Below are 461,373 nucleotides of genomic sequence, written 5' to 3' on the forward strand. Positions count from 1 at the left end.
TACATAACCCGATCATCTCTTACTTCATGGAGTTGGGCAGAAGAGCACGAGCCAACAAATGGAGATTTCCTCCACCTGTACGGACAAATCCTGATCCGACCAGCCTCTCCCACGAAGGCTTCAGTCAAGACGCGCAAAGCGTCGTGTCGGCAGGTCTTCGGACTTGTGGGCTTGCAGCCCCATTGAGCTGCATCTACTCGCCATCGCTTCCCAGCTTCTTGGGAAAGCCAGTGCATGTGATGGAATTCGTTCCCATTTACCGCTGCGGGGCAGTCCTCGAATTGCACGAGGTTCCCTTTTCAGGCGAGGCTGACTCGCAACCTCGCCACCGAACACGAACCCCATCATATTGGGTCCACCACCTATCGTCAACCCAACAAATTGCGATACCTGTGTATATCCAAGCATCCTAAAAAGTGATACGCCAGAAGAAGCAAATCTGGCTACGTACTTCGGCTCATGCTTGCAACGCCCTCTCCGAGGCTCAGAGAAAACGGTTCGGGCGAGAGTGCTTCCAGAAACGCTCTCGAATCAAAAATCTCGCCGGGAGTGACAGCTCCTGCCCTTCTGCAATCGCCAGTCAAAATCCGTTCCGCTGCTTCGGCTACCAAAGGGGCAGTAACGGCATAGATATCACGCCCCGATACTGCTGCATACCGTTCCTCGTCTCCCTTACGGATGAGTACTTCCATATAGAAACGCTGATCGGAACGACCTCGCTCATCTGCCGCTATGGGTGGTGGCGTACCGGGATCATGAAGGTCCTTCAAGGCAGTTCGATTCACATAGGCATGAATTTCGGGCACCCGCAGGTGGCGCGAGATCACGATAGTCTCAGCCAGAGGGAAAATGACAACATCCTGTTTCCCAAAAGGCGGAGGAAAATCCCACGAAAGCTCAGGGGAAGGATCGTCAACAAAGGTCAGTACATTCCCTGAAAACACAAATCTGCGGCCAGGATTCCTCTCTCCTGTCCGAGAAGTTCCGCGTGTCGGCTTCCAACTATCGAGTGCAACAGCCAGATGGATTTCGTCTACTGTCGTCCAATCCGCCATGGCCGCTGTCGCAAGAAGATCTCCTAATCCGCCATAAAACGCGATGGAAGGCATGATTACAACTCCCGCCGCCTTTGCTGCCGCGGAGAACCGCTCGAAAGCCTCAAGCGTTACCCGTTGTTCTGCAGTCACGTCCAAATAATGGATACCAGCACGAAGAGCTGCATCCATCACAGGCACCGCCGTATCGATAAAGGGACCAGCGCAATTGATAATCAACGACGCATCCGCCAACGCCTGATCGAGCGTTTGAGGAGCATCAACAGAGGCCAAGCGAATCTTCCATGACGGATGCCTGCTGACCAAGGGAGAAAGCTTCTCTGCATCGCGCCCGACAAGAATACCTTTGATACCACGCCGCGCCAATTCAGACACAACGAAACGGCCAGTATGCCCTGATGCGCCGACAACCGCGATTTTGTGGTTGCTATTGATTGTGGTGCGCCGACTGATCTCTTGATACGTCATAGCTACTTGCTCCTGGGCTCAATCCGGTCTTGATTACTGAAGACGTGGAGTAAACAAGGTGTTAATCTCAGCAAAAGGCAACCCCGTTTCAAGGACTCCATAGGTACCGTGTTCAAGAAGTTCACGCGCTGCGCGTTGAGCTGCCGCAAGCGCTACCTGAGTGATACCCGGTCCCACACTTACGCGAGCAACACCCATTTCCCCAAGACTTTTCACACTTGGCGCGCCAGGTGCGACCATGACGTTTAGCGGATAATCGATAGCCTTGACCAGACTGGCAATAGTGCTGGAATCGATAACACCAGGTACAAAAATGCAATCGGCGCCTGCGGAGCGATAGACCTTCGCGCGCTCCACTACGTTATCGAATCTGCTATCCGGATCACCCACCTGAAAGAGATACACATCTGTCCGCACATTGATGACCAGATCGCAGCCAGCGTCACCTACCGTTTTGCGCGCGATCCGAATCCGCTCGGCATGTTCGTTGGCAGTGAGTAGCGCTTGGCCGTTGCGTCCGGGAGAATCCTCGATATTTATTCCGGCAACGCCGATCGAAGCCAGCTGCTCCACCGTTTTTGCCACATCGTTAACTGAACCACTGCCATAGCCACTCTCGATATCTGCGGTTACTGGAACATTCACGCTCCGAATGATGTTGCGGATCACATCGAACATTTCCTGGCGATTCAGCTTCTGACCATCGCTGCACCCGAACGTCCACGAGACGCCAGCGCTGGTAGTGGCAATTGCTTCCGCGCCGAGGGCTTCGAACACGCGGGCACTTGCGGCATCCCATGCGTTTGGCAAAATCAACGGACGACGTGTGTGTAATTTGCGGAAATTTTTGGTTTGCTCTGACTGGTTCATATACTCTCTCCAGAATCCAAAGGTTCACTATGACGACAGTAGGCCATGTATAGAGGAGAGATCGCTGTCAGAATCTTTAGCTATTTTTGGAAATGTCCGCTTATGCCGATCAACGTCCAAGAGCCGAACGCTTGAAGACTGACGGAGAATAGCCATAATGCTGCCGGAACGCAGCGCTGAAATGACTATGACTGGAAAACCCGAGTTCCAGTGCAAGGCTCGTCAAATCGTCATACCGTACAAGCATCTCGAGTGCTCGGGCCAGCCGGAGGCGTAATTGATATTGGTATAAGGGCAGGCCTTCGACTTTCTGAAAAACCTGTGTGAGATAAACGGGAGAAACACGAACTTCCCTGGCAACCTCCGCCAGAGTCCAACGGCGCGCCAAATTGCTTCCGAGCACGAGCTTCGCCCGATCTGCCAACTTCTGTAATCCTGCATTTGTAGCAGCTGAACGCGAACCACGAGGACCAAGAGCCTGTTGCACCAGAGTAAAGGCCAAAGCTTCAGCTTCCAAAGACCCAATGGCATTGTTATGCAAACCATGACGCAATTTTGCAACCAGCGCTTGCGTACGAGCGTCGAGTCTCAGACTCTGTCCTCGAAAGTAGATTCCGGAGCTGCGATGCAACAGATCCGCAGGCACCAACTCCTGAAGCTGTGACTCATCGATTACCAGCGTCAGGCTGCCATCACCACCCGAGATTGGATGACTGATCCGGTAGCCTTCATGGGCATTGAAAAACAATACCTGGTTGGCCTCAGCAACAGCCTGGGTTTGCCCGACATGACGTATGTAGACTCCACGATAAGGAAATATCAACTGAGTTGTCTTCGTCGCCTCTTCCGTGCTCATAGACGTGCAGGTACCCAGGCATTCCGTATCGCGAATCGTTACGGTGGGCGACGTCAGCAGAGAGTGAAGAGTAAATTCGGACACGGCTATAGGCTTCGATGCTTACAACCAGGCTGGAGATGAAAATATGTATGCTTAGCTGATCACGGACTTCTGGGTATAATCGGTTTTCCAAATGAAAGCCGTTCTCAGCTGTTTCTTAGCAATCCTTGCCGCATTTGCTCCGCTTACGGGGTGTCATCATGAGCAATTAGCCGTAACGGATCACCCGCGCAGCTTCCCAGGAGTCATCAGCAAAGACGTCACCTTCTATTCTTCGGCTCTCCGCCATAACATGCCTTACCGCGTCTATATGCCAGCGGAGACTACCTCGAATACGAACTTGCCTGTGATTTATCTGTTGCACGGTTGTGGCAGTGATTTCAGGGACTGGTCCAACTACTCAGACGTAGGTGCCTATGCAGCAAAGGGACTCCTTCTTGTAATGGTAGACGGTGCCTGTTCGTATTACACAAATGCCGCACTCAATACAAAAGACCGGTATCACGACTACCTTGTTCACGACGTACTTACCGACGTAGAGTCGCGTTTCCCCGTTCGATCCGGCCGAGAAAATCGCGCGATTGTCGGAGTATCGATGGGCGGTTTCGCAGCTGTCAAATTGGCTCTTACACGTCCAGACTTGTTTGTTTTTGCAGGTGCTATCAGTCCCGCCATTGATGTACCCAGCCGCCGTTTTAGTCTGAACCGATGGTCGCAAAGTATGCGTTTCCGCGCCATCTTCGGCCCTACAGGCAGCGACACACGCATTCACAACGATCCCTTCGTCCTGGTCAGATTTGCTGAACCCTCCCAAACACCTTACCTATACATCACAGCAGGTAAACAGGAATCCCTTCTATCTCCAATCCGCAAATTCATCACGATCCTAAAACAGCGCAGCTACTCTTATGAATTTCACACCATACCGGGAGGTCACGACTGGAATGAATGGAACAACCAAATACCTGGATGTTTTGAGAGTCTGCTCATACACATCCCTCACCGCTAGCTTAGGGGCGTACAACTTCAAATGGAATTGCAGGCAAGGTCCCGAGTGACACAACGCGATTGGCTTTTGGATTGGCAGGATTCTGGGGCTTAATTATGGAGGCTTCCATGATGAAATTGCCCTTTAGTCCCTCTTTGATCTTGCCATCCACCTTGAGGTGAATCTCAATAGCATTGTCGGATTTTGTAATCCCTGAAATGCTGATACCCTCAGGAGCATCGATTAATTTCACATCCCATTGATTTGCAAGCTGTGAGGCGGGGACTCCGACACGAATCGAAGCTGTGCCTCCACCATGCACCTTGATAGAGCTATCGCTGACCTTCCAGATGGAATCGCGGTGTCCAGATCCAAATACCAGCACCAGTCCTTCCTGGGCCGGTACCAGATGATGCCAGGCAAAAGCTTGCATCATATCGTCGGCAGGAACAGCTGCACGATACACAGGCCGCCCGTCGATTTGTGCTTCCCCTTCCAGCAGCAAGTTTTGTGGTTGAGATATCGCTACGGGAGGAGCCGTCAAAGTAACACGCACTTTATCGGCAGAAGAGGATATGACTCCGCCATGAAGAACCAGTCCCGATGGCCCATCTTTCACGTGCAAAGATATCTCGCCATGGAAGCCGTCGTGCCGCAAAGCATAGACCGTCACCGGGATCGTTTCCCCGGGACGAAGGTTGACTGTTGAAGGAACAAGCCTCAATTCGAAATCAGGTCGAGGATGACTCAGGCGCAATCGATAGGAGTATTCCAATCCCCCGCTATGCTGAGCGTCCGTGAGGTGCAAGAAATATGTCCCTTTAGCAACAGCCCGATAAAGAAGCAATGAATCTGCCTGATGGGTTATCAGTGCTGAAGCTTTATCCTCCGCATCGTCGTTAAAGGCCAGTCGCTTACCATTTGCATCCGTCAACGAGAGTACAGAATCGAGTGGCGACCCCAGTCTCCGGGCATGTACCTCGGCTGCGATCTCCTCTCCACTCTGAGCATCGATCCGAAAGATGTGAACATCGCCAGGATGGGCAATCCGGCCGTTGACAATTGCAGGTAGCTTGATGCGTTTTGCCTTTTTGAAATCGGTCACGGACTGTATCTGCGTTTTCTCAGGAAGAGAATCGACTTCGAAGGGGACAGAGTTTGCATTCCAACCGCTCGCTCCCACGGTAAGCAAATGAAGACCCGTCTCCCGAGTGGATGGTCTATAGTTTGTACTACCAAGATTCCAGCCTGACAGCTCAAGGCGCGGATGACTTCCCTCTTCGCCACCGAGAGGGAAAATGCTGGTTACATATGGCAATTCTCCTATCGTGATCCGATAAACAAAATCTTCACGTCCACGGTAAATAGCATCGCGTATCTCCACTGTGTAGTTGCCATCTTCAGGAATGTCCTGTTCGATAACGGGATCTTGACTAAAGCGGAAGTGATCGGCCGAAGCAAGTTCATGGCCTTTCGGGTCATAGAGTGCCAGATTGGCTTGAAACCAACCAGGAACAGCGTCGGAAAGGTACGGGATAAGAGCACGCGTCTTCGCCTCTATCACCAGATGTTGTCCCTTTCGCGCACGGAAACAATAACGGTCGGGACTTCCAGGCATCATCTGCCCATTCACGATAATAGGGAAAGAGACTGTAATGGGAGCAACTGCAGCGGCAGAATGGGCCTGCTCGGAAAGAGAAATTCCACCTCCGGCAGATAAAGAAGGAGAAACATACTGCGGCGGCTGCGAATACTCGGGCAGATGATCGACATAGAAGACAATAGGATTGGTCATCCCTCGGTCCGTCAAAAGGCGAAGCTCATGACTCCCAGACGTAGCGTCAGAAGCCACAACAACGTGCAACTTTACGGAACGGGAAAAGGCTGGAGCCATTATCATTCGTGTCGACTCATCCAGCTTCTTTTGAATCTCCTTAACACGCTCTCTGTCTACTGGAGTCCATGGAGTAACAACGACTACCGATTTAAAATTCAAAGGAGGAGTTGTACCTCTCTCCTTACTCGTTGTTACACCCGTCGAGAGTGTGCGATTATCCGCCGCAGGAGCTACGGATGGCACATTTGCTGCTGGAATAGGTTTGCCGGGAGTACCGTTATGACTCTCTCGTATCTGCTGTAGTTCTTTTGTTAATTCTTCTTTCTGTGCGGTCGATAAGGGACTGGTAACAGACGTCACCGTTGCTTGAACACCTTTACCTGAAACAAATACTGCGCGAGCACCATCGAGAAATTGTCCACCCACGGTTGCTTCGAAGGTGGTTCCCTGCCTACCGCCTGCAGGATAGAGATACGCAGAATGAGGAGGATTTTGCTGGGCAACTACCGCCGACGATGTTGCCATTGCAAAGACACATAGGATTGCCCTAGTGAAATTGGACTTCACAAAATCTCCTTCAGCAATCCGGCGGATCTCACACCCTCATCTTTGCGGGGACCAACAGAAACCAAAGACCCTAATGGATGCGGCAGCCTTGTATCGAGATCAATTCCGAGCAAGGAATAAATACTCGCAATCAAATCCATCGGATATACCGGCCGCTCCTTCACCTCCTCACCACGAGCATCGGAAGAACCTACAACGTGGCCTCCCTTAAATCCTCCTCCGGCAACAACCGACGAAAATACTTGCCCCCAGTGATTGCGGCCACCATTCCAAGGAGCCTCCCAACTTACCTTCGGAGTACGGCCGAATTCTCCGCCCCACCACACGATCGTGCTATCCAGAAGACCTCGGGAAGAAAGGTCCTGTAGTAGTGCAGACATGGCTTTATCCATCTCAGGAAGGCGCCTACGCATAACCTGAAAGTTCTCCTTATGCGTATCCCATCCACCTGCATAATTGATTGTGATGTAAGGGACTCCTCGTTCTACCAGGCGACGAGCTGCCAGACACGATTGACCGAATGTATTCCGACCATACATATTGCGCATGTCATCCTTTTCCTGGGTCAGATCAAAGACCTTCCCGCTATCGCCCAAGATCAAGTCGTATGCCTGATGTTCGCTATCATGCCATGTCGCCAACTGAGGACTTCCTTGCAGTGCCTTATCGAGCGCATCGAGCTGATGCAGGATTTCACGGCGACCGCGTTGACGCTGATCTGAAATACCCGGTAATACAAGGCCCTCTACCGCAAAGCGGTTCTGCGCGGGATCGCCGCCCGTAGCAAATGGTTTGTATTTCAACCCCAGGAAACCCGATTCTGAAAAACGCCCCTGTGGCTCCGTAAGGACGATATAAGGAGGCACCAGGCTACTGTAACCGGAATTGTATCCCTTACAGTAAGAAACTACCGCACCGACACCAGGGAATACGTCCCGCCCACCTGAAACACGGCCGGTCTGAACCTCATAGGAAGCGGTCTCATGTGCATTTACCCCATGCGTCATGCTTCGAATGATGGAGTACTTGTCTGCGCATTTGGCAAGAGAGGGCATGAGTTCGCAGATGCGGATGCCTTTCACATTAGTTTCAATTGGATGATTCAGTGGACCGGAGTAATCGCTGCCGGCTTCCGGCTTAGGGTCGAAGGTATCGAGATGGGATGGTCCGCCCCACATCCATATCTGGATAACCGACTTAGCTCTTGCATTTTGCTTGGAAGAAACAGCCAAAGCGGGCAGGCACCACAGATCCTCAAATACCAAACCTGCCGACCCCAATAAACCTAGACGCAGTAGCTCCCGTCGTGAAAGATCACTCGCAGGCAACAGATTCGAGGACTCAGGATTACTCTCGTTATCAATGCTCATTGTTACCGTCCCTTGCAAGGCATAATTCGGACTAATGGTGATAAAGGAATTCCGAGCTGTTCATCAAAGCCCAGGCGATATCGATCAACGACTGACGGCGATCCAAGCCGCTCGATTGACAATAGGACTTAACGATCTTCCCTTCGTCTTCCTTTGGATAACGTGACAGAATTGTCAGATATAGATTTCTTGTGACAACTTCAAGATTGGAACTGGAGCGCAATAACTCCTGCATTGCAGGCCCTTGCTCAATTTTGCGCTCAATATGGGTGGAGTTCAGCAAGTGAATCCGCTGTGAAGCCGAGGGTCGATTATTACGCTCGGATGCTAATCCCGTATCTCGTGAAGGACGCCCGAATAACTCAAGAAATGAACTGGAGATACTTCCATCCGGAAGTGTAACCGCTCTCTGCCCATCAGGCATAATGGTATACGGCTCAGGAACCGCACTCGCATACTGTTCACCGATTCCAGTAATCCGGCAAATAGCATCAATTAGCACTTCAGCATCGAAGCGCCTTACCGGATAATAAGCAAACAGCCTCTCCGCATCCGGACGACTACTACGAGGGATACAGCTAAGTTGATAGATGCTCGAATTGAGAATCAATCGATAGATTGGCTTGAGCTGAAAATGGTGCAGAACAAGCTGCTGCTCAAGATACGCAAGTACTTCAGGATGACTCGGCGGATTATTGGGACGAAAATCGTCTGGTTCCTCCACAAGACCCCTGCCAAAAAGCCACGCCCATATACGGTTGACTATAGTCTTTCCAAACCAGGGATTCTTTGGCGACGTCAGCCAATCGGTAAAGGTTACGCGCGGATCGCAATCTGCACGCAGATGCACCCGCATCCCATCGGGCAGATTGATATCCGCTCTGGAAAGAGTCTTGTTAACATCGTAAAAGACGATCTCCTCTTTCCATTCACCTGTCGATTTGTAACTGATTTGGGAGAAAAAGGTCGCCAACTCCCGCCATTGTGCAGGCGTCCATGCTGCCGCGCGAACTCCCATAAAGGCTAACGCCACCGCCTGAGCCAGACTCTGCGGATCACGGCTCTGCACTGCGCGATAAAAATTTACCGGACCTACACGAAAGTTACTGCCGTTGGAGGTCACCAACTCGCGCACGAATCGGTCGTAGGCTTTATCCTCCCGCAACGAGGTATGAATCCAGCGGTAGTACTCCTCTGCGGCGACAGGCCAGAGATTAATTGGGAATTCGGCCTTGATCCGCAACAAATCGCCCCAGCGCATAGCCCAGTAGTCGGCAAATTCATCTCGTTCCAGCAGATGATCGATAAGTTCTGCACGTTTGTTAGGATTCGAGCTATCGAGAAATGCGGAGGACTCCTGCACCGTCGGCAGAACTCCGATCACATCGAAATAAGCTCGTCGAAGAAAGGCTTCATCCGAACTCAGGTGAGCCACTTGGATACCGGAGCGCGACAGTCGCTGCAATATGAACTCATCGATCTTGCCGCGGATGATCGGAGTGCTTCCACTTTCAAAGATGGAAGCACTCCCACCTTGTAATCCGGCGCGGTTATTCGGTGAATTGGGAACGAGTGAGGGCACAATCCATCCTGTTTGCTTGCCGCAGCTCGAAAGTTACCCACTACGCCAAGAAGGGCATAACACTTCCAGCAAACCCTCGTGGCAGGTCGGGAGTTGCGAAAAGCTTGGTGACGGCTGTCATGCCCGCACGTGATAAACAGGACCGATATCGAAAAGATGAATGCGTAAATTTGCTGGTGGCAAAATCAATCGTGATTGCCGAAGGTTGCGAAGAACGGCTGTCTTTCTACCCCAGCAAACACAAAGGCATGTTTGCCGGGGACTCCGATCTTGACGGAAAACCGCATAAGCTTTCGAGACTTGGTCTATATCTTTGCGTGAAATGCGCTAGTACTTGTAAGAGCGAAGAACGCGGTTTAGGAATCCACCGATAATTTCCGATACAGGTTCGGGCTGCTCATAAGCCGCAAGGTGTCCGGTACCCTTTAACAAATGGTATTCGGAATTTGTGACCACTTGAGCTAAAGCCTCAACCTCCGAGGGAGTACTAGCCTTGTCTTCTTCGCCAGCGATGGCAAGTGCCGGTACAGTAATTGTTCGCGCCGTATCCATCGAATCCGGGCGCGCGGCCAGACCCTCTTGAAGAGAAACCGCCGCTTCGGACGTAAGAGCCATCATCGCGCGGACTTCAGATCGAAGCTGAGGGTGATTCAACTTTGCTGTGTTGCTCAGCAGATTCTCTGCAGAACCGTCGAGGAAGCCAGCGACCCCGTTAGCGCGTATTGAAGCAATGGTTGCAGCTCGTTTTGCCTTTGCCTCTTCGCTATCGGGCTGAGGTTTGCTGCAACAGAAGCCCATAGCCCCGATCCGCTGAGGAACCGTTCTCCATAATTCGAAGAGAGTGTAACCGCCGAAGGAACAACCAACAAAAGCCGCGATCTCGAGGTTCAGGTGATCCAGCAAAATGCGGATATCGGATCCAAGACGCTGAATTGTGATCGGATGATTTCCCATCGGGGACAGACCATGTCCCCGCATGTCGGGAATGATAAATCGATAGTGAGCCTTCAAGCGCTCTGCAACGGGCAGCCAAAAGCGATGATCCAGCGGCGCCGGGTGCAATAGGACAACAGGAGAACCATCTCCTACAGATGTATAAAAAAGCTGCGTTCCCTCTGCTTCGTAAAACACCTTAAAAGCGCTCTCCTTTAGCTCAACGGCTGTTGCTCAATTGCCCACGGGAGGCATGCTTGAACCACTCGTCAATTCTAAAGGCTGTTCCGGCATTAAAATCCACGCGATTAAATAAGCTATTTCGCCAAACGGAAAGCAAAATACTGCCAAGAGAGCCGTAACAATACGAACCGGTGTGATGTCCCACCCATAGCTCACCGATAGCCCTCTACACACACCTGCGATTGCCCTTCCCTCGCGAGGACGGCTTAACGGACGACGAGGCACTACGGGAGTGGACACAACCGGAAAGCCCGTCTCCGTGCCGCAGGCGGCGCAAAACCTCGCTCCATCATTTACATTACTGCCGCAATTTTTACAGAAAGGCATTCCCTTCCTCCTTACGCCATCTGTCCAGATCGCAAAATCGATCCGTTGTGAGATACGCAGCTTCAGCCGCTATAGTTCCCTCCACTACTTCCCCGAATAGGGAGAATGGATATACTTCCGCGCCTGATCCGCCTGACTTGATTCAGCACCGGCATCGATTGCGGCCCGATAATCTTTAATGGCCTTATCTCTCTGATGCAACAGATCATTACATTGTCCAGCAGCGACCAGAGATCTGCGCTTCAGCTCGACACCAGCCCCGGGCACCCAGGCGGCCTGTTCATAGGCATGCGCTGCTTCTGCATACATCCGCTGCCCACGAAAGCACTCAGCTTGACCAAACCATGCCAGATCGGTGTGGGTTCCAGGAAAGAATCCGTTCTTCTGAGATTCCTCCAGAAGATTGCGATAAGCAGCGATAGCTCCCTTGGCATCTCCCGCATCTTTCAGGAGGTTGGCCTCCTCCAGCCAGAACAGAAAATCATGCGGATATTGAGCCTTCAGCCCACGAACCACACCAATGGCCTCTTGATATTTGGCTTCGCGCCGCAGGAAAAGTGCAATCACCGTCTTTGCTTCTACGGAAGTGATAACCCCACGGTTGGCATCGTCGTGGAGCAGTTCCATGCCTTTGCTCTTTGAACCGGTAATCCCGGCAAAGCCAATCAGAATCTTGAAAGGAAAGGGCAAAGCCCCTACCACATACTGATAAACACCGACTACCAGCTTGGCATCCACATAATTAGGATCGGCTTGCAAGACATGCTCATGATCGCTGCGCGCCTGAAGCGCCAGGTGCATTCCCGAACGAAAGCCCCGCTCCACCATAGCCAGATAGGCAGCCTTCAAGCTGCGTCCCCACCCACGGGCAAAGAGCGCATCCAAATCCTTCGGGTTACGCTGCAGTCGAGCATTCGCCTCATTCTCGACCTGATCTTGGAGACGGAAAATACGATCCCGGACTTGGGGGTCTTCTGGCGTCGGATGCTTCCCGCTCAGAAATCCATCATTGGCATAGAAGGTGGTATCCAACAGATCGAGATGGAAAAGTTCCCGAAAGATCGTTGTATTTAGTACATAAGCCGTTGCGATAGGCTCTCCGGGGTGAGCAGCCTGAACACGCTCAAACCGCTGAAGGGCTCCGTCGTAATCCAAATTATAAAAATGCTGGTACGCTTCGCGAACCAATGGATCATTGTTTAACGGATGCGTGCGAACACCCTCGGCCTCCAGGGGAACTGCAAATGTCCAACCAGCTACCAAGATCCCTATGAGGGCCCAAGCCATCTTCTTCATTCTTCTACTCAATCCCGATCTGCCATTGAAGAGTGAACGAACCACTCCGACAGCAACTTAGTCACTTTGTTCTTCTTCCTTATGTTGACGCAATTCAACCACGAACGGGAACTGTTCCCTGAAGTTCTTCTTTCCCATCGAAATCACAGACCTGCGATACTCATATCTCAATCTAAAAGAGTCCTGCTATGACACGATCTGAGATTCTGCGTATTGTTGTCAGTCAGGCAAAAGAGAATGGCTTTGCCTTTCGGAAGTGGTTCCAGGAGCATATTCGCAATGAGTGGCCTGGCAGTGCCGAAGCCGTAAACTTGCTGTCCACGGAAAGCCGCTACTACGGATTGCTCTTCTCCCATGAATTCGCCCGCGCCTTTTGGAATAAGGGTGCACAGATGACCTTCATTGTCCCTGCCGCCAGCTACACACGCCGTAATGCCCAGGGGGAGATCATCACGGTGGAAAGAAAAGCCTTCACGCGCCGGACCATCAAACCCAACGTCTGGAAGTACCATCTCCGCCAGATGGCTATTGCCGACGACCCCCTACGCTACATTCGCCGCTTCCTCCTTATAGAAGAAGATCTGGAGGTTGCGCCTAAAGTTGTGAACGCCCCTCATTCTCGCCCTCGTCCAAAGTGAACAAATGATTAAGCGGACCATGTCCTCTGCCAATAGGGTACGCCGTCTGCAATGCTCGAGTGACATAGGTCTTCGCAGCTTCCGCGGCACGCCTTGAAGAGAGTCCCTTCAGCAACTGACAAAGAAGAGCGCTGGAAAAGGTACACCCGGTTCCGTGCGTGGAGGTAGTTTCGACTCTCTCCCCGGGAATCCAGAATGCCTCGCCTCCGGTTGTCAGGACATAGTCTTCAGGAATAGGCAGGTGCCCTCCAGTCACCACGACATTCAGCCCTCTGCCTTGAACTTGAGATTGCAGCTGTTGCGCAGAAGCTGGAATATCGTCGCGATTTCGTACAGTACATCCACTCAGAACCTCTAGCTCAGCAAGGTTAGGAGTGATCCAAGTAACATGAGGGAGAAAAGATTCTTTCAAAAAGCCTAGATCAGCCTGTCCATTCAAGGGCATCCCCGAAGTGGAGCGCAGGATCGGGTCCAAAACCACCTCTTTCGAGGGATAAGCCTCTAAAAAGTCCTTAATTATTTTTAAATTTTGTAAAGATGCAAGCATTCCAATTTTGATCCCATCAAAATTGGCGTCTTCTGCTAGACATTTAAGCGTCTGCTTCAGAATTTCCGGATCGACCGCATGGGAGGCGAGGACACCCTGGGTTGACTGAACTGTAAGCCCTGTAATGGCTGCCATCCCATAAATGCCATGTGCAGCAAATACTTTTAAATCAGCTGTAATGCCCGCACCGGAAGAGGGATCAAACCCGGCGACAGTTAGCGCGATGAGGCGCCCTCGAGGCGTCTTCACAGGCGTAAACGATCTTAGGGAGTTTTGACTAAATGAAGGGCTATCCATTTTCTCTGTTAGTAGGCCTCCCTTGACCTCTGACCTTCATCCTACATAAAAGTCTTTTTTCGACTTGTCTAGTTAGTACTGTAGTTAACTTATTTATCAACAACTTAACAGTAAACAAATATTTCATTTCGCCTAGCACAGGCAACGCAATTTTGGCAAGGAGGGAACGACGAGCAATTCCTTGTGTTTGTTTGACTTAGGGCGCCTAGATTCCTACAATTTTTGACGGAGGAATATGATCTCTATCGCAAATCGAAAACGTTCAATCCGAATGCCCCTTGTGACTGGTGCGGTGATGTCTCTTATGATCGGACTTTCCGGTGCGAAGTCCACCGATCCAGTTATTCCCCCTTCATCCATTCACCCCGCTACCAATACTCCCTCGCAGGAGCAGGACCCGCAGCAGAAGCAGCAGAAGCCGAAGCGGCATTGGTATCAGTTCGGGCGCGCCTCCTGGTATGGACATCATTTCCAGGGACATGCAACAGCTAGCGGTGAGTCTTTCAACATGAATTCTCTTACGTGCGCCCACCGGAGTCTTCCGATTGGTTCGTTGATTCGCGTTACGAACCTGAAAAATGCTAGATCCGTGGTGGTACGCGTAAATGATCGCGGTCCAATTCTGGGGAACCGCATCATCGATCTCTCTTATGCAGCAGCCAGGAGCTTGGACATGGAAGGGAACGGCGTCGCACCTGTACGTTTGGAAAAGGTGAACGACAGCGATATTGCCCAGCTCAGCACTCCGGCCGCATAGAGACCCCCTCTCGCGCCAGCGCAGCGCAACTTCCTCTACAATCAGAGGAATGACTACTCCCTCCAACCCATTGGAGACGCTACCGATTGCGCCAGGGAATAATGAAATCACCCTGGCGCAGAGGAAGCTGATCGTCGCTCTCGATTTTCCTTCCAGTACCGAGGCCCTGGAATTGGTCGCTCGTCTGGAAGGCACTTGTCATTGGTTTAAAGTCGGGCTGGAACTCTATCTGGCTGCGGGCAATACCGTCATCGAAGGCCTGCTCAAGCAGGGATATTCGGTCTTTCTTGACCTGAAGCTGCATGACATTCCGAACACTGTCGCGGGCGCTGTGCGCTCAGTAGCCTCACTAGGGGCTCAGTTGCTGACAGTCCATGCTTCCGGTGGCCCAGCCATGCTAGCCGCAGCACAAGAGGCCGCAGCCTCCATTTCCGGGGCACCCAGGCTCTTGGCGGTAACGGTTTTGACGAGTATGGACCAGTTCCAGCTTGCAGCTGCCGGAATCACATCTTCACCCTCTGCACAGGTCGTCACCTTGGCAAAGATGGCCGTTGCTGCGGGGATACCAAACTTTGTCTGCTCGCCGGAAGAGTTGGCATCTCTTCGTCCAATTGCCGGCACAGAGGGGATTCTAGTCTCTCCAGGGATTCGCCCGGCAGGGGCTGAGGTTGGAGATCAAAAGCGCATCGCGACGCCAGCAGCGGCCATCGCTGCAGGAGCAGATCATCTGGTGGTAGGCAGGCCTATCACTCGCGCGAAAGATCCTCGATCAGCGGCATTGGCCATTCTGCAAGAGATCCAGGGCTAACGATCCTCAAGGATTCCCGTTCATAAAAAGGGTTCAAATACAAAGCGGCCGTCGCAAGACGGCCGCTTTGTATTTGGAACTTGATACTGCATTTCGGAATTCAATAAAAGTCCGAAACACAGGAAGACAGTCTGCTTACTTCACCTTCAGGAAGATGATAACGAGGGTGAACAGAGTCAAGGACTCGATGAAAGCCAGACCGAGAACGAGCAAAAGCTGAATGCCAGCGCGAGCTCCTGGATTGCGGGCAAGAGCTTCGGTTGCCGAAGCAGTGGCCTTGCCCTGGCCAAGACCGCAAAGTCCGGCTGCAAGAGCCATACCTACACCAGCGCCGATCGGCACCAGGCTAATAGCAGAGCCTCCACCAGTCTGAGCAAACGCAGGCATTGCCATGAAAAGGACTGCCAGCGTCATAAAGAAGTACTGAAGTTTACGCATACTGTCTCCTGCTTCCCTCGAATGTCACCGCCAGTGGGTGGTTGGCGCTCACCGTGCTGGCACCCTCACGCTCGCGGCATTTTCCTGCTGGAGTGGAAGCCGTCTCCAGAGGAAGAAACTTAAGAAACTCTTCCCTGCTCTAGTGTTCGTGTGCGACAGCCACGGACAGGTAAATCATACCCAGCAGCATAAACACATACGCCTGAATGATGGCCACTGCGAAGTGGAGACCAAGGAACAGGCAAGGTATACCGATGGGAACCAACGAGAAGAAGACCAGAGTCAAAAGGTCGCTGGCCAGCATATTCGCATAAAGACGGATGGTGAGCGACATCATACGTGCAAGATGCGAGATGATCTCAACCGGAAACATCAAAGGCGAGATCCACCACAGTGGCCCCATGAAGTGCTTTACGTACCCAACCGGACCTTGTTCGCGAACGCCGTGGAAGTTGTAGTAAAGGAAGGTAAGAAGCGCAACGCCAAGCGGAACGTAAGCCTTACTGGTTGAAGTTTCTACTCCCGGGAACAACCCTGTGAAGTTGTTCAACACGACGAAGAGAAAGATCACCGTGACAAAAGACTGGTACCGCTCGTAGCCGTGACCAATAATCTGCTCTGCCTGGCCGCCTACGAATCCGTGGATCATCTCGGCAAGCTGTTGAACCTTACCCGGATTTTCGACGTTGAGGCTGGCACGCACAGCGATAAAGAACAGGAAAAGGCCCAGCGTAACCGCAAATTCCAATGCGAAGGTGTTGTCGATTGGAGCAGTAGTGTTAGCAGGGTGAATCCCAAGCATAGAGAGGAGCGCGGCAATCGGATGGCCGAAGGCTGCATTCAGCAAGCGAGTAATCAGTAAGTGTTCCTGCATGGCCTCAAATTCTGTTCTGTCAATTCCTGTTGCACATTCCCCAGGCTTGTCTCGCTCTACTGTTTCAGCAGTCGCACTGCTTCAATCGACAGGCCGACAACTGCCAACGCCAAGCCTGCCACTAGAGCAAAAACAGATCCGTGGAAACATATAAGACTACCATAGAGAAGCCCGCCAGCGACCAGAAGTCTTAGAAAAAACGCTGTTAAGACCGGTCCAAGTGGACGAGGATTCTCTTGCTGATCGAGTCTCGCGTTTACGGCATTGATGAGCCGCTGCCACTCCCACAGACCACTGGCAGAGATCAGGGCTCCTACTAATAAAAGCACGCCGGACTGCCATCCTATTGTGAGCGAAAGCACAACGAAAAGAATCACAGCCAGGATGGCGGTCAATCGAATGGCGCGTGTCAGCGCCGCTTTCAGATCGGCATCGGAGAAATCGAGAAATGTACTGCCTGTTGTCACGAACGCTTTCCTTGCCCGGAATGTAATACCAGGCGAACGACATAGCTGAGCCCGGCTGCACCGCCCACCAAAATTCCCGCAATATTGATCCAGGTTTGATGGAGATGCTTATCGAGCCACGAGCCAAAGAGCCAGCCCAGAAAGACCGCACACGGCAGCATAATGGCGATCTGGATCAGTTTTTCGGCCTCAACCAGAGCCTGTAGCCCCTCGCTAGGCTGTTTCTTGTTCTTTTGGGGCGGCAGATATGGCATGTCAGTTGTCTCCGCTTGTTTATACAACATTCTGGGCATCGTAGCCCGATCCTGGCCAGCGGGCGAACGATATACTGACGGATGTCACCCATAGAATTTTGACACCCTAGCTCTACTAGGAAGAGGAAATAGCGTGTTTGAGTCAGAGTTTGAGCGAAACCTCTTTTCGCTCCGCAAGGAAAAATTAGCCCAGATCGCGGCACTGGGTCAGCAGGTATATCCGAACCAGTTCTGTGCCACCCACACAATTCAGGCGGTGCGTAACCAGTTCGGAGAGAAATCCGCCGAGGATCTGGAAAACCAGCGCACGACTGTGGCCATCTCCGGACGGATTATGGCCATCCGTGCCCAGGGAAAAGCGGGCTTCGCCCACCTCCAGCAAAATGGGGAACGACTGCAGATTTACGTCCGCAAAGATGCTGTTGGAGATCAAGGATTCGCTCTTTATAAACTCCTGGATCTTGGAGACCACATCGGAGTCAGCGGTTATCTGTTCCGTACGCGCACCGGCGAGCTAACGATCCATGTCGAAACCGTTACCTTTCTGGTAAAGGCAATGCTGGCCCTTCCGGAGAAGTATCATGGCCTCGCCGACGTCGAGACCCGCTACCGCCAGCGCTATGTCGATCTATTTGCAAACGTGGAGACACGCGACGTCTTTGTAAAGCGGGCCAAGATATTGAAGGCTCTGCGCAGCTACTTTGACGAGCGTGGCTATCTGGAAGTTGAGACTCCGATGATGCAACCCATTGCAGGCGGAGCGGCAGCCAGACCATTTAAGACTCACCACAACGCGCTAGATATGCCCCTCTATCTCAGGATCGCTCCCGAGCTCTATTTGAAGCGCCTGGTTGTAGGCGGGATGGATCGCGTCTATGAAATTAATCGCAATTTCCGCAACGAGGGTGTCTCAACCCAGCACAATCCGGAATTTACGATGCTCGAGTTCTATCAGGCCTATGCCAATTACCACGACCTGATGGCCCTGACCGAAAATTTAATCAAGACTGTCGCACTCGAAGTCAATAAAACCACCGTGGTTGAATTCGATGGCAATCAGATCGACCTGGGAACATGGAAACGCTACTCCATGCGTGAAGCCATTCTGGTCTTCTGGCCTGAGGCTGCGGGCACAAAGCCGACGATGGACGACTTCTCCAGCGACGACAAGGTAATTGCACTCGTCGAGCGACTCAGGAAGTCCCATGTTCAGGTTGAATGGAAGGCTGGAGAGCCCAGAGGTAAAACCATTGCCAACATCTTCGAAGCAGTGGCGGAAGAGCATTTGATACAGCCAACGATCATTTACGACTTTCCGGTCGCTGTATCGCCGCTGTCGAAGAACAAAGCAGACGAGCCCGAGTGGGTAGAACGCTTTGAGTTCTACATTGGGGGCTTCGAGTTGGGAAATGCCTTCAGCGAGCTCAACGATCCCGAAGAGCAGAAAAAGCGCTTCGAGCAGCAGCTTTCAGAGCGCGAACGTGGTGATGAAGAAGCTCATCAAATGGATGAAGACTACGTTCGCGCCCTTGCTTATGGCTTACCCCCCACAGGAGGAGAAGGCATCGGAATCGATCGTCTTACCATGATCCTGACCGGATCCAGATCGATTCGCGATGTGATTCTTTTCCCGCTTCTCCGTCGTGTACAACCGGAGAAGTCTGAGACATCCGGAGAGAAGGCAACGCAGTAAAACAGTTTTGTTTGCCTCTATTCCTTCGGGGAAAGTATCCGTGCAGGTTCTCAAATCCGAAAATCTGCACGACTATCTCTGTCCCAAATGAATACACTTATCTTGAGAGATAGCAGAAGTCCTGCTATCTCTTGGTTTTTCTTGCTGACCTTTTCAGAAGCTGAGCCAGACTAGTCTGGTCCAATGCCTCTTCAAGGGAATGCTGCGAAGACGAGAAAATTTTCGTCAACGGAGCATCGATGCGGGCTATGGCAGCGCCACTGCTTTTCGGTAAGTGAAAAAGCGGTCCGCTTTCCAGAGCACGGTATATGTCGCCAAGGGTGATAGCTTTTGCTGGACGAGCCAATTTGGAGCCCCCGCTCGGACCTTTCGAGCTGGTTACCAAGTCGGCTTTGTGCAACGAAGCCAGTATTCTGCGTATTACTACAGGATTTGTGTTGAGCTCTTCAGCTATTTGGATTGACGTTTGAAGCGCCTCCGGTTCTGTCGCCAGGAGGACGAGTGTATGCACCGCGGTAGCAAATCGATAATTCACGGCCATTTCGACACGCTAACATAAGTTGAGAAAAACATCACGCGTATGTAGCTAAATAGTTCTCTTTGTTCCAGATGTCTCACATTCGGGCGTTGATCATAAGGTCATGCTACGATCAAATTTCTTAGACAGGAGTTTTCTTTTTTGCGAATTCTTTTTGTAGGAGATGTATTTGGAAGTGCCGGTCGGCGCATCGTTCAAGCACATATTGGCCATGTAATCACCGAACGAAAAGTTGACTTGGTAGTCATTAATGCCGAAAATGCAGCCGGCGGTTTCGGAGTCACTCCTACTATTTCCGACGAACTCTTCGACTTGGGAGCGCATGTACTTACGACAGGCAATCACGTTTGGGATAAACGCGAACTCATCGATTACATGCAATCTGTGCCCGTAGACAGCGATGCTCGCCCCCGCCGTATCTTGCGTCCTGCAAACTATGCTCAAGGTACCCCAGGATATGGATCTTTCGAAGGTACACTTCCCTCGGGCGAAAACTATGCTGTTATCAATCTCCAAGGAAGGGTTTTTATGGGCTCTACGGAAGATCCCTTCCGGCGGGCCGACGAGTTATTGAAGCAAATCAAGGCTCGTGTCATCCTGGTAGACTTTCATGCCGAAGCTACTTCAGAGAAAATCGCACTGGGTTGGTATCTCGACGGCCGTGTAACAGCAGTTCTTGGCACCCATACACATGTACCAACTGCAGATGAACGCGTTCTCCCGGGAGGAACAGCCTTTCAGACCGATGTAGGCATGAGCGGACCTTACGACAGCATCATTGGCGTGGAAAAAGACCTGGTCCTGCACCGATTTCTCACTGGAATGCCCGGTAAATTCGAAGCGGCCAAAGGTAATCCTAAAATGTGCGCGGCACTGATCGATTGCGATCCGTCCTCCGGACGAGCATCTTCGATTCAAAGATTAATGCTCGGTGAATAAGCTGAAAAATCTTTGAAACGAGTTACTGGAACTTAGAGAAGATATTCAAGTTGCGCCAAATTCGTCGCAGAAATCGGATTCGAAACTTTTTCTGCGACGAAGACGCTTTTTGCCCTACTTAGGCGGGAGACGTGGCTGAACTTAGAGCAATTTCAGCCCTGGACGTCGGTCCCCAGTAGCCAGTTGCGCCACCTTCCCGGCTTGGTCTTGAACCGAAATTCAGATCTAAATGCCCCAGTATCTGGCATTAAAGAGCGCACTATAGCGCCATCCATGCGTGAACAGGCCCTTCTGCCATGCGCAAGCATGGCGGTTACATTCTGGCTTCATCAGCGGAAGGACCATAGATAGCCGGAACTGAGGCGTCGTTCAGCCGAAGATAGACCGTCAATTGTCCGCGATGATGCGCCAGATGACTGAAGACGGAGTCGCGGATCATCTGATACCTCGGCATCTCCCCCACCATGCGCCCATGAGCAAGCAGCCGCAAGGAAGTTAGCAGATGTTCTTCGGTCGTGTCCCTGAGAGCTTCTTGCGCCTCAGCAATGGATACATTGAGCGCCTGCAATAATTCACGGCTGGTGCTTAGTGGGCGGAGAGGGTAAACAGAGTCTTCTAGGAGTGCCCTGTCATAGCTATCCTCGTTGATCATCTTTACGATCCAGGCAGGCATTCGGGCAATTAAAGCAGCTAGATAGCCCAGAGGCATTGATTTGGCATGGGGCTGCCAGGTTGGTCTTCCCGCAGGAACGCTCTCCAATACCCGGCAGGTCATATTTGCCTCCCGCTCCAACTCACACAGAAACAGCTCCCTAATCTTCATAAAACCTCCTCCGGAGGGGCAGTTCTCCGCCAAAATGACTGGTCCACAAAACGCACATGGAGAACCGACCTAAGCCTGCAATAGAGATTATTTCCAGAAACATGACATCTGATGTCATATTTCATAAAGAAAATAGAAATATCTGTCAGAGGCTCAAGAGTCAGACAGGAGATGAGCACCAACCGGGGGATACGCCATGAGAGCCGACCGTTTGCTATCGATTCTTCTTTTGCTGCAAGCACACGGCCGTCTTACGGGCCGGGAGCTCGCAGAACGGCTCGAAGTCTCGGAACGAACCTTACATCGCGATATGGAGGCACTGAGCGCGTCTGGAGTACCAATCTATGCGTTACGAGGTTCTCGCGGTGGCTGGCAGCTAGACGAGAACTGGAGAACTCAGGTACCCGGCATGGAACAGGCAGAACTTCATGCGCTTCTGATGGCCCAACCAAGGGTCATTGGAGACGCCCGGCTGGAAGCGGCAGCGGAACGAGCATTAAACAAACTGATGGCGGCACTCCCCGTCCCAATGCGGGAGCAGGCAAGCTCAATCCGCCAGCGGCTGTTTGTCGATACGACAGCCTGGAAAGGGACTGCGGAAGATCTTTCGATGCTACCCCTTGTGCAGGAAGCTGTAGCGAGAGACCGCAAACTATTCTTCCAATACCAGAAGACGAATGGTGAACGCTCGGAGCGTATCGTGGACCCTCTGGGCCTGGTTGCTAAGGGAAATACATGGTATCTGGTCGCACGCACGGGCGATCACTTCAGAACCTACCGGGTATCCAGAATCCAATTGGCGAGGTTACTCGATAGCAATTGCGAGAGACCGACAGATTTCGATCTTGCTGCCTATTGGAAGTCATCTACCCGGGCATTTCAAGAAGAGAGAAACAGATATAACGCAATCTTGCATTTGCACCCGAGAGCAGCACAGTGGATGGAAAGCTGGCAATCTACCTCCCCAGTAAAAGCAGAAGGTGGTGGGAACTCGAGAACCTCGGGTTGGGTAGCAATGCAGGTGCAATTCAGCAGCGAAGAAGAAGCGTGTTCTGTTGTGCTGGGCCTGGGAACGAACGTAGCCATTCTGGAGCCGGAGTCCTTACGCGAGCGTGTGAGGAAAGATTTGGCAGCAATGACAGAGCAGCACGGGAACGACGGGAACTGCAGTCGTAACTAGAGCAATTCCCAGCGAACTTTGTCCGATTGGGGTTTAGTTAAGAACCGCTTTCCTTGGCGGAAAGCGGCACCGGACTACCCTGTCTGGAATTGCCAGAGGATGAGAGAGTCGAAAGATTGGGTCAACCCTCAATTGACTACGCCAGCAAACAAAAGGGGCGGCCGAAGCCACCCCTCCTGAGCATTGAGAAAGAAGGTCTTACTTACGACGTGCCGGTCCTGCCTTCGGCTTAGCCGGACGAGCCGGGGCCTTCTTAGCAGGAACTTCACCGTCCTTCATGATGATCATCCCTGGATTCTGGGTATAAGAATCGAAGGTAGCGATCAACTTGATATCGGTGCCCGCGACGGGAACATCGGTATCCTTCAACGGGGTTTTCAAATTAACGGTGAAGTCAGCGGTCTTGGAAGCTTTGGCATCATCCGTGACTGCCAGCTTGATCTGATTGGCATTCGCTTCGACGACCTGTCCGGGAACTTCGGCCGTAACATCCTTCATCACAGCCCAAAGCTTATCTGCATCTTCCTTGGATCCATTAGCAAGGATAAATTCCTTATCCGAGAGAGCCAGGGTCTTCAGATCGCCAGTGGTCGAAATTGCCTGATGAGCCAGTTCCTGAGGAGACGGCGGCGGTGGCGGCTGGGTGACAGAGAAGCCAGCAGGCGGGAAAACCGTCTGGGCGACCTTTGCCTTTACATCCGCATAGCCTTCGTCGCTGCCATGGTACTTCTTGTACCAGTAGAGGGCTGCCGTATCAATCTGGCCCTTTTGAGGTTCAGACATGAAGTTGGCAGCACGTGCCAGGAACCAGAATCCGTTGAGCAGATCCTTCGGGTTCTTCTGCACGTAGGCGTTCCCCAACTGATAGGTGTCATAGAGTCCAGGACCCTTTTCCGTTTCGGCGGGTTGCATAGTCTGCAGTTCTTCGCGGAACTCGGAGATTGCAGTGTCATAGTCCTTCTTTACCAGAGCATCCAGACCAATGGTGCTATGGAAAACAGGAGTTGCAAACGCCTTGAGCTTATCAAAATCACCCTGAGCCATCGCTTCCGGCTTGGGAGCACTGAGTCCACGCTTGGCCAAGGCGGTAGCGTCGTCTAAAGCCGGTTGTGCAGCTGCAACATCCGATTTGGAGAGATCTTGAATAGCCTGCGACCTCTTGATGTAAGCCGACAGTAATAAAGCCCTCAAATTGTTCGGATCCACCTGCAACACACGGGAAGCTGCGTCCAAGGCCTTTGCGGTATCAGCAACAGGCGGTTGGGAGTAAATCGTCATCAGTACTTCGAGCAGAGCGGGTTTTACGACGCTCTGGGGGTACTTTTGCAGAAAACTCTCGATTGCCGCAGCCTTCTGCTTGGGATCTTGTAGGCCAATGGCATTGTTGTAGTCATTAACCTCGGCTGGATCTTTGATTGTGATCTGGCCTGACTGCGAGCTTTGACCTTGTGCCATGGCATGGGGCGCAACCGCGAGGGCGGTGCTCGCAAAAGCCAACACGGTTACTAATACGACCTTCTTCATTCAACGCTCCTAGGAAAAGCAGGAATCAATTTTAAAGCTCGCTCGTGCGGGAGAGAGACCTCGTACACAGCAATGGCGGTTAAGGGAGTGGAATTCAAGTCCCGTACATCCAATGCAGTGTTGGGTGGATTATAGAAACCAAGCAGTTTGATGACAAGTTGTCTCTCTGGAAAGATATCCCTCACAACAAACTTTTGCCACTATCATCCGCTCGGCACGTTGGATGCTAAACGGATATTGCCGCGTTGATCTTATTGTAGAGAAGGATTCATCCGGAAGGGGAACGATACGCATGGGAACCCAAAAAACAATTGCCGTGATCACCGGAGGCAGCCGAGGTGTAGGAGCTGCAATCGCCCGAAGACTGTCAGACGAAGGTATTCATGCCGTCCTGGTAGGACGTGATTTGCAAGCTTTATCCCGGGTAAAAGACGAAATCACAGCGGCGGGGTCAACCGCCGATGCATTTGCTTGCGATCTCTTAAATGCCGAAGCCGTCGAAGCCTTTGGAAACCAAATCCGGGAGCAATACGACCGGTGTGATCTGCTGGTGAATTGTGCCGGAATCGGACGAATGGGCAAACCACTTCATGAGACGTCCATCCCGGAATTTGACACCATGATAGGGACAAATTTGCGCGGACCCTTCCTCATGATCCGAGCGCTTGCGCCCCTGATGATCCGGCAAGGAAGCGGACACATCGTCAACATCTCATCCCTCGCCGGCAAAAACCCGCTGCCGAATGGAGCAGCCTACGCCGCCTCCAAATGGGCTCTACACGGACTCATCTATTCCATCGCGGAAGAACTCCGCGAATACGGTATCCGCGTCAGCATAGTCGCCCCAGGCTCGATAGCCACGGAGTTTAGTAGCGGAGGCAGCAGCAAGAGCCCAGACAAAAAGCTGCGCCCGGAAGATATTGCTCACGTCGTAGCCATGCTTGTAAACCAGAGCCCACAGTCCTTTGTAAGCGAGGTTCTGGTCCGGCCTTTGAAAAAATAGGTTTCCCGAATGACTTTATAGCCGAGAGATTAAGGATTCGTTAGCAGGAGGCTGTGGCACCCAATATGCCTCAGGATGAAACAAGTCTCCGGTCTACTCCCAATGCTCAACGAAAAGGAAGCAATCCTCCTTCGCTCTCTGCTCCGCGATATAGAAGCAGGCCTAAATTCTTGCCACATGCTGTGGGAGTTGTTGACGACATCAAAGTAGAAATAACACCGCGGAAGCGATCAGGCTTGTTTACAGAGTAGAGAGGAATGGAATCGTCCAACGCAATAAGGCAAAGCGCCTGATGTAGACAGTGAGGCGAGTTCCCGGCAAGGAAGAGTCCTCTCTTCCCTGCCAGGGGGTTTAGATCGTTGTTGTCCCTAACTACTTCTTCTTCGGCTTTGCTGCTGTTTTAGGGGGTGCTGGAGCAGCTTTGTGTGCAGGTTTTGCTGGAGACTTCACTGCCACTGCTTTCTTCGCAGCGGGCTTAGCAGCAGTACCATGCGCAGGCTTGGAAGCTGGTTTTACCTGCTTCTTCGGTTCAGGCTTCGCCGCTACCTTTTTCGCCTCGTGCACCTCATGTTTTGCTTCGTGGTGCTTCACCTCATGTTTTACTTCATGCTTTGCCGGCTCCTTCTTCTTCGCCGGTTCTGCCTTATGAGGCACCTCGTGTTTCTTTTCTGCTACATGTTTCGCAGGCTCTGCTTTTTTAGGCTCAGGATGTTTCTCCTCTTTATGCACAACAGGAGCTGACTTTGCGGGCTCACTTACCTTTACAGCCGGATGAGCGGCTTTCTTTTCCGCACCGTGTACATCTTTGCCCTTTGCCTCCTCTTTCTTGGAAGGAGGCTCGGCCTTGGGAGCAGCCGCTGGTGGTTTATGTTCGGCCTGAGGCTCAGGATGCTTATCTGCAACCTTCTTTTGCTTTTCAGCCGGAGGATGAGCAGCAGCCTTCTCTTTCTTGGCAGGAGAAGTTGCACGAGGAGCTTCATCCTCGTCTTCGTCCTCCTCATCCTCTTCCCGGGCCTCGTCTCCGGAACCTGAAATGGGGCTAATTTCAACGTCCTCATCGGAGTCGAAATCGGCTTCTTCGTTCAGATCCAGGTCCTCTTCGTCCTCGTCTTCGGATCCTTCTTCTTCGTCTTCCTCGTCCTTAAGCTTCAATTCCGCCATGGCTTTGCGGCCACCGCGAGAGCGCTTAATTGTGACAGGCGGAGGAGGCGCAGGTGGAGAATACGGTTTTAGAAACTCCCGCATTTCTTCGGTCGTATTCAAACGGCCGTCGATCAATTCAAGAAAGATCTTCTGCACCAGATCCTGATAGCCTTCCATCTCCGGCACAATGCGCATTTCCTGCATAAGCGCATAGGGAACCTTCTGCTTAATCTCAGGCCAGGTGGTAAAGAAGTTCCGATACTTCTCCTCGACCGCAGCACTCTTATTGGTCAGCGCCAACCAGAGAACTGCTTCCGGATCGTAAGAGGTAAAGAGCTTCCAGGTTGCCGAGGGTGTGGCATTGTCCTTAGACAACAACACATGGCTGAACTGCTTGGCCATGGCCCCTAAGGAATTCCATTTGGTGACGAAACCCTTCCTGACCAGAGAATTCTTCAAAGACTCCAGAGCCTTTGCGTCCATCTTGGCTGTCAGAAACTCCATGGCAGCCGCAGAGGTATCAGGATTTACTCCCTGCATCTGCAATTTGACCAAGGTTTCGTGAAGCCGCTCTAGCTCGGCAATATCGGCCTTTTCGCTGGTCCACTCAGCAAAGAGATGCTGCATCCAGCCTTCCGCCTCAAGGGCCTTAAGGACTCGCAATGCGTCCTCTTCATGACCGACATCTTCCAACTCCAGCGAGCGTGACCAATCGGAGATCTGGGCGATAACGCCTTCTGTCTTAGCGTTCTCATAACGCTGGGCAGTTTTCTCGTCCATCTCCCAACCCAGGCGTGTCTTTAGCCGAATAGCCCTGGGCAGGAGAATGGGATTCTCCAGAAATCCATAATTGGAAACCAGTCGCAGAGTTCTCGCCTCAATATCGGCGACTCCATTCAGGGGATCCATTAACAAGCCATACGAGCCTTCATTCAATGAAAGCGCCATGGCATTCACAGTAAAATCTCTGTGACGAAGATCTTCCTGAATACTTGACCAGTGGTAAACAGGCTTTCCAGGTTGAGGGTAGGAAGCAATTTTGGTACTGCTTACCTCAACACGAACAGCTCCGGGAAAGCAAAGATAAATAGTGCGTGAAGCACTCTCTTCACCCCAGATTTCAATTCCTTCACCTTGAAAAGAACTTTCAAGCTTTCGGATATCCCCCTGGACGGAAAACTCCAGTTCGCGTACGGAAGAACCGCTCGTGAGGTCGCGGACAGCACTTCCCGTCAGAAACACAGTCATCTGTGCATCGCGAGCCGCATCTCTTACAACACGCAATGCATTTTGCTGGTTCTGAGAGAGTCGGTTCTCTAGCAGATATATATAGTCGGGCATGCCTCTGGCGTTGGCTCCAACTTCCGGCTTCCTTTTCCTTTAAGCTGTTATATTTCTTCAGTTTAAAGACGGTAAGCCATTGAGAACAAAGAAACAAGGTATCATACCATGACCACCTTTGCCACCGGCTCATGCACTATTTCTGTAGCTTTCCTGGTACCTCGATGCGACAATCCCTTGGAAACATGTCCCTCGGCCATAAAAAGGTAATTGTTCGCAAGCGAAATCGTGACTGGCTCGCGGGTTATCTCCCTCCCAGCCAGTTTGTCGAGGCAGGAAAAGTCTCCCTCCTGGACCCCTCCGGGAAGGTGACCACTCTGAACCTTGACGATGTGAAATGGATCTGCTTTGTTCGAGACTTCCAGTCCGGGGAAAGCGCTGATCCTGAAAGGCTTATCCGTAGGACCTTCACCTCAAGACCTAGAGGAGAAGGCCTTTGGCTGCGGATGCAACTCCTTGATGACGAGTTCTCACTGGAAGGGATGGCCCCTAACAATCGTTCCCTTCTTGATCCCTACGGTCTTCTGATCACGCCTCCGGATACACGATCCAATACGCAACGGATTTTCCTTCCTCACAGCATCCTTAGCTCCTTTGAAGTAGTTGCCGTCATTGGGGTCTCGGCGCGGAAAAAGTCCGTTCCGGAAGCACAGGCAGATCTTTTCCGGGAAGAGACTCTATCTGAAAACTAGACCAGCGGGATTTTCATCTCATTACAGTCTCACAACATCTTCTCTTTGCATCGCTTACAATGAGGTCCATGAAATTGGCCTCCCTTGCCGAGCATTTGGGGGCGGAGCTTCGCGGTGACGGGTCCCTGGAGATTTCAGGAGTCGCCGGCATACAGGAAGCAGGTCCGACCCATGTCACTTTTGTCTCTAATCCGAAATATGCCCACTTGGCTCGAGTAACGAAGGCTGCGGCTATCCTGGTAGCGCCCGATTTTCCAGAAGTCTCCACGGCCACGCTACGACTGCCAAATCCGTATCTGGCTTTCGCCAAGACGATTGAGCTTTTCTATAAGCCACCGGTTTACAAACCAGGCATACATCCGACAGCCGTGATCGATCCGTCGGCGGTAGTAGGGGCTCACTCTCACATTGGAGCTTATGCGGTCATCGGCCCAGGAGTGGTACTCGGCGATCACGCCACCATTCTTCCGCACGTCGTGATCTATCAGGGAGCAAAAATTGGACACCACTTTTTCGCTCATTCTCACGCCGTTGTCCGAGAACATTGCATTCTCGGAGATCACGTCATTCTCCAAAATGGAGTAATCATCGGCGCGGACGGCTTTGGCTTTGCCAAAACCGATAAGGGAACTTGGCATAAGATCGTTCAGTCCGGCCCGGTTCGGATGGAGGATCACGTAGAAGTTCAGGCGAATGCCTGCGTAGACCGTTCCAGCATCGGAGAAACCCATATTGCCCGGGGAGTAAAGATAGACAATCTCGTTGAGATCGGTCATGGCTCTTCCGTCGGAGAAAATACCTTACTCTGCTCGCAGGTGGGACTTGCCGGTTCTACCGTTATAGGCAAAAATGTCATTCTTGCGGGTCAGGTAGGAGTAGCTGGTCACTGCACGATTGGAGACGGAGCAATCGCCACGGCGCAATCGGGAATTCCCAACGACGTGGCACCGGGGAAAATAGTCAGCGGATATCCCGCTATAGAAAATCGTCAATGGCTTCGCTCCTCGGCATTGTTCCATCGCCTTCCGGAAATCCTGAAGAAATTGGAACGTATTCGACGAACTGAAACGGAATAGCTTTAGACGGCAGCAAAATACACCTGAAGCGCATCTTATTGCCTTAACCATGTCCACAGACGATTCCATTTCGACGGTCCAAGGCAGTGCCACTGCGCAGAAGCCTATCCGCGTTCTGCTGCTCGATGATCATCCGGAGAATCTGCTGCTCCGCTCTACGATTCTGCGCAAATATGGCTACCTGACCGAGACTGCAGAGACAATCGAAGAAGCAGAAAACCTGCTGGATCAGATTGATATTGCAGTACTTGACTATCATCTGGGTGCAGGAAAGTTCGGAACGGAAGTGGCCGCAAAGCTTCGTCTCAGGCACCCTGAAGTTCCCATCATCATTCTTTCCGCCACTCTGGAACGACGCTTTGGCGGAGTAGAAGACATGCATCTGCTAAAGGGCTACAGCTCTATAGACGACTTGGTTACCGCCTTGCGTAGCTTTGAAGCAAAACGCCGTGGAAAGCCTGTCGTTGTAGATGCCCGGGATTTCTTCTATTCACGTATCAACATGGCAATGGGTGGCGATGTGGTGGTGGAGGTCCTGGATAAGGACGGAAACTGGCAATACGTGAATGAAACCTGTGCACAGCTACTAGGACATCCCAGGGAATGGTTCCCTGGACGCAACATGTTTATGGAAGTGCCGGAGATCGAACCTGACTGGCGCGACATTCTGGAAACAGTTGCCACGACACGTGAGACCTATATCGATCGCACCTATCGAGGCTTACTCAACCTTCCACGCAAGGGCGATCAATGGGTTTGGAATGTCATTGCCTTCCCACTGAGGCTGCACAATAATTCGACGGGCGTGGTCTTGACGGCACGCATTCTGGAACGCAAAACTTTGCTATGAACCGTTCGAAATCCTGGCTGACGAAAGGAATCCTCAGCCAGCTCTCCTCAGGTGTTCTGATAAGCCTGACCTTGGGAGGATGTCACTCCGCTTTTGTAGAAACCAATATCCAAAACCGTAGCGGTATCCCCTTACAGCTCCTGGAGGTGGATTATCCCAGCGCCAGCTTTGGAGCGGCCGCCCTAGCTCCCAATGCCACCTTTCAGTATCGATTCAAGATCCAGGGTTCAGGAAATCTAAAACTAAGCTATGCAGATCCCGCAGGAAAGCTGCATCATTTTACAGGTCCCGAACTCAAGGAAGGCCAAGAGGGCAAACTGGTGATCACGATCAATCCGGCTGATTCTATTCAGTGGCAACCCACTCTCTCTGAAAAGCGCTAGAGCAATTCAGCGTGACTGTATCCAGGAATCGGAAAGAACGAGGGGCTGCTTTCCACTAAAGGAAGTGGCTCTCAGCCAGATTCCGATCAGACATAGTAACGCGGTATTGGTCGAGTAAGGATTGCCAAAGATCGAAGGTGATAGAGGCCCTCTCTGTAAGGTTCCGCATTGGGAAAATACAGAGAAACAATCTATTGACCTTTTAGAGCCACCAGGAAATTTTCTTTACCTTTCGGCTCTCTCCTGTCGATAGAAACTGTAAGACGAGGAGAACATGGCATCACAAAACCGACTTAGCGGGTTCGCCCGTCGGCTACCGCTCGGCGGGTGGATGATAGTCGTGTTTCTGTCGGTTGGGATATCCGTCGTCTTATCACTCACATCTTCGGCCAGAAGCAACATTGCTTCGATCTGGCCCTGCGACGCACTGCTAACAGCTTTTCTAGTCTGCTCGCGACGTAAGCGATGGATACCGTATCTGCTAACTGGATACGTAGCACTCGTAATTGCAAGCCTCATCTGCCGATACCCGTTTTTTTCAACTTTGTCCTTGGCAGCTGCCGATGTCGGCGAAGCATGGCTGGCGGCCTGGCTCATTAAGCCTTCGGGTCCAGGCAAGGTCGACCTTACGAATCCGGGGTGTTTTGCTCGCTTTCTAGGGGGAGCAGTAGTGTTGGCGCCGCTTGCTTCAGCCTTAACAGCAGGCCTGATTTTTAAAATCCTCTTCGATCAGACGCTAGCATCGACTCTGTATCAGTGGTTTCCCTCGAATGCCCTGGGAATGGCGATTGTTTTACCTATGGCGCTGTCTGTATACGAAAATCCCCCTACTGTATGGACTCGCAAAAAAGAATTTACAGTACTGTTCGTACTGCTCATCGCCGTCACCCTCAGCGTATTCCTGCAAAACACAGCTCCTCTCCTCTTTGTTATTTATCCTTTTCTGCAGATCATCTGCGTTCGACTAGGGCTGGGAACTGCGACAATCGGTGTCTTTCTCGTTGCCGTGATCGGAGGAACACTTACAGCACACGATCACGGACCGCTAGTTCTGATGCACCAGCAGTCGGTAAACGGACGCATTCTGTTCCTGCAATTCTTCCTCGCTACAGCGATGTTCACGAACTACATCGGAGCGATGATTCTCGCGCAACGCGACCGGATCGCCACGGCGATGCGCAAAAACGCAGTCCTGTATCGTCTGGTTACCGAATACTCCCGCGACATCATTATCCTGGCAGACCTGGCTGGAAATCGGACCTATATCTCGCCGGCAATCAAAGACGTGCTCGGATATCAGCCCTGCGAATTGATGCATGAGCCCCTTAACAGTCTGGCCCACCCCGATGATCAAGCCGAATACCTAAAGGTCCTCTCAAACCTGCGCAATGGCCAGGATGGACAATCCTTCATTTATCGGGATCGGAAGAAGTCTGGAAGTTATCTTTGGGTAGAAGCAAATATACGGATCTATCGCGATGAAGAGACCGAACAACCCATTGGTTTTCTGAATGTCGTTCGCGACATCTCGCGAAGAAAGAAAGACGAAGAAGAACTCAAGCGCGCTTACCGCGCCGTTGAGGCCCTTGCTGTTGTCGATGCGCTAACTGCAATTGCAAACCGTCGTCGCTTCGACGAAGTTCTGGCCCAGGAGTGGCGGCGCGGAATTCGCGAAGCAAAGCCGCTCTCTCTGCTACTTCTGGATGTCGATTTCTTCAAGCGTTATAACGACCACTATGGTCATGTCCGTGGAGATAGCTGTCTAAAGCAAATCGCTGAAGCAGCTCTGGACGTAGTCTCCCGTCCAGCCGATCTTGTTGCACGATTTGGCGGCGAAGAGTTCGCCATTGTGCTCCCGAATACACCGAGCGCCGGTGCCGCTGAAGTAGCCGAACAGGTACGAGCTATGGTGGAACATCGAGCCCTTGCCCATATCGGAAACCCCTATGGAGTCGTAACCGTAAGCATTGGTTGTGCCACGATGGTGCCCCAGCGTGGCATGAATTCTCTCCGGCTGATTGAAATCGCAGATCAGGCTCTCTATAACGCTAAGCACAAAGGCCGGAACTGCGTCGTCACAGCAGAAACCAATGTAGCCGATATTTCCGAATCTAGGCTCACGACGAACTAAAGCAATTCGAGCTTGGTTTATCTGAACAATTGAAAGCCGCACCGAGATTCTTCCAGCGGACACACTTCTATGAAGCGGCTCCTCGTCTGTCTAACTCACTGCGGAAGACCGAAAGCGTAGACCTTATTGTTTGTAACCCCACTCTGTCCATAACCAGATCCCCAATACACAACTCCATCCAGAATTGAAGGTCCACTAACAACGGATCCACCACTCGCAAACTTCCACAAGATATTTCCAGAAGCAGCATCGATAGCAACCATATCTCCAGAAAGTGAGCCTGCGTAGACTACTCCATTAGCTTCGCTAAGTTGCCCTTCTGCCCCTGCTGGATACTTTGAATTTAAAGGATTCTGTCCGGTAGCAGGTATCTGCCAGATGATCTTCCCTGTAGAGAGGTCTAGAGCCGCCCAGGAGCCTGCATTCCATGTTTTCTTATGATCTGGACCTAAGGTATAGGACGTATGAGAAGCATTATTAATTGGTACGTAAGCACGTGTAGCATCAATGGCTGAGCCAAACATGATTCCGCCTGAGTGATCGCCGGGACCAACTTGTGTCGCCCAAACGACTTCTCCCGTTAGAGCATCGAGAGCCCAATAGACCCCGCTTTTTTGTCCCGCACCGACAAGCTCGCGAGTCCCACCATCTTTCGTCGGAATCGTGAAGAGATTTGGGCCCGAGCCAAAATCGTAATCGCCACCTGCGGGATCAGGACAAGGAATCCCTTTGGTGGGATTTACGATGCAAGAGACAGTCCAGGTATCAGCCCCGGCCAGACGTCGTACCCATTTGATATGTCCATCATTGGGATCAAGAGCTCCAATGGCATCGATATAGTCGTGAGGATCCAAACAAGCCAGTTGTTGCGTTGCATCGCTTGCGTTCTTAATGCAATTTGCAACATCCGCAGGAACTGAATAGTTATTTCCTGTCGAGAAAAATAGTGAACCGTTTTTATCGTCAAGAGGAAAGCCCGATTCCCACACCGCTCCGCCCGTATATCCAGGGGGAACCATATAGGTCCGCCATATCACCTTCCCAGTCTCTAGATCCAAACACACGATACTGCCACGAAAAGTAAGCTTGAATCCCGGCTGCGACGCTGCAAGGGCCTCCTGGCGCGAAGATATGCCAACAAAGACCCGGTCACCATATACCACTGGAGATGAAGTAATAATTGCACCTTCGGCTCCATATAGGTTGTTTTTCCACACCAATTGTCCTGACGCCCGGTTAAAGGCAACCACATAGGCGCTGGCTTGGTCACCAACAATCGTGTAGTAGCGAGTAAGTACGGGGGAATTACGTGAGTAAGAAGTCGCGATTCCGGTGTACTCCGAGATCTTATGAATCCACTCTGCTTTGCCTGAATCCCTGGTAACGCGATAGATATAGCCGCTCTTATCGGCAAAATAAGCGGAATCGCCTCTCACCGTAGGTGTTGCCGAAACCTCTCCTGCGGTGGTGAAAACCCATTTAGGAGTTAGTTTCGATACATTTTGAGGATTGATAGTGTGTTCGAAGGAAGAGTTATGGGTATTCAATCCATTCCCGCCCCAAATACTCCAGGACCAGGGATCAAAGATTAAATAGTCAATTGGTGAAGTTGATTGCTGCACTGGCATTTGTCCCTGCAGTTGCGGAACCGAAACCACAAACACAAAAAGCAGGCACAGAAATAGAGCAACAGGTTCAGTGAGCTCTAGATGAATTCGCTGGATTTGAATCAGGTTGAAAGAACGAAGAGAGATGGGAACAACATTGGGGTTTCTCTTCTTACTGGAAAGCCCAGAGAGGTGGGGGAAGACCGTCTGGTGCATCCGCTTACTCCTGAGTATTCGATTTTGGGAGGTAGTTCCTCTGTGCGAGGTTGAGAGACGGCAGCTTAGAGCATTTTTCGAATTAGTGTAGACCATTTATACAGAGACGGAACCAAGCCTGAGCATTATCAGGGGAAATAAGCTTGAGAGCGTCGGCTATAGCTTGCTCAAGGGATTCTCTGGTTCTAGCTTTGGCAGCCCGAAGCAGTTGTTTGAGCTTAGCCCAAGCCTTTTCGATCGGATTCAGATCGGGCGAGTAAGGCGGCAGGTATAGCAATTCTGCTCCAGCGGCCTCGATCAGCCTCCGTACGCCGTTGACCTTATGGGAACTCAAGTTGTCCATTACCACCACATCGCCAGCTGTCAGTGCCGGACAGAGTATGTGTTCGACATAGGCTAGGAATATCTCCGCATCGGTAGCGGCTTCGATGGTCATCGTTGCTACCATGCCACGAAAACTCATTGCTCCCAGGATGGTCATGATTTTCCATTGTCCTCCAGGAGTAGATTCGTGTATACGAGTGCCTCCGAGGCAACGGGCATAACGCCTCGTCATCGAAGTTGTCACACCACTCTCGTCAAGGAAGATCAGCCGTTCCAGACTTGTCGCCTGGATCTTGGCGACAAATTCTTGGCGTCGCTGGCGGTTCGCTTCGGTATCGCGTTCACTGGCATAGAGCGACTTTTTTTCAGCCGTAAACCCAGTTTCCGAAGTAGAAACCAAATCCGCCCCAAGCTCAGTTCCACGCTTGCTTCATTGTGCAACTTTGCTTGCACTTCAGCCAACGTTAAATCCGGCTCCGCTTCCACCCACGCTATTACCTGCTTTTGCTCTCTGGCTCCGACGTGTGGTTTTCTCCCGGGACGATGAACAACTCGCTCGGCTTGACCACTATGCTTCCGCTGGCTGGAAACCTTCTTCGCCCAACCTACACTTACTCCAAATAGCTCTGCCAATTCCTCCAGCGTCCCATTCCCATCATCATAGGCTGCTAGGAACTTACGTCGCAGATCATCTTCGTAGGCTTTCGCCATTGCTTTGCTTGTCGCTGAGTTTCGCCATGCTCAGTCTACACTAATTCGAAAAATGCTCTAGAGCATTTCCCGCAATACAGATGAACCTTTCATGCTCGTTGGATGCAGCTTTCTTCTGCACAAGCAAACTGAAAAAGATTCACTGTTTCCTGGAACCCACGAAAGCTTACGCTGTTTTCCGCCAGAGTAGGAGGCACTTCACCAATATTGGATTGGAAAAAGAAAAGCTCATGCGCCGATCAAGCCGCATGAGCTTTTGTTCTAAGAAGTAACAGAATTACTGAACTACCGTTTGGAATAGTGGGGATTGTAGCAAGCTGGCAAACTGGCTTTCACTTGCAGCAAACTTTACCAGCAGCTTTCCGGAATCGGAGTCCACGCTGGTTTCGCTAATTGCCTGTTTTTCCGAGTTTGAGCCACTCATCTTCTTATAGAGCATTGCGGCATTCAGGAGCGAAGACATGGTTGCCGCAGTAAACGTATCGGGAGTAGAAACAGATAGATTGAACTTCACGCCATTTTGGAAATTCATGGTGTAGGCGGAGTTCAAAAGCCGTTTTTTTACCGTCTCATAATCGGCCAGCTGTGCCGCATCCCCGAGTACGGAGTGCATCATGACCTGAGTTCCCTTCTGATCCAGCACACTCCACAGAGGTTCTTGATCCACCGACTGCATCATTGCCAACATAGGCTGGTTATTGAGCAGGCTCTGGGAGATACCATCGCGGGCATTAAGAGATAGCTTGAGCGCCTCGGAAGAACCAAAAACCATGGTTGTCGGATTCAAGAAGGTCACGAGCAGACCGCTGGTTCCCATAGGATAAATTCGGTTATTCCGAATCGATGTCGGCTTCAGCTTCTGTTTACGGAAGTTCGCCAGAATGTCTTGAAGAGAAAATTGTCCCTGGGCGATTCCCAGTGTCCTGGTAGCCTCTGCATTGATGCGGAAAGAGGCAAAGGCTAACTGATCGACATCTCTCGTTTCATTCAAGCCGGATGACTTTAGCGCCGACTCAAGCTGCTTCAGCTCAGGAGGCATGATCCGCGAACGCAACTGCATAGCTGCAGAAGAGTTCTGCATAGCGCGGTAATCGATAACGACCAATTGCTGTACATCTCTTGGAATTGCCGACCGGGCATCGCCGCCTAGTTGAGCGCCAAATGCTGGTAAACCGGCCACTAGACAGGCCATACCCAGCAGGCCCAGCCAAACTTTCTTCCCTGTCTTCACTCTTGTTGCTCTCCTTCAGACGACCTTGTCTGCTCAATAGCTACAGCGACGACTCCAGCTTTTCCAGAGTTTCGCCCAGACAAGGCGCTACTTTATCTTAGCGCCGCTACCGGCCAAGGCAGCGGTGATTGTAATCTGCTCTCCAGAATCTTTTTTCCCGGATCGAAGTCAACTAATAGACGCGCCCACTCGCTATCCCGCTCATAGGCAGCTTCAGGAATCAGCCCAATCAGTTCCCCATGAGCCATTTCCACCTTGTGGCGCTGAGCCAAATGCTTCACCGTCGCAAAGACACTGGAGATCGGGGTTTCCTGGAAGTTGGTGATATTCATCGAGATCTGAGCCTGGCCATGGGCCAAAACACCTATTGCTTTGACGCCCTTCAAGCCTCCGCCGGAAGCACGAATTTCCCGCGCAACTGCCCGAGCGACACCCACATCGTTTGTTTTCAAGTAGATATTGTAGGCAACAAGAAACCGTCTTGCCCCCACGGCCGAAGCCCCTGCGGTAAGATGCAGATCCGGACCGCCAACATCCGGCCGGCGGGCAGGCTCTTTCTTTACCGCTTCCTGCAGTCCTTCAAACTGTCCGCGACGAACATCCTCTAAAAGAGCCCGATCCGGACGTGCAGCTGCCGCTTCATAGAAGTAGACCGGGATGGCATAACGCTTCCAAATCTCGATCCCTGCCTGCCGTGCGGCAATCGCGCACTGCTCAAGAGAACAGTTCTGCACAGGCACAAAAGGAATCACATCCGCCGCTCCGATTCGTGGATGCTCCCCTTTTTGTACCGTGAGATCAATCAATTCCGCAGCTTTACCTGCGGCACGCACGGCCGCCTCAATAACCGCAGACTGTGGACCGACGACGGTCACTACCGATCGGTTGTGATCGGTGTCCATGGACCAATCCAACAGCCGAACGCCTTCCACACACATGGAAGCAACAATCGCCTCCACTTTTGCCGCATTGCGGCCCTCTGAAAAGTTCGGAACACACTCAATCAAGGGACCATTCGCATTCATTTCCACCACGTATATCCCATCTGAAACTGTATGCTGGCATTTACTCCCGGGTTCTTGTCTCCCAAACTTGCGCTGGAGATATGAACAGCATTCACCCCGAAGTCCCAGGATCTCTTCGGAGACACAAAATAATGTGCTCCCATGCCAAACTGAGGAGTGAAGTTAAAGACACTCGTACCGCCGGGATGCCCTTTAGCCACCATGTAATCGGGCGGATATTTATGGTTCGTCCAAATCACGCCACCGGCTCCTTGAAACCAAGGCTGGATTCGCTTAGTTCCATGAAAGTTCCAACGCAAAATGATCGGAGTAATACTTACGCCGGTAAAAGTTCCTCCGCCGACCGGAGTTTTCGTTGTGATTGTCTGTCCACCCACGGTACGAGTCGAGGTTTCAATGTGAGCTGCGGGAGTATAAGACTGCCAAAATGGCAAAATCTCTCCAGCGTATTCAAACTGTCCGCGTAACAGTCCAGGCCCCATCGGCTCGGTGAGCACCTTACCGCCGCGAACACCCAGAGCGAAAAAGCTGAAGCTCGACCGGTCTCCATCGCCAATACCACCTTGGGCGAAGGGCCCGATCTCCCAGGGCCTGCTTGCGCGAACCTGTCCTACATAATCGTTGGACTTTGCCGTCGTCTGCTTACTGTTTTGTGCGTATGCCGAGGAAATACCCGACAGGGCTCCTGCCAAAACCAGCCACACTCCCAAATGCGCGATTTTCATCGTTCTTGTTCTATCCAGACCCGGTTTTGCCGGAATTGTTTACCTACTTGATGAACCGGAGAGATTATCCGCATCAGAAAAACGAAGAATCTGCTCGATTTGTCCACCCAGAAAGAAGGCCGCCAATCCAGGCGGCCTTCTTCTTTATCTCAACTTCCCGCCGCTTAGCCAGCTACCTCTTCCAGTTGCTTGGCATCCATATCGAAGTTCGAATAGACATTTTGAACATCGTCGTGATCTTCAATCGTCTCGAGAAGACGAATCATCTGTGTCGCAGCAGAACCTTCGAGCTTAGTGTAGGTCGAAGCAATCATCGTGATCTCGCTCATCACTGTCTCGATGCCAGCGGCCTTTACAGCCTCAGACACAGCTTCAAAAGAAGCCGGATCAGTGATGATTTCCCACGTATCGCCTTCGTCGTTCAGATCCTCGCCGCCGTGCTCCAGAACAATACCCGTCAGAGTATCTTCATCGGCCGCTGTCTTCGGAACTGCGATGATGCCCTTCTTCGAAAACATAAAGCGGACAGAGTTAGACTCGCCCAGGTTTCCACCATGTTTTGCGAAGGCATGACGAATCTCACTTACAGTGCGATTGCGGTTATCGGTGGTGACTTCCACCATCAGAGCGACACCACCAGGGCCGTAGCCCTCGAAAGTGATTTCCTCGTAAATCGCACCAGGAAGCTCGCCCGTACCGCGCTGAATAGCGCGTTTGATATTGTCTTGGGGCATGTTTTCGGCTTTAGCTGCTGCAACAGCCGAACGCAACCGCGGATTGCCGTCTGGGTCGCCGCCTGCACGGGCTGCGATAGTGATTTCCTTAATTAGGCGGGTAAAAGCCTTGCCGCGCTTGGCGTCAAGAGCGCCCTTTTTATGCTTAATTGTCGCCCATTTTGAGTGGCCGGACATGAGAACCTCAGAAGCGTCTAAATCGCTCACCGCACCTGCCGTGCAAACCGGGCCCTACTGATGGCACCAGGGATTTACGGCACGCGGCCAACCATATCAATATACCACTGCTGCGCGACTCCCCGGCAGAGCTTGTTGCAAAGATAAAAAGGAAAGGAATTCGCCCGCAAAATACTCTCCTTACACGGATTTCGGCTTTCGAAATGCGTAGACAACAGCAAGGAGAGGTGGCGCAATTAAAACGCCCCAGAAAGGAATAACGATTCCGAGCACGATCGGCACCAGAATCGAAGCCCAAATCGGTACCCTCGTCACCTTCTTCATCAGCAGGGGCTGTAACAGTAATTGATCAATAACAACGATCAGAGCATACAGACCAAGCACAAAGCCCAGCCTATACATATCCTTACCGGTGACAAGAATGCAGAAAACCGGCCCTAGAAGCGCAATCACTCCGCCGAAATTTGGCACAAGCGTCATTAGTCCAGCAATTAACGCCCACACCGGGGCAAAGGGCACATGGAGGAGGAGAAGGCCTATCAACCAGAGTACTGCTACACACAGACCCTCTATGGTAACGGCGCGCCACCAGTTTGCCAGAGCTGTACCGGCGGTTTTCAAGCTGCTCTGATACCCGACACCTCTCCGGATTGGTGCCGGACCCGAGCGGGATTCCAAATCCATCGTCATACTTGGTTGGATTCGATTGAATCAACGGAAGATGGATATCTGTTGCAGAAGGAACACATTCCCGCGAAGCGAGAAACCATCACAAGGCTTCGCAACCCCTGCTAATCTATAGACATGAAATTCGGCGTCCTCGTTTTTCCAGGCTCTAATTGTGATCAAGATACCTACAACGTGCTGGCTGAAATAGCTCATCAGCCGGTCACCTACCTCTGGCATGATTCGTCCAGCCTGGAAAATTGCGATGCCATTCTGGTTCCAGGCGGCTTTGCCTATGGAGACTACCTACGTACTGGCGCTATCGCACGCTTTTCGCCGGTAATGCAATCCGTCAAGAAATTTGCCGCAGATGGCGGACTGGTTCTAGGGATCTGTAATGGTTTTCAGATCCTTTGCGAATCGGGCCTGCTGCCCGGTGCCCTTATGCGGAATGCCGGACTGAAGTACATTTGCCGCCAAGTCCACTTGCGGACTGAGACTTCCAATTCGCCCTTCACTCAAAACCTGAAAAATGGGCAAGTCTTGCAGATCCCTATCGGACACATGGAAGGCAATTACTTCTGCGATCAGGAGACGCTGCAAAAGCTGGAATCGGAAGACCGCATCGCTTTCCGTTATGCAACTACCTCAGGAGAGATCACCAAAGAGGCCAATCCAAACGGCTCACTCTCGAACATCGCCGGAATTCTGAATGAAGGTCGTAATGTCCTTGGGATGATGCCTCACCCGGATCGCTCTAGCGAAGATCTGTTGGGCACCTCTGATGGCTACCACATCTTCGCAAGCATGATCGCATCCTTTGCTTCAGCCTAGTTCTTAAAGAAATACCTCAACCTGCAGGTCGCTATAGAGGCAGCAGATGATTGACATTCACCATCACCTCCTTTTTGGGCTCGATGATGGTTCTCCCGACATCAAAACCTCGGTGGCAATGGCACGCGCCGCTGCCGAGGATGGGATCACGCACATCGTCTGCACGCCCCATGCAAATTCGCACCACAAATTCCAGCCGGAGGTTAACCGCGCTCGTCTTGCAGAGTTGCAAGGCGAGTTGGAACTGCCGATCAACCTAGGGCTGGGTTGCGATTTTCATCTCTCGTTCGACAACATTCAGGACGCGAAGCAGAACCCTACCAAGTACTCCATCAACGGCAAAGGGTACCTCCTGGTGGAATTCGCTGACACGAATATTCCGCCAACGATCAATGAAGTCTTCAAAGATCTCCAACAGTGCGGGTTGGCCATCATTCTCACTCATCCCGAACGGAACCCCATCATCGTTCGCCATCCGAAGATGATGGCGGAATGGGTGCAAATGGGGTGCCTTGTCCAGGTAACCGCAGCCTCTCTCTATGGCCGGTTCGGAAAGGCTGCTGAGGTCTTTTCAAATGAGTTGCTTTATCGAAACTGGATTCAATTCCTGGCAACAGATGCGCACAACCTAACCTCGCGCCCGCCGTACCTCAAGCCAGCCTATGACTATGTGGCTCAAAAGGTAGGCGAACGGACTGCGAGGAGACTCTGCGTCGAAAACCCGCGCGCTGTCTTCGAAGGCGCTCCCCTGCCGGAACAACCCCAACCGGAAGGACTCTGGGACGAAAACCTCGACTTTGGGATTCCAATGACACTTCCCAAGAAGGGGTTCTTTAGTCGCTTCTTCTCTCGATAGACGGACTACAAACCTAGTCCGCCGTCCACTGCAAGAATCTGTCCGGTAATAAAGTGAGGACCGAGCGCGAAGAACAATACCGCTTCGGCGATTTCTCCGGGAGCCCCATTGCGAAGCATCGGAGTCTTTGCAGCGAAATGCTCATAGGCTTCGGGGACCTCACCCATTTCAATCATTCCAGGAGCTACACAATTCACGCTCACCTCAGGCGCAAAAGCTTTCGCCATAGTTTGCGTCAACATGTGAAGGCCTGCTTTGGAGGTACAGTAATGGGCGTGCGTAGCCCAGGGATGCAGTCCACCCAAGGACCCGATGTTGATGATTCGTCCCTGCGCCGCCTTCAGAGCTGGATACGCAGCACGGGTTACAAGGAAGGGACCACGCGTATTTGTCTCAAACATGGCATCCCATTCCGGCGTCGTAATTGACTCCAGGGACCTGCTCTCAAAGCGACCGGCATTGTTAACCAGCACATCCAGCCTTCCATAACGGGAGACCGTCTGGCTTACGGCATCTTGGACACTCTGTTCCACGCGAATATCGCAGACTAGTGCATTTGCCCGAACGCCAAGCTGTTCAAGTTCGCGAACAGTTTTTGCAGCATCTTCGGAAGAGGTTCGATATGTAATGGCAACATCGGCACCAGCCTTTGCCAGGGCAAGGGCAACGGAACGACCGATCCGTCTTGCAGCACCGGTTACGAGTGCAGTCTTGCCCCTTAGCGGGCGCGTCTGCGAGATGATCTCCAATAGAGACATACCAGTCGATCTTACCTATTCCGCAGCAAAATAAAAGCAGAGCAGGAGGGGAGAAACCATTCCGCCAAAGCGGCCATCCACTATCATTAGATAGGTAGGCCAATTATGCGTCCCTCCCAAATTGCTGCTATTTCTGCATTTTCCGTCTCTCTGCTACTGGTCGCAGGGTGCTCAGGAAAGGCTCACTCCAGCAACAAAGCTCTGGCAGCTCCAGCGTTAACGAGAGAGATGCCCCGCTCCCGAAAGGCTCCGGTCGATCCAAATGCGCCTTACGCAGTTCTCAAACACAGGACAGCTCCGGAATTAACAGCAACGAATGCGACAGCTACTCCCAGCGAGGCGCCTTTCTGCTCCTCTGCCAATCTGGCTGTCTCCGAGATCGCGGCAAATGGCAATGCCACCGAACGGACCGTCTCAATCGCCTTCACCAACAAGGGCGACAGTGCCTGCAAACTGAGCGGATATCCTTTTGTGTCCTTCCCGGCAGAAGAGCAACCCTCGCTTAAATCGCTGACTGTTCTTCACGACCAGAATGATAATCCGGAAGAAGCTTCCGTCCTGTTACCACCCAAAGGTGCTGCCTTTTTCTCCTTGCGATGGACAACAGGCGACAGTTGCCCCATGATTTCCAAGCTTCTGGTTACTGCTCCAGGAACGACTCAGTCCTTTAGCCTCAATCGCCCTGTCTCACCGTGCCAGGGGCGGGTGGAGATCACCGCAATCAAAGCTGTTCCGGCTAATGGATAAATCGTAACGGTGACATCGGCTTTTGACGAGCTCCGTCCGAAAGCAGGCAGATCGAAACAACATTGAAGCAAGAAGAAAGGGTGTGTCACATGACACACCCTTATCTTTTGGCTAATGGTCCGCGGGAAATCACTACTGCTGCGGTTGAGGACTATCGGGAACTTTCTTTTCTTGGCCGCCCTCAGCTTGAGAATTTGCGGTCCCAGGCTGATTGTTGGTGGCACTCTCGTCGTGCTTCTTGTAGATGGAGTATTGCTCCTGAGGCCGTTTCATACGCACTTCGATATTTTTCTGCGCGGTATCCAGCTTGAAGCTCTCACCGTAGGTTTGGAAGCCCTTAGCAATCACCTGGAGAAGGATTGTACTGCCGGTTGGCAATACATCAATAACAGCCTTGCCCTCCTGATCGCTCTTCAACTCCATGTTGCCCTTGTCGCCTTCAAGATGAAAAACGACTCCGGCGTTAGGAATCGGTTTCCCGCTCGAATCCCGCAGTACTGTTATCTCCACATGACTGGTAGGTTTGGGAGGAACATACTTCCGCCCACGACGAGGCCGATTCTCCTGCTGCTTATCTTCACTCTGCCCCGCATAGGCCAGGGTTCCCAGAGCAAAAAATCCCATTAACGCTACCGCCATCGAGCGACGGTAAAACTGCTTGGTCCACATGCCAGCATTGTACTGATAGGCATTGTTCTGCGGAAGCTCCGGAGACAGAGAATCGTATCCACAATTTCTATTCCTAAAATTTCACAAAAGATCCGGTGCGAATCCCACCGCACCACTTTCACCGTCACAGCGTGAAAACACTGATTTCTTAGCCAAATCTCACCTGGAAGCCCCTCTTTCACCTCTCTTGACATTCACAATGCTGCAATATATGAGTGCAACACGCTAAGATAATTCGTAGTACCCCCTTGACATGCACAGGGCTCCTTGCTTACTGTTAGCAACTGGAAGGTGAGAGTGCTAAAGCAGCACGAGCCGAGTATGGCAACCTCCAAAATTGGAAATCAAGTTTCATACCCGGCGGGATAGTCCCCCGCCCCGAAGGAGAAGTAGCGAAATGGCAACTGCAACCGCATCTGTAGCGACCAGCTTCACGCCGCTCCATGATCGCATCCTCGTTCGCCGTGTTGAGGAAGCGGAGACCGTGCGTGGCGGAATCATCATTCCGGACACAGCTAAAGAGAAGCCGCAGGAAGGCGAAGTTATCGCTGTCGGCAAAGGCAAGTCCAATGACGAAGGGAAGGTATTCCCTCTCGACGTCAAAGCTGGAGACCGCATTCTCTTCGGCAAGTATGCCGGAACCGAAATCAAGATCGACGGCGAGGAATTCCTCATCATGCGTGAGGAAGAAGTCCTCGGAATTCTAAAGACCAAGTAACTTTGCGCTCAGTCGCGCGCCAACAAGAAATTTGAGAGAGCCGGCGGGTCATCAAGACATGACCGCGGCGAATACTGAGGAGAAGTTAAAGTTATGGCAAAGCAGATTCTGCACGGAGAGGATTCCCGTCAGGCAATTCTGCGCGGCGTAAACACGCTGGCAGATGCTGTAAAGGTTACGCTCGGTCCTAAGGGCCGCAACGTTGTTATTGAGAAGAAGTTCGGCTCCCCGACAATCACCAAGGACGGTGTCACTGTCGCGAAGGAGATCGAGCTCAAGGATTCCCTTGAGAACATGGGCGCACAGATGGTCCGCGAAGTCGCTTCCAAGACCTCTGACGTTGCCGGTGACGGAACCACCACCGCAACCGTTCTGGCCCAGGCAATCTATCGCGAGGGTGTAAAGACCGTTGCCGCCGGTGCAAATCCGATGGCCCTGAAGCGCGGTATCGATAAGGCTGTCGAGGCTGTTATCGGAAAGCGTAACAAGGAAGGCGTTCTGGAGAAGACCGGCGCACTCGGTGCACTCTCCAAGCCGGTTTCCGGCGACATGATCGCCCAGGTCGGCACCATCTCCGCCAACGGTGACTCCGAAATCGGTGAGATCATCGCCGAGGCGATGCAGAAGGTTGGCAAGGATGGCGTCATCACCATCGAAGAGTCGAAGACCATGCAGACCTACCTGGAAACAGTGGACGGAATGCAGTTCGACCGCGGCTACCTGAGCCCCTACTTCGTCACCGATCCGGACCGCATGGAAGCTTCCTTGGAAGATCCCTACATCCTGATCTACGAGAAGAAGATCAGCTCGATGAAGGATCTGCTCCCGCTGCTCGAGCAGGTTGCCCGTCAAGGCAAGCCCCTCATGATCATCGCTGAGGACATCGAAGGCGAAGCACTCGCCACCCTGGTCGTCAACAAGCTGCGTGGAACCCTGAACGTCGCTGCCGTTAAGGCTCCTGGCTTCGGCGATCGCCGCAAGGCAATGCTGGGCGACATCGCCATCCTGACCGGTGGCAAGGCAATCACCGAAGATCTCGGAATCAAGCTTGAGAACGTCAAGCTCGAGGATCTCGGCCGCGCCAAGCACGTCACCATCGACAAGGACAACACCACCATCGTTGACGGCAGCGGTAAGGTTGCCGACATCGAAGGCCGCGTGAAGGAAATCCGCAATCAGATCGAGAAGACCACCTCCGATTACGATCGCGAGAAGCTGCAAGAGCGCCTTGCCAAGCTGGTTGGCGGCGTAGCCGTCATCAAGGTCGGTGCAGCTACCGAGACGGAAATGAAGGAGAAGAAGGCTCGCGTCGAAGACGCTATGCACGCAACCCGTGCAGCCGTCGAGGAAGGAATCGTCCCCGGTGGCGGTGTGGCTCTGGTCCGCTCCACCAAGGCTGTCGATGACCTTCTGAAGACTCTCGAAGGTGACGAGAAGATCGGTGCCACCATCGTTCGTCGCGCCATCGAAGAGCCTCTGCGCCAGATCGTCGCCAATGCCGGCGAAGAGGGTGCAGTTGTTGTCGGCAAGATCCTGGACAGCAAGGATTCCCACTACGGCTACAACGCCGGAAAGGGCGACTTCGAGGATCTGGTCAAGGCCGGTGTCATCGACCCGACCAAGGTTACCCGCACCGCACTGCAGAATGCAGCTTCGATCGCTGGCTTAATGCTGACCACCGAAGCCATGGTCTCCGAAATTCCGGAGCCCAAGCAAGCAGCTCCTGCTCCCGGCCACGGCGGCATGGAAGGCATGTACTAAGAAGTACTTAGCTAGCTAACTTCTAGCTAAAGACTGCGAACCCCACACGATTCAAACTCGTGTGGGGTTTTCTTTTGAATAGTTGAGCGCCATTTCTTCCTGTTTTGATCTTCAAACATTAGAAATCCCAAACAGAAACTCCCGCCTACCCGAAACAGAAAACTCGATTGAAGTTCGACCTCCTGCCGATTACCTTCTAGAGCAGAACCCCGTTCAACAACTGAATCAGCGATTCGTATAAAGGATTCCCTCATGCGCAAAGCGACGCTTTCCTTCTGCCTTGCAGCGATATGTCTTCCATCTGCCTTGTTGGCACAAACCGATCATCTCGCCGGAGACGAGCACAGCATTATGCGGGCAATTCCCACCGCAGCGATTCCCTCCAGCGCAGAGGCTCTTGCGCAGAAAAAGTCATCGTCAGTTAAAGAGCTGCCCCCACACGCATCGGGAATAAGCTTTGGATCGAAGCTGACCTACTATCTTGGGAGCACCTTTTCCGCTCGCAACTTTATTGAAACCGGAATGATCGCCGGAATCCCCAATCTGCCAAGTGCGCCCAAGCAGCCGCCCGCCGATGGTGAAGGGCCTGCTTACGAGGCAGCAATGGACAAATACGGTAATGCCATGGACACATGGCGTCGTTCCAGTGAGGTGGAGCTCCGCTACCGTGGCCGCCGCGCAGCAGCCGGACTGGCAACAGCCGAGACCAGGGCCTTCCTATCGAACTTTCTGCTTCCAGTCGCTTTACGGGAGAATCCCCGTTACGTCCCTGCCGATCTGCACGCCAGCCTTGGCAGCCGCATCGGTCATGCAGCAGCTTCCGTTGTCATCACTCGCGGAAATAATGGATTGCTGCAACCCAACTTTTCAAAGATTGGTGGTACGGTGGGAGCCGCTCTGTTAGGCAGAATGGTCTACTCCGACCAGTTCGATGTTCCGCAGTTGGACACAGGAAAGTTCGTAGGCAAGTACATTGCTTATTCTTTAGCAGGTGATGCAGTTACAAATGTAAGCCGTGAGTTAGTCCGTAGCATGATTAAAGGAGAAATCCTCAGCGGACTGCGGCAGGGTCCCTCTGTAGAAGATGCCTACTACCCTCTTTCGGCTCAAGCAAAGCTGGTCTACTGGGCACGCTCAACCTATGGCATGCGCAACCTCGCTCAAGGTGCGTTGATGGCAGGAATTCCTAACGTCGACGATCAACCCGAAGAACCTGCAATGCCCAACATTCAAACCGAAGCGCAGCGAGAGCAATACGATAATCAGCTCAAAGAGTATGGGCGCAGAGTTAAAGCCTGGCGTGACAATATGGAAGAAGATACCCGCTATCATAGCCGTCGTCTATTAGCTGGAGTCTCAGAGTCGGAAACACAACTCTTCCTTTCGAACTTCCTCCTAGCCGCACCGCTTCGTATGGATCCACGGTATATTCCGCTGGGATCCGGCCATGGATTGGGTGCTCGACTTGGTCATGCTCTGGCAGGAGTAGTAGTCGCACAGCGTGACAACGGAAAGAACTTCCTGAATGTGCCGCTAATCGGCGGAACGGTGGGAGCAGCCTACATCGGGCAGCAGTTCATCTATCCACAATTCGGCGTTGATCGTTTGACTAGAGATGAAGTACTGGGTCGTACGATAGGTTTCAATCTGGCAGCAGATGCTCTCTACAACGTTATTCGCGAGATCTTCCCGCGCAAAACGTTCTAGACTTTGGGAGAAAGTACTCTTGCGGGTTGGTTCAGCTTTCCTTTGAAGATCTGAATCAACCCGCTAATTTTTTGTACCGTTCCTACCGCACCCTTCTTCCGAGAGCCATCCTGATCCCGGAACGAACTTGAAATGGCAGAGTCGGATACCCAATCGGCCCCATATGCTGGTTGTTCAGTAAATTGTCCATCTGCACATACCACCCGAGCCAAGGTCGTAATTGGTAACTTCCACCTAATCCGAGAGATGCATATCCATGATTGAGATTACGGTTGGGAAGAAGAAGTGAATTTCCCTGCTCGATATCCGAATACCCCAAAAAGGTCGAATCGTCGCTTCTGCTGACGAAGGCACTCGTAAACGATGCGGCCAATCTGTCACCCGAATACGTAGCGGCAAAGAAGCCGGTATGCGGTGGACGGCGGAAAGGCCTTGCTCCCTTCAATGGACCGGCACTACCAATGGGAATGTTAGAGAAAGAAGGAGCGACTCCCGTTGACAAGCCGGTGTTATAAACAGGGCTCAGCGCATTGCTCGAAAAAGAATGCTGCACGACCGCATCGAGATACGTATATCCGCCGCGGAAGAAGATGTGCTTCCCTATTCCATACTGAACTTCCGACTCCATCCCTTGCGCCTCAAAATCCATAGAATTCAGCGCCAGCGAAAACGCTCCACTGTCCTTCAGCAGATTTACCAGCGCGGATTGTTGCGCAATGGAGAGATTCGGTAAGAGCTTGGGCACAATCGAGTAGCCAACATTTTCTATCTGCCGCCCAAACTCATTATGAAAATACGTCAGACGAAGCACGACTCGTTCGCTAAACAAACTCTGCTCTATACCACCGTCGTAACTGCGAGCCGTTGGGGCCTGTAGCGGAGATATACCATATTGTTGAATTGCTTGCTGACCGGAGTGCTGAGATAAGAAATCGTGCAACGAACCGATTTGTTCAGTCAGCGTCGGCTCTTTTAAGCCTTTCGAAAAGTTGAAATTCAACTTCGTTCCATGAAAGACTCCGGCAGCTGGCTTCATCACGTAATAGGTCAATCCGATGCGAGGTGTCCCCTCCGTCCCGAACAGCTGATTCTTCTGGATACCACCGCCCAAACTATAAAAGAACCGTCCCTTAATATCGCCGGCAAGTTGCAGCGTGTAGTCGTAATTTGTACGCTCCAGCTGGTAGTTGAGAGAGTATGCGGCTTCCCGCTCCGCAGCACGTTCATTCTCATACCGGAAGGCTGCCAGAACAGTCAGATGCGGAGTAATTTTGTAATCACTTTGGAAGAAGAGCTGATCGCGATTCGACACCAGATCCAGACGATTTGGATAGACGCCTGTCCCATAATTCAATACCGCTGGACCTTTGACTGAATAACCATTCGCACCACGAATTGCTATTGGATGGCCATAGTAGTTGGTTGAAGTAAAGCCAAAGACCGTTGTAATGATGGGAAAACCTGCCGGATACCACTGCTGCGATTGCTCGCGCTTCCTCGCTAATCCATAACGGACCAGGTTATGCCAGGCATCACTCGTCTGATTTTCGATTGTCGCTCCAACATACGTATCCTGATCCGCCTGCTTGCGGTCGTCACTTATGCCATAGAACTCGTATGCCCCGGGCACTCCGCTAGCGGAAACCGAATTCCGTGCTGTACCGCGAAGACTGGTTTTTGAAGAAAGGTGCCAGCCCAGGTTCCCGATGGTAGTCGCAACATGGTATTTATTGCCAGGCAAATTATTGTTCGTGTCGAAACGCGAAAACCCGGCATAGTAATCAAACTTTCCCCATAGTCCAGCTAATCCTGCGTCATTACGATAACTGGTGAATCGCCCCCCATCGCCTGAATATAGAAGCGAAGGAAAGTTTGTAGTCCCGCGCGGTGTCGATAAAGCCACCACACCTGCGGCAGCATCGGAACCATACAGAGCAGAATTCGGACCGCGCAAAATCTCGCCCTGCTCCAAGCCGGAAGAGGCAACATCGCCAAAATCGAAACGTCCGCCTAAATCCTCTCCAGGAACGCCATCGTAGGTAACCTTATTTGAATCGGAGCTTCCGCCGCGAATGAAGAGGGAGGCCAGCGCTCCATATTGTCCCTGTTGAGCAACAACGATTCCGGGAGTCAGACGCAATTGACCGATCAGGTCTGGAGCATTCTGAAAATCGAGAGAGGAGATCACAGAGACTGAGGAGGCTGTCTGTGCCTGAGGCAATGGAGTTCCACTTGGCGTGACAACAACCTGCTGGCGGACCCATTCCGGAGAAAGAATGAGGTTCTGCTCTACGTTGTCATAGACATTTGCATAGAACTCCGGAATCCGAAGCTGGCGAAATGATTTGCCCGAGGCGATCAGGAAGAAATGCCCACTGGAAGACGTCGTGATTTGATAAGACCCATCGAATTTGCTGGGAGCAGCGGAAACGACCTTACCGTTTTGAATGAGAGCCACCTGAGCCCCGCTGACGGCAGCTCCGACCGGATCGGTCACCGTTCCACGCACCACCACAGCAGACAAAGCAGGAGCAAATGCCAGGATTGGAAACAAAGTTATAGTTTGCAGGGCATAACGCATCCGCCGCCCGAAAAAGTGCATTTACCTCTACTCCTTCAAAACACAGGAATTCCGACAATAGCGCCGACCAGAACGAAACCTCGCTACAAGAGCAGTGTATCGTGCTGACCGGTACAACTACCCTTCAGCAGATATAGTAAGCAAAAGTTTGTTAGCAGCGTTGTAGAGGATCAAGTGGCTGCTGGCAGCACCCTCGGTAGCAAAATAGCTGCATTTCGGGAGTGCTTCATCGCAATGTAGGCTGAGTAAGCTGCTCCATCCGTGTCTTCCGCACGATATGGGAAGGGGAATTCGGCGGCAGAATACGTATTCAACCAAGGCCGGTTCCAGCTGGATCACCGGCATGATCGAATCCCCTTTGGTCTGACAAGAACTGAAGCCAGATCACATATCTGCCACCGCAGAGTATAGTCCGAGAAGCCTAAACAGCGAGATCGCGGCTCACAAGATCTAAAAGTGCACGACCAGACCAGAGGCAACTTTCAGGCTGTTTTGATGGCCGCTGAACGAGTTCGGCAACTGGGTATGCAGCCATGCCGCATCAACAGTCCTCAACGCAAAGCGTCGGCTCACTTCTACGTTCACGCCGCCACCGATCTGCAGCGCGAGCCCATTCGCGTCGGAAGTGATATTGTCGCCCTGAAGAGGAAAGGCGCTGTTCATACCACGCGCCTCACCAAGCAGCGATTGCCCGAAAATAGAGAAGCGCCTCCTCGACAACGCCCAGGTATACCTCGGACCGAAAGTAACAGTAACTAAGTCAAGGCCGACGCCGGACTTCTGAATGTCTCGATTGTGCTCGACCGTGACATCGGCAACTTCCCCCAGCCCTTTCCAGAACTTTCCGTGAATCTGGACACTTCCTCCCTGCGACCAAAAATCGCCACCTACCGTGGATGGACTGTGCATCGCACTGTACATTACGGCCACATCGCAACAGTTCGATGCGAACTTGGCAGGGGCTTCGCTCTGCCCCCACGCCGCTACACCGATTGCCAGGAACACTCCGGCGAGGAGTACTTTCTTGCAATTTTGGATATGCACTTTCATCCTCCCTACCGGGTCTGAACGGTGAAGCTGGTGCTGTGCGAAAGAGCCCCAGAACTTACCGTGACTGTAACTACATGGTTGTGTTGCGTTCGGTCATTGAAGCCATAATTCGTACCGCAACCACTCATCCCCACTACCATCCCTGCCACCCAGAGAACCAGAAGCAGTGCCGAGGTGCGGCGTAAGACGCCCGCGGAACGTCGCATTCGCGACGCAAGGGGCAGTAGAAGTAAGCCAAGCAGCATCGGACCAGATCCTCTTCCCAATGGGCTCTTGTCCGATCTGGCCGTTGTGGTAGCAGCTGGCATTTGTACAGTGATTGTTGTTGCTCCATCCAGAACGGTGTTTGCTGGAAGCGCCCAGGTAACGCCATTTCCGGAGGAGACCCAGGTTGACGGCCCCAGCATCGCCGTCGCTCCAGAAGGCAATCCACTCAGCGTCAAGGTAATTGCCGATGGAAAGTTGGTCCCGGTACTGGGAGAGATCGAAACGTTAAAGGCAGCGGATGTCCCAGGGAGCACCTTAGCCGTCGAACCACCACCTGTGGTAGTCGCCGTACCCACAACAATGTCGATTGCCTTTTCGCTTACGGCGGAGCTGGTCAGGCTCAAAAAGTTAGTATCCCCGTTGTAGAAGGCCGTAACCGCATGGCTGCCCGGACTGCTAAGCGCGGCACTCAATTGCGCCACTCCGCCACTCAGAGTGGCAGATCCCAGCGATGACGATCCATCGAAGAAGGTAACAGTCCCGGAGGGCGTCCCAACACTCGAAGAGACATTCGCTGTCAGAGTGAAGTTGCTCCTGAGCATGACCGTGCTCGCCGTAGAGTTGAGGGTTATGCCCGCCATCGCTTGTGTCACCGTGAGTGTTCCGGCTCCATAAGCAATAACGTAGTTCGATAGTCCGCTTCCCGACGCATTCGATGCGGTAATGGGATATGTACCCGCTGCCGCCGTTGCCTCAGTGCCGGACGAACTCAGTGTCACTTGGTCGATGCGGTCGCTATTGAACAAGCTCCCCGATGTGATTGTGTAGCTCAACGCCGGAGCAATAGTACCGTAAACCTTCGAAACCGATTGGGCTGTTATGGTCATCGCTGCGGGATCGACCTTGAGCGTCCCGGAACCATAAGTGATGGTATAGTTCGACAGTCCACTTCCCGATATGTTCGATGCGGTGATTGGGTATGTGCCTACTGTCGCCGTTGTTGCAGCGCCAGACGAACTCAGTGTCACTTGGTCGATACGATCGCTATTGAACAAGCTCCCCGACGTGATCGTATAACTCAATGCTGGACCGCTTGCACCATATGTTTTCGAGACTGATCGTGGCGTTATCGTCAGGGACGCGGGAGAAATCTGGACGTTCAAGCTCCCTGAACTGCTCTGGAATTCACCGCTTCCCTGATAGTCAGCCTCGATGTCGTGCGTGCCGACTGCGAGAGTGGATAAAGGCAGAGTCGCAACTCCCGAATTAAGGGAAGACCGACCCAATTCAGCTCCATTTTCACTAAAGACTACAGTTCCGCTGGCCGTGTCGTAAGAAGACGCCACTCTTGCCGTGAGCATCACAGGACTGCCATAAGTTGCAGAATCTGCAGATAACGTCGTCGTGGTTCCCACCTGAGAAGCGTTAACGGTATCCGACGCGCTGTCATTCGTCGTGTCGAGTTCCCCTCCGCCCTCTACGGTGGCATTGATCGTCAAACCGGTCGTAACCCCGGCGTTGGCCTTTACCATGACGTCAATTGGAGAATAGGAAGCCCCAGCATCCAGTGCATCGGTGCGACTACAGCGCATCGGAACAGCCGCGATGGAACTACAACTCCAGCCCGTTCCTCCGATGCTGCCAACAGTCATTCCATCCGACACGGTCACATTTACGCCTACAGCATCGGTTGTGGCAATAGAACCGGAGTTAGAGGCAACAATCGAAAACTTTCCATCGGCAGATGATTGTCCGGGACTAAACTGGCCGCTGTGGGTAATTCCGACAGTGAGATCCGGGACAGAGCCTCCCAGCAGAATCTCTACAGTACCGTCTCCATTGTTAACCACAGCCAAATCGGGATAGCCATCGTTATTGAATTCACCCATGGCTACCGCTGTCGGATGCTTGCCGACAGTGTAGCTATTGGTCAGAGTAAAGACACCACTCCCGTCTCCCTGCAGCAGGCTGATCTTTCCAGTATCGTAGTTTGTAACTACTACGTCGGGTTTACCATCTCCGTCAGCATCGCCAACCGCCAATCCCGTTGGCTGTGAGCCTGCAGCATAAGTGACTGGGCTCGCAAAGCTTCCGTTCCCGTCGCCGAGGAATACCGCGACCGATCCGGTCGTCGGAGTAGTCACTACTAAATCTGTCATCCCATCCCCATTCACGTCCGCCGAGGCTATACCGGAGGGCGGAGCCGAGACCGCGAGTGTACCTCCTGGCAGAAAGGTCCCATCGCTCTTGCCCAGCAAAAGGGTAACTGTGGAATCTCCAGAGTTGGTGACGGCTAGATCGGGATAACTATCATTGTTGAAATAGCCAACAGCGACGTCTTTGGGATTGGCGCCCACAGCGTAACTCTGGGCAGATGTGGATAACGACATATACCCGGTTTCCAGATATATCTTGATAGTACCCGCCGTAGAATCGACAGTCACCAGATCCGGATATCCGTCGCCATTCACATCCACTAGCGCTCTCATATCGCCGCGTCCGGACAATAAGGTACCGACGCTAGTGAAGTTAGCAGAGCCACGTCCCAGAGCTCCCGTCAGTGTTCCCCCAGCTGAATCTAGAACGCCTAAATCTGCGATCCCGTCCTGGTTGTAATCGCCCAGGATAAGTCCAGTTGGATTCGATCCGAAGTTGTAGGTCCCCTTGCTCCTGAAACTTCTACTGGAATTTGGCGCAACCGTCTCAGTTAAAGAAGAAGATTCGGTTGCCCTACAGGCTTGACTGCCCGTATAGAACGCATGCAATCGGCGACCGCCGCCCCACTCTGTCAAGTTCGGGAATACAGCCTGGCCGGAACTGACCGGGACCATGCCCAGCACGGTAGGTCCGTCAAAGTATGTCACGTACCCTGAGCAGAAGTTGAAACTCAACGAAGCCGTGAGGTGCACCACCGAACCCAGCGCCGTATTGCCGGAATCGGAAGTGAGAGTCAATGCCGGTGAGTACTTATTTACGTTCAAAGTTACCTGCACATTGCTTCCATTTACATAGTCGGTAGTATCTGTGGGGGTAAAGATCGCCCTTATCGTGTGCGACCCGGCAGACAGCACGTCACCAATCGGCAGGAGAGCTCCGCCTTCCATATAAGCAAATGTACCGGGTATTGCATTGCCTCCACTATCCACTGCTGTCGCATTAAGAATTGCTGCACTCAGTGCCGTTCCGTAGAGAATTGCCGTGGGGGGTGTCCATGCAATCACAGGGGAAACCTGTGACACACTCATCACGACGCGGGTATTTCCTCCACTTACATAGTCGGTGGTATTCGTAGGGGTGAAGGTTGCCTTTATCGTATGCGCTCCGGCATGAAGCACATCACCAATCTGCAACAGGTTCGCCCCCTCTGTATACGCAAATGATCCGGGTATCGCGTGCCCCTCGCTATCTATAGCTGTAGCATTTAGATTCGCCGCGCTTAGTGCTGTACCATAGGATACTGCTGCGGGAGTGGCCCATCCAATCGTAGGGGAGATCTGTGACACTATCACAACTACACTGATACTTTCTCCACTTACATAGTCGGTGGTATCAGTAGGGGTGAAGGTCGCCTTTATCGTGTGTGATCCAATAGACAATACATCGCCGATCTGCCGCAGTGTTCCGCCCTCCGTATATGCAAATGTACCGGGTATCGTATGCCCTGCTCCATCGGTTGCTGCGGCATTAAGAGTCGTCGCGCTTAACGCTGTCCCAGGGGAAATTGCTGCCGGGGTGGCCCATCCGATAGTAGGGGAGATCTGTGACACTGTCACAACTACGCTGGTACTTCCTCCACTTACATAGTCGGTAGTGTCCGTAGGTGTGAAGGTAGCCTTTATCGTGTGTAATCCGACTGGCAATACATCGCCAATCTGCCGCAGTGTTCCGCCCTCCGTATATGCAAATGTACCGGGTATCGTATGCCCTGCTCCATCGGTTGCTGCGGCATTAAGAGTCGTCGCGCTTAAGGCTGTCCCGTAGGAAATTGCTGCCGGGGTGGCCCATCCGATAGTCGGGGAAGTCTGTGACACTGTCACAACTACGCTGGTGCTTCCTCCACTCACATAGCCGGTGGTATCCGTAGGTGTGAAGGTAGCCTTTATCGTGTGTGATCCGACAGACAGTACATCGCCGATCTGCCGCAGTGTTCCGCCCTCCGTATATGCAAATGTACCGGGTATCGTATGCCCTGCTCCATCGGTTGCTGCAGCATTAAGAGTCGTCGCGCTTAACGCTGTTCCGTAGGAAATTGCTGCCGGGGTTGTCCATCCGATAGTCGGGGAGATCTGTGACACTGTCACAATTACGCTAGTGCTTCCTCCACTTACATAGTCGGTGGTGTCCGTAGGTGTGAAGGTAGCCTTTATCGTATGCGATCCGGCTGGCAATACGTCACCAATTTGCCGGGGCGTCGCCCCCTCCGTATACACGAACGAACCGGATATCGCGTGTCCTCCACTGTCCGTGGCTGTAGCATTCAGAATCGCTGCGCTTAACGCTGTCCCAAGGGAGATTGCTGCGGGGGTTGTCCATGCAACTACCGGGGAAGCTTGTGACACTGTTACATTTGTGCTGGTACTTCCTCCACTTACATAGTCGGTAGTATCCGTAGGTGTGAAGGTCGCCTTTATCGTGTGTGATCCAGCTGACAATACGTCACCAATTTGCCGGGGCGTCGCTCCCTCCGTATACGCAAACGAACCGGGTATCGTATGTCCTGTTCCATCGGTTGCCGCGGCATTAAGAGTCGCCGCGCTTAACGCTGTTCCGTAGGTAATTGTTGCGGGGGCTGTCCATCCGATAGTCAGGGAAGTCTGTGACACTGTCACAATTACGCTGGTGCTTTCTCCACTTACATAGTCGGTGGTATCCGTAGGTGTGAAGGTTGCCTTTATCGTATGCGATCCGGCTGACAATACGTCACCAATTTGCCGGGGCGTCGCTCCCTCCGTATACGCAAACGAACCGGGTATCGTATGTCCTGCTCCATCGGTTGCCGCGGCATTAAGAGTCGTCGCGCTTAACGCTGTTCCGTAGGAAACTGCTGCAGGAGTGGCCCATCCAATCGTAGGGGAGATCTGTGACACTGTCACAACTACGCTGGTGCTTTCTCCACTTACATAGTTTGTGGTATCCGTAGGGGTAAAGGTAGCCTTTATCGTATGCGATCCGGCTGGCAATACGTCACCAATTTGCCGGGGCGTCGCGCCCTCCGTATACGCAAATGAGCCGGGTATCGTATGTCCTCCGCTATCCGCCGCCGATGCGTTGAGAGCCGCCGCACTTAAGGCTGTTCCATAGGAAATTGTTGCAGGGGCGGCCCACACGATCGAAGGAGAAATCGGAACAACATTCAACGTTTTTGTCACATTTGCACCTACATAGCGCATAGCATCAGTAGGAGTAAAGGTAACTGTGACCGAATACGTCCCCACCTCCAGCACATCTCCGGAATGCAGAGTGCTGCCGGTACTCGTGGTATAGGCAAAAGATCCAGCAATCGTATTCCCGCTACTATCGGTGGCGGTAGCGTTCAGGACCGCCCCCCCCAGAGCAGAACCATAGGACAACGATGCCGGAACAGACCAGCCAATAGTGGGTGCCGCCTGCGCCACCAAAGTTTTCGAAGCGCTTGCCGCAGCATATGTGCTATCGCCCGCCTGCGAAGCGTTCAGCTTTATAATTCCAGGGCCGGTCGCTGTTAAGGTCCAGTTTGGAGCACTTCCAGCGAGCGTTGCGGGGCCAGACACGGAAAGAACCACGTCTAAGCCAGAATCGGATGTAGCGCTTACTGGTCCGGATGTAACAGTTCCCCAGACAAATGTGCTGTCTAACGGAGATTGAGGCGTAATCGTGATGATTTGTCCCTGAAGCAAGAGAGGGGCCAAGGACAACGTATTCGAACTGTTCGCCGCATAAGCATTCGTGGTATCGCTGTATTTGGCCAAGACAGTATGGTCGGCGGAGGATCCGTTCTTTTGCACATTCACACTTGCCGTACCGGAAATCATCGTCTGCCAATCCAAAAGAAGAGGGTAGCCGTATGCAGTCACTATCGCGTCGTCATAGCCGTCTCCATTAAAATCCGCTGTTTGTGCAGCCATCCCCTGGTCAACTGGTATCTGGTTCGCACTGAAATGGCCGGTGCCGTCGCCCAAAAATAAGTAACCGGCAACGGGAGAGTAGCTGATGCCAATGAAATCGAGAAGCCCATCTCCGTTGAAGTCCCCAACGATTCCGGGAAATTCGGGATCAGCCACAACGTTAGTACTCCACATCAAAGAGAACCCACCCGCGCCATCTCCTTGGTAGTAACGAGCGTCGCTATTGTAGCCCATTACTACCAGGTCCAACTTCCCGTCATCATTGAAGTCTCCGAGAAGAGTGCCACCCGCCGTGCTGGGAGCGTCTGGCAACTTAGTAGTGGATAACCATCCCGTAGTAGCGGAACGCGTTATGATTCCACAGGCGTCATTAAGCTGGGCACACGCTGCTATCTCCTCATATCCGTCTCCATTCACATCTCCGACAGCCAGCGAATTAACACGTCCGATGTCATAATAGTCCGAAAATGCCCACGTGATATTGGATGTGACACTCGGATTGTTATACAGCAGGATAACTCCAGTTGGATATCCTACGCTCCCAATGACGATATCTGGAGCCCCATCTCCATTAACATCACCCACCATGATATCTCCGGCCAATATCTCACCCGTATTATTGGCCTCTATAAGAGGCCCAAAGGTGCCATCGCCCTTGCCCTCTGCAATGTACACGCCTTTAGCAGCTGCGCCAACATACACGAGATCGAGCCAGCCATCGCCAGTCAGATCGGCAAACGCTATCTTGCCTGTCGAATATTGTTCTCCGAAATTGGTGTTAATGGTCTGATTTGCTGTTAAATTTCCTCTCGCATCTCCGAAGGCCACGGTGATCTCGCCTGAGATGCTTGAAAAGGCCATATCGGGATAACCGTCATTGTTGACATCGCCTATTGAAGAACCGTAGTAAACAGCCCCACTAACTGAATAAGAGAGATTCGTATCGTGCACCATCTGCTGGCTAATGGTAGTTGAATCGAGCGGAGTGTTTCCCAGTGTAGTGTTCACGCTGCTGTCGTAAAACTCGACGGTGCCGGATGGCACCGGAAGAGTATGCGAAGTCACAGTCGCTTTCAGGCTATAACTACCCCCAGAGCCCGTACTCGCCAAGCTCGTGGTCGAAGGCAGCCAATTATTTGCCGCTACTGTTATGTTTTGGGTCTCACTTGACGAGGAATTATAGACGGCGTTCATCGCATAGCGAGCCCGAATAACATGTGTGCCAATACTCAGCCGCCGCCTCAGAGTCGCCGTTCCAAGTGCATAGCCACCCGTAGTCGTACGTATAATCCAGGCCTTGCCAAGCAATGCAGCCCCGTCGCAAGAATTCGCTGAAATGGACTCATCGCAAAACTTAACATACCCACCACTCACGGCCACGCTTGCCGAGGTCTTTACGGTAGCGGTCAGCGTGACCGGATCCCCGGAATAAATCGCCGTATTGGGATAGGTAATCGAAAGCGTTGTAACGGTACTTGTGGCGCCCCAAGCGACCGTCGCCCTCACCAGAAGCAGCAGAAGACAACAGAGAACATAAGCTATTCTTCTGCGCAACTTTGCTGACGGGAGAGAACCCGTATTGTTCATTAGAATTTCTCCGAACTATTGTTCTTTTCGATCAGTTGAAGCAGACCATCCCTGCCTAGTACGCGAACTGGGCGGGAAGACAGAACCAGGAGTTCTTCACTGGCAGGATCTGCACCTATCAGCAACAGGTTGGGGCACGTTCTTAGCAATGCTGACAGCAACTCCGGCTTGGCAACCGAAAGGTCGACAACGACCGTGTGAGCACCCAGACAGCCCAGATCATTCATTGAGCCGGAGGGCCCCTCCTCGAGCTGCACCATGTCTATACCTGGGCAACCGCGTAATGTCGCGGCGATGCTCGACGCCATCAAAGAGGTTCCGTACACCACAACTGTATGCATGTGTTTAAACTTAAGTAACTTATCGAGCTACTCTCTTAGTTATATGGAGGAAGCAATAGCGGCGCACTGTACGCCGAGTACAGTTGAAGTACAGTCGAAGGGGCAAAAAAGTACAGTCGTGAAAAGCAAGGTACAGTGAGGTGGGGAGAAATAGGGCTGCTCAGCAAAAGCCGGGAATAACTGGAGTGTTTTCGCTGTTACTGCTGCAAATCAGGCCAGCCGCTGGAGTGTCTACAATTTTGGGAAGAGATATCAACAAAGAACGACGAAACATACCAGCAATTTCAGTCGTTACCACCATTGGTGAGGCATTGTGTCAGGGATGGCCTTCAGGCCATCTGAAAACAGTCTTCGTTGAGAGAGAAGAAACATTTTCGGTAACCTATGCAACGGGAAGAACAAAGGCATTAAAACTATACCCGTTCAAGCGTTTTGGTCATTGCTTCCACAAGCGAAGATCCTCTCAAACAGTATCTTGCAGCTATTCGGCCTGATCAATTTCCTGCTGCATTCGTTACCGAAAATGTCTATCCATTATTAAGAGAATTGCCGCGGCTGGACTGAAGTCCAGCCCTGACACACGACCACCAAACAAGCTGAATCACGGGTATTGCTATTTGACTTTTCTTGATGTTCTTTCTCTAGCTGTAGAACTACACGTGGCGGTTTCTGACCGCCACCCTCTTCGCATGACGAGATGTAGGAACTCCAGATCTAACGCAGGAGTCCTGCTCTTTGGGAGTACTCCAGTACCTGCGCGCGATTTTCCAATTGAAGCTGATGTACTATTTCCGCCATGTGATACTTAATCGTTCGCTCGGAAAGGTTGAGTTTGGCTCCCACTTCCTTGTATGTCAGTCCGTCCGCGACCAGCGTTAGAACCTGAAGCTGCCTTGCCGATAACGCCTTGGTCGATGTCTCCGGGGCAGTGGCTTCCGCGCCCCTCCCAAACTCGTTTAGCAGACGGGCGGCCATCCCTCGCGAAAGTGGCGATTCCCCTTCGGCAAGAGCCATCAATAGCTGGAAAAAGCATTCCGTGCTCTCGGTCTTTAGGATGTACCCGGAGGCACCACTCTTAATCGCCTCAAACAGGGCTTCGTCACGATCATCCATAGTGAGCATCACCACTTTGATCTGAGGCATCTCGGCCTTTATCAAGCGGGTCGCGGCTAAACCGTCAAGTTGCGGCAGTTGTACATCCATCAGGATTACATCCGGGTTCAAGGAACGTGCCTGCTCCAGTGCGTCCCACCCGTGCTGTGCCGTACCTACCACTTCGACACCATTGGAACTTAATAAGTTTTTGAGGCCATCCAGAAAGAGTGGATGATCGTCCACCAGCAACATTTTCATCTTAAGACCTCCGGTTCAAGCGCAAATTCCATAGTAATCCGAGTACCCTGTCCTGGAGACGAGTGCACTTGAAGTCGCCCTCCGATTTCAAGTGCTCTTTGACGCATAAACTCAAGTCCGAAATGCTCGGCAGGATTCGGAGAAGACTGCATAACATCGAAGCCCTTGCCGTCGTCTTCAATAGCAACTTGAATTCGTCCGTTCTCCCATCGGAGAATTACGCGCACACAGGATGCCTCCGCATGTTTTCGGGCATTCGCGAGGGCCTCTTGAACAATTCGCAGCACCTGCGTTCTGACGGATGACGCCATCATCTGTGCCGGCAAATCGGCAGGCGCATCCAGCTCAGCCCGTAAATGATATGTAGTGCTAAAACGAGCCAGATACTCTTGCAAGTAGCTACGGAAATCGAGATCCGAGGAGATTTGTGCATGAGCACTAGAGATATAGTCCCGAACTTCAATAAGGCTATCTTGCGCCGCTGTAACCAAACTCTTCAGCGCGTCCTCCGCCTTCTCTGAAGATCCTCGGTTTAGCCAACTGCGAGCCGCTTCGCCTTGCATCTTCATATAGCCCAATACCTGGGCTAGACCATCGTGCAGATCACGGGCAAGTCGGACACGCTCCTGAAGCATTGCCATGGTGCGTTGTTGTTCAAGGATCTGAGCCTGCCCCCGCCGCTGCGTCGTTACATCGTGGAAGAGGACCACCCGTCCGAGATAATAGTCCGTCTCATTATTTAAAGGGGAGAGATGCAGTACGTAAAACCGCTCTCCATCCTCACCATCGATACGGATTTCGCACTCCTGTGGCTCCCGTACATTTCGGGCGTTCATCACCAGAGGTGGTAATCCCAAGCGCTCGGGTAGCAGCGTCCCACGCGCGGATGCTGCACTGAGTCCCAGGATCTTCTCAGCAGAAGGATTTAAATCCACAATCCGCTCTTCTCTGTCCAGAAGAAGCATACCTTCATACATCTGCTGAAAGATTGTTTTGCGGGCAATCGGTATCAGTTCGAGAAGTCTGAATCGAAAGAGTGCCAGTGCATATGCCGCTGTTACTGGCACAAATCCCGTATGGAAAAATGTACTGACGAGCATTCCCTTCGTCGAACCTCTTTCCCCGAGAAGCAGAACTACCCTCGTCAAGATCTGGCCTAGTAGGCAGAGCCCGGCAGGCCAACGGTGTCGAGGCGACCGAAAGAACAGAAAGCCGAAAATTATAGGAACAATGAGGGCTAGAAGAAAGCCGTACAGATATAGAACCTGAGCCGCCGGAGTCCGGGCTCGAAAGTTATGGAGCATACCTTCGCCCAGTTGCCAGCCCCAGGGACGAAAGTATCCGGAAAGTGTCAGCCCCACCTGTACAAGCCAAGGGATAGACAACAGTAGTATTGTTTTTCGGTTAACGAATCTACCTAAGTTGGCATACTCCAGGGCAAAGCAAAGTCCAGCCACGGCGGTTGGCAACTGCCACATGTAGTGGAACTTTGTCCAGAAAAGTCTGATTTGCGGATCGATTGACGCCAGGGCCAGCCCGTAAGCCGATTGCCACAGCAGAACGAATACACAATAGAAGCAGAACGAAAGGGCACCAGGAGTGGATCGTCGCGTCCAAGAGTAACCAGCTAGCGCAGACAAGAATGCGGTTGATACCGCCACCGGCCACATCTGCCATAGATATGCATGATCCACGATCGCCACTTCCCTACAAAGCGCTAATGCAATGCGCGTTCTTCAGCTCTCGTCCTGCTCACCTCAAAGCAGACGATAGTCACCGCAGTTCAAACAGAGAACAACCAGCCTGCCGGAAAACATCAGCAGGGATCGCCAAGCATAGAGAGAAAGTTGAGATATTTTAACATAGAGCTCATCTCATAAACATTTAATGATGAGATTTGGGCGAAACAGGGCTTAGGATACATCTATGCTGTTTTGCTCTAGGCACCCGAAGCACAGTGGCCATCAATAAGTACCCAGGGAATATCCTCCCGACCAGACCTTCGGCGCCTCTAACAATGAATTCATGATGGAAAACTGGCTAAGTTACTAGGTCTGTTGGCCAGGCATTTATGCAAAGGCGAGAAGCTAGATCTCGACGGTTGGTGGGCGACAAAGCATATGACTCCGATGCACTAGACGAATAGATGGTTAAGAGTGGTATCGGTATGGTCGCTCCGACTCCTGACAATCGACAGCAGCAGACATAGGATGGCCACGCACTACGCCGCGATTGCTGAGAGAATCTTTGCCTGAATGCCGAACTATCATCGACTCGTTACTTGCGGAGAATCTCACATAGAAAACTTTCTAGCTTTGTCCACTTAGCTTGCCTTCTAATATTATTCAACTCCAGAATTCAGGAAGTTGTACATTACTGCAACTATTACCGTTCCATTGTTTATTGATAGATAATCCCGAATGAAGACGACTCCATCCACTCGCAAACTAGCGTGATGTACCAACATCCGACTCTCAGGACCAGCAACTCGCAAAGCCTATTTGAGGGCTCTTTGCCAAGGTGTCGAATTTACGAAACCACTTCGCGCATTACCATGACCACTCGCCCCATACTTCCAAGAAGTCGTCGTAAAGCTTCGGATTCGCATGGAGGTAGAGGAGGAGGGTAATTGCTCGCTCATATAGAGGCCGGAGCATTTTCAGATCTCCAATGCCATAGCCATCGCCAGCAAGGACAGACGACTATGACCATTTCACCTGCGAATATGAGATCTCGGTTGCAGGTGAGAATGGAGCATATCAGATCATTGGGAGTAATAGCGTTCACGCACTACAGCTTGCGATGTTTGAGGTCGGCTCTGCCCTGCAATCAATTTAGGTGGGGGCCACTTGATTGGCGTTGGAATGACGAGTCTCATACAGGCTTTCTACCCAGCCTCAACCAACCAATTACAGGATTGAAGCCCTAGGCGATCCGTGCCTTTGTTGTTCGCTAACCGGAGGGAAGCTGTTGGCTATCTTAAAACTCCACGCTGATTGGACTTCAACCTGGCCGTTGCAGTAGGGACCGACAGCTCATTGCACCGGCGCGCATTTGCTAGTAGGCTGATTGTGGCTTGAAAAGTGGTCACTGGCCTATTGGGTTCTTTCTTGCCGAGTTGAAAATCTGCTGTAACCCTTCTAGAATCATTGATGTATACAATATGGCCCCGTAGCTCAGGTGGATAGAGCAGCAGTTTCCTAAACTGCGTGTCGGAAGTTCGAATCTTCCCGGGGTCACCATAAAAATCAACAATTTACATTGGATTCAAAAACCACCAAAATGTGCTGGTGTCAGTACAGGTGTCAGTCGGGTTTATCCTGGAGCCATGACGCCAAACAAGGCACAGTCGGGCGCAAAGAAGAACCGGGAAGGAAAGAAACACCGGGGAGTCTATGAAAAAGTGCCGGGTTCTGGCATTTGGTGGATAAGGTACACGGTAGGTGGCAAGATTCGGCGTGAAAAGGTTGGCCGCAAGTCAGACGCCATAGTTCTTTACCAGCAGCGGAAGTCGGAAACGCGAGCGGGGATGAAATTGCCCGCCAATATGCGCCACAGGGGTGAGACCCTAGGAAAAATAATTGGCCGCGCCCTGGATTGGTATAAAGAGCATAGACCCAAGAGCTACCGTACCGCAAAGACACATCTAGAAACCATCAAAGCCGAAATGGGCGAACGTATCGCTGCCGATCTGTCCCCAGATGATGTTGACGTATGGTTGTCTTCTCATGAAGATTGGGCCCCAGCTACAAAAAATCGATACAAGGCTACCTTAGGTAAGGCACTTCAGAAAGCCGTAATATCGGGTCATTTGACTCGCAATGTAGCCCGTTTGGTAGAAGCGCGGAAAGAGAACAATTTTAGAGAGCGCTACCTTTCGGCAGATGAAGAAAGACGCATTATCGATGCCATTAAGGGCAAATATCCCGAATCATACGTGCATGCGTTTACCATTGCCTTGCATACAGGTATGCGACAGACCGAACAATTCATGCTGACTTGGGACAAGGTCGATTTCAAGCAGCTAAAGATCTACCTGCGCCAGTCTGAAACCAAAGGCGGCAAAGCACACGGATTGCCCATGAACAAAGCCTGTTGTGCTGCTATGAAAGCATTGCATGAAAAGAAATCGAAGAAGACTAATCGTGTTTTTCTGAGTGCCCGGTACAAAGATCAACCACTGGAAAACCCTCGCCAGTGGTTTCCTGATGTGCTCAAGGATGCAGGTGTGAAGGATTTCCACTGGCACGATCTGCGCCATACGTTCTGTTCTAGACTGGTGCAGCGCGGTATACCGCTGCAAACAGTTTGTAAACTTGCAAATCATTCCAGCATAGCGGTTACTCTGAGGTATGCTCATTTAGCACCGCAGCAGATAGATGATGCGGTCAATGTCCTTGACGAGCCGGACCAGAAGGTTCCAAAAAGTATGGATAAAATCTCCGCTGCATCACCCCAGGGCACCAAAACCCCACGGGAAGAATGACCCAATTCGTCTAGCTAGCGAGTTTTTCCGGGTGATCAGCACGCGCAAACCGTCTTAAATCAGCTACAGGGATGAGCACCCGAGAGCCAATGCGTCTTGCAGCCAATTCCTTATTCGCGATCAAGTAGTCAAGAGCCCGGGGGCTGATAGAAAGACATGCCGCTGCTTCTGTCCGACTAAGTAACAGCTTGTCTTCTGAGTGAACGATGGCTTTTCCAGGTTTCTTCGAGGCGGGCATGGTGGAATGCTCGGATTTCATTCTCAATCCTCTCGTTACGATAAAGGTTGTATTGCTTTGTCCAGGGCTCGTTGAAACAAGCCTTCACCGATATAAGGCTTTTCCGAAGCGGCTTTGGCTCAGAGATTACGCCCGATTCGACCTTGTTCCATCCAGTTCGATTCAGTGGAGGGTACTGACTCGGTCCTATCGCCCGGTTTATGAGACATGCTTCGGAGACAATTCTCAGCTCTATGTACTATGCTCGGCAGAGAGGCATCAAAATCGGATTTAGGTATTCACAGGGAAGTCTCATCGAGCCATGAAATATGACTATAGAACCTATCTGAAGGCTCTAGGGGCCCGTCTCCGAGAGCTACGAACGGAGAGAGGCTGGAGACAAGTAGACATGGTGCGGGAGCATGGTTTCCATACATCGCATTACCAATCCCTCGAAAGAGGAGACAAGATGTCTCTGCAGACCCTACTGCGTTTAGCCGAAGTCTTCGATATCCCGGTATCTGATTTGCTTCGCCCGATTGACTCAGCTGGAAAGACTAGCAGAAGTACGAGGAAGACTTCACAAAAGAAACCAGGAGAAAAGAGATTAACCTAAGCGCGACATCGCAGAACCTGCTAAACCATATTTTCCAAGGGACATATTAGCGTGAGCAAGCTTGTATCGAAGCAGATCTTACCATCTGAGCTGCTGAGGGATATTCGCAGCTTAATCACCGAGGCTCGTCGGCAGACAACAGTCGCTGTGAATATGGGGCTTACCCTGCTTTATTGGCGCATAGGCAGGCGTGTCAATCAAGAAGTGTTGGGCAATGAACGGGCTACCTACGGAGAGCAAATTGTCGTGACACTGTCACGACAATTGGAGACCGAGTTTGGCCGCGGTTTCACGGACAAGAATCTCCGAAGAATGATGCAGTTTGCGGAGGCATTTTCTGATGAAGAAATTGTCGTGACGCTGTCACGACAATTGAGCTGGTCTCATTTCAGTGCCCTTTTGCCTCTCAAACACCCTTTTCAGCGGGAATTTTATGCGGAGATGGCGCGAATCGAAGGATGGAGCGTTCGTATCCTCCGCGCACGTATCGATTCAATGCTCTATGAGCGAACTGCACTTTCGAAACAACCGGACGCACTTATCAGACGAGAGCTTTCTATCTTACGGAGCAAGGGGAACCTGACACCAGCCTTGTTGCTCAAAGATCCTTACATCCTCGATTTCCTAGATTTAAAGGATCGTTTTCTAGAGCGTGATTTTGAGGATGCGATTCTCCGTGAACTAGAAAATTTTCTCTTGGAACTGGGATCTGGCTTTTCTTTCGTAGCCCGACAGAAACGAATACAGCTTGATGGCGACGACTTCTATATTGACCTTCTGTTCTATAACCGCAAACTCAAGCGACTAGTCGCTGTCGAGCTAAAGCTTGGAGCATTCAAGCCTGAATATAAGGGCCAGATGGAGCTCTACTTGCGCTGGCTGGCGCGGCACGAACAAGAACCAGGTGAAGGACTTCCCTTGGGAATTATTCTTTGTACGGGCAAGAACACCGAACAGATAGAGCTACTAGAACTCAGAACATCTGGTATCCACGTTGCCGAGTATCTTACTGTACTGCCGGCTCCAGACATGTTGCGTGCCAAGCTTCATCACGCAATTGAAACGGCCCGTGCTCGTATTGAAGCGAAAAGCAGTGCCGAAATCCCAGAAGCGGGGGCATAAACACATATGTGAAGGTGGGCATGAGCGGCAGACCTTTTCGAACAATTAAAAACATGAAAAAGATTCCCAGATCTTGGAGGGCAAGGCGAAACGGTGCCGCTACGCGGCGGCGAATTAATTGAGTTTTAAGGTATGGGAAATCTATCAATCCGATAAGCAATATAAAACCGGGAGCAGCATATCTGCGTACCCCCGGCGCTCATCGGCATAGATGAGTTTCAGCTGGCTATTCCTTGATAGGTTGCTCTCCAGCAGAGCCTATCTCCGCTTTACCAACTACGGACTAAGATGCATTTGAGCTCTTCTTTGTGTACTGGATCAATGTAGAAAGATGGATTTCTCTAGAGCTGGTTGAATTCTCCATGACGAGCATGAATGACGGAAATCCGTACGGACAGGGTCCGTCTAGTTCCACTTTACAGATCTGACACTCATAGTGCGATTGCGAGAATCATTGAACATGACTTTACCAACCATTGCTTTGAACATCTACCCTTACGAGGTGAGAACTCGTCAAGATTGATATGTCGTACGACTTCACTCGGTCATATAACCTCAACACTGTCGCTGTCAGGTATCACGGATTGCTCGACTAGCACTGTGTTACCCTAACTGTTAGATTCCATTTCAAAACAGTTGGCTTCAGGGGCCACATATGACGCGAGTTTATTTGCGATTAGGGCTGCTGATTCTTGGCGTTGCACTCATTGCTGGGAGCGTCTATTTTCATCGCCGTTCTGCTGTGAAGGCTTTTCCATCGCCATCATCTGATTCCACTGAGCTGATTGGTCGCGATTTGCCGCATAAGTTCCATCGAACCCTGTCAATTCCTGAGAAACAGCATATTCTTGATGGCTACTTTACTGTCATCACCTCGACCGAAGGACTCCCTCAACCAGTCCAAAACGCGTTCGCGACCATCACGGGAGTGAAGCCATTCTCTCTGACTAACCCCAACACCAAATATCAAGTAACGGACGTCATCGAAGAACCGGGACTGGCAAGTAGACGGTTAATTTTTGCAGGTGCCTGCAAAAGCCTTTGGTTTATTCACTACGAACACGGAGGAATCGGCGTCAGCGACGCGATCTTGGTATTGGACATCACTTCCGACAACTCCATACGGTTTGTCTGGGGAGGAACCGGATCCATAAAGGCAACGACTTTGGCTGATTTGCGGGCAGCAATAGGAACTGGGAAATTTGCTGATGACTATGCGTTCTATTACTAACCGGTAGGGACAGCGCAACTTTGGGCAGATCTTCCCAATTGGGGTTATGTTATATAACTAGTCCTCACGTGGCCATCAGCCATTGCTCTTTGAGCTCAAATCTACAAGATTATCGATGCAACATAAATGAGTAAGTTCTTAGGTTCAACACGTCACACAGGACCAGCGTTATCGGGTGATTCCTCTACTTCGATAAGTCCACCTTTGCTGAGTTCGTAGGCTCCACTATGGATTTGATTGTAGACGAGAGTGATGTTTAGGCATGCAGCGTCCCGCTCCAATTTGGGCAATAATTCCTCACCGTCTTCCGTTGCGTCGCATTCGAGTTCTGGAAGCTTAAGCCCTTCGTCCCGGGCATAGAGGGGCAACCTGGCTATAGGGAGAGATTCGATTTTGGAGAAGTGATTGGAGCTTATGCAAATAGAATGGAAACAGCGTTTCGAAGGACCAGTAGGCCGAGAAAAGGTCTTTGCCAGATTGGGCCCATTCCACGACAGTCAAACCCCTCACACTCCAACGTACATTTATATTTATAACGCGCCAGGGCAACAGTAAGGAGGAACTATGAGGACGCGTGCAGTGAGTTGTATTCTGTTGGTGATGGCGATGTGCCTAGGCTATGGTGCCTATGGACAAGATGACGGAAAAGTGATTTTACAACGAGCGGCTCATTGTCTCGTTGCTAAAGATTTTCTTCCCCCGACCAAAGCAAGGCAGAGGATGTTTGGCTACTTTCTTGATGAAGAGTCCTATCCAGGCGAGAAAATGCTCTACTTCGTGGAATACCTAAATCCATCCCAGCCAAATGGCTTCGTGTTCACGATTTTTGTGAGCAATCATGATGGCCACCAAAACTTCAATATCCAAAACAACGCTCGCTTCAAACTGTCGAGGAATGGTGATGGAGGGGTACAGTTTGCGACCCCTCCGCTTGGCGGCACGTGGACTCAGGAGCATCTTGTATCCGCGATTAAACAGATCGAGAAGCAGCCGAGGTCCACGATTCTAGTCAAGGACATGCTTACGACAGATTCCTCGATTAGTTGCGAAGCATATACCGATCCGCAACCAAGTCCGAATGCAAAGTAGGCCCAACAGCAGAAAGCTGGAACGGGTGGAACTGCATCGGGCGGCACGGCATATTCGCTAAACCTCGGAGGCGTCAAAATTAACGGAAGTGTGTCCAGGGTCGATTTTACTGATGGTGAAACAGGCATTAAGATCACTGGGAATACGGAGGGATGTCCAAGCACCTGTATGTGGGTGTCAACTTATCAACGAACTGGGTCTACAACAGAAGGCCCTACAACGGACCGTGATCCAGGGAATACCGGCCCCCTATATCCGTTCACAGGGTCTCCAGTTAATTTTGCTGACAGGCCGACCGTTGCAGCATCCGGATACGGTTCTTTTACTGCCGTGACAACTGTCGGCATTGCAGACTCAAAGTCGAAGTTCTTTATCCCCTTAGGTTCGATGACCTACAGTTTCAGCGTCGATAAGAGCAGAAACTTGTCTATCACAATGCCGCAAGTAGCCTCACCTGGCGCAGTGGAGCGCTCCATGTCTGTTCTTAAGCGCGAAAGCCCCACATGGACAATTGGGCCGTAGAAGCAGAGGTCAAGGAGACGAAGAGAATGATCACGATGCGCAAAGTAAGACGTTGCTTTTGGCTTCTCGCACGGCTGTCGGTGTTGATTGTGCTGCTGGGGTGGGCACAATCAAACGAGAACAAAGGTGGGTTAGGCTCGCAAACGAATACAGAAACTGCAATTCGTTTTTTCTATCAACCTGCGGGCAATTATTTTCATGCCCCTTTGATTTTTCTTGTGGTCGGCGAAACTGATCCTCAGTTGGCTACTGCTCCAATGTCTGATGCTGGGCGAACAGCATTCATTCGCCTTTCTGAGATGAAGGCCCTAACTCAAGGGCTAGAGCGTCTAGGCTTGGCTTGGAAAACGTCACAAGAGACGGAGGCTTTTGGTCCTGCAATCGATCTGAAATCGACGGGAAACATGGACATCACGGTCAGGTTCTCGAAGAATACAGCGTTTGCAGAACTCGATCCCAAGAGTATCTGCACAGCACTTGGCACTTTAGTGCAAGCGCTCTCGACGCCACGAACTCAATGGGAATTTCAAAAGTTTCGGTTGAACTATGGGTGCTCTGTTCCGGGATTTAATCCAGAAGCGTACCCGGATCACTTCTACAAGTAATTTTCGGACCTGCTGAGGTTTAAGCCAGAAACTGCGCAGCAAGCGTGCTCCTCATCCCACGCGAGCCGCCTTCCGGGGTGGCTTGCTGCTTTGGTGGTTCCATACGGCATCAGTGGCGCAACCACCGAAAAGACGTTCGGGAAATGAAAAGCCATCATGACGACTTGCTACTTGGTTTTCACCTTCGAAGAGATCCTGCGCCGACTCAACCATGCCATTGAAGATTTCAAGGGGGTTCCATTGGCCCCCAGAGACAGGGAACAAGCATGGGTGTTTGAACCTTCGGTGCAAAGTGCAAGACTAAATTCTTTTCCGCTTCGTCGGGGTGCAATTCTCGGCGCTGATAAATATGCAAAGGCACATTTTCGAAGAACTCCGTAATAACCATGCACGCATGCGTTTTGCCCTTCAGCTTCTGACAGTAGCCCGTAAGGTTATCTCTCCTTGCGTTGTATGTACCCGGATATCGGGGGGCCATACGTGTATCGCATCGGCAGAATGTGCCTTCGATCATTCTCTGTAACACACAAGGGCAAATATGGAAGGTTCTCAATCCTAATTGTAGTTTCGATTCTGTTGACCAGCTCTGGGTGGATGGCGATTAGATGTTTGAGAAGCTGCATTTGAATGGCTCCTTCTCTTTGCATATGGACAATGGGAGAGTTTAGGCAGCCTCATCACAGGAGGCGCGGTCTTCATCTACCGCGCCTCCTTCGCTGTGTTCTTCGGTCTGTTCAATTAGGCCAATAAGTGCTTTAGCTGTAGCAGCTATGGTCTGTAACGATGCGGTCAACATTTCGGAATTTATACCGTAGCTTGCCAGATAGAATCGACTCTCTAGGCGCATCCCAAAATGAGCAAGGACGGCATAGGCCACAGATTCAGCTTCCAGCTCCCGTTGCTGTTTCGTAGTTTTCTTGCACCTCGCCTTGTGCTCCAGAACTTCATGCGCAAGTTCATGGGCCAATACGCCACACCGGGCGGGCGTATCGAGTGACTCCTCTACTTCGATAAGTCCGCCTTTGCTGAGTCCGTAGGCTCCACTTTCGATTTGTTTATAGGTGAGCACGATGTTTAGGTAGGCAGCGGCCTGCTCCAATTTCGGCAATAATTCCTCACCGCCTTCCGTTGCGTTGCATTCGAGTTCCGGAAGGTCAGACCCTTCGGTTTGGGCATAGTCAAATACCGCTACAGACCTAAAGCCAGCAGGGCGGGACGTTATCTCGGTCTTGCCATCAATTTCTTCTTCCATCTTGCGTACAATCGGTGCAAGTATGCGAATACCCTTTTCACCTTTCTTCACGTTCCGGCCTAAAGACTCCCACGTTTGAAAGCCAGCAATGCGGGTAGCGTTCGGAGCCTGCGCCCAGATAAGAATGCAATTACCAAAGGAATACTGATGAAACCGGCTAAGGGTAGAAAGCCAGTTGCGAAAAATATCAGATTGCTTTGCTGCGTCCGTTTCTGCGCATAATACCTTAATTGAATCGTTGATCTCGTTGGTGAGTGCCTGTACTTTGTCGTTGCTCATCATCTTTGTCTCCTCGTCTTTTCGGGCTTGTAGTGCCCGGCATTTCTTAAATGCCGGAATAGCTGCCGAGAACGAACGGGGGGTAGCAAGTGCAAGGGGAGAGGGATCACCCACCCGAAGGGCGAAGCGTAGCGGAGGGCTGCACAAGCGAAACGAGCGAAGCGAATGAAGTGCGGAAGACTGGGGAAACCCCTTGTGCGCGCGAGCGGGCAGAGCCCCTTAGGAACACTTATTGCTCCTAGATTGGCATAGCCTACCTTATTGTCTTTATAGTGTTGGAGCATGAGACAGAAAAATGTGAGCCTCCGAAGAGGCTCGCCGAACTGCTATCGCTAAAACGGTACATCTAGATCAGCAGGTGCTGCTTCTTCCTCGGCATCGATTGGCTCAGTGGAATCCTTGCGACGATCCATCCTGCGAAGCTGAGTTGCGTAGATCTCTGTAACGTACATGGTCACATCTTGCTCCTTCCTGCCGCCGCCTACTTCTTTTTCGTATTCGCGGCTGCGCAACTCGCCTGTTACCAAGACCCGCTCTCCCTTCTTGAGTCCTTCGGCAAACCTGGTTAGTCCGCCCCAGACCACAATCCTGTGCCAATCGGTATGGGTCTCGTACTGTTCGTCCTCGTTTTTCCATGACAGCTGAGTCGCAAGTTGGAAGATTACTTTTACTTTTGAGCTATTTGGAAGATTAACTTTGGTAGCGTCTCCGTTCCATGCTGAGGATCAATCGACAGAAATGGCTTGAGAATGAACCAGGAGAGGGTTGCGGTATTTGAATAACAGTATGAACAGCATCTCGTAGTTTCTCTTTCACTGCAAAGATTAGGCGACTCACTCAGTCAAATATCGTGATATAAATTCTGCGAATCGTAAGGAAATGTCTGAGCTAACAAAGATACATGTGCAGGTGCCTAATTATGAAGCCGTCAAGATAGAAATCGTGGTCAGTTATAGACCAATGATTCTCCGGGTTCCTACTTATCCCCTCATAATGTAACGCTAAGGATGGGTATGAAATATTGTGTGGTTGATTTGATGATGCATTGTTTTGCATGAAATATGCAAGAATCTGCACAGCCACACGCGCTGTGCCGGTATGAGAGGTTACGGCTAGCAATTCGAAAGGATATTTAACAATTTCTTCCGTAGTTATTCAGCTTGATGACTCAGATGAATTAAATATTATTAGCAAAATCGCACTTGCGTGGCCTTGGTTTTGGGTTATACTCCGTAGCGATTCTTGTCGTTTTCCAATCCAGCACAAATAGGGTGGCACGTCTCCCCACAAGCGTTGAAGATTCTTTGGAAATTCCACGCGTGGAACCCGCAGAGGTATTATGCGCATTTCCCATCCTCAGATGTTTAGTGCGGGCGTCGTTTTGATAATGATCGCGCTCTTATGCTTATCACTGCGTATGAATGCGCAGTCACTAGTGTTGAGCCAAATGAATCCAAGGTCTGGCGAACCTGGTTCCAATGTGACAATCACAGGACAAAAGTTCGGCCCGATACAAGGAAACAGCTCCGTCAGAATTGGTAGTTCATCCGCGCGAGTTAGGCTTTGGTCTGACACTGCAATCGTATTCGAGGTGCCTTCAGTTGCCAAGCCTGGCAGCGCCGATGTGCTCATTACAATCGCCAATTTGAAAGAAGAGCATCCAGGAGCATTTCAGGTAAACGAGCCAAATCACCTCAGTCCAATGGGAGGACCTGCCGGGACGCAAGTAACGATCAGCGGTGCCGGTTTTGGGACGCGCCAGGGAACAAGCAGAGTGTATTTTGGCAAAGTACCAGCTGCGGCAGTCAAATTATGGTCCGACCAGGCGATTGTCGTGGTGACTCCGGAGAGTGGCGATCCCGATCATTCCGCGCTGGAAGTAACCATAAGGAATGGCGCGACAATTCGGAGGGAGGGTGTATTTAACCTTGCCGCTGCTCTTCCGAAAGAGACAGGCCCGCAGAGCCTTGCCTCTTCATCACCAGCTGTGGCTGCTGACCTTGAAACGGCTCCATCCAGTTCAACTCGCCTGGGTCATGGAGCTACTCGATCTGCTCTCGACCAACGCATAGCAAATCAATCCGATTTGCAGGCTTCAGCTGCTGCAACCATGGTACAGCCAGTTTCTTCCTCAGATCAGCCTAACTCCACCAGTACGACGGCTACGGCAAAAGCGGCCCCGGACCAGGGTCCGGCATTAGCCACGATCACTCTAACCAGTAGCGCAGATTTCGGCTCCGAACAGGGCAAGGTATTGTTTGCGGGAGTTGAAGCCAAAGTTACCGCAGGGAAATGGTTGAGAAAGTCCATCGAAGTGAGTCCCGTTGATGCCAAGGCAGTGACGCCCGTCGACCTGCCATTTGTCATAAATGATCCGTACGGAAAGACAATCGCAACAGGTACATTTCACGAAACACCAACCGAACCTCCGATGCAAGTTCAACCGGAATCCGGCGCAGCCTTAACGCGCGTGCGCATTACTGGTAGAGGTTTCGGCGCGTCGCAGGGCGAAAATGTTGTCCTCAAGTTCAAGAACACTCTTGTCCGCGTGAGGCCCGAAAACTGGACAGATTCCGAAATCCTGGTCGATGTTCCGGATTTCCAAGCTACAGGAGATATCGAGATACCGGTTACGCTGCAAGACAATACCGGTAAGATCCTGAAAGGACCGGCCAAATTCACGCAGTTGGCTGCCACAGCCGAACTTGAACCAACCTCGGGAGTTGCAGGAGAAAAAGTCACAATCACGGGTAGCGGCTTTCCTGACATCAAAGCGGACAAGGGTGCGAGAGTGTTGTTCGACAAAGTCCCGGCAACAGTTCAGAAAAAGTCTGATTCCACCCTGGACTGGAGCCCTAGTTCTATTACGGTGAGCGCACCAGATTTGAAGATGAGTGAGGCAAAGACCGTCGCCGTCACTGTTGTGGACGGCACAAATGCCGTTAAGGCTCGGGTGCGACCCCAATTTACAGAGAAGCTTGCTCTATGGGGCGATGATGATGCCGATCCGCTCGACATTCGTCTTATAGGTGGAGCGGAACAGGGCTTTCAAAGCTCCCAGCCGTCCAGCGGTAATGGTTTCCTTGCCATCTACGGACGCAAACTGTTTGCTCTCCCCGGAAAGGGAACGAAGGGTTCTTTCGGTCCCTATTTTGCGGTTCGCCTTCTTACGGCTCCTGCTTCAAATAACACCCTAAACGTCGTCTCAGCGGTCAAAGATCCTACCGGCACACTCAAGACAGTCAATCTCGACAGCGCCGGCTCGGCCGCCGATCTCTCGCTTGGATTGAACTGGGAGTGGTGGCATCCCAACCAGGGAAGGACCTCGATTGGAATTATCGCTGGCGGCGGATTTGTCACGCCGCTCCAGGGCAACTCTATAACGGCCACATTCACAATGCCTGATTTCGGCACTGTGGAGTGCACGGGGTTGCAGCAAAGGTTCAAGGATGCCGGTTTCATTGGGAATCCTAAACGACCGAATTATGACAATATCGTTGCCAATACGGATTCTGCGATTAATTCGTGCTTCTACAACAAGGCCGCTTCCGATACTGTGCACAGCACAGCTTATACAAAGATTTCTTTATTACAGTATGCCGCGCCAGACAGCCCGAACTTCTATGGCAAATATTCGGTAGGAATGCGCATGGTGAACCGGTGGCCTGCGAATGTCGACGGGCCGAAACATTGCACGACGAAAGACCCCTGCGAGCGCGGTTATGTCGATTTTACCGTCGGACAAAACGCCAGCTTGACCGGTGGCAGACTCAAGCATACGGTGCTCACTGTGGATTCAACCTATCCTCTGCCTATCCCAACGGTGAACTTCCTTTATCTGTTCGGAACCGCTTCGATGCGTTTCCACAAGCCTTCGCCGAATCTGGATCCGCTTGTTCTGAAAACAGGATCAGCGACCGACAGCACCACTGCACCCAGCGCTTCCACTCTTGTCTTACCTCTGACGCAGTCGGACCGGGATTTTTATCGGTTCGGCGTGGGAATCGATCTTAAGAAGATCTTTACTGCGCTTACGGGTACGGAGCAAAAGTCATCCTTGCCTGCCGAGCACTAAGGCATCGCTCTTGCAGCTGGTCTGGCTGGCACTCCCACTTCCCCAGTGAAGCAAGGTCGCTCGTGGATCGTGAGTTCATTTGCTAGAGGCGATTTCACGCAGGGCATTTGGACAGATATAGGAGCAGGAGATGGCAAGAAAGCTAGCTATTACGATTTCAGGCGCGGTTTCGCTGGGCAGCTACGAATCCGGCGTGATGTGGGAGGTGCTCCACGCAATCAAACAGCACAATGCTTGGGCTGATGCAAACAGCCCAGGTGAACGTATTGAGATCGATGTGATGACGGGTGCGTCAGCGGGCGGAATGACTGTGGCGATAATTGCGCAGCGTTTGCTGTATGACGGCACGTCGATGGACCAACCGTACAACAATCCGCTCTTCGATGCATGGGTTAAGAAAGTGGACATTGAGGGACTGTTGCAACGCGATCCGGGCTTTGCGCCAGGCCTTTCGGTATTATCGTCTAACCTTGTGATCCAGATCTCAAAGGAAGTGCTGATGAGTCGCTATCAGGCAGCCTCGGTATCGCCAGCAAACCCCCATCCCGCACTCCCGAAGGACGATGCGACGCTACGTGTAGGGTTCACGCTCTCAAACCTGAATGGAGTGGACTATAAGCGACTCACCGCCAGCGGCAACAGCTTTGTATACACGGAGCGCAGTGATGCAATGCTACGTACGCTGATGGCCGATAAGTGCGACACCAAAGCGGCTTGGGAGGAGATTCGGGGGGCTGCTGTGGCCTGTGGCGCGTTCCCTGTGATGTTTCGGGTGCAGGACCTCCAGCGTAACCTCGGTGACTTTGTGGCCGACTATCTGCCATCAGGAAGTGTCGATCCGCTAGTAAAGACACCTTGGCAGAATCCTGACCAAGTGGCGACATTTGCGTACACAGATGGCGGCGTGTTCCATAACGAACCGTTAGGTATGGCGAAGGACCTAGTGGACCAGCTGGGAGCGGGTCACACAGATGCGGAACAGAGGGGCTATCTGTTCATTGCTCCACAGCCTAAGACGGCACGGGATACGCCGTGGGGATCGGACCCGAAGAACTCCTTCTCGGCCGCAAACGCGACATTTTCGATATTTCTGACGCACCTAGTGAGCTCGATCATCTCGCAATCGGGGTTTCGCGATTGGATTACGGCAGAAAAGGTGAACGAAAAGATCAGGCTTTTGGATCTACGCGCGGGTCAGTTGATGCAGATGTTCGAGAATGAAACGCTCACTCCGACGCAAACTATACCGGTTAGCAAAGCTCTGATAGTGGCCCTGTTTACCACCGTCTCCGATCTGGAGGATACGCCAGAGAAGGCGCGAGAACGGTTGAAACGAAGCTACCGTAAAGAGTACGACGGTCTGCTGCAAAGCAAGGGGGAGACGGTGGCAAAAGCCTGGGTGGATGTGGTGCTGGTATTGGAGCGCGGGGCTGATCTGCAGGAAAAGGACTCAATGTACATCTTCGATTTTGTTGCTGAACCGAGCCTGCTGGCCAGCGACGCACTCGAAGCCTTTGCGGGATTCTTTGACATTCGATATCGCAAACACGACTACGACTACGGGCGTAGCAAGGCTCAAGAGATGTTGGCGAAATACTCAGCGGAGAAAGGAGTCTTCGAGAGACTACACTGGATGCCCACGCCAATTGACCAGATTGACGAAAACCTGAACGGTCTCACCATGGACAAGGCAGATCCGGCGATACGGCGACGCATGTACAACCGGCTTTCGAACGCTGCTGAGATTCTGCTGGAGGAAGAAGGGTTGAATTTGCTGCTACGCAAACCATTGATGTGGTATTTTGTGCAACCGAAGATCAAGAAGCTGCTGTCGCTGTGAGATTGTGAAGGTTGGCAGGAAATGTTCGCAATAGGGGCCTGAAATCGCGTGCAGCTAGATGCTTGAACAACACCAATGCATGAGAACCTATTTAAGAGAACCAATCCTTGCTTGGCATTCCTGAAAATTACTGACAACCCAGCCTACAGAGATGTTGACCTCCGCGCAGTTGCCGAAGCTCTGCATTGTGGTTGAGCCTTTGAGGCGAGTGGACTCAAACAACAACTTCTGTTACGAAACACAATTAACTGCTGTGGAAGCTGGATCTGCACAACTATAGACGGCAACAGTGCTAAACATTGGACTATGTCTTGCCCGTTTCGTTTGAAATGCCGAGATTGTGCACCTTCATATCAAGCGCTAATGATTTTGTTTCATGATCAAAAATCTGCCTAGTGTTGTCGATGTGCAAGTAACCTTGAAAAACTTCATTGCGAAGGATTTAAATCCCTTCTATTTCTCATCTCCATGTATAGTGTGACAATTCTCCACGCCCAAGGCATCGGATTTGAGTCTTAAGCGGCTAACAGTCAAAATTCCGGGAGGTGGCTGGTGTCTTGTTTCTTGGTATCACAGGTAAAAAGCAGAATTAGCGTAATTCCGAAGAAGCTCGATACTTCGTAATATCAGCGAGATGGATGTATCCCTATTCTAGATATCCTTTCCTTTCTCATCCAACTAAGTACAAATTTCCAATATACAATTGCTGGAATTGAGTAAGGGTCTTTGATCATAATCGATATATTGATCGCGGTGAGAGGTGGATTATGAGGCCTGGTTCTCTGCGTCGAGGTGAACTCCTAACTCTTACATGTCTAGCGTGTTTTGGTGTTGCACATGGACAACTTTGCAAAGGTTCTTCAGCTCAACCATGGCAAGCTCAGGGTCTCCGAGCGGCACTTAAAGATCCCTTATCTGACGTGCGTATATTCAGCCTGAAAAAGATAGCATGTTTTTCAAAGATCGAAGGAATTTCTCCCCTTGAGGTCTCTGTGTTTTTGAATGACAAGGATATTCATGTGGTTGCGGCTGCTGCTTTCACGTTGGGACAGATGGGAGCCAAGGAACAGATACCAGAACTCGTAAAGCTGATTGAGAATCCGAATGCTGAGGTTCGCAGCAATGCTGTTTCTGCACTTGGAAACATACGCGCGAAAGAACAAGTCGCAAAAGTTGTAAAACTGCTCGAAGATCCTGACTATCACGTTCGCGGCAAAGCCGCGATCGCCCTTGGGCTAATGGGAGCCAGAGAGCATATACCTGAACTGATAAAACTGCTCCAAGAATCCGATGAAATTGTTGCGGCTGATGCTGCTTCTGCTTTGGCACAGATGGGCGTCAAAGGCCAGACTCCGAAAATCATAAAATTGCTAAATGCGTCGGATTTCTATGCGCGTCATGGCGCAGCCTTGGCCCTGCGGCAACTAGGAACTAAAGAACAAACATCGGGAATCGCAAAATTACTCAATAGTCCAGATTCATTTGTTCGGGCCAACACCACATTTGTGGTGCAATGGATGGGGGCCAAAGAGCAAGTTCCGGAACTCGTAAAACTCCTGAAAGATCCCGCTGGCGACGTGCGCGCCAATGCCGCGTTGGCCCTGGGAAAGATTAAGGCCAGGGAACAGACTTCGAAAGTAGTAAAGTTGCTCACCGACGAGGAACCATGGGTTCGTCGCTCGGCCGCATCAGCATTGGGGGAGTTGGGGGCTAAAGAGCAGGTCCCAGAACTTGTAAAACTCCTGAAAGACCCCGTTGGCGACGTGCGGGGCAGTGCCGCATCAGCGCTGGGGAAGTTAGGGGCCGAGGAGCAGGTCCCGGAACTTGTGAAATTGCTCAAAGACCCCGATGATAGCGTGCACGACCCGGCAGGTACTGCGTTGGAAAGCTTCGGACCTTTGGCATCCAGCTTTCTTCCGGACATTGCAGCGGGTTACTACACGAATCACTCACGGCAAGCGGAGCTCCGGTTTCTCTGCTATTACCTCACAGGTGGAGAGCTCAATATTGCATTACTTCTTCGCAGAGTAATGTTTGGAGAGGATGCGGAACCAGCAGATCCTATTTCCCCAGTAGAACTTCGCAATGAGATACATGCCATTTCTCGTCTCATGCCGCTTACGAGGTATCCGAAAGAGTTTGCCTCTGACACTGATCGGCAAATTATTGAACTTGTACGAAACTGGAAGGCAGCAAGGAGCCCAGAAGATGATGCCCTCTTGGATACTCTAGCTAAGCAAATGGATCGGAATAGCGCACAGATACTGCGTGGATTGATAGTTGTCCCATGGTGGAAGATCGTGTTAACAAAAATCTGGAGAGTCGTCCTTATACATGCGGCATTCTGGACCCTGTTAATCTTCGTCTACCCACAGTCACAACGGGTACAAGCACTTTTTTTTTGGAATCCTTTGGTCAGAAAGATTTTTGGCTTTGCATATGTTGATCTATGTCTAATATTCATTCCGTTTTTTCGCAAGCGACTACTAGCTCCTTTCAAAGATGAACTTGAAGCCGAAGCTCGTCTAGCAGATCTTTCACAGGAAGAGTATTTCTCAGATGTGGAGGTGCTGCAGTTCGACGGGGATGAGCTGCTTCGGATTACGGATGCCATACCGTCCGTAAAAGGTCAGATTGTACTGGAGGGAGAATCGGGTCTAGGAAAGTCTATGTTCCTCCGCTATCTTGTGCTAAACCAACGCTCACCAGTTATTTATCTCCCGGCGAGCACTTGCTCCCACGGTGTGCTAGAGGCAATCAAAACCCGATTGCAAGGAAAGGCAAAAGATGATGGGTTCCTCAAATCCATCGTCTGGTGCGGAGGGCTAGATGTCATTGTCGACGGGGTGAATGAAGTGACTATCGAGACAAGAGGGGAGATTCAGCAATTCCTTAGAGACTTTCCCAGCGCTAACATAATATTAGCTACGCAACCGATTCTTTGGCGGCGTCCCACGAGAGCCCGCGTCTACCAAATGAAACCTCTGAATGCAGAACGCTTGCTCTGGTTCCTTGAAAGCCGATACAAGAGCATCTCTAGGCCACTGCTTGAACAAACTGTGTATAACCGTGCTTGTTCAGAATACCTCGCCGACATATTATCACCTGCTCAACCGGAAGAAGACCGAGCGAATGCACTAGCCGTCCTGACGAATCCGATGGACCTTGCTACCGCAGCGAATATTCTAGCTATCGGGGTGCGTCCCACACTGCATAATCTTCAAAACCAACAATACGAGCAAATGGCGGCAAACTATAAGAAACATCACTTGAAAGAAGTGCCGTTGAAGGGTTTTTTAAGTGCAGTGTATGAGAAGCGATTGAGTGACGAAGAAGCATTACCAACTGATGGCTTTTCTGAACTCGTTTTGGAGATGGAGGAACATAAGCTAGCTTTAAGACGGTACGTTAATGACATAACCAATCAACCAGTCATTAGGTGGGTATTTCGACACGACAAGGTTCGCGACTATTTTCTAATGCGGTATTTTTATTTAGATCAAACTTGTATTCCATTGCATATCGACGATCCGAGATTCCGAGGAGTATATCTTATGCTTGCATCATCTCTGCCGTTTGAGCAAGCGATAATATTGAGGGAAACTTTAGTTGATCGTGCAGCAGAAACGAAAGATCATTATCTGTCTGATTCGGTGGTCCAAATCCTTAAAGAGCGAAAGCAAAAGATCATAACTAAAACACGGGATTGAATGCCTTGGAAGCTGAACACTTAAAATCTTATTTCCGAGTTATTATCCAGATAGACTTACCGAGACTGATAAGTAGAAGCATCTTGGAAGGCGCATTTCTGCCAACTGTATTGAATTAATCATTGTGCGAAAACCAGTACGACTTGAGAAAGAAAAGCGCTATTCTGCTCGGCAGATTCGACTATATGCTAACAATCAGCATTTTCTCTCAAAATAGGTATTGAGTCAGTCTTTTCGGTAACTCATGCCAAGACTCGCCCCAACCTGCGCGGTTTTCTTTCATGTGTAATCCATTCACTAGACTAGATAGGTGAATTGGAATCTCCCCCAATCGCACAAAGCAGGGGACGCGCGAAATGGTAGGCTGTTACACAGCGATATCGCTATTCGAGTTTTCGAGACAAAGGGAATCTATCGATCCGGTGGAAAACATAAAACCGGAAGCAATATAACCGCTACTCCCAGCGCTCATCGGCATAGATGCGTTTCAGCTGGCTATTTCTTGACAGGTTGCTCTCCAGTAGAGCCTATCTCCGCTCTACCAGCTACGGACTAGGACGCATTTGAGTTCTTCTTTGTGTGCTGCTTAGGTATAGAAGATGAGCTTCTCTGGGCTACACGTTTGCAAGCGCGAAGGAGCCCCACTGCCCCGTTTGATGATTGAGCACGTCAAGAAATCTCATAGACGATATCGTTACCTCTTTCCAGGCCATCGGCTTGATTGTTCGCTTGGAGATTGTCGAACGGCTTTCGATTCTCTCCATCACCAAGTTGGTATAGGCCCCGGTTATTGTTTCCTCCGCTTTGGGATCCAATTTCAGCCTGGTTATGAGCATTGAAAGCGTTCTCTAGGCCCTGATCCCTAACGACAGGTTCTGCATGGCGGTCATAGAACTGTCCCATGTTGTCGATGTGCAGGTAACCTTTAGAAACTTCATTACGGTAGGTTTGAATATCTTCTGTCTCCCTTCTCCACGTGTAAGACGCCGATTCTACAACACCCAAGACATCTAAAAGTGGCTTCCAGTGCCTCTCTTGTTCGAGGGTCGGCCGTAACGCTTCAAGATGTTGCCTTTCGGACCATTCCGGATGCTTTGAGACAGACTCAACTATTCGATCAACATATTTGTTTTGGACAAGGCTTTGGTAATAGGACGCATCTCTGCTCTCAACATCAGTCTGCTCAAGCCGACTTGTTAATTGACCGTAGGGCAGTCCTTCGGTAAGGACTCTTTGCACTCTTCGGATATCCTCCCTTAGCTGGAATTCCGGGAGTATGGACGCATACATTGCTGCAGGCATGTCATTTCTATTTTCTTCAAGTGTGTCAATCGCGTCTGTAATGCTTGGGCTGGTGCCTCGATTGCGATTGCTGTCCGGACTGTGGCTCACCGTATTCGCGGAACTGGGCGTGATTACATTTCCTTCATTCGTTTCTGGCATTTGTAGCTCCTCATTGATACCTGGCTGAGCATACGGATGGATTATTCCTTGCATAGTCGATTGCGTGTGCGCCTGGGCATTCGACGGGGTCTGTCCTTGCGTAGTCGATGGTGTTTGCACCTGAGTATTTGACTGCGCTTGACTTGGCGTAATCGGTGGCGTTTGCATTTGGGCGTTTGACTGCGTTTGAGTATTTGTCTTCTGACTTTGAGAGAAGTCGACGGCAGAGGTTTTTGTCACATCTGAACTCAAACGTTCAGCTAGTTCCTCTGCATTGTCGGTGTAAATATGTGCGTCGTATTGTGCGCGAGAAATTGAAACATAGGCGAAACGTGTGTTTATGAGATCGGGATGCGTATTCGTATCGATATTCACGATTACTCGCCCGGATGTTAAGCCTTGAGAGCTATGCGATGTAACAGCATAGCCATGATCAAAATGTCTCATCTGAGATGAATCGAAGGTGAGACTTCGGGGATGATCACTGTCCAGACCGACAGTGATCATATTGCCGTCCATGCTCTCAATAGTTCCCAAATCGCGGTTAGAGAAACCTAGATCTTTATTCGTGGTCGTGAATTGGAGGCGGTCGCCTTCTGCAAACTCGCGTTCAAGCTCACGATAAGCATTGATGCCGCGGAGTCGTTTCGGATCATAGGTGAGTTTCCGGCCGTCTTCCATCTGGACGGTGATCTCATTGGCTACCGGATCAGTTGAGAGAACTTTCGCGTAAGAACCGGCTTCAATTCCAAACTTCTTACTGCCTTTGTTGTAGAGGAGAACGTCATCGACCTGATATTTCTGCGCCCAGGTACGATCAACGTTCGTGAGATCTGGACGTGGAATTAGAATATTCAATTGATGATTTTCGGAAGAGACCACACCGAGGGCTTGCAACTGTCCCCGGACAGCCTGATTGATATCTTGTCGGCTGGCATTATCCGGCGATACGACAAGCGTATTGAGCGGTTGAGCTACGTAATCTTTGGCTATGGCCTCGATCCGCTGAGAGCGGTCTATCACCTCGGTAATTCGTCCCTGCGCTCCCAGCATCTCTATACCTGTTTGGGTCTCATTTCTAGACAGGTGTTCTACAGCCTTTAGGAGTTCGGGGTCTTTTTGCCGCATGATCTTGTCGAGTTGGACAGTCTGCATTCCTGCCTGTTGTAATTGCTCAAAAGGCTTTCCAGCATCGACGCCTTGATGCTGGCGTGTGTCTCCGATCAGGAGTACACGGTCTTCAGGGCCAATCTTTTTGAGAAAGGCTTGCATTTGGCGAGTACTTGCAAGGCTGGACTCGTCGAGCATGTAGAGATGTGGTTTGTCTCCGAATTGGTCGTCTTTCTTAGCAAGGAAGCCTTGCAGGGTGTCGGCGGAAATACCGGCGTCGCGAAGTTGGCCTGCGGCGCGGTTGGTTGGGGCGAAGCCTGCAACCTCAAAGCCTTTCTGTTCTGCTCCTTCACGGATAGCTTCAAGCGTAGTTGTCTTGCCTGTGCCGGCTAAACCTTGTAAGCCATGGACACGATGCCGGGAAGTCAGAATTTCTTCGATAGCTTCCTTCTGTGCTGCGTTAAGGAACGGTCGTGTAGAAGCGTGAGCCGTCGCTTCTTCCGGTTGCATGATGGGCTGGAGGATGTTCTGCCCTTGTTTCATGAACCGTATATTTGCGAGTTCGGCAGCAATCGTTTCTCGTGTAGAAAACTGTCTTGATGGATCATATTTCTTTCCGTCGATTACCTGAAATTCACCGGAGCTATGACGTTGTTCGAAGTCTGTACGGATTTCGGTGTACCGCACATCTCCCATGCCTCTCCTGAGCGCATCGCGCATTAAGTCGCGTTCATCGGTAACGGCCTCTCGTTCAAAATTGCGCTGCTTGGCATAGGTCACAGCTTCATGCGCTCTTTTCCAAACATCAGGAACACGGGTAGCGGCCATTTCCCAGGCTCGCTCCTTAGCTTCTCCAGTTACTCGCTCGGCTTGGTCGCCGAATTCGGCGGCAACCTGGCGATGTGCAGCTATAACCGCATCCGGACTGAGGTGCATCTTTTGAGAGCGAGTATTGTGGGCGGCAATTTGAGCGGCCTTTGGCCCGGAATAGCCGCTACGAGCTAACGCTTCCTCTATTTGCTGCCGGCGCAAACTGGAGGCATCCAGGTCCTCCTGCGTGTAGCCTGCGATCTCCGGAGCGCCACTCTTGCCCGTCGTAATCTCGTAACCCAAATCCTTCAACCGGTGGGTTAGTTCCGATTGGTAAAGCGCTGTGGCAAACTGCTGTGTTTGGTAGAGGCTTACCGGCTGAATGGAGCGAATTTTGTCTGCTTCCGTGATATTAAAGATGACCGCATGGGTATGAAGCTGAGGTGCTGCATAGCCATCAACGGGTCGTGCGGTGTCGTGCTCAAACTTCGCTACCACAAAGTTTCCCGTAGTCTCCGAGGGAGCATTGCCCCCCATGCGGGCTTGAGTATATCGCTCCAATTCCGATAGGGCCGCGTTCACCGCAGCTCGGTGTGCGTCTCTGATTCTTTCGTCACCGCCCACCAGTGCGGTGATGGAGACGGATTTCGGTGGCGAAAAAGTACCATCCCAGGCTGCAATGTGCTGCGCTGGCTTGACCACTTGTCCTTGAGCGTTTGTATATGGTGTGCCTTGCCTGTGCTGGATAAGCTGAGCCCCGTTATTCGGATCTTGTCCCTGGCTCAAGCGCGAGAACTGCTCTTCGGTAACGGCTCCGGATAGGCCGAACTTTTTCGCGAGATCGCCGGCCCACTCTCCAGCTACTGTATTGCCCTGGCTCCAGTATTGTTCTGTTGGGGAGCTGTATTCGTTCTTGTGATAGTCAGCCAGTTGCTCGGCATTGAGTGCCTTGGACAATTTGAACATGTAACCCCGCTATTCTTCGAAAGGGATAACACCTTGTTTCGTGTGTTCGGGTTGCGGTTCCTGTTCTTCTTCTTCCAAGTCAACCTTCTTCTTTGGAGTGGCGGCTGCGGGACTCTTAGGTGAAAGGGTCCTTGGATCAAAGAGCAACTCGTCGTCCTCAACCTTGCGAGGTACGAAACCTGGATTAACTTTTGGTACGTCCATATATTCGAAAGCAAAACGAACTACGTTGTTGTGGAGTTTCAAAAAGGCGTGCTTGTCGTCGAGTCCCTGAATTTCAGAGTCCATCACCAGGGGCTCTACTTGGCGGTCAAGATTGAAATTTCTGTGTGCGCGCATTCCGTTAAAGTGGGTTTCTTTCATTCGCTCAATCTCAACTTTGCCGATGGTATTGCTCACCCATTCCGAAGCCGGATAGCTCGTGCGCAGGAAGATTTTTGTTGCTGGTTGAGAGAGCATTACCTCTGCGAGACGGCCGTAGGGAACCTCTACCTGGGCCTTTCCTTGGAATCCAAGAACCATAGGATTGTCACTTTTCCTACTCTCTGTAAGCGCAGTATGAAGCTGAGGGAGTCGCTGTAAACTGGCCAACTCGTCGATGATGAACCAGGCGCGTTTTTGATTGGCCGTTGGCTCGCTCATCAGACGCATTACTAGCAGATCAATCCAGAGACTATGCAGCGGACGCAGGGCTTCACGTTCAGTTGGTTTCGAGGTAAGAAAAATCCATCCTTGCCGGGTCTCTGCCCACTCTGTGGCGGTCCAAATCTTGTCTCTGGCTTGTTCTTTTGTTGGAAGGAAACGAAGACTGTCTGCTATCAATCCTAGGGAGGCCAGAACACCATTCCGCTGTTGCTGCGCTCCTTTGGCAATCATCATTGCCATTTCGGTTCCGGCTACTCTACGGTCCACTTCCTCCGGATTGGAAAGCCACTCTACAAGGTCTTTTGGACTTGGCCCATAGGTCAATAAATGAGCAAAAATCTTTTGCGGTGTCTCCACAAAGAATTCACCTTTCTTATCGGTTGTCGGCTGGTAGAGGGACGCGGCGATTGACTTTGCTTCTGCCTTGCGACGTAGCTCTTCAGCTGGCCCCCAATAAGGACACCGATCATCGAGGGGATTGAGGATAATATCGCCACGCTTGGGGTTATAGAACCTCGGCGTGAACTCACAAGCGGGGTCATAAAGAATCGCCGAATCGCCTCGGCTTTGGATCTGCCTCAAGATCTGAAGGAAGAGGGCAGTCTTGCCGGCTCCTGTGTCTCCCATGATTTCGATGTGCTGCGCTTCGACGTGTTGGGGAATCCGGATCATGGCCTTTAACTCGGTAGTTTTGAATCCGAGTCCAGTGCCCTTTACGATCCGATTGAACTCCTTGGGCGTATGCAGTACAGGTCCCTTTAGCCTACGTCCGTACTTCAGTTCCCGCAGCCGCTTAATGTCTTCGGGAATTGCAAAATACAGCAGCAGGGCGAGGGTGATAAGTCCACCGATGCCGGAGGTGCTATAGACATTTCCCAGACTCCGACCATTGAAGACTGCCCTTCTCATCCACTCTGATAGAGACGAGTCGCTATAGCTGACTCGCGATCCTGGATAAAGAGCCAGGTAGCCTTCCTCCTTAGCTGCTGGGGAAATTGCTAGGCCAATAATTCTCTTCGGAGAAACCGGAGTTCGTCCCGGAATTGCATCGCTATCTACTGCAAGACGAGGCGGGTGTTTCCCACCTCCGACGTACAGCAATTCGTATTTCCCGTGCTGACGCGTTGCCGCTCCGATTTCGGCTCGGAGATAATCTCCCGTGTAGTATCGCTGCAAGGGAGAGATCGAGAAAGCAAAGCGCTCCCAGGCGAAAAAACAAGTAAGGAGTACGGCCAAGAAGATTGCGCTAAAACTGTAAATCGGCTTATGTGGCGGCCAGATAATTGTCTCTTTTCTTCCCCACTGCATAGTCATAATTCACACCTCCTGTTGCACTTTCAGCGCGACTGCCTTCTTGCGGTTATTGACTTCGGCAATGATTCCTTCCGCCACTTCGGCGCTAAGCGTTTTCCCCAAGACAAGCGGCTTCAATAGATTCGTGAGAATGAGCCGGATAGCAACAATCTCCACCAACTCAGGCCTCGCCGCCTCCGTTTTTTCTTCATCTTTTGCCAGCTCAGAAAGAATGATTTGACGTATTAGTTCGCCACGCTGAAGGCCCCGCTTCTTTGCGAGAGCATCAAGGCGTTCAGCCTCCACACGATTGAGTTTCGACGAAACATTTATCAGGCGGAAAGTGCTACGCTTCTGTAGCTGTTCCGCAATCGCTTCATCGCTTAGTAAGGGCATCGATTTACCTCAAGCAGGCCCGGAATTCTTGGGAATTCTCAAGAATCCGTAAGAATTCGTAACTTCTCTAAGTTCTTGAAATGAAGATCGTGCTTTCAGGAATCCCAGCGGATTCCTAACACCACCCTGTCAGGGGTGAAGTGTCAAGTTCTCCTGGCGCAAAGCGCCACGCGTATTAATGCATCCCCGGAGGGCACCGCATTGCTTTTACCGAAGGCTGTTCCGATAGGGACAGCTAGCTTATTCCCGAAGCGTTAGCGAGGGATTTGCGGCTCTTGCCTATTGCCGATCTGCCGAGATCGGCTAGCGAATTCCTGTAGCGTAGCGAAAGGAATTGCGTCTTTATCGATTGCGGCTTCATATGGATTGGCTAATTCAATCATCGTGTGAAGTAACTGCTCGTGATTTATTGCTTCGTCTTCGACTCAGCTGTCGCTATCGGGGATACACTAATTGGCTTTCTCCCCGGGCGCGAGCGCTTTTGTCCGTCATGCACCCGCTTCACACGCAAAGCCTGCTTCGGCTTTTCCCCATTTGCAGCTTCACAGAATCTAAGGAATTCCCTATCTTTGTTGAGAACATACTCCAATGCTTTATTCACTACGTCGTCTGCAGAAACTTTCGCGAAGAGCGCGTAATTATCGACTAGTATCGCGATTGACTCTTCCAGCGTTATGGTTGCGGTTATCTTCTTGCTGATGGGGATTTCAAGCAGCGGCATGATTTGTCTCCAATTCGATTTGAGGTGCAAGAAACTGGTCACAGTTAATCTCGCGACAGTAGAGCGTCTCTGCGCGAAATGTCTGTTCTGCGTGTGTGTAGCCATTTACGGCTATTAACTCGGTCACGTGTCGTTGTCCGGACGAATTGCGTTCGCAATAAAGAACAAAATCTATCGCATCGGCTGTTTCGCTCCGCATAAATGCATGATTGAGATTTGGTCTTGCACTGAGAGCTAAATTAGATAGACGGTTCAGGGCATCCAGTGCAGAACTGGCGTGCAGTGTGGAGAGCGTTCCACCGTGGCCTGTATTCATTGCCTGAAGGAGATCGTACGCGCATGCATCACGGATTTCGCCAATTATGATGCGGTCCGGTCGGTGGCGCAGTGCTGCGGCCAAAAGCTCGGTTGGTGTAACTGCGACCTGTCCAGGAATTGCTTCTACAGCTTCCCAGCGGACAGCGTTTGGATGAGAAATCTTAAGCTCTGCTGGCTGTTCGATGATCACAAGTCGTTCCTTCATCGAAATATGGTCGATGAAGGATTTCATTAGTGCAGTTTTCCCTGAGCCTGTTCCGCCACAAATCAGTCCGTTCTTTTTCCTGGAAATGAAATTAATCACCGTTGCGCAGACGAACGGTGGTAGGGTTCCATTTTGAATTAACTCATCAGTCGTAAACCATCTATTGAATTTCCGGATGGTCAAGGTTGGCCCGTTAATGGAAGACGGGAGACCTACGACGGCCACACGTGATCCATCCGGCAGGCGTGTGTTCAATATCGGATTCTGTGTTGTCAGATCTTGGCCGAGTACTCGCGCAACGCGCTCAATTGCAGCTTGTAAACGGTCATTGGTGTAACGGCCAGATATCTCGACCTTTTCCAGCATCCCGCCCCGGTCGGCAAATACGCCTGTTTCTCCGTTGATCATCAAGTCCGAAATAGAGGGGTCCAGGAGTAGTGCTCGCAACTCTTCCGGAAAGAATGGGAGTATCAATTCAAAGCTCAATGGATTACTCCTTGTGAAGTTGCTGTGCTCTGGGCTGGCAGGGGCGTAGGAGTTCCATTGGGTTGCAGTAGCTCCACGGAAACGCGGTTTTCGTGTAACTCCGTGATGGTCACTCCAAGTGGATTGATCGTCTCGTATTTGGGAAAGGTTTTAGCCTTTTCGTTTACCTGCCTTGGATCGATGTAATAGATCAGGCTAAGAACCCAATGCTCTTTCCTCGGCTCGTGGGAATAACGGGGAGAATAGGTTTTATCGAGATTGACCAGCGCCGTTCCTCGGGCCATTTGGGCTCCTTGAACGGTCTCAATGGACATTGATGTTATTGCTACATTTCTGACATCCACGTCGCATTGTTCTTTCTGCCCCTGGAGAACTTGGGAGCGCAGATGCTCCGAGTTGTCCTGCTGCATGTATTGACTGGCTAGCGGCTGTGAGAGGAAGTAGTAATTGAGGGGATAATCCTTTGAGATTGTCTCGCGATTGACCGTGTAACGGTAGCCCGCCCAATTTGTGAGGCCAGCTCGAACCTCGCCTTCTTGCGGCGTGTAATTGAGATCACTGTACTGGATTGGCTGGGCCTGGCTCATATCATTGATCCGAATGTATCGATTTTGAATTGGCCGGTGAGCCAAAGAGTTTATGTTGTACTGCTGGTAGGCCACGATACAGACGAGCAGCGCTATCAGTCGTCTGCTGAGCTTGCGCTCCGCATAGTGCGACGAATAGACCTCGTTTCCTACGTGGTCTATGAGCAAGGATTGCTCTGCTGCCCAAGGAATGGGTTGCTTCTCGGATTTAGTGGACATGAGGACTCCTGTGTGTAATCTCCCTAATAAGTTGAAGTGTGAAGACGATATCGCAAATCAGGAAAACGACAAATAGGGCAATCACCGTAATCCTGATGGGGCGTGGCGCTTTGGTGAAAAGATAATGGAGAGTGAAAATCATCTATAGCGCCTTCCTGAAAAGCATGAATTCACCCACTTGCCCGATACGGCCTGCTGCAGCTGCTCCTCCTCCGAAGACGATTTGAGTGATGCTGGGAATCGAGACCATGTTTAGGATGAAAGCAAATTGGACCATGAAAACCGGAACGAGATTTGCAAGCCAATTTGCCAAGGAATAGTCACCATTGAAAGTCTTCTGAACGAAGCCAGTAAGGAAACCCGACCATACATAGATAAATGCAGCTGCAACTGCTCGGATCATCGCAAATGAGAGCAGAACCTCAACGAAGTGCATGAATTTATGCCGGAACGTGGCGGACATATATAAGGGAATGAATATGGGGCCAAAGAGCGCCACAACGGCATAGAAGATGAAAGAGCTTACGTTGATTAGGAAGAGGATGGCTGAGTCCAATCCGATGCAGATCTGGATGATGAAGTACAAAATCCATTGCGGAACTGCAAAGGCAGCGGGAAGGGGAGTGTTTTGACCTGCCGTTGCAAAGAGATTCTGCAAGTTTGTAAGCGACTGCTGGTCAATTGCAGCCACGATTACTTGGGCAACATATGAAAAGAAATGGTTCAATCCGAAAGTTGCTCCAGGTAGTGGATTGACCCAATAATTCTCAAGCAAACAGCAGACAATTAACCTCAGTAGAAACATATTGAGATCTCCCACCCGTAGCGGCTCAACGTGCATCCTGAAGGTCATTGCCATTGTGCTCCAATTGATAGACATTCCTATGAGGACGAAAAACGAGATGGTCGCTAATTCGAACATTCCAGCTTCTGTGAGTGCTTGTTGATTTTGCGTAGTCAGGTCCGTCAGGTTGTTTGTAAAGCTGTATAGCCAATCGACGGACCCATTTCCCGAGGAGCCTGTTATTTGCGCATGGACGACACTCGGAAGGAAAAGCAAGGTTAGTAGAAGCAATGCAACTCGTTTCACGTTGAAACACCCTCCGTTATCTAGGGTTTATATCCACCTGCCCACGTCTTTGATCCATTGCCGGCGTTATTATTCTGCTTTTTCCGTTTAGCCTCTACCGCCTTCCGGAAAGCATCATCGTCCTGTTGTTGCTGCCTCTGCTGTTGCTGCTGGAAAGCAGCTGCGGCGGCCGCTTTTGCAGCATCTGCCGCTGCTTTCTGGCTCAGTTGATAGTTCCTGTAGGCAATACCGGCAATAACCACCAGTACGGCCAAAATGGCAATTAGGATCTTCGTATTAAGAATTCGCAGCATCTGTCCCTCCTTCGGTTTTTCTATGGAACATAGGATGTCCAAGTCTCTGAACTGTTGCCGACGAATGTAGGATTTGCTGCACGTTGTACTTGCACAAAGGCCGCGTCATTGATCGTTGTTGCGGCTGCATTCCGTTGGGCCATATTGGCTATCGTCATTTGAGTTGCAAGACAGGAGTGCAATTCCCCCTGAGACTGCATTTCGGTCATTCTTTGAGCTTCGGCCGCGTTCAACATATTGAGCTGTTCTATTTCTGAGTTCGTGGCTGTGGATGTGTCCAATACTTCGTTCTGAAGGTTTGCTTCAGGGATGGCATTCTGAGTACGTTGAACGCGATATTGGGCAATGGCATTGAGGCAGTTTGGCGAGCTAGAATCGAAAGCCTCAACCATCGCGAGAGAAGCGAGCGGTCCACTATTTCCTGGCAATTGGCCCGCAAAGTATGCGGCAGTATTGGCAGAGACGGAAACATTCGCCATATTCCACGCTGCCGCAGCGGCTGTAGGAGAATTGGTATTCAGTGCAACGTTCCATCCGGCCGTTTCGCCGTATCTGTTTGGCACATTCTCATTGGTTACTTGGCCGTAGGCTGTGCGCCAAAGTTCCTTGAAGGAAAAGTTCTTCAGGTTTGCTTGAATTGCGGCAAACTGCGCCTTCGCTGTACTGACCATCTGAATAGCCTGCTTTACCTCGGCTAAAGCTTGACCGTATACGGAAGGGTCATAGACAATATCGCCAAAACCGAAAAGGCCAAATGCTGGTGTAGATAGCAGGAGGAAAGCTCCTGCAGCTATCAATAGCGTGTTCCGTTTCCTGAAATTGACTCTCATAAGACCTCCTCTGTGCAGGGTTAAAGGTTTGGAGCAACCCGGTGATTCGCGTAAGAAGGCACCAAGATGTCACGCGCTATGTAGACGCGAGCACGTGTGCCATTCTTGAGCGTGATTACGGGCAAACGGTTGAGGAAGTAATTCAGTATCTGCTCTGCTTCTTGCCCCGATTGAGCAGTAATGCCATTGCGGATTGCGGCACTGGGATCGCCGCCATAGGCTCCGATACCACCGTTCCCGATCTGTGCGAGACCTCCAATGCCACCAATTGCGGCAGCGGCGGCAAATGCGGGCAGGTAACCATGATCAACATGACTAGCCAGTCCTGTTGTCCCGAGGGGATCTAGCCCCATAAACCTCTCAAGTGATATCGAAAATCCATCGGGTGTGATGGCGCGATGAAACACAACGAACATCTTCCTTTGCTGCTCGCTTGACACGGCTTCGATGTTTCCGATGAGTCTGGTTCCCTGCGGTAAAAGCAGCTGTTGATGATCGTGGGAGTAGTAGTCAGTTGTGAGCATGACGAGTAGCGGTCCAGCGTGACCACCATCGGCGTAGTTGGTGACGACACCTTCAAAGACAGTTCCTTCGAAGACTCGGTATAGAGGCCCCTGGTACTGGTCCCAATCGTAGGCTCGAAGCGCCGCATCCTTCGGTTCTGATTTATTTGAGCCCGATGCCTGAGTTCCAATGGTTGCTTGCTGCTGGGGGTTTGAATTGTGGATCTGTTTCCCACCAGGTTGCGCTGGCACTTCTCCTCCTGAGGACTGTGGAGCCACCTCATCTAGACCCAATGGAGGTACAGCCGCAGTTATTGCGGAGTCTGTATCTGGCCCTACGTTTTCACCTTTGGCGTTCGGTTGTTTCTCCGTGGCTTGATCAAATTCAAGGGCCAAGGTGTGGCTATTCACCGCCTCCTGGTGTTGCCTCTCCTTTGCCAGTTGCCGCTGTTTTGCTTCGGCCTGTGCTTCTGATACTCCAGAGACCTGTTTGGGTGCGTTAGGGCTATCTCCGTAGATTGCGGCCCGCTGTGCAGGTGTCATAGGAGCAGCCGAATCGGCTTCCGGGCCTGGCGTAGCTTCCTCTGCCTGGAGTTGCTGCAATTGGTTAGCAATTTCCTGCTGCCGTCTACGCACCTCAGCATCGTGCCTAGCTTCAGCGGTCTGTTGGTTTTCGTAGTTTGATACCTGTTGAGGATTTGCGGTTACTGGGCGCGTGGGCAAATTGCTCTTTGGTACGTTTTTATTCCGATTGACCAAAGAGACAAGATTAGCCATTGCAATCAAAAAGATGACCGCACAGAGCACTATCAATACCGGCCAGCGTCGGCGAAGCGGTGGATTCGTTTCCGGCTGCTCTGGAACGGTAGGGAGCGTGTTTTGGTTCGAATCCTGCATGGGTTAGTTGCCTCCTCCAGTTCTGCGGAAGGTAACCTTCTTCTTGCCTATTGCGAGATAACCCTCTTCAAGCATTTTGGGGACGGTGTACAGGCCGGCACTGTAATCGAAGTTGATCAAGCTACCCTTGCCGTCCTTCATCTCATATAACGCTGGCGTCTCCTGGAAATTGCCACGTAGGTAAGTGAACTTGTCGTCTCTCCAAACCTGCTGAAGTCCAAGAGCCTTGGCTTTTGCTTGGTCCCACGTGTAGTCAAAATGAAGTGTTCTTGGATAATGGCTCTTGTACTTTTCTTCTTCAGTCTCTACAGACTTTTCTGCTGTTTCTTTCTCGGCCCTAGCAGTTGCCGTTTCCCGCTGCAGACGAGCTATCAGATCTCTAACATCAGAAGAGGGGACAAATACGGGAGGCTCCTCGATACGCTCTTTACCGTTTTTATCCCCCTGGGTCACAAAGATCTTTGCGTCATAGTGAAGATCTGTATCCTTCGATATTTCCGTCAGTTGAAAGGAATACTCATTTCCATGATCGGAAATGATATGAACGTCAGTAGTAGCATTGGGCGCGGTTGGCTTGACTGAGAGGAACCGGCTTGGCATATGCCCACCATCGAATAGCCAATTGACGGTATCGCCGCCGAAGACCCTTGCTACTTTCTCTTCTGGCGGTAAGGCAATAAGGGTTGATTGTTGCAATGCCGCCCGAATAACAGGAGGTGCATCCTGTTCGTGAACGACAATTGTACGAGGGATGCTTGGTTCTGGCTGCCGCGTATCTGCGGCGTTTGCTAGATCCGAGCTCCCGATAACAGAAACTACTGCTGTCAGGAGAGTAAGTAGAGATATTTTCACGGCTAATTCCTCCGGTGAAAGTTGATGTTCTAAGCAACTTCTCCTCTGGCGAATCTCGCCAGACCTTCGGAGAGTCCATACTGCTGTACCAATTTCTCGCGACGTACCCTGTCTTTCGGCTTAGTCGAAAAGGCTGCGTAGCTTGCCGGGTCAAGATTTAGCTTGATCACCTTCGTGAGGCCATCTCTCCGTACATAAAGACCTTCCCGTTCCTTAAGACTTTCGTATAGATCCAGCTGTTGACTGTTCAACTTGAACAGCTCGGCATAGTCCTTCCGATTGAAGGTCTCATCTGGCAGAAAGAGAAAGGTGCTACAAGAGTTGACAATCAGCTTCGCGTGCGGCCCAAGGTCCTCGGCTGATTGACCGATGAGAGTGACGCCTCCAAGATTCTTGCGAGCCATCTTTATTGAATTGAGCGCATTTTCTAGAAGCTTCTCATTGCGCATATTGGTGAATAACTCTTCGATTAGCACATGCTTTGGTACACCGAGGTTTCGTGGGTCGTAGAGAACATCGTCAATACGCCAAAGAGACCAAACCATCAATGGCTCGATGAGATCGGAAAATTGTTTGTCGATGACCCGCTGAAAATCGAAGCATTGGCGTCTGGAGAGAGTGAGACTATCCTCTACGTTGTCGAAGATGTTCCCGTACACGCCATTGCCTATCCACTTCCTTAAGTAACGATCTAGTTTTTTGGGAAGGTACAAATTCCCCAAACGGCGGTTCTCCCGCTCCAAAAGATAAACACCTTTGACGGCGTCATAGATTATGTCGTCGTCTTCCGGTTCGAGATCGGCTCCACCGTTGGTCAATAGCAACTTTGTGAAGGAATACAGCCGCTTTAAATTGCCATCTGTCGGCTCTAGCGAGAAGATATTCACTCGTGGACCATCCAGTCCTATGCGCTCGATCCGACCGCCGTAGAGTTGAACCTGACTCTCATAGGAACCGCCAATGTCGAAGATGTAAGTAAAGCCGTCATATTTTGGTTCAAGGGCAAGCATTTGATTGGCATGAACAGACTTTCCTGCTCCTGTCGAACCAACGATCAACATCACGCGCACGCCATTGACATATACATCCTGAAAGAAAGGCGTACGCGTTCTCGTCTCGAAGATATTTAGGTACTCGCTATCCAGATCCTCCGAATGTGGATGACCGATGTGGGGTGCAAAAACAGAAGCAAACCTTGCGTTGTGATCTTCACGAAGCCAAAGAGGATACACGGAAAAACGGCCGTTGCCAGGAAACATCGAATAGAAGCTTGAGAGGTTTCCAATCGTCTCCTCAATCACTTTTGCCCGAGCTTCTACAAAGATGCGATGGACTTCCGGTGTAGCCTCTTCGAGTTCCTCGCGGCAGTCCGCGACAAGAAGCAAGCGCAGAGAGTAGTGTCCTTGAGCCTTCTTGTCGAGTGATGTCAGGACTTCTCCCAGCCCAGTTACCTTATCGCTTGCAGCTTTGGCAGATGCTGTTTCGTTGAGCTGCTCCTTCTTATGGCCGGCAACGAAATACTCAAGGACATTGTGTTTGAAAAACTCTATGAACTTCTCTTGGTTCTCAACCTCCTTACGAGCATCCCCAGAGGATTTCCGTTTCCATGTCGTACATAAGATACTGTCGCAATCTAGGCTTTGTAGGTCCTGAAACAGACATGGTCTCGACGTTTTGGGTTCGGCAGCAAGAGAAAACATCTGCACAAACCTCTTTCCCACCTTTATGAAATCATCTTGCCAAGCAACAGGGCTGGCGACAATTTGCCTATCAACACCGAAGTCGGTTTCAAGTTCGCGCTTCTCGGCCCAATCAGTCAGATTGAACAGGTAAGAAAGAAACTGGAATGCACTATCGTTTCCGAGAAGCCTCAGCCCGATAAGGCGTGAGAGATGAGATTCGAGAATCGCCGCTGCCTTCTGTAAGGAATTGATCAGTCTGGCATTTGTTGCTACATTCTCCGTTGGTCTACCAAAGAGCGATTTCGATGGTTCCACCGTCAAAGACCAATGAAGATCTATCCTTCGGAAGCGCGCTGTTTCATTAAGGAACGAGAGCCTGTCCTCTATGAACTTCTCTGTTACCGGATTTCTATATGACTGCTGCCGGGGAATCTCAAATCCCTTACGAACGCGGGTGTACTGATATAGACAAGAGTTTTCAGGTAGAGCATACAGAGCTCCTTCTATGCTGCTAACTAGAAGTTCGAGTTCTTCGTCGGTACGACCTTCTTCATCTATACCTGTCAGAGAGAAGAGGCAGCCGTAGCCGCCTCCCTTAAGAGCAAAGACACCGGGACCGATGAATCTTGCAATTGGTACGATACTGCAAGCGGCCCCAGCCTTCGCAAACCACGGTATATCCTTCGAATTACGATTGGCGAGGATCATAGTAGGCTTTCTGCTCCCACCGCAGTACCCAAAGCTGAAAGTATTTCGGGTGTTTACGGAGGATGAGCCAAATTGTGAAAGATAGAGTTGGGAAAAAGATGAGCGCGAGCACACGGAAACCGACGAGAAAGACCACGACTGAGACAAACACAATGATCGCCCATGCCGTTAGGTCCAGGCCGAGCTTGGTGCGTCCATCATTCATCGCAGAGTTAACGGCTAGAGGTTCTCCTCGTCTTCTGGCCTGCATGACTACTGCACCGACTGACCGGTTGTCGAGCTAATCCAGCCCGCTCCCCACCCAATGCACGCGGCACCAAAGAGCACGCCGCCCAATCCCATGATTGCTCCGGGAATATCCCTGCCTGCGAACTTGATTCCGCTGAAGATCAGGGCAATTAGCGCAATTACCGCTCCTGCATACAGCGCGAATGTTTTAACGGTGTTGAGAAAAGTTGTAGAGCCAGAGAAATCAATCGTCCCCTGTGCGTGAGCTACTGCAGTGATAGAGAGAAACACAAACGATGGAGCTAATGTTCGTCCACAGGAAACGGCGTAATGCTTCATGTGAACTAGAAACGACCTTTTTGCTACATGTTCAGCGATGTGCTGCATTCAACTTCTCCTTTGGTGTGAATGTCATTGTTGTGAACTCGAAGGCTTTGCTGTTGTCCGCAATTTGTACTTACATATTTCTTGCAACAGACAATATATGTTGGGCTATCAAATATGGAGTGTTAAGGGATGCGTGACTTGATGTATTTGCTCCTTTGTGCGATATATTTGCAGACGGGGAAGGAGCGCAGACGGGATAGCGTTCCGAAGCTCATCTAAAATGCGTTCGACCGTACGTCGTAATCGGTACCAATTAATCGGCGGATTACGTCTTCTCTACCGCTATAAGGCATTTCAAAAGCAAGAATGGCTCACGTATGTCAGAATTCTTTTACCGATTTGAGGACGCTATTTCGGGGTAAGCGGGCAAGCTGAGAGTTGGGGCTCATGGCGACCAGAAACCCACTTGATAAAGACGGAATGTGGGGTTGGATTAATCCAACTCCACATTCCGAAACAAACAGGATGCTGAAAGCTGCCGCAGCCGAGGTTTGGCCCTATGCCTCGTGGTGTGCTTGGAGCTATTTGCATGACCGGGATGCTGCATTTGATCTAATGGACAGGGCAATTGAAAACACTGCAGGATATGCTTTACGCCTAAATGGCGAAGCAACAATTGAGCGCTTTGTTTGGAGGATGAGAAGTGTTCTAAAACGCCTTGCAAAGCAGGAAGCAAAAAGACACAGGTTAGAGGTCCCTTATGGCCTCCTCGTAGACCTTGAGTATGCTCATTCTCGGAATCAATCCGAGACCCCAAAGTTCGAGCAAGCTATTGAAAGCAAAGACATTCTAAGAAAGCTTTCCCCGGAAGCCAGAGACGTTCTAAAGTGGACATCAATGGGCTACTCTTGGAGGCAAATAGCGAAGCATCTTAATGTGGATCGGATGACTCTTCGACGCGCCTACGATAAAGAGATACGTACTGTTTTAGAATCCTTGAGAGATTCGGTTTCCAAAGCTAAATGAAGCTTTTTCGAAATAGATCATCAGAGAAAAAACTTGAGTCGTGGTTGCGTGATGAATATCAGCGGATGGTCCTCCGCGGGGAGGCTATCGACCGCCATTCCGGGGACTGCCCGGATGACGATTTCTTGCTTGGGCTTGCCCAAACACCTTCACGAACCAAACTTGACGATAAACGGCTCCAGCACGCCAGCACGTGCCCCCGTTGCATGCGTAAATATCTTGATTTCCAGGAGGCGTTGTCAAAAAAACGCCAACAACGTATCTACATCTGGACCCCGGTGTTTGCAGTTCTGTTGATTGTTCTTTCCTTCGCCGCGATTCCGAAATTCCGGGACTGGCAAAAGCCGCCAAGAACCCAAAATATTGCGGAAAAGAGAACGATTGATCTGACATCTGCCGGAACCATCCGTGGTTCCGAAAATCCCCTCCCATTGCAGTCTGTTGCGTTGCCAAAAGGGATTGTTCAGCTTACCCTGATCTTGCCTCGTTTTAGTGAAACAGGTCCATATACAGTAGCCGTAAGCAGTGGCCGAAACGATGAGGACGTGATTGCGAGAAGTCAGGGAATGGCAATCACAGACAATTCTGGAACTAGGATTACCGTCACCCTCGATCTGCGAACAATGAGACCTGGCTCATATTTTCTGTCAACGATTCATGACAGAGATGGAGCTTATTATTATCCGCTCACAATCAAGTGAGCGAATAACGAGCAGATCGTCCGCTCATATCGATATTGCTGGAGAGTGGTGTTCGATATGGAAAAGGCGTTGTCGGTAAGGACCTTGTTCTTTGTTGCTGCATGTTTGGGCGCGGTAGCTCTTCTTTCACTTCTCCTGCTCGTCCATTTAAAATCGCGAGATCCTGCTAGCTCTCTGCTTCAAAAGGCAGACGCGTTGTCCTGGAACAATCATTGGATTGCCGCTGCACCATTCTATCGTCAGGCCGAGTTGCAATTTGCAGCTGAGCACAATCCATCGCTCGCCCTCTACGCTCATGTCAGCCAATTTATTCCGAGGGCCGAGTCTGAAAGCATCCCGAATCTCCTCGTCTCCCTGCAGGAGGATCTGACGCGGCCGGAAGCGCAAGAGCCTGAGACACAACTGCGCATCCTAGTCATCAAAGGAATGATCGAGACCAATTACGACGCAGCTCTTGCACGTGCAACTTGGGGAAGAGTTGCGACACTCGCTGAGCAACGCCATCACTTTCAATTGGAAGCTCGTGCAAAAGGAGAGCAAGGAATAGCTGCGTTCATTCTTGGAGATATTGCAAAGGCGAAAAAGCAAGTCATATATGCCTGGACCGCTGCCAAGCTTCTGAGAGATCCAGCTGCGAAAGTCCGCTATGCTAGCGTCTACGGTGCTGGTCTAAACGAACTCCACAGGTACAGCGAAGCACTGGGTCCGTTGGACGAAGCAATAAAGACCGCTACTAGCTCTAAAGACATTGCTTATCCGAGTATCGCAATCAATGCGAAGATAGATTCGTTGCGAGGTCTGCATCGTTACAACGAAGCTCTCTCATTGGCTGATGATGGTATTCACCACTTACCGACTGCCGAACTCGACGCTCATCTCTTTCAGCTCTTCACCATGAAGGGGCAAATTTACGAGGAGATGGGGAAGCTGGATTTAGCGATAAGTCAGTACAATCAAGCACTTCAATATGCGCGCCGGCTGCATTTTTGGAGAGGAATTACGCAAACCGGTGGATTGTTGGCACGTGCGTATGAGGCGAAGAACCAACTCCCAACAGCCCTCGCTTCTGTTGATGAAGCGATAGAAGCGAATACACATATTCCGCAGGAACTCTTCAACGCGCCTCGCAACCTTGCAATCAAGGCGAAAATCGAACAGAAGCTCAAGAACGTGGCAGAAGCGCATCAGCTTTATCGCAAGAGTGCTGTATTGATAGATTCGCTTATAGCGTCCGTCCCTACCCCGAATGTAGAACGGCTGTTACTCTCCGAGATGAACGATGTCTACGCTGGATATTTCGAGGCCTTGCTGTCAGAGGGAGATGATGCGGGTGCATTTGAGGTAGTTGAAAAAGAACGTGGTCGCATCGAAACACAAGCGCTCCTGCACCACGAAACAGTTATACCTCATCGGCCAACTCCTCAGGAACAGCAACTTACTCAACTCAACCTTGAACTGATCAGTAGTGACGATCCGCTACAGCGGGAACGGATTGCTCAACGCATCTACGACGCCGAACTGCACGTGGACAATGACTCTCTCGCGGGTCGAACTGCTTCGAGTCCAGTGGCTCTAGCAGCATTGCAGCAAAGACTGAGTGCGTCCCAACTCGTGGTCGAATATATTCTTGCAGAGAGGCAGTCCTATGTAGTCGCAATCACTTCCATGTCCGTTCATGTTTATGTCCTGCCAAAGCAGAGCATTCTTGACGAAGATACAGCTAAATACCGGAAACAGCTGAGAGAACAAAAAACTGATCAGACTTTAGGTCAGCGGCTGTATTCGGAGCTGTTGGGCTCGATTCCAGAGATGTCATCAAAAACATCCCTCATAGTGGTTCCCGATGGCAATTTGCATTTATTACCTTTCTCTACTCTCGTAAATCACGGAAAGTTTCTCGTAGAGACGCATACTATCAGCGTCAGTCCATCTGCAACAGCTTTGTATCTATTGCTGGGACGGCAACATGAACTCACTTCGGACCCTCTCCCGTACGTTGGTGTCGCAGCATGGGCCAAAGTTCAGGAGTCTAGGAACATAGTCTTGCGCGCAATTAGCGGTCCAGCAAGGAGCCAATTGGTATCTTTGCCCGAGAGCAGGAAAGAGGTCGAAACAATTGCTGATGATCTTCCAAAACCAAGCACAATTCTGATTGGCTCGGCCGCATCTGAATCGGAGTTTAAGAAGCTTCCCTTACAGGAATATAACGTGATGCACCTGGCACTTCACGGATACGCAGATCTTGAATATCCAGACAGGTCTGCGCTTTTGTTTGCCCCCGAAGCCGGAGGTACGGAAGACGGGATGCTACAAGTCAGAGAAATTCGTCATCTTCATTTAAATGCCCGGCTAGTAACTCTCTCAGCGTGTGATACGGGAGTTGGTCCGGTCGGGGCCGCAGGAGTAACGAATATCGTAAACGCTTTTGTTGAGGCTGGCGCAGATAGTGTGGTTTCGACCTTATGGGAGCTGGAAGATCATTCTACAGAAAAGTTGATGGCAAGCTTCTACTCTCATTTATCCCACCATGAGGGCAAAGCCGAAGCGCTCAGAGCTGCACAGCTCGAAATGGTCAAAAAGGGTGTGTACCCATATTATTGGGCCAGTTTCGAGCTTGTCGGTGACCCTGACGGAACCATCTGAATTATTTGAGTAGAAATCTAAACAACGGAAACGGTATCTGAATGAAAACTCGAATATTGAATGAAGCTGAGCGGCTGGAAATTCTAGATAACGTTGAGAAGGTGGTTGCGAAGAACTTTTACGATCCCAATCTTCGCGGGATTGACTGGTCTGCATATGTGAACCGGCATCGGGAAGCAGTGGCAAAGGCCGAATCCGCAGAGGAATTTGAACACACCATTGGCGAATTATTGTCAGAGCTAAAGTCATCGCATACAGGTTTTTTCCATAGCAGCCTAAAACGGGCTACTAGCAAAATGGCGATTAGCGCCACATATGCAGCGTTTCCGGTGAATGGTGTTGATCATTGGGTGTTTCAGGATATCCATGAAGGGGGAGCGGGTGATCTTGCGGGGCTAAGGTCCGGCGAGATTCTGTTAACAGTTGATGGGCGGTCCTTTCTTCCACCCGAACACCCAATATTCCCAATGGGGCAAAAGGTGACCGTAAAGGTGATCACGCAAGGCGACCTTGAGGTTGAGCGGACTATCGATATCCCTGCGCCAAAACGAAACAGTCGTCAATTGCCCTACGCTTCGCCAAAGATTGTAAGCTTTCGCCGACTTGCCCACGACCTGGGGCTGATTAAGGTTTCGATGTTTCCTGGAGTGGTAGGCATTGAGGTCGCCAATGAAATCTCCCAGGCTGTCTCCGCGTTGAACCCTATCAAGAGACTAATCTTTGACCTTCGTGGAAATACAGGTGGCGGAATTGGGGTCCTTCGGATCATGAGCCTACTCACACCGGATAGGGTACCTGTTGGTTACACCCTCAGTCGGAAACAGGCTGGGATGGCAGTTGGAAGAGGAGATTTCTCTGTTTTCGACTGCATCCCTTCATCGAAACTGGGATTGCTTCCTTTGGTTCTGCGGTTTGCAAGGCCCAAGAAACCCATCATGATTACAACTGAGGGGCTTGGTCCACAAGCTTTTCATGGAAATGTCGTATTGCTCGTAAATCGACATACAGCCAGTGCAAATGAAATGCTCGTAGCCTTTGCACGAGAGCACCAACTTGCCAAGATTGTGGGAGAGCCAACTCCAGGACGATTGCTTTCTGGAAATAAATTCAAAGTAGGGTATGACTATTGGCTGGCGTTGCCAGTCGGCGTTTATCAGACCGCTAACGGTCTGAAATTAGAAGGGAATTCTATCGAACCTGACATCGCGGTTCCATTTGATCCGAATCTTGCCAGGAATGGCTACGATTCTCAGCTGGACGGTGCAATCGATTTCATCTTTCAACAAGTTTCAGCGGCATAGGCGTTTTCCCACGGGTGCCTTCCTAGACATGCCCTGGGCTCAGAACCCCTTAACTATATGTGTTCTCGGCACATTCCAGAACAAATGCAAGTCGGGACAACTGTCTGGTCACGCGCATATCGCAAGCCACAATAAGTATTATGCCGATTACTGCACCTTGGAGATACGGCTCCATACCAAAATGTAATTGTCCCAGGGCAGCGATGGCAGAGACAATCGTACCAATGAACGATATTTGCTTGTGAATATCGATCTCTATTTCTATCCTTCGTCTGCACTCCTTAAGCTCACTCGCCTCAATATGGGCAAGCCGTCGCGCGAGCGCGCGTTCTTGATTGTATTGATTTTGGACCGAACTTGCGGATTGCACAGAGAGATTAAGGTAAAACCGCATTATTGGGAGAGTTTGAAACAAGAGTTGAGCGATGGAAAACAGATAGAGAACATTAAACACTGTCTGCGCATGCTTTTTGATGAACTCAGAACCACCCCATAGGCTCATCGAAGGGAACTTTACAACGATTCCGAAACATATCACAGTGATAAGGAAGAGAATTGGGAAGAAATTTGCCAATCCGATTTCTTTGATCTGGGACCAGTGGGTGGCAACTCTGACTTTGTTGTCCTTGTCGGGAATAGGTTTACACAGTTCCCGCATAAGTTCTGGATAGAGTGGAAGCTTTTCAAAAGGTACCTGCGGTACCGGCTCTTTAGAAGGTGGCAGCTCTTCACCGTTCGGTGGGGTGTGATCAGTCATCAAGAATTCCCAACATGTTTGTTGGATTTATCGGCAGGTAGAAGAAAACCTGGAGTTACTCATACTGAAATGTGTCAAAGGGCAAACGGCACTTAGTACGAAGATCCTCGATTTTCGAAAATAGAGAGCTTGACCATGGTGAGCTATTTCAGGAAAAAGGCACAAACCATTTGATTTTCGAATTATCAGCATTTTCTGCTCCACTCCGTCGACTAAACACGCCCCTTGCGGAATACTTAAGCATTAAATCTGATGCATTCGTCTTGCGTGACATCCGGACGCGAAGCGCTTCTGAACAAGATAGAGTTGCTCCCGTATTTCGGGATTACGGTGTATCAGTCATCGAATATATTGGTTACAAATACCGTCCTCATGAGCCGACGCATGGTCCATCGAGTCGGGCGTCCTTCTTTGAACACGGCGTTCTCCATGTGCTTTTGAAGCTCATATGCGAATTGTGGTCATGAGCAGCTTAAACTGCAATCAGCTTTGCGCGTTTGTTCTTTTCCAAATCACGGGAACACTGCGCTGGAGTCGTTGGGGTTCAGTGCTGGCTCACACTTCGTCTTCAAGAATCTGCCCATGCTCCTTAAGCCATGCCTTCGCTTTTTCCATGGTTGGGGTATTCGCCCGAACAATGTTCCAGAAACGCGGTGTGTGGTTTGCTTCCAATAAATGCGCCAGTTCATGAATGATCACATAGTCGATCACAAACATGGGGGCCTTGATGAGCCTCCAGTTGAAATTGACTGCGTTGCTCATTGTGCATGAGCCCCAGCGATATTTATCGTCTACGATCTTTGATGCCTTGAATGTTACCCCTAGCTCTCGGGCAGCACGCTGGACACGGGATAATATCGTCTCCTTCGCCCTGGAGATGTACCATTCCTTCAACGCTTCACGTCGTTTCTCTTGATGAGAAGATGGGACCTTGAAGCCATCTGAGAATTCAACTTCGCCGCTCGGTGTTTCGACAATCTCAATTCGATAATCACGGCCTAGATATGGTGCGGACTCTCCGCTTACAACTTCTTTTCCCGGAGGATGCGCCAATTTGCGATACTTTTGGGCGTGATGGATCTTTCCATATATCCATTGGCGCTTTTGAGCAACAATCTGATGTATGCTCTCATCCGACGTGCTCTCGGGTGCATGAACGACGACTCTACGATCTCGCTCAACCGTAATGGTCAGCGTCTTTCGTCTGGACGAGCGGACAATCGTGTATTTCAAATCATTCATACAGCGTAAAGAATCAGATCGTTGTTCTTCTCGGCGATTTCCATCATTCGGCTTATGATCCGTTCACGATTTTGACGAATTCCCGGAAGAGCTGAAAACTCATTCAGAAGTAGTATCCTCTGAATCTCGGCTTTCAATCGGTTCCTTGACCCTATGCTTTCCCAGAAACTTGTCAGCTTCAGTTCTCGCTCAACTTCTCCATAAACATTCTGCGTGAGCGATACAAGAGCGGAAATGGCATCCTCATCAATTTCGCTTTCACCAAAAAGCTCTTTCTTCAAAGTGCGGAAGAATGGCATCTGTTTTTTGCGATGCAGGCCGTAGGTCGGTTCCTTGACGGCATTGATGATTCTTTCCCGAAGCTTTTCCAGTTCCTCGTATACTCTGTTCCAATTTTCCTGAAACTCAGCCAGAATTGACATGAGAGCGTCAGCAAATGACGCTTGCAAATCTGGATCGTCGTTCAACTCAACATCCAGATGATGGCGGATCGCGTGCTCAATTTCAGCGGCCTTTGTCTTTGTACGTTTACGGCTGTCCACGCCTTTTTGGAAATCTTCGTCGAGAATCGAGATTGGCTCAACCTTGGTGTGAATACCTCTCGATTCAAGAAAGGCGTCAGTGATCTTTCGAAGTTTCGGAGGAATCCCCTTCATACTCAGGCGCTCATCCCTGAGATGCTTGCCGGCCAGAACCTTGATCTCCGATAACGCCTCATACTCAGGCATAAAGTCCAGCGCCTCTTTGGCCGGAAATACAACATTCAGGCATTTTGTGTACGTCTGGAAGAGCATCATGAACTCGAAGCGAAGATCCTCGTCGTAGAACACATCAAAGAATGCATCATGATCAGTCAAGTCCGCTAGGCCGTGCTTGTTGAGGAACTTCATGACTGCATCCTGGCTCGCACGCAACGCTCTCAACTCCTCTTCAGGGAAGCTGAGCGTCCCGATCATCTCCTTCTGTTCCCGCTCGTCGTAAGAATCGAGAGCCTTCTTCAGGTCATGCCCGACGCCCACATAGTCGACGACAAATCCTTTCTCCTTCGACGCTCCAGCGACCCGATTAACTCTGGCGATTGCCTGAAGCAAGCTATGCGCTCTGATGACCTGATCCAGGTACATAACCTGTTCAATTGGGGCATCAAATCCGGTGAGGAGCATATTTGCGACGATTACGATTCCGATATCGCCGTTCACGCCCTCATCCTCTGTATTGAAAGGCATCTTAAAACTCTTGATTGACGCCTTGTGCTTTGAGGAGTCCGTATATGGCGTTAGGGCCGTTGTGTCGTTCTGTCTTCCTGAAATAATCACATCCGATTTCAGACGCTCCAGCAAGGCGATATCAATGTTTCCTGGGTTCGACTTTTTCAGCTCAGCGACCGTTTCGGCTAAAGCAGCGTCAACGTATTCCTTATAACGAACGGCAGCATCTCTAGACGTGGCGACAATCTGAGCCTTATATCCATTTGGAAAGACGTGCTCAACGTAGTGCGCGATCATGTCCTTTGCTTTGGCCTTGATCGTCTCCTTAGCCTCTAGATAAGCGTCGCGTGAACCATATCCCAGAATCTGCAAGCGCTCTTGCAGGTTGTATTCGCTAAACACGTCCTGGAAAGCAATGTCCATGCCAAGCGTATCCGTTACGCCAGCTTTGTGCGTTCGGCCTTCATAGACAATCTGCAAAGTTACGCCGTCATCAATTGCCTGCCTCATCGTGTACTTGTCGATATACTCGCCAAACACGCGCTCAGTCTTCTCGATTGGGGTCCCTGTGTAGCCGATGCGCGTCGCAAACGGTATGCCCTTGTCTAGATTTGCACCGAGCGTCTTGTACTGAGAGCGATGGGCCTCATCGGTCATTACCAGGATGTAGGGGCTTGTGTTCAGTTCCGGGAAGATCTCCTTCATATCGGCCTCGCGGAATTTATGAATCATTGCCATTACGAGATCGGATGAATTGGTGGCGAGCAGTTCCTTTAGCTTCTTGATGCTGTCTGCAACTTTCACCGTGTAGCCAATGTTTTGGCTGGTATCCGAAAGCTGTTCCTCCAGCTGTGCACGGTCCGTAATGAAGATAACTTTCCAGTGAGAGAGCGAGGGATGACGATACATCTCCCTGACCATAAACATCATGGTCAAAGATTTTCCAGAACCTTGCGTGTGCCAAATGATCCCGCCGCGTTCGCGTGGCGTCCTCCCCTCCATGAGACGCTTCACGGCCAGTTTTACTGCTCGAAACTGCTGATAGCGTCCAACGATCTTGATCGTTTCGCCCTTTTCGTTCGTAGAGAATAGCGTGAAGGTTCGAATTAGGTCCAGCAGGTTGTCTGGGTCAAGCATTCCAGCAACCAACCGCTGTTGATCGTTGGGGCTGCTGCTGCCGTGCTCAAGTTCTTCAAGCGTGCGAGGAAAGGGATCGGACCAACGATAGAAGCGTTTTTCGCTATGCGTCGTTATGGTGCCAAATTTGGCCTCTTGCCGACAGGTGCTCACCAGAAACTGGTTGTAATAAAAAAGTGGTGCGCTGCCCTCGCCTTTGCTCCCTCGTTGCTCGCTATAACGCATCAACTGGTCAATGGCCTCGGGAATAGGCTCCTTCACTTTGGGTGATTTGCACTCGATCACGACTACGGGTAGGCCGTTCAGGAAAAGGACAATATCCGGAATGATGTGATGCTCAGTTCCGAGGATACGGATCTTAAACTGGCATACGGCCAGGAAATCGTTGTTCTCGCGGTGGGCAAAATCCACGTAGCGCACGGTGGGATTCTTCTCGCCAGTCTTGCGGTTCTCGCTGACGCTGGCGCCCTCCTGAAGCAGATTAAAGACGTGGCGATTGTTCTGGATCAGGCTGGTCGAAGGGAATTTGCTCGTCAGTGTTCCCACTACCTCGTCAATCTGGTCATCCTCCAACCAGTCGTTGATCTTCTTCAGTTGCTGCCGCAGCACTGGGAGCAGGACTATCTCAGTAAAACTCTCCCGGCCGGTATCTTCCGGGTGTTGCTTGCCGTCCAGGTCCTTGATCGTCCAGCCGAGACCCTGCAACTGATCGAGCAGGGGCTTCTCAACATGGTTACGTTCGTCGAGTCTTAATTCTTTCGCTAACCGCTCGTTCATCATTGCGCGCTCCCGGCCTTTGCAAAGCAGATCCCGTAGTTCGCAGCGAGATCACTGAGTACAGTCGTATGATTCTTTTGCAATTCTGCCATCGTCCACTGGTTGTTCTGCAGCACCCGCAGCGAGTTTGGGCAGGTGGTGATAGAACCATTGAAATACTTTACTTTCTTGTCGCTGTAATTCAAGCGTCCTTGGGAAGAGTTCTTTGCTCGTGTGATCAGAACAAGATTGCCCAGCTTATCAGTCCACTCGTCGCGCTGCTGTTCAGTAAAGTCGATATACCACTGACTATCTTCTTTGGGTGCCTGCGGCAGAATATGCTCGACTGATAGCGTCTGAATCGACATCAACTGGCCCGAGTCGCCGTAAATAAAGTCCAGCTTCAGTAACAAGTAGCGTGTATACCTTCTGCCATATACCGCACCGCTGATTGTCCGCATAAGACTATTCGAGTCAAATTTGAAGCAGCCATTTGCAAGAACGGCTGCCGCATTGCTGGCGGACTCTACAACGCGAATGACCTGATTCATGTTCTCGATGCGTTCTGTCGGAGTCAGTTGGGTCATCCAATCAGCCGAAAATTTTCTATCCAGAGCAATCAGGAAATCCAGCAGTCCTGTATAGCCGAATCTATCGAAGTAACGAAGCAGAGGAGGCACCCAATCGCTCGAAGGCAGGCCGGTCAACATTACCTTGATCAGGTTGTCGAATTTGAAGGAATTTCCGGTCTCTAGGTAGTTGCCCCCGCCGAGCAGTTCGTTGTAGTGCTTCAGGTATCGCTCGACAAGCTGGAAGGTTTCTTTGCCCTTTTTTAGAAGAGAGGGTTTCTTCTGCCCAGTGGCTTTTTCCCTCTCCTTGGGGTTGTAAATCTTGTCTTCGAACTCCTGTAGCAAGCTGAGGCGAGCCTTGTCCTTTACCAGAATCGTGCGCAGGTGATTGAGGAAGCGGTCGAAGTCATCGCCCAACGAACTCTCGGCTTCCTCCCACAGCTTTGCGTACTTCTGCTTGTCGCTCTCCTTATCGAGTTCACCCAGGTTGAGTGACTTGAGAATATCGCTGTTACGTAGCGGCACTCCGCGATCATTCAGAATTGTGAATAGGCGGAAGGCATCTTCCAAGTCTCGCGTGGCGACATAGATAAATAGGACATTATTAAGCAGGAATGTTAAAAGCTCCTCCGGAGTGATGTCTTTTTCCGGATCACCGAGGAAGCGTCGAATCTCAATAATGGCAGCCGCCATGTTCTGAATCGAGGTGTCCGTGTGCGATTTGGAAAGCTTTTCAAGTTCCTCTATCTTGTTGGTCCCGCCCGGTGTTTTGACGTAGATTTCTACGAACTCCTGTACGTCTTCGCGTATGGCGAAGGTAAGGCGGTTTCGCTCGGGAATCTTTGAGAAAGGGTCGCCTTGCTGGTAGATGCGGCTCTGGCAACTGTTCTTAGCGAGTTGATTCGTAGCCGCATCACGGATGCAGGCCAATAGCATCAGCAGCGTGGTCATGCGCTGCTGTCCGTCGAGCAAGTCATTCTCATTGAACTCTTGCTCGGAATGGGCTTTCTTGAATTGGAAGACAAACGAGCCCAGGAAGTATTCGCTATCCGGCTTGTCCTTGCTAGCAAAGGTCAAGTCATCGAGCAGTTCATTCACCTCGTCCTTCGACCAGATATAGGGGCGCTGGTACTCCGGGATCCGAAACCACATGGAGGAGAAGACATCTTTGACCAGAATCTTTTCGCTTTTTATCTCGTTTTCGTTCGGCATGGTCGTTCTTGCTACTGCGCTACTGTCTCCTGAAGTAATGGCGTCACGCGCTTCCTGCCGGTGAGCAGGTCTTGCATGATGGCGGTCTTGATCTGTTGCAGTTTGTGCAGCAAAGTACGGCCAATCGCAACTTGCTCTCCATTTTGCGCAAGTGCATTGACAATACGCACTTGTTCTGATTTTTTTGGCTTAACGAAAAGCGTCGATCGCAGAATTGAATGATTAAGATTGACTTGAGCATCAGCCAAGCCTATCTTCTTCTGAAACCAGTCGGATTGTACTGGGGCACTCCCTAACGCAAGAGGAAGAAATGCGGGAATGATTTTTGAATGCTTTGTGAGCCGGACTCTGAAGACGGTATCTGGAATCATGAGCATCGGGCGTGTTTCATCGACATGAACGACAACGCCAACACGCTCGACTGGACCTTTGCGCGTGATCAGAATGTCATCCTGTTTGACTTCAATTGAAGGATTCCCACGCAAGTGAAATGGAAGTCGTTTGTTCTCTCCTTGTACATAACCAGGCCACACAACGGCTGTTGTCTTCAGAATTGCCCATTCTCCCAGTGACGCAGGCTCAGTTTCGCAAGTTGGACTCCAGCCACTCACAATGGAGCCAATTACCTGCCCGAGTGTTTCAACTTCCCAGTCGACCGGAATGCGGCCTAGCGGGGAATCTTTGAATTCGTGGGTGGATTCGGAGCGGAGACTGCCGTGCTCGTCGATACCACGCGTGAGCAGGTCTTGCATCAGACCGGTCTTGATGCGCTCCTGCTTCGCAATCAATACCTCCGTCTGCTCAATCGCCCGGTCCACCGTGGAGAGTATCTCGGCAATTCTGCTTTGCTCATAAGGATGCGGTAACGGAATCGGGATTTGTTCTATCAACTGTTTCGACAATCCCGCGCGTCCGTCCCCTGCGGAACGAGAGCGAAGTTCTTCGTATCTGAACTCAAGGTTGTAAAACAGATATTCCGTATTTAGCCTCAAAGGATTCGCAGTTATCAGAGCAACCGATTGGTTTGTGCATAACCTGCATAACACGAGCGCTGCCGTTCCACGCGTTTTTCCCTGGCCTGCTAAACCAATCGCGACCGCCGGTGGGTCTATCACGGTAGCATTTGATGAGCGCAGACCTAACGGGGTAATCCTTTTCGGAACATCGAAGATGCGCTTGAGGTGCACATCACCTGATGCCATCCATGGAACGTCGCCATCCCAATATTTTTGGACCGATGTTTGTGGGGTACCGCCGACTGTCACGCTACCTAAATTGGAAACTAAATCTTCAGGCCAAGGATGAGCGAAGGGCGTCATTCTTTCAGACATAACTCAACTCCTTGAGAAAGCAATTGAGGGCGTTCAGGGTTTTCTTGCGTTGGTATTCAAGTGAGTGTAGTGATTGTCCATACTTGTCCCACAGATTCTCGACACCCTGAACCAGCCTTCGCTTCTCGGCGTTGAGGTAGCGGTTGAGCTCCACATTGGCGAGGTCATGGAGCTTTTTGAGGATGAGCGTCCGGGCCTCCTCTTCGGTGAGTTGGCCGCCTATGGCCGTGAACATGGCATCGGTTTCGGCGATGCGGGCCTGAAGCGCAGATTTGTCCTTTTCCAGCTTGGCGAGGATCTTCTTCTCTTCTTTCTTGCTGGGGTCGAGCTGCGCCGTGCGAGCGTTGACCGAGTCGAGCATCCTTTGGTTCTCAGCCTTGAACTCGTCACTGCCCAGGCGCTTGAGTTGCAGTTTGAGTTCCAGTTCATCGGTTAAGGCACGCTGTTGTGCCTTGCTTTCCTTGCCGCGTTTTTCAACCTCGATAATAGCCTTTAGTTGCGCCTTGAGCGCCTCGCGCTCCTTGCTGGCCGATGCTCCAGTGTTGTCCTCCAGATCGTCAATCAGCTCCTTAAGCGCCTTCTTGATGACAGCAGCAGTAACGGTCTCACCCTCATCCGGCTCGTAAGCCGCAACCTCCTGCGCTGCCTCTACAGCTTCGGCAAGCTCGCTCTGAGCTTCGGCAATGGCCGCTTCTATTGCCTCGATGGCGTCTGCCTCCGCCTGAAAGAATGCACCGATGAGATAGGAATCTGGAATCAACGAGTGATGCCAACCAGTGGAGATGATGGTTTTGAGATCGTAGCGGATTTGCGACCACCAGTTGACGAAGACCCCGGCGCTCTGGAACTCGTCGAGTAATCCAAGGGGGACGAGCTTGCCGATGAGCGAGGTGATGAGCTCATGTCGAACCTCGGGCATTTTTTTGCCATTACGAAGCTCGGCAAAGTCGTCTTGAGCCACGCCCACCAGTTGGCAAGCACCTCGCCATGAGCCTGAATCGTGCCGAGAAGCACGGGATCTTCTTCCAGCGTTGTCGTGATTGCGGATTTGGCAGCGATAGCCGGAATAAAGGCAAGATAGCCGGGGCGCTCTGCCTGGAAGAGTAAGCCAGACTGAACGCCAAATTTGGCGAAGTCGCATTGACGGGCAGCAACCTCTGCCTCTGGCACGCCACCGATAAGGTGAGCCTGCACATCTTCCGGCTCAGGATCGGGCGTATTGTCAACGTAGCGTCGGATATTCAGGTTGTATTCGTGCTTTTCGACGATTTCAGCCTTTTCCACAAGGCGGCTGTACTTGGGCAGTTCGCGCTTGTGGGTAAAGACGAAATCGATCTTCTCAATATCCTCTGGGCGGAGTTTGTTCTGGTTCTTGCCCTCGGCGTATTCTCGGTCAGCGTTGATGAACAGAACCTTGTCGCGCAGTTCATCGGGCTTGTTCTTGTTCATGACCAACACACAGGCGGGGATACCGGTCCCGTAGAAAAGTCCAGGGGGCAGGCTGATAATAGCCTCGATTACATCATCGTTGATGAAGTTTTCACGGATGAGCTTTTCCTTACCGCCACGGAAGAGAACTCCGTGCGGCATGATGGTGGCCATATGGCCGTCCGTCTTGAGGCTTGCCAGCATATGCTGGACAAACATCAGATCAGCCTTCTTGCCAGTCTCCGGGCACCATTCGCGGAATCGATCCTTGAACTTCATCCCGGCGCGGTTGTAGTTCTGCGAGAACGGCGGGTTGGCAAGAACGCGGTCGAAACGGCGAATCTGGCCGTGATCGAGAATCTTGGGATCTTCGAGCGTGTCGCCGTTTTCGATAGTCGACCGGGTGATGTTGTGCAGGATCATGTTCATCCGGCAAATGGCCCAGACCGTCCCGGCTGATTCCTGCCCGTAAAGGGCGAGGTTATTGGCATCCTCGCCTTGTTCCTCTACATATTGATGGCTCTGGATCAGAAATCCACCGGAGCCAACCGTGGGGTCATAAATTGTGTTTCCAGCCTGCGGCTTGACGAGCTGAACCAGCAAGCGGACAACCTCGCTAGGGGTGTAGAACTCTCCGCCCTTCTTGCCTGCGCTGTCGGCAAAGTATTTGATGAGGTACTCGTAGGCCGCCCCGAGGAGATCAGGGAACTCAAAATTGTCGTTGATGAGCACGAATTGTGGCTGATTGAAGTGGTCGAGAAGATCCTTCCACTTCTGATCGGGAATTTTGGTTTGACCCTTGGTCTTGTTGAACTCGATCTTCAGGACACCATTGAGATCGTCGTTCTCTTTCTCAATGGCGGCGGTTGCCTTGTCTAGCATCTCGCCGATATTGACCTTTAGGTCCTTGAGGGCGGGTACCAAGTCGCCATCTTCATCCGTCCATGGCTCATTCCAGCGAGCACGTGGCGGAACAAAAAACGTCTCACCATAGGAGAGCTTGCTCTCCAGCAGTTCCGCCAAAAGCACGGGGTCTGTGATATGGGCGAAATCATGCTTCCGCAGGTGCTCGCGTTTCAGGTCGAACTCATCCGAAAGCCGCTTGATAAACAGCATTCCGAAGATAAATTCCTTAAATTCAGACGCATCCATCTTGCCCCGCAGGATGTCGGCGGCTCCCATAAGGAAGGATTCGAGCTTGGATAAAGTAATCTTTTCGCGATTCATGTTGGCGTGAATTCATGATAATCCCCAAAAGATTGATTTGCCGGAAGCTATTCTCTACGTTAAAGTTGTGCACGCACAATAGCCGTAATCGGGTTAGATATTGCTTCGATTTCGGACAGACAGGAATGCTACAATCTGCCGCTCCTGCGACCGTCTTCGAAGCTGGCACGCTACGCGAACCGCTTGGGCATCCTTATCGGTATCGGTGCAAACCTAATGGGAAACGATACAGATTTCTGTAGCTCCACACTTGCCTAGAAGTAGCATTGGAAAATACTAGAAGAGGCAGCAATGCAAGGTGATTCATTCCTCGATCTAAGCTTGTTGGTCGGAGCCCCTACGGATACGACTCTGTCACTGCATTGGCCTGTTCCTGGCAAGCCTGAAGGCGTCATGGAATTCTCTACGGCGACACAGTGGCGCACTTTCGTTTCACCTCTAGGGCTTCCATCCGGCATTCCCGAAATCGTGGCAGCTAAGTTCCGTCGTGCGTAGATGCTTTATTTCCTGGCATGGCTCTATAACGACCTGATCAAGGCGGGAGAGCTCGTCGCCCTGGCGACACTCGAGCTTGCTCTGAACGACCGCTACGGCAGCAAGGTCAAGAAGCGGCGTACCCACAGATCCTTTGCCGATCTTGCTCGCATATATGATTCAGGACGGATTGACGGACGATAAAATCCCAATGGTTACACGGTCGGGAGGCTCGGCTATTGGTTTTATCAATGGTGAGGTAAAGCCGTCGCTTGCCGAAATACGAAACAAGCAGGCACACGGTGATCCATTCGATGGATTTCCCATTGGGGGATTGCTCGAATTGGTCCGCGACCTCATCGTGTACGCTTATCGCGATTTCATCAACGAAGGACTCAGCAGACAGTTATAACCCCATCTCCCGTAAGAAGGGCGACGGCCTGTTCCGACAATCTGTGGTATCGGTGAGAAACATTAGGAGGCGCTTTGCCCGAGTGGCTGCGACGTATACGACTCGCCTGCTCTCGTCATATTGGGCTTGCCATTCCACAGGATCAGTCACATTACGCAACGTGAAGTGCGGAAATCTTCCGTCATGAGCGTCGATCACTGCGACAGCATCAAACTCGCGACCTTTCGCCTTATGCACGGTGAGAAGCTGAAGGCAATGCTTAGGGCGCGCAAAAATGCCGAGGTCTTCGATCCTGAGGGTATTGCCGCCATCGCGGCTCCAAATATCTGCGGCCATCTGTCCCGCTGACTCCCGCATTGCCTCGGCCGCTTGTGCAGAGATCATCTCTTCTCCCACGAGAAGCGTGGCGAATGCCCTGGTCGCATCGATAATCCATTCTGCCGCATTGCCGGATGTTTGGCGGATCACCGACGCCTCCGCCAATAGCTTGCACACCACGATGCGCCCCTTGAAATCAAAAATATTGTATGGAGCCTGATCCTCGACCTCTGCGAGAAGTGCAAAGAGTGATCGCTGGACCGCAATTGCGATTTCGCAATCGGGACATTCCAGATAGGCCCCCACAGTCTCGACAAACTGTGCGATCAGATGGCTTCGCTTGTAGGGGCGTGCACCAGGCCCCACGGCAGGTATGCCCTGGCTGCGAAGCTCGCGTGCAAGGTTGAAGAGAGACACCCACCATGACGCCAGAATTGCCACTTTCCCGAGCGGGATACCGAGCTGCCTTACGGCCGGAAGGAAATGATTGAAAATCCCGTCAGCTGGATTTGCAACGGTGATATGGCTCGGAACGAGCTCACAGTCGGCATGCTCGCCGACGGCATTCATCGGAGGATCTGAGGCGCAGAGACGCTCGGCGAGCGCGCAGATGTTAGCTGAAGAACGGAAATTTCCGGTCAGGTGATGATTGGTGTTGGCATTGATGTGGGTGCCAAACTCCAGTAAAAGCTCGGGAGCCGCGCCCGCGAACCAGTAGATTGACTGGTTGGGATCGCCTACACAAAAAAACATGGTGCGGTCGAATTTGTGAATTTCACGCAGGATCAGGATCTGTCCTGGGGATGAGTCCTGAAACTCGTCAACAAGAATCCACGCAAAATGGCTGGCAAGCGCGCTGGCGATATGATCGTACGATACTACCAGTCGGCCCGCGTGATAAACGATCTCGTTCAATGTCACGTAGGCATTCTGGTCAAGCCACACACACCAGTCGCGTTGAAGAGCAGCGGGCAGGGTATCCATCGGAAAAGGGTTTCCGTCCGGTGCTCGCTGAATCCGCTCGAATTCTTCCGTACTGGATTTTCGAATGGCATAGGCGCGCAACAGCTCCTTGGCCTTAGCCTGATACGCTTCGGCATCCGGAGCGAGGATCGTATAACCATTACGCAATCGGGCAGTAGATGATGAAACGGTCGAAGGATGTTCTGTAGCGCAAATCCGTGGATTGTGGCAATGGTGTAGTATCTATCTTCGTTGCCAAAACAGGTTTCACGGAGCCGCGAATCGATCTCGTCGGCGGCTGCATTGGTATGCGTGATGCATACTACACGTCGGGTTGTATCTGCCACTGAGTCGATACAACGCAGGAGCTTTGCAACAATTACCCTCGTTTTTCCACTTCCGGGGCACGAGACCAGGCAGACATGCCCGGCCTCCTCTACCGCACCGCGTTGCTCATCCGTTAGTCGCATCGTTAGTCAACCATTCAAGCGCCCGCTGTAAATAAGTGGGCATGGCCGTGGCACTCGAGGCATGCTTTGAGATCATCTGAGCATAGCGTGCCTTTCCAAATCGTTTGGCAGCACGCAATACTCGGCCTTTAGCTGTAGAAAGATCGGGCTGTTGCCCGGCGGCGACCTGTTCCCGAAGTTCTCTGAGCGCGTCAGCCAGACGTGGTGCTCCGATCTCGCGCGTACCCGCCTCGAGCATTCCAAGCGTGCCGTGTAATGTCAGCTCACGCTCAAAGGTTGTTTGGCAGACGAATATCTCAACATACGGGCCACGTAGCGTATTCAGTTCCTGGCGCGTGGGAGCAGGATCATCTTCACCCTCCTCTGCCGCAGTATGTGGATCAGCATCTGACGGCAGCAAGTCTCCATCCGTCAGAATGGCGCATTTCTTTTGAATGCCTCTCGGTCCAAAGAGCTTGGCATACGCCGCGAAATGGGTTCCGAAAATCGGCACCACGGCAATACCCTCTTCTTCCAGATCCATGCCCATAACGGCTTTGGCGAGAGGAGGAATGACGTATTGCTCCGCCGGACCTTCCACGAGCAGCACTTTACGCGCATAGAGCAGAGAAGACCGGGTCGCGTCGAGATAGCGCTCCAGGTCGGCGATGTCGTCTGTATTCATTGCCGGAATAGCCGCAGGTTTGGTGCATGTGCTGACAGCTCCACCTGTGGAGGTCAATACGATCTGCGAAGCGAGCGGAACGCCTGATGTAATGTGGGTGCTATGGGTAGTGATGAACACCTGAACGTTTTTGCGCTGAAGTGTCGAAAGCAACACTCGCTGCAGTTGCGGATGAAGATGCGCTTCGGGCTCTTCTACCAGGAGCAATTGGCCCGCTGTTTTCTGCTCGGCGACGCGGCGCTCAAAATAATGCTGCAGCATACTGATATATAGGATGTTGTTCAACCCAAGCCCATTGCGACTGGGATCGAGGCTGGTAAGGCCATAACCGGATAGGAGCACTTTCAATCCGCGTGTGATGTCTGCAAACGACGCTTCCGCAAGCCCGAGGGTTATGCCCATTGCAAACGACTTTCCTGCTGCGTCCTTGAATGATTCGCTGAGCCTGGTGCCGAGATCGCCTATCGTTGCGCTGCCATTGATGCTGTCGTTCGCCGTTTGAAGAAAGCCGGCCAGTGTTGCCTGCTCATTCTCCGGTATCCTTCGCTGTTCAATGACTTGCTGCAGCAACGATGTTCGAGGAGCGCTAAGGCGGGGCTCTACATCCCTCAAAGCTTCCATCAACACCACCAGATAGCCTTGCTGGAGATTATCGGTGCTGTAGCGCGTGCCGAAAGAATCCTTCCATGTCACGGTGCTGAGGTCAATGTTATCTCCGCCTGCGGCAAGCTCCCACACATAATCATCGATGCTGAGCTGTGGAAGAGGTACGTCTTCTTCCAACTGCTCAATAGCTTCGCGCACAGTTGCTTTAGGCCTGAAGCGGTAGCAAATACGCGCCTTGCCATTGTCGAAGACTGCGATAAAGGGTAGCGCTTCTTCATTCGCTCTGCCAGCGAAATCCGAAAATTCAACCGCGATGAGCACATGTTCGGGAGTCGTGAAATTCAGCCCGGCAGAAAGGTCTTGCAGCTGCAGCCGTCGCCGCTGCGCACTGATATTGCCGTCTAGCACCAGCCGGAGCGCATGGAAAAGATTCGTCTTGCCGGAATTGTTTTCACCAATAAAGCAAGTGACCCCTGGGCCAATCTCCGTGTCAAAATGTCGCAAATTCCGAAAGTTTTTATGAAAATGCGACTAATGTACATAAGTGCGCTCACCTCTGGTCTTACGGGTTCGCTGCCAAGGATAGTCCTGTGTGATCTTTACCGCAATCCGCTCTAATCGGGGTAAATTTCCGTTTCTCCCAATGCAGCATCGTCCACTCTGCCGTCTGAAGCTGCTTTGTCGTCCGTCTATCGCGTTCGCGGTTTATGGGGATCTTCAGGAGCTATTAGGCTGGGTTGGTTCCGAAGGTCAGCTTACCGGACAACTGCTGCAAATTCTTCTCATGCCAAAAATCTCTGTCGCAGAATACGACGATCTTCCACCGTGAAAATATAATGTCCTGATTTCCCAGAGCGACAGACTTACCAAGACACCGAGAATCCGTGTGGGAATCAGCCTTGAAATATGGTGTCAGTTTTGGTGTCAGTTCGTTTTGTAATTCGGTGACATTCTAGGACATCGGATGCAATGAATTCATGATTGTAATGAATGGTTTAGCTCGTAACTCATTCTCCGTCAGTATTATGAAACCAGTTTCCTAAACTGCGTGTCGGAAGTTCGAATCTTCCCGGGGTCACCATAAAAATTTTATTGTTTATGCCGTTCAAATGGTACAGGCAAACACCCCACCCGAGATCATGAGATCCGCAATCCTGAAGCCCCGGAATCAAGACCCATCCTTTGACACGCATCTGCAGCGCTATCAGAGTCAGATGTAGTTGACGTCCAGTTCGCATTTCGCACTAGAAATGGACATACGCTGCAAAACGCACAGATCGGGAAGGCATTGCACTCGATATCTTGCCGAAATTTACCTCCGTAAACTCAGCATTCGGGGCGTTAAAGGTGGTCGTGTTGAAGACGTTGTAAGCCTCAATACGGAATTAGGACGTTCAGAGTTAATCCGGCAACTGTTGTAAGAAGTAAGTATATTGCCTACTACAAAGTTGTGTGTATCTTCAGCAAAAGGTCCAATAACGTGAACTGGGAGTATTCAGCTGTTCAGACTTCGAATTTGGGTTGGACTCCGCGAGCATTGTTTGAACCGTCAAGAACATCAGTAGAAGCAGAAATGTGGATCGGCAACTTATAAAGCAACAAAAGACTTACGAATGTTCTCTTCCATGAGAAGCTCCTTGATTACGCGGCAATTATCTGAGTAAGACGGCTGCGACTTTTATGCGTCCGAGACACATATGAGAGCTAAAATCTAGTTATCGATCATAATTATGTGATTGTTTTGACATTTTCGCTCATTTCATGAGAACATTTGATCACAATAGAATATGACACTGGTATGACTGCTCGCAGTATTGCGACATCACCGCGTATAGAGGAAAAATTACTGAATGCGGCTTTTCCCTATCACTGCCACCGCGAACTGCTGGTTTGCCTGAGATCAAGTTGAGGATCAATGCCACGGAAATCCAACTACGACAAATTCCCTTATGTTTCGGTCCGCACACCAAGCGAGGAGTGTTGGGAGGACTGGCCAGAAATCTTCGAGAGGCTAAAGAGCTTCACGGCCCAAGGTCGATGTGTAATTTGTGTCGAATGCTATCCGGGAGTGTTTGAAAGAGAAGTAGGACAAACGTTGCAAGACGGCTTACGGCCCGCAGGTTTCGTCTTCACCTCTGAACTGCTTAAGTGCTCGTCACAAATAGAAAAGATGTTGGCCAACGTGTTGGGAGACGATCCAGTATTCGGCCAGATGAATACATTTGGAATCGAGGACTTCTTCGATCAGCAAAAACTAGCTGAGGCTCGACGGCACATCCAGAATTGGAGCCACGGGTTATTACTCATCGTCGGCACTGGCGCCTCACTGCTGATGGCAGAGCCGGATGTCCTCATTTATGCCGACATGGCTCGCTGGGAGATCCAGCAACGTCAACGTCAGAATGTAATTGGGAACCTTGGTGCCAACAATTTGCAGGAGAGTGCGAGTCTCAAATACAAACGAGCCTTCTTTGTAGATTGGCGCGCGGCTGACCGTTTGAAGCTTTCACTCTTTCCGCGCATTGATTTCTGGCTTGACACCAACAACAAGACACCCAAACTGGTGACCGGGCACGCTATCCGCGAGGGGTTGCGCCAAGCCGCACATCGTCCGTTTCGTGTGGTTCCCTATTTCGACCCAGGACCATGGGGCGGACATTGGATGGAAGAAGTCTGCGGCCTCCCAAACGATGTCCCGAACCACGCATGGTGTTTTGATTGTGTCCCGGAAGAAAACAGCTTGCTGCTCAAATTCGGCTCAATTTGCGTTGAAGTTCCGGCGATGAACCTCACTCTCTTGTATCCGAGAGAGTTACTTGGCGATAGGATTTATTCCCAGTTCGGAGCGGAGTTTCCCATCCGTTTCGATCTCCTTGACACGATGGGCGGAGGGCATCTCTCCTTACAAGTTCATCCGAAAACCAAGTACATCCACCAACAATTTGGGATGCCCTACACACAGGATGAGAGCTATTATCTGCTCGATGCAGGAGATGATGCCTGCGTTTACCTGGGACTAAGAGCTGAAGTTGACAGAGAAGCGATGATCCGAGAATTGAAAGCCGCACAAGACACTGATGTGCCGTTCCCGGCGGAGAAGTATATCAACCGCTTCCCAGCGAAAAAGCATGATCATTTTCTTATTCCGGCGGGAACAATCCACTGTTCGGGCAAGAACGGTATGGTTCTAGAGATCAGTGCCACGCCCTACATATTTACCTTTAAGCTTTGGGATTGGGGACGACTAGGCCTCAATGGACTACCAAGGCCTATTCATATTGAGCCTGGACTCGCAAACATTGCCTGGGAACGCGATACGGATTGGGTGCAGAAGAACCTGATTAATCGAATTGAAGGATTGGCACAAAATCCGGGTTGGCGAGAAGAGCGAACCGGCCTACATGAACTCGAGTTCCTTGAAACTCGGAGGCATTGGTTCACAGATACGACACCGCACAACACCTCTGGTACCGTAAACGTCTTGAATCTCATCGAGGGAAGCGAGGCCGTAGTCGAAAGTCCAGGTGGAGCCTTCGAACCGTTTGTAGTGCATTATGCTGAAACCTTCATAGTGCCTGCAGCCTGTGGACCATACACAATCTCTCCGTCCAGACAATCAAACGGTGAGCGCCTAGCTACGATCAAAGCATTCGTGCGGAATAGTTCTGATCCTCATGAGAAGTGACAACTCTTGTTGAGGGGATTGATCATTCCCTCAACAAGCTCACTGTAATTCAAGGATGTGATGCATAAGATGTGTCTGGATGAAGAAGCTGGACGAGGGGAATGCTCTTGGCTCAACCGCGACAAGACAGATTTCTGGATTTGACTCTCTACACTTACATTACCGCATGACAATCATGCTCTCGGACTCACTTCTTTGATGGAGAGGTTTTCCGAGAGTAATGGAACAGCACCAAGCAAAGCGGCGGTTCCACCCAAGGTAGCCGCCACCACACGTGGCTTTCCCCAACTTGTCCAGGCACAGTCCTCTACGAATTTCTGCACGAAGGGCAGAATAACTTTCCCGCTCTGCATTACACCGCCCCCGAAAACAACCATCTCAGGATCGTAGGCATGGATCAATGCAACCGCGTTTGAAGCCCACACATTAAGGCAGCGTTGCCGAACCGCGAGAGCTACAGAATCCCCCGCTTCGGCTGCGGCGAAAAGCTTTTGAAAATCAAGCGACGATGCGCAGAACAGGCTTGATTCACTGAATCCCGGAGTTTCCCGAATGATCTGCGGCAAGGCCCAACCGGAGGCCTCAGCTTCGGCACACCCGATATTGCCGCACACACAGCGACGGCCACGGAAATCGACTGGTAAATGCCCTCCGATGCATGCCGCCTGCGAGTGTGCGCCGCGCACTAGCTTCCCCATCATCATGGCCGCAGTTCCGATCCCCGTACCCAGCGTTATCATCACGACGTCCTCCACGCCTTGAGCCACGCCTGCGTACTGCTCCCCGAGTAGAGCCATACGTGCATCGTTCTCGATTTTGAGCAACAAACCAAAACTCTCCTGCGACCATCGTTTGAGATCGAGATCAATCGCATCCTCATATTTTTTCAAGGTGGAAAGGATTTGGCAGCTGCGCGCATCAACGATTCCTGGAAAGCCCACTGCCAGACCTCGACACTGTGCCGCAGTCACGCCGACCTTCTCCAACAAACGACGAAGTGACTCTGCAATGAGCGGCAACAAGGAAGCGAGCGATTCCGCACCCTCGGAATCTAGCACGGAGAAAGCCAACAATTGGTTATCACAAACCAGGCCACAGCCAATGTGAGTGCCACCCATATCGAGCGATAAACCAAACATCCGCTTCTAATCTCCCATATTTGAAATCATTGCAAGTAGCGACTGGAACCGGCGAAGATACATACGGCGACGACCAGAAGTGCGACACCGGCCCATTGAACTCTGATGGGACGAGTTCCGCTGTCCTTCCACTCGCCACTAACCATACCAAGCATGCTAGCGGTGATGACGATAAGTGACATGAACACCGGCCACCCAAGGATCGGCCCCCATGCGCCGAGTTGTACAGCCGATACACCATAGAGAAGCGTGCTTCCGAACCAAAAAGCGGCCATAATGAAGGCAAGCATCCAATGCGAATGGCCACCCAGGAAATGACGGACGGAACGATTCCGCTTCAGAAGCCAAGCACAATAAAGCACATTCGGAACTGCTCCTGCCATCAGCAGCGGGGGCCAGACTACATTGGAAGCATTTAGAGCATCGGCGCCAAGCGAACGTGCGAGGTTGATTAATGGGGTTCCGAAAGCAATCCCAAAGTTCATCAAAGATGCCAGGATGCCACAAAAGATAGCAAGGAACAGGCCGAGCGAAGTACGATTCTGCGAAGCGGTGCTTTTTGTGCTTGCATTTGCTCTTTCGCGCATCCTTCCAGCTGAAGCACAAGCCGTCACACCTAAAAGTACAATGAGCACCGCTGTCAGCACTGCATATCCAGCTATGCTGTTGAGGCGTTCGCGATGCAGTGCAATCAAGGGAATGAGACTTCCCAGAGCTGCTGACGTTCCCAGGACAATCGAAAAGGTAAGTGCAATCCCAATTATGTCGACAGCAATACCGAAGAACACTTGAGCAATCCCCCACCCCAGGCCAAATCCGCAAACCTCAAAGAGGATCTTCGTCGGAGCCGAACGATAAATCGTTCCTAGGTTGGGGACAGTGATCAGAGCCATCACGATGGGCATAATGATCAGTGCAAACAAAGTCCACGCTAGCCAGATGTTCTCCCATGCCCACTTGCGAGCGTATTTCATGGGCATCGTGAAACTGGCGTTGGTAATGCCTGCAAGCACCAAAATTGCGACTCCGATCGACGTACCGCTCATCGTTTTTCCTTTCCCCGCTCAAAAAACCGCCATTGCCTGAACTAGCCTCTGGTGCCCACGGTTGTGATGCTACGGATGACATCATAGCAGGCAAGGTGAACTAATTTGCCATATTTCATCCTTTTATATGATTTTTCGATCACAACGTTGCAGATTGGAAACATACATCTTTGCAGTCCAAGCTCGCATGCGTTCTGGCCGTAACACGTATCCATAAATCATTACCAATCAGTAATCACGTAAAACGGTCTTTTTAGTGTGTATTTTTGAATGAGAATTCGCCCTTTGGACGCTAATAACCTTTTATTAGACTGATTCCCTACGAACTCGCCTCTTCTGTTTCCCGTGATTGATGCAAGCTATTCCGCTCAGATCTTGCGAGTGCCGTGCTGCTATAGTTACTTAAGCGATTAAGTTTATTTTGATAGGTTAAGTCGTATGCCAGCAAAGAACGATAATCTCGTTGCTCGTCATAAATACATCCTCCAACGGTTGCAGGAGGCAGGAACCGTCACAATAGATGAACTATGCACCACCCTCGGAGCATCCATCGCTACCATCCGGCGTGATCTGGAAGACCTCGAGAGCCGATCGCTGCTGAGACGAACACGTGGCGGAGCAGTACCAATAGGCCCCCTCTTCTATGAGCCATTCCGCCATGACAGTACGTTCCAAGACAAGGTAAGCAGCTTTGCTGAAGAAAAACGCCGTATAGGTTACGCCGCAGCAAAACTCGTTAGTACAGGACAAACGATCGCATTAACCGGAGGAACGACTACTACCGAAGTAGTTCGAAGTCTAAAGGTGCTTAGCAATATCTCTATCATCACGAATACTATTAATGTGGCGATGGAGTTGAGCAACAGAAAAGACATAGAAGTCATTGTCACAGGAGGACATCTGCGAGGGAATTGGTTTACTCTCATAGGTCCGCTCGCAAATGTATCCGCCGAAATGCTTTTCTCTGACATCATGTTTATCGGGGTCGATGGTATAGACGCGAAAAAAGGTCTAACCTGCACAAACTCTTCAGAAGCTGAGGTCCTGCGAAAGCTTGCCCACAACGCGAAAATGAAAGTGGTAGTGGCCGATCACAGCAAACTCGGTGCAGTGAGCAAGTATCTTCTCTGTCCAACGAATGAAATCGACAAGCTAATTACAGATTCGGGGGCTACCGTTTCCTCATTAACACCTTTCAAGAAACTAGGGATCGAAGTCATACTCGTGTAGCGTTAATTCGAGAATACCTGAGAAAATCTCAGTTGCACTGGATACGCCAGTTGTTCCACATCGTAGCAGATGCGCACACTATTGCCACTACAGTGCCGTGCCATCGATGTGGATCGAACCAACCCGCGTCATATAGTCCCGTGACGTTCTCAGCCTCACTTCTCAGTTAGAACTGGGAAACTAAGCCGATTTGTCAGGCAAGAAGGACTTTGCTCTCTTGTCTAGTATCCTTCGGATCACTCCTGCGAGCTGGACGTGAGTAAAAGGCTTTGCCAGAAAGTTTACATGCTCAGTCGCCTCCTCATGCAATGAAGGAAGCTCCTCTTCATAGCCTGAAACATACAAGATATTGATGTCAGGACGAGAGGCTCGGACAACTTTGGAAAGCTCTAGTCCACTCATTCCTGGCATGACAACATCGGTAATCAGCAAATCTATAGACTCATTTGTTTCTTGAACGATTCGGGCTGCATCCTTGGCTGAAGAGACACAAAGAACTCTATATCCAAGTCTTGTCAGCATCTCATTAAACAAGGTCCGCAGAGCATCCTCGTCTTCAACCAACATAATCTTTTCCGAACCACAATAAAGAGATGGCTTTGAGGGTTGCGAGGTGCGAGGTGCGGATCCCTGTACCTTCGGGAAATAGACTTCAAACGTAGTACCCTTGCCGAGTTGGCTGGAGACTAAAATCTTACCTCCTGTTTGATCGATGATGCTGCGTACACTTGCCAAGCCTAAACCAGTTCCGGACCCTTTAGGCTTTGTTGTATAAAAAGCATCAAATATTCTAGCCATAGTGTCCTGACTCATCCCTGTACCGGAGTCGGTAATCGTAAATCTTACATATTCACCGGGAGGTATATTCTTGTTCCCGTCTGTCGCTTCAGCTCTGAGATCGACATCGCACAAATCGAGATTGAGTTGTCCGCCTTTAGGCATTGCGTCGGAGGCGTTGCTTACCAGATTTAGCACTACCTGCTCGAATTGAACTGGATCAATCCGGGTGCACCCAGCCTGATGGGTATTACATTGAAGCTCAATATCCTCTCGAACCAGACGTCGCAACATTTGCGTCATTTCTTGAAGATAGGAACCCAGGTCAATGATCTCCGGATTCATCCCTTGACGCCGGCTGAAAACCAGCAACTGCCTGGTTAGGGCCGCTGCCCGCATACATGCCTGTTGTATTTGATCGGCATGATGAAAGAGTTGGCTTTGCGGGTCCGCTTCACCTCGAACCATTTCGCTATAGCCAACCATCACACCCAGAAGATTATTGAAGTCATGGGCCATTCCGGCTGCAAACTGACCAATAGCTTCCAACTTCTGAGCTTGCTGTAGTTGTTCCTCTATCTTCCTTTGTTCCGTAATATCCTGAAAGATCACGATAAAACCCGTTATGTTATCGTGGACCTTCATAGGACTAAAAAACGCTTCGACCTCAATGACCTCGCCATCCTTGCAACGTCGTCTGCTGTAGTGAGGAGGAACTTCCTCTCCTAAAGCTAGTCGGGAAAAGACCTCTTTTTCTGAATTTCCCTCCGGCAAATCGATAAGGTCCGAACAACGTCTGCCCTCAGTCTCAAATGGCGAATAGCCAAAAACCTTATAGAAGGCCGGATTCGCCAATTTAATCCGCTCTTCCAGATCGACAGCAAGAATCGGCAGAGGACTACTATTCAGTATTGCTCGAACGAATACTTCAGTATCGGCAAGCTTCTGGTTAGAGGCCTCGAGCTGAACCAATTTGTCTTCCAGCTTGCGTATAAGAGCAGCGTTATATTCGCGCAGAAAATCGACGGGAGGAGTCTCCGCAGACGAATGCCTTGGCAACTTCCCTTCTTCTCCGCGCTTTAGCAATTCTTGTATTATTCGCAATAAGACTTCTGGTTCCAGAGGCTTCACCAGAAAATCATCTGCTCCAATGTCGAGCCCCAGCTCCTTATCTTTGGGATCTGTATAGGTTGCCGTATAGAACAAAAAAGGAATCGTCGACAACAGTGGATCCTCGTGCCAGCGGCGGCAGAGTGTAAAGCCATCCATCACGGGCATCAGGATATCGGAGACAATCAGATTGGGTGGTTCGCGTAACGCACTATCAAGGGCTTCTTTCCCATTCCTCGCCTTAATAACCTCGTAATTGCTGGCGGTCAGCAGGGATTGCAGGTAGTAGAGATTTTCCTCATTGTCGTCAACAATCAATACCCTAAGCATCGGAGCCCCCTTCTCATCTCATACGACTTGGCAGTTTATGTCTTCAGCAGTTCCGGCTATTCCTTCGACATACATCAAACAAGGTCCAGCCCCTTAAACACCTGTCACTCATCCGGGATATGTTTACGAATCTGATCGACAAACGTGCTCGGATTAATTGGCTTCTCGATATAGTCTGTCGCTCCGGATGCCAATGCCTTTTCTCTATCTCCCACCATCGCGTATGAGGTCACTGCAATAATGGGAGTACTGCGAAGCGCCTGGTCCCGGCGCAATTCTTCGGCCACAGCATAGCCGTCGAGCATTGGCAGTTGAATGTCAAGCAGGATCAGATCTGGCCGCAATTGACTGGCTACACTTACCCCGAGCCGTCCATCTCTGGCCTCATATACCTCAAAGCCATTCTTCTCCAGCAAGAAACGTACCAAATACAGATTTTGCTCGTTGTCTTCAATTACCAGAACCGTCTTCTTCATCGGTTTTGCTCCACTCCAAAGGCAGTCGAAAGGTAAAAGTACTCCCCTTCCCGGAAACACTTTCGACCATGATTGATCCGCCTAGCAGCGCTACCAGACGTTTGCAGATAGATAATCCCAATCCAGTTCCTTCTCTCATTCGCGCTAGTCCCGTGTCCACCTGACGAAAAGGTTCGAAGATACTCTCCAGATGTTGAGGCTCAATTCCAATTCCTGTGTCTATCACCCGCATAATTATCCAACCGTTTGCCGAATGACAGAGAACCGAGATACCTCCGGCAACCGTAAATTTGACGGCGTTGCTCAGTAAATTCAATAAGATCTGCTCGACACGGCGTTGGTCGCTGTAGATCTGGTCTATCTCAGGCGATATCTCTGTCTTCAGTGTCAGATCCTTCTTCGTAATCTGGGGTAAGACCGATTCTGTAGCTTTCTGAATCATTTGCGGTAAGGAGAAGTATGTGTAGTGGACTTCGAGTTGTCCCGCTTCGATTTTGGAGATGTCGAGAACGTCGTTGATTAATGCCAGCAAGTGCCGCGCGCTATTTTGTACCATTCCGAGTTGTTTTGTCTGTTCATCATTCAGAGGTCCCGCGAGCTTCTGAAGGAGGATTCCGGTGAATCCGATTATGGAGTTCAACGGCGTCCGGAGCTCATGGGACATGGTTGCAAGAAATGCGGATTTCAGCCTGTCGGCAGATTGAGCTGCATCTCTGGCTTCCGCCAGCTCAGCAGTTCTCTGCCGTACACGATTCTCCAATTCCTGCTGTGATGCTGTAAGCGCTGCGACCGCCTCCGCACGTTCCTTCCTGGCGCGTAATGCGGTTATTCCGTGAGCTAAATTCTCTCCTAGCTCTACAATCAACTCCACCTCTGAAACATCAAAGGCATCTACTTCTTTCGCATAAATGGCCAAAATTCCAAACACAGTAGCTTCCTGGCGCAGAGGAACAGCCAGAATCGATGCGAAATTTCTGTTGGCTAGAGCATGCTTCCAGATTGCAAAAGATGGGTGTTGTTGAAGGTTGTGTATAACTACCGGACTGTTCTCTCGGATGGCACGCCCGATAGCTCCCCTCCCATATTCATTGTCTGCCCAGCTCACATGAATTTCGTCTAGGAAGCCCTCGGCAGACCCCGCACTCGCCATCGGACGCACCGTTCGGGCTTCATCCTGTTCTGTGTAGCCCACCCAAGCAAATTGATAACCGGCTGGTCCTACTGCGATACGGCAAATCTCACGTAGTAGTGCCTCTTCCTCTGTCGCTTGAACAACTGCAGAATTGCAATGTGAAAGTACATGTAATGCCCGGTTTACCTGGCGCAAAGACTCTTCTTCGGCTTTTCGTTCGGTAATGTCAGTCGATATTCCGCAAAGGGCATAGCACTCCCCTGCACCGTCTCTGAGGGCAACCTTAATACTGTGATAGCTATGCAGCCCATCATCGAGAACTGTCTGTTCTTCGAATTCGCGAGCTTGGCCGCTCTCTACGACTTTCATGTCGTTTTCCCGAAACTTTCGTGCTGCCGCCTCCGGGAAAAGTTCAAGATCGGTTTTTGTTCTTGCTTCCTCGCTCGTTATATGGAATTCGGTGGTCCAGCGCCGATTGACGAAGATATAGTGACCATCTTGATCCTTCATGTAGATCAATGCGGGAGAATTATCGAGTACCTCTTGAAGCTCTTTACGGTTCTTTTGCAGCTGCTCTTCGGCAAGCTTACGTTCTGTAATGTCGACAAGCACAATCAACGTGCCTTCGGTCCTTGCTTGTGTATCTACGATGGGAGTCGCGGACAGCTTCACCCAGATTTTACTGCTGTCTCTCTTCGCCAAGTTGATCTCGATGGTTCCCCCCTTCGCCATCAGACCTTGGGGGATACCGGCACAAAACCGATGCATATGCTTACCGAGTATTTCTTCCTGCTGATAACCAAGCATTCGACAAAGCTGCGAATTTACAAAGGTCGTACATCCCTGGTTGTCGACCGTCCATATTCCGTCGTTTGCGGCTTCGACAATTAGCCGATATTGTCTTTCACTCTTCAACTCGGCCTCTTGGATTGCTTGCTGACGAATAAGCTTTTCCCTTTCTTGTTCCGTTTGCTTCCGCTCAACAACAACGGTAGATAACAACAGCCCTGAAACAGTAAGTGTTGCAAAGAAAAGTTGCAGCAGAAGTGCGCTGATAATTGGCTTGTCGGCGGCAAAAGGTCCTAACCCATTGACAGTGGTGACTAGTGCTATTACTGCAATAATCATATTGGTGAGCGCAGTGGCACTAGTCCCTATACGAATTGCCGACCATAGAACAAGTGGGAAAAGAAGCAATCCCAAGACGGGATGATGAGATGCGAAATCGAGGCGCTCGTCAAAAAGTAATATGCAGATAAATATTGTTAGTAAGACTAGACATCCTAGCTCGACATAATGAGCAAATCGCTTTCGACCCACCAGTTCTGTAATCGGCAACAGGAATGGCGCTACGAAGATAATGCCCATCGCATCTCCGAGGTAGTACATCAGCCATTCAGAAGTCAGCGACTGCCAAGGTCTGATCCCAGCAAAAAAGAGAACACCTGTTCCGCAAGTTGCACTTAATACAGGACTTAATAACGCGCCGAATACTATCAGACGCAACATGTCCCGCAAGCGGATAAGTGCTGGATCGAATCCTGGCAGGCGGCGCAGCAAATAGACACCCAACAACGCTGCTGATGTGTTCCCTACCGCTAACCCCAGTGCAGCGAGCGCCGGAAGGGGGGAAAAGAAGTTGACCAGGAATGCTGCAATTGCAACCGCAGGCCAATACTGCCAGCCCCATAGCAGCAAACAGCCGAGTGCAACTCCGGAGGCGGGCCATACCGGAGAGACGTTACCAGAGGTAAGAGGGACAGTTAATCCAGCGATGCCCGCCAGGAAATAAAGGACACCGGTCCCAACCAGGCGTATGTAAACCGGAGCCTTCATCTTCGACTCCTGAACAGGACATACTCTACACCTGAATTGCTTTCTCAAGAGCAAATTTGTAAACAATCAGTGACAGTATGCCGGATCGGGCAAATTGTTGTTAGCTCTAGAGTTTATCTATGAGTACAGCGGCGGGATTCGCGGGTTAGGGAGCGCAAGACAGAACCTCGCGGCGTGAAGACCAAAGCGGACGCGAGCTCCGCTTTGAGTCGGATAGTCAAAAGGCCAGACCAATGCTTAATAACTCGACGTTTTCAGACGCGGTCGGAACCGCTTATCGGAACGACATACAGTCGGTTCTCAGGGTTATCAATATCAAACTGGCGCTATAGCAACACCAATTCGCAATCCATTGGGATTTTGATCTCCCTCACACCTTCAAAGCGGACAGCCCGCTTGATCGCAACTTCTCCTTGCTCTCTGATGCGGACAAGAAATTCGCCGTAATCCCGAAAGCATTGTTCGACATGTAGGGCTCCGCGCCGGCGAATACCAAACTGTGTCATCGCAGCGGCGCTACGGGCCACGATCTTTTCTTCCACTCCAAAGTATGCCCATTCCGAATCCGGAGCATGATCGAATACGACCACCTCCGGTGCAAGCGTCCGTGCATGCTGAAGTGCCTTCAATGGATCGGCCATTTCGTGCAGGCAGAATTCGAAATAAACGGTGTCTCCCTGAATCTGCACATCCTCGAAATTGGCTGCCACCTTTTCCATATTTATATTCGCAAGCGCGGACGTATCGCGATCAATGGCAATCATTCGTTTCGCTGCTGCTGCAGGTCCCAGAAGCCGTCCCCCGCCCGCGCCGACATAAAGCACCGTTTTGCCGGAAAAATCGTAAAAATCGGTAAGATGCTGGATCAGCATCCGATAATCTGCAGCCAATTGCAATATCCTTCCTGCCCTTGCATCACAAAAGTAAAGACATTTGATATCAGACCTTCAACAGGTTCCTCGATCGGACTACAGACCCTTGGCGGCCCGCAACTCCAGCTCATACTGCCGCCGGGATCGTTGGGGATACCACAGCGTAAAGGCAATTGCCATTGCAGAAAAGCTGGTGGAGAAAACGCTAGGTAGCATTCCGCCCTGAGATGCCTGCCACTGCAACACGACAGCCTGCAAAACAAAGTCCGTACCCCAGACACCGGTAATCAATTGATTGCTTCGGATAAAACCTGGAGTTTTCCAACGTTCCTTAGGAACACTTTCTCGGGCATATTGCAGGGTGAAAGGATCACCGGCAAGCAGCGATCCCCAAGCGATAGCTGCCAGCAGCAGGTGTACTAGAAGTCCCTGATAGTGACCGATAGCCTTCCAGTGCAGAAGGTAGAGCGCTACGAAATCAAAGATGAAGAAGGCCAAGGAAACTATTTCTAGAGTCTTGCAATTTTTGCGGTGTGCTACTACCTGTATCGCAGTGCTCACCAACGCCACCAGTAGTGCCGCCTGCGGGAAATGGTGGCTCAATGCGCCGAATAATATCCAAGGCAAGAAAGCTACAATCAGCTTCATAAGCAATCAGTCTCGGTCACAAATTTAAGGACACAAAATGCTTCTTTTCACGTGTGGTCCATTATTGTGCGCCAGAGACGGCACTGATTACAACCCCATGAAATTTGCATTGGCTGTAATGGAAGCAACAAGTGATCCGCGAGCAGATTTTCTGTGAGGGTCTTTGCCTCAAGATTAATCGCAGAGCCTAGTACGAATCGCTTTGATTAACTGAGATGGGCCTCTACGAACTTGTGATTTGCCGAAGACTGCCATTGCGTCAAGATCCACTGGACATTACGGTGAAGCTCCCGAACCGAGGCATTACTGGTATTATGATAACGCTTCTCTATCTGAGCAAGACGCTGGCGCCGACTCACGTAATCCCGCAGTTTCACTGGTGATATCCTGCCACGATCCAGCATGCCCTTCACATAGTCGGCCGAGGCAATAGCACTTACAGAAACCCATGTACGATCAAGGAAAAACGACTCTTCGACAAATAACAAGTCATCCAAAAGTTCCGTAGTAGCTTGCTCATCGAAGAGCTCACGAGAAAGCACCCTGAGATAGGATTCGAACTCAGCATCCGGATTTCGCGAAAACTCCCGATAAGCGAGACGGTCCATCCGCATAAGAAGTTCATGGGCGGGCGATGCACCTTGTGCAAGCCAGCCAAACCCAAATGGCGAAAGACGATGCCCCACTAGAAACTGATCTCCCATCTCCGGTCCTCGCATCACATAAGTCCAAGGCTCGAAGGAAGGCACAAACCCGGTGGCATGAATTGACAGGGCCTTTTGTGCCGCTGCTTGTATCAGTTTTGGATTTCCAAAGGTGGGCGAAGGGTCCCAGTATACTACGCACTTGGCCTGTGAGATCAGGGCAGGATCAACCATGGCTGTATGAGGCGTAAGGAAGAGTCCCCATCGCGAATCAAACTTCTCGCTGGCGCCACGCACTCCAATTCCGGGAACTTCCTTATCGGAGAAATAATGCGGATAGACGAGAATCGTAGCATCTGCCTTATGAGCCCACAGCTCCTCTGAAATTGTTTTGACGAACTTAAATTCCTGTTGGTAATAACCCTCAGAACACTCTTTGCAATAGGAGACAGCATAGTCGGAGGATTCAAGGAGTAGTCCATCGGCATTCGGATAGAAATCAAGCAGCTCCCGCGTATATTCAAGCATGAACTGCTGTGCTTCCGGACGAAAGGCATTTAGATTAAACCCCCAGGCTCCCAGCCCTGCGCCTCCCGTAAAATCTCCATCTGCGGATATGGCCTTTAGTGATGGATGTTCCAGCGCATATTGGTTCACCCCGTCGTAAGCAAAAGGAGTCAGACAAAGTAACACACGAATATTAAGTGAATGTGCATAGTCAATTAGCCTGCCAGCAAAATTATGCTGAATATTCTGATGCTCTTCGTTATATCGCCAGGTGATCGGAAATTTCCTGGACGGGAAAGCGCCTCCTAGCCATAACAAAATCAGGTTGCCACCATCCGTGCGAACCGCATCGAAAATATCCTTCCACACCTCGAAGCTAAATGTGGTACCGCGCATGAAGGTGATGTAGTATCCCCGTTCGCGAAAGACTGAAGAAACGTTGGTTCCCTTTTGCAGGCGCTTCTCTTGTGAAAGGATCGGCGAGCCAAGCATCTCCGAAGAGAGCGTAACGATGCCTGCTTTGAGGACATCCCTCCGGGTCCAGGTCATAGTTAAACAGTCACCCGCTTGCGCTTTGCCAATGCTTCATTCCCGGCCAGAGCAGCGGTCGCAGAGGCCAACGCCCGCTCCGGGCCGCAAAGGAGTGGTGTTCCTTGGCGTATTGCAGAGCAAAAGCTCCAAAGCTCAGTTCGAAAGGCAATATCCCAGTTTGTCTTCCAAGGCTCGGCCTCTTCTTTCTCCAAGAGCGGCCGTCCAGATTCGTCTCTCTCTCCTTTTGGGAAATACATCCCCCCATCGATATCCGAAAGAATCATCGTTCCTTCCGTTCCTAAGAATTCTTCATAAAGCCCACCGAAACTATTGGTAAGGATTACGGAGAGTTCTACGGTGCATCCTCCGGAAAATTCAAAGATCATATGAATATGGTCATCGACCTCACGGCCATCTTTGTAACAGTCGATGCCCCCTCTTCCGTAGACCGATTGAGCTGTTGAGCCCAAATACCATTCGGCCAGCGATGTCTGATGACTTCCAAGCTCGGCAACCAGGCCTTGCGAGTACCTCTTGTACATACGCCAATTCGCCAGAGACTCCCAATCCGGGTATCCCCACTGCTTCGGGTTGAAGTCCTTAGTTGGAGGTTTCTCTTCCCATCGCCAGGAATTATTCCTGTGTGTCTGCAGGCGCACATAGTGAATTTCACCCAAAACTTTGGGCCGAATGATGTTCTCGTAAACAGCTTGATAGAGAGGTTCGTAAAACCGAGGATAGCCGATCTCTAAAAGCTTTCTCTGTTTTCTGGAGACTTCTATCATTCGATGGCAGCTCTCCACGTCGTAAGCCATCATCTTCTCGCCAAAAACGTTCACGCCGGCATCGAGAAATCCAATTGCTATTTCAGCGTGTGTCCACAGTGGCGTCGCTACAATTACCGCTTCAAGCTTTTCCTTTTCCGCCATCTCCCGCCAGTCTGCATACTCTCTTGGACGTCTTCCTCCAGCTTGAATCACTGTCTGGATAGCTTGCTCACGATGAACCGGATTAATATCGCAGACAGCTACGATCTCAATAAAATCCTTGCGGCAGGCTCCAAGCAATGCCCCGCCCCCCTGGCGCCCAACTCCGACGATTCCGGCCTGAACTGCTCCTCCTACCATATGATTGGGAACGCAGGTCGCCAACTTGAGACGTTCGGGATTAATTCCTGAACGTACTATTCTCTGAAAATTTCGGCTCCCAATGCGCTTTTGCTCCGGAGTCAAATACATGGACAACAATCTCCACTTTCTTTGTCAGCAAAAACGAAATACGCAATGATTACAACGCCGCCCCTTTTGGAACGAAAAGATCGCCTCGCTTTTCCTTCCAGGAGAGATACAGCAAATCAAAACCTGCAAGTCGACCGGTATCGAAAGACCACAGTACTGCAACGGCAACCCACTCAATCAGATTCTTGTTAACGAGGAGATAATTCCCTTCCATTCCCGCATGAGGAACACCATCCAAAGGCATCGCGGTCAAATAGAACAATGTGAGCATGGCCAATGCTCCATAGCATCCCAGTTGTGTAAACAGACCCAGCATCAAAGAGAGGCCAATTGCACACAAGCCCGCGATCACGGCGATATCGATTACATGACCCCATCCGGCATGAAATAACGAGTGCAGTAAATATCCCACCGGACCAGTAGCTCCATCCAGATAGCTCACGGAACTCCATCGCCGAAGATGCGTTCCATCCGGAGCCCAGGCAGGAAGAATGAGCTTGAAGTATCCCTCATAAAGAAAATGCCAGCCGATACAGGTACGAAGAACAACTAATGTAAGCTGCTGGGATTTGGAGAGTGAGCTTGAAACTAGGTTATTCATTCAAATCTCCACGGTCGCGTGAGAGCTTGAACCAATGACGATCGAATGGGCCGGACTCTGCTCCAGCAGCATCACGACAAGGACATCTTTATGCTTGCCGCAATACCGTTCGGCTAACTCCGGACCACCAACGAAGAAGGCAGTCGCCAGTGCATCTGCGAGAGCCGCCGATTCAGCAATAACGCTGACACTCAGTACGCCTCTTGCAGGAAAGCCCGTTCGCGGATCGACGATATGTCCATAGCGCTGACCATTTGATGCAAACCACTGCTCTTCCTGCCCACTGGTCCCCATAGCACAGGAACGCAGAGATATGGTTCCCATGCACTGGTCTTTGAATATCGGATGGCGAAGGCCAACAAGCCATCCGGAACAATCCAGCCCCGATCCCAAGGCCAGCACACTACTACCACCCGCACTCAGCAGTGCATTCCTTATTTCCTGACCGCGTAATTTCTTTGCTGCCCGATCAAGTGCATACCCCTTCCCTACCCCTCCAAAGTTTATGCGCAGATCTGAGGCACAGAGAGTAACGGTCCTATCTTCATAAAGAGATATGCGAGAAAAACCTACCCGTTCCTGGGCTGCCAACAGACTTTCGCGAACAGGAAATCTTGGATCGCGTTGCTCAAACCCCCAGCATTGACTCAACGATCCAGTTGTCACATCGAAAGCCCCTTCCGTTTCGCGGTACAGTTGCTCGCACAAGCGCAAGAGCTCAAAAAGCTCTGAGCCAACCTGAACAGGCTGCATAACCGGAGTTCGGTTGAGGAGGCTCACCTCGCTCTCTGACCGGAAGATGGACAAAATCGACTCCAGACGGTCCACTTCGTCCAGACACTCTTGAACCTCAGTAAGCAGATTTTTCCCTTCGGGACGAACGACGATTTCAAACCGGCAAGCCATCGCAGAGCGAGAAATACGAAGGTAGTAATCTTCGAACGCCCGATCGCTCCCCTGGCGTTCTCCGATACGACTCCAAGCACCGTTTAATGCTAAAAGTTTTCTCCGGCTCAGAATCCTTCCAGACCTGTATCCTGCAAGCATAGACGGTAGCTCCTACACATACTGCAAAGACTCTTTACCAGGACAAAAGGAACCCTGCGACGCCAATCGCTTGTTTTGTTCCATAGAACTGTCCACAGCGAAACAGGTCGATGCCACTTGATAGGCGTGATCGAGGTTACACCGGAAAGGCGCACCAGTACGAATCGCACCGCAGAAGGCTGCAAGCTCCTGTTGAAGAGCCTCGCTACTTCCGCCTCTTCGACCTCCTGTGTTGCCGGCAAGAACCGCGTGGCTGGAAGCCTCCTCTTTCCGACTAGCGGAAGTATCCATAACCGGTTGAGAGGAACCTAGCTTAGCTACTTCAATAGAAGTGCGCTTACTGCTTTCTTCGGCAAACAAAAGAGCCTCGTCTTTGCCTAGAAGGAGTGTCCCTTTTGTCCCCATGAGCTGAAGATAACTGCCTTCGAAACCATTTGATTGAATCAGAGAAAGAGTCGCTGTCCTGCCCCTTGGATACTCGATTGTGGCATAAACGTGATCGGCAACATCTCTGCCGTCTCTGTAAGAATATATTCCGCCACTACTCTGTATGGCTGTTGGGCCTGATTGTAAAAACCAGTTAGTAAGAGAAATTAAGGACCCACCCCACTCGTCCATAAGGCCGTTGGAATAGTGATGGTAAAGGCGCCAGTTCAAAAGCTCCTCGCGAGAGGCATATCCCCACGGACGGGGGTCAAAATTTACCGCCTCTGTTTTGCTCTCTACCCTTCCAGAACTGTCACTGTGCCATACAGCGTCAACAGTGTAAATATCGCCTAATATCCCCTGCTTAAGAATATTGTGATACGCAGACCAATATAGAGGTTCGTAGAAATTCTGGTACCCAACAGCAAGAATCCGGCGGTTTCTTTGCGCTGTCTGAATCATCTGACGGCAACCAGCATCATCCTTGGCCATTGCTATTTCGCAAAAAACATGCCTTCCGGCCTCAAGAGAACGGCTGGCAATCTCTGCATGCGTAAAAAGCGGGGTGGCAATCAATACAGCTTCGAAAGACTCTTCTCGCAGTAGATGCTGCCAATCCTGATACCAGCGCACACCCATGTTTTGAGCTATATCGGGCTTTGCAGGAGGCTGTATATCACAAATAGCAACAAGGTTGATCACTTCAGGATCCATGCAGCTTCGCAACAGTCTGCCTTGTTTCCCGTACCCTATCAAGGCAGCCCGGACTGGCCCACCTCGACGAGGTCCGCGGACCACTGCCGTGGTTGCCATAGCTGCAAGAGCGGAAACGCCACCTACGGCTTTCAAGAAGTTGCGCCGACCGATTCGGCGCACTTCATCAGCTAGACCCATTTCTCTCTCACCCTCATCTGTACCGCAAGCCTGACCATGACAGAGAGCTATTATGTACTGTACAAACTAAAAGTGGTAAACCACCGACAATTGAAGTTGCCGAGGTGAAGACCGAGTGCTGCTGATTACACCGAAATTCGCAGTGTTGGCTGTTATACGAGTTGACGGACTGGCATAGCTCGCAATGTTAAACGCATTAAAGGCATCGAGCCGAATCTTGAGGTTTTGGTTCTCGAAGGTATGAAATCCCTTGGATACAGAGAGATCGATATTCTCGAAAGCCGGACCACGTTCAGTACCAACCTTTGCGTCGCCGAAATTATTGGCACGACCATAGGCACAGGCACTATTGGAATCGGTTGAGTTGCGACCTGTACAGGGAGTGGCAGATGGGTCAGTGCCGAACCACTTGAAGATACCATTCACTGTCCCTCTGCCCCTGATTTTCATCGGCGCATACTGATTCGCATGCACGACAGAATCAGCCGAACCGGGGCAGTGGTTCGCACAATTCGGACCAGAAGTAATTGACAACGGATATCCGGTATTCAGCTGTAAGCCACCAGACAACTGCCATCCTCCCAAGATCTCTTCGAGCGGGCGGCTCCAATTCGCTCCAAATTGCCTTCCCTTGCCGAACGGCAGTTCATAGATTGCAATTCCCGTTAAGATATGCCGGACATCGAAGTTCGAAGGGCCGTAATCTCCCTGGGGATTGTTGACATTCTGCCAGAAGGGATCGGCTAGAGAGGAATTATCGACGCCGTAATATCCAGGGCTATTAGTCAACGACTTGCTATAAGTATAGTTAACCTGGAACTCCAGACCATTGGATTGCCTGTGCTGCAGCGTAGTCTGCAAAGCATGATAGTTCGACAGTGCCCTGGATGCTGTCTCAATCACAATGCCGCCATCGCCGACCAGAGCAAAATAAGGCTCAATCTTGGCTTTACAAGCATTATCGCAGGGGGAAGGAAGGTCCTGGGTATATTGGTTGATCCACATGGGAACGGCCAGATGCTGGCCAACCTGGCCTACGTACCCCACCTGAAGAGAAGTATGATTATTCAGCTGATATTGCGTGGAAAGGCTAAATTGCTGAATCACAGCCGGACGCATGTAAGGATCCCAGACATCGTACTGCGATCCGGCAACACTGGTGTTATTGCTGGCCGTAGTTTGAAATCCATTTTCGGCCTGAAACCATGTTCCACCTGAGGTTGCGGTAGGTATATCCGCAGTCTGTGAGAAGGATGGTTGGAAGGGCGGATTTTGTGTCATCCGTAGTCCTGTCCCAGTAGACTCCAACTCGTCGGTCGTTCCATACCCACCACGCAGGACGAGACGGGGAGTAATGCTCCAAGCAAAACCAAACCGAGGCATCAAGCCAAGATAATACGGATTATAGAGAGCCCTGCTATTTACCTTACGGGTGACAGAGTTGTATGCGCCTGCATAGTCTAGGAGTAAGCTTACCGGGGTTCCTTCAGGAGCAAATGCTGCCCGCCGCAAATTTACATTTACCATCTTATTGTTTGCTTCGTAATTGGGTTGCTCATAGGAATACCGCAGGCCGAGATTTAAAGTTAGATGGGGAAGGATCTTCCAATCATCCTGGATAAAGAAAGCGTCACGCCACTGACGCATTCCAAATGGTCCGGTAACGCCAGCGATCTGTGCACTCGAAGACTTATCCAGAATGAAATCGGCAAATCCATAGCCGCCCGCTCCTGAAGCATCCTCCGTATAGACTCCCGAATAGTTAAAAGACCCCAGTAGTCCACCCAAATTCCCCGGAGAGAAGAAGTTCTGCTGATAACGAAGAAATTGGACACCAAACTTTGTAACGTGTTTCCCGTGCTCCCAAGTGAGAGTATCGGAATAGTCAAAGTTATTGTCCTCGTTATAGGTGCCAAGGATCTGGGTCCCGAAATCGGATAAGTCGGAAGATCCAAGAGCCGTCCAGGTGAACCCGGGAATCGCCTGATTCGCAAGTGGAATGCCTACTACAGAATCACCCTTTTTCCCAAAAACTCCAGAGGGATCACTCGCCGATCCCTGGTTCAAAAGAATGCGTGTGTATCCGACCCGTGCGTTGTTAACGATTGTAGGTGAAATAATTCGTGTCCAGGCAAGTGCGGCACTGGTAAAGGGATAATCGTTGCCGTAAGGGAACAATACCGGCACAACAACCTGAGTCTGTGTGTCCCAGGCGCTACCGTGGCTGTATTTAGCCATCAACGTATCTTTTTGATCTATCGTATAGTCCACCCGAAGATCACCTTGATCGTTATGAGCGGTGCTGGCGACTTTGCCAATATAGTTATTTCCGGTCAACGTGCCAGCCGTAGGAGAAGTGTTCGGCAGAGGCAAAAGCTTTTCATTTTCAGCTTTGAACAGAAACTTGGCTACCGGATTCACAATAGGAATGCAGTTATTTACATATGGGATGGCTGTATTGGTTCCCTTCGAGGTGTCATACAATTGTGCACCGTTTACGCTAAAGACACCGGATAGATCGGCGTAGCCTGAAGGACAGCTTGAGGTCGGTGAAAGCCCTCGTTCCGCCAAGGTAGGGACACTGAAAGTCTTTTGGCTGGGAGGGATGTTGTAGCGTAACCCGATATAGTTGCCAAAGAAGAACAGCTTCTTTTTGATGATCGGACCGCCGATAGCTACCCCAAACTGATTCTGGGTAAAATTCGTTCTTGCCACGCGATTATGATTGTTCGCCCACGTGTTTGCGGTCAGCCCGCTGGCTTCATGGTATTCAAAGGCACTCCCATGAAACTCATTCGTTCCGCTCTTGGTGACCATGACAACTTGACCGCCATTGACATTTCCGAACTCGGCATCCGCATTTCCCGTAATCACATGGACTTCTTCTATCGAATAGGGCGAGGGATTGTAACCAAGGGAGTTATTTATCGTTTCATTGATGTCAATACCGTCGAGAATGTAACTATTCGCCTGCTGGCGATTGCCATTAAAGGAAGGCTGCCCATCGGCTGCCTCGTTATAGCCTTGATAGGCATCCCGCTCCGATCCCATAAGCCCGCCCATCGCAGAACTATTCGGATTAATGGCTCCAGGGACAAACAATGTTGAGATCTGAACGTTTTGCGCATTGAGCGGCATATTCTCCAAGGTGTTGGAGCTGATCGAAGTACTAACCGTAGAATTTTCAACATTCAGAAGTGCTGCACCCTCCGACATAACGTTAACTGTTGTCGAGGCACTGCCAACCCGTAGCTTGGGATCTACCGTTACAATCTGATCGATTTGTAAACGAAAAGGACCGATCGATGTCGTTTCAAATCCTGGAGCAGAAGCAGTTACGGTGTATTGTCCTACCACCAGGAATTCAAAGTTATACAAACCACTCTTGTCGCTAACTGTATTTACGATTACTCCCGTGCCGGTATTCGTGATGGAAACCTTTGCTCCAGCCAGAACAGAGCCACTGGAATCGTATACGGTACCGCGCACCGAGCCTGTAATGGTTTGAGCTATAGCGATGGCCCCACACAGCAAAAGAGCAAGAGACCCAAGCCCAAACAGCCTCAAGTTTCTTCTCATAACTAGCCTCTCTCATAAGCACGTCAATCTGCTTTCACAATGACGGCGTTGATTTTGTACCTCAGGATCTTCCGCATCTGGTATTCGAATTCGGGCCTACCCAGGATCAAGATCATCAATGGAGGAAAGGACAAGCGCTTACGTCTTGTTATGCTGATCTCTAGTTCATCCACAATGTGGACACACCATCTACAGTGCGAACGACTCTACATCTACTCGAATTTAGTGTCAAGGAATATCTCGGGACCTGCCATAATAATGGGGCTTGATTTTCATATAGAAGCAATAGGTTTCCCAAAGCCCTCCTGGGTCTACTTACTGGAAGGCTATCAGGCATCAGAAAGTAATTAATTCGTCAGGTATTTACAAATTGCTTCTTCGCCATCCACACGCTGGCTTTAGAGCATTTTTCGAATTAGTGTAGACCATTTATACAGAGACGGAACCAAGCCTGAGCATTATCAGGGGAAATAAGCTTGAGAGCGTCGGCTATAGCTTGCTCAAGGGATTCTCTGGTTCTAGCTTTGGCAGCCCGAAGCAGTTGTTTGAGCTTAGCCCAAGCCTTTTCGATCGGATTCAGATCGGGCGAGTAAGGCGGCAGGTATAGCAATTCTGCTCCAGCGGCCTCGATCAGCCTCCGTACGCCGTTGACCTTATGGGAACTCAAGTTGTCCATTACCACCACATCGCCAGCTGTCAGTGCCGGACAGAGTATGTGTTCGACATAGGCTAGGAATATCTCCGCATCGGTAGCGGCTTCGATGGTCATCGTTGCTACCATGCCACGAAAACTCATTGCTCCCAGGATGGTCATGATTTTCCATTGTCCTCCAGGAGTAGATTCGTGTATACGAGTGCCTCCGAGGCAACGGGCATAACGCCTCGTCATCGAAGTTGTCACACCACTCTCGTCAAGGAAGATCAGCCGTTCCAGACTTGTCGCCTGGATCTTGGCGACAAATTCTTGGCGTCGCTGGCGGTTCGCTTCGGTATCGCGTTCACTGGCATAGAGCGACTTTTTTTCAGCCGTAAACCCAGTTTCCGAAGTAGAAACCAAATCCGCCCCAAGCTCAGTTCCACGCTTGCTTCATTGTGCAACTTTGCTTGCACTTCAGCCAACGTTAAATCCGGCTCCGCTTCCACCCACGCTATTACCTGCTTTTGCTCTCTGGCTCCGACGTGTGGTTTTCTCCCGGGACGATGAACAACTCGCTCGGCTTGACCACTATGCTTCCGCTGGCTGGAAACCTTCTTCGCCCAACCTACACTTACTCCAAATAGCTCTGCCAATTCCTCCAGCGTCCCATTCCCATCATCATAGGCTGCTAGGAACTTACGTCGCAGATCATCTTCGTAGGCTTTCGCCATTGCTTTGCTTGTCGCTGAGTTTCGCCATGCTCAGTCTACACTAATTCGAAAAATGCTCTAGCAATTCGAACAAAGTTCTCCGCGTCCATGAAAGCAGGGGAAGAGTAAGGTCGTAACTCGCGCTAAGATCCTGAAATCCAATAATATCCGGAGCGCCGAGAGGCTACTTGCTCCATCTTCGGAAACTAGAAATCAACCGCTGATGCTAAAGCTTATTTGAGCGGCGAGGTTAAATATTGTTGTGCATCCTGCCACTCGCGCTCCATCAGGCGCACCTTTTGATGTAAAGCTTCTACAAGATCTGGCCCCAACAAGAACGTATCCTCATATCGTTTATGATCTGCGTGAACAATCAGTTCCATACCCCCTTTTTCCAGGAGTGCGATGAGTTCCGTCGTATTGTCCAGTTCATCTCGCTGGATATTATTCCAATCCAGATAGTCACCATCTCCTGTCATAGTGAACTGCTTTGGAGGGACGTGGGGACCCTTCCCAATTGCCGCGGCATTGCGATCCCGAAGGAGTTGGGCAAAATAAAAGTTATTCATGGACCGCAGCGCGTTTACCCATAGCCGCAGAGAAATTGCCAGTTGCTGAAGCCATTTCTGTTCAGGTGCACCTTTCGTGTTCTCTAGAACTTGAGCAGCATGAAGAGCACGCCCAATCGCGCGCTGCAATCCCGCATCATCCCACGAGTTTGGACCTTTCATACGCATTCCATGGAGATCAGCATAATCATTGCGCGCTTCTACCTCAGAGACATTGAAAACAAAGGGTAGAAAAGAACGCTCCTCCTCCGGCTTCAACACATCCGGTTTAAATAGAAGAGGCCGGGTAATGTAGCGCATGGAAACTTCGCAATAGGTATTACTGAAACCAGGAGCTATTGCGCCCTTAAGGAGAAAGGCCTGATTCATCGCATAAAATGCTTCGACTAAAGAGCCTGTATTCTCCGCACCGCCCCAACGCTTAGCGAGTTTTCGCAGCCTATCTATTTGAGATAAAAGGCCATGATACGGCTCCTCCAGACAGTCCTGTACCATTTCGATAAGTTTCTCGGCAGTTTGTACAGAATCGTCACCGCGTGAATACCAGGGACTAATGTTGATCACGACGGTTTCAGTGTCTGGTGTCTCAACCCCATCGAGGGTGGATAGAATCGCAATCGGATCGATAAGCCCCTTGATCGGATTTGCAGTATTGATAAAGCTGCCTATACCAATCATGTGATAGCCGAAGGCGCTCTCACCACTGGTTTCAGCCGGATCGTCCCCGCTATCGAGAAATGTGTTCGGCGGCAACATTCGCCGGACAATAAGATCTTCGTTTTGCCAGAAGTTGCCATCCATGCGGATAACAAAGTCTCCGCCTGCTTTTTGCGCTCCCCGGTGGATCGCCTCGGCATACTCTTTCACACGAATTCCGACATCCCGATTCGCGCAGTGGGCAGGTCCGTTCGGGCCCGAGTACAATGCGGCACTCCAGCAAAGACCGCCTCCCGCATCGTTATTGTGACTAATGATCGTCTTGATCTCTGGGACATTGCGCTTGAGTTCTGCAGCCATCCACGTGATCATCTCTCGGATTTCTTCAAGATCCACACACCAAGTAAACTCCTGCTGATTACTGCGACGTGGATGATCGATGCGTGGACCGCGCAGGTGAGGATATTTCTCAAAAAAAGCAGCCGGGAGATAATGCGTCTCGTCGCTATGAAATGTCGCATTCATGCCAAGTTGTCGAAGTATCTTTGCCTTGGCAATCAGTAATTCTCGATTCTTCGTGACCCAATCGGGAGGAATAAAAGGGGCAATCTTCGGATGCGGAAAGACTTTGGCCATGCACTGCATTTCACAAGCGTATTCGTGCCACGGGCTGTTGATTGCAGGCATTTCGTACCAACTCTTGTCCGCCAGTACACTGATGTCAATCTGAACGTCCCCGTAAGGCTTTAGTCGGCTCGCAGATTGGGCTAAGGCACGAAACTCATCAAGATTGCGCGTAGCACTTCCCACAAGGAATGTCTTCTTGGAGAGACTCGTATGCGAAGCCTGTGCCGGCAATAAAGAGACGGCAGATCCGCCCTTGAACTTAAGCGGCGATGCAGACAGAAACTTGCCTGACAATATGCCCACTGAGAGTGCCTGCAGCATATCTCTGCGATTCATATCTCTTGAATCCTTTCTTTTGCGCTGTATTGACCAAACCTCCCAAGGCTTTCTGAAGACCGAGGAAGGCACTATCGATAGGCCCTTACAATCAATTCCGATAGAAAGGCTTTAGAGCGGAGAATTTCCTTTCTCTGCTCGGGACCTTCTATTTCGCGCTCAATCATGACGGGCCCTTTGTAGTTCACTCTCTTGAGTCGTTCAAAAACAGCAGGAAAATCAACCTTCCCTTCTCCAATGGGGACCTCCTGCCCAAGATTTCGCCCATCTGTCGGGAATAAACCGTCTTTTGCATGGACCCCGCGAACGAGATGCCCTATGACGTCCATCGCATCTACAGGATTACCTTTGCCGTACAGAATTAAGTTGGCTAAATCGAGATTTACAAAGAGATTCTCTGTACCAACATCCTGAATCAGCCGTAGCAATGTAATCGGAGTTTCCTCTCCGGTCTCGCACAGAAAGATCCTTCCGCGTTCTTTACAGTGCATAGCAACAGCCTTCACCGCCGTCACTGACTCCCTGTATAAAGGATCGCCCGGGTCCTCTGGAATGAAGCCACAATGAGTATGAATTGCAGGGATATCGCATTCCATGGCAATGTCGGCAGCTAATTGAAGATTGTGAATGCGCGCCTCGCGCGTAGACCGAGGTACAACCCCGATCGTCCCTGGCCCATTGTAGAAATCAAACACTCTGTGTCCGGGACCATGCTCGGAAAAGGCGGTGGCTTCCACGCCATACTTTGCCAGTGCTCTTTTTAACGGTTTAGCAACTTCCGGACCCAGCCGTTCGAAACCGATCTGGCAGGTCGACAGACCTAAGGCAGCGACGCTTGCGATTGCATCGTCGATCTCTTGGCTTGGTTGGCCCCATACCACGACTCCTAAACGTAGTGGCAGCGGGGCTTTAATAGCTTGACAGAAGACAGGATCGACAGCACTCAGCAAGCAAGCTCCACCAGCAGCTTGAAGAAAGGCGCGTCGATCGATATGGAGAAAATTGTCCGCCAAGTTATCGAACCTGATGATGCGAATTATGTAGCCTTTATCCTTTTCTGTAACTTATGGTTTTAACCATTCGTCCAGTCTTTCGCGAACAAACTCGTCATCGTGCAGATGGGGATAGGCCTCGTAAACCCTGTCAATCTCCTCTTTCTGACCAGGGCTGAGAGTTTCGTTCGGATCCAGGCACCAGATACCTTCAAGCAATCTTTGTCTCCGAAGAACCTCGTGCAGGCCTGCAATGCAGCCGGAAAATTGATTGGCCACATCGAAAAACGCGGCATTTGCATCGGTAACCTCAACACTTCGCTGCAATAATTCTTTCGGTACGGCTCCAGAATTGCATATAACCTCCCGGCAATCGTTAAACAGTTCAACTGCACGTTTCGTCCAGACCGCCCAATGGCCTAATAATCCGCCTGTCATCCGGACCTCCCGTCTTTCCCTTCCACTGGAGAAGACATACGGAGTCAAGAGGTCGAGCACAATGTTATCGTCATTACCTGTATAGAGAGGAATCGGACGATTGGACTCACATACGGCTCGGACCACATCTAAGGTCTGATAGCGATTAAAGGGTGCAATCTTTATGGCGGCAACATTCTCGATCTCCAGGAATTCACGCCAGAACTGAGAGTTCAGTACACAACCACCGACTGAGGGCTGTAGATAGAAACCAACGATGGAAATGACTTCAGCAATGGCACGACAGTGATGTACCATTGCTGTCGAATCGGAGCTATCCATACCAGCCAGGCTCAACAACCCGGCATGATAACCAAGTTTATGCAGCAATTGCGCTTCACAGAGGGCCTGCTTCAAATCTCCACAGATTCCTCCAATACGAATCAAAGGCCGCTCGCGAGAGATATCGGCTCGATCCATTTCCTCCGCTGCAAGTTCTAGTACAGGCTCATACAAGCCGATGTTAGCTTCCCGGATCGAAAACTGTGTTGTATGAACGCCAACCGCTAAGCCACCTGCACCAGCTGCCACATAATAACGAGTGAGTGCCCGCTGACGCCTTTCATCTAGACGCCGATACTTATTCAATGCCAGGGGATGAGCCGGAATTACCGTTCCCCGGGCGATTTCCTGGCTAATCCGCGGCTCAAGTGTGCAACTCATACGAAAATCCCTTTAGAAATCGCCGGAGCGAGTTTCGAAATGTGTGGGCTTTCCTAAAATATCTCCGCCTTGCAAGACCCAGTCTGCGATCCAGGGCAATATCTGCTCTGCACTTATCGTTGGCTTACCGAAGAGCCCAAAGGCCTTCTGGGCGTTGCTCAGGAGGGCATCCTTTGACTCAGTGCCTTCTAGTCGTATCGGCTTTTGCAGATACTTTCCGAACTGCTCAGCGATTTGCGCAACAGATAAGAGCTCCGGCCCGGTTATGTTGATGATGAAAGGAGGCGATGCAGACGCATGAGCCAGCGCCTGCAAACTCATAGCGGAAGCATCTGCCTGCCAGATAACATTGCAGTATCCCATCTCAAGGGGAACCGGCTGCTCGCTATAAACCTTCTGCGCAATATCCAGGAGCACTCCGTAACGAAGCTCTACAGCATAATTAAGCCTGAGGATGGCGAGTTTCGTCGCATATTTGTAACTAAAATATTCAAGTATCCGCTCGCGCCCCAAACAGCTCAAGGCGTACTCTCCGACTGGATGGAGCGGATCCCCTTCCAGCGACCCACCACGAGAAACAGGCGAAAGCCCATAGACATTTCCAGTGGAGAATGCAGCAATACGGCTTTCCCGATATCTTTCGGCAACAAGTCCTGGCACAAAGACGTTCATAGCCCAGGTCAATGCTTCCTGACCAGTTGAGCCGAATTTCATGCCAACCATATAAACTACATTTTCGGCATCGGGTAATTGCGCATACGTTTTCGAATCCAGAAGGTCACAACGGTAAGTTTCTATTCCCCACGATTGCAGCCGTTTTTCCAGATTAGATGACGAGGAGAACCTCGAGACACCGATAATACGACGCTTTATGCCAGCAAGGTCCGACGCACGTTTCGCCATACGAGCAAGTGTTGGCCCCATCTTCCCGCCAACTCCGAGTATTACGAGATCACCATTCAGAGCGCCCATCATTCGGATCGTCGCTTCTGTTGGAGCACTGAGAATTTCTTCGAGTTCTTCGACATCACGAATACTACATTTTCCCAATGACATCATCTTCACCCGCTATTCAATACTCCAATTTGATCTCTCACTCTTCCATACGCGAACATTGAGTTTGGGTGCTTCGAGGTAATCTTCTCTGCGATGGAGGGGAAATGGCATAGATCGCAACAGCACCTACGAGGGAGGCTAAGGTCATCAACTTCCACGCTGGATCGTAACTACCATAGGTATCAAATAGTCTCCCTGTTATCCATGGGGCAAGCCACTGCCCCAGCGAGTATCCCATGATAACGAGTGCCAAAAGCTTCCCTAACGATTGCAAGCCAAAACAATCCGCAGTCACAAGAGGTATCAGCATATAATCTGCGCCCATGGCCACACCAAACGCCACCGCAAAAGTCCAGGCCATAATAGGCTGATGTGCTAAAAGCAACAACGGGATAGAGCTACCCAGCAAAAAATAAAACAACGCCATCGTATTCTTTCTTTGAAAACGATCAGCTAAATAGCCGACAAGGACTCTTCCTCCCAGACTTGCCGTCAATAGCGAGGAGGAAAGATGTGAGGCCGTAGTCGTTGAGTAGCCATAATCCTTTATTAACAGGATGTAGTGTTGGATCACGGAATTTATAGCACCGACCACCAGCGTAGTTCCCAACAAAATCAACCAGAAGTTGGCAGTGCGCATGGCAGACAAAACTCCGATGGATATTGAGGGTTCTCCAGAAGCAAGTTCGCAATCCGACGGAGAAGCACCATCCGGCAATAATCCCATCTCAGCCGGAGCAGAACGCGTAACCCACACCCCTACGGGAAACAACACCACAAGGATTGTGGTGCCTATCGCTTCCAAAGCATGGCGCCAGCCAAATTCCCGTATCAAAAGATTGACCAATAGCGGCGAAGCGACTCCCCCAAGTCCAAGCCCCAGATATGCGTAGCCCATTGCCTGTCCCCGGCGTACGCGAAACCACTGGGCAATCAGCACCTGATTCGCAATCGGTCCGGCTAGCGTATATCCAAGGACTTCCATCATGCATAGCCCCTCGTATTCAATTAAACGAGTCATGAAGCCCATCAGGATCAAAGGGATTCCAATGAAGCCCACCCCGGAGAGAATTACCCAGCGAGCACCAATCCAGTCGATCAATGCTCCTGCCAACAGTCCAAAAGGAATACCTACAACGAAAAAACCAAGCAAGAAGCCCTGAGTAACTTGCGCACGAGTAAAACCCAGAGAAGCAACGAATGAAGGATAAAAAACCGGAAACCCGTAATAGATAATCCCGACGGAGAAAAACAGATTCAGGAAGGCAGCCCCAACAATCCACCAGCCGTAAAAGATTCCCTGCCGAGACTGAGGATCGAAATCCGGCTCTGAATTCTGTTTTGCTCTCATAATTGCCCGCATTCCGGTCGAGATGCCTGAATTATGGATGCATCGTTCACTCTACCCCTCTTCAGAAATTTGTCAATCTTTTTTCTACAGAGCCGACTGAGAGCGTCCCAACCCATAGCGCCTTAAACCGGAGCGGCTGAATCATACTTCCCATAACACACTCTAATGACATACGATATGGACGGTGAATGCGAGAATCCCCAAAAAGGCAAAGTCGGCTGCAATGGGATCAACCCTGCGTTGTTTTCAGGTATTGGGGTTACTTGCAGAAGAACCATTTGAATTAAGCGTCTCGAATCTCGCTGAGATCCTGTCCATTCCTCGAGCATCTGCACATCGCTTATGTGCCACACTGGAAGAAGGGGGCTTTGTTGAACGAGCTCCGACTTCCAAGCTCTATCGTCTAACTCCAAAATCGTTGTGGGTTGGTTCAGGATATTTGCGTCACTCGGCAATCTATCGTGCTGCGTTTTTCCCCATGCAATCTCTGGTAAAACAGATTCCCGGAGGCACGGTCCAGCTCGGAGTTCTATCCGAAGGCAAAGTTTTGTTTATCCACTCCGCTGGCGATCCTGGCTCTACAGAGGCTTTCGCGGATGTGGGATTGAAGAGGGCTCTTCATGCAACAGCATCGGGGAAATTATTCCTCATGGATATGCCCCAGGAACAAGTTAAGCAATTGATGTCCAATGGAATTGAGCGATATACGGAACGAACGATGGTTACATTTTCCAGGATGAAAGAAGAACTCGCTCAGATCGCAGCTAAGGGCTATGCCGTAAACGACGAAGAGCTTCTTCCCGGATATTTCGTTCTGGCAGCACCGGTACGTGATTCCAGCTCTTCAACAGTTGCAGCAATCAGCGTTACATTGCCGTCCAATCAAACTTCTTCAGAACGCGCCTATGCAGCTCTGGTCTGCGAAGCAGCACGGAAGACATCTCTACAACTAGGCTATTCCCCGCATGCTCACCTCAAACAAACGCCACGATCCAAATCCAACCGCAACGCTTCCTATCGATAAATTCATTTATTAGCCGCCTTTACCGGTTCACCAGAACATTGGAGAAGTTCGAGCTCATCGAGACAGGTCGACAATCGTCGTACTTTGACCATCACTGCATCTCTTGTGGCACCAGTTCCCACTAATGTCCATCACACAAAAAAATCCAGGTATAGAGTAGGACCTGTTTGGATCACTACCCATACCTGGATTGAGTTAGAGGCTTTCTCCCCGTGTTCTAGTAAGTATTGAGTCTACGGCTCCATTGCCCCAATGCTGGGAGGATTGGGCCTCGTGACACCCTTATAGTCCGTGGTTATTCCCGTAACCGCAACCCCGGCACCTTTCGCAGGAGTAGAGGAAAGGAGATTGAAGTCAAAGTTATCGAGAGTGCTTTCACCGGTCATACTCGCAGGTTCGTTCTCCAGGTTCGGATCGGCGCATACTTCCCCTGCGAAGCCCGTGCTCGGGCACCCACTGTTCAGGTAGTTGTAAATCAGGTTGTGGTCTCTTTGCGTAAAGTTCAATCCAGACGAGAAGTACGCGAAGGCTGGCAATTGGCCACCGTTGTATTTCGGGTTGGAGTATCCGCGCATGAGGTTGTTACGGTAAATAAGCTGGCTATTTGAGCAGCCATTGCTTCCACACTGAATATCCAGCGTAACGTTTGAGTACCCTACGATCGTATTGTTTTCGAAGTGGAGTGTACCCCCGTCCAAGATGAACATGGTGATTCCATCTCCATTTGCACGGCAGTAATCTAGCAGGGCCGAATTGAAGCCAGATACGATATCCCCAATCGGCGCCGAGAGTCGATTACAGTTGGTTACGGCCAGATTGTTTTGGAAGACGATGTTGGTCATCGCGCCGAGTTTATACTGCTGTCCCATGTTGCCATAGGAAGCAGAATTCGTAACAGTGATGTTTGACCCGGTTACGTGCAGCAGATCGAAACCATCTTGCGTGTTGTAACGGAAGAGGCAGTGATCGCAGGTGAAGTTGAGCGGAGTATTTGGGGTACCGACACCGTCTCCATATCCAGCGGAATTGTCATCGGCACAGCCAAAAGCAGGATAGTTGCGGGTTATCGGATATTGCTCATTACATCCGTTCCACTCGATCATCAGATGACTGGCATTGACGGCAGCACTCGTCGAGGACTGGCCGCTTCCATCGTCGAACTCCCATCCAGCCAAAGCATTGGTAGCAATACGCATGTTGTTGACCGTGACGACGCCACCAATCATTCCCTTGATGCCGTTGTCGGTGAAACCATGAATATCCAGATCTTGCAGCCAAATATTCTTGGTTGTCACATCTGTCATGAGGCCGTTCTTTGCGTAATCATCCACACTATAGGTGCAGTTGGTGCATTGAGAATGGTCGGTCAGTTCGAAGCATTGAAGATCTACATACTGAGTTCCGGACAAATATAGGTCGGTGTATACTCCGCCGCCACCGAAGAGTTGAGTTTTCGGACTGGTGCTGCAAGTAGCGTAGTTTTCACCCAGGATGCGCGTGTGACGAGCAGAGGTTCCAGAGGGGATTGGAGGATTATAGGCCAAGTAACCATAGCCCATATTGTTACCGAAATCTCCTCCCGTAGGATCCTGGCCAACACGCCATGGACCACCACGAACGATTACTGTATCGCCACCTGCGATCACCCATGCCATCTTGGTGCCGTCGGTGTAGAGATAGCGGAAATCGTTGAAGGCGCAATTCTGGTTGGTGCCGCTACCCGGATAGGGGGCGTCAGCTTGTCCATTGCACTGCCCTGAGGTCTTGTTCGAGGAATAGCGTGTGCCGCCATCGGGACGGACGAACCAGGTTGTGCCACCGCCGGTCGAATTGACCTGCAACGTAAAGTTTGCGGAAGCATCTTGTTTTGTAGATGATGAGTCTGTTACGAGGACGCCGAAATTGAACGCACCGCTCGCAGTCGGAGTTCCCGATAATGTTCCGGTTGAACTCAAACTAATTCCTGCGGGCAGAGAACCGGAAGATACACTCCACTGATAAGGACTCTGTCCACCACTTGCAGTCATCGTGGCTGAATAAGAGCTTCCAACTATGCCGCTTGACAGACTTGTTGTCGAAATCGCCAACGGTGCACTTCCGCTCTGGATAGAAAGAGCTAGCGTAACCTGCACTGTCTTCGGAGTAGATTCGCCGTCGGTAACGGAAACAATGATGGAGAAATTACCACTCGCGGATGGCGTTCCAGAGATGGAACCGGCTGAACTCAGTGTCAATCCAGATGGCAAAGAACCAGATACCAGCTTCCAGCTATAGGGAGTTTGGCCTCCGGTTGCAGCTAAAGTTGCCGAATACGCCTTGCCGACTGTACCGCTAGGCAAGCTGGTTGTCGAAATCGTCAGCGGTGCTATTGCGCTCTGAATAGAAAGAGCCAGCGTAGCCTGTGCAGTCTGAGGAGTGGATGCGCTGTCGGTAACTGAAACCGTAATCGAGAAGTTGCCGCTTGCGGATGGCGTTCCAGAGATGGAGCCAGTAGAGCTTAGTGCTAACCCCGACGGCAAGGAACCAGATACCAGCTTCCATGTGTACGGACTCTGACCACCACTTGCAGCTAAGCTTGCTGCATATGCTGTTCCGACTGTGCCGCTAGGAAGGCTGGTTGTCGAAATTGCAACGGGGGAGGTCGTCGCGCTCTTGATAGTGAGAGTAAAACTCGCCTTTGCTGTTTGGGGAGTGGAGCCACTATCAACAGCGGATACCGTAATTGGGAAGCTTCCACTTGCCTTCGGTGTTCCGGAAATTACGCCTTGAGAACTCAGTGTCAATCCAGACGGCAAAGAGCCGGATACCAAAGACCATTTATAAGGCTGAACGCCACTGCTGGCTGTGAGGGTTTTGGAATACGCAGTCCCCACTGTGCCACTAGGCAAGCTGGTTGTCGTGATCGCCAGAGCTGCGGGCGCGCTCTGTACTGTTAAGCTTACCGAATAATATTGTGTTTGTTGTGAGCGGCCGGAATCAGCCACGGCTAGCGTAAAGTAAGAGGTCCCACTCTTCGATGGGGTGCCTGACAGTACGCCGCTTGTACTTATGGTAATTCCTGCAGGTAAGGAACCCCAAGAGATGCCCCAGGTATATGGTGTTTGGCCGCCGGTCGCGGATGCAGTTACGGAATATGGCTTTCCAACCGTGGCATTAGGCAAACTTGTGGTGTTGACTGTGAGAGCGGTATAGGCGAATGCTGAACCAGAAGCAGAGAAAATTGCAGCAATTACCAATAAAATTACAGCGAATCTTCGCATTGACATAAAACACCTGATCCAAAAGATATGTTTGGTCCAAATCCGGCAGAAGTCATTGTTTGTCCGGTGCCATAAGCATCGGACAAACAATGATTAGAGAAATCTAAACAACGAAATACCAGCATGGTCGGCGGGCATCTGCGAAGAACTAAACTCTACTCCGCAACTATGTGGAGACCCTCCGGGGAGGTTTCCACTTTTTACCTTTTACACTAATGATTGCCATAACAATATTCACTTAACCCCAAAGTTGCCAATGTCACTTAAGTTGTAGGGAGTAGCTATAGTCGCTATACCTGGCTTCAAACAGCAGACTAATCAGCAAGCGAGAAGCTCCACCAACAGATCTAAACATCAATGAATAGAGCCTTTCCAGCCTCTTTGCGCTTCCGTCAGGAAGGGAAAATAAGGAACTCCAGCAGTTCCATTTTCAGGCTTATCTATATGACACCTACGCTCTAATACGCCACCTCATTAATAACGTCTCGATAAGCAGTGACAAACATCACAATGCCCGAATTGTTTTGCTACACCGTTTCCTTTTCGAAAACGGGAAAACGGTGCTAACACTTTCGTGTCAGTACCATTGACACCCACCTTGATTTAATTAGCGATCCGCAAGGACACAGCGCACAACAAACGTCACGTTTCGCATGCCTGTTCGCAGCAAGATCGATTCCACGATTTTCCCGAGTAAGTTATCGATCCAATCTTGGCATAAGTATATTTACCCATATCGATAACGATAGAGATTAGTGCAATACGATATCTCAAGCAGACTTTATCTATATCTTCATCACGACCATCATGTCGGGCATAATATCTGACTCAGTCTCGGTATACTCCATGTTAGTAGACCTCTGTGCAACTCGAGGTTCTCAATCCAGCTGAATCGAGAACCTCCTCCTATGGACGAAGCTTTCAGTGCTCGACTTCTAGGAACTCCTAACGTGGCGACCTAGAGTCCATAGACCACCATTGCCGTTTGGGATGAGCAGGACGACGGCTTGAAAAATCGAAGGGGAGTAGAGAGGAAGCGCCGGTATGCGATAAAGTTGGGAGGAAGGCAGATCCAGATCATTAAACTGATTGGCTCTCCACATCTACAGCATTCTCGCTTTCGCTGGAGACTGGAGAAAAATGATCACATGGCTGTTCCGTCAAAGAACCGGGGTCCCCAATACACAAGCAGTTGGTGTGTTGGGGTGGAAAGAACGGCCGTACTGCACTGAATTCCGCTGCGCCATACTAAAAGCGAAATGGCTCCAGGCAGGACTCAAACCTATAGCCCTTTGGCAACAAGCCCACTGAAGAGACTTCTTTTCACCTTTCGCGAGAACGTCTTGCTATTTTGGAGAATCAATCCTCCGCCCGTACCACCAACACACGATGCTCTTTTGTTTTATTCGGTGTGGAGCACCCGCAGCGACAACGACAGCACAGTGAAGACCATTAGCAAGGTCGCATTGAAGCTCTCATTGAGAGTAGATTGCCTAGCATTGTCCATTGTCAGCACATTAGAGACTGAAAGGTCACAGTCGAGTCCCTGCACAATACGCTGCACGGGAAACGCCGGTTGTTCTACATCGAATCTAGAGCGGGTGGCCAACGTGCCCACGCTAAAGGAACCTGTATAGAGGAAAGAATGAAGAATAGGTTGAATGTGTTTTGCGGCCTGATATCAAGTGTCAACGAGAACACCCAAGGTCTCGTTCCTTCGATCTGTTGGCTAGCTGCAGTCCCCCTAACGGAGACAGGACACGTTCTTCTCTCTGGCACAAGATATTTAGAATCAACCGGGGATAGAATATCCCTGAATGAAAAGCTCTGCGAGCAAACTTTCTTGAGTTGCAGTTTCGGATCTTTAACATCTCTTACGATGATCTCGACTCAGGACATTTCTATTGTGCTTGAATTAAATGCGTTGACGTATGCTTTCTTCGGCCATATATTTCTTTGGCAACGAGCAGCAGGTAGGAATCATCCTTTAATCAGGCTCATTGGGACTATAAGTACTTGCACCTACTTTGTTTTTCAGTGAAACGATGTCCTTTATTCTCCACTCACTCGCATAGGAAACATGAAGGTATATAGAATCTTAAGCCGACTAGCGAAGCTCTTTGGCAGTGCCATCTTCCATGGAGTATCGTTACTTTTCCGGCAGCTTCAGAGAATTCAAGGCAAAATACCCCCGGCAAGTTGCGTAGTACTTTGCTATCATGCTGTAGCGGCGTCGGATCGCAAGTATTTCGCCAGGCAGATGGAGATTCTTCTTCAGAACGCCAAGCCAGTAAGTCCAGACAATACGAAGCCACTGATCCCTGGGCAACGGTATGTTTCTATAACCTTTGATGATGGGCACCAGAGCGTAGTGGATAACGCTCTTCCTGAGCTTCGAAACCGAGGAATTCCCTGTGCGATCTTCGTCATTAGTGACTTACTCGGACAATCAGCACCGTGGTCGGGGATTAAAGGGTATGCATGGGAGGACAAATACGTTACCCAGGATGTCCTTCGCAATTTGCCTTCCGACCTAGTGATTGTGGGCTCCCACACTAACACGCATCCAAGCCTTCCTGCGCTGGGTGATGCGGAGGCGAGACGAGAGATAGAAGAGTCCCGGAAAGTTCTCGCAAGAATGGTATGCCAAGAAATTGGATTATTGGCTTTTCCGCATGGCGATCATAATAAATCCGTGATCGATTGGAGTATGGAAGCTGGCTACCAAAGAGTATTTACGGTAGAACCTGTCACGGCTTTTTCTGAACCGAATGAGTTCGTCACCGGTCGGATAATGGTCGACCCATGGGACTGGCCGATCGAATTCTATCTCAAAATACTGGGAGCATACCGTTGGCTAGCTCTGGTCTTTGAATGGCGTGACGAAATTCGTAGTATGCTGGGGAGCCGATCACGAATTACGACGGGACACCTGGAACGAGCCCGCATTCGGGAAGTCCTTCGAAAATCGTGATGAATTCTCCAAGCCGCGAACCCTTCGCCCAATTTCGCCGAAGCGATTCGTCTATTCTTGCAAGCTGACATATCTCTTAATACAAATAGATTCTAATGCCACGGTGTAGTCGCCAAATGCCTCAACTGATAACAGTCGGATTGCCCGTTTTTAATGGAATGCCTTATCTTCCAGAAGCATTGGAAAGTCTGCTTTCGCAGTCTTATAGGGATTTCACGATTTTGGTTATCGATGACGGCTCTACGGACGGAACGTTGGATTACCTTCACACAATCAGCGACCCAAGAATGCAGGTGTTATCGCAAGCGAACTCGGGAATAACTAAAACACTCAATAGAATGCTTGAGATATCCAAGACTCCATGGCTGGTACGCCACGATGCGGATGATATCGCGTATCCTCGCAGGCTAGAACGAACGGTGGAGTATATCCATAAGTATCCTGATGCCGGCATGTTCTATACTGAGGCTGATTACTATACCCATACAAAGAGCCGGCGTAGGTTTCGCACTACAAAGGGCTGCCCTCAGAAGCTGCGAGAAATTACAAGGGAAGGACATCTGCTGGCAATCTGTCATCCAAGCGTCACCTTGAATATTGGAAAGACGCGAGCGGTCGGCGGTTATCGGTTCAATCTTTATGTAGAAGATATCGATTTGTGGTGGAGGATGGCGCTGGCATACGACATCCACTTCATACCCGAAGTAACCATCTCAGTTCGTCCAAACCATAGAAGCAGCTCTTCTCGAAATCTCGAGCAACAGGAGATCAACACACTTTATGTCCAATACCTTTTAATTTCGGCCTTATTCAATCTCGATCCCTGCTCCTATAGTGATGCCTACCCGCTTCTGCAACGCCTGCTGGACAAACATAAACTCAGACTTAAGAGGTGTCTCCGCGATACGAACATTCAGCTGGGTAACAAGCACTATTTGAAAGCCTTTTTCAGCTTTGCGTTGGCGTTCCTGTCTTCTCCGCCCTTCTTTATCGAACGTGCATACTACGAATTATTCCCTCATCCTCACGTATCGAATGGCGCAGACCCGCTCCGATTAGCTGAGCAATGCGTAAACTTTTGCAGAAATGCCACAACAAATTGCAAATATTAGAGCAATCTTGATTCTTATAATTGCCCCGATTGCGCTGTGGCATTTGCCCTGAAGGCGGATGGACAGGAAAGCTACGATTTCGTCTGTATGGGAAACCGCCTCGCTTTCATCTCTACACCGTAGTGGAATCTTGACCAACACCATATTCACTGGCATCTGAAGCCATCAGCACGGCACGAGTGGGATTGGCTATCCAGTTATACAAGCGCTGCAAAATTGAGAGCAGATACGCTTTACCCTGCGAAGTGAAGGTCGTCCATAGCAATCTCTTGTCGCCGTTATCCAAAGCTATTTGCGTAAAGGGCAAACCAGGTCGCGGTCTATAGATACTCATCAGATCGGCTTCACTTGCCCCTTGAGGAAACACTCAGTCGTAGCTCAAAAAGAGTCCGGAGTATTGCGAATCAGAGCCCTTGCTGGCGTAATCCTGAAATTGTGGCAAGTGCGCAGCCCCCTTGGTGCCTTGGATCAGAACAGCAGCTCTAGCCTGCGCAAACGTAGAAGAATCTCAGCGGGAATACTTATATCGAGGTCAAACGATCTGGCGAGATAGGTCTTACCGACCATGCATTTGTTTGCACACCTGTTCCCGTAATTTCAATTCGTAGGTCCGGTGCGTTCTTGCCTTGAAAGTAAAACCGTTTGGTATTGCCAATACGTCGAGAGAGCAGCATCTCGAGGACAGAGCCATCCGCAAAACAATGGATCTCCGGCTGATCTGCTGGCTTGAGTTCAACACGTTTGCCGTCGGCGATGAGTATGTGTTCGTCGGGCAGGTAACGGATTTCTGCCAGTTTCTGATCTCCCGCCGAAATGTTCGCCTCAAATGGATGGCCTTTCGAACCTGTGCTCTGTATTTCTCCCGTGGCATGCGGCAGCATATATACGCTGTCATTGAGCGAAGATTGAGGAGCAAGCACAGGCCCTCGAAGCACTTGGGTCTCCTTCGCAAAACTGATGAGGAGATCTCCGTCCTTATCCAGTTGCAGCATGCGCGGCAAGCTCATCATGCCGGACCATCCTGCTGCGAGCATTTCCTGCTCCGATCTGCGCTCTTGAATCCAGCCCCACAAGATGCGGTTTCCTTTAGCATCGAGCTGCGACTTCGCAGCATAAAAGGCTCCGCAATCCAGCATTCCGGATTTACGTGGCTCAAATCGTAGCGACTGCAGATCGAAATTTCCAGAATGCCAGAAGACCTTACCCAAGGAAGAGTAGAGGAGTACGTAACCGCCATCTAGAGGGAATAAGTCCGGGCACTCCCACATGTCTCCCACGTCGCTCGGATTGGAAGCTGGAACGCCCGTCCGAGTTTCGACGGTAAGGGGATGCAGATACTCCCACTGCCGCAGATCTTTGGAGCGATAGAGCAACACGCAGCCTCCGGTCTGCTCAATACCGGAACCGACAGTCATGAGATAGTGATCTCCCTGCCTCCATGAGGAAGGATCACGGAAGCCCGTAACCTTCATACCAGCCGGAGGCTTCGCAATTATTGGGTGTTCGAGCTTATGCCACGTACGCAGCATTGGATCGTCTGACCAGGCAAGACACTGAGATTCCTGCAGCTTCCCGTCCTTATCGTTTTTTATAACCCCGGTATACACCACATACACGCGCTGATGGCCTTGTTCCGTGATGGAGATAGCTGAGCCCGAAAAGCATCCTGCAGCATCGGGACTTCCAGGAGTCATCGTGAAGGCCATTGGCTGATGTTTCCAATGGATCATGTCCGGAGAAACAGCATGAGCCCAGCTCATATTGCCCCAGATCGCTGACTCCGGGTTGTACTGAAAGAACATGTGATACTGGCCGTTCACATAAATTGGTCCGTTCGGATCATTCATCCAATTACGCGCAGGCAAGAGATGAAACTGTGGCCGCAACGGGTCCTGAGACAGATCTTCCAGCTGCGTTTTCGAGAGTGTAGCAAGCGCTCTTGTAGCAGCAGGATAGGCAATAGCGGCACCGGCAGCTACTAGCCCTCCGAGCAGATATCTACGGGAAATCAACATTCCTATCAACTCCTTTCCCACAGGACATGCTTCAATATGGCCTTCTTCCCTGCCCGTTCCGGAAGGGAGCTTATAGCAGGACTCTGCATATAAACATTGCGTATTTACCTCAGCAAGACAACGGCAATTTTGTATTCTGTCGCATGTACAGATGTCAACAAATCCATATACATGGTTCAAATAAAGCTGACTATACAAATAGAGGAATCGAACGCCCTGCCGCGAAAAGTCAGGAGGGATTCACAGGGAGACGCCGCAGGATTTACGTACAACCCAATAGCCGTGGAGAAGGATGGAACGGGGTGGCAGTTGAGGATTGGAGATGCGATCCAACATGGCAGCAATAGCTACGGCACCGATCTCAAGACACGGCTGGTGAATCGTGGTCAGCGGTACGGGAAGTAATTCCCCATAGCGCACATCGTCAAAGCCCGTCACGCGAACGTCATGAGGAATGCGCACCGCCATCTGCAAAAGGGTGCGCATGACCTTCGCAGCGGTCAGGCCATTTCCGCAAACCAACGCATCGATCTTCCGTTTATGTATGGCCTCTCCAAGAGCAGATCCGTCGTCAGGCTGGACACGCAGAATCGATTTGGAATCGACTGTACTGCCGTGGCGATAGAGAGCTTCGCGATAACCGGCAATCCGATCGTCGATTGTCTCGGCGGACCCAGGAACACCCAGGAAACCGATGCGTTGCACACCGCTGCGGAGGAGATGTTCTGTGATGGTGTAACCCGCACGACGATTGCTAGCTGTAATCTTAAAGCTGATACTCCGCAATAGACAACTTTTCAACGAATGGCATATACATATAAGCAGAATCAATTGTTGGCTTCCACGCAGGACTCTGCGGTGTACAGTTGTTGGGTAACACGATCCGCGAAATAAACATGAAGGATTTTCCGAGGTAGTTGACATGAAAGTTGGAGTCAGTCTCTTCGCATGGACAGCAGCATTTGGCCCACAGCATCTCGATCTTTTGCCGAGGATCAAGGAAATGGGGCTGGATGTGGTTGAGATCCCCATGTTCAATCCCAAGGACCTGCCAGTAGCAGAGATACGCAGTGCATGCGAGCGAAATGGACTTCGCTGCACCGTCTGCGCAATCCTTCCGCAGGACATAAATCCTATTAGTCAGCACGCTGCAGTTCGGAGCAAATCGATCCAGCATCTTGCACAATGCATCGAGACTTCGGCGGCACTTGGAGCTAACCTCTTAGGCGGGCCGCTTTATGCTCCTATCGGCTACCTCCCGGAACACCGCCCTCAAAAAGAGGAATGGGGCTGGGCAGTCGAAGCATTTCAGGCGGTCAGTCAGCAGCTTGATTCTTACGAAATGACGCTTTCTATTGAGCCGGTGAATCGTTCGGAGACCTTCTTCCTCAGAACCGCCAACGAAGCAAAGTCCCTGTGTGAAGCAATCGGACATCCGCGAGTCGGCGTTACCATTGACACTTTTCATGCCAACATCGAAGAAAAGACTATCGTTCAAGCGCTCCAACTTCTCGGCCCTCGGCTGAAACACATTCATGCAAGTGAAAATGATCGAGGACTTCTAGGAAAGGGTCACGTCGATTTTCCTGCAATTGTCAGCGCATTGAAGCAGTCCGGCTACGACGGTTACTTAATGATCGAGGGCTTCGGTTACGATCCGAAAGAAAAGCGCTCTCCTGGCTATCTCTGGGCTGATATTGACGTGTCGCCGGAAGTGCTCGCCCTCAAGGGAATGAAGTATCTTCACTCTCTGATAGAGAACACCGAAGGCGTTTAGCAAATTGCAGCGAAACGGCAATGCCCAGGTAATATTTGCTTCCGGCGGTAAAACCAGATTTCTAGCCACATTAGAGCAAAACCAGCGTTACTATGTCCTATCCAAATTCGGCGATGTGCAGGTTTTCTCGACGGAAAACCTGCGTAGGGAGTTGTGGTTCGGGATATACCTACGCTGGTTTTGCTCTAGGCCGAGCGCAACGTCAGGACGGTGACTTCCGTCGGAACTCCGATTCGAATAGGAATCCAGTGGCCGGTTCCACCGGAAACATAAAGATGCGAATTTCCTTTTCTGTAGTACCCGAGAATGTAGCGGAACACAAAAGAAAATGGAGAAACGCCCATAAAGGCCACCTGGCCTCCATGAGTATGACCTGAAAGAGTGAGCAATACACCATGCTCCTCAACCAAAGGAAAGAGATCAGGGTGATGGGCAAGACAAAACACTGTTTCCCATCTTTTGATTTCTTCGAAACCTTTCTTTACGGAACGCTTCATCCACTCCTGGGTTGCATGTGAGGAAAGCTGATGCCGCCTCCCCGCAGGCGTTGGAAAGTCCAATCCGACAATTCTGAGTGGTTGCCCCTGATGCTCAATCACAACGCTTGAGTCAACCAGCAAACGCACCCGGCCACGTGGTGCAATCTCTTCATAGGCACGAAGTACCTCTGGTAGGCCGAAATACTTCTCATGATTCCCTAAGATCGCAAGCATTCCATGTTGAGCCTGGCAACGTTCCAAGGCTGCAAAGGTTTCAGGGATGCGGCTCATATCATCAATCAGATCTCCGGTCATGACCTGGAGATCGACACCAATCTGATTCAGCGTTTCTACAGCTTTCAGAACATGCTCAGGATCGATAAAGTCGCCCACATGAAGATCGCTCAACTGCCCGATGCGAAAACCATCCAGAGCCCTTGGAAGATTGGCAATCTTTATTTCGACATGCCGCACCTCAAACGGTTTCATTCCATTCAGGGTGCCACCGCCACTCACAGCAATGGCAGAGAAAGGCAAAGCACCAGCCAGGAAGCGCCTTCGACCAGCATTGACAGGAACCATACTGGAAGAGCCTTCGCGCGATTGAAAACGAAGATACTTGATGAGCCGAACCGCCCACAGAAGCAGTACGAGCGGCGTCCCAACAACAACGATAAAGAGAGAGGACAGCGTCCAGGTAATACAAAGGACGCGCAGAGCAATAAGCGGATTGCCAACCTTAACAGCACCCACTGGCCCGGCAAGGAAGAGCCAACCCAGATGAATCAGCAAGGCAACAGCTGCAAAAGAAACTACGCTTTTGAGCCGAGGAAACTTGTCCAGAACTAAACAGATGATGACGAAAGCAAGGCAGGTGATAATTGCTGACCGGACGAGCAATTCCAGTGTCAGAGGCTGTAAGATATGCATCCGCTCCTTTTCCGATTCCTACACCCGGAGAGCAGTGCCCTAAAATCTCCGAGCTGATGAGTCGCGCGTCAATCTATTGCCGATCCGAGCTCGCGGACTCCTGACGCAACCTTCGGCTGAATCCAACAGCTCTTCCTCATTGTCGTTGATTCCCCGGCAAATGCCAACCCAACTCAAAAAGCAAAAGGAAATGGCCATTCCTGTGCAGAATGGCCATGAGAATTTTTGATGATTTCCTTTAACTCTCGGGGACCTCCATGGTGCAGGCTAAAAGCCCACACTATGGAGATCCATTTAAGGTAGAAGCGGTAATCGTTAGAAGGCGAACCTCCCCGAGAACTGGAAGGCACGCGGATCACCGCTGGCAAAGTTAAGTGCGCCAAAAGCTGCTGCATCTACGTTGACGCCGATCTGGTTGTTCGAAGAATTATTACCAAAAGTAACCGTATTAGTCACATTCTGGCAATCAACCCCGAAGATAAATTTCATCCTCTCTGTGATATCGAACGAGCGGCGAAGCGCGCTCGTCAAGCGATACACGCCCATCCCACGCAAGCCATAGGGAGCAATGCGTGGTGAGTCACCGATCATATAATTACTCGAATCACAAAAGGGACCAGAGGAAGAGAGACAAGACGCCCCGCCGGATCCAGTTCCTTGGACTCCGGTAAGCTGGGTTTTCACCGTGTCTCCCGGATTTGCTGTCATGTACTTCTTCGAGCCGAGTGTAGCTGCCGTTATACCCGAACCCCACCCACCGTTAACACGTACTGATCCATGGAAGTTGGGATTAACGTCCGGCATGCACTGTCCCTGCCCAATATTTTGAGGACTGGTGCAGGTAGCAACGATCGCCAGTGGCAGACCAGACGAATACTGGAAGATGTTCGAGAAGTCCCAGCCACCCAAAACAGCACGGACGAAGAAGTTATTGTTTCCGATCTTCCCCTTTCCGAAAGGAAGCGAGTAGACCCCGAAGATACTCAGATTCTGAGGCTGGCTGTTGAGACTCAAAGACCGGTCTATACGGTTCTGCGCCCAAGCATGTCCGGCAAGTGTCGCCGAGGCTGGCAACGCCCAGCCACTACGCGCAGTACCCGCATCATCGATGTTCTTCGAGTAGGTGTAGTTAACGTTCATGGTCAACCCGTGCCATTCACGAGCAGCGATCGAAAGCTGGAATGCATGGTAATTCGCATTCGCGATATTACCCCATGAATCCGTCGTGCTCGTATACTGAGGCATCCAAGTCAACATGTGCGCAATGGTTGCATTTCCGCCTGTAGACAGGCTTGCCGCTTGAATATATCCCTGATAAGGAACAGGAATCGTAATTCCGGTTTTGTCCTGTGCCTCAGTGATATTGGCCTGGGTTGCAGGCCTTGTAAGATACTGTCCTAGCCCAAGCCACTTTGGATCGAGTTGTCCCGACTGCAAACCACGTATATTGCTCGCACCAGCGAGGAAGTGGCTCTGGCTCCCTGCATAGTTGAGCGTCGCCGTGATCCCAGTGATGATCTCCCGCTGCACACCGAAATTCCAAAAGATAAACTGCGGTGCACGGCCGGCAAGATAAGGATCGGGGAAGGCGATAGTGGTACCCGTACCTGAAAAGGTCCCAGAAGCACCATTGCAAGGAGCATATTTTTGCCCTGAACAAACGTAATACCCCGTGCCAAGCGTCTGGCTTATAGAGGTAATCGACGCAACTCCGGGCAGAACGTATCCAGGGCCTCCGAAATTAGCATTCGGAGCTGAAAAAGACGGATTGTTGTTCAGATAGAAGGCGGGTCCTGCATTTGTCCCTGCGGCAGAAGCAGTGAGCGAAACCGCGCTGGTAAAGCCTGCCTGTCCGGTTCCCGTTGCCGCTCCACCTGCTCCTCCGGTACCGCCAGCATGGGAGAAAAGTACTCCCCAGCCGCCACGGATAACTGTTTTGTCGTTAGCTGCATAAGCAAAGCCAAGACGCGGGCCGTAATTCTTGTGGTAGTTGTTTACAGGGGTCCGGCAGTTGCAACTGATACCGGCCCCGCGCTCCCCAGCGAACTGCAACGCACCAAGGTTACCTGTAATGGGGTTCGCAATATAAGGATTGAGAAACGACCAACGGTCCTGTTGCTCAGTATAAGTAGGAATGTAGTCCCAACGCAGGCCGAGATTCAGGGTCAACTTAGGAACGACTTTATAGTCATCCTGGAAATACAGAGCAAAGGGATGGAAACGTCCGCCCAGTATGCCGAAGGGCTGAAGCGTCACGTCGGCTTTGTTTACAGCGCCGACTATGAAGCTGGCATAGGAGTAGCCGGTGTTCCCAACGTAAGTGCTCCCACCCGGTGTAATTTGAGCTGTTTCGCTCGGACTCCAGGTTAGAGTGGTTGGCTGAGAAGGACCGTCGGCCGTGCTGGCATTATTCTGCAGCCACTGATATTGGCCTCCGAAGTTCATGGAGTGTTTGCCCTTCAGCCACTGGATATTATCGACCATCGTGAAGGTATCGGAGACGTTTGTTGTGGTAGGTGTATTGCCGACCCAACCAATTGAGCTTCCGGTTGAAGTACCCGCTGGAGCATTACTTCCTGAAAACACCGTATTGGCAGCATTCTCAGAAGCTTGGCCAGCAGGTAACCCTGTAATACCGGAGGCAGCAAGCGCATACTTGCCGTTTCCCATACTCGCGCTGATGTTTTTTACCGGAGGCCCGCCAAAGTTCATAAATCCAAATTTGAATTGATTCACCAAGTTTGGAGTGAAAGTGAACGTGTGCTGCAAGTCTGCCCAATGCCCACCGATAATGGAAATCGTGCTGGCATAGTAGGGCACTGGCAAAGGCGCTGCAGAGCTGGCAGTATAAGGAATAGCATGTCGGTTACCGCCCGTAATCACCGCTGAAAGCGTCTGTCTGTCTGAGATGGTGTAGTCAATGCGTCCAGAATAGAGCCAATTGTCATATCCCTGTGGAACGCCGCCCAGATAGTTATTCTGAATCGTACCTGGTGTTGTGATGGTCGGGTCGGGAAGAAAACTCTGCTGATACTGCGTAATCGGCGAAAGCTGGCTGGCAGGAATTACATTTGCTTTCCCACCTGGAATCAACGCTGGATTACCGTTTTTCCCATTACCTGTACCCGGACCATAACCATATTGATAACGGCAGGGACCATTGGTGCTATGCGCAGAGCAGTTTGCCAGCGATGTCGGATCGTAGATCGGGTAATTGATATTGGGAACATTACCCAATCCCCCAGCGCTTACAGGAATCAGTTCCTGGAAGTTTCCCTGACGCATCAACTGCGTTGGAACCGTGGTTGCACTGTAATTCGCCGCTTGCCGTGAACGGAACTTATCATAAGCGGTATAGAAGAAGAGTTTGTCGTGACCGTTGAATAGATGAGGAATTTTTACCGGCCCACCGACCGAAAAACCAACCTCATTCTGATTCTCTGCCGGCTTCGAACCCGGAACCTTAACGAGTTGTCCATTCTGAACTACCGTCTTGGTGTTGCCGCCGCCCGGCTTTGACGAAAACGACCATGCGTCAAACGCCGTATTTCTGAAGTAACCAAAGGCCGCGCCATGATATTTATTCGTGCCTGCCTTCAGGTTGTAATTCTCCAACCCTGCGCCTTGATACTCGGCAGAAAAGCCACTGGTCACTACTTTGACCTGATCGATTGCCTCCAGAGGAATAATGTTGAGTATCGGCCGGTTATCACCTTGTTGACTCTGAGTTGTAATCGGCAGACCGTCTACATACAGCTCCCCGAGTCGCTGCCCTGTGCCTCCAATGATCGAAGACCTTCCCCCCGGCGGTACCTGTGCTCCAGGGAGCAAATTTGAGAACTGAGTGATGTCGCGCTGCTGCAACCCGGTGATCATAATCGGCAATTTGCTTACATAGTTGTTGTCGATTGTGCCGCCCAAGGCTGAGTTGGTTGTTTCCAAAGCAGGGGGCGCAGCTGTCACTGTTACAGTTTCGTCCTGCGAGCCTGCCTTCAGAGTTACATTGATGCCCAAATTGTTTAATGCATATACAGTCAGGTTCTCTTGTGTGAACGTTGAGAAACCGCTCGCCGTCACTGTCAGCGAATAGATGCCAGGAATTAGAGGAGCGATATTGTAGAGGCCATCAGAGGAAGATACACGTTTGGTCTCGACGCCGGTATTAATATTGTGCGCAATCACCGTAGCATCGGGGACCCGTGCTCCGGACGAATCCATCACCGTACCACTGATCGCTCCATCGCCACCGGTTTGAGCCCAAAGCCCCGGAGAGATGGAAAGTGCAAAGACACATATCAGGATGAGCGGAATCCGGCTCCAGTACAACCGGGTATCCGATTGAAAACACTTATTCATGAAATGCCTCCCCAAAAAACAACATAAAAACGTAGATCTTATGAACTGTAGACAAGTAACCTACTGAAACAATGAGAGTCAATAGAAAAAAAGGCTCCCTATTGAATTACCTAAAAACTGCCACCGAAAAGAGACATCAATTCGGGAAGCAGGCAATGGCAGGTAATGATCGTCGCGCTCATAATTGTTATGGCTATTCTTAGTGATATCGGTTTCTTCTCTGGCTTTCTTTAGAAGCAAAGAATGGGATTTATTCTAGTCGAGAACTGGATGGACCTCTTTGCGAAAGAATCTCTCGACGAAGGAGAGACCCCGATCCCAGCATCACATTCATCCGGAGGTTAAAACTCATAACTTATAACAATTCTTGGCGCACAAAAACCTTTAAAAATCGGCTGATTAGCGCAAAGATGCGCATCCTAAAACTGACTTTAGAATAGGTCCATCGAAGGCGTCGCGCTTAGTGTCGAGCCGGAGACTGGTTGGTCCACTTCAGAGAAATTGGTATTAAGACTTAGCGCGCTCCTATTAAAGACTTATATATTCCATTTTGTCAAAATCTAGATATGTATCTATATCCGATGGCAACATGGCTTTTATTGTTTTGGGGACCGCTACGGCATCTTAGATAGGCTGTCGACTGTTGAAGATCAATAGCTGAGGCAATTCCCGCTTGGGTATATCCGCTATTTTATGCAGACTTTCCGTTAAGACAACCTGCGCACCACCATTCCCCAAGTGGCGCTGGATTGCTCTAGATGGGCGTTTCTTTAGGGAAACGCCATCTAATCATAGTTATGCTTATCTACGCCGGACCCCAAAATGCGTTGGTCCAAGCAACCTCAGACCAAATGCACTCTAGAGAGAGGCAGGGAGACCTGCCTCTCTCTATTTCGCTTTCGTAGCATAGTGAAGGAGATGAAGATACGAGCGGTAAATCTTGCCCGTGGCCCTCGTCATCCCGATTTCGCAGGTACGACTACTGGAATAGTAGCCGTCATGCTCTTTATCTCCTAAGCCGGCAACCTCGCTCCTTGTTGCCGAACGTGTAAGTTCAGGCAGTAGAAAGCCGCGATCTCCTGCAAATCCACAACACCCGGCATCGCTCGGAATCATGACGGACTCGCTGCAACTTTGCGCAATGGTTTTCAGCTTCGGAGTAATCGCCATCTTCATCGTCGAGCAGACCGGATGCAGAGCTACGGAATGCACCTTACGAAGAATGGCCAACTTAGGAAGAAGCGAATCATGCACGAACTCGATGGAGTCGAGAATCTTCAACTTATCGAACCGTTTCTGGTTTTCCGGCGTCAATGCACCTCTTGAAGTACGTAATCCATAGGTGCACGGGCTGGTATCCACCACGACCGGCAACCTGCCGCCTTCCGACCACGCCCAGAATCGCTCAACTGTACGGTTCACGGAAACACCATGGGCCTCTTCGAAACCCTTCGACGAAAAAGGAACTCCACAACAGTTCCCCACTGCGTCTTCAGGAACGTACAGATGAACCCCGGCACGCTCGGAGACATTGATCAGGGCATGCATCACAGAAATATCTTGCGGTTCTCCAGGCAGAGCTCCCATGATTCGAGAGATACAGGATGGGAAATAAACCGCCTCGGCACCTTCACTTTTGCTTTTAGGCAAGCGACCTTTACGTGGACGCGGCATCTCGGCGCTCCACTTCCAGAAGGGTTCCTGCATCCACTTGTGGGTCGCCGTGTCCAGAACTCCGGTAATGGCTTTCATCATGCCTACGCCGAAGATAGATTGAACAAGATGTCCTGACCACATAGCCATCCTTGCTCCGACCTCGACCAAGGACATCTGCTTCGCAAGCAGAACAGCAATTTGATTCGCTCTCGAGGAATGGCGCGTATGGCGGAAATGCTTGATCAACTTCCCAGTATCGATACTGACCGGGCAGGCCGTTGCGCACAAACCATCGACAGCACAGGTATCGACAGCCATGTAGGGGAAATCGCGATGAAGCGCGTCGTACTGCTGATAGTGCCCAGCCTCATCGAGCCGCTGCAGTTCGCGCCGCACAACGATGCGCTGGCGAGGAGTCAGAGTCAAATCACGGCTGGGACATTTCGGCTCGCAATAACCACATTCGATGCACTTATCGACTTCAGCCTCAACCACTGGAAGCTTTTTCAAATCAGAGATATGGGCTCGTGGATTGGAGTTCAGGATCACACCAGGATTAAGTACACCGCCGGGATCGGCCAGCTGCTTTAACCGCGCCATAATTCTGTACGCATCCGGGCCCCACTCGGTCTCCACAAAGGGAGCCATATTGCGCCCGGTACCATGTTCAGCCTTCAGAGCACCGTTGTACTTCTTTACAACCAGATTCACAACGTCATCCATGAAATGGCTGTACTGATCAATAGCAGTCGTGTCACCGAAACCTTGCGTGATAACGAAGTGTAGATTGCCATCTTTAGCGTGACCAAAGATGATGGCTTCATGATAGCCGTGCTTTTCAAATAACTCCGTCAGATCGACTGCTGCATCGGCAAGGTATTCAATGGGGAAAGCAACATCCTCGATGATGGCAGTCGTCCCTTGCGCACGAACGGCCCCCACCGAGGGGAACATTCCCTTACGAATCTTCCAGAGCTGTGCCTGAACAACTGGATCTTCTGTGAAAAGCGGCTCGCATACCAAGTTCAAGGTAGAGACCACCGCTCGAGCGCGGGCAGCATTTTCCTGCGATGCAGAGGTTTCCTTCGCCTGAAACTCGACCAACAGCCCAGCAGCACGAGGCGGCAGTTGACGAATCTGAGGTGGAACTCCGGGCTGGTTCTCCACAGAGCGCAAGGATGCACGATCCATCAACTCCAAGGTAGCGGCTCCTGCCTCACGCAAGGGAAAGATGGCAGCGCAGGCAGCATGGAGGTCGGGAAACAGCAGAAGACCGGTGTACTTGACAGGGAGATCGGGAACGGTTTCCAGCACGGTTTCCGCAATGAAAGCCAAAGTGCCTTCTGCCCCAATCAAAAGATGACTAAAGATATCGACCGGCCGCTCAAAATCCAGAAAGGCATTCAGTCCATAGCCTGTCGTATTCTTCATGCGATATTTCGAGCTAATCTTCTCGCAAAGCTCCGGATTCTGTTCAATCTGCTGCTTTAACTCCAGCAATCCAGTTGCGAGTTCCGGTTCTGCCTGCCTGAATTGATCGTCGGCATGCGGATTGGCAGTATCGATTTCGGTTCCGGAAGGAAGCAGAAAACGCAACGAAGACATTGTGTGATAAGCATTTTGGACCACGCCACAGCACATGCCGCTCGCATTATTGGACAAGATGCCGCCAATCCGGCAACTACCAATAGAGGCAGGATCTGGTCCGATCTTCGCCCCGTAGAGCTTTAATGCATTGTTTGCCTGTTCGCCCACAACTCCAGGCTGAAGGCGAATCTTTCTGCCATTCTCCTCAACCTTGATATTGCGCCAGTATCGACCAATATCAACGAGAATCCCGTCGGTGATTGCCTGTCCGGAGAGACTTGTTCCCCCGGCACGGAAGGTCAACGGCACTCCAGCCTCTTTGCATAACGCAAACAGGCTGCGAATCTCCTCTATTGTCGAAGGCTGGACTACAGCCTGAGGGATCAAGCGATAGAAGCTGGCATCTGAAGCAAAGGCAATACGATCGATTGGGCGCGTGAGAATATGCGCTGGATCTAGACGCGCCTTTAATTTCTCCAGAATTTTCTCAGAATGCGTAGCGGGAACTACCTCTTGCACGGTCTCTACGAAAGACTTCATCGTGCCTCCTGTAAATCCAGCACGAACCCATCAGCTCATTCCGCAAACTACCCACGTACCCGTTACCCCGAGAACCGCAAGCTATGACAGTGAAACCGTTGGAAACCATCGTGCAATATCGATATTCAAAATAGTACGAATGAGGAGAACGATCTCCTCTGTGCACAAGATACTCCAATATCCAGGAAACGGAAGTCCCTTCCTATCTTTTATCTTGTAGCCTCCCTGATCTTCGGGAATGTTCTCGAGAATTTCCTGGCGGCTCCAGCGAGCCTCCCGTTCAGAGCAAACCACAGTGAATCGGATAGAGTAGAAGGATAGGCCTCGAAGATCCGATGCCGCAAGAGGTTGAAGTGAAAGGCTCACAGCATCACCCTACCACCCAAGTGCTCTCGGTCCAACACCTGACCAAGCGCTATGAAAATATCGTCGCCGTAAACGATATCTCCTTTCATGTCGATTCCAAGGAGATCGTGGGACTATTGGGGCTCAATGGCGCAGGCAAGACCACGACGATCAACATGATTCTTGGGGTCCTGAAACCCACTTCGGGAACGATCCTGGTAAACGGACATAATTTGGCAGAGTACCGCTCCAAGGCACTAGAGAGCACGAACTTTGCCGCCGTCTATGCGCCCCTACCTGGAAATCTGACGGTTTACGAAAACCTCCGGACCTTCGGGCTTCTGTACGGAGTCAAGAATTTACGCGGCCGTATTGCAGAACTACTCGAATACTTCGACCTGGAGAAATTCCGCAATACCAAGTGCGGCGTACTCTCTTCCGGCGAGCAAACCCGTGTATGTCTGGCCAAGGCTATGCTTAACCGTCCGAAACTGCTGTTGCTGGACGAACCGACCGCCTCAATCGATCCGGCAACCGCTCAGGAAATCCGCGGCAGCATCCGGAAGTTTGCCAATGCGAATGAGGGAGGGATTTTGTGGACTTCACACAATATGTATGAAGTGGAAGAGGTCTGCGACCGGGTACTTCTGCTTGCTCAAGGCCGCATCCTGCTTTCCGGTGAGCCTAAAAGTCTGCTCAAAGCCCATGGCAAGGAGACGATGGAAGAACTCTTTATCGCTGTTGCAAAAGACTCGCTGACCTTTAGCCAGGAAGAAAGCCTACGATGATTACCTTTCACAGAACTGCTGCCATCGCCCTGCGTCAGTATTATCTTTTTCGCGGAAGTCTGGTCCGTTTTGTCCCTCTGTTTGCATGGGTAACCGTTGACGTGGTTCTCTGGGGCTTCATCACGAAATACCTCAGTTCCGTAACCGCATCCCACGTTAATTTTGTTCCCTCTCTGCTGGGTGCCGTCCTTCTGTGGGATTTTCTTGTCCGGGTCATGCAAGGCGTTACAACAGCCTTCTTTGAAGATGTGTGGTCTCGAAACTTCCTGAACATCTTTGCCACACCACTTTCGGTTCCGGAATATGTCATAGGTCTAATCGCTACCAGCATAGGCACGAGCACCATTGGGGTGATAGTCATGTTGCTGGTAGCAGCTACGGCCTTTGGCTTCTCTTTCTTCAGCTACGGAATCATGTTATTGCCGTTTCTGCTAATCCTATTTCTCTTTGGCATTGCACTCGGAATATTCGGGTGCACGCTCGTAATGAGGTTTGGCCCTGCGGCCGAGTGGTTCATCTGGCCGATACCGGCGCTTGTCTCCCCCTTTGCAGGTGTTTTCTATCCTGTAGCGACCCTCCCGCGGTGGATGCAGGCCATCTCCCGCATTCTCCCCCCTTCATATGTCTTCGAAAACATGCGAGCCATTGTTCTCGGGGGAACCCCTTCATGGAATAGTCTCTTCGGGTGCATGGGAATGGCTCTAATCTATCTCTTCCTCGCCGGAGCGCTATTCCGCGGGGTGTACCGCAAGGCGCTGGACACCGGATTAATCGCCAGATACAGCGCAGAATCGGTGGGCAGCTAGGCTCAAGCACAATCCCAATAAGGCGCTGCACCTACACTCTATATCTCTGAAATAAACAGTAATCGATATTCGCGTGACCAGTCCGTTAAGGAAGATGAACCCAATCACTCTGGGCTTGGACGAATAGGCAAGGACTCAATACGACCGATCATTGTTGCCCTCCGTGCCCGGATATACCGTAAAGAAGCGTGCAAATTGCATTGCAATCCATCTCAGTTCGGAACCGGACAACATGAACAAGACACATCTTTCAGTTATGCTTGTCTTCGCTGCTGCAATTGGTAGTGGAATCGTCGGCGGAATCTTCTATGCATTTTCTTCGTTCGTGATGACTGCGCTCGCACGTGTCTCTCCATCAGAAGGAATTGCCGTCATGAGATCCATCGATGTAAGTGTCATGAATGCCAGCTTCATGACCGTCTTTATGGGAACCGGGCTTCTTTGCACTATCACAGGCATAGGTTCTCTATTTAACTGGAATACCACAGCAGCCAAACTCGTCTTTCTTGCCAGCCTGCTCTATTTAATAGGAAGCATTGGTGTTACTGCCGCCTTTAATGTGCCGCTGAACAATCGGCTCGCCTCAAACTCGGAATCAGTACAGATTATTTCTTTCTGGCAACACTATCTGAAGGCCTGGGTTGTTTGGAATCACATTCGAACAGCAGCCTCGATTCTTTCATCGGCACTCTTTACGGCAGCTCTTTACCTAAGAGGACTCTAGAACGAATCCCGCGATTCGGAGAGAGAACAAAACATCAGCCTTGACAAGGAACGGGGCTCTTCTCCCTTTTACCTCTATCATGGTTGGCTCTTGCTACATTTGCACACTCCCCACCAATTCTGTCCGCTCTCAGGTCCTATCTATTGACCAAGAACCCATCTGTCGTTCATTTTTGAAGAGGCAGGTCAACGGATCAAGAGGCATTCATGCTAGCAAAGAACTCTGGTAATAGTCCTCGCATAAGCTTCCGGCAGGCAGTCAACGATGAAAAACCCCTTCAGGTGGTCGGTGCCATCAATGCATACACCGCATTGATGGCAGAAGCCACGGGCTTCAAGGCACTCTATCTCTCGGGAGGAGGCGTCGCGGCAAATTCACTCGGTATACCCGACCTCGGAATCAGCACAATGGAGGATGTACTCGTCGATGTTCGACGTATCACAGACGTTTCCTCCTTGCCGCTTCTTGTCGACATTGATACCGGATGGGGCGGAGCTTTCAATATCGCGCGTACGATCCAATCGATGATCAAAGCTGGCGCTTCTGCCGTTCACATGGAAGATCAGGTCAGCACGAAACGTTGCGGTCACAGACCTGGCAAGGAAGTTGTAAGCACAGAGGAGATGATTGACCGAATCCGCGCTGCCGTCGATGCACGCACTGACCCTGAGTTTGTCATCATGGCGCGTACAGATGCTCTGGCAAAGGAAGGCCTACAGGCAGCGATCGATCGCGCAGCCGCATATGCCGAAGCAGGAGCTGACATGATCTTTGCAGAGGCCGTAACAGAGCTATCGATGTACTCGGAATTCAGGAAGGCAGCCGGGGTTCCCATTCTTGCAAATATCACCGAATTTGGTCAATCTCCACTATTTACAAAAGAAGAGTTGGCAAACGCAGATGTGGACATTATCCTCTATTGCTGTTCGGCTTATCGGGCGATGAACGCTGCAGCTCTCAAGGTCTACGAAACGATTCGCGCCGAAGGCTCGCAACGGAACATGCTTCCTGCAATGCAAACACGCGAGGAGTTGTACCGTTTTCTTAATTACCACGCTTACGAAAATAAGCTGGACGAATTATTCGCCAAAGAAAAAGAGAAGACTAAAGACCGATAACTGCCTATATCAATCTTGATTGTCGGAGAGACGCATGCGTGAGTTCATCCCCAACCCACCAGAGATTCCCTTCAAGCCGAAGAAGTCTGTCGCACTCTCGGGAACCGTTGCAGGCAATACAGCCCTTTGTACCGTTGGACGCCACGGAAATGACCTACACTATCGCGGTTACAATATCGCCGATCTCGCGACGGCATGCGGTTTTGAAGAAGTAGCATACCTCCTCATTCACGGGAAACTTCCTAATCCTGTTGAATTGACAAATTACAAAACTAAACTGCAAGCTCTTCGGGGCCTGCCTGCCAGGATCAAAGACGCCCTCGAACTACTTCCCGCCGGAACTCACCCCATGGATGTGCTGCGTACTTATGTCACAGCGCTAGGCTGCATGTTGCCGGAGAGGGACGACCACAAACCGGCCGAGGCTCGTGACATCGCCGATATGCTCCTCGCTTCTCTACCATCGGCACTTCTCTATTGGCATCATTTCTCCAGGAACGGCAAGCGGATCGACGTCGACACAGACGACTCCTCTATCGCTGGTCACTTCTTACACCTGCTGCACAGGACCACACCCTCTGAGCAATGGATCTCGGCAATGGAGACTTCGTTGATCCTCTATGCCGAACACGAATTCAATGCCTCCACCTTTACCGCACGGGTGATTGCCGGAACGGGCTCGGATATTTACTCCTGTATTACGGGAGCTATCGGTGCTCTGAAAGGCCCTAAGCATGGAGGTGCCAATGAAGTCGCACTCGCCATCCAGAGCCAATATGCCACTCCCGAAGAAGCAGAAACGGATATCCGCAAACGCATTGAAGCACGGGAAGTCGTCATCGGCTTTGGGCATCCGGTTTACACTACGTGCGACCCCCGCAGTGACATCATCAAGGGAGTGGCCCGGAATCTCGCCTCCGAGGCATTAGACACGCGTCTTTACGATGTTGCGGAAAGAATCGAAACAGTGATGTGGGACGCAAAGCACATGTTTCCCAATCTCGATTGGTTTAGTGCTGTCTCCTACCACCTTATGCGTGTGCCCACACTCCTATTTACCCCACTGTTTGCAATTTCAAGAACAGCAGGTTGGTCTGCACACATCATCGAACAACGCCAGGACGGCAAGATCATTCGCCCTTCTGCGAACTACACGGGACCTGAAGAACGTACCTTCATTCCCTTAAGAGAACGTCGATAACCACTCGTAGCAAAGGTCCATTTCGATTGGGAGGGAAAGTTGCCTCACGGTGTAAGCAGCGAACGTCCGGCCCCCGACAAAGTTCTCGTCGATCTTGCCGATTACATCTTCCACTACAACATTCAGAGCGAATTGGCATATACGACGGCAAGGCTATGCCTGATTGACAGCTTGGGCTGCGCTCTCGAAGCTCTTGAATATCCAGCATGCACAAAACTGCTCGGGCCTCTTGTCCCGGGCATTACTGTATTGAATGGAGCTAAAGTTCCAGGAACCCCCTTCGAACTTGATCCTGTACAAGCAGCCTTCAATCTGGGAACCATGATCCGCTGGCTGGACTACAACGACACTTGGCTCGCAGCTGAATGGGGGCATCCCTCCGATAATCTGGGTAGCATCCTGGCTGTTGCAGATTGGCTATCGAGACAAGCTGTCGCCAACGGAGAACCACCGCTCAAGATGAAGCAGGTCCTTACAGCGATGATTAAGGCGCACGAGATTCAAGGATGCATTGCTCTCGAGAACTCTTTCAACAAGGTTGGACTTGACCATGTCGTTCTCGTAAAGGTCGCATCCACTGCTGTTGTAAGTCAGCTGCTAGGTTTAACCTACGATCAGACAATCGCAGCACTCTCCCATGCATGGCTTGACGGGCAAAGTTTGCGGACTTATCGTCATGCACCTAACACTGGACCGAGAAAAAGCTGGGCAGCCGGAGATGCAACCAGCCGTGCCGTGCGCCTGGCGCTAATTGCCCGTACAGGGGAAATTGGATATCCTTCCGTACTCACAGCGAAGCGCTGGGGATTCTACGACGTCTGTTTTCAAGGCAAAGAGTTCGCCTTCCAGCGCCCCTATGGCTCTTATGTCATGGAGAATGTTCTCTTCAAAATCAGCTATCCCGCCGAGTTCCACGCTCAAACTGCAATAGAAGCGGCAATGACGCTCAAAGAGGAGTTAGAGAATCAAGGAAGATCTGCAGCAGACATCTCGAAGATAACGATCTACACCCATGAAGCGTGTTTGAGAATTATCGACAAGAAAGGTCCTCTTCACAACCCCGCAGATCGAGACCATTGCATCCAATATATGATCGCAATTCCTCTTATCTTCGGGCGCCTGGCTGCAGTCGATTACGAAGATAACGTAGCGGCAGACCCTCGTATTGATGAGCTCAGAGATAAGACGGTCTGTGAAGAAAATCCATCCTTCACCAGGGATTATCACGATCCGGAGAAACGCTCGATCGCAAACTCTCTGCGAGTAGAACTCACAGATGGAACGGTTCTGGAACAAACTGTCGAATATCCGATCGGGCATAAACGGCGGCGTGCAGATGGAATTCCACTGCTGCAGGCAAAGTTCGAGAGGAATCTTGCCCGACGCTTCTCCACCGCACAGCAAACCAGGATTATCGAAGCATCTCGTGAACAGCACGCCTTCGAAGAGATGCCAGTCAATGAATACGTCGACCTGTATATTCCCGAATAGGCATCGGGTCGATACAACAGACAACTTTTAAGCTTCTTCCGCGAACCTATGACTGAATTCAGCAGAACTGACCAGTTTGCGCTCACCGCAGAGCAAAAGGCCATTCATAACCTGGCGATTTCCTTTGGACAAGATGCAATTGCTCCTCATGCGCTCACCTGGGATCAGGAGAAATACTTTCCGACCGAGGTAATCCAGAGAGCCGCCAAACTAGGGATGGGTGGTATTTGTGTCTCCGAAGATGTTGGCGGCAGCGCTCTGAGCCGCTTGGACGGAGTATTAATCTACGACGGTCTGGCCATGTCCTGTCCGTGCATCGCCGGATACTTTTCCGTTCACAATATGGTGGCATGGATTCTCGATAAATTCGGCAACACAGAACAACGCCAGCAATTCCTCCCAAAGCTTTGTGGATTCCAATCCTTGGGAGCTTACTGCCTTTCTGAACCAGCGGTTGGTTCAGACGCTTCCGCGCTTTCCACTCGTGCAAAGAAGGATGGTGACATCTACATCCTGAATGGAGTGAAGCAATTCATCTCAGGAGCAGGCGCAGCAGATATATATATCGTCATGGCACGGACCGGAGACGACGGACCCAAAGGTATCTCCTCTTTCATCGTGGAGAAAAGTACCGAAGGCCTTTCTTTTGGTCCGCATGAAAAAAAGATGGGATGGAATGCGCAGCCAACATGCCAGGTAATTCTCGATGACGTACACGTTCCGGCAAGTAATCTGATCGGAGCAGAAGGCTCTGGATTCAAAATTGCCATGTCGGCTCTTGATGGAGGCAGGCTTAATATTGCTGCCTGTTCTCTTGGGGGTGCCAGAACTGCGCTGGAAAAGTCCACAGCATACCTTCAAGAGCGCCATGCCTTTGGGCACAAGCTTGCAGATTTCCAGGCGCTCCAATTTCGCTTAGCCGATATGGCGACAGAATTGGAGGTAGCACAAACATTTCTTTGGCGCGCTGCCTCGGCACTGGAAAACAAAGATCGCAACGCAACCACACTTTGTGCGATGGCGAAAAGATTCGTCACAGACACAGGATTCAAAATTGCCAATGAGGCCCTTCAGCTCTTCGGCGGGTACGGTTACCTCGTTGATTACGGCATCGAAAAGATCGTTCGCGACCTGCGGGTCCACCAGATTCTGGAAGGTACGAATGAAATCATGCACGTTATCATCGCGCGGAACCTGCTTCAATCCACGCAATATCAGACTCGCTAAAATTTCCTGGTTCCGCTGGAGCAACAATGCAGATTGAGAAGAAAGTTTTCCTCGTAACAGGAGCATCATCCGGGCTGGGAGAAGCTACCGCTCGTATGCTGGTGGAACAGCGGGCCAAAGTCGTTCTTGCCGATGTCAACCCTGCGGGAGACAGCCTCGCCGCAACATTAGGGGCCAATGTCGCTTTTGTTCCAACAGATGTTACACAAGAAGCCGACGGAATAAATGCGGTGGAAACGGCCAGATCTCTCTTCGGAGCGCTGCACGGACTAATCAACTGCGCAGGTATTGCACCAAGTGAAAAGATTGTTGGACGAAATGGGCCGCACACCCTTGAAAGCTTTGCCCGAACAATCACGATCAATCTCATCGGCACATTCAACATGCTTCGCCTGGCAGCCGCCGCAATGATGAAGAATGAGCCAATGGAAGATGGCGAACGTGGAGTCATCATCAACACGGCTTCCATTGCAGCCTTTGAAGGACAGATCGGACAAATTGCATATGCCGCATCGAAAGCAGGTGTCGCAGGGATGACACTGCCCGCGGCGCGTGAACTTGCCCGCAATGGCATTCGCGTCGTAGCAATCGCACCTGGAGTCTTCATGACGCCAATGATGGCTGGCTTCTCCGCAGAAATTCAAGAATCTCTTGCTCAAGCCGTGCCCTTCCCCTCAAGACTTGGCAAGCCGAAAGAATTCGCGGCACTGGTGGCGGCTATCTGCGAAAACACAATGCTGAATGGAGAGATAATCCGACTCGATGGCGCTCTACGCATGGCTCCGAAATAGCTCATTGGCAATAGCTCTGGAGCATTTCCCGCATAGGTATAGATTCGCAGAAGGCAGCAAAGAGCGGCTTTCTTTGGAGAAAAGCCGCGTGCCTGCCGGAATTGTTTTGCCTCTATCCAGCCATTATTTTGCACCACCTAGGCAGAACAATTTCGATATCCCATTTTTTGCCTTTCTTTCCGTGCCTAATAGATTTGAAACAGGGGCCCTTCGTTAAAGGCAAGATAGAGGTATACTCGATTAAATTTTCCCGGGTTGCTTTTCAGCTCAGTACCTGTGATCTTTCGGATTTGCTCCAGGTCAGAAGCTTCCTGCTTCATACATCTAAAAGGCGTATTGTGAATAAGCCCCTTTATTCCGTAGTGGACTAGCAAAACCAGCTCCACTAAGTCTTTTTGTTCACGAATTCCTCCATACATCTTCGTCTTTTTACGCAGGCAATCAAGTAGGCTCTGTGCCGACTTTCCGACATCATATGTTGATGTTTCAAGCCCAAATTTGATCCAGCGCGTCTCCGATCTCCAATGCGTCCATTCTGAGGGATATGTTCTTTTGGGTGTGAACACGATTTCGAATAGATGTTCTCTCAAAAGTGGATAAGGTGAAAAATCAGTGACCCGCAGTGCTGACTCGCAACCTTCCAAGGCCGAAACATCATTCATCTGAACAAACTCTTTGAACTGTTCACAAAATTCCGCTGCGCTTGGCGAATCCGAGTTATAGGGATGCTTTCCGCGAAATAGATCCTCTGTAAGCTTTGGCCAGATCATTATTGAACCGAAGTGCCTCGGTCTGTAGTGGTCCCGAAATCGCTCCAAACTGAATTCGAGTTTTGATCTTCTTTCCTGCTTTCTGATGGAAGCTTCAGTTTCGATTGGATGTAGCCACTCAGTGAGTTCTAAGCCGATCCTCTGGCCATTGGGTAGATTGGCGACGAAGTCTGGACGTACATTCCCTCTTCTCCAAATCAAACCTGGATACAGGAAATCAGGGTGTGAGCTTAGGACTCCGTCTAAGATATCTTGCTCTTTCGCTTCATGTTTATCCATGTCTGTGCCTGCTAAGCAATCATAAATCGGCCTTAATCGTCTTTGTCCTCAGATTCGAGATAATTAGCCGGATCATGCTCCGGTGATGGAGTACAAGAACCCAGTTGCTGCCCAGGAATACATTTTTTCACCGCCACGAGACTAGAGGCATCGGATCGAACGACGTGATGTTTTGCCAGTTCCTCGTCGACGTGACACTCTCCGCTCTTCGATGTTGCATATAGTCTCAGCGTTCTCTTTGCGACCTCTGTTTCGCCCATACCTTCGATTTGGAAATGGAGCCACCCTTCATTTCTCCTTGAGCGGGAGAGGTCTTCGGTGAGCGCGACCGGATTTATAACGAAATTCTGCCTTATGTCTTGCCCAAGCTGTTTGAAATAACGCCGCTCGATAAGCTCCCACCTCTCCAAATCTTTTATGGCGGTTAGTGCTAAGACCGCCCCACGAAAAACGAGTTGCGCCGAATAGTCTACTTTTATGGCGTTAAGATTCGAAAGTACTGCTGAGACCTGAACAAAAAGCTCACCGTTCCTCCATCTATATTCTTCGTCTCCTGTTCTATGCATCACAACACTCTCTATGGTGATCTTTATCTCGGGAGGAATAGCGTTGAACTTCTTTATCTCCTTGTGCTGCCGATAAATTGTTTGCAGCAGAGCCCAGTTCCAGGAAAAGACAGCAAGGGCGAAATAGGCTGCTTTCTGGCTCTTAGCTGTTGGATTATATAAGAGAGTCCAGAGGGCAAAAAAAGTCCAGGCGGCACAGCTCATAAGGCTCCACCATTTGGACACAAAGTCCCAGAAAGGATTTTGCATTCCCAACGTGCTCCCACTTTATTACCGTCTGAATCAAGCGTTAATCACAAGCCGCGTAAGCTACTGTGACCTGATCTACATCTTTGAGGGAAATAATCTAACGTTCCACAGCAAGCGCAACAGCATTGCCTCCTCCGAGGCACAGTGAAACTACTCCCTTTTTGGCGTCGCGCCGAATCATCTCGTGAATCAGTGTCACCAAGACTCGCGCACCACTGGCTCCAATAGGATGGCCTATAGCAACCGATCCGCCATTCACATTTACATTCGAAAAATTCAATCCGAGCTCTTTTGTTACTCCGAGAGCCTGGACGCTGAAAGCTTCATTCAACTCGTAAAGGTCCACATCCTCTTTTCGCCAGCCGGCCTTTTCCAGAAGGTTTGTAACGGCAACCACAGGAGCAAGCATAACCCACTTTGGAGCGACACCGCTTTGTGCCTGAGCCTTGATGCGGACCATGGGTCTCAATCCTAAAGCGTCAGCCCGCTCCCGAGACATGAGGACGACTGCAGCAGCGGCATCATTCACTCCCGGGGAATTCCCTGCTGTCACTGTTCCATCTTTTTTGAATGCCGGACGCAGTGTTGCCAAAGTCTCCAGCGTTGCCTCTTCTCGAATACTCTCGTCCGAATCAAAAGTAGTAGTTGTACCTTTCTTGCCTGGAATGCTTACAGGAACAATCTCCTGACGGAATCGACCTTCTTTTCTAGCCAAAGTTGCACGCCGATGTGACTCAACGGCATAGGCATCCTGCTGTTCGCGGGTGAAGCCATGCTTTTCACTGACGAGTTCGGCAGCCATCCCCATGTGATGATCCTCGCATGCGCACCACAAACCATCCTTAATCAAAGAATCGACGACACTTCCATCTCCCATACGAAGCCCTTTACGAGCCTGAGGAAGTAAATACGGAGCATTCGACATCGACTCCATTCCTCCGGCAACAACGATCTCGGCGTCGCCAGTCATGATCGCTTGAGCTCCCAAGGCCACAGCTTTCAGCCCGCTCCCGCACACCATGTTGACAGTTATTGCAGCGACACTATCGGCGGCCCCACCACTAAGAGCCGCTTGTCGAGCCGGATTCTGACCTAACCCCGCAGGCAGTACGCAACCCATGATGCACTCATCAACCAAGTCCGGAGACAAGCTGGCCCGATGCATAGCTTCACGAACTACGATTGCGCCTAGCTGGGTTGCAGGAATATCACTCAATCCACCGAGGAATTTTCCGACCGCCGTACGAGCTGCCGATACGATTACGATTTCCTTCATCGCTATTTCCCCTGCCAACTGGCTTGGCGCTTTTCAAGAAAAGCCGTTATGCCTTCATTCTTGTCAGCGGTGTCACATAAGTGACCGAATATCTCCGTTTCCGCAATGAGCCCCTCTTCCAGGGATCGATCTTCGCCTCGCGCTGTCGCCTGCAGGATTCCGGAGATTGCCAGCGGAGCTACTTTGACAATCGATGCGGCTAAACCCCGGGCTCTGCTCATCAACTCAGTAGCAGGGACAATTTCGTCTACGAGGCCAATGCCTAATGCCTCTTCGGCATTTACGCTTTGCGCAGTTAACATCATGCGTAACGCAACAGATCTTCCAACCAGCCGGGACAACCGCTGAGTGCCGCCATAACCGGGGATAAGTCCCAGCTTTGCCTCCGGCAACCCTAATACAGCTTTGTCGCTGGCGATCCGTAAGGTGCAAGCCAGCGCTAACTCGCAGCCGCCACCAAGAGCCGCACCGTTAATGCAGGCAATAACCGGCTTGCCACAACGTTCGATTTCAGTGAAAACCTGCTGGCCGCGTAGAGAAAGTGTCCTGCCAGTATCCGAATTTGTATGTACGAGTTCCCGGATGTCTGCTCCGGCAGCAAAGGCCCGGTCTCCCGATCCGGTAAGCAGGATGACACGAACAGAGGCATCGTTCCGTAAACGCAAGAACAAAAGCTCCAGTTCATCGAACATCGTAGCGTTGAGGGCATTCAGAGAGGCGGGCCGATTAAGTGTCACGACGGCAATATCTCCGTCATACTCACAACATAGGGTTTGTAACGCGAGCTGTTCATTCATAGATTCAGATGAAGATCAATTACGAAAGCTGGAACCGAACCGAAACTCCTGTGCGTTTTGCTACTTCTTCGCAAGAGACTCCTTCAGCCAATTCAGTAACAACAATTCCCTCGGGAGTAATATCCATGACGCACAGGTCGGAGATAACTCGTTTCACCACTCCGGCACCGGTGAGCGGCAAAGTACACTTGGGTAGAATCTTCGGGCTGCCATCCTGCGCATTGTGCTCCATCATAATCAGTACGTGCTGAACGCCGGAGACAAGATCCATGGCCCCTCCCATACCCTTAACTCTCTTCCCTGGAATCATCCAGTTGGCAAGATCTCCATCTTCGGAGACCTGCATCGCACCGAGAATCGCAAGATCGATGTGGCCGCCTCGGATCATCGCGAAGGAATCCGCGCTAGAAAAGATAGACGCTCCATCGATAAAAGTAACGGTTTCCTTTCCCGCGTTAATAAGGTCAGGATCCACCTCTCTTTCGAGCGGGAAAGGCCCCATTCCGAGCAATCCATTCTCTGACTGCAGAATGACCGTCATGCCGTTGGGAATGTAATTGGCCACCAGTGTCGGCATTCCTATCCCAAGATTGACGTAGTAACCGTCCTGTAGCTCCGCAGCTGCACGTTCGGCCATCTGACAACGTGTCCATGGCATAGTAACTAGGCCTTTCTTATCGTTCTACGTTCGATGCGCCGTTCCGGCGTAGGATTGTGAACCAGCCTATGCACAAAGATTCCAGGAGTATGTACTTCGTCAGGATCAAGCACTCCAGGTTCGACGACAATTTCAGCCTCGGCGATGGTGATCTCACCACATGTTGCAGCAACAGGATTGAAGTTGCGTGCCGTACGGCGAAAGACCAGATTGCCGTAAAGATCCGCCTTCCAGGCTTTCACCAAGGCTACATCGGCACGAAGACCTCGCTCGAGGATGTATGTAACACCATCGAATTCCTTATGCTCTTTACCCTCTGCAACAACAGTGCCGACACCGGTCCGAGTATAGAATCCTGGGATGCCGGCGCCACCTGCCCTCATTCGTTCCGCAAGAGTCCCCTGCGGCACAAACTCTACCTCAAGTTCCCCATGAAGAAATTGTCTTTCGAATTCAGCATTTTCTCCGACATAGCTGGAGATCATTTTGCGAATCTGTCTTGTTTCGAGAAGCACACCTAAACCCCAACCATCGACGCCTGCATTGTTACTGGCTACGGTGAGGTTCTTAACACCACTATCACGCAAAGCGGCAATCAAAGCTTCAGGGATACCGCACAGACCGAAACCGCCTATGGCGAGAAGCATTCCATCGCGTACTACTCCTGCTAAGGCGGCGGAGGCACTATCCCACAGTTTGTTTATCATTCTTTACCTGCCTGTGTCACTTATGCTCCGGATCGGTTACGAATCCAGATTTGCCTTCTCTACGGCTTTACGTGTTATGGTGCGGCGGCTAACCGAAGACGACAACACCGTAGAAGTTGCCGTTGCACCAAAGCGAGCCAGCCTATCGATAAAGCTCTCCAAATGCTCTACAGAGGTCACTTGCGCCTTGAGGATGAAGGACTCCGACCCTGTTACCCGGTGACATTCCACCACTTCCTCCCATTGGCTGGAGACGGCGAGAAAGCGCTTCAACTCCTGTTCTACGCGGGCTATGGTGAGCCGCACAAAGACCAGCATTGGGACACCAAGTTTCTTAGGACAGACGTCCGCATGAAACCCGCGAATGACTCCCAACGACTGCAAACGATGTACTCTCTCGGCAACTGCAGGAGTAGTAAGTCCAACTCTACGACCAAGTTCGGCCCAGGAGAGACGTGCATCTTCCTGTAACTCTTCAATAATCTTCCAGGAAATATGATCGAGCTCTACCGGATGGTTGGCACGGCGGGGAAGGTCGATTGCCATAACATCGAAGGACAATAACACTTTTTTCTTACGATTGGGAAATGAAATCTGTTTTCACTTTCACATTTGAATTGTGCATCTTACTCTTCAGGTGCAATACTCCCTTCGAACAATAAAGAAGTGCAGTTTTGCCGCGTCGAACATTGGCTTCTATCCCCGGGAGCAATTCATGACACGAAACAACATCGCCGAATTAACAGAAGAACAACAGGAGCTGTGTCGAGTAATCCGACGCTTTGCCCAGACCGAAATAGCGCCGCATGTTAGCGAATGGGATGAGACAAGTAAGTTTCCCTGCGAAGTGGTACGACAACTAGGAAACATGGGACTGCTGGGAATTATCTTTCCTCCTGAGTTGGGCGGAAGTGGAATGGGCTATGTCGAATATGTGCTGGCAATCGAAGAGTTGTCGCGTGTCGACGGCTCAATCGGTATCATCGTCGCTTCACATAATTCTCTATGCACAAACCATATCTTCCTCGCGGGGAATCCGGAACAGCGACAGCGCTGGGTGTCCAGGCTCGCTTCGGGAGAATGGTTGGGCAGTTGGGCCCTGACCGAACCCGGATCAGGCTCCGATGCCCTCGGAGCACGTACCACTGCAGTACGCAGTGGTAACGGATGGATACTCAATGGCACCAAGACTTTCATTACTAATGCCGGACATGCCGACTGTGCAGTTGTCATCGCAGTCACAGATCGATCGAAAAAGAGCCATGGCTTCACCGCATTCGTAATAGAGAAGGACACCGCAGGATTTCGGGCCGGGAAGAAGGAAAACAAACTAGGCCTCAGGGCCTCGGATACCTCTGAGCTGATTTTTGAAGATTGCTTCGTTCCGGACGAGAATCGCATAGGGGCAGAGGGTGAAGGGTTCATCGACGCTATGAGAGTCCTGGACGGCGGCAGAATTTCTATTGCAGCATTATCACTAGGCATTGCCCACGGAGCACTCGATGCTGCACTCCACTACGCAACGGAGCGCCAACAATTCGGCAGACCTATCAGCGAGTTTCAGGCTATTCAATTCAAGCTTGCCGATATGGCCACCCAGCTTGAAGCAGCCCGGCAATTAACCCTGCATGCAGCCCGCCTGAAAAATGCCGGGTGCAAAACGACTCTTGAATCCTCGATGGCGAAACTGTTTGCGAGCGAGGCGGCGGTTCGCATCTGCGACGAATGCGTCCAAATTCACGGCGGCTATGGATTCATCAAAGACTTCCCTGCAGAAAAGTTTTATCGAGATGTAAAGTTGTGCACCATTGGAGAAGGTACCAGTGAGATTCAGCGCATGGTAATCGCGCGAGAAATACTGAAGTAGCCAAAGATTCAAATGAATAGCTTACGGTCAACAGCGAAGGCAAAGACTCCTGAAGTTACGATAGAAAACCCAATGCCAGGACCTGTTTCCAATAACATTCTGGTTTCAAAACTTAATAAAGAACTTCCTCGTTTTCGGAGCAATCACCAGGCCCTGGTGTCGCTGCTCGCAACCCTAGAGCAGGAAGAAGCCACAATTCGAATGGGCGGCGGGCCGAAGGCAATTGAAGTACAACATGGAAAGAAGCGGTTGACAGCACGTGAGAGATTAGATTTGCTGCTGGACCCAGGCACATCGTTTCTTGAATTGGGGCTTTACGCCGCACATAAAATGTACGAGGAGTGGGGTGGTGCACCCACTGCTGGTGTAATCGCCGGACTGGGGCGCGTCTGCGGTAAGCTGGTCATGATTGTTGCCAATGACGCTACGGTGAAGGCAGGAGCCTTCTTTCCCATGACAGCCAAAAAGGTCCTCCGTGCTCAGTCTATTGCACTGGAGAACCGGATTCCGACTCTCTATTTGGTCGATTCGTCAGGTGTCTTTCTCCCGCTACAGGAAGACGTCTTTCCAGACCAGGACGACTTTGGCCGCGTCTTTCGAAATAACGCCGTGATGTCCTCGCGAAATATCCCTCAGATCACGGCAATCATGGGAATGTGTGTAGCAGGCGGAGCATATCTTCCGGTAATGACGGACACAATCCTGATGACGGAAGGCAGCGGACTCTTCCTTGCTGGCCCTGCGTTAGTGCAGGCAGCCATCGGTCAGAAGGCCGATGCAGAAGAGTTAGGCGGAGCAGCTATGCATGCAGAAATCTCCGGTACCATCGACTTCAAAGAACCGGACGATCAATCCTGCATTGCACGCCTGCGCTCTCTGGTCGATAAACTAGGCCGCCGTCCCGGAGGGCCATTCGATCGCCGTCCATTCGATCCTGATAAAGATGCCCCGCTCTATCCTGCAGAAGAGCTTTACGGGCTGATCGATCCCGATCCCAGCCGTGCTGCCACCAACACCTACGATGTCAGGGAGGTAATCGCCCGTATCATAGACGGGTCTGCCTTCGATGAGTATCGAGCCGAATATGGACGGACCCTTGTCTGCGGCTATGCGCGTATCGGCGGTTTTGCCGTAGGCATTGTTGCAAACCAGAAGTCTCATCAAACGAGGATCGCGCCAGGAGGAGACCGGCGAACAGAATTCGGGGGGGTCATTTACACCGAAAGCGCAGAAAAGGCAGCTCGCTTCATCATGGACTGCAATCAAAGCCTGATTCCGCTCATCTTTCTTCATGACGTCAATGGCTTCATGGTAGGCCGCGATGCGGAACAGAATGGCATCATCCGTGCAGGAGCCAAGATGGTTAGTGCCGTCTCGAATTCCGTCGTACCCAAGATCTCCGTCATTCTTGGCGGAAGTTTTGGAGCAGGACACTATGCAATGTGCGGCAAAGCCTACGACCCACGTTTCCTCTTCGCATGGCCCACAGCGCGGTACGCGGTAATGAGTGGAGGTTCAGCGGCCAGCACTCTCGTCGAAATACGGGTAAAGCAATTGGAACGGAGCGGACGGACGATCACAGAGGACGAACGTAAACAGATCTACGATGAAATCAAGAGCACGTATGACTCCCAGGCGGACCCTCGCTACGGAGCGGCAAGATTGTGGATCGATGCAATCATCGACCCTGCCCAAACACGCTCGGTCCTGATTACAGCTCTGGAAGCAGCCAGCCTCAACCCCGATGTGGCAGAATTCAATCCAGGAGCAATACAAACCTAAGCTCCTTGAAGGAAGCCAGATGACGAATAAGGTAAAGCTGATTGAATGCCCTCGCGATGCTTGGCAGGGACTGCCCAAGGAAATTCCGACGGAGGTTAAGGCCGACTATCTTCGTATGCTGATAGCAGCGGGATTTCAGCAGATCGACGCGGTCAGCTTTGTCTCGCCCAAAGCCGTTCCGCAGATGGCAGATTCCGAACGAGTACTCGCCTTCCTCAACCCACCGGAAGAGGTAGAGGTTATCGGGATTGTGGTCAATCAAAAAGGTGCTTTTCGGGCGATCGCAACAGAGACGGTCAATACCTTAGGGTTCCCCTATTCTGTCTCAACGGAATTTTTGCAGAGGAACCAGAACCAATCGGCAGAAGAGGCCTTGGACGCACTGGAAAGTATCGGTGAAGTGTCGTATAAGGCGGGCCTGGAAATGGTCGCCTATCTTTCCATGGCCTTCGGAAACCCCTATGGCGAGGTATGGAATATAGAGGAGGTCATCGGTGCCTGCGAGCTGATGGCGGAAAGCGGAGTGCAACAGATCTCATTAGCCGATACAGTCGGATTGGCAACTCCGGAATTGGTGAGTAAGGTTTTCACCGCAGTTCGCGACTCCCTTGACGACGAAATCGAACTCGGAATCCATCTGCACGCAAAGCCAACAAATGCCGCGGCAAAGATTCAGGCAGCTTATGATGCTGGTTGCCGCCGCTTCGATACGGCAATCGGAGGCTTAGGGGGATGCCCCTTTGCTCAGGACGAACTGGTAAGCAATATCGCTACCGAAACCGCAATTGAAGTACTGAGAAAACTTGGCGCCGAATTGCCAGAGATCACGCCTCTCGATAGTCTTATCGGCCTTACGCGTGAATTTGCACGAAAATACGGAAAGCCGGTTGCTCAGACAGCAGTACGGTAAACGCCATGTCTTACGAAACCTTACTAACGCACGAAGCCGAGAGCATTCTCACCATTACGATGAATCGTCCTGAGCGTCGCAATGCGCTCACTCCCAAGATGCAGGAGGAACTCCTGGCAGCTCTGGAGTCGGCTTCTAGCGGTACGGCACAGATCGTCATCCTCACTGGGGCAGGTTCTGCGTTTTGTGCGGGACTAGATTTATCGGAATTGCAAGCTATGGCAGCCACATCCATAGCCGAGCAGGAAGTCAGCGCACGTAATCTGGCACAGCTCTTCCGGACTCTATATTCCCTTCCCCTCATTACCATCGCGGCGGTAAACGGACATGCCATTGCCGGGGGAACCGGATTAGCTACTTTGTGCGACTTCACCTTCGCAGTACCCGAAGCAAAATTTGGGTACACCGAAGTAAAAATAGGATTCATTCCGGCATTGGTTTCAGCATTTCTTCGTTTGCAGGTTGGGGAGAAGAAGGCACGGAGTCTCCTGCTTACAGGACGGCTCTTTGACGCACGGGAAGCCTACGAATTGGGGCTGGTAACTGAGGTCATCGCCGAAGTTACTGCAATGCAACGGGCCAATGCCTTCGCACGCGAACTTTTGAAGAACAGCCCAGCTGCAATGTTGCAGACTAAGCAATTATTGTTATCCCAATCGCTTCCACAACTCGATTTACACATTGAACAGGCTTTGGAAGCCAATCTGGAGGCACGTAGACATCCGGACTTTCACGAGGGGATAACGGCCTTTCTCGAGAAGCGCAAACCTTCCTGGCTACCGAGCAAAGAATAGGATTTCAAGGTTTTGGCTACTCTCGTCCTAACTCCATCCTTCGTGCACCTTTGTCTTTCTTTCGTCCAATCAGCAAGGAGATCATGCGATTCGACCATGAGCTGTAGGGAGGTTTGAAATATTTCGCCAGCAACGCACCGACAAAGGCGTTCTGAACAAGAGCTCCCTTCTTTTTCGAAAAGGTTGAGAAGCCGTCGAAGCCGTGATATGCGCCCATTCCACTCGACCCTACGCCCCCAAACGGCAGTGAGTGTTGAGGCAGATGGAAGATGCAATCGTTGACAGTTACACCGCCGGAGATTGACTGTTCCAGAACTTTTTTGATCCTCAATCGATCCTTATCGAAGTAATACAACGCCAGAGGGCGAGGCCTGCTATTTATGAAAGTCAACGCTTCATAAAGAGAAGAATATGTGACGACAGGAAGGATAGGGCCGAAAATTTCCTCCTGCATCACGCGCATTGTGTCTTTAACACCGAAAAGAAGCGTAGGAGGAAAGGCTCCGCCCTCAGCAGGAAATCCCATCTTCACGGGATTGGGTTGTATGACCCGGGCTCCGCCTCTGCGCGCATCATCCAGAAGACACTGCATTCGATGCCACGCCGAAGGGCTGATCATGTGCGTATAGTCGCCGTCTCCCAGAGCACCCGAGAAGCGTTTCACAATCACATTCTGAGCATGACGAAGAAACTCCTCGGTCTTCCCCGAGGGAACCAGAACATAATCTGGGGCCACGCAGGTCTGTCCGGCATTCCAGAACTTCGCCGAACATATACGATCCGCGGCAACAGCCATGGAATAGGATTTGTGGATCAGGGCGGGAGATTTTCCACCGAGTTCGAGCGTAACCGGAGTCAGATTCTCCGCAGCAGCCTTCATCACCAGCCGTCCCACGCGTCCCGAACCAGTGAACAGCAGATGATCAAAAGGCAACGCAGAAAACGCAGCAGACGCTTCGCTGTCTCCGGGAACAACAGCAACATATTCAGGGGGAAATGACTCGCCAATCAATTGAGCTATAGCATTCGCCGTGGCTGGAGCAAATTCCGAAGGTTTGAGCATCACATGATTACCTGCCCCAATAGCTCCGACCAATGGTGAAAGCGTTAATAGAATGGGATAATTCCAGGCTCCGATTACGCCCACCACACCGAGAGGTTGATAAATGATCTTTGCGCGGCTAGGAAAGAACTGCCAATTGACGCGAACAGTCCGTGTCTGCATCCATTGCCGCAGATGACGTTTTGTGTAACGAATCTCATCTACAAGGGGAAAGAGCTCAAGCAGCCGCGTCTCATAAGAAGATCTCTGTCCGAAGTCGGCCTGGACAGCTCTTATCAGAAGATCTTCATTCCGCAAGACACTCTGGAGCAAAAGTTCCAGCGCTTCTATTCGCTTTTTGTAGATAAGTGGAGCGTATTGCGTAAAGGCATGCTTTTGCGTCTCGAAGACCGCTCGTAATGCTTCTTGAGAACGTGGGACCGCTTGGGCCTGGCTTGGCATCTAAAAGACCTCTTCTCCGAAGGCATCCCACTTCTGCTCTGAAATAGGAGGTATATGACTCATTGCATGTTCTGTAATTGCGGTAATGGTAAGACTTGGATTCACGCCTAAATTAGACCCTAATACCGAGCCATCACAGATATACATATTGCGATAACCAAAAACCCGATTCTTTCCATCGCATACGCCATCGAAGCGGTTGTGACCAATCGCTGCCCCACCTATGCAATGTGCGGTCATCGGAATATTAAACAAAATTTCTGTTATCGACGTCATGGGAGCTCCGCCAGTAGCCGCCGCAGCCTTAACAGCGAATTCGTTTGCCGCAGGAATAAAGGTTGGAATCTTTTCCCCGTGTGTCGTCAATTGCTTCGCAAAAGGCCAGTACCATGGCCGCTTCAATTTCATTGTGAGATGTTTATCAAGTGTCTGCATGCAGAGAAAGATCATCGTCTCCCTTGCCCAGCCGAACGGTACCGATATTCGCCAAAAGAGAAGCGGCCGGCGCACCAGCATCTTCACGACAGTAATGAGCCATAGAAACGCACGCGTCCAATCAGGTCTCCCGAGTGTCATTACCGTAGTAAGAAACGACATCGCATCCGATCCGCTGGGATAGCGGGTCGCTTCAATATGCGTATGCTCATCGATATAGATACCGGACCCAATTGCAATTCCTTTCGACAAATCTTGCGATGAACCGGGAAATCTTACTCCTATCAGCGACTCGGCATTGGTACGGACATGCTTCCCCAACGCATCGGAAATTCTTGGCAGAGACTTTTTGTCTTTCAACCGAAGCAACAATTCCTGCGTTCCTAACGATGACGCTGCAAAAACAACCCCACGACACGTGATATGCTGCCGTTTTGAATCTCTGCCCAAGAACTTGGTCGTAACCTCGTATCCAGTCGAGCCATCCTCGCTTTCGGCCAAGGGGCACACATCGATCACTTGCGTCTCAGCAATTACTTCCGCCCCTCTCTTTTCCGCCAGATAAAGATAGTTCTTATCAAGAGAGTTCTTTGCGCCAAAGCGGCAACCGACCATACATCCGCCACACCCTGTACAGGTAGCCCGTTCGGGGCCCTCACCTGCAAAGTAGGGATCCGGATGAATGCTCCCAGGAACATCCGTTTCCTGTCCAAAGAAGACGCCCACCTCCGTGGGATAAAAACTGTGTTCTACGCCAATTGCTCTGGCCATCTCCTTGAGACGCAAATCGGCAGGACCTAACCAACGATTCGTTGCAACACCAAGCATGCGCTTCGCAGTGGAATAGTGCTCAGGCATGACCCGCTGCCAATCCTTTAGCCCCGCCCAGCTTCCCTGGTTCCAGATAGAGTCGGGAGGAACCAGAAGCGTGTTTGCATAAGTAATAGATCCCCCGCCTACAGCATTACCATGAAGGACAACCAGATGCCGGAAGAATCGCATACCGAAGAAGCCACGCATCCCCAAAGCCGGACGCCACATCCATCGGCGTAAGTTCCACGTACTCTTAGGAAGAGTCTCTGCTGTCCACCGTCGTCCCTGCTCAAAGACAGCAACGCGATATCCCTTTTCGGCCAAGCGCAAAGCAGAGACACTACCTCCAAAGCCCGAACCAATCACAATGAAATCGTAATGGTACTCCATCTTTCCAGACCTCTGTCGTACCGCCCGGAATCAAGTTCCATGCAATCTCGGGAACAAGAGAGCTTAATCGGACTTCGGCTCAACCGGCTCTAAAGGCGCTTTCTCTGCAGAGGAAGATTTGGGAGTCCATTTCTTCCGCTGAGGAGCAGCTTTCATTTCTGGAGTTGCTTCAACTTCCTCCGCTGAAGCAGCAGAAGGACTATCACCTTTTGGCGAGATACTTGGAGGGGACGGAGAAGCACTCTCTTTAGGCCTTGCTGCACCAGCAATCTCCTCAGTGTTTCCTGGACTTTTAGGAGCCCATTTCTTTCGAGGAGGAGCCTGCATTTCTGGCTTTGCCTCGGACTGCTCCAAAGAGCCGACCGGAGGAGCATCTCTCTTGGGTGAGGCAGATACAGAAGATGACGAAATGTCCGCGGTGACCTCCGAAGCACTGTCAATGTTTGCAGGCTGCTTGGGAGTCCACTTCTTTCGCTCGGGAGCAACAGGAGTAGCCGTTTCTGTAGAGCTTGGCGTTTGAGGTGTGACAGAAGCTTTAGTTATAGATTCTGTCGCTACACGGGTAACGGCTTCACTCCCCGCTTTGGTGTTAGAAAGGACGGGAATTTCTACCTCTTGCGGTATCGACGGAACTTCTATCTTCGGGGTTTGACTCTCCCCTGCTTTCTTCAAAACACTTTCAAGCAACAGCTCGGCAATATCCTTAATCGCAACCTCATTCTTCTCATCTTTGCCCGGAGTACTACCTAGCATGCTCTTACAGAATGGGCAGCCTACGGCCAGGACCTTAGTCCCCTCGCGCGAAGCGAGATGTTCTTCCACCTCTCGATAGCGATTACTCGAAATTCGTTCCGCACCGGCCTCTTCTTCTTTCCAGAACTGGCCACCACCGGCGCCACAACAGAAGGAGTTTTCACGGCTGCGTCCAAGCTCGATGACATCGTTACTAAGCACATGCAACAGATTGCGTGGCGCGTCGTACACGCCATTGTGGCGCCCCAAATAACATGGGTCATGATAGGTTACGCTCGCAGGCATCGCTTCAACATCCAGCTTGCCTTCACGCACCAAGGACTCCAGATACTCCGAGTGATGCATCACCTTGTAAACGCCACCAAGCTGCCGATACTCTTTGCCGATCGTGTTCATACAGTGTGGGCAGGTTGCGAGGATAACCTTTGGGCGAACCGCATTCAGGGTATCGATGTTCTTGTGCGCTAACTGGTTATATAGATACTCGTTTCCAGTGCGACGTGCCGTATCCCCCGTACAGCATTCCTTCTTTCCCAGGACGGCATAATTCACTTTCGCACGCGTTAACAACTGGACAAGAGCGCGAGCCGTCTTCTGCGACTGTGGATCATAACTCGCAGCACATCCAACCCAATAGAGAACATCGGGATCTGGATTTTCGGCAATTGTGGGAACCTTCAGACCCTCAGCCCAGGCCATTCTCTGATCGTGATTGATGCCCCAGGGATTCATCGTGCGCTCCATCCCCCGAAAGGCCGTTTGCAGCTGGGTTGGAAACTCCCCTTCCATCATCACCTGGTTGCGGCGAATATCCACAATATCCAACATTTGCTCGTCCTGCACAGGACAAACCTGCATGCAGGCTCCGCAAGTCGTACAGGCCCAGGCAGCTTCAGGAGAAAGCGCAAATTCCAACAACGGACGCGGGCTGGCAGCTCCGGCTTCAAAACCAGAAGACCCCTTCGTCAGACTGTTCAGCTCCATTCGCTTATTAATTTCAAGAGCCGCCGGACTTAGCGATTTCCCTGTGGCTGATGCGGGGCAAACATCCTGACAGCGGTTACATTGAATGCACGCATAGGCATCGAGCAATCTTGCCCAACCAAGATCTTCCAACTTCTTGGCACCGAGCTTTTGATCCTCCACTTCCACTGCTGCCTCAAGCTTCACATCCAGCGCGGGTAATACACCCGAATCTGTTTCACGTGCTACCAAATACTTGAGAGGTGCCATGAAGATGTGGACATGCTTTGAGTAGGGGAAGTACATCAAGAAAGCCAGAACGCTTCCTAATGCACCCCAATAGCCAAAGATTCTCCAGATCTCTGCGTTTGCGGGACTAAAAGCATGCGATAGAAAAGTCGCAAAGGGCTGAAACCGATCGGGACCTTCGAGAGCAATCTTCGCCCCCTCTCCAATTGCCCGGCTGCCAACGTGAAAAAGAATAAATGCCGAAACGACTAATGAATCCCTGCGGATGTAGCCCTGCTGCACATCTTCGTGCAATATCGTCTTTTCATTGAAGATGAAATCTCTCCGGGCAGGCAGAAAGAATCTGCGAACGACCAAAGCGACAACACCGACCAGCACCAGGAAGCTGAGGATGTCGCCGGCAAGGTTGTAAAAGCTTGCCAATATATTGGTCGATGGAATGGAAAAGGGGATGAACCCTTCCATCCCATCGATCAAGTTCACGAGGAGATAAAAGACGAAGCCATAGAAGATAAACGCATGAAGAAAACTGACGACAGGACGTTTGCGAAAGGTTCGCCGCTGCAACAATGTTGTCGTCAGCGCATACCACAACCGGGAAGGCAACCTGTCGAAACGCTCGTCCGAGTCATTGCGGCCTCTTCGAACACGCCGGTATAGGCGATAAAAACCTCTCAGCCCTAACAACCCGGTAATAACCGTAAATAGTAAGAACGCGATTTTATGTTCTAGAGGAAGCATTCGATCAAGCCACTCTTGATTTTTGTTCGGTTTGCTCTTGTTCCTTCTGCAGTTCCTGAATGATGGCAGGAACGATTTCCTTCACGTCGCCTACTATGCCGTAATCGGCAATTTTGAAGATGGGAGCTTCAGCATCTTTATTGATGGCAACAATGTACTTACTTTTGTTCATCCCCGACAGATGCTGCACTGCTCCTGAGATACCAACAGCGATATAGGCCTTCGGCTGAACCGTCTTCCCTGTCTGCCCCACCTGCTCGGAGTATGGTCTCCAGCCTGCATCGACAATCGCACGAGTCGCTGCTACAGCTGCACCGATCCGGTCTGCCAAACCGACAACCAGCTGATCGAAGCCTTCCGGACTGCCTACCCCACGTCCGCCAGCGACCACAACATCCGCTTCCACGAGCGAGACCCGCTCTGTTTGCTCTTTAACTTTACCTGTAATTCTGAGCCGCCGCTGCGGAAGTTGGAGATCTACATCGAACTGTTCGGCAACTGCATTCCCGCTTGGCGCCGCTGCGAAAGAGCCGGGCTTTATCGTCGCTACGATGAACGGACTCTGCGCTTCGATGCGTTCTGTTACTCGTGTAAGGAAACAATAACGCTCAGCCGCCATCACACCATTATCATCTTTCAGACTGACTACATCCTCCAGCAGCGGAGCATCAAGCCTGACCGCTACCCGCGGACTATACTCCCTTCCGCTTCGACTAGCTGCAATCAGAACAGTGTGAGCCTCTCCTTCTGTTGCAATCTGACTTACAGCCGCGCTCCATAACTCTGCATCGTACGAATCGAGTTCCTGTCTGTCGGCAACCAGAACCTGATCGACAAGAAAAGATACTTCAGATGCTATCGAGGAAACGCCATTCCCAAGCACCAGCGCCGTCAGGGGACCTTCACGCCCCATCTCGCGAGCAGCTGAAACCAGTTCATAAGTACTCTTACTTACTTTGCCATCGGCATGTTCCACAACGATCAAGATCATCAGATCACCTTAGCTTCATAACGCAATGATTGAACCAGCTGAGCCGCTGCTGAAGATACATCCTTACCGTCCAGAATCTTATTCAGCCGCTCCTTCGTCTGGATTTCCATTCCACGAACCCGAACCTTGGGCGTAACACCGTAAGCGTCCAGCTTCTCCTTGCGAATCTCCTTCTTTCTCGACTTCATAATGTTTGGCAAGGTTGGATAGCGTGGTTCATTCAGATCCTGCTGAGTAGTAATAACGGCAGGCAATTCCACCTCAAAGGACTCAACCCCATCATTGGTGTCATGTTTTCCTTCAAGGATATTTCCATTCAGTTTTAGGGCACGGGTCCAGGTCGCCTGAGGCCATTGCAATCTCTCTGCGGTCGCAGCCCCAAGAGCCTGACTGTCCCAATCAGCCTGTTGTCCGCCACAGAAGATAAGATCTGCCTGCTCGGCCTGAGCAATTTGTGCAACGACACTGCTTAAGGCAATCGCATCGAGTGCAAGATCGGTTTCCACATGGATTCCACGATCTGCCCCCATCGCAAGCGCTGTTCTCATTGCCTCTTCAACCCTGGCAGGACCAATGGCGAGAACTACGATTTCGGCATCGGCACTATTCTCACGAAGACGAAGCGCTTCCTCCACTCCGTATTCGTCCATTGTGTCCATTACCAGCTTGCGGCCTTCGAGATCCACTGTGCCATTCTTGATTCGAACAGTCTCCTGCGCATCGAGAACCTGGCGAATCAGCGTTAGAATTCGCATCCTAATAACTCCTCTCTGGGGAAACCTTGCAAGATGTACCAGGTAGAGAGTGCGCAAAAGCTAAGAGAATCTGGCCTTCACACACTCTCTGTGGCCTGCCTCTGGTACAAATTACTCTGCTCCAGTTAACTCTCATGAAGCAGCAGTCCCTTATAACGTTCCCGGTTCGCGCACTAAACGGTGTAGCGCCCAGCCTCTACCATTACAGTTGCGATCTCGCGTCCAAGCGCAACGGTATTGGTTGGTTCGTGCTTAATTAGCCGGCGGAAGATCGCCATCTGCGTACGGAGCATATCTCCTTCGGCAATAGCTCCCATAAGTCGCTCGGCAGCAGCCGTAATGATACGGAAGGACCGGGCGGCGTAATACTTGGCCAGCTTAATTGCCAGTTGATTCCGCTCTCCCATCTTCTCCGTTCTCAAAATGGTCGAGTCCAATACCAGGATTTCAGCCAGCATATCCGCCAACATCCCCATCACTTCCTGCTGCTCAGCGAGATCGGTCCCAAACTTCTGAGATGCAGCCCCAGCGCAGAAGAGCCCTAGCTTCTTGGCACTTGCCAAAAGTGAACGCTCCTCGGACAAAGCTCCCTCACCCGCGATCCGGGTGCTTGGACCGGCCATTACCTCGTCCATTACCTTCTTGATCGCAGGCAGCAGAGCGAGTCGGCCTTGCATGGCGCGCTTAATCATCCATCCGGTAATGATCAGACGATTGATCTCATTTGTTCCTTCGAAGATCTTGTTAATACGGGCGTCACGATAGCTCCGCTCCGCCGGAAATTCTTCAACGTAGCCGTAGCCACCGTGCAATTGAAGCATCTGATCGACGATACGTTCGAGTGTCTCGGAGCCCCAGACCTTCATAATCGAGCATTCGACCACAAATTCTTCAATACACTTCTGAACATCGCGATTGTAAGTCGGTGAGGATTTATCGAGTTCGGAAAGAGCTGCATCGATAGCCCCGACAGTCCGATAAACTAACGCTTCTCCAGCATAGATACCGGCAGCACTCTCCGCAATCTTCTCCTGAACAAGGCCAAAAGCAGTCAACGGCTTACCAAAGGCGACACGCTCCTTTGCATAGCGCACACCATCGCGGAAGGACTTGCGAGAACCTCCAACTGCCGCAGCACCAAGCTTATAGCGACCCACATTAAGGATGTTAAAAGCAATCAGATGGCCCTTGCCGATTTCTCCCAGAACATTCTCAACCGGAACATGGCAATCGGTGAGGATGAGCGGACAGGTCGAAGAACCACGGATGCCCAGCTTATGCTCTTCAGCACCGACAGTCAGACCAGGGGTTCCAGCCTCAATCAGGAAAGCTGTGAACTTTTCTCCATCTATCTTGGCAAACACGGTAAACAGACTTGCCATACCGGCGTTCGAGATCCACATCTTCTCGCCGTTCAGGATGTAATGCTTACCGTCGGGAGAAAGGGTGGCACGCGTACGGATATTCATTGCATCCGAACCGGCGGACGATTCAGATAAAGCGTACGAGGCAATCCACTCTCCCGAAGCTAGTTTCGAGAGATATTTCTCTTTTTGCTCCGGCGTTCCGTACCAGACCAGAGGCAGAGTTCCAATACTCACATGCGCACTAAAGGTAACGGAGAAGCTACCGCATACGGCGATATTCTCCGCAATAATCGCGGCAGTAATCTTGTCCAGATCCAGACCACCGTAGTCTTCCGGAACATCAACACCCAGCAAGCCAAGGCTCCCCATCTCGCGCATGAGACGGCGGCTGACGTCGAAGTTCTTGGCTTCGATTTCGCCAATCGCAGGGATGACCTTCTCCTCTGCAAAACTGGATGTAATCTCAGCGATCTGTTTCTGTTCAGGAGTAAAGTCTTCTGGTGTGAAGATATCTTCCGGAAGAAGATCTTCGATGAGGAAGCTGCCACCTGACGTTCTCTTTGCGATATTCGATATTGCGGCTGTGCTCACAATATTCTCCTTTTAATTTTGCAGATTCTCGAAGATGCCCGCAGCGCCCATGCCTCCACCGACACACATGGTCACCATTCCATATTTCGCCTTACGGCGTTTGAACTCATGAAGCAGAGTCGCGGTAAGCTTTGCTCCCGTACATCCCAAAGGATGGCCGAGTGCGATCGCTCCACCATTAACGTTCACTTTTTCAGGATCGATTCCGAGGGTCTTGATGACGGCCAGAGATTGAACGGCAAAAGCCTCATTTAACTCAATCAGGTCGATCTGATCGAGAGTAAGTCCTGCCATCTTGAGGGCCTTTGGAATTGCGTAAACCGGCCCGATTCCCATCTCTTCAGGAAGGCATCCGGCATAAGCAAACGCAACAAAACGAGCTAAGGGTTTGGCGCCTATCTCTCTTGCACGTTCCTCAGACATGACGACCACAGCCGCCGCACCGTCAGAGGTCTGAGAACTATTTCCGGCAGTAACCACGCCGCGTGCATGGAAGGCAGGCCGCAACTTGGCAAGAGCTTCCATTGATGTATCCGTACGCGGCCCCTCATCAATTGTGAACTGTTGCTCTTTAACAGCTGGCTTACCTCCTCCGTTGGGAACAGTTACAGAGACAGGTACAGCTACGATTTCTTCCGAGAAGTTTCCGGTCTGAATGGCCGCAACAGCCTTACGGTGACTGTTCACAGAGAATTGATCGGCCTCTTCCCGTGTAACGCCGTAATGCTTTGCAACACGCTCCGCTGTCAACCCCATAGACAGATAGGACCCTGGATAGTTATCAACCAGCCAGGGATTCAGAGCTACCTTGTTGCCTCCCATCGGTACGTAAGACATCGACTCAGCACCACCGGCCACAATTGCATCGGCGCCACCACCGCGGATTCGCTCAGCGGCAAGGGCAACCGACTGCAAACCAGAAGCGCAGAAGCGATTAACAGTCATTGCGGCAGAGTCAATCGGCATGCCGGCTCGCAGAGAGATAATGCGAGCCATGTTCATTCCCTGTTCGCCTTCCGGCATTGCACAGCCAATAATCACATCTTCGATTTCTTTAGAATCGAGCATCGGAACACGCTCGAGTGCACCTTTGACAGCAATCGCGCCGAGATCGTCAGGGCGGGTCGATTTAAGTGTTCCCTTCGGGGCCTTCCCCACGGGCGTGCGGACGGCGCTTACAATTACTGCTTCCCTCATCCAAGACCTCCTTACTGCTCTATCTGGATCTCCAGATTCTTGAGTTCGAATTACTGCTGATTACAGTGAACGGCTTTGGGGAAGTCCGTTAATTCCGTAATGGCTTACCAGTCTTTAGCGTGAACCCAATACGCTCTTGCGTCTTTGCTTCTCCGCAAAGGGAGAGGAAGGCTTCACGTTCAAGATCTAGCAAGTATTGTTCACTTACGAGAGTTCCCGATGTCAGATCGCCACAGGCAAGAACACGGGCCACATGAGTAGCGATTTTTGCATCGTGATCACTGATGTATTCACCCTCCCGCATGAGATAAATACCCAGCTTCAACGTTGCGAAAACACTCTTCCCGGGTGCCGGAATATCTGTCCGGGGAAGAGGCGAGGTATATCCTTCCCGTACCAGTCGCAGAGCATTTGCCTTGGCATCTGTCACCAATCGATCACGGTTCATGCAAATCGGATCTTCGTCGTCGAGGAAGCGAAGCTTGCGTGCCTCATAAGCCGAGGTCGAGACCTTAGCCATGGCAATGGTTTCGAGAGTGGTCTTGAGCGCATCGACCAATTCGACGGATTCGCCACGGCTATCGGGACGAACATTGTCCGAAGCCGCAACGGTCCTTAATAGCATCTCCTTGCAGCCACCACCGGCAGGAAGAATTCCAACCCCGGTTTCTACAAGGCCCTTGTACAGTTCGATATGGGAGTGACGCAATCTGGAGTGAAGCGAAATTTCCGCTCCACCTCCGAAACAGAATCCGAATGGCGCAGCAACTACAGGTCGAGGAGAGAACTTAATCGCCTGAGTCATTGCCTGGAATGCGCGCACGGTTGCGTCAATCTCCTCCCACTCTTCTTCCTGTGTTGCCAGAAGCAATTGCATGAGATTGGCGCCGACAGAGAAGTTCGCAGCATCGCTGGCGATAATGAAACCGTCGAAGTTCTTTACGGCATCACTGTTTGGATCGAGCTTCTGACGAAGGAACTGGACAATATCGGTTCCGACACTATTCATCTTTGAGTGGAACTCGAAACATCCAATGCCATCGCCCAGATCAACCAGAGAGATGCTGGCATTCTCTGCAAAAACACCATTCGCTTTTTTGAAACTCGAGACCGAAGCTGTTTGGGGATTTTGCTCAATCCGTTGATACGAATTGGTTCGAGGATCGAAATACTCCCGGCCATCGGCACGATACCAGGATCTGTCGCCAAGGACTAACAGCGTTTCTACCGCCGCAGGAATTGCCATCCCGGCAGCTCGCATTTTTTCTACGACTGTGGAGACGCCCACAACATCCCACATTTCGAAGGGACCGAGTTCCCAGTTGAATCCGGCCTTCATCGCACGATCGATGTCCACAACCGTCTGAGCTACTTCACCAATCCGGTTGGCAGCATAGGCCCACAGCTCAGGCAGCGCTTGCCAATAGAACTTTGCAGCCTTATCTTTTTGCGGATTACCGCTCAGCAAAGCTCGAATTCGCCCCGGCAAAGAATCGTTCGTCTTCGCCATCTCGATTTCGGCAAGAGAAGCACGAACTGCAGGCCGGTACTCAAAGCTATTCAGATCCAGGACAAGACGGATCTCCTTGCCATCGGCACCGCGCTCTTTCTTGTAGAAGCCTTGCTTTGTCTTGTCTCCTAACCACTTCCGCTCCACAAGTTGCGTGAGAGCCTCGGGAAGCTTCACATCGGAACGCTCGTCGTGTGCGTTCGCAGCAAAGTTCTTTGCCACACTCGCAAGCACATCGATTCCGACCATATCCGAGAGCCGGAAAGTACCGGTCTTTGGCCAACCGACAACGGATCCTGTCAGAAGATCAACTTCTTCTATGCTGAGCCCTTGTTCTTCCATGATGCGGAAGGTGTTCAGCATGGCGAAGGTGCCAATACGATTCGCAATGAAGTTTGGCACATCATTCGCGGCTACGACCGTTTTACCTAGCTTGCGATCTGCAAACAGGGAGATTGCTTCCAGCGCCTCAGGATCGGTCTCAGGCGTGGCAATCATCTCGAAGAGCCGCATGTAGCGAGGAGGATTAAAGAAGTGCGTGCCAAACCAACGACGCCTGATCTCAACCGGAAGGTCTTCGGCAATCTTGGCTACGGGAAGTCCGCTGGTATTAGTGGTTAGAATTGCAGTGGAGTGAAGGTGAGGAACAACTTTGCTGAGGAGACCACGCTTGATCTCCATGTTTTCCGCGACAGCTTCGATGACCCAATCACAGTCCTTCAACCTGGGAAGGTCATCCTCAAAGTTACCAATGCTGATATGTGCCGCAAATGCTGGATCAGCGAAGGCTGCAGGTTTGGCACTCTTTAGGGCTTCGAGCGCCTTCGCGGCTATACCACTGCGGTCTCCGGTTGACGAAACAATGTCCAATAGCAAGACGGGCAAGCCTGCATTTGCGATGTGAGCCGCGATGCGGGCTCCCATCGTGCCCGCACCGAGCACTGCAACTCGCCACACGTTATAGTTTTTGCCCCCTGCTTTCGGTGAGGGGAAAGGGGAAACCTCATGCACAGGATCTGCGATCGGCAGCGATGCCATTTATGTGTGCTCCTTATTTCAGCGAAAGGGAAAGACCTCGACTTCTTGGATGGGGAATATTGAACGATCGGTCAAAAGTGCATTCTGCCCCATCGAGAGACAGAGAATACTGAACGCGCGGTCAAAAAGTCAAACAGAAAGAAAATCTTTCTTTTCCGAGACCGGCTAGCAATGCAGCTATCAGGAGATATCAACATTGTTTTGAATAACTTCCGATAGAGAATGTACGCAAGATTTTAAGATTTTGTAGAACAAAGAAAACGGGGAGAACTGCGTGTCGCGAGAAAAATTTATCCTCCCGGTCAATTCAACCGGAAGGATTCAAGAGGCACTAGCCAAGTTGGAGTAGGAAGTAGGACAGCTTAGTTACGAACGTCGTTTGCGCCCTGGCGCTAAAGGCTCGGAATGATCAACATGATCGTCGGGCGAGCAATGACAGCGCTGCAAACCTGAAGTCAGAATATTTGTAAATTCAGTGACAATTTCCTGCGGGCTCAAGCTTCCATTCGGTCTATACCAGGTACCAATCCAATTGACTGCGCCAGCCATGGCGAAAGACGCCATCTTTGCATTGCAAGGGGCAATGGATCCATCGGCAATTCCCTCTTCCACATACCCACGCAACGCCGCATCAATACGACGCTTAAGAGTCCTCACCTGACGGCGTGCCTGGTCCGACAGCTCCGAATCGTCAAGAGCCGCGACGCAACGACCGAAGTCATACGTCACAATGGCAGTTGCGTAGGCGTGAATGTAAGCCTTTACCTTCTGCAGCCCATTACCTTTGCAGTCCAGTGCCCCGAGCAGCGCGGCCTCTATGGATTCAATGCCCTCGCGGTAACACTCAATCAGCAGTTCTTCCTTGGTCCGGAAGTAATAATAAAGCGCCGGTTTCGTGATGTTCAGGCGAGCGGCCAATTGGCGCATCGAGGTCTGGCGATATCCGGTTTCCAGAAACAACTGTGCGGCCGTTTGCAGCACGGCATCACGCTTGATGTCCAAGCGCCGCTGCTCCCGCACATGAAAGGCTTTCCAAGGCTCGTGTAAAGCGGCAGATCCTTTGGACTTCTCGGTGGCTTTAGGCAAGAGGTCTGGTCCTTCGACGAAATCTATGTTTTCTCGCGTGCTTTGTACTGGCATTTTACAGGTTGCTCCTTGAATTAGCAGCAGATATCTACCTCGCGCGCTGAATCCAGAAAGAGATCCGACCGAAGCGGAACTCCGGGTGAAACAGCATAGGGGGAAAAGTCGGTAACGCCTTCCTCTGCAAGGACCTCCTCGTCTATAAAGAAGTTTCCTGTCGTTGTGCGGCTATCGCGCTTCAGGATATGCGCCGCAGCATCTGCGACAATTTCAGGAGTCCGTCCTCGCTCCGGATCGGCGCCAGGAATAATCTGCAAAGCAGCGGTAGCAATCAGGGTACGAGGCCAAAGCGCATTCACAGCAATCCCCAACGAACGAAACTCCTCGGACATACCCAGCACACACATGCTCATTCCATACTTGGCGATTGTGTAGGCCACATGTGGAGCAAACCATTTCGGACGCATGTCCAGCGGCGGAGAGAGTGTGAGGATGTGCGGATTTGAAGCTTTGGACAGATACGGCAAACAGGCCTGAGAGCAAACATAGGTTCCGCGAAGATTCACGTTCATCATCAGGTCAAAACGCTTCATCGGAGTTTCCGCAGTGCTTGTAAGGCTGATAGCACTGGCGTTATTGACCAGAATGTCGATTCCACCAAAGCATTCCACTGCCTTGCGGACTGCTTCGCCTACTTGCTCTTCGGAGCGGATGTCGACCAACAGAGGTAAGGCTCTACCTCCGGCCGATTCGATTTCTGCTGCCGCCGTATGGATCGTACCCGGCAGCCTGGGATGAGCTGTGGCAGTCTTGGCCGCCACCACAATGTTGGCACCTTCCCGCGCCGCACGCAGGGCAATAGCCAAACCGATTCCACGACTGGCTCCTGAGATGAAGAGTGTTTTGCCTTTCAGGTCAGACATCCGTAACTGCCACCTTTCCGTGTAGTTACCTGTACGTAGACAGGGCAAATTCGTCGGGAAACATGCCGGTCAGAGGAGAAAGCCAATTGCCGTTGTCTAAAAAAATATTACCGCAAGGTAAAAAAGTTCGTGACAGACATCACATTACATGATTATTTTACCCTTCGGTTAGTAAATTCTGGTGGAGGTCACCGGATGGCGGCACGCACAGCAATTCTGGCGCAGGAGCAATTCAACCGAAAACCACCTTTCTACAAAGTATTGGACGAATCAGATCTTCCCCTGCAGAAACTGTATTCGTCAGAGCGCGAACGAGCATCACAGATGCTCCTCACCCAACCGCTTCTTGGACATGTATCTGAATGGACATGGAGCAGTGCAATGCAGGAGGTTCGAAAGATGGCCTCCTGGCTCAAGGCGCAAAATTGGCCGCCGGGATCACGCGTTGTCATCCTTGGCAGAAACTGTGCCTGGTGGCTTATGGCTGATTTTGCTATCTGGATGGCAGGACATGTAAGTGTTCCATTCTTTCCCGCAGCCAGCAACGGAACACTTACCTCTCTCTTTCGTCACTCCCAGCCGGTTGCATGCTTTCTCGGCCAGTACGACCATGCTCTGCCATTCGAGCAGGATGACGTCTTTCAGAATCTAAGTTTTGTTTCCTTTCCGAATGCCGCTGAAGGACATACACCTGCCAAGGCGATTCCGTGGGCTGAAATTATTGCCAGCCAGGCTCCCCTTGAAGGCGATCCTGTTCGACCGGCTTCCGATGTTGCCACCATCATTTACACCTCCGGAACCACCGGCCAGCCAAAGGGCGCGATGCATTCCTTCCAAGGCCTAAGCCTGATGGGAAAGTCGATGGAACCGGCATTCGAGAGCACAACTCCAGGCGGAGACCGCATTCTCTCTTACCTCCCACTTGCGCACATCGCGGAGAGAGCCATCGTCGAGATGAATGCCCTGAACATTCCACTCCATATCTTCTTCACAGAGGGTCAGGAGACATTTCTCCACGATCTGGAACGCTCGCGCTCGACACTCTTCTTCTCCGTCCCGAGGCTCTTTATCCGCTTTCAGCAGAAGGTCTTCGAGAAAGTTCCGGAAAAGAAGCTCAACCGTCTTCTCGCGATCCCTCTTGTCGGAGGCATCCTCAGGAAGAAACTACTACGCAAGCTGGGTCTCGATCACGCACGTATCGTAGCCGGAGGCGGAGCGGCCACTCCAACCGAAATCATCAACTGGTATCGCAAAATGGGACTGAACTTTATCGAAGGCTACGGCATGACAGAGACGGGAATCACACACGTTCCCTTACCCGGAACCTATCGAATAGGTTTTGTCGGAAATGCGAGTAAGTACGCAGATACTCGTGTCGCCCCGGATGGTGAGGTACAGATCCGTGGGCCGATGAACATGCTGGGCTATTTCTGCAATCCGGAGCTCACGGAAGAGGCTTTCACTCCTGACGGATACTTCCGTACCGGAGATCGCGGCGAGATCGACAAGGCTGGTCGCCTTCGCCTGATTGGGCGTTTGAAAGAGGAGTTCAAGACAGCAAAGGGGAAATTTGTTGTTCCCTCGCGGATCGAGGAGCTTCTTTCCCTCTCTACACTCTTTGAGTCGGTAGCAGTTTTTGGAGCCGGTATGACCTTCCCCTTTGCTCTCGCCGTGCTGACTCCCGAAAAGCGAGCTGAATGCCGATCGGAACAGGAGCGTACAGCTATCACAGGGCAACTGCAAACACTCCTGGAGCAGGTCAACATTCAGCTGGAGCATCATGAAAACCTGCGCTTCATTGCGATTTCCGCTGAACCCTGGACCACGAACAACGGACTGCTTACTCCAACTTTAAAAGTACGCCGCGCTGCAATTGAACAGCACTTCGCCTTGCAGTTCAAAGAATGGGAGCGCATGGAGCGAAAAGTGGTTTGGCTGGAGGTTCGATGACCACTGCACTCCCCCACTCTCATTCAGAATTTCTGTTGCTGAATGGCAAGTCTATTGAAGTAGCAATGCATATCGTGCCATCTGCAACTGATACTATTCTTTTGCTGCACGAAGCACTCGGCTCGGTGAGCTATTGGAGAGATTTTCCACAGAGGCTCGCTATGGCTGCCCAGTCGAATGTTCTTCTGTACTCGCGCCCTGGACACGGCAACTCCGAAGGGCCATTAGAAAAGCGGAATGAGGAGTACTATCTGAGTCAAGTTGAAACAGTCATTCCGCAACTGTTAAAGCACTATTCTCTAGAGTCCCCAATCCTGTATGGTCATAGTGAGGGCGCCGGCATTGCGATCCTATACGCCGCACGCTCAAACAGATCAAAGGCTCTAATCCTGGAAAGTCCATTTGTTGTGCCAGAAAGAAGCGCGTCTCAACATATCCAAAAAATGACAGCAGAGTACCCGGGCAGTAAGCTGCAGGAAAAGCTGGCGCGCTATCACCAGCAACCCGACACCGTGTTTCACGCGTGGGCCAGATGGGCAAGCAATGTAAATGAAGAAAATTTTCATATCCAAGAGTTGCTTGCGAATATTGCCTGCCCAGTTCTCGCCCTACAGGGAGCCGCCGACAGCTTCGGGACCACAGTACATCTCGATGCATTACAGGAAGCGATTCCGAATCTGGAATACGAAATCTTCGAAAATGCGGGTCATCTTCCCCACAGGGAACAAACCGATCTTCTTCTGAGCCGGATAGCTCAATTCCTAACTGGCTTGCACCATCCTGTAACCCATCAAGAATCACCCACACTATCTAATCTTATTGAGGAGCAACTGTGATCCAACATACAAAAAAAGGCTTTACGCCAGGCCTTCTTCTCCTAATGGCGTTTATCCTTGTGCTCCCAGGATCTCTCTGTTACGCACAAGGTAACTATATTGGCAAGTACGACATCTTCACTGGATTCTCCAACGTACACGCCGGATTCGTAAATGGACTGAATCAGCCGGGCTTTGGCATGCAGGTTGGTATGGTTCAAAAGAAGTGGCTTGCAAGCGGCTTCGACTATAGCGTGCAGAATGGAAGCACCAATCTGACGCCGGACCTGTTACCGAAGACACTCCAGGCACAGCTCGGAGCCCAGCTACCACGCGGATACAATCTCCGCGTACCTACCGATATCAAAATTCAAACCTTCGCTGCTGGACCTCAGCTTACCTATCGTCATTTTCCGACGGGAGTTTTATTCATTCACCCGGCGTTGAGTGCATTCCGCGTCTCCGCAACACCACGGCCAACCGATGTTATTTCAACACTGGTTTCAAAAGAGCTAGTCCCTAAAGGAACCAAGGTGGACTGGGTAGGTGCCTATGGGATAGGCGGAGGAACAGATGTTCGACTAACCAAACATCTGAGTGCAAGAGTGATAATCGACGTTGCCTATTGCCACCCGATGAACGATATCTTGGCAAATGGCGGCTGGATTACTCGTGTGTCCGTTGGCCCTGCCTTCCACTTCGGACCGGATATCTCAGGACGTCGCGTAAAATAGTCCTCTTCTCCTAAAGCGGCAAAGTTATAGCTTTGCCGCTATCCTTTCGAGGAATACGCATGAAGATAGCTCTTACTTATGCTGTTCTCGGCCTTATGCTCATGACGCTGAAAGTCTCGGCCCAACCTCAACCGGCTTCCTGCACTCTCACCCTCGATGTGGATGGCTTCCGCAATCAGAAGGGCGACCTGGGAGTAACCATATTTACTTCTTCCGATGGCTGGCCCGAGCATAACGACAAGGCCTATCGTCACGCAGCTTTTCCCTTCTCGGGAGAAAAAGCTACAGTGAAGATGGAGCTCCCGCCAGGACGTTATGGAATAGCCGTTCTACATGATGAGAACTCTAACCACAAACTCGATCGCAACTTTATAGGCATTCCGAAAGAGGGTTTCGGATTCTCCAACAACCCTAAGGTTCATCTGACAGCACCAAACTTCAATTCCACCGCAATCGAAGTTGCTTGCCCCGCGACAGAGGCAGCCATACATCTGGACTACAAATAAACTTTATCGCTATTTGAAGAAATTGGAACACACCTGAGTTGCAATATCGGTAACCGGATCTCGATATCAAGATATCGCTCGGTTACCGATATTTGAAACCTTAGCGCATCCGTAGCCTGCTCTAGCCGACAGGCTGGGCGTAGAGCTGATTCTCAAAAATAGTTGCTTCCTGTCCGGCACCGCGCCACGCTACGCGTCCACGACTGATCGCTACCACTTCATCGACAAGATCCTCGATTGCTGAGACCCTGTGAGTAACAATCACTACGGTCTTGCCATCCAACAGCGGCCAGATATTGTTCAGGATGCAAGCTTCGGTTTCTACATCCAGATTGCTGGTGCATTCATCGAGCAGAACGATCTTCTTTTCCGGATCATCCAGACTGAGCAGAGCTTGAGCGATGGCAACGCGCTGACGCTGGCCTCCGGAAAGATTCTTCCCATGCTCGCCAGCCTTCGTCTGATAACCGTCCTGAAGAGCCATGATCTCGTCATGAATGCAGGCTAATGTTGCCGCTCTGACAACCTCCGCGAACGACGCCTCAGGCTTGGCAAAACGGATTGTATCGAGAAGAGTCGCTTCAGAGAAGAAGACTCCCCCATTCTGAGACATACAGGTACATACACGTTGCAGCTGCTTTAGCGGCCATTGGCGCACATTCCGGCCGCCTACATAAACACTGCCCGAGTGCACGTCATATAATCTCTCGACTAGCTTCAGCAGCGTAGACTTGCCGCAGCCGGTACGTCCAACAAATCCAACCTTCTTCCCGGGCTCCACATAGAGATTGAGTCTATTCAGGACCGGCTCCTCCTCACGATAGCTAAACTTCACATCTCGAAACTCCAGGCTGACTTGCTCGGGTATAGCTATAACGGATTTTGCAGACAAATCGGTAACAGCAGAATTAGCAGAGCTGATCTTCAAGAAGAGCTTAATGGGTTCCCATGCTTCACTGATTCGCCCCCAAATCCCGGCATAGCCCCAAAGCGAACCACATAGCTGATCAGAAAGCATAAAGAGATAGACAAGCATGGCGCCGTCAAGGCGATGGGAGATCAACAGCCCGATCCAGTTGTAAAGCAAGTAGGCCTGAAGCCCAATGATGACTAAGCCCTTCAATAATCCAAACGAACTTTGAATCTTGGCCTCTGCCAGACCGTTATGCTGAATATCTTCGTGAATCCTGCGATAGTCGTCTTCAATCCGCGTTTCCTGGTTGTAGCGCACCACATCGGCATGCATCTCCATGCACTCGATGCTCAACGAGTAATCGGATGCATACCTCGCATAGCGTGTTTCGCGGTACTTGAGGCAGCGGCGATTCTCCTCATAGGAAAGCCAGAAAAACACAAGACAAGAGGCAGGAAGAATCGTAATCCAAAACGTCCAGCCGACATAGGAACGCAGGAGAAAGAGGTTCAAAGCCGCAGTCGCCAGCAGAGGAAGCACCTCACGTGCCAGGCTCTCGCTTGTCTGAGCAAACTTGCTGAGACCGTTGGTAATCTCTCCGCGACGAGCACCACTGCTGCCGGACTGATGCCAGCTCTGATCCAGACTCAGCAACTTGGAAAACACATTCACGCTGAGTTGGCGAAACATAGGATAGCTTACGTGCCGGGCAAATCCCCACCCCATTACCTGATCCAGAGTATCCAGAAATAGCTTATAGGAGACAAGAATGCCCAAGGCAAGCAGCAACGACTGTGTAGGATTGTGTTCATAAGTCCGGATAAGCAGAACAAGGCCGTAACCACCGCCCACGACCAGTCCCTGCCTGATTAAGGTAAGCAGGATATACCAGGCAAAACCCCGCCGGAACGGAAACAGCAATCGCTTAAGCTCAGAGAACATAGCTCTCCCTATGATCCGAAATTCAGAGAAACTTATGGGAATTTGGTCCGAGAGTAATGCCTCTGAAGAAAAAAGGATATGCCCCAAACGATGCAGATCTGGCCATGGAAAGATAACAATACAAATAGCTTCTACAAAGGATTATTCGCTAAGCTTTGTAGATCCTGTTTCCATAACATTGAACATATAAGCACTTACCATAAACGTAAGTACGTTTATCTCATCTTTGCTCCCGATTGGGATAAACTACAAGGATTTGCCGGAGTTGGCTATTCTTTAACCTTTCAACAAAGCTGGCTCTGCGCACGCCTAAACCCGGCCGCTTTTGCCAGCCAGAGCAGCTATGGTGCTGGCGTCCAGGACCTCGATCATTGCCTTCTGGGCCTTGATCCAAACCGGATGCGCGGGGCAGTGGGACTTTCGTTTGCATGAGGCGCCGGTCATCAAGCAGACATTCAAACAGATGGGGCCGTCGATTGCCTCAATGACTTTTTTCATTGAGGCCTTGCGCCCCGCCGGCAGAATTTCAAAGCCCCCAGCCTGGCCTCGCCGGGAAACGACGAGCTTGGCACGGCAGAGCGACTGCAAGACCTTGGACAGAAAACTGATCGGAACACCAGTAGCAAGAGAGAGCTCCGGCAAGAGCGCACGCTCCCCTTCCGGCAGCGTAGCCAGATGAATCATGACACGAACTGCGTAATCGGCGGCGCGCGTTACTTTCATCGATAGTTCTGATCGAATCATCGGCTTAGCGTCTTTGTCAATGATTCCAAGGGGAATGGTTACCAGATCAGTTCTACTTGGGGACTCTTCTTCGCCAAGCCACTCCTGCATTTGGGCCTCTTTCCATCCAAAGAAATAGAACTGATTCTCCGCCGCCATCTTGCCTTACAACGGCAGCGAAGAATCAAATTGCCACATTCGATACATGCGCGATGCTGTCCTAGAAACCATAGGAAAGCGCAAAGGCCACACGCGCCCGAGCCTTTAGATCTACCGGTATAGAAGGCAAGGTAGGAGAGCTGCCAATCCTGCCTGCAGCTTGTAAAACCCCGACATCTATATTCAGCTTGTGCTCAGCCCAAGGAGAAACGCGCACTGCATAGACCTCAGAAGTAGGGATATCGAAGACTCCGGCTTTCGTACCGTCGTCGAGAGTGGCCAGAATACGGTTTGGCTGTTGCGCCACTTCGGAGCCGAGAATAATCGTGCTCTTCCTGGGCCCCGTAAAGACGAAGGCCAACGCACCAAATCCGCGTCCGGTCATCTCAGGAGCATTGCCGCCTAGCCCCCAAAGTGAAGCGTTTGTGCCACGGATACCAGCGGAAAGAAGCCAGGGCACTTTCTTTGTAAATTGCGTCACGACCTTTGTAGCGACCAGATAAACGTCGCCATTAGTCGTCGTTTGTACTCCTGTGGAGAGGCTCAAGGCCGAGTGCAAGGGAGCGGAATTGACTCCATTTCCAACATTGTTATCGTTCATCCGCACGATCCCGCCAACCGCGATGGCTGGAACCCATTTTGTCTTGCCGGCGTTCTCGGAGATGAGAGTAGCTTTGCCGTGCGCGATGCTGAAACCTCCATTCCACAGGGAACTCAGATTGACAGCATTTGTCTTATCACTACCAGCAGAGTGAATCACTCCGGTGTAGCCGAATTCAAATCGCTTGGCAAAGCCTTCTGTCACTGAAACGGTACTGTAGTTGCCAATCACCGGCCCGGCATTGAGAAAGTGATAGGAAACCGATGGCCTTCCAAGCCCCTTTGCCGGAGAAGAAGAGGTATAGGCGAGCGGTGTAACGAAGACACCTGTCGGACCTTCATAACCCAAGCTCTGCGCCAGTGCATCTGGCGCACTCAATAAGCCTCCCAACACGAGAATGAAGGCGGTCCATATCCAGGTGGTCACTCGGACAGGAAGAAAACTTACATGAGGATTCATTCGATCTTGCTCCTTGCTTCGTACTCCGGTAGGGCCGGATGGAAAATTGCAGGGAATAGCATTCCATCCAGTCGAGAACGATTAAATTGGACTATTTTTATCCAATTTGGATTTGTACATGGCCACGCTAGGACCCCGTTATTTCGAGAAACGTCAATTTGGACTGTTTCTATCCAAATTAAAAACAACGGCAGTGTTTTTAGATTTCCGGGCTATAGACCGTATGTGATGTAGAACACAAAATTGAGTGACTAGCCAGATCATTGCCCTCGAAGATGGCGGAGCAAAGCACAAAAGCTTACATCGTACTGCTTGCGGGAGAACTCCAACTTGCGAGGAAAGGTATTGGAGGAGATGGAGAGAGAAGGGGCGGGAGGTATCTCGAATGTTGGTGGAGCTTCCTTTCATCCTGACATCCTTGTTGCGGAAGACAGAACGAAAGGAAACCTCCACTAGCAGTATTTCTAAGGGTTCGGAAAGGAGTTTCTCTAGTCTCCGGTTTGAGCTTCAACTCCGCTACTTAATGCCGAAGCGTCTAGGTTACTGTGATGTCTGGCGTAGAAGAAGTAGACCGCCAGGCCGATCACCATCCAGACTCCGGCAGCAATCTTTGAAGTCGGATCGACAGAGATGATCATTGCCAGGCAGAAGACTGCACCAAGAATCGGAACCAACGGCACGAGGGGCGCACGGAATGGGCGTGGCTGATCAGGATTCGTCTTGCGCATCACCCAAGTGCCGATGCAGACCAATACGAATGCAAACAGGGTGCCGAGATTGGTCATGTTTCCGGTGATATCGCCTGGAAGGAAGCCCCCAAGCAACGCTACAAAGACGTACAGAACCAGGTTGCACTTGTACGGTGTGCGGAATTTGGGGTGTACTTCAGCAAAGAGCTTCGGCAGAAGGCCATCCTTGGACATCGAGTAAAATACGCGACTCTGACCCAGGAGCATGACCAGCATTACCGAGGTAAATCCTGCGATGATAGCAATCGTAACCAAGGTCGATAGCCACCCGTAGCCGGGCATATAGGCCTTGATGGCGTAAGAAACCGACGCCTCCATTCCTTTGTTCGGGTCGATGAAATCCAGGGCCGGGGCAATGCCGGTCAGGACCCAACTAAAGAGAACATAAAGGATGGTGCAGACTGCCAAAGATCCCAAAATGCCGATCGGCATGTTCTTGCCGGGCTCGATCGTCTCCTGTGCCGCCGTCGACACAGCATCGAAACCAATGAAGGCGAAGAATACAACTCCGGCACCACCTAAGATGCCTCCCCATCCATGTTTGAAGATGCTTGCGTGGGCAGCGTCTTTGGCAAGCACGAAGGGCGTGTGGTTCGCGGGATTAATATAATGCCAACCGATCGCGATGATCATTAGCACAATGGTTACTTTTACAGCAACGATGATCGCGTTCAGAGTCGCCGATTCCGAGATTCCTTTGATTAAGACCAGCGTCATAATCAGCAGAATTACCAATGCCGGCGCGTTCACGATGCCGTGAATACCGCCCGGACCGGTCTGCAAGGGCGAATGTCGCCATGCCCATGGAATGAAATCTGGAAATAGATTATTGACGTACTCGGTCCAATAGATCGAGAGAGTAGCCGCTCCGAGGCCATACTCAAGAATCAGAGCCCACCCAATTACCCAGGCGACCAGTTCACCCATCGTGACATACGCATAGGTATAGGCACTGCCGGCAATGGGGATCATGGCCGCAAATTCGGCATAACACAAACCAGCAAAGGCGCATCCGATCGCCGCAATAACAAAGGAGAGCGTGACGCCCGGACCAGCGTTTTGTGCGGCGGCAGCCGGAGTGCGAGCAAAAAGCCCGGCACCGATGACCGCACCTATTCCCAATGTGATCAGGCCGGGCCAGCGCAAGCTTCGCTTAAGGCTTCCCTTCTCATTGATCTGCGCAAGTAGACTGGATAAGGACTTGGTACGAAAGAGGTTCATGGTTAGTTCTAAAGTCTATCAGAATGAGAATCAGGCTCTGAGTGATATCCCCACAACCACCGCCTTCAATGCTGAATCAGCGATCTAGACGCTTACCCTACATACCTTATATTGGGAATATCCTTCCCATAGACAATTTTGGTACGGATGAATTCCTATCAACTCTCCATAAGAGTTGTAAAGCCTTGCGCCAGTTCTACCTCGGAATCTACTCTGCCAGGAAAGGAAAGCGAGACGGCAGATCCAGCCTCGATGCGAAGATGAACCTCTGAAGTGGTCTTCTTGGCGGTGCAGGTGGCTAGCGACGGGGACTGATTGCAAAAAGGTTACAGGCATTAACCTGAAGTGCAATAGCTAATATCTTACGCGCAAGACCCAAAGAGCTTCAGCTGGTAGCGCGGCAGGCATATCTTAACTCAGCCTAAGCTCTTCAGGTCCTGACGTAATGGTTGGAAATATCCTTAGTTTACGAAAACAGCTCGCGGTCGCTAATCTTCCTTGGGTCGCTATAGTCTTCCTCCCACCACGCCTTTTCTCCCTTCTTCCGAGGTGGTTTCGCGAGTTTGAGCTCCGTCTCTGCGGTAGCACTCTGCTGGGCAAGACGGAAATGGTAATGATCGAAGAGTCGAACCGCCTCGACGGCATAAGAAACCGCGATTCGGCGGTCTTTGATTAGCAGGATGTTCTCGCCGTTCTTCACGTCCGCCGCAGTCGAGAAATTAAACGAGCCCATGTAGACTCGCGCAGAAGGTTTATCGAAGTCGATGACAACGAACTTGTGATGCATTCTGGTCCCACTACCACCCGTCGGCTCCGACTTGAAGGGCTCCGGAACATTACCAGATAATGCCGCCGGAGACACAGTAGTTACAGTCCCGTCCGGCTTTTGAAGATCGATGCCTTCGACTTCAGGACCAGCTTCGTCCTCCAGCCCCTTCACCAAATGATCGGAAATGCCATAAGAGAAGATCTTCTTATCTTTTTTGAGTGTCTGGATCGCCTTCAGCACCGCGCCCGGGGTCTGATAGAGAAAAGCCAGAGAGAACAGCAGGCTCGACTGTGTGCTAGTAATATCCTTTGCAATACTGTTGAGCACCGCATTCGCCGCCGAATGAGGCGAGAATCCTGCTTTGGCATCGATCCCGCGCAGCTTCAGATCATTCCATGTTGCTGAGCCCGAACCGCTGAAAGCCACCACACTATCGTCTTTTACCGCCCAATAGCTCTCAAAAGCTGCCTGAAATACCTTCACGGACTGAGCCCCACGAAGAATGATTGCGTTGTTGTTCTGGACGAAGAAACCGCGCCAGGAGTGGTTTGTGGAGCCACAGACCGCAGCCTGCACCTTCTTGCCATTCACCACGATGATCTTGTTGTGTTGGAGCTTCCCCATGTGCTGCCGCTTCACATTGTCTTTTCCGGCCAACTTCGCCAGCATCGCGGCCGCCTTACTTTCTGCCGAATCCGCTTCCCCGTGTGCTCCATCGTTGTCAATGATGATTCGCAATCGTTTCCCCAGCTTCTTGTAGCGGGAGACAACCTCCGGCAGATTGAGATCGTAGACCGCGGCGCATACTGTTGCCGTCTTGTCTGCAATAGCCTGATCCAGGACTTCAAGAATTGCGCTACGGGCCTCAAAACCCATCCAGGCCAGTGCATCCTCGGCCTTCGGAAGTGATGGACTGAAGTCTAATCCGTCATTTGCCTCTGCCGGAAGCAGCTTCGGAATCGCGTCTGCACCATAGCGATCTACAAAAGCCTGCGATGAAACAAATCCGCGAGTAAAGGTTACATTCAACAGCCCCGGATAAGTCTCACGGCGAAGCTCAATCGCTGCTTCCTGAAAATCTCCATAGCTCAACTCGTCCCTGTCATTCATGAACACAGGTGTAACCCTGTACACAAAATCCCCATTCATCTCCGCATTTCGAGGAAAATGCACCCAGCGAAACTTTTGAATCGGTGAGAGACGCGAAGAGAGCGTGGCAGGATTAACCTTTTCATCCTCGCCAGGAAAAGCAATTCGGTTCTTCAAGGTAAAGAACTTGTTTCCACCGGGCTCCTGGTACTCGATTGCAAAACCGACGAAGTCGTTAGGCGGTTCTTTGTTGCCCTTCCAGTTCATTGCAATCAAGACCATTCCATCGCCACGGTGCAGCTTCAACGTGAAAAGAGCAGCTTTGTTCTGTCCGATTACCTCAAAATCTGCGGCACTCATTTGCGTTGCCTCCTTCCCTTCTGCGTTGTCGAACGCTTGCTGCGTTTTTTCGCCGTTCTCTTCACAGGTGCAGTACTCGGGTTGGAAGAAGAATCACCATCCTTCGCATGACCGGTCTTGTCATCCGTATTGAAGGATTGCGATTGGAAGGCCATAAAAAATGCTCGGTACTTATCGTTCGGATAAGCAAAGATCAAGCAGCCATCGCGGTAAACGCCGTCTTCGCTCGCGTGGCTTTTGTCGTTGCCCTGATTCATATGAATGTCGTGAATCCCGTTACCGGGGAGAAAATGGAAGTACTTATCCTTCTTGGTCTCAGGACCCCACTTTGCCCCGAAGGCATAGACGATTGAGCCAGGGGCCTTAATGGCTGCAAGCACCGCGGCCTCGATGGTGTCTTTCAGATCATTGTCCGCACCCGGTGTATCGCCGGGGACTACCTTGAACTTACTGATATTAAGCAGTCCATCTCGTACAAAATCGCGAGCCAAACCACCTGGTTTGCTCGGAATCTTCTTGAATCCGGCAGAAAGAGCCTTTAGCTGTTGCACAAGCGATGCAGGCAACGAAGTAAGGCTCTGAAAGAGCAGGTCGGGAGGACTCAAGGTGGAATGCACGTTGACTGCAATGCGGAACATCGTCCCGCCTGCATTCACTAGAATTTGATAGTGATCGTCGTCGGCATCCCGAAGATGCCCGATGATAGTCCCGCTAACAACCCCGTAAGTAAATTGAGCCATATGTATTTACTCTCCCTCCCGAATAAACGTAAGTTTGAAACAAATCCCTTACTCTTATTCTGGCAAGCTCGACGAGCGACTCATTGTACCGCCTTAAGCCTTGAAGTTTGGCTAGAACTTCTCGTACTTAAAGATTGCGATATCTTCGCTGAAATACCACCATATATCCGAACTTGTGAGGCATAACGGAATCGGGCTGTCTAGAGAGATAATCCCCCTGCTCTTGGCTTTGCTACGAGCAGAGACCTAATAGCGGTAATACAACTGTAATCATGAACTATCGATAGTTTTCCGCCTGGAGCAAGTCTGTCATCTCACCCCAGAACGCGAAAAGCACTCGTCCAGGAAATCCAGGTTCGCCGCGAAGCAAAACAGTACAAAGGAAGATGGGTCAGCAGAAGCCTCCGTACTGGTAACACACAGTTATTTAGGATTAGTCCTGAATAACTGACCATTTGGAGTTTTATCCCACGATTGCTAAAGCTATTTTTGTCCACCACGCTGGATTTGTAATTACAACGAAAAGGGCAAAGCTCTGTCCTGCGGCAAAAGCAGGCAATCCGATCTTATATACGGTATGCACACGCCGGTTCACGATCATGTCGCGAATCATGCCCAACACCAAAAGCAAATCCACTCCCACATAAAACCATCCAGGAGGGAACCAGGGGAGCCTTCCCCACCCCGGCGCGGACAAGGCACAGGTTGCCAGTAACATCAAGCGACGATGACCTTCTAGCTTGCGCCTGAATACAATCGCCAAGAAAAAGCAGATCGCAAAACAGCCGATATCGAGAAATGGAATAATCAGCAGATTGGCCTCTGTACGATGTAGTTGGTGTAAGTAGTAGCGAGCCATCGTCAGAGTGGTCATCACCGCTAATATGCACATCCACGCACCAAGTGCTGCGCCGAACCAACCGACATTTCGGTGCCATCGCACGCTACGTGCCCGTACCAGTGCCGACTGCAAGATGAAAAAGAAAAGCCAGCTGGAAAATGTAATCCCGTGTACCCACAGAATCCAGGGCCGGTGAATTGGGGGATGAATAAGTTTTTCATTTACGGTGAAGCTAAAGCCATAAAGCACCACTGCTGCTGTGAGTAGTGACATGAAGCAGTAAAAATACTTTTCCAGAGCCCGTGCAACTACGGACTTCTGTGAAACTGCCACCAGCGGAACCGGTGCGGTGATTGCCATTGCATTCTCCTAGGGGCTCCAGTCAGATGGCCATCTAGACGAAGGACGGACACCCGCCCAGTTTGCCGATCCCTTAGCGGCCGCTCGTAACCGAAGCTACGATTCTGATTGGAGACCAGATTGTCGTTTTCGTAGGTTGGATTAGGACTTCCAGAGCAATTCCGGCGTCACTCTGTCCGATCAAAAGATTCGTCAGGTACCGCTTTCATTTGGCGCAAACGGCTTCGTGACTTGTGAATATAGCTACGCCGGAATTGCTATGGCGCGCCTGGGCTTCAGCGCCATCGCAAGAAGCTACAACAACAAACGCGCAATCCAGTCACAAATCGGCTCACGCTGCAAAATCGGAAAACTGCGCAAGCTTCCCCGGTTTTGGCTGAGGCCGCTGTTAAAAGGCGTAAACTCTTGAAAATGCAATAGATGATGGTTCGATCCGGGTATCCAGCAGTACCCACGCAGCCTCCCTACTCCTTCGCTGGGAGACCTCATTTCCCCGGAAATGGATTTTTTTTGGCCTGAGCTCGCATTAGATAATTCCTATGCATAATTTCTCGATATACTGTGCATGGCATCTAGCCCAACCACCCCGAAATTGAAGAACTTCCGCCCCACTGCACAAGACGCCACTCCTGCGAGAACACCCTTGAAAATCAAGGGCTTCCTACCCCTTTTGTTGTAGATAATTCCTACAAAATTCATTTGACAAACCGGCCATGCATATTTATACATGTAGATGTATATTTATTCATGAGTACGCAAGCCAGATAAGGCAGCGTATTGAGTTGGTTGACAGTGAAACACGAACGCCATAACGCCATTCGCGAGATTGTCCGTGAGACTCCCATCCAGAACCAGGATGAGTTGCGGCGCTTGCTCATGAAACGGGGCTTCGAAGTCACGCAGGCCACGCTTTCCCGGGATATTCACGCATTGCACCTCTATAAAGGCCCCAACGGCTATGCATTGCCGAATGGCAATGGGATTGGGGTGTTGGACGAAGAGGAAGACGAGACGCCCACGGTTGTTGACGTGCTCAGCAGCTTCGGACTTCGGGTAAAGCAGGCCATGAACCAGCTTGTATTAATTACCACCGCCGGCGGCGCTCAACCGGCAGCGTTGGCTATCGATGAAGAGGAATGGCCGGAGGTTGTCGGCACTATTGCCGGAGACAATACCGTCCTGATTATTTGCCCGGATCACGAGCGGGCAACTTTGCTGCGTGAGCGGCTGGAAGAGATGATCGGTTGATGCAGAAGGAAAAAGTACAAACGGCAGTAATCGGCGTGACTGGCTATGCAGGAGCAGAGCTGGCACGGCTATTGCTCCATCACCCGAAACTAAAGGGACAAGCGCCCGTCTTTGCAGGAAGAGTCGAAGGACGTGACTCAATTCCCCTGACCGAATTGCACCCCGGACTTGCCGACAACAATGGCTCTCACGGGCTCAAGATGGAGCCTTTTTCCTGGGATCTGCTGGAAGCGAAAAAAGTTGACGTTCTCTTTCTCGCAACTCCTCACGAGCAATCGAGGGAGTGGGCGCCCGAAGCGCTGAAGCGCGGAATCCGGGTTATCGACCTGAGCGGAGCCTGGAGGCTCAAGAAGGCAGAAAACCGGGCGGTTTACAAGTTCACAGATGAAGGCTCACCAATCGCCGCCGCGCTGGACGCCGAAGCCGTTTACGGTTCCCCCGAACTGCATCGGAATGAAGTGAAAACGGCACGGCTGATCGCGAACCCCGGCTGCTACGCGACTTCGATCATTTTGGGCTTGAAGCCACTGGTCGCAGCAGGTCTGGTCGATCTGAACCGTGGAATCGTCTGCGACTCAAAGTCAGGCGTGAGCGGTGCAGGGAAAGCACCCACCGCCAAGACGCACTTTATGTATGCGGCAGACAATCTCTCCGCCTACGGCGTCTTCGGACATCGGCATGTTGGGGAATTATTGGAGCAGCTCGGAGTTGCTGGCGAGCAAATCACCTTCACACCGCACCTATTGCCGATTCCTCGTGGCATTTTGTCGACAATTTATGTCGGCTTCCGAGAGAAACAGACGAAGGAACAGGTTGCCGAATGCTATAGCAGCTACTACGCAGAGAGCCCGATGGTTCGGTTCTTTGGAACGCAGCTGCCTCAGATTCAGTTTTCTGTGCGCACGAACTATTGCGACATAGGATTTCAACTCTCTCCGGACGGGCGACGATGCGTAATCGTCAGTTGCCTGGACAACCTGCTGAAAGGTGCCGCCGGACAGGCGGTAGAGAACATGAACCTGATGTTGGGATGGAAAGAATCGGAGGGGCTCGAATGAAATACGTAGTCAAGCTTGGCGGAGCTACACTGCAAAATCCGGAATTGCTTCAACAGTGCGCAGAAGCAATTGCCGATCTGGTGCGCGACGGCAATTGTGTCGCCGTTGTTCACGGTGGAGGCGTACAGCTGACAGCAACGCTGAAGCAATTAGGCAAGCAGAGCGAATTCATCTCCGGTTTACGAGTTACGGATGCAGAGACGCGGGATGCTGCGTTGATGGTCCTTGCCGGACGTGTTAACAAATCCCTTGTCGCTGCTCTGGGAGCACGCGGTCAGGCTGCCGTAGGTCTCTCCGGCGGTGACGGTCTGGCGTTTCGTGCCCGGAAGAAGCGGACTGCCCCCGATCTTGGCTTTGTTGGCGAAATTGTAGCCTCCGATACACGAATCATTGAAGCCATTTGGTCAATCGGAGCCGTTCCCGTCGTCTCCAGCATGGCGCTGGGTTTCGATGGCGAGTATTACAACATTAATGCCGACGAAATGGCTGCAGCCTGTGCCATGAGCTGCCACGCCGACGCACTGGTCTTCCTGACCGATGTACCCGGAGTTCGTGGAGCCAATGGTGAGGTAATGCGCTGGCTCTCCGTCGACCAGATTGCAGCCTTGGCCAAGGACTCCGTCATCAGCGGAGGCATGCTTCCGAAGCTGAGTGCGTGCCGTGAAGCTTTGCTGAATGGAGTGAAGCGTGTGCGCATCCTTCCCGCCGAAGCGGCAGCAACCTTGCCCGATCTGTGCACGTCTCGGGTTGCACACGGGACCGAAGTAATGGTGGCCTAACTCATAAAGAAGAATATTGAGGGAGAAATGAAGCTGGATTCGATTCGGGCAGCAGAGGAAAAACTGCTGCTTCACACTTATGAGCGGAACCCTATTCTCTTTGTCGGTGGCGAAGGCGCCTACCTGATTGACGAAAAGGGTGAAAAATATCTCGACCTGCTAAGCGGAATTGGCGTAAATGCTCTGGGTTATGCAAACCCGACGATTGAGCGCGCTATCGGCGAGCAGAGCCGTAAGTTGATCCACACCTCGAACCTCTTCTATCACGAAGGGCAGGCAGAGCTGGCAATGCGCTTGACCGAAATCACAGGTCTGGATCGTGCTTTCTTCTGCAATAGCGGTACCGAAGCAAACGAAGGAGCCATGAAGCTGGCTCGTGCCTATGCCGGTTTGCGGCGCAGTGAGGGGCACTATCTCGGAACCAAGATCCTGGCAATGGAAAATGGATTCCATGGCCGGACACTTGGCGCCGTTTCCGCAACCTCTAAGGCGAAATACCGTGAACCATTCGCTCCGGTTCTTCCAAATGTAGAGTTCGTCCGCTTCAACGATGTCGAAGAGCTGAAGGCAAAGTTCTCCAACGAAGTCTGTGCCGTCATGGTCGAAGCCATCCAGGGTGAGGGCGGCGTTTGCCCGATCACGCAGGAGTTCTTCGCTGCTGTTCGCCAGCTCACGCAATCAACGGGAGCCCTGCTGATTGCCGACGAAATCCAGTCGGGTATGGCCCGCACGGGAAAATGGTGTGCCTATCAGCATTTCGGAATCCAGCCTGACGTCACAACGTTGGCCAAGCCTCTAGCAGGCGGAATTCCGATGGGTGCAGTGCTTTGTACGGAAGAAGCCGCCCGCTCGATTCATGCTGGAATGCACGGCACAACCTTCGGCGGCAACGCCCTGGCCTGTGCAGTAGCCATCGCAGTAATCGACGCCATCAAAAATGATGGTTTGTTGGCCCACATTAACGAAGTTGGGAATTATTTTAAAGACCGTTTGAAGTCTCTAGCCACAAAACACGAAAGTATTGTGAATGTTCGCGGCTACGGTCTGATGTTGGCAGCAGAGCTGGAATCGGCAGAACTGGCCAAACATGCACTAAACGCAATGATGGAGCGGCACATTGTAGGCAATCGAACCAGTGAAACGGTTCTTCGCTTCCTGCCGCCCTACATTCTGGGCAAAGAGCACGTGGATATTACGGTCGATGCCCTCGACGAAATTTTGGCCAATGCCGCAACACACACTGCCAGCGGCGCCACTGAAGGAGGTAAGAAAGTTGGCTAGCGAAGTTCTGGTGTCCTCTCAGACAAAGATTGAAGAAGATTTGGATGTACAGTCCGCCGCCGAAACCATGTGCGGGGAAGATCTCTGCTCGATTGCAGATCTGTCGGTTACTGAAATTTCTGCTCTGATGAGACTTGCTCACGACGTCAAAGCACGTCCGCGGCACTATCGCCATGCGCTCGACAGCAAGCAAATGGTGCTTTTCTTTGAGAAGGCCTCTCTCCGTACGCGCCTTACCTTTGAAACAGGCATCAACACACTCGGCGGAAATGCAATCTTCGTCGATCAGACCAGCTCACCTCTGGGAGAACGCGAGTCTCTGGCCGATATGGCCCGCAACTTGGAGCGCTGGATCAGCGTAATCGTGCTGCGTACCTATGCGCACGAGACCATCACGGAGATGGCCTCCTATGCCAAGGTCCCCGTCATCAATGCTCTCAGCGATTTCGAGCATCCTTGCCAGGCACTGGCAGACTTCATGGCCCTTGAAGAACGCTTCGGCTCTGTTTCCGGATTGCACTTTGTCTTTGTCGGCGATGGAAACAATGTTTGCCACTCACTGATGCTTACAGCTGCAAAACTGGGAGCACACTGCAAGGTCGCAACTCCGAAGGGCTATGAGCCTAATAAGGATGTCGTTGCTAAGGCAAAGGAGGTTGCAGAAGAAACCGGCGGCAGCATTACACTAACCAACGATGTAAACGCTGCGGTATCCGGAGCCGATGCAATCTACACGGATGTCTGCACCAGCATGGGATTTGAGCATGAAGCAACCAAGCGCGCACCGATCTTCAAGCCGTATCAGGTAAACGAAGCTCTGATGGCCAAGGCCGCGCCGCATGCCGTATTTATGCATTGCCTGCCCGCAAAGCGTAATGAGGAAGTTACGGATGCGGTGATGGATGGTCCGCAGTCGATTATCTTCGATCAGGCAGAAAACCGTATGCACATGCAAAAGGCGTTGCTGTTAATGTTGTTGGGCGGCGCCAAAGACATGTATGTCAAAGGGTAAGAGCAGTTTAGAGAATTGGGATACAGACAGAGGGAGGGCATGGCTAAAGCATTTTCGCTTTTAGTATGGTCCAGCAGAAATCGGTGCAGTGTGGCCGTTCTTTGACGGAACGGCCACGCGGTTATTTGTTCCGGATCTACAGTGAAAGCGAAAATGCCCTAAAGCTGTGCCCTCCCCTCTGTCCTCACTACTTATAATATTGCTGCAAAAGCAGGATGATGAAGGGTAATAGCTAGCAGCAGAAAGCTGATAGCTGCCTTCAGAGGAGTTGATCAAGTGACATTAAAGATGTGGTCAGGCCGCTTCCGCGAGCCACTCGACCAAGTCTTTGAGCAGTGGCAAAAGTCCATCGTCTTCGACTGGCAACTACTTCCCCAAGAGGTAGCTGCGAGTAAAGCGCATGCCAAAGCTCTAGCCGCAGCCGGAGTCCTTACCGCAGCAGAACTCGTGCAGATTACCGCCGCACTCGATGAAATCGTTCGCGTTTACTGGAACCCGGAACACCAGCATGAGGTTCGCGATCACGCTACAGCTGAAGACATCCATCACTTCGTGGAGCTATCGCTGGTTGAGCGTGTCGGCAATCTCGGGTTGAAGCTGCATACCGGACGTAGCCGTAACGAGCAGATCGCCACCGATCTGCGCCTCTACATCCGTGAAAACATCGATGAGATTTCGGAACTGCTCACCGAGTGGGCCTACGCACTGGTAAAAAAGGCAAAAGCTAGTGGAGATGCTGCACTTCCTGCTTATACCCACTTGCAGCGCGCCGAACCTGTTCTAGTTGCGCATTGGCTGCTTGCATATGTAGAGATGATCTTGCGCGACATCTCGCGCCTTGAAGATGTTCAGCAGCGTTTAAACTTCTGCCCGCTTGGTTCGGGTGCCGTCGCCGGAGCAACACTCAAACTGGATCGCAACATCGCTGCGCACGAACTTGGTTTTACCAAGCCAACAGCAAATAGCATGGATGCAACCAGCGACCGTGACTTTGTGGTTGAGTATCTCCAGGCACTCACAACGGTCGGCTTGCATGTCAGCCGCTTTGCCGAAGAAATTACGCTCTATGCGTCAGCAGAGTTCGGATTCATCGAGTTGCCTGAAGCCTTTTCGACCGGCTCCAGCGCCATGCCACAGAAGAAGAACCCGGATCTCACGGAATTGGCACGAGCCAAGGTTGGCCGTCTTAACGGAGCAGCCCAGAGTGTCACGATGTTGATTAAGGGACTGCCTCTGGCCTACAACAAAGATCTGCAGGAAACGCAGGAACCTGTTTTCCAGGCCACGGGTGTCGCCAGCGATCTAATTGCGCTGCTGGCACGCTTCACCACTTCCCTGGGCTTCAAGACAGAGAGAATGCGCGCTGCCTGTCAGTCAGGGTTCCTGAATGCGATGGCTGCAGCCACCTATCTGGTCTACAAGGGAGTTCCCTTCCGCAAAGCTCACGAAAAAATCGGGAATGCGGTGCGGTATTGTCTGGATAAAAAGTGCGAACTTGCCGATCTAAAACTGGAAGAGCTGAAACAGTTCGGCTCCGAATTCGAAGAGGATTTCTTTGCCGCGGTGACCTTGGAAGCAACCCTCGACTGCCACAACGTAATTGGTGGTACAGCCAGGGATCGCGTGCGGCAGGCGCTGGATTCTGCTGAAGAGCGGGTGATGGCGCTTCGAGGAGTAGTACATGCTGGTGCGTAAGGCGCGTCTTCAAGACGCGTCCAAGATCTATGAATTAGTAAACAGCCTGAGTCAGGATGGAACATTGTTGCGGAGACCCTTCGCTGAGATCTGCGAAAATGTTCGCGATTTCACCGTTGCCGAAGCCAGCAGCGGGGCCTTTCTTGGCTGTGGTGCGTTACATCTCTATGGCCCTCACTTAGCGGAGGTGCGCTCGATCATTGTGAAACCGGAAGCCCAAGGTCAGGGTGCCGGGGCTAAGTTGTTATTTGCACTTATAGAAGAAGCAGAAGAGCACGATGTACATTCTGTTTGCCTCTTCACCCGCATCCCGGAATTTTTTACGCACTTTGGATTCCGTGCAGTCGAGGACAAAACGGCTCTGCCAGACAAAATTTATAAAGACTGCCTGAGCTGTCCACGGCTTCACAAATGCGATGAAGTTGCCATGGTTCGTGGTCAGGTCCCTAAGGTTTCAATTCTGGGATCGAAAACGGATGCAGAACAACTGGTAAAAATCAGCTAGAGCATTTTTCGAATTAGTGTAGACTGAGCATGGCGAAACTCAGCGACAAGCAAAGCAATGGCGAAAGCCTACGAAGATGATCTGCGACGTAAGTTCCTAGCAGCCTATGATGATGGGAATGGGACGCTGGAGGAATTGGCAGAGCTATTTGGAGTAAGTGTAGGTTGGGCGAAGAAGGTTTCCAGCCAGCGGAAGCATAGTGGTCAAGCCGAGCGAGTTGTTCATCGTCCCGGGAGAAAACCACACGTCGGAGCCAAAGAGCAAAAGCAGGTAATAGCGTGGGTGGAAGCGGAGCCGGATTTAACGTTGGCTGAAGTGCAAGCAAAGTTGCACAATGAAGCAAGCGTGGAACTGAGCTTGGGGCGGATTTGGTTTCTACTTCGGAAACTGGGTTTACGGCTGAAAAAAAGTCGCTCTATGCCAGTGAACGCGATACCGAAGCGAACCGCCAGCGACGCCAAGAATTTGTCGCCAAGATCCAGGCGACAAGTCCGGAACGGCTGATCTTCCTTGACGAGAGTGGTGTGACAACTTCGATGACGAGGCGTTATGCCCGTTGCCTCGGAGGCACTCGTATACACGAATCTACTCCTGGAGGACAATGGAAAATCATGACCATCCTGGGAGCAATGAGTTTTCGTGGCATGGTAGCAACGATGACCATCGAAGCCGCTACCGATGCGGAGATATTCCTAGCCTATGTCGAACACATACTCTGTCCGGCACTGACAGCTGGCGATGTGGTGGTAATGGACAACTTGAGTTCCCATAAGGTCAACGGCGTACGGAGGCTGATCGAGGCCGCTGGAGCAGAATTGCTATACCTGCCGCCTTACTCGCCCGATCTGAATCCGATCGAAAAGGCTTGGGCTAAGCTCAAACAACTGCTTCGGGCTGCCAAAGCTAGAACCAGAGAATCCCTTGAGCAAGCTATAGCCGACGCTCTCAAGCTTATTTCCCCTGATAATGCTCAGGCTTGGTTCCGTCTCTGTATAATCCTAAAAACCGCAGTTGACCGATAGAAGGTGACCTATATGGAGAAGTTTTCGAGTGCGGTGGGGGATGATTCTGGCTACGATGTAATCGAGCAGGGTCTTCCACCGGTCTGTGGCAAGGGACTGCTCCGCGACCTTCCTTACATGGCTCAGAGCAGCGCGGATATTGGTGATTAACAGCATCAATGTAGACTTCGCAGCGTGCATCGGCGTCAGGTGGAGCGTCGTCTGCCCTGCGTGCTGCGTGGCTCTTCCTACCCCGGCCAACAGCAATGCCCGGCTGGTGATGGCTTCCATGCGCGCTTCCGGCTTGGCGGCGCCGCAGTACCAACTCCACCAGTTGTAGATCAGCGCTACGGCGCGGGCGCTGGTCTGGCAGCGCTCGATGTCCTGGGTGGTGAAACCGCCCCAGCCCCATTGGTTCTTCAGCTCGTCGAAGCCGTTTTCCGCATCGGCCCGGTCGCGGTATAACTGTGCCATCGTCTCCAGCGGGTAGTCGGTGCTGGTTACCAGCACCGCGTATTCCCACACTTCCACATCCTGATCGGGCAGCAGTAACTCCATCTGACCTTCGACAGCTTTCCTCGTCAGCGCTACCTCGGATTTGGCCGCCCGGCGCAGTATCACCACCCGCCGCGACTTATCCCACCCAGTTAGCTTCAAAGTATCTTCGACCGCGCTCCAGCCTTGATCGCTGGGACCGGGCGTTGTCCAGTCCTTGCGAGCGAACTGGCGCCGCAGCAGCTTCTTGACGCCACCAGTCTGGCGCAGCTTGAACAGATAAGGCTGGCCGCGCTTCTCCAGTTCGGCGATGAAGGGCTCGTTGCCAAAACCGCAGTCGCCGCGCACCAAGGCGGGTAGTTGCTCGCGGCTCAAGCTATTCAGAATGTCGTTCAATCCAGGTCGAGCATGAGCCGCCGTGTGCTGTTTGCCGGAGCAAACCACCACATCCAGAACCAGGCGCAAGCCGCCCACATAGTAAGTATGCAAGGCGTGGCTGGGACGGCCAGGCTTGTGTGGGTTGTAACTGACTTCGGCGCCGCGCTGCTGACCGAAAAGCGTCTTGACGGTGGTATCAATGTCCAGTATCCACGGCCTGTCCAGAACCGCCCGCACACTCGATAGAAGCTGAGGCCGAAGCCATCTCTGGCTCTCCTCGGCACTCATCCGGGCCAGCGCCCGGCGCAGCGCGTCTTCGCTGACGATCTTGCTCATGCCCAGGATCTGCGGACTCACCCCGTCGCCGCGTAGCGCGGTGATGTGCGCGTAGCGATGATGCCCGGCCAGAATCGACAGAAACCAGGTGCCCAGTACGTCACGCTTGTGTTGATCGCCTCCGATGCTGTTCGCATAGCGCAGCGGGCAACTGTCGATCCAGGACGAATACACTCCGGTGGAGGCAAGAAACTCGGCAAAAAACGCCAGTTGTGCGTTGGGTGTCGCACGGGCTTCGTTGTCCCATCGGATGTGAAGCAGGCCTCCAGGCGTCTCTACAGAAAACGACTCCAACTCCGCCCCCTCGACCGCAAGCTCCGACTTCGGCAATTCACCCATCTGGTGAAACCCCCATTGCAATAAAAACCGTTACCAGTCTATCGTTCGCCGCCTTTTCATCAGCTCAACTGCCGGATAGGGGATAAATGGTCTACACTAATTCGAAAAATGCTCTAGATTATCTCTGGCCAGCAAATCATGTTGTGAAAGATCCGCAAGATCTTTCACAACATTCGCATCGTAAGCCAGCTATTCTTCAATCGCAAAATGATAAAGATGCTCGTGTAGCAGCTTTCCTGCAGCTTTACCATTACCGCATTCCAGCGCATCGATAATCTCCCAATGCGCCTCCTGAACATGGCTGAGGTTAACCTTTCCCTTTGCCAGCCAAAGAAGAATTCGAGATTCAAAGGTAAGAGAATTCCATGTTCTCAGCAGAATACGATTGCCGGAGGACTCTACGATCATCCGATGAAAGCTGTGGTCGTACTTTGCGTACTGCTCGGAGTTTCCATTCCTGGCGGCCTTCTGTATCTTCTCTGCTTCTTTTTTGAGTACCTCGACACTACCCTTCAAAGTACTTGCAGCTAGCTGGCCCGCCAGTTCCTCAAGAGAAGCGCGAACAAGATAAGCCTGACGCATATCCTGCTCCGTTATCTCACGAACACGCGACCCCTTATAGGGTTCCGTGATAACAAAGTCCATCGCTTCAAGCTGCCGAAGTGCTTCGCGTACCGGAGCCTGACTGGTATTCAACTCACGCGCAATCTGCAATTCGATCAGCCGCTGCCCCGGAGGTAGTTCTCCGTTCATGATTCGCTTAATCAGCAGTTGCTTTACGCGCTCGGCAATCGAATCGCGCTGAATACTCTCAGCCATGAAAACTCCTCTCCATAAAATATCATCTTTCATGAAACTTTATAGATTATCGATAATCTATAAATTCCGTGGAGGGCTTTATGAAAGACGCTCAAGCGCGGCGGGTCGACGATTCGGCGCTCGCCTATCTTCTATTGAGAGCAATTCTGGGACTTAACATCTTCGTTCACGGTTTCAGCCGCATCCTCGCGGGACCAGCTATCTTTGCCCAGGCACTGGTACCGATGTTCCACCAGACTCCGCTTCCTCCGGGATCGGTATATCTATTTGGCCTTGCTCTTCCCTGGCTTGAAGCAGCAATTGGCCTCTTTGTTTTTCTGGGTCTCGCTACACGTCAGGCACTAATCATTGGCTCTCTGCTGATTCTCACCCTTACCTTCGGCGCCACATTGCGGCAGGACTGGGAAAGTGCAGGATTGCAGTTAATTTATGCCGCAATGTATTCGGCACTGCTTGCTCTTCGCACCAAAAACATAGTCTCGCTGGACAAATTGTTTCACCCGAACTCTCTGTGAAAGGCACTTCGATGAATCGTCGCGATTTCATGAAAACAGGAACTGCATCGGCATTTGCAGCCGGTATCTCATTCCCCTCTCAGGCACAAACTTACCCTCTAACGGCTCAACCCAAGGGAGGCCCTTTCTGGCCGGATGGGATCAAGCTGGTAATTTCGCTATCGATGCAAATGGAGGCAGGGGCGCAACCAGCGAGCGGAGCAGAAAGCCCCATGCCACCCATCGATTCACGATATCCCGATATCGCCGCCGGTACCTGGTACGACTATGGATGGAAGGAAGGATTGCCTCGACTCTTGGATATGCTTGACCGCCGCAAGGTGAAAGTTACTTCACATATGGTGGGAGCTGCTGTCGATTCACATCCATCGCTGGCGAAAGAAATAGTGCAGCGCGGCCATGAGGCCTCCGGCCACGGACAAACATGGACGCCCGAGTATTCTATGACGCTGGCAGAGGAGCGTGAAGCTTACAAACAGAGCATTGCCAGCATCGAAAAAGCTACGGGAACACGTCCTTTGGGCTTCAACGCCTTTTGGCTGCGTGGAACGCCAAACACTCTGGCAATTCTTCAGGAACTGGGGTTCTTGTACACCATCGATAACATCAGCCGCGATGAACCGTTCTTGATTCCGGTAAATAGCAAACCATTTGCTGTCGTGCCCTATACGCTGCATATGAATGACATCGTGAATTATGAGGTGCGCCACTTTAGTACAGATCAATTTGCAACCGACCTGAAAAATGAATTCGATGTGCTCTATGAAGAAGCAGGACAGCGGCGGCGAATGATGTCCGTCAGCATGCACGATCGTATTGCGGGGCGCCCTTCTCGCATGAAGGTGACTGAGGACTTCATTCAGTATGCTCAGTCCCATCCCGGAGTTGCCTTCCTGCGCAAAGACGAAATTGCACGCTTCGCTCTCAGTAGTCCGTCCACGATACGCGAAGGTTTTTAGAAGCAACCTGGAGCACTTCTCGCTCAGGTGTACACCGAAGCCACGGATGATCGTGCAGCTTTCCGCTAAAGAAAGCTGCTCTTCACCACTGTTGGAAGGGTATATCTAAGCGAGAAATGCTCTGAAACTATGGTCACAAGAACCTCAGGAGTTTTGAAAATGTCGAAAATGAATACGGTATTAGTTGCCGGATCGCAGGGAGTGAGTGGAAGCGCAGCCGCTGCACACTGGGCCGCACGGCCAAATACAAAGGTTTATGGTCTATCGCGCAGAGTCGGCATTGCCCAAAGTGGAGTAGAGAACGTCTCAGTAGATCTCCTAGATCCCGAAGATGTCCGCACAAAGCTGAGCGGGATAAAGGATGTCACGCATATTGTCTTTGGCGCCTACATTGAACGTGCCACGGCTGCTGAAAAATCCGAGGTCAATGTCGCAATCCTGCGTAACCTTCTCGACACCGTAGAAGAATCCTCGCCAGGTTTGCAACACATTACCTTCTATCAGGGAGGCAAAGCCTACGGGGCAGATCTTGGCCCCTTCAAAACCCCGGCAAGAGAAGACGACCCGCGGCTCATGCCACCGAACTTCTACTACGACCAGGAAGACTTCCTTCGTGCAAGACAGCAGCAGGCACAATGGCATTGGACAGCCCTGAGACCCGAGGCTATCTGTGGTTTTGCCGTAGGTAATCCAATGAATCTGGCCATGGTCATTGCGGTGTACGCCGTAATCTCTAAGGAACTAGGCCTTCCGCTTCGCTTTCCTGGCACAGAAAAGGCGTACCGGGCTCTCTATCAGGTCACATCGGCGGATATTTTGGCCCAGGCGACTGTCTGGGCAGGCGAAAGCGATTCCGCACACGATCAAATCTTCAACATTACGAATGGAGACTACTTCCGCTGGCAACATATGTGGCCTCGCATCGCCAAGGCCTTTCAGATGGAGGTAGCCGATCCAGTACCGACACCGCTTGTAACCTACATGTCGGATAAAGAAGCGCTCTGGGAAAAGATCGTGCACAAGTATAACCTGCAGGCTATTCCCTATCGGCAAATCTCCTCCTGGGCCTTCGGAGACTTCATTTTCAACAGCGAGTTCGACAACATCACCAGCACGATAAAGGCACGAAGAGCAGGCTTCCACGATTGCATCGATACGGAAGACATGTTCAACACATTCTTCGACGGCTTGCGTCAGCGCAGGGTTATTCCAGCCTGACCAAGATAGCCGGCGGAAAGATGATTCATACTTTGATGCGATCTGTTTTCGCCGGCAAATTCTTCGCTACCATAGGACTATGGAGATTGAGCAAGACTATCAGCTGCGTATCTGCCTCCCTGGCGACGAAGTAAAACTTGGCCTGGTTGGAGCCGCAAGTTTTCTGGAAGCTTTCGCAGGAATACTTGAAGGGGACAACCTGCTCCACCACTGCATTTATGAACACTCCGCAGAGAAGTATGCTCATTGGCTGGAGACGCCCGAATACCATCTATGCCTAGCTGAAGTGAAAAGCGCTCCAGTCGGCTATGCTGTGCTATGTCCTCCGGATCTGCCCGTTGAAACAACCTCTGCCGATATAGAACTCAAACGCATTTACCTGCTGCATCGCTTTCAGAAAACCGGGATTGGTTCCGCACTGATGCTCTGGTCTATAGAAAAGGCCATGGCTCTTGGCAAGAAGAGATTGCTATTAGGTGTATATGCGGGAAATCAAAAAGCACTTGCCTTCTACAAGCGGCATGGCTTCATCCAAGTGGGAGTGCGCAAATTCCAAGTCGGCAACCAGATTTGCGACGACTACATTTTGGGCCGCAATCTCTAGCCTGAACTATTCATGAAGAGTCCTTAGCCGCCTGCAGCAAAGGACTCGGGGCCTCCGGCTTCGCCACGAAACAAAATAGAGCATATTCAGGTGGGGTCAACGGAGGCTTCCATATCGATGTCCAAGCGGTACTTTGGAGCAAAACCAGCGTTACTATGTCCTATCTAAATTCAGCGATGTGCAGGTTTTCTTGACGGAAAACCTGCGTAGGGAGTTGTATTTCGGGATACACCTACGCTGGTTTTGCTCTAGCTCTATACGGTTACCGATATTGAAAAGCTTGTATTTCCCACCTTAACTAGATTCGATCAAGAAGCGGGACATCCGATATCTGTAGTTGTGTGAGTTCCTCTTCTGTGCCGTTATATTCGGATGAGCGCTTGCGGCAGCTTGTAATGATGTGAGCGCGTATAGATCGACGTCGGGTGATTCGCGGAACAATGAGAGTCGTCCTAATCCATGGAACGAGCTATTTCTCGTTCCATGGATACTTCCTCAAAGATTGCGAAATATTCCCGCTGACTGTACTAAGGTACAGGACTTTCCCCGGAGACACCCTCTAACCTGAATTTTATTGTCAATTCCACCGTATGGAGTCTGGATGGCTCATTGCGTCCATGATCTGCCTGGCGCAAGCCTGCGCCGTCTTCCCTGACGATCCAGTTCCATGCAATGCCGGGAGTGTGTGTCGATGAAGGTGTTTGGGAAGAGCGAGTGCAAAATGCTGAGTCATCTGCGTCTTGTCATGGTGTTGACTTGTTTGTTGGCGAGCCTTGGCGTGCGGGCTGTTGCGCAAACCGTCACCTTCGAGGGTGCAACTTCCGGAGTGGTGAGCCTCGGTTGGAACGTAGTTGAAGGGGTGGCTGTAGATTCAAGAGGCAACGTCTATGCGCCGGATTATGGCGACACCACTACCGGGAATTTTTCAACTTGCGCAGTAAAAAAAGTGCCAGCAGGATGCCGGTCAAGCAACTGCGTAACTAAGATGGGCACTGGCTTCGGGTGGATACGTCCCAGTGGTATTGCGGCTAGTTCGGATGGCAATGTGATCTATGTAACAGAGCCCGCACAAAGCAATATAGTTGATATGCCGCCTACTTGCGCAGCTTCGAGTTGTGTAACTGAGATGAATTACAGTACTCAGGACCCAACTGGCATTGCAACGGATACAGACGGCTCTTTTTATTTCATCGATGATGCGGCCAATACACTGAATAAGATCCCGGCAACTTGTCGGAATGATTCTTGCAGGCTTACTCTTCCCGGGTTCAATATTCCCGAAGGCGTGGCCGTCGACAGCAATCATAACGTTTATGTTGCGAATTGGGGCGGCAAGACGGTATTAGAGTTCCCCTCCGGATGTTTTTCAACGAGCTGTATGATTACTCTCGGTGGCGGTTGGACTAGTCCGAATTGGGTAGCGGCTGATGCACTCGGCAATGTTTATGTTACAGATAATGATTACTTATTGAAGAAGATGCCGGCTGGATGTAACTCATCGAGCTGTGTTAAGACAGTTGGGTCTGCTTGGAGCACTAGTTCTTACATTGGCGGCTTGGCCGTAGATGCGAGCGGCAATCTCTATTACATGGATGGATCTTTGGGATCACTAATGGTGATGCAAACTGCGAGCGTGAATTTCTACACTGCTCGCATCGGTACAGAGGCTTCTTTCTCAGACGCCTTTGGGGACCCGACTCCCGATCTTAATCTTGTATTTTCTTTCAATAGTAGTGCTACTGGAGCGGTGCCAACCGTATTGACCGAGGGAGTACTGAATCAGGATTTTTACAACAACGGCTCGGGAACTTGCCTTACCAACGGAAGCGCACATGTCTACAATTCCGGCGATACCTGTTCGCTAACTGTGCACTTTAAGCCTAAGTACGCGGGATTGCGGCGTGGCGAGGTAGTGTTGAAAGACCGGAACGGAGCTGTTCTGGGTTCGGTCTATATTTATGGCGTAGGCTCTGGGCCTCAAATTGCCTTCAATTCCGCAAATTCCAGCCTTGCTACGCTGGGTGGCGGCTGGAGCAATCCTTTGGGTATAGCAGTAGATGGGAGTGGCACTGTCTATGTTGCGGATGCCGGGAACCACGCTGTCTATGCCGTGCCAACTGGTTGCTTGTCCGCTTCTTGCGTGACTGCTATCGGCGGTACGGCATGGTCGATGCCCATGGCCGTGGCGACTGATGGTGCCGGCAATCTCTATGTTGCAGATGCTATGTATGGAGTAAAGAAGACTTCAAGCGGCTGTACATCTGCTACCTGTGTAACTACTGTGGGTGGCGGTTTCCTTTCTCCTGCTGGCGTGGCCGTGGATGGCGCCGGTACTGTTTATGTCGCCGATTCCGGTCATCACGCAGTGAAGGCATCGCCTGCTGGCTGCACGTCGTCCAGTTGCGTAAAAACGATCGGTGATGGCTTCAGTAGCCCAGGCATCGTGGCAGTGGATGGCGCAGGCAATCTCTATGTCGGAGACTTCGACAGTAAGTTGATCCAAACGATGCCAACCACTTGCACGTCGTCCAGTTGTGTGACGACTCTGGGCGGTGGTTGGAGCTTTCCATCCGCTGTGGCTGTGGATGCTGCAGGCAGTGTCTATGTCGCAGACTCAAGCTCCAGCACAGTCAAAATAGTGCCGTCCGGTTGCGTGTTGGCCAGTTGCGTAACAACTTTGGGCAACGGCTTCAACTCCCTATCCGCCGTGGCCGTGGATGCCGTCGGCAACGTTTATGTCGTCGATAACGGCAGCCTGAAGGTACAGGAGATATCGCGCGCCACGCCGCCGAACTTGAGCTTTCCCGCGACTACGACAGGAAACACGAGCACCAGCCAGTCGGCGACAATCTATAACATTGGCAACTCGGCGCTGACCTTTCCGCTCCCCGCTTCGAACTATAACCCAAGCATCGCGGCCAACTTCGCATACGATGCGGCCTCAACCTGCGTGCAGAATGGTTCCTCGGCCACGAGTGCTTTCTCGCTGGCTTCCGGCGCCAGTTGCTCCCTGGCCGTTGACTTTGCGCCGACAACCGCTGGAACGATCAATGGAGCAGTCACCCTGAAGGACAATGACAAAAACGCAGCCTCGCCCAGCTATACCACGCAATCGATTTCGTTGAGCGGTTCGGCGTTTACGATTACACTGGCACCTTCATTGCTACCCGATGCCTCCATTAACAATGCGTACAGCCAGACGATCACCGCATCCGGAGGAACATCGCCCTATACATATTCGGTTGCCAGCGGTACGCTGCCAGCAGGGTTGTCGCTCAACTCGAGCGGCAATCTGATAGGCACGCCCACCGCGTCAGGCAGTAACACCTTCGTCATCCAGGCGACAGACAGCAGTTCCCTGACAGCCAGTCGAAACTACACGATGAACGTCAACACTGTTCCTTCTTCTCCGAGGGGAGTGACGGCTGCTGCCGGGGATGGACAGGCGTCGGTTACATTTACAGTGCCCGGCAGCAATGGCGGAGCAGCGATTACCAGCTACACGGTGACTTCTTCGCCAGACAGCATCACGGCCAGTGGGATGGCATCTCCGATTACGGTGACGGGACTGACGAACGGGACACCGTATACCTTTACGGTGACGGCGACCAACAGTGTCGGTAGCGGCGCAGCGTCATCTCCGTCGAATTCCGTAACGCCGAAGGGCTCGCAGACGATCACCTTCCCCAATCCCGGAGCTCAGAACTACGACACCACTCCGACGCTTACAGCGACGGCAAGCTCGAGACTCGCCGTAAGCTTTAGCTCGAGTACGACGAATGTTTGCACGACGACTACAGGCGGGGCGTTGACGTTCCTTGCCGTTGGCACTTGCACAATCAATGCAGATCAAGCGGGCAACGCAGCTTATAGTGTGGCACCGGCGGTGTCACGGAGCTTCACGGTGTCGGCGGTCACACCTTCTTTCCCGACTGGAGCGGCAGCCGTTGCCGGGGATGGACAGGCGTCGGTTACATTTACTGCACCCAGCAGCAATGGTGGAGCGGTGATTAGCGGATACACGGTGACTTCTTCGCCAAGTAGCTTCACGGCGAGTGGGGCTGCATCTCCGATTACGGTGACGGGACTGACGAACGGGACACCGTATACCTTTACGGTGACGGCGACCAACAGTGCTGGGAGCAGCGCAGCGTCATCTCCGTCGAATTCCGTAACGCCTAAGGGCTCCCAGACGATCAACTTCGCCAATCCTGGAGCGCAGAATTACGGCACCACTCCGACGCTTACAGCGACGGCAAGCTCGGGACTCACCGTAAGCTTTAGCTCGAGTACGACGACGGTTTGCACGACGACTATTGACGGGAGGTTGACGTTCCTTGCGGTTGGCACTTGCACGATCAACGCAGATCAAGCGGGCAACGCAGCTTATAACGCGGCATCGACGGCGTCGCGAAGTTTCACTGTGACGGCGGTTGCGCCTTCATCTCCGACTGGAGCGACAGCCATTGCGGGGGATGGACAGGCAACGGTTACATTCACTACACCCAGCAGCAACGGCGGAGCGGCGATCACTGGCTACACCGTAACCTCTTCACCAGGCGATATTACGGCGAGTGGGACGGCATCTCCGATTACGATGACGGGACTGACGAACGGGACTCCGTATACCTTTACGGTGACGGCGACCAACAGTGTCGGTAGCGGCGCAGCGTCATCTCCGTCGAATTCCGTGACGCCGAAGGGCTCCCAGACGATCACCTTCGCCAATCCTGGAGTGCAGAACTACGGCACCACGCCGACGCTTACAGCAACGTCAACCTCGGGACTCCCCGTAAGCTTTAGCTCGAGTACGACGACTATTTGCACAACGACTACAGGCGGAATGTTGACGTTCCTTGCCATTGGTACTTGTACAATCAACGCGGACCAAGCGGGCAGTTCGACTTATAACGCTGCATCGACAGTGTCGCAGAGCTTCACGGTGACAGCGGTTGCACCTTCTTCTCCGACTGGAGCGGCAGCCGTTGCCGGGGATAGACAGGCGACGGTTACATTTACTGCACCCAGCAGCAATGGCGGGGCTGCGATCAGCGGCTACACGGTGACTTCTTCGCCAAGTGGCTTCACGGCGAGTGGGGCTGCATCTCCGATTACGATGACAGGACTGACGAACGGGACTCCGTATACCTTTACGGTGACGGCGACCAATAGCGTCGGTAGCGGCGTAACATCATCTCCGTCGAATTCCGTGACGCCGAAGGGCTCGCAGACGATCACCTTCCCCAATCCTGGAGCGCAGAACTACGGCACCACGCCGACGCTTACTGCGACGGCAAGCTCGAGACTCCCCGTAAGCTTTAGCTCGAGTACGACGACTATTTGCACAACGACTACAGGCGGAATGTTGACGTTCCTTGCCATTGGTACTTGCACAATCAACGCGGACCAAGCGGGCAGTTCGACTTATAACGCTGCATCGACAGTGTCGCAGAGCTTCACGGTGAAAGCGGTTGCACCTTCTTCTCCGACTGGAGCGATGGCCAGTGCCGGGGATGGGCAGGCGACGGTCACATTCACTCCACCCAGTAGCAATGGCGGAGCAGCGATTATCGGCTACACGGTGACCTCTTCGCCAAGTGGCTTCACGGCGAGTGGCTTCACGGCGAGTGGGGCTACATCTCCAATTACGGTGATGGGACTGACGAACGGGACACCGTATACCTTTACGGTGACAGCAACCAATAGTGCTGGTCCCAGCGCACCGTCATCTCCGTCGAGTGCGGTGACGCCGAAGATCTCGCAGACGATCACCTTCCCGCCCTTTGTCTCTGCGGTGAGCTATGGTGTTACGCCGATCGCATTGTCGGCGACGGCCAGTTCTGGCCAGCCCGTCAGCTATTCCGTGTTAAGCGGCCCAGGCGCGATCAACGGAACTAGCCAGCTTGTGGTGACGGGCGCTGGTGTTATCAAGGTGACTGCGGATCAGCCCGGAGGGACCAGCTACGAGGCGGCAGAGACAACGCAAAGCCTCCTCGTCAACCCCGCGCCGCTAACCGCGACTGCTTCAAGCGCGACGGTGGTCTATGGGACTCCCGTCCCGGAGATCACAGCGAGTTATACAGGCTTTGTGAACGGCGACACGTCCACCGTGGTGACGCCGCCCCTCTGCACGACGACCTACACTGCGACGAGCGCTCCAGGCAGTTATTCGACTTCGTGCTCCGGGGCAATTGCCGCGAACTACACGATCAGCTACGTTCAGGGTTCGGTCAAAGTGAATGCTGCGACGCAGACAATTACCTTCACTGCACCGGCAACGCCTGTGACTTACGGCGCCTCGCCGGTTGCACTGAGCGCGACAGCGAATTCAGGACTAACGGTGAACTTTGCTGCTAGTGGAGCCTGCTCCGCTGCCAACGGAAAGTTGAGCTTTACAGCTGCCGGTCCGTGCGTGGTGACGGCAAGTCAGGCGGGCAACGCAGACTATTCGGTGGCGACGCCTGTGACTCACGCGATCACAGTGTCGGCGGCTCCTCTGACGGTAACGGCCTCGAATGCGGGCATGGTCTACGGTTCGGCGCTGCCGACGTTGAGCGGCACGTTGACGGGCGTCGTCAATGGCGATGCGATCACGGCGACGTATGCCACGACAGCCACCTCAACGTCACCTGTCGGCACGTATCCGGTCACGGCGACGCTCAATGATCCAAGTGATCGACTGTCGAACTATTCGGTCACCAACACTTCGGGCGTACTGACAATCACGGCTGTGGCTGCAACACCGACGCTGACTCTTTCGTCGAGCAGGATCTACTTCGGCTCAAGCGTGACCATGGTGGCGACGGTGACAGGTTTGAATGTACAGCCGAGCGGCACGTTGAGCTTCTACGACGGCTCCACGCTGCTGGCGAGCCAGCCGCTTGTCTCCGGTGTGGCGACGTATGAGACGACCTCGTTGCCGGTCGGAACTCACTCTCTCACGGCCGTTTACTCGGGAGACTTGTATTATCTGAAGACGCCGAGCACAGCGGCATCACTCACGGTCGACACGGCGGCGTTGACAATCAATGCCGGGCTAAACGCGACGACGCCCCTGGCGATTACGCTGGCACAAGGAAGCTCCGGAACGACCAGCTTCACGTTAGGCGAAAACGGCGTGTTGAGCGGCGCGGTCAACCTCAGTTGTTCCGGGCTGCCGGAGGGGATGAACTGCCTGTTCTCGAACTCGAGCGTGGACGCCAGCAAGCTGCCGACTACTGTGACGGTGACAGTGAATTCGACGGACGCTAATGGTATCGGCAAAAAACGGAGCGCAATGCGGCCATGGATGTTGGCGCAGCTTCTGCCTTGCCTGTTGTTGCCGCTGGGCCTGCGCTGGCGTCGTTTGCCACTTTTGCTGCTTGCAGCTTTATTCTTGACGATTGGTTCGACCGGCTGCGGCAGTCCGGTTTCGTCGGCACCCCACGCGTCGGGTGCGGCTCAGGTAGAGACCTACAAATGCATCATTGCGGTTAGCAACGCCAGCGCAGCGACGCAGACGGTCAACCTTATAGTGACGGTAACGCAATAGTTGGTCGTAGGGGAGACTCAACTGCATGAATAGAAAATGATTGCAACAAAACGATGACCACACACGGGACCTTGAAGAGTAGCTCTGTCCGGTTAACTAACTAAAGCATTGCCCGAAATACTGTGAACTTTTCAAGTTAGGTGAAAAGCGGCTTTCTTTGGCAGGAAAGCCGCGCCAAGATCCTTTCTCGCGGACACACCCTTTGTGAAAACGGTATAGTCTAGTTGCCCAAACTTCAGCAAGGAGCATCTTCTTGCCCCCCGGGGAAAAACGGGGACGGCGTCCCAGAAGCTTCGCCAAATACGCAAAATGCGCTGCAGACAGCGGAACCCGGAGTTTACACCATTCGCATGGTAGATGCACGAAGAGTGCACACACAAGCCACGAAAGCTTTCCAGGAATCTGCTTTGATAAAGGAGCCAGAGAGGACCGATCCTGGAACCGATAAGCCCACTAGAGGATTTCCCGAAAAGATGTAGACCGAAGCAATAGAAGTTGGCGAGGCTTTCCGCCAAAGAAAGCCGCTCTTCACCTCACGTGGAAAGTTCACAGTATTTCGGGAAATGCTCTAGGGCTTCCAGGTCGGGCTATTGTCCTGTTCTGAATACTCGTAAAGAGGTTCAATCAAGGCCCGGAGGGGGATATCTGGACCAACTGGCAATTCAAACAGCGGGGAGCAAGCCAGCATTCGACCAGATCACAAGCTGCAGAATCCCCTACCCAGCTTTTGTCTCGGACATGGATTCCTCGGCTTTTTTGCGAATGCGATCTTTCCACCACTGATCGAGGCCAGTCATCTCGGTCAGACGCCAAGCGTACTCTATATCGAAATCCGAATAGAAGCAGTGATTGATAGCCGGAATTGCTCCATCGGGATTCAGCCGTTCCTGCAAAATCCAGGAGTCGCCAACTGCAAGAAGCCCCTCTTCCAGCACTCGAAGATAAAAACCCGTTCGATTCTCTTTTAGTGTCAGCTTTACCCAGTCCTTACGGCCTATCCAGCGCGCCTGATTTCCGCAAGGCGTCCTCGGTCCACTTACCTGAACCAATGCCGTACCCAAGCGCGCGATGTCGCCAACACAGATATTGTCTTCGGTAATACTGGCCAAAGTGACGTTCTCGCCGACCCGTCCCGGGGGCAAAACCATGCCGTACTGTATTTTCCAGAAATGATAGTGATCCGAGAGATGGACACACAACGCCTGCCAGGGATTGCCGTGAAAACGCAGCGTTGCTTTATCGCCCTCAAGTCCGGTCAGCGCTACACGTACCGGACCGGGAACAGGATCCCGGTTAATGGAACTTGTCCATGTACCACGTTGATCGGTAATCTCTTTCGATTGACCGGCGAAAAGGCCGCAAACCGTCGCTGTATTCTTGATTCCATCCATCCAACACCTCCAACCAAGCGCAGTTCCAGTTGCCACTCCATCGTATCGTGATTTCGGTAGAACCAGAGCATTTCCCGCAAGGGGGTAAACCGGAGAGGCAGGATCTTGGCAGCTTCCCCCCAAAGAGAGCTGCACCTCTGAATCTTTGCGAAACAGGCTAGTACCCTCTCCTCCCGAAGCAACCTCTAGCCGCGAGTGATATCCTGATCGGAAGTTTGCTCAAGAAGGCTGTAATTCTCATGTCCGACCCGAATACACCCGAATCCCAATCGACGCCCGAAACCCCTGAAACAACCGAGTCCTTTGGAGACCTGCTCTCCCAATACGAGAAGAGTCACTCTCACAAGGCAGAAGATGGCGGACGCCAGGTTGAAGCCACTGTCATTACAGTTTCACCGGAATTCGTCTTCCTCGACATCGGCTACAAGATCGAAGGAGCTTTGCCTGTCGCCGCGCTACAGGGCAAAACTGTTCAACCGGGCGATAAGCTCAACGTCTCAGTCAAAGGACGCAATGAGGAAGGCTATTATGGCGTCTCCCTCTTCAAGATTGCACAGCCAACCGATTGGAGTTCTTTAGAGAAAGCCTTCAATGAAAAAGCGACCATTACCGGCATGGTCACCGGAGCCGTAAAAGGTGGGCTCAACGTAGACATCGGAGTACGTGCTTTTATGCCTGCCTCCCGCAGTGGCGAACGCGAAGCAGCCGACATGGAAAAGCTTGTTGGTCAGGAGATCCGCTGCCGCATCACCAAGCTGGAAGTTCAAGAAGAAAATGTAGTGGTAGATCGCCGTGTCATCGTCGAAGAAGAAGAACGGGTCACCAAAGAACGCCGCTACACGGAGATCAAGGAAGGCGATACCGTCACCGGAACCGTCCGTAGTCTGGCCGATTACGGTGCCTTCGTCGATATTGGCGGCGTTGATGGACTGCTGCACATTGGCGATATCTCCTGGGGAAGAGTCCACAAGGCCTCCGATATCTTGGCAGTCGGGCAGCAGGTGGAAGCCCGTGTTCTCAAGGTTGATGTGGAGAAAAAACGGATCTCCCTAGGCCTCAAACAGCTCACCGCTCAGCCCTGGGAAGCCGTTCCGGAGAAATACAAGACCGGAGATCGCGTCCGCGGCACAGTAACACGGATTGCCGACTTCGGAGCCTTTGTCGAACTCGAACCCGGCGTTGAAGGACTGATACACGTCTCTGAAATGTCCTGGGTCAAGAAGGTCCGCAAGCCCAGCGACATGGTTAAGATTGGAGACACCGTCGACACCATCATCCTGGGAATCAACCAGGACGATAAGCGCATCTCACTGGGGCTTAAACAGGCAATCAGCGGTGATCCCTGGGCGGAAGCTGCTGCAAAGCTGCATCCCGGCTCTGTTATCGAAGGCCCGGTGACCAGCTTTACAAAATTTGGAGCATTCATCCAAGTTGTAGAAGGCGTCGAAGGCATGGTTCACATCAGCGAGATTGTTCTCGATCGTCGCCTCAACCATCCCCAGGATGCTCTCAAACTCGGGCAAGTAGTCAAAGCCATGGTGTTGGAGATTGATAAGGACAAGCGGCAGCTCAAACTAAGCATCAAGCAGCTGATCCCCACCAGCCTGGAAGACTACATCGCCGAGCACAAAGTAGGCGAAGTGGTTACCGGACGTATCATCAGCCAATCGGGAGATTCGGCAGAGGTCGAGCTGGGCGAAGGCGTTTTCGGCAGCTGCAAGGTAGCCGCATCCGCACCAGCAGCAGCAGAGGAGAGCTCCAGCACAAACAAAGTAGATCTATCGGCCTTCAGTTCGATGCTGAAAGCGAAGTGGAAGGGCGGCACCACCGATAGCACCTCAGCTAAAGCTGAACCACTCCGTGCTGGTCAGATCCGCAGCGTCAAGATCTCCAAGCTGGATGCAGAAGGAAAAAAGATCGAGGTAGAGCTCGTCTAAATCGCTTTAGATAAAATCAACACCAGACAAGAAGCTCCTATCAACCTGCGTTGATAGGAGCTTTGCTTTACTGCATACTTGGCGACAACGGCTTTGGCATCCAGCCGGAGCTCCATTGTGACGGCTCCGGCCCCATTACAAACTCCAGAACCGCCCCTTGCATAATCTCGTCATAGGTAATCACCGGTTTGTCGAGCGCTTTGCCATTCAAGGTTGCTGTTTGAATGTAGATATTTCTTGAGGAATTGTTCTTCGCCGTCACGGTGAAGGTTCTTCCATTTGCCAAACGAAGCGAGATCTTCGAAAAGAGCGGACTGCCTATCATGTATTCCCCGGAAGCCGGATTCACGGGATAGAAACCCAGGGCAGCAAAGAGATACCAGGAAGACATCTGGCCACAATCGTCATCTCCGTCGATTCCTGCAGGGAGATTTGCATATTCGGCATTTGCAAGCTCTCGAACCTTCGCCTGCGTCTTCCATGCCTGCCCGCTGTAGTCGTAGAGAAAAGCATAGTGATGGCTAGGCTCATTGCTATGGACGTTATGGCCACCCCGAAAATGCTCATCCAGTTTGGCATTGTATTTCTCACGTCCTCCCATCAATTCCAATAATCCCGGAATGTCATGCATAACGGCCCAGGTATAGACCCAGGCAGTGCCTTCAGTCCACCCTTCTTCGGGAGAAGCCCAACTACCATTTGAAACTCTGGCCTGCATGAGACCCGTTTCTTTGTTGAAGAGGTTTTTATAGTTCAGAGAGCGTTTCAGGAAGAACTCGTACTCCCTGGTCTTGCCAAGGAGTTTCGCGACCTGCGCTACACACCAGTCGTCATAGGAATCTTCGAGCGTCCTCGATGCAGATTCATTCACCTTGTCGGCAGGGATGTACCCCAATTGCTTGAGGTATGTCAGTCCAGCGCGAGCTTCGTAGGGAGTATGCTCTTCCCTGTCCGCCCAGCGCCGGGTTATATCGCCGTCAGGCGGGGTCATGGCGTCCTTGTAGACGGCGTCCCATGCCAGGTTGTAATCAAAACCTTTGAAGCCCTTCTGCATAGCCTCAGCAACGAGCGAATCGGCATGGGTTCCGATCATGATGTTGGTGTAGGAGGGATTAGGCCACTTCGGCATCCAGCCTCCCTCCTGGTAATCGTGCAGGAGTGCCTGTACCATCCCGCCGATTCTTTCGGGTGCGAACAACGTCAGCATGCTGTTTTCTGCCCGGAAGGTATCCCAGATGGAATAGGCATTGTAAGACTCTCCAGCGTGGACCTTATCGTCGAAAGCACTGTAGTAATGCCCATACTCCGAAAAGATCCGAGGATAGAGCAAGGCGTGATATATCGCCGTGTAGAGAATCTTCCGCTGATCGTCGGTAGCGCCTTCTACCGAGAGTCTTTCAAGTTTTTCATTCCAGGTTGTCCGTAACTTTTTCCGAACCGTTTCGAAATCCCACGACGGAATCTCTGCTTTCAAGTTCGCCCGGGCCTGATCCGTACTGATAAAGGAAGTGCCTACGCGCACTTCAATCACTTCACCGGCACTCTCTTTGAATTCGGCATAGGCGCCACGCTCCCCGGCGACTGTCGGAGCAGCTATTCCATACGTATCCGCGTGCCCGAAGGACTGCCGGAACTGGACAACGAAGTAGCCTTTGAAGTTCGGCAACTGAAAAGGGCCTAAATGACTATCCATACGGTCGGGGTTATAGCCCTCGATTTCGCTCTCAGCGGCGTTGACCTTGGCGAATCCTTTAATTCCTGAGCGGGACGCCTCCACCAGAATGCGAGGTGTCGCACCCTTCGGGAAGGTAAATCGAAAATACCCACACCGTTCCGTTGCAGTCAGTTCGGCACGAATTTTCTTTCCATCCCCTGTATGCATCCAGACAGAGTAGTAGTCGGGTCCTGCCGTCTCTTCTGTGTGAGTGAAGGAAAGCTTGCGTTGCTCCGAAGCAGTCCTGAGTTCGCCAAGCTGAGGAACAAGGGTTACATACCCGTAATCTCCCATCCAGATGGCGGGTTGGTGTGTCCCGATGAAGCCGGTAATGGCCGTGTCCTGATACCGGTAGGAGACCTCGCTGATCTTGTTTTGATGTGTCTGTGGTGTCCAGTCCGTCATCCCGAAGGGCGTGGTGACGAAGGGCATGGTCCCGCCATATCCAATTTTTCCGGGACCTGTTCCGATGAAGGAGTTCACCCAGTCCACAGGATCGGCACAGGCGAAAGGGACAAAGACCACAATCGCAGCGAAGAACGCCAGGATTGTTAGCCAACGGGATCTCAAAACAGCTACAGACAAAAGGAACGCAGAATCATGAGAGCCACTGTACATGAACGTATCCTCAGCACAGATGACCTTAACATGCAGAGGCACCCCTCAGACATTCGCGGCCGATGCCTAGTGAGAACGCCTATGCTACCGGTAGGGGTTTCCCCGAAGTTGGCATGCGAGGCTTTCATGTCTCCAGGCATGCAAACCCCGTGAGAGATCTACATGCCTGGATTCGCCAATGGAGAATTAGTACTGGCTATACAGGAGAAAACGGATTTCTTTATGGCCACCCTTTCGGTGAAATTTCTTCCGGGAATGCTCTTTTCTGTGGTTTTCAACATCCGTGCGGTACACTACTTTCGATTCAGGTAGTTTGCTGACCGGCCTTTATGCTGGCCACTCCAGGGCTGCCTGCCGAACGGACTTTCGCTGCATCTATGATCTGGCACGACATTCTAGACCCGAACTCCCCGGAATTAGACCGGCTTGCGGCCGAGTATCATTTGCATCCACTGCATATCGAGGACTGCCGCAATCGCCATCAACGAGCGAAGGTCGAAGAAAACGGCTACATTTTCGTCGTTCTTAAGATCATTCGCGCCCAAGATGACAGCGACCTTGCCATCGAAGATCTAAACATCTTTCTTGGCTCCCAATGGGTGATAACGGTTCGTGAAGACAATTGCGAATTTTTGAACAATATCCTGCAGCCGATTCACGCAGTAGAGACTAAGCTTCGTGCCGATCAGATTCTGTATCGGGTCTGTGACGGTGTAGTCGACTCATACCTCCCCATACTCGATCAGATCGACGACCGAATCGATGAGATGGAAGACCAGGTACTGGAAGATCCGTCACCCGAATTTCTTGCCACCATCTTCGCAACCAAGCGCAAGCTGATCGAACTGCGCCGGATTTTCGTCAATACCAGGGATGTCACAGCGCACCTGTATCGTACGGAACACCCCCACATTGCAAGGGATCTGATGCCATTCATGAGAGACATCTTTGACCACGTCTCCCGCAACCTTGACCTTATTGAGACTCAACGGGACCTGCTGACAGGAACGATGGATGTCTACCTTTCGAGTGTCGCGAATCGGACCAATCAGGTCATGAAGGTGCTCACGGTTCTTGGAACCATTGCTCTACCTGTCGTTGTCATCTCAGGCTATTTCGGAATGAATACCAAGGGGCTCCCATTTACCGATGCGGCAAATGGCACACTCATCGTATCGGGCATGATGGTGGCTAGCACAATTCTGCTGTTATTCCTGCTGAAACGATTTCGGTGGTTTTAAAGCATTTCCCGCATGGGTATAGACATGCCGAAGACAGCTAATGCGGCTTTCTTTGGCGGAAAGCTGCACTAGCTTCTGAGACTTGATCTACATCTTTGCAGGAAATGCTCCAGGTAATACTTTAGACAACAGCATCTCATCTAGATAGCAGTACAGGGGAGCGTCCATTCTCCCCATCATCTCTTTCGATAGCACAACACAAAGGACGTATCTATGACGCAAGAGTTATGGAATGCGGTTGACAGTTACGTTACAGACCTGCTCATCCCCCCCGACTCGATCTTGGAAGCTGCACTCCGCGACAGCGATGCTGCCGGACTGCCGCAAATCAGCGTGACCCCGGCTCAAGGGAAACTCCTCCAGATCCTCGCACAACTCAAGGGCGCCCGCACGATTCTGGAGATCGGAACACTCGGCGGATATAGCACCATCTGGCTTGCACGAGCACTCCCTAAAGACGGCAAATTGATCACACTGGAAGCAGACGCAAAACATGCTGAAGTAGCAACCGCAAACATTGCACGGGCCGGACTTGCTGGAACCGTAGAACTGCGCGTTGGCCCGGCGCTCGACACTCTTCCCCAAATCCTTACCGAGGGCAAGGGTCCCTTTGACATGATCTTCATTGACGCAGACAAGCCCAATACGCCGGATTACTTTCAATGGGCATTGAAGCTCTCCCGGAAAGGGAGCCTGATCGTCGTCGACAATGTAGTGAGGAAAGGCGAGCTGGCAGATGCAAACAACACCGATCCGAACGTACAGGGTATGCGCCGATTCAATGAGTTGGTAGCGAAGGAATCCAAAGTCAGCGGAACAGTGATTCAGACCGTTTGCAGCAAGGGCCATGACGGCTTTGCTTTCATTCTGGTTACATCCGATTAGGATCGATACACCAGACGAAGACCGACGTCTTATCGATATCAGCCAAGGCTTCCTAGGCGCCAAAGTGCCGTATAAGTCCAAGAGATTAGATCGCTATGGCAACGGGACCTCGTAGGATATCGCAAAACCACCTTGCGGTCTCGGCTCAATTTTAGGGTTTGAACAGGGACTTTTACCTCCAGGAGGAAGATCAATTTCGATTCCCCCGTCTTCGGCGATCAGTCGTTGTCGGCTTTCTGCAACTACATGATCGCTCCAATGCAATGCATTTTCTATAAGACCTGTGAACTTATATTCCGGTTTGGGGTTTTTCTCATCGCGAGCAATTATTTCTTGAATGTACAACCGCATCTAAACTCCAATCCTCATATGCTGACGTTTTGGCCGGTTTACTTCAAGCCGCTACACTGATGCTATTAGTCTAAAGGCGTAATGAAGTAGCATTTGGTGCTAGTAATGGAGATTTTCTACTGGTCCGAGCTTTTCAACCAATTTCTCCATACCGCAACTTGTCCAAAACTTTTCCCCATTCCGCAATTTAATGTAAGTTTCGCCTTTGTGTTCTTTGTCTTCTTGTTCAAGACCAAAATACTCTATTTCAAAAGTCGATACGTAGTTCAGTCCGTCGTCAAACGTCACGAAATTAGGCATGCCCAATTGTGCCACCAAATTTCCTGTTTTTCATAGATTTCCTGTGGCATCCGGATTTTCACCCAAAGCACTAAAGATGCAACGTGGCACTAGGATCCGGGAGGCACTTAAGACTCGCTGTACAAGCGAACAAACTTCACTTATTCCGCATAGAGAAATACTCTAGAGCAAAACCAGCGTTACTATGTCCTATCCAAATTCGGAGATGTGCAGGTTTTCTTGATGGAAAACCTGCCTAGGGAGTTGTGGTTCGGGATACACCTACGCTGGTTTTGCTCTAGTCCAATGTCTGCTCCGTTCTCCACACATACAGATGATCAGCATCACTTGAAACTTCTACAGACAAGCCTCGCCGCCAGGTAGCCCGGCCCAATGCGGATCGAAAATTCTCTTTTGTGTCTGGAAGTGCCACAAGTGGAACCTTGAGAGCCTTTCCAGACTCCAGCAATTCCAACTCATTGACCAGATCCAGAATCACTTGCTTGTGCTTACCGACTGGTAGCCGGAAAGCATCTGTGTGGAAGACAGAGGGGAACCGCTTTAAGCTTGATGTAGGTATCTCTTTCTGAGCCATACTATGCCCTCGTAACAGCCTCAGAGTTAGGCCAAGACATTTTCAATTCTATTGGCGACTATCGTTTAAGTAGTATATTCTGCGGTTGCGTTAGATCAATCAAAACTCGGAAGTTCTAATAACTTCTAATAATCACATACTAAAATCTTTTTCCGGTAGCGGAATAGAATGCTAGTGTTACGAAGAGGGCCCTTCCATGTCAGAAAAGAGCAGGTTTGAAGCAGTTCCTATTGCAGAAATCCTAGCTCAGGGTCTGGAAAGGAAGCCTCTCCCACCGCGCCCTGTAGTGTTTATTGTCGACGATGAACCTGTGATAGCCGACACCTTGGCTGCAATCCTTATACATCACGGATTCGCCGCCTTTCCGGCTTACGATGGCGAACAAGCTCTAGAACTGGCTAATGTAGTCCCTCCGGAATTGCTTATCAGCGATGTGATGATGCCCGGCATAAACGGGGTCGATCTGGCGATAGCCATCAAAAAACAAATCCCAGACTGTAAGATCGTCCTGTTCTCCGGTCAAGCTTCTACTGTCGACCTTTTGCATTCAGCACGCCAGGCTGGCCACGATTTCACCGTCCTGGTAAAGCCAGTTCATCCTACGGATCTTATAGAACACATTCGGGAATTAGGCATCCACCCAAAGGTTGAAGGAAACTAGCTATCCGTCAAAACCGGAAATTTGGCTGTGAACATTTCTATTGCTTTGTAATACGACGTCCGGTAATTTGTATTCACGAGCAACCTCCAGCAGGCACCCTGACGTGCTTGTCACTTCCGTACACACTTGTATGAATGACAATCGGAACATGCCCAAGGCGGCATGTGACCGCTGCTACTTATCATGCGCACAATTAAATCGATTTTCATGAAGTCATGCACTTACATATAGTGCAGAACAGATGGCGGAAAGCTACGCACACGTCTGGGCTGGAATGTAACCCAAGCCTGGACATGTAGCAAGGTCCCGGCCCTGGTACCGCGTGCCTGTTCATAGGAAACATCCGCCAGATACATATCCATTCAGGCAATTCACTATTGAAGCCCAGGTAACAGACAAACATCCATTTCAGATTTTCACCGAAGCCGAAATACTTAATTCCTCTTCAAAAGGAACATGAATGACCGGACGTCTTACAGCTGTCATCGTGGCCAGCATTCTTCTTCTCCTCCAGCCTTTACTGGCTCACGGGCAAACAAAGTTCTTCAGCTCATGGGAAGACAGGGTTCTTAAAACAACTTCGGAACAACCGGCCTGGGTAGCACCCGTGGTCACCCCCTCCTCGGTGCTGGTACAACTGGCACGCTTCGATGCCATTCGTCAGATAACCCCGACACATACGACTACCTGGAATTATGGGGCGAATAAGGGATTCAGCCTCATTCCCTGGTACAGAACAGAGCTTGACATCACTATGCCACCCTACATCGAGCACAATACGAAGGCCAAAGATGGAAGCGGAGACTGGCAGCTGATCTTGAAATACCGTGTTCTGAGCGGCAATCCTAAAAATGGTAGCTATGCTGTCAACTTCACGTTGATCGGAACTGCTCCGACAGGAAGCTATAAGAATGGCAGCCCGGACGGCTCGATCAATCCCACGCTTTCAGCAGGAAAGGGCTTCGGGCGCTTTGATGTGCAATCGTCCCTTGGAGCACCGCTCCCGACCGGGCACACCAAAGCAATGGGCCGACCCATCCTCTGGAATACCGTCTTCCAATACCATTTGGGCTCCTATCTATGGCCTGAACTGGAGTTCAACTCTACCTATTTTCATGGAGGCAGCAACGATGGGCGGACCCAGACCTTCATCACTCCGGGAATCATGATCACCCCGCATAAATTCGGTAGAGCCAAGCGCAACAGAACTGCCTTTGCTTTCGGGGGCGGCATGCAAATCGCCACCTCGCAGTACCACAGCTACAACCATGGGCTCATTGCAACAGGCCGCATCGTCTTCTGATTTCATCTTTGTGTCTGTATGTTCTCGGCCTGCAAAACGTGGCTGAGAGCATGCAGGCATGCGAAAATAACCGCAAATGCGACGACTTTGTTTTCTGCTTCTGTTCTTGGGGCTCAGTTTACCCGTGCTTGCCGATAAGTGCCTCGTGCTCATCGACCAGGATGGTTCCGGGCCTGGTGGGTCAAATCAAATGTCCATGATGGTCTTGTTGCAATCCCCCGAAGTGAAGGTTCTGGGAATCACCATGGTTTCCGGAAATGCCTGGCACGCTGAAGAGGTACAACATACTCTCCGTATGCTGGAGTTGATTGGACGCACCGATGTTCCTGTTGTGCCAGGAGCCGTCTTTCCTCTCGTTCGCACACAGGCAGAAACACAAATCACATCGCAACTCCATGGAAAGGTAGTCTGGCTGGGCGCCTGGGGAAATGGCGCGGTGAATGCCGAAGGAGTAATGCCGTCACAGCCCAAAGGCCATGGGCCATGGGAGATTCCGGCATTGCCGGAAGGAACTCCGCACACCAAGCCGCTGGAGGAAGACGCAGCACATTTCCTTATCCGCCAGGTTCATGCTCATCCTCACGAAGTCACAATTTACGCTGGTGGACCGCTCACCAATATCGCACTGGCACTCAAGATCGATCCTCATTTTGCGGAACTCACAAAGGGCATTATCTTGATGGGCGGCAGCCTGAACCCACAGACCGACGACCCGGAGTTTGCCTCCAATCCACGGCATGAATTCAACTTCTGGTTCGATCCCGAAGCAGCCCATATTACCCTGACTGCGCATTGGCCGCGAATCGACGTCACGACGGTTGATATTTCGATCAAGGCCATGTTCACCCAAGAGATGCTGGATGCCATTTCGAAGTCGTCGAACCCCGCAGCTCAGTACATCGCGAAGTATTCGCAGGACCGCTACTATCTTTGGGACGAGCTTACGGCTTGCGCCTGGCTCGATCCCAGCATTGTCACCAAAGAACGTATGCTCTACATGGACGTGGACCTGAGTCATGGTCCGACCTATGGAGATACGCTTACCTGGACCGATGCACTCAAGCCAAGTCGCGACCTTCAAAAGGTACATGCGCAGGTTGATCTGGATCTTCCAAAGTTCACCAAAATGTTCGTGAATTTGATGTCCGCGCCCACTCCGAAATAAGAGACTTACAAGATATCGGAGCTGTTGATCGACCGCACACCAACAGCTGCAAATTCAGCCCTTGTTGCAGCGACCGAGCCATTCAAATCGATGGCTCGGCATGCATCCTCAATTACGATGGCCAGGAAGCCAGCCAACTGCGCATCGACTGCGGAAAAGCGCACACAATAGTCATACGCGAGTCCTACAACAAATACCCTCGCCAACTCTCGCTCTTGCAGATATCCAGCCAAACCTGTCTTGGTAGTTCGATCGTTTTCCTGAAAGGCAGAATAGGAATCAATCTCGGCGCGGAAGCCTTTTCGCAGGATCAATTCTGCGGCGGGAACTCGAAGAGCGGAATGCAGCATTGCTCCTTCCGTATTTTGCACACAATGATCGGGCCATAAGGTCTGCTCGCCATAAGCAGCATTGACGGTCTCGAACGGCTTTTTCCCCGGATGACTGGAGGCAAAAGAACCATGATTGCGAGGATGCCAGTCTTGCGTGAGAACGATGTGAGGGAAACGCGAAACAATCTTGTTGATCACGGGAATAACCTGGTCTCCCTCTGGAACGGCAAGAGTTCCACCGGGACAAAAGTCGTTCTGGACATCGATAACCAGCAAGACATCGCGACTATTGAGCTGCGTTCTCATAATTCCCTCTTCTTCAGTGTATCGAAGATAGAACCCGGGATACCTGCCACAACAACGGGTCTGGTTCCGGCTCTTGGTAACGCAATTCCCCGTGAATAAAATTTAGTGATCTTGCAGTAGCAACTTTCGGTGTACCGTAATAGCAATTGGATTGGCAGTTCTTTCGGCAAGACTAGACCATCGGGAAGCCAAACACACAGAGGTAACCGAAAAGGCGGCTCAACATGCTCGAAATGAAACCAGATCCACTCCGGATTCGCACTGCCAGCCCTGAAGACGCTGGCGTAATAGCAGCTCTCAGTGCTGAGCTTGGTTATCCGACTGAACCGGAGATTATGCAGGCAAGAATTGAACGGCTCAACTCCCGCCCGGAAGAAGACGCCATCTTTCTAGCCTGTCTTCACACCCGCGTGGTGGGCTGGATTCATGTGTCAATTCAACAGCCGCTGCAATCGGAAGCTCATGCCTTGATCAGTGGACTTGCAATTGCCAAGGACTGCCGTGGTGCCGGCATTGGCTCCAATCTGATTGCTCAGGCAGAAGGATGGGCCAAAGAAAAAGGGATTTTAAAAATCCGCGTGCGCTCTCAGATTGCCCACGAAGCAGCGCATCGTTTTTACCTTCAGGAAGGCTACTCTCACACCAAGACTTCGGCAGCTTTTGAAAAGAACCTTTGAGATCCAGAGACGGGTTTGCTAGGGGCTCCGGTCTTTGGCGGAAAGCCGCGCCAACTTCTATTGCTTCGGTCTACTCCTTTTCGGAAAGATCTAAACTTGTCTGGACCCTTTCGGACTGACATGATCGAAATATGAGCATTCACACGATAAGCAGTCGCACGGTCTATCAAAATCGCTGGATGACCGTCCGAGAAGACGCTATTGAACGGGCGGACGGCTCTCAGGGTATTTACAGTGTCGTTGAAAAGCCCGATTTCGCTCTCATTATCCCGGTCGAAGGCAACGATCTCTACCTCGTCGAACAATACCGGTACCCGATAGGCAAGCGCTTTCTGGAGTTCCCCCAGGGGACGTGGGAGCTTAATCCGACAGCCGATCCCCTCGACGTCGCTCGTGGAGAGTTACAAGAAGAAACCGGCCTAATTGCAGGACGTATGGACTACATCGGACACCTCTTTATCGCCTACGGAATGTCCAATCAGGGCTTCCACATCTTTCGGGCTACAGGACTTACTCAAGGAGAACAATCTCTGGAAACGGAAGAACAGGATCTGGTGGTTAAGCGTGTGCCGATTCAGGATTTCGAACGCCTTATTCTTGAGGGTGAAATCAAGGATGCAGGAAGTATCTCGGCCTGGCACCTGTTGCAGATGAAAGAGAAAAAATAGCCGGACACGACAAAGTTTTGCCCTAATTAAAGCGATTTAGATAAAATCGCTGCTTACCAATTCGAGGGGCATAATGCGGCATTCTGCTTGTCTGTCAGTCATATATTTTGGCGTAAAGCGATTCACAGCTATTTTTCTGCTGTCTTTCTCAATAGGAGCCTTCGCGCTTGGGCATCCGGCCTATATTCTTCACCGTTCGACGCCTGGTGCTTTTCCCTTGGTTAAGGCCAAACAGACTGCCAGCCTCTATGTAGACTCGAAAGACTTCCCTGGGGTCCAGCGCGCGGCGAATGATCTTCGGCAGGATATATTCCGTGTAACAGCCTGTACGCCCCAGATCCTCCATGACCGGCAGGAGATCAAGAACCCCACAGTTTTGATCGGAACTTTGGGCCAAAGCGCGGTTATCGATCAATTAGTCCGAGAAAAGAAGGTCGACGCCACTTCGATAACAGGCAAATGGGAGTCCTTTTTAATCCAGGTTGTATCGCAGCCGATGCCAGGGGTATCCCAAGCTCTAGTGATTGTGGGCAGCGATAAACGGGGCACGATCTACGGCATCTACGATCTCTCCGAACAGATTGGAGTTTCCCCCTGGTATTGGTGGGCTGACGTACCAGTTCCCCACCACGAAACGCTGCTGGTAAAGCCTGTGAAATACCTGGAAGGCCCCCCTGCGGTGAAATATCGGGGGATCTTCCTGAACGATGAAGCGCCTTCCCTCACGGGTTGGGTCAAGGCAAAATTTGGGAACTACAATCATCAGTTTTACGAAAAAGTCTTCGAACTTCTCTTGCGTCTCAAAGCAAATTATCTATGGCCAGCCATGTGGGACAACGCCTTCAATGAAGACGATCCGCTAAATCCCAAGCTCGCCGATGAGTACGGCATCGTCATGGGGACATCCCACCATGAACCGATGCTTCGTGCTCAACAAGAGTGGAAGCGGCATGGCAAAGGCCCCTGGAATTACGCAACCAATGCCGCTGAGCTACAGGACTTCTGGACAGAAGGAGTCGAGCGCAACAAGCAATACGAAAGCATCATCACGATAGGCATGCGTGGAGACGGAGATATGGCCATGTCTCCCACAGCCAACACGGAACTTCTCGAAAGGATCGTTGCCGATCAGCGTAGGATCATCGACCAGCACACCGATCCAACTCGTCCCCGCGACCCTCAGGTGTGGGCTTTATACAAAGAGGTACAGGAATACTACGAGAAAGGGATGCGAGTCCCTGACGATGTCACCCTTCTCTGGTGCGACGACAACTGGGGAAACATCCGCCGCCTGCCGACCGCCGAAGAACGGCAACGCAGCGGAGGAGCAGGAATCTATTACCACTTCGATTACGTGGGAGGCCCACGTTCCTACAAGTGGTTAAATACTGTGCCCATCAGCAAAACATGGGAACAGATGAACATGGCTCTTCACTATGGAGCCGATCGCATCTGGATCGTGAATGTTGGCGACCTGAAGCCGATGGAGTTCCCCATAGAATTCTTCCTCAATTTCGCCCGCGACCCCAACCGCTGGCCCAAAGACAAGCTGGATGAATTTACCCGGCTATGGGCAGCAAGAGAGTTCGGACCTGACTTCGCACCCCAGATAGCAGAAATCGTTGAGAAATACACGAAATACAATGGACGTCGCAAGCCTGAACTGCTGACTCCAAACACCTATAGCCAAACTAATTATCGCGAAGCAGAAACAGTACTAGCCGAATTCCAAGCGATCGCACAACAGGCCGAAAAGATCTATCTGGCTCTCCCTGAAGAAAAGCGCGATGCCTTCTTCGAATTAGTGCTCTTCCCGACTCAAGCATCCGAGATCGTGACAGAGCTATACATCACCGCAGGGAAAAATCACCTATACGCAGACCAGGGACGGGCTAGCGCAAACGATCTGGCAAGCAAAGTACGCGAACTCTTCCAGAAAGATGCCGAGCTATCCAATCGCTATAACCGTGTGCTTGCCGGAGGTAAATGGGAACACATGATGGACCAAACGCATATAGGCTACACCTACTGGAATCAACCACTGCAAAACACGATGCCAGAGGTAAAGGAGATTCAGCTCGCCCCAACTCCGGAGATGGGTGTGTCCGTCGAAGGCTCGGCAGAAGCTTCCCAACACCTCTCCCTCCCTGAGTTCGATTCCACTAATCGGCAACGATACTACGTTGACATCTTCAATCGAGGATCGGGTTCCTTCTCCTATACCGTAAAACCAAGCGCACCGTGGATTCTGAGCTCTCTTCAGCACGGCCAAGTAGCAAAAGAACAGCGACTATGGATCTCTATCGATTGGAAGCACGTTCCTGAAGACAGAGCCAATGGATGGATAGAGGTATCGCAACCCAAGGGAAAAGCTGTCAAGGTTTTGGTATCTGCATTTCATCCGCATCCGGCTCAACCGCTTCACGGATTTGTCGAAAGCAATGGCTACATATCGATAGAAGCCGAACACTATACAAACCGGACTGACAGCAAAGAGGGCCGCTGGGAGAAGATTCCTGACTACGGGAATACACTTTCGGCAATGACCATCGTCCCGATAGACGTCAAAAGCAGCACATCGATGCAGGATTCACCTCGTCTCGAATATGGTCTTTACCTCTTCCATACTGGACAGGTAGTGGTGGATGCCAATATTGCTCCGACACTGAACTTCGTCCCTGGACGTGGCCTGCGTTTTGCAGTCTCCTTTGACGACCAGCAGCCACAGATCATTGATGCCTTGGCCGACGCATCGCTAAAAGCTTGGGAGAAGACGGTTAGCGACAACATTCGTCATGTTGTGTCAACTCATACAATAACGAATCCGGGCTATCACACACTGAAGATTTGGATGGTCGATCCAGGAGTGGTTTTGGAAAAACTCGTGATCAATACCGGAGGACTCAAACCTGCTTATCTCGGGCCACCAGAAAGCTTTCACATTGGAAGCAGTAGCAGATCGACGTCCTTATCGAAGATAGAAAAATGAATGATCTATAACGACCTTAATAACGTCCCGTCGCCCGGGTCGTGTGATTCTTAGTAACCGATTCTGCGCTTTTGACAATATGAGCAACCGAAACGAGATCAAATTAGCCTGAGTCCCCGGTGCAAAAGCCAGACAGAATCACCCGGAGACAATTCCGTTTTCCCCCTCCGGTGCAGTAAAGTAATGAAATCGTGATTATTAATCTTGCCAGACGCGCGCACAATCACAATTGGGAACTGGACCCTATCACTCGGTCCTTGCTTGACACAGACTTCTATAAGCTGCTGATGCTCCAATTTATCTGGAAGCACTTTCCGAGAACGAAGGCTTCATTCTCTCTCATCAATCGAACTGTACAGATGCGTCTGGCAGATGTCATTGACCGTCATCAACTCGAAGAGCAGCTGCAACACACAAAAAAGCTTCGTTTTCACAAATCCGAGCTGATCTGGCTGGCTGGTAATACCTTCTATGGCCGCCGGGGAATCTTTGAATCGGCATTTATTGAGTGGCTCGATCAGGACTTTCGCTTGTCGGATTACGAGCTTTCCGTACGGGATGGCCAGTTCTTCCTTACGTTTCATGGTCTCTGGACCGAAACAACGCTCTGGGAGATCTACGCACTCTCCACAATCAATGAACTCAAAACGCGTGCGGCCTTGAAGCATTTGAGTGAATTCGAACTGGATATTATTTACGCAAGAGCCAAAACAAAACTCTGGGAGAAGATGGAGCGGTTGCGTGGAGTTCCATGTCTGAGGCTCAGCGACTTCGGAACCCGTCGTCGTCATAGCTTTCTCTGGCAGGAGTACACCGTCAAGGCGATGGCCGATGTACTCGGAAATGTATTCAGCGGAACATCCAATGCTTTTCTGGCCTATAAGCATGACCTGGAAGCAATCGGCACCAATGCTCACGAACTGCCTATGGCGTTGGCCGCATTGGCCAATAATGACGAGGAATTGAAGAAGGCTCAATATCGCATGCTTGAGCTGTGGCAGCAGACGTATCAAGGAGAATTGCTCATCCTTCTTCCTGATACCTTCGGAACAACACAGTTCCTGCGCAATGCTCCCGAATGGGTAGCCGATTGGACAGGACAACGCATCGACAGCAAAGATCCTTTTATAGCTGGCGATGAGTATATCGCCTGGCTTGAGCAACGTGGCCGCGACCCGAAGAAGAAGCTCTTGATTGCCTCTGACTCTCTCGATGTAGACAATATCCTGGCTCTACATGCCTATTTTGCGGGGAGAATCCGGAATGGCGCCTCCCCTGCAGATTTCCAGAAGGCCAGCGATTTCCTCGACGAGAAGAGATGGGTACCGGATCGTCGTATCCGCTTCAGCTCCGGCTGGGGAACTCTTCTTACCAATGATTTTCGTAATTGCAATCCCAGCGGGGATGATGGATTTAATCCAGTCAGTCTTGTCTGCAAGCTCAACGATGCGGATGGAAGACCTGCGGTAAAACTCTCGGATAATTTTCAGAAAGCCATGGGACCAAAGGAAGAAGTCGAGCACTATCAGCGAGTCTTTGGGCTGGAGGGTGTTGCCAATTCCCCGGTGATCACTTAGGCAAAGATCAATCAGGAGGGGCGTGGCATTCCATGCCCTTTCTTCTCAAGTTCTAGACAGTTTTCTGCACACTCTCCCCGCGCGCTCCTCTAAAAACTGCCCTATACAATTCACTTCGCTTCCCTGGTATAAAAATCTTTCAAGGAGACCTTAGGCCCCTCGTGCATGGAAAGCACAAGCTGCCTCATTCAAAACAAAGCTCTTATATCTAATATATCAGGCCAATGACAACGCCATTGACCTGATAGGAATTGGGTTTAGGAAGAAGCAGAGACGGGAACTACGAAACAGCCTTAACCCGCTGAGCCTCTCTCCAATGTGCAGGAGGAACACCTTCCCATCCGCGAAAGGCGCGAACAAAAGAGTTGGCGTCCTCATAGCCCAGAAGGTAGGCCGTCTCGTTCAACTCAAGCGGAGAATAGGTTAAATAGTGACGTGCAAGCTCGCGCCTCGCTTCTTCCAGCACCTGTTGGAAGCTATAGCCGCATTCTTGCAACCGACGCTGCAGAGTACGAGAGCTGATGTAAAGCTCGCGAGCAACATCCTGAATCTTCGGACGTTGGCCCGGCAGTCTGCGCTGAATTACGGCTCGAACCTGCTCCGGGAAGCTCTGCTTTTCCTGGTTCTGGCTCAACTCTTCTTCAAGCTGAGGAGCAATCATCGCCAACAATTCAGCATTGTGTGTTGTAAAGGGCTGCTCTATATCGGAAGCACGGAAGACAAGTGTGTTCCGATCGGCACCAAAGAGTACAGGACATCCGAAATGCCTCTCCAGGTACTTCACGTCCTCACGACGATGTACCAGTTCCAGACGCAGCGGCGAAAACTGTGCTCCTAAGCCGCGGCGCGCTATGGAAAGGATCCAAGCAAAACAGTTATCTACCAGAACTTCCGGCTCATCCTCTGTAGCCAAAAGGAAGCGAAACTGAACGGCACACTCATCCTGGCGCTTTTCAAACCAGACTTCTTCCGGACAAGTCAGTTGCTTGTAACGGGAAATCTGACCGAGCGCTTCACCAAAGTTTCGGGAGCATATCGCCGCAATACCTATCGGATCATAACGCTCCATATTGGTTTCGGTCCCAACCTTGAGCCCAATTGCCTGATCCTGACTCACTTCACCGATGGCCCGCCATAGAGAGAAAAACTCGTCTGTGGTTACCTGAATCTTCGTTTGATCAAAGAGGTCAGATGATAATCCAGCACACCGTAGCACCACGGCGGGCTCGACACCCAACTCCTTCAACCTGCCTACAATCCTTCCCGCAATTCGGAAATGTTTACTCATTTTTGATCCTATACACCTGCATTAAAGAGTAGCCATGTCGATCACAAACCGGTATCTAACATCGCCCTTCAACAATCGCTCATAGGCTTCGTTAATTGACTGAATCGGAATGACCTCAACGTCCGAAGTAATCCCATGTACGCCACAAAAATCAAGCATCTCTTGCGTTTCCCGAATACCGCCGATCATCGACCCTGCCACACTGCGACGTCCTAGCAGCAGATTGAAAGTCGATACAGGAAATGGCTTTTCCGGCGCGCCGACCAATGTAAGAGAGCCGTCAAGCTTTAGCAGGTCAAGATAAGCATTCACATCGTGCGCTGCAGACACGGTATCCAGGATGAAATCGAAACTCCTGGAGTGCTTACTCATCTCGCTACTGCTACGAGATACCGCTACTTCGTCCGCGCCTAAACGCAATGCGTCTTCAGTCTTTCCCGGCGAAGTTGTAAACAACACCACATGAGCACCAAAGGCGTGAGCAAACTTCACCGCCATGTGCCCTAAGCCTCCCAGCCCCACTACGCCTACTTTCTTCCCCTTGGAGACCTTCCAGTGCCGTAAAGGAGAATAGGTAGTAATCCCAGCACAAAGCAGTGGAGCAACTGCAGCCAAGTTCAAATTGGCAGGAACATGAAGAGCAAAATGCTGATCCACAACAATGCTCTTGGAATACCCGCCGTAGGTGACGCCACCTGTATATTTGTCCGGAGAATTGTAGGTAAAGGTGGGATAGTTCAAACAGTACTGCTCCTGCCCTTCCTGACAAGATGTACAGCTACGGCAGGAGTCGACCATACAACCGACAGCTGCCAAGTCCCCCACGCTAAATGCATTTACCGCCGACCCAACCTTGTTTACGCGCCCGACAATCTCGTGTCCAGGGACGCACGGATACGTGGTCGGTGCCACACTTCTCCATTCATCTCGTATCTGATGTAAATCCGAATGACAGACACCACAGTACAAAATCTCAATCTGGATATCCGTCTCTCCCGGCTCCCGCCGAAAGATCGAAGCCTGCTCAAGTGGAGCTGTTGCACTTGCAGCAGAGAACGCCCTTACCTCACTCATGGCCCTACTCTAGATTGCTGCAGAAAACCGACATAGGCAAAACACGCCATCTTATATACAAATTGCGCCAACTACTTAATGGACGTTTGAAAACGCGCTAGGGTTTCATCAACAGACAATCGTTTATTTATCAGTACGCTTCCCGTCTGGGAAAGTCAGACATAAACCAAGGAAAAGATGAACGATAGCATACATTTGCATTGAGGGGAAACGTTATCATCCCCAGAAAATCAGTCCCAGATGCTTCAATCTATTGAATCTAAACCATAGCCCTCAACATCATGCGCTTAGCGGGATTCTTTCATTCCACATGTATACATATACACGCAGCAGCTGGTTCCGAATTGACGTGACCCCCTGTGGCTGGCAACTTCCTGCAGTAGATGCATTCATGGGAATGGCGAACCATCAACGCCGGATATCTCGACATACTTACCGGAGAATGAATAGTTATGAAGATAGCTTTCCGCATCTCTCAAGCGCTGCTTGGATTGATATTTCTCTTCTTTGGACTAAATGGATTTCTCCACTTCCTGCCCATGTCGCAGCCAACAGGAGTAGCAGGACAGTTTATAGGAGCGCTCTTTGTCTCCCACTACCTTGTCTTCATTTTTGGGCTTGAAGTTATCACAGCGGTTCTATTCTTAGCGAATCGGTTTGTCCCTCTGGCACTGGTATTGTTAGCTCCCGTCATAGTCAATATTCTGTTTTTCCACTTGCTTATGGCTCCAAGCGGACTGCCACTTGCTTTTGTAGTAGCTCTCCTCTGGTGCATCGTAGCCTTGGCCCATCGGCAATATCTTGCTGGAATTTTTGCCGTGAAGGCATAAGCATCACGTTCTGTCTTGAAGCTTCGGATAGGAATCTGTTCCGACCTCGATCCCTAGACGTTTGGCGCACGTTACTCGGACAAGTGCTCACTGCTCTACTTCTCTCTGGTAGGGAATACGCACAAACTCAAGGACAGCCAGAAAACCGGATTTCATTATTTCCTCTTTAACGAGGCAGCAGTTATCATGCGCAGGTACTCGAGTAAACAAGACCTAAGGAATCTCCTCGCTCCAAAGAAAGGACATCGATGAAACGCTTCCCCACTCTGATGGCCCTGCTTGTCGTCATGTCAGGCAGTCTTCATGCTCAAGCCACCAACCCTCTGGTCGCAGAATCCAAAGAAGCCTATACCCGAGTCAGCGACAATCTGCAGAAGGCGGCAGAAGCTATGCCTGAAGCTGACTACAGCTTTAAGCCTACTCCCGAGATTCGCTCCTTCGGACAACTCATCGCTCACATCGCAGATGCTCAGGCACGAATCTGCTCTACCGCCCTAGGCCAGACGAAATCCGTGGGCGCACAAGAGAAAACAGCAAAGACAGATCTGGTAGCAGCAATCAAAGAATCCTCCTCAATATGCAACGCAGCCTTCGGTTCTGTCACTGATGACAACGCCATACAGACAATCAGCCTGGGGCCACGAAAGTTAACAAGACTGGGAGCCCTGATTTACAACACGACCCACTCCAGTGAAGAGTATGGCTATTTGTCTGTATATCTCAGACTCAAGGGAATAGTTCCCCCTTCAACTGCGGCACGAGGGAAATAACGGTTACAAGATTTGGGTGCTCACGATTGCTTCAAGAATTGTCCTTAAGCGGCTCGATAGACGGGCACCCAATTACTTCCCTGGCGCGTGCAGATAGCGTCCTGCAAAGTCCAGAAATGCTGGCCAGTTCGGACCTGTAGTATGACCTCCACTATGCTGGCGAAATGCAATATCACCATCGAGGAGTGGTGTTTCAATCGGTGGAAGTTCTGATACACTCAGCCCCTTCTTCCCCATCAAGCTGTACACTGGTCCAGCGGCAACACCGGCAAGAAACATCCCCCGAGCATCCACCCAAGTTCCTTCCACGGAGGGAGACCCTACGCTAATAAAAACAGGCCGTGGGGCACACAGCGCTATTAACTCGTGCGCATCGACGGGCAAATCGTTTGGGGTCAAAGGACCGGCATACTTGAGAAAGTTGCCAGCCATCCAGTGATATTCACCAGTGCCAGCCAGATTCTCAACCTTCTCGCCAAAGTCACGGCGGCTAAGTTTGGCCCCGCCCTCTCCCGAAGAACCGATAAAGCCAATCGCAAAACGCTGGTCATAAGCCATTGTTATGATCGCGGCTTTGCCGTAGCGGGAGAGCCCTTCGATCCCAACCTGCTTCGCATTAACAGCCTTATCTGTTTCAAAATAATCCAGCGCGCGGCTTGCTCCCCATGCCCACGCCCGCAGCACTCCCCAATCATCAACCTTCCGGGGCTGCCCCTTATTCACTAGGCCGATAACACCTTCCGTTAGCCCCGCGCCATTGTCTGCCTGATAACTGGTAGGTATAAGAATGGCATACCCCCACCCCTTCGCAAGCACTTGTTGTTGCCAAGGAAGTCCGCCTCCGTTTATAGACGGAGGTGGAGGCGGTACTTTAGACATCCCCGGAAGCGGCCAATTGAAACCAAATTCCATAATCACCGGCACTGGCCCGGAGGCATTCGCGGGTGTAGAAAGGGTCAACTGAATATCCACTTTGATCGGCGGATAAGTTGAGTTGTCTACATGGCCGACAAGCTTCTTGGTGATTGTTGGAAAATCTCCATTCTTTTCTCTCGTAACGCTCACAACTTCCCAATTCACCTTTTGGATATTGTTCGGTACACGCCCATAAATCTCGCGATCGAAGTCTTCGAGGATCTCAGGCCTGCGCTTCTCCCACCACATTTTGGCTGTTGTAATTCGAGTTCTATCGTTCATGACGAGAGGATCAGGAAGTTTATAGGGAGGAACCTTTGATTCGTCGCTGTTGGCCGCAAAAGGCGAATTGGGATTTCCATCTGCACCTCTACGTAGCGAAGTGATATGCAAAATATCCATTATCCGTTGATGATCTTGCTCTGCCGTGAGATGAGCCGGAGTTGGATATTCACTCGCAACAGGTTTCTGCGCACGCGCAAGCGGGACCACCAAAAGTATAGGAAGAAGGCATATCCCAGAGAACCAGCAACCACGGATAAAGATAGACATTTACGGTCGCCTCTTTAGTTGTCGTCCAAAACGAAAGCATCATAAACCTCTCGTATCGCCTTCGTCAGCAAAAAAGTGACAATAGCCCCTCGCTAAGGTGCCATCACGGACTCATGGCAAAGTGCATTTAAAGCTCTCTAGCTGCGGAGCTTGAGGATGATAAACAACAAGCAGTAGAGGAGGTGGGAAGATGCTCGTGCCGAAGGTATCATGAGTCATGATTGCACCACTTGAGACTGCCAGGCTTTTCCTTTACCCACTCGAGTTGGCAGATGCGGAGCAGGCACAACCTCTGTTCGCCGAGTGGCCAATCGTTCGCTTTCTCAACAGCCGTGTGCCTTGGCCTTATCCACCCAATGGAGCACTCGCTTATTATCGCGACGTCGCCCTACCAGCGATGGAACGGGGAGAACAATGGCATTGGAGCTTACGCCTCAAGACAAATCCCAAACAACTAATCGGAGCCATCGGGCTCATGAAGGGAGAAGAAACGAATCGTGGTTTCTGGCTGGGGTTTCCCTGGCAAGGACTAGGACTCATGAGCGAAGCGGCAGACACAATTACAGATTATTGGTTCGATACTCTCCAATTTCCTGTCCTGCGGGTTCCTAAAGCGGCGCTCAATACTGCCTCGCGGCGAATCTCAGAGAAACAGGGAATGCGAGTAATTTCCGTCGAGGATAGAGAATACGTCTGCGGACTTCTGAAAACAGAGATATGGGCGCTTACCGCCGAAGAGTGGCACGCTCACAAACACAGCTAGAACAGCCTGCAACGATGCAGAAGAACAAAAATTTGGTGGCTGGGAAAAGACAATGTATCTCGAATATTCTAGCGTCTCTATCCACCAATGTTGGCCGGAGCAAGTTCCCACTCTCGTAAAAACTCTTGGGCCTTCTCGGAGTTATGGAGGTAAGAGAAACGCGCAACTTGGCGTCCAACGTCCTTTACTCGCTTCTCCAACGTCAGATCCCTCAGGTTTCCCATTGCATCGAAAAGCTTATACGCTTCCGGAATCGCCGCTTGCTCGGGAATGACCCATGCATGAAGCGCCCGCCCAATCGAACGAAGGCTGTCCAAAGCATGAACACCACCCAAGGCACCGCCGGAAACGGCAACTAATCCGATCATCTTGCCAGCAATCTCATCGAAACCCATCAGATCAAGAGCGTTCTTCAAAACGCCGCTAAAACTGCCATGGTACTCGGGGGTACCTAGAATAATGCCATTGGCTTGAGTAACGGCACGGCGCAGCTGGAAGTAGTCTTCAGAAAACGAATTTTCACTATCCTTGCCTTCGCAAAAGGCAAGGTCATACTCCCTTAGATCAATCAGTTGAGTATGAGCTCCAGACTCTTCCGCACCTTTTAGCGCCAGCTCGACAGCCATGCGAGTGTAGCTACCGCGTCTTCTGCTGCCACTGATACCAACGACAGAAACCCGATTCTCCGGCAGATTACTCCGATGCATAAACGTCCCCAACCGACTTTCTAAAGAAATATCTTTCGAAAGTCAGAATAGAACTGTATACTTGACTTTGTAAAGAAATATTTTTAGAAACCAATTATGACCTCCATGGTGCCCCAAGCCGCAGATGGCAAAACTCGAGGAGCACTCGTGCAGTTGCTCAAGACTGAAGGGCCGATGACCTCGGCTCAACTTGCCCAACGTTTAGGTCTTACCGCAATGGCCATACGGCAGCATCTTTATGCGTTGCAGACAGAGAAGTTTGTCCAGGTCGAAGAACGACCGGTACCCATTGGCCGGCCAGTAAAGTATTGGCAATTGACACCGGCGGCAGATCAACTCTTCCCACATGCCTATGCAGAGCTCAATGTCTCTCTTCTGAATGCCGTGGGAGATGCCTTTGGATCCCCAGGATTGGAAAAGATTCTAGAAATCAGAAATGCACGCCAGCAAGTTTCTTATAGCGAACAGATAACACCAACGGCTTCCTTGAAGCAAAAGCTTCAGCAGTTGGCCAGCCTGAGGACAACAGAGGGCTATATGGCAGAAGTCCGCACGGAAAAGAAGGGGAGCTTCCTCTTACTTGAAAATCATTGCCCGATCTGTGTCGCTGCAAGGCAATGCCAGGGATTCTGCCAAACGGAACTGGATCTATTTCGCAAGGTACTGGGTCCCGATGTTGAAGTTGAACGCCTCGAGCACATTGTTTCCGGTGCACGGCGTTGCGCGTATCGCGTCAAGCGGCTCGCCTAACAGGTTAGCCTACGATTGTTAACATCTTCAACACATGAACACCCAATATACGATCGCCCTCTATTTCAATCTGTTCCTCTGCTGAAGCCGTGGAAATCCCCTTAGTAAATACACGCCATGCAATTTCCTGAGGAATCCTCACGAGACTGGAGGGCACACCGGAGACATTTTGAACAAGCTGCCATACTTCCTGGGTACGGTAAAGAAACCAGTCCCCGCCGCAAGCACCGGATACGGTAAATTTCACCCATGTACCGGAATCCGCGGGCATCATCCGATAGTGATACGGCAGGGCACGCATGAAGCAATCGAGGACTGGATAGTACAACTCCGGAGTCATGATGCCCTCTCTCCCCACTGCCAGGCGAATCTGTTGTTGGTGGTGCCAACGTTCTGTGAATTCACGCGCAGTATCGAACCAATTGGCTGAATGCTCTTCTCCCGCCCAACTTACGGAAAATGTAGCCTGCCCATATGGATCTAGCGACTGATGAAACGCCGAGCTTTCTTGTGAAGCCCTTTCCATCAGAGAGACGAGCACCTTCGGGCTCAAGCGCCCATAGAAGCGAACGCCCTCGTCGTTGAGACGATTCACGAAAGATACGATATCGTCAGGTCCTGAGCTATCTGTTTGCAGATGACATCCATCTCTGACAAACGACAGTTTGCGCAATTGGGTATCAAGCAAATGAGCAACTACATCTTTCACCCGCCATTTCGGAGCTATCGTCTGGAGATCCCAGGCCTCGGGAGTTAGCGACTCGAGTAACTTAATCAATTGCTCTTCAATCTTGGGAAAGAGTTGTGCCGTCAAAATTGGGTTCAAAGGATTCAGTACCGGCTCCATAGCGGGAATATAGCACCGGCGAAGCTTCTTCACTTTAGGTTCGAGGTTCAAATAGAAGATCCGCCATTTGTCTCTTAACAAACCTCGACAATCACGTTATATTCCGTCAATGGGACGACTCGGGAAAAAGCTATTTTCTGCAACCCTGGAGCGAGGGAGCGCTAGTTTGGGATGGACCATCGTCCACATCCCCCAGGAAGTAACCGCGGGACGGATTACAGGAAGCCGCCCAAGAGTTAAGGGAGAAATCAATGGCTTCGCTTTTCGTACTTCCCTCTTTCCTACCGGTAACAATAACTACTACTTGCTTGTCAACAAAAAGATGCAGGCCGGAGCAAAAGTAAAACTCGGAGGCCTCGCCGAAATTTTCCTGGAACCGGACACGGAGGAACGGGTTGTTACTGTGCCACAGGAGCTAAAACGAGCGCTCGCTGAGGACCGTACACTTCGCCGCTGGTATGACCAATTGAGTGAATCCATTCGCCGAGATATCTGTACGTGGATCGAAGGTGTAAAGAGCGCAGAAGCACGGACCAGGAGAGCCGATCAGATTGCAGAACGGCTCTTGGCAACCATGGAAGCAGAAAGGGAGTTACCACCGATACTGAAGGCGGCCTTCATGCGTACCCCTGTCGCCAGAAAAGGGTGGGAGGCCATGTCAGCTTCACACCGGCGGCGAGAACTATTCGGTATTTTTTACTACCGCAATCCTGAATCTCGCGAAAATCGCCTTAATAAAACGATTGAAGAATGTATCCGGATAGCGCAGTTGAAGACGTCACGAAAGTAACCATGTGAAGTACGTTCAAGAGAATGCGTAAATCCGCTGCGATATTTTCCCGAATGTTAGCATTCCCTTACAACATTGGCATTGATCGGGGGTATATTACCGGCGAATACCGTGTACCACTGCTCAATCTACAATTGCAAAGGTAAGTCCATCTCACTTTCTTGCAATATCTTATATTCTTATGAGGATTCTGGCCGATAAGAGCATTAGGTCATTCTCATGAGATCGAAGCACATTCATGTTCGGCGGCTTCTCTTTCGCCCTCTGTGCTGTAGCTACGATCGATGTCTGTCGTGCGGATGCTCCCCATCTTCAACAAGACCAGCTCACCGCGCGAACCAGCTCGCTGCATATCTTTCCGGTTTTTTCTTCAGAAATACCTCTTGACCACTCTTCCTCGCTTACGCTTCTTGTTCAGCAACACCGCAGCTAATAACGGAGAGCATATCGAAAGACGAGCTGAAAGCCCAATATGCCGCAACTAACAACACAACGCTTTTTTATAACTCTCTTCTCTACTTTGGCGCTGTCCTTTGTGGGTGTGGTTGCAGGCTATACAACCGGGAACGAAATTATCATCCGGTCGACACAACCTAAATTAGCTCGATATGCAAACAGTCTGATGGCGAGGGCAGAAGCCTCCTCTTCGGAATCACGAACCATTCTCGAGCAGATGAATGCTTCGTCTTTTCCGTTCTGCTCCGATCAAGAGCTGACATTTCTTCGCAAGCTTGCTTTTCAATCGGAATATCTGAAGGAGTTGGCACGTGTACAAGGAGGCAAAGTTGTTTGCACTGCGATGCTCAACCGCCTTCCGCATCCGCTTCCCCTCCCCAAGCCAGCCCTTGTCCAAAAGGATGGTACGCAGGTTTATCTGCATCTCCCTCCTTTTCTCATGAACAACCATGATCTGCTTGTACTGCAATTGCGGGAATCGTTTGTCGTATTCAGACCACATACACTCACGGATCTGGATGCTCCCCCCTTCCACTATTCAATTACAGTTCCGGAGGGAGGAGAACAGCATCCCGTTGCGGTTCTTGGAAACCGCCTACACATCACTCCAGAATTAGTCAGCAAGAATGGATCTGGAAGAAGCGGAAACATCCTATACGCGACCCGTTGTTCTGGGCAGTTTTTTAATTGCCTGGTTGCTTATACCACCGTTCCAGAGATAGTACAGATCAATCGCAGTACGATGAGCGGCTTCATCATTATGGGTGCTCTAGTCGGATTGGGATTCGGATCGGCCTTCGTGCTGCTCTATTTCCGGCAGATAAGCCCGAAGCAGAAACTCCAACGAGCCATACGTGAAGACAAGCTGCATCTTGTCTATCAACCGGTAATCCATCTTTCGGATCAAAGACTCATGGGCGCTGAAGCCCTCGTTCGCTGGACAGACAGGGACGGTTGTGCGCAAAATCCCGAGGCTTTTGTAAAGCTGGCGGAGGAATCCGGCCTAATCTGCAGCCTCACGGAACGCGTGCTTTCCCATGCGATTCGAGACATGGGAGAAACGCTAAACGAAAATCCTTGGTTTCAACTCAATATCAACATAAATGCCGCCGATCTCGGTAATCCTCAATTCGCCTCCCTACTTCGAGATTACTTGCAACAGGCAAATGTTTCTCCGAACAGCATCGGACTGGAATTGACAGAGCGCTCTGCTGCTGACAGATCGATAGCCATCAACGCTATTCTTACCTTACGTTCTCAGGGATACCGCATTTTCATTGACGATTTTGGAACGGGGTATTCTAGCCTTTCCTATCTGCATGAACTCGCAGTCGATGCAATCAAGATAGACAGCTCCTTTACAAATGCAATTTGCACAGAAGCTGTCATCGGCTCAATTCTGCCTCAGATATTGGAGATGGCAAAGAATCTGAATCTGAAGGTTGTAGTCGAAGGAATTGAGACCGAAGAACAAGCAGCATACTTCCGTGATAATTTTCCGGACGCCTGCGCTCAGGGCTGGCTGTTCGGTCGACCCGTATCTGCCGAAGAATTTCGCAAAATATACCTCTCCGAAGAGGAAAAGATGAAAGCCATAGGCGCATAAACGGCTTCGACGGCAACTACGATTCCTTCTTCGTCACGATTTCTTCCCATCATTTTTGGGTCCCTATTTCCCCTACCGCACTAATATGTGATACAAAAGCCATGGTGGAAGGCATAGCAGCCTACAGCCACATTCAACTGTATGAATACTGAATCTTCGCAACCATCGGAATCCGATATCCGATATCTGCGCTGCGAAAGCGATATGGTTACCGAATCCATCATGCAATGATCGGTACTGCTCGCTTCTCAGCGTACGTCATTTGCTGAGAGTGTGAGCAATCTTCGCAAGTCTGCGGAACTACTCACCTCCTAAATTCGAAATTCGAGAATCCCCATTACAGCAAGCGCTATCGCTCGCTCGCATGCGGCGTATCTCGTAAAAGGAGGAGATCCATGCTCAATTTGTCCCGCACCGCGTCGGTTATTGTTCGTTCCAATCATCAGCTCTCGTGTGTATGGATCGAAACAGGGAACCCTCGTCGGCCGCTAGCCCGTGTCTGGATAGACAGCAAGATGAGAGCATTCAGAGAAGCGCAAGACTCCTCTTCCGTAGAACTGGATGCACCTGGAGATGATCCTGCCCAAACAAAACAGCACCATAGGCGTCCCTATAGTTTTAACGAGAATGCAACATTTGCCTGCTTTGGGTAAGCAGATTTGTGCTCTAGCAAAATCGCATAATTGCGTAAGATTAAGAGAGCTTTCGGGTACTCTGTTGGAGGAATAGTGCGTTTTATCCTTACATTCTTTTTTCTATTAGCAAGCCTTCCGTGGACTGTCGCCCAATCCACAGAACAGATACCCGATGCTCCCGTTTCACAACAACATGCCTACAATAGTGCTTCGTGGTACCTGCTAGATCCGTTTGCAGGACAAAGAAGTAACTCTTCTGAAGCTGGAGTGTCACCGGAAGAGCGCCAGTTGCCCAAGGATCCCGTTGTCACAATGTTTCCGCACTCCCAGACGGCTCCCTACTGGATTTCGGGTCAGGCAAACATTATTTTCCAGGCGCATCCGCCGTTTCACGCGCCTTATTCAGGCACAAACAGCCTGACTGGAGCAGGAGAATACAAGACATCGCTCATCGGGACTCTTTACCTTGGCTATCAGCCACACCGGAATATCCGGTATAACACCGATTTCCTGGTGAATTTCGAGAGTGCGGGAGGACGAGGACTCAGCCAGGCTCTTGGACTCGCCGGTTTTACCAATATCGATGTCGTGCGTAATCCGAATCTGGGATCGAAGCCATATTTAGCCCGTGGCATTATTCATCAAACGATAGGGCTAACGAATGAGATGGTAGAGGCGGAACGGGGTCCCTTCTCGCTGGCGAAGGAAGAACCGGTCCGCCGCTTAGAACTGCGCATCGGCAAGATGAGTATGCCTGACGTCTTCGATATCAACAGCATCGGCAGCGACAGTCATCTGCAGTTCACGAATTGGACAGTGGACAACAACGGAGCATGGGACTACGCAGCAGATACCCGTGGATACACAGTCGCGGCCACTCTCGAATATGACGACCGAAACTGGAGCGTTCGATACGGAATCGCTGCAATGCCCACGGTTGCCAATGGAATCGATCTGGATTGGGCGCTCTCTCGTGCACGCGGCCAGAACATGGAATTTGAGCTGCGTAAATCGCTGCTTGCTAATCGCAAAGGAACCACTCGCGTTCTGAGTTTCGTTAACACTGCCCATATGGGCAGTTATCGAGAGGCAGTTGACGCCTACCTTAAGGGTGTTGACCCAAAACCTTCGATCACCCGTCATGAGCATTTCGGGGCCGTCAAATACGGATTCGGCTTCAACAATGAACAGGAAATCACAAATAGCCTGCGCCTCTTCAGCCGTTTTGGATGGAATGAAGGTCAACACGAGTCCTTTGCTTATACCGAAGTCGACCAAACCATCGAAATCGGGGGAGACTACAACGGAACTTCATGGGGAAGACCCGTCGATAAGATCGGTATTGCCTTCGTCAGTAATGCCATTAAGCGAGACCACCAGAACTACCTGCGCTATGGTGGCCAAGGATTTCTCCTTGGCGATAGCAATCTGAACTATGGCAGAGAGAATATTGTCGAAAGCTATTACAACCTCCATGCATGGCGGGGACTTTTTTACGCTGTAGGGCTCAGCCATATCGATCACCCAGGCTATAACCGGGATCGAGGTCCGGTATGGGTTCCTTCTGTGCGCATGCATATGGATTTTTAAGGGAAATACTGTTTCCCTTTCCTTCTGCTATTCAGCAATTCGTTGCTCCCAAGAATCCACCTTGCTCATTTCGTAAGAAGAGATGAGTCGGCATATCGGAATGTGAACAAAAAGCGGAAGGCTTCTCTCCTGAAGCTTGTGATTCTGAATTTTTTCAAACAGGCTTGATGGTTTTTGTTCCCAATAGCGCTATTTAAGGTGGAAACATGTTGAGCATAGGATCAGTTACAATTTTCTGCCTTTCGTTAGGAACGCCTCTGGTAATCGCTAATGTCCGCAGAAGGCAACATTGCATCCCTCTCCTGCTAAAGGAGAGAGGGCATAAGGATTCGCCGAATCAATCACGGTCTCTTGTCCACCGCGCATGATTGTGTTGTGCTTTTCCTGTCATTCTTCCTTGGTTTATCCGGCATGATTCGCAGACTCTGCAGCTGCAATGCCGAAGAGCTCTGCCGTCAGTAGAACATCACTGGCGGAAGAGAAAGCACGACCCAACGCAGAGCTCCGGGGACAGCCACAAACTGTTCCCGGAGTGGGAGTGCAGAGCAGCTCAAATAGACACATAAAGATTAAAGACAAGCGGCGCCCCAATGTGGAGCGCCGCTTGTCTTTTCGATTTCTAGAATCGTATTGGTTACAAATAAGCTACTGGTGAAAGTCGGGAAGATCCACTCTCTTGGCAATGTGGTCTTTGATCCAGTGAGCATCCCACCATTCCTTGGGATCGATCTGAATTCCCTCCAACTGCATGCTGAAGTGAATATGATCACCGCCAGCCATTCCTGTCTCGCCGCTCTTGCCCATAACCTGACCACGCTTGACCATATCGCCAACCCGAACACCTATCTCGCTCATGTGTCCGTATATCGACTGCAGACCATATCCGTGATCTACCACGATGCAATTACCGTAAATACCCAGCGGAGCAGCATAAACGACGCGACCGTCATTTGTCGCTTCAACACCTACATGCTGCGTGATAGAGAGATCGTAGCCGAGATGAACCTGCTGATCGATCTTCTTGCCCTGATAGATGTAATTCCGTACATCCGCAAAGTGGGCCTCGACTTTTGAGTTGGCCTGCTGACGGAAGGGCTGCGACCATAGGAATCGAGGTTCTGTCTTAAACCGCAAGTCGGCCAGAACCTTGTTGTTCTCCTTACGCATCTCACTGTTGATCTTTACGAAACGAGTGACCATATCCCCGGATCCATTCGGATCCAGTTCGTTCACAACCTTCTGCATGAAGCGGTCGTCAATTGTCAGATCACGGACTCTATATACCGGCTGCTGGTTCTTCGGAAACTGAATGATCATTTGTCCGGTGACCATGTTCCCGGCAGGATTGGTTGCATACACCATCGGGATGGTTCCATCCGGCATATTCCAGGCAAAGGCAAAGAGCGAGAAGAGCCCAGGCTTGCCGCCCGGCATTGGCCAGCTGCGGAAAGTCTGGTTCCCCACTCGAACACCCGACTCCGTCGCATATCCGGAGACATTGAAGGTCACCAGCTCTGCCATGCCCTTATAGAGATAGTGCTGGTCGGAATCGACGGAGAGCATAGGCGGCTGCGTTACCACATTGACGTCGCGTGAAACCTCAACGGTCTTTCCACGGAAATCATTTGATGTGACCTCAAACACCAGGCGCGCCTTACCATCCTTGAGCTGAGGCGTCGTCTTGGTTCCAGCGGTAAGCTCCCAAGTGCTATCGGGAACATGCCGTTGCCAGAAGATCCGCCGTGACGGCTGGACGGTCTCCCACGCTTTATACCGGGCGCCATTCTGCTCGATAAAGGCAGAAATCTTCCGGACACCATGAGGATCTTTAACGTGAAGAGTCAGTGGCGTGGCTGCTCCAAGTGCAGTGACCGAAGCAGGCAACTCCACCACAGGCGTCGACGACAATACCAGCAAGATTACGATTGGTAGCGCGACGAGGATAAAGAGAATAGCAAGAAAAGTTCGCACTATGGAGAGAAAGCATAGCATGTCAGCTGCCCTTCGGGGAGAGACACAAATGAGTCCTAAATACACAGAAGTTTTCCTACGTGCTACCCTCGTTCTTTGTTGATCGTGTTCATGAACATCAACAGACAAAAGCGGTTCAGCGTAAAGGTACCTCCAGATCAGGCAAAGCCAACGCAGGGTTTCCACTAAATGAGCCCGTATTCTCCTGACAGACCAGTCTCGAATGTTGGACTTGGGAAAAACTGCATATAACGACACCTGACCAGACACCATGACACTGAAATTGCATTAAGCCTTCTTTGGAGAGCAATTTGTATATGAAAATCCCGTTACGACGTCCTTCCCTTATATTCATCGCCACTGCCTGTCTGGCCACGGTGCTTCCTATTTCTGTTGCCTGTGCACAGGAGACCCCCAAACAAGACACTCACGGCATTGCCACTGCCAACATGGACCGAGCGGTAAAACCAGGGGACGACTTCTATCGTTACGCCAACGGAGACTGGATTCGCCGCACAGAAATTCCTGCGGATCGCTCACGCATCGGCGTTTTCAATGCTCTCGGAGACCTCAGCAGTAAGCGGACAGCCGAATTGATCGAAGCCGCTGCAAGTAGTAATCCTCCAGCAGGTTCGAATGCCCGCAAGATCGCCGACCTGTACAACTCCTATATGAAGGAGGAGGTAATCGAATCCAAGGGACTGGCGCCTCTTCAGGGTCATCTCGCAGGAATAGCTGCAATCCACGATAAACGGGAATTGGCCCGTGCCTTAGGAGAGAGTCTTCGGGCCGACGTAGACCCGCTGAATAACACCAACTTCCATACCTCTAATCTATTTGGCTTGTGGGTGTCCCCCGGCTTTAATGATCCTGAGCACTATATGGCCTATCTGCTTCAAGGTGGATTGATGTTGCCGGATCGTGAGTTTTACCTTTCCACCAGCGAGCGGATGCGCAACATCCGTACCGCATATCAAGCCCACATCTCAACGGTTCTCAAGATGGCAGGCTTCAGCGATACAGATGCACGCGCCTCCCGTATTGTTGAACTGGAACACGCCATCGCTGAAAAGCATCTTAGCCTGGCCGAAAACGAGGAAATTCACAAGGCAAACAATACCTGGAGCCAATCGGACTTCGCGGTTAAAGCACCCGGCCTTGACTGGATGGAATACTTCCGCGCTGCCGGACTTTCCAAACAAACCAGCTTTATAGTCTGGCAGCCTAGCGCATTTGCAGGAGAGGCGGCACTGGTGGCTTCCGTTCCTCTAGATACGTGGAAAGACTGGCTGGCCTACCACCTGGTCGAAGCTTACTCCGATGCTTTACCCAAAGCCTTTGCCGAGGAACACTTTGCTTTCTTCGGTAAGACTCTTGCCGGAACTCCTCAGCAGCGCCCACGCTGGCAACGTGGCGTACAGCTGGTAAACGGCGAACTCGGCGACGCAGTAGGACAGGCATACGTTCAGAAGTACTTTTCGCCTCAAGCCAAAGCGCAAGCAGAAGCCATGGTCTCAAACTTGATCGAGGCATTTCGGAAGAGACTGAACGCACTCACCTGGATGACTCCGGCAACAAAAGCCGAAGCACTTGCAAAGCTCTCCAGCCTTTACGTTGGCGTTGGATATCCGGATACGTGGCATGACTATTCCGCTTATGAAGTAAAAGCAGACGATCTCTTTGGCAATCTGTGGAGGGGAGGACTCTTCTACTACAAATTCCAGACCGGGCGTCTGGGTGCAGAGGTTGACCGCAAGGAATGGTCGATGACACCGCAGACTGTAAATGCGGTAAATCTGCCGCTGCAAAATGCTTTGAACTTCCCGGCTGCAATCCTGCAACCGCCATTCTTCGATCCGAAGGCACCTGCCGCAGCAAACTACGGCGCCATCGGTTCCGTCATCGGACATGAAATCAGCCATACCTTCGATACGGAAGGAAGCGTCTTTGACGCCAAGGGTAGAATCCGAAACTGGTGGACCCCAGCCGACCTTGAGCACTTCCAGGGAGCCACCACAAAGCTGGCGCAACAATACGACGCCTATAAGCCATTTCCCGATCTTGCGGTTAATGGCAAACAAACTCTGGCAGAGAACATCGCCGATCTTGGCGGTATTGCTGCAGCCTATGACGGCTATCGGGCAGCCCTTTCAGGTAAGCCAGCGCCTGTTCAAGACGGCTTCTCCGGAGACCAGCAGTTCTATATCGCCTTCAGTCAAAATTGGGGAGCAAAGGCCCGAGAGGCGGCTCTTCGCCAACAGGTGCTGACAGATCCACATTCTCCCGGAGAATACCGGGCAGACATCGTTCGCAACAGCGATGCCTGGTACACCGCCTTCGCTGTTAAGCCGGGAGAGCAACTCTATCTCGATCCCAAGGACCGGGTACACATCTGGTAGCAACAAAACTCCAGTCTGCATCTATCAGAGCAATTTGCGCGTAGGTGCACATTCGCAAGAGAGAGTGAAATGCAGCTTCCTTCGACGGAAAGCTGCATTTCACTTTTTTATGCTTCGGGAAAGTTCAAAGCACCGAGATAAATAGACATTTCAAGGTAGTGGAAAGAAGCGAACTCACAAGGTCAACCGTAAATTGACGACCTTAGGAGTTAATAGCTAACCTCACTCATTGCCGCGCTTGGTTTCCGGCAGATAGCGACTGGCGTAAGCAATGACCTGGGAGCGGTTTTCCAGATGGAGACGGCCCACAATCTCTCCCATGTGGTATTTGATGGTTCGTTCGGTTAACCCCAGCTGATCGGCGATCTCTCTATAAGGTCTACCCTCGGCAACTCTGCGCAGAATTTTTATTTGTCTTTCGCTCAATACCGAAGACGCACTGGCGGGCGGCCCTCCTGCTTTCTGCTCACGTCGGGCAAACTCATTCATAATCTTGCCTGCCAGCCCGGGAGAGAGTGGCGTTTCGCCGCGTGCCATCCCTGCCAGAGCCTCCAAGAAGAGATCGGGCCGTTCATCTTTGATCAAGTATCCGCTTGCACCGGCAGCAATTGCGTCGAAAAGATATTCGTCTCGCTCGGAGATAGTCATCATGATGATCTTCAATAGCGGATACCGACGCTTGAGGATGCGAGTCGTTTCTATGCCATCCTGTTCCGGCATCTGCACATCCATCAGCACTAACTCGGGTCGAAGTCGATTCGCTAATGGCAGGACTGTAGCTCCGCTGGTAGCTGAGCCGACCACGATGTGACCATTCTCTTCCAGCAGATTGCTCAGACCGGAGAGAAAGAGCTTGTTGTCATCGACCAGGAGAATCTTCATTGTGTCACCTGGTTTAGAAGAATGCTCTCAGCCATAATCCCATCGGAAGAAACAGGTACCGTCAGAACGATGCGGGTTCCCACGCCAGCCTTCGATTCGATTTGCAACACAGCCCCAACCTCATCGGCGCGTTCCCTCATCATGCGCAGACCATGATGGCCCGATTGCTCGCGCACCATCTCCGGATCGAAGCCACACCCGTTATCTTCGACAGAGAAAATGAGCTTATTCTTTATGCGGTCAATCGTAATGAGGACACGGTCGGCCTGTGTAGATTTGCGTACATTCGCGAGTGCTTCCTGCAGTATCCGCATGAGCTGAGCTTCCGTGTGCGGAGAGAGTAGCTTCTCATGCCAGGAACAATGCAATTGCAGGCTGGCCTGCCATCCGCAGTGCTCCCGATACCAGCGAAGCTGTTCTTCGAGCGCGGGAAGCAACCCCCGATCCAACGTACCGCCAGTTTGAAGACTCGTAATGGCTTCACGCACTCCGACGTGCGTTTCCTGCACGACCTTCTGCAGCTGTTTCAGGAGTTCGAGAGCGCGCCCGGAATCCCCCTGCTCCATTTTGCCTCTCATCGTGTAGAGTTGCATGGAGAGATAGCTCCATAATTGGCCCTGTCCATCGTGCAACTCGCGTCCCAGACGAGCACGCTCTTCCAACAATGAAATCGCCTTTTCCTGCTCGACGATACGACTCTGTTGCGCTTTTTGAAGTGTGACGTCTTTGAAACAAAAAACCTGTCCAAGAAGATGCCCCGCCGTGGTGTACAAAGGCGTAGTCTGCACCTGAAAGAAGTGCTTCTTCCCTTCCATCTCCCAATTTGCTTCGCGCACTTGTGGTTCATGTGCTTCGCGCAATGGCAGAAGCACCGAAGAGACGTGAGCGATTGTGTCGAAACGAGCACCTTCCGCAGCCACGTTTGGAAAGATCTGACGCGCGGCAGTGTTCAGGCGGACGATGTAACCTTCCTCATCGACGACCAAGAGAGCATCGATCATGCTGCGTAACATGGCTTCCTGAGCCAGCGGCAGCACGCTATATGCCCTCCAGCGAAAAAATGCCCAGGCAGTCGCCAGTCCGGAAAGAAGAAAAAAGACCGCATGGGGGTCGTACATACTGGCCCACGGCATATATGCCATAAACTGGCCTGTCCAGGCGATCAGGCTCGGCACCAGAAAAGCCCATGCCTGGCGGCGGCGCAGTCCACGGCAGCGCAATGCCCAGCGCACATTGAGTCCCACCGAAAAGAAATTGACAGCATAAGCAAACAGGACTGTAAAGCCAAATAACCAGCCAGGATGTTCCCGCAGAACCCCGGATTCGCGCGCCGAAGCCCAAACCAGATGATGCCAAGGATTGCTAAGGACAAGCAACCCGCAGAGCAAGAGACCGATCTCGATGCCGGGTCTGAGCCAGAGTGGAGCTTCGCGGTCATATCTGCTCAGTTCCGAAATAAAGCGGTACCAGAAATAGACAGCGGCAAATGCACAGAGCGAACAGGCCAACTCGCTCGCCGCCCCCGACCGCCGCCCTTGGCACAGCGAAGCCGTGATAAGCATCACCAGCCACAGACTCTTGTTCGCTTGCAGTCCGATGTGCCAGCGCGCGCCCCGTTCGTTGCGGAATTGCCAGGTATAAACGGCAATTCCCTCAAGAACGGCGATGACACAGAACGTGAACGAAAGCTGCATCAGTGCGGAGATGGCAGAAGGTACGAGCATTATCCGAGATTATCTATCTCCATTTTCCCCCGCCTCATCGACAATGAAAAGCTGCATTCGCTTCTGTTGTCATCGTCCGAATCATGAGTTTGGAGAGGCGATTCCGGTCCGTCGGAACCAAAAACTGCATGTCCACACAAAAACTCATTGGCGGAAAGCTGCGTAAGCTTTGTGTCTCGATCTACATCTTTGAGGGAGATGCTCTAGCTGTGAAATTTAGATCAGTTAGCAAGGCGAGCAGCGGCAATCGCTGCTTGCCCATAACTCAAACCACCGTCGCCCGGGCTTACCTTTGATTGGAGATAAACCTCGAAGCCCGCAGCTGATAAGTTTTTACGCAGGAGTTTTGTCAACAGCCGATTGTGAAAGACTCCTCCACTTAATGCAACCTGCTTGATTCCTGTTCTACTTCCAGCTTCGACAGCACAATGAACATAAGCAGCCGCGACTGCCATATGAAAACGCAGACTCATTGTCACAGGATCTACACCGGCGCGAAGATCTGAAAGCAGTTCCGCCCAGAGTTGCGCTGGATCGAGTACAGCAGGCTTTCCTTCGTGCGGACAATATTGAATCGTATATCCGGATATTTCAGGACAGTTCTCTATGTCAGAGACTAATCCTTCCAGTTCAATGGCAGCCTGGGCCTCGTAATGCACATCCCTGCGTTTTAGAACCAAAGCTGCAACAGCATCAAAGAGTCGTCCGCAACTCGAGGTCAGAGGAGAGTTAATCCCTCGTTCGATCATCCGGTCAAGCACCTGAGCATCCTTTGCGGTTGTCCCTATCGCGGCAAGAATGTCGGGGGAATGAACTTCAGTACCTAAAGCGCTACGGAGATGTCCGAAGGCCATGCGCCACGGCTGATGAATTGCCGCCGCTCCTCCCGGCATGGCGACATACTTCAGATGTGCAAATCGCTCGAAGTCCTTGAGCGTTGCGATCAAAACTTCGCCGCCCCATACATGGCCATCTGTTCCGTATCCGGTTCCATCTAGAGATAAGCCGATCACAGAGCCTTCCAGCCCGTGTTCGGCAATGCAAGAAGCGATATGAGCATGATGATGCTGCACGCCGATTAAGGGCAGAGATTGCCGCTGAGCCCATTGCGTCGAAAGATAGCCAGGATGAAGATCATGGATGATATATTGCGGCTCGACCTCAAACGTATGCTTCAGATGAGCCAATGCTTCCTGGAAGAATTCCAACCCAGTGAGATTCTCCAAATCGCCCAAGTGCTGGCTCTGATAAGCAAAGCGCCCGGAAGACAGCGTAAATACATTCTTCAAATGACCGCCAACAGCAAGCAGTGGCGGAACTTCCAACGGAAGGTCCAAGGCCAGAGGCACAAATCCACGGGCTCGACGAATGATCTGCTGCCGGCCTTCCACGACTGCGAGCACGGAATCATCGCATCGCTGCAAGATATCCCGGTTATGGAAAAGAAATGTGTCGGCAATATTCTTTAACCGGCTCAGTGCTTCATCATTATCAATCGCTATTGGCTCTTCACTCAGATTGGCGCTGGTCATCACCAAAGCTTTGAGACTGTCATCTGCAAAGAGCAGGTGTTGCAGCGGAGCATAAGGTAGGAAGACACCCAGCCACGGCACGTCCGGAGCAACAGCAGGAGCGATAGAACGCTCATCCGAACGACGACGCAACAAAACAATCGGATGCTCGGGACCCGCTAGCAAGCTGCCTTCTTCTTCACTGACGGTGCAGAGCCTGCGCGCGGCATCGAGGTCCTTCACCATAATCGCAAGAGGCTTGCCGTAGCGGTGCTTTCGCTCCCTCAAACGTTGCACAGCTTCTTCGTTTGTGGCATCCACAGCTAGATGAAATCCACCGATGCCTTTGATGGCAAGAATGCGTCCCTCCGCCAACTGAAAGACAGCCTCTTCTACCGGATCGGGAACATCAACCTGCTTCCCCTCAGGATCTGTCAGCCAGACTTTAGGGCCACAATCCCAACAGGCATTCGGCTGCGCATGAAAGCGCCGATTCAGAGGATCGTGATATTCCGCATCGCAGGCTGGACACATCGGAAACCGCGCCATTGAAGTCTGTGGCCGGTCATAGGGGATCTGCTTCGTGATGGTGTAACGTGGACCGCAATTCGTGCAATTGGTAAAGGGATAGCGATAGCGGCGATCCTTGGGATCGAGCAATTCGCGCAGGCAGTCCGGACAAGTAGCAGCATCGGCGGGAATCTGCGTATTGACGTGTCCACTCGGATCACTGGCAACAATCACAAAGGCCGAATCGCCACAGATATCCATCTCGTGCACCTGCAGAGACGTAATCTTGGCAAGAGGAGGGATCTCAGCAGACAGCCGCTGCAAAAAGCGATCAACCTGCGAGGCGCTACCTTCAACCTCTACAGTAACGCCCGCGGTTCCATTCGATATCTTTCCAGTGAGATGTTCTTCTGTCGCTAATCGATAGACATATGGGCGGAAGCCTACGCCTTGGACTACTCCACTAACGCAAACCTGGCGCCGAATTATCGTATCAGCGGGCAGTGGCAAGACTGTCTTCCTTTGCCTTATTCATGCGAGCTTGTAACCAGCTTATCCATGCATCCAGGCCACCGGGAGCAGTCGAGGAACACCGCAAAATCTCCATACCAGGATGAACACGCCGTGCATTCTGCTCGGCCAGATCTGCATTAAAGGACAGATAAGGCAATAAATCCACCTTAGTCAGAAGGAAAAGATCCGACTTAAAGAAGATAGAAGGATACTTTAGAGGCTTATCTTCGCCTTCGGTCACACTTAGCAAAACCACCTTGGCGGCCTCGCCTAAATCATAACTGGAGGGGCAAACCAGATTACCGACGTTCTCTACCAGCAATAAATCGAGATCGGCTAAAGACCAGTCGGCCAGCGATGTCTCAATCATGCGGCCATCGAGATGACAGGTTCCACCCGTTGTTATCTGCTTTACAGGGAACCCGTATTGCGCCAGACGCTTAGCATCATTGTCGGTCTGGATATCTCCCGTAAGAACCGCAACTCGAGTCTTGGGATCGAGATTCGCCAGAGTCTTCTCCAGGAGAGCAGTCTTCCCCGATCCCGGAGAGCTGATAAAGTTCAAACAGAGGACGCCGTTCTCGCGATAGCGCTGCCTCAAAGTTTCGGCGATGCGCTGATTTTCATTGAGTACTTTGGACTTCAGTTCCAGGCGTTCCATCGGTATCTATCTCCAAGAATTCAAGGTCGAGTTCATCGCCTCCATCAGGCTCGGTAGCGTTGCTGTGGCAAGCCGGACAAAAGGTGTTGTACTCCTCGACAACAAAGTTAGTTCCACACTGAGTGCAGGTTCGGCGCGCAGGAATCACGTTGGGAACCAGCTCCAACTTCTCCCAATCCGTACCAAGAAGCACTGCCTCAAAACAGAATTGTAGAGCTGAGGGATCGATTGCCGCCATTGAACCGATCTTGACTCCTATTCGAGTAGGCTTCGCTCCCGGATAGGGTTCCAACTGCTTGCGAATACAATCCAGGATCGATTGAGCAATCGAGAGTTCGTGCATACAGACCTCAGCAAATACGCGGCAACTGATCGCCGGCCAACATATCGACAACACGCATGGTCCCCAGGTCCGTACGCATCGTAACCAATCCTGCGTGAGCTTCCGTGACGGTGCCGATCAAACGAGCATCGGAGGCAACATCGACTGAACGCATAGCAGCAAGAGCTGCTTGTGCTTCGGCCTCCGGCACAATCGCAATCAGCTTGCCTTCGTTAGCAACATACAGCGGATCCAGCCCAAACAGTTCACAGGCTCCGCGAACACTATCTTGAACAGGAATCGACCGCTCCTGAATCTCCATCCCCACAGAAGCCGATCCGGCAATCTCATTCAGAGCACTCGACAGGCCTCCACGAGTCAGGTCGCGCATGCAACGGACTCCCGGAGCGGCACGGAGAATCGCAGCACAGAGTTCATGAAGAGGTGCAGCATCGCTGCGCAGATCGCCATCCAACTCCAACCCTTCGCGCTGAGCAAGAACCGTAATACCGTGATCCCCTAAAGGTCCGCTTAACAAGATCTGATCGCCGGACTTCACGTTCGCAGCCGAAAGAGAAACACCCTTAGGAATCGCGCCTATGCCAGAGGTATTAATAAAGATCTGGTCTCCGCTTCCCTTCTCGACAACTTTCGTATCTCCGGTCACGATTGTGACCCCGACGCGGCGAGCAGCTTCCGCCATTGCGTTGACAACCTGCCGCAAGGTATCGATCGGAAGTCCTTCTTCCAAAATGAAAGCAGCACTCAAAAAGCGAGGCTCCGCACCACCGACAGCTAAGTCGTTGACCGTGCCATAGACGGCCAGTTCGCCGATGTTGCCGCCAGGAAAGAAGAGCGGCTTAATGACAAAGGAATCCGTCGAAAAAGCTATCCGCCCACTCCCCACTTCTAGACAGGCTTGATCGTTCAGAGCCTCAAGAGCCGGATTACCGAAGGCCGGCATGAAGATATTCCGCATCAAGTCGGCCGAGAGCTTCCCCCCCGAACCGTGTCCCAGGACGATATGTGTATTCGCCGCAATCGGCATTGGGCATGAACCAACAGGAAAAACAGAGCTGCCCATTTACTTTCCTCCTCCTAGGGACACAAGCGCATCGGAACCGTGACGGCGATAGTGATAATAAGCCGCACAAGCTCCCTCGGCAGAAACCATCGGAGCGCCTAAAGGCGACTCGGGGGTACAACGAGAACCGAAGGCCGGACAATCGGTCGGCTTCTTCAGGCCTTGCAGAACCTGCGAACTCATACACTCGGCGGGCTCTTCCACGGCGATATCAGCCAGGTTGAACTTAGCCTCAGCATCATATTCCCGCCAGCTATCGCGCATCTTAAGACCGCTGTCAGGGATAAATCCTAAACCGCGCCACTTACGGCCGGATACTTCAAAGATATCTTCAACAAGCTGTTTGGCACGCGCATTGCCCGCAGAACCCACCGAACGAACATACTGATTCTCTACCTCGGCACGTCCTTGCTCAAGCTGTTGCGCAAGCATCACGATAGCTTCGAGTAAGTCGACGGGTTCGAAGCCGCCAACCACAATCGGTATCTTTAACTCCTTCGAGAGCGCAACATACTCCTCAACACCGACAATCGTGCAAACATGCCCTGGAGCAATAAGCCCCTGCACCCGATTAACCGGAGACGATAGGAGCAGACGCACGGCCGGCGGTACCAACACATGCGAAGCCAGTAAAGAGAAGTTGTGAATACCTTGGCGCTTTGCCTGCCATACCGCTGCGGCATTCGGCGGAGCCGTTGTCTCGAAGCCAATGCCGAAAAACACGATTTCTTTCGTTGGGTTCTCGCGAGCTATCTTCAAGCTATCCAGCGGAGAGTAGACCATCCGCACATCGGCTCCACGCGCCTTAACGTGCAATAAGTCCGTCGTCGAACCGGGAACCCTCAGCATATCTCCATAAGAAACAAGAATCACGTCGGGACGCTGAGCCAGGATAAGTGCCTTATCGATAGTCTCCAGCGGAGTTACACAGACCGGGCATCCCGGACCATGGACCATCTGCATACCCGCTGGCAACAACTCGTCGATTCCATAGCGCATCAGGGTATGAGTCTGCCCGCCACAAACCTCCATCAGGACCCAAGGCTTGGTGGCAATACTCTTCAAACGATCGACCAGGGAACGAGCCAGACGCTCGTCACGATACTCATCGATGTATTTCATGCATTTGGTCCTGAGGGTGTTTGGGTGGGCTCTACGCTATCATTCAGTTCGGCTTCAAGCATTCCATTCGCCTGAAGAAATTCGAGAGAAGTCTTGGCATCTTCCTCATTGACACGGCTGATGGCAAAACCGACGTGTACAAGCACATAATCGCCAATTTCGGCCTCAGGCAAAAAATCCAGGCATGCTTCCCGGACGATGCCTCCAAACTGTACGCGTCCTGTCAGAACGCCATTCGTTTCCTGCTTCCCTACCAGCTTGCCGGGAATTGCCAGACACATAAAATTAACCTTCCTGCTGCACAACGGTATGTGAGGGGGCGTTATTCTGTATACACCCTACCCCTTACGGCTGTGGCATTTCTAGAGGCGATTCTAGGGGGCAAACGGCCCCGATGATGTGATTTGTATCACCTGAACAACCGTACCCTCGAAAGCACGACAGTCCATTCTCTAACCTCTACCAATTCTGTGTTTTGGGGTTTCATATCCCGGCACCGGGCACTTTCGGTGACGTGGAAAAGTGTTTGTCACTGGGCAAAAATGGCTTTTGTATCGCCTGCGGTAACTTATTGCAAAATCGAGATTTGTTGGCCAAATTCAGGCTGAAATTGCAGCCGTGATGGCCATCACGGAATGTCCCACCAACCGATACTACAAATCCATAAGGCAACAAGACAGCAATTCCGAAGCCCTGAAATTTGGATCGTTAAAGGTACGTCGGAAGGCTATAGCGTTTCTACATTCGATGTCGGCCTGGGCATATAGCCAAGTTGGCGGTTTCCTTTAGGGGAGGGCGCCAGTCTGCACGATCCCAGAGTAGGCCTCGGAGGATGTAGGAGTGCCGTAAGCTAACGCCTATCCTTCGAGGAGGAACCGTGTCACCCTACGCAATGCCACCTCTGCCGTCAGAGGACAAGCGCTGGAAGATCGTGAATGGAACCATGCGTCGTCATGGTTTTGCTCGCCACGCGCTTATCGAGACGTTGCACACCGTGCAATCGTCATTTGGATTTCTCGATGATGAGGCCATTCAATTCGTCGCGAAATCATTGCGAGTACCGCTTAGCCAAGCGTACGGGGTAGTGACCTTTTATCACTACTTCAGCTTGAAACCACCTGGAAAACATACCTATACGATCTGCACCGGAACGGCCTGCTACATCAAGGGATCCGACAAACTGGTTGCGGAAGCAGAGAAGCTCCTGAAAGTAAAACAGGGCGAAACGACTCCGGACGGCAAAATCTCTTTGATGACAGCGCGCTGTGTAGGCGCCTGCGGAAGAGCCCCCGTTGCCCTCGAAGACGGTGAATTGGTTGGTATGGAAACTACTGCGAGCATGCTCGAACAGCTGGAAAGGTGGCAGGTGGAATGAACGCCGAAGAGCTACAGCAGATAGCGGAGTCCGTACGGCAGGAACACGGCCGTTATGACTATGAAATCAATGTCTGTATGGGAACTGGCTGCCTTTCCCAACACAGCGATCAACTGAAAGCAGCACTCGAAAAGGAAGTCGAAGCCAGCGGCAAGAAGACCTATGTCCGTCGCACGGGTTGCATGGGACTATGCGCTCGTGGTCCTCTTGTTCTGGTCGATCCGAGTGAAACCCTTTACAGTCACGTACATGCCGAGCATGCCAAAGCTGTTGTTAACAGCCTAGGGAATGCGCCGGTTGCAGAACTGCAATGCGACCTGAGCGACTACATGCGCGGTCAGGAACATGTTGTTCTGGAAAACTCCGGCCACGTCGATCCGGAAAAGATCGATGACTACATCGGCCGCGATGGTTTCAAGGCACTGCTCAAGGCCCTCACGGAAATGGAGCCGGTCAGCGTCATTGACCAGATCTCCAAGAGCGGTCTCCGTGGCCGTGGCGGTGGTGGATATCCTACGGGCCTGAAGTGGGGCACGGTTGCGAAGGCAGTTGGCGATCAGAAGTACGTCATCTGCAACGGCGACGAAGGCGATCCCGGTGCTTTCATGGACCGCAGCGTTCTCGAAAGCGATCCGCAACGCGTCCTGGAAGGCATGGCGATCGCCGCTTACGCAATCGGAGCCAGCAAGGGATTTATCTACGTCCGTGCGGAGTATCCGCTGGCAGTCAGCCGTCTGACCGCTGCGATCCGCGATGCACGCCGTCGTGGGTTCCTGGGTAACAATATTTGCGGTACGCCGTTCAGCTTCGATATCGACATCCGCTTGGGTGCAGGCGCCTTTGTCTGCGGTGAAGAAACAGCCCTCATCGCATCCATCGAAGGTCGCCGTGGTACGCCGAAGCCGAGACCGCCATATCCGGCGGTTGCTGGACTATGGGGCAAGCCGACACTGCTCAATAACGTCGAGACCTATGCCAACGTTCCTCCCATCATCCGCAAGGGTGCAGAGTGGTTCGCAGGCAAGGGCACCGAAAAGAGCAAGGGAACGAAGGTATTCGCTCTGACCGGAAAGATCACCAACACTGGTTTGGTGGAAGTTCCGATGGGCATCAATCTTCGCGACATTATCTACGGCATCGGTGGCGGTGTTCCTGACGGGCACAAGTTTAAGGCCGTACAGACCGGTGGACCTTCCGGTGGTTGTATTCCGGAAGACCTGCTCGATCTGAAGGTCAGCTATGAATCGCTGATCGAAGCCGGCTCCATGATGGGTTCCGGAGGCATGATCGTCATGGACGACACCTCCTGCATGGTCAACGTGGCACGCTTCTTCGTCGAATTCTGTATGACTGAGTCTTGCGGCAAGTGCATTCCCTGCCGTGTAGGTACCGCTCAGATGTACGAGATCCTGACAAAGATCTGCAATGGCCAGGCAACGATGGACGATCTCGATTTGTTGGTCGACCTCTGTGGAACGGTGAAGGAAACCAGCCTTTGCGGACTTGGTCAAACCTCACCCAACCCCGTCCTGAGCACGCTCCGCTACTTCAAACACGAATACATCGAGCACATCGAGAAGAAGCATTGTTCCGCCGGCGTATGTTCGTGCGGTGCAGCCGTGGAGGTGACGGCATGAGCGTAGCCGTAGATGTAAAGACACTAGTCATTGACGGACAGAATGTAAGTGCCCGCGCCGACCAGACCATTCTGGAAGTAGCGAAGGAAAATGGCATCAACATTCCCACACTCTGTCATCTGGATGGACTCTCCGACGTCGGCGCCTGCCGTCTCTGCCTCGTAGAGATCAAGGGCAACAACAAGCTGTTACCTGCCTGCGTCGCCAAGGTCGATGAGGGAATGGAAGTTACCACCAACTCCGAACGGCTAAAGAAGCATCGCCGCACGATCCTGGAGTTGCTCTTCACCGAGCGTAATCACGTTTGTGCGGTCTGCGTGGCCAATGGCCACTGCGAACTGCAATCCATGGCCGTGCAACAGGGACTCACCCACGTTCGCCTTCCCTATCGGAATCCGAAGCTGGAAGTGGATGCATCGCACGAGCGCTTTACCTCCGATCCCAATCGCTGCATCCTCTGCACACGGTGTGTGCGTGTCTGCGAGGAAATCGAAGGTGCGCATATTTGGGATGTAATGGGACGTGGCATCGACTCGAAGGTAATCTCGGATCTGGCTCAACCTTGGGGCTCCTCCGCTTGTACTCGTTGCGGAAAGTGCGTCCAAGTCTGCCCGACCGGAGCACTCTTCGATAAGAGTAAGATCGGCACCTCTCATCCGAAGCATCCCGAGTTCCTGCCATACCTGAACATGATGAGGGAGGAATAATGAGCAAACTGAAACTGGCAACGGTGTGGCTGGACGGCTGCTCAGGCTGCCACATGTCCTTCCTGGACATGGATGAACGCCTGCTCGAATTGGCCGGAAAGGTAGACTTGGTTTATAGCCCTCTGGTCGACCTGAAGAAGTTTCCGGAAATGGTGGATATCGCCTTGGTTGAAGGCGCTATCGGCAGTGTTGAGGATGAGGAGAAGATTCACCACATCCGCAAACATACAAAGACATTGATCGCCATGGGTGACTGCGCCATTACCGGAAACGTCTCGGCAATGCGCAATCCCTTCGGTCCTAAAGCAGTAATTGAACGCGCCTATGTGGAAACGGCGGAACCACCGCTCAAGCAGCCCTTTGTCGTGGTACCCACGCTGAAGGAAAAGGTTCGTCCTATCCACGAATTTGTGAAGGTCGATGTTTATCTGCCCGGCTGCCCGCCTTCGGCTGACACCTTTTATACGGTGCTGACTGAACTGCTGGCCGGCAAGACACCTGATATCGCAAGCCTAACCAGGTTTGGTGCGTAGGAGAGTTTCAATGTCACAAACAATTCTCATTGATCCGATTACGCGCCTCGAAGGTCATGCAAAGGTCACACTGAAGACCAATGACCAAGGCGCGATTGAAGACGCTCAGTTACATATCACCCAGGTGCGTGGTTTCGAGAAGTTCAGCGAGGGTCGGCCTTTCTATGAAATGCCGAGCCTCATGGCACGCATCTGCGGTATTTGCACTGTTTCCCATTTGCTGGCAGGTGCAAAAGCCGCTGAAGGCATCATGGCCGTCAAGATTCCTCCGACCGCAGCCAAGCTGCGCCGCGTTGCGAACCTTGCACAGGCCATTCAGTCTCACGCTCTCAGCTTCTTCCACCTGTCTTCTCCCGACCTGCTGTTGGGTATGGATTCTCCAGTCGAAAAGCGCCATATCTTCGGTCTGGTCGAGAGCAATCCCGAGATGGCTCGCGCAGGTATTCAGCTGCGCCGCTTCGGACAGCGCGTCATCGAAATCATGGGTGGCAAGCGAATCCACACCGGCTGGATCATCCCGGGTGGTGTAACCGAAGCTCTGAGCGAAGCAAAGCGCGACGAGATCCTCGGCATGGTTCCGCAGGCTTATAGCAACATCAAGCTTGCCTTAGCCGCTTACAAGAAAATTGCCGGCAACTTCACCGACGAGATCGCCAACTTTGCCAACTTCCCGAGCCTCTTCCTTGGCATGACAACAGAGGATGGCGGCTTCGAGCTTAGCGATGGCAAGTTGACCCTGACCGATGCAGCCGGCAAGATTCTCGAGAAGGAAATCGAAGCACCTCAGTACGAGGGCTACTTTGCCGAAGCAGCAGAACCATTCACGTATATGAAGTTCCCGTACTACCGGAAGCTTGGATATCCGGATGGTTCTTTCCGTGTAGGACCGCTGCCCCGTTTGAACATCGCCACGCACGCAGGTACGCCTCTTGCCGATGTCGAATTCAAGGAGTTCAAGCAGATCAGCAATGGCCCGATCCTCGGCTCGTTCTACTACCACCATGCACGGTTGATCGAAATCCTGCACGGGATCGAAGTAATCGAGCAGTTGATGTCGGACAAGAGCATTCTCGACACGCACGTCCGCGCCAGCGCTGGAGTCAACAGCCTGGAGGGTATGGGCTTTGTCGAAGCTCCTCGCGGCACGCTGTTCCATCACTACAAGGTGAACGACGACGGTCAAATCACCTTTGCAAACCTCATCGTTGCGACCGAGCACAACAACAATGCCATGAATCGTGGCATCCTGCAGGCCGCAAAGAAGTACGTCAAGGCAGACAAGCTGGAAGAAGGCATGCTGAATCGCGTTGAAGCGGTCATCCGTACCTTCGATCCATGCCTGAGCTGCTCAACCCATGCCTTCGGAGAAATGCCTCTCTCGATTGAGTTGTTCTCTTCCGATGGCAAGCAACTGGACAAGGTACAGCGTTAATGGTGCGTTGTCTGGTTCTGTGCTGCGGTAATCCTATTCGGGGCGATGACGGCGTCGCCTGGAAGATCGCTGAGGCAGTGGAGTTCGCTTCACTGCCCGGCGTAACGGTAATTGCCGATCAGCAGTGGTTGCCAGAACTCGCAGAGGAGCTCCACGAAGTAGACGCCGTCTTCTTCGTGGATGCTTCCACTGCATCTATGGCAGGAACGGTTTCCTTCTTCCCAGTGAAGCCCGCAAAGTCCTTGCCAAGGCTCTTCACTCACCACATGGATGCTCCTACTCTGCTGAAGATCACTTACGATCTCTATGGCCGGGTTCCCGAACAAGCTTCGATCCTGACGGTCGGAGTGGAATCGATGGAGTTCCGTGAAGGACTAAGTGAGCCCGTGTGCCGTGCGCTACCCGAAGCAATCGCTACACTCACAGTCGCAATTCGGGAAGCCATCGAAGCACCTGTTGCTGTTTCCTAGTCATCATCCACGGACGGATAGTGGCCCATTCAAGCCTTCTTTGGGCTTGAGTGGGGCAGTTCCCTTTCTCAGAGCATTTGCATTTCAGCGTTATAGCATTTCCTGAAAAGATGTAGGCCGAAGCAATAGAAGTTAACGCGGCTTCCAGCCAAGGGCCGGGACCCTAGCAAACTTGTCTTTGGTTGGCTGAGGTGGAAAGAAAGCTGCTCTTCGCTATCGTTGCCAAGTTTATACCTATGCGGCGAAGGCTTTAGGTGCCAGGGAATATTTCTGGGAACAAGCGAATTTCGACAGACACTGGAAGTTTGCAAGCGTTACCTTGGCATCCTAGAGGGATGCCAAGGTCTGGAGTTTCTACAATTCCAAACAGGAAGACAGGGAAAGAAGATAGTAAACAATGAAGGAGAGAAGCGAAATCTCCGCTTCTCCTCGCATCGTTCCTGCATCGGCAAAGCATCCCGGAGATGCGGCCTCTGCTGGCACACCTGCTCGCAAATTGGCCACGCTCCAGAAGCATCCCTCCAGGATGCTTTGGCAACGTATGAACAAGGCGAGAAGAAAGGGAGGCTGTTCTCCTCTCTTCTACTATTCCCTAGCCTCTTTCCTGCCTTCCCGCTTAATACCTGACAGGAGCAACCAGCGTCACGGCGTATTGATAGAATCGGTGAGTTATGCGGATCATTTTGCGGTTGATAGCGGTGCTCTCGCTTTTATCGGTGCTTGCAACGGTTGCGTTTGTCCTAGGCATCTGGCAACGGGGAGGAATTTTGCCAGTGCTTCACGCAGGCATCTTTGGAGTCTTGACCGTTATAGGCTGGCTGATCACATTGTTCGTAGGCCCTCCCGCAGTTGTTCTTTTGTGGCGACAAAACAATCTCGGACGCATAGCCTCTATCCTCTTCTGGGGAAGTATTTGCCTCTATTACGTTGTAGGCCTATTGTTCTTTCGTACCCCGGATACGCACTATGGAAGCCTCTTTTCGGGCATCATTGTGAGCATGATTCCGATAGCTATTTTGGTTTCTCCTAAAGCGCAGCTCGCCTGCAAATCTCGAAACAATGCCATCAAATAACCCAAGGTAGACCGAGGCAAAATCCGGCTTCATGAAATATGGTTATCCTAATAGCCTGCACGCCTCCCTTGAATAAGTTTTTTATCTATAAGTTATTTTCAAGTTATCCCGAAGGCTAACTTGGCCTCCCAGAGGGAGCCGTATTATGGATGCTCCGGAAATCCTCCGCAGAGGTAAAACCTCTAGGACAGGGGCAAAAGGAAGGGCGGCAAGATCGCCCTCTCGGGGGCCTTCAGCTCAGCCATGAGGAGCGCGGCGTCCCGTTCTGGAAGCCGGGTATTCGGCGCCCTTGCCAAGATCCGGCTCGCACTGACGACCCAACGCGCATCACCAGTCAACTGGTGACGCCTAAGCAGAGAAAACCCACGCCAGAGCGGCCTGCTCGGAAGCCTTGCGGCAAGCGCGAGGGCCATGAATTGATCGCTGGCAAAAACGTCATATGCCAATGACCAAAGCCACACGTCGGAAGCGTGGGTCTCCTTCATCGCCTGAAGGCGCTCCGGCATGTCAGCGTGCATGCTGATAGCCCCTGCCTTCGCAAGCGATAGCTCAAGACAAACCAGTACCCCCTCTGAGACGAATGGATGAGATTTGCTCGTCGAGGTGGCGTGCACGAGTCGGTCCAGGCGCTCCGCGGCCCATCCGGCAAGCGCCGCAGAATCGGCAGTGTGAAAGGATGAGCCCTCAAGAATGCTAACTGCTGCCCGGACTGCCATGGCAGCCTCTGGCCCATCCGGCAGCATCCCGGCAGCAGTTAGAAATCCCGCGATTGACTTGCTCTCCATCCGGCTATCCGAGCGTGCCCTGTCCATGTGCACGGCAACCGACTGCGCAGCCCAACCCGATCCGGCACGGCTAGCTATGATATCGGCGGCGGCAAGCAGTTCGGCGTCATCCATCATCAGGGCGGCGCGCAAACCAAACCAGGCATAATCAAGTGGAAACTCAACTGTTGGCGGAAGCAGGCTCCGCACTGCTTCGACGGCATTCTCGAATGCACATTGGGCAGCGTCAGAGCAGTGCAGACGTACAGCTGGTGGCGTGTTGGCGGAAGCAAAGGCATGCGCCAGACAGGCGACATCGGGAAAACGCTGACTCGGTTGTTTTGCCATCCCTTGCGCGACCACAGCCTCGACCGCAGGCCAGGAAGCAATGCCTCGCTCTGCAAAGGGTAGTGGTTTTCGATCGACAATGCGGCGCAGCATCTCATCTTGAACAGCGGGGGCTTCGATCGGGTGCAGCCCTGTCAACAACAAATAGGCAAGGACTGCTATTGCGTATTGTTCCGATTCTGCAGTTGTTGCTGGCGGAATCTGGCCGTCGAGCACGGCCTTGGCTATCAAGGGATCGTAGAACTGGGGAATGCCGGCATACAGCGGCTCGACTGCATCACCAGCGGTATCAATGGCCCGTGCAGTGCCGAAATCAAGAAGGACGATATTGCCATCATTAAGCACCAGGCAATTCCCGGGATGGATGTCGCCGTGGAGTATCCCCTGTTTGTGAAGCCGGCCGTAGACCTGGAGCATGCTGCTTACCAGGGCATGTAGCCGGGACCGGTCGCGGGCGGCACGCGCCTGTCGCGCGGCAATTGCAATCGATACGCCATCGCACCATTCCATGGCGAGATAGGTTCGTCCCTGCTCTGTCCCGTGCTCCAGCAGTGTTGGAGCATCGATTCCCCCCAGTCGCTCAAGAATACGGGCTTCATTCCGCAGCATGGCCACCATCGCGGGGCGATCGTCGCGACTGATTTTCAATGCTGCGAATGTCCCGTGTCCCCCGCGTGCTCGATAGACTTCTGAATCCTCTAGCGAGCGAACCAGAGTATCGATCTCGAAGCCTGCAAACTCTTGTCCGGCAGCCAGGCTCGGAACCGGCGCCGCCGCATCAGAGGACAGCTGCGGGACCAGGATACGAGCCTCAACCAGGTTGGCCAGTGCATCGAATGCGAGATCGAGCATTGCCAGCGGGTCCTGGTCGTTTTCACGGGCAAACCTCAGGACCGCATCCGTAAGCAGGCTCGGGGTGCGAAACCCGTTGAGCAGCTCGGCAAGCGGCCCCGGAATCAGCCGCGTGGTAACCCTAAAACCTGGACGCGTGAGGACTGAGTGGCCGTTCTCGATTGGTCCGATCTCTCCACGCAACCGTGCCGAGAGTTCGGATACCGGCAGGAACTTCGCGTCGGGCGGTAAGACAAACAGCGTTGACGCGATTTTGGAATTGGTGTCGATCACGACTGACTCTCAGAATGAAAAAAGTCAGCGGTTGGCACCCAGAGATCAGGATCGACGCCAGCCAACCGAATATCGGTAAGTGCAACTGTTACAATATCAGCACACCCTGTACCTTGCTGGCTCATCAGGCTATCGGCTAACCGCTTTGTTATCCAGGAACGCCAACTCGCCGACACGTCGCCCGAGGGAGGATCGACGCCGCACGATAGTAGCCCGTTGCCACCGACTTCGGAGGTGAAGGGCACGCCTTGCACCGGACATCCACGAAGTGACCGGCCAAGCACACCTGCAACATCTTGCAGGTGTGCTTGGTCCTCAAAATAGGCGATGATCTTGTCGGGTCGAAGCAGCCCTTCGATGCCGCGCCCAATCTTGAACGAGCGCACGTCGGATTGCACGAACGCATCGGCGATTCGTGGGAAGAAGTCCACCAACGCTTCGGGCCTTGGGCTTACATAGAGTTTGCAAGCCGCTACCATCTTTGCCCGCGAGGGCCTGCGAGTGAAGGAATACCAACCTTCAATGGAGGTTGCCTCATACGCCGCCTCCAACATCCGCCGAGTACGGCTGCCTGTGCTCAGGCAAAATATGGCAAGGGGATCGTCCCCCGCACCAAAGTCCCGTTCGGCCACAGGTCCGCGCGGCACAGTGCCGAAGCGGTAGAGCCAATGCCCAGCAAGTGCAGCTTCCGTCCAACAAACGCTGGCCGCCAGACGAATGGCGGTCAGCGATAGTTGTGCTATGCGCTCGTTCACACAATCGCCGGAGCACTACGCCGCAGCTGCATGCGACAAGTTCTTCAGCGCTCCTTCGAGATGTGTCCGGACATCCTCAACCTCCGCGCCGCGAGGTGCAAGTGTGGCAGCGGTTTTATCAAGATACGCAACGGTCTGTGCGAGCTGCTGTCTTAGCCGTGGTAGTTCGGTCACCCTGTGCACCGTGCGACCGTAATGAACAATCGGTGAGAGCCTGGTCGGGATGGGAGTGTCATCCTCCGGATTGGGAAGCCCGGCCGAACCGCCCAGGGCAGCATAGGCCGCACTAGCCACTACGGCCGAACCTATCTCTTGAATGGCCTCGCGGATCGCATGGCTGCCACCGTTGTCGCCTGGCACGAAGGCTCGTGCAACGTCATCGAATCTCTTTTCTTTGGCAGCATCGATAACTGTCGCGCGAACCATTTCAATAATTTCCAAGTTGTAAAGCAGGCTAGCGATCGGTGAGATCGGAGACGGCGGGAGTTTGCCATCGTCTGCAGGCAGGTACGTACCGCCGCCACTTCCAGCGCCTATGCTGATCGCAACATCCTGTACCAGGAAATCTCTACGCGTAAATGCTTTCGGCATCGCATCCTCTTTTCTAGGTTTTACGCTTACTTTCGAAACTCTTCCCGACATTTGATAGCTCCTGGCAGCTAGGTGTCTGATCAATCCTGCTCACCAGGTTTCGCAGATTCAACACCACCCTATATTTCCAGAAGACAGGAAAAGATCATAGGAAGATAGCGGGATAGATAAGAGCATTTTCACCGGAAGAGTATGATCTCGTCGCGGGGAATTTTCAATAGAAGAAACAAGAGTTCTCTGTATCTTTAAGGAGTCTCAACTGCGTAAAACAGGAGGGACTCGACCGTCTGTCTGGAGTGCAACTGCTTCGATAGAAAGTTGTTATAACGGAGCTTCAAGGAATTCTTCAACTGAGCTACACCTGATGATCCCTCAAGATGTTCACAGAACTGCCGAAAACGCTCTCCCATCTCCATAAAACAGAACCTTGCTGAGGATAGTGGTTGTACTAAAGAAGTTAGCCTCGCTCTTGAAACGGCATCCCTCTATTCAGACGACATGCTTAGTTTGATAAAACTTGCCCCCGCAAGCCACGGAGGATCGCGCCGCTTTTTCCGTCAGAAAAGCTGCTCTTAGCCCCTCACCGGATCGCACACAGCAACCCTGATTCCGCGCTAGACCGAGGGAATAAATCTCCCCTACCGGGTGTTTTCCTGATAGTCGCACGCCGCACGTTGTCGCAATCAGCAACTATGCAGGAGATTGAGGATGTCCGATACGGAGAGAGAGTTATTGATGGTCTATGGCAGACGCTGGAATGCCGAGGTGAAGAATCGCTATATGGCGCCTGTCACATCCCTTCGTCCACCTCGCCCAGAGCATTTGGGATTGAGACAGACAACTCGCCCGGCTGCGCAGGTGCACTATGACTACGCCAAAGAAAGTGCGCGAGATAAGGATGTAAATCCAATTGCAAAAGAGATTATCGGTCAGGTTAATAACTGCCTGTTACAGTGGGAATCTCCGGTCAAGGTTCAACACGGATGGCGTCCCGATGAGCTCGTAGTCCGTTGCAAAGGGGTTGCGGGGGATTATAAGGCCTTGGCAAAAGAGATGAAGGAGAGAGCGCTCAATGGAGAAAATCCTGCCCGGGAGTTGCTTCAATGGTCGCAAGGCCCGGTGGCGCTCAAGAATCTCGATAAGCATCTCGCGGCCTTTGCTGTAATCCTCTACTTCGCAGAAGTGGGACGAGGCTATGCCGGCGAGATAGCAATGTTCGAGAACTGGCTTAGAGAATCAGGTCAGACCGAAGACGCAGCGAGAGCTGCCGAAAGCTGGGAAAACTTTCCGACCGATTACAGTTTTGCCGTAATCGCGGAACTAGATAAGCAACACGACTTCGAACCCAGCGATTCGGATTCCGATAGCTCTTATGTAGAGTCTTAGGCCACAATGCTTCGAGATCGCAATGGCTGGGCAATGGAAGGGCATCCCGGCAGGGGGGCCAAGGTAATAGCCGCGGGTGAAGCGTAGCGAAACCCGGGGAGCCCAATGTAAATTAAGGCTTCCGCCCCGGATGGGGCGGAACGAACCTTGCTATTCGATAAATAGGACAAGATCTCACCCCGGCTGGCTGGTGACCCTTAGCACAACTACTGTTGAAGACTTGAGGACCAAAGATGCGCCACTAGCCATTCACCTTGAGTCGAGACAGGATTCCTCTATATTGGCGCCAATCTGGTCGCCAATGCACCAACCTACTCACTAAAGCCTAGATATGCTCCTGCCGACAATGACAAGGTACAGCTTCTAAACAGATGCAACGCCCTGATACCATTTCTATAATGCGCACGCTGATTGTTTCCGCTCTATTTTTGGCAACTCAGTTATCTGGGTTCGGTCAAACTGTTGCCAATACTAAACCTGAACTTTCAAAAGACCCCCATGAAATCCTTTCGGCTGCCACTCCGTTTTACGACTTCTCTTCGACGGAGCTAAAACCATGGCATATGAAGATTCTCTATCAACTTTACGATCTAAAGGGAAATCCCACGGAGCAAGGAACTTGGGAGTATTGGTGGGCATCTCCAAAGATACACCGTAACAGCTGGAAACGAGAGGGGGCAGAACATACAGAGTGGCTGACTGCAGATGGCACTCTGCACCGCAAAGACTCTGGAAATGCACTCCGATTTTTCGAGCGGACAATACGGGAGACATTTCTTTCACCCTTGCCTGGGCGCGGACTTCTGGATTCAGGCAGGATAAAACTTGATCTTAAGATGCTCCCGCCAGACAAGCCGGAGCTTGCGTGTGTGCTCTCTTCCCTCCAATGGCTTATCAACGGAAAACTACAGGCTCCGAGTTCTGGCATGCCGAGTTATTATTGTTTCGATCCGGCTACACTGGCGCTGCGGATGTCTTACTCCAGCCAAGTAACTAAGCAATACAACCAGTTGGTCAAAACCCAGGGTCGCTATCTGTCACGCCAAGTCGTTGTGACGGATGGAAAGCAGAAGCTCTTCACTGCAACGGTGGAAACAGTCGAGGCTCTCAATATTGCCGATACAGCATTAAACCCGCCACCCGACGCGACTTTGGATCCTCAAAAAACAAGCCAGCATGGGATCAGCCAGCCCGAAGGGACAATGAGCTCATTAGTCAAGAAGAGCCAACCCGTTTACCCCATGCTGTCAAAGATGGCGCACGAACAGGGAGTAGTAGTGTTAGGAGCCGTTATAGGAACAGAGGGGAAGATACACGACCTCGAAGTGCTAGCTTCTCCATCTCCCATGCTTGCTAAGTCTGCCATAGATGCGGTAAAGAAATGGGAGTACAAGCCGTACGTGTTGAACGGAGAGCCAGTCGAAGTGGAGACCATCGTGAATGTAACATATAGCTTGGGCAATTAGGGCTGTTGAATGAGCAGTCCGCCAGTACTAACCGGACTACTCCTCTCTCATTGTTTAGGGCGCGTTTGTCCATTTAAACCCTCTTTTATCACCTTCCTGCGCTGACGCTCTCGTGACAGTTCTAGTGCGCAGGCAAATGATCCGCTATGTCGAGATTTACATCGAGAATATCGCTATCAGCCAGCTGTATTGTGGTTTTGCGTGTAGCGGAGCGACCATGTAGCGCTGAACCAGGACGCGGGTACATTGCTTCTAGAATGTACGTACCTGGCTCCAGCAGATCGAGGCGAAAGGCACCAGCGACATCTGAGCCAAACTCCCTATCCCCTGTTTCCCCCTCACGTCGAATAGTCATAAATGCTCCAGCTAGAGCTATTCCGCCCCTGGTCACAGTCCCGCCAATCGAGTAAAGTAAGTGCATGGGAATGGTGATATCCACATCGGAGAGTTCGTCCCCTTCCCCGACCTCTACCGACTTTGCCTCCCTTTCGGTAAGAGCTTCAGGAGCAAAAACGGTCAGCGAGCCACGAGTACCGCCACCGCCTTCAACCTCTTCTCCAGTTACCCGCACGGCTATCCGATATTTCACTGACGGTAAACCTGCAATTCGATAGGCACCGCTATCATCCGTAGTTACGCGTTGAGTCGAGAACTCCACAGGCTTGTGTGCCTCGTTGGCATCGTCATCGTCGATGAGACTTCCTGAAACCATCGTAGCCCTGGGCTGTGCCCTATTCAGCGCGCCGCCACTGTCAAAGCTCACACGGCCGGTAATCACGACGCCACGACGTAAGACCAGATCCTGGCGCACAATGCTCCCGCCCTTCACCACCACCTGTGAAAACACAGCAGGCAGTTATTTTTGCCTGACTAGCGGAAAGCCTTAAGGACGTTCTGCACAAGCTCGAAGTCCTGAGTGTAACCGGTAAGGCGGCCTATACAACCACATATCTGCCGGGCGACACGGAGGGGAGAAAATAATGCCCGTCAAAATCGGTTACAGCTTCCAAATGCCCCATTAAGGGTAGAGCTTTCTCGTCGGATTGGTCGGGAGTCATGGTTGCAAGCGGTACCAGGTTCACATGTGCATTACGAGCCGGAAATCCGCCATCGTTACAGATAACGCGCCCTTCAACCGAGCCTGGGATGGTAGTACGGCCAGCTTGCGCAAGAGCACCCACCCACAACGTAGTCATAAGCAGGATGATCACACTAGCTCTGATCAAAGCTGTCCTCCCACAGAAGACGTAGATATTGTGCAAGGGAAAAGTAGCATCTGCTTTCAGATCTTTCATCACAAGAGACTCTTCCGCTAGGCTACACCTAATGATCCGTTAAGATGTTCATAGATTTGGATTTGCCCAAAACGCTTTCCCGCCTCCAGAAGGCAGAGACTGTCAATGATAGCGACTCCGCTAAAAAGTTAGTCTCAATTCAGAACTGCATTTAGCCTCTACTTATGCGACATAGGGGCCACCCGTTCCCACCATGCTTGGGGTGAACGCGCAGACAAAAGATTCAGGAAAGGCAAGGAGCAATGTACGATTGGAGCCTGCCAGATCTTTCTGAGGAACGTAACTAAAGAGATACGGATTACGCTCTTCCGCCATAAGCCCATTGGGCTTTCCAGACAAGTCTGCCGGACCCTTTTTAATGCCTTGGTTACCCATCTAGGCAGAGCAGGTAGGTCCTCGTTTGTACCATAGAGATTCCTTTATCCTGGGCAGACCAAAAATTATGGCCGAACAAAGCCAGCCTGTACGATGAGGCCCTTGCTTTTGTTTCATCGGTTAGCATAACTACTTTGTCAATATCTCTTGCATTAATTAATGATCTAGGCTTCGACAGATGACATGAAACATATGCATACATATCATTCAGTCCTCTAGCCTGCATTATTCATGAATTTCGGATCTGGATTCTCGGAAACCCGCTTCCTATGCACACTTGAGCCCTGTTTTCGCATTCGGCCGCGACTGACAGACTGTTTGGCGGTCAAAATCCTGGAATCGAAAGAAGTGCATCATTGCTGCTTTTCAGAGACCGACAGCTATTCATGAATAATGCGGGCTAGAGAAGCAGTTGGCACTAACTGCACCGCCTCTATTAAAGAAGAACTGGACACTAATTCGGAGATACCATATAGTTATGGCATCACAGTTGGTCTACCCAGTCTTGTACCGTAGAGCGATCTACACCAAGACAAGATTCGAGTACAGGGTTTCCGTCATCGCTGCAGTCTGGTTCTCGGTGCTTTGAGCAATTCATCGCTCTTAGTTCCCGTAGGGTAAGACTACAGGGAAAGGATTCTCTAAACTCGCAACGTACTGGGGGTCGAAAACCTCGATCGCCACGTAGATCACCGCATACTGCCGTCAAGGGTGCATCGAGTTTGCCGGTAAATAAAGTTATGCAGGTGGAGGGGCAGGCAATGGACAGAAAATTGCGCTGGCATTTTCGCTCGGATTGTGATATAGTTAGAATGGTAACTTATGTGATAGTGGTTACTTTGGCTATTATGTCAGGGATTCAGACAGGAAACAGTTGGTCTACCCAGTCTTGTTCCGTAGAGCGATCTACACCAAGACAAGATTCGAGTACAGGGTTTCCGTCATCGCTGCAGTCTGGTTCTCGGTGCTTTGAGCAATTCATCGCTCTTAGTTCCCGTAGGGTAAGACTCTAAGTACGAGGTCGCCGTAGTCCTGTGGCTGAAACAGCTGGTGTGGAACTCGAACGTCGACCTAAGAGGAATAGGAAGAAATCAGCGCTCACACAATTGTGTGAGCTTTCCTATTTGCATAGAGCTTGGAATGGTATAGGCAAAAATCCCCTCTCATTCGGAATCGACAACGTATCTATCGAGGCGTTTCGGAGTAACCTCGATTTTGAACTGTGTCGGATACGATCTGAGCTGCTTGCAAAGACATATAAGTTTCAAAAACTTCGCGGTATTCCGATACCCAAACCAGGAACAGACAAAATCCGTCCTATTCAAGTTCCTGCAGTTCGTGATCGGGTGGTAGCCAAAGCAATAGCCTTATTGATAGAGCCGGATCTTCGGAGATTTGATCACGAATTCAGCTTTGGCTATAGAAGCGGTCTCAGCCGAAATGATGCAATCGCAGCAATACATAAGGCGGCGGCGTCGGGTTTGACATGGGTTCTTGAGGCCGATATTACAAATTTCTTTGGAGAGGTCAACAACGAACAACTCTTCGGAAAGCTCTTCCGTGTAGTCAAGAGACCTTCTATAAAATCTCTTCTCAGAGATGCCGTCGTAAATGAAATCGGAAATCGTGAAGACATTCCCTCGAAGCACAGGGGAAGCTTTCCACAAGCAGGTGAAGGGATACCACAAGGTGCAGTTCTTTCTCCGATGTTGGCGAATTTCTATTTGAGTTCATTCGACAATGAAATGCAAAGAGAAGGCTTTCGCGTCGTACGCTATGCGGATGATTTCGTTGTAATGTGCGAGAGCAAGGAACAGGCAAACAAGGCATACCAGCTTGCCAAGGAATACCTGACGCATAAATTAAAGCTTTCCATGCACGAGATTGGGACACCAAAGACAAGAATTGTCGAATACAGGGGTGGCTTTACCTTCTTGGGATACGAGATACGCCATGGTCAACACTATCCTTCACAGGCGAGCATAAAGAAACTTCTCGAAAAAATAGATAAAGCATTCGAACACCCTAGAGGGAAATCCCTGCTCCCTATCATCGTTAAGATTTCAGCAGTTCTGAGTGGCTGGAAGGAAGCATATAAAGGCTCTGATCTGGCAACTGCAGCCGGCCGAATTAATATGCACGTTGCCAATCACGTGAGCGCTTTTCTCCGAATTAATGGTTTCACCCACGACGGACGAACCGTTACACATAAACAACTTTGTATTCTCGGAATTCCGACTATCTAGACATCTGAAGCCCGGCCTTTGCTACAATCCCTTACTGATTTCCAGCACGCCAACTATTTCGACAATAGACCTTTTCATGTCAATGGCTATTGTCAGAAACAACTTAGGTTGCTTTCGAAAGAAGAAATAACTTTTTCCCACTTAACCGGGATGTTATCATTGGCACATCTTGAGGCCGGACTCTACGCTTCGTGGCGGAATCCGGCTGCAAGACGAAAGTAAAATTGACCGATCAGCGGGACGCGCAGGTGTTGGAAGCACCACACGCGACCCTGGCCACAGCAAGCCCTTCACAGGAGGAGCTCATTATGGTTGTCTATCAATGTAAATTCTTTCCACCCCGCTCACAAGCCGAGTGGTCGCTTCAACTCTCTTCGAACCCACTTTATACCTTCCCGCTCCCTCGAATACGAGGCCGTTCTTCTCCTGAAAACTTATAAATTCGCCTGATTTTCGCGAATTCCAGCACTCTAGTCAGTGCCACAGGATGCGTGTATCCAAACTGGGACTGAAAGGTCTTTTCCTCCTCTCGGAGGAGCAAGGGCAGGTGTGTCCTTGAACAAGACTTGCTTATTCAGCTCCGGAGACACGACCTCAAACCCGCACGCCGAAGACGATTCCATCTCTTCAGCGTGCCCTTCATCGGAGATAAGAATGGAGCTTCTCAAAGCGAACAACGCTGCCTCGTCACCCGTGAATGCCGACAAGATCTATGAGTTTCTAGGCCGATATCAAAAGGTAGTTGAGGTGATCGACGAAACAGGACAACCGACCAAGATCATCGAGAAGGGCCAGCAGAAGTATCTTCTCGTTATGGCGGACACCTTATATGACGCTGTTGTTTATATTCATTCCCACCGCCCCGCGTTTATCCCGGAAAAGGTTCGGCATCTGAGTTAATAAGTTTTCCGTTTATTGCAGTATCGGCATCCGGAAGAATTGCTCCTCCAAGAGATGTGCGGATTCTCAAAAGAGATGTCAACTGAAGCTCGTAGCCTGAGGGTCGGTCAGGCTACGAACTGTATGTCCACCCAAGAAACTCACTGTACTTCGGCCAAGGTTCGGACCAGAGTGTCGAGTTCCTTTGCGTTGACATCACCAACGCCTAGAAACTCCAACCCGCCAGCCTTTGCCGTGACAAATTGAAAACCCGAGCGGGTCCGCTGAGTCAGAACTCCAGAAATCGGACTGGTCTGGCTGACAAAAACCGATATGTGGTGTTTATGGATCGTGAAAAGAAGAAGCGCTGTCGGCCTTCCGTGAATGTAGGCAAGGTTCGCTCCGGTTAAGACGGTCTCGGGCGGCAGCGCATTCGCTTCGGGAAGATTGAAGCTGAATGGCAGCTTACCCTCAAACCACGGCTTCACGGTGTGACGGTCAGAGGAGACAACCTGCGGCACGGATGCCTCGGAAAGCGTGGCAAGATGCTGGTCGAGCACTTCCGCAGTAAGGGAATTGGACTGTCGCATCCACTGCCATCCACCGAAGATAATTGCCACTAGAAACAAGGCTGCTACGGCCTGCCAGACGAGCGCTCGAGATGAAATCCATTTGGTGCGCTGTTTCTTTACAGGCTTCAGTTGGGCACTGAGACGAGTCAATACCTCTGCTGAAGGTACATTGCAGAAAGCAGCCTGCCTTACAGCCGAACGCAACTTGTAGGTTTCAAGAGCTCGTCTTGAGCAATCGTGACACTCGTTCAGATGTGCCTGCGCGATGGCATTGTCGCGAGGCGAAAGCTCGCCATCCACCAGTGCGCCAAGTATCTCCAGGGAAAGGTGATCGGGACTCATGCTTCACCTCCGAATGTGGGTATCAGCAGCTGGCGCAGTGCTTGCCGAGCCCGGGCCAAGCGGGACATAACCGTGCCTATCGGCACATCAAGGATTTCGGCAATCTCCCGATATTTGAGCTCTTCCAGATCGCTAAGCAAAATAACTTCGCGTAACTGCGGCGGAAGCTCTTCGAGAGCCTTTCGCACGGCGGCGAAATTATCTAGCCGGATTGCATGCGACTCCGGAGTCGATCCAGGATCGGCTATCTCCGCTTTGTCAGGATAGTCTTCAAGGAAGATCGTGCGGTTACTCGCAAGGGCTGTGCGCGAGGTAAGAAACGTATTCCTCAAGATACGGAATATCCACGCCTTAAAGTTTGTGCCGACCTCAAAGGAGTCGAAGGCACGAAGCGCCTTTGCCAGCGTCTCCTGTACCAAATCCTCAGCCTCCGTCGCGTCGCGCACCAGCCAACAAGCGTGGTTATAGAGCGGAACCAACAGCGGAATCGCCAGATCCTGGAACCGGTCTGCCGCGCTGCGATTTGAAGCCATAGTCGTGATCTTAGACGAACAGCATTGCAATGGAACAGCTTCTTCCAGGAGTGCTTCAGGATTTATTGCAGACGCCATCCTTCTTAAAAACTGGAATCCTTATGTCTTTATTCCATGGAAACTCGCCATTTCCCCCAAAAATATCCGTGAAATAAAGCTGCCATCTGCTCAGTTCTCAGTGGTCAGGAGAATACGGAATGACCAATGAGATTGTGAACGACACAGCTAGACCGGAATCCGGAGATGGCATCGACCGAAGGAATTTCCTCTCATGCATGGCTTGGGCCGGTACGGGATTGTTGTGGTCGATTGTCGGTGGCATCCCCACCGCTCGCCTGCTGGCAGAGCCCACCAAAGGGCAGGAAACGAAACATAGTCGCATCGAGGATTTTGCCTTTGTCCAGATCAGCGACAGCCATATCGGATTCAACAAAGGCGCTAACCCGGATGTCTCCGGTACACTCCGCAAGGCCATTGAACGAGCCAATTCCACCGCCACGGGAATGAAAGCTCCGGACTTCATGTTGCATACCGGCGATATCACCCAGAACTCGAAGGCAAGCGAGTTTGATACAGCCGTCGAACTGAACAAAGGTTTCCGAGGCGAGGTCCTTTATGTGCCCGGGGAGCATGACTTCCTCGATGACGGAGAGCAGTACAAGCAGCGCTTTGGCAAGAAGACAACCGGCAACGGATGGTACAGCTTCCAGCACAAAGGTGTTCATTTTGTGGGCCTGAACAACTGTGTGCAGGTCGATTCCCTGGGCAATATGGGAGCCGAGCAGATCGCATGGCTTAAGTCCGATCTAGAGAGCCTGAGCGCATCGACACCAATTGTGGTCTTTGCACATATCCCTCTCTGGATGGTCTATGAAAAATGGGGATGGGGCACGCGCGACGGAGCCGCAGTTCTTTCTCTGCTGAAGCGCTTCGGCTCCGTTACTGTTCTTAATGGACACATCCATCAGGTGATGCAGAAGGTGGAAGGAAACTTATCCTTCCATACCGCAATGGCCACGGCCTTTCCGCAACCGTCTCCAGGCTCGGCTCCCAACCCAGGCCCCATGACTGTTCCGGCTGGAAGGCTCCAGAGCCTCATTGGTATCACCAAGGTTAACGTGATTCGTGGACACGCTCACCTCGCAGTAGCCGATTACACACTGAAGGAAGGCGCATGATTGCAGCGAAACTAATGGGAGGAGCCCTCTGTATGATCGTTGCTTCGCTTGCTCTTGCGCGTCTACATCCCTTTGGCGACCCGCAACGCAGTTTGGCGGAGCCACGCGCAGCTCTGTTGCAGGCAACATCTATGCCGGATGTTTCACGGCATGTGCTCGTCTCCAAATGCGCAGACTGTCACTCGTATGCAACACTCTGGCCGATCTATTCTAGAGTGGCACCTATGTCATGGCTGATTGAACATGATGTGGTGGAAGCTCGCAAACACCTGAATCTATCGCGATGGAATGAACTGTCTGCCGATCAGCAGCAGGTCCTTGAGCAGGAGATTGTGCAGCAGATAAGGAGGAAGACGATGCCGCCTCTTCCCTATCTGTTGGTTCATTGGAAGTCTCATCTGGAACCAGCTGATCGTGAGGCGCTAGGGAAACTTATTCCGGCAGAAATCCCCAAGGGGAAATTTGCCGGAGTAGGAGATGCAGATCGCGGACGTAGCCTCTTTAACAGGCGGTGTAGCGGTTGTCATGCAACCGATTCCAACCGTGAGGGACCTCGGTTGCGTGGCGTTTACGGAAGACGAGCAGGCTCAGTATCCCGCTTTCACTACACGCCAGAACTCAGGGACTCAGGAATTACCTGGTCCGATGCCAACCTGGAAAGATGGCTTGAAGATAGTCAATCGATGCTGCCCGGCAGTGCTATGGGATTCTCGGTTCCCAAACCGCAAGAACGATCTGACTTGATCGCCTTTCTAAAATCGCTGCATTAAGGGGGAATTTGCAGACGTTACACACAAGGCATTCCCAGGCATTCCCTCAAAGATGTCAAGGTATTCGTCCCGGGATGTAGCGCTATCGATTACCCACCAATGATGTAAGGCTGAAGATTTACCAATATAGTTTGAATTGTTACAGCGTCCCTTAGCAGTGACGAAACAATAGCCTCCCGGAGGGAGCGCACAACAATAGCCCAGTGTGAAGCATAGCGGAACACTGGGTTATTATCCCAATTTAATTCACCCGCCCCGGCAGGGGCGGGACGAATCCTAATCTTCTTATTTAAGATTTGTGGAGGATTTCATGCCGCCACCATACGGGGCGGCGGAATTTTCGTGGTTAGCTAACCCAGCGCTCCCGTCCGCAAAACGGACTCCGCGCTGGGCTATTGTCGATTCGCCTCGCTGGGGCAAGGTGTGGATGGTCGTCTATTTTAGAAGTTACTCGTTCGGAACGGCGAAGCTGGCAAGCCGTCCTTGTTATAGAGATTGCATTGCGGACTATTTGCCCAGCCGTAGCGAACGGCACGAGGATCTTTCACCCCCAGACTGGAAACCAGGAGTGTATCTCCCTCGATCTGTGCAGTAGCAGGCACGTACTTGCCATCTGGACCAGCAATCTCAAAACCGGTCAGCGAACCACCCTTTGCCATTAAGCCGCTTCCGACATGATCGAACCAGAGACGAACGCCGTTTCCATCGCGGAATGACGAACGATAGAGCGGACCCGAATATTCGATCTTCTCGTGATAAGTGAGTGCTCTCGCGGCTAAGGCGAGGCGCATACCGACGTCCTGCTTATTCGTCGGATGCACGTCATCCGGATTACCAATATCGATAGTTACAGCCATCGCCGTATTGCGGAGAGCCAGGGTATCTTTCTGCGCTTCACGAATCGTGGGCCAGTCTTCCGCAGGTGTAGAAGTGAAGTTGGCAATCTGTACAAAGAGGAAGGGGAAATCGCCTTCAGCCCAACGGTTTCTCCAATCTTTGATCATTGCTTGAAAGACTCGTCCGTATAACGGAGCGCGATTGAGAACACTATTGCTTTCTCCCTGGTACCAGATGACACCACGTATCGGGTATGGCACAAGAGGAGCAATCATTCCGTTATAAAGAGCTCCGGGCTTCCAGGATTCCACGGGAGGACGCCAGGCAAACTTTGGCGCGGGACGTCCTGCAGCTTTCGCTTCTTCGATCTGCCGCTGCTCCTCCTTGACCTCCAGACGATTCACCTCTTCGCGGTCGGTCATCTGAGAATATGCAGAAAAGACCGGCATCAAAGATGCGTCGGAGCCAAGCGCCGCAAGACTGGTCCACGCTTCGGCTGGAGTTCCGCCCCAGGAACTCTCAATCACTCCTACAGGGACATGCTCACGTTGCTGAATCTCCCTGGCAAAGAAATACGCGACGGCAGAAAAGTCTTTAACCGACTCCGGAGTACATTCACTCCACGGAGCGGCGTTCACATCGGAAAGGGCGTAATCGGAAGACTTCTTCTCTACGCGAAGCAGCCGGATTGAAGAATGATTTGCAGCAGCGATTTCCTTTGTACTGTCAGCAACCTTCCACATGGGAAATTCCATGTTCGACTGCCCCGAAGCTACCCACACGTCTCCGACCAGAACATCCTGAAAGCTAATGGTGTTTGCACCTTTTACAGAGAGCGTATACGGACCACCGGCTTCAGCTGGTGATAAGTAAAGCCCCCAGCGGCCGAGAGCATCTGTGACTGTACTCTTCGTCTCTCCACGGAAGGTAACCGAAACAGGCTCTCCCTCCTTCGCTCTTCCCCAAACATGAATGGGAAGATCGCGCTGGACCACCATGTGATCGGTAAAAAGCTTTGGCAATGACACTTCAGCGAAGACGGCAGGAGTAAGGCAAGCACCTGAGAGTGCGCAAACGAGCAATCGCACAAAACGAGAAAACATGGTAACTCTTATCTCCGTTTAAGCGGTGGTTGTTTTTGCTGCTGCTTGGTAGCTACCGCTCCGCAACCACAGGAACGGCGGATAACAAGTTCTACGGGAAGGACCTTGTTCCTCCCTTTATCGGGAATCGAATCGGATTGAAGGCGTTCAAAGAGCATCTCCGCAGCAACTCTGCCCAGTTCATAAGCAGGCTGACGAATTACGGTCAGCTTGGGCTGCAGCACATCTCCTAACTCGATATCGTCGAACCCCACCAGGGCCACGTCTCCAGGAATCTTGACTTTGTTTTCAAGGAGGGCCGCAAGCATATATCGGGTCGTCAGGTTGTTTGCAGTAAAGAACGCAGTAGGACGAGGACTCTCCTTCAGAACCGAGCGGATAATCCCCTGAGCGGCTTCCTGCGTTCGGCAGGTAAGCATCGGCTCCGGAGCCAGTCGATGCGCAATCATCGCCTGACGATAACCTTCATAACGGGCATTGAACGTGTAAAGAGCGCTATCCAGCCCGACACACAAAATGCGCCTGTGCTTGTGCGCCTCAATAAGATGTTCGACGATGAGCTTCGCGCCAGCCTCATTTTGAACAAGGACCGAATCGAAATGCGGATTCTTGACGGGGCGATCTACTGCAACGATAGGGGTGCTGTGAAACTCAGTGCCATTCAGGCTCGATTGACCGTCATGGGCCGGAATTACGATAAGACCATCCACATGACGTTGAATCATGTGCTGAGCCTCTTCCTGCTCTGCTGCCGCATCCTCGTCCGATGTGGTCAGAACCACCAGATATCCATGCTCTTTAGCAACTACGCTTACGGCATGTGCACAGGTTGAGAAGAAGGGATCGTACAGATAAGGAACAATTACACCGATGCTTTTGCTCTTCATGACTCGTAGAGCACGAGCCATTTCATTCGGGCGGTAATTCAGCTTGTGAATCGCATTGCGTACACGCTCTGCAGTGTCAGGAGAAACATTTGCAGAACCGGTTAACACCCGCGACACGGTCATTGTACCTACACCTGCCAACCGTGCCACATCACTCATTGTCGGCTTTTGGCTCATTGCTTCATCTCTAGATCAACAGATCAACGCCGTTGCCTCTTAAATCTACGGCCGACACTGGTCGTCACTCAGACCAGAAGGGCACGAAAACACCATTTCACTTTATGATATCGATCTCATAAAGGTTGTACATCCTAGTGATGGAGTTGGCAAGGAAAGTTGAGAGCTTATTGGATACTTCAAAATTTAGCTTTGCCCGGATACCGATCAGGACGGAAACTCGTTTACTAAATATTGATCCTGGATGTTGAGCCTTATTAAGCGATGCCGCTGAGACAAACCTCATAGCAGAGAGAGGAAATCTGATTGGCCTGGAGGGCCAATCTGCTAAAAATTAGCCCAGTCCGTCAGGACTGGGTAGAGATAAAACAATTTCGAGCGCTGGAGGCGCGACACTCACTCGATAGGTTCGAGATCAGGTGCCGCGCCGCTGGCGCTCGGATATGTTGTCATCTACCGCCCCAGTCCTGCCGGACTGGGCTGACATTTGGTAACGGCCCCTTGGGCCTATTCCTTTCTTCCGTTCACTCCTAAGTATCTGTAGAGGTGCTCGGCATCCAGGTTCCTAAGAACCAAGAATAGGCCTATAGCTCCCCATATTTTCTCTAGAGCGGAATAACAGCCCTAATTGGCAGAATCCGCCATCGTCGTCAAATGAAGCGCCTTCTTCAGACTCTCCAGACTTTCGGCAGAATCAATTCGAACCGTATACTCTTTCCCGGGAAGAAGATCGAAGTAGTTGTCCGATAGCTTGATATCCAGGTCTCCAAAAGACAGAGCTACATCTTTTGCCAGAACATCGGTTCGCAGGTTGATTCTGTATCCTTTCTCGCTTTTGACGATCTCATGCTGAATCGATGGATGGGGCAGATTGATATCTTTCATCTTCCCCAAGAACAAAAGATTCCGGGATACGGTTCCATCCTTCCCCTCAAACTCCGCCACAAGGACTACGTTCTTGGCATCAGCACCCTTCAAAAGCTCGGAGATACTCCCAGCTAAAGAACTGGTGCTGGAGAGAGGTAGAACTTCCTTCGCTTCGGACTTACGAGATAGGATGTTTCCCTTGAAGTCCATAGCCGTCAAGGAAAGAGTTCCCTGCTGTGGTGTCTGACGGTCGGAGACAACATATACCTGCACCTGACCATTCACCTCTACAGGCACGACCACAAGAGGAGCATAAAAGCGCTGCGCATAGTAGTTCAGTGCTTTCCAGCGCCCGAAGTAGTCTATGCTCGCCCAGGAGATTGCCGGCCAGCAATCGTTCAACTGCCAATAGATCGATCCCATAGCCTGCGGGCGTAAAGTTCTCAAGTGCTCTGCAGCGAGCTTGATCGCCTCCGCCTGCATAACCTGGCTCAGATACACAAAGGAATCGAAATCCTTAGGCTCTCGATATTCCTGCGACATGTACTTCCGGATGCGATCGTTGCCGTTAATAAACCGCTGATGATCCTTCATTGCCGCAGAATCGAAGTTACCTGTATCCGGACCGGCGAAGTAGCGTATCGTCCGCATATCCGGCATGGCCTGGAAGCCATACTCCGACATAAAGCGAGGTGTCTGTTTCACGTAATCCGTTATGGGAGCAGAACCGCTCCATACGGACCAGAAATGGACATCGCCGTTATCGTTACTGCCAGCCTTGGTTTCGAAATCCGCGCCAGGAGAGCTTGGCCAATAAGGTGCATGATTACCGTATTCCGCTACCACGCCCTTCAGGATGTCTCGGAACAGTACGACATAGTCCTGCCAAACCCGCTCTCTTTGATCCGGAGTTACGCTCTTCTTGAACTGCAGGCGATCTCCCCAGGAATCCCAGGCTGTTTCCACCTCGTTATTGCCACACCAGAAGACAACGCTCGGATGCGTGCGAAGACGACGCACTTGTTCAATTGCTTCCTGCCGGACATTCTCTTGAAAGGCAGTATCTCCGGGAACCATGGCGCCGCCGAACATGAAGTCCTGCCAAACCATGAGACCTAACTCATCGCAGATCTCGTAGAAATCGTCGGATTCATAGTAGGCACCACCCCAGGCGCGCAACATATTCATGTTTGCGTCCCGTGCGGATTCAAGGAACTTCCGATGTCTCGCCTCAGTTACTGCGGAAGGAAAGCTATCGAAGGGCACAACGTTCGCACCTTTGATAAACACAGGGATGCCGTTAACAACAAACTCGAAGCTCTTTCCCCATTGATCGTTCTTCCGCCGGAGTTCTACCGAGCGCAATCCTGCTTTCACTTCGGAATGCGCAATCCGCGTCTGCCCGTTGAGAATCTCCAACGAAAAGGTATAGCGATTCTGAGCCCCATAGCCCGAGGGATACCAGAGACTGGGAGAAAGTATTTGCAGAGGGATCTGCACTTTATTCGAACCGGCATCCAGATGAAGGTTGTCGATCTTCACAGTCTTCTGCTGCCCCTCTGGTCCCGCATACTTTAATACCGCACTGGCAGACATTGCCGAAGCGGCATCTACATCCGCTTGCACAAGAAGTGTTGCTGAAGATTTTTGGACAGACTGCTGATCGACGAAGAAGTTGTCAATGCGAGCATCGTCCCAGGTCTCTAGCTTGACACCGCGCCAAATACCTTCCGTAATAAGTGCCGGGCCCCAATCCCATCCATATTGATAAGGAGCCGTGCGCATGTAATGACTGATTGGGAAGATATGTTTTTCTCTATCGTAGGGCTCATAGCCAGTACCGGGAAGGATATACGGTAACTTCTCCACGATAGGAGTCATTACGGCAAAGGGAGAGTGGAAAACTACTCGAAGCAGATTCTTCCCAGGTTTGAGGCCGCCCTTTGCATCCACAGTCCAACGCCGAAACATGTTATCCGCATGCAACACTAACTTTTCGTTGAGATAGACATCGGCAAAGGTATTCAGTCCATCGAAGGCTAGTTGAACATGCTTGTGCTGAAGCGTAGCAGCCGTAACCGGAAGCTCCGTTTGATATTCCCAATCGGAACGGCCAATCCACTGAATCCGCTTCTCGTTATCGCTGACAAATGGATCGGGAATGATCCCTGCGTGATGAAGATCGGTCTGAACAACTCCGGGAACCGTTGCCGGAATCCACTTATCGACCTCAGGATGATCCGCCACCTGAATGCCCCGCACCATCCATCCGGACTTTATCTCAGTAGAAGCAAGTTCCGAAGCGTGCCCCAAAGCAGGTACTGCAAGCGCAAAAAGGAGGAAGCCTAAAAGCTTCCTCCCGCCGTTTCTCTCAGATCTTATCGACGGCATTCGTTCTCCTATTTTTCTATCTGGAAGAGTTGAAACTCACGGATGTGAACTTCATTTGAACTGGAAAGGATATTCAGGCGTACACGCGATGCTGTCACCGGAGCGAAATCGTCGATCTTTTCATGACCGATTGCATAGCCCTGTGCAACGGATTTCCAATGTGTTCCGTCCCAAGCTTCAATCGCATACTTCTGCACATGCTGGCCATCATTGAGCCATTCCATCGTCAATGAACGATTAAAGGTAACAGGCTTGGCGAAATTGACCTCAAGCGTTGCGTGATGAGATCCGGCAGGTGACGACCAGAATGTATCCCGATCACCATCTACTGCATTTTCCATCTCTGAAGCTGCAACCGTATGACGCTGCTTCATAAGATTGTTTGCATAACGCTTCTGAATGGCTTCTCCGAGTTCTTTCAAACGTGCCACATCGGATTCAGGAAGAAGTCCTCTGCGATCGGGAGCCAGACCCAGCATCAACTGGCCACCACGGCCCACAGACTTCTCATAGGTTTCAAGCAGCTCGTCGAGAGATTTCAAGGAAGCTTCGTCATTCGGATGCCAGAACCAATGAAGCTTACGAAGCGGAGTGTCCACCTCAACCGGGCGCCACCGCAGATAACCATGACGGTCAACTACATTCCAATTCTCAAAAGTAATTGCGCCAGCTTCATTTCCGACCCAGCGGAGGTCGCCATATTCAAACAAAGCTGTATCGGCGAAGACCATGGCATTGGGCTGGTATGTTCTCAGATCTTCAATGATCTTCGAAAAGTTGTAGACGTGCCCGGCGCTCCCTGCTCCGTCCAGCCAGAACTCAGTCAACTCGCCATAGTTCTGTGCCAGTTCATCCAGTTCCGACAGGTAGTACTTGTCATACTCAGCTGAATCCTTATAGCGCGGTTCGTGCCGGTCCCATGGGGACAGATAGACGCCGAACTTCAGTCCATACTTCCGGGCGGATTCCGAAACCATGCGGACAAGATCGCCCTTGCCGTTTTCCCACGGGCTTTCCTTGATGCTGTACTTGGTCTGCTCCGTCGGCCAGAGGCAGAATCCATCATGATGCTTTGAAACAAAGACTACGTACTTCGCACCGGAGGCTTTGATAGCTTGCATCCACTGGTCAGTATTCAGTTGCGTGGGATTAAAGACCTTAGGATCTGCCGTTCCATCTCCCCATTCGCGATCCAGAAAGGTATTCGTGCTGAAATGAATGATGACTCCGAATTCCAGATCCTGCCACTGCACCTGTTGAGGCGAAGGCTTGATATCTGAAAAATTCTGGGCCAAAGCTAAACCATTGGCAGCCAGACCAAGCGCGGATCCCAATACGAATGCGCGCTTAAGAGATGCAAACTTCATCGACTATTCTCCGCAATTGTTAAAAAGGACTACTGAAATCATAAAGGCTGGACGTACAAGAACTACGCAGAATATCGGCTCGTACAAGAAAAATTGACAACGTTTATTGAGAAAGATGCAAAACTGCCGGATTTCGAAACTATCGAAATCCGGCAGAGGTTAAAGGTTTATTGGACTAGAAGCTGAACTTGGCCGAGAACTGGATCTGACGCGGTACTGAGCGCACATCTGTGATCTGACCGAAGCTTTTATTTCCGTAACCGTTATCGGGATTTCCATAACTTGAGATATTGAATGCGTTAAAGAAGTCAGCGCGGAAGGTTAACTTCTGCTCCCGCCAAACGCTGATGTCCTTATAGGTTGAGAAATCATACTGTTGAAATCCTGGAGCCCGCTCCGTTCCAGGCCGTGCATTGCCAAAGGTTCCATAAGCTGTATTCCCATAAGCACAAACCGTATTATCATCCCCCATGCCAGTACATCCTGTAGCCGATGGATCGGTTCCAAACCAATGATCGACCGAACGGTTCACGACATGCAGCTTGCGATAGTGATTGGGACGGGAGGCTCGGGCATTTGTCCTCGAGTTATCCGTACCATTGACTGTCACAGGAAAGCCGGCATAGGTCACGCCGGTCATAGCGATTCTCCAGCCTCCGGCGATCTGATTTACAACTGGATTCCATTTGCCACCGAACTGACGTCCGCGTCCAAAGGGAAGCTCATATACCAAGTTGCCATTGAGGCTGTGATGAACATCCATACCCGAAGGCCCATATTCAGAATGATTGTCATAGGCATTCTGAGCATAAGGGCTGGGACCGTTGATGTTGGCGACTCCAAAGAAACCAGTGCTATTGGTTAATGAACGGCTCCAAGTGTAGTTTACAGTGTATTCCAGACCACGAATGGCACGCTGACGAAGACTGACCTGTAATGCGTTGTACTTCATAACGCCTTCGCTAGTCGTGCCGACGATAGCACCATTTTGTCCAACAATATTGTAGAAGGGGGCAGGATCTACCGCTGCACATTCTGCAGAGGTAGGATCTTTCGTATAGGATCCGTTTACCACGCACGGCTTAGTTAGCTGATTGTACGCGACAGCCTGAACTAAATGCTGACCGAGTTCACCGACATACGCTGCAGTCACATTAGCCGTGTTAGTTAACGCATATTCCATTGCGAAGTTCCATTCGTTAATCACCGATGGCTTTACCCTGTACCATGCGCGATAAGTACTGCCGGCTAGGCTGGGAGAGCTTCCCGAAGAAAAGCCCTTTTCAACGGTAAAGAAGGTTCCTGGTGTCGTGGCAGTAGGAATCACGCTGGTACCACTTACCTCATTCCAGGATGGCGGGTTATAAGTCAAACGAAGGTTGGCACCAGTGCCTTCCAGATAAGAAGTAATTCCAAATCCACCACGTACTACGAGTTTATTTGTAGCCTGATAATTGAAACCGACACGGGGCATGATGTTGGAATAGGTGGCATCATAGAGAGCCCGGCTGTGTCCATTCTTCCCTGCGTAAATGATTGTCTTGGTTGCGAAATCTATATTCGACTGCTTGTCGTTTACCTCATAGATGGGCTGGTCATACTCATACCGCAGACCAATGTTGAAGGTTAAGTTTGGACGGAACTTCCAATCATCCTGGAAAAAATAGCCATTGCGCCACTGACGCTGGCCATTACCGCCGGTTACCTTTCCATTTGAGTCAAGACCACCTTGTCCGATAGAGCCCGCAGCATCGAGGGCAAAATCCGCCAACACATAGCCAGCAGGAGATTGCGTTCCCGTTGCTTTTACATTCATTGTGTAACTCGGAAAATAATCGAATATACCGTTCGCGCCGAAGTTACCCGGGTAATAGTTGTTCTGCTGGTAGCGAGTAAGCTCAACACCCATCTTGAATTGGTGGTTTCCCTTCAGCCAAGTGAGGTTGTCTCCGTATTGGAATGTGTTGTCGGTAATTTGTGTGCCACCTGCATCGTTACCTAGGTTTGAAGGCTTATCATTGCTATCGCAACCCGCGAGGTTGTTGCAATCAAAGTTAATTGCAGCAAAGCCCGGGAAGGGTTGTACTGCTGAGATTCCAAGAACGGAATTCCCCTTTAGTCCAAAAGCTCCCGTATAGTCTGTAGGCGAACCCTGAACCCAGCGAACGCGGGTAAAACCGCCCCGAAACTCATTAACCAACGACGGAGAGAACACGTGTACTTGGTTCAGTGCTAGACCTTTTGTTGGATAGGAAGATGTCGATGGAAAGGTGATCATGAGAGCCGATTTCGTGGTTCCATCGGCAGCTTCACCCTGCAACCAACGAGCAGTAAAAGTATCCTTTTGTGTCGGCTTCCAATCGATACGGATATCACCTTGGTCGTTCCGGACAAATTGCTTCGTGCTTCCCGTGTAGTTGTTGTAGATCACAGTACCTGCGTTTGGCGTGGTATTGGGTAGTGGGTAAACCTCAGGATGCGAGAAAAGATAGGTTGCTACCGGGTTTACAACGGGAACCTTATTATTTGCATAAGCTACAGGTCCAGTTGTCGCGTTGTTTGAGTTGTTATACAGCTGAATCGGAGTTTTTAATGTCAGCAACTCCGAAAAGTCGCCTGAACGCATCTTCGCGGTTGCAACACTCTTTGTCTCAGTACCGGCTTTCGGCAGGCGGAAGCCTTCGTAGTCAGCGAAGAAGAACAACTTATCCTTAATGATCGGACCACCGATCGTCGCACCGAAGGTTTTCTGGGTATAGTGCGTTTTCGGAACAATGGCATCTGCCGAATGGTGCTTATTCCCCCAGCTATTTGCATCCAGCTTGTAGTTTTCCAGGAAGCCAAAACCGCTTCCATGCCATTGATTGGATCCTGACTTTGTTACGGCGATCAGATCTCCACCATTAACGTTCCCATATTCGGCCGGAGCATTCGCCGAAATGACCTTCATTTCTCCTATTGCGTCCGGACTTGGATTGTAGCCGATCACGTTGTTGATGGTTTCATTGATCTCAATACCATCGAGATAGTAGTTGTTTGTCTGATTGCGGTTTCCGTTGACGGATGTTTGCCCTTCCTGATTGGTATCACGCTCGGTGCCGTTGTTACCGGTAAATCCGCTGGGCTTTGTGGTGACCGATCCAGGAAGAAAGATTGTCAAACTTGAGAAGTTGCGCCCATTCAAGGGCACGTTATCAATTGCATTTGCCGTTAAGGTTGTAGCAATCGTCGTGTCAGTAGTATTTAGCAGAGGAACGAAGTCAGACTTAACTTCGACAGTGGTCGTATCGGAGCTCACTTTAAGGACTACGTCGACCTTTGCTTCTTGACCGATCTCGAGAGCGAAGGGACCGTACTCTTGCTTACCGAATCCAGTAGCTGCAATCAAAACCTTGTAACGTCCAATCGGTAAAAATCGAAGATTGTAATTTCCCGATTGGTTTGTCGTTGTATTGAACTCGAAACCATTGGTCACATTTGTTGCTGTGATTGCGGCGTTCACAATGGCAGAACCGGAAGGATCTGTCACCGTACCGCTGATATTACCCGTGATGGTTTGAGTCCAAGCTGCTGTACAACTAAACGCAAGCAACAATAGCAACAACGAACAGAGACGACTAAGTTTCGCCTTCTTGATGCGCATAGCTCTCCCCTAAGAAAAAAATGTTCGAAATTCGACGTTCCTGGCCTGACTGCCTCAATGCACGATCGCCGTGGTGGAACGTCTTCTCCTAACGGAGATCGTGGAGCCATCTACTCAAAGGAACTGACTGATATCAGTTCAAATGAACAAATGATTGATTGAGAGAGAAGTTAACGCCAACTTCATCGATTTGGCAATCCCACATTTGAAAAAATTTTTATCCATCTGTCTGGATCAAAACTTGAGGGCACTTTTCTTCTGAAAATTGTATTTCCCAATAAATACAATTATGGATTCCAGTAGGAAATTATTGCGAAAAACGATTTACCTGACTGTGTTCCAGAAGAGTGGTCTTACCAGCGAGAGTAATTCAAGAGTGAAGTCCGAGAATCGGGCAGCTTGATTTCTAACGGAAACCGATTCTCGATCTGGAAGGAAGGGCAATAGCAATAATGATCGGATTGCAGCCAAACAATCACTCCAGTATGGGTTCACAGATCTTCTTTCTCCACCTCTCCCTGCCCCATGGAACCAGTACAAATCGGAGGAAGAGATCGAGACAGCCTGATTCCAAGAGCGCAGATGTTTCTCTATCCCGGCGCAAGGTGGTAGGACCAATTCAAATTTTGATATCGGTATCATGTACTTGAATCTCAGCTCAGGAAATTTTCACAATATGAACCATCCAAAATTGGATTTATGAGGAAAACCTGGCCTTCCTAAATGAGAGAAGTCGCGCTCGCTGGATTTTATTCTGAAGATGGTATCGAAATCATCAGACGACAAAATCAAGATAAGAGACTGCGATGAGTTTTCCATCATTGAAGGCGTTGATGCGCTAAAAAGATCGACACGAAATTCGACTTACACTCCAGGCAAAATCAAAGACGGGGAAATTGCTGCTCAGGTAAGACGTCCAATTCTCACCTTATTCACCAGATGGAGAGATCTCCAGAGATTTCACGAGGCAGTTGATATAACCGCTCTATAGCAGGTACACATCGATTGTTCACGAGGAACTGCCAATCCGGCTGACATAACGCAGCAGGAATACCGTCGTAACGATCTGAACCAGTGCCGACCGGTCAACCAACGCGGCCCAAAGGAATGAGGGTCAGATTTGTAACAGGTATTGCGTAATTAAGCTGACCCGGTAATGAAGGCCGATTCAGATGCCCAGAGAATTTTGGGGAGCATACACAAAACTTTGACCAGTCTGACCCACCGCCGGGCACAGTGCCGCATGTCTGGCGCTTCAGCAGCTTAGGTCTGCTTTGAGTCTGAATAGGTTATGACAATGCCCACTAGAGAAACAAGGTAAGTTACCTTCAGCAACGGATTAGGTTACCGAGAAAGCCTCTCGCGTAGGGATACGCTCCCAGACGGTGGACAGAGTGCAGCTTTTCTTTAACAGAATGATGCCAAAGCTTTTGCGCTTCGGCTTGCGCCTGAGCGAGAGGTACTCTACCGCTCTATAGCATCTTTTTTATAGCGTCTTCGGCCATTGCGCGCTATGATGTGGCGCAATCGTATTCCTCTGAGCTACATCCATGCGGTATCCCCGAGCTGTCCTCACCCTAGATGGCTCTTCGTATTCGATGTACTAACCACGTACCCGGGACTGTTTCGTTTTACCAGGCTTTACTTGGTTTACAAAATTTAGGAGGCGATCACAATGGCACAACCGATAAGGTTGATTCAGACCATCTTCATGGCGCTGCTGCTCTGTTGCAGCGCTATCTTAGAGGCTCAGACAATTACGGGCAATGTGAATGGAACCGTGACCGATCCATCGGGAGCTGTCGTTGCCAACGCAAATGTAGTGGCAACCAATGTCGATACAGGCATCACAACGTCGACTACAACCAATAGTGACGGCATCTACAATATCCGCTTTCTGCAGATTGGCAATTACAAAGTCATTGTCACGGCTCAGGGCTTCGCAAAGTCAACACTCGGGCCCTTCGTGCTTGAAACCGGCCAGAGCGCCAAGATTGATGTAAAGCTATTGGTGGGGACTGAGATAAATAACGTCGCTGTTAATTCTGAAGTTGCGCCTCTGATCAACAGTGAGAGCCCTACCTTGGCCACCACTCTCGACGCACGCGCAATTGATAACGCGCCACTGGTGGGACGTAACGTCATCGCTCTAACAATGTTTCTCCCCGGCGCCGTCAGCACTAATCCAAATGGTTTCGTGGGTAATGCCGCCGTTTCCGGACCACTCAGCACCAACTCCGGCCAGTCCGTCTCGGTCAACGGCAACCGTCAGCAAACGAACCAGTACCTGCTCGACGGTATGAATATGAATCAAACCCTCGACGACCAGGCCGGCTACAACCCCAGCGTTGATGCCATCGGGCAGATTCAGGTCATCTCTGCGAATGCTCCCGCGGAATATGGCAACGTCCTCGGCGGCGACATCCTTTATCAAACGAAGAGCGGCACCAACAACTGGCACGGAAGTGCGTACTATTACCTCACCAACTACAACCTCAACGCAAATACATGGGTCAACAAACATCGCCCTACCAACCCTACTGCGAAGAACTCGTTCACACGTAACATCTTTGGTGGTACCTTCGGTGGGCCAATCTTTCACGACAGATTGTTCTTTTTTGTCGACTATCAGGGTGGTCGTTTCCACCAAGCCGGCCCAGCTACAGCGTCCGTGCTAACGGCGAAGCAGCGTCAAGGAGACTTTTCAGAGCTACTTCAGCCGGGCATCATGTGCCTCAGCGCAGATACCACGGCCCAGTGCAATGGCAAGCTAATTCAACTCTACGACGCAACCTCGCCGGGTTATCCTGTCTATCCGAACAACAAGATCCCGATGGGGAATAGCCCTGCCGCGACCTATCTTCTGGCACATCCTGAAATTTATCCTTTACCCAATCAGGCTCCGCAAGCCGGTTCGCCTGCTTCGGCAAACTATCAGGGCAAACAAAATCTCCGTAATTATGGCGATCAGATGGATGCCAAGGTGGATTGGAAAGCTAGTGAAACCGACAGCCTTTCCGTTCGCTTCACTTATGGAGATTTTGGCCAGACCACAGTAAATCCTTTACCAACCAGTTTTGCCAGCGCACCTACTTATCCGGTACGAGGGGTTGCCATCAATGAGATCCACACCTTCAATGCCTCCATGGTGAACGAGTTTCGCGCCGGCTACACCCGTATCCAAAACAATGGAGCCGTCTTGTTGGATCCTACGGGCGTCTTCGGATTGAACGGCGACAAAATTCTTGGAATCGGAGCAAATAACCCTGTATCCCAAGCCTTTGCAGGATTCTCCGTTCTGGGGTTCGGCAACTCCAACAGCCCTCAGGGTTTCACTGCTTCAAACGGTACGGAGTACACCAACCTGGGCAACGCAAATCTCGGCACCAATTACACCGTCAACACCTTCCTTTATGGGGACAACTTCACCTGGCTCAAGAATCGCCACACTTTCAAATTCGGTGTCCAATTCCTGCGTCAGCAGCAAAACAACTTCTATCCCGGTAACGATGGTTCTCTTGGTGGCTTTTATTATCTTGGCGCGGGCACATCGAATGGTGCCATTACTACAGGTGGGCTCAGATCGAATGGATATACTGCTGCTGATTTCCTGTTGAACCGCGCAGGCTTTATCAGCAAAGGCGGTGTCGCTGGACCAGTAGGTATGCGCCAATGGCGCGATGCTTACTTTGTCCAGGACGACTGGAAGATTCTCCCAACTCTTACCCTCAATCTCGGCGTTCGATATGAGTATGATCAACCGATCTATGAGGTCAATCATAAGATGTCAACGATTGATCCTAATAATCCTTCAGTCATCCTGACCGATGGCTCCGCCCAGGCGAAGGCCGCCGGTTACGGCCGCGGACTCGTCGATCCCTATTACGCCAGCATCATGCCCCGTATTGGCTTCGCGCTATCTCTATCTCCAAAGTATGTTCTGCGCGGAGGGTATGGTCTGCAAAGCTTCATGGAAGGAACTGGTGCGAACCTGCGTATGACCACCAACCTGCCCTTCCAGACCACCTACCAAGCTACTGCAATCCAGCCAGTACCCGCATCCTCCACGGTGGGCAGCTTTTTCGATGTCAGGAACGGATTCGGCACAGGCGCGGCATCGTCCAACGTCTACAACGTGTGGAATAAGAAGCTGAAGCCAGAAGTCATCGGCATGTACAGCTTGACGTTGGAATATCAACTCAACAATACAGCCTCCGTCCAGGTTGGATACGTCGGCGAATCAGGACAACATCTGGTTACAGCAAATCAACGGAACCAGCTCCACAATCCCTGCATCATCGGGGGTGCTGTGCAAAAGGTTGCAACACCAACCCCAGATCCAGCATGTCTCACCCTTGCCCCGGCGCCGTTTTACACGACTCCGGGTGTGGGATACAACGGGGTTGTCCGCTACACGGACTCCAACGCCATGATGAACTACAACGCCATGCAGGCCAGCTTCCGACAGCGCACATGGCATGGTCTTCAATACACCGCAAATTACACTTGGAGCCATGCTATGACCAATAGTGTGGGATTTTACGGCGTACCCAGCGTCACGGTAAGCAGCGCCTATGCCGAGAATGTCTATAACATGCACGCGGAGTATGGTGCCACGGGCCAGGACGTACGTCACGGACTCAACTTCAATTTAGTCTATGATCTTCCCTTTGGTCGTGGTCGTATGCTCGGCGCCAACATGCCTCGTGTCTTCGATGAGATCTTCGGGGGATGGAACATAGGCATGACCGGTGTCGCTTACACTGGCTTTCCGGTCAACATCAACACCTCAAACAACAACTCTTTCACAAACGGCAATTCGCAGCGCGCCAATCACTATCGGAAGCTAAGAATTGTGAACCGCTCCAGTAGCCATTGGTTTGGAACCGATCCCTCGGCTACTCCCTGCACGACACCAGGTGTCGATAACGGTGTCTGTGCCTATGGTCAACCGGCGAATGGAACCTTTGGCACCGCCCGCCCCACGTCGGAACGGGCGCCGAGCTTCCAGAGTTATGGAGCTTCCGTTACGAAGGACTTCACCATCTGGCATGAGCATCAGATTAACTTCCGTGCCGACGCCGATAATGTCTTCAACAGTGCTTATCTAGGCAATCCCGTTGGTAATATCGCCTCTTCCAGCTTCGGCGATATTCAGGGTCAGACAACACCGGTTCGCTCTGGTCCACGCCAGATACAGCTTTCGGCCAAATACCACTTCTAGTAACTGAATTTCCAGCAACTAACGAAAAGGCCCGTCTCGCAAGAGCGGGCCTTCTCTTCTGACATGCCGTTCATAAATGGCAACACCGGGGATGAGCAAAAACCGAATAGGTAACAAAAGAAGTTCTTTTCGCAGGAGACAGATAAGAAGAGAGGAACAAAGATCTCTTTTCCTCGCTGGAGCCTTTGAAAAGAATCCTGCCTGAAAGAAAACAGTCTCTTTCGTTATGGTTTGCTTTATTTCAAGATAGAATCCTGTCCTACCCTGAAAATCCCCTCTGGTGAGAGGTAAACATTAGACTTGGTGCACATGGACGTATTGGCGCGCACGCCAGAGAGCTCCCAGAGCCGCATCTACTGCTTCCGGAAAAACATGAACGTCTGGATATCGCTCAGCTATAGCCGTAACCATGGCTGTGCGCACACGAGGAACGTTTTGTAAGACACTTCCGATAAAGGCGACAGCTGGAACAGTTTTACTGGTTGGACCATCTATCTCACGCAAGTGGTCGATCACCAACAGAACAAGCCGAGCCAGCTCCACGCCACCACATTGTAAGACGTCCCGTGCCACCAGATCGCCCCTCTCGGCTGCTGCCACAACCAGAGGAGTCAAGGTCGAGAAGTCCGGAGCTACAGCTGCGTTCGCTTTCCCGATCAGATCTTCGATACTGTCCAGCTTCCAAAACTTGAGAACGTCGTCGATCAGGCAGCAAGGCCGACGCTCATCCCGGGCACGGAAGGCCTGACGCAGAGATTGATGTCCGATCCAGAGCCCCGATCCTTCATCGGCGAGTGCAGGTCCGGTTCCACCCGCCCCGGTCAGCTTGCCGCAATAAGAGCGGCCAACAACATTGGAGCCTGTGCCAGCGATAACAAGGACGCCAGGACCACCGTGGAAAGCGGCATCCAGAGCAATGACTTCGTCACCGCATATTTCAATCTCGCCACCGACACGGGATCCGAGGTTGTCCCGCAGCCACTGGACTACATAAGGAACCGACGCTCCAGAGGTACCGATACAGGTGCGAGTAACTGACTTGAGGTCTATGCCCGATTCTTGAGAAATCTTGCCGAGGAGGGACTCCAGATTGCGGCGAGCCAATTCAGAATTAGCACGCAATGTCTTGATCGTACCGTCCTGAACCCTTGCTAACTCACGTTCTTCGTCAGCGAGGATACATGTAGTTTTAGTACCACCCGCATCGAGCGCCAGAAAATATCGCATATTACTTTCCTAAAGAATCTTGATCCGAGCATTCTGGGCTCGGCATTCCGCTCTACCGGAACGCCTTGATAAGCCCTTCATCTCAACGGAGTGTGTGCAGCGTGATCATTCTTGGCAGAATAATCACGCGCAACTTTAATTCTTTCCTCTCCGTTTGGAGTGAAGTGCTCCGGCACAAAGCTACTCTGTTACAACTGCCTTCACTAGATTACGAGGATGGTCGACATCGACGCCATTCTTGGTTGCGATGAAGTATGCCAGCAGTTGTAGCGGCACTACCTCGCAAATTGGCAGCAGATGCTCCTCAGTCGGAGTCACGAATAGAGTGTGCGTAGCCAACTTCGGAATCACGGAATCGCCGGTATTGGCAATAGCAAGCACCTTGGCTCCTTGCACCTTCAGATCTTCCAGGAGCTGAACCGTCTTCTGATAGCGGATGACGGAATCGGGATCTGACTGATCTACCGTGGCCAACATAATTAAAGGAACACTCGGGCTGACCAATGCATTCGGACCATGCTTCAACTCGCCCGAAGGATAGCCCTCAGCATGCATATAGGAGGATTCCTTCAGCTTGAGTGCTCCTTCACGAGCGACAGCATAGTGAATGCCTCGGCCCAGATATAAGAAGGTCGCAGCCGTACGATACTGGTCGGCAATGGCTTCAACCTCTTTCTCCCAGGTCTCCAACTGAGAAGCCAAAAGCTCCGGTAGCTGGTTGGCTTTCTCAATCTTGAAACGAATGCTTTCAGGAGAAAGAACACCCCGCTCTTGAGCGGCCAAAAGAGAAAGCAGATAAACAACCAATAACTGAGTGGTAAAACTCTTGGTCGCGGGAACGGCCTTCTCCTCGCCTGCTGCGGTTGGCAAAGAGGTGCCTGCCTCGCGAGCCATGCTGGAGTGATGATGGTTGGTAATCGAAATCGTCGGATGCTTACGCTGCTGCGCAGTGCGAAGAGCGGAAAGAGTATCGGCTGTTTCTCCCGACTGCGAGATAACGATAACGGCCGGGTGACGAAGTGTATGAGTCGAACGATAAGTATATTCGCTGGCATATTCAACATCGACTGCGATGCCGCTCATATCTTCAATCATGATTTCGCCCGCCAAACCAGCGTGTCGGCTGGATCCACTCGCGGTAATGAGAATCTCGTCGTGATTCCTCAGAATCTCGCGAGCAGTGGCAAATACTTCTTTATCGAGTGCGCCGTCTCTTATATAACGCGAGAGGGTGTCCGCAATAGCTTGAGGCTGTTCATAGATCTCCCTAAGCATTGCGTGAGGAAAATTCCGGACTTGCTCTTTCGAATTGCTCATGATCCTTTGGATCCTAATCAGGAGTTGTTCGTTTATTTTAAAGCGTACCGCCCCGATTTTGATCATATTTTTTGAAAAAGATCAAAAGCTTGTTCATTTTCATGTAAAATCGCGAATTATCAGTTGCTAGGCGACATGGCTTGTTCGATGGTGCTGCATTGAAGTCCGTGGCCATTTAACATTTGTATTCAACAGATATTTAAGACATGTCCACCAAAACGGCAGATCGCGCAGAAAAGATAATGAAGGTGCTACTTCGTAACGGGAGTGCCTCCGTCGAAGAGCTCATTGCAGCAGTCGGCAGCTCGGCCCCAAGTATTCGCCGGGATCTCACCGGACTCGAACGTCGTGGCTTGGTCAAACGCACCCATGGCGGCGCCATGTTGGTCGAGCCTCTCCTTTACGAGCCATTTCGTTACGACAGCTCCTTCCAGGCCAGGGAACAACGGTACGCACCGGAAAAGCGCAGAATCGGCTTGGCTGCTGCTGAACTAATTAAGGAAAACGAGACGATTGGGTTGACGGCCGGAACTACGACTACCCAGGTCGGCCGCAGCATTCGGCATCGTAGCAATTTAAAGATCATCACAAACGCCATCAATATAGGGATGGAGCTGTGCAATCAGCCAGGAATCAAAACCTATCTGACAGGTGGCGTGGTTCCCTGGGCCTGGTCCTTCTCCCTTTCGGGACAAGCTGCCATTAACTTTCTGAATGATGTCTATCTGGACAAGGTCTTTCTCGGCGTGGTCGGCGTCGATGTGGAACGTGGAGCGACAACACTCGAATCAGATGAAGCTCTCACCTTCCGGGCCATGCTGCGCCAGGCGAAGCAAGTTATTGTCGTAGCAGACTCAAGCAAGGTGGGCCATGTTAGCGCATCGCTTATTTGTCCAATCAGTGACGTCGATATTCTGGTCACCGACACAGGCGCTACGGACCGAACAATCAAAGAATTTAAGGACCGTGGCATTCAGGTCATCCGAGTTTAGACCTTCTATGCCTTGTGCCATTCCGCAATTCTCGTTTTCATGTCATCTTGCTGCCGGAGCTGTCAATGCAACAGCACTCCGACAGCGGAGACCAGTAGTGCTGTATCTTCCCCGCCCTGTTTTTAATTTTTACAGATCGCCCCAAGAAAGCATGTCATGATCCGAGTTCTCCGTATTTCGAATCGTTCTTCCAAATCCCGCCTGCGATTTCTGGCTGGATTGCTTCTTTTGAGCACCTGCTCCTACATGGGATACGCGCAAAGCGAAAAGCCTGCCTATCTGGACAACCATCTCCGCATAGAAAAAAGGGTGGATGACCTCGTCTCTCGAATGACATTAGAAGAGAAGATCTCCCAGATGCAGAACGGCGCCGTAGCCATCCCGAGGTTAGGAGTCCCTGCTTATAACTGGTGGAACGAAGGGTTACATGGAGTAGCTCGCGCAGGATATGCAACGGTTTTCCCGCAAGCCATCGGATTGGCTGCCACTTGGGATACAGATCTGATCCACAGGGTCGGAACAGCAATCTCGACTGAGGGCCGCGCGAAATATAACGAAGCGCTTCGGCATGACAATCACAACATCTACTTCGGCCTCACCTTCTGGTCGCCAAATATCAATATCTTCCGTGATCCGCGTTGGGGACGTGGCCAGGAGACCTACGGAGAAGATCCCTTCCTTACCGGAAAGACCGCCGTAGCCTTTGTTACCGGCATGCAGGGCGCTGATCCGCAGCATCCTCGCGTAATTGCCACGCCTAAACATCTCGCTGTTCACAGTGGTCCGGAATCCTCGCGCCACCACTTTAATGTGAACCCCTCGGCTTACGATCTGGAAGACACCTATCTCCCTGCCTTCCGCACTGCAATTGTCGACGGACATGCAGACTCGATCATGTGTGCCTATAACGCTATTGACGGAGTTCCGGCCTGCGCCAATCACAAGTTCCTGCAGGACACTCTGCGGCGCGACTGGAAGTTTACCGGCTTTGTCACCTCCGATTGTGGCGCTGTAGACGATATGGATAGCGAAATCGGTCATCACTACGCCCCCGATAACGCACACGCTTCGGCACTTGCAGTTAAGGCCGGTACGGATACCACCTGCGGCACGGAATATAAGAGGCTCAACCAGGCAGTAAAAGATGGACTCATTACGGAAGCGGAGATCAATACGGCGGTAAGACGTCTGTTTACGGCACGCTTCCAACTCGGAATGTTCGATCCTCCGTCGGAAGTCGCTTATAACCAAATTCCCTTTTCAGAAAACGATTCCGCAGAGCATCGGAAGCTGGCCCTCGAAACAGCGCGTAAATCAATCGTGCTGCTGGAAAACGCGAAAGGCTTTCTCCCTCTAGACAAGAAGATTCGAACAGTTGCCGTAATAGGCCCCAACGCGGCGGCTCTGGCATCGCTCGAAGGCAACTACAACGGAGCGCCCTCCAATCCCTCTTTCCCTCTCGACGCATTGGAGACGAAACTAAAAGGACGCGCTTCTGTCAGCTACGCACAGGGATCGCCTTATGTTGCAGGACTTCAGCTGCCGGCACCGCACAGTCTCTTTCATCCAGCGGTCAATGCCACAGAAAATGGCCTCACAGCTGAGTACTTCAATGGACTGGATTTCAGTGGAACTCCTGTAGCCAAGCGCATCGACCGCCGAATCGACTTCAATTGGAGTGCTGCCGCCCCGGTTCCGGGCATTGACCCAACCCGATTCTCGGTTCGCTGGACCGGGACTATTACCGTGCCTGCTCCTGGCGACTATTCCTTCGTGGTAAGTTATGGTCACTGTGACGACTGCTATGATCTCGGCAGCTTTAAGGTCCTGGTCGATGGCAAAGAGGTATCCAGCGGAGCCCTGACCGAGACAAAGCCATGGCGTGCCTCAGATAGTACGCCCTTTCAAATTCACTTTGCGGACACCAAGCCACATCAATTCCAGCTTCAGTACAGCCATCAGGCACCACTCTTCGGAGCCGGTATCACATTCAACTGGCAGCCGCCCACTGACATATTGAAGAACGAAGCCATTGCCGCTGCACGTAAAGCCGATGCGGTTATCGCTGTTGTCGGTCTTTCACGCGATCTGGAGGGCGAGGAACTGAAGATCAAGGCAGAAGGGTTCAGCGGGGGAGACAGAACCAGCCTGAATCTTCCTGCGGTTCAGGAACAATTGCTCGATGCTGTCGGCGCAACCGGCAAGCCAATCGTACTGGTCCTGATGAATGGCAGCTCCATAGTATCTCCCTGGATGAAGAAGGCCGCCGCTGTCCTGGAAGCCTGGTACCCCGGAGAAGAAGGCGGAGAAGCAATTGCTGAAACCGTCCTCGGTGAGAACAATCCTGCCGGGCGCCTTCCGGTTACCTTCTATCAGTCGGTAGATCAACTGCCGCCTTTCGATAATTATTCGATGCAGGGCCGCACCTACCGCTATTTTCGCGGGGAACCGCTCTACGGCTTTGGATATGGACTAAGCTATACCAAATTCCGCTATAGCAACTTCAAACTCTCTTCTGAACAGCTTCAGGCAGGAGAATCATTGACGGTTGAGGCCGATATCGAGAACACTGGAGAGAGGGCAGGCGAAGAAGTTGCAGAACTCTATCTAATTCCGCCACATTCGGAATCCTCGCCCAATGCAGTGCTTGCGGGATTTGAACGCATTTCGCTCAATCCCAAGCAGAAGGGACATGTGCAAATTACCCTTTCACCTCGACAGTTGAGTTCCGTCGCTGCCGATGGAAGCCGGAGCGTACAGCCCGGTACATATGAGATTTTTCTCGGAGGCGGCCAACCGAAGCGCGCAGACGGAGAACGTGCAACTCTGCGTATTATCGGAACAACGCCACTCCCACGATAAGCTTGTTGGTTCGATTGATCTAATCTTTTTTTGCGAGTAACGGAGTTTTATGATCACGAGACGAAGTTTTTTGACAACGCTGTCAGCCCTTTCGGCCGCAGGGATACTCCCCTTCTCGAACAAGAGGGCTTGGGCTGCCATTAGCGGTAAATCTGCCTCTTCCTCAGAAGACCTTACGAAGTATGTAAAGCTCGCCATCGGAACCGGTGGACATGGACACACTTATCCTGGAGCTACGGTGCCCTTCGGCATGGTGCAACTCAGCCCGGATACTTTCAACGACGATTGGGATTGGTGTTCGGGTTATCACTACTCCGACACCTCGATCATGGGCTTCAGCCATACGCACCTGAGCGGAACAGGCTGCGGAGATCTGCTCGACTTCCTTCTGATGCCGGGAACAGGTCAGGTCAAGCTCAACCCTGGAACCAGGGAGCATCCCGAAGAAGGCTACCGGTCCCGCTTCTCTCATAACGACGAGATCTCCGAGCCAGGTTATTACTCCGTTGTCCTCAGCGACTACAATGTCCGCGCCGAACTCGGAGCAACGGAAAGAGCGGGATTTCACCGCTACACCTTCCCGCAAAGTGATTCAGGACACTTTATCCTCGATCTTGCCCATGCCTACGGGAAATCGCCTGACTCGATTATCTGGTCTGAAGTAGAAGTAGTTGGCAAAGATACTCTGGTCGGTGGACACAGCACAGCCGCCTGGGCTAATGGACGCCAAGTTTTCTTCACGATGAAGTTCTCGCGCCCATTTGACTCCGTAGAGATTTACTCCGAAGGTCAGAAGGTTGAAAATCCTTCCGGACCTGTGAAGGGGAAACAGATCAAGTGTGTCATCCACTACAAGACCAAGGCTAATGAAAAAATCCAGGTAAAGACCGGTATCTCAGGTGTCAGCAAAGAGGGATCGGGCAAAAATCTTGCAGCCGAAATTCCCGGATGGGACTTCGAAAAGGTTCGGAAAGATGCTCGTAGTGCCTGGCAGAAAGAGCTTTCCAAGATCCACATCGAAACAACGAATACCAAGCACAAAGAGATCTTCTACACCGCGCTCTACCACGTCATGGCTGCGCCCACACTTTTTGACGATATAGATGGCAAATACCAGGGAATGGACGGCCAAGTCCACACCCTCGAAAGTGGCGCCCATAACTACACCGCATTCTCTTTGTGGGATACTTATCGCGCAGCACATCCCCTCTATACCTTGTTCCAACCAGAACGTGTGCCGGATCTGGTCAACTGTCTGATCCGCATGGCGGCAGAAAGCCCGAAGGGAATGCCGGTATGGCCACTCTACGCCAAGGAAACCGGTACGATGACCGGATACCACTCTGCATCGGTAATTGCTGAAGCTTGCGTAAAGGGCTTCAAAGGCATCGATTTCGCGAAGGCCTATCCGCTGATGCGCAAGAGAGCTATGGACGACAATTATCGCGGACTGGGATACTACCGCAAATTAGGCTTTATCCCTTGCGATAAAGAAGAAGAGTCTGTCAGCAAGACTCTCGAATATGTCTATAACGACTGGGCAGTAGCACATGTTGCTCGTACTGTCGGACAGACTGAGGATGCAGAACTGCTCCTAAAGCGCTCCAAGAATTACGCCAACGTCTTCGATCAAAAGCTTGCTTTCATGCGGCCGAAATTCGAGTCGGGAGAGTGGGCCGATCCATTCGATCCCCTGGCAATGGGACACTCCAAAAAGTGGCGCGACTTTACAGAGTCCAACTCCTGGCAGACCACTTTCGGAATTCAGCATGATCCGAAGGGTTACATGGCCTTGTTTGGTAGCAAAGAAGCCTTTGTTGAGAAGCTGGATCAGCTCTTCAACCAAAGCTCGCAACTACCTTCCGATGCCCCACCGGATATTGACGGCCTGGTTGGACAATATGCCCACGGCAACGAGCCGAGCCACCATATCGCATATCTCTATGCTTACGCCGGAGTCCACCACAAGACACAGGCAAGAGTACGGAGTCTGCTGGAGACAATGTATCGCAATCAGCCGGACGGAATGGCCGGGAATGAAGACTGCGGGCAGATGTCGGCCTGGTACATTATCAGCGCACTTGGCTTCTACTCTGTCGATCCTGTCAGCGGCAACTATGTCTTTGGCTCACCACTCTTTGACAGTGCAACCGTCCGTTTAGGTGGAAATAAAGAACTGGTTCTGGAAGCGAAACGTAACTCTCCCGAGGACAAGTACATCCAATCCGTCACCTTCAACGGCAAGGAATACAAGAAGTCCTGGTTCAGTCATGCTGATATCCGCGATGGAGGCAAGTTTGTCTTCACCATGGGAAGCCAGCCAAACCCGGCCTTTGGTGCCGATGAAAGTGCCATGCCACCGTCTCTTACGGTGTAACACACCAGGGGCAGTTCATTGGTACATGAACTGCCCCCAACTCCTTCCCCTATATCGCAGTTTAGCCATGCTCCCCATAGAACATTTCAACGTACCCCTCGAGACTTTTCATACTTACAGGATGTATCGTGGTATCGACTTATCTTTTAGCTTAAAAGCAAACGTTTGTCTTAGGAAGGAATAACAAATGTTCAAGCAAGCCCTGTTAGCGTTATCTATGTTATGGTTGTCATCTGCTGCTTTCGCGCAGTCGACAGGAACAATGCATTGGTATAACGAGCCGAAACAATGGTCGGCTAAGGATGGAGTCATTAACGCCACCATCGACCCGGGGACGGATTATTGGCGAGTCACGCATTACGGATTTATCCGGGATAACGGGCCGTTCTACTACCAGGAGCAAGAGGGAGACTTTGAAGCCCAGGTGCATGTCACCGGACATTACCGGGAATTATTCCATCAAGCAGGCCTGATGGTTCGTATCGACGAAAAGAACTGGATCAAGACAGGGATTGAATATGTCGATGGCGTCCAGAACGTGAGTGCCGTGGTCACTCGCGAGGTATCGGATTGGTCGGTTGTTCCAAGAACCGATAGTCCCGAATCTGTTTGGCTCAAGCTAAAGCGTAAAGGCGATTTTGTTCAGATCGAGTACTCCTTTGACGGGAAAGATTATCACATGCTGCGTCTGGCCTATTTCCCTCCTAAGGTAAAGGCACAAATAGGAGTTGTGGCAGCAGCACCTGGGAAACAGAGTTTTCCTGTAACCTTCGATCACTTCTCTGTGCAGCCAATAAAGTAGCGAGTACTGACGAAGAGATACGGGCTTTCTAGAAGAAGCAACCCCGCAGCGGTTTGGAGCATTTCTCACAACATCAATGAGAGAAATGCTCCAAACCGCAATTTTTTTGTCACACGATTATCAGGTCGTTATCCTTTCCAGCTCTCTCAATTCCCTCACCGCAGTTGAAGAAGCTGAGGACGTTTCTTCGAAATATCCAGAATCAGTTCTCCAAAGAGAGTGTTAGCCCAAGCAAACCAGGAACGTGTAAATTTCTTCGGATCGTCTTTATTGAAGCTTTCATGCATAAATCCGGTTCCTGCATGAATTTTCTTGAGCATAGCCAGACAAGATGCGGTCTCTACATCCGAGGTACTGGTCAAAGCGCGCATGATGATAGCCATCGGCCAGATCAGATTCTCTCCCGTATGCGGACTCCCTATGCCTTCGGCAGCATTTCCCTGAAAGAAATATGGATTATTCCTACTTAGGGTAAAAGCACGTGTACGCTGATACACCGGATCGGTAACAGAGACGCTGCCTAGATATGGCAGCCCAAGAAGTCCTGGGAGATTGGCGTCATCCATGCAGTAAGTATTGCCGAAACCATCTACCTCATACGCCCAGATCTCTCCGCATTGAGGATGAGATGTCTTGCCGTATTGCTTCAACGCAGCTTCGACCTCGGAAGCCAAAGAACCAGCCGCACGACTCAGTTCAGAATCTTTCAGGATCTGATCTGCCATTTCAACTAGCTGCCGCAAGGCAACAACAGCAAACAGATTCGAGGGAATCAGAAAAGGCAGAGTGCAAGCATCGTCCGACGGACGAAAGCCAGAGAAGATCAATCCGACGGGCTTTATCGGCTGCCCATAACCGTCCTCCGCCAACGTTTCGGTGGGAATATCAGCGGCACGCTGAAAACGATAGAGACCTTTGCCATTCTTCCGTTGCTGCACCCGAAACACTTCTACGACAGAGTGCATAGCCTGCCTCCAGGAATCATCGAAAGGAGAGGTATCCCCTGTTTCCTTCCAATATCCCCAGGCAAGGCGAATCGGATAGCAGAGCGAATCTATCTCCCACTTGCGCTCGGCAACGCCTGGGCGCATCTCCGTCTCATCGTGTATTGCCCAGCCAAGAGGTTTGCTATTGGGCGTCTGTAAGAAAGCGTTAGCGTAGGGATCGAGCAGGATACAGCGGGTTTGCCTCCGGATTACTCCTTCAAGAAGGTTACGAAGACCGGCATCCTCCTTCGCTAAGGAAAGATACGGCCAAACTTGCGCTGAGCTATCGCGTAGCCACATGGCATGAATGTCGCCGGTCAGAACGAAGGTATCCGGCTTCCCATCCATGGAATCAACGAAGACCGTTGTATCTAATGTGTTCGGGAAGCAGTTACCAAACAACCAGGCTAATTCGGGATCGGAGATTTTTGCGGTTACCGAAGCTATCGTCTTCTCAACAGCCTTACTGGTGAATTTGCGCTGTGCGAGTGAAGGACGACGAGAATCGAAGGCCCCGGTTTGAGCCAGCATTTCTTGCAGAAAAGAAGTAGGAGCAGCCAGAGTCAGTAATCCAAGTTTGAGGCAACCACGGCGGGTGAGCATTCTATAGGGCTCCAAAGTCGACAGAAATAAAATGGGGGCATATCCAGATTAAACCTTCTGTCGAATTGGAGCGAAACTGTCGAAAGAATTAGTCGGAAGTAAGACAAATTACGGAGTTACACGATCTAGAAGAACCTTGGCTTCTTGCAACGTGATGCTCTGGGCTACGGGTTGAAAATTCGTTCTCAGCTCGTGATGTTCGCGACTAATGGATTTAAAGAAAATGACCTTTCCCGTGAGATGCACTTCAACCAGGCAGGTCTTCCAGTGCGTACCATTTACAGGCTGCCGTCTCAATTCTAGCGTCCCACCCTGATCCAGATGACCAAGCAGGCCATAACCGAAATCGACACGGTTCGTGATCACCCCAACGAAGTGGGAAAGGCGCTTTTGCTGAGCATTAATCCAGACGGTTCCAACCAATGCGTGAAAAATGCGGCTTTCCGTTGTCGGTGTGTTGTATTGGGGATTGGGGCGAAACTTAAGGCGTATTAAATCCCCTTCCCTGCCGTCATATTCATAAAGAAATGCTTCGGGCATTAAGCCAAGCAGCCGGCCAATCCGCTTCTCGTCTTCCTCATGCTGCTGCCGTACACGGGATTGCTTCCAGGGACTATGAAGGAAATCGGTCAAACGCTCATCTTCCTGGCGCCGCTGTTCTGCATTCAGCGGCATTTTGCCGAGAGCGAGCACTTTATAAATCGGCCCGTCTTTCGTCTCCACCTGCTGAGAGATTGTCTCCGGGCCCTGCGCCATATGCTTCTCGACCCGATACTGCCAATAACTCTCGTGAATGCGGTCCTGCTGTTCGTTATAAATAACGTCTTTCACCAGGTCTTTTGGAGACTGCATTTGAGCAATGCCCGTTAAAGGCAAAAGGAGAGGCGCGAGCAAAAACAAGCGAATCAAATTCATAACAGGGCAAGATCTCTTTTACTAGAATCTCATGTCCGACAAGAAAATCGAGAGGCGGACCGCTGCGACAGTTGCAAATGGCGAAAAACCGGGGTATCAGCCCCGAACGACATCTGCAGAGACAAATGAGACGAGGACAGCAGACATTCCTCCTTCATGACAATTCGTCCATCATGGGCCCTTGTTACACTGGCATCATGATGGATGAACTGGAATTCCGACGTCGTGCAGACAACGCCATTGAAGACCTGAAACGCAGTCTCTTTGCTGCCGAGGAGCAAGGCGACTTCGAAGTCGAAGAACAAGCAGGCGTTCTGAACATCCTTTTTGAGGAACCAGCAGGCAAATTCGTCATCACCCCGAATGCTCCGGTCAGGCAAATCTGGATTTCGGCGCTTTCCACCAGTTTCAAGCTGGATTGGAACGAGTCCCAGGGCTTCTTTGTCCTGACAAAGAGTAACGAAGAGTTGAAACCCCTGGTTGCACGACTGATCAACGAGCATCTGGGCATTACCTCAACCCATCTGGATTAATCGGTCTTTGACAATCAAAGAATCAGATTCCATTCACTGCTCCTACTAAGGCGGACACTAGAGATGCTCCAGAGAGTCGCTGTCCTTGTTGCGTTTTGCTTTTCTGCCACTTTCGCACAACCTGCCTCTGCCACTACGGAGAAACCGCTCCCTGAGACGGTCTCCCAGAAGACTGCGGGAATGCACCATTGGGATGGCCTCTTTCCCATGGACTGGGATGCGAAGAACGGACGGCTATATCTGGAGATCGGGGCTCTGGAAAAGGACTTCCTGCTGCTGGACCAACTGCCCTACGGGCTGGGATCGAATGATGTAGGACTGGACCGTGGCCAACTCGGTGAAGGGCGCATCGTGCACTTTTGGCGTAGCGGACCAAAGGTGCTGCTGATTGAGCCAAACCTGCAGTACCGCGCCATTACTTCAAACCAAGACGAAAAGCTGGCTGTAAAGCAATCCTTTGCCGAATCCGTCTTGTGGGGCTTCAAAGTGGAGGCCGAAGAGAATGGCACCGTACTCGTCGATGCCACGGATTTCTTCCTTAGAGATGCTCATGGTGCGGCCGAACAGCTCCAGCACACACACCAGGGCAACTACAAGCTGGATCCCAGTCGCAGTGCAATCACACTAGAAAGCACAAAAGACTTCCCGCTAAATACGGAAGTCGAAGCCCTTCTGACCTTCGTAAATGAGAGTCCAAGCCGTGAAAGCTTTGTTGCCTCCGTCACACCGGACGCTCACGCCGTTACCCTTCACGAACACACATCCCTGATCGCTCTTCCTGAACCAGGGTATAAGCCACGGGTCTTTGATCCGAGAGCAGGTTTTTTTCCGGTTAGCTATCGGGATTATTCCGTACCGTTAGAGGAATCGCTTGATCGTCATCTGATTGCCCGCCATCGTTTGGAAAAGAAAGATCCCAAAGCCGCAATCAGCGAGCCGGTAAAGCCAATCGTCTACTACGTAGACCGTGGGGCGCCCGAACCTATTCGTTCGGCCCTCGTCGAGGGAGCCAGATGGTGGAATCAGGCCTTTGAGGCGGCAGGATACAAGAATGCCTTCCGCGTCGAGGTTTTGCCCGAGGGGGCGGACCCTATGGACATCCGCTACAACATGATCCAGTGGGTTCATCGTGCAACCAGAGGCTGGAGCTATGGAGAAGCCGTCATAGATCCGCGCACGGGAGAGATCATCAAAGGGCAGGTCACACTCGGTTCGCTGCGATCCCGCCAGGATTACCTGATCGCAGAAGCTTTGCTGGCCCCCTACGAAGCAGGCAAGCCGATCCCAGCCGATATGCGCGAAATGGTGCTGGCTCGTACCCGGCAATTGGCCGCTCATGAGGTGGGGCATACACTCGGGCTACAACACAACTTTGCAGCCAGCAGCCTTGGCCAAAGCATCTCGGTAATGGACTACCCCCACCCTTGGATCGCCCTGGATGCCAAAGGCAAGCCAGATCTAGGTCATGCCTATGCAGCCGGTATCGGCACCTGGGACAAAGCAGCCATTGCCTATGGCTATTCGGATTTCCCGCCGGGAACCGACGAACAGGCCAGTCTCCAAGCCATGCTGAAGAAAGCCGAGAAGGATGGGTTGAGGTTCATCACGGACCAGGATTCACGTCCTTTGGGGAGCGCTCATCCTTACGCACATCTCTGGGATAACGGTCCTGACGCCGCCGACGAGCTAGAGCGAATTTTGAAGATCCGGGAGGCGGCGCTGAAGCGTTTCGGAGAAAATGCCATTCAACCCGGCCAGCCCATGGCCCAGTTGGAGGATACTCTTGTTCCGCTCTATTTGCTGCACAGGTATCAGACCGAAGCTACCGCCAAAATCCTGGGTGGGGAGAACTATCGATATGCCATTCGCGGAGACAATGGACTAGTCACTGAGCCTGTACCAGCAGCCGAACAACGCAAAGCCCTGGCAGCCCTGCTAAAAACATTTGATCCTGAAATGCTGACTCTGCCGGAGGGACTCTTGCACGTCTTCCCTCCACGCCCTCCAGCCTATCCCCGGACTCGCGAGTCCTTTGCCACACATACGGGGTTGACCTTCGATCCGATGGGAGCGGTCGAGGCTTCGGCAGCGTTAACGGCAAGCTTGCTCTTTGAACCCAATCGGGCCTCGCGGCTGGTGGAATATCACGCGAGAGATAGCGCTCTCCCCAGCCTTGAAGAAGTTCTGCAGCAAGCTCTTGCTGCCACCTGGTATGCCCCCCGAAGCAGAGGACTGGCGACTGAAACCCAGTTCACAGTGGAGTCGATTGTTCTGGATCATCTATTGGGTCTTGCAGCCTCCGGTCAGGCATCGCGCCAAGCCAGGGCGGTTGCCCTCCTGGAGGCAAATCGACTTCGGCAGCACCTGGAATCCCAAGTAAAGGCTCCCGATGCGCCCTCTGAGCAACTGGCTCACTGGACCGCATCCCTGGAAGAAATCGAGAGATTCAAGAAGAATCCTGACAGTTTTCAGATTCCGCCTGCTCTAGAAACGCCTCCTGGGCAGCCTATCGGGGATGCGGAGGAAATCAGTTGGTAATAGCTTTTTGGCACTACAAACCATCCGCAACCCCGTGTTTTTGAACAGGATCAGTGGATGGTTTGGTAACTCTACTGAAGAAAATCGTGTTACCTCACATTCAAACGTGCTAAAACATCGCGTATGGCGAAAAGTAAGGTTTCTGCAACTAAACCTGGCGAACATGTGAATCTTCGTAGCCTGGCGTCCTATCTTGGACTGTCCCAAACTACCATTTCACTAGTACTCAACAATTCTCCAGCGGGGAAATCGATTCCCAAAGAAACTCGCCAGCGCGTCCTGGACGCGGCCAAGAAGTTCCACTATCGTCCTAATTATTTTGCGCGTTCCCTGCGTAAAAGCAAGAGCATGTCGGTTGGCGTTCTGGCTCCTGACCTGAGTGAAGGCTATTTCACCCTGGTCATGAACGGCGTTGAACAGAAGCTCCTGAAGGACCATTATTTCTACTTCACCGCCAATCATTACTGGCGCACAGAGTTGCTGGAAGAATATCCGCGATTGATGATGGAGCGGGCCGTAGATGGATTCCTGCTGCTGAATACGCCGGCGGATTTCACCGTTCCAGTTCCAGTAGTAGCAATCTCAGCACATCGAAAGGTTGAGGGCGTAACCAATATCGTCCTGGATCACTATCAGGCAGCACATCTGGCGTTGAAACATCTCTATGATCTCGGCCACAGGGAAATTGCCTTCATGCATGGGCCAGAGTTCATCGTGGACTCGGAATTCCGCTGGCAAGGGATACAGCAGGTAACAGCGGAACTCGGACTGGAGATGAAGCCGGAATTATGTCTGTTTCTCAACGAGAACATCTGGTCGCCGGAATTCGGATACAAGGCACTGAAGGATCTTCTGGCAAAGACAAAGGATTTCACCGCACTCGTCTGCTTTAACGACATTACCGCAATCGGCGCGATCCGAGCGATCCAGGATGCCGGACTCAGAATCCCAGAGGACATCTCTGTCATCGGCTTCGATGACATTATCAGTGCAGGATATTACAAGCCCAGCTTGACCACCGTACGGCAGCCGCTCCTGGAAATGGGGAAACAAGGCGCAGAAATTTTGCTTGATCGTATCGCTCATCCTACGAAGGTCTATCCGGAGGAGATTGTGATGCAGCCGGAATTAGTAGTCCGCGAATCCTCCGGCCCGGTCAGTAACCAGCCAGCAAAGGCAAAAAAGTAACCAGCAAACAGTCGTTGCAACTTTTGCTCTATACATTTATCAAGATTGATACTTCATCAGATACGTTTGCAGAAGTATTTGCCCTCGGAAGGCACACTCTCTACCTATAGTTTTGCGAGGCCATCTATAGGATATCCCGAGGATGGAAGAAAGCTGCGTACACCTCTGCCACCTGGCTACATTTTGAGGGAAATGCTTTAGAGCATTTTTCGAATTAGTGTAGACTGAGCATGGCGAAACTCAGCGACAAGCAAAGCAATGGCGAAAGCCTACGAAGATGATCTGCGACGTAAGTTCCTAGCAGCCTATGATGATGGGAATGGGACGCTGGAGGAATTGGCAGAGCTATTTGGAGTAAGTGTAGGTTGGGCGAAGAAGGTTTCCAGCCAGCGGAAGCATAGTGGTCAAGCCGAGCGAGTTGTTCATCGTCCCGGGAGAAAACCACACGTCGGAGCCAGAGAGCAAAAGCAGGTAATAGCGTGGGTGGAAGCGGAGCCGGATTTAACGTTGGCTGAAGTGCAAGCAAAGTTGCACAATGAAGCAAGCGTGGAACTGAGCTTGGGGCGGATTTGGTTTCTACTTCGGAAACTGGGTTTACGGCTGAAAAAAAGTCGCTCTATGCCAGTGAACGCGATACCGAAGCGAACCGCCAGCGACGCCAAGAATTTGTCGCCAAGATCCAGGCGACAAGTCTGGAACGGCTGATCTTCCTTGACGAGAGTGGTGTGACAACTTCGATGACGAGGCGTTATGCCCGTTGCCTCGGAGGCACTCGTATACACGAATCTACTCCTGGAGGACAATGGAAAATCATGACCATCCTGGGAGCAATGAGTTTTCGTGGCATGGTAGCAACGATGACCATCGAAGCCGCTACCGATGCGGAGATATTCCTAGCCTATGTCGAACACATACTCTGTCCGGCACTGACAGCTGGCGATGTGGTGGTAATGGACAACTTGAGTTCCCATAAGGTCAACGGCGTACGGAGGCTGATCGAGGCCGCTGGAGCAGAATTGCTATACCTGCCGCCTTACTCGCCCGATCTGAATCCGATCGAAAAGGCTTGGGCTAAGCTCAAACAACTGCTTCGGGCTGCCAAAGCTAGAACCAGAGAATCCCTTGAGCAAGCTATAGCCGACGCTCTCAAGCTTATTTCCCCTGATAATGCTCAGGCTTGGTTCCGTCTCTGTATAAATGGTCTACACTAATTCGAAAAATGCTCTAGGAACTGGCGTTGCTCAAAAGCTATAAAGACCGGCAGGAACACTGTTCTGCTTCCTGCCGGTCAATTTCTTTATGCTTCCTGAAGAATCTGCATATCCAAGGGTGGCTCAATCAGGAAATCCAGTTTAGAGATCTTGGATAAGGCTCTTTTGAGTGCAGAAGCCTTACAGGGCTCCACCGTCACAACAAACGGCAGTTGCTGCTGGGGATATCCCGGACGCTGCAAAATAGCATTAATGTTGATCCCGTGCTCGGCAAGAGCACCTGCAATCTGAGAGACGATTCCGGGTCGATCCTTTACAACAAAACGAATGTAGTGCGGAACTGGAGGCTCGCCGCTAGCATCGATTTTGCGGCAGGGCAGCTTGACCGGATGCGAATTATGCAGCACGGCAAGCAGGTCACTCACTACAGCCACAGCTGTAGGATGCCCCCCGGCGCCATGTCCGGAGAAAACTACATTTCCGCCATAGCGTCCTGTTGAAACCACCATGTTCTCCGTACCCCGCGACCAAGCGAGAGGAGAATTCTTAGGGACCAGCATAGGACCAACAACTGCCGCAAGAGCTCCATTCTCAAACTGCGCGCGCGAAATCTGGCGAATCGTGCAATTCAAGTCCTTCGCATAGGAGAAATCAATAGCGGCAATCTTGCGGATGGAACGGCAGCTCAAATCATCGGGAGCCACATCGAAGCCAAGAGCCAGACGCATCAGGATTACGAGCTTTGCTCGGGCATCGAAGCCATCGACATCTTCTGTGGGAATTGCCTCGGCATAGCCCAGAGACTGAGCTTCCGCAAGAACAGCGTCGTACTCCTCGCCATTCTCCATCTTGCTCAGCATGAAATTGCAAGTACCGTTGAGAATGCCTTCCAGGCGTTCCATCTTGTCCCCAGCAAGACCTTGCTGAATTGCGGGGATGACAGGAATCCCTCCAGCCACAGCGGCGCCATAGAGTAGATGCACTCCGCGCCTCCGGGCAAGCTTTTCCAGTGCGATGCCCTCATAGGCAATCAGCTTCTTATTAGCGGTGACGACGGATTTTCCTGCCAGCAGCGCCTTCCGAACCCACTGCCCGGCAGGATCCAAACCTCCGGCCAGTTCCAGAACAACATCTACGTCTGAAGAGAGAACCTCTTTAATGTCCTCAGTCCATTGCACAGTTTTCGGAACCCAGGAGACACGTTTCCGCTCTACTCCACGATTGAAGATATAGGCCAACTCCAAGCCCTTAAACTTCCTATCGCACAAGATGCGAGCTACGGAACTACCTACGGTTCCAAAGCCAAGAATGGCTACTTTCAGATTTGAGGAGTTGATGGAGACTTTAGCTTTTTTAGCAGACTGCTTCAAACGCGTATTCATCGGAACCTTGGCTTTCCCTCAATGCTTTCCTGCTTTCTACCTCAAGGAGAATTCTCCCGAAGAGCACAAACCTGTACCTGCATTCTTGTTTAGGTGTGCATTCGCAGAAATCGTATAGTCATGATCATACCGAACCAGGCCCCAAAGCACTCCAAAAATGACGATGCGTATCACTCATCAGTATCAATTTCAGAAGAATTCCTGAATCGGCTCAAAAACAGTGGCTTATGCATTCACGACAAACAGCCCGGGAAGCATCTCTCCGGCCTTGCCCAAAGCAAGATCCGTAAAGGCAGCAGCATTCATTGGACGTTCGGGTCCAACATAGATCTTCCGGACACCGTTCTGCCCTGTGTGTGCTCCCCGGCCCGCCCATTGAACAAAGTTAGCTGCGGGATACACCGCACCAGAGGTTCCAACCACAATAATGGTTGTGCAACGATCCAGTTCATAACTGATGTGATCCATTTCCAAAGGAATTTCGCCAAAGAAGACGATGTGAGGACGTAATCTGGCGCCACAGCCGCACCGTCCTACCTCATCGAAGGACTTGTAAATCCGGCGATCGTTCACAGGTGGAGCACCACAGTCGTCCTCACAACGAGCCTTGGCTAGCTCTCCATGCATATGTACCAGGCGCTTCGAACCGGCACGTTCGTGAAGATCATCCACATTCTGGGTGCAGAGAAAGAAACGGTCTCCCATTTCTTCTTCCAGTTTGGCAAGTGCAACGTGGGCTGGATTCGGCTTTGCCTCGAAGGCAGCTTTCCTGCGAGCAGCATAAAAGTCCCACACTCCAGCAGGATTGCGCTCCCAGGCCTCAGGAGTACACACATCCTCCACACGGTAGCCCTCCCACAAGCCATCGCTGGCTCGAAAGGTGGGAATTCCACTCTCAGCGCTGACACCTGCTCCTGTTAGAACAAAGACGCGTTCCTCGGGGCCAATTTGAAGCTTTTCTCTTGCAGTACTCATTCGTCCAGGACCTACCTTTTAAGTAATGGTAGACCCTCGCGAGAAGCATTCAAAGATCGATCCAGTCTTCAAAGCGCCTGATTACGGAGTTTTGGGCATGGAGGTTTCACCGATGCAAACAAGTCAACGAAGCCTCCGTTACTCATCTTTGATTGCGTCCACCTGTATGCCAGCCAGCCCTGGGGGAGCTCAGAAATGATGAAGCTTTTTCTCTGGACGAGGCTCGGCTACACGCGCGCTCTCTCGCTCCAGAGAGCGGCTGACAAGATCTCGCGATCCCAGGCCTACAGCCAATGCCAGCGCCAAAACGATACCGCCAAAGAGAATTCCAAAGGCAAGATCGACAATAGAACCAGCAATTGAAAGATGATCGAGAACCATGGCCGCAGTCAAAACCATGACCAGCCACTTTACCCCGGTACTCAAAAGCCGGGCATACTGGAGGTTCATATTCACCGAGCTAATCAAAACGCTCCGGGAAAGGAACCGGGCAACGATATTTCCGATAAACAGCAGAATGACTGCGCCAATAATGCGTGGCACATACGCAAACACATAAGTTGCGACACCGGTTTCAGATGCAGCGGCTTCGAAGGTTGAGAGCCCGACCAAAACTCCCGCAGTCACACACAACCAGAAGACAACGCGAGCAGTGAGAGTGGTTGGAGTATGAGACGGAGACCACTCCGCCAGGGCTTCCGAACCACGCTGTAATCTCTCATCCAGCTTCATGGCTGTTAGAAGCTTGCGCACGAGCAACGCCAGTAGCCAGCCGAGGGCAATGAAGAAAACCATAACGACGGCAAACGCAACAATACCAGGAAGAAGAGTTGCAACCTTTGTTACAACTCTCTCCATAGATTGCTGGAGCGATATTCTTACCTGATCCCACATAAGCTTCTCCTTTGTTCCCCTGCACGTTATGGATTGAAACGATCCGGCCAACGCCAGCGCGAGACGAAGTAGGACTTATTCTCCTCAAAGGCCCGCTCTAAATCCTGTAAAAGTTGCAGTGCATTTCCATTTGTCGAACCTTGCACATAGGAAGCGACCCATCCGAGATAAAGCGGGACGAGAGCTCCAAGCAGGTGAGCACGACTGATGGGGCGCAATCGATACGCCAGAGCAAAGTCATACACAATCCGCGCCCACAGAGCATCAGGCATCTGAAACTTCTCCAGAGGCAGTTTCGACAGACGCTTTAGCTCCATTAACGCTACAGGAGGTAATACCATGGACCACACCTCCTGCAGGTTACTGAATCCGAGTAAGAATGCATCCCGCATAGGAGCCACATCGATATTGAGATCCGAATGCGGAACAGCGTCAGGCCAGCCGATCAAGCGCATAGGCTGCACCCCACGATGGCGTTGCCAAAGAGCGGCATATCGTTCCGTCTCTGCATACAAGGAACTCAATAAAGCATTGAGCACGGCGCTGAGGTCAAGGTTGTCGTTCTGAAATTGATGATTTACACCTACGTGCGCCTCGCAGACTGTGAATCCTGCTGCAACAGCTTCAATAGACGGCCAAGAGATGTCCCCCTGCATAGTGGTGGGCAAACTTGCCAAACGATCCAGCAAGCGGGTAGACATGCAAAAGTCCGAGGCAAGCGGGAAGCGCATCCGGCGGCCATACAACGCACTTACAAACGGAGAAAAGATCGCCCGATTCAGTAAACCATCGAATGGAGCCATGGAATAGAGAGGCAAGCAAAGGTCATGTTCTCCGTTCAGAACCGCATCGGCCAGAACTCGTATCATTGAAGAATCCAGGGCTCCCGGATCAGGGGCAAAAATCAGCACGGCACGAGCCTGAAGTTTTGCGGCCAGTTCAGAAAGCGATCGATAACTGGAATTCGGAACAATCCCGGGAATACCGACGGTATTTGTTTGTGGTGCAGTATAAGTATGGATAGGAATAGTCGAGGGTGACAAAGGGACTGTCGAACTTACGCGACTGCTTTCCGAGGGCAGCGCAATCGCAGAATTACTCATTGCGGGATCTTTCAATATCGCATCGGCGATGGCGGTCCAATGCTCCAGTTCCTGTGGAGCAGGCCCGGAAATAGCAATCAGTAGATCCGCCGTCTGAATCGAAATTGTGTGCCCCTCAATTGCCTCATGCTCTTCCGCTTTAGGCATAACTCTCTCTCTTCTTTGTTCTTGCGGCACGCTGTTATACCGGAAGTGATAATAGTCCGAGGAGCGGAATTCGTACCCATGTGGGCCGATTATTCAACTCATAAGTCAACTCGTAAAGCGCCTTATCCAGGACATAAGCCTCCAACAAAGCACAATAAGCAGCTTCATCCGTGGGAAGAATTGAGCTATCAGCTACAACCTTTCGATATGCCTCAAGGAAGGCTGCCGAAGTAGCACGCTCCCAAAGCTTGGCCCAGGGCTCCAAAGTTGCATAAGCATCTGCCCGCCGTGAGGTATATTTCATCAAGGCGCTGTATGCCGCGTAACCGAAGGAACGCAGCATGCCTGCAATGTCTTTCATCGGCGACTGCTTAGCACGCCGCTCCGATAAGGGACGAGCGGGCTCGCCCTCAAAATCGAGAATGACAAAGTCCGTCTTTACACGCAGTGTCTGACCGAGATGATAATCACCGTGTACTCGTGTCTTCAAAGCGCGAATCTCTCTGGACTGCAAATGACCTAAGCGATCCAGAATAGCCGAACGACGGCTCAGCACCAGAGCTCCAAGCTCAATGAATTCGTCAGGCAACTTAGGAAGGGCATCCCGCAGCGCAGCAAAGGTTTGGCTGCCATGTTCTTCCAATTGCTTCCTTAAGAGATCTAGATCCTGGGCACTAAAAGGTTCGGGAGCAAACGCCTCATCCTGAGTTGGTCTCGCTAATGCGAGATGCAACTCGGCAGTTCTGCGTCCTAGAGTTTCAGCGGCATCGAGAGACAATCCTGCATGATCCTTCGCCAACTGCATCAGCTCGGGAGCAACAGCACTGCCCAGGTGCCATGCGGACGGCAGTGTATTTGGGAAAGGCACCGCGGCAGAGCGCTCATAGTACCGATCCAGTTCCTCCAGCGTCCATTGCCATCCATCCCCTTCATTCGCCACCAATCCCTGCAACATCGCAATCGTAGCTGGCTCGGAACCGGAGGTAGAATACTCGATTGATCCACAAAATGGAGCAATACTGCGGAACTCAGTATTCTCCGTCAGGTAACGACCTATTTCAGTATCGGGATTGGGCCCCGCCTGCTGACGGCGGAACACCTTCATAATCAAGCGATCCCCAAAGAAGATAGAGGTATTGCTCTGCTCTGCCGATGACTTGCGCGGTGGCAAAACATCGCTGTGATCGCCACGAATACCGGGCAAGGCAGTACTCGGCAACCCACGAAAAACTCCCTGCTGAGAGGATATCTGCTTTGACTCCTCGATCAGATGCAATAGGTTACTCGCAACTTCCATATTGGATAGAGCGTCATAGAGGACACCTTCACCGAGTGGAGACCAGATCGAAGTCAAAATCGCATTCGGCGCAGATTCGCGTAGAGCCGTTGCCTCGTCGCCAAAGCTCAGAGACAGGGGAACCAGATACCCTTCGGCAGCCCCTTTTTCATACTCTATCGTAACAAACACAAGTACAGAACCGTGAGCTTGAACGTCGGCCCAGTCCTCTACGCGGACACGCCTCATTTCGCGCGATTTACTACCAAACCAGCGCTGCCTTTTCAGAAAACCGGGGAATAGACTCTTTTCCAGCTCCTCCTTGTTATCTCCAAAGAAGACCTCCGTCCAATTGGAGACGTCGCGCACTCGGATTCCATCTGCATTCGCAGAGGCTGGAACTTGGACTTCCTGGGGCGCAGGCTGCAATTCCAGCCAGAGAAACCCGTACGGGCCCAAAGTAAGCGGATAGGGCTGCTTGGTGATCACGGGAAACTCCACATAACCAATCATTTCGACCGGAATCATGCCCTCAAACTCTTGGAGATCCAGTTGCATTGGCTGAGCGAATCGCGAAAGATTTGCTACACAAAGGATCTGTTCTCCCTCCATCTGGCGCACGTAGGCAAGAATCTTTCGATTGGCAGGCTGGAGAAAATGCAATGTCCCCCGGCCAAAGACACGAAAAAGCTTTCGCAGAGCGATCATGTTGCGCATCCAGCTCAGCAGTGAAGACGGATCGTTCTGCTGTGCTTCTACATTCACAGCTTCATAGCCCCAGACCGGATCCATGATGACAGGGCTATACAAGCGGGCTGGATTCGCGCGGGAAAAACCTGCATTCCGATCGGCCGTCCACTGCATAGGAGTGCGGACTCCATTGCGATCGCCGAGATAGATGTTGTCGCCCATGCCGATCTCATCACCGTAGTAGAGAATCGGAGTCCCGGGAAACGAAAACAGCAGACTATTCAACAGCTCGATCCGACGACGATTGTTATCGACGAGAGGTGCAAGCCGACGGCGGATACCGATATTCACACGCATGCGCGGATCTGCGCTGTAGGCCAGATACATATAGTCGCGCTCATCATCGGTTACCATTTCCAGCGTCAGCTCATCGTGATTGCGCAAGAAGAGCCCCCATTGGCAGGACCCTGGAATGTCCGGTGTTTGCGCCATGATGTCGGTTATGGGCATGCGATCTTCCTGTCTCAATGCCATGTAGATGCGTGGCATTAAGGGGAAGTGAAAGGCCATATGACACTCATCTCCATCGCCAAAATACGGAAGCACATCTGTCGGCCACTGATTCGCCTCGGCAAGAACCATGCGGTTTGCATAGCCGGAATCTATCTCCGCTCGCATACGTTTGATGACAGCATGGGTCTCAGGAAGGTTCTCACAACTGGTCCCCTCCCTTTCGACAAGGTAGGGAATAGCGTCAATGCGTAGGCCATCGACTCCCATATCGAGCCAATAGCGCATGATGCGCAGCACCTCTTCCATGACAAGAGGATTGTCGTAATTGAGATCCGGCTGATGGGAGAAGAACCGGTGCCAGAAATATGCTTTGGCTACGGGATCCCAGGTCCAATTGGACTTCTCGGTATCCGTAAAGATGATTCGAGCATCCTTATATTTCCGGTCGTTATCGCTCCAGACATAGAAATCCCGTTCGGGAGATCCTGGCGGAGCATTACGCGCTCGCTGAAACCAGGGATGCTGATCTGACGTGTGATTGATGACAAGCTCAATCATCACCTGCAGTCCCCGGGCATGTGCTGCATCCAGAAAGGCCTTGAAGTCCTCCAGCGTGCCATAGCTGGGATTCACACTCTCGTAGTCGGAGATGTCATAGCCGTCGTCGCGCAGAGGCGACGGGAAAAACGGCAAAATCCAAAGGCAGGTAACGCCCAGATCCTGCAGATAACTCAGCTTCTGCATCAATCCGGGAAAGTCGCCAATGCCATCGTTATTGCTGTCGTAAAAAGCCTTGACGTGAAGCTCGTAGATGATCGCGTCTTTATACCAAAGAGGATCGGAAGCACTGCTTGACTTCTTAACGATTGCTTCTTGCAGAGAGCGCGCCATCTTCCTCGTCTCCTACCTGTTCATCCTAGAGGTAATAGTCAAAATCTTTCTCTGTGCGCACCTTGCGCAATACGGTAAAAACTGCAGCCGGAATCCCCTTCGGATCCAGCTCAAGAAAATTCTTGTTTCCCCGCCAAAGTAAGCGCTTCCCAGTCAGTTGATCGAAGACTTGAAAGACTTCCTCTTCTCTAAGATGCAAAGCGGCCAGATCTAATTCGATCCAGGCTCCCTGTGCATGGAAGAAATCCAGATTAACGACACAAAGAACGGTATTCCCCCCCTGAAACTCCGTCTTGCTGTAACAAAGCAGAGAAGGATTTTCGACCTTATGAAAGTGAAGGCCTTCATTCGTCTGCAGGGCTGGATTCTCACGACGAGCCCGGTTCAGGGACTCAATCAACATCTCCATCTCTGTGGCCTTCTCTAGTGGCCAGTACTTTAGCTCATATTTCTCGGAATTGAGGTATTCCTCACCACCCGGCTCTTTCGGAGTGTTTTCCAGCAACTCGAAGGCAGGCCCATAGAGGCCATAGTTCGAACTCAGGGTTGCGGCAAGAACAAGTCTCGACATAAAAGCTGCTCTGCCGCCAATCTGTAACGATTCCGGAAGTATGTCGGGGGTGTTAGGCCAGAAGTTCGGTCTGAAATATTCTCGCAACTGCGAAGTGGTCAATTCCTGTAAGTATCCAGACAACTCCCCAGGAGTATTCCGCCAGGTGAAGTAGGTATAGGACTGAGAAAAACCCAGCTTCGCTAACCGTTCCATCACACGAGGGCGAGTAAAGGCCTCCGCTAGAAAAAGGACCTCCGGATGAGTATGTTTAATCTCTCCGATTACCCACTCCCAGAAAGGAAAGGCCTTGGTGTGAGGATTATCCACACGGAAGATGCGAACCCCATGCCCGATCCAGAACAGAAATACTTCGTGCAGTGCATCCCACAGCCCTTGCCAGTTCTCGCTTTCGAAATCAAAGGGATAGATGTCCTGATACTTCTTCGGAGGGTTCTCCGCGTATTGAATGGTTCCATCCGGGCGTTGACGGAACCACTCCGGATGATCCTTCACCCAGGGATGATCGGGTGAACATTGAAATGCAATGTCCAGGGCAATATCGATCTGATACTGCTGAGCAGCTGCAACCAGCTGCTCGAAATCCTGCAATGTTCCGAGCTGAGGATGTACGGAAAGATGACCGCCCTCGGCAGAACCAATTGCCCAGGGGCTGCCAACATCTTCCGGCATAGCAGCAACAGCATTGTTCTTGCCTTTGCGATAGCTGAAGCCGATAGGATGAATCGGTGGAAGATAGAGAACGTCGAAACCCAGGCGTGCGATTCTGGGCAACTGCTGAATACAGTCCAGGAAAGTGCCGTGAGCACCTACCCCCGCCGCTTGAGAACGAGGAAAGAATTCGTACCAACTGGAAAAGCGTGCCCTTATCGGATCGACAAAAACCTTAAGTTCCCGATGATAAGTAGTCTCAAGGGCGGGATCGGGATATTGCGCCACGATTGCCGCTACCTGCTCATCCAGGGCGATTGCAGCCAAATTGTTGCCACCATGGTGCTGACGAAGAGATTGCGCCTGGTGCGATAGACGCACGGCATCTCCACCTCGCGCTCGCAACGCTGTTTGTTCCAATAAACGTGCGCCGATTTCGAGTTCGACAGAAACGTCCTGGTTCGCCTCCAGACGTTTCCGCATATCCGCGCGCCAGGTGGAGAAACGATCTATTGATCCTCGAATGGTGTAGAGATAAAAGCCGAGTTGGGTAACAGGAAATTCAGCACTCCAATGATCATTCCCCAGAGGAGTCATCGAGAGCGAATGCCAATCCGCCTCTTGCTCATTCTTGTAAATAAGAAACGCGCAAACATGATCATGCCCATCGGCGAAGACATCGGCGTCTACTCTGACGATATCTCCAACAACCCGCTTTACGGGAAAGCGTCCGCAATCCAATTCGGGTTGTACATGTTCGATGACGACGCGGTTACGTCCTGTCGACGGTTTAGGAGAAGCTGACCTGGAAGAAGTAGCTGTTGTAATCACGATCTGGCACACTCACCACCCGGCCTCTTGATCGAGGTCGCGCGCACTCATAACCAGATGCAGTTTTTTCGGGTTTCGTTCGTTAAGGATGAGGTACAGCTTCAACTTTCGTTGAGAAACATCATCTATGTGAAAAGAACCAAACACCTGCAAGCACAGCGACTACATCTTCCAGCAGACCTGCGGGAAGATTGGAAAGATGCAGCAATCGGGTTGCATATTTCCGCCCCCAATACCCCGTGACAGCTCCGATCAGGGCGCCAAAACCGCCGAGAAGAAGAGGGAAAAATACTCTGGTATGTGTCGGCAGGGACAAAGCAGCACCGCAAAAGGCTCCGGCAACAAAACGGATGAAGAGTGGGCCCGTGTCTACCCGAGAGAGTGTTCCCGGGGTCTTGTCCATAACCATTTCACTGAGAGCAAGGAGCGTAGCTACCACCAAAACGGTGCGATAGCTCAGAAAGCTAAGCGGCGAATGGCTCAGATCCAGCCATCCTGTCGCTGCGGCCCAACAGATCAGGGCAGGGCCAGTCATTGACCGTAAGCCGCAGATGCATCCCAATAAGAATGCGCCTGCAAGAAGGAATGTGAGGGAGTACACGGCCAAACCTTCTTTCGTCTATAACTTCTCCGGACTATGCCGGCACTCAAACCAACAAATCTATGGAATTACAGCTTCAATAAAGCTGTGTCGACTCCCTACCCTACCGCATTTTCGGAAAGGGGTGGATAAAAAAACGGAAACAGAGTGGCCATTCCGAAAAGGAGTAACCACCCTGGAGCAATAGAGTAGGTTCACCGAACCACAAAATCAGCGTTTTAAACTTCCAGTAACAATTTGCCTGTTGTCTTACGACCTTCCAGGTCGCGATGCGCCTGCGCCGCGTCCTGTAAGGGATACGAGTGTTCGGCCCGGACCTTCAGCCTTCCGCCCGCCACCCAATTCAGAACAGCTGAAGCACGTTCTTCCAGCTCCTGCCGGGTCTGCAGGTAGGCCCCCAATGTGGGTCTGGTCACGAACAGCGAACCCATTGTGGAGAGTTGAATCAGATCGAAGGGAGGAACAGCTCCACTCGACGCGCCATAGAGAGCCAGCAAACCACGTGGACGTAGACATCCGAGCGATTTCTGGAAGGTGTCCTTGCCGACGGAGTCGTAAACCACATCTACCCCACGGCCATTTGTCAGACGTTTCGTCTCCGTCTCGAAATCTGTCTGAGTATAGAGGATGACCTCGCTCGCTCCTGCTTCATAAGCCAATTTGGCCTTTTGCTCCGTCGATACTGTGGCAATCACGCGAGCACCAAGATGGGAAGCCATCTGTGTCAGTAATAAGCCGACACCTCCGGCGGCAGCATGAACCAACGCTGTATCTCCGACCTTCAGCGGGAAGGTCGAGTGTGAAAGATAATGAGCCGTCATTCCCTGAAGCATCACGGCAGCAGCCAAACGGCTCTCGACTCCCTCGGGAATCTTTACTAACTTTTCGGCGGAAATCGCAGCAAACTCGGCATAACTGCCCATGTCCATTGCCCAGGCTACGCGGTCTCCCACACGAAAGCGCTCAACACCGGGAGCTACCTGCTCCACAATGCCTGCGCCCTCTTCCCCTGGAATAAAGGGCAGATTTGCCTTATAGCGGCCTTCACGGTAATAAACGTCGATAAAGTTGACACCGATAGCTTGAACACGGACTAAAACCTGCCCTTCCCCTACTTGCGGAGCGGCAACATCCGTATAAGTCAGTACCTCAGGTCCTCCGGGACGAGTAACTTGGATCGCTTTCATGGCAGCGCCAGAATGCAACGAGGGCCTTGCTATTTGCAAGGCCCTCGTTGAAATAAGTGAACTCATTTTCAAAATTTTAGAGTCAGCCATCATCTCGCAACATGCTTGGCTCTTCCGGCGCACGTAAGCGAACCAGGCGGTCGATCGCATATGGAGAGCGATGGGATGCGGTGTAGTAATGCCGCACCTGCAGCTCCCCAAGAAGACCGATGGCCAGAAGCTGTATCCCGGCAACAATTAGAACTCCGGCGATCACAAACAGCGGCCCGTGCTGATCCATGATGTTCTGGTGTGGAGAGATCACCTTCAAGGCGAGCAAGTACATCGCCATTAACCAGCCGGACACGATGCCCAACGCTCCGAAGGTCCCGAAGAAGTGCAACGGACGGCTCATATACTTCAGCAGGAACCGAATCGTCAGCAGATCGAAGAAAACGCGGAACGTGCGAGAGATACCGTAATGGCTCTTTCCGCGCTCACGATTCACATTCTTAATCGGAATTTCGCAGATACTGGCTCCGTACCATGAAGCCAATGCCGGAATAAACCGGTGCATTTCGCCATACAGCGGGATATTGTGAATCACCTCACGGCGATAAGCCTTGAACGTGGTCCCAAAATCGTGAATGTCCACGCCCGAAAGCTTAGCCATCAGCCAATTCGCGCAGCGAGAGGGAATGCGGCGCATAACGAAGTTGTCGATGCGCTCTTTGCGCCATCCGCTGACAACGTCGTACCCCTCTTCCAGCTTCGCAAGAAAATTCGGGATTTCGTTAGGATCGTGTTGTAGATCACCATCCATGGCCAGAATGAAATCGCCCTGCGCGTTGTCGAAACCAGCAGCGAGAGCGGAGGTTTGGCCAAAATTACGGCGAAGCTTCACGACGAGAACCCGGCTGTCAACAGCGGCGATCTCTTCAAGCAACTTGTAAGTACGATCACTGGAACCGTCATCAACCAGGACCAATTCAAAGCTTTCGCCGATCTGCTCCATAACGGCCTTCAGCCGGTCATACAGAGCAGTGACGTTTTCTTCCTCATTATGAAAAGGAACTACGATGGAATACCTTGGCATGCTCACTCAATTATAGACTCCGCAGATTACGAAAAGGCTCAGATTAGCAAAGCCCGGGTGATAAAGATCACTTTTGATAAAGTCGCGTCAATTCCTCTTCCAAAATCTCAGCTGCAGCTACACAATCCGCACGGCTCACGTCGTGATGAGTAACAAAACGAACGGCATGAGGACCGACAGGGTTGGACAACACGCCCCGAAGCTTCATCTTCTCGACCAGAGCAGCTGCATTGCCCTGTTTCGTCAGAGAAAAGATCACAATATTCGTCTGGACTCCCTCCAGATCGATCTCCGCATGTTCCATCCGGGAAATTGCCTCACCAAGATACCGTGCATTGGCATGATCCTCAGCCAAGCGTGTCGTCATCTGTTGAAGAGCAATCAGGCCGGCCGCAGCCAGTATCCCTGCCTGACGCATGCCTCCGCCTAACGATTTCCTGAAAACTCGAGCTCTCTGGATGATTTCCCGGCTTCCCACGATCATGGAACCAACCGGCGCGCAAAGTCCTTTGGAAAGACAGAACATGACGGTGTCGAAGCCTTTGGTCAGCTCTTTTACCCCAACATTCAAGGTCGTCGCAGCATTGAAAATCCGCGCGCCATCCAGGTGGAGGGGTAAACCAGCCTCACGAGCTCCCTCCCAAATCTCTTGAAAAGTAGCCAGTGGAGTGACACTTCCCCCGGCAATGTTATGGCTGTTTTCCAGAGAAATCAGGCCCGTATCGGCGTGATGGGGATTCTTCTTGAAGATAGCCGGACGGATGTGCTCCCAAGTCAAAATGCCCCGTTCCGCATAAACAGTCCGCAGCTGGCAGCCAGAAAAAGCTGCGGCCATAGCCATTTCCCAATCCACGATATGGGCACGGGATTCGCAGATGACTTCCTGGCCATGCTGAGTATGCACCCGGATCGAAATCTGATTTCCCATGGTGCCAGTTGGGACAAAGAGAGCTGCCTCTCGACCGAAGACCTCTGCCGCCTTGGCCTCCAGAAGATTTACGGTAGGATCCTCGCCATAGACATCGTCACCAACCTCTGCAGCGGCCATCGCGGCACGCATTTCCGGAGTAGGGCAGGTAACGGTATCACTACGAAGATCGATTTTTTGAGTAGGCAGATAGGATTCTGTCGACGTAGTCACCAAGGGCTCAGTTGCCATGACTCTCCTTGCGTTATCTCTCTTCAAGCTAAAACTGGAAATTTTGAGGGGGTGTCGTCTTCTGCCAGTCCTATAAACCGTTGAAAGACCTCATTTGATAGTAATTTGCCGCGAGGAGTGAGAGACCAAGATTCTTGCCGTTTTTCAAGCAGCCCCAAGAGAACCAGCTCTTCGGCCACCGCTAAGGTAGGCGATACTGCTTCAGTGCCAAATTCCTCTTTCAGTGCTTCGGCAGAAACACCTTCCATCATCCGGAGCCCTAAGAACCAGGCCTCTTCCAGCTGCGCGGCTCGACCGAGACGCTGGACTTCAATTCCGATATCTCCTGCCAGATACCTCTTCAGATCGTCAGTGGTCGTCGCTCGGAGAACGCCCCCATCCTGCATCCGCAACATGGAAGAAGCATCGATTCCTACGCCGAGGTATGGCTTTCTCTCCCAATATCTGCGATTGTGCTGGGCTTCATATCCCTCAAGTGCAAAATTCGAGATTTCGTACTGCCTAACTCCATTATTTCCAAGTGTTTGAATGGCCAGAGAATACATCTCCGCGATATCGTCGTCGGGCGGAACCGAGGCCGCATGATAGCGGGAGCCGTGCTCCAGTACTTCCCGCCCCAACCGGGAATCTTCGTCCACCTCCAGCATGTAGATACTGGTATGAGGAGCTCCGGTCTCTAGCAGCACGGAAAGGGATTCCTTCCAGGATTCAATACTCTGGTGGGCCAAACCGGCAATTAAATCAATATTTAACGAAGAAATACCCCGTTCCCGTACTCTGGAGATATCCCTTAATGCAGCTTGCCGGGAATGAAGGCGTCCGCTTACGGCAGCTTCTCTGTCGATAAAAGACTGCACTCCGAAACTGATCCGGTTTACCCCGCACTCTGCAATCGTGTCGAAGACAGCATCTTCGATCTGTCCGGGAGCAGCTTCCAAGGTAATTTCGGCGTTCGGCAGCACCGCAAATTCACGTCGCAGCGATGAGAATAGCCGCTGAATCAACTCCGGTGAGAGAATGCTGGGGGTGCCACCGCCCAAATAGATGGAGTCCACAACTTCCGGGAGAATTGCACCCTGACGCTCGGCCAAGCTACGGGCGGAATGAAGATCCTCGATGAGCCGTTCTACGTAGCCCTGATGATAGCTCTCCGGATAGACTCCCGATGCGAAGTTGCAGTAGGTACACTTCGATCGGCAAAAAGGAACTGCAATATAGATTCCGAGTGTATCCACAACCTGCCCTTATCTATTTATTGTGTCACGGCGGTTTTCGCAAGAACCGGGGTGTTCAACCGCAATGTCCTCTAAGTCATTTAATTTGAACAAAAGTGAGCTTATATGAAAGGCTCCTTGTAGAGACCCGTAAAATAAACCTTTGGCCATGGCAGACGAGCAACAGAAAAAGAAACCCTCGCAGGAAGATGCCATAACCGGCAAAGCCTATGACCTTCGGCTGACGTGGCGACTCATAAAGTATCTGCGCCCTTACAAGCTCCAGACGATCCTGTCGATTCTCTCGGTTTTCCTGAAATCCGGCTGCGACATTCTGGGACCTTTCCTAACCAAAGTCGCGGTCGATCGGTATTTGACCAGCCACCCAGATGCGTCGACGGGATGGCTCGCGCGACATCTCAGCCCCAATCCTGTTCTCGGAATCACACAGCTGGCGCTAATCTTCTTCGGCACCCTGTTTCTCAGTTACGGCTCCGAGTTTTTGCAGACGTACATGATGCAGTGGACCGGGCAGAAGGTCATGTTCGATATGCGCAGCCAGATCTTCCGCCATCTGCAGCGGATGCATGTCGGCTTTTACGACACAAATCCTGTCGGTCGGCTGGTCACCCGACTGACCAGCGATGTGGATGCCATTAACGAGATGTTCACCTCCGGCATCTTCTCGATCTTCGAGGACATTTTCGTACTACTCGGTATCGTGATCGTGATGCTGAGTATGAGTTGGTGGCTTGCCCTCATCGCTTTCTCGGTCCTGCCTCTGATCTTGTTGGTAACCCACGTCTTCCGCAAGCACGTCCGAGAGAGCTTCCGTAGGGTTCGCTCGGCAATTGCCCGGATCAACAGCTATACCCAGGAACATATCAGCGGCATGACGGTCGTCCAGCTCTTCAATCGCGAGGAGCAGTCATTCCGGGCTTTTGAGGAAGTCAACCGGCAGCACATGGTGGCCTTTAAAGACACCATCCTGGCCTATGCCTACTACTACCCCGTTGTCGAGATGCTGAGTACTATCGCTATCGCTTTGGTGATCTGGCTAGGGGGCAACAGCGTAATTCAAGGCGGAGTCTCGCTCGGAATCCTGGTCGCTTTTATGCAGTACTCCCAGCGCTTCTTCCGCCCGATCCAGGACCTGAGCGAGAAGTACAACATCCTCCAATCGGCAATGGCGGCTTGTGAGCGTATTTTCAAGCTGCTCGATACCGAGCCGGAAATCCTTCCCCCCGCATCGACGAAGCGCGGAGATAACAGTAACCGCATCGAATTTCGTGACGTCTGGTTTACCTATCAAAAGCTGACTCCAGAACAGGAACACCGCATCGCCACCGCATCGGTCGAAGAACTCGCAAAGGCATCCGATATCGAGTGGATCCTCAAAGGCGTCTCCTTCGTCATCGAACCAGGAGAAACAGTGGCCATCGTAGGTCATACCGGTGCCGGAAAAACGACAATTACCAGCCTGATGATGCGGTTCTACGACGTACAGAGGGGACAGATCCTCGTCGATGGTATCGATGTCCGTGAGCAGGACCTGACGGAGCTACGCCGTCATTTCGGAGTCGTCCTTCAGGATCCTTTCCTGTTTACTGGAACCATTGCCGAAAATATTCGCCTCGGATCGGATTGGATTACAGACGAACAGATGCGGCGCGCAGCGGATGACGTAAATGTCCTGGACTTCATCGAATCTTTGCCCGAAGGGTTCAATGAGCCGGTAAGAGAACGCGGCAACGGACTCTCTACCGGACAGAAACAACTGATTAACTTTGCCCGAGCCCTGGCCCACAATCCACACATCTTGATTCTGGACGAGGCGACCTCCAGCGTCGACACCGACACCGAGTTGAGGGTACGCTCTGCCCTGGAGAACATGGTCGTCGGACGGACATCGGTTGTCATTGCTCATCGGTTATCCACGGTACAACGCGCCAATACGATTCTCGTCATGCACAAGGGGCAGCTCCGGGAAAAGGGTGCTCACCAGGAATTACTCTTCAAACGTGGTATTTATTGGAAGCTTTATCAGCTACAGTACAAGGACCAAGAACTTCCTTCCCCTATAGGAATGGAAGCTGCCCCGCAGCAACTTCCAGCGGGAGCAAATTGAGATGAGAGCACCAAGGATTTTTCTCTCCGCTGGAGAGGCTAGTGGTGAACATTACGGAGCCCTTCTCATCGAAGCATTACGCCGGTTGGCTCCGGACGCAGAGTTCTTTGGAATGGGTGGCCAAAGGATGGAAGCTCTCGGTTTTAGACGGATCGTCCGCTCGGAGGATGTCGCAGTCATGGGCATAGCCGAGGTAGTCCGGCATCTGCCCCGCATCTATGGCGAGTATCGCAAGCTAAAGAGCTACGTACTGTCGAATCCCCCAGATGTCGCTATTCTGATCGACTTTCCGGATATTCATTTTAAGCTGGCAAGGCATCTTCATGAGCACGGAATCCCAGTCATCTTCTTTGTAAGCCCTCAGCTGTGGGCATGGAAGAAGCATCGCATTCGTCTTGTGCAGCGTGACGTAGATCGGATGTTGGTGATCTTCCCCTTTGAAGAGGACTTTTACCAGAAACATGGAGTCACGGCAACCTACGTCGGGCACCCATTGGCCGACCTGCCCCTTCCCTCCATCAGCCGGGAAGACTTCGCTTTCGAATATGGCCTGAATCCGTCCAAGGAATGGATAGGATTGCTTCCGGGCAGTCGCGCAAAAGAGATCCAACTGAATCTGCCAGAGATGCTTCGAGCTGCAAAACAATTAGGGGAAGACTGTGAATTCTTGCTACCCATTGCCCCAACACTGACGGAGAAAGCGGTAGCACACCTACGCTCGATGCTGGCCAATCAGGCCCAAGGATTACAGGTCACTCTCGTAAAAGATGCTCGGGGAGTGCTCTTTCACTCCCGCGCGAGTATAGTTGCCAGCGGCACGGCCACGGTGGAAGCGGCCTTGATTGGTAATCCCTTCCTGGTTGTTTACCGAGTTTCTTCACTTACTTTTGCCATAGCCAAACGCATCGTCACGGTACCATTTGTTGCTATGGTGAACCTGGTAGCCGAACGGGAGGTAGTTCCGGAGCTAATCCAGGATGAGTTCTCCGCTGACAATGTCGCCCGACATCTGCGCGCTTTGTTGCATGATGAAAACCGGCGACAGCAAATGATTGCCGACCTGGCTATGGTGGCAACTAAACTAGGTCGAACGCCGGACTCGCGTCAAACGGCTATCGAACGCGCCGCCGGCATCACAATGCAGTTGATCCAACAGAACCAGAATGATCTGTTCATGAGCCCTGCACGATGAAAATGGTCAATTACACTGGATTTTCTAATTCTCTCCGCCGCCTTGTCCTTGCTTCAGTGGCCATCGCTGCCACATGCCTTCTTTCTGCGCCCCATCTGTACGCGCAGAAACCCGGTATGCAAGTCAACGGCTACGTCATTGATGCGGATTTGGATCCTGCAACGCATCACCTTGCGGCTACCGCCAAAGTTACCTTTACCCCGCTGGACAATCTCGATACGGTCATTTTCCAACTGCACAATTCCCTGCGGGTATCCAAGGTAACCGATCAATCCGGCAAGATCCTCTCAGGAGAAAGGGGCCAAGATGCCACAATTCGCCTGACTCCGACCGCTCCCTTAACCAAGGGGACTGCCACCACCTGGACCTTCCAATATGAAGGAACGTTAACTGGATCCGAAGACGGGCCGGTTGAAGGGCTCAAGCTGATAGCGATCAACGATCCGATCAGCTATCTGCTCTATCCCGGACGCTGGTTCCCCATGACCGGCTATCTCATCAACCGCTTTACGGCGGAAATGCACATTCGGATTCCATCGGGATATCGGGTCCTGAGCAGCGGAGGTCTTGGAGCCGGCCGTCCAGTCACTGCCAACGGCAAGTCGGCAATGCAGTTCGACTTTAACTGGACAAAGCCGGGCTTTCCAGGAACCATCATTGCCGGCAGGTTTGACGAACCCTCGGCTGTCTCCGGCGCAACCAATGTTCGCGTTTATCTGACAAAGGACCGTCAAAAGGATGCCACCGGGTTGGCACAAACCGCCGCCCAGGAATTTGAATTCTTCACCAACCTCTTCGGCGTACCCGAATCTCATCGCCTGAACGTGGTTGAGTTGCCGGACGATACTGTTCCAGCCTTCTGGGCTCCGGAGCTGGCGGCAATTTCAGGCGCACATACTGGCGGAGATAAAGCAAGCGCCCGCCTCCTCGCCAACACCATGGCCCGCCAGTGGTGGGGTAACCAGGTAAGTCCAATGAGCCTCAACGATGGCTGGATCACCAACGGAATGGCCCGCTATGGCGAATTGATGTATGTGGAAGAACAGAGTGGGAAGGCCGCCCTATCTGCTGCGGTACTCGATATCTCGGCAGGAGCTCTGGCCTATGACACCATTCCATTGAGCAGTGTTGGGCGCCTGAATCCCTTCTCTCCCGAGTATCAGTCGATGACTCTCGATAAGGGAGGCATGGTTTGGCATATGCTCCGCTGGCAACTTGGCGACGACGCTTTCAAGAAAACCCTCGTCGGTGTTCTTTCCCAGTACACGGACAAAGGAGTTCGTACCAGTGACGTCCAGAAAGTCGCCGAGGCACAGTCACAACAGCAGCTCACTCCCTTTTTCGCGCAATGGCTCGACGGTACCGGAGCTCCGCAGTTCAACAATAAGTACGCTGTCTATCGTTTGGGCAACAACAAGGGCTTCCGCACCATCGGTGAGGTCAATCAGGACCTCGATCTCTTCCGTATGCCAGTGGAACTGCGTATCGAAACAGACGGCAAAACTGAAATTCAAAAAGTCGATGTAGTGGGAACAAACTCACAGTACACGGTCGATACCTTTGGACGGCCTCGTCACATTACCATCGATCCTGACAACTGGCTGTTGAAGAATAATCCAGACCTGCGTGTTCGAGTATCGATTCTCCGTGGTCAGCAAATGGTGGCACAAGGTGATATTGCCGGTGCATTGCAGGAATTCCAAAAGGCACTGACGGCAAACCCACAAAGCTCCCTGGCCAGCTACCGTATCGGCGAAGCACTCTTTACGCAAAGAAACTATCAGGCCTCCGCTAACGCCTATCGTGATTCGCTTCGCGGGGATGGAGAACCACGCTGGACTGAAGTCTGGAGCCACATCCAACTTGGCAAGATCTTCGATGTCACAGGTCAGAGAGACCGCGCTGTAAACGAATATCGCCAAGCGTTGCAGACTAACGACAACACACAGGGCGCACTAAACGAAGCGCGCCAGTATCTGCAAACACCCTATAAACGAACAGAGTCAAGCGAATAGATAACGATAAGCTTCGTTGTAGCAACATGCACTTTCAGAAACTCTAGGCCATATACCTGCCGTACAAGGATGTGGCCTAGGTTAGTACAGTGTTTGATTTTGCTGCTAATTCTGCGCAGTCGTTTTCGCAGAAAACCGTTCTCACCAATGCGGTTAAAAAGTCGATACATCGTTCAAGCTTTGGTAAAAAAGAGCAACCTCGCTCAGACCAGAAGATTGGGAGACTGTGATATCAGTTGCTCGATGGCATCTCAAGATGATCGATTACAACTGTCCGAGTAGAAGTCTTCACCGGCTTTAGCGTTAGTCCAATGTCATCTACGAACAATTCGCTTGATTGTTCTGGTTCAGAGTCCGTATGCTCGCCTCGTTTCGCAAGGACAAAATCATACTCCCCGGTGAGCCCGGTTTTATCTACGATCGGGCGTGAAGAATAGTGAGATAGATATCCTGCGAGCCCTTCCATCGAAAAACCATAAAAATGTGTCTCCATCGTACTCCCCGCACCTGAGAAGCTAATGGCACCGCCGGTCGACACAGGAATACTGCCTTTGGGAAGGGCAACTCCTGCAACAGTTCTCTTCATCTTGGGTCCATGTTTTGTGACCATCAGAGCAAAGGATGATACTTCGGTTGATGACAGGTGCACCGCAAGTTTGCAGCGCTCCCGCAGCGCTGACTGCAACATCTCGCTCAGCATCTCATGGCGTGATCCTTGTCTTTTCCACGCCTCAACATCCTTGACAGACACCCTAGCCTCAAGGTCATAGAGTAACTTCGTAGCCCAAGAGGGCATACCTGTAATTTGGTTGTTAGTCCAATACGTCATGTCGCCCGGAACATAGGCCACCATGATGGTGGTCCAAAGCGATTGACCCCTTGCCGCGTACCCATTCGGCAGAATAGCGGTTGTTCCTCCCTGCGGGGTTCCAGGTCTGCTCGGACGAATCGAAAAGACTTCAAAACTCATAGGCTTGCTCTTTGAGGGGACCTTCCCTGTTGGCAGGGTGGAACGTTGCTGAGCATCCGCCATCAGCGAGACGTTGATAATGGGCGACATCAAAGCAGAAGCCACAAACACGCGAGCTAGAACGGATTGGGCTGACAGGTGTTTTGTTCGCAACACGCAGATTTTCCTTTCTCGTATTCGGCATCTACCGATACTTGCTTTCAGTGCACCAGCACCACCGGCGCGCGCCAGAATACTACTTTTGAAGTGACAATGCCTGCTTATTGAGGCGATCAAGCACGCGATCTTACCGCGCTCATTCAACGGGGAAACAACAACGGCTCAATCTGCCATTAAAGGACGAGATCTACATATCGACGCTCCAGATTTTCAACTGCTGTATTACGCGCCCATCGCATCAATATCTCAAGGGTGGATATGGCAGGAAGGAGCATTCGGTGCTTTCTCTGCTCTGTAACTGCTTTGGTCTTTGTACAAACTGAAAGCGCTATCATCCTAGACACGAGCCAAGGCTATGTCAAGGGTTAATCGTTGTCAAAAGAGCCAAGTCCGGGTAAGTAGTTAAACGTTGTCATAGCGCGCTACCAAATTTGATCAGATTACCGGCCCGATGCGGCGTACTGGATTATGAGTTAGGACCTCGGTAACTCCGAATGAGTTCGGGCGATTGAGCTATCCGTCATCGTCCGAGTCTTTGAAAGAGGAGAGGGGCATCCAGCCTCTCATGATGGAGGAAAGTACAAATGGAGGCATTTAGTAGAAAATGTCTTTCAAAGGCTGGAGGAATTAAGCAAATTGCCATGCGTGCCCGAAAAAACGGATCTCTGATTTTCTTCCATGATTCACCTGCTTGCTTCTGTTATTCGTACAAGATAAACATCAACACTCGCCAGGGAACTGCTGAAAAACATTGAGCTGTAATTGAGTTATTAAGTAGTGGAGCAAAGCTTTAACATAACGGGTTCAAAAGCAGAGTGAGGGGGGATTTTCCCTCCAGAAGGACACACTTGTGCCAAACGGACTTTCACCGAACCAAAGATGCACCTGAGGATGCGGAAGAACCATTTCTTTAGCTCGCACGCACGACTTCGTCCGATCCTTGCGCTTTTGCTCTTCGTCTACGCGCCTCCGTCTTCACCCGCCGCAAGGCCATATCTTGGGCTCTCGGTGCAGATTGGTGAACCTTATCCCTCTGCCCTGTCGATCCAGTTCTCCAGAAGACTCGCCGTAGCAAGATCGCTAGCGGCATCGCAGGCTTCATCGGTCGCACGCATGTAGCTTGCTAACAAAGCGTTGCCGTCGCGGAGGAACTGTAGCATGTCGCGCGCTCCCTCTTTCGAGGAAAGTCCAAAGCACGAGCATTCTAAAATCGGCATTTGGGAGTGTTTCAGGCAGAATGTAAGGCCGAGATGAAGAACAGCTCTGTTGCATGAAGAGTGTTGAAAGTACATACCCTCGTGAATTACTGGCGTAATCGCTTCAGTAAGTGAACCGGCTCCGATTACATGCTTCTGGCATAGGCAGTCGCTGCCCTCAACTTGAGCTCGATTCTGGTGCCGCGGGGATCCGCAGGGCTGATATGCAGCACTGCGCCGATCTTTCGAGTACGCTCTTGCATACCGACTAGTCCCCAATGATTATGAGTCTTCTTATTCCCAAACACGTCTTCGGGAATACCACACCCGTCGTCGCTGCACACGAAAACCAAGTGGCGGCGCGAGAAGATAATTTGACATTTGATCGTAACGGCTCCAGCGTGCCGAAACGCGTTGGCGATTGCTTCACGGGCAATCATGCGTATTTCCTCGTGTACAACGGTTTGCAGAGCTGTTGGAGTTCCTTTCACAGAAAAGTGGAAAGCCGTCGTACTTCCTGAACTAAGGTCTTCACCAAATCGGCGTATTTCAGCTGCCAAATCATCACCAGATTCAGCTTCTGACCGAAGGGCGCTAACCCTGTCACGCCCTTCCTGTAAGGCCCTCTCGGAACGCGTCAAGCTCTCCTCGAGCAATCTTCTCGCAGGATTATCGGGTGATAACGTGTCAGTAATCACCTGAAATCGAAGGACGAGCATTTGGAATCCCTGAAGCAGAGTATCGTGGAGATCTCTTGCTATCCGCTCACGTTCGATAAGGCGTTCGCGAAGCCTCGCCTCAGTTTGCTTGTTCATGTCATGAAGGCGGATCAGGAACAACGCCCAAAGAAGCATGGCGAAGATCAAAACAGACAAAGTTCGGAACCAGATCGTCTGGAGAAAGGTCGGCGGAATTCTGAAAGTTATTGAGGTACCCGTGTTGTTCCAGACACCATCATTATTTGCCGCGATGACGGTGAACGTATAGGTACCCGGTTCGAGATTGGTGTAGAAAGCCTGCCTGCGTGTTCCAGCGTCTTTCCATTCCTTATCTAAACCGATAAGTTGGTAACGGAAGCGATTCCGTTCCGATAAGGTAAGACTCAGCGCTGTATAGTCAAACGAGACTTCACGCGTGGCCTTTGGGAGGGTCAGATCGTAGTAGGTCGAATAGGTTCGTCCATTGGCATGCAAAGCACTGATGAAGACAGGGGGCGGCAAATCGTTCTTTGCAAGATGAGCCGGATCGATCATGGCAATTCCGCCGAATACAGCGAACCACAGCTTGCCGTCACCACTGAGCACCGCCCCGGTATCGGATGCAGATGATCTGGGAGGCCCTAGTTGCGTACCGAAATCAGTTGCAGCATCAAAGCTCCGATATTGCACCGCGTGCGAATGATCGCGAAAGAAGGCTGCTAATTCGTTTTCTGGAATTTGTATGACGCCTGTCGGCCCTTTGAGCCAGAGGCCGTCGTGCTCTGTTGGAATAACTGCGGTTGCATTCTCGAAAAGCTGTCCGTCTATAGCCTGGATAGCTTGGAATCGTTTCCCCTCGAAAGCGCCAAGTCCCCTTGTGCCAGAGATCCACACCTGTGTACCAGATGCCCCTCCAGCGATTGGATTTCCCAGATCAAGTCCGTGATCAGGAGTAAAGAAGGTGCGCGTTGTACCATTGATCGAAACGACGGTGTTACGGGCATAATACACAAGCCATGCGCGCCCGAGTCCGTCGATGAATTCAGTATCCGGAGAGATATTTTGATCGCTTCCGTTGAAGACGGGAACCCTCTCCCATCTGCCATCCTTCAAGGTGTACTCACCATAGCCACTGATGCTCATCCACAAGCGTCCTGTCGCATCGGCAACGATTCCATCGATGAGGGGTCCTTTGATGCCAGGGGGCGAAGGCACCTTCGTTAACCTGCCGTCTTGATCCATCCAAAGTGCGCGACTTTCCCAGCTTGGATCAGACTGCATGGATGCCCAAAGCGTGCCTCTTCGATCCATGTAAAAAGTTCGCGTGAACCAAGTGCTAAGGCGATATGGCTTGCTCTCGTGTAAGGGGATCAGGAAGGGAGAGGCCTTATACTGACTGGCCCATACCTCTGCATGCGGCCCAACAATAAGGTCTGACGGGGTATGTCCCAGATTGATCTGTGTCACGCTTCGATCGCTGAATCGATCTAATCCGTTGGTTGTGCCTACCCAGAGGTTGCCCTCCCGATCCTGGAAGATTACGTTCGTCTCATTGCTGGAGAGACCATCTGCCAGTCGGAATTGATCTTTCTCGAACTGGTCTGTGGTGATGATTCGACGTTCATCAACCAGCCCGGGAGAAGTACGAAAAAGACCTCGGTCTGTCGCTATCCAAAAGGAACGGCTACGGTCAAAGCGGATGCCGTATATACCTTGCAGAGGCCTGCCGGATATGGTGACATACCCCGTGTCCGGATACTTAGGTAAGTGAAAAAAATGATGGGTAGCCGGATCTGCGATCCATATCGATCCGTCTGTACCCACACACACTTGATTCCATGTGCTGATCTTCACCGAGGTCGGCTGAAATTCTCTCTTTCCACGAAGAAGAAAGTGGACGGACTCACCGCCAGTAGCCCACAAGTTGCCCTCCCCATCAACAAGAACTCTTTCCGTTGAAGTGGCGGGATAGTTCCAATTGGATCCAATCTTTTCCCAATGACCGGCTGAGAAACGGGCTAGCCCCGCAATGGACTTTTGACCACCACCCGCTTTCCCTCCGCCCGATAATGTGAGCGCGGCCCAGATTGCACCGTCCGGTGTCTGCGCGAGACTAGTCACCCGCCCGTAGGGCATTCCTTGCTGCTCCGAATAAAAAAAGGCGGTGTCCTGCTTCAGGAAGGCGACACCATTGCGATAGCCCACCCAAAGGCCACCATCGCTGGTTCCAAGAAGTGCTCGCACCTCCAGGATCGGGGGATCGCCTGCTGATCCTAGAAATGGTTCAAATTTCAATCCATCGAAACGGTAGAGCCCCGTCGATGTGCCGATCCAGAGAAATCCATCCGTAGTTTGGGCAAGGGAGTACACGACACCGCCGAGACCCGAAGCCTCATTCCACGAGGAATGGCGCATCTGCTTGATTGGTCTACTGGGATCCGGCCCGGAAGCCTCCACTTGAGGCACAAGAAACAGAAAAAGAACGCTCACAGTAATTCGCCACCGTAACCGCACCGGGTCACGATGGGGTTTCACATGACACGTTTTCGAGGGCTGATCGTATTGCCTCTGAGATATCATGAAATCACTGGCACCTAGATCGAATGCTTTCCTTCCCCGCGATTATGGCGACCAAAGATAAGATCCGCGTCCTATGTGCTGATGACCATCCGTTAGTACACGATGGTATCGCCTTTGCACTGCAATTTCAGGAAGATATGGAGTTCGTCGGATCCTCCTCTAGCGGCCAGGAGGCGTTAGAACAGTTTAGGAAGCTCCTTCCGGACGTAACCCTAGTAGATTTACAAATGCCGGGGATGGGAGGGCTCGAGACTATAGAAGCTATTCGACGTGAATTTCCCAAAGCACGCATTATTGTCTTGACGACCTACTCCGGGGATGTACGGGCTGCGCGAGCTGTTTCGGCTGGCGCTGTGGGATATCTTCTTAAAAGCTCACTTCGTACTGAACTCGTTCGCACGATAAGGGAAGTACATCAAGGATTACGGTGTATACCTCCACAAATTGCAGATAGCTTGGCGCAACACTACGAAGCAGACGACTTGACGGATAGAGAGATCGAAATCTTGCGCTTGGTTGCCGCCGGTAATTCGAACAAGCGCGTCGGTGATTGCCTTTCCATTACAGAAGAAACAGTAAAGAGTCACATGAAGAACGTGATCAGCAAGCTTGGTGCTAGCGACCGGACTCACGCAGTACAAATTGCGATGCAACGTGGCTTTCTTGCTCTCCCTTAATCGCAAGATTGCAGTTCGTGCCTGAGCTGGCACTGTCTTCCCGGATATGGTTCAAGCCAGCCGTAAGCCGCTTCAGCTGGAAGGCCTCCCCCGGAGGCCTTTCCAGCTGAAAACGAAGATGTCCGGATCGAGAATCTTCTTCTCAGTCATCGCGGTAGCAGCTTTTTGCATCACGGCTACGCTAGAGTTCCCGCAGGTTCCATGGAGAACTTCTCCGCTACCGTAGCAGCGGCCTTTCGGATCACTTCGATAACTACATCCGGCTTAGAAAGCATGGGTACGTGACTGCTTTCGACCTCAATCACAGTCGCTCCCATGCGCTTCGAGACCCACCGTTGGAGATCGGGGTGAACGGTATGGTCCTGCAGGCATAAGATGTACCAGCTAGGCTTCGACTTCCATGGGGTACTCTTGACCGCACACCGAGTGAAGAGGTCGGCGCGAGGGGGAAAATGTGTCGCCCAGACGAGTTTCTGCTCTTGTTCGGACAGATCTCCGCAGAAAAACTCGGTCCCGTTCGGGAGCATCCAGGCGTACCCATCCTTGACCTCTACGCGAGAAAAGATATCCGAGGGATACTTGTTGAGTTGGTCCTGCACGGTCTCACCGGCATCTGGCGCAACTGCTCCAATGTAGACGAGGCCGGCGACGCGCTCATCGACTCCAGCGGCGGTGATGGTGGCGCCCCCGTAGCTGTGCCCGACCAAGAGAGCAGGGCTGCCAACTCGGTTGAGCGTCCGCTTCACCATAGCGATGTCCTCTTCAAAATCTTCCAGGCTGTATTGAACCGCAATGACCTCATAGCCGTCCGCCTGCAATGTGGGGATAACCTTGCTGAAGCACGAGCCATCGGCCCAAATGCCGTGGCAGAACACGATGGTTGGTTTACGTTGCTTGGTCATGAGTTTGCTCCAGTTCTTTGAATTTGGGGATAGAATTCTGCAACCGTTGCGCGCCGTACTTCTTTCCTGGTGGGGATACAACAGCTGTTCTCTTTCCGCATCTGCAATGCCTTGCACCACGCAGACGGCTCAGAACAGTCACAGCGTATGCCTCGACCAAGCACTAGTCCTCCCTCTTTCGAGGGATACCCTTAAAAGACTGGCTTATCCACTTGCCGTGAAGTCGCTCACTTGTACCTGTACCGCAACCCTCAGTTGGCGATAACAGGCTGCTCAATGAATTCGACTCAGATTCGCCTGCAGGAAAGGTCTCGACAAAATGAGCACGGCAATCTAGACGTGTTGGGTTCCCGGCTGCTGCTGGAACTGGGCATTGTTCAAACCGGCATAAGGGGAATTGGCCAGGTTGCTGAATAACGAATTGCCGCGCCCAAAAGATTCTGAAATATTTGCGAACCATTATTGATAACGATGTATCATTATCAATGTATGAAGACGAAAGCAGAACATGGTTATCGCATAAACGCAGACTTCTGGGGCGTTGTACTCTCAGTTCTCTGTCTGATTCACTGTCTGATCTTTCCTCTTCTTATTGCTTTTGCCCCAGCATTGTTAAGCAAACTTCCAGGTGACGATACAACTCACCGTATCTTCATGCCCCTGATTGGGCTAGTAGGATGGTTCGCCTTTCGCAGTGGATACCGCCAACACCGGAAACGAAGAGTTCTATTCCTCTTCTTCGGTGGAATTACGCTGATTTCGGTCGCAGCCCTTCTGGGCGAAGCCGTGCTGTCAGCAACCGGAGAAACATTGATCACAGTTTCAGGGAGCCTGCTGATGGTTGTGGCCCATCTTGCTAACCGAAGTTTCTGCAGAACCTGTGCCGTTCAAGGATGCGAACATCATTTCAGCTTCACCACGGAAAACAATATGGCGCAATCGGCAGAAGAATAGCGAAGTACGAAGTGGAGTAAAGATCTTTGCAGGCTTGATAGCATAGATCTCAATTGGTACGGCCATGACCACGGAAAAACGAAATACAAGGCAGAAGTCCGCTATCAGAGATGCCTTTGTCGAAGCCAATCGCCCGCTCTCCCCAGAGGAGGCTCTGGCCGGAGCGCAGAAGCATCATCCGACACTGGGGATTGCAACTGTTTATCGAAATATTCAGCTATTGATTGAAGAAGGATGGCTGCAACCGGTAGAGACTCCCGGAGAATCAACCCGGTACGAGGTCGCAGGAAAAGCACATCATCATCATTTTCGCTGCAATCATTGCGGACGTCTCTATGAACTGGAGGGCTGCATGGTGCAATTCAAACATAAGTTGCCACGCGGCTTTCGTACAACCGGCCATGAGTTTTTTCTCTATGGCACGTGCGCAGACTGTTCAGCACACGCTTAGAGCAATCCCAACGTAGCTGCAAATAGTTTTCCCGTTGGGAATAGATTTACGATCTTTGTACTTTATTAAGTTATATTGATTAACAATGCTGATGAGAAACCCTAACCCGAGACCGCAAAAGCCTTGGTGGGTAATTCTCTGTTCCTTCTGTATTGTCCTCCTCCTGTTAGCCGGAATCGTGCAGGTCACACACACGCACCTACGGGAACAGGCACAGCATGATAGCTGCGCTCTCTGCATGACCGTGCATGCATCGGTCGATACAGCAGAAACAGCGCCTATCCTAATGCCCATATTGGAGGAAGAAGGACAAACCACCAACTTCCGACCTATTAACTACACCCGTGTTCTACCTATTTCTCTCTCCAACAGACCTCCGCCCACAAACACCTCATCTCTCTAGAATCGTTCATTCGCCGGTATAGTTCCTAGCTCAACAGTTAGCGAAGTCTCCCGTTACGGAAGGCCTGAGCACTGTCGCGTCTTCATAAACTGCACCGACAGAATGTTCTCTTTCTCTCGAAAGCTTACTGCCAGATTTTTGGAGGTGTATCTATGCGCTCCCTATCAGGACGGGCTATATGGGCCTTTCTGTTTTTGTTTCTTACTGCTTCATCCTTAATCGTTGCGCAATCAAGCTCCGGAATTATTAATGGAACTGTTACAGATCCCAGCGGAGCCATAATTCCGGGCGCAACCGTTGTCATTCAAAATCCGGTTAGCGGATATATGCGAACATTGACGACGGATTCTGAGGGCCGTTTTCAGTGCCCCAATCTGCCTTTTAACTCGTATCACCTCACGGCCGCAGCAACCGGATTCAGCGCTGTGGCACAGGATGCACATGTAACATCGGCTGTTCCCTTGAGTGTCAGAATGTCACTCAAGGTGGCAGGCGAAGCTACCACTGTAACTGTCGAAGCAGAGGACCTGATTCAAAATACGCCAAACTTTCGCACGCCCGTAGATCGGGACTTGTTCGCCAAAGTCCCCTTAGAAAGTCAGTCGTCTTCTCTTAGCTCGCTCGTCACTCTTGCATCACCAGGCGTTGCTGCCGACTCCAATGGACTCTTTCATGGTCTTGGGGACCATGCTTCGAATTCTTTCTCCGTGGACGGCCAGCCAATTACCGATCAACAGAGTAAGGTCTTTTCGAACCAGATTCCTTCCAATGCCATTCAATCGCTAGAAGCAATTCCCGGTGCTCCTCCCGCAGAATACGGCGGCAAAACCAGCCTGATCATTAGCGTAATCACACGTTCAGGACAGGGGCTGAGCACTCCACACGGAAGTATCTCCAACTCGTATGGCACATTTGGTTCTGCAACAGGGGCTTTCGATCTGGGCTATGGCGGTCAGAATTGGGGAAACTTTACTGAAATCGACGGCCTGAATACCGGCCGTTTTCTCGATCCTCCGGAATTCACCGTCTTTCATGCAAAGGGAAATGAACAGAACTTCTTCAACCGTTTCGACAGAAACCTCACGGCAGAGGATTCTATCCATTTGAATCTCAACTACACACGCTCCTGGTTCCAGACACCTAATGCCTATGACAATCTGAATGTTCAGAACGTGATCAGCGGGGGAACGACGGCTAACCCTGTATTGGGCAATGTAGGCGATACCGATCAACACGCCAAAATCGAAACATTCAATATTGCGCCTCTCTACACTCGCATCATCGGCTCAAATTCTGTTTTCAATTTTGGCTCTTATATCCGGCGTGACGCTTTCAACTACTATCCCAGCAGCAATCCTCTCGCTGACCTTGGGCCGATACAGAACCAGACGATCAATCAATACAGGACACTCACCAATGCCGGTCTGAGATCTGACTACACGATCCAAAAAGGAATTCACGACATAAAAGCCGGAGCCGTTTATCAGCACACCTTTCTCAGGGAACACGACACGATCGGCTTCATCAACTCAACCTCAAACTCGCCATGTCTCGATGCCGATGGAAATCCGGTAAGCGGTTTTACCGATCCCTCGCAATGCTCCGCCGCTGGCCTTCAGCCTAACGACGGCTCGAATCCCAATGTCAAAGCTACAGCCTTCGATCCGAATCTGTTGCCCTACGATCTAACACGTGGAGGATCTCAGTATCGGTATTTCGGTCATACCGATGTGAAAGAGCTTGCCATGTATATTCAGGATCAGATCAAGGCCGGAAACTGGACCTTTAATATCGGCATGCGTGGAGATCTATACAACGGGCTGACCATTACGCGCCAGCCGGAACCGCGTGCAGCAGTTGCTTACAGCATCAAGCCAACGAATACAGTTCTTCGTCTTTCCTACGCAAGAACGCTGGAATCTCCCTTTAACGAGAATCTGGTTCTCTCCAGCCAGGGATGCGGGAACAATATTCTTTCTCCATTGCTAAGTTGCACACCGGGCGTATCGACGACTGTACGGCCAGGATTCCGCAACGAGTTTCACGCAGGCTTCCAACAAGCCTTTGGACATAACTTCGTCTTGAATGGTGACTATATCTGGAAGTACACCCACAGTGCCTTCGACTTCGCAATACTTGGCAATACACCCATCTTCTTTCCGATCAGTTGGCATAATTCGAAAACGCCCGGTTTTGTACTGCGTGCCACTGTGCCCAGGTATCATGGATTTTCAGCTTTTGTCACAATGTCCTCCATCGCAGCACGATTCTTCCCGCCGCAAGTTGCTGGAGCGGGAGCAACAGTTGGACAAAGCGGACTTCCCTTCCGAATTGATCATGACGAGAAGTTCAACCAGACAACCTATGTTCAATATCAAATACCGGGCAAGCGGGGTCCCTGGATCGGATTCAACTGGCGCTACGACAGTGGCTTGAATGCGGCATCGACACCTTGCTATAACATCTCCGACCCCAATAGCCATTGCGGGAATATATCAACTACGCTCAACGGCCAACCGGCAATTAATTTAAGTGGCTTTACTGCCGATCAGGAATTTGAAGCAGGATTGGCATGCAATGGAGTGAAAGCAACACCTACCAATGCTCTCCCTTCCGTCTGCCTGGCTTCACAACTTTCTTCCAGTCTTCTTTCGATACCTAGACCGGGAGCAGAGAATGACGATACAAACCCATCGCGAATCAAGCAACGGAATCTTTTCGATGCTTCCATCGGTGAAGACAATCTCTTCGGAGGTGATCGTTATCGGTGGAGTCTGCGCTTAACGGGCGTAAATCTCTCTAACAAAACCGCACTCTATAACTTTCTCTCTACCTTCAGCGGAACACATTACGTGACGCCACGATCCTTTACCGGAGAAATTGCTTTTCACTTCTAACGGAACACTGGATCCTTGTAAGCGGTAAGGTCGATAGCCTTACCGCTTCTCCCCCAAATGAGCAAGTTTGGCTATCAAGGATGGACAGAAGACGGGCATTCCATCAAGAACTGTTCTCGCTTGCAACTACAGGTTCGTCCTATCGATCTCGCAATACTCGCCATCCGGAGCATCGAGTTCAAGAGCTTCAAGACTCTTGAACATTCTCTCAGCTTCAAGAGCCGGAGCCGGCTTTGCGAAGAAATACCCCTGAATCGAATTGCATCCGGCCTCCCGAAGCAGATGTCTCTGCTCTTCGGTCTCAACTCCCTCGGCAACGACCCAAAGCCCCAGCTTATGTGCCATTGAGAGCACGGCTTCCACGATTGGACGTGTAGTTCCCGGTCCGGTGAGCTTCTCGATAAAAGAACGATCAATTTTCAGAACGTCGATGGGCAATCGATGCAGATGACTCAGCGAGGAATATCCCGTACCGAAATCGTCCATTGCAATCCTTACGCCCAGACTCTTTAGGCGCCGCATCTGCCGTGCTGATACGTGAAAATCTTTCATCAAAAGATTCTCCGTTAACTCTAACTCCAGAAGATGTGGTTCCATGCCGGTCTCTTCAAGAATATGCGCAACGTTTTTTGCGAAGTCTTCGTTTGAGAACTGTATTGGAGAAATGTTAACGGCTATGGGAACTGGAGGATACTTAGCCTCTTTCCATTTGTGGGATTGTAAGCAGACCTGACGTATAACCCAGTTACCGAGAGGCATGATCAAGTCCAATTCCTCGATGATGGGAATGAACCTGGACGGAGAAACCATTCCGAATTCAGGATGCTCGAAGCGAAGAAGCGCTTCGAAAGCCAGCAACCTTCCATCGGGGGAACACTGGGCCTGATAATGTACTCGAAACTCTTCCCTCTTCACGGCAAGAATCAAGGCCTCTTCCAGACCATGTTTCTCTTCGAATTGTTCACTCATCCTGTGAACGAAGGAGCAATAATCCAGACCATTCCATTTAGCTTCATACATTGCCCGGTCAGCATTGCGCTGCAGAACGTCGATCGTTGCTCCATCGTTAGGGAACAAAGAAATACCGATACTGATGGAGACTTCCAGATTCAAAGAATCGACATTAATTGAACGGGTTACCGCCCGGGCTAACGAATTGGCAATCTCCTCAGCTTCAGCATGATCGGTAACATGGTCCAGGATTGCCATGAACTCATCGCCGCCCATCCGCGCCAGGGTATCGGATGACTGCAAATTCTCTAGAAGACAATTTGCGACTTGCTGCAAAACAGCATCGCCTACGGAGTGCCCATGAACATCATTGATTCTCTTGAAGCGGTTTAGGTCCACCCAAAGAATTGCGAATGACCGTTGTTCGTCTTTCGCCTGCTGAATGGCATGGATCAGGCGTTCTTCTCCCAATCTGCGATTAGGCAGTCCAGTCAGGTAATCGTGATAAGCGCTGTTGACGAGTTCGGTATGAATTCTTCGATGCTCAAGAACAAGAGCCGCCATTTTTGCGGCCATTTCCAATTCTTCGAGATCGCGTGCCTCGGGAGCAAATTTCAATCGGGAATAGACCGTGAGCGTTCCTAATGGAGAGCCATCCGCAGAGAAGAACGGCGCCGACCATACCGATTGAATTCCGTTTGCATTAAGGAGCTCACTCCACGGACGGCGAACCAAATTCAGATTCGCGACCACGTGAACAGACCCTTTCCCCAAAGCTGCGCTTTCCGGAGCATCAGGAAAAGCTGAATTGATAGCGGTCAGATGAGCAAGAAGTCTTTCCGGGAGTTCCGCAGCTGCAGCAAGTTCCAGTTGGCTACGCGTCTTGCTTACAAGATGAATCGCACATCCCCAGGCTGTACGCTGTTCTGCAACCGTTCGAGCCAGCAGAGACACAACTTCCTCGATAGGATGATTCCTTGCCAACATCTCCAGAACACGGTTCCTCCCCCGGTTGAGTTGTTCAGCCCGTCTACGTTCTTTTACTTCGGCACTCAACTCCGAGGTCCGATTTTCGATTCGTTTTTCGAGAGTCGCCCTTTCCGCGCGGAGAGCTGCTTCAGCAGCATCTTTCTGAGCATTCTGAATCTTCATAAGGAAGCTCAAGCGCAGAAGGCTCCCCGTTGCCCCGACCATCAGAAGTAAGGTTGCACAATCAAACCAGATTTTGACGTTACGAATACGCTGGCCTGTATGAACAACGTTCCAACTCTCTTCGTCCAAACGTTTCAATTCACGTAATCGATCAGCAGATAAAGCTGGGGAGCCTGTTTTCTGCTCCAAGCGTTCTATCTCCTGCTGCAGTTGCTCATGCTTGGCATACGAATCCAGATAGAGCCTCTGAAGGAAGAGAGAGACAGAAAGGCTACCTCCGGAGAACAAGAACTGCATCAAAATCAATAAGATATAGAGGCGCCCACCAGTCTTTACGGCGTTACCCGCAGGCATCCTTTTGGGTTTTAAGGACATGTTCTTCTCTTTTTATATCGGCAATCCTCATGAACACGCCATGAAAAGCTATGTTTTGCAACGCGGTTTCCTTACAGGAGTGCCTATCCACTCGCTGTCCAATTTCGAACAGCGAGTGGATACATACGGATCAAAAGAAAAGAAAAGGTGGAAATCAGAGGGCCAAATCATCTGAGCATAGCCCTCAGGCTTTACTCGTAGCGTAAAGCTTCGATGGGATCAAGATTGGAAGCGCGTATCGCCGGAATCATTCCGCTAACCAAACCGACAAGGATTAGGATCCCCGTCGCTACCACAACGATGGTGGGCGATATCAACAATTGGATATCTGCCGCTTCGGCATTTGTAGCCACAGCGCTATAAAAAGTAATACGACCGACACAAAGAGCAACCGTATAGGCAAGAGCGATACCCAAAATCCCACCAATTCCGGTAATCACGAAAGACTCAGCCAGAAATTGAATCAATATGTGCCGCTTCCTGGCGCCTAAAGCCTTCTCTACACCTATCTCACGCGTGCGTTGCTGCACAGCAACCAACATGATATTCATCAAGCCGATTCCGGCGATGCCAAGTGTTAAGGCTCCGATAAAGGTCAACAGAATCTGCAATCCAATACTGAGAATGCGAAATTCGCTAAGTTGAGTCATCAAATTGGCAACGAAGATTGCGTTATGATCACTGGCCCTGAAGTTATGCGCTTCTGCCAGAGTATTGCGGATAGCACGTTCGGCAAGCTGGTGATCGCCTGTATAGTTCAGCCAAATACCATCCAGATACTTTGTATCTTTGATGTCGCTCATCGTATTGAATGGGACATATACTTGCCGATTAATGTCGTTGTCATCGCCCTCTTGCATCTTCGGTTTCAAGACTCCGATAACAGTGAAGCTGATTCCGTTAATCCGGATATGTTCGCCTATAGCATAAGCTCCGGAGAAGAGCTTGGTCTTTGCCTCAGAAGCAAGTACCGCGACATGATTTCGCTGCATATCGTCTTCGGAGGTAAAAAAGCGGCCAGCATCGATATCCAGAACCATGATGTTCTGGATATCGGCACGTTCGCCGTTTACATACCAGGTGTAGGTATGGAGATCGTTTTGTATGGTGACGCTTTTATTCACCAGCGGAGTAATGTGATCGAGATTGGGAACGGTATTTCTCAAACGCTCAATATCGTCCTGCGTGAGCCGGACCTGAACTCCGGCCTTCGACCCGCCAGCCTGCTCGCTGGTTCTTCCTGGGAAGACGCCGATCAAACGAGTTCCCCACTGAGCGAAAATGGCCTCAAAAGCACGCCCAAATCCAGCGCCATAGGCCAGGAGCAACACGACCGTAGCAATGCCCCAGGCCATTCCAATCATGGTAATTGCCGTACGGCGACGGTTAAACAACATCGCCTCATAGGCCTGTTTCAAGATATCGACGAACATGGTCTCGCTCCCAGGTAATTCTTTATTCCCTTCTCAGGGCCTCAACCGGTTCCAACATTGCAGCTTTCCTGGCTGGATAAAGACCGGATATTACGCCGCACAGTACCAAGGAGCCCATGGCAAGCGCAGTTGACCATGGCACCAGGGTAGGAGGATCGAAACCAGCAAACCCTGGACCTACAACTTTTTGAAGCACAGCCATAAGAGTGCCCGCCCCGGCAATGCCAATCAGCCCGCTCACTCCGGTAAGCAGCAGACCCTCCAGGAAAAACTGCATAAGGATGCTTCGATTCGTCGCGCCAATGGCTTTACAGAGACCGATCTCTTTGGTCCGCTCCGTCACGGAGACGAGCATGATGTTAATGATTCCGACCGCTCCCAACGCCAGGGTCACAATGCCAACCCCACCCAGGAATACATCCATCGCAGTAAAGATCTTGCCGATTAGACGCTCTTCCTTGATCGTGTCCCATTCCTGCCAGGCATCTTTCGCCTCGGGATCGAAGCCATGACGTCTTGCGACAATCGCGTGAGCAGCAGCTACAGCCTGGGCATTCTCTCCGCGGATAGTCGGTTGGTATTGCAAGGAATTAACAGCATCTTGAGGGATGTTTTCCCCCGTCAGAGGGAAAAGCTCCAGCATTGTGGTGAGGGGGATATAGACTCGCTGATTGTCCCAATCATTGTTACCGCGATTGATTTTCTCGACGGTCCCCACAACAAGGAAACGGATGCCATTTAAAGTGACGTACTCCCCAAGAGAAGGCCTACCTGGAAACAGCAGTGCTCCGCTCTTGCTTCCCAAAACAATGACACGGCGGCGGTCGCGAATATCTCCAGCATTGATGAATCGTCCTGATGCCACAGGAGCAAAGCGAATGCTTGTGTAATTCGGCTCAACACCCATTACGGCACCGGAGGTGCTGGCAAACTCGCTGACTTCCTTAATGTCAGAACGATTCAAGATGGCCATAACATCGCGGATAGCCGCTGCCTGACGCATCTCCTCCTCATCGCCAAGAGTCAAATAATAAGGACGCATCCCCGTATGCTGGTTGGGCATGGCGGGAATGGAGCCACCCCACATCATGATGATGTCTTTGCCGAACTTGGATAGCTGTTTACGCTGGCCGGTACGGAATCCTTCCCCCAGACCGACTAGCAGCAACAAAGACCCCACACCCCACGCAATCCCAAACATAGTCAGAAACGAGCGCAGCTTATTCGCTGCTATTGCGCGGAAGACTTGACCGAGAGTGTCACCGAAGCTCTGCATAGGTTCCAAGACCCTATACGCATCGGCTCCCGGGATGGTTCCCGAAAACCGCCCTGGAAACTTGTGTCTTTAGTTAGCGACCGGTCTTGCCGTTAAGGAAGAGAGACTCTCCCCAGCATCGAGTTGAAAGACAACTGTATAACCGAGAGCCGTCCAGAAAGTAGCAACGGCCTCCATCACCTCTCCACTGCTCTGGGAGGTATGGGAAATCGGAATAATCTCCGGGAAATCCACTTCTCCGAAGAAGATCGGCTTAAGTCGAAGTGCCAGGCATCGATCAGCCCTGTAGGTGCAGGAAGCCAGATCGGCAATGCTCAAGGTCGTAGTTGGTGTTACAAGGATGGACCGGGGTGGAGCCATGCGGTCCAACAGGCTAAAAATCTCGAGTTTGGACTCCAACTCGTCCGGCACACAATCGATGATGAGATCGGCGTCCCTGACTGCCGATTCCAGGCTCGAAGCGAATTCCACAGGTTTAGCGGAATCGATAGAAGCTGAAGACGCAAACGACAGCATATCCGCAGCCGCGGAACGGAGATTCGACGGCAATACGTCTTCGAGGATCGTGCGAAAGCCTGCCTGTGCAGACAGAAAAGCCAACCGTCTGCCCAAAGGGCCGGCTCCCACGATCGCAACTGTGGCAATAACACCCACTGTAAGCGGCTACTTTGCTTCCAGTACGTTTAGGACATCAGACAGACTAGGCTTCGCGGATTTGAGATGGTCGCTCACAAGCTGGCGTTCCTCTGCGGGCAGATTCGCCGACAACGCCACTACACGCCGCAATGTGACAGACACATCATCTATGTAATTCATCAGGCGGATTGCTTCACCAGAAAGGGGCATCAGAAGGACCTCGAAACAAATTAAGTCGTTTCCATTGTGCAGCTCTTCAAGAGGGAGGCCACAGCCGATCCGTTCTTTCGAAAGAATCGCTGCAACGACTTCCATCTCTTGCCGGCTCCGCAAAGGAAACGGTGTCGCTTTCGCTTCACCTATTGTCAGCTCCCCGGCTGAATTCGTAAAGCGGCCGGAGGCTTAAAACGGCGAAACCAATCTCCGCATCCAACTTTCAGATTTTGGACGATTTTAGACCACAACAATCTCACTCCCTGATACACAACCAAGGCATTGCCAGGCACATGACAGATTGCATCGATCAGCTCCTTCAGCACGACGCGCGCACTCCCGTTTCAACCTATCGGCTTCAAATGCACGCAGGCTTTCCCTTCTCTGAAGCCAGCAAAATAGTCGATTACCTGAAGAAACTGGGTATCAGCGATATCTACAGCTCGCCCATTTTCGAAGCTCGTGCTGGCAGCATGCACGGTTACGATGTCACCCGCCACGACCGTCTGAATCCCGAGCTTGGCGGAGAAGAAGATTTTGCACTTCTGAGCGATGCCCTGAACAAAAAAGAAATGGGCTTTTTGCTGGATATTGTCCCCAACCATATGGGCGTGGGAAATGATTCTCTCTGGTGGCAGGATGTTCTACAAAACGGCCGCTCTTCTCCATTTGCCGACTTTTACGATATCGACTGGACCCCGCTCAATCCGGATATGCATAACAAGCTCTTACTGCCCATTCTTGGAGCACAGTATGGAGAAGAGCTTGAGAACAAACGGATTCAGCTCTCGCTCGAAGAAGGACGCATCTGGGTTCGTTACTACGATCACCGAATGCCACTAGGACCTAGAACTCTGGTTCACATCTTCGATGAAGAGGATGAAAAGCTCCTGCCTACGGAGTTCATGGAGCTGATCCAGGACTTGCAGCATACTCCACCGCACGATACCACCGATCCCGCACTAATCGCGCAGAGGCAGGAACAGATGAGCGAGCTTAAGCCAAAACTTCAGCAGGCTCTCAGTTCCGCCGAGATACAGCCGACCATGCAGAGGATTCTCGACAAGATCAATGGAGTAGTCGATCAACCGAGCAGCTTCGATCGCCTGCACGCGCTCCTGGAGGTTCAACCGTATCGGCTGGCCTTTTGGCGTGTCTCGACAGAGGAGATCAACTACAGGCGTTTCTTCGATATCAATGATCTTGTTGGCCTCAAGATGGAGAACCCCGAGGTCTTCGCTCAAACCCATTGCATGGTGCGTTCGTTGCTCGCCCGGCGGCAAATTACAGGATTGCGTATTGATCACTGCGATGGGATGTTTAATCCCCGCCAGTATTTGATACGGCTGCAATTGCTATATCTGGCAAGCCAGTGCTACGGAGAGGCGCCGACGCAACCGACCGCACCGAACGGCATCGAGATGGAACTCCGCGACCGGCTGAGAACTTACGATTGGGCGCAAAGTCAGGGTCCCTTATATGTGGTTGTCGAAAAGATCCTGGAACCCCGGGAATATCTGCCCCGGGAATGGCCGGTTCGAGGAACTTCTGGCTATGACTTCGTTTATTTTGGTACGCAGATTTTCATCCAGCACGAAAATGAAAAGCACTTCGACAAGTTCTATTCCAAGATTCTCGGACATAAACCCGATCCGGACAGAATCATTTACGACTGCAAGCTACAAGTCATGCGATCCTCGCTCGCAAGCGAGGTTTACGTCCTGACCAATCTGCTTAGCAGACTTGCAGCCGCCGATCGACGTGCTCGGGACTTCACGGATAACATTCTTGAGACGGTGATTCGAGAAACAATCGCCTGCTTCCCTGTCTACCGCACCTACATCGACGACAGAGGCCAATACACCGACCGTGACAGGGCTTTCATTCGTTATGCCATCGCTCAGGCGAAGAAGATGAACCCGGGGGTGGACGTCTCGGCATTTAACTTCCTTCGCGATATGCTCCTTCTCACTACACATCGCGATCCCGTGCCGAATGGAAACACCGATCCCAAACAACTCTATTTTGCGCTGAAGTTCCAACAGCTCACGGGTCCAGTAATGGCCAAGGGCGTCGAGGATACTGCCTTTTATCTCTACTATCGTTTCCTTCCTTCGAATGAAGTCGGCGGCTCAATGAAGGTCTTTGGAATATCCCGAGAGTTGCTTCACCAAAGCAATCTCGAACGTCTGGAAAAATCTCCGGGTACGATGCTGGGCAGTTCCACACATGATACGAAGCGCAGTGAAGACGTACGTTCGCGACTATGTGTCCTATCTGAAATGCCAATGGACTGGGCCGTAGCAGTCCGCGTCTGGCAACGTGCGAACGCCCGCTACAAAAAGAAGTTAGAGGATGGCCGGATTGCTCCCGACTCCAACGAAGAGTACTTCCTCTACCAAACAATCTTGGGAGCATGGCCTGGCAAGATGGAAACGCCAGAGAAGCGGGAGCAATTTCTAGAGCGAATCAAACAGTACACCTCAAAAGCTCTGAATGAGGCCAAGGTTAATACCAGCTGGATAAATCCCGATAATGATTACCTGCAAGCCGTCTTCGAATTCTTAACGGATATTCTGATGCCCGATAAGAAGGGGCGCGAAAGCAGATTCGTAAATTCTATTCTGCGCTTTCTACCCCAACTGCAGCTTTTCGGAGCTCTCAACTCTCTGGCATTAACGCTTCTAAAGATTGCGTCTCCAGGAATACCCGATTTTTATCAGGGAACAGAGCTGTGGGATTTGAGTCTGGTTGATCCTGACAATCGGAGGCCTGTAGATTACGAACTTCGAAATCGCCTCCTGGATGAGCTTCAGACGAAGGCCGCCGAGCAAGGACTACTTGCGGTGGCAACCGAGGTATTGAACACATTTCCCGACGGCAGAATCAAACTATGGGTCACGCATCGCGCTCTGTTGACCCGCATGCAAAATGCCTCACTTTTCCAGCAAGGTTCCTATGTGCCGCTGACGGCCTCTGACAATAAAGCGGAGCATGTCATTGCTTTTTTCCGTCAAGATCCTGCCACAGGAAAGAGCATAGTCGTTGCGTTACCGCGCTTTGCACGAACTTTAATGAAGGGGCGGCTGGAATTTCCGCTCGGGAGACATTGGGGAGAAACCGATATATCAATCCCCGAAGATGCCGCCGGTCACTATACAAATGTTTTCACCGGGGAAGATCTGAATATCGAGCGCAATATTCGCGCATCCGAACTCTTCGCTCGTTTTCCTGTCGCGATGTTAGTTAGAGCAGATAACCCTCAATAAACAGATTTAACAAACTATCGAACGCTTCTCGCGGAGTAATTGCAGTCGGCTGCTATAACAGGCTGCAACCTTTGCCATGGCGTAATTGTCAGCTTTATTTTTTTGAATTCACATCCAGAGATCTCACATCTACCAGACATGTTTCACATTTCTCTGCTCAGAAACAGGCGAGAAATCGATTCGAGATTGTGATTGGTGGTGCACCTTCAACGAACTGATCCGAGCATATAAACTTGCGCCGAGGTTTGTTTGTCGAAAGATGCACCTTCTCATGACAGCAACTCTCATACTGCTCAAGACAGGAGAAAGAGTAGATCATGTCCACCCCCCGCTTGATTCGTGACCTGCGGATAGCACTCACGATCATCCTATTTGCCAGTTTTTTATTTCCAGTCCAGTTGAACGCATCCGCACCTCCGGCTAAAACCAACGGCCCCGGATTTTATCGCTTCATGCTCGGAGATTTTGAAGTAACGGCGCTCTCCGATGGAACTTTTGACTTCGCGCCGAAAAACTATCTCACGAATGTTGGCCCGGCTGAGATCGAACATAGGCTTGCAGAGTCTTTCATGACCAGTCCTTATCAGATGTCGATCAATGCCTTCCTTATCAATACAGGAACCAAGCTAGTTCTCATTGACACCGGCCAAAATGGAGACCCGCAACCAGGTTCCAAACCGAAACCTTACGGACATCTGCTTGCCAACCTGAGAGCTTCCGGTTATTCCCCTGAACAAGTGGACGAAATCTACATCACACATTTCCATGGTGATCACATCGGCAACCTTATCCATGAGGGGAAGGCTTCTTTCCCCAATGCCATTGTGCGTTTTGACAGCCACGAAGCGGAATTCTGGCTCTCTCCGGAGAACATGAAAAAGTATCCGGCAAAAAAAGAATCCATGGAAACGGCACAGCAGGCGCTCGGACCCTATATACAAGCAGGACACACGAAGCCTTTCGATGGCAATACTGAACTTGTACCCGGGATCAAGTCCGTCGGAGCATTCGGGCATACACCCGGACACAGCTTATATCTGGTCGAAAGTAAGGGACAGAAGCTACTGCTCTGGGGAGATCTGATGCATGTACAGATCGTCCAATTCGCTCACCCCGAGGTCACAATCAAATACGACATCGACTCGCCCACGGCGGCAGCAACACGAGCGAAAGTATTTGCCGAAGCGGCTAAAGAAGGCTATCTAGTCGGTGGCGCTCATATTTTCTTTCCAGGAGTAGGTCACCTTAGAGCAGAGGGACAGGGTTACATCTTTGTGCCTCTTGCCTATTCTCAAATTCAATAAGCTCTGTCACCCAATAAGGCTGCCATTCTCAATCGGAATGGCAGCCTTATCCTGAAAATCAATCTACGACTCTTCGGGTGGGACCAAATCCCGATCGGTAATTTCGGTCAGGGCTGCCAACTTTTCGGCTAAATCCGAAGTCAGGACTCCCTCCGGGCAACGCCAGCTCCAATTTCCATGAGGATGAGACGGAGTATTCATACGGCCGTCGCTATCCAGCTCCAAGATATCTTGCATCGGGAAAAGACATAAATCGGCTACCGATCGGGCAGCTGTGCGGATAAGCGGCCAGACAACCCCCTGATCGAGAGACCCTAAGTAGTTCTCAACCGCAATCTTCTCTTTCTCGGTAGCACCCGATTCCCACCAACCACGGGTCGTATCGTTGTCATGGGTTCCGGTATAAACCACAGTGTTCGCTACATATTTGTGAGGAAGGTAGTTGTGCGCCCCACGATTGCCAAATCCGAATTGCAGGATTCTCATACCAGGCAGCTCAAACTTTTCCCTAAGCTCGTCCACCTCGGGAGTAATCATTCCAAGATCTTCTGCGATGAAAGGCAATGTCCCCAGAACTTCGCGCAGACGGGCAAAAAGCTTCTCGCCGGGAGCCTTGATCCACTCTCCATTGATAGCTGTTTCATCCTTTGCAGGGATAGACCAAAAAGCCTCAAAGCCGCGGAAATGATCCAGCCGGACTATGTCATAGAGGAACTCTGCCCGGCGAATTCTATCGATCCACCAATCGAAGCCCTGACGCTCCAGAACATCCCACATGTAAAGAGGATTCCCCCAGCGCTGGCCTGTCTTGCTGAAATAGTCAGGGGGCACACCTGCAACCCGAGTAGGACGCAATTTCTCGTCGAGTTCGAAGAGATCCGGATGTGTCCACACATCGGCGCTGTCATAGTTCACAAAGATCGCGACATCGCCAATGATGAGGATTCCCCGTTCAGCGCAATATTTCCGAAGATTTTGCCACTGTTCGTCGAACGCAAACTGTAATACCTTCTCGGCAGCAATAGCAGCAACATTCTCATGCCGCACACGATCTAGAGCTTCGGGTCGGCGTTGGACTAGCTCATCAGACCACTGATTCCACGCACCGGTATTGAACTTTTGTCGCAGGACGTTGTAGAGAGCATAGTCTTCAAGCCAGTATGCATTCTCGGCTGAAAACTGTTCATAGCGCTGCCACTGTTCAGATGGCCGGTGTTGAAGAAAATTATGGGCAGCCTCAAGCAATAGCGGCAATTTGCGCTGGCTCACCAGATCGAAATCGACATTTCCTTGACGCCCTGGCAGATTGGCAATGCGCTCGCCTGCAATCCATCCCCAATCGGAGAGATATTCCAAACTGATCAATAACTGGTTTCCCGCAAAGGCAGACATCGCCGCATATGGGGAATTTCCATATCCGGTCGGGCTAAGCGGAAGCACCTGCCACAACCTTTGTTTCGCTGCTGACAGGAAGTCGGCAAATTGATAGGCTGCCGGTCCCATGTCCCCGATACCACCGTAAGAAGGCAGAGAAGTAACGTGCAGAAGAAGACCCGAGGAACGATCAAATGGCATGGCTATATTAGAGCATTTCCGGACACCCCACCGGGACCGAAAGCACTCTCCTTCCTGCGGACAAAAAGAAAGCCCGCTCTGGAAGAGAATCGCAAAGAGCGGGCTCGGTTGCTTCTAAATTAAAGAGTGTTTAGCTCTGCGCTCCTCCGCCTTGCAATGCACTCTGGGACTTCTTGTTGATACGGATAAGACCAGCCTTCTGATACTTGTTCTGCAGCGTTGTGACGTAAACCGCAAAGGCTTCTTCACGACGCGATTCCAGAACCTGCTCACGAGTCTGATCGAGGTTCTTCGCGATCTCCTCGGCAGAAGGCTCTTGCTTCTCAAGCATCTTTGCCACAATTCCGTTTCTTCCGTTATTGATGGCATTGCCTATTTGACCGACCTTCAGGTCAAAGATCGCAGGAGCCTGGCTTGCAAGCTGACCGATATCCGGAACCTGTCCATCCATTCCAACGAGATCGCTGGTTTCCAGGGTAGCTCCAACTTCCTTGGCTGCCTTGGCCAGATCGTTCTCAGCATGAGCGCGATCCATCAGTTCGTTTGTCTTACGAGCGAGTAACTGAGGGAGCTGCTGTTCACGATAATCATCCGCGATGTGAGTCTTGTACTCGTCGAAATTTGGTGCGTGAGGAGCCTTGATCTCGACAACCTGGAAAACGGCATACCCTTCGCCCGTTGAAGCAGACTGAGGAGCCGCGCCCTGCTTGGCGGCAAAGGCCTGAGTCAACACCTTAGAACTATCGGCCAAACCAGGGATGATTCCGTTCTGATCGAGATAGTCAGAGGTAACCACCTGAAGATGATGGTCGGCAGCAATTTTTGCCAATCCAGCCTTCTGCGCTTGGGCAGTCAGCTGCTGGGCAAAATTGGCTTGAGCCTGGGATTGCTTCTGGTGAGCCAGAATTTCCTGGATCCGGGGACCGACTTCAGCAATGGATTGCGTATGAGCCGTCTGCTTCTCTTCGACTTGAATGATGTGATAACCGAACTGGGTCTTTACCAGATCGGAGGTTTGTCCAGGATTCAAAGAGAAGACAGTCTTGTCGAACTCAGGAACAGTTGCACCGTGCTGCAGGAAACCGAGCTCACCACCCTGCTCCTTGCTGCCAGGATCGTCCGAGTTCTTCTTGGCCAGATCGGCAAAGTTTCCACCCGCCTTAATCTGCTTCAGGATATCGGCAGCCTTGGCTTTTGCCGCAGCATCGGTCTTGGCATCGGCTCCCGGGGCCACCTTGATGAGAATGTGGCGAGCCTTTGCCCGATCAGGAACTTGATATTCCTTCTGATGGGCGTTGTAGTACTGCTGAATTTCCTGCTGAGATACCTGAGCATTGCCACCCGGAATCTGGCTATCGGAGAAGGCAATATATGAAATCTTGCGCTTCTCAGGAATGGCCGTCGCGTACCGTGCCGCATTTTGCTTGAAGTAGTTCTGCAGATCGGCATCGGACGGATTGATCTGTTTACGAAGATCATCCGATTTCAGAACTGCATATTGGATCTTGATCTTGGTTCCCTGTTTCCGGTAGGTATTGCGAATCTCGGCATCTGTAACGGCGACGCCACCGGTCACCATCTGGCGCAGACGGTTGATCAGGATTTCTTTCTTGAGCTGAGTCTCAAAATCCTGGCGAGAGATGCCGAAGTTGTTCTGAATGATGTCGGTATACTTGTCCTCACCGATAAACTGCCCATTCGGGAAAAGGACCTGCCCAAACATTCCGGTGTGAAGAAACTGACGAAGATCCTCGTCGGTCACCTTCAGGCCAAGACGGTCGGCTTCCTGGAGCATGACAGCCTGCTGGATCATGCCTGCGCCAACCCGGGGAATGATGAACGGCAGAGCAAAATCAGGATAGTGATTCTGCTGAAGCTGCCGCTGGGCCGCCTGCTGGACCTCTTGCATACTGATTTTCGTACCAGAGGAAAAGATCCTACCTAAAAGGCCGCCGGTGCGTACCGTTGCATAGGTGTCACCACCCCCAGCGCTGTCCTGGAAAATACCCGGTACAAGGGTAATGACCATGGTGACAACAGCTGCGGAGATGATTACAACGAAGATCGCCTTCACCAGGCGATTGTCTTTCTGAAGAAAACGGATCATGGATGGGTAACGACCTTTTACCTGCGCATGTCTTTGCCGCCCGCTCCCATGGGAGCCAGGGCAAGAAGGACAGAAGTTTCCTGATTCTTTGATTTCAGGATGGGGAAATTATAAATGACCACAGACGCGACGGTGTGCTTCCACCTCACCGGAGAACAGAAAAGGGGCGTTGTCGGCCAAGCCGATCAGCGCCCCCCTCATAATCCAGAGCCATAGCCTTTAGGGCTCAACGGCCGGGAACCAGGCTTAAAACCTGAAACGGGCTCTCATCCCTACCATCCACGGTGGTAGTAGCGATGGTAGTAGTACGGATAGGGATAGGAGTAATAAGGATAGGGGTAAACCACTACCGGTGGTGGTGGTGGATAACCATAGCCATAAGCCTCCCGCCGGTACATCGTTGGACGATTTCCGGCCTGGGCAGTTGCCAGCCGCTGGGCTTCCTGCGCACTCACTGGAATTACCGTCACAGGATTGGCCAAATGGAAGCTCACCAGTGTTTCAGGCGGCAGAGCCACCTGCGGCCCGGATGTCGCCGCCGAAGCCGCTACTCCGGTAGCTCCCCCAGCAACCGCACCAATCGCGGCGCCGGAGCCTCCGCCCGCAATCGCACCGATAACCGCACCAATGGCAGCACCTGCAGCAGTATTGCCAGCTGTATACCCGCCTTTTCCCGATCCCTGAGCCGTCCAGACGTCGGAATCAACAACATAGGTCCGGCCATCCAAGATCAAACTGTTCAATTTCAGAGAAATGGCATGCTTCCCAGTCACAGAACCGGAATTCGGACTCTGCACATCGACAACCTGGCCTTCCAGCACCGCACCGCGCGGAATGGCCAAAACTCCTCCGGAATAGATGTCGCTCGACGAAGTGAACTCAACCATTGCACCCGGGACGCTGTGTTTGCTGTCCAGTCCCTCACTGGTTCGCACTTTTAGTAAAGTCCCCTGCGGGATCACCACCGGATTTCGGGATACCGGATTCGGAGATGTCTCAGATACATAAGGAGGCCGGCTATTTCCAACAGGAGACGCCGACTGCTCTACTCCGGTTTCCGCAGCCCCTTGACTCATTGGTTGGGTAGCATTCTGATCCTGCACTTGGCCCGAAGAGTCCCCCGGCCCAACCGTCAAATGGTTCGCCACAGACTTGACCCCAGAGACACGGGAAATCGCCATCTCAGCCAATTCTTTCGAGGCTTCATCCCTCACCGAACCAGAGAGAGTCACATCGCCACCTATGGTGGCAGCCGTGATCTGCTGGTTCTTCAAAGTTGGCGAGGAGTTCAGAACATTGACGATATCTGCCTCGATTGCCGCGTCATCACGTTGAGCCTGTTGCGCAACGGCTGGCAGGCTCATCGATAGAGCCAAAGCAGTGGCTAAGGCTATTTTGCGTACTCCCAAGCCCAAAGGAGAACCTACTACATTGTCAAAACTCACTAGTCTCATGGCGCAATCACTTCCGGTGTGTTTCCTACCCTAATAGACGTGGGTGGAAACACACCTGTCATCAAGTAGAACCCGATATTCCAGTGAAAGTTATGCGTCAGAGCCCGAGACAGGGCGACCCCGTCAGACAAGAAAGAGCAGCCCTTCCCCGAGCTGCTCTTTCTTCCTCCCTGTCCTTTGGCTAATCCAGCTTCAACCGAGCGCTTTTTCGATTGCCTCCGCTAGCCTTTGGAGTCCGGCTTCAACATCCGACGAAAGATGCACACGTAAAGCTCGTCGCCCCCTCTGCTGCAATACGGCCAGATCTCCAGCAGCCTGAGCCGCAATCACCACTCCAAAGGTGTACTTCTGATCCGGGATCGGCACATCCTCGGAATAATCGCAGGTGATTTGCAGAAACACTCCGGAATTTGGACCACCTTTGTAATCCTGCCCGGTTGAGTGCAGGAATCGAGGACCAAAGCCAAGACAGGTCGCCACCTTTTTACTGTCTCGAACTTTATGCCGGAATCGCTGAATGATCCGCTCGTTTTCCTTGGACATCGTGAGATAGGCCAGAGTAGCGAAATAATCGCCCGGGTGAAGCTGGTTCAGGTGCGCACGCAATATTTCAACCGCAGATTGCACAGGCGTTGCACTCTTCAGGGTTCCAGCATACTTTTCATCTGCGAAAAACTTGAACCCCTCAGATTCCAAAATCGGAGCAGGACTAGCCAGTTTTCCGCTCTGTTCATACTCCGAAGTCAGGCGGCGAGTCTCAACTTTGCTGGCTTCGACGTCGGGCTGATTGAAGGGATTGATTTCGAGGATGGAACCAGCAACCGCTGTTGCAATCTCCCAGGTAAAAAACTGCGTCGCGATGGCATACAGTTCCGATACTTCAATCAAGACAACCGGATGTCCGGCCTTCTCCAGAGCTGCAACCTTGGCATCCAGATCTGCGTTTACACTGCGATCGAGCTTCAGATATACGAAAAGCCGATCTTGGCCATAAGCCTCGGGAGCTGCGATGGTTTCGCGATCGACGGGAGTAATCCCCTTACCCGATTTGCCGGTTGATTCAGCGATCAACTGCTCAAACCATGCACCCAGGTCGTAGATTTCCGGCGAGGTAAAGAATGTAATCTTGTCCCGGCCAGCCTTGGCGGCGTGCCCCATCGCAAGTCCGAGCATGACCGCCGGATTCTCCGCAATGGTCTCGTTTTTCGAGAAGTCAACTGCCTTTTTGGCATACCGCAGCAGCTTCTCAATATCCAGACCTATCACTGTGGCGGGAATCAGTCCAAAATTCGACAAAGCGGAATATCGTCCGCCAATCTGAGGATCTCCGAAGTAGATGTGCCGGAAACCAGCGGCCCTCGCCACCTGCTCCATCTTCGAACCCGGATCAGTAACGGCAATGAAGTGTTTTCCAACATTCTCGGCACCAACAGCCTGCTTCATCCTGTCAAAGAAATACTGTTTGAGGATGTTTGGCTCCAAAGTGCTCCCCGACTTGCTGGAGACGATAACAAGCGTCTTCTTAAGGTTGACTAGATCAGCCGCCGCTTTTACCTGAATAGGATCAGTGGAATCTACAATGTGCAGTTCAGGAAAACGGGGTTTTCTTCCGAAGGTAGTAGCTAAAACTTCAGGGCACAAACTAGAGCCCCCCATGCCAAGCAAGAGGGCCGACTCAAAGCCGGATTTCTCTATCTCTGCAGAAAGCGACTTATAAGCATCGATCTCCTTTTGCTGGCGCTCGACTATGTCCAGCCATCCGAGCCACCAGCTTTCATCATCACCACTCCATAACGAAGCATCTTTCCGCCAAAGCTTTGCGACTTTCTGGTTGGACTGCCAATCGGCGATGGACGCATCCACCTTCGATTTCAATTCGTTGGGTAAGGAGTACTGGATTTTCATAGCAGTAGCATTCTCGTCGATAAACAAGATGCCTGCAACGGAAGGATTGCTGCTAAGAAGTGAAAATTGAATATGTTGGAATCAACAAAGAAAACGCACGATTTTTACCATTTAGAAACATTTCCGTAAAGATATTAAAGATAGCTATCTAGACGAATAAGTGCCTGACAGCAAAAGCAACTTACGCACATACAAATAACCACAGAATCCAGGCATTAAGACGAATTGCCAGCTAGAGCGGAATCAGGGTAGATGTATCCGCAAGCCACAGAGGACTGCGCAGCTTTTCCGTCGCACTTAACCCTTGCCGGATCGGACACGATAACCCTGATTTCGCTCTAGAAAAGCTCAGCTCCTGCTTCTTGATGAAGAGCCTTAAGAAACAACCGCAGCATAGAGACTTTCGCTTCTGCCAGACCTTGAGAAGATGGCAAACGCAACTTTGCAGGCAAATCATTAACGGCAGATTCCAGAACCGGTACAACGTCGGAGAAGAGGGTGTACCGCGTATCCCGTCCAACTTTGACAACAGATCGAAGCACAGCCACGCAGCCAAGCTGCTCCAGGATATCCGCGTCGCGAACGACGACGGCTTCCAGGCTCCGAGGCTCATCCTTGGGCTGGTGCGTACGAATTACGGACTGGACATGGGAAATCTTCTCCGCAGGAAATCCAACCCGGTTCAAGATCTCCGGAACCCTGCGAACCGTATACTCCACATGATCCCAATGCTGCAGTGCTTCCTTCGACTCAGGCCGGTGACCGATAAAGACGCCGAGATCATGCAGCCAGACAGCTGCAAAAACCACATCGTCGTCATATGGGAGTCCTAAACCTATTTTCCGGGTAAGCGAGTAGAGCCGCGGCTGATGTCCAAATTTGTCGGCAGGCTTGGCCTGCTCACGAATCAGCTCGATTAAGACCTGACGCCACGGCTCAAGGGACTTCTCGCTCATCTTGCTAGTTCTTCGGTTCCTTCGGAATCATGCGAATCAAACTGCTTTTGTTCTCCGATTCTACTGTCCAGGCAGGAGAATTAGCGGGCACGACAGCCAGGCTTCCTTGAGGAAGTACAAAGCTTTCAAATTCCTTGCCGGAAAACTTCACATCTCCTTTAGAAGCAAAGAACAACTGGAAGGACGCAGCTTTTGGATCTTCCATGCCTATGATTTCCTCCGCGCTACGACAACCCTGAATGCAAAGCTGCTCGACGCGGAAATAAGTCTCGTCAATCAGAACGGAGCGATCGGACTTCACCATCGGCTGAACCTTGCCGGCATGCGTTTGCAGACGCATCGCCTGGAAAGACTTCTCCAGATGGAGCTCTCTCGGGCGCCCGTAATCATAGATTCTGTAGGTCAGATCCGAGTTTTGCTGGATTTCGAGGAAGACCGAGCCAGGAGCGATTGCGTGAACCGTGCCCGCATCCACAAAAATCATGTCTCCCTTTTTCACATGCAGCCACTGCAACAGATTCTCCATCGTAGAATCGGCAATCGCCTTCCGTAACTGTTCGGGAGTAACGCCTTCTTTCAGTCCCAGAGCAACAGTGGCATCGGGCTCGGCGTCCAGCGCATACCAGCATTCCGTTTTGCCCCTTGGCTCGCCAAAGGATTGCGCCAACTTGTCATCGGGATGGACCTGAACACTCAGCTTCTCCTTGGGAAAGAGCACCTTGATAAGCAGAGGGAACTCTTGTCCAGCCTTATCGGCTCCAAGCAGTTGAGCACTATACTTGGCGGAAAAATCCTTGAATGACATCCCGGAGAGAGGCCCGCTGTCCACAACGCATGCATCTCCAGTCAGCCACACTTCACCAATCGGCTCTCCCTCGGTGGTGTAGTCATACCATGGACGGAGATCCTGAAAACCCCAGATGCGAGTTCGAAAATAAGGAGCCAAACGAAACGGCGCAATCTGCTCCAAAACTTGACCTTCTTGACCCAACAGTTCCTCCCCTTAAGCGCTAAACCGCGCGAATAACGTTCCCTTTTTCTTATCCGGGCAGACTCATAATGCTTTTCTATCGTAGATTCAACAGGTTAGGATGAAAAAGCGATGGTAGCCCAACCCCGGATGGGCAAGAGACATCCCCTTGAGAGTAGTCTATTGCAAACACATAGGGTGCGCATCAGTCTATTCCCTTATGACTCAGATGGATGCGAATGGGAAATAGACTCTACAATTCTTTCATAAAGAATTCACACCATTATCGCGTAAATCCTACAAACAAAAGATATTTTTAGGGCGTTGAAAATTTGATGAGAAAGACAGCAGTAATTATTGGTGCGGGCCCGGCTGGACTCACGGCAGCACTGGAACTTCTTCGGCGGACGGATATCACTCCAGTTGTTCTGGAAGCGACAGATGAAATCGGCGGCATCTCCCGCACAATTCGCTACAAAGGCAACCGGATGGATATCGGCGGCCACCGCTTCTTCTCGAAATCGGATCGCGTTATGAATTGGTGGTTGGACTTAATGCCGCCGGAAGAAGCCTCCGAAGCGCGCATCTCCTATCAGAACCAGAACCGGGACCTTCCTTCAGGAAATAGCCCGGTCGAAGATGCCAACCGGGTCATGCTGGTCCGCCCCCGTAAAAGCCGAATCTATTATCTGCGCAGATTCTTTGATTATCCGGTTCGTCTCAGTATCGATACCCTTCGGAAGCTTGGCTTCAAACGCACGATCAAGATCGGTGTCAGCTATCTTTATTCGCATCTGCACCAGATCAAGCCGGAAAAAAATCTCGAAGACTTTATGATCAATCGCTTCGGGCGCCAGCTTTATCTGACCTTCTTCAAGTCCTACACCGAGAAGGTATGGGGAGTCCCCTGTGACCAGATCAGTGCCGAGTGGGGCGCACAGCGGATCAAAGGACTATCTCTTTCGAGCGCGATCCTGCACTTCCTAAAAAGCAGTCTGCACAGCAAGAAGCAGGACATCTCGCAAAAAGATACTGAGACATCTCTGATCGAACAGTTCCTCTATCCGAAGTATGGGCCTGGCCAGCTATGGGAATACGTCTCTGAGCTTGTACGCCAGAAGGGTGGCCAGTTGCATATGGGATGGACGGTAACCGGACTCCATGCCGAAGGAGACCGAATCGTCAGCGTTCAGGCAATGCACACCAATGGAGAAACACGCACTTTCCCGGCGGACTACATCTTTTCCACCATGCCGATCCGAGATCTGATTCGCGCTCTCGACAGCCCTGTTCCGGAAGATGTCCGTTTCGTCAGCGAAGGCCTTCAATACCGCGATTTTGTGACCGTCGGCCTGCTGGCCAACAAACTGAAGGTGCGCGATGTTGATGGCACGGCCTTGAAAGATACCTGGATTTACGTACAAGAGCCGGAAGTATCCCTGGGAAGACTACAGATCTTCAACAACTGGAGCCCGTACATGGTCGCCGATCCATCCAAGACCTGGATCGGACTCGAATACTTCTGTTATGAAACCGATCCTCTCTGGAATATGAAAGACGAGGAGATTTTTCAATATGCCGTCAACGAAGTAGAGAAAATCGGCATCTTACAAAAGGCCGATGTTATTGATGGCCATGTGGTTCGGGTCCCAAAAACCTACCCAGCCTACTTTGGTACGTATGACCGTTTTCCCGTAATCCGTGAATACGTCGATCGCTTTCAAAACCTGTACCTGGTAGGCCGCAATGGCATGCACAAGTACAACAATCAAGATCACTCCATGCTGACCGCAATGACGGCTGTGGATAACATCGCTGCAGGCATTACCGACAAGTCAAATCTCTGGGAGATCAATACCGAACAGGAATACCATGAGGAGAAAAAGGAATAGGCATCTATCCCTGCTCGAAAGAGTTAATAGAGAGTCATCACTGCACGTCCACAGCTTGACCAGAAGACTATTTGCTTATTGGTAAATGCTCCGATAGGCTAAGGTAACCGCTTAGTAATCCAGCGCAATACCAAATTCAGAATGGCTAGCGAGGATCCTGCATCATGAACAAGTCTGTTTCTATCTGTGTAGTCGGTTCGGGATACGTCGGTTTGGTTGCCGCCGTATGTTTTGCGGAGATTGGGCACCGCGTGATTTGCGTCGATAACGACGAAACAAAGGTGGCCAATCTTCAGCAGGGTCGGGTCCCAATCTTTGAAGAACATCTTCCCGAATTGCTCGCCAGGAACCTGAGCAAAGGCGTACAGTTCACCACAGATATCTCCTCAGCCGTCAGCCAGTCAGAAGCAATCTTCATTGCCGTCGGGACACCTCAAAGTGCCACGGGCAGCGCCGATCTCTCTTATGTCGAAGCTGTTGTCAGTGAAATTGCTCGCAGTATCAACGCCTACAAAGTCATCGTCGAAAAGAGCACCGTTCCTGTCTACACGAATGAATGGATTCGACGCGTCTTCCAGCGCCATGGGGTCTCCCGGCAGATGGTCGATGTAGTCTCCAACCCCGAATTCCTTCGGGAAGGAACTGCTGTCCGCGACTTTTTGCATCCCGACCGCATTGTCGTCGGTGCGGATACGGAAGCTTCGACAGCGCTGCTGCGCCGTATTTATGCACCGCTGACCAGCGGAAGCTATTACGGACGCGCGGACGCATTGCCCGGCCCGTTGAGCGTTTCCAACCCAGCACCAATCCTGTTCACCTCAGCCCAAAGCGCCGAGATCATCAAACACGCCTCCAATGCATTCCTGGCCTTGAAAATCTCCTTCATCAATGCGGTTGCAAATCTCTGCGAGGCCGTAGATGCAGACGTGAAGGATGTAGCAAGGGGCATGGGTATGGACAGCAGGATCGGCCCACAATTTCTACGTGCCGGGGTCGGTTACGGTGGCTCTTGCTTCCCCAAAGATCTAGCCGCATTTCGTTGGGTGGCACAGCAGCAAGGTATCGATTTTCAGCTCTTGGCTGAGGTCGAAAAGATCAATGATCGCCAGAAACAGGCATTCTTCAATAAGGTCCGCTCCACGCTTTGGACGCTACGCGGCAAACATCTTGGAGCTCTGGGGCTGGCTTTTAAAGGAGATACCGACGACATTCGCGAATCACCGGCGCTGGACATCATCCAAATGCTGCTCGATGCCGGAGCGAAAATTACAGCCTATGACCCAGCCGCAGTAGAAAAGACGAAGCAGGTTCTACCTCCGACCACAGCGCTCAGCTATGCGGATAGTGCCTATACTGCAGCCGATGACGTAGATGCTCTGCTCATCCTCACCGACTGGTCAGAATTCGCATCTCTGGACCTAAAGAAGCTGGAATCGGTGATGAAGTTCCCGATCATCATTGACGGTCGTAATCTATACGAACCGAACTACATGCTGGAGCAGGGATTCACCTATGTCAGTATGGGCCGGGCGGCTGCCTTCCCATCGGCCGAAGGCACATTACGAAAAGCAATGGTGATCTAGCAGAAAACCGGGAAGTACCTCCAGGCCACGGTATCCGTTTATGCGGATACCGTTAGCGGAAATCTTGCTTCAAACCATCTATGGCATTTCTGATAGCGTTCCGAATTCCGCAATGCTGACAAAAAGAATTGTGTTCTTTGACAGGATGCAGCGCAAATCCCTGTTGCTTCGATGTACACCTTTGGGAGAAATGCTTTAGCCTGTTCATCAGCAATAGAGATCAGGGGGAAAGCTACATAATGACTCGTGCTCTGGTGACCGGAGCTGCAGGATTTCTTGGCTCTCATTTGACAGACGCGCTACTCGCCGCCGGCCACACTGTCATCGGAATCGACAATCTTAGTACCGGTGACCCAAGAAATCTTGAGCACCTGCGCCATGAGACCCGTTTTACCTTCCTGGAGCATGACATCATTCAACCTGTCGATTGCGGACGGGTCGACTACATCTTCAACTTTGCCTCTCCTGCAAGCCCTCCGGAATACCACCGGCTCGGAATCGAGACACTCCGGGTCGGCTCGGAAGGAACACGCAATATGCTGGAACTTGCCGTCCGCTATGGGGCCAGATTCCTGCATGCATCGACCTCCGAGTGCTATGGCGATCCTGATATTCATCCGCAGCCGGAAACTTACTGGGGAAATGTGAACCCAGTAGGACCCAGATCTGTCTACGACGAATCCAAGCGTTTCGCTGAAGCGCTGATCATGGCATATCACCGGTATCACCAGGTCGACAGCCGAATAGTTCGAATCTTTAACACCTATGGACCAAGATTGAGTGCCGGAGATGGGCGGGTTATTTCCAACTTCCTGATGCAGGCACTCCGTGGGGAGCCGCTTACGATTTATGGGGATGGGTCGCAGACACGCAGCTTCTGCTACGTATCCGATCTCATCGCTGGCATCCTAAGCCTCTCGAATTTGCAGGAACACTTCCCTGTCAATATAGGGAATCCTGACGAATGGACGATTCTGGAGTGCGCACGTGCAGTCCAGGAGGTTACAGGCTCTCCCAGTACCATCCTGCATCATCCTCTTCCCGAGGACGACCCGGTGCGACGCCGTCCGGACATTACCAAAGCCAAGACACTGTTGGGATGGGAACCGAAGATCGGACTCAAAGAAGGACTGAGTCTCTCGCTTGAATATTTTCGCGAGGCGTTGAACCAGGAAAAAACCAGCGCTCCCGTTCTGTAGAAGCTGACCTGGCGGCCACCGGTTCCAATGGCCGCCAGGTCAGCTAGTCTAGTTTAGAAATCCAACTTTGCTCCAAATTGCATAATGCGAGCATCTCGAAATCCTGTTACCTGCCCATAGGTCGAGCTGGTTGTAGCCGTCGAAACAGAATCGAAGTTGGCATGGTTGAAGGTATTAAAGGTTTCGGCGCGGAACTGCATCGACGCATCTCCCTTGACCTTGAAGGTTTTGTAGAGAGAAAGATCCCAGCGCTGCCAGCCTGGCCCGCGAACTACGCCTCTGCCCTCATTACCAGCAAGAGCGCCTCCTGTCGGGACAGTCTGGAATGCAGAGGTATTGAACCACTGAGTTCTCTTGTGAATTCCCGTACCGATATTCGGATTACCGACCTGATTTGGTCTGGCACCGGCCACACTGGCATTGTCGAGCAGACCAAGTCCTGCAGGATCGGCGCTGGTTGTCACTGTTAACGGCAACCCGGAATTCACATAAACAACTCCGGCCAATTGCCACCCGCCAAACGCCTGGCCCTTCAAACCCGCTTGGGAGCGGTAAAACGGAAGCTGATAGACAAAATCGGCATTCAACATATTTCGGCGATCATACTGGGCAAGACCATATTCGCCTTTGATGTTGTAGATGTTCTGCACTGCTGTGCTTCGATCCGATTGATTGTTGGTAAGTGCCTTTGACCAGGTATAGTTCACATCGACAAGCGAGCCGTCATGGAATCGTTTCTGAAGTGACACCTGCAAGGAATGATAGTTCGAGGTAAACCAAGGTTCGACAGCGTTGATTGCGTCCCATCCCTTATAGGGGCGGACCTGATTCAACAATGCCGTATTGGAAGTCGTAATCGAAGTGAGCCCTAAGGTCCGGTATGCTCCTGGCAGCGGCTGATTCAGATCTACGATGCCGATCAGGTGAGTACCTCTCGATCCAACAAAAGCAGTGTCCAAAATCAAGCTGGGAGCCAGCTGCTGCTGCAGATCCAAACTGAACTGCTGCGCATAGGGCGTATTTCCCTGATATGGAGTAGCACGTAAAGCCTTGGGTAAGGAACTTACAGAGACAGTCCCGGAAAGAGGGCTCGACAAGCTTGCGCTATTGATGGTCACAGTTTGCACATAGGGAGGATTCTGGAAGATATTCTGTTCGAAATCTCCCACGAGCGAGGCATCGAACGCAATACCATAGCCTCCACGTAAGGCAGTCTTGCCATTTCCATAAACATCCCAGCCGAAACCGACACGAGGCGCAAAGTTCTTATATGCATTTGGAGCAGCATGTGTCCCATACTTAGCGCCGCTCGTTCCGGCGAGTATGAGCCCATTCAGCGCGTTGTAATTAGCATTTGGCAGCCCGCCTCCAGCACAAGGCGCGGTTGTACAGATCTTGCCGGTATTGTCGATGGTTGGCGCAGCCGCAGCCGAAAAGAGTTGAGGGTTAAAGTTCGTCAGCATCTTGTTCTGATCTTCCGGCTGCTGGAAGAACGAGTAACGCACACCTGCATTCACTGTCAGGCGAGGAGTCATCTTCCAATCGTCCTGGATATATCCCTCCCATTGGCTGGTTGTGATATCCGGAGTGAGGTCAGACGAAGCCTGAGTAAACGCCGCATTTTGCCCCAGGAGGAACCAGGCAAATGCCTGATAGAAGGAATTTGTTCCCGCGGGAACACCGGTATTGGAGAAAGTGAAGCTTCCCGCATTTGCAGAAGCGTTATTCTCTGCTTTCTCGTAGTGGTGATAACTCAGTCCAAAGCGCAGAGAGTGGCGTCCGATAATTTTCGAGACGTTCACAAACGGGTTGTGATCGCGGCTGTAATCACGGTAAGGACCGTAGGTAGTGAGGAAAGTCGCTCCCGAATTGAACCTGATCGTAGGAATGCGAGGAAGAACAGAGGTGTAAGGCAGAGTTGGCTTTACATCCGGAGAACTTGCCGTGGACATCAAGCCGACGGGATCGCTCAGAATCGCACCGTAAGAATACGCATATCCGCCATCAATGAGGAAATTGGGAGAGATAGTCCAAAGGAAGTGGCCGAGATAATTCTTACCCGGAGCGTCTGTCTTCGTGGTATTCACACCAGGAAATCCAGAGGCATTTGTAAACAAGCCATTCGGCTCTATCGTTGGAATATCATCTTCGATCACACGGAAAAACACACTTAACTTCGTTCCGAAATTTTGATCCAGACGACCTACCTCTTGGGTCTCATCGTAAGAGTTCCGGACAGTAGTAAGAAGAGTCGTGCCGGTACTATCTCCGGAGTAATTCCCTGTTGGAACATGGCTATAGATATCTTTCAAATAGGCCTGAGCCGTTGGATCGATATTAGTAATCGTCTGCGATTGTTGCGCACATTTACTTCCATCAGCAGTCATCTGCACACAAACAGCAACAGGGAAAATACCTGCCCTCATATTTGCCGTCGGATCGCCTTGTAAATTCAGGGAACTGTAGGTGATCACCCGCCGATATTCTTGCGAGAAAAAGAAGAAAGTTTTATTCCGTCCATCATAGACCTTTGGCAACCATACTGGTCCCCCAAAGGTGTATCCAAAATTGTTATACCGAAGAGGAGGCCTTTTCGTGCCATTCAGCTTATTTAGATAGTTGTTTGCTGCAAAAACATCGTTGCGGTTGAACTCATGCAAATTACCGTGAAAGGCATTTGCGCCACTCTTGGTCACAACATTTACCTGCCCGCTGGCACTCTGCCCGAATTCGGCGCTATAAGTGTTGCGGAGAGTTCTGAACTCTGCAATTGCATCGATATTGGGATATATCAATAGCGTGTAATTCGAGCCACGATCGACATTCGAAGCTCCATCCACCGTCCAGTTGTTTGCGCTGCTACGCTGTCCGTTAACAGAGAAAGCAACTACGTTTGTCTGACCGGAAGGATTTGACAGGCCAATGTAGAGTTGATCGCCACCTCCGTATGCAACTCCAGGCTGCAGAGCGACTAACTGCTCATAATTCCGGTTATTGAGAGGAAGACCTACGATCTGAGTGGAATTGATCAAAGTCCCGGCAGTCGGTGAATCTGTATTGATCTGCAGCGCACTTGCGCTAACGCTAACAGTCTCGGCCTCGCTCCCAACTTGCAGGCTGAATGGAATTGCGAGGTTGTCATTGACATTGAGCTTGATGGAATGAACAGTGCTCTTCTTGAAGCCTTGAGCTTCGACACTGACAGAATAATTGCCGATCTGTAATTGCGGAGCAACATAGTATCCGCTTTCATCGGTCTTCAGAGTTCGAACCTGACGGCTTTGATCATCGTTCACAATGGTTACGGTTGCATTCTGGACCACGGCCCCGGAAGCATCCAGAACTGTGCCGTGAATGGTACCTGTGATGTTCTGTGCCGATAATTCAGAGACTAAGCAACAAAGTAACAGGCTAGTACAGAGAGTAAACAATAGACCTTTGATGTGTTTTTGTAGTGCGTTCACTTCTTTCCTCCGAAAAGATGTGTCACGCGCGAGAGTTGCAGGGACTAAAGTATTTAGGTTCCAGCATGGCCCCCGGGAGCCATGAGGTGTGCCATTCTCTTCACCCTACTTTGTCGACAGCAGACAAAGTAGAAAATCTTGGTGCTTTGATGGAATGGCTAAGCGGATATCAGTTCTTGCTCTATACCACAACCTAAAACGCCTAAGGCTGCTCGCGCGAGATGATATGCGAATCCTGTACCACAACGGGGTACTTTCTACCTGATCTAGAGAGCTTCAGGCAACAGGAGTTTCTTCTTGTTATTCGATAGGTTAACAGAGAAAAGATTGAAGGGCTGCAAGTCCTTGCTTGCAGCCCTTCAGCTCAACGTGTTTGTAGATGTTTACTACTCTTTGACTGCAGGAAGGCCTAACTCCTCCGGAGCCGGAAGAGGCTTCTTGGCCAACCATTTTTGACGTGCGCTTTCAAAGCGATCGCCCCGGGAGATCCATTGTTCGACAGCCAGATCATACCGGGCCATCACATTGTTCAACCAATAAGGACGATTCTCACGTAACCATATATCGCGATATTCATCTTTCAGATAGCTCAACGCATCGCGAAGGTCCTGGCACCGGCCATTTACGCCACTAATGATCCAGATTTCGCGGGCAATATCGCGCCGCGCGTCTGCATCACCCTGTTGCGCATAGACCTTGCGATAGGACTTGTTGATCATGTCTGCAATCTGAAAGTTCAGCCCGATAAAGTCCAGCCGCCTTGCCCCCAGGTCCATTGCATCGACGGCATCTTTCTCGCGCAGGGATGGATTACGGCGAGCATCTGCAATCAAAATCAAAGCTTGCTCGGCATGCAGGCGCAATTCACCGGCAACCGGCAACAGCTTTGCCGATGTTTCAACACCGTCAGTGCTCCAGGGATCCATCCAGAACAAACGGTCCCGTCCATCCTCCAGACCCACACGTTCCAATACCTGGTGCGCCTTGATGATTTCCTGCTGTGCCTGATTCAGGGCATCGCTGGAATCGCCGTGGAAGACAGGCCCATAGTTCTTTGCATATTGGTCGATATCACTCTTCCCCTGCTGCCATGAGGCTGCAGCGCCAAAGAGTACTCCATACCAATCTTCATGGAACAAGCCCTCGCCATCGTCATTCCAGATCGTATTGAGGACACCAGTCGAACCAAAGTGTTGGCCATCTGCAATGAAGCCTTGGATATTTCTCAGCGCTATATCGTTATTAGGATAGACACGATTCCAATTATTGACACCCGGAGCTACCCAGGTTTCCATCCCGGCATCAAGGAAGGGTCGGAGCCAGCGTTCAAAGCCATCTTTCTCCGGAGAGTAGGTCCAGGCAACGGCAATCATATCTTTGGGCAGAGTCTTTACCAGTGCGGGCTCGTGCATGGCAACATCTCCCCAGAAGAGCAACCGGCGATGCAGGGGAGCAAGCTCTGTATGAATGTTTTTGAGAAAATCCAGATAAACGGCACCTAACCCACGGGCCTTCACATCCGGTGCGGTTCTGCCTCTCCCCAAGTCGAAGGTCTCATCGGCACCAATATGCAGCATAGGAGAGGGAAAAACCTCTCCCAACTCATAAAACCACTGATGGATTAGCTTCAGCGAACCATTCGCACCGGGGGCCAGGACAGCACCTTGTGGCGACTCGGCCACATCGGCGTATTTCTCAAAAGTAAGTACATGGTGAAGATGTCCAAAAGCTTCCTGCTCGGGAATAACCATCACATGATACTGCTCAGCATAGCGGACCAGTTCTTTGGCGTCTTCCGCAGTCATAGCTCCGCCCGGAAGGCCCGGCAACGGATTCTGTTGATATGCAAAAGTGTTCTCGAAATAGGGAGAATAGACATTGACCTTGTACGCTGCCAGAGTGCGGATCTGCCGTTTCTGAAACTCCAGCGTAGGCAGAGGGCCACGCGATAAATCGTCGTGCAGTCCTCGATGCTTCATGGCAGGCCAATCGCGCACTTTAGCCTTGTGCAATACAGCGCCTTCGCCATCGCCGGTGATCAGTTGCTTCAAAGTTTGAACCCCGTAGAACAAACCGGGAGCGGTGGCAGCGATGACATATATATCGTGCTGTGAGGAAAGAATCACATATCCTTCCTCCTTCATGGATGGAGCGAATTCCACACCCTGAGCAAGCAGCAGCTTATGAGCCAAAGGGCTCGCTTCTCGCAAGAGATGGATGGTGGGTTTCCCCGTTCCACTGGAAACAACATGGATACTCCGTTCTTCCAGTGTTTTGATGAAGTCCTTAGCAGCAAACTTGTCCGAAGAATCCGTACTAGACACAGAGACACTTAAGCCACGAGAGAGTGACTCCACGCCCAAATCCACATAATCGCGAGGCTGAGGAATTAAGGGAACAGCAGCAGACAAAGAAAGGGATGAGATCCCGATCAACATTAAGACAGCAACTGGAGAAAATTTGCGTATCCGCATGATTGCGCTCCATTGTTGCACAAACGCGGATTCATTTCTTCTCTTATGGGTTACTAAAAGGTGAAGTGAAGCGGGATCAGAGCAGGCTTCTATATCTGAGAACCGGGTAATATTTCGAAACTGAGCTCTGCCCTGCTACCAGTACTGCAATATCCATCGATCTGGCCAACCCCTCAAAAGGCGTAGCCCGCATAACAAAAATGATCTAAAACGAGACAAGCTCCCAACCCAGCGGTTGAGAGCTTGTCACATTCAGGACTACAAATCGTAATTACCTTTCGCGTGCCAGACGCTTCTCCCGTGCCCGGCCCAGAAGGAACATAGTAAGACCGAAGACTAAAAGCACCGCGCCCCAAATCACGTTGACATTCATCCCCAAAGATTTGGTGTAAATGGCACTGCCATTCGTGAACAAACCAAAGATCAGTAGGATCAGGCCTACCAAGGAGAACATCAGGCCCATCGGAATACGTAGATCCAGTTGCATTTTCTCTATTTCTCCTTAGGCAAAGATGACGTTCAAGGCTACGACCAGAATCAACAAAACAATGGCCAAGGTCGAAGGCTTCTGATACCAGGCCAAGTGATGTTCCACCGGCTTTGGGGTCAACGAATAGACGAGTCCAACCAGTTCCTTCTCCGGTCTTGCCTTGGTCATCAAGCTCACAACAATTGTGACGATGAAATTAGTTCCGAAAGCCCAGATGGCAGTCCAGAAGTTCTGCGCCATATCGCTAGGATAATTATGGAGCACGGTAATCCAGCCGCCATGCAGTCCCGGATGTGCTTCCATCGGCAAAGTAAATCCGTGATGAAAGATAGCCGCAATTGTTCCGGAAACCAGTCCGATAAAGGCCCCATGCCCAGTGCTTCGCTTCCAGAACATCCCCAGCAGGAAGGTAGCAAATAGAGGAGCATTTACGAAGGAGAACACCAACTGCAAGGTGTCCATGATGTTGTTGAACGAGGTCGCCGCATAAGCCGTGGCCATGGAAAGCAAAATGCCCCCTACAGTGGCCCACCTCCCCATCAGGAGATAATGACGGTCGGTCGCATGCTTATTGATGTACCCCTGGTAAAGATCGTAGGTCCATACAGTATTGAATGCCGTCACATTGCCCGCCATTCCGGACATAAAGCTTGCCAGCAATGCCGTAAGCCCAAGACCGAGGATTCCAGTCGGGAAGTAGAACAGCAACATATTCGGAATCGCTAGATCGTAATCGAGCAATGCATGACCGGAGCGGTCATGCATTACTTTGCCGCTTACAGGATCAACCTTTGCTGGAATCAGGCCCTTCCCTTCCGATCCCTGCCCTTGAATTGTCTGAGCACCAGCTACTTGAGAACCACTGACCACTTGTGCCGTCGGCTGTTGGTGCGGAGTCGGAACAGCAATGGCAATCAAACCGGGCAAGATCACCAGGAAGGGGAAAAACATCTTTGGAATGGCAGCTACTAGAGGAACCTTGCGGGCAGACTCTTCACTCTCGGCAGCCATAGCCGTCTGCACAACCAGAAAGTCTGTGCACCAGTAGCCGAATGACAGTACAAATCCCAAGCCCATCGCCAGCCCAAATACTTCGACTCCGAGCGGATTTGTCGAAGCATGCGCCATCCCTCGCCAGGAGTGCATATAGGACTCAGGCAAGGCGTGCTTCAGACCAGCCCATCCACCTACATTCTTCAATCCGATCCAGACGAGGGGTAAAAACCCGGCAACGATAAGAAAGAACTGCAGCACCTCGTTGTAGATCGCACTGGTCAAGCCGCCAAGGAAGATATAGGCCAGAACGATAATGGCAGAAATGATGATGGCGAAATGGAAGATCCACCCAAGCGGCAGCCCCAGGCTCAGGAACAGACCATCGAACACATGCAAGGTCTGAATCAGGCGGGCCATGGCATACATGGAAATGCCGGAAGAAAAGACCGTCATCACGGCAAAGGAGCAAGCATTCAGTGCTCGTGTCTTTTCGTCGAAGCGCAGGCGGAGGAATTCAGGAACGGAGCGGGCCTTCGACCCATAGTAGAACGGCATCATGAAGATGCCGATGAAAAGCATGGCCGGAATTGCACCGATCCAATAGAAGTGGCTGGTTGCGATGCCATATTTGGCGCCCGAAGCCCCCATGCCGATAACTTCCTGGGCTCCAAGATTGGCGCTGATGAAGGCTAAACCGCAGATCCATGCAGGCAGTGATCGTCCCGCCTGAAAAAAGTCTGTGCTTGTCTTCATGTAACGCTTCAGGGCAAAACCGATGCCCAGAACGAACACGAAGTAAAGCAGCATGATAATCCAGTCAATAATTGTCAGGTTCACCCGCAAAATGCTCCGAAAAAAGAAAACTCAACCGCACGAATGACTCTACCCAGGAAATAGGGTATCGTCTACAAGAAAACATTTACATCGTAGAATTAAAGCACCTCGGAGCCATTTTCGAACACAAAAAAATCAGGGCGCATCCCCATCGATATGCGCCCTGTGAATGTACTTCTATGACAGGAAACTACAGATGCACATGCCCCTGTGATTTCCCGCTGCAGCTCGGCAGCAGTGGCCCTCCCTTCGACGCCACTACCGTCCGGCTGCAATCCTTTATCAATCCCATCTAGGCGGCCTCCTGGCGTGAGAGCCAATAACGCTGTTCCAGCCCCTCCCACTCGATACGGACCTCTGTTCCCTGCTCTTTATGCCTTGCTGCCCAGCTCTCCAGCAATTCCAGGCAGGCGTGGTCAATGTGATAAAGCCGGTCGATCTCTGCATGGACTACCGAGCCATGGGGAACCCGATCCAGGGCAGCCGTAATCTGTGGGATCTTGAGGAAGGTGGCCGATCCGATCAGAATCAAACGGTAATGATTCTCCCGGGAAAGAGGTACAACCTCTACGGTCAAATGTGTAGCCTTCCAGATCAAGCTCACCACAGAGAGCCCCACGCCAACAAGAACACCTGTGAGCAGATCCTTGCCGACGATGGTCAACAACGTCGCGGCATAGATCAGTAACGGCACGCGTCCAAAACGTGACATTTGCCGCAGATGCTGTATCTGAACCAGCTTAGCTCCTGTGTAGACCAGAACTGCAGCCAAACTGCAAATAGGCACCAATCTCAATACACCGGGCAAAAGTGTGACGAAGGCCAGAATCCACACACCGTGCAGAATGGCGGATTTGCGTGTCTCCGCTCCAGCCTGCACATTTGCCGAGCTGCGTACAATAACTCCGGTCATCGGTGGCGCTCCCAGGAATCCGCACAGAATATTGCCAATTCCCTGAGCGGATAATTCCCGGTCATAGTTCGTCTTGACCCTGTTTTGCATCTTGTCCACTGCGGCAGCAGAAAGCAGCGTTTCAGCACTTGCGATAAATGCAACAGCGAGTGCCGTGGTTAAGATGCCACCCCAATCCAATGACCCCAGGGAGCTCAACTTTGGCAGATCGACGATGCTCATCAGATTGGATGGAACATCTACCCTCTTAAGTGGGAAATGAAAGATCTGCGTAGTGAGGGTAGCCAAGACGATTCCCAGCAACGCTCCAGGAACCAGCTTCAGGGCCGAGGGGCGATACTTCTGCCACAGGACCATGACGGCAATCGTGATGATTCCGACGATCAAACCAAACTCTTCGCTGCTCCCATTCAGGGGAAAGATCCCCTCTTTGATCGCAGTAAAGATTGCCAGAAAGTTTTCCGGTCCATTTCTCTTCGGACTGTTATCCAGCATGACGTGGAACTGCTGAAGAACAATGAGAACCCCGATTCCGGCCAACATTCCGTGAATAACAGCGGGAGATATGGCGCGGAACCAGCGTCCCGCTTTTAACAACCCGGCAACGAGCTGAAAAAGACCGGCGATGATCAAAATGGGCCCGAGACCACTGATGCCGTGCTCACGAACAATTTCAAAAACAATTACGGCCAATCCCGCTGCTGGACCGCTTACCTGAAGCGGAGATCCAGCGAATGCACCTACAATAATTCCTCCCACAATCCCGGTTAGTAGCCCCTTAGCCGGAGGAAGTCCTGACGCAATAGCAATCCCCATGCACAGGGGCAACGCCACCAGAAAGACCACCATCGATGCGGAGAAATCCTTCACCCAGATATCGCGCGTATTCTTTTTCATCTTTCCCTCCTTGGCACTCAAGCCGACAACAACTCCAGTCGGGGTTGAACAATAGCTTTTGGAATACGCTGTGTTTCTAGGGGCACAAACCGAGCCATCTCAGCGTCAAAAGCTTCTATTTTTCCGGAGTGAATGGAATAGACCCACCCATGCAACTCCAGCCTTCCGCTCTGTAAGCCAGCGGCAACAGATGGGTGAGTTCTCAAGTGATTCAACTGGTGAATGACATTCGCACGGATGAGAGCACGTAACTTTTCTTCCCGGCCTGCGCCGTTTACACCGTCGTAGTCCAACATCTGCTTTGCTGCCTCAGCATGCCGCAACCATGCTGCGACGCTCGGCATTCCTTCCAGATGGTGGTTTTCCAGAACGGCTTTCATCGCACCGCAATCAGAGTGACCGCAAACGACAAGGTGCTTCACCTTTAAAGCGCAGACAGCATACTCAATCGTCGCCGAAACACCGCCGTGAGTTTCCCCGTAAGGAGGCACAATGTTTCCGGCATTGCGGCAGATAAACAAGTCTCCCGGCTGAGTCTGCAAAACCATGTCGGGAACAATGCGCGAATCCGAGCAGGTTAGAAAGAGCGTCTCAGGACGCTGCGACGACGCAAGAGAAGCAAATAACTCTTGCCTGTGAGGAAAGACCTCTGAGCAAAATCGCTCATACCCCTTCAATAAGGACTCCATATACGACTCCTCGAAACAGACACACTCCCAGTCTCCTTGTAGAGACACAGAGGCGTACCTGTGGCATGGCCACAAACGGGCGCTATCTTTCGTGAAACGAACAGTATGTAAAGAGAGGAATCAGCTGGAGCATTTTCCGCAAGCACTTAGATCAAGCCTCAGAAGCTTACGCGGCTTTCCGCCAAGAAAGCCGCTCTTCACAAGCTTTCAGCGATGTCTATGCCTATGCGGGAAATGCCCTAAATGGAAGGAGGACCACGAGGAACACGGATGGAAATACTGGGATTACTTGGATCTATATCCAAGTTCCCTCTGGGTAACAGACCGGGTGCAGCAAAGGTCCAATGGAGACCATTCGCTACAATCAAAGCAACAGGAGCGTCTCCAGAGATTGGAGGATGATCCTTGTGTCCGACGGAAGGCCCCAATAGAGCAGCCGACTGTGCACCCTCTCCCTCATGACGATCTACGATCAAATAACTTTCGCTAGAACGTGTGGCTGAACGAATGGAACGGGAGGTAGGAACACGAGCGTGAACGCTCTTGCTATGGGGAGTCACAAAGAAGGCGCACAATCCAAGCATCAGCAACGGAAAAACACCGCAGCTAAAGCAGGCTCGAATTTGGGCGCGCATACGCATTGTGATTATCCAGGAAATCTTTCTGATACAGCAAATTCCCGCCAACTGTGAGTACTTGCGGGAATTTCGGTTTGCTCTTCTTAGACGATCTTATACCAGAAATGGTTTCGGAAATTCATATGAATCACTCGAAAAACTAATATTCGATCACTGGAGGGCAATATGCGTCACAATATCGCTATTCTGAATGGTACAAAGAGATCTCTCCTCTGAGAAAGACCTTCGCTCTACTGAAGCAATGAAAACCATTCACAATCGGGCAATGTAGCAAGAGCAGTCAAATGAAATCAGTTTTCATAATGAAAGGACACTAACTATGAAGGTGCTGGCCCTCATCGTTGCAATCGCTCTCACCCCTTCCCTCTTCGCTCAGACGGTACAGGAGAAGAACGACCCATGGAAAGCGCTTAGCTTCATTCAGGGAACATGGGAGGCCAAAGCTCAAGGAGCAGCGGGAGTAGCAGCAACAGGAACCTACACCTTTCAGGCAGAACTGAACAATCACATACTAGCCCGTCACAGCAACTACTCTGGACAATGTAAAGGACCAGCTGATTTCAATTGCGAACACAGTGATCTGCTGTACATCTATCAAGAGGGCCAGGGCGCGCCGCTAAAGGCAATCTACTTTGATAATGAAGGGCACGTAATTCATTATGAAGTCTCCACTCCAACAGCAACGAGCTTAGAACTGCTCTCCTCCCTGACACAATCCGGACCACAGTTTCGACTCAGCTATGAACTCAACGGCACAATCCTTTCGGGGAAATTCCAGATTCGCGTTCCGGGACAAAAAGATTGGCACTCTTATCTAGAATGGAGCGGAGCACGCCTGAAGCCATCGTAGGAATGGCCAGACAGTGACAGCAATTAACAGCTACCTACTCCAGATTACTCGGCCGCTTCTGACCGTTACCTGAACGCCAGCAAAAACTCGTGGACTTAAGAGAGAAAGAGAAGATAGAAGGGAATCTCTTCATTGCCATGGATAGTGTCGAGCTTTCCCAAACAGCGCTGGCAACGCTCTGGACAAGCTGCAGAATAAGAGCAAGCCACAGATCCCGTAGGGGTTTGCCAACTGCTTTCCTCAACTGCCACACTGGGCGAGATGCGCCTTGTGTGGCAGTTAATGGCTGGTGCGTTGCTCACGATCTGGTTAGGCTGGTGCCATATTTACCGGTCGCGACAATGCCTGCAATACAGTTTTGCTACGCTGCACCCTGACTGTGTGTTCCCCCTTGGGCAGTTAACGAGATGTTGACCTGCGAATTGGCTTTCAGCGTGTTGCGGATCTTGCAACCTTCGGCTGCCGCGATGAGATTGGCTTTCGCCTTGTCATCAAGATGGACTCCATCTAGCTCAATGGAGACGGAAATATCAGACAACCTGGTCTTGTCCTTCGCAAGATCGGCCTCTGCTTTCACGACAAAGCTGGTGTATGCTATCCGCTCGGCGGTCATAGCATCTCTGATTTCGTGTCCGATACAGCCACAGAGTCCAGCTAGAAGTGTGTCAATTGGATTTGATCCCTCACCCGTCGTATCGATAACGAATTCTCCATGTCTTGTATTGGCATAGTGCTTCGACGTACCCCGATTAGTTATCCGTGCGCTGTACATGAATTCTCCTTTGCTTCAAGCCTTATGAAATTGTGTATTGATCGCTTTCAATGTGACGATCCAGTGTGAAGTTTAAAGTTCTTTGTGGAGTAGGAACAGATACACCTCGCTGGATTCTTACGCACAACGCCCGCTAGGAAAAACCTAAGGAACCTCTGAAAAACATTGAGTTACTAAGTAGCGGGCTAAGTTTTTAACATAACCAACCCAAAGCAGCGTTTTCTGCGGTGATTCCTCTTCTCGTTTTTGTTCACTGGAGGTGCACAAGACCTCCAGTGGACACACTACGCCCCTTGAGGGGCAAGCCGCTGGTTGATCTTCGCCAACCGTTTACGGTTCTGATAAAGATTGACCAGGGCAAAGGCAGCACACAACCATTCGTGGTTCTTCTTTAAGCCACGATAACGAACTTTCACCAAGCCGAAGATACGTTTGAGGATACGGAAGGGCCATTCTACCTTGGCTCGCACCCGCGATTTGCTCCGATTCCTGCGCTTTTGCTCTTCGTCCACACCCGCCTTGGTTTTCACTCGCCGCGAGGTCATGTCTTGTGCTCCCGGTGCGGCTTGGTGAATCTTATCGCTCTGTCCTTGATAGCCCGCGTCTCCCCAGACTTTCTTCTCCTCCCCGTGCAATAAGTCCCCCAGCATATGCACATCGGAGACCGAAGCCGCTGTCGTACAAAGCGAATGCACGATGCCCGCTTTCGCATCCACCCCGATATGGGCTTTGATTCCGAAGTACCACTGATTTCCCTTCTTGGTCTGATGCATCTCCGGATCGCGCTCTTTCTTCTCGTTCTTCGTCGAGGTCGGTGCGTGAATAATCGTCGCATCCACGAAGGTGCCGGTGCTGATACGAATACCTTTGCTCTCCAGATACAGGTTCACCGTATCCAGCATCTGCCCGCACAGTTGATGGGCTTCCAATAAGTGGCGGAAGTTGAGAATCGTGGTTTCATCCGGCGCCGGCGCTCGGCCCAGATCAATTCCGGCGAAGCGGCGCATCACTGCCGATTCATAGAGCGCGTCTTCCACTGCTGGATCCGACAGAGCAAACCACTGCTGCAAAAAGTAGACCCGCAGCATGATCCCAAGACCCACAGGTTTGCGCCCTTGTTCTCCCTTCGAATAATACGGTGCAACCAGTCTCAGCAGTTCGCTCCATGGCATCGCCGCCTCCATCTCTTCCAGAAACTGTTCCCGCCGTGTCTTCTTCGCATAACGTTGGAACTCTGCTTGATGGGCCAATGTCATCTGTTGCATCCGTGATCTTCTCCCCTCTTTCACTTTATCCGCTCCATTCCTGGTTCGGCTAGTTTTTCAGAGGTTCCCTAACTGTAACCATCATTTGTGTGGGCAACTGTATCTTTTGATGGGCCTATATACACGGCATACAATCATTCGCATGAGCACGAAGCTCGAATTCGAAGCCGGACAGCTGTGGCTTCACGACGAGGTTGCCGCCAGTATTGGAAACCTTATAGAGCATGGAACGTACCGTCCTGGCGATCGCATTCCCTCAATCCGGCAACTGAGTCGTCAGCTGCGTGTAAGTATCAACACCGTGATGCAGGCTTACGCGCATTTGGAAGATATGCAGATAATCGAGGCACGCTCTCAGTCGGGCTACTACGTCCGCGTGCCGATTCCGGAGCCTACCAAGTCGGTGCCGCATTGGAAAATGCGCAAGGAATTAACACCAACCCCCGTGACGCTCGGTGAAGTTCCGGTGCAAATAATACGCAATATCTCAGATGCTTCGCTGGTCCCGCTCGGACGGGGAACACCTAATCCTGATCTCTTGCCAATCAAAAAGCTGAACCGCATGTTATCCACGCAAGCCCGGCGATTTCCCGTTGAGAGCGTTTCCTATACCGAGTCCTGTGGCAGCTTAAGGTTGCGTACACAGATCGCGAAGAGACTAATCACTTCCGGATGCCCGGCTTCACCCAACGACATCCTCGTTACGTCAGGCTGTATAGAAGCCATCACACTCGCACTACAAGCAACATGCAGGCCCGGCGATACAGTTGCTGTCGCCTCCCCGGTTTTCTACACGTTTTTGAATTCCATTCAATGGTTGGGACTCAAGGTTCTTGAAATCCCATCGGCTCCTCGCGAAGGAATAAATCTGGAGGTGCTCAGCTATGCAATTACCCATAACCCGGTTCACGCCTGCATCATTATCTCGAATTTCGATAATCCTCTGGGTACATTGATGCCAGATGAGAAGAAAAAGGAATTAGTCCGCCTCCTGGCAAAACACGAGATCCCGCTGATCGAGGATGATGTTTACGGAGAGCTGCACTTCGGACCGACACGACCCACAGCAGCCAAAGCCTTTGATGAAAAGGGACTGGTTCTTCTTTGTTCATCTTTCTCCAAAACCCTGGCACCTGGATACCGGATCGGATGGATCGCTCCCGGCAGATTTCAACGGCGAGTTGAAGGGCTCAAAACCTTGTTCAACATCGCTACGGCATCTCCCACCCAGCTCGCCGTTGCGGAATTCTTAATGAACGGGGGATACGATCGTCACTTGCGAGCTATTCGTCGAACCTATTGCAAGCAAGTCGCACAAATGCGGGACGCTATCGTTCGTTATTTTCCAGAAGGCAGCAAGGTTACTCGACCCGAAGGAGGATTCATCATCTGGGTTGAGATGCCGGATTCAATCGATTCTCATACGTTGTACGAAGAAGCTCTCAAGAAGAGAATCAGCGTAGCCCCAGGCTCAATCTTTGCACTAGACGATGCGTTCAAGAACTATATCCGGCTCAATGCCGCTTTCTGGTCGGAACAGGTAGAAGCTGCCCTCAAGACGGTCGGAGCCCTTGCCTGTACGATGGCCTGAAGGCGGAAAAAACTCCAGAATCAACCCCTGTACGATCAATCCTGCCCGTCTCGGAAATCACGCCTTTTGTTTGGAAGGAATAGAGCGGTTTAAAGACAGGCCCGGCACGTCTGATCCATTGAGTATTGCTGGCTCCGGAAGGTCAAGATTTTGATGTTGGATACAGAATTCTCGTAAGTATTCTCCATTCAATTAGATAGCCCTTAATTCCTCCAGGCAAGGACCGCAAATAGTAAACTCAGTATTGTATGATTCCGACCCTTGAATGGACCGCTACAGGCGTCCGCTTCCTTGATCAGACCAAGCTGCCTCTAGAAGAAACCTACGTTTTAGCCACCAGCTACCAAGAGGTTGCTAACGTCATTACCACGATGATCGTCCGCGGAGCCCCCGCGATTGGTGTTTCCGCTGCTATGGGTGTTGCTCTCGGAGTTCAACACTCCAAGGCAAAGACGGTGAAGGAACTCCGTCCGGAGTTCGATACGATCGCGAAAACATTGGCCTCCACTCGACCCACAGCAGTCAACCTATTCTGGGCTATTGAGCGGATGCGTCAACTATTTCAAACTCTGGCGGCAAAGCCGGATATTACTATCGATGAGATCCGCACAGCCTTAATCAGCGAAGCCAATGCCATGTACGACGAAGACATTGCTGCTTGCAAGGCGATGGGTGCACACGGAGCGGCACTGCTCCCCCAATCTGGCACAGTCCTTACCCATTGCAATGCGGGGGCCTTGGCCACTTGTGGTTACGGTACAGCCCTTGGTGTTATCCGGGCAGCGGTGGAACGGGGACATAACATCCATGTCTTTGCCGATGAAACCCGGCCGTTCCTTCAGGGAGCACGTCTCACAGCGTGGGAACTGATGCATGACTCAATTCCTACGACAGTACTCTGCGACAACATGGCAGCCAGCCTCATGCGTCAAGGCAAGATTCAAGCTGTAGTCGTTGGAGCAGACCGTATTGCCGCAAATGGAGATGTGGCCAATAAGATCGGGACTTATGGCGTCGCAGTCCTGGCAAAGGAACATGGAATACCCTTCTATGTTGCCGCGCCATGGTCGACAATCGATACCGCGACCCCAACCGGAGATGCCATTCCCATTGAGCAACGACCGGCAGTTGAGGTGACTCATCATGCAGGGAAACAGCTAACGCCCAATGGTGTGGGTATTGAAAATCCTGCCTTTGATGTCACTCCGGCCCGCTACGTTACAGCAATCATCACCGAGCGTGGAGTTCTCAAGGCGCCGTACGATGAAGCACTCAAGCAAGGCGAATTAGCCGTCGCCACGAAGTAAATGATCCAGGCAGCGCTGCCCCACTCGGAGATACGCACAAACGCGACAAGGAGTGGGGTAGCTGAAGCTGCAGCAGCTCTCAAAGTAGTCCCGAACAAATACAAGCCTTGAAAGCTTTGCCAGCGTTTGCGAATACGAGCCGAACGAGCAAGATATAAGCTCACTCCGCTGTTAGTGTATTCCTCGCTCAAGTGTGATCCTGACCGCAAAGATTTTGGCAGCTTTCTATCAAAGGAAGCTGCACTTCACCATTCTTGGCAAATGTATACCTATGTGAGAAATGCTTTAATAGTTCAATAAATTTAAGTTATTCCACTCCCAACCTATTCATGTTAGGGTTTCTTCATAGCTTGAGGAGACTCGATGCACGCTCGTTGGACGTTTGCTCTTTTGCTTTCCGCTGTGACGTTTACGTCTTCTGCCCAAACAGCCGCTACCAATAATCCTGAGATCACAATTAAAGCTCAGGCATCGACTGTTATCGTTGATGTAGTTGTCACGGATAAGCACGGGGATCCGGTTACAGGTCTGACCAAAGAGCAGTTTCACGTCACAGAAAACGGAAAGCCGCAACAGATCGGATTCTTTGAACCGCATCACGAAGTCGATCCTTCACAGGCAAAGCCTCGTCCTACGCTCCCTCAGAACATCTATACGAACTATCCTTTTTCACAGGTCTCGGACTCTATCAATGTTCTTCTGATGGATGCGCTGAACACACCAATGAAGGATCAGCTCTATGTACGGCAGCAGATGATCTCTTTCCTCAAGAAGCTTCCACCGGGAACCCGACTTGCCATCTTTACACTCAACTCCCAACTACGAATGCTCCAAGGCTTCAGCTCGGATCCTCAACTTCTACAAGAAGCCCTGAACAGCAAGAAAGCCTCTTCACGGCAATCCATCCTGTTGCCTGGAGAGGGAGACAAGAAGATCTCAGAATCGCTTGAAGATAGCGGGGAGATGAAAAACGCTGTCCTTGAGGCACAGATTGCACAACTGAAGCAATTCGAGGCCGATATAGAGTCCTTTCAGACAGACCTACGGGTCCGCTATACACTGTCAGCCTTCAAAGAACTCAGTGCCTATCTGAGTGGCATGCCGGGCAGAAAAAACATTATCTGGTTTTCCGGTTCTTTTCCCCTGGTCATTCAGCCTGACTCAAATCTACAGAATCCATTCTCGGCATCGCGGACATACGATAAGGAAATTCGCGAAACAACAAACCTGATGGCACAACATCAGATCGCCGTCTATCCGGTAGATGGCCGCGGCCTGATGACCTCATCGACTACCAATATTGCCGATAGTGGCTCCCGATATGTAAGAAAACCCTCGACATTTGCAGAAGAGACGATGAAGTCCTTTCAAAAAAAGGCCGCCGAAAATGCGGCGATGGATCAGATCGCCCAGAGCACTGGAGGGGAAGCTATCTATAACACCAATGGACTAAAGGAAGCCATTGGCCACATCGTCCATGTCGGATCTACCTATTACACCATCGCATACACTCCCTCCGACAACAAATACGACGGCAACTACCGCAAGATAGCGCTTCACTTGGATGCTCCAAATGTAAAGCTGGCATACCGGCGTGGTTATTTCGCCATGGATCCCAATAAATCTCACCAGAGTACGGACGTTGAAACCGCTAACTTCGTTCACGTCACGATGAGAAGAGGCGCACCCGATGCCACACAACTCGTATTTAACGTTCGAGTGCAACCAGCCAATCCTCCTGTCGACTTCACTAAAGAACCTTCGCGCAATAGCGACCCTGGAGTAAAGCTTCAGGGTCCTCTCATTCGTTACTGGGTAGACTGGGCAATCGATTTACACAACCTGAATCTCACTTTGACACAGGATGGAGTGCGTCATGGCACACTTATGGTTGCCATGGTCGGTTATGACCCTGACGGAAAACTTCTCAATTCTGCAACACAGAACCTCAAGCTGACCCTTTCTCCGGCTAACTATGCGGCCTTCATAAAGAAGGGGCTTCCCTATCATTCGGATATCGACCTTCCCAAGGGAGAAGACTTCTTACGCCTCGGGATATTCGATCAATCCGCGGATAAATCCGGAACATTGGAAATTCCACTGACTCAGGTAAAGCCAATCAACAAGGAGACGGCCAGCAAACCACAGTAACAACATCCTGGATTCTGAGCTTCTATCTTCAATCTGGCTTAGTGACATATGTTTCAGTAATGTGTTAGGGTTCCTTGTTCAGGTGAGGGGCCAATGCGCTTGGGTTATATTTTTGCTGCATTTCTATTAGCTTTCTCAATAGCTTGTTCAGCACAAACAACGAACCGCACCGATTCTCAAATCACATTAAAAGCCAAAGCCCTAAACGTGATCGTGGATGTTGTCGTAACTGATCGTGAAGGTAATCCTGTTACTGGCTTAACCAAAGAGAAGTTCCACATACAAGAGAATGGAACACCTCAGCAGATCAGCTTTTTCGCGGCGTATCAGGGAAACAATTCCACACAGGCAAAAGCACGAGAGCCGATACCCGAGGACGTCCACACGAATCTTCCGGATTCTCTTTCGGCAGATTCCATCAATGTCCTGCTCATGGACGCGCTCAACACCCCCTTGGAGAATCAGGCCTACGTTCGACAGCAGATGCTCAATTTCCTCCAGTACATCCCCTCCGGCCATCCGATGGCCATTTTCACGTTAAGTTCAAAATTGCAGTTATTACAGGGCTTCAGCTCCGATCCTAGAATCCTGCAAGAGGCTTTGCACAGTACCCAGGCAGCAGTGAATCCACCCAACCTCCTGCCGGAACCACTAGAACGGAAATTGTCCACACAGATTCAAGACATTGGACGCAGCACTCCGAGGTTGGAAGAGATAGTGCAAAAGATCAAACAGTTCGAAGCAGACGTGGAGGCCACTCAAACCGACACGCGTGTTGGATATACCCTGGAAGCGTTCAGAGAATTAAGCGCATATCTGAACGCGTTCCCAGGCCGGAAAAACATCATCTGGTTCTCAGGCTCTTTCCCTGTAGCCATCGATCCTGATAATAGCCTGCCCTCTCCATTTTCTGCCGTTCGCGAATACACAAAAGCCATTCGGGAAACTACTAATCTGCTGGCCTCCAGCCAGATTGCCGTATATCCGATTGATGCTCGTGGAGTAATGGCCTCCCCCGTCTATAACGTCGGGCGGAACGGATCCAGATATTTCCGGGATTCTTCGGCCTTCAGCGATGAGAATCAAAAATTCTTCCAACAGACAACGGCAGAAAACGCCACGATGAACGTGATTGCAAGGAATACGGGAGGAGAGGCTCAGATCCATACCAACGACTTCAAAGCCGCTCTCATCCACGTTCTTCGTGCAGGCGCGAGTTATTACCGGCTTGCTTACACTCCTTCGAATAGGAAATATGACGGTCAATATCGAAAGATTTCCATACAGATAGATTCTCCCAATACGACTCTTGCATACCGGCGCGGCTACTTTGCCAGCGACCCGCATGCACCACAGGAAAGCGCTTCGCAGCACAAAGATGCTCTCTTCCAGACGGCTATGCGCCTGGGAGCTCCCGATGCAACTCAAATCATTTTCAATGTTCGGGTTCGTCCGTCGAGTCCACAGCCCGATCTCGGCAAAGCTTCCTCGCGGAATGGAAGCAATGGCTCAAACCTCAAAGGGCCTCTGCTCCGATATTCAGTAGACTGGGCAATCGATATTCACAATGTACTTACCAGTACCTCAGCGGATGGCTTTCACCATGGAGCATTGGTGGTTTCGATGGTCGGATACGATGCGACAGGCAAGCCGCTCAATTCCGTTGCTAAAGATCTGCGGATAGACCTTTCTCCCGATCTATATTCGATGGTTCTCAGCAAGGGACTTCCGTTCCATACAGATCTGGACCTGCCCCTCGGGAAAACACATCTGAGGTTAGGAGTAATCGATCAATCCAGCAACCAGACAGGAACAACGGAAATTCTGCTAGACCAATCCGAAATCACACACGATGACATGTCTCAAGCGAAGCAAACTAGCAGCAGGTAAATTCGTACAACCACCAGAGCTGGCCGAGCCGGGCACCGGTTCCAGAAGTAGCTTTCGCTGAAAGATATCGCCTGAAACGGACAATGGCGGGTTTCGTCCTACCGCGGCTGGCTACGCTACACTATTGCTGTAAGGTCATTCCTTCCCCAATGACTACATCCGTTTTTCGTCTCCGATCCCGCTCGCTTGCACGCGGTACCGCAGTGGTGCTGTTCAGCTTAGCGTTAGCCTTCTACCTTTCAGGATTCCCACAAGGCCACAAGGCACCTCTTCTTGTGCTGCCCGCTATTTTTGCTATTTATGGCACAGGTGAAACGGTCCGCTGTCTCCAGGCGCGCTGGAGCTTCTATCATGGCGGGGTCTTGCTGCTTGTCTACATGGACATCCTGACCGTGGTCATGATTCTCTTTCTGCTCTTCTATCCCTACGCAGGATGGCTGCTTGAAGATATGTCGCGATAGAGATGGGGAGTCTGTTTGAGATGGCAACTCGAGACACATTGCTCCTTCTTCGTACGCGAAAGCCGGAAATGCTTTAGTCTGGAAAATCATGTCACAGCGCAAGTCTGGAGTGGCACTTTTACTGTCCCTGGCAACCTGCGGAGCCTCCGTTGCACTGCTTGTTGGCCCTCAAGCGAGTATCTGCACAAACCGGCCATCCCTCACCGTTCTTGCGATGGTTGCAGCTTTCGTTCTGGCGATGGGCATTCGTCTATTACGTTTGGACAAACGAAGTCGCTCGCTGTTACTTTTTTCGAGCTTGCTGGCATTTGGCACTCTAGCTGTTAATGCCAGATTTGTCTTTGTTCACAGGGCCGAGTGTAAAGCCGAAGCCGCGGTACAGAACGTATCTCTTTCGCTCCACAAATAAAGATCGACTGTGGACAATTATCACAATATGGATAAAATTGGCATCCTACACACGAAGTAGCCTGAAGGAGGACACATGTTGAAAGGATTCCGCGACTTTCTCATGCGTGGGAACGTCGTCGATCTTGCTATCGCGGTGATTATCGGCGCGGCCTTTACAGCGATTGTGAATTCACTCGTTGCCGATATCATCAACCCGTTACTTGCCGCTACCGTCGGCAAACCGGACTTCTCCTATCTGGTACTGGAAATACATGGTGGCAAAATCAAATATGGCAACTTTCTGAATGCTGCCATTGCCTTTCTGCTGATAGGAGGCTCAGTCTATTTCGGAATTGTGCTTCCTATTAATGCTCTGATGCGGCGTCTTCATCCAGCTACTCCTGCCGCGCCGGCCACCAGACAGTGTCCTGAATGCTTGAGCGATATCCCGATAGCAGCAAAGCGCTGTGCACACTGCGCACAACCGGTTGCCTGATTTTTGCAGCCTGGAAGACCTGCTCAATCCAGATCGCGAAGCGGCTTCGAGAAGAAAAAGAATCCCAGGTAAAAAAGCATAGCCATCGCTGCCATTGCGGCGATGGCATGCTCGGTAGGGATATGCCGTGAAAGTTCGGCGGCCACCAGACTACCCAAGGGCGGCAGTCCCAGGAAAGCCGTGCTGTAGATGCTCATTACCCTGCCCCGCATCTCATCCGAACTCAGTTGCTGCATGGCCACGTTCACCGTGGAGATCGTCATGATCATCCCGAACCCTTCGCAAAACGACACCGCCGCGGAGAGCCAGAAGGTCTTCGAATAGCAGAAGACAATCGCTGCGCTCATGACGAAGAGCCCGGCAAAGACAATGACACGCCCCCGATGCCGTAAAACACCACGTGAAGCAATAACAGCGGCAGCAAGAAAGGCTCCAATTCCCGAACAGGCCATGATCAAGCCAAGGCCACGTTCGGAAGCGTGCAGATCGTTGCGTACAAAGTACGGGATAAAGGTGAGGAAGGGCATAAGGAAAAAGCTGGCAGACATGACCAGGCCCACAATCGCAAACATCTGCTGCTGATGGCGAACATATCGGAACCCTTGCTTCAGGCTCTGCAGAACACTCTTATGCCGATCCCTTTTCGGAGGCGGAGGATAGTGAATCCGAAAGAGCGAGACGAGCACAGCCAAAAAGCTAAGGCCGTTCAGGAAGAAGTTTCCCGCCATACCGATCCATGCCATGGCATAACCGCCGAGCGTTGGGCCCAAAACCCGCGACATGTTGAACTGTGCGGCATTCAGAGCTATGGCATTCGGCAGATCCTCGCGCTCGACCAACTGCGGCACGATGGCTTGATAACTGGGGGCATTCATTGACATGGCTGTTCCTGTCAGGAAAGCAAGCAAAGCCAGCTGCCCAATCGTGATCACCTTCAGATAGGTCAGTACCGCCAGAATGAAAGCCAGAATCATCATGATGCTCTGGGTCGATATCAGCAGATAGCGTCGATTGACCCGATCCGCAATCACACCACCAAACAACGTAAACAGCAGAAAAGGGAAAGAACCGACAAAGCCGACCAGCCCCAACCAGAAGGAAGAATTGGTCAGTTGCAGAACCAGCCATCCCTGCGCCACGTTCTGCATCCAGGTACCGATATTCGAAGTAAAGTTTCCGGCCCAAAAGATTCGGAAATTCCTGTTATGCAGAGCACGGATGATCTGCGGCAAAGAATTACTTCTCTTCGTAAGCCCAGCAACAGTTTCAGCGGGATTTACAGCCGGTTCCGCGGCAGCTGAAATTGAGCCCGAGCCTACACGTGCTTCAGTTGTCGACTCCGTATTTTCTTGCATAACAATGAGGCTGGTGGAGCAATTCTCCTTTATTTAAGACGCCTTCGCTTCTTTCTTCATTGCCGGAGACGAATCACAAGTGTTCCGGCCAGAAGAATGGCTCCGCTGGCGGGAAGGTCTCCCCGCCTCTTCAATAGTGTAAGCTGAGCTTTTTACTCGGATAGAAGAGGAGCTACACTTGTTTCTCTTTCGACGCATTGCTGCTTTCTGCTGTTTCTACGTTCTTTTTCTTAGCTTCTCCTCAGCGCAGAGTCCTACTGCAGGTGTTTTCGGCTATCGGGACTTTTCTCAGCAGCAAAAAATCGATCGCGCTTTTCTCAAAATTCCAAGTGCAAAACTAGCCGGAGAGCATCTGAAGAATCTCACGGCAGCACCGCACATTGCGGGTTCGAAAGAAGACTACGAAACTGCCCAATACGTTGCATCGAAATTCCGTATCGCCGGTCTGGTAACACAAATTGTTCCCTACAAGGTTTACTTCAATCTTCCCAAAGAAATTCGCATTGAAGCTTTCGATGCGGATGGGAAGTTGCTGATGCTAGGCCCAACGAAAGAGCATGTCGAAGCAGATCCCTTCCAGGACGATCCGCGCGTTGTCCTCCCTTTTAATAGTTCTTCTGCTTCAGGAGACATCACCGCAGATGTTGTCTACGCAAACTACGGAAGGATCGAGGACTTCCAGACACTTGAATCCTTACATATCGATGTTAAAGGGAAGATCGTTCTTGTGCGCTATGGAGCTAATTTCCGCGGGGTAAAAGCCTATATCGCACAGGAGCGCGGAGCAGCGGGAATCCTTATCTATTCCGATCCGGCAGACGATGGCTACTCGCGCGGCAGGACCTATCCCTCTGGGCCTTACCGTCCAGAAACCGGAGTACAACGTGGTTCCGTACAATACATGTTCAAATATCCCGGCGATGTAGAAACTCCCGGCTTCGCCTCTACTCCCGAGCTTCCCGACTCCCGACGCATTCCTGCCTCTCGGGCTTCAAGTCAGCCGAACATCATGGCTACACCGATTTCATATCACGATGCAACGCCGATATTGCAGCATCTGGAAGGTCCTGTCGCGCCGCGCTCCTGGCAAGGGACACTACCTCTCACCTACCATCTCGGACCAGGCGGAGTGAAGATCCATCTGGTTCTTAAACAGGATTATCAATTACGCACTATCTGGGACGTCATTGGAACAATCAAAGGATCTCGATATCCAGAAGAATGGGTAATCGTAGGGAATCATCGCGATGCCTGGGCCTATGGTGCGGTAGATCCCAACAGTGGAACAGCAGCCATGCTCGAATCGGTGCACGGAATTGGATCTCTTCTAAAGCATGGGTGGAAGCCAAAGCGCACGATCATCTTTGCCAGCTGGGACGGAGAAGAAGAAGGCCTCATCGGTTCAACCGAATGGACTGAGGAGCATGAAAAGGAATTAGCCCATGCTGTTGCTTATTTCAACGTCGACGTTGGCGTCTCCGGTCCAACTTTTTCCGCCAGTGCCGTACCTTCGCTAAAGAGATTCCTTCAAGATGTAACCAAACAGGTGCCCAGCCCAACGGGAAACTCCGTATACCAGGCCTGGCAAAGGAATGAGCATGCAGCGCAGACCTCGGGAGGAGATAGTTCCACAAGCAGCGACGACATACACGTAGGCACTCTTGGTAGCGGATCGGACTTCACTCCATTTCTGCAACACGCCGCAGTTCCATCCACCGATATTGGATCTCAGGGTGCATATGGTGTCTACCATTCTGTCTTCGACAATTACGAATGGTTCATCAAGAATGCCGATCCAAGTTTTGTTTATGAGCGGGAGATGGCACAAGTTCTGGGCCTGGAAGCTTTGCATATGGCCGAAGCAACTGTCCTGCCCTACGACTACGTGACATATGGGAAGGAAATCGTCTCATACCTGGAGATGGCCAAGAACAAGGCTTCCGCCGCAAAACTCAACCGCCTGAATTTCAGCGCTGCAGAAGCTGCAGCTCAGACATTTCTTCACGCTGCTGAGTCCGTACAGCAAAGACAACTTGCTGTTCCAGCCAATCCAGAATCCCTAAATGCAGCCTTGCGACGGGCAGAAAGCGATCTTCTTCTCCCTTCAGGATTGCCCAACCGTCCTTGGTATCGACATGCCATCTTTGCTCCCGGAGAATATACCGGCTATGCCGCCGTAGTAATTCCCGGAGTAAACGAAGCAATCGACGCTCGCAACGAAGCAATAGCGCAAAGTCAGATGGAGCAGCTTGCGGCAGCCTTGAATCGTGCCGCAACTACCTTGCAGCAGTGACATTGAGCTTGCGAAAACAGTGGAGCACTTCCCTGACTGCAACTATCTAGGGGGAGATATTCAAATCGTGCCTCTAAAGATCCAGCACCTCCTGCCGATAACAAGAAAGTAATCCAAGATTAGTAGTGCCAAATTTGACCCCTTGTCACAGATCTTGGTAAGGCATTACATTTAAACGAAATAAAGCTCATCTCTTCCAGTTTTCTTTTATAGAAACTGGATGTTGATGTACTTACACCCAATTGACGTTGCACTTTTGTTGTATTGATAGTTACTGCCTTTCCGGTCTACATTTTGATCAATCTTTAACCAAAGTTTAAAGGGAGACCATGTGGGAATAACCGCATGGGGCTGTGGGGTGTATTGGAAATGCAAGACTTACTTCTGGTTTTGGTTCTCGTTGGCGTGATAGTTCTTCCAGTCTTGATTGCTACACGAATAGGAAACCGGAAGCCTCAAACGCTTCCAGAAAAGGCTCCGGCTGCGAACCCGAGCAAAACAGCTCCGGTAAAAATCGCAGTCATCAAAGGGGAAACTGCCCCCCAACAAGCAATGCTCACTACCAAAAGTTAGTTGGATTCTCTGAAACCAAGATCTGTCCGGTTCAGAATCCCGCAAGTGGATCCAGGGATAAGCCCTCCACCGGAGATCAAGAGAATTCCTTTTTCTCTTTGAGATTGTGATAGAACACACACATTTCCTTGACCAGAAGATCAACCCTTCGTATGGTGGAGAAGATGAATACCAGCGGCAAACAAGGCTTGCGGATCGGTATAGCAGTAGTGGTCATCCTTGGCACGATTGCCTACTTGGCCATCAGCGGCGTCCAGGCGAATAAGAGCTACTACGTCACCATTCAAGAATTGAATGGCATGGGAGACAAGGCCTATACACGGCATCTGCGTGTAGCCGGCAATGTTCAACCTGGCTCCATTGAGCGGAACGGAACGAATACGCAGTTTGTCCTGGTAGAAAACAACCGGACGTTGCGAGTTTCATATAAGGGATCGGAACCACCGCCGGACACTTTTAAGGACAATGCACAAGCTCTCGCTGTAGGAACTTTTGGACGCGATGGGGTGTTTCACGCAACCCAATTACAAGCAAAATGCGCCTCCAAATATGCCCCGGCACAACCAAACGGCTCTACGACTGCTGCGCCGCAAAAACAGGCAGAGGCAACACCCCCTGCCGCAAGCGCCGGCTCGAACTAACGCAAGTCCAGCATCGCTGTACACAAGATTCATAAAGAATCTTGTAGCTTTCCATCGATGAAGGCCGCCCGCAGCAAATCGAAACTGGATGTGGTGATGCTGGAATTGCTCTAGATATCCGAAAGACGAAGGTATCGTGCAAGGAGCACAAACGCAGCACATCGCCAGACTGGCCTCTGTCTCAAAACTTTTCGGCACCTTTGCAGCGCTCAAGCAGGTAACGATCGATTTCCTGCCTGGACGCTGTTATGTGCTTCTAGGTGAAAACGGAGCTGGCAAATCTACGCTTCTCCGGCTGATGGCAGGCCTGCTTTATCCCAGCTATGGCAAAATCGAGGTCTTTGACGGCTCTTCGCCGCATCAGGAGCGGGAACGCATCGGCTACATGAGCCATGCCCCCATGCTTTATGACGAATTAACCGGGGTAGAAAATCTGGCGTATTTCGCGAGTCTCTACGGACAACGTCGCTGCCTCGCTCCCGAAGAGTCCTTGAAAGCCGTTGGTCTGGATCCAACACTCACCCGCCCAGTCGGACAGTATTCACAAGGAATGCGCCAGAGGACATCTCTGGCACGCGTCTTGATCTCTGAGCCCGAACTCTTGCTGCTGGATGAGCCTTTCTCCAATATGGACATTACCAGCGCGCACCAAATGGTTGAGTTACTGGGCCGGTTCCGGCGCGAAAACCGGACAATCGTCATCACCACACACCAGCGGGAATTGGCCGAGCCGATCGCCGATGAATATGTTTTTCTCAAGGCAGGGCGCATTCAACCAACCACACCCGCGGAGAACAAAGCATGAAGACAAATGCTGCCCGCTTGTTGGATTCCCTGGGAGTCCATTACACGCTGCAAGAATATGAGGTTGATCCCGAGGATCTGAGCGCCACCAACGTTGCTCGAAAGATTGGGCTGCCCCCGGAACAAGTATTTAAGACTCTCCTTACAACATCCGGCACTGGAGAACATTTCTTTGCGGTGATTCCAGGAGATGCCGAGCTGGATTTCAAAAAGCTGGCAAAAGCTGCCGGCGTAAGAAAAGCTGAGATGGTATCACTGAAGGAAGTGCAACCGCTTACAGGCTATATCCGTGGAGGAGTAACGGTCTTTGGCGCCAAGAAGCCCTATCCTGCCTTCATTGACGAAACCGTGGAGCTTTTCGATATCATCTCCGTCTCAGCGGGAGCACGCGGAGCACAGATCCTTATCTCTCCTGGAGACTACATTCGGGCTGCAGAAGCAACTGTGATCGATCTGACCAAGGACATCACAACCAGGGAGCATGCAGGGTGAAGCAAAGCTATCTGCTGACGCACCTGTTCAAAGACCTCAAGATTGAGTGGCGATCGAAAGATGCCGTCAATTCCATGCTGTTCTTTGCCCTGATCGTGGTGGTGCTCTTCAGTCTTGCCTTTGATCCTACGCAATCGGTCTCCCGGCAGATTGCAGGCGGAATCCTTTGCGTGGCTACCCTTTTCGCCTCTGTCAGCGCCTTAAATCAGGCCTGGGCACGGGAACTGCGCCACCAGGTTCTGGATGCCCAACGTATGACACCTGCTCCGGCATCCGCCCTGTTCCTAGCTAAGGTCTTAGCCAACTTTCTCTTTGTCAGTATCGTGCAACTGCTGCTGGCTCCCTTATTCGTCATGTTCTACAATTTGCGGGCAGTGGGAAATCCGTGGCTTTTGTTTCTGGTCCTCCCACTTGGAACATGGGCACTGGTCAGTAATGGAACCTTCTTCGCAGCTCTGTCCATCCGCAGCCGGAATCGAGAGCTCTTATTACCGTTGATTCTGTTCCCTATCTTTATTCCGGCGCTCCTGGCCATGGTGCAAGCTTCTACCGCCATTCTGACAGGGGAATCCGATCCCGGTTTGTGGATCAAGTTGCTGGCGGGATATGACGTTATCTTCACAACCGTGACTCTGCTGCTTTTCGACACCATTCTGCATGCAGAGTGATTCAGATCACGTTAGACTGGTGGGTAATCAATCTTTTGGGAACACTATGAAGACGCTTGTCTCATTCTGGATTCTACTGACGCTGGGTTTACTCGGTTACGGGTTTTACCAGGCCATGTATGTCGCTCCAACAGAAGCAACTATGGGCGATATTCAGCGGATTTTCTATTACCACTTTGCCTCCGCAATGCTGGCCTTCTTGTTCTTTCTGGTCAATTTCGGGGCATCGATTGTGTACCTCGCCTCCCGCCGTCAACACCCCGGCCGGGCATTGGCTGCCGATGCCGTCGCGCTATCGACGGTAGAAATCGGCGTAGTCTTCTGCACCATCGTGCTTATTACCGGTCCGCTATGGGCAAGACCGGTTTGGGGCATCTGGTGGACCTGGGACGAGCGACTGACCAGTACACTCGTCCTTTGGCTGATTTATGTGAGCTATCTCCTGCTCCGTCGCTTTGCAGCCGGTCCGCAGATGCAAACCTTAGCTGCGGTATTGGCCATCGTTGGTTATCTGGATGTGCCTATCGTGTATATGTCGACCCGTTGGTGGAGGACACAACATCCGTCGCCTGTGATCGGAGGCGGTGAAGGTTCAGGACTAGATCCCAGTATGTGGCCCGCCGTTTGGTGGAATCTGGCAGCTTGGTTTGCCTGGGGTATTCTTCTCTGCGGTATTCGTTACACCCTGGAAAAACAGAAGCAAAAGCTGGAACAAGATGCAGCTTTGCACGCATTGGAAGCAAACCTAGAGATCACCAACAACTAAGTAGTTCCATACGAAGGAGTTTTCCATGGCGCATCGTCATCTGGTTCTGGCCTACATTGTCACCTGGGTTTTCCAGCTCGGCTATCTCGCCTGGCTAGGATTAAAGTGGAAGGCCCAAAAAAGAATTGCAGCGCAACAGGAGACGCTTTTTCACAGCTAGCCTTTCGCATTTAAATGCTAGGCTTTAGCTTGGATGTAGAGGGCTACAAACTTCCTTTGCCGTCCGATTCTCGGTGGACACAATCGTCCGCTGATCGATTCTTCACCAAACGGCACGTTATTTTTAAGTTTTCTCTAATCTTCCACTCATCACTGCCGATAAGCAGACCATACGAATGTGGACTATTCAGGACGTCCAGATTGAGGAGCCTATATGCATGATCTATTGATTGCCGCCCTTTTCGTCGGCATGATATTTGCACCCGCGATTGTCGCAGCACGGACCCGCAAAAACACTGCGCGTTAATCCGCGAGAATAGAGCTCTTATTCCAGGCCAGACGGGCCCGCCCTCCTAGCGCGAACGTCTGGCTTTTTCTTCCCTCCATTTTGCCGAGCTACCAACCGGCCACCAGAATGCATCCATCTCATACGACTTTTCGTGTATGGAGATGAAGCCCTTCTAGAGCAATTTCGTCATAGCCGTATCCACCTGGCCCGAGACCACTTTCAGATAAAGCGGCACCTTAACCGTCTTTGATCGGACATCGTAACGTCGGAATTGCTCTAACATTGCCCCCTTCCTCCATAAACCAGTACACTTCCGATTGAGGGTATTCCCATGCTCGTAGTAATGAAGGCGCAAGCGACACAGGAAGAGATACAGGCAGTTTGTGAGCACATTGAAAGCCTGGGATTCCGCGCTCACCCATTGCCGGGAGCCCAGCGTACAGCCATCGGGATCACAGGTAATCAAGGAGAGGTCGACCGTGGCAATCTCGAAGAGATGTCGGGTGTCGCCGAGGTCATCCGCGTCTCCAAGTCTTATAAGCTTGTCAGCCGCGATATCAAGGAAGAAGACACTATCATTACCTTTCCCGGAACCGATGCCACCATCGGAGGCAAGAACCTGGCCGTAATTGCGGGACCGTGTTCGATAGAAACCCGCGAGCAAGCTTTCACTGTCGCAGCGCAGGTTGCTGCTGCAGGAGCCCAATTCTTCCGTGGCGGAGCCTATAAACCACGCACCTCGCCCTATGCCTTCCAGGGACTGGGAGAAGAGGCGCTACGCATCATGGCGGAGATTCGGGAGACCTTTGGTCTCAGAATCGTTACCGAAGCCATCGATCACGAAACCATCGATCTGGTAGAGGAATACGCCGACGTTATTCAGATTGGGGCACGCAACATGCAGAACTTTTCACTGCTAAAGCGTGCAGGACGGGCTCGTAAGCCGATACTCCTGAAACGTGGGATGTCAGCAACGCTGGATGAGTTCCTGATGGCCGCCGAGTACATCATGAGTGAGGGCAATTATCAGGTAATCCTCTGTGAACGCGGTATCCGGACCTTCGCCGATCACACTCGAAATACTCTCGATCTGAGTATCGTACCTGCAGTGCAAAGACTCAGCCATTTGCCAATCCTGGTCGACCCCAGCCATGGTACGGGCAAACGCAATAAAGTAACACCGATGTCACGCGCTGCTATTGCAGTCGGCGCTGACGGAATTATCGTAGAAGTACATCATCAACCGGATAAGGCTCTCTCTGACGGGCCGCAATCCATCTATCCGGAACAGTTTGCCACTCTGATGGACGAGATCGGCCAGATTGCAGGAATCCTGCACCGGTCGCTTCCTCGCAGCATTCAGGTGACAACTCCGCAAGTGGGAGTAGCAAGCCCTGTCTCTGAATAAGCAAATTACCGATCTCAAGAAACGAGGTGGTTACTCTTTCCACCTCACATTTCTATTCCTCTTCCTGATCGTCTTGGCCTCAGGATGTAAAAAGAAAGATTTCCCCAAGTATCCCGCCAACTATCGTGAGTACGCGTATGTCACCAATGGCGGAAACGGTACGGTCACAGTCCTGGATGTTGTGAATCTGCGTCTGGATCGGGTTCTCGGCGTCGGCATGAAACCCGTAGCCGTTACGGTGAGCCCTACCCGCAACGAAGCCTATGTCGTAAGCTCCGGTAGTGGCACGGTCAGCGTAATCAACACCGAGAAGAACCAGATTGCGACCACGATTCCCGTACACATGGCTCCCGCTTCCATCGATGTCGACGCCGAAGGGGAAAGAGCCTATGTTGCCAATTCAGGATCGAATAATGTCTCTGTCCTGGATCTGAAGACCCACCGTGAGATTGCGACCATCGGCACAGGAGAAGCACCGGCCGTGGCTCGAATTTCTCCGGACAGGAAATCTCTGGTAGTCACCAATCGCGGAGGGAACAGCGTTAGCATCTTCGATCCGCAGAGTGGCAAACTGAGAAACATCTTCTCCGGCTGCCAGGGAGCAACCGATGCAGTCATCCTCCCTGACTCCTCGAAGACCTTTGTTGCCTGTACCGGAAGTCACTTTGTCATGGCTCTCGCGCTGGCAAACGCCGAGCATGGCGATCAATTGTTGACCATGTTGCGCGTTGGACAGACGCCTGTTCACCTGGCGCTCAAACCGGATGGCGGAGAGGTTTTCGTCTCCAACTTCGACAGCAATACCATCTCGGAAATATCCACGTGGACAAACGATGTCGGAGGAGCCTACCTGATGGGCGCTCATCCTTCCCGAGGCATCGTAAGCCGGGATAATGCATTGTTGTACGTCGGCAACTTTAATGCAGACCGAATTACGGTTTACAGCATTGAGGATGGAAAGCGAATCGATGCAAACGGTATCCCCGGAGGAGATGGTCCTGATGCAATGGCCTTCTCGGCGGTTGGGCACCTCTTGTTCGCCGTCAATGCTCACTCAGGAGACGTATCCGTAATAAGGACTCAGACTCGTTCTCTCTTTACAATGCTTCCTGCGGGTCCGGAACCAAATGCAATCGCCATCAAATCCTTTCGGGTGCAATAAACCAGTACCAGTGTAGGTACGGATGATCGCATCCGTACCTACGCCGAAAGGACTTCCCCTCTACCAAGCAGCATCGCCTCAATCGTCCCAAGAATCTTGGAAGAAAGCTCCTCTGTTGCGATTGGAGCGGAGTGCCAGTCTTCTTGATGTGCGCCTAAAAGGACGCACACTCCGGAGATGAGCAGATTGAAAGCAAGCTCCCGGTTGAAATTTGCCCCTATCTCCGCACTGCCAAACAGCTCCCGAATAGGCTCCAACGCCCGAACCCTTCCCTCTGCAAGAGCCGCGCGTATTTCTACTGACAGCCCAGGCAGGCGCAGAAGAATTTGAACGGTTGCAGGACGTACCTGCAGCGCCTTCACATAAGCCTGAATACAACGGACGAAGCGTTCTCGTGGAGCTAAACCGCGCAGGTCCGCACCGCATAGTTCCAGGAGTTCCGTAGCAGCAGGCATAAACGCATCGCTGGCAGCAAAAGCAGAGAGAAGTCCCGGAAGCCCGCCAAAGTACCTGTAAACCAACGCCTTATTGACTCCAGCTCGAAGTGCAATTGCTTCTACGGTCAGTCGTTCCCCTTCCTGCAACTGCGCCTGTAAAGCCGAGAGCAGGGCACGGCAGGTAGAAGCCTTTTGCATTGTCTTCTGACTCATGCAATCATAGTAACAGTAACGTTACCGTTACTTTATAAAAAGGATGATCGATATGGAAGATTGTTTCTTGATTCTTGGCGCTACGGGATTGGTGGGTGCAGAAGTTTTAAGACTCCTAAAGACAGAGGCGCGAACTGCATTCGGAACTTCCAGACGAAGATCCGGTGAGGGCTGGCGTTATCTCGATCTTTTGGATAGGAGCACTTATCGTCCCGCACTTGAAGGAATCACCACAGTTATGCTCCTTTCGCGCCCCGGAGATGAGGAAGCAGACCGCCACGCGAAACCATTCATCGCGGCAATGACTGAAGCAGGTGTCGAGCGCATTGTCACGCTCTCGGCCTTGGGCGCTGGCAGAAGACCTGAGTTTTCTATCAGGAAAGTTGAAGTACTGGTTGAAGAGTCGGGCCTGGGATGGACTCACGTGCGTCCGAATTTCTTTATGCAGACCTTAACCAGACCACCGCTTTCGCAAGAGATCGCAAACTATCGAACGCTCAGTCTTCCACTAGCAGACGCAAAAATAGCCTATGTGGACGCTCTTGATGTGGCAGCCACTGTTGCCAGGGCACTGACGGACACTTCCCTGCTCGGCAAAGCAATCGAACTCAATGGACCGGAGGCGTTGAATCACCATGAGATAACAAGGCTCATTTCTCTGGCAATTGGAGACAAGGTGGAGTATTGCGCTCTTTCAGAAGAAGCGGCACGAACGGCACTTCTCAAAAACGGTTTCGCCTTACCTCAAGTAGAACGGATACTCCGCTTTTATGAACTCTGCAGAGAAGGACTCGGTTCCAATCGGGACGCCGAAGTATCCCGGCTCCTCGGACGTCCGCTCCATTGCTGGAACGAAGTTATCGAGGCAAATTGTCAGGTATGGCTGCAACGGCCCTGCTGAGCATCCCGGCTGGATAGCGCCCGGGGATAACTACCTTTGTCTAGCCAGAACGAGGGTGATATCGTCGGGCTGCTCCTGATCGCCTATCCAACTGCGTAATGCATGCATGACCTGGTCGCAGATAACAGGCAAAGGCAAATTACGATTGCGGCGGATAACTTCAATCAACTTCTCTTCCCCGAACTCCCCAAACTCGTTCTCCGGCTCAGTTACACCATCACTGTAAGCGATAAGAATATCTCCGGCTTCCAGTGTTACCGTCTCCTGCTCATAAGTCATGTTATCGAGGAGACCAACAACGGTTCCGCCGCAATCCAGGCGGGTAACACGATCATTGGGGTGCAGAATGAGTGGCGGAAGCTGCCCCCCATTCGAGTAAGTCAATTGCCGGGTAGATGCGTCATAGTGCCCCAGAAAGAGGGTCGCATACTTCTCCGGTTGAGTACTCCTGAAAAGGTGCCTATTCAACATTGCCAGGATTCTGCCCGGCTCAGCAAACCATCCGGTGTGATCTGCTTCCGGACCATCGCTTCCCCCCGAAACACGGAGCAGGCGGGGCATAGGAATCGAAGGCTGTGCCAGTTCCTCTCCAACGAAACGATAGGCCCTTACGGCAGAATGCAGCGTTGCCATCAGCAGAGCAGCCGAAATCCCCTTTCCGCTGATATCCCCCAGAGCTAACCCCAGGCAGGTTTCACTAAAGAGAAGAAAATCGTAATAGTCTCCGCTGACCGTCCTTGCCGGGCGGCAGACACCATGTAACTCCAGAGATGGCAGGGAGATACCAGCCGCAGGGAATAAATTCTCCTGCACCTCCTGCGCGATAGCCAGTTCGTTCTGCAAGCGCTCCTTTTCGCGCTGCTCCTCCATGAGGCGCTCAAGCGAAGCGGTCATACGGTTAAAGGAGTTACTCAGAGCAGCTAACTGGTCGTTACGCCGGACCGGGATGCGATGCGAGAGATTCCCGCGATCGATTTCATTCGTCGCTAAATACAGGTCGTGAATCGACCGGGTGATCGTCCGGTTCAGACGTACGGCCATGATGAACGCGGCAAGTTCCAGCAGCGCAAATAAGACAGCGATGCCGATCAGCACCTCCTGGACAATAGCGCCAATCTGCAGAGAACTACTGAAGAGCCGACGGTAAAGGATGGATGGCCGGGAATCGACATTGATATCGATCTGGTGCCACTTCCCGCTCTTCCAGTCGATCGCATTCAAGGGAGCAAGGAAAAGAACCATGACATCGTAGAAGTGCTCCTTAGGCGGCTGGATCCCTCCAACGGTTCTGCTCCGCTTATGTAATCTTTTTTCGCGCTGGGTCTTTTTGGTTGCAGCATTTCCTGGTGCAGCATTGTCAGAGTTTTCCTCCTGACTGAATCCGCCTTCAGTGTTGATGTCTACCTGCCCCAATCCCTTTGCCACCTGATCGAGAAGCGATGAACTCAGAACCAGGCTGGAGATTACGACGGTCGTATGTCCGTCTTCTTCGTAGGTATCGAGGGTCCGGAGATAGACACGTCCTTCGTCCAACACCAGATCGGTGAAGTTCTTGTTCTTCACCCACCCAGGTAAGGCAGCATCCGACTGGTTAACTGCGGCTGCCTGTTCGATCGGGAGGCGTTTGCCGTCCCGGAAGGCCGTAACCATCAACTTGTCTTGCTCGTGGCCTTTAAGGGCCTCTGGAAGCTCAGGAAGGCTCACGGAGTTTGCGCGAGAGGAAGAAGCCTGATGGCTGATGTGCGCCGCAAAGACGCGGTTCTCTGCCTCGATCTGAGCGAGTTCCCTGCTGATCTCTGAGACAGCCGCAAAGATAGCAAACTGGCCGGAGAGAAAATAGGCAGCGATTCCAGCCAAAGTCACAAAGAGTACGACAGGGGCTAGCCCCATCAGCAGGTACGTAACAATCAGCCGGTTGCGGACCTTCCACAAAAAGCGGGCAAACACCCAACGCATGAGAAGGGGAATGGCAAAACAAAGCAGTGCAAAAAAAAGCAAGTCACAGAGAAGACGGACGCCGAGTCCATAGCCCCCCGGCAATGGTCGCCAGGGGAATAACACCAGGTAGGACAGCAGCAACCAGAATTCCAGGCGCACCAGCTTGCTCTGGGGAGGTTCCCGGCGAAACCATCGGAACACTGTTTGCTCGACTTTGGGAAAGAAGCTTGCCATGACGCTTACGGCGAGTTTAGACCATTTCCAATTGATTGTGATTGTGCAAAGAGGATAGCCAGAGAAGAAACGCATTTCCGCCTCAAATGATCGGAAATGCTACAAAGAACAACCGCTGGTTTGTACCGCTGAAGAAACCCAAGATTGATCGAAAGAGGTCCAAATGATCGGCGTGCCCGACAAGGATGAGAGGCACGCCGCAAATTGAGATCTAGTCTGCTCCGCCCTGCTTTTCGCGAGCCTCTTCCACATCCGCCTGATGAGCCATGCGCAAGGTATATCTGGTGGCGGAGTAATGAGCCCCTCCGAGCATTAACAGTCCTGAAATATATCCCCAGAGGATAATTCCAACGGAGTAATAGAACGGTCCATAGGAGCCGTATGGTCCGATCTTCGGATCGAGATCGAGATACGGCAGAGCGGCTACATAGAGGAATTTGGCACCCGCCCACAGGAGCCCGGTAACAATCGCAGTAGGCATGACCGCCTTTGCTGGGAGCTTTCGATTCGGCAATAACCAGTAAACGAAAAAGAACAGCAATATCCCAGCCAATACGGTAGTTCCGGCAATCCAGGACTGAACGATAAAACTGAAGAAGATGTTATCGGTGTGGTAAAAGAAGATCTTCTCCAGCAGCCCACGTTCAAAGGTGTTTAGCATGACCGACCCCATGGCCAATACGACCATCAGGACCGCCAACGCCAACGACACTAACTGATTCATCAAGTAAGAACGGTTCTTAGTGACGCCCCAAACTTGATTTAGGGCCACCTCCAGGGGCAAAAAGACGCCGGTGCAGGAGATAAATAGGGTGATTACTGAGATGAGAGGGAGATGATGATTCTTGGCGACCCATCCTCTCATGTTTGTTACAACGAAATCCTGCCCCGTCGGCAGGAAGAAACGAACCAATTGCCCGACAACCGCCTCCATGGCTAGGGAGTGGAAGACATGCCGGGTAAGGAAATACATCAGGATGATGAATGGAACCAGCGAGAGGATGGTATTGGCGGCCACACTAAATGCATAGGTGTGGACCTCGCTCTGTACCAGATAGCGGACCAACCCCTTAGCTATATCCCATTGGCCATCCCCCTCCCGGAGCCGCGACGGCGGTTTGGGAGAAGGAAGAACAGGACTTCCCTGGTCGGAAGATCCCGAAAGCGTAGCCGTTACCGGCCTGGATGATGGTGATGACATAATGGAGATCTACTAGAAATGCTATCAAAGGGCGCCAGGCAATCGCATTTTGTTTATAGTCTCGTGTCTCCGACACCGGTACCGTCGCTGTTACAGATGTTGCATAAATAGCCGATTTTTTTAAAGATTCAAATTTTTCTCTTGCATAACTGAAGGTTTCCTGCCATAACTGGAGCACCATTCGTGCGGTCTTGCTGATCGCAGTGTATGTTTGGAAGGCCGTTTTGATGTTGTGGTTTGACTGTTTTCAGCGTATACCCTTGAATTCCTCTGAGCTGCCGCAGCGTGAGAAGCACACGCTCAACGGTGGCTCGCGGCGCATTTAGGGGCATAACTGAAAGCGAACGTAGGTAGAAGCAGAAAGGAGTTCTGGTGAGAGAGCACGGCGTTGTGAAGTGGTTTAACGGAGCAAAGGGATATGGTTTCATTCAGCGCTCAACCGGCGAAGATGTCTTTGTACACTTCTCTGCAATTCAGGAGAATGGATACAAGACACTGAATGAAGGCGAAGCAGTTGAATTCGAATGCCAGCAAGGGCCAAAAGGTCTCAATGCTGCCAATGTAGTGCGCAGCGCCTAGAGGACCGCTCCTCCCGTAGAGCAATTTAGGTTTCGGTGCAGACCAGGAGTTAATGACAGTGTGGCTGTTCCCTCAAAGAACCGCCACATTTCACGACTTCTCGATGAGCTAGAGCAACCTAGAATGCTCTATATACCCGAGTACAGATGGTTGTAGGCAGCTTTCCGTTTTTTATCGGGCCCCTGGTACATCACTTCCGGTGTACCAGGTTGTAAATAGGCTGTACCCTACCAGTCTTTTGGGATCAGTAGGAGGAGGACTTCTCATGAGCCCTCGCAGTAACTCAACTCTGACGGTCTTCCTGACCAGGCGTAATAGGAAGACCGTTATACCTCGGAGCGCGAAAGTCTGCTAATCGCCCATTGCGAAGTTTCCCTCAGGACAGAATCTTCCGATTGTGTCCATGCTTCGAGCTGAGATAAATACCGCCTCAACCCACTGTTTCCCATGGCAATCGCGATATTCCTTCGTAAGCCGCTCCATCCTGTACGCCTAATAGGGGAACCATTAAAGAGTTCATTGAACTCAGATTCATCCAGACCGCCCAGCCAGTCCAGACTCGGATTTACCAATTCCGCTCGCACTTTCAGATTCGGTTCCCCACCTGCAGGAGCCTTTCGATTCCAGGGACATACATCCTGGCAGATGTCGCAGCCGAAAATCTGACGCCCCATCTTCTCCCGTAACTCCTCCGGGATGTTTCCTTTCTTCTCAATAGTGAGATAGGAAATGCAGAGACGCGCATCCATTTCATGCGGAGCTATCAGGGCACCGGTAGGACATGCATCGAGACAACGACGACAGGTACCGCAGCGATCCGGAGGAAGCATGACTCCCTCTGCCTCTTCCGTCAGTTCGATCGAAGTAATGATCGAGGCCAGAAATAACCAGGAACCTTGCTCTTGATTGAGCAAACAGGTGTTCTTTCCTATCCAGCCTAGACCGGCGGCGCGAGCATAGTCCCGCTCTACAAGCGGTCCGGTATCCACAAAGCAGCGGGATTCGAAGTCGCCTAACCTCTCCTTCAGTTCCGACTCCATTTGCTTCAGGCGTTTTAGTAAAACCTTGTGATAATCACTTGGACGCTGAATCCCCTTCTCATCGGTCCGGCTGCTCCAGGCATAGCGGGCGATCCAGGCACGATCCGGACCAGTTGGGTCGACCGATTTGGGCTGGTCGCTGTTGTAGTTCTCCGTGCACAAAATTACCGACCTTGCCCAAGGGAAAGGAACGGTCAGCATGGAGCGGAGCAGACGGCCTTGATCGTCTCGACGTTTTAGATACTCCATCTCGCCGGCACGACCTGCCTCCACAAATTTCTCGACCCTCAGCGAATTTTTTTCCGCAGAAAAATGCGCAGCAGCAGAGATTCCTGCACTGGAGAATCCCACCCTTTGTGCAACCGAAATTACCTCTTCCCGAGCGACCTGAAGTGAATGAACCATAGAAGGAACAAGAGAATACCGATACGTGCTGTATCCAGGATGACACAGAGAGACGCACCCGACTCCGGGCTATATTCAACTACCGCCAGCACCTCTCAAGCATCAGGCACAAAGTCCTGTGATGGCCAGCACATCCCACCGTAATATGAGACGCCAAAAATACAGCGTTTTTTAGAACTACACCGATGCAATCTACAGAATCGGTAAACACCGATCCTCAGTAGTAACTGCTCGCCCCTCTCCGAGGCACCTGAGAACCGATGTTGCCGTAGAACTTTCTCTCTAACTATTGGCACTGATCGGAGGATTTGCCCATATGAGTGCAACAACACTGCTAGAACAAGATCTCACGAAGCCCGAGAGCCCCTCTGCAACACCCACACAGTACGTCTACTTCTTTGGCGGAGGGGCAGCTGACGGAAATGGAAAGATGAAGAGTGTTCTTGGCGGAAAGGGTGCCGGCTTGGCAGAGATGACAAATGCCGGACTACCGGTACCACCGGGATTCACAATTCAGACCGAAGCATGCCGCGAATATATGCGCGGAGGAATTTCCCCTGACATCGATCAGCAGATGCTAGCGGCTCTGCGCAAACTCGAAAAGATTCAGGGACAGCAGCTCGGCTCGCCTGAGAGCCCACTCCTGGTTTCCGTGCGCTCCGGAGCAAAGTTCTCCATGCCCGGCATGATGGACACAATCCTCAACTTGGGCCTCAATGATGAATGCGTAGAAGCGCTGGCGAGAAAAACAAACAATCGCCGCTTTGCATACGATTCGTATCGTCGTCTGATACAGATGTTTGGCGACGTGGTTCTGGGAATCCACAAGCTACACTTCGAAGAGATTTTGAGCCGTGTCAAGAAGCAGGTGGGCGCCAAGACAGACCCCGAATTGGATGCTGCAGCCTTACTGCACGTCATCAATGACTACAAAAAGCTGATCAAGAAAGAAACCGGCGCAGATTTTCCGCAGGACCCGATGGTGCAACTCACCATGGCACGCGATGCAGTCTTCCGCTCCTGGAACAACGACCGCGCCAAGACCTATCGCCGCATCAATCACATCGACGACTGGCTGGGAACCGCCGTCAACGTGCAAGCCATGGTCTTCGGGAATATGGGCGAATCGAGTGGAACCGGTGTCGGCTTCACAAGAAATCCAGCCACCGGCGAAAGAGAATTCTTTGGCGAGTTCCTGATGAATGCACAGGGAGAAGACGTGGTCTCCGGTGTGCGTACACCCCAGCCGATCAGTGAGCTGGAGCGGACTATGCCGCATGTTTACGAACAGCTTCGTGCCATCACCTGGAAGATGGAAAAAAGCTATCGTGACATGCAGGACTTCGAATTCACCATTCAGGATGGCCGGCTCTACATGTTGCAGACCCGCAATGGCAAGCGTACCGGCTTGGCAGCGGTTCGTATTGCAATCGACATGGTGAGAGAAGGCTTGATTACCGAGCAGGAAGCCATCTTCCGTGTCGAACCGAATCAGCTTTACGATTTCCTGGTTCCACGACTGGATGAAAAGGGCACACACATAGAAGTGCTGGCAACGGGTCTGCCGGCATCTCCGGGAGCGGCAGTAGGTCAAATTGTCTTTACTGCTGAAGACGCGGTGAAGCTCACCCAGGAAGGCAAAATGAAGTCTGTCATTCTGGTACGTGCCGATACTACTCCGGAAGACATCGCCGGCATGGAAGTCGCAGCGGGTATTCTGACCTCGCGCGGCGGCATGACTTCTCACGCTGCGGTAGTTACACGCGGTATGGGCAAATGCTGCGTCGCCGGTGCCGGTGATATTACCGTTATCGAAAAGCGCCATGAAATGCGGGTAAAGGGCAAGGTGCTTCATCAGGGAGACTGGATCTCGTTGGACGGCACAACCGGCCGCGTCATCAATGGACAGCTCCACGCCATTCCTGCTTCACCCGACAATCCGGATCTGGTTCAGTTCATGAGCTGGGTCGATAAGTACCGGAGGCTGAGAGTTCGCGCCAATGCCGACATTCCTCGCGATGCCAAGCAGGCCAGACTCTTCGGTGCTGAAGGTATCGGACTGTGCCGTACAGAGCATATGTTCTTTGCAGAAGATCGCATCGGTCATATGCGCTCGATGATTCTGGCCCAGACCGAAAAAGACCGCAAGGAAGCGCTTAAGAAGTTGCTGCCCATGCAGCGTGCAGACTTCGTCGGTCTCTTCAAGACGATGGAAGGATTACCGGTCACTATCCGGTTGCTCGATCCTCCCTTACATGAATTCCTGCCGAAGCGCGAAGACCTCCTCGTTGAGATCGCACGTATGGAAATTACCAAGCCGCGCTCTCCTAAACTGAAGGAACTGCGTGAGCTGTTACATCGAGTTGAAGAGCTGCATGAAATCAATCCGATGCTCGGACTCCGTGGTTGCCGCCTCGGTATCGCGTATCCGGAAATCACCGAGATGCAATCGAGAGCCATCTTTGAAGCGGCGGTATCTGTGAAGAAGCATGGCACGGAACCGCACGTAGAAGTGATGGTCCCCTTGATCACCTCTGTCGACGAGATGAAGCATCAGGCGGAAATCATTCGTCGTGTCGCCACCCAGGTCTTCCAGGAAAAAGGCGTGACGGTGGATTACATGATCGGCACGATGATCGAAATTCCGCGTGCAGCCCTGGTAGCCGATCAGATCGCCCAAGAAGCACAGTTCTTCAGCTTCGGGACCAACGACCTGACGCAGACTACCTATGGAATCTCGCGCGACGACATCAACAAATTCCTACCCGCCTACCTGAAAAATGGAATCTTCAAGCAAGATCCCTTTAGTGTTCTGGATCAGACGGGCGTAGGACATTTACTGAAATGTGCAACCGCAAAGGGCCGCACAACACGCAACAATTTGAAGGTTGGCATCTGCGGTGAGCATGGCGGAGAACCGGAGTCAGTGAAATTCTGCCATCGCTTAGACATGAACTATGTGTCCTGCTCTCCCTTCCGTATCCTGACGGCACGACTTGCAGCTGCCCAAGCTGCGCTGGAAGAACAGCAGGCGACCGCTCCAGATCTACGCGGAGGTGGAGGTACTAAATAATGAACGCTAGTCTGTGAGCGCACGGAAGGAGCCCGGCAACCTTCCAACTAGCTGGCTCTTCCGAAGAAAGGCTACGGATCCACCCTCCGTAGCCTTTCTTAATTCAGTCCGTATCTTTGCGGCAGAATCCTTGCTCTCAAAAGAAAGATGGCCACCAATCACGAAGGATTGGTGGCCATCTTGTATCTATAAGCCTTAGTTACAGGCTATTTTGTTGCTTCCTGTGCGGCATGCAATTGCTGCAAGGCTTGCACCTGAGTACGGTTGTGCTGCATCGCGGTGATTCCTTCCGCTGCAGCCCGAGCCGCCGCCATCGTCGTAATAGTCGGAATCCGCGCTAGAACCGCTGCACGACGTATGGCCTTGTCATCGAAGATAGTGTCCTGACCACGCGGTGTGTTGATGATCAGCTGAATTCGCTCGCCCTTGATCAAATCGACAACGTTAGGACGGCCTTCCTTCACCTTATAGACTCTCTCCACCACAAGTCCGGCTGATTCCAGAACATTCGCCGTACCTTCCGTCGCCACGATATGGAAACCGAGTTCCACGTACTGACGAGCCAGATCGACCAATCCATTCTTGTCGTGATCATTCACGCTGAAGAAGACTGTGCCCTTGCGTGGTAGCCATTGGCCAGCGGAAAGCTGTGCCTTAGCGAAGGCCTCGCCAAAATTGTCGGCAACACCCATTACCTCGCCTGTCGACTTCATTTCAGGTCCAAGAACCGTATCCACACCGGGGAACTTCGACCATGGAAAGACCGGAGACTTCACAAAATAATTCGTACCTGTCTCAAGATCTTTTCCACTCTTTACGTTCTCTGGCAACAACTCACGCAGTTGACGGCCAGTCATCAGGCGCGAAGCCATCTTTGCCAGCGGTACGCCAGTGGCCTTCGAAACATAAGGCACGGTACGGGAGGCACGAGGATTTACTTCAATCACGTAGACCTTGTCGCGCTGAATCGCGAACTGGAGATTCACCAGCCCAACCACCTTCAGAGCCAAGGCTAATTTTCGGGTGTAGGTACGGATCGTATCCAGAACTTCCGGTTTCAGGTCAACCGCAGGCAATACACAGGAGGAATCGCCTGAGTGGATACCAGCCTCTTCAATATGCTGCATGATCCCGGCGATCACTACATCTTCCGTATCGCAGAGAGCATCGACATCCACTTCCACCGCATCTTCGAGGAAGTGATCAACCAATACCGGGCGCTCCTGAGAATACTCAACCGCTTCCTTCATGTAGCGGGAAACAGCATCGGAATCGTACGCGATAACCATAGCCCGTCCACCTAATACATAGGAGGGGCGAACCAGAACCGGGTAACCGATGCGCTCGGCTCCAGACAGCGCCTCTTCGACGCTGGTGGCCATAACACCCTGAGGCTGAGGAATCTGGAGATCTTCCAGCAGCTTTCCGAAGCGCTTACGATCCTCGGCCAAATCGATCGATTCAGGCGAGGTACCAATGATCTTTACACCGGCAGCCTTGAGACGAAGCGCCAGATTCAGCGGAGTCTGTCCGCCGAACTGCACGATCATCCCGATATCGGCTCCGCTCTTTGCCTCGTGCTCGTAAACAGCCAGCACGTCCTCCAGAGTCAGAGGCTCGAAGTATAGGCGGTCGCTGGTGTCATAGTCCGTTGAAACCGTCTCCGGATTGCAATTGACCATGATCGTTTCGTAACCATCGTCCTTCAACGCAAAAGCGGCGTGGCAGCAGCAATAGTCGAATTCAATTCCCTGCCCGATACGATTGGGGCCGCTACCCAGGATGATGATCTTGCGCTTGTCTGTCGGAGCTGCTTCGTCTTCCTCGTCATAACTGGAGTACAGATACGGAGTCATGCTCTCGAATTCAGCGGCGCAGGTATCGACGAGTTTGAAGACAGGGCGAAGGCCTTGCTGATGTCGCAACTGCCGAACCTTCTCTACGCCTTCCTTCCCTTCCAGACCCCAGCCATCGGCAATCCGCTCATCGCTGATGCCCATGCGCTTTGCCTTTCGCAGCAGCTCAGGATCTACTGTTTCCAAAGACTGCTCGGAAATTTTTCCGATGGTGTCAGTAATTTCCTTGATCTGGTAGAGGAACCAGGGATCCATGGCCGTCATTCGCGCCACTTCCCGCACACTCATACCACGGCGGAAGGCATAGCGGATGTAATTCAACCGCTCCGGCTGAGGCGTTACCAAGCGCTGAGTCAAACGACGCGGCTCAACAACTTCGGCACTTAACTTCTTTCCTGTCTCGAGAGAGCGCAGCGCCTTCATCATTGCTTCCTTGAAGGTGCGGCCAATCGCCATAACCTCACCGACAGACTTCATCTGCGGTCCGAGGTTTTCGTCTGCTCCAGGGAACTTTTCAAATTGCCACTTCGGGACCTTCACCACAACGTAGTCAATCGTTGGCTCGAAGGAAGCAGGAGTCTTCTTGGTGATGTCGTTCGGAATTTCATCCAGCGTGTAGCCAACCGCCAGCTTGGCAGCGATCTTGGCGATCGGGAAACCCGTCGCTTTCGATGCCAAAGCAGAGGAGCGGGAGACACGCGGATTCATCTCGATGACCGTCATACGGCCATTGTTGGGATTGACGGCAAACTGGACATTCGATCCACCGGTCTCGACGCCGATTTCACGCATCACCTTCAGGGCCGCATCACGCATCGCCTGATATTCACGATCCGTCAGCGTCTGTGCCGGAGCCACAGTGATCGAGTCTCCGGTATGCACACCCATGGGATCCATGTTTTCAATCGAGCAGATGATGATGACGTTGTCCGCCAGATCGCGCATCACCTCGAGCTCATATTCCTTCCAGCCCAGAACGCTCTCTTCAATGAGACATTCATGAACGGGTGAGAGATCGAGACCACGAGCGAGAATCTCCATCAACTCCTCGCGGTTATAGGCGATGCCTCCGCCGGAACCGCCCAGGGTAAAGGATGGACGGATGATCGCAGGAAAACCGATCTTTGTAGTGAAATCCAGACCGTCGCGGAGATTATTCACCAGCGCAGAGCGAGGAACATCGAGTCCGATGCGGGTCATCGCATCTTTAAAGAGCAGGCGGTCCTCTGCTTTCTTGATTGCTTCCAGCTTGGCGCCAATCAACTCGATTCCATACTTCTCGAGAATGCCGGCATCGGCCAGTTCGACAGCCAAATTGAGGGCTGTCTGTCCACCGACCGTCGGCAACAAGGCGAATTTGCCCTCGCGCCCTTCGCTCTTCAGCATCTCGACTTCGACACGCAGAATCTCTTCCACATACTCTTTGGTGAGAGGTTCGATATATGTACGGTCGGCAAGTTCGGGATCGGTCATGATCGTAGCCGGATTCGAGTTCACCAGCACGACCTCATACCCTTCCTGCTTCAAGGCCTTGCAAGCCTGCGTACCGGAGTAGTCGAACTCCGCCGACTGCCCAATCACGATCGGTCCGGATCCGATCACCAGAATCTTTGTAATGTCATTCCTGCGTGGCATCTCAGTAAGTATTCCCGCAAATTCTCAAAATTTTTGTGGTCAGACTGCTGCAGCTATGCGGCAGTCGCTAGAGCCCCAGCTGTACAGCACATCGAGCATGCACTACCACTCATGCCAAACTGCACAGAGAAATGGCACGGCCTGCGCCGTGCCATCATCACCTAATGCCTTCACGCTTCACTTCTTCCACTCCTCCATCATTTGACGGAAATCGCGGAAGAGATAATTCGAATCGTGCGGTCCCGGACTTGCTTCCGGATGGTATTGCACGCTGAAGAGTGGAAGGGTTTTATGACGCAATCCTTCCAGGGTGTTGTCATTCAGGTCAACGTGCGTCAGTTCAACTTCGCTTTGTTTTAGCGAGTCGGGATCGACGGCGAAGTTGTGGTTATGTGCCGTGATCTCAACTTTCCCGCTATCTATGCACTTTACAGGATGGTTTCCGCCGTGATGACCAAACTTCAGCTTATAGGTTTTGCCGCCTAAGGCAAGACCCACCAACTGATGGCCAAGACAGATTCCGAAAATCGGCCTGCGTCCCAGAAGCTTACGGATATTCTGCTGAGCGTACTCAACCGGTTCCGGATCTCCGGGACCGTTTGAGAGAAAGACGCCATCCGGCTTTAACGCCAGTACGTCTTCTGCTGAAGTCTCGGCGGGAACTACTGTTACTTTGCAGCCTTCACGCCGAAGCATCGTAAGAATGTTGCGCTTGATCCCGAAGTCGTAGGCCACGACATGCAAAGACGGTTTGTCCAGGCCTGCCGGAGGAACAGGATCCAACGGATCCTCCGCATGGTGCCATTCGTAAACCGACTTAGTTGAAACGACCTTGGCAAGATCCGTCCCATCCATCTTGCGAATGGAGCGAGCCTTTTGAACCAGGACATCGGGATTGCTCTCAACTGTGGAAAGGACGCCGCGCATCACGCCATGCGTTCTGAGATGCCGAACGAGCGCGCGAGTGTCGATTTCACTGATGGCCGGAACGTTATACCTTTCCAGGTATTCGTCCGTGACCTGCTGAGACCGCCAATTGGAGCTGATCGGGGAAAACTCACGTACGACCAGGCCTTCAATAAAGGGCTTGGTGGCCTCATTATCAGCAGCATTCGTTCCGTAGTTGCCAATCTGGGGGTTGGTGAGAACTACAATCTGCCCGGCATAGGAAGGGTCGGTAAAGATCTCCTGATAGCCGGTCAATGAGGTATTAAAAACTACTTCGCCGTAACATTCGCTTTTAGCGCCGTAGCCTTCGCCGCGGAAGATGCGCCCGTCCTCGAGCGCAAGTATCGCCTGCATCGCCTCTCCGTGGAGTGGATTCAATAGATTCTAGCAGGAATTTCCGGCTACTGGAAATCTTTGGAAATCAACAGCCTCGAACACAACTCCTTTACGCGGTTTGGAGTGGTTCCACAACGTAAATGAATGACCGCTCAGAACGCCATCTACATCGAATAGCCGGCAACCGTGTTGCCGATCTCTGCGGCCAGTGCGATGACGCTCCTCAGCAACTCCGGGCGTACTTCCTTCACATGAATGCGAAGGTCGACAGCACCCAGTACGTCAGATCCCCCGGTGATGAGAGCGCCCAAACACGCCGAGTCGCGAAAAGGTAACTGATAATGATCGGGACCGAGGACCGCTACCGGTTTACCGATAGCCAAAGCCGTCCCGACACCGTTGGTCCCCATCACGTCTTCGGACCAGTCATAGCCTGGCAGGAGCCCATAGACCTTGAGCATCGTGTCATTCCCTACCGACTCCAGCAAAACGCCAGCGGCATCCGAGACGCAGACCACATGCTTGCTAGTACCCAGCGAAGATGAAAAACGTTTCAATAGGGGACGCGCAGATTGCAGGAGAAACTGATTCTCTTGAACCCTTACTTCCATGTCGGGAGCGCGACGCAACCTCACAGGGATATGCGACCCTAAAGAATTCGTGTGCCTGGTTCTTAACCAGGCCGGAAAAACAGCCACATCTGAGGAAAACTTCTCTTTGCCAAGTTCGCAAGCAAAGTTCTCCCAGAGTCTAGAAATTTCTTCCATGGGCAAATCGCCTTCCGTTCGCCAAGAAAGTACAACTTTGTCCGACTGCATATGCCTGGACTCAATATCCAGACGCATCAGGCTTCCTTGATGCCCTGACAGGCTCTCTTCACCCCAATGTTCCAGTTCCTCGATGTAGGGCATCGCCATATCAGCTCCTCCATAACGGAGCGTCTCTAGAAATCCTGTTCAACGCAGACGACAATACTTCGAAACGCTGACTCTGAAATACGAGCGTGCGCGGAAGCCCGGCTCCCAGTCGACAGCATCGTTCGATCCTGGCTATCGAATACAAACACGGAAGCAACGGAAGTTGTTCTTTCGCTCTCTTAGAAAAGCGATAATTCTGAGTAATAAATGCAGTTGAGATCCCGAGATTAATAACTGCGGCTGTAGGTCAACACACTTCAGATGTATTTATTTACTCGTGCCCCAACGTTAGGATCATGATGTCCAAAAGTCAAGAACACAAATTGGATGGAAAATGAATTTTCACCTACCAGGACAATTTCAGGAAAATGCTTTGTCGAGTACTTAACGGATTAAGCCGATTTTATCCGCAGGCCAATAGACAAAAGCTGCCTTGCCATAGATAAGGCCTCTCTCGACAGGGCCGAAATCACGACTATCGCTTGAGATTGAACGGTGATCTCCCATCACGAAGTACTCTCCCGAAGGAATAACTTCTTCCGACATAGAACGGAAATCTTTGTATTGAGCCGGCACATAGGACTCATCAAGTGGCCGACCATTCACATATACCCGCCCACGATCAATTCGAAGATTATCTCCGGGCAAAGCGATCACTCGCTTGATATAACTCTTCTCCGGATCACGTGGATAATGGAAGACAACAACGTCGCCTCTTTCGATCTTTTCAAATCGATAAACAAACTTGTTAATGAATAACCGGTCCTGATCCTGCAATTCCGGGAGCATGCTCGTTCCCTCTACGCGCACCGGCTGGTACAAAAAGGTAATAATCAGGACGGACGCTGCAATGGAGATAGCCAAATCCCGCATCCACAACCGCCATGGACTGCGGTGTTCCAACCCGGAATTCTCGCTCGTGGATACTTCCCGTACTTCCTGATCTTGTTCCTGCTCGTTCATCTCTTTCAATTACACCCTAGTCCCCCAAGCGGACACAAGATGCGATTCCGGGTCTTGGGCTTTTGTAGGGGTTGTTGTTGTCCCGCAACGGGTACAAAACCGGGTTGAGCCGACGCAGCACCAGCTTCCTGAAGATTTGCTTCTTGCAGTTGGAGCGGCCGTTGTAAAACCATCTCCACCGTCGTGCCCTGGGTGATATCCAGATCGTCTCCACGTGTAAAGAGGGTAACAAGCCCGCCTACAGCTGCCCCACCCAAGCCGCCAATCAAGGCTCCCTTACCTGGCGAACCGGTCGCTGCACCGGCAATCGATCCAACAGAAGCTCCCTGCAATGCAATTTCGCCTACGGTCTTTGCATCTTTACCCTTGCTGCCAGCCTGCTCAACAGTCCCTTCCTGATCACTGATCTTTGGTCCATCAGAGCCAGGAAGACTATCGACAATACCCGGAATCTGAACTACCGAACCATTGGGGAAGATCATTGAGGTAAAGTGCATTCCAACTTGAGCACGACCTTTAATGCGTCCGGCCCGCTGAACTCGATCAACAACGCCTTGCACATAAACACCGGGAGGAATAACCACCCGGTTCTCGACCACAACAGGGAAAGTGGATATCAGATAAACACCGTCTCCCGGTCTCGCTGTTTTAGTGTTGATACCACTTTTGAGAGACAAAACTACCTTCGTTCCGGAGGGGACTGTTATGGTTTTGACCGGCGTTGCAGGTTGAGCAGACGTCGAAACAGCCGCAGGTTCGGAAGATTGTCCTTGATTGGAAGCAGGAACATCTTGCGCCCACAAATTTTGCGCAGCAACGAGTCCGCCAAAAATCAAAATTGTCTTTAGCACAAGCACCACCCCGGAGCACTTCCCGCAAAGATGTAGACCAAAACACAAAAGCTTACGCCGCTTTCTACTCTTGGCGAGTCTATACCAAGGCGGAAAACGATCTTAAACCTTCTCTAGTCAGACGAGTCATCCACCCGCCTTGTGAGCAAATCACAATGCGACCTGCAGGAGTACTCAAGATTTACGACAATCATGCATGACAGAACACCGCAGAATCATGCATTCGTACCCCACATCAGTCTCCATTTGCTAAATAACAGATTTCAAAAGCTCATGATTGGCAGCTACAGGCCTTACTTTTTACCTGAAGCTGTCCAGCTTTGAACCACTTCCTTCGCCATACGGGCCAATAATACTTCTGCCTCGTTGTCGACCGTCCAACTCTGGTCCTTATTGTCATGGGTAAATCCGGAAATGACGATGGGACCTTGATCAGTAAAAACAACCCCGACGTCGTTTCGGACTTTATCCAGGGCCCCGGTTTTATTGGCAATACGAGAGAGTGATTCCGTAGAATCTATTTCCTCCAGATACCGGGGAATGCTCTCCCGATAGAACTGATTCTTCAGCATATACATGGCTGCGTCGCACAGCTTCTTGTCGGTATCCGAGACCCGGTCCGAAGAACTGGAATCATCGAGCCGGCAGCTGGCAAAACGCTTCATGATAATTGCCATCTCTCGTGCTGTCGTCTTCCCCAACCCGAATTGCTTCTGATCGTCGGGAAGAGGCCCATCGGCGGGCTTCATTACTTTTTTATATAGCCAAGTGTTCTTCAATCCTAAGGAAACAATACGGTCATCGATGTTCTTCAGCCCCAGATGATCGATGGCCAGGTTCGTCGCAGTATTGTCGCTCAGGATGATCATCAGGGTCAGGACATCCTTGAAGGTCAGGACTTCAGGTGTATCGAAAAAGGTCAAAATGCCGGAACCACTTACCTGGTCGGAATGCTGTAGTGCTATTCGGTCTTCGAAATGTGCCTTCCCTGCACGAATCTGCTCCAATGCCTCATAAAGGACTGCCAGCTTGATCACGGAAGCAGTCTGCACCGGAGTATCAGCGTTCAGGGTCACAAGCTGCCCGGTCTTCGTATTTTCGGCATAGAAGGTTACCTTGCCGTGATGAGCGTCGCTGAGCGACTTCAAGCGGGCTAACAGCGCCTGATCTTCTTCTGCAGCCGCAGTCAAACCTCCGGCTAACAGCAACACGACAAGTATTCTTAGCATTACCTCTCCCTTTTGACGGATTTCCGTTACTATAATCGCTAGTTCGACTTTCATGGCATCTTTCACGAAATTGAGCCACGATCAACGGGAGCGTTTCTCCGCCGCTTATTCTGTTCTGGAGGACGCGATTGGCTCGCAGGCCTTTCCTGGATGCACCTTTGGGGTGCTGCACAGGGGAGACGTCGTTCTCGAAGATGCCCTCGGCAAATTCACCTACGATCAAGATTCCCCAACCGTAAAGCCTGCAACCATCTACGACATCGCCAGCCTTACGAAAGTCGTTTGTACAACAGCAGTAGCCATGATGCTGTATCAGCAGGGACGGCTGGATCTTGACACGCCGGTCGGAGACGTTTTGCCGGGATTCGTAATCGGGAGGCGAAATGAAGCTCCGAAACACCGGGTAACACTTCGCATGTTGCTGGCCCACTCTTCAGGATTACCGGGATACGTTCGTCTGTTTGAAAAGGCCACAACCCCCTTAGCACTTCTACGAGCCTGTCTGGAATTGCCCCTGGAGGCGGAACCGGGAACCCGTGCTGAATACTCCGATATGGGTTTCATTCTGCTCGGCAAAGCGCTGGAAGTCCTGCTTGAAGAATCATTAAATAGCTTCGCCAGCCGGGAAATATTCACTCCCCTCGGCATGGCAAATACTCGTTTTTGCCCCCCACGAGATTGGCGTGAGGGCATTCCTCCCACGGAAGAAGACACATGTTTTCGTTTCCGCATCTTACAAGGGGAGGTTCAGGACGAACATTGTTTCCTGTTAAAGGGTTGCGCTGGGCATGCAGGCCTTTTCTCTTCCGTTCCGGATCTGCTGAAGTTTTCGCAGAACCTGCTGGACTCCTTGCATACCAATGGCACCACGAAAGAGCCCTTGCTCTTCCGACCGGAAACAATCCGTCTCTTCGCGGCACCCCAGCCGCCTGCAGGAAGCAGTCGTGCCTTAGGATGGGATACTCCTTCGGCTCCTTCCTCCTCCGGAGAGTACTTCAGCCCCTCCTCCATCGGCCATCTAGGGTACAGCGGTACCTCTCTGTGGATAGATTTGGAACGTTCGGTTGCAATCGTTCTGCTTACCAATCGCACATGGCCGGACCGTCAGAATGGACAAATACGACAGGTCCGCCCGGCATTTCACAATGCCGTGATGAAGGCCCTACTCAGTCACTGAACAATTTCAAAGAATAGGAATCTACGCCAGTGGTCAGTCCACTTCATATTCATCCCGCTCAAGATACGAACTCCCTAGAGAGCACTTCCCCATACCGGGAGCGGAAAGTCACATCGTTCACCAAAATCACCACACCCAGGTCTACAGATATAGATAGAATTGTCATTAAGACAATTGGGGACCAGAGACCAATGCTGACCAGCACACCTATGCAGCAAGAACCGGGCAGCGCCGTGAATGAAAAGGCAACCAAAGACCCGGTCATAACGCTGCAGGACCTTACGACCGAAAGTGCCAACGAGGCTTCTCAGGGCTTCGACACCAAGTCGGCACTCGAAATTGCACGCATCATCAACCACGAAGACGCCAAAGTGGCTACAGCTGTCAAGAAAGCCCTGCCGGAAGTTGCGGCCGTCATCGACACTGTTGCACGTTGCTTACGTGATGGGGGAAGGCTCATTTACGTAGGAGCCGGATCTAGCGGGCGTATTGCAGCTCTTGACGCATCGGAATGCCCGCCGACGTACTCGACTACCTCCCAACAGATCCAATATGTTATGGCAGGAGGCCCGAAGGCCTTAGCATCCTCCGTCGAAGTCAATGAAGATTCCGAAGAGCTCGGACAGCGGGATATTGCCCGGAGACGTCCGACTCGCAAGGACATCATCGTCGGAGTATCAGCCTCCGGACGAACCCCCTACGTTGTAGCAGCCGTTGCCTATGCCCGTGCTCGCGGGGCCAAGACCGCTGCCGTCACCTGCAACTACAACACTCCTTTGTCCGATGCCGCCGACATTTCGATCGTAGCTGAAGTTGGCCCAGAGGTCGTCTCCGGTTCTACTCGCATGAAAGCGGGTACAGCACAGAAGATGATCCTGAACATGATTACTACCGGCGCTATGACTCGCCTTGGATATGTGTATGAGAACTTGATGGTGAACGTTCACATGCAGAACTCCAAGCTTGTAGAGCGCGGTATTCGAGTCCTGATGCGGGCGTGCAATATCGATCGTGAAACAGCGGTAAACACCATCAAGTGCGCAGGTCGTAGTATCCCTGTCGCCCTGGTAATGTTGAAAGCCGGAGTCGATAAGCCTGAAGCAGTTCGCAGGCTTGCGAAATCGGATGGGAATATCCGTCTGGCAATTGAAGATACAGCTGCCGAATTCCAGTTATAGATAACTAAATACGGCCCCGGTTCTAGAAGAACTGGGGCCGTTCTGTTTTCAAAGTTGCGCACCACGAGTAAAACCGCAATCCGGAACATTTTTCGTGCTGTCGCTCAAACTCTTCACACAAAGATTCTTTTCTGTTGAAACAAACCCAGACTGGCACATATGGATCATCGCCAGGACACAGCAACCTTCGATTTGTTGCTATAGACTTAGGTTTTTAGGAGTTCTTCAGCAGCCATGGACAAATTTGTAATTCGCGGTGGAAACCCACTCATTGGAACTATTCGTGTCAGCGGAGCAAAGAATTCTGCTCTTCCTTGCATGGCTGCGGCCATTCTCACCGAAGAAGAGATCATTCTGGAGAACATCCCCCAGGTTCGCGACATCGAGACCGAGCGCAAGCTACTCGCCGCCATGGGCGCCGAGGTCGAACTAGGATACGGGCGAGCGCAACATCGTACGACCATCTGCTGCCGCGTCCTTTCCGACCCTGTGGCAAAATACGAGATCGTCAAAACTATGCGCGCATCATCTCTTGTTCTCGGGCCACTCATTGCCCGGACCGGTATGGCGAGAGTTGCAATGCCGGGAGGCTGCGCGATAGGAGGACGTCCAATCGATCTCCATATCAAAGGGCTGGAGAAAATGGGCGCTACGATTGTCCAGGAACATGGCTATCTGGAAGCCCGTGTTGACCGTTTGAAGGGTGCCCACATCCTCTTCGACAAGATTACGGTCACAGGAACAGAGGATTTGCTCATGGCTGCTGTCCTTGCAGACGGAGAGACAGTCATGGAGAACTGTGCACGAGAACCGGAAGTAACGGATCTGGCAGCCCTGCTAACAGAAATGGGTGCAAAAATTGAGGGCGCGGGGACCTCGACCATTCACGTCCAGGGCGTATCCAAACTGCACGGGGCACGGCACCGCATCAATCCCGACAGAATTGAGGCAGGAACTTTTCTGATTGCAGGAGCAATTACCGGTGGAGATCTCAACATCACCAACTGCAATCCTTCGCACATCTCTGCGGTGATTCGTAAGCTCGAAGAGTGTGGAGCCAAGATCGATATTCTTGGACCTGATTCCATACGGGTTCGTGGCGAAGGGAATCTTCGTGCAACCGATATCTCGACAGAAGAATATCCGGGTTTCCCGACCGATATGCAGGCCCAGTTTATGGCGATTGCCACTCAGGCCGAAGGCACTTCTATCGTCAAGGAAAACATCTTTGAAAATCGCTTCATGCATGTGCAGGAACTGGTCCGCATGGGCGCAAATATCAAGGTGGACGGCCGCACGGCTACGGTACGGGGACGTACTCCGCTGTCAGCTGCCGCGGTAATGTGCTCGGATCTCCGGGCCTCCGCTTCACTCGTACTGGCAGCGCTGGTGGCGGATGGGGAATCTATCCTGGATCGCGTTTATCACATGGATCGTGGCTATGAACGAATTGAAGAGAAACTGCGTGGTGTAGGCGCCCAGATCCGCCGTTTAGGAGACGTCTTCGCCTCACGCCGCGAAACAGCCGAAGTCCACAGCTAGGCCGTTCTACACCGGTATATCGGTCAGAAAGTATCGAGAGCGGCTTTTCCACCAGGGAAAGCCGCTCTTTGCATTTCCCTGCCCGCCTGCAATATACGTGCCCCCGCTAAGCTAGATATCCAAGAGATGTTCCAGCGCGGAATTTAAGAGGCTTCTGCCAGCTCCGGCCTCTGTGCTGGCTGGTCCGTCTAGGGCATTTCGCAGAAAACGTACATGGCAACAACTCCCGCCTAGTCTGAAAACGCATCCGGCTGTCGTCGGCATCCCACATTTCGAGGAGAAGTGGATGCCATCAGAAGATCGAGTACTCAGAGAGCAGCTTCATGAACTTATATGCTCAGGCAATGCCCATGCGGATATTAATACAGTTCTAGAGAATTTCCCTGTAGAGCTTGCAGGGCAGAAACCGAACAATGTTCCCTACACCGCATGGCAGTTGCTTGAACACATGCGGCTAACAGTCCATGACCTTCTTGAATTCTCAACAAATTCTGAATACTTGGCCCCGAAATGGCCCGAAGACTACTGGCCAACAGCAGAAGCGCCGAAAGACGCCGAGGAATGGCATGCCTCAGTCAGAGCTTTCAAAGCTGATTGCAAAGCGATTGCGAAGTTGGCAACGAATCCTGAATCCAACCTGTATGCGCAGATACCCTGGGGGCAAGGACAAACCCTGCTTCGAGAGATTCTGCTGACTGCTGACCATAATAGTTACCATCTCGGCCAGATGGTCTTGATCCGGAAACTATTGGGAGCATGGCCGAGGGAATAGAGCTTCGTCTCTAGACCATTCACTAACAGAGATATCTGCCAGGAAAAATTTCAGTGCGGCTTTTTCAGTCACCAAAAGCCGCACTCAATATTTCCCTGTTCGCTCACAGCATCAGTGAAATGGTCTGGATACACTCTTCGATACAAGACCGGATATTCAGCAGGAGCTACTTATGCAGGAATAATGCGCGGCATGCAGTCTTCTTTTCAATAGGACTGCTCTTAAACAAAACCATATGGCCGGCGTGCACTCCTTGCAATTGCGAAACGCAGAATCCTGCCAAGACTTACCAATCGCAGTCCCTTGCTCAAACCTCAAAAAACCGAACTCGCACTCGATCCTTCTCTTTATCGCACTCCCCTATGGGGAAGAACTCCTTCGCTGCCGCCCCTATTCACAGGAAGCCCGGCGCCTTCCTGTTAGCTCCTTTGTAAGCGCATAGCGCCAACAAAGACCTAACTGGAGGGATTGCCAGGCTCCTAATCTTATAGGTTGTGAACCGCAGAAACTTTCGTGTCAGGTGTCTTCTGAAGGAGGCTCCGGCTGAAGAAAGATCATCCCCGACTGACAAGAAACGAGGAAATGCTGATGATTTCCGACGAGATTACATCCAGCTTACAGCTAGTTGCCAGCGTAAATCCCGTTGCGAGGTTTTGCGGAGAACCCGTTCATATTCTTCCAACTCACGAACAACAGCGTTTGTGTCGGACCCAAGAGACATTGGAGCTCCGCGCAAAAAATCAAGCAGGGTACACACGGTGACCAACCCATCGTCAGGATCGAACCACTGCGGCGGAGGTAAGGTATCTGCCCATGCTGGGTCTCCAGCACCGGCCTCAAGGAGGAGAGCCATCGAGTTCTCGTCAGCAGAAAAAAAATCGAGCAACGGCCTGACGTGCAACCGCTCCGCTAATTTATCGAGAACATCTTCATTACGAGCCATTGCCCGCCCATTTACGAAGATGTCAAAGCCCGGGTCTTCCCCTTCCACCACGATGTAAAGGGAGGCACTCATTATTTCCACATACTCCAGAAATGAAGGCACTGAATCTGAGTCTATGATGCGAATTTCCGTCCAGGGGTCAACCAGTTCAATAGAAAAATTCTGCCTGTTTACTATCTATTAACCCCATCATCGATCGATAGCGGGGGCCCACGAATGAGTGTGAATTATACCCAGAAATTTCGCAAAATGTCTTATTTTTATATCGAAGATGAAAAATGAATGCCCCGGGTAGCATCTGTTTGAAATCGAAAGGTTTGGCTGGCTTCGTCACACTCACTGTGGCAAATTCAGATATCTCCCCTGCCTGTTTCATTCTATGACCCGAGAGTTCCTCAAAATGCAGCATGATCCCTGTCGTGAAATATTGTCCGTCTTTAAAGCAAAGCTTCGACACCCGACGGAATGAATTCTAACGAAGTGTCCAGGACAACAGACCCAGAGAAAAGAGAAGGGGAGCCGAAATCCGGCTCCCCTTCGCAAGGTTAATGCAGCGTGCAGGTCTAGAACTCAATACGACCCGAAAGCTGTATGGCGCGTGAGCCATTGGCTTGTGTACTTACTTGTCCAAAGTTCGCGCTACCAAGTGTTGTTCCGATACCACCAAACTGCGTATGGTTTGTAACGTTGTTCATATCAGCCTGAAGGCTCAACCGCGATCCTTCAGAGATATGCAGACCGAAACTGCGGCGCAGGCTAATATCGACATTATAGTTACCCGGACCGTACAGATTATACGGCGCCGTGCGAGGTGCATTCGAGAAGGTATAGGCAGGAGCCCATGCCGTGTTTAAGAGACTGGTTTTTGTTTTATCGGTAGGAGTATTTGGATTGATGAACGGACCCGATGGGCCAGTGCCAGAATCCCCGGTACTAGGAACAATATAGCTAATAGCCGTGTTGTCGTAGCGAACGCCTTTGCCCCACTTGCCATTTATACGGGCATTGCCATGGAACATAGGATTCAGATTTGGCACACATGTGCTCTGAGCCGCGTTTGTCTGGCAGGAAGATGAAGTGATAACCAGCGGAGACCCTGAGTTGATTGTGACGATGTCAGAGAACTTGAACCCACCGAATACAGCTCTCTTCCAAGCAGAACCACCACCGAGACCACCTTTACCAAAGGGAAGATCCCAAACACTCGTAAATACGAGCTTCTGGGGCTGGTTGACGGCCGAAACGCTCCGTTCAATTTCATCAGCCTTCCAAGACCGTCCAGTGTTTGAATATGCAGCGGGAATATCGTAACCGCTCCGGAAAGTTCCGGCGTTATCAATCGACCGGGACCAAGTGTAATTCAGCATGAACGTATAGCCTTTTGAAAAGCGCTTCTGTATGGCAACCTGCAATGCGCTGTAAAAGGTATTTGATACCTGCCCATAAGTATCACTCAATCCATACTGGGGGAATGGCCGTAAAGCCACCGATAGCGCTTGAGAGGAATCCATCCAGCTGTAATATGGGAGATTATTAGCTGCGGCGAATGCCTGATAGCCACCCGGAAGAGCACTAAGCTTTGAGTTTAAGTTGGTGCCAAGAGACAAATACTTGGGATCTACCTGATTTGCCCAATAACCGCGCGCATTGGATCCATCTGCATAGATGAAGTGCCCAGACGTCCCAACATAGCTGATAGAGGAAGAGAGATCCTCTGTCCACTGATGCTGCATACCAAAGCTGTAGACGATGTACTCAGGAGCCCGTCCCCCACGATTGGGATCGCCATAACTGACGTTCGTAGGCGTACTTGTATAACCTGCCTTGTTGGTGAATCCTGTGCCATAAGCGTGACCGGAGTTAACCCCCTTCGCGCCGGTATAGCTGGGAATCGCTGCCGTCGATCCATTCATATAGAACGTAGGCAGATATGTCGAGCTATTCGCCTGCATGGAAGGACTTGCAGAAAAGCCGATAGTCCCTGTACCAGTACGGGAGGGGGCTGCCCCACCGACACCGTTACCATGCGAGAAGATCACGCCAAAGCTTCCACGCCAAACGGTCTTGGGATCGCTCTGATAAGCAAAACCAACACGCGGACCAAAGTTCTTGTAGAAGGTTTTTACGTTTGTACGGCAGTTGCAAGTTCCGTCTCCGTGTCCAGCAAACTGAAGGGCACCGTTGGTCCCCGTAACAGGATTTGCAAGATTGGGATCGAAGAAGCTCAAAGCATCGTTCGATTCACGATAAGGCGGAAAGAGATCATAGCGAAGACCAAGATTAAGTGTTAAGCGAGAGTTAACCTTCCAATCATCCTGAATATAAGGAGAGAAGGGACGAAAACGTGCACCGGTCTCCTGTTTCGCATAATCGGTAAAGCTCAAGGTCTTAACATATCCCAATAAGAAGCTGGCATAAGCAGAGCCAGTACCGGGAGTGAGCGTCGAGCCGGTCAATCCGGATGTCTGATCACTGCTCGTAGCCAAGGTCAGATTCGACGAAGGTCCATTAACCGTCTGATATTGCATCCAGGCCAATTCAGCGCCAATAGTCAAAGAATGATTACCGCGGCTCCATTGAACGTTATCAATCAAAATATAGGAGTTGGCAATAGCAGTACCGGTAGTAGTACCTGCCCACTGAGTTGGTAAGGTTCCATTGCCACTAAAGGTCACAATAGGAAAGGCCTCACTTGCCGAGCCGGTAGGCATCCCCGTAAACCCTAGGGCAGAGGCTGCATATGCTGGTGCTCGGTCGGCGTTAATCGTCGGACCGTCATAACGCGCGAAACCATATTTCAGCTGGTTTACCAAGTGAGCAGTAAAGACGTGCGTGTCTTCGACCGCGCCAACAGCAGTTTTAGGAGCGTAAGCCTGACCATAATTGTAGGGAACAGGTCCGGTATTACGCCCGGCAGTTGTTTGTCCCACAGGCACGGAGCTGGCCTGCCGCCCAATCGCAGCTAAAAATGACAATGTATTTTGAGGTGTTACATAGAAATCGATGCGGTCCGTGGTCGACCAGTTTGAAAG

The 461,373-nt window shown here is 51.4% G+C and carries 342 protein-coding genes, 1 tRNA gene, 4 pseudogenes and 1 riboswitch (1 of these 348 running past the window's edge); of the genes and pseudogenes, 150 read left to right on the forward strand and 197 right to left on the reverse strand.

The genetic code is table 11. The features are described from left to right. Nucleotides 1–131: 131 nt before the first annotated feature. A riboswitch (cobalamin riboswitch) is annotated at nucleotides 132–349 on the reverse strand. 94 nt (nucleotides 350–443) lie between these two features. From AC6I7T_RS05865 to AC6I7T_RS05875, 3 genes are all read right to left on the reverse strand, one after another. After that, on the reverse strand, nucleotides 444–1,523 hold the full coding sequence (locus AC6I7T_RS05865; protein WP_497792395.1) for a saccharopine dehydrogenase family protein: 1,080 nt from the start codon (nucleotides 1,521–1,523) through the stop codon (nucleotides 444–446). Nucleotides 1,524–1,556: 33 nt separating this feature from the next. Next, complete coding sequence (locus tag AC6I7T_RS05870; protein WP_497792396.1) at nucleotides 1,557–2,393, reverse strand: isocitrate lyase/PEP mutase family protein; 837 nt, start codon at nucleotides 2,391–2,393, stop codon at nucleotides 1,557–1,559. Nucleotides 2,394–2,502: 109 nt separating this feature from the next. Beyond that, the gene (locus tag AC6I7T_RS05875) at nucleotides 2,503–3,333 is read right to left on the reverse strand and encodes a helix-turn-helix transcriptional regulator (RefSeq protein ID WP_497792397.1); all 831 of its coding nucleotides are present in this window, start codon (nucleotides 3,331–3,333) and stop codon (nucleotides 2,503–2,505) included. Between the two features lie 91 nt (nucleotides 3,334–3,424). Here AC6I7T_RS05875 and AC6I7T_RS05880 point away from each other — a divergent pair, with 91 nt between their 5' ends. Then, entirely contained in the window at nucleotides 3,425–4,300 is an 876-nt protein-coding gene (locus AC6I7T_RS05880; protein WP_497792398.1) for an alpha/beta hydrolase, read from the forward strand. Between the two features lies 1 nt (nucleotide 4,301). On the opposite strand, the gene AC6I7T_RS05885 is transcribed toward AC6I7T_RS05880, so the two are convergent. From AC6I7T_RS05885 to AC6I7T_RS05910, 6 genes are all read right to left on the reverse strand, one after another. Next, nucleotides 4,302–6,683, reverse strand: coding sequence for a hypothetical protein (locus AC6I7T_RS05885; RefSeq protein ID WP_497792399.1), 2,382 nt, complete (start codon nucleotides 6,681–6,683; stop codon nucleotides 4,302–4,304). Continuing rightward, nucleotides 6,680–8,053, reverse strand: a complete 1,374-nt coding sequence (locus AC6I7T_RS05890; RefSeq protein WP_497792400.1) for a DUF1501 domain-containing protein — start codon at nucleotides 8,051–8,053, stop codon at nucleotides 6,680–6,682. The genes AC6I7T_RS05885 and AC6I7T_RS05890 overlap by 4 nt, the downstream gene beginning before the upstream one ends. Nucleotides 8,054–8,084: 31 nt before the next feature. Beyond that, a complete protein-coding gene (locus AC6I7T_RS05895; protein WP_497792401.1) occupies nucleotides 8,085–9,635 on the reverse strand; it encodes a DUF1553 domain-containing protein in 1,551 nt (516 codons plus the stop codon). A gap of 327 nt (nucleotides 9,636–9,962) precedes the next feature. Further along, a complete protein-coding gene (locus tag AC6I7T_RS05900; protein ID WP_497792402.1) occupies nucleotides 9,963–10,766 on the reverse strand; it encodes an alpha/beta fold hydrolase in 804 nt (267 codons plus the stop codon). 36 nt (nucleotides 10,767–10,802) lie between these two features. Beyond that, the gene (locus AC6I7T_RS05905) at nucleotides 10,803–11,138 is read right to left on the reverse strand and encodes a PspC domain-containing protein (protein WP_497792403.1); all 336 of its coding nucleotides are present in this window, start codon (nucleotides 11,136–11,138) and stop codon (nucleotides 10,803–10,805) included. A gap of 84 nt (nucleotides 11,139–11,222) precedes the next feature. Continuing rightward, nucleotides 11,223–12,434: a tetratricopeptide repeat protein gene (locus tag AC6I7T_RS05910; protein WP_497792404.1), complete on the reverse strand. Its 1,212-nt coding sequence runs from the start codon at nucleotides 12,432–12,434 to the stop codon at nucleotides 11,223–11,225. 188 nt (nucleotides 12,435–12,622) lie between these two features. On the opposite strand from AC6I7T_RS05910, the gene AC6I7T_RS05915 reads away from it, so the two are divergent. After that, nucleotides 12,623–13,072 carry a hypothetical protein gene (locus AC6I7T_RS05915; RefSeq protein ID WP_497792405.1) on the forward strand — a complete coding sequence of 150 codons (450 nt, stop codon included), beginning with the start codon at nucleotides 12,623–12,625 and terminating at the stop codon, nucleotides 13,070–13,072. On the opposite strand, the gene thiD is transcribed toward AC6I7T_RS05915, so the two are convergent. Next, nucleotides 13,029–13,868 carry a bifunctional hydroxymethylpyrimidine kinase/phosphomethylpyrimidine kinase gene (thiD, locus tag AC6I7T_RS05920; protein WP_497792406.1) on the reverse strand — a complete coding sequence of 280 codons (840 nt, stop codon included), beginning with the start codon at nucleotides 13,866–13,868 and terminating at the stop codon, nucleotides 13,029–13,031. The two genes, AC6I7T_RS05915 and thiD, sit on opposite strands and share 44 nt — an antisense overlap. Nucleotides 13,869–14,151: 283 nt before the next feature. Between thiD and AC6I7T_RS05925 the strand changes: the two genes are divergently transcribed. After that, nucleotides 14,152–14,673, forward strand: a complete 522-nt coding sequence (locus tag AC6I7T_RS05925; protein WP_497792407.1) for a septal ring lytic transglycosylase RlpA family protein — start codon at nucleotides 14,152–14,154, stop codon at nucleotides 14,671–14,673. 49 nt (nucleotides 14,674–14,722) lie between these two features. Continuing rightward, nucleotides 14,723–15,481 (forward strand): orotidine-5'-phosphate decarboxylase, encoded by a 759-nt coding sequence (pyrF, locus tag AC6I7T_RS05930; protein ID WP_497792408.1) that lies wholly within the window; start codon nucleotides 14,723–14,725, stop codon nucleotides 15,479–15,481. 135 nt (nucleotides 15,482–15,616) lie between these two features. Here pyrF and AC6I7T_RS05935 read toward each other — a convergent pair whose 3' ends face one another. The 4 genes from AC6I7T_RS05935 to AC6I7T_RS05950 all read right to left on the reverse strand — a co-directional run bounded on the left by AC6I7T_RS05935 (nucleotide 15,617) and on the right by AC6I7T_RS05950 (nucleotide 17,514). Further along, nucleotides 15,617–15,919 carry an ATP synthase F0 subunit C gene (locus tag AC6I7T_RS05935; RefSeq protein ID WP_497792409.1) on the reverse strand — a complete coding sequence of 101 codons (303 nt, stop codon included), beginning with the start codon at nucleotides 15,917–15,919 and terminating at the stop codon, nucleotides 15,617–15,619. A gap of 139 nt (nucleotides 15,920–16,058) precedes the next feature. Next, the gene (gene atpB, locus AC6I7T_RS05940; RefSeq protein WP_497792410.1) at nucleotides 16,059–16,793 is read right to left on the reverse strand and encodes a F0F1 ATP synthase subunit A; all 735 of its coding nucleotides are present in this window, start codon (nucleotides 16,791–16,793) and stop codon (nucleotides 16,059–16,061) included. Nucleotides 16,794–16,849: 56 nt separating this feature from the next. Beyond that, a complete protein-coding gene (locus tag AC6I7T_RS05945; protein ID WP_497792411.1) occupies nucleotides 16,850–17,260 on the reverse strand; it encodes an ATP synthase subunit I in 411 nt (136 codons plus the stop codon). Next, on the reverse strand, nucleotides 17,257–17,514 hold the full coding sequence (locus tag AC6I7T_RS05950; RefSeq protein WP_497792412.1) for an AtpZ/AtpI family protein: 258 nt from the start codon (nucleotides 17,512–17,514) through the stop codon (nucleotides 17,257–17,259). The genes AC6I7T_RS05945 and AC6I7T_RS05950 overlap by 4 nt, the downstream gene beginning before the upstream one ends. A 133-nt stretch (nucleotides 17,515–17,647) precedes the next feature. On the opposite strand from AC6I7T_RS05950, the gene lysS reads away from it, so the two are divergent. Beyond that, the gene (gene lysS / locus AC6I7T_RS05955; protein WP_497792413.1) at nucleotides 17,648–19,207 is read left to right on the forward strand and encodes a lysine--tRNA ligase; all 1,560 of its coding nucleotides are present in this window, start codon (nucleotides 17,648–17,650) and stop codon (nucleotides 19,205–19,207) included. Nucleotides 19,208–19,331: 124 nt separating this feature from the next. Here lysS and AC6I7T_RS05960 read toward each other — a convergent pair whose 3' ends face one another. After that, the gene (locus AC6I7T_RS05960; RefSeq protein ID WP_497792414.1) at nucleotides 19,332–19,748 is read right to left on the reverse strand and encodes an Rrf2 family transcriptional regulator; all 417 of its coding nucleotides are present in this window, start codon (nucleotides 19,746–19,748) and stop codon (nucleotides 19,332–19,334) included. 138 nt (nucleotides 19,749–19,886) lie between these two features. On the opposite strand from AC6I7T_RS05960, the gene AC6I7T_RS05965 reads away from it, so the two are divergent. After that, on the forward strand, nucleotides 19,887–20,684 hold the full coding sequence (locus AC6I7T_RS05965; RefSeq protein ID WP_497792416.1) for a TIGR00282 family metallophosphoesterase: 798 nt from the start codon (nucleotides 19,887–19,889) through the stop codon (nucleotides 20,682–20,684). A 313-nt stretch (nucleotides 20,685–20,997) separates the two neighbouring features. On the opposite strand, the gene AC6I7T_RS05970 is transcribed toward AC6I7T_RS05965, so the two are convergent. After that, on the reverse strand, nucleotides 20,998–21,507 hold the full coding sequence (locus AC6I7T_RS05970; protein ID WP_497792417.1) for a DinB family protein: 510 nt from the start codon (nucleotides 21,505–21,507) through the stop codon (nucleotides 20,998–21,000). Between the two features lie 196 nt (nucleotides 21,508–21,703). Here AC6I7T_RS05970 and AC6I7T_RS05975 point away from each other — a divergent pair, with 196 nt between their 5' ends. Continuing rightward, on the forward strand, nucleotides 21,704–22,687 hold the full coding sequence (locus tag AC6I7T_RS05975) for a helix-turn-helix transcriptional regulator (RefSeq protein WP_497792418.1): 984 nt from the start codon (nucleotides 21,704–21,706) through the stop codon (nucleotides 22,685–22,687). Nucleotides 22,688–22,885: 198 nt separating this feature from the next. Here AC6I7T_RS05975 and AC6I7T_RS05980 read toward each other — a convergent pair whose 3' ends face one another. Continuing rightward, nucleotides 22,886–24,211, reverse strand: a complete 1,326-nt coding sequence (locus tag AC6I7T_RS05980) for a hypothetical protein (RefSeq protein ID WP_497792419.1) — start codon at nucleotides 24,209–24,211, stop codon at nucleotides 22,886–22,888. A gap of 292 nt (nucleotides 24,212–24,503) precedes the next feature. Here AC6I7T_RS05980 and AC6I7T_RS05985 point away from each other — a divergent pair, with 292 nt between their 5' ends. Beyond that, nucleotides 24,504–25,214, forward strand: a complete 711-nt coding sequence (locus AC6I7T_RS05985) for an SDR family oxidoreductase (protein ID WP_497792420.1) — start codon at nucleotides 24,504–24,506, stop codon at nucleotides 25,212–25,214. A 372-nt stretch (nucleotides 25,215–25,586) separates the two neighbouring features. Here AC6I7T_RS05985 and AC6I7T_RS05990 read toward each other — a convergent pair whose 3' ends face one another. Further along, entirely contained in the window at nucleotides 25,587–27,698 is a 2,112-nt protein-coding gene (locus tag AC6I7T_RS05990) for a tRNA nucleotidyltransferase/poly(A) polymerase family protein (RefSeq protein WP_497792421.1), read from the reverse strand. Between the two features lie 164 nt (nucleotides 27,699–27,862). On the opposite strand from AC6I7T_RS05990, the gene AC6I7T_RS05995 reads away from it, so the two are divergent. The 5 genes from AC6I7T_RS05995 (at nucleotide 27,863) to AC6I7T_RS06015 (ending at nucleotide 32,830) form a co-directional block, all read left to right on the forward strand. Then, entirely contained in the window at nucleotides 27,863–28,390 is a 528-nt protein-coding gene (locus tag AC6I7T_RS05995; protein ID WP_497792422.1) for a DUF6982 domain-containing protein, read from the forward strand. 68 nt (nucleotides 28,391–28,458) lie between these two features. Beyond that, nucleotides 28,459–29,466: a UDP-3-O-(3-hydroxymyristoyl)glucosamine N-acyltransferase gene (gene lpxD / locus AC6I7T_RS06000; protein ID WP_497792423.1), complete on the forward strand. Its 1,008-nt coding sequence runs from the start codon at nucleotides 28,459–28,461 to the stop codon at nucleotides 29,464–29,466. A gap of 49 nt (nucleotides 29,467–29,515) precedes the next feature. Next, nucleotides 29,516–30,316, forward strand: a complete 801-nt coding sequence (locus AC6I7T_RS06005; RefSeq protein ID WP_497792424.1) for a response regulator — start codon at nucleotides 29,516–29,518, stop codon at nucleotides 30,314–30,316. Continuing rightward, nucleotides 30,313–30,699 carry a hypothetical protein gene (locus AC6I7T_RS06010; protein WP_497792426.1) on the forward strand — a complete coding sequence of 129 codons (387 nt, stop codon included), beginning with the start codon at nucleotides 30,313–30,315 and terminating at the stop codon, nucleotides 30,697–30,699. Before AC6I7T_RS06005 ends, AC6I7T_RS06010 begins: the two co-directional genes overlap by 4 nt. Nucleotides 30,700–30,973: 274 nt before the next feature. Continuing rightward, on the forward strand, nucleotides 30,974–32,830 hold the full coding sequence (locus AC6I7T_RS06015) for a sensor domain-containing diguanylate cyclase (protein WP_497792427.1): 1,857 nt from the start codon (nucleotides 30,974–30,976) through the stop codon (nucleotides 32,828–32,830). A 95-nt stretch (nucleotides 32,831–32,925) separates the two neighbouring features. On the opposite strand, the gene AC6I7T_RS06020 is transcribed toward AC6I7T_RS06015, so the two are convergent. From AC6I7T_RS06020 to AC6I7T_RS06050, 7 genes and pseudogenes are all read right to left on the reverse strand, one after another. Next, the gene (locus tag AC6I7T_RS06020; protein ID WP_497792428.1) at nucleotides 32,926–34,653 is read right to left on the reverse strand and encodes an outer membrane protein assembly factor BamB family protein; all 1,728 of its coding nucleotides are present in this window, start codon (nucleotides 34,651–34,653) and stop codon (nucleotides 32,926–32,928) included. 198 nt (nucleotides 34,654–34,851) lie between these two features. Next, nucleotides 34,852–35,377: pseudogene (locus AC6I7T_RS06025) on the reverse strand (IS630 family transposase); the annotation flags it as partial. A 588-nt stretch (nucleotides 35,378–35,965) separates the two neighbouring features. Further along, nucleotides 35,966–36,919, reverse strand: coding sequence for a hypothetical protein (locus tag AC6I7T_RS06030; RefSeq protein WP_497792429.1), 954 nt, complete (start codon nucleotides 36,917–36,919; stop codon nucleotides 35,966–35,968). Between the two features lie 92 nt (nucleotides 36,920–37,011). Next, nucleotides 37,012–37,944: a glutamate formimidoyltransferase gene (ftcD, locus tag AC6I7T_RS06035; protein WP_497794559.1), complete on the reverse strand. Its 933-nt coding sequence runs from the start codon at nucleotides 37,942–37,944 to the stop codon at nucleotides 37,012–37,014. Continuing rightward, the gene (locus AC6I7T_RS06040) at nucleotides 37,941–38,669 is read right to left on the reverse strand and encodes an acyloxyacyl hydrolase (protein ID WP_497792430.1); all 729 of its coding nucleotides are present in this window, start codon (nucleotides 38,667–38,669) and stop codon (nucleotides 37,941–37,943) included. The genes ftcD and AC6I7T_RS06040 overlap by 4 nt, the downstream gene beginning before the upstream one ends. 164 nt (nucleotides 38,670–38,833) lie before the next feature. Beyond that, the gene (locus AC6I7T_RS06045; RefSeq protein WP_497792431.1) at nucleotides 38,834–39,580 is read right to left on the reverse strand and encodes a YebC/PmpR family DNA-binding transcriptional regulator; all 747 of its coding nucleotides are present in this window, start codon (nucleotides 39,578–39,580) and stop codon (nucleotides 38,834–38,836) included. Between the two features lie 180 nt (nucleotides 39,581–39,760). After that, nucleotides 39,761–40,270, reverse strand: coding sequence for an AI-2E family transporter (locus AC6I7T_RS06050; RefSeq protein ID WP_497792433.1), 510 nt, complete (start codon nucleotides 40,268–40,270; stop codon nucleotides 39,761–39,763). Between the two features lie 114 nt (nucleotides 40,271–40,384). Between AC6I7T_RS06050 and purQ the strand changes: the two genes are divergently transcribed. After that, complete coding sequence (gene purQ, locus AC6I7T_RS06055; RefSeq protein WP_497792434.1) at nucleotides 40,385–41,080, forward strand: phosphoribosylformylglycinamidine synthase subunit PurQ; 696 nt, start codon at nucleotides 40,385–40,387, stop codon at nucleotides 41,078–41,080. Between the two features lie 46 nt (nucleotides 41,081–41,126). Next, the gene (locus AC6I7T_RS06060; RefSeq protein WP_497792435.1) at nucleotides 41,127–41,936 is read left to right on the forward strand and encodes a tyrosine-protein phosphatase; all 810 of its coding nucleotides are present in this window, start codon (nucleotides 41,127–41,129) and stop codon (nucleotides 41,934–41,936) included. 5 nt (nucleotides 41,937–41,941) lie between these two features. Here the strand turns inward: AC6I7T_RS06060 and AC6I7T_RS06065 are convergent, their stop codons facing one another. After that, entirely contained in the window at nucleotides 41,942–42,694 is a 753-nt protein-coding gene (locus AC6I7T_RS06065; RefSeq protein ID WP_497792436.1) for an SDR family NAD(P)-dependent oxidoreductase, read from the reverse strand. Between the two features lie 105 nt (nucleotides 42,695–42,799). Here AC6I7T_RS06065 and AC6I7T_RS06070 point away from each other — a divergent pair, with 105 nt between their 5' ends. Continuing rightward, nucleotides 42,800–43,441 carry a DUF4232 domain-containing protein gene (locus tag AC6I7T_RS06070; RefSeq protein WP_497792437.1) on the forward strand — a complete coding sequence of 214 codons (642 nt, stop codon included), beginning with the start codon at nucleotides 42,800–42,802 and terminating at the stop codon, nucleotides 43,439–43,441. Nucleotides 43,442–43,573: 132 nt separating this feature from the next. Here the strand turns inward: AC6I7T_RS06070 and AC6I7T_RS06075 are convergent, their stop codons facing one another. Beyond that, a complete protein-coding gene (locus tag AC6I7T_RS06075; protein WP_497792438.1) occupies nucleotides 43,574–44,110 on the reverse strand; it encodes a carboxypeptidase-like regulatory domain-containing protein in 537 nt (178 codons plus the stop codon). A 397-nt stretch (nucleotides 44,111–44,507) separates the two neighbouring features. On the opposite strand from AC6I7T_RS06075, the gene groES reads away from it, so the two are divergent. The 3 genes from groES (at nucleotide 44,508) to AC6I7T_RS06090 (ending at nucleotide 48,296) form a co-directional block, all read left to right on the forward strand. Continuing rightward, nucleotides 44,508–44,828: a co-chaperone GroES gene (gene groES, locus AC6I7T_RS06080; protein WP_497792439.1), complete on the forward strand. Its 321-nt coding sequence runs from the start codon at nucleotides 44,508–44,510 to the stop codon at nucleotides 44,826–44,828. 93 nt (nucleotides 44,829–44,921) lie between these two features. After that, nucleotides 44,922–46,589 carry a chaperonin GroEL gene (groL, locus tag AC6I7T_RS06085; RefSeq protein WP_497792440.1) on the forward strand — a complete coding sequence of 556 codons (1,668 nt, stop codon included), beginning with the start codon at nucleotides 44,922–44,924 and terminating at the stop codon, nucleotides 46,587–46,589. Nucleotides 46,590–46,841: 252 nt separating this feature from the next. Further along, a complete protein-coding gene (locus AC6I7T_RS06090) occupies nucleotides 46,842–48,296 on the forward strand; it encodes a hypothetical protein (RefSeq protein WP_497792441.1) in 1,455 nt (484 codons plus the stop codon). An 82-nt stretch (nucleotides 48,297–48,378) separates the two neighbouring features. Here the strand turns inward: AC6I7T_RS06090 and AC6I7T_RS06095 are convergent, their stop codons facing one another. From AC6I7T_RS06095 to AC6I7T_RS06120, 6 genes are all read right to left on the reverse strand, one after another. After that, entirely contained in the window at nucleotides 48,379–50,898 is a 2,520-nt protein-coding gene (locus AC6I7T_RS06095) for a TonB-dependent receptor (protein ID WP_497792442.1), read from the reverse strand. 429 nt (nucleotides 50,899–51,327) lie between these two features. Beyond that, nucleotides 51,328–51,921, reverse strand: a complete 594-nt coding sequence (locus AC6I7T_RS06100) for a hypothetical protein (RefSeq protein WP_497792443.1) — start codon at nucleotides 51,919–51,921, stop codon at nucleotides 51,328–51,330. A gap of 11 nt (nucleotides 51,922–51,932) precedes the next feature. Next, nucleotides 51,933–59,825 carry a beta strand repeat-containing protein gene (locus tag AC6I7T_RS06105; RefSeq protein WP_497792444.1) on the reverse strand — a complete coding sequence of 2,631 codons (7,893 nt, stop codon included), beginning with the start codon at nucleotides 59,823–59,825 and terminating at the stop codon, nucleotides 51,933–51,935. Next, a complete protein-coding gene (locus tag AC6I7T_RS06110) occupies nucleotides 59,825–60,166 on the reverse strand; it encodes a hypothetical protein (RefSeq protein ID WP_497792445.1) in 342 nt (113 codons plus the stop codon). Before AC6I7T_RS06110 ends, AC6I7T_RS06105 begins: the two co-directional genes overlap by 1 nt. 714 nt (nucleotides 60,167–60,880) lie before the next feature. Next, nucleotides 60,881–61,519: a response regulator transcription factor gene (locus AC6I7T_RS06115; RefSeq protein ID WP_497792446.1), complete on the reverse strand. Its 639-nt coding sequence runs from the start codon at nucleotides 61,517–61,519 to the stop codon at nucleotides 60,881–60,883. Next, nucleotides 61,516–63,213 carry a histidine kinase N-terminal 7TM domain-containing protein gene (locus AC6I7T_RS06120; protein WP_497792447.1) on the reverse strand — a complete coding sequence of 566 codons (1,698 nt, stop codon included), beginning with the start codon at nucleotides 63,211–63,213 and terminating at the stop codon, nucleotides 61,516–61,518. Before AC6I7T_RS06120 ends, AC6I7T_RS06115 begins: the two co-directional genes overlap by 4 nt. A 1,015-nt stretch (nucleotides 63,214–64,228) precedes the next feature. Here AC6I7T_RS06120 and AC6I7T_RS06125 point away from each other — a divergent pair. The 3 genes and pseudogenes from AC6I7T_RS06125 to AC6I7T_RS06135 form a co-directional block, all read left to right on the forward strand. After that, nucleotides 64,229–64,357 (forward strand): annotated as a pseudogene (locus AC6I7T_RS06125) (DUF6968 family protein); the annotation flags it as partial. Nucleotides 64,358–64,684: 327 nt separating this feature from the next. Then, a tRNA-Arg gene (locus AC6I7T_RS06130) sits at nucleotides 64,685–64,761 on the forward strand. 86 nt (nucleotides 64,762–64,847) lie between these two features. Next, nucleotides 64,848–66,005, forward strand: a complete 1,158-nt coding sequence (locus AC6I7T_RS06135; RefSeq protein ID WP_497792448.1) for a tyrosine-type recombinase/integrase — start codon at nucleotides 64,848–64,850, stop codon at nucleotides 66,003–66,005. Nucleotides 66,006–66,015: 10 nt separating this feature from the next. Here AC6I7T_RS06135 and AC6I7T_RS06140 read toward each other — a convergent pair whose 3' ends face one another. Then, nucleotides 66,016–66,264, reverse strand: coding sequence for a helix-turn-helix domain-containing protein (locus AC6I7T_RS06140; RefSeq protein ID WP_497792449.1), 249 nt, complete (start codon nucleotides 66,262–66,264; stop codon nucleotides 66,016–66,018). A 280-nt stretch (nucleotides 66,265–66,544) separates the two neighbouring features. Between AC6I7T_RS06140 and AC6I7T_RS06145 the strand changes: the two genes are divergently transcribed. The 5 genes from AC6I7T_RS06145 to AC6I7T_RS06165 all read left to right on the forward strand — a co-directional run bounded on the left by AC6I7T_RS06145 (nucleotide 66,545) and on the right by AC6I7T_RS06165 (nucleotide 71,407). Further along, complete coding sequence (locus tag AC6I7T_RS06145; RefSeq protein WP_497792450.1) at nucleotides 66,545–66,838, forward strand: helix-turn-helix domain-containing protein; 294 nt, start codon at nucleotides 66,545–66,547, stop codon at nucleotides 66,836–66,838. A 51-nt stretch (nucleotides 66,839–66,889) separates the two neighbouring features. Next, nucleotides 66,890–67,960, forward strand: coding sequence for a PDDEXK nuclease domain-containing protein (locus tag AC6I7T_RS06150; RefSeq protein ID WP_497792451.1), 1,071 nt, complete (start codon nucleotides 66,890–66,892; stop codon nucleotides 67,958–67,960). Between the two features lie 655 nt (nucleotides 67,961–68,615). Beyond that, on the forward strand, nucleotides 68,616–69,191 hold the full coding sequence (locus AC6I7T_RS06155) for a hypothetical protein (protein WP_497792452.1): 576 nt from the start codon (nucleotides 68,616–68,618) through the stop codon (nucleotides 69,189–69,191). Nucleotides 69,192–69,755: 564 nt separating this feature from the next. After that, a complete protein-coding gene (locus AC6I7T_RS06160; protein WP_497792453.1) occupies nucleotides 69,756–70,280 on the forward strand; it encodes a hypothetical protein in 525 nt (174 codons plus the stop codon). 557 nt (nucleotides 70,281–70,837) lie between these two features. Next, the gene (locus tag AC6I7T_RS06165; RefSeq protein ID WP_497792454.1) at nucleotides 70,838–71,407 is read left to right on the forward strand and encodes a hypothetical protein; all 570 of its coding nucleotides are present in this window, start codon (nucleotides 70,838–70,840) and stop codon (nucleotides 71,405–71,407) included. Between the two features lie 664 nt (nucleotides 71,408–72,071). On the opposite strand, the gene AC6I7T_RS06170 is transcribed toward AC6I7T_RS06165, so the two are convergent. Together AC6I7T_RS06170 and AC6I7T_RS06175 are read right to left on the reverse strand one after the other, a co-directional pair. Then, nucleotides 72,072–72,941, reverse strand: coding sequence for an ArdC-like ssDNA-binding domain-containing protein (locus AC6I7T_RS06170; protein WP_497792455.1), 870 nt, complete (start codon nucleotides 72,939–72,941; stop codon nucleotides 72,072–72,074). Between the two features lie 329 nt (nucleotides 72,942–73,270). After that, on the reverse strand, nucleotides 73,271–73,600 hold the full coding sequence (locus AC6I7T_RS06175; protein WP_497794560.1) for a single-stranded DNA-binding protein: 330 nt from the start codon (nucleotides 73,598–73,600) through the stop codon (nucleotides 73,271–73,273). 785 nt (nucleotides 73,601–74,385) lie between these two features. Here AC6I7T_RS06175 and AC6I7T_RS06180 point away from each other — a divergent pair. The 3 genes from AC6I7T_RS06180 (at nucleotide 74,386) to AC6I7T_RS06190 (ending at nucleotide 82,563) form a co-directional block, all read left to right on the forward strand. Then, complete coding sequence (locus AC6I7T_RS06180; protein WP_497792456.1) at nucleotides 74,386–77,013, forward strand: IPT/TIG domain-containing protein; 2,628 nt, start codon at nucleotides 74,386–74,388, stop codon at nucleotides 77,011–77,013. A 130-nt stretch (nucleotides 77,014–77,143) separates the two neighbouring features. Beyond that, nucleotides 77,144–78,853: a patatin-like phospholipase family protein gene (locus tag AC6I7T_RS06185; RefSeq protein WP_497792457.1), complete on the forward strand. Its 1,710-nt coding sequence runs from the start codon at nucleotides 77,144–77,146 to the stop codon at nucleotides 78,851–78,853. Between the two features lie 920 nt (nucleotides 78,854–79,773). Continuing rightward, a complete protein-coding gene (locus AC6I7T_RS06190; protein WP_497792458.1) occupies nucleotides 79,774–82,563 on the forward strand; it encodes a HEAT repeat domain-containing protein in 2,790 nt (929 codons plus the stop codon). Between the two features lie 669 nt (nucleotides 82,564–83,232). On the opposite strand, the gene mobF is transcribed toward AC6I7T_RS06190, so the two are convergent. The 14 genes from mobF to AC6I7T_RS06260 all read right to left on the reverse strand — a co-directional run bounded on the left by mobF (nucleotide 83,233) and on the right by AC6I7T_RS06260 (nucleotide 99,232). Further along, nucleotides 83,233–86,892, reverse strand: a complete 3,660-nt coding sequence (mobF, locus tag AC6I7T_RS06195; RefSeq protein WP_497792459.1) for a MobF family relaxase — start codon at nucleotides 86,890–86,892, stop codon at nucleotides 83,233–83,235. 9 nt (nucleotides 86,893–86,901) lie between these two features. Then, entirely contained in the window at nucleotides 86,902–88,851 is a 1,950-nt protein-coding gene (locus AC6I7T_RS06200) for a type IV secretion system DNA-binding domain-containing protein (RefSeq protein WP_497792460.1), read from the reverse strand. Nucleotides 88,852–88,854: 3 nt separating this feature from the next. Continuing rightward, nucleotides 88,855–89,226: a ribbon-helix-helix protein, CopG family gene (locus AC6I7T_RS06205; RefSeq protein ID WP_497792461.1), complete on the reverse strand. Its 372-nt coding sequence runs from the start codon at nucleotides 89,224–89,226 to the stop codon at nucleotides 88,855–88,857. 406 nt (nucleotides 89,227–89,632) lie between these two features. Further along, nucleotides 89,633–89,947 carry a hypothetical protein gene (locus tag AC6I7T_RS06210; RefSeq protein ID WP_497792462.1) on the reverse strand — a complete coding sequence of 105 codons (315 nt, stop codon included), beginning with the start codon at nucleotides 89,945–89,947 and terminating at the stop codon, nucleotides 89,633–89,635. Then, the gene (locus AC6I7T_RS06215) at nucleotides 89,934–90,956 is read right to left on the reverse strand and encodes a TadA family conjugal transfer-associated ATPase (protein WP_497792463.1); all 1,023 of its coding nucleotides are present in this window, start codon (nucleotides 90,954–90,956) and stop codon (nucleotides 89,934–89,936) included. The genes AC6I7T_RS06210 and AC6I7T_RS06215 overlap by 14 nt, the downstream gene beginning before the upstream one ends. Beyond that, a complete protein-coding gene (locus AC6I7T_RS06220; RefSeq protein ID WP_497792464.1) occupies nucleotides 90,953–91,762 on the reverse strand; it encodes a VirB8/TrbF family protein in 810 nt (269 codons plus the stop codon). Before AC6I7T_RS06220 ends, AC6I7T_RS06215 begins: the two co-directional genes overlap by 4 nt. Before the next feature lie 142 nt (nucleotides 91,763–91,904). Beyond that, nucleotides 91,905–92,852, reverse strand: coding sequence for a hypothetical protein (locus tag AC6I7T_RS06225; protein WP_497792465.1), 948 nt, complete (start codon nucleotides 92,850–92,852; stop codon nucleotides 91,905–91,907). Between the two features lie 20 nt (nucleotides 92,853–92,872). After that, on the reverse strand, nucleotides 92,873–93,145 hold the full coding sequence (locus AC6I7T_RS06230) for a hypothetical protein (protein WP_497792466.1): 273 nt from the start codon (nucleotides 93,143–93,145) through the stop codon (nucleotides 92,873–92,875). A 20-nt stretch (nucleotides 93,146–93,165) separates the two neighbouring features. Further along, entirely contained in the window at nucleotides 93,166–93,975 is an 810-nt protein-coding gene (locus tag AC6I7T_RS06235) for a hypothetical protein (RefSeq protein ID WP_497792467.1), read from the reverse strand. 20 nt (nucleotides 93,976–93,995) lie between these two features. After that, entirely contained in the window at nucleotides 93,996–95,375 is a 1,380-nt protein-coding gene (locus tag AC6I7T_RS06240; RefSeq protein WP_497792468.1) for a TrbI/VirB10 family protein, read from the reverse strand. Nucleotides 95,376–95,378: 3 nt separating this feature from the next. Further along, entirely contained in the window at nucleotides 95,379–96,227 is an 849-nt protein-coding gene (locus tag AC6I7T_RS06245) for a TrbG/VirB9 family P-type conjugative transfer protein (RefSeq protein ID WP_497792469.1), read from the reverse strand. Between the two features lie 29 nt (nucleotides 96,228–96,256). After that, nucleotides 96,257–98,617 (reverse strand): VirB4 family type IV secretion system protein, encoded by a 2,361-nt coding sequence (locus tag AC6I7T_RS06250; RefSeq protein WP_497792470.1) that lies wholly within the window; start codon nucleotides 98,615–98,617, stop codon nucleotides 96,257–96,259. Beyond that, complete coding sequence (locus tag AC6I7T_RS06255) at nucleotides 98,598–98,867, reverse strand: VirB3 family type IV secretion system protein (protein ID WP_497792471.1); 270 nt, start codon at nucleotides 98,865–98,867, stop codon at nucleotides 98,598–98,600. Before AC6I7T_RS06255 ends, AC6I7T_RS06250 begins: the two co-directional genes overlap by 20 nt. A gap of 2 nt (nucleotides 98,868–98,869) precedes the next feature. After that, nucleotides 98,870–99,232, reverse strand: a complete 363-nt coding sequence (locus tag AC6I7T_RS06260; protein WP_497792472.1) for a TrbC/VirB2 family protein — start codon at nucleotides 99,230–99,232, stop codon at nucleotides 98,870–98,872. Between the two features lie 387 nt (nucleotides 99,233–99,619). Between AC6I7T_RS06260 and AC6I7T_RS06265 the strand changes: the two genes are divergently transcribed. From AC6I7T_RS06265 to AC6I7T_RS06280, 4 genes are all read left to right on the forward strand, one after another. Beyond that, on the forward strand, nucleotides 99,620–100,198 hold the full coding sequence (locus AC6I7T_RS06265) for a sigma-70 RNA polymerase sigma factor region 4 domain-containing protein (RefSeq protein WP_497792473.1): 579 nt from the start codon (nucleotides 99,620–99,622) through the stop codon (nucleotides 100,196–100,198). A 236-nt stretch (nucleotides 100,199–100,434) separates the two neighbouring features. Further along, on the forward strand, nucleotides 100,435–100,899 hold the full coding sequence (locus AC6I7T_RS06270; RefSeq protein WP_497792474.1) for a hypothetical protein: 465 nt from the start codon (nucleotides 100,435–100,437) through the stop codon (nucleotides 100,897–100,899). Nucleotides 100,900–100,956: 57 nt separating this feature from the next. Continuing rightward, nucleotides 100,957–103,542, forward strand: a complete 2,586-nt coding sequence (locus AC6I7T_RS06275; protein ID WP_497792475.1) for a CHAT domain-containing protein — start codon at nucleotides 100,957–100,959, stop codon at nucleotides 103,540–103,542. 41 nt (nucleotides 103,543–103,583) lie between these two features. Next, on the forward strand, nucleotides 103,584–104,843 hold the full coding sequence (locus AC6I7T_RS06280) for a S41 family peptidase (RefSeq protein ID WP_497792476.1): 1,260 nt from the start codon (nucleotides 103,584–103,586) through the stop codon (nucleotides 104,841–104,843). Between the two features lie 49 nt (nucleotides 104,844–104,892). On the opposite strand, the gene AC6I7T_RS06285 is transcribed toward AC6I7T_RS06280, so the two are convergent. The 7 genes from AC6I7T_RS06285 to AC6I7T_RS06315 all read right to left on the reverse strand — a co-directional run bounded on the left by AC6I7T_RS06285 (nucleotide 104,893) and on the right by AC6I7T_RS06315 (nucleotide 115,710). Continuing rightward, nucleotides 104,893–105,600: a hypothetical protein gene (locus AC6I7T_RS06285; protein ID WP_497792477.1), complete on the reverse strand. Its 708-nt coding sequence runs from the start codon at nucleotides 105,598–105,600 to the stop codon at nucleotides 104,893–104,895. A 555-nt stretch (nucleotides 105,601–106,155) separates the two neighbouring features. Next, nucleotides 106,156–106,842: a M48 family metallopeptidase gene (locus AC6I7T_RS06290; protein ID WP_497792478.1), complete on the reverse strand. Its 687-nt coding sequence runs from the start codon at nucleotides 106,840–106,842 to the stop codon at nucleotides 106,156–106,158. Then, complete coding sequence (locus AC6I7T_RS06295; protein ID WP_497792479.1) at nucleotides 106,839–109,967, reverse strand: type I restriction endonuclease subunit R; 3,129 nt, start codon at nucleotides 109,965–109,967, stop codon at nucleotides 106,839–106,841. The genes AC6I7T_RS06290 and AC6I7T_RS06295 overlap by 4 nt, the downstream gene beginning before the upstream one ends. Next, nucleotides 109,964–111,724, reverse strand: a complete 1,761-nt coding sequence (locus AC6I7T_RS06300; protein WP_497792480.1) for a DUF262 domain-containing protein — start codon at nucleotides 111,722–111,724, stop codon at nucleotides 109,964–109,966. Before AC6I7T_RS06300 ends, AC6I7T_RS06295 begins: the two co-directional genes overlap by 4 nt. A gap of 11 nt (nucleotides 111,725–111,735) precedes the next feature. Beyond that, on the reverse strand, nucleotides 111,736–113,055 hold the full coding sequence (locus AC6I7T_RS06305) for a restriction endonuclease subunit S (RefSeq protein ID WP_497792481.1): 1,320 nt from the start codon (nucleotides 113,053–113,055) through the stop codon (nucleotides 111,736–111,738). After that, nucleotides 113,048–113,815, reverse strand: a complete 768-nt coding sequence (locus AC6I7T_RS06310; RefSeq protein ID WP_497792482.1) for a hypothetical protein — start codon at nucleotides 113,813–113,815, stop codon at nucleotides 113,048–113,050. The genes AC6I7T_RS06305 and AC6I7T_RS06310 overlap by 8 nt, the downstream gene beginning before the upstream one ends. Next, the gene (locus tag AC6I7T_RS06315) at nucleotides 113,812–115,710 is read right to left on the reverse strand and encodes a type I restriction-modification system subunit M (RefSeq protein ID WP_497792483.1); all 1,899 of its coding nucleotides are present in this window, start codon (nucleotides 115,708–115,710) and stop codon (nucleotides 113,812–113,814) included. The genes AC6I7T_RS06310 and AC6I7T_RS06315 overlap by 4 nt, the downstream gene beginning before the upstream one ends. A gap of 291 nt (nucleotides 115,711–116,001) precedes the next feature. Here AC6I7T_RS06315 and AC6I7T_RS06320 point away from each other — a divergent pair, with 291 nt between their 5' ends. From AC6I7T_RS06320 to AC6I7T_RS06330, 3 genes are read left to right on the forward strand one after another with little or no spacing between them, the layout of a single operon-like run. Continuing rightward, the gene (locus AC6I7T_RS06320) at nucleotides 116,002–116,205 is read left to right on the forward strand and encodes a hypothetical protein (protein ID WP_497792484.1); all 204 of its coding nucleotides are present in this window, start codon (nucleotides 116,002–116,004) and stop codon (nucleotides 116,203–116,205) included. Next, nucleotides 116,206–116,388, forward strand: coding sequence for a hypothetical protein (locus tag AC6I7T_RS06325; protein ID WP_497792485.1), 183 nt, complete (start codon nucleotides 116,206–116,208; stop codon nucleotides 116,386–116,388). A 7-nt stretch (nucleotides 116,389–116,395) separates the two neighbouring features. Further along, nucleotides 116,396–116,596, forward strand: coding sequence for a hypothetical protein (locus AC6I7T_RS06330; protein ID WP_497792486.1), 201 nt, complete (start codon nucleotides 116,396–116,398; stop codon nucleotides 116,594–116,596). Here the strand turns inward: AC6I7T_RS06330 and AC6I7T_RS06335 are convergent. From AC6I7T_RS06335 to AC6I7T_RS06350, 4 genes and pseudogenes are all read right to left on the reverse strand, one after another. Further along, nucleotides 116,591–118,045 carry a 3'-5' exonuclease gene (locus tag AC6I7T_RS06335; protein ID WP_497792487.1) on the reverse strand — a complete coding sequence of 485 codons (1,455 nt, stop codon included), beginning with the start codon at nucleotides 118,043–118,045 and terminating at the stop codon, nucleotides 116,591–116,593. The two genes, AC6I7T_RS06330 and AC6I7T_RS06335, sit on opposite strands and share 6 nt — an antisense overlap. A gap of 56 nt (nucleotides 118,046–118,101) precedes the next feature. Next, nucleotides 118,102–118,347, reverse strand: a pseudogene (locus tag AC6I7T_RS06340) (UvrD-helicase domain-containing protein); the annotation flags it as partial. Next, complete coding sequence (locus AC6I7T_RS06345; RefSeq protein ID WP_497794561.1) at nucleotides 118,331–119,632, reverse strand: ATP-dependent nuclease; 1,302 nt, start codon at nucleotides 119,630–119,632, stop codon at nucleotides 118,331–118,333. The pseudogene AC6I7T_RS06340 and the gene AC6I7T_RS06345, both read right to left, overlap by 17 nt. Before the next feature lie 297 nt (nucleotides 119,633–119,929). Then, nucleotides 119,930–120,124 (reverse strand): annotated as a pseudogene (locus AC6I7T_RS06350) (AAA family ATPase); the annotation flags it as partial. A gap of 136 nt (nucleotides 120,125–120,260) precedes the next feature. On the opposite strand from AC6I7T_RS06350, the gene AC6I7T_RS06355 reads away from it, so the two are divergent. Beyond that, nucleotides 120,261–120,446, forward strand: a complete 186-nt coding sequence (locus AC6I7T_RS06355) for a hypothetical protein (RefSeq protein ID WP_497792488.1) — start codon at nucleotides 120,261–120,263, stop codon at nucleotides 120,444–120,446. Nucleotides 120,447–120,861: 415 nt separating this feature from the next. On the opposite strand, the gene AC6I7T_RS06360 is transcribed toward AC6I7T_RS06355, so the two are convergent. Continuing rightward, nucleotides 120,862–120,996 (reverse strand): hypothetical protein, encoded by a 135-nt coding sequence (locus AC6I7T_RS06360; RefSeq protein WP_497794562.1) that lies wholly within the window; start codon nucleotides 120,994–120,996, stop codon nucleotides 120,862–120,864. A gap of 536 nt (nucleotides 120,997–121,532) precedes the next feature. Here AC6I7T_RS06360 and AC6I7T_RS06365 point away from each other — a divergent pair. Further along, nucleotides 121,533–123,302 (forward strand): class I mannose-6-phosphate isomerase, encoded by a 1,770-nt coding sequence (locus AC6I7T_RS06365; protein WP_497792489.1) that lies wholly within the window; start codon nucleotides 121,533–121,535, stop codon nucleotides 123,300–123,302. Nucleotides 123,303–123,475: 173 nt separating this feature from the next. On the opposite strand, the gene AC6I7T_RS06370 is transcribed toward AC6I7T_RS06365, so the two are convergent. Continuing rightward, nucleotides 123,476–124,441: an ROK family protein gene (locus AC6I7T_RS06370; protein WP_497792490.1), complete on the reverse strand. Its 966-nt coding sequence runs from the start codon at nucleotides 124,439–124,441 to the stop codon at nucleotides 123,476–123,478. A 26-nt stretch (nucleotides 124,442–124,467) separates the two neighbouring features. Next, nucleotides 124,468–125,487, reverse strand: coding sequence for an L-rhamnose/proton symporter RhaT (locus AC6I7T_RS06375; protein WP_497792491.1), 1,020 nt, complete (start codon nucleotides 125,485–125,487; stop codon nucleotides 124,468–124,470). Nucleotides 125,488–125,925: 438 nt separating this feature from the next. On the opposite strand from AC6I7T_RS06375, the gene AC6I7T_RS06380 reads away from it, so the two are divergent. Then, the gene (locus AC6I7T_RS06380) at nucleotides 125,926–126,717 is read left to right on the forward strand and encodes a DeoR/GlpR family DNA-binding transcription regulator (RefSeq protein ID WP_497792492.1); all 792 of its coding nucleotides are present in this window, start codon (nucleotides 125,926–125,928) and stop codon (nucleotides 126,715–126,717) included. A 180-nt stretch (nucleotides 126,718–126,897) separates the two neighbouring features. On the opposite strand, the gene AC6I7T_RS06385 is transcribed toward AC6I7T_RS06380, so the two are convergent. The 17 genes from AC6I7T_RS06385 to AC6I7T_RS06465 form a co-directional block, all read right to left on the reverse strand. Further along, nucleotides 126,898–128,934 (reverse strand): ATP-binding response regulator, encoded by a 2,037-nt coding sequence (locus tag AC6I7T_RS06385; RefSeq protein ID WP_497792494.1) that lies wholly within the window; start codon nucleotides 128,932–128,934, stop codon nucleotides 126,898–126,900. 104 nt (nucleotides 128,935–129,038) lie between these two features. Then, nucleotides 129,039–129,410 (reverse strand): response regulator, encoded by a 372-nt coding sequence (locus tag AC6I7T_RS06390; protein WP_497792495.1) that lies wholly within the window; start codon nucleotides 129,408–129,410, stop codon nucleotides 129,039–129,041. After that, nucleotides 129,385–132,378, reverse strand: coding sequence for an MASE1 domain-containing protein (locus AC6I7T_RS06395; RefSeq protein WP_497792496.1), 2,994 nt, complete (start codon nucleotides 132,376–132,378; stop codon nucleotides 129,385–129,387). The genes AC6I7T_RS06390 and AC6I7T_RS06395 overlap by 26 nt, the downstream gene beginning before the upstream one ends. Nucleotides 132,379–132,704: 326 nt before the next feature. After that, a complete protein-coding gene (locus AC6I7T_RS06400) occupies nucleotides 132,705–133,274 on the reverse strand; it encodes a class I SAM-dependent methyltransferase (protein WP_497792497.1) in 570 nt (189 codons plus the stop codon). Nucleotides 133,275–133,346: 72 nt separating this feature from the next. Further along, nucleotides 133,347–133,898 carry a DUF3159 domain-containing protein gene (locus tag AC6I7T_RS06405; protein WP_497792498.1) on the reverse strand — a complete coding sequence of 184 codons (552 nt, stop codon included), beginning with the start codon at nucleotides 133,896–133,898 and terminating at the stop codon, nucleotides 133,347–133,349. 206 nt (nucleotides 133,899–134,104) lie between these two features. Beyond that, on the reverse strand, nucleotides 134,105–135,598 hold the full coding sequence (locus AC6I7T_RS06410) for a hypothetical protein (protein WP_497792499.1): 1,494 nt from the start codon (nucleotides 135,596–135,598) through the stop codon (nucleotides 134,105–134,107). A 2-nt stretch (nucleotides 135,599–135,600) separates the two neighbouring features. Then, nucleotides 135,601–136,818 carry a Gfo/Idh/MocA family protein gene (locus AC6I7T_RS06415; protein WP_497792501.1) on the reverse strand — a complete coding sequence of 406 codons (1,218 nt, stop codon included), beginning with the start codon at nucleotides 136,816–136,818 and terminating at the stop codon, nucleotides 135,601–135,603. A gap of 49 nt (nucleotides 136,819–136,867) precedes the next feature. Continuing rightward, the gene (locus tag AC6I7T_RS06420) at nucleotides 136,868–137,419 is read right to left on the reverse strand and encodes a hypothetical protein (protein WP_497792502.1); all 552 of its coding nucleotides are present in this window, start codon (nucleotides 137,417–137,419) and stop codon (nucleotides 136,868–136,870) included. Then, a complete protein-coding gene (locus AC6I7T_RS06425; protein WP_497792504.1) occupies nucleotides 137,420–138,466 on the reverse strand; it encodes an FAD:protein FMN transferase in 1,047 nt (348 codons plus the stop codon). A 12-nt stretch (nucleotides 138,467–138,478) separates the two neighbouring features. Further along, entirely contained in the window at nucleotides 138,479–139,786 is a 1,308-nt protein-coding gene (locus AC6I7T_RS06430) for a Gfo/Idh/MocA family protein (RefSeq protein ID WP_497792505.1), read from the reverse strand. A gap of 66 nt (nucleotides 139,787–139,852) precedes the next feature. Then, nucleotides 139,853–143,365, reverse strand: coding sequence for a TonB-dependent receptor (locus AC6I7T_RS06435; protein WP_497792507.1), 3,513 nt, complete (start codon nucleotides 143,363–143,365; stop codon nucleotides 139,853–139,855). A 415-nt stretch (nucleotides 143,366–143,780) separates the two neighbouring features. Further along, complete coding sequence (locus AC6I7T_RS06440) at nucleotides 143,781–144,422, reverse strand: IS630 family transposase (protein WP_497788089.1); 642 nt, start codon at nucleotides 144,420–144,422, stop codon at nucleotides 143,781–143,783. A gap of 523 nt (nucleotides 144,423–144,945) precedes the next feature. Further along, nucleotides 144,946–146,901, reverse strand: a complete 1,956-nt coding sequence (locus tag AC6I7T_RS06445) for a hypothetical protein (protein ID WP_497792509.1) — start codon at nucleotides 146,899–146,901, stop codon at nucleotides 144,946–144,948. A gap of 71 nt (nucleotides 146,902–146,972) precedes the next feature. Next, nucleotides 146,973–147,914: a sugar phosphate isomerase/epimerase family protein gene (locus AC6I7T_RS06450; protein ID WP_497792510.1), complete on the reverse strand. Its 942-nt coding sequence runs from the start codon at nucleotides 147,912–147,914 to the stop codon at nucleotides 146,973–146,975. A 51-nt stretch (nucleotides 147,915–147,965) separates the two neighbouring features. Then, on the reverse strand, nucleotides 147,966–149,033 hold the full coding sequence (locus AC6I7T_RS06455) for a dihydrodipicolinate synthase family protein (RefSeq protein WP_497792511.1): 1,068 nt from the start codon (nucleotides 149,031–149,033) through the stop codon (nucleotides 147,966–147,968). 12 nt (nucleotides 149,034–149,045) lie between these two features. Further along, entirely contained in the window at nucleotides 149,046–150,092 is a 1,047-nt protein-coding gene (locus AC6I7T_RS06460; RefSeq protein WP_497794563.1) for an NAD-dependent epimerase/dehydratase family protein, read from the reverse strand. Nucleotides 150,093–150,126: 34 nt separating this feature from the next. Continuing rightward, nucleotides 150,127–151,440 (reverse strand): MFS transporter, encoded by a 1,314-nt coding sequence (locus AC6I7T_RS06465; RefSeq protein ID WP_497792513.1) that lies wholly within the window; start codon nucleotides 151,438–151,440, stop codon nucleotides 150,127–150,129. A 184-nt stretch (nucleotides 151,441–151,624) separates the two neighbouring features. Between AC6I7T_RS06465 and AC6I7T_RS06470 the strand changes: the two genes are divergently transcribed. Next, nucleotides 151,625–152,464 carry an IclR family transcriptional regulator gene (locus AC6I7T_RS06470; protein WP_497792514.1) on the forward strand — a complete coding sequence of 280 codons (840 nt, stop codon included), beginning with the start codon at nucleotides 151,625–151,627 and terminating at the stop codon, nucleotides 152,462–152,464. A 233-nt stretch (nucleotides 152,465–152,697) separates the two neighbouring features. Here the strand turns inward: AC6I7T_RS06470 and AC6I7T_RS06475 are convergent, their stop codons facing one another. Next, complete coding sequence (locus tag AC6I7T_RS06475; RefSeq protein ID WP_497792515.1) at nucleotides 152,698–155,730, reverse strand: putative Ig domain-containing protein; 3,033 nt, start codon at nucleotides 155,728–155,730, stop codon at nucleotides 152,698–152,700. A gap of 2,074 nt (nucleotides 155,731–157,804) precedes the next feature. Here AC6I7T_RS06475 and AC6I7T_RS06480 point away from each other — a divergent pair. Both AC6I7T_RS06480 and AC6I7T_RS06485 read left to right on the forward strand, forming a co-directional pair. Then, on the forward strand, nucleotides 157,805–158,698 hold the full coding sequence (locus AC6I7T_RS06480; protein WP_497792516.1) for a polysaccharide deacetylase family protein: 894 nt from the start codon (nucleotides 157,805–157,807) through the stop codon (nucleotides 158,696–158,698). 116 nt (nucleotides 158,699–158,814) lie between these two features. Next, nucleotides 158,815–159,810 (forward strand): glycosyltransferase family 2 protein, encoded by a 996-nt coding sequence (locus AC6I7T_RS06485; protein ID WP_497792517.1) that lies wholly within the window; start codon nucleotides 158,815–158,817, stop codon nucleotides 159,808–159,810. Nucleotides 159,811–159,922: 112 nt separating this feature from the next. On the opposite strand, the gene AC6I7T_RS06490 is transcribed toward AC6I7T_RS06485, so the two are convergent. From AC6I7T_RS06490 to AC6I7T_RS06500, 3 genes are all read right to left on the reverse strand, one after another. Beyond that, nucleotides 159,923–160,144 (reverse strand): hypothetical protein, encoded by a 222-nt coding sequence (locus tag AC6I7T_RS06490; RefSeq protein ID WP_497792518.1) that lies wholly within the window; start codon nucleotides 160,142–160,144, stop codon nucleotides 159,923–159,925. Between the two features lie 187 nt (nucleotides 160,145–160,331). Beyond that, the gene (locus tag AC6I7T_RS06495) at nucleotides 160,332–161,825 is read right to left on the reverse strand and encodes a glycoside hydrolase family 32 protein (RefSeq protein WP_497792519.1); all 1,494 of its coding nucleotides are present in this window, start codon (nucleotides 161,823–161,825) and stop codon (nucleotides 160,332–160,334) included. Between the two features lie 240 nt (nucleotides 161,826–162,065). Then, entirely contained in the window at nucleotides 162,066–162,611 is a 546-nt protein-coding gene (locus AC6I7T_RS06500) for a LacI family DNA-binding transcriptional regulator (protein ID WP_497792520.1), read from the reverse strand. Between the two features lie 136 nt (nucleotides 162,612–162,747). Between AC6I7T_RS06500 and AC6I7T_RS06505 the strand changes: the two genes are divergently transcribed. Further along, nucleotides 162,748–163,602 (forward strand): sugar phosphate isomerase/epimerase family protein, encoded by an 855-nt coding sequence (locus AC6I7T_RS06505; RefSeq protein ID WP_497792521.1) that lies wholly within the window; start codon nucleotides 162,748–162,750, stop codon nucleotides 163,600–163,602. A 185-nt stretch (nucleotides 163,603–163,787) separates the two neighbouring features. Here the strand turns inward: AC6I7T_RS06505 and AC6I7T_RS06510 are convergent, their stop codons facing one another. From AC6I7T_RS06510 to AC6I7T_RS06520, 3 genes are all read right to left on the reverse strand, one after another. Next, nucleotides 163,788–165,011: a metallophosphoesterase gene (locus AC6I7T_RS06510; protein ID WP_497792522.1), complete on the reverse strand. Its 1,224-nt coding sequence runs from the start codon at nucleotides 165,009–165,011 to the stop codon at nucleotides 163,788–163,790. 315 nt (nucleotides 165,012–165,326) lie between these two features. Then, nucleotides 165,327–169,367, reverse strand: a complete 4,041-nt coding sequence (locus tag AC6I7T_RS06515) for a carboxypeptidase-like regulatory domain-containing protein (RefSeq protein WP_497792523.1) — start codon at nucleotides 169,365–169,367, stop codon at nucleotides 165,327–165,329. A gap of 888 nt (nucleotides 169,368–170,255) precedes the next feature. After that, nucleotides 170,256–173,150 (reverse strand): FAD-binding and (Fe-S)-binding domain-containing protein, encoded by a 2,895-nt coding sequence (locus AC6I7T_RS06520; protein WP_497792524.1) that lies wholly within the window; start codon nucleotides 173,148–173,150, stop codon nucleotides 170,256–170,258. 335 nt (nucleotides 173,151–173,485) lie between these two features. On the opposite strand from AC6I7T_RS06520, the gene AC6I7T_RS06525 reads away from it, so the two are divergent. The 8 genes from AC6I7T_RS06525 (at nucleotide 173,486) to AC6I7T_RS06560 (ending at nucleotide 181,641) form a co-directional block, all read left to right on the forward strand. Continuing rightward, nucleotides 173,486–174,283: an ABC transporter ATP-binding protein gene (locus tag AC6I7T_RS06525; RefSeq protein WP_497792525.1), complete on the forward strand. Its 798-nt coding sequence runs from the start codon at nucleotides 173,486–173,488 to the stop codon at nucleotides 174,281–174,283. After that, entirely contained in the window at nucleotides 174,280–175,089 is an 810-nt protein-coding gene (locus AC6I7T_RS06530; RefSeq protein ID WP_497792526.1) for an ABC transporter permease, read from the forward strand. Before AC6I7T_RS06525 ends, AC6I7T_RS06530 begins: the two co-directional genes overlap by 4 nt. A 232-nt stretch (nucleotides 175,090–175,321) precedes the next feature. After that, on the forward strand, nucleotides 175,322–175,813 hold the full coding sequence (locus AC6I7T_RS06535; protein ID WP_497792527.1) for an anthrone oxygenase family protein: 492 nt from the start codon (nucleotides 175,322–175,324) through the stop codon (nucleotides 175,811–175,813). 206 nt (nucleotides 175,814–176,019) lie between these two features. Beyond that, nucleotides 176,020–176,931 (forward strand): methylisocitrate lyase, encoded by a 912-nt coding sequence (gene prpB, locus AC6I7T_RS06540; protein WP_497792528.1) that lies wholly within the window; start codon nucleotides 176,020–176,022, stop codon nucleotides 176,929–176,931. Nucleotides 176,932–176,965: 34 nt separating this feature from the next. Then, nucleotides 176,966–178,132 carry a bifunctional 2-methylcitrate synthase/citrate synthase gene (gene prpC, locus AC6I7T_RS06545; RefSeq protein ID WP_497792529.1) on the forward strand — a complete coding sequence of 389 codons (1,167 nt, stop codon included), beginning with the start codon at nucleotides 176,966–176,968 and terminating at the stop codon, nucleotides 178,130–178,132. Between the two features lie 39 nt (nucleotides 178,133–178,171). Continuing rightward, a complete protein-coding gene (locus AC6I7T_RS06550; protein WP_497792530.1) occupies nucleotides 178,172–179,623 on the forward strand; it encodes a bifunctional 2-methylcitrate dehydratase/aconitate hydratase in 1,452 nt (483 codons plus the stop codon). A 48-nt stretch (nucleotides 179,624–179,671) separates the two neighbouring features. After that, on the forward strand, nucleotides 179,672–180,850 hold the full coding sequence (locus AC6I7T_RS06555; RefSeq protein WP_497792531.1) for an acyl-CoA dehydrogenase family protein: 1,179 nt from the start codon (nucleotides 179,672–179,674) through the stop codon (nucleotides 180,848–180,850). Nucleotides 180,851–180,876: 26 nt separating this feature from the next. Next, on the forward strand, nucleotides 180,877–181,641 hold the full coding sequence (locus AC6I7T_RS06560; protein ID WP_497792532.1) for a 3-hydroxyacyl-CoA dehydrogenase: 765 nt from the start codon (nucleotides 180,877–180,879) through the stop codon (nucleotides 181,639–181,641). Nucleotides 181,642–181,826: 185 nt separating this feature from the next. Here the strand turns inward: AC6I7T_RS06560 and AC6I7T_RS06565 are convergent, their stop codons facing one another. The 7 genes from AC6I7T_RS06565 to AC6I7T_RS06595 form a co-directional block, all read right to left on the reverse strand. Beyond that, nucleotides 181,827–182,690: a hypothetical protein gene (locus AC6I7T_RS06565; RefSeq protein ID WP_497792533.1), complete on the reverse strand. Its 864-nt coding sequence runs from the start codon at nucleotides 182,688–182,690 to the stop codon at nucleotides 181,827–181,829. 32 nt (nucleotides 182,691–182,722) lie between these two features. Next, nucleotides 182,723–183,505: a hypothetical protein gene (locus AC6I7T_RS06570; protein WP_497792534.1), complete on the reverse strand. Its 783-nt coding sequence runs from the start codon at nucleotides 183,503–183,505 to the stop codon at nucleotides 182,723–182,725. A gap of 97 nt (nucleotides 183,506–183,602) precedes the next feature. Further along, the gene (locus AC6I7T_RS06575; protein ID WP_497792535.1) at nucleotides 183,603–184,781 is read right to left on the reverse strand and encodes an acetyl-CoA C-acetyltransferase; all 1,179 of its coding nucleotides are present in this window, start codon (nucleotides 184,779–184,781) and stop codon (nucleotides 183,603–183,605) included. Nucleotides 184,782–184,783: 2 nt separating this feature from the next. After that, nucleotides 184,784–185,518, reverse strand: coding sequence for an enoyl-CoA hydratase/isomerase family protein (locus tag AC6I7T_RS06580; protein ID WP_497792536.1), 735 nt, complete (start codon nucleotides 185,516–185,518; stop codon nucleotides 184,784–184,786). 79 nt (nucleotides 185,519–185,597) lie between these two features. Then, entirely contained in the window at nucleotides 185,598–186,236 is a 639-nt protein-coding gene (locus tag AC6I7T_RS06585) for a CoA transferase subunit B (RefSeq protein ID WP_497792537.1), read from the reverse strand. A gap of 5 nt (nucleotides 186,237–186,241) precedes the next feature. Next, nucleotides 186,242–186,943: a CoA transferase subunit A gene (locus tag AC6I7T_RS06590; RefSeq protein WP_497792538.1), complete on the reverse strand. Its 702-nt coding sequence runs from the start codon at nucleotides 186,941–186,943 to the stop codon at nucleotides 186,242–186,244. 36 nt (nucleotides 186,944–186,979) lie between these two features. Further along, nucleotides 186,980–187,504: an Lrp/AsnC family transcriptional regulator gene (locus AC6I7T_RS06595; protein WP_497792539.1), complete on the reverse strand. Its 525-nt coding sequence runs from the start codon at nucleotides 187,502–187,504 to the stop codon at nucleotides 186,980–186,982. Nucleotides 187,505–187,658: 154 nt separating this feature from the next. Between AC6I7T_RS06595 and AC6I7T_RS06600 the strand changes: the two genes are divergently transcribed. Genes AC6I7T_RS06600 through AC6I7T_RS06615 form a run of 4 tightly spaced genes read left to right on the forward strand, consistent with a single transcriptional unit; the run spans nucleotide 187,659 to nucleotide 192,296 of the window. Then, nucleotides 187,659–188,810, forward strand: coding sequence for an acyl-CoA dehydrogenase (locus AC6I7T_RS06600; protein ID WP_497792540.1), 1,152 nt, complete (start codon nucleotides 187,659–187,661; stop codon nucleotides 188,808–188,810). 12 nt (nucleotides 188,811–188,822) lie between these two features. Further along, nucleotides 188,823–190,592, forward strand: a complete 1,770-nt coding sequence (locus tag AC6I7T_RS06605) for an acyl-CoA carboxylase subunit beta (RefSeq protein WP_497792541.1) — start codon at nucleotides 188,823–188,825, stop codon at nucleotides 190,590–190,592. Nucleotides 190,593–190,611: 19 nt separating this feature from the next. Further along, the gene (locus AC6I7T_RS06610) at nucleotides 190,612–191,502 is read left to right on the forward strand and encodes a hydroxymethylglutaryl-CoA lyase-like TIM-barrel protein (protein ID WP_497792542.1); all 891 of its coding nucleotides are present in this window, start codon (nucleotides 190,612–190,614) and stop codon (nucleotides 191,500–191,502) included. Nucleotides 191,503–191,507: 5 nt separating this feature from the next. Next, nucleotides 191,508–192,296 (forward strand): enoyl-CoA hydratase/isomerase family protein, encoded by a 789-nt coding sequence (locus AC6I7T_RS06615; protein WP_497792543.1) that lies wholly within the window; start codon nucleotides 191,508–191,510, stop codon nucleotides 192,294–192,296. Nucleotides 192,297–192,312: 16 nt separating this feature from the next. Here the strand turns inward: AC6I7T_RS06615 and AC6I7T_RS06620 are convergent, their stop codons facing one another. The 10 genes from AC6I7T_RS06620 to AC6I7T_RS06665 form a co-directional block, all read right to left on the reverse strand. Continuing rightward, on the reverse strand, nucleotides 192,313–193,800 hold the full coding sequence (locus AC6I7T_RS06620; protein ID WP_497792544.1) for a coniferyl aldehyde dehydrogenase: 1,488 nt from the start codon (nucleotides 193,798–193,800) through the stop codon (nucleotides 192,313–192,315). Then, nucleotides 193,801–195,438, reverse strand: a complete 1,638-nt coding sequence (gene choxAB / locus AC6I7T_RS06625; protein ID WP_497792545.1) for a cholesterol oxidase — start codon at nucleotides 195,436–195,438, stop codon at nucleotides 193,801–193,803. 63 nt (nucleotides 195,439–195,501) lie between these two features. Further along, nucleotides 195,502–198,144 (reverse strand): (Fe-S)-binding protein, encoded by a 2,643-nt coding sequence (locus tag AC6I7T_RS06630; protein WP_497792546.1) that lies wholly within the window; start codon nucleotides 198,142–198,144, stop codon nucleotides 195,502–195,504. A 4-nt stretch (nucleotides 198,145–198,148) separates the two neighbouring features. Continuing rightward, nucleotides 198,149–199,135, reverse strand: coding sequence for an electron transfer flavoprotein subunit alpha/FixB family protein (locus AC6I7T_RS06635; RefSeq protein WP_497792547.1), 987 nt, complete (start codon nucleotides 199,133–199,135; stop codon nucleotides 198,149–198,151). Further along, on the reverse strand, nucleotides 199,135–199,890 hold the full coding sequence (locus AC6I7T_RS06640; protein ID WP_497792548.1) for an electron transfer flavoprotein subunit beta/FixA family protein: 756 nt from the start codon (nucleotides 199,888–199,890) through the stop codon (nucleotides 199,135–199,137). The genes AC6I7T_RS06635 and AC6I7T_RS06640 overlap by 1 nt, the downstream gene beginning before the upstream one ends. 173 nt (nucleotides 199,891–200,063) lie before the next feature. Beyond that, the gene (locus AC6I7T_RS06645) at nucleotides 200,064–201,848 is read right to left on the reverse strand and encodes an acyl-CoA dehydrogenase FadE (RefSeq protein ID WP_497792549.1); all 1,785 of its coding nucleotides are present in this window, start codon (nucleotides 201,846–201,848) and stop codon (nucleotides 200,064–200,066) included. Between the two features lie 12 nt (nucleotides 201,849–201,860). Continuing rightward, nucleotides 201,861–203,045, reverse strand: coding sequence for an acetyl-CoA C-acyltransferase (locus AC6I7T_RS06650; protein WP_497792550.1), 1,185 nt, complete (start codon nucleotides 203,043–203,045; stop codon nucleotides 201,861–201,863). Nucleotides 203,046–203,133: 88 nt separating this feature from the next. Then, nucleotides 203,134–205,593, reverse strand: coding sequence for a 3-hydroxyacyl-CoA dehydrogenase/enoyl-CoA hydratase family protein (locus AC6I7T_RS06655; protein WP_497792551.1), 2,460 nt, complete (start codon nucleotides 205,591–205,593; stop codon nucleotides 203,134–203,136). Between the two features lie 366 nt (nucleotides 205,594–205,959). After that, on the reverse strand, nucleotides 205,960–206,733 hold the full coding sequence (locus AC6I7T_RS06660; RefSeq protein ID WP_497792552.1) for a TetR/AcrR family transcriptional regulator: 774 nt from the start codon (nucleotides 206,731–206,733) through the stop codon (nucleotides 205,960–205,962). Nucleotides 206,734–206,753: 20 nt separating this feature from the next. Further along, the gene (locus AC6I7T_RS06665; RefSeq protein WP_497792553.1) at nucleotides 206,754–207,599 is read right to left on the reverse strand and encodes an SDR family oxidoreductase; all 846 of its coding nucleotides are present in this window, start codon (nucleotides 207,597–207,599) and stop codon (nucleotides 206,754–206,756) included. Nucleotides 207,600–207,794: 195 nt separating this feature from the next. Between AC6I7T_RS06665 and AC6I7T_RS06670 the strand changes: the two genes are divergently transcribed. Genes AC6I7T_RS06670 through AC6I7T_RS06685 form a run of 4 tightly spaced genes read left to right on the forward strand, consistent with a single transcriptional unit; the run spans nucleotide 207,795 to nucleotide 211,604 of the window. After that, complete coding sequence (locus AC6I7T_RS06670; protein WP_497792554.1) at nucleotides 207,795–209,549, forward strand: AMP-binding protein; 1,755 nt, start codon at nucleotides 207,795–207,797, stop codon at nucleotides 209,547–209,549. Continuing rightward, nucleotides 209,546–210,385, forward strand: coding sequence for an alpha/beta fold hydrolase (locus AC6I7T_RS06675; RefSeq protein ID WP_497792555.1), 840 nt, complete (start codon nucleotides 209,546–209,548; stop codon nucleotides 210,383–210,385). The genes AC6I7T_RS06670 and AC6I7T_RS06675 overlap by 4 nt, the downstream gene beginning before the upstream one ends. Continuing rightward, a complete protein-coding gene (locus tag AC6I7T_RS06680) occupies nucleotides 210,382–211,098 on the forward strand; it encodes a hypothetical protein (protein WP_497792556.1) in 717 nt (238 codons plus the stop codon). Before AC6I7T_RS06675 ends, AC6I7T_RS06680 begins: the two co-directional genes overlap by 4 nt. 59 nt (nucleotides 211,099–211,157) lie before the next feature. Beyond that, nucleotides 211,158–211,604 carry a DUF2141 domain-containing protein gene (locus AC6I7T_RS06685; RefSeq protein ID WP_497792557.1) on the forward strand — a complete coding sequence of 149 codons (447 nt, stop codon included), beginning with the start codon at nucleotides 211,158–211,160 and terminating at the stop codon, nucleotides 211,602–211,604. A 121-nt stretch (nucleotides 211,605–211,725) separates the two neighbouring features. On the opposite strand, the gene AC6I7T_RS06690 is transcribed toward AC6I7T_RS06685, so the two are convergent. The 7 genes from AC6I7T_RS06690 to AC6I7T_RS06720 all read right to left on the reverse strand — a co-directional run bounded on the left by AC6I7T_RS06690 (nucleotide 211,726) and on the right by AC6I7T_RS06720 (nucleotide 221,530). Continuing rightward, nucleotides 211,726–213,459, reverse strand: coding sequence for an ABC transporter ATP-binding protein (locus AC6I7T_RS06690; protein ID WP_497792559.1), 1,734 nt, complete (start codon nucleotides 213,457–213,459; stop codon nucleotides 211,726–211,728). Between the two features lie 309 nt (nucleotides 213,460–213,768). After that, a complete protein-coding gene (locus AC6I7T_RS06695) occupies nucleotides 213,769–214,341 on the reverse strand; it encodes an RrF2 family transcriptional regulator (protein WP_497792560.1) in 573 nt (190 codons plus the stop codon). Between the two features lie 61 nt (nucleotides 214,342–214,402). Next, nucleotides 214,403–215,401 (reverse strand): DUF3034 family protein, encoded by a 999-nt coding sequence (locus AC6I7T_RS06700; protein WP_497792561.1) that lies wholly within the window; start codon nucleotides 215,399–215,401, stop codon nucleotides 214,403–214,405. Nucleotides 215,402–215,889: 488 nt separating this feature from the next. Then, nucleotides 215,890–217,371, reverse strand: a complete 1,482-nt coding sequence (locus AC6I7T_RS06705) for an APC family permease (protein ID WP_497792562.1) — start codon at nucleotides 217,369–217,371, stop codon at nucleotides 215,890–215,892. Between the two features lie 466 nt (nucleotides 217,372–217,837). Next, nucleotides 217,838–219,589 (reverse strand): phospholipase D-like domain-containing protein, encoded by a 1,752-nt coding sequence (locus AC6I7T_RS06710; protein ID WP_497792563.1) that lies wholly within the window; start codon nucleotides 219,587–219,589, stop codon nucleotides 217,838–217,840. Then, entirely contained in the window at nucleotides 219,586–220,329 is a 744-nt protein-coding gene (locus tag AC6I7T_RS06715; RefSeq protein ID WP_497792564.1) for a DUF2278 family protein, read from the reverse strand. Before AC6I7T_RS06715 ends, AC6I7T_RS06710 begins: the two co-directional genes overlap by 4 nt. A gap of 463 nt (nucleotides 220,330–220,792) precedes the next feature. After that, a complete protein-coding gene (locus AC6I7T_RS06720) occupies nucleotides 220,793–221,530 on the reverse strand; it encodes a hypothetical protein (protein WP_497792565.1) in 738 nt (245 codons plus the stop codon). 792 nt (nucleotides 221,531–222,322) lie between these two features. On the opposite strand from AC6I7T_RS06720, the gene AC6I7T_RS06725 reads away from it, so the two are divergent. The 8 genes from AC6I7T_RS06725 (at nucleotide 222,323) to AC6I7T_RS06760 (ending at nucleotide 230,130) form a co-directional block, all read left to right on the forward strand. Then, nucleotides 222,323–222,778: an arginine repressor gene (locus tag AC6I7T_RS06725; RefSeq protein WP_497794564.1), complete on the forward strand. Its 456-nt coding sequence runs from the start codon at nucleotides 222,323–222,325 to the stop codon at nucleotides 222,776–222,778. Then, nucleotides 222,778–223,836: an N-acetyl-gamma-glutamyl-phosphate reductase gene (argC, locus tag AC6I7T_RS06730; protein ID WP_497792566.1), complete on the forward strand. Its 1,059-nt coding sequence runs from the start codon at nucleotides 222,778–222,780 to the stop codon at nucleotides 223,834–223,836. Before AC6I7T_RS06725 ends, argC begins: the two co-directional genes overlap by 1 nt. Beyond that, nucleotides 223,833–224,615, forward strand: a complete 783-nt coding sequence (gene argB / locus AC6I7T_RS06735; protein ID WP_497792567.1) for an acetylglutamate kinase — start codon at nucleotides 223,833–223,835, stop codon at nucleotides 224,613–224,615. The genes argC and argB overlap by 4 nt, the downstream gene beginning before the upstream one ends. Before the next feature lie 27 nt (nucleotides 224,616–224,642). Then, nucleotides 224,643–225,896, forward strand: a complete 1,254-nt coding sequence (locus tag AC6I7T_RS06740; RefSeq protein WP_497792568.1) for an aspartate aminotransferase family protein — start codon at nucleotides 224,643–224,645, stop codon at nucleotides 225,894–225,896. Nucleotides 225,897–225,963: 67 nt separating this feature from the next. Continuing rightward, nucleotides 225,964–226,908 carry an ornithine carbamoyltransferase gene (gene argF / locus AC6I7T_RS06745; RefSeq protein WP_497794565.1) on the forward strand — a complete coding sequence of 315 codons (945 nt, stop codon included), beginning with the start codon at nucleotides 225,964–225,966 and terminating at the stop codon, nucleotides 226,906–226,908. Nucleotides 226,909–227,196: 288 nt separating this feature from the next. Further along, nucleotides 227,197–228,603: an argininosuccinate lyase gene (gene argH / locus AC6I7T_RS06750; protein WP_497794566.1), complete on the forward strand. Its 1,407-nt coding sequence runs from the start codon at nucleotides 227,197–227,199 to the stop codon at nucleotides 228,601–228,603. Continuing rightward, nucleotides 228,590–229,108 (forward strand): N-acetyltransferase, encoded by a 519-nt coding sequence (locus AC6I7T_RS06755; protein ID WP_497792569.1) that lies wholly within the window; start codon nucleotides 228,590–228,592, stop codon nucleotides 229,106–229,108. Before argH ends, AC6I7T_RS06755 begins: the two co-directional genes overlap by 14 nt. Before the next feature lie 368 nt (nucleotides 229,109–229,476). Next, nucleotides 229,477–230,130 (forward strand): IS630 family transposase, encoded by a 654-nt coding sequence (locus AC6I7T_RS06760; RefSeq protein WP_497792570.1) that lies wholly within the window; start codon nucleotides 229,477–229,479, stop codon nucleotides 230,128–230,130. Here AC6I7T_RS06760 and AC6I7T_RS06765 read toward each other — a convergent pair. Together AC6I7T_RS06765 and AC6I7T_RS06770 are read right to left on the reverse strand one after the other, a co-directional pair. Continuing rightward, entirely contained in the window at nucleotides 230,107–231,657 is a 1,551-nt protein-coding gene (locus AC6I7T_RS06765; RefSeq protein ID WP_497792571.1) for a transposase, read from the reverse strand. The two genes, AC6I7T_RS06760 and AC6I7T_RS06765, sit on opposite strands and share 24 nt — an antisense overlap. A 189-nt stretch (nucleotides 231,658–231,846) precedes the next feature. Next, entirely contained in the window at nucleotides 231,847–232,476 is a 630-nt protein-coding gene (locus tag AC6I7T_RS06770) for a GntR family transcriptional regulator (RefSeq protein ID WP_497792572.1), read from the reverse strand. Between the two features lie 80 nt (nucleotides 232,477–232,556). On the opposite strand from AC6I7T_RS06770, the gene AC6I7T_RS06775 reads away from it, so the two are divergent. The 5 genes from AC6I7T_RS06775 (at nucleotide 232,557) to AC6I7T_RS06795 (ending at nucleotide 243,303) form a co-directional block, all read left to right on the forward strand. Continuing rightward, nucleotides 232,557–232,991 carry a DoxX family membrane protein gene (locus tag AC6I7T_RS06775; RefSeq protein WP_497792573.1) on the forward strand — a complete coding sequence of 145 codons (435 nt, stop codon included), beginning with the start codon at nucleotides 232,557–232,559 and terminating at the stop codon, nucleotides 232,989–232,991. Nucleotides 232,992–233,002: 11 nt separating this feature from the next. Continuing rightward, the gene (locus AC6I7T_RS06780; RefSeq protein ID WP_497792574.1) at nucleotides 233,003–233,950 is read left to right on the forward strand and encodes a polysaccharide deacetylase family protein; all 948 of its coding nucleotides are present in this window, start codon (nucleotides 233,003–233,005) and stop codon (nucleotides 233,948–233,950) included. 159 nt (nucleotides 233,951–234,109) lie between these two features. Then, entirely contained in the window at nucleotides 234,110–235,168 is a 1,059-nt protein-coding gene (locus AC6I7T_RS06785) for an SDR family oxidoreductase (protein WP_497792575.1), read from the forward strand. Between the two features lie 79 nt (nucleotides 235,169–235,247). Continuing rightward, complete coding sequence (locus tag AC6I7T_RS06790) at nucleotides 235,248–235,772, forward strand: GNAT family N-acetyltransferase (RefSeq protein ID WP_497792576.1); 525 nt, start codon at nucleotides 235,248–235,250, stop codon at nucleotides 235,770–235,772. A gap of 721 nt (nucleotides 235,773–236,493) precedes the next feature. Continuing rightward, on the forward strand, nucleotides 236,494–243,303 hold the full coding sequence (locus AC6I7T_RS06795; protein WP_497792577.1) for a fibronectin type III domain-containing protein: 6,810 nt from the start codon (nucleotides 236,494–236,496) through the stop codon (nucleotides 243,301–243,303). Between the two features lie 716 nt (nucleotides 243,304–244,019). On the opposite strand, the gene AC6I7T_RS06800 is transcribed toward AC6I7T_RS06795, so the two are convergent. Continuing rightward, nucleotides 244,020–244,694, reverse strand: a complete 675-nt coding sequence (locus AC6I7T_RS06800) for an MOSC domain-containing protein (RefSeq protein WP_497792578.1) — start codon at nucleotides 244,692–244,694, stop codon at nucleotides 244,020–244,022. Between the two features lie 239 nt (nucleotides 244,695–244,933). Between AC6I7T_RS06800 and AC6I7T_RS06805 the strand changes: the two genes are divergently transcribed. Continuing rightward, nucleotides 244,934–246,631 (forward strand): 30S ribosomal protein S1, encoded by a 1,698-nt coding sequence (locus tag AC6I7T_RS06805; RefSeq protein ID WP_497792579.1) that lies wholly within the window; start codon nucleotides 244,934–244,936, stop codon nucleotides 246,629–246,631. 67 nt (nucleotides 246,632–246,698) lie between these two features. Here the strand turns inward: AC6I7T_RS06805 and AC6I7T_RS06810 are convergent, their stop codons facing one another. Continuing rightward, complete coding sequence (locus tag AC6I7T_RS06810; RefSeq protein ID WP_497792580.1) at nucleotides 246,699–248,963, reverse strand: GH92 family glycosyl hydrolase; 2,265 nt, start codon at nucleotides 248,961–248,963, stop codon at nucleotides 246,699–246,701. 377 nt (nucleotides 248,964–249,340) lie between these two features. Here AC6I7T_RS06810 and corA point away from each other — a divergent pair, with 377 nt between their 5' ends. Both corA and AC6I7T_RS06820 read left to right on the forward strand, forming a co-directional pair. After that, a complete protein-coding gene (gene corA / locus AC6I7T_RS06815) occupies nucleotides 249,341–250,204 on the forward strand; it encodes a magnesium/cobalt transporter CorA (protein WP_497792581.1) in 864 nt (287 codons plus the stop codon). Nucleotides 250,205–250,417: 213 nt separating this feature from the next. Continuing rightward, complete coding sequence (locus AC6I7T_RS06820; protein WP_497792582.1) at nucleotides 250,418–251,089, forward strand: O-methyltransferase; 672 nt, start codon at nucleotides 250,418–250,420, stop codon at nucleotides 251,087–251,089. Between the two features lie 928 nt (nucleotides 251,090–252,017). On the opposite strand, the gene AC6I7T_RS06825 is transcribed toward AC6I7T_RS06820, so the two are convergent. Beyond that, entirely contained in the window at nucleotides 252,018–252,314 is a 297-nt protein-coding gene (locus tag AC6I7T_RS06825; protein WP_497792583.1) for a hypothetical protein, read from the reverse strand. A 196-nt stretch (nucleotides 252,315–252,510) separates the two neighbouring features. Between AC6I7T_RS06825 and AC6I7T_RS06830 the strand changes: the two genes are divergently transcribed. The 3 genes from AC6I7T_RS06830 to AC6I7T_RS06840 all read left to right on the forward strand — a co-directional run bounded on the left by AC6I7T_RS06830 (nucleotide 252,511) and on the right by AC6I7T_RS06840 (nucleotide 255,443). After that, the gene (locus tag AC6I7T_RS06830; RefSeq protein WP_497792584.1) at nucleotides 252,511–252,975 is read left to right on the forward strand and encodes a response regulator; all 465 of its coding nucleotides are present in this window, start codon (nucleotides 252,511–252,513) and stop codon (nucleotides 252,973–252,975) included. A gap of 460 nt (nucleotides 252,976–253,435) precedes the next feature. Further along, the gene (locus tag AC6I7T_RS06835; protein WP_497792586.1) at nucleotides 253,436–254,278 is read left to right on the forward strand and encodes a hypothetical protein; all 843 of its coding nucleotides are present in this window, start codon (nucleotides 253,436–253,438) and stop codon (nucleotides 254,276–254,278) included. A 76-nt stretch (nucleotides 254,279–254,354) separates the two neighbouring features. Beyond that, nucleotides 254,355–255,443, forward strand: coding sequence for a nucleoside hydrolase (locus AC6I7T_RS06840; protein ID WP_497792587.1), 1,089 nt, complete (start codon nucleotides 254,355–254,357; stop codon nucleotides 255,441–255,443). Between the two features lie 5 nt (nucleotides 255,444–255,448). Here AC6I7T_RS06840 and pncA read toward each other — a convergent pair whose 3' ends face one another. Beyond that, nucleotides 255,449–256,081: a bifunctional nicotinamidase/pyrazinamidase gene (gene pncA / locus AC6I7T_RS06845; RefSeq protein ID WP_497792588.1), complete on the reverse strand. Its 633-nt coding sequence runs from the start codon at nucleotides 256,079–256,081 to the stop codon at nucleotides 255,449–255,451. A gap of 224 nt (nucleotides 256,082–256,305) precedes the next feature. On the opposite strand from pncA, the gene AC6I7T_RS06850 reads away from it, so the two are divergent. The 4 genes from AC6I7T_RS06850 (at nucleotide 256,306) to AC6I7T_RS06865 (ending at nucleotide 261,992) form a co-directional block, all read left to right on the forward strand. Beyond that, nucleotides 256,306–256,758 carry a GNAT family N-acetyltransferase gene (locus AC6I7T_RS06850; RefSeq protein WP_497792589.1) on the forward strand — a complete coding sequence of 151 codons (453 nt, stop codon included), beginning with the start codon at nucleotides 256,306–256,308 and terminating at the stop codon, nucleotides 256,756–256,758. A gap of 131 nt (nucleotides 256,759–256,889) precedes the next feature. Then, nucleotides 256,890–257,426 carry an NUDIX domain-containing protein gene (locus AC6I7T_RS06855; protein ID WP_497792590.1) on the forward strand — a complete coding sequence of 179 codons (537 nt, stop codon included), beginning with the start codon at nucleotides 256,890–256,892 and terminating at the stop codon, nucleotides 257,424–257,426. A 73-nt stretch (nucleotides 257,427–257,499) separates the two neighbouring features. Beyond that, nucleotides 257,500–260,415: a glycosyl hydrolase 115 family protein gene (locus AC6I7T_RS06860; protein WP_497792591.1), complete on the forward strand. Its 2,916-nt coding sequence runs from the start codon at nucleotides 257,500–257,502 to the stop codon at nucleotides 260,413–260,415. Nucleotides 260,416–260,606: 191 nt separating this feature from the next. Continuing rightward, nucleotides 260,607–261,992: a nicotinate phosphoribosyltransferase gene (locus AC6I7T_RS06865; RefSeq protein WP_497792592.1), complete on the forward strand. Its 1,386-nt coding sequence runs from the start codon at nucleotides 260,607–260,609 to the stop codon at nucleotides 261,990–261,992. Between the two features lie 280 nt (nucleotides 261,993–262,272). On the opposite strand, the gene AC6I7T_RS06870 is transcribed toward AC6I7T_RS06865, so the two are convergent. Then, nucleotides 262,273–263,280 (reverse strand): AraC family transcriptional regulator, encoded by a 1,008-nt coding sequence (locus AC6I7T_RS06870; protein WP_497792593.1) that lies wholly within the window; start codon nucleotides 263,278–263,280, stop codon nucleotides 262,273–262,275. Between the two features lie 21 nt (nucleotides 263,281–263,301). Further along, nucleotides 263,302–264,354, reverse strand: coding sequence for an NAD(P)-dependent alcohol dehydrogenase (locus tag AC6I7T_RS06875; protein ID WP_497792594.1), 1,053 nt, complete (start codon nucleotides 264,352–264,354; stop codon nucleotides 263,302–263,304). A 452-nt stretch (nucleotides 264,355–264,806) separates the two neighbouring features. Here AC6I7T_RS06875 and AC6I7T_RS06880 point away from each other — a divergent pair, with 452 nt between their 5' ends. Together AC6I7T_RS06880 and AC6I7T_RS06885 are read left to right on the forward strand one after the other, a co-directional pair. Continuing rightward, nucleotides 264,807–265,184 carry a hypothetical protein gene (locus AC6I7T_RS06880; protein ID WP_497792595.1) on the forward strand — a complete coding sequence of 126 codons (378 nt, stop codon included), beginning with the start codon at nucleotides 264,807–264,809 and terminating at the stop codon, nucleotides 265,182–265,184. A gap of 248 nt (nucleotides 265,185–265,432) precedes the next feature. Continuing rightward, a complete protein-coding gene (locus AC6I7T_RS06885; protein ID WP_497792596.1) occupies nucleotides 265,433–265,954 on the forward strand; it encodes a DinB family protein in 522 nt (173 codons plus the stop codon). Between the two features lie 72 nt (nucleotides 265,955–266,026). On the opposite strand, the gene AC6I7T_RS06890 is transcribed toward AC6I7T_RS06885, so the two are convergent. After that, entirely contained in the window at nucleotides 266,027–267,421 is a 1,395-nt protein-coding gene (locus AC6I7T_RS06890; RefSeq protein WP_497792597.1) for a glucuronyl esterase domain-containing protein, read from the reverse strand. A 217-nt stretch (nucleotides 267,422–267,638) separates the two neighbouring features. On the opposite strand from AC6I7T_RS06890, the gene AC6I7T_RS06895 reads away from it, so the two are divergent. Then, a complete protein-coding gene (locus AC6I7T_RS06895) occupies nucleotides 267,639–268,184 on the forward strand; it encodes a GNAT family N-acetyltransferase (protein ID WP_497792598.1) in 546 nt (181 codons plus the stop codon). Nucleotides 268,185–268,261: 77 nt separating this feature from the next. On the opposite strand, the gene AC6I7T_RS06900 is transcribed toward AC6I7T_RS06895, so the two are convergent. Beyond that, a complete protein-coding gene (locus AC6I7T_RS06900) occupies nucleotides 268,262–268,891 on the reverse strand; it encodes an NADPH-dependent FMN reductase (protein WP_497792599.1) in 630 nt (209 codons plus the stop codon). Between the two features lie 96 nt (nucleotides 268,892–268,987). Here AC6I7T_RS06900 and AC6I7T_RS06905 point away from each other — a divergent pair, with 96 nt between their 5' ends. Next, nucleotides 268,988–269,641, forward strand: a complete 654-nt coding sequence (locus AC6I7T_RS06905) for a helix-turn-helix transcriptional regulator (protein WP_497792600.1) — start codon at nucleotides 268,988–268,990, stop codon at nucleotides 269,639–269,641. Between the two features lie 4 nt (nucleotides 269,642–269,645). Here the strand turns inward: AC6I7T_RS06905 and AC6I7T_RS06910 are convergent, their stop codons facing one another. Next, nucleotides 269,646–270,521 (reverse strand): maleylpyruvate isomerase N-terminal domain-containing protein, encoded by an 876-nt coding sequence (locus AC6I7T_RS06910; protein WP_497792601.1) that lies wholly within the window; start codon nucleotides 270,519–270,521, stop codon nucleotides 269,646–269,648. Between the two features lie 76 nt (nucleotides 270,522–270,597). Here AC6I7T_RS06910 and AC6I7T_RS06915 point away from each other — a divergent pair, with 76 nt between their 5' ends. The 4 genes from AC6I7T_RS06915 (at nucleotide 270,598) to AC6I7T_RS06930 (ending at nucleotide 275,565) form a co-directional block, all read left to right on the forward strand. Continuing rightward, a complete protein-coding gene (locus tag AC6I7T_RS06915; protein WP_497794567.1) occupies nucleotides 270,598–271,278 on the forward strand; it encodes a YdeI/OmpD-associated family protein in 681 nt (226 codons plus the stop codon). 472 nt (nucleotides 271,279–271,750) lie between these two features. Continuing rightward, nucleotides 271,751–273,340, forward strand: coding sequence for an EAL domain-containing protein (locus AC6I7T_RS06920; RefSeq protein WP_497792602.1), 1,590 nt, complete (start codon nucleotides 271,751–271,753; stop codon nucleotides 273,338–273,340). Nucleotides 273,341–273,735: 395 nt separating this feature from the next. Beyond that, a complete protein-coding gene (locus tag AC6I7T_RS06925; RefSeq protein ID WP_497792603.1) occupies nucleotides 273,736–273,993 on the forward strand; it encodes a hypothetical protein in 258 nt (85 codons plus the stop codon). 75 nt (nucleotides 273,994–274,068) lie between these two features. Next, nucleotides 274,069–275,565: a carbohydrate porin gene (locus AC6I7T_RS06930; RefSeq protein WP_497792604.1), complete on the forward strand. Its 1,497-nt coding sequence runs from the start codon at nucleotides 274,069–274,071 to the stop codon at nucleotides 275,563–275,565. A 645-nt stretch (nucleotides 275,566–276,210) separates the two neighbouring features. On the opposite strand, the gene AC6I7T_RS06935 is transcribed toward AC6I7T_RS06930, so the two are convergent. After that, nucleotides 276,211–277,557 (reverse strand): M23 family metallopeptidase, encoded by a 1,347-nt coding sequence (locus tag AC6I7T_RS06935; protein WP_497792605.1) that lies wholly within the window; start codon nucleotides 277,555–277,557, stop codon nucleotides 276,211–276,213. 296 nt (nucleotides 277,558–277,853) lie between these two features. On the opposite strand from AC6I7T_RS06935, the gene AC6I7T_RS06940 reads away from it, so the two are divergent. Beyond that, complete coding sequence (locus AC6I7T_RS06940; RefSeq protein ID WP_497792606.1) at nucleotides 277,854–279,935, forward strand: M13 family metallopeptidase; 2,082 nt, start codon at nucleotides 277,854–277,856, stop codon at nucleotides 279,933–279,935. Between the two features lie 222 nt (nucleotides 279,936–280,157). On the opposite strand, the gene AC6I7T_RS06945 is transcribed toward AC6I7T_RS06940, so the two are convergent. From AC6I7T_RS06945 to AC6I7T_RS06980, 8 genes are all read right to left on the reverse strand, one after another. Then, on the reverse strand, nucleotides 280,158–280,817 hold the full coding sequence (locus tag AC6I7T_RS06945) for a response regulator transcription factor (RefSeq protein ID WP_497792607.1): 660 nt from the start codon (nucleotides 280,815–280,817) through the stop codon (nucleotides 280,158–280,160). Then, entirely contained in the window at nucleotides 280,814–282,541 is a 1,728-nt protein-coding gene (locus AC6I7T_RS06950; RefSeq protein ID WP_497792608.1) for a sensor histidine kinase, read from the reverse strand. Before AC6I7T_RS06950 ends, AC6I7T_RS06945 begins: the two co-directional genes overlap by 4 nt. A 221-nt stretch (nucleotides 282,542–282,762) precedes the next feature. After that, nucleotides 282,763–285,072 (reverse strand): carbamoyltransferase HypF, encoded by a 2,310-nt coding sequence (gene hypF, locus AC6I7T_RS06955; RefSeq protein WP_497792609.1) that lies wholly within the window; start codon nucleotides 285,070–285,072, stop codon nucleotides 282,763–282,765. Beyond that, entirely contained in the window at nucleotides 285,056–285,736 is a 681-nt protein-coding gene (gene hypB, locus AC6I7T_RS06960; protein ID WP_497792610.1) for a hydrogenase nickel incorporation protein HypB, read from the reverse strand. The genes hypF and hypB overlap by 17 nt, the downstream gene beginning before the upstream one ends. Further along, entirely contained in the window at nucleotides 285,699–286,079 is a 381-nt protein-coding gene (locus tag AC6I7T_RS06965; protein WP_497792611.1) for a hydrogenase maturation nickel metallochaperone HypA/HybF, read from the reverse strand. The genes hypB and AC6I7T_RS06965 overlap by 38 nt, the downstream gene beginning before the upstream one ends. A 7-nt stretch (nucleotides 286,080–286,086) precedes the next feature. Continuing rightward, the gene (gene hypE, locus AC6I7T_RS06970; protein WP_497792612.1) at nucleotides 286,087–287,142 is read right to left on the reverse strand and encodes a hydrogenase expression/formation protein HypE; all 1,056 of its coding nucleotides are present in this window, start codon (nucleotides 287,140–287,142) and stop codon (nucleotides 286,087–286,089) included. Beyond that, nucleotides 287,143–288,264 carry a hydrogenase formation protein HypD gene (gene hypD / locus AC6I7T_RS06975; protein ID WP_497792613.1) on the reverse strand — a complete coding sequence of 374 codons (1,122 nt, stop codon included), beginning with the start codon at nucleotides 288,262–288,264 and terminating at the stop codon, nucleotides 287,143–287,145. After that, a complete protein-coding gene (locus tag AC6I7T_RS06980; protein WP_497792614.1) occupies nucleotides 288,261–288,545 on the reverse strand; it encodes a HypC/HybG/HupF family hydrogenase formation chaperone in 285 nt (94 codons plus the stop codon). The genes hypD and AC6I7T_RS06980 overlap by 4 nt, the downstream gene beginning before the upstream one ends. A 596-nt stretch (nucleotides 288,546–289,141) precedes the next feature. Here AC6I7T_RS06980 and AC6I7T_RS06985 point away from each other — a divergent pair. From AC6I7T_RS06985 to AC6I7T_RS07015, 7 genes are all read left to right on the forward strand, one after another. Further along, nucleotides 289,142–289,639 carry an NAD(P)H-dependent oxidoreductase subunit E gene (locus AC6I7T_RS06985; RefSeq protein ID WP_497792616.1) on the forward strand — a complete coding sequence of 166 codons (498 nt, stop codon included), beginning with the start codon at nucleotides 289,142–289,144 and terminating at the stop codon, nucleotides 289,637–289,639. After that, nucleotides 289,636–291,276 (forward strand): NADH-ubiquinone oxidoreductase-F iron-sulfur binding region domain-containing protein, encoded by a 1,641-nt coding sequence (locus AC6I7T_RS06990; RefSeq protein WP_497792617.1) that lies wholly within the window; start codon nucleotides 289,636–289,638, stop codon nucleotides 291,274–291,276. The genes AC6I7T_RS06985 and AC6I7T_RS06990 overlap by 4 nt, the downstream gene beginning before the upstream one ends. Beyond that, nucleotides 291,273–291,983 carry a bidirectional hydrogenase complex protein HoxU gene (gene hoxU, locus AC6I7T_RS06995; protein ID WP_497792618.1) on the forward strand — a complete coding sequence of 237 codons (711 nt, stop codon included), beginning with the start codon at nucleotides 291,273–291,275 and terminating at the stop codon, nucleotides 291,981–291,983. Before AC6I7T_RS06990 ends, hoxU begins: the two co-directional genes overlap by 4 nt. After that, on the forward strand, nucleotides 291,983–292,516 hold the full coding sequence (locus AC6I7T_RS07000) for an NADH-quinone oxidoreductase subunit B family protein (RefSeq protein WP_497792619.1): 534 nt from the start codon (nucleotides 291,983–291,985) through the stop codon (nucleotides 292,514–292,516). The genes hoxU and AC6I7T_RS07000 overlap by 1 nt, the downstream gene beginning before the upstream one ends. A gap of 10 nt (nucleotides 292,517–292,526) precedes the next feature. Then, nucleotides 292,527–293,948 carry a Ni/Fe hydrogenase subunit alpha gene (locus AC6I7T_RS07005; RefSeq protein WP_497792620.1) on the forward strand — a complete coding sequence of 474 codons (1,422 nt, stop codon included), beginning with the start codon at nucleotides 292,527–292,529 and terminating at the stop codon, nucleotides 293,946–293,948. Then, complete coding sequence (locus AC6I7T_RS07010; protein WP_497792622.1) at nucleotides 293,948–294,418, forward strand: hydrogenase maturation protease; 471 nt, start codon at nucleotides 293,948–293,950, stop codon at nucleotides 294,416–294,418. The genes AC6I7T_RS07005 and AC6I7T_RS07010 overlap by 1 nt, the downstream gene beginning before the upstream one ends. A 767-nt stretch (nucleotides 294,419–295,185) precedes the next feature. Next, nucleotides 295,186–295,491, forward strand: a complete 306-nt coding sequence (locus AC6I7T_RS07015) for a hypothetical protein (RefSeq protein WP_497792623.1) — start codon at nucleotides 295,186–295,188, stop codon at nucleotides 295,489–295,491. A 182-nt stretch (nucleotides 295,492–295,673) separates the two neighbouring features. Here the strand turns inward: AC6I7T_RS07015 and AC6I7T_RS07020 are convergent, their stop codons facing one another. From AC6I7T_RS07020 to AC6I7T_RS07030, 3 genes are read right to left on the reverse strand one after another with little or no spacing between them, the layout of a single operon-like run. Next, on the reverse strand, nucleotides 295,674–297,728 hold the full coding sequence (locus tag AC6I7T_RS07020; RefSeq protein WP_497792625.1) for a protein kinase domain-containing protein: 2,055 nt from the start codon (nucleotides 297,726–297,728) through the stop codon (nucleotides 295,674–295,676). Then, entirely contained in the window at nucleotides 297,725–298,483 is a 759-nt protein-coding gene (locus tag AC6I7T_RS07025; RefSeq protein ID WP_497792627.1) for a hypothetical protein, read from the reverse strand. Before AC6I7T_RS07025 ends, AC6I7T_RS07020 begins: the two co-directional genes overlap by 4 nt. Before the next feature lie 15 nt (nucleotides 298,484–298,498). Beyond that, complete coding sequence (locus AC6I7T_RS07030; RefSeq protein WP_497792628.1) at nucleotides 298,499–299,074, reverse strand: hypothetical protein; 576 nt, start codon at nucleotides 299,072–299,074, stop codon at nucleotides 298,499–298,501. Nucleotides 299,075–299,782: 708 nt separating this feature from the next. Between AC6I7T_RS07030 and AC6I7T_RS07035 the strand changes: the two genes are divergently transcribed. Then, a complete protein-coding gene (locus tag AC6I7T_RS07035) occupies nucleotides 299,783–300,460 on the forward strand; it encodes a hypothetical protein (RefSeq protein WP_497792629.1) in 678 nt (225 codons plus the stop codon). A gap of 398 nt (nucleotides 300,461–300,858) precedes the next feature. Then, nucleotides 300,859–301,926, forward strand: coding sequence for an energy transducer TonB (locus AC6I7T_RS07040; protein ID WP_497792630.1), 1,068 nt, complete (start codon nucleotides 300,859–300,861; stop codon nucleotides 301,924–301,926). A 121-nt stretch (nucleotides 301,927–302,047) separates the two neighbouring features. Here the strand turns inward: AC6I7T_RS07040 and AC6I7T_RS07045 are convergent, their stop codons facing one another. From AC6I7T_RS07045 to AC6I7T_RS07055, 3 genes are all read right to left on the reverse strand, one after another. Next, complete coding sequence (locus tag AC6I7T_RS07045; RefSeq protein WP_497792631.1) at nucleotides 302,048–302,737, reverse strand: carboxypeptidase-like regulatory domain-containing protein; 690 nt, start codon at nucleotides 302,735–302,737, stop codon at nucleotides 302,048–302,050. Between the two features lie 124 nt (nucleotides 302,738–302,861). Next, entirely contained in the window at nucleotides 302,862–303,221 is a 360-nt protein-coding gene (locus AC6I7T_RS07050; RefSeq protein WP_497792632.1) for a carboxypeptidase-like regulatory domain-containing protein, read from the reverse strand. A 162-nt stretch (nucleotides 303,222–303,383) separates the two neighbouring features. Next, nucleotides 303,384–303,536, reverse strand: a complete 153-nt coding sequence (locus tag AC6I7T_RS07055) for a hypothetical protein (protein WP_497792633.1) — start codon at nucleotides 303,534–303,536, stop codon at nucleotides 303,384–303,386. 1,184 nt (nucleotides 303,537–304,720) lie between these two features. Between AC6I7T_RS07055 and AC6I7T_RS07060 the strand changes: the two genes are divergently transcribed. Continuing rightward, a complete protein-coding gene (locus tag AC6I7T_RS07060; protein WP_497792634.1) occupies nucleotides 304,721–305,842 on the forward strand; it encodes a reverse transcriptase domain-containing protein in 1,122 nt (373 codons plus the stop codon). 654 nt (nucleotides 305,843–306,496) lie between these two features. Further along, nucleotides 306,497–306,742: a hypothetical protein gene (locus AC6I7T_RS07065; RefSeq protein WP_497792635.1), complete on the forward strand. Its 246-nt coding sequence runs from the start codon at nucleotides 306,497–306,499 to the stop codon at nucleotides 306,740–306,742. 140 nt (nucleotides 306,743–306,882) lie between these two features. On the opposite strand, the gene AC6I7T_RS07070 is transcribed toward AC6I7T_RS07065, so the two are convergent. Both AC6I7T_RS07070 and AC6I7T_RS07075 read right to left on the reverse strand, forming a co-directional pair. Continuing rightward, nucleotides 306,883–307,635: an anti-sigma factor family protein gene (locus AC6I7T_RS07070; RefSeq protein WP_497792636.1), complete on the reverse strand. Its 753-nt coding sequence runs from the start codon at nucleotides 307,633–307,635 to the stop codon at nucleotides 306,883–306,885. Further along, entirely contained in the window at nucleotides 307,632–308,246 is a 615-nt protein-coding gene (locus tag AC6I7T_RS07075) for a sigma-70 family RNA polymerase sigma factor (protein ID WP_497792637.1), read from the reverse strand. Before AC6I7T_RS07075 ends, AC6I7T_RS07070 begins: the two co-directional genes overlap by 4 nt. Before the next feature lie 119 nt (nucleotides 308,247–308,365). Here AC6I7T_RS07075 and AC6I7T_RS07080 point away from each other — a divergent pair, with 119 nt between their 5' ends. Together AC6I7T_RS07080 and AC6I7T_RS07085 are read left to right on the forward strand one after the other, a co-directional pair. Continuing rightward, nucleotides 308,366–309,346: a metallophosphoesterase family protein gene (locus AC6I7T_RS07080; protein ID WP_497792638.1), complete on the forward strand. Its 981-nt coding sequence runs from the start codon at nucleotides 308,366–308,368 to the stop codon at nucleotides 309,344–309,346. 32 nt (nucleotides 309,347–309,378) lie between these two features. After that, a complete protein-coding gene (locus AC6I7T_RS07085) occupies nucleotides 309,379–310,116 on the forward strand; it encodes a heme-binding domain-containing protein (protein ID WP_497792639.1) in 738 nt (245 codons plus the stop codon). 440 nt (nucleotides 310,117–310,556) lie between these two features. On the opposite strand, the gene AC6I7T_RS07090 is transcribed toward AC6I7T_RS07085, so the two are convergent. From AC6I7T_RS07090 to AC6I7T_RS07110, 5 genes are all read right to left on the reverse strand, one after another. Then, entirely contained in the window at nucleotides 310,557–312,056 is a 1,500-nt protein-coding gene (locus AC6I7T_RS07090) for a sialate O-acetylesterase (protein ID WP_497792640.1), read from the reverse strand. Between the two features lie 8 nt (nucleotides 312,057–312,064). Then, complete coding sequence (locus AC6I7T_RS07095; protein WP_497792642.1) at nucleotides 312,065–313,120, reverse strand: LacI family DNA-binding transcriptional regulator; 1,056 nt, start codon at nucleotides 313,118–313,120, stop codon at nucleotides 312,065–312,067. A gap of 624 nt (nucleotides 313,121–313,744) precedes the next feature. Beyond that, complete coding sequence (locus AC6I7T_RS07100; protein WP_497792643.1) at nucleotides 313,745–316,378, reverse strand: beta-mannosidase; 2,634 nt, start codon at nucleotides 316,376–316,378, stop codon at nucleotides 313,745–313,747. Between the two features lie 8 nt (nucleotides 316,379–316,386). Beyond that, nucleotides 316,387–317,745, reverse strand: coding sequence for an alpha-L-fucosidase (locus AC6I7T_RS07105; RefSeq protein WP_497792644.1), 1,359 nt, complete (start codon nucleotides 317,743–317,745; stop codon nucleotides 316,387–316,389). A 175-nt stretch (nucleotides 317,746–317,920) separates the two neighbouring features. Next, a complete protein-coding gene (locus AC6I7T_RS07110; protein ID WP_497792645.1) occupies nucleotides 317,921–321,388 on the reverse strand; it encodes a carboxypeptidase-like regulatory domain-containing protein in 3,468 nt (1,155 codons plus the stop codon). 1,675 nt (nucleotides 321,389–323,063) lie between these two features. On the opposite strand from AC6I7T_RS07110, the gene AC6I7T_RS07115 reads away from it, so the two are divergent. Continuing rightward, nucleotides 323,064–326,612: a TonB-dependent receptor gene (locus AC6I7T_RS07115; protein WP_497792646.1), complete on the forward strand. Its 3,549-nt coding sequence runs from the start codon at nucleotides 323,064–323,066 to the stop codon at nucleotides 326,610–326,612. A gap of 294 nt (nucleotides 326,613–326,906) precedes the next feature. On the opposite strand, the gene AC6I7T_RS07120 is transcribed toward AC6I7T_RS07115, so the two are convergent. Then, nucleotides 326,907–327,839 carry an N-acetylglucosamine kinase gene (locus tag AC6I7T_RS07120; protein WP_497792647.1) on the reverse strand — a complete coding sequence of 311 codons (933 nt, stop codon included), beginning with the start codon at nucleotides 327,837–327,839 and terminating at the stop codon, nucleotides 326,907–326,909. Between the two features lie 180 nt (nucleotides 327,840–328,019). Further along, entirely contained in the window at nucleotides 328,020–329,156 is a 1,137-nt protein-coding gene (locus AC6I7T_RS07125; protein ID WP_497792648.1) for an SIS domain-containing protein, read from the reverse strand. Nucleotides 329,157–329,362: 206 nt separating this feature from the next. Between AC6I7T_RS07125 and AC6I7T_RS07130 the strand changes: the two genes are divergently transcribed. The 4 genes from AC6I7T_RS07130 to AC6I7T_RS07145 all read left to right on the forward strand — a co-directional run bounded on the left by AC6I7T_RS07130 (nucleotide 329,363) and on the right by AC6I7T_RS07145 (nucleotide 336,189). Beyond that, nucleotides 329,363–330,148, forward strand: coding sequence for a DeoR/GlpR family DNA-binding transcription regulator (locus AC6I7T_RS07130; RefSeq protein WP_497792649.1), 786 nt, complete (start codon nucleotides 329,363–329,365; stop codon nucleotides 330,146–330,148). A 156-nt stretch (nucleotides 330,149–330,304) separates the two neighbouring features. Further along, nucleotides 330,305–333,010: a glycoside hydrolase family 3 C-terminal domain-containing protein gene (locus AC6I7T_RS07135; protein ID WP_497792650.1), complete on the forward strand. Its 2,706-nt coding sequence runs from the start codon at nucleotides 330,305–330,307 to the stop codon at nucleotides 333,008–333,010. Nucleotides 333,011–333,059: 49 nt separating this feature from the next. Continuing rightward, the gene (locus AC6I7T_RS07140; protein ID WP_497792651.1) at nucleotides 333,060–335,387 is read left to right on the forward strand and encodes a GH92 family glycosyl hydrolase; all 2,328 of its coding nucleotides are present in this window, start codon (nucleotides 333,060–333,062) and stop codon (nucleotides 335,385–335,387) included. Between the two features lie 187 nt (nucleotides 335,388–335,574). Next, nucleotides 335,575–336,189 carry a DUF1349 domain-containing protein gene (locus tag AC6I7T_RS07145; protein WP_497792652.1) on the forward strand — a complete coding sequence of 205 codons (615 nt, stop codon included), beginning with the start codon at nucleotides 335,575–335,577 and terminating at the stop codon, nucleotides 336,187–336,189. 155 nt (nucleotides 336,190–336,344) lie between these two features. On the opposite strand, the gene AC6I7T_RS07150 is transcribed toward AC6I7T_RS07145, so the two are convergent. Together AC6I7T_RS07150 and AC6I7T_RS07155 are read right to left on the reverse strand one after the other, a co-directional pair. Continuing rightward, nucleotides 336,345–337,778: a glycoside hydrolase family 125 protein gene (locus AC6I7T_RS07150; RefSeq protein WP_497792653.1), complete on the reverse strand. Its 1,434-nt coding sequence runs from the start codon at nucleotides 337,776–337,778 to the stop codon at nucleotides 336,345–336,347. Between the two features lie 108 nt (nucleotides 337,779–337,886). After that, the gene (locus AC6I7T_RS07155; RefSeq protein ID WP_497792654.1) at nucleotides 337,887–338,693 is read right to left on the reverse strand and encodes a hypothetical protein; all 807 of its coding nucleotides are present in this window, start codon (nucleotides 338,691–338,693) and stop codon (nucleotides 337,887–337,889) included. A 125-nt stretch (nucleotides 338,694–338,818) separates the two neighbouring features. On the opposite strand from AC6I7T_RS07155, the gene cyaY reads away from it, so the two are divergent. The 4 genes from cyaY to AC6I7T_RS07175 all read left to right on the forward strand — a co-directional run bounded on the left by cyaY (nucleotide 338,819) and on the right by AC6I7T_RS07175 (nucleotide 344,163). Continuing rightward, nucleotides 338,819–339,226, forward strand: coding sequence for an iron donor protein CyaY (gene cyaY / locus AC6I7T_RS07160; protein ID WP_497792655.1), 408 nt, complete (start codon nucleotides 338,819–338,821; stop codon nucleotides 339,224–339,226). A gap of 63 nt (nucleotides 339,227–339,289) precedes the next feature. Further along, a complete protein-coding gene (locus AC6I7T_RS07165) occupies nucleotides 339,290–341,764 on the forward strand; it encodes a zinc-dependent metalloprotease (RefSeq protein ID WP_497792656.1) in 2,475 nt (824 codons plus the stop codon). A 123-nt stretch (nucleotides 341,765–341,887) separates the two neighbouring features. After that, nucleotides 341,888–342,952, forward strand: coding sequence for a LacI family DNA-binding transcriptional regulator (locus AC6I7T_RS07170; protein WP_497792657.1), 1,065 nt, complete (start codon nucleotides 341,888–341,890; stop codon nucleotides 342,950–342,952). A gap of 569 nt (nucleotides 342,953–343,521) precedes the next feature. After that, nucleotides 343,522–344,163: an IS630 family transposase gene (locus tag AC6I7T_RS07175; RefSeq protein WP_497788089.1), complete on the forward strand. Its 642-nt coding sequence runs from the start codon at nucleotides 343,522–343,524 to the stop codon at nucleotides 344,161–344,163. Between the two features lie 86 nt (nucleotides 344,164–344,249). Here AC6I7T_RS07175 and AC6I7T_RS07180 read toward each other — a convergent pair whose 3' ends face one another. The 11 genes from AC6I7T_RS07180 to hemW form a co-directional block, all read right to left on the reverse strand. Then, nucleotides 344,250–345,545 (reverse strand): homoserine dehydrogenase, encoded by a 1,296-nt coding sequence (locus AC6I7T_RS07180; RefSeq protein ID WP_497792658.1) that lies wholly within the window; start codon nucleotides 345,543–345,545, stop codon nucleotides 344,250–344,252. A gap of 225 nt (nucleotides 345,546–345,770) precedes the next feature. Further along, on the reverse strand, nucleotides 345,771–346,520 hold the full coding sequence (locus AC6I7T_RS07185; protein WP_497792659.1) for an SIR2 family NAD-dependent protein deacylase: 750 nt from the start codon (nucleotides 346,518–346,520) through the stop codon (nucleotides 345,771–345,773). Nucleotides 346,521–346,709: 189 nt separating this feature from the next. Next, the gene (locus tag AC6I7T_RS07190; protein ID WP_497792660.1) at nucleotides 346,710–347,414 is read right to left on the reverse strand and encodes a mechanosensitive ion channel family protein; all 705 of its coding nucleotides are present in this window, start codon (nucleotides 347,412–347,414) and stop codon (nucleotides 346,710–346,712) included. Between the two features lie 26 nt (nucleotides 347,415–347,440). Then, on the reverse strand, nucleotides 347,441–348,664 hold the full coding sequence (locus AC6I7T_RS07195) for a hypothetical protein (RefSeq protein WP_497792661.1): 1,224 nt from the start codon (nucleotides 348,662–348,664) through the stop codon (nucleotides 347,441–347,443). Between the two features lie 34 nt (nucleotides 348,665–348,698). Beyond that, on the reverse strand, nucleotides 348,699–352,034 hold the full coding sequence (gene treS / locus AC6I7T_RS07200) for a maltose alpha-D-glucosyltransferase (protein ID WP_497792662.1): 3,336 nt from the start codon (nucleotides 352,032–352,034) through the stop codon (nucleotides 348,699–348,701). Between the two features lie 25 nt (nucleotides 352,035–352,059). Continuing rightward, nucleotides 352,060–354,099, reverse strand: a complete 2,040-nt coding sequence (locus tag AC6I7T_RS07205) for an alpha-1,4-glucan--maltose-1-phosphate maltosyltransferase (RefSeq protein ID WP_497792663.1) — start codon at nucleotides 354,097–354,099, stop codon at nucleotides 352,060–352,062. 109 nt (nucleotides 354,100–354,208) lie between these two features. After that, nucleotides 354,209–354,688, reverse strand: coding sequence for a DUF4126 family protein (locus AC6I7T_RS07210; RefSeq protein WP_497792664.1), 480 nt, complete (start codon nucleotides 354,686–354,688; stop codon nucleotides 354,209–354,211). Nucleotides 354,689–354,906: 218 nt separating this feature from the next. Beyond that, nucleotides 354,907–355,875, reverse strand: coding sequence for a quinone oxidoreductase family protein (locus tag AC6I7T_RS07215; protein WP_497792665.1), 969 nt, complete (start codon nucleotides 355,873–355,875; stop codon nucleotides 354,907–354,909). Nucleotides 355,876–355,957: 82 nt separating this feature from the next. Further along, entirely contained in the window at nucleotides 355,958–356,950 is a 993-nt protein-coding gene (locus AC6I7T_RS07220; RefSeq protein ID WP_497792666.1) for a glycosyltransferase family 2 protein, read from the reverse strand. Nucleotides 356,951–357,017: 67 nt separating this feature from the next. Beyond that, on the reverse strand, nucleotides 357,018–358,109 hold the full coding sequence (gene ltaE, locus AC6I7T_RS07225; RefSeq protein WP_497792667.1) for a low-specificity L-threonine aldolase: 1,092 nt from the start codon (nucleotides 358,107–358,109) through the stop codon (nucleotides 357,018–357,020). 23 nt (nucleotides 358,110–358,132) lie between these two features. Continuing rightward, nucleotides 358,133–359,344, reverse strand: coding sequence for a radical SAM family heme chaperone HemW (gene hemW, locus AC6I7T_RS07230; protein ID WP_497792668.1), 1,212 nt, complete (start codon nucleotides 359,342–359,344; stop codon nucleotides 358,133–358,135). A gap of 148 nt (nucleotides 359,345–359,492) precedes the next feature. Here hemW and AC6I7T_RS07235 point away from each other — a divergent pair, with 148 nt between their 5' ends. Genes AC6I7T_RS07235 through AC6I7T_RS07245 form a run of 3 tightly spaced genes read left to right on the forward strand, consistent with a single transcriptional unit; the run spans nucleotide 359,493 to nucleotide 364,658 of the window. After that, nucleotides 359,493–361,451 (forward strand): ABC transporter ATP-binding protein, encoded by a 1,959-nt coding sequence (locus tag AC6I7T_RS07235; RefSeq protein WP_497792669.1) that lies wholly within the window; start codon nucleotides 359,493–359,495, stop codon nucleotides 361,449–361,451. A gap of 1 nt (nucleotide 361,452) precedes the next feature. Next, nucleotides 361,453–362,643, forward strand: coding sequence for a lipid-A-disaccharide synthase (lpxB, locus tag AC6I7T_RS07240; protein WP_497792670.1), 1,191 nt, complete (start codon nucleotides 361,453–361,455; stop codon nucleotides 362,641–362,643). Next, complete coding sequence (locus tag AC6I7T_RS07245) at nucleotides 362,640–364,658, forward strand: tetratricopeptide repeat protein (protein ID WP_497792671.1); 2,019 nt, start codon at nucleotides 362,640–362,642, stop codon at nucleotides 364,656–364,658. The genes lpxB and AC6I7T_RS07245 overlap by 4 nt, the downstream gene beginning before the upstream one ends. Before the next feature lie 232 nt (nucleotides 364,659–364,890). Here AC6I7T_RS07245 and AC6I7T_RS07250 read toward each other — a convergent pair whose 3' ends face one another. From AC6I7T_RS07250 to AC6I7T_RS07260, 3 genes are all read right to left on the reverse strand, one after another. Further along, nucleotides 364,891–365,784, reverse strand: a complete 894-nt coding sequence (locus AC6I7T_RS07250) for a TIGR03435 family protein (RefSeq protein ID WP_497792672.1) — start codon at nucleotides 365,782–365,784, stop codon at nucleotides 364,891–364,893. Nucleotides 365,785–366,812: 1,028 nt separating this feature from the next. Further along, a complete protein-coding gene (locus AC6I7T_RS07255) occupies nucleotides 366,813–366,947 on the reverse strand; it encodes a hypothetical protein (RefSeq protein WP_497792673.1) in 135 nt (44 codons plus the stop codon). 182 nt (nucleotides 366,948–367,129) lie between these two features. Further along, nucleotides 367,130–370,171 carry a sensor histidine kinase gene (locus tag AC6I7T_RS07260; protein WP_497792674.1) on the reverse strand — a complete coding sequence of 1,014 codons (3,042 nt, stop codon included), beginning with the start codon at nucleotides 370,169–370,171 and terminating at the stop codon, nucleotides 367,130–367,132. A 113-nt stretch (nucleotides 370,172–370,284) separates the two neighbouring features. Between AC6I7T_RS07260 and AC6I7T_RS07265 the strand changes: the two genes are divergently transcribed. After that, nucleotides 370,285–370,938 carry a response regulator gene (locus AC6I7T_RS07265; protein ID WP_497792676.1) on the forward strand — a complete coding sequence of 218 codons (654 nt, stop codon included), beginning with the start codon at nucleotides 370,285–370,287 and terminating at the stop codon, nucleotides 370,936–370,938. 176 nt (nucleotides 370,939–371,114) lie between these two features. On the opposite strand, the gene AC6I7T_RS07270 is transcribed toward AC6I7T_RS07265, so the two are convergent. After that, complete coding sequence (locus AC6I7T_RS07270; protein WP_497792677.1) at nucleotides 371,115–371,840, reverse strand: alpha/beta fold hydrolase; 726 nt, start codon at nucleotides 371,838–371,840, stop codon at nucleotides 371,115–371,117. A 489-nt stretch (nucleotides 371,841–372,329) separates the two neighbouring features. Between AC6I7T_RS07270 and AC6I7T_RS07275 the strand changes: the two genes are divergently transcribed. The 3 genes from AC6I7T_RS07275 (at nucleotide 372,330) to AC6I7T_RS07285 (ending at nucleotide 376,545) form a co-directional block, all read left to right on the forward strand. Further along, nucleotides 372,330–372,794: a MerC domain-containing protein gene (locus tag AC6I7T_RS07275; protein WP_497792679.1), complete on the forward strand. Its 465-nt coding sequence runs from the start codon at nucleotides 372,330–372,332 to the stop codon at nucleotides 372,792–372,794. 64 nt (nucleotides 372,795–372,858) lie between these two features. Continuing rightward, a complete protein-coding gene (locus AC6I7T_RS07280; protein WP_497792680.1) occupies nucleotides 372,859–373,245 on the forward strand; it encodes a Fur family transcriptional regulator in 387 nt (128 codons plus the stop codon). 555 nt (nucleotides 373,246–373,800) lie between these two features. Then, complete coding sequence (locus AC6I7T_RS07285; RefSeq protein WP_497792681.1) at nucleotides 373,801–376,545, forward strand: carboxypeptidase regulatory-like domain-containing protein; 2,745 nt, start codon at nucleotides 373,801–373,803, stop codon at nucleotides 376,543–376,545. A gap of 126 nt (nucleotides 376,546–376,671) precedes the next feature. Here the strand turns inward: AC6I7T_RS07285 and AC6I7T_RS07290 are convergent, their stop codons facing one another. From AC6I7T_RS07290 to AC6I7T_RS07310, 5 genes are all read right to left on the reverse strand, one after another. After that, complete coding sequence (locus tag AC6I7T_RS07290; protein ID WP_497792682.1) at nucleotides 376,672–379,023, reverse strand: putative bifunctional diguanylate cyclase/phosphodiesterase; 2,352 nt, start codon at nucleotides 379,021–379,023, stop codon at nucleotides 376,672–376,674. A 191-nt stretch (nucleotides 379,024–379,214) separates the two neighbouring features. Further along, on the reverse strand, nucleotides 379,215–380,456 hold the full coding sequence (locus tag AC6I7T_RS07295; protein ID WP_497792683.1) for an ABC transporter permease: 1,242 nt from the start codon (nucleotides 380,454–380,456) through the stop codon (nucleotides 379,215–379,217). Nucleotides 380,457–380,478: 22 nt separating this feature from the next. Then, nucleotides 380,479–381,732, reverse strand: coding sequence for an ABC transporter permease (locus tag AC6I7T_RS07300; protein WP_497792684.1), 1,254 nt, complete (start codon nucleotides 381,730–381,732; stop codon nucleotides 380,479–380,481). A 69-nt stretch (nucleotides 381,733–381,801) separates the two neighbouring features. Then, nucleotides 381,802–382,344 carry a 3-hydroxyacyl-CoA dehydrogenase NAD-binding domain-containing protein gene (locus AC6I7T_RS07305; RefSeq protein WP_497792686.1) on the reverse strand — a complete coding sequence of 181 codons (543 nt, stop codon included), beginning with the start codon at nucleotides 382,342–382,344 and terminating at the stop codon, nucleotides 381,802–381,804. A gap of 51 nt (nucleotides 382,345–382,395) precedes the next feature. After that, nucleotides 382,396–382,683: a hypothetical protein gene (locus AC6I7T_RS07310; RefSeq protein WP_497792687.1), complete on the reverse strand. Its 288-nt coding sequence runs from the start codon at nucleotides 382,681–382,683 to the stop codon at nucleotides 382,396–382,398. Between the two features lie 191 nt (nucleotides 382,684–382,874). Here AC6I7T_RS07310 and treY point away from each other — a divergent pair, with 191 nt between their 5' ends. Together treY and AC6I7T_RS07320 are read left to right on the forward strand one after the other, a co-directional pair. Then, a complete protein-coding gene (treY, locus tag AC6I7T_RS07315) occupies nucleotides 382,875–385,850 on the forward strand; it encodes a malto-oligosyltrehalose synthase (protein WP_497792688.1) in 2,976 nt (991 codons plus the stop codon). A 317-nt stretch (nucleotides 385,851–386,167) separates the two neighbouring features. Further along, nucleotides 386,168–387,154, forward strand: coding sequence for an MBL fold metallo-hydrolase (locus tag AC6I7T_RS07320; RefSeq protein ID WP_497792690.1), 987 nt, complete (start codon nucleotides 386,168–386,170; stop codon nucleotides 387,152–387,154). Between the two features lie 63 nt (nucleotides 387,155–387,217). On the opposite strand, the gene malQ is transcribed toward AC6I7T_RS07320, so the two are convergent. The 6 genes from malQ to AC6I7T_RS07350 all read right to left on the reverse strand — a co-directional run bounded on the left by malQ (nucleotide 387,218) and on the right by AC6I7T_RS07350 (nucleotide 396,142). Continuing rightward, a complete protein-coding gene (gene malQ, locus AC6I7T_RS07325) occupies nucleotides 387,218–388,729 on the reverse strand; it encodes a 4-alpha-glucanotransferase (protein WP_497792691.1) in 1,512 nt (503 codons plus the stop codon). A 130-nt stretch (nucleotides 388,730–388,859) separates the two neighbouring features. Continuing rightward, nucleotides 388,860–390,836 (reverse strand): peptidylprolyl isomerase, encoded by a 1,977-nt coding sequence (locus AC6I7T_RS07330; RefSeq protein ID WP_497792693.1) that lies wholly within the window; start codon nucleotides 390,834–390,836, stop codon nucleotides 388,860–388,862. A gap of 272 nt (nucleotides 390,837–391,108) precedes the next feature. Then, complete coding sequence (locus AC6I7T_RS07335) at nucleotides 391,109–392,290, reverse strand: BON domain-containing protein (RefSeq protein WP_497792695.1); 1,182 nt, start codon at nucleotides 392,288–392,290, stop codon at nucleotides 391,109–391,111. A 192-nt stretch (nucleotides 392,291–392,482) separates the two neighbouring features. Continuing rightward, a complete protein-coding gene (locus AC6I7T_RS07340) occupies nucleotides 392,483–394,195 on the reverse strand; it encodes a bifunctional transaldolase/phosoglucose isomerase (RefSeq protein ID WP_497792696.1) in 1,713 nt (570 codons plus the stop codon). 338 nt (nucleotides 394,196–394,533) lie between these two features. After that, on the reverse strand, nucleotides 394,534–395,151 hold the full coding sequence (locus AC6I7T_RS07345; RefSeq protein WP_497792698.1) for an HD domain-containing protein: 618 nt from the start codon (nucleotides 395,149–395,151) through the stop codon (nucleotides 394,534–394,536). Between the two features lie 4 nt (nucleotides 395,152–395,155). After that, entirely contained in the window at nucleotides 395,156–396,142 is a 987-nt protein-coding gene (locus tag AC6I7T_RS07350; RefSeq protein WP_497792699.1) for a type I phosphomannose isomerase catalytic subunit, read from the reverse strand. A 314-nt stretch (nucleotides 396,143–396,456) separates the two neighbouring features. Between AC6I7T_RS07350 and AC6I7T_RS07355 the strand changes: the two genes are divergently transcribed. From AC6I7T_RS07355 to AC6I7T_RS07365, 3 genes are all read left to right on the forward strand, one after another. Next, nucleotides 396,457–398,013, forward strand: coding sequence for an NAD(P)/FAD-dependent oxidoreductase (locus AC6I7T_RS07355; protein WP_497792700.1), 1,557 nt, complete (start codon nucleotides 396,457–396,459; stop codon nucleotides 398,011–398,013). Between the two features lie 164 nt (nucleotides 398,014–398,177). Continuing rightward, complete coding sequence (locus tag AC6I7T_RS07360) at nucleotides 398,178–399,596, forward strand: UDP-glucose dehydrogenase family protein (protein ID WP_497792701.1); 1,419 nt, start codon at nucleotides 398,178–398,180, stop codon at nucleotides 399,594–399,596. 239 nt (nucleotides 399,597–399,835) lie between these two features. After that, a complete protein-coding gene (locus AC6I7T_RS07365) occupies nucleotides 399,836–400,795 on the forward strand; it encodes a UDP-glucuronic acid decarboxylase family protein (protein ID WP_497792702.1) in 960 nt (319 codons plus the stop codon). Nucleotides 400,796–400,848: 53 nt separating this feature from the next. Here AC6I7T_RS07365 and AC6I7T_RS07370 read toward each other — a convergent pair whose 3' ends face one another. The 7 genes from AC6I7T_RS07370 to AC6I7T_RS07400 all read right to left on the reverse strand — a co-directional run bounded on the left by AC6I7T_RS07370 (nucleotide 400,849) and on the right by AC6I7T_RS07400 (nucleotide 412,193). Next, complete coding sequence (locus AC6I7T_RS07370; protein ID WP_497792703.1) at nucleotides 400,849–404,259, reverse strand: TonB-dependent receptor; 3,411 nt, start codon at nucleotides 404,257–404,259, stop codon at nucleotides 400,849–400,851. Between the two features lie 386 nt (nucleotides 404,260–404,645). Next, complete coding sequence (locus tag AC6I7T_RS07375) at nucleotides 404,646–406,733, reverse strand: glycoside hydrolase family 20 zincin-like fold domain-containing protein (RefSeq protein ID WP_497792704.1); 2,088 nt, start codon at nucleotides 406,731–406,733, stop codon at nucleotides 404,646–404,648. Between the two features lie 271 nt (nucleotides 406,734–407,004). After that, a complete protein-coding gene (locus tag AC6I7T_RS07380) occupies nucleotides 407,005–407,220 on the reverse strand; it encodes a hypothetical protein (RefSeq protein WP_497792705.1) in 216 nt (71 codons plus the stop codon). Between the two features lie 15 nt (nucleotides 407,221–407,235). Next, nucleotides 407,236–409,056, reverse strand: a complete 1,821-nt coding sequence (locus AC6I7T_RS07385; protein WP_497792706.1) for a sodium:solute symporter family protein — start codon at nucleotides 409,054–409,056, stop codon at nucleotides 407,236–407,238. 289 nt (nucleotides 409,057–409,345) lie between these two features. Further along, nucleotides 409,346–410,863 carry a SulP family inorganic anion transporter gene (locus AC6I7T_RS07390; protein WP_497792707.1) on the reverse strand — a complete coding sequence of 506 codons (1,518 nt, stop codon included), beginning with the start codon at nucleotides 410,861–410,863 and terminating at the stop codon, nucleotides 409,346–409,348. 17 nt (nucleotides 410,864–410,880) lie between these two features. Next, nucleotides 410,881–411,552, reverse strand: coding sequence for a carbonic anhydrase (locus tag AC6I7T_RS07395; protein WP_497792708.1), 672 nt, complete (start codon nucleotides 411,550–411,552; stop codon nucleotides 410,881–410,883). Between the two features lie 239 nt (nucleotides 411,553–411,791). Further along, nucleotides 411,792–412,193 carry a hypothetical protein gene (locus tag AC6I7T_RS07400; RefSeq protein WP_497792709.1) on the reverse strand — a complete coding sequence of 134 codons (402 nt, stop codon included), beginning with the start codon at nucleotides 412,191–412,193 and terminating at the stop codon, nucleotides 411,792–411,794. 316 nt (nucleotides 412,194–412,509) lie between these two features. On the opposite strand from AC6I7T_RS07400, the gene AC6I7T_RS07405 reads away from it, so the two are divergent. Continuing rightward, nucleotides 412,510–413,040, forward strand: a complete 531-nt coding sequence (locus tag AC6I7T_RS07405; RefSeq protein ID WP_497792710.1) for a hypothetical protein — start codon at nucleotides 412,510–412,512, stop codon at nucleotides 413,038–413,040. 361 nt (nucleotides 413,041–413,401) lie between these two features. Here AC6I7T_RS07405 and AC6I7T_RS07410 read toward each other — a convergent pair whose 3' ends face one another. Both AC6I7T_RS07410 and AC6I7T_RS07415 read right to left on the reverse strand, forming a co-directional pair. Further along, nucleotides 413,402–413,812 carry an OsmC family protein gene (locus tag AC6I7T_RS07410; RefSeq protein WP_497792711.1) on the reverse strand — a complete coding sequence of 137 codons (411 nt, stop codon included), beginning with the start codon at nucleotides 413,810–413,812 and terminating at the stop codon, nucleotides 413,402–413,404. A 284-nt stretch (nucleotides 413,813–414,096) separates the two neighbouring features. Continuing rightward, on the reverse strand, nucleotides 414,097–415,077 hold the full coding sequence (locus AC6I7T_RS07415; RefSeq protein ID WP_497792712.1) for an IS5 family transposase: 981 nt from the start codon (nucleotides 415,075–415,077) through the stop codon (nucleotides 414,097–414,099). A 142-nt stretch (nucleotides 415,078–415,219) separates the two neighbouring features. Between AC6I7T_RS07415 and AC6I7T_RS07420 the strand changes: the two genes are divergently transcribed. From AC6I7T_RS07420 to mscL, 7 genes are all read left to right on the forward strand, one after another. Then, nucleotides 415,220–416,668: an aminotransferase-like domain-containing protein gene (locus AC6I7T_RS07420; protein WP_497792713.1), complete on the forward strand. Its 1,449-nt coding sequence runs from the start codon at nucleotides 415,220–415,222 to the stop codon at nucleotides 416,666–416,668. Between the two features lie 248 nt (nucleotides 416,669–416,916). After that, a complete protein-coding gene (gene mtnA / locus AC6I7T_RS07425; RefSeq protein ID WP_497792714.1) occupies nucleotides 416,917–417,975 on the forward strand; it encodes an S-methyl-5-thioribose-1-phosphate isomerase in 1,059 nt (352 codons plus the stop codon). A gap of 363 nt (nucleotides 417,976–418,338) precedes the next feature. After that, on the forward strand, nucleotides 418,339–420,126 hold the full coding sequence (locus AC6I7T_RS07430) for a VWA domain-containing protein (RefSeq protein ID WP_497792715.1): 1,788 nt from the start codon (nucleotides 418,339–418,341) through the stop codon (nucleotides 420,124–420,126). A gap of 93 nt (nucleotides 420,127–420,219) precedes the next feature. Beyond that, nucleotides 420,220–422,016 carry a VWA domain-containing protein gene (locus AC6I7T_RS07435; RefSeq protein WP_497792716.1) on the forward strand — a complete coding sequence of 599 codons (1,797 nt, stop codon included), beginning with the start codon at nucleotides 420,220–420,222 and terminating at the stop codon, nucleotides 422,014–422,016. Nucleotides 422,017–422,165: 149 nt separating this feature from the next. After that, complete coding sequence (locus tag AC6I7T_RS07440; RefSeq protein ID WP_497792717.1) at nucleotides 422,166–422,477, forward strand: permease; 312 nt, start codon at nucleotides 422,166–422,168, stop codon at nucleotides 422,475–422,477. An 88-nt stretch (nucleotides 422,478–422,565) separates the two neighbouring features. Then, the gene (locus AC6I7T_RS07445) at nucleotides 422,566–422,886 is read left to right on the forward strand and encodes a hypothetical protein (protein WP_497792718.1); all 321 of its coding nucleotides are present in this window, start codon (nucleotides 422,566–422,568) and stop codon (nucleotides 422,884–422,886) included. A 75-nt stretch (nucleotides 422,887–422,961) separates the two neighbouring features. Then, on the forward strand, nucleotides 422,962–423,363 hold the full coding sequence (mscL, locus tag AC6I7T_RS07450; RefSeq protein WP_497792719.1) for a large conductance mechanosensitive channel protein MscL: 402 nt from the start codon (nucleotides 422,962–422,964) through the stop codon (nucleotides 423,361–423,363). 23 nt (nucleotides 423,364–423,386) lie between these two features. Here mscL and AC6I7T_RS07455 read toward each other — a convergent pair whose 3' ends face one another. Continuing rightward, nucleotides 423,387–424,718, reverse strand: coding sequence for an MFS transporter (locus AC6I7T_RS07455; RefSeq protein ID WP_497792720.1), 1,332 nt, complete (start codon nucleotides 424,716–424,718; stop codon nucleotides 423,387–423,389). Between the two features lie 178 nt (nucleotides 424,719–424,896). Between AC6I7T_RS07455 and AC6I7T_RS07460 the strand changes: the two genes are divergently transcribed. From AC6I7T_RS07460 to AC6I7T_RS07500, 9 genes are all read left to right on the forward strand, one after another. Next, nucleotides 424,897–427,011 (forward strand): M28 family metallopeptidase, encoded by a 2,115-nt coding sequence (locus AC6I7T_RS07460; protein WP_497792721.1) that lies wholly within the window; start codon nucleotides 424,897–424,899, stop codon nucleotides 427,009–427,011. Nucleotides 427,012–427,748: 737 nt separating this feature from the next. Further along, the gene (locus AC6I7T_RS07465; protein ID WP_497792722.1) at nucleotides 427,749–428,225 is read left to right on the forward strand and encodes a cytochrome c maturation protein CcmE; all 477 of its coding nucleotides are present in this window, start codon (nucleotides 427,749–427,751) and stop codon (nucleotides 428,223–428,225) included. 136 nt (nucleotides 428,226–428,361) lie between these two features. After that, entirely contained in the window at nucleotides 428,362–429,030 is a 669-nt protein-coding gene (locus tag AC6I7T_RS07470) for an ABC transporter ATP-binding protein (protein WP_497792723.1), read from the forward strand. Then, entirely contained in the window at nucleotides 429,027–429,521 is a 495-nt protein-coding gene (gene ybaK / locus AC6I7T_RS07475) for a Cys-tRNA(Pro) deacylase (RefSeq protein ID WP_497792724.1), read from the forward strand. The genes AC6I7T_RS07470 and ybaK overlap by 4 nt, the downstream gene beginning before the upstream one ends. Then, nucleotides 429,518–430,189 carry a heme exporter protein CcmB gene (locus AC6I7T_RS07480; RefSeq protein WP_497792725.1) on the forward strand — a complete coding sequence of 224 codons (672 nt, stop codon included), beginning with the start codon at nucleotides 429,518–429,520 and terminating at the stop codon, nucleotides 430,187–430,189. The genes ybaK and AC6I7T_RS07480 overlap by 4 nt, the downstream gene beginning before the upstream one ends. Continuing rightward, nucleotides 430,179–430,955, forward strand: coding sequence for a cytochrome c biogenesis protein (locus AC6I7T_RS07485; protein ID WP_497792726.1), 777 nt, complete (start codon nucleotides 430,179–430,181; stop codon nucleotides 430,953–430,955). Before AC6I7T_RS07480 ends, AC6I7T_RS07485 begins: the two co-directional genes overlap by 11 nt. 25 nt (nucleotides 430,956–430,980) lie before the next feature. Continuing rightward, nucleotides 430,981–431,115, forward strand: coding sequence for a hypothetical protein (locus AC6I7T_RS07490; protein WP_497792727.1), 135 nt, complete (start codon nucleotides 430,981–430,983; stop codon nucleotides 431,113–431,115). Nucleotides 431,116–431,734: 619 nt separating this feature from the next. Beyond that, nucleotides 431,735–432,811 (forward strand): 3-deoxy-7-phosphoheptulonate synthase, encoded by a 1,077-nt coding sequence (gene aroF, locus AC6I7T_RS07495; RefSeq protein WP_497792728.1) that lies wholly within the window; start codon nucleotides 431,735–431,737, stop codon nucleotides 432,809–432,811. A gap of 73 nt (nucleotides 432,812–432,884) precedes the next feature. Continuing rightward, nucleotides 432,885–433,973, forward strand: a complete 1,089-nt coding sequence (locus AC6I7T_RS07500) for a YncE family protein (protein ID WP_497792730.1) — start codon at nucleotides 432,885–432,887, stop codon at nucleotides 433,971–433,973. Between the two features lie 38 nt (nucleotides 433,974–434,011). On the opposite strand, the gene AC6I7T_RS07505 is transcribed toward AC6I7T_RS07500, so the two are convergent. Beyond that, the gene (locus tag AC6I7T_RS07505; RefSeq protein WP_497792731.1) at nucleotides 434,012–434,608 is read right to left on the reverse strand and encodes a TetR/AcrR family transcriptional regulator; all 597 of its coding nucleotides are present in this window, start codon (nucleotides 434,606–434,608) and stop codon (nucleotides 434,012–434,014) included. A gap of 67 nt (nucleotides 434,609–434,675) precedes the next feature. Here AC6I7T_RS07505 and AC6I7T_RS07510 point away from each other — a divergent pair, with 67 nt between their 5' ends. Continuing rightward, on the forward strand, nucleotides 434,676–435,524 hold the full coding sequence (locus AC6I7T_RS07510; protein WP_497792732.1) for an NmrA family NAD(P)-binding protein: 849 nt from the start codon (nucleotides 434,676–434,678) through the stop codon (nucleotides 435,522–435,524). A gap of 30 nt (nucleotides 435,525–435,554) precedes the next feature. Here the strand turns inward: AC6I7T_RS07510 and AC6I7T_RS07515 are convergent, their stop codons facing one another. Continuing rightward, entirely contained in the window at nucleotides 435,555–437,771 is a 2,217-nt protein-coding gene (locus AC6I7T_RS07515; RefSeq protein ID WP_497792734.1) for a PP2C family protein-serine/threonine phosphatase, read from the reverse strand. Nucleotides 437,772–437,907: 136 nt separating this feature from the next. After that, on the reverse strand, nucleotides 437,908–438,897 hold the full coding sequence (locus AC6I7T_RS07520) for a YihY/virulence factor BrkB family protein (protein WP_497792735.1): 990 nt from the start codon (nucleotides 438,895–438,897) through the stop codon (nucleotides 437,908–437,910). Between the two features lie 372 nt (nucleotides 438,898–439,269). Here AC6I7T_RS07520 and AC6I7T_RS07525 point away from each other — a divergent pair, with 372 nt between their 5' ends. Next, nucleotides 439,270–439,476: a cold-shock protein gene (locus tag AC6I7T_RS07525; RefSeq protein WP_497792736.1), complete on the forward strand. Its 207-nt coding sequence runs from the start codon at nucleotides 439,270–439,272 to the stop codon at nucleotides 439,474–439,476. Nucleotides 439,477–439,802: 326 nt separating this feature from the next. Here the strand turns inward: AC6I7T_RS07525 and queG are convergent, their stop codons facing one another. Further along, the gene (gene queG, locus AC6I7T_RS07530) at nucleotides 439,803–440,921 is read right to left on the reverse strand and encodes a tRNA epoxyqueuosine(34) reductase QueG (protein ID WP_497792737.1); all 1,119 of its coding nucleotides are present in this window, start codon (nucleotides 440,919–440,921) and stop codon (nucleotides 439,803–439,805) included. Between the two features lie 316 nt (nucleotides 440,922–441,237). On the opposite strand from queG, the gene ppdK reads away from it, so the two are divergent. After that, complete coding sequence (ppdK, locus tag AC6I7T_RS07535) at nucleotides 441,238–443,994, forward strand: pyruvate, phosphate dikinase (RefSeq protein ID WP_497792739.1); 2,757 nt, start codon at nucleotides 441,238–441,240, stop codon at nucleotides 443,992–443,994. A 206-nt stretch (nucleotides 443,995–444,200) separates the two neighbouring features. Here ppdK and carB read toward each other — a convergent pair whose 3' ends face one another. The 6 genes from carB to AC6I7T_RS07565 all read right to left on the reverse strand — a co-directional run bounded on the left by carB (nucleotide 444,201) and on the right by AC6I7T_RS07565 (nucleotide 452,729). Further along, on the reverse strand, nucleotides 444,201–447,485 hold the full coding sequence (gene carB, locus AC6I7T_RS07540) for a carbamoyl-phosphate synthase large subunit (protein ID WP_497792740.1): 3,285 nt from the start codon (nucleotides 447,483–447,485) through the stop codon (nucleotides 444,201–444,203). A 177-nt stretch (nucleotides 447,486–447,662) separates the two neighbouring features. Next, nucleotides 447,663–448,787 (reverse strand): glutamine-hydrolyzing carbamoyl-phosphate synthase small subunit, encoded by a 1,125-nt coding sequence (gene carA / locus AC6I7T_RS07545; RefSeq protein ID WP_497792741.1) that lies wholly within the window; start codon nucleotides 448,785–448,787, stop codon nucleotides 447,663–447,665. Between the two features lie 146 nt (nucleotides 448,788–448,933). Further along, nucleotides 448,934–449,686 (reverse strand): hypothetical protein, encoded by a 753-nt coding sequence (locus tag AC6I7T_RS07550; RefSeq protein WP_497792742.1) that lies wholly within the window; start codon nucleotides 449,684–449,686, stop codon nucleotides 448,934–448,936. A gap of 384 nt (nucleotides 449,687–450,070) precedes the next feature. After that, nucleotides 450,071–450,649, reverse strand: a complete 579-nt coding sequence (lepB, locus tag AC6I7T_RS07555; RefSeq protein WP_497794568.1) for a signal peptidase I — start codon at nucleotides 450,647–450,649, stop codon at nucleotides 450,071–450,073. A 5-nt stretch (nucleotides 450,650–450,654) separates the two neighbouring features. Beyond that, on the reverse strand, nucleotides 450,655–451,500 hold the full coding sequence (locus tag AC6I7T_RS07560; protein WP_497792743.1) for a TraB/TrbI/VirB10 family type IV secretion system protein: 846 nt from the start codon (nucleotides 451,498–451,500) through the stop codon (nucleotides 450,655–450,657). 293 nt (nucleotides 451,501–451,793) lie between these two features. Further along, nucleotides 451,794–452,729, reverse strand: coding sequence for a serine hydrolase (locus AC6I7T_RS07565; RefSeq protein WP_497792744.1), 936 nt, complete (start codon nucleotides 452,727–452,729; stop codon nucleotides 451,794–451,796). Between the two features lie 52 nt (nucleotides 452,730–452,781). On the opposite strand from AC6I7T_RS07565, the gene AC6I7T_RS07570 reads away from it, so the two are divergent. From AC6I7T_RS07570 to AC6I7T_RS07585, 4 genes are all read left to right on the forward strand, one after another. After that, on the forward strand, nucleotides 452,782–453,906 hold the full coding sequence (locus AC6I7T_RS07570) for a serine hydrolase domain-containing protein (RefSeq protein ID WP_497792745.1): 1,125 nt from the start codon (nucleotides 452,782–452,784) through the stop codon (nucleotides 453,904–453,906). A gap of 209 nt (nucleotides 453,907–454,115) precedes the next feature. After that, nucleotides 454,116–455,084 (forward strand): N-acetylmuramic acid 6-phosphate etherase, encoded by a 969-nt coding sequence (gene murQ / locus AC6I7T_RS07575; RefSeq protein ID WP_497794569.1) that lies wholly within the window; start codon nucleotides 454,116–454,118, stop codon nucleotides 455,082–455,084. 234 nt (nucleotides 455,085–455,318) lie between these two features. Continuing rightward, complete coding sequence (gene murA, locus AC6I7T_RS07580; RefSeq protein WP_497792746.1) at nucleotides 455,319–456,626, forward strand: UDP-N-acetylglucosamine 1-carboxyvinyltransferase; 1,308 nt, start codon at nucleotides 455,319–455,321, stop codon at nucleotides 456,624–456,626. A 286-nt stretch (nucleotides 456,627–456,912) separates the two neighbouring features. After that, nucleotides 456,913–457,398, forward strand: a complete 486-nt coding sequence (locus AC6I7T_RS07585) for a DinB family protein (protein WP_497792747.1) — start codon at nucleotides 456,913–456,915, stop codon at nucleotides 457,396–457,398. Between the two features lie 604 nt (nucleotides 457,399–458,002). Here AC6I7T_RS07585 and AC6I7T_RS07590 read toward each other — a convergent pair. Together AC6I7T_RS07590 and AC6I7T_RS07595 are read right to left on the reverse strand one after the other, a co-directional pair. Continuing rightward, nucleotides 458,003–458,413 (reverse strand): hypothetical protein, encoded by a 411-nt coding sequence (locus AC6I7T_RS07590; RefSeq protein WP_497792748.1) that lies wholly within the window; start codon nucleotides 458,411–458,413, stop codon nucleotides 458,003–458,005. 491 nt (nucleotides 458,414–458,904) lie between these two features. Then, nucleotides 458,905–461,373, reverse strand: partial view of a carboxypeptidase-like regulatory domain-containing protein gene (locus AC6I7T_RS07595; RefSeq protein WP_497792749.1) — the 3' portion only. The gene runs 1,278 nt beyond the window's last position; the window shows 2,469 of its 3,747 coding nt (coding positions 1,279–3,747); the start codon falls outside the window, past its right edge; the stop codon is at nucleotides 458,905–458,907.

The organism is Humiphilus diazotrophicus (genome assembly GCF_059726315.1).

What these genes read in the sequence shown, in the direction of transcription:
- AC6I7T_RS06260 (WP_497792472.1), bottom strand. Translation starts at nt 99,232, where the DNA reads ATGCAGCACATCGCTGAACATGTAGCAAAAAGGTCGTTTCTAGTTCAC.
- AC6I7T_RS07165 (WP_497792656.1), top strand. Translation starts at nt 339,290, where the DNA reads ATGCTCCAGAGAGTCGCTGTCCTTGTTGCGTTTTGCTTTTCTGCCACT.
- AC6I7T_RS05995 (WP_497792422.1), top strand. Translation starts at nt 27,863, where the DNA reads ATGCGACAATCCCTTGGAAACATGTCCCTCGGCCATAAAAAGGTAATT.
- AC6I7T_RS06800 (WP_497792578.1), bottom strand. Translation starts at nt 244,694, where the DNA reads ATGGATGGAATCAAGAATACAGCGACGGTTTGCGGCCTTTTCGCCGGT.
- AC6I7T_RS07380 (WP_497792705.1), bottom strand. Translation starts at nt 407,220, where the DNA reads ATGCAACTGGATCTACGTATTCCGATGGGCCTGATGTTCTCCTTGGTA.
- AC6I7T_RS06405 (WP_497792498.1), bottom strand. Translation starts at nt 133,898, where the DNA reads ATGAAGCTGATTGTAGCTTTCTTGCCTTGGATATTATTCGGCGCATTG.
- AC6I7T_RS07190 (WP_497792660.1), bottom strand. Translation starts at nt 347,414, where the DNA reads ATGTGGGATCAGGTAAGAATATCGCTCCAGCAATCTATGGAGAGAGTT.
- AC6I7T_RS06810 (WP_497792580.1), bottom strand. Translation starts at nt 248,963, where the DNA reads ATGTACAGTGGCTCTCATGATTCTGCGTTCCTTTTGTCTGTAGCTGTT.
- AC6I7T_RS06180 (WP_497792456.1), top strand. Translation starts at nt 74,386, where the DNA reads ATGAATCCAAGGTCTGGCGAACCTGGTTCCAATGTGACAATCACAGGA.
- carA (WP_497792741.1), bottom strand. Translation starts at nt 448,787, where the DNA reads ATGCAGGCGATACTTGCGCTCGAGGACGGGCGCATCTTCCGCGGCGAA.
- argH (WP_497794566.1), top strand. Translation starts at nt 227,197, where the DNA reads ATGTGGTCAGGCCGCTTCCGCGAGCCACTCGACCAAGTCTTTGAGCAG.
- AC6I7T_RS06855 (WP_497792590.1), top strand. Translation starts at nt 256,890, where the DNA reads ATGAGCATTCACACGATAAGCAGTCGCACGGTCTATCAAAATCGCTGG.
- prpC (WP_497792529.1), top strand. Translation starts at nt 176,966, where the DNA reads ATGCGTGAGTTCATCCCCAACCCACCAGAGATTCCCTTCAAGCCGAAG.
- queG (WP_497792737.1), bottom strand. Translation starts at nt 440,921, where the DNA reads ATGGTTCATTCACTTCAGGTCGCTCGGGAAGAGGTAATTTCGGTTGCA.
- AC6I7T_RS05905 (WP_497792403.1), bottom strand. Translation starts at nt 11,138, where the DNA reads ATGCCTTTCTGTAAAAATTGCGGCAGTAATGTAAATGATGGAGCGAGG.
- AC6I7T_RS07290 (WP_497792682.1), bottom strand. Translation starts at nt 379,023, where the DNA reads ATGTCCTTAAAACCCAAAAGGATGCCTGCGGGTAACGCCGTAAAGACT.
- pyrF (WP_497792408.1), top strand. Translation starts at nt 14,723, where the DNA reads ATGACTACTCCCTCCAACCCATTGGAGACGCTACCGATTGCGCCAGGG.
- mscL (WP_497792719.1), top strand. Translation starts at nt 422,962, where the DNA reads ATGTTGAAAGGATTCCGCGACTTTCTCATGCGTGGGAACGTCGTCGAT.
- AC6I7T_RS06345 (WP_497794561.1), bottom strand. Translation starts at nt 119,632, where the DNA reads ATGGAAGCTTTGAGGGATGTAGAGCCCCGCCTTAGCGCTCCTCGAACA.
- AC6I7T_RS06770 (WP_497792572.1), bottom strand. Translation starts at nt 232,476, where the DNA reads ATGGCTGAGAGTATTCAGCGCGATTCGATTGCCGAGCGCGTAAAGCAA.
- mtnA (WP_497792714.1), top strand. Translation starts at nt 416,917, where the DNA reads ATGATTCCGACCCTTGAATGGACCGCTACAGGCGTCCGCTTCCTTGAT.
- AC6I7T_RS06785 (WP_497792575.1), top strand. Translation starts at nt 234,110, where the DNA reads ATGTCGAAAATGAATACGGTATTAGTTGCCGGATCGCAGGGAGTGAGT.
- AC6I7T_RS06710 (WP_497792563.1), bottom strand. Translation starts at nt 219,589, where the DNA reads ATGAGTGCCGCAGATTTTGAGGTAATCGGACAGAACAAAGCTGCTCTT.
- AC6I7T_RS06105 (WP_497792444.1), bottom strand. Translation starts at nt 59,825, where the DNA reads ATGAACAATACGGGTTCTCTCCCGTCAGCAAAGTTGCGCAGAAGAATA.
- AC6I7T_RS06370 (WP_497792490.1), bottom strand. Translation starts at nt 124,441, where the DNA reads ATGTTTGGTTTATCGCTCGATATGGGTGGCACTCACATTGGCTGTGGC.
- AC6I7T_RS06395 (WP_497792496.1), bottom strand. Translation starts at nt 132,378, where the DNA reads ATGAAGGCTCCGGTTTACATACGCCTGGTTGGGACCGGTGTCCTTTAT.
- AC6I7T_RS06565 (WP_497792533.1), bottom strand. Translation starts at nt 182,690, where the DNA reads ATGGATAAACATGAAGCGAAAGAGCAAGATATCTTAGACGGAGTCCTA.
- ftcD (WP_497794559.1), bottom strand. Translation starts at nt 37,944, where the DNA reads ATGAATGCGAATGGTCCCTTGATTGAGTGTGTTCCGAACTTTTCAGAG.
- AC6I7T_RS07310 (WP_497792687.1), bottom strand. Translation starts at nt 382,683, where the DNA reads ATGGAAGTCGTTGCAGCGATTCTTTCGAAAGAACGGATCGGCTGTGGC.
- AC6I7T_RS05870 (WP_497792396.1), bottom strand. Translation starts at nt 2,393, where the DNA reads ATGAACCAGTCAGAGCAAACCAAAAATTTCCGCAAATTACACACACGT.
- AC6I7T_RS07000 (WP_497792619.1), top strand. Translation starts at nt 291,983, where the DNA reads ATGAGCAAACTGAAACTGGCAACGGTGTGGCTGGACGGCTGCTCAGGC.
- AC6I7T_RS07435 (WP_497792716.1), top strand. Translation starts at nt 420,220, where the DNA reads ATGCGCTTGGGTTATATTTTTGCTGCATTTCTATTAGCTTTCTCAATA.
- AC6I7T_RS05910 (WP_497792404.1), bottom strand. Translation starts at nt 12,434, where the DNA reads ATGAAGAAGATGGCTTGGGCCCTCATAGGGATCTTGGTAGCTGGTTGG.
- AC6I7T_RS06240 (WP_497792468.1), bottom strand. Translation starts at nt 95,375, where the DNA reads ATGCAGGATTCGAACCAAAACACGCTCCCTACCGTTCCAGAGCAGCCG.
- AC6I7T_RS07245 (WP_497792671.1), top strand. Translation starts at nt 362,640, where the DNA reads ATGAAAATGGTCAATTACACTGGATTTTCTAATTCTCTCCGCCGCCTT.
- AC6I7T_RS06380 (WP_497792492.1), top strand. Translation starts at nt 125,926, where the DNA reads ATGCCAGCAAAGAACGATAATCTCGTTGCTCGTCATAAATACATCCTC.
- AC6I7T_RS06415 (WP_497792501.1), bottom strand. Translation starts at nt 136,818, where the DNA reads ATGTATTTGACTCCGGAGCAAAAGCGCATTGGGAGCCGAAATTTTCAG.
- AC6I7T_RS06325 (WP_497792485.1), top strand. Translation starts at nt 116,206, where the DNA reads ATGCTTTATTTCCTGGCATGGCTCTATAACGACCTGATCAAGGCGGGA.
- AC6I7T_RS06300 (WP_497792480.1), bottom strand. Translation starts at nt 111,724, where the DNA reads ATGCCGAACGAAAACGAGATAAAAAGCGAAAAGATTCTGGTCAAAGAT.
- AC6I7T_RS07135 (WP_497792650.1), top strand. Translation starts at nt 330,305, where the DNA reads ATGATCCGAGTTCTCCGTATTTCGAATCGTTCTTCCAAATCCCGCCTG.
- AC6I7T_RS06605 (WP_497792541.1), top strand. Translation starts at nt 188,823, where the DNA reads ATGAATAGCTTACGGTCAACAGCGAAGGCAAAGACTCCTGAAGTTACG.
- hypD (WP_497792613.1), bottom strand. Translation starts at nt 288,264, where the DNA reads ATGAAATACATCGATGAGTATCGTGACGAGCGTCTGGCTCGTTCCCTG.
- AC6I7T_RS06755 (WP_497792569.1), top strand. Translation starts at nt 228,590, where the DNA reads ATGCTGGTGCGTAAGGCGCGTCTTCAAGACGCGTCCAAGATCTATGAA.
- AC6I7T_RS06060 (WP_497792435.1), top strand. Translation starts at nt 41,127, where the DNA reads ATGATTGACATTCACCATCACCTCCTTTTTGGGCTCGATGATGGTTCT.
- AC6I7T_RS06915 (WP_497794567.1), top strand. Translation starts at nt 270,598, where the DNA reads ATGGGACGACTCGGGAAAAAGCTATTTTCTGCAACCCTGGAGCGAGGG.
- AC6I7T_RS07105 (WP_497792644.1), bottom strand. Translation starts at nt 317,745, where the DNA reads ATGAAGTTTGCATCTCTTAAGCGCGCATTCGTATTGGGATCCGCGCTT.
- AC6I7T_RS07420 (WP_497792713.1), top strand. Translation starts at nt 415,220, where the DNA reads ATGAGCACGAAGCTCGAATTCGAAGCCGGACAGCTGTGGCTTCACGAC.
- AC6I7T_RS07220 (WP_497792666.1), bottom strand. Translation starts at nt 356,950, where the DNA reads ATGCCAAGGTATTCCATCGTAGTTCCTTTTCATAATGAGGAAGAAAAC.
- AC6I7T_RS06115 (WP_497792446.1), bottom strand. Translation starts at nt 61,519, where the DNA reads ATGAAAATGTTGCTGGTGGACGATCATCCACTCTTTCTGGATGGCCTC.
- AC6I7T_RS07195 (WP_497792661.1), bottom strand. Translation starts at nt 348,664, where the DNA reads ATGCCTAAAGCGGAAGAGCATGAGGCAATTGAGGGGCACACAATTTCG.
- AC6I7T_RS07050 (WP_497792632.1), bottom strand. Translation starts at nt 303,221, where the DNA reads ATGAAAGATCTGAAAGCAGATGCTACTTTTCCCTTGCACAATATCTAC.
- AC6I7T_RS06780 (WP_497792574.1), top strand. Translation starts at nt 233,003, where the DNA reads ATGAATCGTCGCGATTTCATGAAAACAGGAACTGCATCGGCATTTGCA.
- AC6I7T_RS07285 (WP_497792681.1), top strand. Translation starts at nt 373,801, where the DNA reads ATGCGCTCCCTATCAGGACGGGCTATATGGGCCTTTCTGTTTTTGTTT.
- AC6I7T_RS06700 (WP_497792561.1), bottom strand. Translation starts at nt 215,401, where the DNA reads ATGAATCCTCATGTAAGTTTTCTTCCTGTCCGAGTGACCACCTGGATA.
- AC6I7T_RS05970 (WP_497792417.1), bottom strand. Translation starts at nt 21,507, where the DNA reads ATGAAGATTAGGGAGCTGTTTCTGTGTGAGTTGGAGCGGGAGGCAAAT.
- groL (WP_497792440.1), top strand. Translation starts at nt 44,922, where the DNA reads ATGGCAAAGCAGATTCTGCACGGAGAGGATTCCCGTCAGGCAATTCTG.
- AC6I7T_RS07365 (WP_497792702.1), top strand. Translation starts at nt 399,836, where the DNA reads ATGACTCGTGCTCTGGTGACCGGAGCTGCAGGATTTCTTGGCTCTCAT.
- AC6I7T_RS07140 (WP_497792651.1), top strand. Translation starts at nt 333,060, where the DNA reads ATGATCACGAGACGAAGTTTTTTGACAACGCTGTCAGCCCTTTCGGCC.
- AC6I7T_RS06660 (WP_497792552.1), bottom strand. Translation starts at nt 206,733, where the DNA reads ATGCCAGTACAAAGCACGCGAGAAAACATAGATTTCGTCGAAGGACCA.
- AC6I7T_RS07095 (WP_497792642.1), bottom strand. Translation starts at nt 313,120, where the DNA reads ATGAGCCAAAAGCCGACAATGAGTGATGTGGCACGGTTGGCAGGTGTA.
- AC6I7T_RS06650 (WP_497792550.1), bottom strand. Translation starts at nt 203,045, where the DNA reads ATGAGGGAAGCAGTAATTGTAAGCGCCGTCCGCACGCCCGTGGGGAAG.
- AC6I7T_RS06670 (WP_497792554.1), top strand. Translation starts at nt 207,795, where the DNA reads ATGGCGGCACGCACAGCAATTCTGGCGCAGGAGCAATTCAACCGAAAA.
- murQ (WP_497794569.1), top strand. Translation starts at nt 454,116, where the DNA reads ATGCAGCAAGAACCGGGCAGCGCCGTGAATGAAAAGGCAACCAAAGAC.
- lpxB (WP_497792670.1), top strand. Translation starts at nt 361,453, where the DNA reads ATGAGAGCACCAAGGATTTTTCTCTCCGCTGGAGAGGCTAGTGGTGAA.
- AC6I7T_RS06265 (WP_497792473.1), top strand. Translation starts at nt 99,620, where the DNA reads ATGGCGACCAGAAACCCACTTGATAAAGACGGAATGTGGGGTTGGATT.
- AC6I7T_RS06875 (WP_497792594.1), bottom strand. Translation starts at nt 264,354, where the DNA reads ATGAGTGAGGTAAGGGCGTTCTCTGCTGCAAGTGCAACAGCTCCACTT.
- AC6I7T_RS06505 (WP_497792521.1), top strand. Translation starts at nt 162,748, where the DNA reads ATGAAAGTTGGAGTCAGTCTCTTCGCATGGACAGCAGCATTTGGCCCA.
- AC6I7T_RS06610 (WP_497792542.1), top strand. Translation starts at nt 190,612, where the DNA reads ATGACGAATAAGGTAAAGCTGATTGAATGCCCTCGCGATGCTTGGCAG.
- AC6I7T_RS06600 (WP_497792540.1), top strand. Translation starts at nt 187,659, where the DNA reads ATGACACGAAACAACATCGCCGAATTAACAGAAGAACAACAGGAGCTG.
- atpB (WP_497792410.1), bottom strand. Translation starts at nt 16,793, where the DNA reads ATGCAGGAACACTTACTGATTACTCGCTTGCTGAATGCAGCCTTCGGC.
- AC6I7T_RS06525 (WP_497792525.1), top strand. Translation starts at nt 173,486, where the DNA reads ATGCCGCAAGAGGTTGAAGTGAAAGGCTCACAGCATCACCCTACCACC.
- AC6I7T_RS06695 (WP_497792560.1), bottom strand. Translation starts at nt 214,341, where the DNA reads ATGGCGGCGGAGAATCAGTTCTATTTCTTTGGATGGAAAGAGGCCCAA.
- AC6I7T_RS06155 (WP_497792452.1), top strand. Translation starts at nt 68,616, where the DNA reads ATGACGCGAGTTTATTTGCGATTAGGGCTGCTGATTCTTGGCGTTGCA.
- AC6I7T_RS07485 (WP_497792726.1), top strand. Translation starts at nt 430,179, where the DNA reads ATGCAGAGTGATTCAGATCACGTTAGACTGGTGGGTAATCAATCTTTT.
- AC6I7T_RS05915 (WP_497792405.1), top strand. Translation starts at nt 12,623, where the DNA reads ATGACACGATCTGAGATTCTGCGTATTGTTGTCAGTCAGGCAAAAGAG.
- AC6I7T_RS07100 (WP_497792643.1), bottom strand. Translation starts at nt 316,378, where the DNA reads ATGCCGTCGATAAGATCTGAGAGAAACGGCGGGAGGAAGCTTTTAGGC.
- AC6I7T_RS07090 (WP_497792640.1), bottom strand. Translation starts at nt 312,056, where the DNA reads ATGTTTTCTCGTTTTGTGCGATTGCTCGTTTGCGCACTCTCAGGTGCT.
- AC6I7T_RS07080 (WP_497792638.1), top strand. Translation starts at nt 308,366, where the DNA reads ATGACCAATGAGATTGTGAACGACACAGCTAGACCGGAATCCGGAGAT.
- AC6I7T_RS06835 (WP_497792586.1), top strand. Translation starts at nt 253,436, where the DNA reads ATGACCGGACGTCTTACAGCTGTCATCGTGGCCAGCATTCTTCTTCTC.
- AC6I7T_RS07490 (WP_497792727.1), top strand. Translation starts at nt 430,981, where the DNA reads ATGGCGCATCGTCATCTGGTTCTGGCCTACATTGTCACCTGGGTTTTC.
- AC6I7T_RS07415 (WP_497792712.1), bottom strand. Translation starts at nt 415,077, where the DNA reads ATGCAACAGATGACATTGGCCCATCAAGCAGAGTTCCAACGTTATGCG.
- AC6I7T_RS06220 (WP_497792464.1), bottom strand. Translation starts at nt 91,762, where the DNA reads ATGTCCACTAAATCCGAGAAGCAACCCATTCCTTGGGCAGCAGAGCAA.
- AC6I7T_RS07150 (WP_497792653.1), bottom strand. Translation starts at nt 337,778, where the DNA reads ATGCTCACCCGCCGTGGTTGCCTCAAACTTGGATTACTGACTCTGGCT.
- AC6I7T_RS07035 (WP_497792629.1), top strand. Translation starts at nt 299,783, where the DNA reads ATGTCCGATACGGAGAGAGAGTTATTGATGGTCTATGGCAGACGCTGG.
- AC6I7T_RS06375 (WP_497792491.1), bottom strand. Translation starts at nt 125,487, where the DNA reads ATGAGCGGTACGTCGATCGGAGTCGCAATTTTGGTGCTTGCAGGCATT.
- AC6I7T_RS05985 (WP_497792420.1), top strand. Translation starts at nt 24,504, where the DNA reads ATGGGAACCCAAAAAACAATTGCCGTGATCACCGGAGGCAGCCGAGGT.
- AC6I7T_RS06885 (WP_497792596.1), top strand. Translation starts at nt 265,433, where the DNA reads ATGAAACGCTTCCCCACTCTGATGGCCCTGCTTGTCGTCATGTCAGGC.
- AC6I7T_RS06560 (WP_497792532.1), top strand. Translation starts at nt 180,877, where the DNA reads ATGCAGATTGAGAAGAAAGTTTTCCTCGTAACAGGAGCATCATCCGGG.
- AC6I7T_RS06485 (WP_497792517.1), top strand. Translation starts at nt 158,815, where the DNA reads ATGCCTCAACTGATAACAGTCGGATTGCCCGTTTTTAATGGAATGCCT.
- AC6I7T_RS06200 (WP_497792460.1), bottom strand. Translation starts at nt 88,851, where the DNA reads ATGACTATGCAGTGGGGAAGAAAAGAGACAATTATCTGGCCGCCACAT.
- murA (WP_497792746.1), top strand. Translation starts at nt 455,319, where the DNA reads ATGGACAAATTTGTAATTCGCGGTGGAAACCCACTCATTGGAACTATT.
- AC6I7T_RS07340 (WP_497792696.1), bottom strand. Translation starts at nt 394,195, where the DNA reads ATGAAAATCCAGTACTCCTTACCCAACGAATTGAAATCGAAGGTGGAT.
- AC6I7T_RS06920 (WP_497792602.1), top strand. Translation starts at nt 271,751, where the DNA reads ATGCCGCAACTAACAACACAACGCTTTTTTATAACTCTCTTCTCTACT.
- AC6I7T_RS06295 (WP_497792479.1), bottom strand. Translation starts at nt 109,967, where the DNA reads ATGATGAACGAGCGGTTAGCGAAAGAATTAAGACTCGACGAACGTAAC.
- AC6I7T_RS06145 (WP_497792450.1), top strand. Translation starts at nt 66,545, where the DNA reads ATGAAATATGACTATAGAACCTATCTGAAGGCTCTAGGGGCCCGTCTC.
- AC6I7T_RS06465 (WP_497792513.1), bottom strand. Translation starts at nt 151,440, where the DNA reads ATGAGAGCAAAACAGAATTCAGAGCCGGATTTCGATCCTCAGTCTCGG.
- AC6I7T_RS07355 (WP_497792700.1), top strand. Translation starts at nt 396,457, where the DNA reads ATGAGAAAGACAGCAGTAATTATTGGTGCGGGCCCGGCTGGACTCACG.
- AC6I7T_RS06900 (WP_497792599.1), bottom strand. Translation starts at nt 268,891, where the DNA reads ATGCATCGGAGTAATCTGCCGGAGAATCGGGTTTCTGTCGTTGGTATC.
- AC6I7T_RS07115 (WP_497792646.1), top strand. Translation starts at nt 323,064, where the DNA reads ATGGCACAACCGATAAGGTTGATTCAGACCATCTTCATGGCGCTGCTG.
- AC6I7T_RS06385 (WP_497792494.1), bottom strand. Translation starts at nt 128,934, where the DNA reads ATGCTTAGGGTATTGATTGTTGACGACAATGAGGAAAATCTCTACTAC.
- mobF (WP_497792459.1), bottom strand. Translation starts at nt 86,892, where the DNA reads ATGTTCAAATTGTCCAAGGCACTCAATGCCGAGCAACTGGCTGACTAT.
- AC6I7T_RS07360 (WP_497792701.1), top strand. Translation starts at nt 398,178, where the DNA reads ATGAACAAGTCTGTTTCTATCTGTGTAGTCGGTTCGGGATACGTCGGT.
- AC6I7T_RS07120 (WP_497792647.1), bottom strand. Translation starts at nt 327,839, where the DNA reads ATGCGATATTTTCTGGCGCTCGATGCGGGTGGTACTAAAACTACATGT.
- AC6I7T_RS07465 (WP_497792722.1), top strand. Translation starts at nt 427,749, where the DNA reads ATGAATACCAGCGGCAAACAAGGCTTGCGGATCGGTATAGCAGTAGTG.
- AC6I7T_RS06895 (WP_497792598.1), top strand. Translation starts at nt 267,639, where the DNA reads ATGATTGCACCACTTGAGACTGCCAGGCTTTTCCTTTACCCACTCGAG.
- AC6I7T_RS06050 (WP_497792433.1), bottom strand. Translation starts at nt 40,270, where the DNA reads ATGACGATGGATTTGGAATCCCGCTCGGGTCCGGCACCAATCCGGAGA.
- AC6I7T_RS06305 (WP_497792481.1), bottom strand. Translation starts at nt 113,055, where the DNA reads ATGTCTGAAAGAATGACGCCCTTCGCTCATCCTTGGCCTGAAGATTTA.
- AC6I7T_RS06570 (WP_497792534.1), bottom strand. Translation starts at nt 183,505, where the DNA reads ATGCAAAATCCTTTCTGGGACTTTGTGTCCAAATGGTGGAGCCTTATG.
- AC6I7T_RS06040 (WP_497792430.1), bottom strand. Translation starts at nt 38,669, where the DNA reads ATGAAAATCGCGCATTTGGGAGTGTGGCTGGTTTTGGCAGGAGCCCTG.
- AC6I7T_RS06140 (WP_497792449.1), bottom strand. Translation starts at nt 66,264, where the DNA reads ATGAAATCCGAGCATTCCACCATGCCCGCCTCGAAGAAACCTGGAAAA.
- AC6I7T_RS06640 (WP_497792548.1), bottom strand. Translation starts at nt 199,890, where the DNA reads ATGCGAATTCTAACGCTGATTCGCCAGGTTCTCGATGCGCAGGAGACT.
- AC6I7T_RS06510 (WP_497792522.1), bottom strand. Translation starts at nt 165,011, where the DNA reads ATGCATATCTTACAGCCTCTGACACTGGAATTGCTCGTCCGGTCAGCA.
- AC6I7T_RS07410 (WP_497792711.1), bottom strand. Translation starts at nt 413,812, where the DNA reads ATGTACAGCGCACGGATAACTAATCGGGGTACGTCGAAGCACTATGCC.
- AC6I7T_RS06965 (WP_497792611.1), bottom strand. Translation starts at nt 286,079, where the DNA reads ATGCACGAACTCTCGATTGCTCAATCGATCCTGGATTGTATTCGCAAG.
- AC6I7T_RS06430 (WP_497792505.1), bottom strand. Translation starts at nt 139,786, where the DNA reads ATGGGTCTAGCTGATGAAGTGCGCCGAATCGGTCGGCGCAACTTCTTG.
- AC6I7T_RS06980 (WP_497792614.1), bottom strand. Translation starts at nt 288,545, where the DNA reads ATGTGTCTGGCAATTCCCGGCAAGCTGGTAGGGAAGCAGGAAACGAAT.
- prpB (WP_497792528.1), top strand. Translation starts at nt 176,020, where the DNA reads ATGCTAGCAAAGAACTCTGGTAATAGTCCTCGCATAAGCTTCCGGCAG.
- AC6I7T_RS06420 (WP_497792502.1), bottom strand. Translation starts at nt 137,419, where the DNA reads ATGAATAACCTAGTTTCAAGCTCACTCTCCAAATCCCAGCAGCTTACA.
- AC6I7T_RS07565 (WP_497792744.1), bottom strand. Translation starts at nt 452,729, where the DNA reads ATGCTAAGAATACTTGTCGTGTTGCTGTTAGCCGGAGGTTTGACTGCG.
- AC6I7T_RS06940 (WP_497792606.1), top strand. Translation starts at nt 277,854, where the DNA reads ATGAAAATCCCGTTACGACGTCCTTCCCTTATATTCATCGCCACTGCC.
- AC6I7T_RS07515 (WP_497792734.1), bottom strand. Translation starts at nt 437,771, where the DNA reads ATGCGTTTCTTCTCTGGCTATCCTCTTTGCACAATCACAATCAATTGG.
- AC6I7T_RS07345 (WP_497792698.1), bottom strand. Translation starts at nt 395,151, where the DNA reads ATGAGCGAGAAGTCCCTTGAGCCGTGGCGTCAGGTCTTAATCGAGCTG.
- AC6I7T_RS06330 (WP_497792486.1), top strand. Translation starts at nt 116,396, where the DNA reads ATGGTTACACGGTCGGGAGGCTCGGCTATTGGTTTTATCAATGGTGAG.
- AC6I7T_RS06935 (WP_497792605.1), bottom strand. Translation starts at nt 277,557, where the DNA reads ATGCTATGCTTTCTCTCCATAGTGCGAACTTTTCTTGCTATTCTCTTT.
- lepB (WP_497794568.1), bottom strand. Translation starts at nt 450,649, where the DNA reads ATGAACGAGCAGGAACAAGATCAGGAAGTACGGGAAGTATCCACGAGC.
- AC6I7T_RS06715 (WP_497792564.1), bottom strand. Translation starts at nt 220,329, where the DNA reads ATGGCTCAATTTACTTACGGGGTTGTTAGCGGGACTATCATCGGGCAT.
- ybaK (WP_497792724.1), top strand. Translation starts at nt 429,027, where the DNA reads ATGAAGACAAATGCTGCCCGCTTGTTGGATTCCCTGGGAGTCCATTAC.
- AC6I7T_RS06010 (WP_497792426.1), top strand. Translation starts at nt 30,313, where the DNA reads ATGAACCGTTCGAAATCCTGGCTGACGAAAGGAATCCTCAGCCAGCTC.
- AC6I7T_RS07235 (WP_497792669.1), top strand. Translation starts at nt 359,493, where the DNA reads ATGGCAGACGAGCAACAGAAAAAGAAACCCTCGCAGGAAGATGCCATA.
- AC6I7T_RS07455 (WP_497792720.1), bottom strand. Translation starts at nt 424,718, where the DNA reads ATGCAAGAAAATACGGAGTCGACAACTGAAGCACGTGTAGGCTCGGGC.
- AC6I7T_RS05960 (WP_497792414.1), bottom strand. Translation starts at nt 19,748, where the DNA reads ATGGCCGTGAATTATCGATTTGCTACCGCGGTGCATACACTCGTCCTC.
- AC6I7T_RS07300 (WP_497792684.1), bottom strand. Translation starts at nt 381,732, where the DNA reads ATGCAGAGCTTCGGTGACACTCTCGGTCAAGTCTTCCGCGCAATAGCA.
- AC6I7T_RS06630 (WP_497792546.1), bottom strand. Translation starts at nt 198,144, where the DNA reads ATGCTTCCTCTAGAACATAAAATCGCGTTCTTACTATTTACGGTTATT.
- argC (WP_497792566.1), top strand. Translation starts at nt 222,778, where the DNA reads ATGCAGAAGGAAAAAGTACAAACGGCAGTAATCGGCGTGACTGGCTAT.
- AC6I7T_RS07110 (WP_497792645.1), bottom strand. Translation starts at nt 321,388, where the DNA reads ATGCGCATCAAGAAGGCGAAACTTAGTCGTCTCTGTTCGTTGTTGCTA.
- AC6I7T_RS06690 (WP_497792559.1), bottom strand. Translation starts at nt 213,459, where the DNA reads ATGTTCTCTGAGCTTAAGCGATTGCTGTTTCCGTTCCGGCGGGGTTTT.
- AC6I7T_RS05865 (WP_497792395.1), bottom strand. Translation starts at nt 1,523, where the DNA reads ATGACGTATCAAGAGATCAGTCGGCGCACCACAATCAATAGCAACCAC.
- AC6I7T_RS06530 (WP_497792526.1), top strand. Translation starts at nt 174,280, where the DNA reads ATGATTACCTTTCACAGAACTGCTGCCATCGCCCTGCGTCAGTATTAT.
- AC6I7T_RS06590 (WP_497792538.1), bottom strand. Translation starts at nt 186,943, where the DNA reads ATGATAAACAAACTGTGGGATAGTGCCTCCGCCGCCTTAGCAGGAGTA.
- AC6I7T_RS07270 (WP_497792677.1), bottom strand. Translation starts at nt 371,840, where the DNA reads ATGACCAAGCAACGTAAACCAACCATCGTGTTCTGCCACGGCATTTGG.
- AC6I7T_RS07405 (WP_497792710.1), top strand. Translation starts at nt 412,510, where the DNA reads ATGAAGGTGCTGGCCCTCATCGTTGCAATCGCTCTCACCCCTTCCCTC.
- AC6I7T_RS07265 (WP_497792676.1), top strand. Translation starts at nt 370,285, where the DNA reads ATGCTTTCCTTCCCCGCGATTATGGCGACCAAAGATAAGATCCGCGTC.
- AC6I7T_RS07010 (WP_497792622.1), top strand. Translation starts at nt 293,948, where the DNA reads ATGGTGCGTTGTCTGGTTCTGTGCTGCGGTAATCCTATTCGGGGCGAT.
- AC6I7T_RS06135 (WP_497792448.1), top strand. Translation starts at nt 64,848, where the DNA reads ATGACGCCAAACAAGGCACAGTCGGGCGCAAAGAAGAACCGGGAAGGA.
- ltaE (WP_497792667.1), bottom strand. Translation starts at nt 358,109, where the DNA reads ATGGCAACTGAGCCCTTGGTGACTACGTCGACAGAATCCTATCTGCCT.
- AC6I7T_RS07390 (WP_497792707.1), bottom strand. Translation starts at nt 410,863, where the DNA reads ATGAAAAAGAATACGCGCGATATCTGGGTGAAGGATTTCTCCGCATCG.
- AC6I7T_RS06455 (WP_497792511.1), bottom strand. Translation starts at nt 149,033, where the DNA reads ATGAGTTGCACACTTGAGCCGCGGATTAGCCAGGAAATCGCCCGGGGA.
- AC6I7T_RS07145 (WP_497792652.1), top strand. Translation starts at nt 335,575, where the DNA reads ATGTTCAAGCAAGCCCTGTTAGCGTTATCTATGTTATGGTTGTCATCT.
- AC6I7T_RS07070 (WP_497792636.1), bottom strand. Translation starts at nt 307,635, where the DNA reads ATGAGTCCCGATCACCTTTCCCTGGAGATACTTGGCGCACTGGTGGAT.
- AC6I7T_RS06990 (WP_497792617.1), top strand. Translation starts at nt 289,636, where the DNA reads ATGAACGCCGAAGAGCTACAGCAGATAGCGGAGTCCGTACGGCAGGAA.
- AC6I7T_RS07550 (WP_497792742.1), bottom strand. Translation starts at nt 449,686, where the DNA reads ATGGCGATGCCCTACATCGAGGAACTGGAACATTGGGGTGAAGAGAGC.
- AC6I7T_RS06285 (WP_497792477.1), bottom strand. Translation starts at nt 105,600, where the DNA reads ATGACTGATCACACCCCACCGAACGGTGAAGAGCTGCCACCTTCTAAA.
- treY (WP_497792688.1), top strand. Translation starts at nt 382,875, where the DNA reads ATGACAGATTGCATCGATCAGCTCCTTCAGCACGACGCGCGCACTCCC.
- AC6I7T_RS07075 (WP_497792637.1), bottom strand. Translation starts at nt 308,246, where the DNA reads ATGGCGTCTGCAATAAATCCTGAAGCACTCCTGGAAGAAGCTGTTCCA.
- AC6I7T_RS07445 (WP_497792718.1), top strand. Translation starts at nt 422,566, where the DNA reads ATGTCACAGCGCAAGTCTGGAGTGGCACTTTTACTGTCCCTGGCAACC.
- AC6I7T_RS06945 (WP_497792607.1), bottom strand. Translation starts at nt 280,817, where the DNA reads ATGAAGATTCTCCTGGTCGATGACAACAAGCTCTTTCTCTCCGGTCTG.
- cyaY (WP_497792655.1), top strand. Translation starts at nt 338,819, where the DNA reads ATGAGACGAGGACAGCAGACATTCCTCCTTCATGACAATTCGTCCATC.
- AC6I7T_RS06070 (WP_497792437.1), top strand. Translation starts at nt 42,800, where the DNA reads ATGCGTCCCTCCCAAATTGCTGCTATTTCTGCATTTTCCGTCTCTCTG.
- hypB (WP_497792610.1), bottom strand. Translation starts at nt 285,736, where the DNA reads ATGGAACGCCTGGAACTGAAGTCCAAAGTACTCAATGAAAATCAGCGC.
- hoxU (WP_497792618.1), top strand. Translation starts at nt 291,273, where the DNA reads ATGAGCGTAGCCGTAGATGTAAAGACACTAGTCATTGACGGACAGAAT.
- AC6I7T_RS06290 (WP_497792478.1), bottom strand. Translation starts at nt 106,842, where the DNA reads ATGAATGATTTGAAATACACGATTGTCCGCTCGTCCAGACGAAAGACG.
- AC6I7T_RS07395 (WP_497792708.1), bottom strand. Translation starts at nt 411,552, where the DNA reads ATGGAGTCCTTATTGAAGGGGTATGAGCGATTTTGCTCAGAGGTCTTT.
- AC6I7T_RS06320 (WP_497792484.1), top strand. Translation starts at nt 116,002, where the DNA reads ATGCAAGGTGATTCATTCCTCGATCTAAGCTTGTTGGTCGGAGCCCCT.
- ppdK (WP_497792739.1), top strand. Translation starts at nt 441,238, where the DNA reads ATGAGTGCAACAACACTGCTAGAACAAGATCTCACGAAGCCCGAGAGC.
- AC6I7T_RS06160 (WP_497792453.1), top strand. Translation starts at nt 69,756, where the DNA reads ATGAGGACGCGTGCAGTGAGTTGTATTCTGTTGGTGATGGCGATGTGC.
- AC6I7T_RS06365 (WP_497792489.1), top strand. Translation starts at nt 121,533, where the DNA reads ATGCCACGGAAATCCAACTACGACAAATTCCCTTATGTTTCGGTCCGC.
- AC6I7T_RS06210 (WP_497792462.1), bottom strand. Translation starts at nt 89,947, where the DNA reads ATGCCGCTGCTTGAAATCCCCATCAGCAAGAAGATAACCGCAACCATA.
- AC6I7T_RS07065 (WP_497792635.1), top strand. Translation starts at nt 306,497, where the DNA reads ATGGAGCTTCTCAAAGCGAACAACGCTGCCTCGTCACCCGTGAATGCC.
- AC6I7T_RS06515 (WP_497792523.1), bottom strand. Translation starts at nt 169,367, where the DNA reads ATGAATAAGTGTTTTCAATCGGATACCCGGTTGTACTGGAGCCGGATT.
- AC6I7T_RS06950 (WP_497792608.1), bottom strand. Translation starts at nt 282,541, where the DNA reads ATGCTCGTACCTTCTGCCATCTCCGCACTGATGCAGCTTTCGTTCACG.
- AC6I7T_RS07155 (WP_497792654.1), bottom strand. Translation starts at nt 338,693, where the DNA reads ATGAATTTGATTCGCTTGTTTTTGCTCGCGCCTCTCCTTTTGCCTTTA.
- AC6I7T_RS07275 (WP_497792679.1), top strand. Translation starts at nt 372,330, where the DNA reads ATGAAGACGAAAGCAGAACATGGTTATCGCATAAACGCAGACTTCTGG.
- AC6I7T_RS06555 (WP_497792531.1), top strand. Translation starts at nt 179,672, where the DNA reads ATGACTGAATTCAGCAGAACTGACCAGTTTGCGCTCACCGCAGAGCAA.
- AC6I7T_RS07280 (WP_497792680.1), top strand. Translation starts at nt 372,859, where the DNA reads ATGACCACGGAAAAACGAAATACAAGGCAGAAGTCCGCTATCAGAGAT.
- AC6I7T_RS06905 (WP_497792600.1), top strand. Translation starts at nt 268,988, where the DNA reads ATGACCTCCATGGTGCCCCAAGCCGCAGATGGCAAAACTCGAGGAGCA.
- AC6I7T_RS07320 (WP_497792690.1), top strand. Translation starts at nt 386,168, where the DNA reads ATGTCCACCCCCCGCTTGATTCGTGACCTGCGGATAGCACTCACGATC.
- AC6I7T_RS06480 (WP_497792516.1), top strand. Translation starts at nt 157,805, where the DNA reads ATGAAGGTATATAGAATCTTAAGCCGACTAGCGAAGCTCTTTGGCAGT.
- AC6I7T_RS06720 (WP_497792565.1), bottom strand. Translation starts at nt 221,530, where the DNA reads ATGGCAATCACCGCACCGGTTCCGCTGGTGGCAGTTTCACAGAAGTCC.
- AC6I7T_RS06355 (WP_497792488.1), top strand. Translation starts at nt 120,261, where the DNA reads ATGCAGCATCGTCCACTCTGCCGTCTGAAGCTGCTTTGTCGTCCGTCT.
- AC6I7T_RS06575 (WP_497792535.1), bottom strand. Translation starts at nt 184,781, where the DNA reads ATGAAGGAAATCGTAATCGTATCGGCAGCTCGTACGGCGGTCGGAAAA.
- AC6I7T_RS07125 (WP_497792648.1), bottom strand. Translation starts at nt 329,156, where the DNA reads ATGAGCAATTCGAAAGAGCAAGTCCGGAATTTTCCTCACGCAATGCTT.
- AC6I7T_RS07180 (WP_497792658.1), bottom strand. Translation starts at nt 345,545, where the DNA reads ATGAATACGCGTTTGAAGCAGTCTGCTAAAAAAGCTAAAGTCTCCATC.
- AC6I7T_RS06460 (WP_497794563.1), bottom strand. Translation starts at nt 150,092, where the DNA reads ATGATGTCATTGGGAAAATGTAGTATTCGTGATGTCGAAGAACTCGAA.
- malQ (WP_497792691.1), bottom strand. Translation starts at nt 388,729, where the DNA reads ATGCCATTTGATCGTTCCTCGGGTCTTCTTCTGCACGTTACTTCTCTG.
- AC6I7T_RS06830 (WP_497792584.1), top strand. Translation starts at nt 252,511, where the DNA reads ATGTCAGAAAAGAGCAGGTTTGAAGCAGTTCCTATTGCAGAAATCCTA.
- AC6I7T_RS06490 (WP_497792518.1), bottom strand. Translation starts at nt 160,144, where the DNA reads ATGAGTATCTATAGACCGCGACCTGGTTTGCCCTTTACGCAAATAGCT.
- AC6I7T_RS07335 (WP_497792695.1), bottom strand. Translation starts at nt 392,290, where the DNA reads ATGAGACTAGTGAGTTTTGACAATGTAGTAGGTTCTCCTTTGGGCTTG.
- AC6I7T_RS07430 (WP_497792715.1), top strand. Translation starts at nt 418,339, where the DNA reads ATGCACGCTCGTTGGACGTTTGCTCTTTTGCTTTCCGCTGTGACGTTT.
- AC6I7T_RS06075 (WP_497792438.1), bottom strand. Translation starts at nt 44,110, where the DNA reads ATGTGGACCAAGCAGTTTTACCGTCGCTCGATGGCGGTAGCGTTAATG.
- AC6I7T_RS07590 (WP_497792748.1), bottom strand. Translation starts at nt 458,413, where the DNA reads ATGAGTGCCTCCCTTTACATCGTGGTGGAAGGGGAAGACCCGGGCTTT.
- AC6I7T_RS07005 (WP_497792620.1), top strand. Translation starts at nt 292,527, where the DNA reads ATGTCACAAACAATTCTCATTGATCCGATTACGCGCCTCGAAGGTCAT.
- AC6I7T_RS05950 (WP_497792412.1), bottom strand. Translation starts at nt 17,514, where the DNA reads ATGCCATATCTGCCGCCCCAAAAGAACAAGAAACAGCCTAGCGAGGGG.
- AC6I7T_RS06665 (WP_497792553.1), bottom strand. Translation starts at nt 207,599, where the DNA reads ATGTCTGACCTGAAAGGCAAAACACTCTTCATCTCAGGAGCCAGTCGT.
- AC6I7T_RS06230 (WP_497792466.1), bottom strand. Translation starts at nt 93,145, where the DNA reads ATGCTGCGAATTCTTAATACGAAGATCCTAATTGCCATTTTGGCCGTA.
- AC6I7T_RS07295 (WP_497792683.1), bottom strand. Translation starts at nt 380,456, where the DNA reads ATGTTCGTCGATATCTTGAAACAGGCCTATGAGGCGATGTTGTTTAAC.
- AC6I7T_RS06005 (WP_497792424.1), top strand. Translation starts at nt 29,516, where the DNA reads ATGTCCACAGACGATTCCATTTCGACGGTCCAAGGCAGTGCCACTGCG.
- AC6I7T_RS06860 (WP_497792591.1), top strand. Translation starts at nt 257,500, where the DNA reads ATGCGGCATTCTGCTTGTCTGTCAGTCATATATTTTGGCGTAAAGCGA.
- AC6I7T_RS07030 (WP_497792628.1), bottom strand. Translation starts at nt 299,074, where the DNA reads ATGCCGAAAGCATTTACGCGTAGAGATTTCCTGGTACAGGATGTTGCG.
- AC6I7T_RS06790 (WP_497792576.1), top strand. Translation starts at nt 235,248, where the DNA reads ATGGAGATTGAGCAAGACTATCAGCTGCGTATCTGCCTCCCTGGCGAC.
- AC6I7T_RS06805 (WP_497792579.1), top strand. Translation starts at nt 244,934, where the DNA reads ATGTCCGACCCGAATACACCCGAATCCCAATCGACGCCCGAAACCCCT.
- AC6I7T_RS06475 (WP_497792515.1), bottom strand. Translation starts at nt 155,730, where the DNA reads ATGTCAATGCGAAGATTCGCTGTAATTTTATTGGTAATTGCTGCAATT.
- purQ (WP_497792434.1), top strand. Translation starts at nt 40,385, where the DNA reads ATGAAATTCGGCGTCCTCGTTTTTCCAGGCTCTAATTGTGATCAAGAT.
- AC6I7T_RS07085 (WP_497792639.1), top strand. Translation starts at nt 309,379, where the DNA reads ATGATCGTTGCTTCGCTTGCTCTTGCGCGTCTACATCCCTTTGGCGAC.
- AC6I7T_RS07130 (WP_497792649.1), top strand. Translation starts at nt 329,363, where the DNA reads ATGTCCACCAAAACGGCAGATCGCGCAGAAAAGATAATGAAGGTGCTA.
- AC6I7T_RS07585 (WP_497792747.1), top strand. Translation starts at nt 456,913, where the DNA reads ATGCCATCAGAAGATCGAGTACTCAGAGAGCAGCTTCATGAACTTATA.
- AC6I7T_RS06095 (WP_497792442.1), bottom strand. Translation starts at nt 50,898, where the DNA reads ATGCACTTTTTCGGGCGGCGGATGCGTTATGCCCTGCAAACTATAACT.
- AC6I7T_RS06410 (WP_497792499.1), bottom strand. Translation starts at nt 135,598, where the DNA reads ATGACCTGGACCCGGAGGGATGTCCTCAAAGCAGGCATCGTTACGCTC.
- corA (WP_497792581.1), top strand. Translation starts at nt 249,341, where the DNA reads ATGATCTGGCACGACATTCTAGACCCGAACTCCCCGGAATTAGACCGG.
- AC6I7T_RS06840 (WP_497792587.1), top strand. Translation starts at nt 254,355, where the DNA reads ATGCGACGACTTTGTTTTCTGCTTCTGTTCTTGGGGCTCAGTTTACCC.
- AC6I7T_RS06495 (WP_497792519.1), bottom strand. Translation starts at nt 161,825, where the DNA reads ATGTTGATTTCCCGTAGATATCTGCTCGGAGGGCTAGTAGCTGCCGGT.
- AC6I7T_RS06585 (WP_497792537.1), bottom strand. Translation starts at nt 186,236, where the DNA reads ATGCCATGGACACGTTGTCAGATGGCCGAACGTGCAGCTGCGGAGCTA.
- AC6I7T_RS07400 (WP_497792709.1), bottom strand. Translation starts at nt 412,193, where the DNA reads ATGCGTATGCGCGCCCAAATTCGAGCCTGCTTTAGCTGCGGTGTTTTT.
- groES (WP_497792439.1), top strand. Translation starts at nt 44,508, where the DNA reads ATGGCAACTGCAACCGCATCTGTAGCGACCAGCTTCACGCCGCTCCAT.
- AC6I7T_RS06110 (WP_497792445.1), bottom strand. Translation starts at nt 60,166, where the DNA reads ATGCATACAGTTGTGGTGTACGGAACCTCTTTGATGGCGTCGAGCATC.
- AC6I7T_RS06045 (WP_497792431.1), bottom strand. Translation starts at nt 39,580, where the DNA reads ATGTCCGGCCACTCAAAATGGGCGACAATTAAGCATAAAAAGGGCGCT.
- AC6I7T_RS05880 (WP_497792398.1), top strand. Translation starts at nt 3,425, where the DNA reads ATGAAAGCCGTTCTCAGCTGTTTCTTAGCAATCCTTGCCGCATTTGCT.
- AC6I7T_RS06315 (WP_497792483.1), bottom strand. Translation starts at nt 115,710, where the DNA reads ATGAATCGCGAAAAGATTACTTTATCCAAGCTCGAATCCTTCCTTATG.
- AC6I7T_RS06765 (WP_497792571.1), bottom strand. Translation starts at nt 231,657, where the DNA reads ATGGGTGAATTGCCGAAGTCGGAGCTTGCGGTCGAGGGGGCGGAGTTG.
- AC6I7T_RS07055 (WP_497792633.1), bottom strand. Translation starts at nt 303,536, where the DNA reads ATGGCGGAAGAGCGTAATCCGTATCTCTTTAGTTACGTTCCTCAGAAA.
- carB (WP_497792740.1), bottom strand. Translation starts at nt 447,485, where the DNA reads ATGCCACGCAGGAATGACATTACAAAGATTCTGGTGATCGGATCCGGA.
- treS (WP_497792662.1), bottom strand. Translation starts at nt 352,034, where the DNA reads ATGGCGCGCTCTCTGCAAGAAGCAATCGTTAAGAAGTCAAGCAGTGCT.
- AC6I7T_RS06235 (WP_497792467.1), bottom strand. Translation starts at nt 93,975, where the DNA reads ATGAGAGTCAATTTCAGGAAACGGAACACGCTATTGATAGCTGCAGGA.
- choxAB (WP_497792545.1), bottom strand. Translation starts at nt 195,438, where the DNA reads ATGGAGTACCATTACGATTTCATTGTGATTGGTTCGGGCTTTGGAGGT.
- AC6I7T_RS06390 (WP_497792495.1), bottom strand. Translation starts at nt 129,410, where the DNA reads ATGAAGAAGACGGTTCTGGTAATTGAAGACAACGAGCAAAATCTGTAT.
- hypE (WP_497792612.1), bottom strand. Translation starts at nt 287,142, where the DNA reads ATGGGCAGCTCTGTTTTTCCTGTTGGTTCATGCCCAATGCCGATTGCG.
- AC6I7T_RS06675 (WP_497792555.1), top strand. Translation starts at nt 209,546, where the DNA reads ATGACCACTGCACTCCCCCACTCTCATTCAGAATTTCTGTTGCTGAAT.
- AC6I7T_RS07170 (WP_497792657.1), top strand. Translation starts at nt 341,888, where the DNA reads ATGGCGAAAAGTAAGGTTTCTGCAACTAAACCTGGCGAACATGTGAAT.
- AC6I7T_RS06825 (WP_497792583.1), bottom strand. Translation starts at nt 252,314, where the DNA reads ATGGCTCAGAAAGAGATACCTACATCAAGCTTAAAGCGGTTCCCCTCT.
- AC6I7T_RS06795 (WP_497792577.1), top strand. Translation starts at nt 236,494, where the DNA reads ATGCTGAGTCATCTGCGTCTTGTCATGGTGTTGACTTGTTTGTTGGCG.
- AC6I7T_RS06205 (WP_497792461.1), bottom strand. Translation starts at nt 89,226, where the DNA reads ATGCCCTTACTAAGCGATGAAGCGATTGCGGAACAGCTACAGAAGCGT.
- AC6I7T_RS06165 (WP_497792454.1), top strand. Translation starts at nt 70,838, where the DNA reads ATGCGCAAAGTAAGACGTTGCTTTTGGCTTCTCGCACGGCTGTCGGTG.
- AC6I7T_RS06685 (WP_497792557.1), top strand. Translation starts at nt 211,158, where the DNA reads ATGAAGATAGCTCTTACTTATGCTGTTCTCGGCCTTATGCTCATGACG.
- AC6I7T_RS07255 (WP_497792673.1), bottom strand. Translation starts at nt 366,947, where the DNA reads ATGCTACAGTTCCTCCGCGACGGCAACGCTTTGTTAGCAAGCTACATG.
- AC6I7T_RS07375 (WP_497792704.1), bottom strand. Translation starts at nt 406,733, where the DNA reads ATGCGGATACGCAAATTTTCTCCAGTTGCTGTCTTAATGTTGATCGGG.
- AC6I7T_RS06615 (WP_497792543.1), top strand. Translation starts at nt 191,508, where the DNA reads ATGTCTTACGAAACCTTACTAACGCACGAAGCCGAGAGCATTCTCACC.
- AC6I7T_RS05935 (WP_497792409.1), bottom strand. Translation starts at nt 15,919, where the DNA reads ATGCGTAAACTTCAGTACTTCTTTATGACGCTGGCAGTCCTTTTCATG.
- AC6I7T_RS07185 (WP_497792659.1), bottom strand. Translation starts at nt 346,520, where the DNA reads ATGAGTACTGCAAGAGAAAAGCTTCAAATTGGCCCCGAGGAACGCGTC.
- AC6I7T_RS06925 (WP_497792603.1), top strand. Translation starts at nt 273,736, where the DNA reads ATGCTCAATTTGTCCCGCACCGCGTCGGTTATTGTTCGTTCCAATCAT.
- pncA (WP_497792588.1), bottom strand. Translation starts at nt 256,081, where the DNA reads ATGAGAACGCAGCTCAATAGTCGCGATGTCTTGCTGGTTATCGATGTC.
- aroF (WP_497792728.1), top strand. Translation starts at nt 431,735, where the DNA reads ATGCTCGTAGTAATGAAGGCGCAAGCGACACAGGAAGAGATACAGGCA.
- AC6I7T_RS06425 (WP_497792504.1), bottom strand. Translation starts at nt 138,466, where the DNA reads ATGCTTGCAGGATACAGGTCTGGAAGGATTCTGAGCCGGAGAAAACTT.
- AC6I7T_RS06890 (WP_497792597.1), bottom strand. Translation starts at nt 267,421, where the DNA reads ATGTCTATCTTTATCCGTGGTTGCTGGTTCTCTGGGATATGCCTTCTT.
- lpxD (WP_497792423.1), top strand. Translation starts at nt 28,459, where the DNA reads ATGAAATTGGCCTCCCTTGCCGAGCATTTGGGGGCGGAGCTTCGCGGT.
- AC6I7T_RS06185 (WP_497792457.1), top strand. Translation starts at nt 77,144, where the DNA reads ATGGCAAGAAAGCTAGCTATTACGATTTCAGGCGCGGTTTCGCTGGGC.
- AC6I7T_RS06020 (WP_497792428.1), bottom strand. Translation starts at nt 34,653, where the DNA reads ATGCACCAGACGGTCTTCCCCCACCTCTCTGGGCTTTCCAGTAAGAAG.
- AC6I7T_RS06250 (WP_497792470.1), bottom strand. Translation starts at nt 98,617, where the DNA reads ATGATCCTCGCCAATCGTAATTCGAAGGATATACCGTGGTTTGCGAAG.
- AC6I7T_RS07505 (WP_497792731.1), bottom strand. Translation starts at nt 434,608, where the DNA reads ATGCAAAAGGCTTCTACCTGCCGTGCCCTGCTCTCGGCTTTACAGGCG.
- AC6I7T_RS06280 (WP_497792476.1), top strand. Translation starts at nt 103,584, where the DNA reads ATGAAAACTCGAATATTGAATGAAGCTGAGCGGCTGGAAATTCTAGAT.
- AC6I7T_RS06435 (WP_497792507.1), bottom strand. Translation starts at nt 143,365, where the DNA reads ATGAGAAGAAACTTGAGGCTGTTTGGGCTTGGGTCTCTTGCTCTTTTG.
- AC6I7T_RS05975 (WP_497792418.1), top strand. Translation starts at nt 21,704, where the DNA reads ATGAGAGCCGACCGTTTGCTATCGATTCTTCTTTTGCTGCAAGCACAC.
- AC6I7T_RS06870 (WP_497792593.1), bottom strand. Translation starts at nt 263,280, where the DNA reads ATGAGTAAACATTTCCGAATTGCGGGAAGGATTGTAGGCAGGTTGAAG.
- AC6I7T_RS05890 (WP_497792400.1), bottom strand. Translation starts at nt 8,053, where the DNA reads ATGAGCATTGATAACGAGAGTAATCCTGAGTCCTCGAATCTGTTGCCT.
- AC6I7T_RS06170 (WP_497792455.1), bottom strand. Translation starts at nt 72,941, where the DNA reads ATGATGAGCAACGACAAAGTACAGGCACTCACCAACGAGATCAACGAT.
- AC6I7T_RS07330 (WP_497792693.1), bottom strand. Translation starts at nt 390,836, where the DNA reads ATGATCCGTTTTCTTCAGAAAGACAATCGCCTGGTGAAGGCGATCTTC.
- AC6I7T_RS06255 (WP_497792471.1), bottom strand. Translation starts at nt 98,867, where the DNA reads ATGCAGGCCAGAAGACGAGGAGAACCTCTAGCCGTTAACTCTGCGATG.
- AC6I7T_RS06520 (WP_497792524.1), bottom strand. Translation starts at nt 173,150, where the DNA reads ATGAAGTCTTTCGTAGAGACCGTGCAAGAGGTAGTTCCCGCTACGCAT.
- AC6I7T_RS07040 (WP_497792630.1), top strand. Translation starts at nt 300,859, where the DNA reads ATGCGCACGCTGATTGTTTCCGCTCTATTTTTGGCAACTCAGTTATCT.
- AC6I7T_RS05980 (WP_497792419.1), bottom strand. Translation starts at nt 24,211, where the DNA reads ATGAAGAAGGTCGTATTAGTAACCGTGTTGGCTTTTGCGAGCACCGCC.
- AC6I7T_RS06535 (WP_497792527.1), top strand. Translation starts at nt 175,322, where the DNA reads ATGAACAAGACACATCTTTCAGTTATGCTTGTCTTCGCTGCTGCAATT.
- AC6I7T_RS06820 (WP_497792582.1), top strand. Translation starts at nt 250,418, where the DNA reads ATGACGCAAGAGTTATGGAATGCGGTTGACAGTTACGTTACAGACCTG.
- AC6I7T_RS06880 (WP_497792595.1), top strand. Translation starts at nt 264,807, where the DNA reads ATGAAGATAGCTTTCCGCATCTCTCAAGCGCTGCTTGGATTGATATTT.
- AC6I7T_RS06275 (WP_497792475.1), top strand. Translation starts at nt 100,957, where the DNA reads ATGGAAAAGGCGTTGTCGGTAAGGACCTTGTTCTTTGTTGCTGCATGT.
- AC6I7T_RS07215 (WP_497792665.1), bottom strand. Translation starts at nt 355,875, where the DNA reads ATGAAAGCGATCCAAGTTACTCGTCCCGGAGGACCTGAGGTACTGACT.
- AC6I7T_RS05925 (WP_497792407.1), top strand. Translation starts at nt 14,152, where the DNA reads ATGATCTCTATCGCAAATCGAAAACGTTCAATCCGAATGCCCCTTGTG.
- AC6I7T_RS07520 (WP_497792735.1), bottom strand. Translation starts at nt 438,897, where the DNA reads ATGTCATCACCATCATCCAGGCCGGTAACGGCTACGCTTTCGGGATCT.
- argB (WP_497792567.1), top strand. Translation starts at nt 223,833, where the DNA reads ATGAAATACGTAGTCAAGCTTGGCGGAGCTACACTGCAAAATCCGGAA.
- AC6I7T_RS06775 (WP_497792573.1), top strand. Translation starts at nt 232,557, where the DNA reads ATGAAAGACGCTCAAGCGCGGCGGGTCGACGATTCGGCGCTCGCCTAT.
- AC6I7T_RS06655 (WP_497792551.1), bottom strand. Translation starts at nt 205,593, where the DNA reads ATGGCATCGCTGCCGATCGCAGATCCTGTGCATGAGGTTTCCCCTTTC.
- AC6I7T_RS06635 (WP_497792547.1), bottom strand. Translation starts at nt 199,135, where the DNA reads ATGATCTTGATCGTTGTGGAACATGCCGATGGCAAAGTAAGTAAGAGT.
- AC6I7T_RS06740 (WP_497792568.1), top strand. Translation starts at nt 224,643, where the DNA reads ATGAAGCTGGATTCGATTCGGGCAGCAGAGGAAAAACTGCTGCTTCAC.
- AC6I7T_RS05990 (WP_497792421.1), bottom strand. Translation starts at nt 27,698, where the DNA reads ATGCCCGACTATATATATCTGCTAGAGAACCGACTCTCTCAGAACCAG.
- AC6I7T_RS06015 (WP_497792427.1), top strand. Translation starts at nt 30,974, where the DNA reads ATGGCATCACAAAACCGACTTAGCGGGTTCGCCCGTCGGCTACCGCTC.
- AC6I7T_RS06705 (WP_497792562.1), bottom strand. Translation starts at nt 217,371, where the DNA reads ATGAACCTCTTTCGTACCAAGTCCTTATCCAGTCTACTTGCGCAGATC.
- AC6I7T_RS07440 (WP_497792717.1), top strand. Translation starts at nt 422,166, where the DNA reads ATGACTACATCCGTTTTTCGTCTCCGATCCCGCTCGCTTGCACGCGGT.
- AC6I7T_RS06445 (WP_497792509.1), bottom strand. Translation starts at nt 146,901, where the DNA reads ATGAATCGCAGAGATATGCTGCAGGCACTCTCAGTGGGCATATTGTCA.
- AC6I7T_RS07510 (WP_497792732.1), top strand. Translation starts at nt 434,676, where the DNA reads ATGGAAGATTGTTTCTTGATTCTTGGCGCTACGGGATTGGTGGGTGCA.
- AC6I7T_RS06090 (WP_497792441.1), top strand. Translation starts at nt 46,842, where the DNA reads ATGCGCAAAGCGACGCTTTCCTTCTGCCTTGCAGCGATATGTCTTCCA.
- AC6I7T_RS06850 (WP_497792589.1), top strand. Translation starts at nt 256,306, where the DNA reads ATGCTCGAAATGAAACCAGATCCACTCCGGATTCGCACTGCCAGCCCT.
- argF (WP_497794565.1), top strand. Translation starts at nt 225,964, where the DNA reads ATGTGCGGGGAAGATCTCTGCTCGATTGCAGATCTGTCGGTTACTGAA.
- AC6I7T_RS06620 (WP_497792544.1), bottom strand. Translation starts at nt 193,800, where the DNA reads ATGCCAAGCCAGGCCCAAGCGGTCCCACGTTCTCAAGAAGCATTACGA.
- AC6I7T_RS07570 (WP_497792745.1), top strand. Translation starts at nt 452,782, where the DNA reads ATGGCATCTTTCACGAAATTGAGCCACGATCAACGGGAGCGTTTCTCC.
- AC6I7T_RS06065 (WP_497792436.1), bottom strand. Translation starts at nt 42,694, where the DNA reads ATGTCTCTATTGGAGATCATCTCGCAGACGCGCCCGCTAAGGGGCAAG.